At 43.7% G+C, this 461,373-nt stretch carries 377 protein-coding genes, 5 tRNA genes, 14 pseudogenes and 2 riboswitches (2 of these 398 only partly in view); of the genes and pseudogenes, 192 read left to right on the top strand and 204 right to left on the bottom strand.

Annotated features, from left to right (window positions below):
* Nucleotides 1–342 carry the end of a sulfatase gene (locus tag RB604_RS19110; protein WP_005930158.1) on the top strand. Its footprint begins 1,194 nt before the window's first position, so 342 of the gene's 1,536 nt are visible here — the last part of the coding sequence; its start codon lies off the left edge, out of view; the stop codon is at nucleotides 340–342.
* A gap of 134 nt (nucleotides 343–476) precedes the next feature.
* Here RB604_RS19110 and RB604_RS19105 read toward each other — a convergent pair whose 3' ends face one another.
* The 3 genes from RB604_RS19105 to RB604_RS19095 form a co-directional block, all read right to left on the bottom strand.
* A complete protein-coding gene (locus RB604_RS19105; RefSeq protein WP_007481646.1) occupies nucleotides 477–1,523 on the bottom strand; it encodes an endonuclease/exonuclease/phosphatase family protein in 1,047 nt (348 codons plus the stop codon).
* Entirely contained in the window at nucleotides 1,516–2,952 is a 1,437-nt protein-coding gene (locus RB604_RS19100; protein ID WP_007481648.1) for a hypothetical protein, read from the bottom strand. The genes RB604_RS19105 and RB604_RS19100 overlap by 8 nt, the downstream gene beginning before the upstream one ends.
* 73 nt (nucleotides 2,953–3,025) lie before the next feature.
* A complete protein-coding gene (locus RB604_RS19095; protein ID WP_005930164.1) occupies nucleotides 3,026–4,486 on the bottom strand; it encodes an aminoacyl-histidine dipeptidase in 1,461 nt (486 codons plus the stop codon).
* A 162-nt stretch (nucleotides 4,487–4,648) separates the two neighbouring features.
* Between RB604_RS19095 and RB604_RS19090 the strand changes: the two genes are divergently transcribed.
* Together RB604_RS19090 and RB604_RS19085 are read left to right on the top strand one after the other, a co-directional pair.
* Nucleotides 4,649–4,882: a hypothetical protein gene (locus RB604_RS19090; RefSeq protein ID WP_005930166.1), complete on the top strand. Its 234-nt coding sequence runs from the start codon at nucleotides 4,649–4,651 to the stop codon at nucleotides 4,880–4,882.
* 28 nt (nucleotides 4,883–4,910) lie between these two features.
* Nucleotides 4,911–5,522, top strand: a complete 612-nt coding sequence (locus RB604_RS19085; RefSeq protein WP_005930170.1) for an OmpH/Skp family outer membrane protein — start codon at nucleotides 4,911–4,913, stop codon at nucleotides 5,520–5,522.
* An 80-nt stretch (nucleotides 5,523–5,602) separates the two neighbouring features.
* Here RB604_RS19085 and RB604_RS19080 read toward each other — a convergent pair whose 3' ends face one another.
* The 4 genes from RB604_RS19080 to RB604_RS19065 all read right to left on the bottom strand — a co-directional run bounded on the left by RB604_RS19080 (nucleotide 5,603) and on the right by RB604_RS19065 (nucleotide 9,338).
* The gene (locus RB604_RS19080) at nucleotides 5,603–7,741 is read right to left on the bottom strand and encodes a carbohydrate-binding domain-containing protein (protein WP_007481651.1); all 2,139 of its coding nucleotides are present in this window, start codon (nucleotides 7,739–7,741) and stop codon (nucleotides 5,603–5,605) included.
* A complete protein-coding gene (locus RB604_RS19075; protein ID WP_007481654.1) occupies nucleotides 7,738–8,226 on the bottom strand; it encodes a hypothetical protein in 489 nt (162 codons plus the stop codon). The genes RB604_RS19080 and RB604_RS19075 overlap by 4 nt, the downstream gene beginning before the upstream one ends.
* A 472-nt stretch (nucleotides 8,227–8,698) precedes the next feature.
* The gene (locus RB604_RS19070; RefSeq protein WP_005930178.1) at nucleotides 8,699–9,034 is read right to left on the bottom strand and encodes a hypothetical protein; all 336 of its coding nucleotides are present in this window, start codon (nucleotides 9,032–9,034) and stop codon (nucleotides 8,699–8,701) included.
* 4 nt (nucleotides 9,035–9,038) lie between these two features.
* Nucleotides 9,039–9,338 carry an FtsB family cell division protein gene (locus tag RB604_RS19065; RefSeq protein WP_005930181.1) on the bottom strand — a complete coding sequence of 100 codons (300 nt, stop codon included), beginning with the start codon at nucleotides 9,336–9,338 and terminating at the stop codon, nucleotides 9,039–9,041.
* Nucleotides 9,339–9,486: 148 nt separating this feature from the next.
* On the opposite strand from RB604_RS19065, the gene RB604_RS19060 reads away from it, so the two are divergent.
* Nucleotides 9,487–11,343, top strand: coding sequence for a DNA polymerase III subunit gamma/tau (locus tag RB604_RS19060; RefSeq protein ID WP_007481656.1), 1,857 nt, complete (start codon nucleotides 9,487–9,489; stop codon nucleotides 11,341–11,343).
* Here the strand turns inward: RB604_RS19060 and RB604_RS19055 are convergent.
* Entirely contained in the window at nucleotides 11,335–11,745 is a 411-nt protein-coding gene (locus RB604_RS19055) for an A1S_2505 family phage non-structural protein (RefSeq protein ID WP_007481658.1), read from the bottom strand. The genes RB604_RS19060 and RB604_RS19055 overlap by 9 nt on opposite strands.
* A gap of 290 nt (nucleotides 11,746–12,035) precedes the next feature.
* Between RB604_RS19055 and RB604_RS19050 the strand changes: the two genes are divergently transcribed.
* Complete coding sequence (locus tag RB604_RS19050; RefSeq protein WP_007481660.1) at nucleotides 12,036–12,881, top strand: sensor histidine kinase; 846 nt, start codon at nucleotides 12,036–12,038, stop codon at nucleotides 12,879–12,881.
* Between the two features lie 112 nt (nucleotides 12,882–12,993).
* Here RB604_RS19050 and RB604_RS19045 read toward each other — a convergent pair.
* From RB604_RS19045 to RB604_RS19000, 10 genes are all read right to left on the bottom strand, one after another.
* Nucleotides 12,994–13,069: transfer RNA gene (locus RB604_RS19045), tRNA-His, on the bottom strand.
* A 73-nt stretch (nucleotides 13,070–13,142) separates the two neighbouring features.
* A complete protein-coding gene (locus RB604_RS19040; RefSeq protein WP_007481662.1) occupies nucleotides 13,143–14,288 on the bottom strand; it encodes a CapA family protein in 1,146 nt (381 codons plus the stop codon).
* Nucleotides 14,285–15,166 carry a bifunctional methylenetetrahydrofolate dehydrogenase/methenyltetrahydrofolate cyclohydrolase FolD gene (folD, locus tag RB604_RS19035; protein ID WP_007481664.1) on the bottom strand — a complete coding sequence of 294 codons (882 nt, stop codon included), beginning with the start codon at nucleotides 15,164–15,166 and terminating at the stop codon, nucleotides 14,285–14,287. The genes RB604_RS19040 and folD overlap by 4 nt, the downstream gene beginning before the upstream one ends.
* Nucleotides 15,167–15,614: 448 nt before the next feature.
* Nucleotides 15,615–16,937 carry a signal recognition particle protein gene (gene ffh, locus RB604_RS19030; RefSeq protein ID WP_007481666.1) on the bottom strand — a complete coding sequence of 441 codons (1,323 nt, stop codon included), beginning with the start codon at nucleotides 16,935–16,937 and terminating at the stop codon, nucleotides 15,615–15,617.
* 50 nt (nucleotides 16,938–16,987) lie between these two features.
* Entirely contained in the window at nucleotides 16,988–18,310 is a 1,323-nt protein-coding gene (locus RB604_RS19025; RefSeq protein WP_007481667.1) for an MATE family efflux transporter, read from the bottom strand.
* 40 nt (nucleotides 18,311–18,350) lie between these two features.
* On the bottom strand, nucleotides 18,351–20,315 hold the full coding sequence (locus RB604_RS19020; protein ID WP_055294190.1) for a tetratricopeptide repeat-containing sensor histidine kinase: 1,965 nt from the start codon (nucleotides 20,313–20,315) through the stop codon (nucleotides 18,351–18,353).
* On the bottom strand, nucleotides 20,312–22,135 hold the full coding sequence (locus tag RB604_RS19015) for an ATP-binding protein (RefSeq protein ID WP_044094053.1): 1,824 nt from the start codon (nucleotides 22,133–22,135) through the stop codon (nucleotides 20,312–20,314). The genes RB604_RS19020 and RB604_RS19015 overlap by 4 nt, the downstream gene beginning before the upstream one ends.
* Before the next feature lie 231 nt (nucleotides 22,136–22,366).
* Nucleotides 22,367–24,442, bottom strand: coding sequence for a transcription termination factor Rho (gene rho, locus RB604_RS19010; RefSeq protein WP_055294188.1), 2,076 nt, complete (start codon nucleotides 24,440–24,442; stop codon nucleotides 22,367–22,369).
* A 475-nt stretch (nucleotides 24,443–24,917) separates the two neighbouring features.
* Nucleotides 24,918–25,244: a hypothetical protein gene (locus tag RB604_RS19005; RefSeq protein ID WP_225720073.1), complete on the bottom strand. Its 327-nt coding sequence runs from the start codon at nucleotides 25,242–25,244 to the stop codon at nucleotides 24,918–24,920.
* Nucleotides 25,241–25,402, bottom strand: coding sequence for a hypothetical protein (locus RB604_RS19000; protein ID WP_153868481.1), 162 nt, complete (start codon nucleotides 25,400–25,402; stop codon nucleotides 25,241–25,243). Before RB604_RS19000 ends, RB604_RS19005 begins: the two co-directional genes overlap by 4 nt.
* 297 nt (nucleotides 25,403–25,699) lie before the next feature.
* Between RB604_RS19000 and RB604_RS18995 the strand changes: the two genes are divergently transcribed.
* The 10 genes from RB604_RS18995 (at nucleotide 25,700) to RB604_RS18950 (ending at nucleotide 29,959) form a co-directional block, all read left to right on the top strand.
* Nucleotides 25,700–25,915 carry a hypothetical protein gene (locus RB604_RS18995; protein ID WP_008645962.1) on the top strand — a complete coding sequence of 72 codons (216 nt, stop codon included), beginning with the start codon at nucleotides 25,700–25,702 and terminating at the stop codon, nucleotides 25,913–25,915.
* An 11-nt stretch (nucleotides 25,916–25,926) separates the two neighbouring features.
* The gene (locus RB604_RS18990; protein WP_005850431.1) at nucleotides 25,927–26,148 is read left to right on the top strand and encodes a hypothetical protein; all 222 of its coding nucleotides are present in this window, start codon (nucleotides 25,927–25,929) and stop codon (nucleotides 26,146–26,148) included.
* A gap of 12 nt (nucleotides 26,149–26,160) precedes the next feature.
* Nucleotides 26,161–26,757 (top strand): hypothetical protein, encoded by a 597-nt coding sequence (locus RB604_RS18985; protein WP_008645966.1) that lies wholly within the window; start codon nucleotides 26,161–26,163, stop codon nucleotides 26,755–26,757.
* A 16-nt stretch (nucleotides 26,758–26,773) separates the two neighbouring features.
* Nucleotides 26,774–27,196 carry a PcfK-like family protein gene (locus RB604_RS18980; RefSeq protein WP_008645968.1) on the top strand — a complete coding sequence of 141 codons (423 nt, stop codon included), beginning with the start codon at nucleotides 26,774–26,776 and terminating at the stop codon, nucleotides 27,194–27,196.
* A 2-nt stretch (nucleotides 27,197–27,198) separates the two neighbouring features.
* Nucleotides 27,199–28,488 (top strand): PcfJ domain-containing protein, encoded by a 1,290-nt coding sequence (locus RB604_RS18975; RefSeq protein WP_008645969.1) that lies wholly within the window; start codon nucleotides 27,199–27,201, stop codon nucleotides 28,486–28,488.
* 24 nt (nucleotides 28,489–28,512) lie between these two features.
* A complete protein-coding gene (locus tag RB604_RS18970) occupies nucleotides 28,513–28,770 on the top strand; it encodes a DUF8466 domain-containing protein (protein WP_008645971.1) in 258 nt (85 codons plus the stop codon).
* 20 nt (nucleotides 28,771–28,790) lie between these two features.
* Nucleotides 28,791–29,024, top strand: a complete 234-nt coding sequence (locus RB604_RS18965; protein WP_008645973.1) for a DUF3873 domain-containing protein — start codon at nucleotides 28,791–28,793, stop codon at nucleotides 29,022–29,024.
* Nucleotides 29,021–29,266, top strand: a complete 246-nt coding sequence (locus tag RB604_RS18960; protein WP_008645975.1) for a DUF6956 domain-containing protein — start codon at nucleotides 29,021–29,023, stop codon at nucleotides 29,264–29,266. Before RB604_RS18965 ends, RB604_RS18960 begins: the two co-directional genes overlap by 4 nt.
* A 45-nt stretch (nucleotides 29,267–29,311) precedes the next feature.
* Nucleotides 29,312–29,620: a hypothetical protein gene (locus RB604_RS18955; RefSeq protein WP_008151539.1), complete on the top strand. Its 309-nt coding sequence runs from the start codon at nucleotides 29,312–29,314 to the stop codon at nucleotides 29,618–29,620.
* A 117-nt stretch (nucleotides 29,621–29,737) separates the two neighbouring features.
* Nucleotides 29,738–29,959 carry a DUF7688 family protein gene (locus tag RB604_RS18950; protein WP_008645976.1) on the top strand — a complete coding sequence of 74 codons (222 nt, stop codon included), beginning with the start codon at nucleotides 29,738–29,740 and terminating at the stop codon, nucleotides 29,957–29,959.
* A 63-nt stretch (nucleotides 29,960–30,022) separates the two neighbouring features.
* On the opposite strand, the gene RB604_RS18945 is transcribed toward RB604_RS18950, so the two are convergent.
* The 11 genes and pseudogenes from RB604_RS18945 to RB604_RS18895 all read right to left on the bottom strand — a co-directional run bounded on the left by RB604_RS18945 (nucleotide 30,023) and on the right by RB604_RS18895 (nucleotide 39,207).
* Nucleotides 30,023–30,550, bottom strand: coding sequence for a glycoside hydrolase family protein (locus RB604_RS18945; RefSeq protein WP_032536910.1), 528 nt, complete (start codon nucleotides 30,548–30,550; stop codon nucleotides 30,023–30,025).
* Nucleotides 30,547–31,050, bottom strand: coding sequence for a DUF3872 domain-containing protein (locus RB604_RS18940; RefSeq protein WP_008645978.1), 504 nt, complete (start codon nucleotides 31,048–31,050; stop codon nucleotides 30,547–30,549). Before RB604_RS18940 ends, RB604_RS18945 begins: the two co-directional genes overlap by 4 nt.
* Complete coding sequence (locus tag RB604_RS18935; protein WP_008645979.1) at nucleotides 31,047–31,949, bottom strand: toprim domain-containing protein; 903 nt, start codon at nucleotides 31,947–31,949, stop codon at nucleotides 31,047–31,049. The genes RB604_RS18940 and RB604_RS18935 overlap by 4 nt, the downstream gene beginning before the upstream one ends.
* A 10-nt stretch (nucleotides 31,950–31,959) precedes the next feature.
* Nucleotides 31,960–32,535: a conjugal transfer protein TraO gene (locus tag RB604_RS18930; RefSeq protein WP_008645981.1), complete on the bottom strand. Its 576-nt coding sequence runs from the start codon at nucleotides 32,533–32,535 to the stop codon at nucleotides 31,960–31,962.
* A gap of 2 nt (nucleotides 32,536–32,537) precedes the next feature.
* Nucleotides 32,538–33,524, bottom strand: coding sequence for a conjugative transposon protein TraN (gene traN, locus RB604_RS18925; RefSeq protein WP_008645982.1), 987 nt, complete (start codon nucleotides 33,522–33,524; stop codon nucleotides 32,538–32,540).
* A 42-nt stretch (nucleotides 33,525–33,566) separates the two neighbouring features.
* Nucleotides 33,567–34,916 carry a conjugative transposon protein TraM gene (traM, locus tag RB604_RS18920; RefSeq protein WP_008645984.1) on the bottom strand — a complete coding sequence of 450 codons (1,350 nt, stop codon included), beginning with the start codon at nucleotides 34,914–34,916 and terminating at the stop codon, nucleotides 33,567–33,569.
* Entirely contained in the window at nucleotides 34,897–35,205 is a 309-nt protein-coding gene (locus tag RB604_RS18915) for a TraL conjugative transposon family protein (protein WP_008645986.1), read from the bottom strand. Before RB604_RS18915 ends, traM begins: the two co-directional genes overlap by 20 nt.
* A gap of 5 nt (nucleotides 35,206–35,210) precedes the next feature.
* Entirely contained in the window at nucleotides 35,211–35,834 is a 624-nt protein-coding gene (gene traK / locus RB604_RS18910; RefSeq protein ID WP_004308925.1) for a conjugative transposon protein TraK, read from the bottom strand.
* Nucleotides 35,835–35,864: 30 nt separating this feature from the next.
* Complete coding sequence (gene traJ, locus RB604_RS18905; protein ID WP_008645989.1) at nucleotides 35,865–36,869, bottom strand: conjugative transposon protein TraJ; 1,005 nt, start codon at nucleotides 36,867–36,869, stop codon at nucleotides 35,865–35,867.
* Nucleotides 36,870–36,872: 3 nt separating this feature from the next.
* Nucleotides 36,873–37,286, bottom strand: a pseudogene (locus RB604_RS18900) (DUF4141 domain-containing protein); the annotation flags it as partial.
* 115 nt (nucleotides 37,287–37,401) lie between these two features.
* Nucleotides 37,402–39,207: a reverse transcriptase/maturase family protein gene (locus RB604_RS18895; RefSeq protein ID WP_032535361.1), complete on the bottom strand. Its 1,806-nt coding sequence runs from the start codon at nucleotides 39,205–39,207 to the stop codon at nucleotides 37,402–37,404.
* Nucleotides 39,208–39,638: 431 nt separating this feature from the next.
* Here RB604_RS18895 and RB604_RS18890 point away from each other — a divergent pair, with 431 nt between their 5' ends.
* Nucleotides 39,639–39,779, top strand: a complete 141-nt coding sequence (locus RB604_RS18890) for a hypothetical protein (protein ID WP_005944145.1) — start codon at nucleotides 39,639–39,641, stop codon at nucleotides 39,777–39,779.
* Here RB604_RS18890 and RB604_RS18885 read toward each other — a convergent pair.
* The 9 genes and pseudogenes from RB604_RS18885 to RB604_RS18845 all read right to left on the bottom strand — a co-directional run.
* Nucleotides 39,773–39,985 (bottom strand): annotated as a pseudogene (locus RB604_RS18885) (DUF4141 domain-containing protein); the annotation flags it as partial. The gene RB604_RS18890 and the pseudogene RB604_RS18885 overlap by 7 nt on opposite strands.
* Before the next feature lie 23 nt (nucleotides 39,986–40,008).
* The gene (locus tag RB604_RS18880) at nucleotides 40,009–40,389 is read right to left on the bottom strand and encodes a DUF3876 domain-containing protein (protein WP_008645992.1); all 381 of its coding nucleotides are present in this window, start codon (nucleotides 40,387–40,389) and stop codon (nucleotides 40,009–40,011) included.
* Nucleotides 40,390–40,439: 50 nt separating this feature from the next.
* Complete coding sequence (locus RB604_RS18875) at nucleotides 40,440–42,944, bottom strand: TraG family conjugative transposon ATPase (RefSeq protein ID WP_032535928.1); 2,505 nt, start codon at nucleotides 42,942–42,944, stop codon at nucleotides 40,440–40,442.
* Nucleotides 42,941–43,273: a DUF4133 domain-containing protein gene (locus RB604_RS18870; RefSeq protein ID WP_032535929.1), complete on the bottom strand. Its 333-nt coding sequence runs from the start codon at nucleotides 43,271–43,273 to the stop codon at nucleotides 42,941–42,943. The genes RB604_RS18875 and RB604_RS18870 overlap by 4 nt, the downstream gene beginning before the upstream one ends.
* Before the next feature lie 10 nt (nucleotides 43,274–43,283).
* Nucleotides 43,284–43,595: a DUF4134 domain-containing protein gene (locus RB604_RS18865; RefSeq protein WP_008645602.1), complete on the bottom strand. Its 312-nt coding sequence runs from the start codon at nucleotides 43,593–43,595 to the stop codon at nucleotides 43,284–43,286.
* Between the two features lie 198 nt (nucleotides 43,596–43,793).
* Nucleotides 43,794–44,522, bottom strand: coding sequence for a hypothetical protein (locus tag RB604_RS18860; protein ID WP_008645601.1), 729 nt, complete (start codon nucleotides 44,520–44,522; stop codon nucleotides 43,794–43,796).
* Nucleotides 44,523–44,543: 21 nt separating this feature from the next.
* Nucleotides 44,544–44,891, bottom strand: coding sequence for a DUF3408 domain-containing protein (locus tag RB604_RS18855; RefSeq protein ID WP_008645600.1), 348 nt, complete (start codon nucleotides 44,889–44,891; stop codon nucleotides 44,544–44,546).
* Between the two features lie 2 nt (nucleotides 44,892–44,893).
* On the bottom strand, nucleotides 44,894–45,334 hold the full coding sequence (locus RB604_RS18850) for a DUF3408 domain-containing protein (RefSeq protein ID WP_005944168.1): 441 nt from the start codon (nucleotides 45,332–45,334) through the stop codon (nucleotides 44,894–44,896).
* A 2-nt stretch (nucleotides 45,335–45,336) separates the two neighbouring features.
* Nucleotides 45,337–46,386: a ParA family protein gene (locus RB604_RS18845; protein WP_117969097.1), complete on the bottom strand. Its 1,050-nt coding sequence runs from the start codon at nucleotides 46,384–46,386 to the stop codon at nucleotides 45,337–45,339.
* Between the two features lie 422 nt (nucleotides 46,387–46,808).
* On the opposite strand from RB604_RS18845, the gene mobA reads away from it, so the two are divergent.
* Genes mobA through mobC form a run of 3 tightly spaced genes read left to right on the top strand, consistent with a single transcriptional unit; the run spans nucleotide 46,809 to nucleotide 50,505 of the window.
* On the top strand, nucleotides 46,809–47,234 hold the full coding sequence (mobA, locus tag RB604_RS18840; RefSeq protein WP_005944180.1) for a conjugal transfer protein MobA: 426 nt from the start codon (nucleotides 46,809–46,811) through the stop codon (nucleotides 47,232–47,234).
* Nucleotides 47,213–48,463, top strand: a complete 1,251-nt coding sequence (gene mobB / locus RB604_RS18835) for a conjugal transfer protein MobB (RefSeq protein WP_008645598.1) — start codon at nucleotides 47,213–47,215, stop codon at nucleotides 48,461–48,463. Before mobA ends, mobB begins: the two co-directional genes overlap by 22 nt.
* 32 nt (nucleotides 48,464–48,495) lie before the next feature.
* Nucleotides 48,496–50,505, top strand: a complete 2,010-nt coding sequence (gene mobC / locus RB604_RS18830) for a conjugal transfer protein MobC (RefSeq protein WP_008645597.1) — start codon at nucleotides 48,496–48,498, stop codon at nucleotides 50,503–50,505.
* A 113-nt stretch (nucleotides 50,506–50,618) separates the two neighbouring features.
* On the opposite strand, the gene RB604_RS18825 is transcribed toward mobC, so the two are convergent.
* The 8 genes from RB604_RS18825 to erm(F) all read right to left on the bottom strand — a co-directional run bounded on the left by RB604_RS18825 (nucleotide 50,619) and on the right by erm(F) (nucleotide 62,389).
* Nucleotides 50,619–52,613 carry an ATP-binding protein gene (locus RB604_RS18825; RefSeq protein ID WP_008645594.1) on the bottom strand — a complete coding sequence of 665 codons (1,995 nt, stop codon included), beginning with the start codon at nucleotides 52,611–52,613 and terminating at the stop codon, nucleotides 50,619–50,621.
* Nucleotides 52,614–52,615: 2 nt separating this feature from the next.
* The gene (locus tag RB604_RS18820; RefSeq protein ID WP_008645592.1) at nucleotides 52,616–54,073 is read right to left on the bottom strand and encodes an ATP-binding protein; all 1,458 of its coding nucleotides are present in this window, start codon (nucleotides 54,071–54,073) and stop codon (nucleotides 52,616–52,618) included.
* A 149-nt stretch (nucleotides 54,074–54,222) separates the two neighbouring features.
* Nucleotides 54,223–54,840 carry an RteC domain-containing protein gene (locus RB604_RS18815; protein WP_008645591.1) on the bottom strand — a complete coding sequence of 206 codons (618 nt, stop codon included), beginning with the start codon at nucleotides 54,838–54,840 and terminating at the stop codon, nucleotides 54,223–54,225.
* A gap of 210 nt (nucleotides 54,841–55,050) precedes the next feature.
* Complete coding sequence (locus tag RB604_RS18810; RefSeq protein WP_008655868.1) at nucleotides 55,051–55,464, bottom strand: dihydrofolate reductase family protein; 414 nt, start codon at nucleotides 55,462–55,464, stop codon at nucleotides 55,051–55,053.
* 279 nt (nucleotides 55,465–55,743) lie between these two features.
* Nucleotides 55,744–57,066, bottom strand: a complete 1,323-nt coding sequence (locus RB604_RS18805) for a sigma-54-dependent transcriptional regulator (protein WP_008645588.1) — start codon at nucleotides 57,064–57,066, stop codon at nucleotides 55,744–55,746.
* Nucleotides 57,059–59,377 carry a hybrid sensor histidine kinase/response regulator gene (locus tag RB604_RS18800; protein WP_008645587.1) on the bottom strand — a complete coding sequence of 773 codons (2,319 nt, stop codon included), beginning with the start codon at nucleotides 59,375–59,377 and terminating at the stop codon, nucleotides 57,059–57,061. Before RB604_RS18800 ends, RB604_RS18805 begins: the two co-directional genes overlap by 8 nt.
* Nucleotides 59,377–61,302, bottom strand: a complete 1,926-nt coding sequence (tet, locus tag RB604_RS18795) for a tetracycline resistance ribosomal protection protein (RefSeq protein WP_008645586.1) — start codon at nucleotides 61,300–61,302, stop codon at nucleotides 59,377–59,379. Before tet ends, RB604_RS18800 begins: the two co-directional genes overlap by 1 nt.
* Before the next feature lie 286 nt (nucleotides 61,303–61,588).
* Nucleotides 61,589–62,389 carry a 23S rRNA (adenine(2058)-N(6))-methyltransferase Erm(F) gene (gene erm(F) / locus RB604_RS18790; protein WP_004295323.1) on the bottom strand — a complete coding sequence of 267 codons (801 nt, stop codon included), beginning with the start codon at nucleotides 62,387–62,389 and terminating at the stop codon, nucleotides 61,589–61,591.
* Nucleotides 62,390–62,428: 39 nt separating this feature from the next.
* Here erm(F) and RB604_RS18785 point away from each other — a divergent pair, with 39 nt between their 5' ends.
* Nucleotides 62,429–63,409 (top strand): IS982-like element IS1187 family transposase, encoded by a 981-nt coding sequence (locus RB604_RS18785; protein WP_032536584.1) that lies wholly within the window; start codon nucleotides 62,429–62,431, stop codon nucleotides 63,407–63,409.
* 474 nt (nucleotides 63,410–63,883) lie between these two features.
* On the opposite strand, the gene RB604_RS18780 is transcribed toward RB604_RS18785, so the two are convergent.
* Together RB604_RS18780 and RB604_RS18775 are read right to left on the bottom strand one after the other, a co-directional pair.
* Nucleotides 63,884–64,741 (bottom strand): GNAT family N-acetyltransferase, encoded by an 858-nt coding sequence (locus RB604_RS18780; protein WP_007366527.1) that lies wholly within the window; start codon nucleotides 64,739–64,741, stop codon nucleotides 63,884–63,886.
* A gap of 11 nt (nucleotides 64,742–64,752) precedes the next feature.
* The gene (locus RB604_RS18775; RefSeq protein WP_007366528.1) at nucleotides 64,753–65,130 is read right to left on the bottom strand and encodes a nuclear transport factor 2 family protein; all 378 of its coding nucleotides are present in this window, start codon (nucleotides 65,128–65,130) and stop codon (nucleotides 64,753–64,755) included.
* A gap of 118 nt (nucleotides 65,131–65,248) precedes the next feature.
* On the opposite strand from RB604_RS18775, the pseudogene RB604_RS18770 reads away from it, so the two are divergent.
* Nucleotides 65,249–65,527 (top strand): annotated as a pseudogene (locus RB604_RS18770) (DUF418 domain-containing protein); the annotation flags it as partial.
* 186 nt (nucleotides 65,528–65,713) lie between these two features.
* Here RB604_RS18770 and RB604_RS18765 read toward each other — a convergent pair.
* The 6 genes from RB604_RS18765 to RB604_RS18740 all read right to left on the bottom strand — a co-directional run bounded on the left by RB604_RS18765 (nucleotide 65,714) and on the right by RB604_RS18740 (nucleotide 76,617).
* Entirely contained in the window at nucleotides 65,714–71,554 is a 5,841-nt protein-coding gene (locus RB604_RS18765) for a helicase-like domain-containing protein (RefSeq protein WP_008655861.1), read from the bottom strand.
* Entirely contained in the window at nucleotides 71,544–71,996 is a 453-nt protein-coding gene (locus RB604_RS18760) for a DUF1896 domain-containing protein (protein WP_008645575.1), read from the bottom strand. Before RB604_RS18760 ends, RB604_RS18765 begins: the two co-directional genes overlap by 11 nt.
* 163 nt (nucleotides 71,997–72,159) lie before the next feature.
* A complete protein-coding gene (locus RB604_RS18755; protein WP_008645574.1) occupies nucleotides 72,160–74,250 on the bottom strand; it encodes a type IA DNA topoisomerase in 2,091 nt (696 codons plus the stop codon).
* Nucleotides 74,251–74,309: 59 nt separating this feature from the next.
* Entirely contained in the window at nucleotides 74,310–75,887 is a 1,578-nt protein-coding gene (locus RB604_RS18750; RefSeq protein WP_008645573.1) for a DUF3945 domain-containing protein, read from the bottom strand.
* A 19-nt stretch (nucleotides 75,888–75,906) separates the two neighbouring features.
* Nucleotides 75,907–76,257 carry a helix-turn-helix domain-containing protein gene (locus tag RB604_RS18745; protein ID WP_008655857.1) on the bottom strand — a complete coding sequence of 117 codons (351 nt, stop codon included), beginning with the start codon at nucleotides 76,255–76,257 and terminating at the stop codon, nucleotides 75,907–75,909.
* A 3-nt stretch (nucleotides 76,258–76,260) separates the two neighbouring features.
* Nucleotides 76,261–76,617: a helix-turn-helix domain-containing protein gene (locus RB604_RS18740; RefSeq protein ID WP_032535420.1), complete on the bottom strand. Its 357-nt coding sequence runs from the start codon at nucleotides 76,615–76,617 to the stop codon at nucleotides 76,261–76,263.
* A 286-nt stretch (nucleotides 76,618–76,903) separates the two neighbouring features.
* Between RB604_RS18740 and RB604_RS18735 the strand changes: the two genes are divergently transcribed.
* Entirely contained in the window at nucleotides 76,904–77,197 is a 294-nt protein-coding gene (locus RB604_RS18735; RefSeq protein ID WP_032535412.1) for a helix-turn-helix domain-containing protein, read from the top strand.
* 39 nt (nucleotides 77,198–77,236) lie between these two features.
* Nucleotides 77,237–77,542 carry a helix-turn-helix domain-containing protein gene (locus RB604_RS18730; RefSeq protein ID WP_008645571.1) on the top strand — a complete coding sequence of 102 codons (306 nt, stop codon included), beginning with the start codon at nucleotides 77,237–77,239 and terminating at the stop codon, nucleotides 77,540–77,542.
* A 79-nt stretch (nucleotides 77,543–77,621) separates the two neighbouring features.
* On the opposite strand, the gene RB604_RS18725 is transcribed toward RB604_RS18730, so the two are convergent.
* Together RB604_RS18725 and RB604_RS18720 are read right to left on the bottom strand one after the other, a co-directional pair.
* A complete protein-coding gene (locus RB604_RS18725) occupies nucleotides 77,622–77,984 on the bottom strand; it encodes a virulence RhuM family protein (protein ID WP_008645570.1) in 363 nt (120 codons plus the stop codon).
* Nucleotides 77,985–77,995: 11 nt separating this feature from the next.
* The gene (locus tag RB604_RS18720; protein ID WP_008645569.1) at nucleotides 77,996–79,231 is read right to left on the bottom strand and encodes a site-specific integrase; all 1,236 of its coding nucleotides are present in this window, start codon (nucleotides 79,229–79,231) and stop codon (nucleotides 77,996–77,998) included.
* A 347-nt stretch (nucleotides 79,232–79,578) separates the two neighbouring features.
* Here RB604_RS18720 and RB604_RS18715 point away from each other — a divergent pair, with 347 nt between their 5' ends.
* Entirely contained in the window at nucleotides 79,579–80,415 is an 837-nt protein-coding gene (locus tag RB604_RS18715) for a 4Fe-4S binding protein (RefSeq protein WP_055294186.1), read from the top strand.
* Nucleotides 80,416–80,487: 72 nt separating this feature from the next.
* Here the strand turns inward: RB604_RS18715 and tilS are convergent, their stop codons facing one another.
* Nucleotides 80,488–81,771, bottom strand: a complete 1,284-nt coding sequence (gene tilS / locus RB604_RS18710) for a tRNA lysidine(34) synthetase TilS (RefSeq protein WP_055294184.1) — start codon at nucleotides 81,769–81,771, stop codon at nucleotides 80,488–80,490.
* A gap of 187 nt (nucleotides 81,772–81,958) precedes the next feature.
* Between tilS and feoB the strand changes: the two genes are divergently transcribed.
* The 5 genes and pseudogenes from feoB to RB604_RS18685 all read left to right on the top strand — a co-directional run bounded on the left by feoB (nucleotide 81,959) and on the right by RB604_RS18685 (nucleotide 85,986).
* Entirely contained in the window at nucleotides 81,959–84,445 is a 2,487-nt protein-coding gene (gene feoB / locus RB604_RS18705; RefSeq protein ID WP_055294182.1) for a ferrous iron transport protein B, read from the top strand.
* Nucleotides 84,442–84,660 (top strand): hypothetical protein, encoded by a 219-nt coding sequence (locus RB604_RS18700; protein WP_005930226.1) that lies wholly within the window; start codon nucleotides 84,442–84,444, stop codon nucleotides 84,658–84,660. The genes feoB and RB604_RS18700 overlap by 4 nt, the downstream gene beginning before the upstream one ends.
* A gap of 51 nt (nucleotides 84,661–84,711) precedes the next feature.
* A tRNA-Cys gene (locus RB604_RS18695) sits at nucleotides 84,712–84,783 on the top strand.
* A gap of 148 nt (nucleotides 84,784–84,931) precedes the next feature.
* A pseudogene (locus RB604_RS21495) lies at nucleotides 84,932–85,009 on the top strand (ISAon1 family transposase N-terminal region protein); the annotation flags it as partial.
* 506 nt (nucleotides 85,010–85,515) lie between these two features.
* Nucleotides 85,516–85,986: a hypothetical protein gene (locus RB604_RS18685; RefSeq protein ID WP_005930231.1), complete on the top strand. Its 471-nt coding sequence runs from the start codon at nucleotides 85,516–85,518 to the stop codon at nucleotides 85,984–85,986.
* Between the two features lie 97 nt (nucleotides 85,987–86,083).
* Here RB604_RS18685 and RB604_RS18680 read toward each other — a convergent pair whose 3' ends face one another.
* The 3 genes from RB604_RS18680 to RB604_RS18670 are packed head-to-tail and all read right to left on the bottom strand — an operon-like array spanning nucleotide 86,084 to nucleotide 87,812.
* Complete coding sequence (locus RB604_RS18680; protein ID WP_005930237.1) at nucleotides 86,084–86,551, bottom strand: GNAT family N-acetyltransferase; 468 nt, start codon at nucleotides 86,549–86,551, stop codon at nucleotides 86,084–86,086.
* 3 nt (nucleotides 86,552–86,554) lie between these two features.
* Nucleotides 86,555–87,037, bottom strand: coding sequence for a GNAT family N-acetyltransferase (locus RB604_RS18675; RefSeq protein ID WP_005930239.1), 483 nt, complete (start codon nucleotides 87,035–87,037; stop codon nucleotides 86,555–86,557).
* A 13-nt stretch (nucleotides 87,038–87,050) separates the two neighbouring features.
* A complete protein-coding gene (locus RB604_RS18670; protein ID WP_055294179.1) occupies nucleotides 87,051–87,812 on the bottom strand; it encodes a class I SAM-dependent methyltransferase in 762 nt (253 codons plus the stop codon).
* A 509-nt stretch (nucleotides 87,813–88,321) separates the two neighbouring features.
* On the opposite strand from RB604_RS18670, the gene RB604_RS18665 reads away from it, so the two are divergent.
* On the top strand, nucleotides 88,322–91,063 hold the full coding sequence (locus RB604_RS18665; protein WP_224206283.1) for a glycoside hydrolase family 3 C-terminal domain-containing protein: 2,742 nt from the start codon (nucleotides 88,322–88,324) through the stop codon (nucleotides 91,061–91,063).
* Nucleotides 91,064–91,268: 205 nt separating this feature from the next.
* On the opposite strand, the gene RB604_RS18660 is transcribed toward RB604_RS18665, so the two are convergent.
* From RB604_RS18660 to RB604_RS18650, 3 genes are all read right to left on the bottom strand, one after another.
* On the bottom strand, nucleotides 91,269–92,762 hold the full coding sequence (locus RB604_RS18660; RefSeq protein WP_055294345.1) for an IMP dehydrogenase: 1,494 nt from the start codon (nucleotides 92,760–92,762) through the stop codon (nucleotides 91,269–91,271).
* A gap of 531 nt (nucleotides 92,763–93,293) precedes the next feature.
* On the bottom strand, nucleotides 93,294–93,518 hold the full coding sequence (locus RB604_RS18655; RefSeq protein ID WP_005930250.1) for a winged helix-turn-helix domain-containing protein: 225 nt from the start codon (nucleotides 93,516–93,518) through the stop codon (nucleotides 93,294–93,296).
* 201 nt (nucleotides 93,519–93,719) lie between these two features.
* Nucleotides 93,720–93,793: transfer RNA gene (locus RB604_RS18650), tRNA-Thr, on the bottom strand.
* 143 nt (nucleotides 93,794–93,936) lie between these two features.
* Between RB604_RS18650 and RB604_RS18645 the strand changes: the two genes are divergently transcribed.
* Complete coding sequence (locus RB604_RS18645; RefSeq protein WP_055294343.1) at nucleotides 93,937–94,545, top strand: TlpA family protein disulfide reductase; 609 nt, start codon at nucleotides 93,937–93,939, stop codon at nucleotides 94,543–94,545.
* Nucleotides 94,546–94,643: 98 nt separating this feature from the next.
* A complete protein-coding gene (locus RB604_RS18640) occupies nucleotides 94,644–96,503 on the top strand; it encodes an SLC13 family permease (RefSeq protein WP_055294341.1) in 1,860 nt (619 codons plus the stop codon).
* A gap of 111 nt (nucleotides 96,504–96,614) precedes the next feature.
* On the opposite strand, the gene RB604_RS18635 is transcribed toward RB604_RS18640, so the two are convergent.
* Nucleotides 96,615–97,340: a class I SAM-dependent methyltransferase gene (locus tag RB604_RS18635; RefSeq protein ID WP_055294177.1), complete on the bottom strand. Its 726-nt coding sequence runs from the start codon at nucleotides 97,338–97,340 to the stop codon at nucleotides 96,615–96,617.
* A gap of 96 nt (nucleotides 97,341–97,436) precedes the next feature.
* Between RB604_RS18635 and RB604_RS18630 the strand changes: the two genes are divergently transcribed.
* Nucleotides 97,437–97,625, top strand: coding sequence for a hypothetical protein (locus tag RB604_RS18630; protein WP_021936424.1), 189 nt, complete (start codon nucleotides 97,437–97,439; stop codon nucleotides 97,623–97,625).
* 130 nt (nucleotides 97,626–97,755) lie between these two features.
* Here the strand turns inward: RB604_RS18630 and RB604_RS18625 are convergent, their stop codons facing one another.
* The 6 genes from RB604_RS18625 to RB604_RS18600 form a co-directional block, all read right to left on the bottom strand.
* Nucleotides 97,756–98,136 (bottom strand): VOC family protein, encoded by a 381-nt coding sequence (locus RB604_RS18625; RefSeq protein ID WP_005930262.1) that lies wholly within the window; start codon nucleotides 98,134–98,136, stop codon nucleotides 97,756–97,758.
* A gap of 110 nt (nucleotides 98,137–98,246) precedes the next feature.
* Nucleotides 98,247–99,311 (bottom strand): DUF4468 domain-containing protein, encoded by a 1,065-nt coding sequence (locus RB604_RS18620; protein ID WP_007481690.1) that lies wholly within the window; start codon nucleotides 99,309–99,311, stop codon nucleotides 98,247–98,249.
* A gap of 11 nt (nucleotides 99,312–99,322) precedes the next feature.
* Nucleotides 99,323–100,054: an MBL fold metallo-hydrolase gene (locus RB604_RS18615; protein WP_055294175.1), complete on the bottom strand. Its 732-nt coding sequence runs from the start codon at nucleotides 100,052–100,054 to the stop codon at nucleotides 99,323–99,325.
* Between the two features lie 66 nt (nucleotides 100,055–100,120).
* Nucleotides 100,121–100,765: a pyridoxamine 5'-phosphate oxidase gene (pdxH, locus tag RB604_RS18610; RefSeq protein ID WP_005930272.1), complete on the bottom strand. Its 645-nt coding sequence runs from the start codon at nucleotides 100,763–100,765 to the stop codon at nucleotides 100,121–100,123.
* A gap of 21 nt (nucleotides 100,766–100,786) precedes the next feature.
* Complete coding sequence (locus RB604_RS18605; RefSeq protein ID WP_055294173.1) at nucleotides 100,787–101,491, bottom strand: pirin family protein; 705 nt, start codon at nucleotides 101,489–101,491, stop codon at nucleotides 100,787–100,789.
* A 61-nt stretch (nucleotides 101,492–101,552) separates the two neighbouring features.
* Nucleotides 101,553–102,554 carry a 2-hydroxyacid dehydrogenase gene (locus RB604_RS18600; RefSeq protein WP_005930277.1) on the bottom strand — a complete coding sequence of 334 codons (1,002 nt, stop codon included), beginning with the start codon at nucleotides 102,552–102,554 and terminating at the stop codon, nucleotides 101,553–101,555.
* Between the two features lie 218 nt (nucleotides 102,555–102,772).
* On the opposite strand from RB604_RS18600, the gene RB604_RS18595 reads away from it, so the two are divergent.
* Nucleotides 102,773–104,293, top strand: a complete 1,521-nt coding sequence (locus RB604_RS18595; RefSeq protein WP_055294171.1) for an OmpP1/FadL family transporter — start codon at nucleotides 102,773–102,775, stop codon at nucleotides 104,291–104,293.
* Nucleotides 104,294–104,403: 110 nt separating this feature from the next.
* Here RB604_RS18595 and RB604_RS18590 read toward each other — a convergent pair whose 3' ends face one another.
* Nucleotides 104,404–105,690: a DcaP family trimeric outer membrane transporter gene (locus RB604_RS18590; protein ID WP_005930282.1), complete on the bottom strand. Its 1,287-nt coding sequence runs from the start codon at nucleotides 105,688–105,690 to the stop codon at nucleotides 104,404–104,406.
* 163 nt (nucleotides 105,691–105,853) lie between these two features.
* Between RB604_RS18590 and RB604_RS18585 the strand changes: the two genes are divergently transcribed.
* From RB604_RS18585 to queF, 4 genes are all read left to right on the top strand, one after another.
* A complete protein-coding gene (locus RB604_RS18585) occupies nucleotides 105,854–106,354 on the top strand; it encodes an RNA polymerase sigma factor (RefSeq protein ID WP_005930288.1) in 501 nt (166 codons plus the stop codon).
* A 109-nt stretch (nucleotides 106,355–106,463) separates the two neighbouring features.
* Nucleotides 106,464–107,144 carry a queuosine precursor transporter gene (locus RB604_RS18580; protein WP_005930291.1) on the top strand — a complete coding sequence of 227 codons (681 nt, stop codon included), beginning with the start codon at nucleotides 106,464–106,466 and terminating at the stop codon, nucleotides 107,142–107,144.
* A 6-nt stretch (nucleotides 107,145–107,150) separates the two neighbouring features.
* Nucleotides 107,151–107,825 carry a 7-cyano-7-deazaguanine synthase QueC gene (gene queC / locus RB604_RS18575; protein WP_044094076.1) on the top strand — a complete coding sequence of 225 codons (675 nt, stop codon included), beginning with the start codon at nucleotides 107,151–107,153 and terminating at the stop codon, nucleotides 107,823–107,825.
* Complete coding sequence (gene queF / locus RB604_RS18570; protein ID WP_005930298.1) at nucleotides 107,818–108,273, top strand: preQ(1) synthase; 456 nt, start codon at nucleotides 107,818–107,820, stop codon at nucleotides 108,271–108,273. Before queC ends, queF begins: the two co-directional genes overlap by 8 nt.
* 93 nt (nucleotides 108,274–108,366) lie before the next feature.
* Here the strand turns inward: queF and RB604_RS18565 are convergent, their stop codons facing one another.
* The 5 genes from RB604_RS18565 to rlmH all read right to left on the bottom strand — a co-directional run bounded on the left by RB604_RS18565 (nucleotide 108,367) and on the right by rlmH (nucleotide 117,479).
* Nucleotides 108,367–110,748 carry a T9SS-dependent choice-of-anchor J family protein gene (locus tag RB604_RS18565; RefSeq protein WP_021936420.1) on the bottom strand — a complete coding sequence of 794 codons (2,382 nt, stop codon included), beginning with the start codon at nucleotides 110,746–110,748 and terminating at the stop codon, nucleotides 108,367–108,369.
* A 34-nt stretch (nucleotides 110,749–110,782) separates the two neighbouring features.
* Nucleotides 110,783–111,649 (bottom strand): hypothetical protein, encoded by an 867-nt coding sequence (locus RB604_RS18560; protein WP_007481701.1) that lies wholly within the window; start codon nucleotides 111,647–111,649, stop codon nucleotides 110,783–110,785.
* A gap of 26 nt (nucleotides 111,650–111,675) precedes the next feature.
* Entirely contained in the window at nucleotides 111,676–113,172 is a 1,497-nt protein-coding gene (locus RB604_RS18555) for a RagB/SusD family nutrient uptake outer membrane protein (RefSeq protein WP_007481703.1), read from the bottom strand.
* A gap of 20 nt (nucleotides 113,173–113,192) precedes the next feature.
* The gene (locus tag RB604_RS18550) at nucleotides 113,193–116,186 is read right to left on the bottom strand and encodes a SusC/RagA family TonB-linked outer membrane protein (RefSeq protein WP_005930309.1); all 2,994 of its coding nucleotides are present in this window, start codon (nucleotides 116,184–116,186) and stop codon (nucleotides 113,193–113,195) included.
* Nucleotides 116,187–117,005: 819 nt separating this feature from the next.
* Nucleotides 117,006–117,479, bottom strand: coding sequence for a 23S rRNA (pseudouridine(1915)-N(3))-methyltransferase RlmH (gene rlmH, locus RB604_RS18545; RefSeq protein WP_025819947.1), 474 nt, complete (start codon nucleotides 117,477–117,479; stop codon nucleotides 117,006–117,008).
* A 127-nt stretch (nucleotides 117,480–117,606) separates the two neighbouring features.
* Between rlmH and RB604_RS18540 the strand changes: the two genes are divergently transcribed.
* The 7 genes from RB604_RS18540 (at nucleotide 117,607) to RB604_RS18510 (ending at nucleotide 123,019) form a co-directional block, all read left to right on the top strand.
* Nucleotides 117,607–117,999, top strand: a complete 393-nt coding sequence (locus RB604_RS18540) for a DUF4783 domain-containing protein (RefSeq protein WP_005930314.1) — start codon at nucleotides 117,607–117,609, stop codon at nucleotides 117,997–117,999.
* Nucleotides 117,992–118,840: a carboxylating nicotinate-nucleotide diphosphorylase gene (nadC, locus tag RB604_RS18535; protein ID WP_005930317.1), complete on the top strand. Its 849-nt coding sequence runs from the start codon at nucleotides 117,992–117,994 to the stop codon at nucleotides 118,838–118,840. Before RB604_RS18540 ends, nadC begins: the two co-directional genes overlap by 8 nt.
* A 185-nt stretch (nucleotides 118,841–119,025) precedes the next feature.
* On the top strand, nucleotides 119,026–119,571 hold the full coding sequence (locus tag RB604_RS18530; protein ID WP_005930319.1) for an RNA polymerase sigma factor: 546 nt from the start codon (nucleotides 119,026–119,028) through the stop codon (nucleotides 119,569–119,571).
* Nucleotides 119,555–120,607, top strand: a complete 1,053-nt coding sequence (locus RB604_RS18525; protein WP_055294169.1) for a putative outer membrane beta-barrel protein — start codon at nucleotides 119,555–119,557, stop codon at nucleotides 120,605–120,607. Before RB604_RS18530 ends, RB604_RS18525 begins: the two co-directional genes overlap by 17 nt.
* Before the next feature lie 19 nt (nucleotides 120,608–120,626).
* Nucleotides 120,627–121,148, top strand: coding sequence for a DUF4943 family protein (locus RB604_RS18520; RefSeq protein WP_005930323.1), 522 nt, complete (start codon nucleotides 120,627–120,629; stop codon nucleotides 121,146–121,148).
* 145 nt (nucleotides 121,149–121,293) lie between these two features.
* On the top strand, nucleotides 121,294–121,980 hold the full coding sequence (locus RB604_RS18515) for a DUF4858 domain-containing protein (RefSeq protein ID WP_055294168.1): 687 nt from the start codon (nucleotides 121,294–121,296) through the stop codon (nucleotides 121,978–121,980).
* Between the two features lie 94 nt (nucleotides 121,981–122,074).
* A complete protein-coding gene (locus RB604_RS18510; protein ID WP_005930327.1) occupies nucleotides 122,075–123,019 on the top strand; it encodes an NAD(P)H-dependent flavin oxidoreductase in 945 nt (314 codons plus the stop codon).
* 127 nt (nucleotides 123,020–123,146) lie between these two features.
* Here RB604_RS18510 and ald read toward each other — a convergent pair whose 3' ends face one another.
* Nucleotides 123,147–124,241 carry an alanine dehydrogenase gene (gene ald, locus RB604_RS18505; protein WP_055294166.1) on the bottom strand — a complete coding sequence of 365 codons (1,095 nt, stop codon included), beginning with the start codon at nucleotides 124,239–124,241 and terminating at the stop codon, nucleotides 123,147–123,149.
* A gap of 225 nt (nucleotides 124,242–124,466) precedes the next feature.
* On the opposite strand from ald, the gene RB604_RS18500 reads away from it, so the two are divergent.
* The 4 genes from RB604_RS18500 (at nucleotide 124,467) to RB604_RS18485 (ending at nucleotide 130,790) form a co-directional block, all read left to right on the top strand.
* Complete coding sequence (locus tag RB604_RS18500) at nucleotides 124,467–126,122, top strand: M23 family metallopeptidase (RefSeq protein WP_055294339.1); 1,656 nt, start codon at nucleotides 124,467–124,469, stop codon at nucleotides 126,120–126,122.
* 31 nt (nucleotides 126,123–126,153) lie between these two features.
* Nucleotides 126,154–127,791 (top strand): C69 family dipeptidase, encoded by a 1,638-nt coding sequence (locus RB604_RS18495; protein ID WP_005930332.1) that lies wholly within the window; start codon nucleotides 126,154–126,156, stop codon nucleotides 127,789–127,791.
* A gap of 168 nt (nucleotides 127,792–127,959) precedes the next feature.
* Nucleotides 127,960–129,711: a phospho-sugar mutase gene (locus tag RB604_RS18490; protein ID WP_055294164.1), complete on the top strand. Its 1,752-nt coding sequence runs from the start codon at nucleotides 127,960–127,962 to the stop codon at nucleotides 129,709–129,711.
* Between the two features lie 179 nt (nucleotides 129,712–129,890).
* Nucleotides 129,891–130,790, top strand: a complete 900-nt coding sequence (locus tag RB604_RS18485) for a histidine decarboxylase, pyruvoyl type (RefSeq protein WP_005930334.1) — start codon at nucleotides 129,891–129,893, stop codon at nucleotides 130,788–130,790.
* A gap of 136 nt (nucleotides 130,791–130,926) precedes the next feature.
* Here the strand turns inward: RB604_RS18485 and nudC are convergent, their stop codons facing one another.
* The 7 genes from nudC to RB604_RS18450 all read right to left on the bottom strand — a co-directional run bounded on the left by nudC (nucleotide 130,927) and on the right by RB604_RS18450 (nucleotide 138,902).
* Entirely contained in the window at nucleotides 130,927–131,709 is a 783-nt protein-coding gene (gene nudC / locus RB604_RS18480) for an NAD(+) diphosphatase (RefSeq protein WP_005930335.1), read from the bottom strand.
* Complete coding sequence (locus RB604_RS18475) at nucleotides 131,706–132,560, bottom strand: hypothetical protein (protein WP_224206275.1); 855 nt, start codon at nucleotides 132,558–132,560, stop codon at nucleotides 131,706–131,708. The genes nudC and RB604_RS18475 overlap by 4 nt, the downstream gene beginning before the upstream one ends.
* A gap of 55 nt (nucleotides 132,561–132,615) precedes the next feature.
* A complete protein-coding gene (gene abc-f, locus RB604_RS18470; RefSeq protein ID WP_005930338.1) occupies nucleotides 132,616–134,211 on the bottom strand; it encodes a ribosomal protection-like ABC-F family protein in 1,596 nt (531 codons plus the stop codon).
* Between the two features lie 784 nt (nucleotides 134,212–134,995).
* The gene (locus RB604_RS18465; protein WP_005930340.1) at nucleotides 134,996–135,499 is read right to left on the bottom strand and encodes a GNAT family N-acetyltransferase; all 504 of its coding nucleotides are present in this window, start codon (nucleotides 135,497–135,499) and stop codon (nucleotides 134,996–134,998) included.
* A 188-nt stretch (nucleotides 135,500–135,687) separates the two neighbouring features.
* Complete coding sequence (locus tag RB604_RS18460) at nucleotides 135,688–137,064, bottom strand: FAD-dependent oxidoreductase (protein ID WP_055294162.1); 1,377 nt, start codon at nucleotides 137,062–137,064, stop codon at nucleotides 135,688–135,690.
* Nucleotides 137,065–137,577: 513 nt separating this feature from the next.
* Complete coding sequence (locus tag RB604_RS18455; RefSeq protein ID WP_025819079.1) at nucleotides 137,578–138,420, bottom strand: helix-turn-helix domain-containing protein; 843 nt, start codon at nucleotides 138,418–138,420, stop codon at nucleotides 137,578–137,580.
* Entirely contained in the window at nucleotides 138,420–138,902 is a 483-nt protein-coding gene (locus RB604_RS18450; protein ID WP_005930345.1) for a cytidine deaminase, read from the bottom strand. Before RB604_RS18450 ends, RB604_RS18455 begins: the two co-directional genes overlap by 1 nt.
* A 114-nt stretch (nucleotides 138,903–139,016) precedes the next feature.
* Between RB604_RS18450 and RB604_RS18445 the strand changes: the two genes are divergently transcribed.
* The 7 genes and pseudogenes from RB604_RS18445 (at nucleotide 139,017) to RB604_RS18415 (ending at nucleotide 147,127) form a co-directional block, all read left to right on the top strand.
* Nucleotides 139,017–139,922, top strand: coding sequence for a glucosaminidase domain-containing protein (locus RB604_RS18445; RefSeq protein ID WP_005930347.1), 906 nt, complete (start codon nucleotides 139,017–139,019; stop codon nucleotides 139,920–139,922).
* Between the two features lie 191 nt (nucleotides 139,923–140,113).
* The gene (locus tag RB604_RS18440; protein WP_005930349.1) at nucleotides 140,114–141,361 is read left to right on the top strand and encodes an efflux RND transporter periplasmic adaptor subunit; all 1,248 of its coding nucleotides are present in this window, start codon (nucleotides 140,114–140,116) and stop codon (nucleotides 141,359–141,361) included.
* Between the two features lie 276 nt (nucleotides 141,362–141,637).
* Nucleotides 141,638–141,981: pseudogene (locus tag RB604_RS18435) on the top strand (type II toxin-antitoxin system RelE/ParE family toxin).
* A complete protein-coding gene (locus RB604_RS21490) occupies nucleotides 141,953–142,075 on the top strand; it encodes a hypothetical protein (protein ID WP_259327040.1) in 123 nt (40 codons plus the stop codon). Before RB604_RS18435 ends, RB604_RS21490 begins: the two are co-directional and overlap by 29 nt.
* Nucleotides 142,076–142,306: pseudogene (locus RB604_RS18425) on the top strand (helix-turn-helix transcriptional regulator); the annotation flags it as partial. It lies immediately after the preceding gene.
* A gap of 243 nt (nucleotides 142,307–142,549) precedes the next feature.
* The gene (locus RB604_RS18420) at nucleotides 142,550–145,609 is read left to right on the top strand and encodes a SusC/RagA family TonB-linked outer membrane protein (protein ID WP_055294160.1); all 3,060 of its coding nucleotides are present in this window, start codon (nucleotides 142,550–142,552) and stop codon (nucleotides 145,607–145,609) included.
* 30 nt (nucleotides 145,610–145,639) lie between these two features.
* Complete coding sequence (locus RB604_RS18415) at nucleotides 145,640–147,127, top strand: RagB/SusD family nutrient uptake outer membrane protein (RefSeq protein ID WP_005930356.1); 1,488 nt, start codon at nucleotides 145,640–145,642, stop codon at nucleotides 147,125–147,127.
* Between the two features lie 80 nt (nucleotides 147,128–147,207).
* Here the strand turns inward: RB604_RS18415 and RB604_RS18410 are convergent, their stop codons facing one another.
* Entirely contained in the window at nucleotides 147,208–149,916 is a 2,709-nt protein-coding gene (locus tag RB604_RS18410; RefSeq protein ID WP_055294337.1) for a DUF4957 domain-containing protein, read from the bottom strand.
* Nucleotides 149,917–150,084: 168 nt separating this feature from the next.
* Nucleotides 150,085–151,899: a hypothetical protein gene (locus tag RB604_RS18405; protein WP_055294158.1), complete on the bottom strand. Its 1,815-nt coding sequence runs from the start codon at nucleotides 151,897–151,899 to the stop codon at nucleotides 150,085–150,087.
* Between the two features lie 435 nt (nucleotides 151,900–152,334).
* Between RB604_RS18405 and RB604_RS18400 the strand changes: the two genes are divergently transcribed.
* From RB604_RS18400 to RB604_RS18355, 10 genes are all read left to right on the top strand, one after another.
* Nucleotides 152,335–153,000, top strand: a complete 666-nt coding sequence (locus RB604_RS18400) for an ABC transporter ATP-binding protein (protein WP_005930364.1) — start codon at nucleotides 152,335–152,337, stop codon at nucleotides 152,998–153,000.
* Nucleotides 153,001–153,053: 53 nt separating this feature from the next.
* On the top strand, nucleotides 153,054–153,662 hold the full coding sequence (locus tag RB604_RS18395; RefSeq protein ID WP_005930366.1) for a GIN domain-containing protein: 609 nt from the start codon (nucleotides 153,054–153,056) through the stop codon (nucleotides 153,660–153,662).
* 31 nt (nucleotides 153,663–153,693) lie between these two features.
* Complete coding sequence (locus tag RB604_RS18390) at nucleotides 153,694–154,986, top strand: ABC transporter permease (RefSeq protein ID WP_005930368.1); 1,293 nt, start codon at nucleotides 153,694–153,696, stop codon at nucleotides 154,984–154,986.
* A 12-nt stretch (nucleotides 154,987–154,998) separates the two neighbouring features.
* Nucleotides 154,999–156,240 carry an ABC transporter permease gene (locus RB604_RS18385; protein WP_005930370.1) on the top strand — a complete coding sequence of 414 codons (1,242 nt, stop codon included), beginning with the start codon at nucleotides 154,999–155,001 and terminating at the stop codon, nucleotides 156,238–156,240.
* Between the two features lie 48 nt (nucleotides 156,241–156,288).
* The gene (locus RB604_RS18380; RefSeq protein ID WP_005930372.1) at nucleotides 156,289–157,578 is read left to right on the top strand and encodes an ABC transporter permease; all 1,290 of its coding nucleotides are present in this window, start codon (nucleotides 156,289–156,291) and stop codon (nucleotides 157,576–157,578) included.
* A 5-nt stretch (nucleotides 157,579–157,583) separates the two neighbouring features.
* On the top strand, nucleotides 157,584–158,834 hold the full coding sequence (locus tag RB604_RS18375) for an ABC transporter permease (protein WP_005930374.1): 1,251 nt from the start codon (nucleotides 157,584–157,586) through the stop codon (nucleotides 158,832–158,834).
* Nucleotides 158,835–158,924: 90 nt separating this feature from the next.
* Nucleotides 158,925–161,522 (top strand): sensor histidine kinase, encoded by a 2,598-nt coding sequence (locus RB604_RS18370; protein ID WP_182422694.1) that lies wholly within the window; start codon nucleotides 158,925–158,927, stop codon nucleotides 161,520–161,522.
* Between the two features lie 135 nt (nucleotides 161,523–161,657).
* Nucleotides 161,658–163,133, top strand: coding sequence for a TolC family protein (locus RB604_RS18365; RefSeq protein WP_007481737.1), 1,476 nt, complete (start codon nucleotides 161,658–161,660; stop codon nucleotides 163,131–163,133).
* Between the two features lie 143 nt (nucleotides 163,134–163,276).
* Nucleotides 163,277–164,626: a sigma-54-dependent transcriptional regulator gene (locus RB604_RS18360; RefSeq protein ID WP_007481739.1), complete on the top strand. Its 1,350-nt coding sequence runs from the start codon at nucleotides 163,277–163,279 to the stop codon at nucleotides 164,624–164,626.
* A 19-nt stretch (nucleotides 164,627–164,645) separates the two neighbouring features.
* Nucleotides 164,646–165,938, top strand: coding sequence for a sensor histidine kinase (locus RB604_RS18355; protein WP_005930380.1), 1,293 nt, complete (start codon nucleotides 164,646–164,648; stop codon nucleotides 165,936–165,938).
* A gap of 46 nt (nucleotides 165,939–165,984) precedes the next feature.
* Here RB604_RS18355 and aspD read toward each other — a convergent pair whose 3' ends face one another.
* On the bottom strand, nucleotides 165,985–167,622 hold the full coding sequence (aspD, locus tag RB604_RS18350) for an aspartate 4-decarboxylase (protein WP_005930382.1): 1,638 nt from the start codon (nucleotides 167,620–167,622) through the stop codon (nucleotides 165,985–165,987).
* Between the two features lie 206 nt (nucleotides 167,623–167,828).
* The gene (gene aspT, locus RB604_RS18345) at nucleotides 167,829–169,523 is read right to left on the bottom strand and encodes an aspartate-alanine antiporter (RefSeq protein ID WP_005930384.1); all 1,695 of its coding nucleotides are present in this window, start codon (nucleotides 169,521–169,523) and stop codon (nucleotides 167,829–167,831) included.
* 369 nt (nucleotides 169,524–169,892) lie between these two features.
* On the opposite strand from aspT, the gene RB604_RS18340 reads away from it, so the two are divergent.
* The 7 genes from RB604_RS18340 to RB604_RS18310 all read left to right on the top strand — a co-directional run bounded on the left by RB604_RS18340 (nucleotide 169,893) and on the right by RB604_RS18310 (nucleotide 176,700).
* The gene (locus tag RB604_RS18340; RefSeq protein WP_005930386.1) at nucleotides 169,893–171,182 is read left to right on the top strand and encodes an inositol-3-phosphate synthase; all 1,290 of its coding nucleotides are present in this window, start codon (nucleotides 169,893–169,895) and stop codon (nucleotides 171,180–171,182) included.
* 10 nt (nucleotides 171,183–171,192) lie between these two features.
* Nucleotides 171,193–171,909: a nucleotidyltransferase family protein gene (locus RB604_RS18335; RefSeq protein ID WP_005930388.1), complete on the top strand. Its 717-nt coding sequence runs from the start codon at nucleotides 171,193–171,195 to the stop codon at nucleotides 171,907–171,909.
* A complete protein-coding gene (locus RB604_RS18330; protein ID WP_007481748.1) occupies nucleotides 171,906–172,772 on the top strand; it encodes a hypothetical protein in 867 nt (288 codons plus the stop codon). Before RB604_RS18335 ends, RB604_RS18330 begins: the two co-directional genes overlap by 4 nt.
* Nucleotides 172,769–173,683, top strand: a complete 915-nt coding sequence (locus tag RB604_RS18325; RefSeq protein ID WP_005930394.1) for a CDP-alcohol phosphatidyltransferase family protein — start codon at nucleotides 172,769–172,771, stop codon at nucleotides 173,681–173,683. The genes RB604_RS18330 and RB604_RS18325 overlap by 4 nt, the downstream gene beginning before the upstream one ends.
* Nucleotides 173,683–174,672 carry a lysylphosphatidylglycerol synthase transmembrane domain-containing protein gene (locus RB604_RS18320; protein ID WP_005930396.1) on the top strand — a complete coding sequence of 330 codons (990 nt, stop codon included), beginning with the start codon at nucleotides 173,683–173,685 and terminating at the stop codon, nucleotides 174,670–174,672. Before RB604_RS18325 ends, RB604_RS18320 begins: the two co-directional genes overlap by 1 nt.
* A complete protein-coding gene (locus RB604_RS18315) occupies nucleotides 174,669–175,379 on the top strand; it encodes an HAD family hydrolase (RefSeq protein WP_005930399.1) in 711 nt (236 codons plus the stop codon). Before RB604_RS18320 ends, RB604_RS18315 begins: the two co-directional genes overlap by 4 nt.
* 148 nt (nucleotides 175,380–175,527) lie before the next feature.
* Nucleotides 175,528–176,700, top strand: coding sequence for an iron-containing alcohol dehydrogenase (locus RB604_RS18310; protein WP_007481750.1), 1,173 nt, complete (start codon nucleotides 175,528–175,530; stop codon nucleotides 176,698–176,700).
* A 689-nt stretch (nucleotides 176,701–177,389) separates the two neighbouring features.
* Here RB604_RS18310 and RB604_RS18305 read toward each other — a convergent pair.
* Together RB604_RS18305 and RB604_RS18300 are read right to left on the bottom strand one after the other, a co-directional pair.
* Nucleotides 177,390–178,778 (bottom strand): hypothetical protein, encoded by a 1,389-nt coding sequence (locus tag RB604_RS18305; RefSeq protein WP_007481753.1) that lies wholly within the window; start codon nucleotides 178,776–178,778, stop codon nucleotides 177,390–177,392.
* A gap of 76 nt (nucleotides 178,779–178,854) precedes the next feature.
* Nucleotides 178,855–181,509 carry a TonB-dependent receptor gene (locus tag RB604_RS18300; protein WP_055294153.1) on the bottom strand — a complete coding sequence of 885 codons (2,655 nt, stop codon included), beginning with the start codon at nucleotides 181,507–181,509 and terminating at the stop codon, nucleotides 178,855–178,857.
* Between the two features lie 207 nt (nucleotides 181,510–181,716).
* On the opposite strand from RB604_RS18300, the gene RB604_RS18295 reads away from it, so the two are divergent.
* On the top strand, nucleotides 181,717–182,652 hold the full coding sequence (locus RB604_RS18295; RefSeq protein ID WP_005930410.1) for a metallophosphoesterase: 936 nt from the start codon (nucleotides 181,717–181,719) through the stop codon (nucleotides 182,650–182,652).
* A 150-nt stretch (nucleotides 182,653–182,802) separates the two neighbouring features.
* On the opposite strand, the gene RB604_RS18290 is transcribed toward RB604_RS18295, so the two are convergent.
* From RB604_RS18290 to RB604_RS18280, 3 genes are all read right to left on the bottom strand, one after another.
* Nucleotides 182,803–184,443: a rhamnogalacturonan acetylesterase gene (locus RB604_RS18290; RefSeq protein ID WP_007481757.1), complete on the bottom strand. Its 1,641-nt coding sequence runs from the start codon at nucleotides 184,441–184,443 to the stop codon at nucleotides 182,803–182,805.
* A gap of 69 nt (nucleotides 184,444–184,512) precedes the next feature.
* Nucleotides 184,513–186,087: an Rne/Rng family ribonuclease gene (locus RB604_RS18285; protein ID WP_005930416.1), complete on the bottom strand. Its 1,575-nt coding sequence runs from the start codon at nucleotides 186,085–186,087 to the stop codon at nucleotides 184,513–184,515.
* A 274-nt stretch (nucleotides 186,088–186,361) separates the two neighbouring features.
* Complete coding sequence (locus tag RB604_RS18280; RefSeq protein ID WP_002561408.1) at nucleotides 186,362–186,637, bottom strand: HU family DNA-binding protein; 276 nt, start codon at nucleotides 186,635–186,637, stop codon at nucleotides 186,362–186,364.
* Nucleotides 186,638–186,900: 263 nt separating this feature from the next.
* On the opposite strand from RB604_RS18280, the gene mutY reads away from it, so the two are divergent.
* The 5 genes from mutY (at nucleotide 186,901) to RB604_RS18255 (ending at nucleotide 191,009) form a co-directional block, all read left to right on the top strand.
* Nucleotides 186,901–187,941, top strand: a complete 1,041-nt coding sequence (gene mutY, locus RB604_RS18275) for an A/G-specific adenine glycosylase (RefSeq protein WP_007481759.1) — start codon at nucleotides 186,901–186,903, stop codon at nucleotides 187,939–187,941.
* A gap of 63 nt (nucleotides 187,942–188,004) precedes the next feature.
* Entirely contained in the window at nucleotides 188,005–188,469 is a 465-nt protein-coding gene (locus tag RB604_RS18270; protein WP_007481761.1) for a single-stranded DNA-binding protein, read from the top strand.
* A 167-nt stretch (nucleotides 188,470–188,636) separates the two neighbouring features.
* Complete coding sequence (locus RB604_RS18265; protein ID WP_007481763.1) at nucleotides 188,637–189,980, top strand: gliding motility-associated protein GldE; 1,344 nt, start codon at nucleotides 188,637–188,639, stop codon at nucleotides 189,978–189,980.
* Nucleotides 189,981–189,982: 2 nt separating this feature from the next.
* On the top strand, nucleotides 189,983–190,612 hold the full coding sequence (locus RB604_RS18260; protein ID WP_007481765.1) for a 4'-phosphopantetheinyl transferase family protein: 630 nt from the start codon (nucleotides 189,983–189,985) through the stop codon (nucleotides 190,610–190,612).
* Nucleotides 190,613–190,628: 16 nt separating this feature from the next.
* On the top strand, nucleotides 190,629–191,009 hold the full coding sequence (locus RB604_RS18255) for a hypothetical protein (RefSeq protein ID WP_005930431.1): 381 nt from the start codon (nucleotides 190,629–190,631) through the stop codon (nucleotides 191,007–191,009).
* A gap of 72 nt (nucleotides 191,010–191,081) precedes the next feature.
* Here RB604_RS18255 and RB604_RS18250 read toward each other — a convergent pair whose 3' ends face one another.
* Together RB604_RS18250 and RB604_RS18245 are read right to left on the bottom strand one after the other, a co-directional pair.
* The gene (locus RB604_RS18250) at nucleotides 191,082–191,333 is read right to left on the bottom strand and encodes a (4Fe-4S)-binding protein (RefSeq protein WP_005930434.1); all 252 of its coding nucleotides are present in this window, start codon (nucleotides 191,331–191,333) and stop codon (nucleotides 191,082–191,084) included.
* A 13-nt stretch (nucleotides 191,334–191,346) separates the two neighbouring features.
* Nucleotides 191,347–191,649, bottom strand: coding sequence for a GNAT family N-acetyltransferase (locus RB604_RS18245; RefSeq protein WP_025819081.1), 303 nt, complete (start codon nucleotides 191,647–191,649; stop codon nucleotides 191,347–191,349).
* Nucleotides 191,650–191,810: 161 nt separating this feature from the next.
* On the opposite strand from RB604_RS18245, the pseudogene RB604_RS18240 reads away from it, so the two are divergent.
* The 9 genes and pseudogenes from RB604_RS18240 to RB604_RS18200 form a co-directional block, all read left to right on the top strand.
* Nucleotides 191,811–192,104 (top strand): annotated as a pseudogene (locus RB604_RS18240) (hypothetical protein); the annotation flags it as partial.
* Nucleotides 192,067–192,267, top strand: coding sequence for a hypothetical protein (locus tag RB604_RS18235; protein WP_172680666.1), 201 nt, complete (start codon nucleotides 192,067–192,069; stop codon nucleotides 192,265–192,267). The pseudogene RB604_RS18240 and the gene RB604_RS18235, both read left to right, overlap by 38 nt.
* A 356-nt stretch (nucleotides 192,268–192,623) precedes the next feature.
* Nucleotides 192,624–193,984: pseudogene (gene mobV / locus RB604_RS18230) on the top strand (MobV family relaxase).
* 68 nt (nucleotides 193,985–194,052) lie between these two features.
* Nucleotides 194,053–194,238, top strand: coding sequence for a helix-turn-helix domain-containing protein (locus tag RB604_RS18225; RefSeq protein WP_007481771.1), 186 nt, complete (start codon nucleotides 194,053–194,055; stop codon nucleotides 194,236–194,238).
* Between the two features lie 154 nt (nucleotides 194,239–194,392).
* A complete protein-coding gene (locus RB604_RS18220) occupies nucleotides 194,393–195,676 on the top strand; it encodes a DNA methyltransferase (protein WP_005930451.1) in 1,284 nt (427 codons plus the stop codon).
* A gap of 6 nt (nucleotides 195,677–195,682) precedes the next feature.
* A complete protein-coding gene (locus RB604_RS18215; RefSeq protein WP_229103602.1) occupies nucleotides 195,683–196,369 on the top strand; it encodes an MjaI family restriction endonuclease in 687 nt (228 codons plus the stop codon).
* A gap of 162 nt (nucleotides 196,370–196,531) precedes the next feature.
* The gene (locus RB604_RS18210; protein WP_055294151.1) at nucleotides 196,532–197,026 is read left to right on the top strand and encodes a hypothetical protein; all 495 of its coding nucleotides are present in this window, start codon (nucleotides 196,532–196,534) and stop codon (nucleotides 197,024–197,026) included.
* Between the two features lie 53 nt (nucleotides 197,027–197,079).
* On the top strand, nucleotides 197,080–197,361 hold the full coding sequence (locus RB604_RS18205) for a hypothetical protein (protein WP_005930459.1): 282 nt from the start codon (nucleotides 197,080–197,082) through the stop codon (nucleotides 197,359–197,361).
* A gap of 238 nt (nucleotides 197,362–197,599) precedes the next feature.
* Nucleotides 197,600–199,162, top strand: coding sequence for a glycoside hydrolase family 43 protein (locus RB604_RS18200; protein WP_055294148.1), 1,563 nt, complete (start codon nucleotides 197,600–197,602; stop codon nucleotides 199,160–199,162).
* A 19-nt stretch (nucleotides 199,163–199,181) separates the two neighbouring features.
* Here the strand turns inward: RB604_RS18200 and tnaA are convergent, their stop codons facing one another.
* The 9 genes from tnaA to RB604_RS18155 form a co-directional block, all read right to left on the bottom strand.
* Nucleotides 199,182–200,558 (bottom strand): tryptophanase TnaA, encoded by a 1,377-nt coding sequence (gene tnaA, locus RB604_RS18195; RefSeq protein WP_007481774.1) that lies wholly within the window; start codon nucleotides 200,556–200,558, stop codon nucleotides 199,182–199,184.
* A gap of 181 nt (nucleotides 200,559–200,739) precedes the next feature.
* Nucleotides 200,740–202,200 carry an MAC/perforin domain-containing protein gene (locus RB604_RS18190; protein WP_055294146.1) on the bottom strand — a complete coding sequence of 487 codons (1,461 nt, stop codon included), beginning with the start codon at nucleotides 202,198–202,200 and terminating at the stop codon, nucleotides 200,740–200,742.
* A gap of 53 nt (nucleotides 202,201–202,253) precedes the next feature.
* The gene (locus RB604_RS18185) at nucleotides 202,254–203,330 is read right to left on the bottom strand and encodes a DUF5074 domain-containing protein (protein WP_007481777.1); all 1,077 of its coding nucleotides are present in this window, start codon (nucleotides 203,328–203,330) and stop codon (nucleotides 202,254–202,256) included.
* Between the two features lie 38 nt (nucleotides 203,331–203,368).
* The gene (locus tag RB604_RS18180; RefSeq protein ID WP_055294333.1) at nucleotides 203,369–205,348 is read right to left on the bottom strand and encodes a YncE family protein; all 1,980 of its coding nucleotides are present in this window, start codon (nucleotides 205,346–205,348) and stop codon (nucleotides 203,369–203,371) included.
* Nucleotides 205,349–205,365: 17 nt separating this feature from the next.
* Nucleotides 205,366–207,414 (bottom strand): TonB-dependent receptor plug domain-containing protein, encoded by a 2,049-nt coding sequence (locus RB604_RS18175; RefSeq protein ID WP_021936384.1) that lies wholly within the window; start codon nucleotides 207,412–207,414, stop codon nucleotides 205,366–205,368.
* 167 nt (nucleotides 207,415–207,581) lie between these two features.
* A riboswitch (cobalamin riboswitch) is annotated at nucleotides 207,582–207,781 on the bottom strand.
* Nucleotides 207,782–207,899: 118 nt separating this feature from the next.
* Nucleotides 207,900–208,826 carry a DUF5106 domain-containing protein gene (locus RB604_RS18170; RefSeq protein ID WP_055294144.1) on the bottom strand — a complete coding sequence of 309 codons (927 nt, stop codon included), beginning with the start codon at nucleotides 208,824–208,826 and terminating at the stop codon, nucleotides 207,900–207,902.
* Between the two features lie 450 nt (nucleotides 208,827–209,276).
* A complete protein-coding gene (phoR, locus tag RB604_RS18165) occupies nucleotides 209,277–211,055 on the bottom strand; it encodes a two-component system sensor histidine kinase PhoR (RefSeq protein ID WP_005930517.1) in 1,779 nt (592 codons plus the stop codon).
* Nucleotides 211,056–211,192: 137 nt separating this feature from the next.
* Nucleotides 211,193–211,882, bottom strand: a complete 690-nt coding sequence (gene phoB / locus RB604_RS18160) for a two-component system response regulator PhoB (protein WP_005930519.1) — start codon at nucleotides 211,880–211,882, stop codon at nucleotides 211,193–211,195.
* 139 nt (nucleotides 211,883–212,021) lie between these two features.
* On the bottom strand, nucleotides 212,022–213,149 hold the full coding sequence (locus tag RB604_RS18155) for a metallophosphoesterase (protein WP_055294142.1): 1,128 nt from the start codon (nucleotides 213,147–213,149) through the stop codon (nucleotides 212,022–212,024).
* 221 nt (nucleotides 213,150–213,370) lie between these two features.
* Between RB604_RS18155 and RB604_RS18150 the strand changes: the two genes are divergently transcribed.
* The gene (locus tag RB604_RS18150) at nucleotides 213,371–214,564 is read left to right on the top strand and encodes a hypothetical protein (RefSeq protein WP_122282031.1); all 1,194 of its coding nucleotides are present in this window, start codon (nucleotides 213,371–213,373) and stop codon (nucleotides 214,562–214,564) included.
* Nucleotides 214,565–214,586: 22 nt separating this feature from the next.
* Here RB604_RS18150 and RB604_RS18145 read toward each other — a convergent pair whose 3' ends face one another.
* Nucleotides 214,587–215,303, bottom strand: coding sequence for an SIMPL domain-containing protein (locus tag RB604_RS18145; protein ID WP_055294138.1), 717 nt, complete (start codon nucleotides 215,301–215,303; stop codon nucleotides 214,587–214,589).
* Between the two features lie 160 nt (nucleotides 215,304–215,463).
* Between RB604_RS18145 and RB604_RS18140 the strand changes: the two genes are divergently transcribed.
* The 4 genes and pseudogenes from RB604_RS18140 to RB604_RS18125 all read left to right on the top strand — a co-directional run bounded on the left by RB604_RS18140 (nucleotide 215,464) and on the right by RB604_RS18125 (nucleotide 220,424).
* On the top strand, nucleotides 215,464–216,285 hold the full coding sequence (locus RB604_RS18140; RefSeq protein ID WP_055294136.1) for a DUF3805 domain-containing protein: 822 nt from the start codon (nucleotides 215,464–215,466) through the stop codon (nucleotides 216,283–216,285).
* A 252-nt stretch (nucleotides 216,286–216,537) separates the two neighbouring features.
* Nucleotides 216,538–218,403 (top strand): ABC-F family ATP-binding cassette domain-containing protein, encoded by a 1,866-nt coding sequence (locus RB604_RS18135; protein WP_007481786.1) that lies wholly within the window; start codon nucleotides 216,538–216,540, stop codon nucleotides 218,401–218,403.
* Nucleotides 218,400–219,239 (top strand): histidinol-phosphatase, encoded by an 840-nt coding sequence (locus RB604_RS18130; RefSeq protein ID WP_007481789.1) that lies wholly within the window; start codon nucleotides 218,400–218,402, stop codon nucleotides 219,237–219,239. The genes RB604_RS18135 and RB604_RS18130 overlap by 4 nt, the downstream gene beginning before the upstream one ends.
* Nucleotides 219,240–219,319: 80 nt before the next feature.
* Nucleotides 219,320–220,424, top strand: a pseudogene (locus RB604_RS18125) (PD-(D/E)XK nuclease domain-containing protein).
* Between the two features lie 156 nt (nucleotides 220,425–220,580).
* Here RB604_RS18125 and RB604_RS18120 read toward each other — a convergent pair.
* Nucleotides 220,581–221,816 carry a hypothetical protein gene (locus tag RB604_RS18120; RefSeq protein ID WP_007481795.1) on the bottom strand — a complete coding sequence of 412 codons (1,236 nt, stop codon included), beginning with the start codon at nucleotides 221,814–221,816 and terminating at the stop codon, nucleotides 220,581–220,583.
* A gap of 176 nt (nucleotides 221,817–221,992) precedes the next feature.
* On the opposite strand from RB604_RS18120, the gene RB604_RS18115 reads away from it, so the two are divergent.
* Entirely contained in the window at nucleotides 221,993–223,192 is a 1,200-nt protein-coding gene (locus RB604_RS18115) for a pyridoxal phosphate-dependent aminotransferase (protein ID WP_005930543.1), read from the top strand.
* Between the two features lie 79 nt (nucleotides 223,193–223,271).
* Nucleotides 223,272–224,516, top strand: a complete 1,245-nt coding sequence (locus tag RB604_RS18110) for an ABC transporter permease (RefSeq protein ID WP_007481798.1) — start codon at nucleotides 223,272–223,274, stop codon at nucleotides 224,514–224,516.
* A gap of 39 nt (nucleotides 224,517–224,555) precedes the next feature.
* Here RB604_RS18110 and RB604_RS18105 read toward each other — a convergent pair whose 3' ends face one another.
* The 4 genes from RB604_RS18105 to RB604_RS18090 form a co-directional block, all read right to left on the bottom strand.
* Nucleotides 224,556–225,488 carry an endonuclease/exonuclease/phosphatase family protein gene (locus RB604_RS18105; RefSeq protein ID WP_085930820.1) on the bottom strand — a complete coding sequence of 311 codons (933 nt, stop codon included), beginning with the start codon at nucleotides 225,486–225,488 and terminating at the stop codon, nucleotides 224,556–224,558.
* Nucleotides 225,489–225,524: 36 nt separating this feature from the next.
* On the bottom strand, nucleotides 225,525–226,697 hold the full coding sequence (locus tag RB604_RS18100) for a glycosyltransferase (protein WP_007481801.1): 1,173 nt from the start codon (nucleotides 226,695–226,697) through the stop codon (nucleotides 225,525–225,527).
* Nucleotides 226,698–226,766: 69 nt separating this feature from the next.
* Nucleotides 226,767–227,777, bottom strand: a complete 1,011-nt coding sequence (locus tag RB604_RS18095; RefSeq protein ID WP_007481802.1) for an AI-2E family transporter — start codon at nucleotides 227,775–227,777, stop codon at nucleotides 226,767–226,769.
* Between the two features lie 107 nt (nucleotides 227,778–227,884).
* Nucleotides 227,885–228,205, bottom strand: a complete 321-nt coding sequence (locus RB604_RS18090; RefSeq protein ID WP_147398875.1) for a hypothetical protein — start codon at nucleotides 228,203–228,205, stop codon at nucleotides 227,885–227,887.
* 339 nt (nucleotides 228,206–228,544) lie between these two features.
* Between RB604_RS18090 and RB604_RS18085 the strand changes: the two genes are divergently transcribed.
* The 11 genes and pseudogenes from RB604_RS18085 (at nucleotide 228,545) to RB604_RS18035 (ending at nucleotide 250,020) form a co-directional block, all read left to right on the top strand.
* Nucleotides 228,545–230,041 (top strand): PAS domain-containing sensor histidine kinase, encoded by a 1,497-nt coding sequence (locus RB604_RS18085; RefSeq protein ID WP_005930555.1) that lies wholly within the window; start codon nucleotides 228,545–228,547, stop codon nucleotides 230,039–230,041.
* 158 nt (nucleotides 230,042–230,199) lie between these two features.
* Nucleotides 230,200–230,748 (top strand): annotated as a pseudogene (locus tag RB604_RS18080) (hypothetical protein); the annotation flags it as partial.
* A gap of 377 nt (nucleotides 230,749–231,125) precedes the next feature.
* Nucleotides 231,126–233,168 carry a hypothetical protein gene (locus tag RB604_RS18075; protein WP_007481804.1) on the top strand — a complete coding sequence of 681 codons (2,043 nt, stop codon included), beginning with the start codon at nucleotides 231,126–231,128 and terminating at the stop codon, nucleotides 233,166–233,168.
* Between the two features lie 14 nt (nucleotides 233,169–233,182).
* Complete coding sequence (locus RB604_RS18070) at nucleotides 233,183–237,157, top strand: hybrid sensor histidine kinase/response regulator transcription factor (RefSeq protein ID WP_055294134.1); 3,975 nt, start codon at nucleotides 233,183–233,185, stop codon at nucleotides 237,155–237,157.
* 95 nt (nucleotides 237,158–237,252) lie between these two features.
* Nucleotides 237,253–238,341 carry a metallophosphoesterase gene (locus tag RB604_RS18065; RefSeq protein ID WP_005930564.1) on the top strand — a complete coding sequence of 363 codons (1,089 nt, stop codon included), beginning with the start codon at nucleotides 237,253–237,255 and terminating at the stop codon, nucleotides 238,339–238,341.
* 496 nt (nucleotides 238,342–238,837) lie between these two features.
* A complete protein-coding gene (locus RB604_RS18060; RefSeq protein ID WP_005930566.1) occupies nucleotides 238,838–240,721 on the top strand; it encodes an ELWxxDGT repeat protein in 1,884 nt (627 codons plus the stop codon).
* Nucleotides 240,722–240,868: 147 nt separating this feature from the next.
* A complete protein-coding gene (locus RB604_RS18055) occupies nucleotides 240,869–244,039 on the top strand; it encodes a SusC/RagA family TonB-linked outer membrane protein (RefSeq protein WP_224203260.1) in 3,171 nt (1,056 codons plus the stop codon).
* 11 nt (nucleotides 244,040–244,050) lie between these two features.
* On the top strand, nucleotides 244,051–245,730 hold the full coding sequence (locus tag RB604_RS18050; protein WP_005930572.1) for a RagB/SusD family nutrient uptake outer membrane protein: 1,680 nt from the start codon (nucleotides 244,051–244,053) through the stop codon (nucleotides 245,728–245,730).
* 20 nt (nucleotides 245,731–245,750) lie between these two features.
* Nucleotides 245,751–246,731: a DUF5017 domain-containing protein gene (locus RB604_RS18045; protein ID WP_005930575.1), complete on the top strand. Its 981-nt coding sequence runs from the start codon at nucleotides 245,751–245,753 to the stop codon at nucleotides 246,729–246,731.
* Nucleotides 246,732–246,820: 89 nt separating this feature from the next.
* Nucleotides 246,821–247,606: a glycerophosphodiester phosphodiesterase family protein gene (locus RB604_RS18040; RefSeq protein WP_224203258.1), complete on the top strand. Its 786-nt coding sequence runs from the start codon at nucleotides 246,821–246,823 to the stop codon at nucleotides 247,604–247,606.
* Between the two features lie 818 nt (nucleotides 247,607–248,424).
* On the top strand, nucleotides 248,425–250,020 hold the full coding sequence (locus RB604_RS18035; RefSeq protein ID WP_055294133.1) for an arylsulfatase: 1,596 nt from the start codon (nucleotides 248,425–248,427) through the stop codon (nucleotides 250,018–250,020).
* A gap of 255 nt (nucleotides 250,021–250,275) precedes the next feature.
* Here the strand turns inward: RB604_RS18035 and trxA are convergent, their stop codons facing one another.
* Entirely contained in the window at nucleotides 250,276–250,758 is a 483-nt protein-coding gene (gene trxA, locus RB604_RS18030; protein ID WP_055294331.1) for a thioredoxin, read from the bottom strand.
* A 220-nt stretch (nucleotides 250,759–250,978) separates the two neighbouring features.
* On the opposite strand from trxA, the gene RB604_RS18025 reads away from it, so the two are divergent.
* Both RB604_RS18025 and RB604_RS18020 read left to right on the top strand, forming a co-directional pair.
* Nucleotides 250,979–251,551, top strand: coding sequence for a sugar O-acetyltransferase (locus RB604_RS18025; protein ID WP_007481810.1), 573 nt, complete (start codon nucleotides 250,979–250,981; stop codon nucleotides 251,549–251,551).
* A gap of 136 nt (nucleotides 251,552–251,687) precedes the next feature.
* Nucleotides 251,688–251,882, top strand: a riboswitch (cobalamin riboswitch).
* A 168-nt stretch (nucleotides 251,883–252,050) separates the two neighbouring features.
* On the top strand, nucleotides 252,051–259,130 hold the full coding sequence (locus RB604_RS18020) for a DUF4465 domain-containing protein (protein ID WP_055294329.1): 7,080 nt from the start codon (nucleotides 252,051–252,053) through the stop codon (nucleotides 259,128–259,130).
* Between the two features lie 130 nt (nucleotides 259,131–259,260).
* Here the strand turns inward: RB604_RS18020 and RB604_RS18015 are convergent, their stop codons facing one another.
* From RB604_RS18015 to bioA, 6 genes are all read right to left on the bottom strand, one after another.
* The gene (locus RB604_RS18015; protein WP_055294131.1) at nucleotides 259,261–260,352 is read right to left on the bottom strand and encodes a T9SS type A sorting domain-containing protein; all 1,092 of its coding nucleotides are present in this window, start codon (nucleotides 260,350–260,352) and stop codon (nucleotides 259,261–259,263) included.
* 146 nt (nucleotides 260,353–260,498) lie between these two features.
* Nucleotides 260,499–261,140: a dethiobiotin synthase gene (gene bioD, locus RB604_RS18010; RefSeq protein WP_007481815.1), complete on the bottom strand. Its 642-nt coding sequence runs from the start codon at nucleotides 261,138–261,140 to the stop codon at nucleotides 260,499–260,501.
* A gap of 118 nt (nucleotides 261,141–261,258) precedes the next feature.
* On the bottom strand, nucleotides 261,259–262,059 hold the full coding sequence (gene bioC, locus RB604_RS18005) for a malonyl-ACP O-methyltransferase BioC (RefSeq protein WP_007481817.1): 801 nt from the start codon (nucleotides 262,057–262,059) through the stop codon (nucleotides 261,259–261,261).
* Nucleotides 262,056–262,757, bottom strand: a complete 702-nt coding sequence (locus tag RB604_RS18000) for a DUF452 family protein (protein ID WP_007481819.1) — start codon at nucleotides 262,755–262,757, stop codon at nucleotides 262,056–262,058. Before RB604_RS18000 ends, bioC begins: the two co-directional genes overlap by 4 nt.
* 11 nt (nucleotides 262,758–262,768) lie before the next feature.
* Complete coding sequence (locus tag RB604_RS17995; protein ID WP_007481820.1) at nucleotides 262,769–263,914, bottom strand: 8-amino-7-oxononanoate synthase; 1,146 nt, start codon at nucleotides 263,912–263,914, stop codon at nucleotides 262,769–262,771.
* 130 nt (nucleotides 263,915–264,044) lie between these two features.
* Nucleotides 264,045–266,486 carry an adenosylmethionine--8-amino-7-oxononanoate transaminase gene (bioA, locus tag RB604_RS17990; protein WP_007481822.1) on the bottom strand — a complete coding sequence of 814 codons (2,442 nt, stop codon included), beginning with the start codon at nucleotides 266,484–266,486 and terminating at the stop codon, nucleotides 264,045–264,047.
* A gap of 221 nt (nucleotides 266,487–266,707) precedes the next feature.
* On the opposite strand from bioA, the gene RB604_RS17985 reads away from it, so the two are divergent.
* The 3 genes and pseudogenes from RB604_RS17985 to RB604_RS17975 all read left to right on the top strand — a co-directional run bounded on the left by RB604_RS17985 (nucleotide 266,708) and on the right by RB604_RS17975 (nucleotide 269,696).
* Nucleotides 266,708–268,267: a PD-(D/E)XK nuclease domain-containing ATP-binding protein gene (locus RB604_RS17985; RefSeq protein WP_005930618.1), complete on the top strand. Its 1,560-nt coding sequence runs from the start codon at nucleotides 266,708–266,710 to the stop codon at nucleotides 268,265–268,267.
* Nucleotides 268,268–268,585: 318 nt separating this feature from the next.
* Nucleotides 268,586–268,786: pseudogene (locus tag RB604_RS17980) on the top strand (helix-turn-helix domain-containing protein); the annotation flags it as partial.
* 7 nt (nucleotides 268,787–268,793) lie between these two features.
* The gene (locus RB604_RS17975) at nucleotides 268,794–269,696 is read left to right on the top strand and encodes a helix-turn-helix domain-containing protein (protein WP_007481826.1); all 903 of its coding nucleotides are present in this window, start codon (nucleotides 268,794–268,796) and stop codon (nucleotides 269,694–269,696) included.
* Between the two features lie 415 nt (nucleotides 269,697–270,111).
* On the opposite strand, the gene RB604_RS17970 is transcribed toward RB604_RS17975, so the two are convergent.
* The 4 genes from RB604_RS17970 to RB604_RS17955 form a co-directional block, all read right to left on the bottom strand.
* Complete coding sequence (locus RB604_RS17970; RefSeq protein WP_224206243.1) at nucleotides 270,112–270,705, bottom strand: hypothetical protein; 594 nt, start codon at nucleotides 270,703–270,705, stop codon at nucleotides 270,112–270,114.
* A gap of 2 nt (nucleotides 270,706–270,707) precedes the next feature.
* Complete coding sequence (locus RB604_RS17965) at nucleotides 270,708–271,682, bottom strand: RHS repeat-associated core domain-containing protein (protein ID WP_007481859.1); 975 nt, start codon at nucleotides 271,680–271,682, stop codon at nucleotides 270,708–270,710.
* 18 nt (nucleotides 271,683–271,700) lie between these two features.
* The gene (locus RB604_RS17960; RefSeq protein ID WP_055294129.1) at nucleotides 271,701–272,789 is read right to left on the bottom strand and encodes a hypothetical protein; all 1,089 of its coding nucleotides are present in this window, start codon (nucleotides 272,787–272,789) and stop codon (nucleotides 271,701–271,703) included.
* A gap of 373 nt (nucleotides 272,790–273,162) precedes the next feature.
* Complete coding sequence (locus RB604_RS17955; RefSeq protein WP_007481863.1) at nucleotides 273,163–274,377, bottom strand: DUF4421 domain-containing protein; 1,215 nt, start codon at nucleotides 274,375–274,377, stop codon at nucleotides 273,163–273,165.
* A 207-nt stretch (nucleotides 274,378–274,584) separates the two neighbouring features.
* Between RB604_RS17955 and RB604_RS17950 the strand changes: the two genes are divergently transcribed.
* Together RB604_RS17950 and RB604_RS17945 are read left to right on the top strand one after the other, a co-directional pair.
* Nucleotides 274,585–277,713 carry a SusC/RagA family TonB-linked outer membrane protein gene (locus RB604_RS17950; protein WP_055294125.1) on the top strand — a complete coding sequence of 1,043 codons (3,129 nt, stop codon included), beginning with the start codon at nucleotides 274,585–274,587 and terminating at the stop codon, nucleotides 277,711–277,713.
* A 31-nt stretch (nucleotides 277,714–277,744) separates the two neighbouring features.
* Nucleotides 277,745–279,208: a RagB/SusD family nutrient uptake outer membrane protein gene (locus RB604_RS17945; RefSeq protein ID WP_007481865.1), complete on the top strand. Its 1,464-nt coding sequence runs from the start codon at nucleotides 277,745–277,747 to the stop codon at nucleotides 279,206–279,208.
* A gap of 602 nt (nucleotides 279,209–279,810) precedes the next feature.
* Here the strand turns inward: RB604_RS17945 and RB604_RS17940 are convergent.
* Nucleotides 279,811–280,989 (bottom strand): DUF418 domain-containing protein, encoded by a 1,179-nt coding sequence (locus tag RB604_RS17940; RefSeq protein ID WP_007481866.1) that lies wholly within the window; start codon nucleotides 280,987–280,989, stop codon nucleotides 279,811–279,813.
* A gap of 582 nt (nucleotides 280,990–281,571) precedes the next feature.
* Here RB604_RS17940 and RB604_RS17935 point away from each other — a divergent pair.
* From RB604_RS17935 to RB604_RS17925, 3 genes are all read left to right on the top strand, one after another.
* Nucleotides 281,572–281,772 (top strand): DUF6140 family protein, encoded by a 201-nt coding sequence (locus RB604_RS17935; RefSeq protein WP_005930644.1) that lies wholly within the window; start codon nucleotides 281,572–281,574, stop codon nucleotides 281,770–281,772.
* A gap of 8 nt (nucleotides 281,773–281,780) precedes the next feature.
* Nucleotides 281,781–282,482 (top strand): hypothetical protein, encoded by a 702-nt coding sequence (locus RB604_RS17930; RefSeq protein WP_055294124.1) that lies wholly within the window; start codon nucleotides 281,781–281,783, stop codon nucleotides 282,480–282,482.
* Nucleotides 282,483–282,602: 120 nt separating this feature from the next.
* Nucleotides 282,603–282,728, top strand: a complete 126-nt coding sequence (locus tag RB604_RS17925) for a hypothetical protein (protein WP_259327047.1) — start codon at nucleotides 282,603–282,605, stop codon at nucleotides 282,726–282,728.
* Nucleotides 282,729–282,971: 243 nt separating this feature from the next.
* Here RB604_RS17925 and RB604_RS17920 read toward each other — a convergent pair whose 3' ends face one another.
* The 20 genes and pseudogenes from RB604_RS17920 to RB604_RS17825 all read right to left on the bottom strand — a co-directional run bounded on the left by RB604_RS17920 (nucleotide 282,972) and on the right by RB604_RS17825 (nucleotide 301,373).
* On the bottom strand, nucleotides 282,972–283,988 hold the full coding sequence (locus RB604_RS17920) for an aldo/keto reductase (protein WP_007481868.1): 1,017 nt from the start codon (nucleotides 283,986–283,988) through the stop codon (nucleotides 282,972–282,974).
* A 97-nt stretch (nucleotides 283,989–284,085) separates the two neighbouring features.
* Nucleotides 284,086–284,316: pseudogene (locus tag RB604_RS17915) on the bottom strand (alpha/beta hydrolase); the annotation flags it as partial.
* A 27-nt stretch (nucleotides 284,317–284,343) separates the two neighbouring features.
* Nucleotides 284,344–284,592, bottom strand: a pseudogene (locus RB604_RS17910) (5-amino-6-(5-phosphoribosylamino)uracil reductase); the annotation flags it as partial.
* Nucleotides 284,593–284,686: 94 nt separating this feature from the next.
* Complete coding sequence (locus RB604_RS17905; protein ID WP_055294122.1) at nucleotides 284,687–285,850, bottom strand: aldo/keto reductase; 1,164 nt, start codon at nucleotides 285,848–285,850, stop codon at nucleotides 284,687–284,689.
* Nucleotides 285,851–285,875: 25 nt separating this feature from the next.
* Nucleotides 285,876–286,628: an SDR family NAD(P)-dependent oxidoreductase gene (locus RB604_RS17900; protein WP_055294120.1), complete on the bottom strand. Its 753-nt coding sequence runs from the start codon at nucleotides 286,626–286,628 to the stop codon at nucleotides 285,876–285,878.
* Nucleotides 286,629–286,762: 134 nt separating this feature from the next.
* On the bottom strand, nucleotides 286,763–287,827 hold the full coding sequence (locus tag RB604_RS17895; RefSeq protein ID WP_055294119.1) for an MBL fold metallo-hydrolase: 1,065 nt from the start codon (nucleotides 287,825–287,827) through the stop codon (nucleotides 286,763–286,765).
* Between the two features lie 4 nt (nucleotides 287,828–287,831).
* Nucleotides 287,832–288,359 (bottom strand): DapH/DapD/GlmU-related protein, encoded by a 528-nt coding sequence (locus tag RB604_RS17890; protein WP_055294116.1) that lies wholly within the window; start codon nucleotides 288,357–288,359, stop codon nucleotides 287,832–287,834.
* Nucleotides 288,360–288,424: 65 nt separating this feature from the next.
* Nucleotides 288,425–289,597: an iron-containing alcohol dehydrogenase gene (locus tag RB604_RS17885; protein ID WP_055294114.1), complete on the bottom strand. Its 1,173-nt coding sequence runs from the start codon at nucleotides 289,595–289,597 to the stop codon at nucleotides 288,425–288,427.
* An 11-nt stretch (nucleotides 289,598–289,608) separates the two neighbouring features.
* On the bottom strand, nucleotides 289,609–290,181 hold the full coding sequence (locus tag RB604_RS17880) for a flavodoxin (protein WP_005930659.1): 573 nt from the start codon (nucleotides 290,179–290,181) through the stop codon (nucleotides 289,609–289,611).
* A 1-nt stretch (nucleotide 290,182) separates the two neighbouring features.
* Nucleotides 290,183–291,016 carry a carboxymuconolactone decarboxylase family protein gene (locus RB604_RS17875; protein WP_005930661.1) on the bottom strand — a complete coding sequence of 278 codons (834 nt, stop codon included), beginning with the start codon at nucleotides 291,014–291,016 and terminating at the stop codon, nucleotides 290,183–290,185.
* Nucleotides 291,017–291,146: 130 nt separating this feature from the next.
* On the bottom strand, nucleotides 291,147–291,959 hold the full coding sequence (locus RB604_RS17870; protein ID WP_005930662.1) for an AraC family transcriptional regulator: 813 nt from the start codon (nucleotides 291,957–291,959) through the stop codon (nucleotides 291,147–291,149).
* 146 nt (nucleotides 291,960–292,105) lie between these two features.
* On the bottom strand, nucleotides 292,106–292,933 hold the full coding sequence (locus RB604_RS17865; protein ID WP_055294111.1) for an SDR family oxidoreductase: 828 nt from the start codon (nucleotides 292,931–292,933) through the stop codon (nucleotides 292,106–292,108).
* A gap of 11 nt (nucleotides 292,934–292,944) precedes the next feature.
* Nucleotides 292,945–293,952 (bottom strand): amidohydrolase family protein, encoded by a 1,008-nt coding sequence (locus RB604_RS17860; protein WP_055294327.1) that lies wholly within the window; start codon nucleotides 293,950–293,952, stop codon nucleotides 292,945–292,947.
* Between the two features lie 16 nt (nucleotides 293,953–293,968).
* On the bottom strand, nucleotides 293,969–294,913 hold the full coding sequence (locus tag RB604_RS17855; RefSeq protein ID WP_055294325.1) for an aldo/keto reductase: 945 nt from the start codon (nucleotides 294,911–294,913) through the stop codon (nucleotides 293,969–293,971).
* 116 nt (nucleotides 294,914–295,029) lie between these two features.
* Nucleotides 295,030–296,193 (bottom strand): MalY/PatB family protein, encoded by a 1,164-nt coding sequence (locus RB604_RS17850; RefSeq protein ID WP_055294109.1) that lies wholly within the window; start codon nucleotides 296,191–296,193, stop codon nucleotides 295,030–295,032.
* Between the two features lie 3 nt (nucleotides 296,194–296,196).
* Nucleotides 296,197–297,630: an MATE family efflux transporter gene (locus RB604_RS17845; RefSeq protein ID WP_055294107.1), complete on the bottom strand. Its 1,434-nt coding sequence runs from the start codon at nucleotides 297,628–297,630 to the stop codon at nucleotides 296,197–296,199.
* A 19-nt stretch (nucleotides 297,631–297,649) separates the two neighbouring features.
* Nucleotides 297,650–298,516 (bottom strand): DUF3737 family protein, encoded by an 867-nt coding sequence (locus tag RB604_RS17840; RefSeq protein ID WP_021936764.1) that lies wholly within the window; start codon nucleotides 298,514–298,516, stop codon nucleotides 297,650–297,652.
* 355 nt (nucleotides 298,517–298,871) lie between these two features.
* Nucleotides 298,872–299,708 (bottom strand): aldo/keto reductase, encoded by an 837-nt coding sequence (locus RB604_RS17835; protein WP_055294105.1) that lies wholly within the window; start codon nucleotides 299,706–299,708, stop codon nucleotides 298,872–298,874.
* A 1-nt stretch (nucleotide 299,709) separates the two neighbouring features.
* Nucleotides 299,710–300,405, bottom strand: coding sequence for a RibD family protein (locus RB604_RS17830; RefSeq protein WP_021936766.1), 696 nt, complete (start codon nucleotides 300,403–300,405; stop codon nucleotides 299,710–299,712).
* Nucleotides 300,406–300,428: 23 nt separating this feature from the next.
* On the bottom strand, nucleotides 300,429–301,373 hold the full coding sequence (locus tag RB604_RS17825; RefSeq protein WP_229103601.1) for an aldo/keto reductase: 945 nt from the start codon (nucleotides 301,371–301,373) through the stop codon (nucleotides 300,429–300,431).
* Nucleotides 301,374–301,511: 138 nt separating this feature from the next.
* On the opposite strand from RB604_RS17825, the gene RB604_RS17820 reads away from it, so the two are divergent.
* Nucleotides 301,512–302,423: a helix-turn-helix domain-containing protein gene (locus RB604_RS17820; RefSeq protein ID WP_055294103.1), complete on the top strand. Its 912-nt coding sequence runs from the start codon at nucleotides 301,512–301,514 to the stop codon at nucleotides 302,421–302,423.
* Nucleotides 302,424–302,467: 44 nt separating this feature from the next.
* On the opposite strand, the gene RB604_RS17815 is transcribed toward RB604_RS17820, so the two are convergent.
* The 3 genes from RB604_RS17815 to RB604_RS17805 form a co-directional block, all read right to left on the bottom strand.
* Nucleotides 302,468–303,319: an aldo/keto reductase gene (locus RB604_RS17815; RefSeq protein WP_055294102.1), complete on the bottom strand. Its 852-nt coding sequence runs from the start codon at nucleotides 303,317–303,319 to the stop codon at nucleotides 302,468–302,470.
* A gap of 95 nt (nucleotides 303,320–303,414) precedes the next feature.
* On the bottom strand, nucleotides 303,415–304,410 hold the full coding sequence (locus RB604_RS17810; protein WP_055294100.1) for a flavin reductase: 996 nt from the start codon (nucleotides 304,408–304,410) through the stop codon (nucleotides 303,415–303,417).
* Nucleotides 304,411–304,418: 8 nt separating this feature from the next.
* A complete protein-coding gene (locus tag RB604_RS17805) occupies nucleotides 304,419–305,552 on the bottom strand; it encodes an aldo/keto reductase (protein ID WP_007481882.1) in 1,134 nt (377 codons plus the stop codon).
* A 174-nt stretch (nucleotides 305,553–305,726) separates the two neighbouring features.
* On the opposite strand from RB604_RS17805, the gene RB604_RS17800 reads away from it, so the two are divergent.
* The gene (locus RB604_RS17800; RefSeq protein ID WP_007481883.1) at nucleotides 305,727–306,623 is read left to right on the top strand and encodes a helix-turn-helix domain-containing protein; all 897 of its coding nucleotides are present in this window, start codon (nucleotides 305,727–305,729) and stop codon (nucleotides 306,621–306,623) included.
* Between the two features lie 186 nt (nucleotides 306,624–306,809).
* Here RB604_RS17800 and RB604_RS17795 read toward each other — a convergent pair whose 3' ends face one another.
* The 3 genes from RB604_RS17795 to RB604_RS17785 form a co-directional block, all read right to left on the bottom strand.
* A complete protein-coding gene (locus tag RB604_RS17795) occupies nucleotides 306,810–308,027 on the bottom strand; it encodes a PepSY-associated TM helix domain-containing protein (RefSeq protein ID WP_055294098.1) in 1,218 nt (405 codons plus the stop codon).
* A 99-nt stretch (nucleotides 308,028–308,126) separates the two neighbouring features.
* On the bottom strand, nucleotides 308,127–309,521 hold the full coding sequence (locus RB604_RS17790; protein WP_055294096.1) for a DUF4374 domain-containing protein: 1,395 nt from the start codon (nucleotides 309,519–309,521) through the stop codon (nucleotides 308,127–308,129).
* A gap of 47 nt (nucleotides 309,522–309,568) precedes the next feature.
* Nucleotides 309,569–311,869 (bottom strand): TonB-dependent receptor, encoded by a 2,301-nt coding sequence (locus RB604_RS17785; protein ID WP_229103605.1) that lies wholly within the window; start codon nucleotides 311,867–311,869, stop codon nucleotides 309,569–309,571.
* A 428-nt stretch (nucleotides 311,870–312,297) separates the two neighbouring features.
* Here RB604_RS17785 and RB604_RS17780 point away from each other — a divergent pair, with 428 nt between their 5' ends.
* The 15 genes from RB604_RS17780 to RB604_RS17710 all read left to right on the top strand — a co-directional run bounded on the left by RB604_RS17780 (nucleotide 312,298) and on the right by RB604_RS17710 (nucleotide 335,638).
* The gene (locus RB604_RS17780) at nucleotides 312,298–313,371 is read left to right on the top strand and encodes a LacI family DNA-binding transcriptional regulator (protein WP_055294094.1); all 1,074 of its coding nucleotides are present in this window, start codon (nucleotides 312,298–312,300) and stop codon (nucleotides 313,369–313,371) included.
* Nucleotides 313,372–313,390: 19 nt separating this feature from the next.
* Complete coding sequence (locus tag RB604_RS17775) at nucleotides 313,391–314,203, top strand: SDR family oxidoreductase (RefSeq protein ID WP_055294092.1); 813 nt, start codon at nucleotides 313,391–313,393, stop codon at nucleotides 314,201–314,203.
* Nucleotides 314,204–314,299: 96 nt separating this feature from the next.
* On the top strand, nucleotides 314,300–315,478 hold the full coding sequence (gene uxuA / locus RB604_RS17770) for a mannonate dehydratase (protein WP_055294090.1): 1,179 nt from the start codon (nucleotides 314,300–314,302) through the stop codon (nucleotides 315,476–315,478).
* Between the two features lie 438 nt (nucleotides 315,479–315,916).
* Entirely contained in the window at nucleotides 315,917–316,801 is an 885-nt protein-coding gene (locus RB604_RS17765) for an AraC family transcriptional regulator (RefSeq protein ID WP_005930706.1), read from the top strand.
* Nucleotides 316,802–317,102: 301 nt separating this feature from the next.
* Complete coding sequence (locus RB604_RS17760) at nucleotides 317,103–317,660, top strand: glucose-6-phosphate isomerase family protein (protein ID WP_005930707.1); 558 nt, start codon at nucleotides 317,103–317,105, stop codon at nucleotides 317,658–317,660.
* A gap of 6 nt (nucleotides 317,661–317,666) precedes the next feature.
* Entirely contained in the window at nucleotides 317,667–318,629 is a 963-nt protein-coding gene (locus RB604_RS17755) for an ROK family protein (RefSeq protein WP_021935536.1), read from the top strand.
* Nucleotides 318,613–320,388, top strand: a complete 1,776-nt coding sequence (locus RB604_RS17750; RefSeq protein ID WP_055294088.1) for a class I mannose-6-phosphate isomerase — start codon at nucleotides 318,613–318,615, stop codon at nucleotides 320,386–320,388. Before RB604_RS17755 ends, RB604_RS17750 begins: the two co-directional genes overlap by 17 nt.
* A gap of 13 nt (nucleotides 320,389–320,401) precedes the next feature.
* Nucleotides 320,402–321,181, top strand: coding sequence for a glucose-6-phosphate isomerase family protein (locus RB604_RS17745; RefSeq protein ID WP_005930712.1), 780 nt, complete (start codon nucleotides 320,402–320,404; stop codon nucleotides 321,179–321,181).
* A 340-nt stretch (nucleotides 321,182–321,521) separates the two neighbouring features.
* Entirely contained in the window at nucleotides 321,522–322,952 is a 1,431-nt protein-coding gene (locus tag RB604_RS17740) for a sugar porter family MFS transporter (protein ID WP_007481891.1), read from the top strand.
* Nucleotides 322,953–323,159: 207 nt separating this feature from the next.
* Complete coding sequence (locus RB604_RS17735) at nucleotides 323,160–326,279, top strand: SusC/RagA family TonB-linked outer membrane protein (protein ID WP_224203226.1); 3,120 nt, start codon at nucleotides 323,160–323,162, stop codon at nucleotides 326,277–326,279.
* 12 nt (nucleotides 326,280–326,291) lie between these two features.
* Nucleotides 326,292–327,824: a RagB/SusD family nutrient uptake outer membrane protein gene (locus RB604_RS17730; RefSeq protein ID WP_055294086.1), complete on the top strand. Its 1,533-nt coding sequence runs from the start codon at nucleotides 326,292–326,294 to the stop codon at nucleotides 327,822–327,824.
* Nucleotides 327,825–327,866: 42 nt separating this feature from the next.
* Entirely contained in the window at nucleotides 327,867–331,055 is a 3,189-nt protein-coding gene (locus RB604_RS17725) for an FG-GAP-like repeat-containing protein (RefSeq protein ID WP_229103600.1), read from the top strand.
* A gap of 95 nt (nucleotides 331,056–331,150) precedes the next feature.
* Entirely contained in the window at nucleotides 331,151–332,272 is a 1,122-nt protein-coding gene (locus RB604_RS17720) for a T9SS type A sorting domain-containing protein (protein ID WP_055294083.1), read from the top strand.
* 9 nt (nucleotides 332,273–332,281) lie between these two features.
* Complete coding sequence (locus RB604_RS17715) at nucleotides 332,282–334,945, top strand: carbohydrate-binding protein (protein ID WP_055294081.1); 2,664 nt, start codon at nucleotides 332,282–332,284, stop codon at nucleotides 334,943–334,945.
* A gap of 297 nt (nucleotides 334,946–335,242) precedes the next feature.
* The gene (locus tag RB604_RS17710; protein ID WP_224203222.1) at nucleotides 335,243–335,638 is read left to right on the top strand and encodes a DUF4143 domain-containing protein; all 396 of its coding nucleotides are present in this window, start codon (nucleotides 335,243–335,245) and stop codon (nucleotides 335,636–335,638) included.
* 100 nt (nucleotides 335,639–335,738) lie between these two features.
* Here RB604_RS17710 and RB604_RS17705 read toward each other — a convergent pair whose 3' ends face one another.
* The 3 genes from RB604_RS17705 to RB604_RS17695 form a co-directional block, all read right to left on the bottom strand.
* The gene (locus RB604_RS17705) at nucleotides 335,739–337,460 is read right to left on the bottom strand and encodes a PD-(D/E)XK nuclease domain-containing ATP-binding protein (RefSeq protein WP_055294079.1); all 1,722 of its coding nucleotides are present in this window, start codon (nucleotides 337,458–337,460) and stop codon (nucleotides 335,739–335,741) included.
* A gap of 230 nt (nucleotides 337,461–337,690) precedes the next feature.
* A complete protein-coding gene (locus tag RB604_RS17700; RefSeq protein WP_005930760.1) occupies nucleotides 337,691–337,786 on the bottom strand; it encodes a smalltalk protein in 96 nt (31 codons plus the stop codon).
* A gap of 129 nt (nucleotides 337,787–337,915) precedes the next feature.
* Nucleotides 337,916–338,380 carry an HU family DNA-binding protein gene (locus RB604_RS17695; RefSeq protein WP_055294077.1) on the bottom strand — a complete coding sequence of 155 codons (465 nt, stop codon included), beginning with the start codon at nucleotides 338,378–338,380 and terminating at the stop codon, nucleotides 337,916–337,918.
* 235 nt (nucleotides 338,381–338,615) lie between these two features.
* On the opposite strand from RB604_RS17695, the gene RB604_RS17690 reads away from it, so the two are divergent.
* Nucleotides 338,616–338,846 (top strand): DUF4248 domain-containing protein, encoded by a 231-nt coding sequence (locus RB604_RS17690; protein WP_005930767.1) that lies wholly within the window; start codon nucleotides 338,616–338,618, stop codon nucleotides 338,844–338,846.
* Between the two features lie 84 nt (nucleotides 338,847–338,930).
* Here RB604_RS17690 and RB604_RS17685 read toward each other — a convergent pair whose 3' ends face one another.
* Nucleotides 338,931–341,126, bottom strand: coding sequence for a VapE domain-containing protein (locus RB604_RS17685; RefSeq protein WP_055294073.1), 2,196 nt, complete (start codon nucleotides 341,124–341,126; stop codon nucleotides 338,931–338,933).
* A gap of 1,110 nt (nucleotides 341,127–342,236) precedes the next feature.
* Between RB604_RS17685 and RB604_RS17680 the strand changes: the two genes are divergently transcribed.
* The 18 genes from RB604_RS17680 to RB604_RS17595 all read left to right on the top strand — a co-directional run bounded on the left by RB604_RS17680 (nucleotide 342,237) and on the right by RB604_RS17595 (nucleotide 363,510).
* Nucleotides 342,237–342,776 (top strand): UpxY family transcription antiterminator, encoded by a 540-nt coding sequence (locus tag RB604_RS17680; protein ID WP_005930772.1) that lies wholly within the window; start codon nucleotides 342,237–342,239, stop codon nucleotides 342,774–342,776.
* Between the two features lie 109 nt (nucleotides 342,777–342,885).
* On the top strand, nucleotides 342,886–343,365 hold the full coding sequence (locus RB604_RS17675) for a UpxZ family transcription anti-terminator antagonist (RefSeq protein ID WP_025820192.1): 480 nt from the start codon (nucleotides 342,886–342,888) through the stop codon (nucleotides 343,363–343,365).
* Between the two features lie 41 nt (nucleotides 343,366–343,406).
* Entirely contained in the window at nucleotides 343,407–344,198 is a 792-nt protein-coding gene (locus RB604_RS17670) for a polysaccharide biosynthesis/export family protein (RefSeq protein WP_005930777.1), read from the top strand.
* A gap of 23 nt (nucleotides 344,199–344,221) precedes the next feature.
* Nucleotides 344,222–346,678 carry a GumC family protein gene (locus tag RB604_RS17665; protein ID WP_005930779.1) on the top strand — a complete coding sequence of 819 codons (2,457 nt, stop codon included), beginning with the start codon at nucleotides 344,222–344,224 and terminating at the stop codon, nucleotides 346,676–346,678.
* Nucleotides 346,679–346,845: 167 nt separating this feature from the next.
* Nucleotides 346,846–348,372, top strand: a complete 1,527-nt coding sequence (locus RB604_RS17660; RefSeq protein WP_005930782.1) for an MATE family efflux transporter — start codon at nucleotides 346,846–346,848, stop codon at nucleotides 348,370–348,372.
* 19 nt (nucleotides 348,373–348,391) lie between these two features.
* Nucleotides 348,392–349,360, top strand: coding sequence for a nitroreductase family protein (locus RB604_RS17655; protein WP_005930784.1), 969 nt, complete (start codon nucleotides 348,392–348,394; stop codon nucleotides 349,358–349,360).
* Nucleotides 349,357–350,475, top strand: coding sequence for a polysaccharide pyruvyl transferase family protein (locus RB604_RS17650; protein ID WP_055294070.1), 1,119 nt, complete (start codon nucleotides 349,357–349,359; stop codon nucleotides 350,473–350,475). Before RB604_RS17655 ends, RB604_RS17650 begins: the two co-directional genes overlap by 4 nt.
* The gene (locus RB604_RS17645; RefSeq protein ID WP_055294068.1) at nucleotides 350,472–351,713 is read left to right on the top strand and encodes a glycosyltransferase; all 1,242 of its coding nucleotides are present in this window, start codon (nucleotides 350,472–350,474) and stop codon (nucleotides 351,711–351,713) included. Before RB604_RS17650 ends, RB604_RS17645 begins: the two co-directional genes overlap by 4 nt.
* 205 nt (nucleotides 351,714–351,918) lie before the next feature.
* A complete protein-coding gene (locus tag RB604_RS17640; RefSeq protein WP_147398876.1) occupies nucleotides 351,919–352,857 on the top strand; it encodes a hypothetical protein in 939 nt (312 codons plus the stop codon).
* Nucleotides 352,854–354,008, top strand: coding sequence for a glycosyltransferase (locus RB604_RS17635; RefSeq protein WP_005930794.1), 1,155 nt, complete (start codon nucleotides 352,854–352,856; stop codon nucleotides 354,006–354,008). The genes RB604_RS17640 and RB604_RS17635 overlap by 4 nt, the downstream gene beginning before the upstream one ends.
* Before the next feature lie 105 nt (nucleotides 354,009–354,113).
* Complete coding sequence (locus RB604_RS17630; RefSeq protein ID WP_005930798.1) at nucleotides 354,114–355,121, top strand: polysaccharide deacetylase family protein; 1,008 nt, start codon at nucleotides 354,114–354,116, stop codon at nucleotides 355,119–355,121.
* Between the two features lie 76 nt (nucleotides 355,122–355,197).
* Nucleotides 355,198–356,226 (top strand): glycosyltransferase family protein, encoded by a 1,029-nt coding sequence (locus tag RB604_RS17625; protein ID WP_130059926.1) that lies wholly within the window; start codon nucleotides 355,198–355,200, stop codon nucleotides 356,224–356,226.
* A 51-nt stretch (nucleotides 356,227–356,277) separates the two neighbouring features.
* Nucleotides 356,278–357,483 (top strand): UDP-N-acetyl-D-mannosamine dehydrogenase, encoded by a 1,206-nt coding sequence (gene wecC, locus RB604_RS17620; protein ID WP_005930804.1) that lies wholly within the window; start codon nucleotides 356,278–356,280, stop codon nucleotides 357,481–357,483.
* A 12-nt stretch (nucleotides 357,484–357,495) separates the two neighbouring features.
* The gene (gene wecB, locus RB604_RS17615) at nucleotides 357,496–358,647 is read left to right on the top strand and encodes a non-hydrolyzing UDP-N-acetylglucosamine 2-epimerase (RefSeq protein ID WP_005930807.1); all 1,152 of its coding nucleotides are present in this window, start codon (nucleotides 357,496–357,498) and stop codon (nucleotides 358,645–358,647) included.
* Between the two features lie 70 nt (nucleotides 358,648–358,717).
* Complete coding sequence (locus RB604_RS17610; RefSeq protein ID WP_055294066.1) at nucleotides 358,718–360,280, top strand: alginate lyase family protein; 1,563 nt, start codon at nucleotides 358,718–358,720, stop codon at nucleotides 360,278–360,280.
* The gene (locus RB604_RS17605; RefSeq protein WP_005930811.1) at nucleotides 360,277–361,458 is read left to right on the top strand and encodes a glycosyltransferase family 4 protein; all 1,182 of its coding nucleotides are present in this window, start codon (nucleotides 360,277–360,279) and stop codon (nucleotides 361,456–361,458) included. The genes RB604_RS17610 and RB604_RS17605 overlap by 4 nt, the downstream gene beginning before the upstream one ends.
* Nucleotides 361,459–362,463, top strand: coding sequence for an NAD-dependent epimerase/dehydratase family protein (locus tag RB604_RS17600; protein ID WP_055294064.1), 1,005 nt, complete (start codon nucleotides 361,459–361,461; stop codon nucleotides 362,461–362,463).
* Between the two features lie 93 nt (nucleotides 362,464–362,556).
* A complete protein-coding gene (locus RB604_RS17595) occupies nucleotides 362,557–363,510 on the top strand; it encodes an MraY family glycosyltransferase (protein ID WP_055294061.1) in 954 nt (317 codons plus the stop codon).
* Between the two features lie 49 nt (nucleotides 363,511–363,559).
* Here the strand turns inward: RB604_RS17595 and RB604_RS17590 are convergent, their stop codons facing one another.
* A complete protein-coding gene (locus RB604_RS17590; RefSeq protein WP_005930816.1) occupies nucleotides 363,560–363,886 on the bottom strand; it encodes a helix-turn-helix domain-containing protein in 327 nt (108 codons plus the stop codon).
* A gap of 5 nt (nucleotides 363,887–363,891) precedes the next feature.
* A pseudogene (locus RB604_RS17585) lies at nucleotides 363,892–364,239 on the bottom strand (type II toxin-antitoxin system RelE/ParE family toxin).
* 313 nt (nucleotides 364,240–364,552) lie between these two features.
* Here RB604_RS17585 and RB604_RS17580 point away from each other — a divergent pair.
* Together RB604_RS17580 and RB604_RS17575 are read left to right on the top strand one after the other, a co-directional pair.
* Complete coding sequence (locus tag RB604_RS17580) at nucleotides 364,553–364,858, top strand: DUF6922 domain-containing protein (protein ID WP_005930820.1); 306 nt, start codon at nucleotides 364,553–364,555, stop codon at nucleotides 364,856–364,858.
* Nucleotides 364,813–365,415, top strand: a complete 603-nt coding sequence (locus RB604_RS17575) for a nucleotidyl transferase AbiEii/AbiGii toxin family protein (RefSeq protein ID WP_005930823.1) — start codon at nucleotides 364,813–364,815, stop codon at nucleotides 365,413–365,415. The genes RB604_RS17580 and RB604_RS17575 overlap by 46 nt, the downstream gene beginning before the upstream one ends.
* A 99-nt stretch (nucleotides 365,416–365,514) precedes the next feature.
* Here the strand turns inward: RB604_RS17575 and RB604_RS17570 are convergent, their stop codons facing one another.
* The 7 genes from RB604_RS17570 to RB604_RS17540 all read right to left on the bottom strand — a co-directional run bounded on the left by RB604_RS17570 (nucleotide 365,515) and on the right by RB604_RS17540 (nucleotide 373,834).
* A complete protein-coding gene (locus RB604_RS17570) occupies nucleotides 365,515–366,546 on the bottom strand; it encodes a GNAT family N-acetyltransferase (RefSeq protein ID WP_055294059.1) in 1,032 nt (343 codons plus the stop codon).
* A gap of 251 nt (nucleotides 366,547–366,797) precedes the next feature.
* Nucleotides 366,798–368,297, bottom strand: a complete 1,500-nt coding sequence (locus RB604_RS17565) for an L-lactate permease (RefSeq protein ID WP_007481918.1) — start codon at nucleotides 368,295–368,297, stop codon at nucleotides 366,798–366,800.
* A 208-nt stretch (nucleotides 368,298–368,505) separates the two neighbouring features.
* Nucleotides 368,506–369,963: a DUF3868 domain-containing protein gene (locus RB604_RS17560; RefSeq protein ID WP_055294057.1), complete on the bottom strand. Its 1,458-nt coding sequence runs from the start codon at nucleotides 369,961–369,963 to the stop codon at nucleotides 368,506–368,508.
* A gap of 28 nt (nucleotides 369,964–369,991) precedes the next feature.
* Entirely contained in the window at nucleotides 369,992–370,579 is a 588-nt protein-coding gene (locus RB604_RS17555; RefSeq protein ID WP_055294322.1) for a DUF3575 domain-containing protein, read from the bottom strand.
* 293 nt (nucleotides 370,580–370,872) lie between these two features.
* On the bottom strand, nucleotides 370,873–371,745 hold the full coding sequence (locus tag RB604_RS17550; RefSeq protein WP_055294320.1) for a DMT family transporter: 873 nt from the start codon (nucleotides 371,743–371,745) through the stop codon (nucleotides 370,873–370,875).
* A gap of 112 nt (nucleotides 371,746–371,857) precedes the next feature.
* Nucleotides 371,858–373,213, bottom strand: coding sequence for an FAD-dependent oxidoreductase (locus tag RB604_RS17545; RefSeq protein ID WP_055294055.1), 1,356 nt, complete (start codon nucleotides 373,211–373,213; stop codon nucleotides 371,858–371,860).
* A gap of 30 nt (nucleotides 373,214–373,243) precedes the next feature.
* Nucleotides 373,244–373,834: a DUF417 family protein gene (locus RB604_RS17540; protein WP_005930842.1), complete on the bottom strand. Its 591-nt coding sequence runs from the start codon at nucleotides 373,832–373,834 to the stop codon at nucleotides 373,244–373,246.
* A gap of 239 nt (nucleotides 373,835–374,073) precedes the next feature.
* Between RB604_RS17540 and RB604_RS17535 the strand changes: the two genes are divergently transcribed.
* On the top strand, nucleotides 374,074–374,919 hold the full coding sequence (locus RB604_RS17535) for an alpha/beta hydrolase (RefSeq protein ID WP_055294053.1): 846 nt from the start codon (nucleotides 374,074–374,076) through the stop codon (nucleotides 374,917–374,919).
* A gap of 561 nt (nucleotides 374,920–375,480) precedes the next feature.
* Here RB604_RS17535 and RB604_RS17530 read toward each other — a convergent pair.
* Entirely contained in the window at nucleotides 375,481–376,638 is a 1,158-nt protein-coding gene (locus RB604_RS17530; protein WP_055294051.1) for a hypothetical protein, read from the bottom strand.
* A gap of 246 nt (nucleotides 376,639–376,884) precedes the next feature.
* A complete protein-coding gene (locus tag RB604_RS17525) occupies nucleotides 376,885–377,784 on the bottom strand; it encodes a helix-turn-helix domain-containing protein (RefSeq protein ID WP_005930851.1) in 900 nt (299 codons plus the stop codon).
* A gap of 286 nt (nucleotides 377,785–378,070) precedes the next feature.
* On the opposite strand from RB604_RS17525, the gene RB604_RS17520 reads away from it, so the two are divergent.
* From RB604_RS17520 to RB604_RS17495, 6 genes are all read left to right on the top strand, one after another.
* Nucleotides 378,071–378,562 carry a cyclophilin-like fold protein gene (locus RB604_RS17520; protein ID WP_055294318.1) on the top strand — a complete coding sequence of 164 codons (492 nt, stop codon included), beginning with the start codon at nucleotides 378,071–378,073 and terminating at the stop codon, nucleotides 378,560–378,562.
* Between the two features lie 3 nt (nucleotides 378,563–378,565).
* Nucleotides 378,566–379,135, top strand: a complete 570-nt coding sequence (locus RB604_RS17515; protein ID WP_005930857.1) for a sugar O-acetyltransferase — start codon at nucleotides 378,566–378,568, stop codon at nucleotides 379,133–379,135.
* Between the two features lie 308 nt (nucleotides 379,136–379,443).
* Nucleotides 379,444–379,860: a DUF8440 family protein gene (locus tag RB604_RS17510; RefSeq protein ID WP_021935363.1), complete on the top strand. Its 417-nt coding sequence runs from the start codon at nucleotides 379,444–379,446 to the stop codon at nucleotides 379,858–379,860.
* 89 nt (nucleotides 379,861–379,949) lie between these two features.
* Nucleotides 379,950–380,600: a DedA family protein gene (locus RB604_RS17505; RefSeq protein ID WP_055294049.1), complete on the top strand. Its 651-nt coding sequence runs from the start codon at nucleotides 379,950–379,952 to the stop codon at nucleotides 380,598–380,600.
* A gap of 18 nt (nucleotides 380,601–380,618) precedes the next feature.
* Nucleotides 380,619–381,266, top strand: coding sequence for a DUF47 domain-containing protein (locus RB604_RS17500; protein ID WP_055294047.1), 648 nt, complete (start codon nucleotides 380,619–380,621; stop codon nucleotides 381,264–381,266).
* Nucleotides 381,267–381,281: 15 nt separating this feature from the next.
* Nucleotides 381,282–382,301: an inorganic phosphate transporter gene (locus RB604_RS17495; RefSeq protein ID WP_005930870.1), complete on the top strand. Its 1,020-nt coding sequence runs from the start codon at nucleotides 381,282–381,284 to the stop codon at nucleotides 382,299–382,301.
* A gap of 884 nt (nucleotides 382,302–383,185) precedes the next feature.
* Here RB604_RS17495 and RB604_RS17490 read toward each other — a convergent pair.
* Together RB604_RS17490 and RB604_RS17485 are read right to left on the bottom strand one after the other, a co-directional pair.
* A tRNA-Asp gene (locus tag RB604_RS17490) sits at nucleotides 383,186–383,259 on the bottom strand.
* A 55-nt stretch (nucleotides 383,260–383,314) separates the two neighbouring features.
* Nucleotides 383,315–383,388 (bottom strand) — tRNA-Asp (locus RB604_RS17485).
* 440 nt (nucleotides 383,389–383,828) lie between these two features.
* Between RB604_RS17485 and purU the strand changes: the two genes are divergently transcribed.
* The 9 genes from purU to RB604_RS17440 all read left to right on the top strand — a co-directional run bounded on the left by purU (nucleotide 383,829) and on the right by RB604_RS17440 (nucleotide 391,632).
* On the top strand, nucleotides 383,829–384,686 hold the full coding sequence (gene purU / locus RB604_RS17480) for a formyltetrahydrofolate deformylase (RefSeq protein ID WP_005930898.1): 858 nt from the start codon (nucleotides 383,829–383,831) through the stop codon (nucleotides 384,684–384,686).
* A 100-nt stretch (nucleotides 384,687–384,786) separates the two neighbouring features.
* Nucleotides 384,787–385,380 (top strand): imidazole glycerol phosphate synthase subunit HisH, encoded by a 594-nt coding sequence (gene hisH, locus RB604_RS17475; RefSeq protein ID WP_055294043.1) that lies wholly within the window; start codon nucleotides 384,787–384,789, stop codon nucleotides 385,378–385,380.
* Nucleotides 385,381–385,397: 17 nt separating this feature from the next.
* Nucleotides 385,398–386,120, top strand: coding sequence for a 1-(5-phosphoribosyl)-5-[(5-phosphoribosylamino)methylideneamino]imidazole-4-carboxamide isomerase (gene hisA / locus RB604_RS17470; protein WP_005930901.1), 723 nt, complete (start codon nucleotides 385,398–385,400; stop codon nucleotides 386,118–386,120).
* 129 nt (nucleotides 386,121–386,249) lie between these two features.
* Nucleotides 386,250–387,002: an imidazole glycerol phosphate synthase subunit HisF gene (gene hisF / locus RB604_RS17465; RefSeq protein ID WP_005930903.1), complete on the top strand. Its 753-nt coding sequence runs from the start codon at nucleotides 386,250–386,252 to the stop codon at nucleotides 387,000–387,002.
* Nucleotides 387,003–387,131: 129 nt separating this feature from the next.
* Complete coding sequence (gene hisIE / locus RB604_RS17460) at nucleotides 387,132–387,743, top strand: bifunctional phosphoribosyl-AMP cyclohydrolase/phosphoribosyl-ATP diphosphatase HisIE (RefSeq protein ID WP_025820103.1); 612 nt, start codon at nucleotides 387,132–387,134, stop codon at nucleotides 387,741–387,743.
* Entirely contained in the window at nucleotides 387,728–388,423 is a 696-nt protein-coding gene (locus tag RB604_RS17455) for a cell division ATP-binding protein FtsE (protein ID WP_055294041.1), read from the top strand. Before hisIE ends, RB604_RS17455 begins: the two co-directional genes overlap by 16 nt.
* Before the next feature lie 32 nt (nucleotides 388,424–388,455).
* On the top strand, nucleotides 388,456–389,775 hold the full coding sequence (locus RB604_RS17450) for an aspartate kinase (protein WP_005930909.1): 1,320 nt from the start codon (nucleotides 388,456–388,458) through the stop codon (nucleotides 389,773–389,775).
* 124 nt (nucleotides 389,776–389,899) lie between these two features.
* Complete coding sequence (gene lysA / locus RB604_RS17445; protein ID WP_005930911.1) at nucleotides 389,900–391,060, top strand: diaminopimelate decarboxylase; 1,161 nt, start codon at nucleotides 389,900–389,902, stop codon at nucleotides 391,058–391,060.
* Nucleotides 391,061–391,149: 89 nt separating this feature from the next.
* Nucleotides 391,150–391,632: a ferritin gene (locus RB604_RS17440; protein ID WP_005930912.1), complete on the top strand. Its 483-nt coding sequence runs from the start codon at nucleotides 391,150–391,152 to the stop codon at nucleotides 391,630–391,632.
* Nucleotides 391,633–391,693: 61 nt separating this feature from the next.
* Here RB604_RS17440 and RB604_RS17435 read toward each other — a convergent pair whose 3' ends face one another.
* Nucleotides 391,694–392,104, bottom strand: a complete 411-nt coding sequence (locus RB604_RS17435; protein ID WP_007481978.1) for a DUF2721 domain-containing protein — start codon at nucleotides 392,102–392,104, stop codon at nucleotides 391,694–391,696.
* Nucleotides 392,104–393,291: a glycine C-acetyltransferase gene (gene kbl / locus RB604_RS17430; protein WP_005930919.1), complete on the bottom strand. Its 1,188-nt coding sequence runs from the start codon at nucleotides 393,289–393,291 to the stop codon at nucleotides 392,104–392,106. The genes RB604_RS17435 and kbl overlap by 1 nt, the downstream gene beginning before the upstream one ends.
* A gap of 134 nt (nucleotides 393,292–393,425) precedes the next feature.
* On the opposite strand from kbl, the gene RB604_RS17425 reads away from it, so the two are divergent.
* From RB604_RS17425 to RB604_RS17405, 5 genes are all read left to right on the top strand, one after another.
* Nucleotides 393,426–394,379 (top strand): NAD-dependent epimerase/dehydratase family protein, encoded by a 954-nt coding sequence (locus tag RB604_RS17425; RefSeq protein WP_005930922.1) that lies wholly within the window; start codon nucleotides 393,426–393,428, stop codon nucleotides 394,377–394,379.
* A complete protein-coding gene (locus RB604_RS17420; RefSeq protein WP_005930925.1) occupies nucleotides 394,379–395,233 on the top strand; it encodes a DUF4348 domain-containing protein in 855 nt (284 codons plus the stop codon). Before RB604_RS17425 ends, RB604_RS17420 begins: the two co-directional genes overlap by 1 nt.
* Before the next feature lie 593 nt (nucleotides 395,234–395,826).
* Nucleotides 395,827–396,828 (top strand): UDP-N-acetylmuramate dehydrogenase, encoded by a 1,002-nt coding sequence (murB, locus tag RB604_RS17415; protein WP_007481982.1) that lies wholly within the window; start codon nucleotides 395,827–395,829, stop codon nucleotides 396,826–396,828.
* A 144-nt stretch (nucleotides 396,829–396,972) separates the two neighbouring features.
* Complete coding sequence (locus tag RB604_RS17410; RefSeq protein ID WP_005930930.1) at nucleotides 396,973–397,728, top strand: MBL fold metallo-hydrolase; 756 nt, start codon at nucleotides 396,973–396,975, stop codon at nucleotides 397,726–397,728.
* Nucleotides 397,729–397,792: 64 nt separating this feature from the next.
* On the top strand, nucleotides 397,793–399,424 hold the full coding sequence (locus RB604_RS17405) for a DUF3352 domain-containing protein (protein ID WP_055294036.1): 1,632 nt from the start codon (nucleotides 397,793–397,795) through the stop codon (nucleotides 399,422–399,424).
* 305 nt (nucleotides 399,425–399,729) lie between these two features.
* On the opposite strand, the gene RB604_RS17400 is transcribed toward RB604_RS17405, so the two are convergent.
* Entirely contained in the window at nucleotides 399,730–400,101 is a 372-nt protein-coding gene (locus RB604_RS17400; RefSeq protein ID WP_025819990.1) for a DUF3127 domain-containing protein, read from the bottom strand.
* A gap of 153 nt (nucleotides 400,102–400,254) precedes the next feature.
* Here RB604_RS17400 and dnaN point away from each other — a divergent pair, with 153 nt between their 5' ends.
* The 8 genes from dnaN (at nucleotide 400,255) to RB604_RS17360 (ending at nucleotide 409,855) form a co-directional block, all read left to right on the top strand.
* Entirely contained in the window at nucleotides 400,255–401,379 is a 1,125-nt protein-coding gene (gene dnaN / locus RB604_RS17395; RefSeq protein ID WP_055294034.1) for a DNA polymerase III subunit beta, read from the top strand.
* 131 nt (nucleotides 401,380–401,510) lie between these two features.
* Nucleotides 401,511–402,290 carry a 3'-5' exonuclease gene (locus tag RB604_RS17390; RefSeq protein ID WP_005930941.1) on the top strand — a complete coding sequence of 260 codons (780 nt, stop codon included), beginning with the start codon at nucleotides 401,511–401,513 and terminating at the stop codon, nucleotides 402,288–402,290.
* Between the two features lie 89 nt (nucleotides 402,291–402,379).
* Nucleotides 402,380–403,576: a bifunctional phosphopantothenoylcysteine decarboxylase/phosphopantothenate--cysteine ligase CoaBC gene (coaBC, locus tag RB604_RS17385; protein WP_055294032.1), complete on the top strand. Its 1,197-nt coding sequence runs from the start codon at nucleotides 402,380–402,382 to the stop codon at nucleotides 403,574–403,576.
* Entirely contained in the window at nucleotides 403,573–404,523 is a 951-nt protein-coding gene (porD, locus tag RB604_RS17380; RefSeq protein ID WP_005930947.1) for a type IX secretion system protein PorD, read from the top strand. The genes coaBC and porD overlap by 4 nt, the downstream gene beginning before the upstream one ends.
* A 228-nt stretch (nucleotides 404,524–404,751) precedes the next feature.
* Nucleotides 404,752–406,434 (top strand): DNA repair protein RecN, encoded by a 1,683-nt coding sequence (gene recN, locus RB604_RS17375; RefSeq protein ID WP_021937005.1) that lies wholly within the window; start codon nucleotides 404,752–404,754, stop codon nucleotides 406,432–406,434.
* A 4-nt stretch (nucleotides 406,435–406,438) separates the two neighbouring features.
* Nucleotides 406,439–407,182, top strand: coding sequence for a 23S rRNA (guanosine(2251)-2'-O)-methyltransferase RlmB (rlmB, locus tag RB604_RS17370; protein WP_007481993.1), 744 nt, complete (start codon nucleotides 406,439–406,441; stop codon nucleotides 407,180–407,182).
* A gap of 183 nt (nucleotides 407,183–407,365) precedes the next feature.
* Nucleotides 407,366–409,072 carry a S1 family peptidase gene (locus tag RB604_RS17365; protein ID WP_005930954.1) on the top strand — a complete coding sequence of 569 codons (1,707 nt, stop codon included), beginning with the start codon at nucleotides 407,366–407,368 and terminating at the stop codon, nucleotides 409,070–409,072.
* A gap of 408 nt (nucleotides 409,073–409,480) precedes the next feature.
* A complete protein-coding gene (locus tag RB604_RS17360) occupies nucleotides 409,481–409,855 on the top strand; it encodes a RidA family protein (RefSeq protein ID WP_007481998.1) in 375 nt (124 codons plus the stop codon).
* On the opposite strand, the gene RB604_RS17355 is transcribed toward RB604_RS17360, so the two are convergent.
* Complete coding sequence (locus RB604_RS17355) at nucleotides 409,823–411,121, bottom strand: bifunctional folylpolyglutamate synthase/dihydrofolate synthase (RefSeq protein ID WP_005930958.1); 1,299 nt, start codon at nucleotides 411,119–411,121, stop codon at nucleotides 409,823–409,825. The genes RB604_RS17360 and RB604_RS17355 overlap by 33 nt on opposite strands.
* A gap of 134 nt (nucleotides 411,122–411,255) precedes the next feature.
* On the opposite strand from RB604_RS17355, the gene RB604_RS17350 reads away from it, so the two are divergent.
* Together RB604_RS17350 and RB604_RS17345 are read left to right on the top strand one after the other, a co-directional pair.
* Nucleotides 411,256–412,581 carry a PhoH family protein gene (locus RB604_RS17350; RefSeq protein WP_005930960.1) on the top strand — a complete coding sequence of 442 codons (1,326 nt, stop codon included), beginning with the start codon at nucleotides 411,256–411,258 and terminating at the stop codon, nucleotides 412,579–412,581.
* A 205-nt stretch (nucleotides 412,582–412,786) separates the two neighbouring features.
* Nucleotides 412,787–414,691 (top strand): polysaccharide biosynthesis protein, encoded by a 1,905-nt coding sequence (locus RB604_RS17345; RefSeq protein ID WP_005930962.1) that lies wholly within the window; start codon nucleotides 412,787–412,789, stop codon nucleotides 414,689–414,691.
* 165 nt (nucleotides 414,692–414,856) lie between these two features.
* Here the strand turns inward: RB604_RS17345 and RB604_RS17340 are convergent, their stop codons facing one another.
* The 26 genes from RB604_RS17340 to RB604_RS17220 form a co-directional block, all read right to left on the bottom strand.
* Complete coding sequence (locus tag RB604_RS17340) at nucleotides 414,857–415,828, bottom strand: dihydroorotate dehydrogenase-like protein (protein ID WP_055294030.1); 972 nt, start codon at nucleotides 415,826–415,828, stop codon at nucleotides 414,857–414,859.
* A gap of 31 nt (nucleotides 415,829–415,859) precedes the next feature.
* A complete protein-coding gene (locus tag RB604_RS17335) occupies nucleotides 415,860–416,528 on the bottom strand; it encodes a YggS family pyridoxal phosphate-dependent enzyme (protein WP_005930966.1) in 669 nt (222 codons plus the stop codon).
* Nucleotides 416,529–416,676: 148 nt separating this feature from the next.
* Nucleotides 416,677–417,141, bottom strand: a complete 465-nt coding sequence (locus RB604_RS17330) for a DUF4494 domain-containing protein (RefSeq protein ID WP_005930967.1) — start codon at nucleotides 417,139–417,141, stop codon at nucleotides 416,677–416,679.
* Nucleotides 417,142–417,378: 237 nt separating this feature from the next.
* Nucleotides 417,379–419,277, bottom strand: a complete 1,899-nt coding sequence (locus tag RB604_RS17325; RefSeq protein ID WP_005930968.1) for a fimbrillin family protein — start codon at nucleotides 419,275–419,277, stop codon at nucleotides 417,379–417,381.
* 46 nt (nucleotides 419,278–419,323) lie between these two features.
* The gene (locus RB604_RS17320) at nucleotides 419,324–421,228 is read right to left on the bottom strand and encodes a fimbrillin family protein (RefSeq protein WP_007482002.1); all 1,905 of its coding nucleotides are present in this window, start codon (nucleotides 421,226–421,228) and stop codon (nucleotides 419,324–419,326) included.
* Between the two features lie 186 nt (nucleotides 421,229–421,414).
* Nucleotides 421,415–422,962: a PD-(D/E)XK nuclease domain-containing ATP-binding protein gene (locus RB604_RS17315; RefSeq protein WP_005930974.1), complete on the bottom strand. Its 1,548-nt coding sequence runs from the start codon at nucleotides 422,960–422,962 to the stop codon at nucleotides 421,415–421,417.
* A 338-nt stretch (nucleotides 422,963–423,300) separates the two neighbouring features.
* Nucleotides 423,301–423,780: a UpxZ family transcription anti-terminator antagonist gene (locus tag RB604_RS17310; RefSeq protein WP_005930978.1), complete on the bottom strand. Its 480-nt coding sequence runs from the start codon at nucleotides 423,778–423,780 to the stop codon at nucleotides 423,301–423,303.
* Between the two features lie 4 nt (nucleotides 423,781–423,784).
* Complete coding sequence (locus RB604_RS17305) at nucleotides 423,785–424,486, bottom strand: CpsB/CapC family capsule biosynthesis tyrosine phosphatase (RefSeq protein ID WP_007482006.1); 702 nt, start codon at nucleotides 424,484–424,486, stop codon at nucleotides 423,785–423,787.
* Nucleotides 424,487–424,498: 12 nt separating this feature from the next.
* On the bottom strand, nucleotides 424,499–425,113 hold the full coding sequence (locus tag RB604_RS17300; protein ID WP_224203178.1) for a YdcF family protein: 615 nt from the start codon (nucleotides 425,111–425,113) through the stop codon (nucleotides 424,499–424,501).
* 173 nt (nucleotides 425,114–425,286) lie between these two features.
* Nucleotides 425,287–426,042: a YdcF family protein gene (locus tag RB604_RS17295; RefSeq protein WP_005930989.1), complete on the bottom strand. Its 756-nt coding sequence runs from the start codon at nucleotides 426,040–426,042 to the stop codon at nucleotides 425,287–425,289.
* The gene (locus RB604_RS17290; RefSeq protein ID WP_309009517.1) at nucleotides 426,039–427,007 is read right to left on the bottom strand and encodes an acyltransferase; all 969 of its coding nucleotides are present in this window, start codon (nucleotides 427,005–427,007) and stop codon (nucleotides 426,039–426,041) included. The genes RB604_RS17295 and RB604_RS17290 overlap by 4 nt, the downstream gene beginning before the upstream one ends.
* 144 nt (nucleotides 427,008–427,151) lie before the next feature.
* Nucleotides 427,152–428,309: a glycosyltransferase family 4 protein gene (locus RB604_RS17285; protein ID WP_007482011.1), complete on the bottom strand. Its 1,158-nt coding sequence runs from the start codon at nucleotides 428,307–428,309 to the stop codon at nucleotides 427,152–427,154.
* A 1-nt stretch (nucleotide 428,310) separates the two neighbouring features.
* Nucleotides 428,311–429,624, bottom strand: a complete 1,314-nt coding sequence (locus RB604_RS17280; RefSeq protein WP_007482013.1) for a UDP-glucose dehydrogenase family protein — start codon at nucleotides 429,622–429,624, stop codon at nucleotides 428,311–428,313.
* 188 nt (nucleotides 429,625–429,812) lie between these two features.
* Nucleotides 429,813–430,715 carry a glycosyltransferase gene (locus tag RB604_RS17275; RefSeq protein ID WP_007482020.1) on the bottom strand — a complete coding sequence of 301 codons (903 nt, stop codon included), beginning with the start codon at nucleotides 430,713–430,715 and terminating at the stop codon, nucleotides 429,813–429,815.
* 4 nt (nucleotides 430,716–430,719) lie between these two features.
* A complete protein-coding gene (locus tag RB604_RS17270; RefSeq protein ID WP_055294296.1) occupies nucleotides 430,720–431,619 on the bottom strand; it encodes a glycosyltransferase family 2 protein in 900 nt (299 codons plus the stop codon).
* Entirely contained in the window at nucleotides 431,591–432,904 is a 1,314-nt protein-coding gene (locus tag RB604_RS17265; RefSeq protein WP_007482024.1) for an O-antigen ligase family protein, read from the bottom strand. The genes RB604_RS17270 and RB604_RS17265 overlap by 29 nt, the downstream gene beginning before the upstream one ends.
* A gap of 4 nt (nucleotides 432,905–432,908) precedes the next feature.
* Nucleotides 432,909–434,027 (bottom strand): glycosyltransferase family 4 protein, encoded by a 1,119-nt coding sequence (locus RB604_RS17260; protein WP_007482026.1) that lies wholly within the window; start codon nucleotides 434,025–434,027, stop codon nucleotides 432,909–432,911.
* Nucleotides 434,024–435,154, bottom strand: coding sequence for a hypothetical protein (locus RB604_RS17255; protein WP_007482028.1), 1,131 nt, complete (start codon nucleotides 435,152–435,154; stop codon nucleotides 434,024–434,026). The genes RB604_RS17260 and RB604_RS17255 overlap by 4 nt, the downstream gene beginning before the upstream one ends.
* Before the next feature lie 2 nt (nucleotides 435,155–435,156).
* Entirely contained in the window at nucleotides 435,157–435,882 is a 726-nt protein-coding gene (locus tag RB604_RS17250) for a PIG-L deacetylase family protein (protein ID WP_007482030.1), read from the bottom strand.
* Complete coding sequence (locus tag RB604_RS17245) at nucleotides 435,879–437,111, bottom strand: glycosyltransferase (protein WP_007482032.1); 1,233 nt, start codon at nucleotides 437,109–437,111, stop codon at nucleotides 435,879–435,881. Before RB604_RS17245 ends, RB604_RS17250 begins: the two co-directional genes overlap by 4 nt.
* 1 nt (nucleotide 437,112) lies before the next feature.
* Nucleotides 437,113–438,258, bottom strand: coding sequence for a non-hydrolyzing UDP-N-acetylglucosamine 2-epimerase (gene wecB, locus RB604_RS17240; RefSeq protein WP_007482034.1), 1,146 nt, complete (start codon nucleotides 438,256–438,258; stop codon nucleotides 437,113–437,115).
* 41 nt (nucleotides 438,259–438,299) lie between these two features.
* Complete coding sequence (locus tag RB604_RS17235) at nucleotides 438,300–439,478, bottom strand: glycosyltransferase (RefSeq protein ID WP_007482036.1); 1,179 nt, start codon at nucleotides 439,476–439,478, stop codon at nucleotides 438,300–438,302.
* A gap of 3 nt (nucleotides 439,479–439,481) precedes the next feature.
* Nucleotides 439,482–440,534 carry a polysaccharide pyruvyl transferase family protein gene (locus tag RB604_RS17230; protein ID WP_007482037.1) on the bottom strand — a complete coding sequence of 351 codons (1,053 nt, stop codon included), beginning with the start codon at nucleotides 440,532–440,534 and terminating at the stop codon, nucleotides 439,482–439,484.
* Nucleotides 440,522–442,030 carry a lipopolysaccharide biosynthesis protein gene (locus tag RB604_RS17225; protein WP_122282039.1) on the bottom strand — a complete coding sequence of 503 codons (1,509 nt, stop codon included), beginning with the start codon at nucleotides 442,028–442,030 and terminating at the stop codon, nucleotides 440,522–440,524. The genes RB604_RS17230 and RB604_RS17225 overlap by 13 nt, the downstream gene beginning before the upstream one ends.
* Nucleotides 442,020–443,033 (bottom strand): acyltransferase family protein, encoded by a 1,014-nt coding sequence (locus tag RB604_RS21480; RefSeq protein ID WP_157440102.1) that lies wholly within the window; start codon nucleotides 443,031–443,033, stop codon nucleotides 442,020–442,022. Before RB604_RS21480 ends, RB604_RS17225 begins: the two co-directional genes overlap by 11 nt.
* Nucleotides 443,034–443,086: 53 nt before the next feature.
* The gene (locus RB604_RS17220) at nucleotides 443,087–443,590 is read right to left on the bottom strand and encodes a UpxY family transcription antiterminator (RefSeq protein ID WP_007482043.1); all 504 of its coding nucleotides are present in this window, start codon (nucleotides 443,588–443,590) and stop codon (nucleotides 443,087–443,089) included.
* Between the two features lie 437 nt (nucleotides 443,591–444,027).
* Between RB604_RS17220 and RB604_RS17215 the strand changes: the two genes are divergently transcribed.
* Together RB604_RS17215 and RB604_RS17210 are read left to right on the top strand one after the other, a co-directional pair.
* Nucleotides 444,028–444,159, top strand: coding sequence for a hypothetical protein (locus tag RB604_RS17215; protein WP_005931042.1), 132 nt, complete (start codon nucleotides 444,028–444,030; stop codon nucleotides 444,157–444,159).
* Nucleotides 444,160–444,350: 191 nt separating this feature from the next.
* On the top strand, nucleotides 444,351–446,699 hold the full coding sequence (locus tag RB604_RS17210; protein WP_007482046.1) for a DUF3987 domain-containing protein: 2,349 nt from the start codon (nucleotides 444,351–444,353) through the stop codon (nucleotides 446,697–446,699).
* 168 nt (nucleotides 446,700–446,867) lie between these two features.
* Here the strand turns inward: RB604_RS17210 and RB604_RS17205 are convergent, their stop codons facing one another.
* Both RB604_RS17205 and RB604_RS17200 read right to left on the bottom strand, forming a co-directional pair.
* Nucleotides 446,868–447,116, bottom strand: a complete 249-nt coding sequence (locus RB604_RS17205; RefSeq protein ID WP_081504167.1) for a DUF4248 domain-containing protein — start codon at nucleotides 447,114–447,116, stop codon at nucleotides 446,868–446,870.
* A 111-nt stretch (nucleotides 447,117–447,227) separates the two neighbouring features.
* Nucleotides 447,228–448,949 (bottom strand): PD-(D/E)XK nuclease domain-containing ATP-binding protein, encoded by a 1,722-nt coding sequence (locus RB604_RS17200; protein WP_309006436.1) that lies wholly within the window; start codon nucleotides 448,947–448,949, stop codon nucleotides 447,228–447,230.
* A gap of 261 nt (nucleotides 448,950–449,210) precedes the next feature.
* On the opposite strand from RB604_RS17200, the gene RB604_RS17195 reads away from it, so the two are divergent.
* Nucleotides 449,211–449,669, top strand: coding sequence for an HU family DNA-binding protein (locus RB604_RS17195; RefSeq protein WP_021937195.1), 459 nt, complete (start codon nucleotides 449,211–449,213; stop codon nucleotides 449,667–449,669).
* A gap of 222 nt (nucleotides 449,670–449,891) precedes the next feature.
* Nucleotides 449,892–450,356 carry an N-acetylmuramoyl-L-alanine amidase gene (locus tag RB604_RS17190; protein WP_055294300.1) on the top strand — a complete coding sequence of 155 codons (465 nt, stop codon included), beginning with the start codon at nucleotides 449,892–449,894 and terminating at the stop codon, nucleotides 450,354–450,356.
* A 73-nt stretch (nucleotides 450,357–450,429) separates the two neighbouring features.
* Here RB604_RS17190 and RB604_RS17185 read toward each other — a convergent pair whose 3' ends face one another.
* The 4 genes from RB604_RS17185 to RB604_RS17170 all read right to left on the bottom strand — a co-directional run bounded on the left by RB604_RS17185 (nucleotide 450,430) and on the right by RB604_RS17170 (nucleotide 456,859).
* Nucleotides 450,430–452,853, bottom strand: coding sequence for a GumC family protein (locus RB604_RS17185; RefSeq protein WP_055294302.1), 2,424 nt, complete (start codon nucleotides 452,851–452,853; stop codon nucleotides 450,430–450,432).
* A 47-nt stretch (nucleotides 452,854–452,900) separates the two neighbouring features.
* A complete protein-coding gene (locus tag RB604_RS17180; protein ID WP_007482059.1) occupies nucleotides 452,901–453,689 on the bottom strand; it encodes a polysaccharide biosynthesis/export family protein in 789 nt (262 codons plus the stop codon).
* Nucleotides 453,676–455,445, bottom strand: a complete 1,770-nt coding sequence (locus tag RB604_RS17175; RefSeq protein ID WP_055294304.1) for a WecB/TagA/CpsF family glycosyltransferase — start codon at nucleotides 455,443–455,445, stop codon at nucleotides 453,676–453,678. The genes RB604_RS17180 and RB604_RS17175 overlap by 14 nt, the downstream gene beginning before the upstream one ends.
* A 472-nt stretch (nucleotides 455,446–455,917) precedes the next feature.
* Nucleotides 455,918–456,859, bottom strand: a complete 942-nt coding sequence (locus tag RB604_RS17170) for a tyrosine-type recombinase/integrase (RefSeq protein WP_005931069.1) — start codon at nucleotides 456,857–456,859, stop codon at nucleotides 455,918–455,920.
* A 239-nt stretch (nucleotides 456,860–457,098) separates the two neighbouring features.
* On the opposite strand from RB604_RS17170, the gene RB604_RS17165 reads away from it, so the two are divergent.
* Nucleotides 457,099–457,707, top strand: a complete 609-nt coding sequence (locus tag RB604_RS17165; protein WP_005931072.1) for a master DNA invertase Mpi family serine-type recombinase — start codon at nucleotides 457,099–457,101, stop codon at nucleotides 457,705–457,707.
* 164 nt (nucleotides 457,708–457,871) lie between these two features.
* Here the strand turns inward: RB604_RS17165 and RB604_RS17160 are convergent, their stop codons facing one another.
* Nucleotides 457,872–458,438 carry an HdeD family acid-resistance protein gene (locus tag RB604_RS17160; protein WP_005931075.1) on the bottom strand — a complete coding sequence of 189 codons (567 nt, stop codon included), beginning with the start codon at nucleotides 458,436–458,438 and terminating at the stop codon, nucleotides 457,872–457,874.
* A 171-nt stretch (nucleotides 458,439–458,609) separates the two neighbouring features.
* On the opposite strand from RB604_RS17160, the gene tpx reads away from it, so the two are divergent.
* Nucleotides 458,610–459,113, top strand: a complete 504-nt coding sequence (gene tpx, locus RB604_RS17155) for a thiol peroxidase (RefSeq protein WP_005931078.1) — start codon at nucleotides 458,610–458,612, stop codon at nucleotides 459,111–459,113.
* A 171-nt stretch (nucleotides 459,114–459,284) separates the two neighbouring features.
* Complete coding sequence (locus tag RB604_RS17150; RefSeq protein ID WP_025819534.1) at nucleotides 459,285–460,169, top strand: DUF3078 domain-containing protein; 885 nt, start codon at nucleotides 459,285–459,287, stop codon at nucleotides 460,167–460,169.
* A gap of 91 nt (nucleotides 460,170–460,260) precedes the next feature.
* Here the strand turns inward: RB604_RS17150 and RB604_RS17145 are convergent, their stop codons facing one another.
* Together RB604_RS17145 and RB604_RS17140 are read right to left on the bottom strand one after the other, a co-directional pair.
* Entirely contained in the window at nucleotides 460,261–460,902 is a 642-nt protein-coding gene (locus tag RB604_RS17145; protein ID WP_021935446.1) for a DedA family protein, read from the bottom strand.
* Between the two features lie 23 nt (nucleotides 460,903–460,925).
* A protein-coding gene (locus RB604_RS17140) for a tetratricopeptide repeat protein (RefSeq protein ID WP_055294307.1) crosses the window boundary here: on the bottom strand, nucleotides 460,926–461,373 show its final stretch. Its footprint extends 1,046 nt past the window's final position; only the last 448 of its 1,494 coding nucleotides appear in the window; the start codon falls outside the window, past its right edge — the gene reads right to left on this strand; the stop codon is at nucleotides 460,926–460,928.

Here is a 461,373-nt window from a genome sequence, read left to right as displayed (position 1 = left end):
GGAAAACGGGGGGATATGAAACGTCCTTTATATTTTCATTATCCCAATAATTGGGGGGAACGTCATGGTACTACCGGTGCCCCGCAAAGCGCTATTATTGAGGGAGACTGGAAACTGATTTATTATTATGAATCACAGACTTCTGCTTTGTTTAATTTGAAAGATGACCTGTCGGAATTGCACAATCTTATCAATGAGGAGGCATGCGGGAAAATCGCTGCCAAGTTGGCGAAAGATTTGACTCGTCATTTGAAGAAAACAAATGCTATCATACCTGTATTGAAATCAACCGGTAGGCCGGTGAGATATCCGGATGGAACAGAGATAAAAACGGTTTCTTAATTGAATAATTTTATTAGTAGTTAAGTAGTAAGTAGTCAAGTAGTTAAGTAGAAATGATTTGCCTGATGTGTTTTTCTTGACTACTTACTACTTGACTACTTACTACTTAACTACTGATCATGAATTGTTGAGGCCTAATTGTTTCTTATTATTTCAAAGTCGGTATATATAGGTAGATGATCGCTGTACCCTCCCAGATATTTTATGCCGGAATAAGTGCGGAAAGGTTGTTTTCCTCCATATTTTTCATCATTGGATAACAGAAAAGGCAGACGGGCTACGTTTGCCTTTTTTTCGTCGGTATGGAAAGGTGATGAGTTGTCCAATAAGGTACCGGATATAATAAGGTGGTCAAGTAATCCCCATTTTCCCTGATATTTGTAAGAGCCAAAACTGTATTTTTCGGCTTCTGCTCTTGATGCAAGTAGGTGATAGAGCTGTAAGGGGGCGGGATGGGGTGGCGGGGCCAATGCACCCAGTGTTTGGGTTATTGATTTATTGTTTGGGTAATCATTAAAGTCTCCCATAATAATAAGTTGAGGATGTAGGCGGGTAGTCAGCAGACTGTCTGCTATCGAACGGATTTTTCCGGCAACTAACATACGGTAGGGTTCGGATACCTTGGCTCCGCTGGAACGTGAAGGAAGATGAACGACTAATACATCCAGACTGTCTCCTGTGGCGAGTAGTCCGCAAACATGGAGGATGTCTCGTGTTGGGCGGTTCTGCGGTCTAAAAGTACCGGTCGGGATGGAACGGTGGGATAGTAATTTAAAACGGTCACGTTGGTAGAGCAATGCTACATCGATGCCGCGTTCATCCGGAGAGTGAGTGATGACATAGCGGTATCCTTGTTCTTTTAAAGGAGAATAGCGTGTCAGATCGCGCATAACATTGTCATTTTCTACTTCACAAAGCCCCACCAGAACCGGTGGAACCCATTCACCGACAGCAGTAATGACGCGGGCTATATTGACTAATTTCTTTTTGTAACGCTGGTAGTTCCAGTGGCGGAGAGCATCGGGCAGAAACTCATAATCGTTTTTTAGGGAATCATGGTGGGTGTCGAATAGATTTTCTACATTCCAGCACATTACGCGGAAAGGGGGGGAATCGGCTTGAGCGGTGAGTCGGGGCATGTACAAGAAAAGGAATAATAAGACAATTATTCCTCTATTCATTTTCTTCTTCTTCTTTTTCTTGCCATTCATAACATCCGGCATCGGGTGCTTCGTCTATGGTTCGTGGCATTCCTTTCAGATCCAGAGGAAAGTCTTGGGCATCTTCGCTCAGTCCGATATTAATGGCAGCCGATTTTGGAGTTAACTGGAAATCGAACAATTGTTCTCCCCGTTTATCTGTTAGCAAAAAGTTATCGTCCTTTTTCCATGTCACATTGATTATCTTGTCATTTTTTTCTTCTACGGAATTGATGAGACAGTGAGAAAAAAGATAGTCGAAAGCTATGGAAGAGTCATCTGAGCGTGAACCGTTGATTTCGTCATTAGAAGAGCCGGCTATGATACAATTGTGAAAAGCCGCATTGATAATAGGATAGGCTATTTCTCCTGATTCGTTTTTTAAGGCAAGGGCTACTCCTTGTTTTATATCCCAACTATAATAATTGGCCAGCGTACAGTGCACGAATTTATAATTTCCCCCAAGCAGGCTTACACAATTTTTTCCGGCATTACTGATTTCACAGTTACCAATGCTGGCTTGGCAAGAGGTCATTTCCAGTCCGTTTCCCGAGACTTGCCGGATAACGGAATTGGTAAGGGTCAGCTTCTTTTGGTCGATAGCCGATGAGTCGCAACGGATACCATATATTCCTCCGTGTATATCGACAAAGTTCAGAGAATTATCATAGCTTGAAGTATGGAAACGGATACCGTCCCATTGTCCGGGCAAGCGGTCATAGGGGAGGTTGGAGAACATCTTGTCAGTACGGTCGCCTCGGAAAACAACGGGAGCTTCCAGTGTGCCTTCTGCTACGAGTTGTCCATGTACTTGGATGCTCGATTTGCCGTGAAAATAGAACCGGGTTCCGGCGCCAATGGTTAAGCGGGCACCTTCCTTTACACTCAGACTGTCATAGATGACGATAGGACGTGCGGAACTGATAAGGGTATCTTGTGTGATTTCCTTTTGGCGCAAAGAGACAAAATCTTGTCCATATGCCAGCAACTTAACGTTCTGTCGGTTGGTATTGGTGATGAATACGATGGAATCTTTCCGGAAGACAGGTTCGTCACTGTCTTGTGGAGCTAAAGTTGCTTCAATAAAGACATATAAGCTGTCTTTGCTCCGTATCTCCACATCATAAAAGGAATTGCCCTTCATGCCGTCCACATTGATGCGGAATCCGGAATTGGCGGCATCTGCCAATACGATCGATGAAATGATTAATGATTCTTTGTTGCGGTTATATACTTTCAGGATATGGGTGGAAGTGCCGATACCGGCTAATATGGTGTCCATTCTTAGCGTGTCTTGGGAAAAAGAGAGTGCAAGAGAGGGATCGGCGGAGAAGTTCTCGTCATCACAGGCCGGGAACAATATCAAACTTGCCAATAAAAATAAGAGAACGTATACCGGGTTTCTTTTCATATCTTGCTGTTATATAAATCAGGCACGGATTAGAGAATCCGTGCCTAATATAAACGAGGAATGACCTTGTTTATTATTTCTTTTCCGGGATATTTGCCAATACATCCAACAGGTGACGCCAGAATTTGTCTACCGAAGGAATGTGCATACGTTCGTCCGGTGAGTGAACTCCCGTCAGTGTAGGACCGAAAGAAATCATATCTAAGGAAGGATATTTATCGAGGAAAAGTCCGCATTCCAGACCGGCGTGAATTGCTTTTACCTGAGCGTCTACACCGAACAAACGTTTGTAGGAAGCGGCTGCCACTTCCAGAATGGCTGAGTGCGGATTCGGTTTCCAACCTGGATAACCGTCACCGAAAGTTACAGTTGCACCTGCCAACTGGAAAGCCGCACGAACGGTATTCGCCATATCATCGCGGGCGGAGAGGATAGAACTGCGCTGGCTGGTTTCGATACGGATTATATTTTCCGGTTTCATCTTAACGGATGCTAAGTTGGTGGAGGTTTCTACCAGTCCGGGGATATCCTGACTCATGGCATATACTCCGTGGGGTACAGCATAGAGTGCTTTCAACAGACGGGCGGTGGTATCTTGGTCAATAGCTTTGGTACGGGGTGTTTCCGATTCTAATACAAGTTTTAAATCCGGTTCTGTTACTGCGAGCTCATTTTCTATTTCGGCAGTAAAGATGTTCAGGTCGGCACGTACATCATGTTTGGCATCTTCGGGGACGGCACAGACAGCGTATGCTTCACGAGGGATAGCGTTGCGAAGGTTACCGCCATTAATTTCACATAAGTACAGGTCGTATTTGGCTATCATTTTACTGAGAAAACGGTTCAGTATCTTGTTGGCATTACCGCGACCCAGATGGATATCACCACCGGAATGTCCGCCTTTCAGACCTTTTACCTCTACTTTAAAGAAAAAGTAACCGGCTGGAACATCTGCCTCCTTATAAGTAAATTGGGCTACGGAGTCTATTCCTCCTGCGCAACCGATGAAAAGTTCCCCTTCATCTTCCGAATCGAGATTCAACAGGATATCACCGTTCATGAAACCTTCTTTCAAGGCAAATGCACCGGTCAACCCCGTCTCTTCGTCTACTGTGAACAGGCATTCCAACGGACCGTGCTCGATGGTATCATCTGCCAGAATAGCGAGTTCTGTGGCTACTCCGATTCCGTTATCGGCTCCGAGTGTCGTGCCTTTGGCTTTCATCCATTCACCATCAATTTCTGTTTCGATAGGATCGACAAGAAAATCGTGTTCCACGTCATTATTCTTTTCGCAGACCATATCCACGTGTGATTGCAAAATGACAGTTTGCAGATTCTCCTTTCCCGGCGTGGCCGGTTTCTTGATCAAAACGTTTCCGGCTTCATCAACTTTGGTCTCCAGATTATGTTTTTCTCCGAACGCTTTTAAGTATGCGATAATTTTTTCTTCCTTCTTTGAAGGGCGCGGTACTTGGCATATTTCTGCAAAATACTTGAATACACCTGCCGGCTTAAGTTCTTGTTTTTCCATTCTTTTTTCTTTTTATTTGAGTGAATGTTTGAAATATAACCCCTTATTGCTAAAGATGGTTAAAATAAATCTACTTTCTGAACCCGTTTCTCTTTTTTTATAATAAAAAAGGCGGTTGAGTCCATACAAAAGTCTATATTTGCACCCACAAAATTAATAGAAATGCTCAATACAATACTGTTTACTTTGTTAATAGTTACTATTTGTATCTTATTATTAGGTATCAAGGTCTTTTTTGTGAAAGGTGGAAAATTTCCTAACGGACATGTGAGCGGCAATAAAGCTTTAAGAGATAGGGGGATTAGTTGTGCACAGTCTCAGGACCGTGAAGCACAGAAGAAATCCCGCTTTTCTATTGATGCCCTTGAAAAGGCTTTGAATGATAGTATGAACTAATTAATTAAAAACTATATTTTTACAAGTTATGAAGAGAATAAATTGCCTCATTAACGGTTTGGCTGCTCTTGCGCTTATCGTTTTGTTTTCACAATGCGCTGGTAAAGCTGATACAAAAACTACGACATCTGCCGGAGAAGCAACAGCTAATACTGTATCCGGTGATTTAAAGATCGCTTATGTGGAAGTGGATACGCTGCTTTCCAAATACAACTTCTGCATTGATCTGAATGAGGCTATGATGAAGAAAGAAGAGAATATTCGTTTGACACTGAATCAGAAGGCTGCTACTCTTGACAAGGATCAGAAAGAATTCCAGAAGAAATACGAAAACAATGCGTTTATTTCTCCGGAGAGAGCTCAGCAGGAATATAACCGTTTGATGAAGATGCAACAGGATTTGCAGGCATTACAGAATAAATTGACTAATGAGTTGGCTGCCGAAACACAGAAGAACAGTTTGCAGTTGCGTGACTCTATCAATGTTTTTCTGAAAGAGTATAACAAGACGAAAGGTTACAATTTGATTCTTAGTAATACCGGTTTTGATAACTTGCTTTATGCCGATAGTTCATTCAATATCACACAAGAGATTATCGATGGCTTGAATGCAAGATATACTTCTGCTGCTAAGAAATAATTTTAAGATATTTATAGAAAAAGGGGCATAAATGCATCAACTGCATTTATGCCCCTTTTTTTATATTCGCGGATTCGGAATTAATGTCCGAGCCTGCCGCCGCCACTGCTACCAATTGTCGTTACCATTGAGCTGGTGGTGAAAGTGGTTGTTTTCGTTCCGGGAGTGTACACGGCTCCTGTGTAGTAGCCATGGAAATCTTCTCCACCGGAGATGCTGCCTCCTGTATAGATCGTGTAATTGGTATTGGCTTTCAGGTCGGCACTGCTGAATAATAGAGTCATTGTCTGATAAGAACGCGGCAATTTATACGTAAACACATTCGTACCGTTTGCATCTTGTATGTTGATCAGATTGCCGGATGTTGCTGATGATGCACTATATAACACGGAACGTTGACTACAAGCCGATGAAGTAGGAGTGCTACTCGAGCCACCCGTACCTATTAGCACTCCTCCTGTGATAGAGAATGTATTCCTGTCACAATCGAATCCCTCTTCCGGACTGTTTGTGCCGGATGCGATCACAATACCACCGGTTACGGTCAGAGTGCCATTAGAGTCGATACCGTCATTGCCGGATGAATAACAATAGATATATCCGCCGTTTATCACTACTTGATTGGCTGCATTAATAGCGTCGTCATAAGTTTCTATGTCGTAAATTCCACCATTAATGGTTAGGACATCTTTACTTTCCATGCCTTCTCCTCCGTCTTGTGTACAGCGGATTGTAAATGTGCCCGAATGGGATGTAAGGTCTCCGATACATTTTATTGCTTTCGGGTTGGCATAATCTGCGTTTTCTCCATGTCCGGAAACCAGGAATTTAGCTCCGGTTGTAGTGGCGTCAACAACGGGGCCTTCGGCATTTACTGCACCGAAAACAATTTCACCGTCGGCCGAAATTCCCTTACCTGCACTACCTGTACTCTTCATTGTAACTGTGCCGTTTGTGATATGTATGTTACCGTTGCTTTTCATACAAGTGGCCGAATAAGAATCGAGTATACTGTTGGTATTCGTATACGTTCCTCCGTTACCGGAGGTTGTGATTTGGACATCGCCGCCTGAAATAACCAGGTCACCGTCTGTCGATATTCCTTTTCCTGCTGTTCCGGTACTTGTGATAATGATGTTGCCTCCTGCTATATAAACCGTTTGGTCACATTTGATACCTGTGCAATAGGAAGGATCGTTATCAACAACTGCTACCGAACCGGTAGTCTGGATATGTATTGTTCCGTCATTAATCCGGAGATCGTTTTTGGTTTTGATCCCTTTGGATTGGTTACCGGATACCGACATATGAATTTCACCTCCGTTCATGGTGAAAGTGCCGTCGCATTTAATGCCTTTTACATCGTCGGAAGTAGAAGTTATTTGAACTTTTCCTCCGTTGATTTCAATGTATCCTTCGTCTCCGTCGAGTCCGTCACTATCGGAGGTTACTGTTACCGAACCTCCGTCGATACGGATGTAATCGTTGGCATGAATCCCATCGGAAGCGGCTCCGGTAATTGTTATGTTTCCGGAATTTACTAATAAATAATCATCACTGCAAATGCCATGCTTTTTATTACCCTGTACATATAGAGCACCTTCTCCATTGAAAATCAGTTGACCCTCACTGAAGAAGCATCCTTTCATGTCTTCTGAACCGGAGTCGGCATACTTCTTTCCGTCTGTTAATGTGTTTATCGTACCTTCCGTCAAATTGACTGTGACCTTTTTACCCGATTGGATATTGATGGCCGGGCCGTCTGCATTCGTTATATTTACTCCGTTCAGTGTCAATATAAATTTTTTATCGCTATAAATCTTAAACATTCCATTGGAAATAGTTCCGGTAAGTATGTATTCTACTTCCTCGGAGATGGTGGATGTTATGATAACATTTCCGTCATCTACGGAAATTGAAACACCTTCGAAAGCCAATGGATTAACAATCTCTATTCCGGTATCGGAATAGAGGATTTTTATTTGCAGAGAATTGTCTCCGAAACTCAGACTATCTATTTCGGTCATGGAATACGTAGGGGCATCTTGATCGTGCAAGTGTAAAAGTACGGCTTCATTTACAAATGTCATACTGTCGAGAACTGACAGGAGAACTCCTTGGGTTATTTTGTCTGAGCGATGTACAAACATCTTTTCTTGCGCCAGTATACTTTGTATACACAACGCACAAATTCCTGATAATAAAATAATCCGTTTCATGGTCGTCTGAATTTGAATACATGGTGGTCTATTTTCAGCAGATAAATTCCGGGAATCAAACGGTCTGTATCCAAATAGCCGGTTTCGCTGACTTGATCTTGAAAAATTTTCATTCCATCCAGCCCGTAAACAACTGCGGTAGTACCTTTTGCTATGTTTCTGATCTGTACATTTTTTGTGGATGGATCTACAAAGATGTAAACATTCTGTTCTCCGGTAAGAGAATTACTGATGCCTGTGGTTTCGTTACTGAAAGTAATTGTCCGTACTTCTGAATAGTGAAAGGAGCTTTCCTCTCCGCTCAGCCGGTTCAGCCATAGTGAGCCATTCTGAAAAGCCAGTTTCCTGATCTCGGATAGACGGAAAGTCTGTTCCGTGCCATCATTCAGATTGATGATTAAATTCTCTTGTGCTTGTATATGATATACATTTATCATAAATAGCCATCCGAGAATGATTGATGGTAATACTCTGATTCGATTCATATTTTTTAGCGTATTAAGAACTTGTCTAAATTTTCCTCTAAAAGTTTTATCAGTTTTTGAGTTTATTTTCGGCCTGTTTTCTTGTTTTCACTCGTCAGATAGCCCGTTATCCTCCTCTGAAAACAGAAAAATATCCTTAAATAATGATTCTTAAAAGAATGCTGAGCAAAATTTAAACCGGCTCTAAGTTTTAATCGAAATTGAGTATTTTTATATTAAATAACAATTAAAATCAATCAACAGGTCTTTTTTATCTGCCAATACTGAGATTTTGAGGTGTTTACAGAAATACCTGATATTTATGATTAGAGGATTTCCTTGTGGTAGTAATGAGATCTTGGAAAGAGGGGAAACCGGGGTAAATTTTTATATCGAACATAGAAGGGTCTGTTTGAATTTTCCTCTCAAAATAATACTGAGTAAAATTTAAGCAGGCTCCCAGGTAAATAAAAAAATGACGAGAAAACTTTTATTATAGCTTGGCTTCTTCTTGTGGAATGCGAAAAGCCGTGTAAAGTTCCAGAATGGCAGCGATGGTAAGACAGGCGATCCATTCATTTCCCCGGGTAGAGAACATGAAAGCTCCGGTCAGCACTAATGCGACGGCGCCGAATATTTGCTGGATGCGCAAGCGTTTCAATGTTTTGCTTTTCCCCTTTACCGGAGTATTGATTTGGGCAAGAGCTACAAAGCCAGCTCCGATGGTATATATATAAGGTGCATAAATCCATCCGGTGATGAATACTGCTGCTCCTACAAGAGCCATAAGAGCGCCTACGGCAAAAAGTGCGGGTACGAGTTGTTTCATTTATTTATTTATTTTCAAATACGTAAATATCTTCATTGGGTTTCTTCATCAGATACTTTTCACGTGCTATTTGCTCGATGGCGTCAGGATTACTGCTTAGCTCGTTGAGTTTCTTTGTGTTTTCTTCGTAGTCGGCACGGTATTTTTCGATTTCGCTTTGCAACCGACTGATTTCACGTGTATATCCGATACGCCGGATGGCACTGTTTTCGTCCAGAAAACCGATGATGGCTGCAAAAGCCAACACAGTGATGAGGTATTTGTGTTTACCGATAAACTCCCAGATTGTTAGTAAATTGCTCATAATTTCTCCTTTAATTCCGTATGCAAAGATAAAACTTATAACTTAAAACTTGCCACTTCCCGGCTAAAACTTCTCACTCATCACTTATTACTTATTACTTTTTTTGCGTACATTTGCAGAAACTCAAAAAACAGAGAGATCCCGACGTATGGAAAACTATATTGTATCTGCCCGTAAATATCGTCCGTCTACCTTTGAGTCGGTGGTGGGCCAACGGGCATTGACTACGACACTGAAGAATGCCATTGCCACGCAAAAACTGGCGCATGCCTATCTGTTTTGCGGGCCTCGTGGAGTAGGAAAAACCACGTGTGCACGTATCTTTGCCAAGACTATCAACTGTATGACTCCTACTGAGGATGGAGAGGCTTGTAATGCATGTGAGTCTTGTGTGGCTTTCAATGAACAGCGTTCCTATAACATTCATGAATTGGATGCCGCGTCCAATAATTCGGTAGATGATATCCGCCAATTGGTAGAGCAAGTGCGGATTCCGCCACAGATCGGTAAGTATAAGGTATATATTATTGATGAGGTACATATGTTGTCGGCCTCTGCTTTCAATGCTTTTTTGAAAACATTGGAGGAACCTCCCCGTCATGCTATCTTTATTTTGGCGACGACGGAGAAGCATAAGATTCTTCCTACTATTTTGTCGCGTTGCCAGATTTATGATTTTAACCGTATCAGTGTGGAAGACACGGTGCAGCATCTGGCTTATGTGGCTTCTAAAGAGAATATCACAGCAGAACCCGAAGCGCTGAATGTCATTGCGTTGAAGGCGGATGGCGGTATGCGTGATGCACTTTCCATCTTCGATCAAGTGGTAAGCTTTACCGGTGGACACATTACGTATAAGAGTGTGATTGAGAATCTCAATGTGCTGGATTATGAATATTATTTCCGGTTGACGGACTGCTTTCTTGAGAATAAGGTGAGTGACGCCCTGTTGTTGTTCAATGATGTGCTGAACAAAGGTTTTGACGGTAGTCATTTCATTACGGGACTTTCTTCTCATTTCCGTGATTTGCTTGTCAGTAAAGATGCTGCTACTTTGGCATTGCTTGAAGTAGGAGCCAGCATCCGGCAGCGTTATCAGGAACAGGCACAGAAGTGCCCGTTGCCTTTTCTGTATCGGGCTATGAAGCTCTGTAATGATTGTGATATGAATTACCGTGCCAGCAAAAATAAGCGTTTGCTGGTGGAACTGGCCTTGATACAGGTTGCCCAGCTTACCACCGAGGGGGATGACGTGGGTGATGGGCGCCGCCCTAAGCAAGCTATAAAACCCATATTTACGCAATCTGTTGCTGCTCAGCAGTCACAGACTGTTCCTGCTACATCGCAAACTCAACCGGTTTCTGCTGTCGTTACTCCGGTTCAGCAACAACAGCAGCAACTGCAACAACCGGCGTCTGTCCAATCTGTTCCTGTGGCTGGGACTTCTCCGGTTATTCCATCATCAGCAGATATACCTGCTTCCGGATTGAAGGTGCCGGTGAAGGAAGAGAAGAAAATTCCGGTAATGAATAAGGCCGGTTTGGGGGTTTCTATTAAGCATCCTCAGAAAGAAGCTGTTTCGCAGAGGACGACTACGCCTCAAGCATCGTCTCAGGTTCAGTCTCAGCCCGAAGAAGATTATATCTTCAATGAAAAAGATTTGAATTACTATTGGCAGGAGTATGCCGGCCAGCTTCCTATCGAGCATAAAGCGCTTGCGATGCGTATGCAGAATATTCGTCTGACGCTACTTAATGATGATATAACTTTTGAGGTAGTAGTGGATAATGAGATTGTGGCAAAGGACTTTACTTCTATGATTCCTAATGTACAAAACTATCTTCGCAGTCGTTTGAAGAACAGGAAGGTGAAGATGACGGTCCGTGTCAGTGCACCTGCCGAGAACGTACGTGCCTTCAGCAGGGTAGAGAAATTCCAGATGATGGCAAAGAAAAACGAGGCATTGTTACAGTTGAAAGACGAGTTCGGGTTAGAGTTATATTAAATCTTGCACTTCTTCTTTCTGTAATATCTCCCAGAATCTTTGTGGCAACCAGATATTGGGTATGTTTATTGCGTTTTTGAACAATGGTGCAATATCGGCAGGACGGAATCCTGCTATTCCACATCCTATCTCAGTGACGAGGAATGTTCTTTCCGGATCGTTTTGAGCAAATTTTATGAATTGGTCTATGTAGGGGCGAATCGTTCCGATGCCACCTTGCATGGTAGGGATGGCATACGTCTGTCCTTGAAGACCTGTGCCTTGCCCCCAGACGGCTCCCCATTGGTTCATAGCCAGACGGGCGGCACCTCCACCATGATAGCCTTGCAGGTTGCTGCCGAATACGAATATCTCATTAGGCTTTAATTCTGTGATGTGATTGGGGGTGATGCGTGTATTCATGATTCAATAATTCTTAGTTGCCCGTAAAGATAGTGATTCTTTTATTAATTTTGTGAATGCATTCCGGTCGTTCGTTCAATTTATTTCTGTTATAGAGAGAATTGGCGGACTTTTGTGATATGTTTCACTAAAATAAAAGATTTATGGAAAAGCAGAAAATGCAATTTAAAACTCGGAATGTAGGATTTATTGTTCCTATTGGTCTTTATCTTCTTTTTGCCGGAATGCTTTCCTGGAGATCTGTCGTGAGTGCCAGATCTTTTCCTATAGGCGTCATGGCTACTTGAGGGATGGCTATTCCTGTCCTCACTATTCTTTCGTTGTTTTGTTCTTATCTCTTTTCTCATTTGTATACTAAAAATAAGAAATGGGGATGTTGGGGATTCATTCTTTATATTGGAGCCATTATTCTTTATACCTATCTGCTAAGTAAGAATTGGGGATTGGTATTCTGGAGTTCTAATTTGCGTTCGCTTGCTTTAGGGGTTTTATTGTATATGTCTTATGATTGGTTTCGTAAAGTACGGAGACAAAAAGAATTAGAAAAACAGAATCTTCAAAGTGAACTTAAACTTCTAAAGAATCAGTTAAATCCGCACTTTTTATTTAATGCCTTAAATAATATCGATAGCTTGATACGTTCAGATCCTGAGAAAGCTTCCAAATCTTTGGTACAGATGTCTGATATGATGCGTTATATGATTTATGAGACGAATGTTCCCGAAGTATATTTCAGGCAAGAACTGGATTATATTAAAAACTACCTTGCTTTGCAACGATTGCAATATGATAATCCGGAATTAGTATCTTATGTATTGGAGGGTGAAGCCGGTGATATATGTATCGCTCCTATGTTGTTTATTCCTTTTATAGAAAATGCATTCAAGCATTGTACGGACAAGAAGGCAAAAGAGGCTATTTGTTTTCACTTTCAAATTCAAAGTTCGGAGATACTGTTTACGGCATCGAATCTTTATGATCCGTTGAAACGTATGAATAAAGATTCTTCTACCGGCATCGGACTCAGTACAGTAAAACGGCGGTTGGATTTTTTATATGCCGGCAGATATAATTTGAGGATTAATGAAGAAAATGGTTATTTTGGTGTATCATTAATATGCTGTGCAGGGATTTGAATATGATGTGTCCGACTATTTGGGGTCTCCTTGATCCCCAATGTGGCACTTGAAAACGAACCTCTTTAAACGAAGAAATCCTCAATAATCATGATTATCAAGGATTCTCTTTGGGTGGAAGACCGGACTCGAACCGGCGACATTCAGAACCACAATCTGACGCTCTAACCAACTGAACTACATCCACCATGTTTGCGTTTCTCTAACGCGGTGCAAAGATAGATATAATCTTTTAATCTGCAAATATTAGAAGGACTTTTTTTAATAAAAAATGTACTCTTTTATTCCCTTATTATGTTTGTTGAATAGGGAGCGGGTATCCTTAGTAAAGATTTTCAAGTGGTTACGTTCTATAACGGATAGTGAGTCTGTCGGATAATTGATCGGATATAATATGTAATTCTTCTTTCGCGATAATACCGGCCGAGAAGTCCATACTAAACCGTATTCGCAATTGGTGACGCGGGTAATGCTGTCCTTTTCAAGTTCTAATTTAAACAAAATTCCTCCGTCTGTCCGGCGGGCAGACATATTGGAAATGAAATTTCCTAAAGAATAGACTACCGCATGTTGGCTACCTACCGTGCTGTCCGTGCGAAGTTCCATTGGCTGTACTACATGGGGATGAGAACCGATGATATGAGTTACACCTTGCTGCAATAACCAGTCTGCGAGAGAGGTCTGTTCCCGGTTAGGGAGCGATTGGTATTCTTCACCCCAATGTATACAGGCAATGAGAACATCGGGTTGGAGTGCTTTCGCTTTCCGGATGTCCAGTGCCATCGTTTCTTTGTCAATGTAATTCACAATGTTGGGAGAAGTTGCTTTGAGACCGTTTGTACCATACGTATAGTTGAGAAGTACGATGCGGAAACCGTTCTTTTCTATCATGAGCGGATATCGCTGTTCGCGTGTTTCAGCATTGGTGTATGTACCTGCATATGGGATGCGGAGGGAGTCGAGCATGAGAATGGTTCGTTCCAGACCTTTTTTACCCCGATCCAGGCAATGGTTGTTGGCTGTTATCAATACGTTGAAACCCGCTTCACGGATGGCGGAAAGATATTCGTCCGGTGCACTGAAAGCAGGATAGCCACGATATGGTTTTCCGCCGAGGGTTACTTCCAGATTGGCGACGGCAATATCCGCCCGGCTGATTTCTTCTTTGACGAATTTGAAACAATCGGAGTAATCGTATCCGGCAGGAGTACGGGCGGCATTGATTTGTCCTTGGTGTTGCATCAGGTCACCGGCAAAAAGGAGTGTGATGCGGTGGGGAAGAAGGCTGTCATTCGCATTGGATATGATCGTATCTGAAACAACCTTGACTGTATCTCCCTTTTCCTGCGACACAGATGTGCAGGAAAAGGAGAGAAGTAAGAGAATTATGAATGAGAAATATCTCATTTATAAATGGCTTTTTTACCGGCCAACAGCGTGTTCTTCATCAACGAAACAATGGTCATAGGGCCTACACCTCCCGGCACGGGGGTGATGTATGAACACTTGGGAGCAACCTCATCAAACTTTACGTCGCCCGTCAGTTTGAAACCGGATTTTTTGCTGGCATCGGGTACGCGGGTGGTACCTACATCGATAATAACCGCACCTTCTTTCATCATATCGGCTTTCACGAAATTAGGCTGTCCTAAGGCGGCGATAATGATATCGGCTTCCTGACATTCTTTTACCAGGTCACGTGAGCGGCTATGGCAAACGGTGACTGTTGCGTCTCCCGGGTAGGCTTTCTGCATCATGAGGGCAGCCATCGGTTTACCGACAATGTTACTGCGTCCCAATACTACGCACTTTTTACCCGATGTTTCGATTTTATAACGCTTCAGCAGTTCGAGTATGCCGTTCGGAGTGGCAGATACGTAACAGGGCAGTCCGATAGACATGCGTCCTACGTTAATGGGATGGAAACCGTCTACGTCTTTGCGATAGTCGATGGTTTCGATTACTTTCTGTTCGGAGATGTGCTTGGGCAACGGGAGCTGTACGATGAAGCCGTCCACGTCGGTATCTTCGTTAAGTTCGCGTACTTTGGCCAGCAGTTCGTCTTCGGTCACATCGCTTTCATAACGGATAAGGGACGATTTGAAACCGCATACTTCACAGGCTTTTACTTTTGCAGCTACATATGTTTCGCTACCTCCGTCGTGTCCTACAAGGATAGCGGCCAAGTGGGGACGTTTACCTCCATTAGCCACAATTTCTGCCACTTCATCGGCAATTTCTTGCTTTACTTGTTCGGAAATGGCTTTTCCATCTATAAGGGTCATGTTCAATAGTATTTTGGTGATGGGCAAAAGTAGAATAATTTGCCGAACTCTCCAAGTCAAAGGAAAAGAAAGAAAGGAGCTTGTTTTTGTCAAGAGCTGATTTACGTATTCTTAACAAAATAGCCGGCGCTTCGCAAGAAAATGTGTGCCGCATTGTAATCCGGTTACATTTGTATCGCAACTAATAATGAAATGCATCGTGACATTACTTGTTACACATCGTGACATTACTTGTTATGTACCGTGACATGCCTTGTTATTTTGTATAAGTATTGTTCGGAAGTGCCGTAAGCACCCATCCCGGAGTCTTTGGCAAGTGATTTAAAAAAGAAAAGGAGAAAGCCGAAGCTCTCTCCTTTTATAGGTGTTTTAACTGAATATACTTTATGATTACGTCTGTAAAGATACGAAATCAGAATACAATAATCAAGCTTTTAGCCGGAAATTATCAGCGTTTCATTTTAGGCATCATCTTACCCATCTTGCTGCCTGTTACCATCTTCATCATCTTACGGGTCTGGTCGAATTGTTTCAGCAGGCGATTTACTTCCTGAATAGTCGTTCCGCTACCTTTGGCAATACGTGTGCGGCGTGAGCCATTAAGTATTTCGGGGTTGGAACGTTCTTCCGGCGTCATGGAGTAGATGATGGCTTCAATGCTTTTGAATGCGTTATCGTCGATATCGATGTCTTTGATGGCTTTGCCTACACCCGGAATCATGGATGCGAGTTCCTTAAGGTTACCCATCTTCTTGATCTGTGCAATCTGGCTGAGGAAGTCGTTGAAGTCAAACTGATTCTTGGCAATCTTTTTCTGTAAACGTTTGGCTTCTTCTTCATCGTATTGTTCCTGGGCGCGTTCTACCAGCGAAACGATGTCACCCATACCGAGGATACGGTCTGCCATACGTGCCGGATGGAACTGGTCGATAGCATCTAACTTTTCACCTGTTCCTACGAATTTGATAGGTTTATTTACAACCGAACGGATAGAAAGGGCTGCACCGCCACGGGTATCACCGTCGAGTTTAGTCAGCACTACACCGTTGAAGTCGAGACGGTCGTTGAACTCTTTGGCTGTATTTACAGCATCCTGTCCGGTCATGGAGTCGACTACAAAGAGAATTTCATTCGGCTGGATGGCTTCTTTGATCGCTGCAATCTCCTTCATCATTTCTTCGTCTACGGCCAGACGTCCGGCTGTATCGACGATGACAAGATCATAACCTTTGGCCCTGGCCTCTTTGATAGCGTTCTGGGCAATCTCCACAGGATTCTTGCTATCCGGTTCGGAATACATCGGAACATCGATCTGTTCGGCCAGTACGCGGAGCTGTTCGATGGCAGCGGGACGATATACGTCACAGGCTACGAGTAATGGTTTACGGTTTTTCTTTGTTTTAAGCATCCGGGCCAGTTTCCCGGAGAAAGTAGTTTTACCCGAACCCTGCAGACCGGACATCAGGATAATGGCAGGCTGGCCTTTGGTGTCGATTTCAACGGTTTCTCCACCCATCAATTGGGTCAGTTCGTCGTGAACGATTTTCACCATCAACTGACTCGGTTTTACGGCGGTAAGAACGTTCTGTCCTAATGCCTTTTCTTTTACCGTGTCAGTAAAGGTTTTTGCCACTTTATAGTTAACGTCGGCGTCCAACAAGGCTTTGCGTACGTCTTTCAGTGTTTCTGCTACATTGATTTCGGTGATCTTACCTTCACCTTTCAAAATCTTAAACGACCTCTCCAGTCTCTCGCTTAAATTATCGAACATGGTTATATTAATTACGAATTAGGGTGCAAATGTACTAAAATCTCTTGTATTTATATCTTTTTATTCTGCCATTTTGCTTTTTTGAGATAAATATAGCTTGTTATGAACAATAATGTATAATACACTATCTCAATGGTAAAACACCATTCGATAGGCGCTTTCAGCCACATTCCGATAAAGATTATATACGAACCGTAGATGAGGATCGTAATGGTTTCCAGCAGGAGGGCGGCTTGTGTATTGCCTGTTCCCGATATTCCGTTGAATACGACATTGGCAACCGAAGCGATCAGCATGGCACAGCAGATGACGTACACTGAAGGGACAGACTCCGTTATCAGTGCGGCTTCGTTGGTATAGATCGAAAGCATCGCCTGCGGAAATATTGCGGTGACAATGACCAGTGCCAGCATAATGAAGAATGAAAAACGGGCTATCTTATTGATGAGCGGCATGACGTGTTGTATGCCGCCTGCACCGATTGCATTACTTACCAGACTGTTGGTTGTCGTGGCCAGTGCATTGACCGGAATCAGCATCACGATATAGATGCTACGTACGATATTGGCAATGGCAAGTTCGCGTTGTCCTAACCTCTCTACGGCAATGAAGAATACGAACCACGTAGCCATTGACAGGAAGTACTGTAACATGGTGAAGCATGAGATGCTGAGTATGCGCATCAGCAACTGGGGATCGAAGGAACGGAACCGGTTCAAGCCGTATTTTTTCAGATCGACAGTAATGTACGTGTAAATAAGGAAAAACAGGATGGAACTGGCTTCGGCTATCACAGAAGCGATAGCGGCTCCCTTGATGCCCATTTCCGGAAATCCGAAGTGTCCGAATATCATGGCGTAATCCAGGATCACGTTGACAATGGCCATGACAATGGCATTAATCGTTAGCACTTTGGTACGGGTAATGCCGATGTATAATGCGCGGAACATTACATTGACAAATGAGAAGAAGAAACCGTAGGTGCGCCAGTCCAGAAACTCCATCGTGGCATCGAATATCGATTCGGAGGATACCAGCATGCGCATGATGTTGCTTCCGAAAGCTTTGGTGAAGCCAAACAGTAACAGGGCCATGACCAACAGGAACATAACGCCCTGCATCATTACGGGACCCACGTCCGCATAGCGTCCTTCTCCATTGCGGCGGGCAATGACGATTTGTGAACCGGTACTAAATCCGAAAGCGATCGTAAAGACGCATATATAGAAAAGCCCGCCCATTGCAGAGCCTCCGAGGGCTACTTCTCCGACTCTTCCGAGAAAGGCCGTATCAGTGACATTAATGACATTTTGTGCTAATAAACTGAGGAGTATCGGGTAGCTGACACTCCAAATCTGTTTGTTGGTATACATAAATCGGCGTTTAGGTTTGCAATTTGCAAAGATAGCTCTTTTATTCGGATATGATATCGAGAGGATAAGTAAAATTAATGACAGGTCGTTCCTGTTCATCGGCCGTTATGTTGTAGCTGCCTCCGAAATGCTGCAACAAAAGGCGATTGATATCATGACGTATGCTTACTTCCTGGGAATTGAATTCCGGATCGGCCAGTGGGCTGTTGCTGATGCGGAAACATATCTGTTTGCCGGAATCGTCACGAGTCAGAGTGAAAGTGATTTCTCTGTGTGTCGTGTTTTTCTGCGGATAAGTCAGAGTGCTGACCAATGCTTGAATGAGCCTTCCGGTATCGGTTGTGATGGGTTGCGTCTCGATATGGGTATCGAAATATATTTCTATGGTTTCTTCATTGCGCATGCGGGCCATATAGATAGCGTCATTACAGAGTGCCACAGCATCATATTCCTGTATTTGGAACTTCATCATGTTGGCTTCCAGACGCGACAAGTCCAGTACGTCATTAACCAGTTGCATCAATTCTTCGGTATTTTTCTGGATGATGGCAGAGAATTCTTTTCTTGTGTCCTCGTCCATATTCGGTTCTGATGCTATCAGTTGGGAAAATCCTACGACTCCGTTCAGTGGAATGCGAATATTATAGCTCATGTTGGCAAGGAAATGATTCTTAGTCTCATTGGCTTTTTCGGCTATCCGGGTAGCTTTGCGAGTTTCGCTTTCTGCTATTTTCAGGGCTTTACGTACCCGGAAGATGCGTAACATGAAAAATACCAATACGATTAATGTCGTGCCGATAACGATAAGTACAATAAGTTGTATTTTGTTTTTCAATTGTTCCTCTTCGAGGGCTATTTTATTGATGTGATAGTTGCTTTGTATCAGTTTCATTTGTTTGTCGGAAAGCTCGGTGACCAGTGAGTCTTTCATTTGCAGTACCTTTTCATAGATGGGCAGCGCTTCCTGGCTGCGGCCGGCTTCCACGAGTATGTCCGCTTTGGCAGACAATTGGTTGACGTAGTCGGAACTGAACGCTTCCTGTAATAAGACGATTGTGGAATCCAACTGGCTAAGGGCCTTGTCATACTCTTTACAGCGCCGGTAGTACAAAGCGTATGCATCGTAATAGAGCACGCGATACATAAAATAGGTATGTGGTGTGAGATACTTGGCTCCTTTTTGTAAATGTTCAAAAGCAGGGTGAGGCTGATTCATCTCTAAATAATAATAAGCATAATAGAGTTCATTGAAGATCAACGGATCCTGAAAAGCCTCTTCCATGGTGGGATTCTTTCTTATGTAGTCTTCAAGGATACTTTTCTGTTCATCGAGATATTTCTTCAGGTTTTCAAAGTCATCTTTGGCTTTACTGAGTGAAACGAGTTGGCAAAGTACGGAGTTGTGTACAATTACGTTATCCAGTTTGGGGAGTAGCATATGGGCCTCTTCCAATGCTTTTTTCCCTTCTTCCCAACGTCCGGTACCCATGTAAGCATTTGCCAGACATTGTTTGGCACCGATTAATCCGCGCACATTGTTGGCTTCCTGTGCCTTTTGGTACATCTCGAGTGATTTATTGATGGCAAATTCGATCTGCTCTCTATAAGAATAAAGATCTATCTGGCATCTTTGTGCGTCGAAATAATAATCCCACAGATTGCCTTCGCGGACAAAAGGCTCCATCTTTTCGATCTTTTGTATTACGCTGTCCAGTTCGTTCTGGTTGTAGTAATAGATAATCTGGAAATAAAGGGCGGTTCCGGCATATTTGGGATTATTCTGTGCGATAGCTTCTTGCAACAGCATATCCGAGTAGCGGATACAGTTGGGATTGGTTTGCTCCATCCGCGTGATATCCTGTATCATTTGCAGGCGTGCAGAGTCGTGCGGCATGCTTGTCAGCAGTCTTTCCAGACTGTCTCTTTTGGCCGAGGATGGAGTAGCCGTAGGCATACCTGTTAAAAAATGGCAACTCAGAATAAGGGTAAATATCAATTGTTTCATTGGGTATTCTCCTTTCTGTTGACTACCGGGATTATGGGGTGGGTGAACATAAAACGGGCCCCCTCGGTATATTCATGATCTATCCATATCCGGCCACCGACTTGTTCGATGATAAGTTGGCAGATGGAAAGTCCCAATCCTGTGCCCTGTGCACCTTCATTTAATTTTTCAAAGCGGTTGAATATCTGCTTTTGTTTTTCCAACGGGATACCGCAGCCGGTGTCGGTGACGGAAAAGAGCGCGACCGTATCCGATTCTTTCTCGACCTCGAGAGTGATAACACCCTCTGTCGTGAATTTGGTGGCGTTGATAAGTAAATTGATGAGCAGTTGCTGCAAACGGGAGTCGTCTGTTACAAGAGGAAGTGACTCTAATGTGGTAACAAAACGTACTTCGGCTTGTGTCTGTTTCACTTTCTCTACAGTTTCTACCACGTTACGGCAGATGACCACTGCATCGCTTTCTTTCAGATTGAATGTCAGTTTTCCTACATCTACACTTGAAAGGTCGATAACGTCATTGATAAGTTTAAGGAGAAGTTCTGAGTTTTGTTGTATAATCTCGTTGCATTGCTGGCGTGTGTCATTGTCGATGGAGTCATCCGTGAGAATGGCGGAGAAACCCGAAAGAGCGTTCAGGGGAGTGCGTATTTCATGGCTCATGTTCGATAGAAAGAGACTTTTGGTTCTTGTTGAGTTCTCTGCATATTGCTGGGCTTTTTCCAATTTCTCTTTTGACAGGAATAGTCGTTTGTTCCCTTTTTTAATAAGGAAAATGAGGAGGAGGATGAGGCCTAACATGGAGAGTACTGCAAGAATTCCCCATAAGATTGTTCTGTTACGTTCTTGCTGGTTTTTAATTTCCAGTTGGTCTATTTGGTAAATGGTACGTAATTCATTAATTTGGCGGACATAGCTGAGGTTGTCCAATGAGTCTTGTAATGCACTTGTCCTCTGATAGATAAAACAAGCTTTGTCGGTTTGCCCTTGTTTCGCCAGAAGCCGTGCGCATTGGATATTCAGTTGTACGTGTTGATACGGGGCATAAGACGGACGGAGTTCGCTGATGATTTTACCGTATTGCTCCAATGCCCGGTCATATTGTTCTGTCAGTTCGTAATAGCTGGCATGCATGTAATCCAGCATAAAGTTCATATGAAAGAAATTGTTTTCTGCATTTGCACGTGTTGCTTCGGTGAGGTATGCTTGGGCTTTGTCGGGCTGATGGGTCATTATCAGATAATATGCACGGCATATGGAGGTATAAAACAGATTGGATGATGTTGGAAACTTGTCGAACAGGCTTTCGAGTTGCTTTAGATATGCATGGGCTTCGTCGATTTTTTCTATTTTAAGCAGACTTAAGATAAGATTAGGCAGGATATGTATTTTTATCAAATCCTCATCATCTGATTTATCCAATATCCGTATGGCTTCTTCGTATGAGTCGATGGCTTGTTGCTGTATGTTGGATGCCAGGTAAACATCGCCTATGGCGCGGAGTGAAAGAGCTATCCCTTTGTCATATTCCATCTCTTTGGCCTTTTGATACATGATGTGGGCTTTATCTACAGCTACGGTAATATCGCCACGATTCGCATATGCCCTTGCTACCAGTTGCTTCAGATAAAAAAGAAGATCATATCGTTTGTCGGCTTCCAATTTCGGTTCGAGTTCTTTTTCCAATAAAATAATACTGTCGGAAGACATTTCCCTATCATAAGGCAGGTTATGATCGATAAGAATCTGTAACTTTTCCAGGTGTTTGGAAGTGTTATCAACAGGATATGCCGGCAGGGAACATAGAAGTCCGGCCAGCATTCTTAATATATAGTAATAGATATGACTTCTCACTACCTGGTATACTGTTTGTGATGTATTGCTGCAAAAATAAATAAAAAGAGCGAAGATTTTATAAATCTCCGCTCTTTTTATTTATTTATTTTCTATTGACGGTATTCCGTACTCCGGTGTTTTTATGATTGGGATATCCGGGGGTATGTTTTTTCCGGTGTTTATCCGTGTCTGCTCTGAAGTTATGATAATCATCTTTTAGCTATTCATGCTCATCAGGAATTCGTCATTGTCTTTAGTCTTTTCAAGACGGTCTTTTACGAAATCCATCGCTTCTATCGGGTTCATGTCCGCCAGATACTTACGTAATATCCACATACGGTCGAGTGTAGTCTTATCAAGCAGCAAATCATCACGACGTGTACTTGAAGCCACAATATTAACAGCCGGGAAGATACGTTTGTTAGATAAGTTACGGTCGAGTTGAAGTTCCATATTACCGGTACCTTTAAATTCTTCAAAGATAACCTCATCCATTTTCGAACCGGTATCGATCAATGCGGTTGCGATAATGGTCAGCGAACCTCCGTTTTCGATATTACGGGCCGCACCGAAGAAACGTTTGGGTTTATGCAGTGCATTGGCATCCACACCACCCGAAAGTACTTTTCCGGATGCCGGTGAAACAGTATTGTAAGCGCGTGCAAGGCGAGTGATGGAGTCTAAGAAGATGACAACATCGTGTCCGCACTCTACCAGTCTTTTGGCTTTTTCAAGTACGATGCCTGCAATTTTTACGTGGCGCTCTGCAGGTTCGTCGAAAGTCGATGCAATAACTTCTGCGTTTACGCTACGTGCCATGTCCGTTACTTCTTCCGGGCGCTCATCGATAAGCAACATTATCATGTATACTTCCGGATGGTTGGCGGCGATTGCGTTGGCAATATCCTTCATAAGTAATGTCTTACCTGTTTTAGGCTGTGCTACGATCAGTGCACGTTGGCCTTTACCGATCGGAGAAAACAGGTCTACTACACGTGCAGACATAGAATCGGAATATCCCCCTTTGCAAAGTCTGAACTTTTCGTCCGGGAAAAGGGGAGTCAGGTGATCGAAAGGAACGCGGTCGCGTACAAATGCTGCATCACGTCCGTCTATTTTCGATACCTTTACTAATGGAAAATATTTTTCGCCTTCTTTGGGCGGACGAATTACACCTTCTACTACATCTCCTGTTTTCAGACCAAATAGCTTGATTTGTGATTGGGATACATAAATATCATCCGGAGATGAAAGGTAATTATAGTCCGAAGAACGTAGGAATCCATAACCATCCTGCATGATTTCCAATACGCCTGTACCGGTCAGGATGTCATCGAATTCATAAGGCTTTTCACGCTCTATGACTTTACGTTCCGGTGCCGGTACATTTTCACCTGCATTTTGTTGTTGCGCAGGTCTCTGCATAGGCAGACGGGGATTGTTGTTATTTCTTGGAGCGTTATTATTATTGTTAGCGTTATTATTGCTGTTATTATTATTGTCACGTGGACGTATAACACGGGGGCGCGGTTGGTTTTGCGCTTGTTCAGGGGCAGGAAGGGTGATTGTTTCAGCCTTGGTCGATTCGAATTTACCGAATAATTCAGTTGGTAATTCTACTTTTTCAGATGGAAGATCTTCTATAGGAATGAAGTCGTCATCAGAGCTTTCCGACAGGATTTTACTTTCTTCATCAACAACGGCCGGAGCTTTGGGCTTGATAATCGGTTTGGAAATCGGTTTAGAAGCAGGCTTAGAGATTGGTTTGGAAGCCGGTTTCGCTTCCGTTTTCTTTTCTTCTTCCGCTTTCTTGGTTTCCGTTACCACCACTTCTTTTTCTTCTTTAGCGACAGGCTGTTCTTCTACCGGTTTGTTTACTACCGGATTTTTGCGTGGACGTCCTACTTTCTTTTTCGGAGCGGCTGCAGGAGTCTCTGTTGCGGGAGTAGCGGTTTCTTGTTTTACAATAGCGGCTTCTTGTGCTTGTGCTTTAGTTGCCGGAGCCGGTGCAGTTGTTTCTGCCTTGGTTATCTCACCGTTTTTGGTAGCAGAAAATACTTTGTTTTCTTTCTTCACTGCTACGCGTGACCGTTTTTTCTTGTCTTCGTTTCTTTCCTCTTTCAATTTATCTGCCGCAACTTTCTTAGTAGCGCCGGCGATAGCTTGTTCATCAAGGATTTTGTAAACAAGTTCTTCTTTTTTTAGTGAGTCTGTCTTTTTTATACCCAGTTCGTGGGCAATAGTTTGTAGTTCCGACAAATCTTTGTCGTTCAATTGGATAATGTTATACATACAGTATAGTAAGTTATTAATATTTTTCTGTTCAGCTGAAATATGAACAACACAACAGGACTTCACTTGTCACTGGTCATGTGAACATATGCTTTAAATTATGAATCTGGGATATTTCTGTTGAATTGGATATCTGGTTGTTTCCCTCTGGTGAGAAATAGCAGAGTGTTTCAACGGCGCAAAGATAATAAATAATTCTGGTTTCATAAATAAATCATCATTTTTTTCATTTAAAAGTGTATCTTTGTGTGCTGAAGTTACGAAAAGAGTGTAATTTATTGGAGCTGAGCGTAGGTTAATTGCTCATGATAGTAATAGGTTACGATTTAGTTAGTTATCTACTGCATCATCCTTCTGCGCGTTGCGTAACCTTCAAAGAACTCTTCGTATGCAAAAGTAACAATAAAACGGGAGATTTTGAAATGAATCTCCCTAATTTTTTTCTTCTCATACAAGTTTTTCCGTAAAAGCGATTTTATCCGTCGGCACACCATCGTACAAAAGGATTTTGAACGAACGTATGCCGACTGCCGCATAAGCGGAGAAAAGGGCTTTGCATCACGCCTAAACAACAGTTTAGACTGATGATGCAAGGCCCATTTCTTTTGTGCTTATGCCAAAGAGGTGCTTTTACGGGTTTCTGACGATTTTTCTTTTTTGCTGTTCCTTTGAGCCGTAAGCGGAAAGCCGTGTCTGACCGCCCGATCCATGAATGGAACAAGCCGTCACACACGGCAGGCAAACCGGGAAGAATGATTTTATCCGTCAGACCGGACACGCTCGGCCAAACATATAAAATCATACTTCCTTGCCGGTGGTTTGCCCGGTTTCACGCCTCCGGCAGTGTCCCTTTTCCTTTTGGCGTTTTCCCTTTTTCACGGATTTCTCTTTCGAAGTTTTCCTGTCCAATCTGCCTCCACTTCCGTTTACCTCCATTTTCGCATCTTTCAGGGAGCGCATCAGGTTGTCATTTCCGTTCTGGGCGCAAAGGTAATTCCGGGATTGGACGGGAATGCAAGGTCAAGCCTCCTGTTTTCGGAAAAAATCTCCAGCCCTATGGGTAGTATTTTTCCCGAAAAACCTTGCATCCCCTAATCCCTACCTTTTCAAGCACCCGAAACGAAAACGACCGATGCGACAGAAAGACGCATAAAAAAAATGTCGGATAAACGAGAGGCAGATAAGATAGTTTGAAACTCAACTCCCTCAACTCTTGAATCCGCATTAAAAAAACAAAAAATCAAAAACAGCGAAAATATGACGGCAACGGCAAATTTCAGACAAATGGCGCAGTACATAGGGCTTGCGATATGCGGCTTGATTGTGCGCACCGCCTTCGTGGTGTTCGGCATCCTTTGGGGCATCATTAGAGAGATTGTAAACGGAGTGTTCCGAGTGGCGATAGGCGTAATCGTGGCTATCCTTTCCGCAACCGCCTTCTTCGGTTTCATCCTTTGGTTATTCACCCTTTAACCCTTACCGACATGGCAAAGAGAAGCAGCAAAACGGCAGCGCAGCAATGCAGATACTACGAGGTGGACAACATCTTCGTGTACATGGTGGAAACGTACATCAACGGCAACATATCCGTGTTCCGTGAACTCTACCGAGAACTGAACAAGGACGCACGGAGGGACTTTACAGACTTCCTTTTGAGCGAAGTGCAGCCGACCTATTGGAGAGAGATACTGAAACAGACCATCTAAAATGACAGCGATATGAGAACGATAACAAGGACATACGACCTATTCCAATTAGCCGAACTCTCCGCAGCAGCGAGAGATACCGCATACAATGAATGGCTACGCACTTTTGAATACGGTTGGGACAGTGACAACCGCAACACGCTGGAAGCATTTGAAAGTGTGTTCAAAGTCAAAGTGAACGATTGGAGTTACGACACGTGCCGTTATTCCTACCGTTTCACCTCACGTTACAGCGGAAAAGAGGAGGAACTCTGCGGCATACGGCTTCTGAAATACATCGTCAATAACTATTGGCACATCCTATTCAAGCCGAAAACCTATTACCTCAAAGGAAATTTCAATAAGCAACGTAGAAGCCGGATATTCACGGATAACTGTTGCGTACTGACAGGCTATTGCGCAGACGAGGACATCCTGCGACCCATCTACGACTTTCTGAAAGCCCCCGACACCCGAACCACTCTGTACGACCTCATGGACAAGTGCCTTGACAGCTTCTTCAAGTCGTGCCGTGACGATATGGAATACCAGTGCAGCGAAGAGAGTTTTGAGGAGAGTTGCGCAGCCAACGACTACGAGTTTTTGGGAAACGGAAAAATGTATAACTGATAAAAACGACAGCGATATGAAAGGAACAGAACATTTCAAGAGAACGATACAGATGTACTTGGAGCAACGTGCGGCGGAAGATACGCTCTTTGCCAAGAACTACCGCAACCCTGCCAAGAACATAGACGATTGCGTCACCTACATTCTCAACTATGTGCAGCGGAGCGGTTGCAACGGCTTCACGGACGGGGAGATATTCGGGCAAGCAGTCCACTACTATGACGAGAACGAGATAGAGGTGGGCAAGCTAATCCAATGCCAAGTGGCGGTGAACCACGTGGTGGAACTCACGGCAGAGGAAAAGGCGGAAGCACGGCAGAACGCACTCCGCAGATACCAAGAGGAGGAACTCCGCAAGTTGCAGAACCGCAGCAAGCCGAGAACCGCCACCAAAGCGACCGCACAAGAAGTACAACAACCCAACCTATTCAATTTCTGATTATGAAACCGAGAACACCCATACAGCAGGAAGTCGCACGATTGAGCGAGCGACTGCCGAAATTGACCGCCACACAGAGGGCATACGCTTTCCGCCATTGCTTCAAGCATTACGCCATCAAGAGGGCGGACGGCACGAACATCTGCACCGAGTGCGGACATTCGTGGAAAAGTGAACACGACCTTGCGGACACCGTTTGCGGATGCACATGCCCGGATTGCGGCATGGAGTTGGAAGCGTTGCGCACCCGAAAGAGGGTTTTCAACGAGAACGAGTATTTCTGCATCATCACCACCTGCAAGCAGTACCAAGTGATACGCTTCTTCTTCGTCAAATCCCGATACAAGGCAGGGCAGGCAGCCGAGTATTCCATTTATGAAGTGGTGCAAAGGTGGATTTCGCCCAAAGGCACAACCGTCACTGTCGCCCGACTGCGAGGAATGTCCATACTTTACTACGACCTATGGGCGGAATACAGCGACATGGAGGTACGCAAGAACAACAAACTCCGTGCATACGATATAAACCCCGTCTGCACTTATCCCCGACAGCGTTTCATTCCCGAACTGAAACGCAACGGCTTCAATGGCGAATACCACAACATACTGCCTTACGACCTTTTCACGGCTATCCTTTCCGACAGCCGATCCGAAACGCTGTTGAAAGCAGGGCAATATCCCATGTTGCGCCACTATATCCGCAGTTCCTTTGACATAGAGAGGTATTGGGCATCCGTGAAGATATGTATCCGCAACGGCTACACCATTGCTGACGGCTCCATGTGGCGTGACACCATAGACCTCCTGCGGCTTTTCGGCAAGGACACGAACAGCCCGAAGTACGTCTGCCCCTCCGACCTCAAAGCCGAACATGACAGACTTATGCACAAGCGCAACAAGGAGATAGAGCGCAAGAAATTGGAGGAACGCATCCGCCAAGCGAAGAAACACGAGAAGGCATACCGCAAACTCAAAGGCATATTTTTCGGCATAGCCTTCACGGACGGCACTTTGCAGGTGCGTGTGTTGGAGAGCGTTGCGGAGTTTGCAGCGGAAGGGACGGAACTGCACCATTGCGTGTTTTCCAACTCCTATTTCCTTGAAAAGAACTCCCTTATCCTATCCGCAACCATTGACGGCAAGCGCATAGAAACGGTGGAGGTTTCCTTGAAGACATTGGAAGTGGTGCAAAGTCGTGGCTTGCACAATTCCAATACCGAGTACCACGACCGCATTGTAAACCTTGTGAACAGCAACGTGAACCTTATCCGCCAGCGGATGGAAGCGGCATAGTATCAACCTATAATACCCAATAGTATGGAAGTAAGAATTGAAAGCATGGTTTGTCTGTGGGACGATAAAATCCCCACGATGTTCATTGAATTTGTGAACCTCCTCACTCTTGCAACGAGTGAGGGGCAGTTAAGACGGAGTGTAAAGGACTTTGCCGAGAAGCACGAACTTGACAGGTTCTTCCTTTACGGCTTCGGCTCCCACCATTTCTACCTGCACCAACGCTATACAAGCGACCCCGAAATGGTGATGCGCAACAGAGTTTTGTCAGTACATTTTTAACCACTCTAAAATCAACGATTATGGCAACACGAATGACCATCAACGGAATAAGCACCTGCACTGAAGCAGGTACGGAGAAATACGAGCGTTTCCAATTAGGTATCGGCAGACGCAAGCGGACACTTGTGCAGTACGACTACCGCCATCCCACAAACGGAGAGTTGTTCTCTTGTGTCAAACCCACATTGGACGAGTGCCGAGCCGCACGGGACAAGTGGCTCACGGCAAAGGAAGAAAAGGAGGACAGACGATGAACGCAGCCTACCAAACGCTGATAGTGAAGTTCAGCGAGCCTATCAAAGTATTGGACGGTATCTTTGACGATGCCGAAGCGTGGGGAGTTGATACCCTAAAAGGGTGGATAGACGACTACGAGAGCTGCAGGTTTACCGCCATTGACAGCCATACGGCAGTCATCACAAGCGAGTACAATATGGAGTGCCTGATGGAATGGCTGAAACGAAACACACCCATTGCCGAGATAACAGAATGTTAAACAAGTTGGCGGTATCCGCACCGCCAACCTAAAACCAAGAAAAGCATGATAGCAAAGACGATTTTACAGCAAATAGGCGGCAGACGCTTTGCCGCCATGACGGGAAGCAAGGACTTTATAGACATGGGCAACGGCTTACGCATGAGCCTTGCGAGGAACAAGACGAGCGCAAACCGCCTTGACATCATCTACGATGCCGGCTTAGACCTTTACAATATGCGTTTCTACCGCAGGACGTTCAGTAAAAAGACATTCGAGTGCAAGACAAAGGATATAGCAACGCACGAGGGCATATACTGCGATATGCTGGAAGAAATGTTCACGATGGTAACGGGACTCTACACCCGTTTTTGAGTGGCGGCGGCGAAAGCCGCCCTACTTTCTTTCGGTGAGCATGATGGCGGACAAAGAAAGTAGCAAAGAAACCGCTGTCCCAATCTACGATAGTATTCACAAAAACAAGTTTTAATCATGGAAGAAATCAGACAGAACGGAAAAATCATCCTGTACAGTGATGACGGAACAAGCATAAGGATGATTTTCAAAAACCTCACGGGGAGGAATTTTCAAGGTCAGGAATATGCGGAGTATATCCGGCATATCGCAATCGGGGAGATGGGATTTTTGCCCGGCATCATAGAGCATTGCAGGAACGGTGAAGTAATCGGCAAAGGAAAAATCCCGAATGTATGAAAAGCGGAAAATCCGATGAAGTTGCGGCTTCATCGGATTTTCATTTGTCAGGCATTTGCCATGTTACGGAATGTACAGCAGCGCAAACTCCGCCTTTCTCCGTTTGAGCAGCATGGCGTGCCGTTTACCCTTGTAGTTGCAGAAAGCGATATATTCCCGGTAAATGTTCCTGTCGCCAGCCTCCAGCTTTCGGATCAGTTTGCTTTTGGGTATCTTCCCGCTCCCCAAAAGCCGGTATGGACCGACATTGTAGGCGAGCGTGGCAAGGAGCAGACTGTCACGCCCGAACTGGCGGAACATGGCGCAGAACTTCCGCAAGTCTTTCCGCAGAAGCGCGTCCGCCTGTCGCTTCGTCATGGTGCGTGCCGAATACCTTTCCCCCGGCTGCAACCGGTGTCCATACCCCACATACGGGTGATGTTTTTCCGAGTGCCAGCCTTCAAAATACTTCGTACACCGAACTGCCCACTCGAAAGGCGGCAGGCGGTAGATTGCCGCCTGCCCGTCCGTCCCCTTCTGACGGCTGTCCCGTGCGGACACGGAGCAGACCGCCAGCAGCGAACAGAGGATAGCCATGAATACACGCATCATCTTGGCAGAGGTTTGTAATTGCCTATGGGGATGACGGTCTGAATGTCGTCCTTCACGTTCCGGTTGTTGAAGTCAAATTCCAATTCGTAGGAATTTTTGAAATTGTCCTCCACCACCACGATGAAGTTGTGCGCCTCGTCGCCATCTGCCGTGTAGTACAGCCTGAACTTATCGTTTTCAAGCAGGTAGCGGTCGTTGGGCAGGAAGGTAATGCCGCCCGCCATCTTCAGCGTGCCTTCCCCCTCGAACTGGAAATACCGGATGGTGTAGAGCGTGTTGGCAAATTCGCCCGTCCTTTTCAGCTCACAGCGGATTTCCACCGTCTGCCCCTTCGTGACCTTGTTCGGCACGGGCATGGTTTCCACCGTGAAGGGATAGGATTGCTGGATGTCCATGTCGTCATCGCACGATGCGAGCGTGAGCGACACGGCGGCGAACAGGCAGAGTGCCAACGCCTTGAAGATGGATATTCTCTTGTTCTTGTTGTTCAGTATGTTCATTGTCCTTTGATTTTTAAGTTATTGTTCATTTCTTTTTTTGCTGTCAGTTGCAGATACTCGTTCAAGTCCTTGCAACCGTCATAGAGTGCGGAACGGTCACAGACACGTCCGCCGTAGTGTCCTTTGAGGGCTTCCAGCGTCCTCCGCCCGGCTTCGTCACGGTCGAGGAAGCAGTCGATGCGTCCATACCCGTCTAAGTGTTTCACCGCCTTACCCACGTTGGCGACGGAGTTCAGCACAAGGCTGTCGCCATTGCCGCCTATGCCGAGTGTGTCAGCGGACAAAAAGTCCATGAAGCCCTCGAACACGCTGCATACGTCAGAGGCGGTATCTTCCGGTTTTATCAGTGACACATCTTTCGGTGGTATGCAACCTTTGAATAGTTTGCTCCTGATTTCATAGCCGCCCGCCACGTTCGGGAAACCGATTGTGAAATACCGCTTTCCACGCACGCCATAGTTCAGGCGGCAACAGTGGCGGTATGCAACGGCATAAGGGATGCCCCGTTCCGCCAGATACTCTGTTAATGGTGAGCGGAGCAGTGGGACGGCTTCCACCCCCTCAAAGGCAGGTTCGGACGGTTCCGGCAGGTACAACGGCTTTTCCGATGCGACAAACGGCATACGGGCGGTTTCCGCTATGAATCTTGCCTGCGCCATGAAGTCACCGCTTCGGGCAAACTCCCCGGCAAGCGTGAAGATGTCACCGCCCTTGCCCAAACCGAAGTCGTACCAGAGCTGTTTCGCCACGTTCACACGGAAAGAGGGGGTGCGTTCACTGCGGTACGGCGCACGATACCACAGCTCGTTTCCGCTCCTCCGTACAGGCTCATGTCCCAACCGTGCGAGAAAGTCCGCGAGGGATATTTGCCTCATGGCGTCTATATTGGTCCCTTCCATGCGGCGTGTGTCAGTTGATGACGAACTTGATGCCCAGCCCCCATTGGCAGTGGAACTTCTTCGTGTCGCCACCCCACAGGCAACGCTCCCGGAGGTTGGCGAGCAGGGCGATACGGTCAGCCACGTAAAACTCCACATCGAGCGTCAGCGCACCGCCGTAGATGAAGGCGTCCCGGTCATGCAGCGTGGAGCCGTCATACAGCACCTTTTCGCCCCAATTCACCGATTCATACCCGGCGAGAGCCGAAGCCCCCGCATAGACGAACACGATTTTGCGGGCATCGGAAAGTATCTTGAAATAGTAGCCGCCCTCCGCCGTGAACTGCGCCACAGGTATGGAAGTGTCCTTGTAGGGGCTCTTTTTCAGGAGATACTCACCTCCGAATACCCATTTGTTCCCCTTCTTCGTGTAAGTGGAGAGAGCAGCCCCTAAACTGTACCCGCCGTCGTTGCCGCCGGGTTTGAATCCGTCCGCCAGATTCGCCCTTACCTCGATGCCCTGCATCTTCGGCAGGCATCGCTGGGCGTGCGCCTGCCCCGTGAACAGGGCAAGCGACGCGATGATTATTGCGATGTACTTTCTCATGGTCAGCGCACTTGAAGTTCGTTGATGGTATTGGCGCGCACCAAATCCTCGTTCTCGATCACGAAGGACTGGTGACGACCGCCGTTCTTCTCGTTCAGTTCCACAACGAGGCACTTGCCGTCGGGTATGGTGAACTTCGCCATCGTGAAGACCGTGCGTTCGCTTTTTTTGCCCGGCACGAGCGTGGCGTAGTTCTGCGCGCGAAGCGGCAGGATGATACGCTCCTGCACGGCGGTACGCTTCGCCACCTTCTTGTCCACGATTTTCCACGTGATGTAGTCCACATCGAAAGGCACGTTGCTCTGGTTCCTGATTTCCGTGTGGAAATACAGAAGCCCGTTGTGCGTGTAGATGCCTTTCAGAAGGTACTGGATGCCGAAACGCTTGCAGCCGATATGCTTCACCTCACGCTTGTTCTGCTTGTGGATGGACTTCATGATAAGGCGCACCAGCATGGGACTTTCACTGCCCAGCTCTTTCAGGTAGATTTCCTGCGCGTTGTTCGGACGGTTCACCGCCTCGCCGTCATGGATGAAGTCGCACATCTCCACGTTGAGCAGCAGCGGTTCGGCGGCGTACTTCACGTTGAAGGTGTAGAAACTCCCGTCCTCCGTGATTACGGACATGTTGGTTTCGTTCGGGAAGTTCCTCACGGTTGCCTTCACGCGGATGACGTTCTCCGCACCGTCGGCTTTGCCCGCAATCAGATCGGGCGAGCCTAAATCGACATAGCGCACTTCCGCCGGGAAGATGACATGCACGGTCTTGTCGTAGGTCACTTCCAAGCCGTGCGGGGGGACCATGCGGTCAAAGCCCAGCTTTCTCGTCAGACCGTGATACAGGTCTCCGTCCGCTTCTTTCTGCGGATAGACCTCCTTTGTCAAGGTCAGTTGGTCACTTCTGTTGGGCGTTTCAACGGTTACGTTTTCCTGCGCGTTGGCAGTTGCGATGCCCATAGCGAGGGCAAACATCATGATTACTTTTCTCATTACTTTGGATTTTTAGTGGTAAATAAAAATTTGATTGTTTCCTTAATTCACTTCCTGATAGAGCATGACCCTGTACCCGGCTTTCAGATGCACTTTGACGGTACGCATCTTCTTGGCAATGTACTGGCTCGTGCCTTGTATCAGTCCTTTTCCCAAGTCGGAGGCAAGCTGCGCCCCGGCATTGGTGGAGATGTTGATGCTGCTCCCCAGCGAGCCGCCCATGTTGGCGGCAACCTCCCGGACAGCGTTCATCTCCATCGAGTTGGGTATGAATATGCCGGGCTGCCCATCCGTGTCATAGACCTCCAACTCCACCGGGATAACCGTGCCGTCGTGTTCCAGCGAGGTGATTTCGATGGCAAGCCGTTCACCCTGAATCTTGGCTGCGCCGACCACCACCGCATTACGGGGGATGATCCTATCAGCTACCGCCATCGGCTCCAACAGCCGTAACCTGACCGCCTGCCCGTCCGTCACGCTCTGCGCCCCATAGACACATGCCGGTATGGTGTTCCTGTCCGATACGGTCGTGACACCCACCGCCGTGTTGAAACTGCGGTTGCGTTCCTGCGAGAAGGAAGCGACAAACTCGGCATTACTCATGGGCTGTCCGAGCGAGGACACCACCTGATGCGTCACCTGCCTTACGGGTTTTGCCGTGTTCTTTCCGGCTTTCTGCACGGGGGACGGCTCTGCGGTCTGTCCCGCTGCCGCCCGCGTGCCGTTCTGATTTCCCATGTACTTCGCCGCCAGCTCGTAGGATTTTTCCATGAGTGCCACCTGCTCGTCCATCGTGGAGCTTCTCTCTTTTCCGCTTTCCAGTTCGGATTCGAGCGTGGCGATGCGTTCCAGCAGTTCGTCCATCTCCGCATTGTCGTTTTTCGGCTGCTCGTAGAAGTTGCCGAGCGTGGCATTGAGGTCGCGGTAGGCGGCTGCCGAGGACTGGATGGTCTTCGGTGCGGGTTTCTCCGCCTCTTCCGTTCCGCCGGGATTGGCAAGGTCGAAATCGCTGTCCCTATCCGCTGCCGCCGTTTCGCGGTCGAACAGGTCGCCCAACTGCTGCATGGCGCGGCTGCGGTTCTCCTGCCGTTCCTCCATTGCCCCCTGCTCGTAGGCTTTCGCCTTGTCACCGATAATCCGGCGGTTCTCCTTGTCCGCATCGGGCATCTCGATATTGTAGCCGCCTGTTCCCGGCTCCTGCTCCTTGCCGGAGGACGGGGCGAATATCAGCCACATCGCCCCGATGAATACCAGCACCATAGCGGGAAGCACTATCATTTTCTGGCGTTTCAGCCGTTGGGCTTCGGTCAGCGGCTTGCGCTCCTTTTTCGGCTTGCCGTTACCGGGAGCCGCCTTGTTCTCGTTTTTTGGTTCATTCTTCGTCTGTTCCATATAAATAAGGTATTACATTGTGATTGTTATCCGGCTTCACGGACAGTTCCACCTGTCCGGCATGGTCTATCTCCATCCGGCTGCCGTCATTCCTGCCGATGTCATACACGGCTTTGCCGAAGGTGTAGAGGGCAAGTGCGGCGAATGCGGCGAGCATTGCCAGCACGATGCGCCTGCGTATCTTCGGCGGCAAGCCGTCCAGATAGCCCTTGAGCCTTGCTATCAGCATTTTCTTTTTATCGTGGAGTTTCCAATAGGTACTCCATAGTGATTTTCCGATTCCTTTCATGCCTGTTACCTTTTGATGGTTTGTAAATCCTTGTTCTCGATGATGGTGAATCCCTCGATGGTGAAACCGTTGGGGTTGTCGTCCGAACGGGACGAGTTCAAGAGGCGGCAGGTGGTCACGAGGCTGCGCTCGGTGACGTTGCTCTGCCGGATGATCTTCTGCGTGGCGTAGGTCACGGCACGGTAGGGATAGCCGTTGAAGTCGCACACCACGCTGTCCACCTTCAGCACTTGGTTGATGTTACCGGCGATGATGCGGTTGTAGTACCCCTTCTCGGCGAAGTCCGAATAGTAGTTGTACACGCTCTTGTCCGCCAGCAGCAACGCACGCTTCACGTTGTGTTCTATCGCGCTCTTTTCGGGCGAGAGCGTGAAGAACAGCTCGTGGAAGCGGCGCACATGCTCCCTCGCTTCCGCCGGACGGTTCTGCGAGAGGTCCTGCGAGAGTGCCAGCATCAGCGACTTGCCGTTGTCCAGCACATAGATCTTCTCACGCTGCCGCTCCGCGAAGCGGTAGGAACTCCACACGCTCCATACCGTTATCACGGCGCACAGCGAGAGGAAGACGATACCGAACAGGCGTATCTGCCGGAACGATGATTCGATGTTTTTAAGTGATTTGAATTCCATTTTACTTTTCCGTTTATAATTGCACATTGATTATTTCAGCAGTTTCCCGGCACGTCCGACCATGTTGCCTGCGGCTGCACCCGCCACGCTGCCCGCCATGCTTCCGGCGCGTCCCGCCATCTGGTTCACGTTGCGCCCGTAGCCGCCCATGCCCCCGGCTTGGATGATCCAGCCCGCCACCGTCGGAATGGTGAAGTAGCCGATGATGCCGATTATCATGAACACGATATACACCCCGTCGCTGGAATCCAGCGAGAAGTTGGGGTCGGTCTGCATGCGCTCGATGTCGCTCTGGAGCATCAACACCTGAATCTTGGCGAGTATGGTGCTGAATATGTCCGACACGGGCAGCCACAGATAGACCTGTATGTAGCGGCATATCCACTGCGTGAGCGTGCTTTGGAAGCCGTCCCACACCGATATGGCGAAGGCTATCGGACCGAGTATCGCCAGCACCACGAGGAAGAATGTGCGGATGGTGTCTATCACGAGGGCGGCGGCTTGGAACATCAGTTCCAGTATCTCGCGGAAGAAGTCGCGGATGCCCTTCTTCATCTTGTACATCCCCCGGTCGATATACATCCCCGCCATCGTCACCATGTCGGAGGGCGACCAGCCCAATTCCTCCAGTTGCTTGTCAAACTCCTCGTTGGACACGAGGTAGGCGGTTTCGGGATTGCGCACCATCGCCTCGTATTCCAGCCTGTCCTTCTGCTCCCGGTACTTGTTCATGTCCAGCGTCTGCGTTTCGAGCAGTTTCGCCGTGCCCTGCACGACGGGCGAGAGGACGCTGTTTATCGTGCCAAGCACCACCGTAGGGAAGAACATGATGCACAGACCGATGGCAAATGGGCGGAGCATCGGGAAGACGTCTATCGGTTCGGCTCTCGCCAACGACTGCCATACCCGGTAGGCGACATAGAAGAGCGCGCCCAGCCCGGCGATGCCTTTCGCCACGCCCGCCATGTCAGCGCACAGCGGCATCATCTGCTCGTAGAGCGAGCGGAGAATCTGGTGAAGGTTGTCGAACTCCATAGGCTACCAGTATCTTTCGTTCATGCTCCCGTACAGCCCCATGATGCGGTCGAGGTCGTTTTTCTTCTTCGCACGCAGGTAGCTCACGCTGATGTTCTTGTTGGTGTAGTAGCTCACGAGGTTGCGGTAACGCTTCATCTTGGAGTGGCAGCGTTCCACCACGTCCATGCGCTCCTTGTCCGTCATGGAGAGCGTGGTGATGTTCACCACGTTCTTCAGCTCCGTCAGCACGTCGTTGGATTCTTCCAGCAGCTTCGTGTACCCAAAGGCGATGGCTCCGAGTTCCTCCACCGTGAAGTTGTCGTCGCGCAGCATCTTCTGGAAGCTGGTCACGTAGATGTCCGTGATGTCGCCTACCATCAGGATGGTCTGCTGCACCTTGCGGGCGTCCTTGACCAGATTGTTCACCGATTTGAGGGGTAGGCTAAGCATCCAACGCCCTGCCGTATTACTACGGTGGGTTTTCGGAAGCTCGCCCCCAAACCGGACGTACACGTCTCCGCGTATCCGGCTTTCTACTAATAATATCAATCTATTCATTGTTACTGAGTTTTTTGTAACACTTACCACATATGGCAATAGTCTTTCGTTTGCGAGCCATCATTTGTTTTTCGCAGGTAGTTTTCCCTTGAAGATTTTTTAATTTTCTCACATGGTGCATCACTAACTTATCGACTGCTCCACATAATTCACATTTTTCCGCTTTCAGCCTATCTATAAGACTTGTGTTTGTAGGATGATATGTGAATTTGGGCAAGTTGTCTAAATCCTTAATGTTCATTGGATTTTTCTTTTTGAACCCACCATGATAAAAGGTCAAGTCTTTGGCAGTACCGTTCTTTAAATAGTATCTAACTGAAAAAAGTCCATTCTTGGTGTACTTTTTTCGGATTTGCGACATCGTTGTCCGATATTTCTGCGCAAATGTTTTGTACATACTATATTTCATGATATACCCAAGTTTTGACAGACTACTACAATTATTAGCCAAACAATAGTAATTGTAAATGCCCTTTATTTCCTTGTTGTACCTGTCAAGTATCTCAAAGTCATTGTTGTTTGAAAGTTTGGGACGGGATTTTGCTTTCCAATACTCCTTGCCGTTGTGTATCTTTATTTCTAAAACACGATATTCGAGCAACTTTTTCTTAAACGTATCCTTTCCAAGTGCCAATTGTATCCTCTTATTGAAGACACGTCTTAGTACTCCGTATTTGCTTCTTTTGGTGTCATTGGATTTCCTTACAAAAATCTCATATCCGAGAAATTTTGCAGCGTTTTCAGCATGGGTGATAAGTGTTTTCTCATCAGACAGTGTAAGAGCTAACTTTTCATAGAGGAAGTTCTTTATGTCCTCTTTGATGATGATAGCATCTTGTTTACTGCCAATAATTCCAATTAGAAAATCATCCGCATATCTCACATATTTGAGTTTTCTGTAGTTCATATCCATTTCGTCACCATCAGAATACTGCAAACCTTCTTTTTGATAAGCCTTATATTGTCTTATCAATTCTGACCTTTCACTTTTGTCTTTTACCACTTTCAACTTTTTCAGAATACGGTGTCGTTTGCCTTCAAGTGATACTACCTGTTTAGTTCTTTTCCGTTCTTTCCCCTTATCAAATTTTCCAGTGTATTCCTTCATGAATTTATCCAACTTATCAAGGTATATGTTTGCCAAGATAGGGCTGACAATTCCGCCTTGCGGTGTTCCGCTGTAGGAGTTATGAAAGTTCCAGTCTTCGATATATCCTGCATTCAGAAATTTTCTAATCAAGCGAATAAATCTTTCGTCAGCGATACGTTCTTTCAGAATACCTATCAGTATCTCATGATTGATATTGTCGAAAAATCCCTTAATATCACCTTCTACGAACCATTTCACGCCCGAAAATGTCTTCTGAATATCAGACAAGGCAGTGTGGCAGCTTCTTAGAGGTCGGAAGCCATGTGACGTTTTTTCAAACTGTCTTTCATAGATGGCTTCCAATATCATTCTGACCACTTCCTGCAATAATTTATCATTAAAAGCTGGTACACCTAATGGACGCATTTTCCCATTTTTCTTTGGGATATACATCCGTTTTGAGGGTTGGGGCTGATAACTCTCATCTTTCAACGATGTTATCAGTTGTTCAATTCGGTTCAGGCTCATTTGGTCAATGGTTTTCCCATCTGCACCTGCTGTCATATTGCCCGGTTTCGCATATATGCGTTGGTAGGCAACGTAATACATTTCCTCATTGAAAAAGATACGGTACAAGCGTTCAAACTTGTAATTCAAATTTTCACTGTGTTCCGTTAGACTGTTTAATACATACTCTGGACTTCTCATAATGTCTCTCACATTTTCCGTTATTTGCATTAAAATTATTAGCTGCTTCCCTTCGCCATGTACAGGGCTTTCCCCTGCTCAGACTACTACGGAAGCTCCGTTGCCTTGTCGGATTTTCATAGGTCTGTACCTAATAGCCTTGCGGCGTTCCGATTTAGGCAATCCCCGTTTACGATATAATAACATGGCTATGATAGATTGTCGGATATGACTTCCGCCCGTTACCGCTTACTGCGGTTGTGCCGTAATTTGTTCCTGCCTCTACTACACGACGCTCGCAACAGAGGTATTACGGTATAGCGAGTTAAGTTATCTTTCACTATAAAACATACTGGGTTCACTTGGACTATCATTCAATCAGTTTGGATTTTATCCTCGTATCTATCTGTTTCATCTCACCATTCAGTTGCAATTTGATAACTAATTGACTTATGGCTTTCCAGCGTGCTATACTCCCTGCCGTCCTTTCGTGGGCAGATAAGCTGGTGATGATAGGTAAATATTGGAACACTTACCTAATAGCTTGCCAATGCTACATTTATTATATCGCCTATACGGGCGCACCGTCGTAATACTTCTTGCCCTGCTCGTAGATTTTCACCGTTTCCTGAAAGTTGTTCACCATGTTGGCGGCGGTCTTCGAGGTGTGGATGATGTTCTTCGAGGCGTTGATGATGCCCTGCGCCAGATTGCCCGGATCGCTCACGACCCATTGGGCGGAAGCCCTGCCCGCGAAAAGCAGGCACAGGCAGATGGCGAATGTTATTCTTGTTCTCATGTTTCTTTGGATTTTAGCGGTTCTTATTTTTCTGCCGGAGTTTCCGGCTGCTGCTTCACACGCACGTAGTCCCCGTTGGGTGAGAAGGTCAGCACGTCGGAGGCTTCGTTATACGCCACGTCGATGCGGAAGCCGGTGTTCATGAACAGGTTGCCGTTCTCCTCCTGCAAGAGGTAGGTTTCCGGTTTCAGCTTGCGGCGGATGCCGCTCCGTTTGAATACCGTCACCTTGTAGGCTTCGCCCTCCTTGTAGATAAGCACGTCGGGCTTGCCCTCCACGCTTTCCCAGTTCCCGCACAGCAGGTCGCGGCGGTTCTCCGCCACGTCGCAGGATTGCAGCACCATGACCGCCAGTCCGATCAGACACTTGCTGACTTGCAGCATCTTCATTCTTGATATGCTCATACGCTTTTCTTTTTTTCGTTGATAAATCTGTTTTACCGATTATTGATTACTTATTTCTTGTTTCTCCGCCTTTCGGCAAGCTGCCGGATGGCGGCTTCGATGTCTCCGCCCAGCTGCTCCGCCAGACGGTACACCTCCACCTTCTCCGTTTCCTCGGTGGTGTACGCCAGATACTCTTCCGCGCTCACCTCGGTGGCATAGACCGCCGACTGCGTGCCGCCCAAGCCTATCCACACCTCCTTGTAGAGCCGTGAGGGGTTGTTCGCCATGTTGATGGAGAGTATCTGCGACTTCTCCTTCTCCGTCAGTCCGAGCAACGCCTGAATCTGGTCGAACTTGTTCATGTACTTGCGCTGGTCAAGAAGTATCTTGCAGTCGGAGTTGTTGATGATGCTCTCCTTGACGACGGGCGAGGAAATGATGTCGTCCACCTCCTGCGTCACCACGATTGCCTCACCGAAATACTTGCGCACCGTCTTGTACATATAGCGCAGGTAGTCAGCCATATTTGCCGACGAGAGAGCCTTCCAAGCCTCTTCCACGATAAGCTGCTTTCTCACGCCCTTCAACCTGCGCATCTTGTTGATGAAGGCTTCCATGATGATGATGGTCACTACCGGGAACAGTTCGCGGTTGTCCTTGATGGAATCGATCTCGAAGACGATGAACCGCTTGCCCAGCAGGTCGATGTTCTCCGCCGAGTTGAGCAGGAAGTCGTAGCGTCCGCCCCGGTAATACTGCCGCATGGTGGTAAGCATGTTGTCGATGTTGAAGTCCTCCTTCTCCACCTTGATGTCACGCTCCGCCAGTTCCCTGCGGTAGTCGTCGCGCATGTACTCGTAGAAGGTGTTGAACGAGGGGACGATGCTCCTGTCTGCCCTGATGCGCTCGATGTAGGCACTCACGGCACTGCCCAATTCTCCACTTTCGGTTTTCGTCACCTTGTCGTCCTCCGACTTCCAGAGCGTCAGCAGCAGCGTCTTTATGCTGTCCTTCTTTTCCACGTCGAACACGTAGTCGTCGGTATAGAACGGGTTGAAGCTGATGGGCTTCTCCTCCGTGTAGGTAAAATACACGCCGTCCGTGCCGCCCGTCTTGCGCCGTATCATCTCGCATAGCCCCTGATAGGAGTTTCCCGTGTCCACCAATACCACATGCGCGCCCTGCTCGTAGTATTGCCGCACGAGGTGGTTCATGAAGAACGACTTGCCACTGCCCGAAGGACCCAATACGAACTTGTTACGGTTCGTGGTGATGCCCCGCTTCATCGGCAGGTCACTGATGTCGAGGTGCAGCGGCTTTCCCGTGAGCCTGTCCACCATCTTGATGCCGAAGGGCGAGAGCGAGCTGCGATAGTTGGTTTCCTCCGTGAAGAGGCACACAGCCTGTTCGATGAAGGTGTGGAAACTCTCTTCCGCCGGGAAGTCCGCAGCATTGCCGGGCATAGCCGCCCAATAAAGTGTCGGGCAGTCGATGGTGTTGTGGCGCGGCACGCACTCCATGCTTGCCAGCTGGCTGCCCACGTCGTTCTTTATGTGTTTCAGTCCCTCCGCATCGTCGCTCCACGCCATGACGTTGAAGTGCGCCCGCACCGAGGTCAGCCCGTAGGAGTGCGCCTCGTTCAGGTAGCGGTCTATCCACTCGCGGTTGATGCTGTTGCTCCTCGAATAGCGCGAGAGCGACTGCATATTCCTTGCGGACTTCTCGAATTTTTGGAGGTTCTCCTCGCTGTTGTCGATAATCACGTACTGGTTGTAGATGTGGTTGCAGGAGAGCAGCAGCCCCACCGGGGAGGCGAAGGAGAGGCGGCAGTCCGAGCGGTCGGTGGAGAGTTTCTCATACCGGGTGTCGGTAGCCACCGTGCCGGGCAGGTCTTCCGCGTCGGACAGGGTGTGCAGGCACAGGCGGTTGTCACCGATGCGCATCTCCCTTGCCGAGAGGTCGATGTCCTGCAACGTGGCGTCGCCTTCGGGCATGAGTGAGAAGTAACGCTCTATCAGCCCGGCTTTGCCGTCCGTCCCCACGATCTCGTCGGTGGAGAGGCGGCGCAGCCTGACGAAGCCGCTGTCGTTGATGATGCGCTCGAACTGTTCCGCAGCCTCCATGAACTTCGCGGCGGTTTCCTTATTCAGCTCCTTCGGGATAATATGCCCCCGGCACAGCGTGCTGAAATTGCTCTGCATCCGGTTACGCTCCTTTGTCGTCTTGGTCAGGTAGAGGTAGCACGTGTGCTTCAGGTACGGACGCTCGTTGAAGTGACGCTCGAAAGAGCGGCTCAAAAAACTCATGTCGTCCTTGTGAAGTTCCGGCGTGTACTTCTCCTTGATGAACCAGTCCTGCTTGTGGACGACGGAGAAGTCCGGCAGCACCTTGATCGCCTTGCACCAGCAGCCGTGTATCGCCTCGTACTCCGCGCCCGTCACGGTATAAAGCTCCGGCAGCTCCACCTCGAAAGCCACCGTGATGTCGGCGTCTTTGGATATGATGCAGCCTTGCTCCACCGCCATTAGCGGGAATTTGTTTTCCAGTGTTGTCATTTTGGATGTATTCCTCATGTCGTTTCTTCCTTTCGTTTCCGTTTGAATAATCGGGTGATCCGCCGCCGGTTGATAAGGTATCGGGGATGGCTCCTTGTTGCCCCTAATTTCATCAGTCCGTGTTCGCCGTACCGGGCGTTAAGCGCGAAGGTCTGCCATACGAGGACGGAGGACGATGCCACGCCGAAGCCGATACATATCCACTGGTCGATGCCGACCATGTAGAGGATGATGAACAGGACGAAGAGAGCCAGCAGACCTCCGCAGAAGATGAAGAGGTACTGAGCCTTCAAGCCCTTGAACTCTACCGGACGGCCGATACCCTTGTTTATCGGGTATTCAGCCATACATTGTTTATTAAAGGAAGAATGAGCGCAGGATGGTGGCGGCGACAATCAGGAAGATGCACGCCCCGAACCACGAGGCGGCAGTCTTGGAGGTGTCGGGATCGCCGGACGAGAATTTCCCGTACACTTTCACGCCCCCGATAAGCCCGACTACCGCGCCGATGGCGTAGATGAGTTTCGTGCCGGGGTCGAAATACGAACTCACCATAGAGGTGGCTTCGTTGATGCCCGCGATGCCGTTTCCCTGCGCGAAGGCGGAGGCGGTTGCGGCAATAAGAAGTGCCGCAGATAGGATAAGTTTCTGTCTGTTGTTCTTGTTCATAAACTGTTCTTGTTTTGTGCCGTCAAAAGGGTGGATGGTCCTTTATCGGGCGGTTGATACTCGGTTACTTTTCTTTGGTTTAGTGGGCTGCCCGTTTGTTTCTACGGACTTGGGTGTGTCCGTTGCGGACCGGACGTGCCTTGCGCTTCCTCGCCGCATGGGTGTAATTTTACATTTTCATTACCATTTCTTTTTTCGTTATACATAGTCGCGGATGTCGAAGTCCTCAATATTGTCCGGGACGACAAAATCCTTTTTCGGCTTCTTCAGCCGGATTTCGATAAGCCCCTTGATGCGGATGCTCATTTCGGACGAGCCGGTCATCAGCTTCTCGTACAGCTCCGTCCCTTCCATGTCGGTGAAGACCTTTGCCGCCCGCTCCCGTTCCGTCGCTGTCGCTTCCGGTTTTTTGGCGGTTCTGACCGCATCGTCTATCTCGTCGAAACTGCTTCCCGATGCCCTCGGCGCGTCGGGCGTTTCTTCCTCCGGCTCGTCCTCCCCGAACTCCAGTTCCGAAGGCGTGAGGCTCGTGAAGGTTTCGTCGAGTTTATCCTCCGGGACTTGTGCGGGACGGGACACGGTTTCCGTGTTTCCGTCGTCAAAAGTAGCCTCTTCCTCCGTCAGCTCAATGCCTTTTTCCGAAGTGGCGGCTTCTTGCGTCGGTATGGCAGCGGTTGTCCGGGTCGGTGCCATCCTGAAACGGCTCTTGCCGATGATGTCCGGGGTGTCTGCGGGCGGTGTTTCCCTTACTGTTTCGGGCTTTGCCGCAGTGCCGCCCAACGACCGCCACAGTCCGGCTATGCTTCTGAGGAAGCGGACAAGTCTGGTTTCCATGATCCTGTCATAAAGGAGCAGGAACAGAAACCACAGGTTGCAGCCGACCGATACGGTCAGCAGAATATCAGTCATGCTTATTGTTTCACTCATGCACGTTCTCTTTTTTGAGGGTTAAAATACTGCGTCGTAATTCCGGGCGTAAAGGCTCTTTATCGCCTCCTCGCACTGGTTGAAGTGGTGCGTAAGCACATGGTCGATGTAGGCGGACAGCGACAGCCGGTCGTGCCCGATCACACGGGTGATGCGCATGATGCGGTCGTGGTACTCCGGGCGCACATACGCCATCTTTCCCTCGCGTGCCTTCACTTCGGCTTCACGGATGAACAGCCGTTCATAGTCCTTCTCACCGCATTTGCCGCCTAACGGCACGGGGGACAGGATTTCCACACTCGCCTGCACTTGGGCAAGCATACCGCCGCCGTCATGCTGCGGACTTCTGTTTTTCCGGTTCTTTTCCATATTCAAATCAAGTCTTCACGTTGTTTCTTGTACAGTTCGTTTATTTTCTCCTTGTGCTGTTCCAGATGTTGGCGCAGCACGGTGTCCACGTAGCCGCCTACCGAGATTTCACGCCCGGCGATGTCGTTCACGATTTTGAGAATCTTGCTGTGGACGTCACGGCTGATATAGACGCACTGGCGCGTCTTTATCTCGTTGCGGCGGAGGAACAGCCCGGAATAGTCGTCCTCCTGCCGTTTGCGGCGGACGGTGTCCCTCTGCGGTTTTTCCTTTGCCGTGTATTGCACGGGCGGCGGTTCCGTCTCAGGGACGCTTTCTTCTTCGGGAGCAGGCGCGGGCGGCTCCTGCGCGTGGTACAGGGTCCCGTCCTGCCTGCGTCTGCCGATGGAGGCTATCAACAGTTCCTCGTCAATGCCTTCGGTGTTCACTTTCCTGCTGCCCATGATTATTGAGGTCTGATGATACGGCTTATCTCTTCCGAGAACTCACGGATGCCGCTTCCTTTCAGCAGGGACGCATCCATCGGGAAGATAGTCGAGCGGAACACGCTCTTGCGCTCTTCCGAGAGGTCGCGCCGGAACTTCTTGCTGTCGGGCAGGCGGGTGGACAGCACCGGCAGCCCCATCTCGGCGATCACATCCTCATACAGGTCGTAAAGCCCGTTCTTCTCCCTGCCGTCCACCATCGTCCAGAACAGGTACAGCCCTTTTGTTTTCGCCTGTCCCGTCGTCATGAGGTTGTCACGGAACATCACGGCGAATTGCAGGGTGCTTTCCACGACAAAACGGTCGGCACTCATGGGCGCGAAGATGTAGTCCATCTGCGAGAGGGTCTTGACCACGCCGTTGCTTTTCAGGGTTCCCGGCATGTCGAAGAACACGACGTCGGGTTTCACCTCTTCTGCGGCAAGCATCCTTTCGGCGTCATCGAGGGCGTCAAGGGCGTCGCTTGCGATGACCGGATAGGCGTTCTTCCTTATCTTGCGGAAGTGGTCACACGCGAGTGCCTTGAAATAGAGGCTCCCGCCGATAAGTCCCGTTTCACGTTCACGCAACCCGTGTATGCTGTGCTGTGGGGCGTCGCAGTCTATGACGGCGACATTGTGTCCTTTCACGTTGTGGAGGTAGTTGGCGGCAAGTGCCGTGACGGTGGATTTGCCGATACCCCCTTTCTGTGTTGCGAATGCAACGAATGTTTCATTACTCATGGTTCTGTTGGTTTTAATGGTTGATGAATTGTTTTCCTGCTCCGATACGGAATCGGTGACATGTATATCCGCATCCGCGAATCTCCGCCCGTCCGGTTCGTCACGTATCCGCTTCAACGGTGAGGCAGGGATTCGGATAACTGGTGAATGACGACATTGCGTCATGAAGTCATTGAATCCGTGAATCACCGCGTCATTGGAAAGCCGGGTATCCGAAGGTTCGGGTATCCGGTCAGGAAAATAGCCGCCGAAGCGGTTTGCCGGGTATTTGAAAGCCTCATTTTTCATATCTTCAAATTGTTCGTTTCTTGAATCATGCTGCAAATAAACAAGGATATTTTGGAACCTGTACCACTTCCCCGGCAAGTGGCGGCATGTTGCGCCGGTTGGCACTGATTGTCCGGGTCAAGCCTCTGTCCGATACCGCTTTAAGGGCGTAACTTTGCACCCGAACGGCAGGGTTCGCCGCAGGTGGTGCAGCCCGGAGTTTGAAAGGCATTCCCCCAATCCGTCCCCGACGGATTTTTATGTTCGCCTGAACATAGCAAGATGTCTTTTCAGCCGCTCAAAACGTTTTGAGCAGCCACGAAAAGCACTTGCCCTTGCAGGGGGCGGGCTTCCTCTCCGAAGTCGGGAAGCCTTTCAAACCTGCGGTGTCTGTGCCAAGAAGCGGCGGCTTATGCCGTCCATCCGCTAAATCCAAAGTTTATATGAAAGAGAAAAGAAACAAGACCGGGAGAAATCCCAAACTTGACCCGGCGGTGTTCCGTTACACCGTCCGTTTCAACGAGGAGGAACACAACCGTTTCCTCGCCATGTTCGAGAAGTCGGGCGTTTACGCCAAGTCGGTTTTCATCAAGGCGCACTTCTTCGGGCAACCGTTCAGGGTGCTGAAAGTGGACAGGACGCTGGTGGATTACTACACCAGACTGTCCGATTTCCATGCGCAGTTCCGCGCGGTAGGCACGAACTACAACCAAGTCGTGAAGGAACTCAGGCTGCATTTTTCCGAGAAAAAGGCGATGGCGTTGCTCTACAAGCTGGAGCAACAGACCGTCGAACTCGTGAAACTGAGCCGTCAGATTGTGGAACTTTCAAGGGAAATGGAGGCGAAATGGTCGCAAAAATCAGTGTAGGAAAGTCGTTGTACGGCGCGCTTGCCTACAACGGGGAAAAGATCAACGGGGCGAAAGGGCGGCTGCTCACCACCAACCGCATCTACAATGACGGCACGGGGACGGTGGACATACGCAAGGCGATGGAAGGTTTTCTCGCCTGTATGCCGGAGCATACGAGGGTGGAGAAACCGGTACTCCATATCTCGCTCAACCCGCATCCCGACGACGTGCTGACAGATACGGAATTGCAGGACATCGCACGCGAGTATCTGGAGAAACTCGGCTACGGGAACCAGCCGTACCTTGTTGTCAAGCACGAGGACATAGACCGTCACCACCTGCACATCGTGACAATCAATGTGGACGAGAAAGGCAGGCGGCTCAATCAGGATTTCCTCTTCCGCCGCAGCGACCGCATCCGCAGGGAACTGGAACGGAAGTACGGGCTGCACCCGGCGGAGCGTAAGAACCTACGGCTGGAAAATCCGCTGCGCAAGGTGGACGCTTCGGCGGGCGACGTGAAGAGGCAGGTCGGAAATACCGTCAAGGCTCTGAGTGGACAGTACCGTTTCCGGACGATGGGCGAATATCGCGCCCTCCTATCCTTATATAATATGACGGTGGAGGAAGCGCGGGGAAACGTGCGCGGGCGTGAGTATCACGGGCTGGTCTATTCCGTCACCGATGATGCCGGGAACAAGACTGGCAACCCGTTCAAGTCCTCGCTTTTCGGGAAGTCCGCAGGCTATGAAGCCGTGCAGAAGAAGTTTGCCCGTTCCAAACAGGAGATTAAGGACCGGAAACTCGCCGACATGACGAAACGCACCGTGCTTTCCGTGCTTGAAGGCACGTATGACAAGGAGAAGTTCGTTTCGCGGCTCAAGGAAAAGGGCATCGACACCGTACTGCGCTACACGGAGGAAGGGCGCATCTACGGAGCCACGTTCATAGACCACCGAACGGGCTGCGTGCTGAACGGCTCGCGCATGGGCAAGGAACTTTCCGCCAACGCCTTGCAGGAACACTTTACGCTGCCTTATGCCGGACAGCCGCCGATTCCGCTGTCCGTTCCGGTGGAAACAGAAGAGGATATGCGCGGACAGACCGCATCCGACCACGAGAACACGGCGGGCGGTGTCGGTCTGCTCACTCCCGAAGGTCCGGCTGTGGATGCCGAGGAGGAAGCCTTTATCCGGGCGATGCAGCGCAAGAGGAAAAAGAAGAGGCGCAAGGGCTTGGGAATGTAACCGTAAGTATCAACATCAAAATTTTTCAATCTATGTCACAACAAGAAGACGATTTGAGGGCATTGGCGAAAATCATGGATTTTCTGCGTGCCGTGAGTATTATTTTAGTGGTCATGAACGTGTACTGGTTCTGCTATGAAGCCATACGGCTCTGGGGCGTGGACATCGGCGTAGTGGACAGAATCCTGATGAACTTCAACCGCACGGCGGGGCTGTTCCATTCCATCCTCTACACGAAACTGTTCGCCGTCCTCCTGCTTGCCCTGTCCTGTCTGGGGACGAAGGGCGTCAAGGGAGAGAAAATCACTTGGGGAAGGATCTGGACGGCACTTGCCGCAGGGTTCGTGTTGTTCTTCCTCAACTGGTGGATACTGGCATTGCCGCTGCCGGTTGAAGCGGTGACGGGACTTTACGCGCTGACCGTAGGCACGGGCTATGTCTGCCTGCTGATGGGCGGTCTGTGGATGAGCCGCCTGTTGAAACACAACCTTATGGATGACGTGTTCAACAACGAGAACGAGAGCTTCATGCAGGAAACACGGCTCATCGAAAGCGAGTATTCGGTCAATCTGCCCACCCGCTTTTATTATAGGAAACGTTGGAACAACGGCTGGATCAACGTGGTGAACCCATTCCGCGCCTCCATCGTGCTGGGTACGCCGGGCAGCGGAAAGTCATACGCGGTGGTAAACAGTTTCATCAAGCAGCAGATTGAGAAGGGCTTCTCGATGTATGTCTATGATTTCAAATTCAGTGACTTGTCCACGATAGCCTATAATCATCTGCTCAACCACCCGGAGGGATACAAGGTGAAGCCGAAGTTCTACGTGATAAACTTCGACGACCCGCGACGCAGCCACCGTTGCAATCCCATTCACCCAGATTTCATGGAGGACATTACGGACGCTTACGAGAGCGCGTACACCATCATGCTCAATTTAAACAAGAGTTGGGTGCAGAAGCAGGGCGACTTCTTTGTGGAATCGCCCATCATCCTTTTCGCGGCTATCATCTGGTATCTTAAAATTTTTCAGAACGGCAAGTATTGCACGTTCCCCCATGCCATCGAGTTCCTGAACCGCCGTTACGAGGATATTTTCCCGATTCTGACCTCTTATCCCGAACTGGAGAACTATCTCTCGCCATTCATGGACGCGTGGCTCGGAGGGGCTGCGGAGCAGTTAATGGGGCAGATTGCTTCGGCGAAAATTCCGCTGTCACGCATGATTTCCCCGCAGCTCTATTGGGTAATGTCGGACAGCGAGTTCACGCTGGACATCAACAATCCCGAAGAACCGAAAATTCTCTGCGTGGGCAACAATCCCGACCGACAGAACATATACGGGGCGGCTCTCGGTCTGTATAATTCCCGTATCGTTAAACTTATCAACAAGAAAGGGATGCTGAAGTCGTCGGTCATCATAGACGAGCTGCCGACGATATACTTCAAGGGGCTGGACAACCTTATCGCCACCGCGCGAAGCAACAAGGTTGCCGTGTGTCTGGGTTTTCAGGATTTCAGCCAGTTGGTGCGTGACTATGGGGACCGCGAGGCGAAAGTGGTGATGAACACGGTCGGCAATATCTTCTCCGGGCAGGTGGTGGGCGAAACAGCCAAGACGCTCTCGGAGCGGTTCGGAAAGGTGCTTCAAAAGCGGCAGTCCATCTCCATCAACCGGCAGGATGTTTCCACCTCCATCAACACGCAGATGGACGCGCTTATCCCGCCGAGCAAAATTTCCGGCTTGACGCAGGGGATGTTCGTCGGTTCGGTGTCCGACAACTTCAACGAGCGTATCAAGCAGAAGATTTTCCACTGTGAGATTGTCGTGGATGCCGAGAAAATGAAGCGCGAGGAGAAAGCCTACAAGCCGATACCCGTCATTACCGACTTCGCGGACGCGAACGGCAACGACTGCATGAAGGAAATGGTGAAGGCGAATTACAGGCGCATCAAGGAGGAGGTGAAACAGATTGTCGCCGACGAGTTGGAGCGCATCGCTGGTGACGAGAATCTGAAACATCTGTTGCAACAGAAATAATATATAACAACAAGATGTATCAGACTCCCGTTTTGAGAATTACTCCTGCTACAGCTATCTGTGACAGGAGTAATTTGTAATTCTTTATATTGAGCATTATGACTATATTAAGTTCAACTAACCATTGCGGCCGTGTTATTTGAAACTTCATTCATTACCTCATTTAATGATTGGGATTTAGATAAAGTGGCTCTTTCTATTTTGAGCTTATCAAGCAAATATTTCAGCCTACGTTCCACCTCATTTGTTATTTCACTCCATTTTTTTACATAGAGGCTATAATTACTGTCATTTTGGACTAAACCAGTAAGCTTATTTATGACCCTTCGACCTACAATATCATCATAGTCTTGTCCTATCAAAATGAAAGTCCAGAACTCATTAGCATCATTAAAACAATCTTGTTTTAGAATAACATCCATATATTGTTCTAATTGATTTAACTGTTCTGATTTTAATTGTTTTATAGTTGTCGGATTTTTGATTTCCACAACTATATTATGAGGTCTCCCATCCCTAAAATCAGTACCAGTAAGAAATAAATCCATTTCTTTGTATTTATTAGGGTGAGCAATATATTTTTTCTCGCTAACTCCACGCAGAATATAAATGTATTTTCTTAAAGCCTCTTCAAATTTGACCTCTTCCGCACATACCATTCTATATTCTTCGCCAAAAATCCAATAGTGTTTTTCTATGAACGACTGCAAATCACGAACTTCATTGGCTTGTAAAGTATGATTAAAAACAATCTTTTTTAGATTCTCCAGTGTCAGCAATCTGTCTGAAATAAGCTTAATCGTGGAAACGACTTGTTTTAACCTCGTTATTTCTAATATTTTTGCAAATTCTTTCCTATCGTTCGAGTCTAATTCAACAACTGCATCTAAAATCTTAAACAGACTATCGCGCTCACCGCTATCCATCACCAAATTTAGAAGTTCTAAGAAAACTCTTTTTTGTTCTTTGTTCAACTTCATGAAAACAGCAGGTTCTACTTCGTATAGTTCCTTTACGAAGTTTTCCAAACCTTCTCTACGCACTATATCCCAATCTTCAGTACCAAATTTAGGGAAAACATCTTCATTCTTATATTTGGTTACCATAACTTCTGCTTGCTCCTTTAGGAATGGGCGTCTTTTCTTTTTGAGAAACTCATTGAGTTGCGTAATTAGTTCCTTAAATAATTTTCTATCAGCAGAATTATCAAACAATTTAGGTTGAATAGCATTATCGTCTAATTCGTTATCACAATTGATTTCATTGAAGAAATCATCAATCACAATTACAGAATGCCAAAAATTATCTCCTTTTTTATTTAATAATGTCGTTTTGGTAAATTTTAACTCCAAGTCATTATTCAAGAAGTAAAATCGAGAATATTCATCATTCATCTTTACATTCCATCGGATATACTTGCATTGAAAGTTGATGTTATTTTTCTGGTTATGTGATAATATCGGTGATATTGATTCTTGTTCTGCTATTATAGAAGAATAATCTAATTCTTGCCCATTGATGTATATTTGATATTCGGATTTCAATTCTAAAAACCACGCAAATTCAGCCTTTAGATAAGGGATAAGAGTCTTCGTTATAAACAAACTGGAAATATCAGAAGAAATCTCATTAAAAACGACACAAGTACCTGTTGTTGTGTCATCAGATACAAGTGGCTCTGTTGTAGTGTAGTCTTTTAAAGTATCGCTATCAATTCTAATGTCATAAGACATTATTTGTGCATCTTTACTATAGCGTGTTTCCCAATTAGCAAATCTCGCAAATTTATAGAAAGTAAAACGACCATAACCGTTTTTTCCTCTTGTAAATTCAGTATTATTCTCGTTGGCTATTCTCTTTTGAGACTCATAGAATTTTTTGAATTTTATAGGTAATTCTTCATAGCAGATGCCTGTACCATTGTCTGTTATTCTAATATTTTTGATTGTGTCCAATTCTGCATTGTCAATTTCAAAATCAATATTTACAACGGTTGCTTTTGCATCAAATCCATTCCATACATATTCGGCAATAGCTCGCTCTGGAGTATATTTATTCAATATTTTCCTAATGCCAGCAGATGTTATTTCTACAGTTTGCGAGTTCATGACTATTTATTTTTAATTAAATCCAGACCTTTCTCCGTAAGACGGTATTTCTGTCGCGGGTGTTTCGGCTTTTCCGGATAAATCGGTTCTACTAAATCCAACCTTATTGCAGGATACAGATAAAGCTCCAGAAAATTGCTTTTGTCCTTCAATCCTATCATTTCCATAACATCTTTTGTCGATAGTGTCTGATTCCCGATTGCAGACAGAACTTTTCCCACTTGCGGGGTAACTGTCGGGTAACTATCGGGCGACTGTGGGGTGACTGTCGGGTATGACCCGACTGCTTTCCGGGTATAGCGGAAAACGACCCATACGCTGTTTCCGTCCGTGTGAAATTCGGGGTCCGGAATGCCGACACGCCGGCACTCGCTTATCATAAGCCCGATGCCCCGTCCCCAACTTTCCAAGACCTCGCTTTTATACAGCACGTTTGCTATGATTAGATTTTGCGGTTCTGAATTATGCCCGCTTAACAGTTTTTCCATTGTTATATCCGGCGGAAATGTCCCGCTGTTCTCTATTTCCACACGGTCGTCATAGATGGCGATTCCCACCGAACTGCCGGGACGGTGGTACAGGCGGTGGCACAACGCATTTGTGCAGCACTCTCTCAATGCCTTGTACGGGATTTCCAGTTCTTCCTCACGGTACAGCCCTTCTATCTTACCGGAAAGTGACAGATGTTTGAAAAAGAACGCCATTGCAGCATCCAGCAGCGCGTAGATATTCCCAGTGACACGTTGATTGTCTATAAACTCGTCTTTCGTCGTGCCTTTGAAACGCGCCAGACGGAGCAGGCATTGGGGATAATAATAAAAATCATGACCGAACAGCACTGCTGAAGCATTGTTAAGTTTCCCGTCATGCAACAGACTGAATTTTTCGAGAATGGTCGGCAAGTCTTCCCTTATGGTTGCTTCAGGTAAACGACCGCTTCTGATTCCCCCGCGAACAGCACTAATGACGGCATGTTCGTCAAGGTCGGATATTTTAAGGTCAGGATTTGCTATTGCCTCCCAAGCGTATTTCCCGCCCCGCTGTATCAGATATTGGTTATATATCTCCTGCGGCATGATGGATGTCGCGCTTTCCACCCGCAGGTAAGCCCGTCCTTTGTAAGAGAACGGACGCATATATCTTTGTTCTTCCGCAGACAGTGCGATGACACTTTTGCCAGTGTCTGGTATTTCAGTATAAGAAACTTCAACTGTGGCAAACGGCTCGATACGCCGGATCGCGTCCGCTATATCCCGCTTGGTTTTGTCGCTCACGTCTTGTCCGATGATTTTTCCCTTGTCGGTGACACCGAACAATACCGTGCCGCCTTCGCCGTTAAGGAAGGCGCAAAGCGTTTCCATGCCGCGCTCCAACTGTCCGGTGGTTTCCTTGAACTCCACCCGTCCGCATTCTTTTTCGGCTATCAACCGTTTTATTATGTCGAGGTTGTCTATGCTCATATACAATTCTGTAACGTGGGTACAAAGATAGTGCTTTTCGCTGGTTTTCGGGCGAATAGATAACGAAATGTATCTACACAGCAGGACAAAACCTACAAAAAATCAGAGAATGACATAACGTCACCCCCTGATTCATCATTGGTACAGGATTATTTTCTCAAACGTTCCATTTCCTCGTCGCGGAGCATCCTCTCGTTCAGTTTCTCCTGCATCCTGTCAAGGAAGTAAGTGCGGCTTTCGTTTTTCCGGCGTTTGATGTCGATATAGAAACGGTAGCAGTCCTTTGATTCGATACCGAAAATCTTGTAGAGGAGCGGGGCGAGCTGTTTGAGCGGCATGTTGCCGTTGTTGATGCAGCCCATCTCGTTGATGCCGTAGATAAGTTCCACGAGGTCGATGGCGTTGCCCGTCCATTGCAGGGGTGAGGCGGGATTTTCGGTTGTGTTGTCGGAGGATGTACGGATGGGGATTAGTGGTGGCACTTGGGGAGCGGCAAGGAACTTCTGCATCTTCCTCACTAAAGAGAGTGCCTTGCTGATATAGGCTGCAACCTCCCTCTTTTCTTCGGGAAGATTGCGCATGGGATGGTGCTGCAACTCGATTTCGATGTAAGCCAGTGCGATGATGGTGCGGTTGGTGTCCACATTGCCGCTGCATAGCTCGATTACTTGCGTGGCGAAAGCCGTATATGCCGTTTCCATATTGCAGTCCCCGGCTTCGTTTATACGGCGGAAGAACTCGGTTTCCGCCAATAAGAAATAATTCATATCCTGTCAATTTTGAAATTTTACACTCTGTTTTTCGGTATGCGCACATGAATATGATTGGCAAAAAGCGTGTTCATAAAATAAAAAATCCGGCACACTCTCTGCAAGGTGCTGGATTTCAGTGTGATAATTTTGCAATTTATTTGTCTGTCAGGAATTATTTTCGACTTAAAGTGTTCATTTCCTGAACATTCGTCCATTTTCCGGACATCAAACGCACGCTTTATAGATATGGCGGACCACTCCGTTGCGGTACACCTTCTGCGAGGTCAGCGTCCATTGTTCCTGTGGCAAGGCGGACTGGAAGAAACGCTTTCCCGTTCCGGCAATGAAAGGAAGCGTATAAAGTATGATTTCATCCACCACACGCATACGTAACAGCCCATTGATGTAGTCCGCCTTTTCAGGAGTGACTTCCGCCAGATAGCAGATGTCTGTTGCGGATTTCCGCCATTCGTCGAGCATAGAGATGGAATAGTCGGGTGTGATATGATAAAGGGCGTTTTCCCTTATCTCGTTGATACCGCAATCTTCAAGGCGCAGTTCCTTATACGCTTTGCAATATAACTCGGAGCTTTGACAACCGTCCATCGTGAGGACGGCAAGAATCTGTACTTTACCCATTAGCGTTTCCTTTCGTTGGGCAAGGGCAAAAAAGTAGCGTGCAATCCACGCTATCACTAATGGAGGCTCTGGAATGCCCTTAACAGGAATAGGTGAATGCACGCTATGCGTAGGCATAGCATAAGCAATCACGCAATAGTTCCTGTTAATGTTAATTTTCCAGATTCCCATTAGGACGCCTTGCGGTCTTATGTTATATATAGGCGGCAAAAGGCTCTGCCAATCGCCGTTACCTTCTGATATGTCATGCAAAGATAGCCATTTTCAGCGAATTGCGGGCTATGGTTGCTCAAATTTATACTTCAATCCATATTCTTCCAGTTTATTATAGAGTGTTGTCCTGCCTATTCCAAGCAATTCGGCAGCGACCTTCCGGTTCCCGTCAGCCTGCTTCAAAGCACGCAGAATCCGCTCTTTATCTTCCTCGTCGTTGCGTAGGGAGAAGCCGGTAACAGAGGTTGTTTCGGTTATCCCAAGTTCCAGATGCTCTTTTGTGACAAGTCCCGTCTGAGCCTGCAACACCGCACCCATGATTTTCTGTCGAAGTTCGCGCACGTTGCCCGGCCATGAATGGGTCAGCAACGCTTTCCGTGCTTCGGAACTGAAACCGCTAACCTTGCACTCCAATTCCTTATTGGCAATCTCACGGAAGAACTCCGCCAGCGGCATGATGTCCTCCTGACAGTCACGTAAGGGCAGAACGGTTATTTCAAAGTCATGTAGGCGGTATAACAAATCCTGCCGGAAACGCTTTTCATTGACCGCCTTTTCCAGATTCTCGTTGGTGGCGGCGATGATGCGGACGTTGAAACTGCGGTCGGACTTGTCGCCAACGGGACGGAACCGCCGTTCCTGTATGGCACGGAGTAACATCTGTTGAGTTTCTGGTGCGAGATTACCCACTTCGTCTAAAAACAATGTGCCGCCTTCCGCCTCGTGGAAATAGCCTTTCTTTGTGTTTTCAGCACCAGTGAACGCTCCTTTGACGTGTCCGAAGAACGCCGATGGTGCAAGCTCTTTGGTGAGTGAGCCGCAGTCCACCGCCACGAAAGGCTTGCCTGAACGCTTGCTTTTATCGTGCAGTAGATGGGCAATATGCTCTTTGCCAGTACCGTTCTCCCCGAATATCAGTACGCTCATGTCGGTAGGAGCTACCAGCCTTATCCGGTGCATGATTTTCTGAAAGGCTGAACCGTCACGGGCAAATACGGGCATGCGGCTTCGCCCGATATTCCGCTCTTTCAGTATGGTGCGGAGCAAAGGCACGAGTTTGTCCTCCACGAGTTGCTTGGGTATGTAGTCCAGCGAACCGAGTTTCATGCTTTCAACCGCCGTATGTACTTCGGCATAGTCGGTCATGATGATGAACGGCTGCGTCATGCCTTCTTTGCGCATCCAGCGCAATAGGTCGATGCCGTCACCGTCAGGCAAACGCAAATCAGAAACTACTATATCATTGTCAGTGGCTTGTTGCAGAAGTTTCTTCGCTGTCGAGAGGTGGAAAGCCTGCACGGTACGGAATTTCTCCCGTGCCAGCAGGTTGCAGACAAACTCGCAATATACGATGTTGTCCTCCACCACGATGATTTTTGTTTTATCCATTTTCGTATTTTCTCCTTTCTTCTTTTGCCAGCCGGATTATCTCCGAACCCTTATCCAATACGGCAGTCACGGCGTTGTTCAATGCTTCATAATCGGGAACGGCACTCCCATGAAGCTGTTTATAAAGTTCCCTTAATGGTTGGTCGGCACGCAGTATCTCCCACGAACTATGTAGGTGGTGTGTCAGGGCGTCCAGTTCTTGAAAGTCTTTCCGTTGTTCCGCATCCCTGACCGACTGCATTTCCTTTTCGGTTTCCGCTATCAGTTTATCCAACATGACGGATTCATTGCCGTAAGACAGTAGGGAGGAGAAATCAGGCTTTTCATTTTGTTTACCTTTCATGGCGCACTTGTCGGAAACTTCCATCAGCTCCGATATGGAAAACGGCTTGAGAAGGCAATCGGAAAATCCACGTTCTAAAAGTTCCTCTCTGTTGCAACTGCCCGAAGCGGTTGTTACAATAATCGGAATGATCCTTGAATTGCCCACATTGGAGGTGCGTAGCAGTTCCAACAGCTCGAAGCCGTTTATATCCGGCATATTCAAATCGGTCAGAAGCAGACTGTATTCTTTCCGGCGTATCATTTCCATCAGTTCCGCAACATCGGTGCAAGTGTCGCAATGTATCCCTTCTTGTGCATACATTTCTTTCAGCATTAGGAGAAGTACCTTGTCATTGTCGATGGCAACAATATCATGGAGTGTTCGGTTATGATGAATCTGTGTTTTATTTATCCGTTCCGGCAATTCCTCGGCTGACTGCATGGGTATCTCCACCGTGAAACGGCTGCCCTTGCCTTTCTCGCTCTTCAGCTGGATTGTGCCGCCGAGCATTGTCACAATGCGCTGAACAATGGAAAGACCTAATCCGAAGCCGTCCTTTGCGGCAGCGTTTGACAAACGTTCAAACGCACCGAACACACGTTGCTGTTCCTCTTCGGTCATACCCGAACCCGTATCTTTGACGATAAGTTTCAGCATACCGTTATCATACCCCATTGTCAGAGAAACGGCACCGTTCTCAGTGAACTTGATGGCGTTTGACAGCAGGTTATTTCCAATTTGTAGAATGCGTTCCTTATCGGTCAGTACAACAGCATCCGTGTGATTCGTCACAGTAAGAGCAAGTCCCTTGTTTATGGCAATTGGCATAAACTCTGATTCGAGCGTATGCGCTATTGATGAAATCCTACACGTGGAGAAATTAGGCTGTTCCTTGCCGTCGTCCAGCCGGAAGAAACTCAGAAGAGTATTAAGCATTTCACGCATACGGTCGGAGGATTGCTGAATATTTCGGATATACATCCCGGTTTTATCCGCATTGAAGTTTTTTTGTATCAGTCCGGCATAGCCCGTTATTGCAGTCAGCGGTGTGCGTAATTCATGGGTAATGGTATGTACGGCTTTCTTGCGGGAGGTTATCAGTGCCTCGTTTCGCTTTGCCATTTGTTGCAGTCGCTCGATTAAATCTGCGGTTTCCTGTTTATATCGCTTGATGCGGTTGGCATTTCGGTGTATGATGATATATGATATGACCAGTAGCAGTATAACGAACCCTGTCAAGCCCCCAATCTGAATGAACGACCGTTCCCGCATGGCTGTTATCTCGGCTTCCCGCTTTTGTAGGTCAGTTTGTACTTTCCCGTCTATTTGAACAACCAGTCCTTGCAGTTGCCTGTTAAGTTCCGCATTTCGTGCGGCAAGGCTATCGGCATGAACCGATAAGCGGCGGCTTTGTGCCTGTTGTTCGGTTCTCATATTCCGGTTAAAGGAACGGTGCATCGTGGTAGTCACAGTTGGTTTCGCTTCTTCCTTTTTGCCGAAGATGCCCAAGAAACCTTTGCGCTTGGACTTCTTGGGCTGTTCCTGTACACTCTTCTGCACGATTACAGGTACTTGACTGGTTATCTTATCGTTGATGGCTTGTTGTTGTTCAAGTATTTGAACGATTTGGCACATCTGCCGTTCCTTATCTTCGAGAAGATGGCGTACGCTGTCTATACGCTCTGCCGGATAGGTAGCTTTGAAACGGCAGAGCATACTATCCATTGCCATACGCTGTGCATGGTAATGTTCGATATCTTTATCGTTCCATTCCAGTATTGTTTCACCAAATAGAGAAAATTTTATCATTTGAATATTGATATTGTTTATCTCTTTTCGGAACTCGTCTATTTTTTTATTGTCAAGTTCTAATGCTTCTATCTCCTGCCATTCATAGAAGCTATTATATGCTATACATCCGATAAGAACGGAGATAAGTATATACCCCAACCGTATTGTCTTATAGAAATTCCTGGATCGTTCCATTATTTTGATGATACTGATTTTTCAAACATGAATAAAAGTTTATCCTTTTCTTCCATACGGGTATTATCAGAATAACCGCCTTTTGTTATTTGATACCCACACGGCTTAACCATAAAAGTGCCTAAGCCTTTAGTGTATGAACTTACTTCTGAAGCATAGTCTTTACTTGTATTTAATGGAACTTTCCCTTCAATAAGACACCACTCTTTATTACAACTGATACCTTTAATCTCAGACATCATTTTTTGCAGATCTGTAATAGCTTTGGAACTTGCTACTTGTGGTATCTGTAACTCAAAATAGAGCATCGGTTCGAGAATATCCACTCCTGATTGTTGCAAAGCCAACCTGAAGACATAAGGAGACAATTGTCTAAAATCGGCAGGGGTACTTATCGGACTATAATAAAGGGCATAAGTAAAGGTTACTTTCAAATCCGTCACTTCCCATCCATGCAATCCCGATTGGCAAGACATACGGATTCCTTCAAAAACGGCATTTTGAAAAGAATGGTTCAGATAACCAAAGGAGATTTCACTTTCGATTTGCACCCCTGACCCTATCGGTAAAGGTTCCAGAGTCAGTCCTATTGAGGCCCAGTAAGGGTTGGGAGGGACTTCGATATGGATAATCTTATTCACCTTCTTTTTAGGTCGTTCTTTGTAGATAGTCTTGATTTCATCAAAATGGGTCTTTACGGAGAATCGTTCTTCCAGCAATGTTTGTATGATTTCTTTTTGGGTTAAACCATATAACGAGATTTCCAATTCATCACTATATGAATTTATGGAAAAGGACAGAGACGGGTCTTCAATAAACAATACATTTAGAGCGGATATCAACTTGCTTCTCTCTTCGGGCTTGTCTGGTCGGACAGAAGATTTGAGGGCGGGATGCTGATGAGATAATCCTTGAATCAGACAAGGTTTAACACCTAAATAATCTCCGATTCTTAATTCTTCTATATCTTCTATAATTGCGATATCATTAGCAACCACTTCATCAACATTTATCTCTTTGCCCTGATAAATGGTTTTTAGATTTTTAATCTTGATGAATTTTTCCGAATCATTGACTTTTATAACGGTTCGAAGTCTCAGACTTCCGTCAATAATTTTTAGAAAACTTCTTTTATGCCCTTTGGGGGCATGTTCTATTTTATAAAGATAAGCTGAAAGTCTATTTGGGACTGATGCCGGAGGAAATATAAAAGAAATGATGGCGTCTAACAACTCATTGATGCCAATATTGCACATTGCTGATCCATGCAAGACCGGATAGGCTTTGGCTTTTGCCACAAGAGCGATTATCGCATTCCAATAATCTGCCGGTAAGATTTCTTTATCCGCCAAATATAGTTCTAATATATCGTCGTCATGGTTGCATACAAATTCTTTGTGTTCTGCCCTTATATCTGTTGAGGTGCAAATCGGGTAAACTACTCCATCGACAACCGTTTGCATAAACAAGACGTCTTGCGACAGATTTGTTTTTATGTCCAGATATAAACGCTCAAGATTTACGCCGGCACGATCAATCTTATTGATAAATATAATTGTCGGGATTTGCAGTTTTTGCAAAGTCTTGAACAGCAACTTTGTTTGTGCTTGTATGCCTTCCTTTGCCGATAATATGAGGACTGCTCCATCAAGCATTTTGAATGTCCGCTCCACCTCTGCAATAAAATCCATGTGTCCCGGAGTGTCAATGATATTGCATTTCACACCATTCCAAACAATAGATGTCGTAGAAGCCCGAATAGTAATTCCTCTACGTTTTTCTATATCCATAGAGTCTGTTATGGTGTCACCTTTATCAACACTGCCGCGCTTTTCCGTTGCTCCGCAGGCAAATAGCAGATTTTCGGTTACGGAAGTTTTTCCTGCATCAATGTGAGCAAGAATTCCTAAATTTATAATGTTCATTTGATTAAGCAATAATATACTACAATAGATGCATTGCCGAAACGCACCTTTTAATACCTCCTCGTAGCATGTGGAAAACTACAGGATTCTTAACTCGTATTAATATGTATATTATTACTGCCGCATAATTGAACGCAAATTTACGAAAAAAAAGTTCCCTGACAAAAGCACAAAGAACTTTTTTAATCTATACGTATTTTTATTTGGTATTATTAATTTGTTATGCGGCAGCTTAAAAGACGACACCAAACCAGAAAAATCATCTTGACAACCACCCGACTTTGAACTACGAAGGATGAAATTTTTCAGGGACAACTTCCAGCATTTCCAAAAAACAGTTTACCCATTGACTTGGAGACAAACAAACAATTTGAGCATTAAGGTTTAAACCGAATTTTTCCGAAATTGACCTGACCTGACTTTTCCTGAAAATCGACTTTAAAGCTGTTTTTACAGATAAATCAGGTTTCTCTAACAGACAGGAAATAAATGCTAAGTATTTGGCTTTAAACTTAAAATCAAAAAATAACTGTTTTCTTTTAATGTTTAACAGGGCTGATTTGACAGTTGGCGGTGGAAAGAAACTTTCAGGACCTACCTCATAGACAAGTTTCAAATCAAAAAAAGTATGATAGAAAACGGTATATGGATTGTAAAGCTTCCTCGAAAATAACTTTTGTGTAGGTTCTAACTGAAGGACAATGGAACCTCCCAGAAAATTTCCAAGACTCTCAAACATCAGGATTTTGAAAATATCGGAAGTAATGCCATAAGGAATATTTGACACCACTTTGAAAGGAAATTTCGGAACTGCAAAATTCCTAAAATCACAACCGACAACTTGAACATTTCGGGCATCAGAAAATAATTTTCGTAAATGTTCAACCAAAGCTGTGTCGTTTTCAATAGCAACAACATTGTTGGCGATTTTTAATAAATGAACAGTAAGAAACCCCTTGCCTGCCCCAATATCTAAAACCGTATCCTGATTACTTATATTTGCTTGTCTTATTGCATCTTTTATTAGCACTTTATCAATAGTAAAGTGCTGACCCGTAAAACGAACGGGCAATTTCTTTTTTGTCATTAGTAAACCCGTTGGCGGAATTAATTTAAGTTGATAAATATGAGTAAAAAGTTGTACATGTCGCTGATTTTTAGTAACTTAGTGGTGATTAAAACATTAAGTTCAAACCATCGTATGTACAACCTTTATGCAAAATTCGTCAAAATACTTGAGATATGCAAGCAATTCTCTGAAAATCTCGTCAATGATTCGGGTAATGTTCCACGTCGTGGTCCTGTTCCCAAGTTTTCGGATTTGGAAGTGGTGGCGCTATCCCTGACGGCAGAGACCGAGAGCATTGATAGTGAGAAGTGGTTGTTCGACTATAAATTGCAAGAATACAAGGACAGCATTCCCAATCTCATATCAAGGAGACAGTTCAATGACCGCAGGAAGAAAACGTCAGGCCTGTGTGAGGAACTGCGCAAGCGGATTGCCATGGAAATGGATGGCGGAGAGGAACAATTCTTTGTTGACTCCAAGCCGATAGAGGTCTGTAGGGTTGCAAGAGGAAAACGTTGCAAGATGGGGCGTGCCGGCAATTTCTCGCAAGCTCCCGACTTCGGCTTCTGTGCTTCGCAGAACACGTATTATTTTGGTTATAAGTTACACGCTCTCTGTGGGTTAAGTGGAGTTATCCATTCCTATGATCTGTCAAAGGCAAGTGTGGCTGACCTCCATTATATGAAGGATGTAAAACATACTTATCACGACTGTAGCATCTATGGTGACAAAGGGTATATTGGAGCTGACGTACAGCTTGACTTGTTCGAAACCGCACACATAAGACTGGAGTGTCCGTATCGGCTCAACCAAAAGGATTGGAAACCGACATTCATTCCGTTTGCAAAGGCAAGAAAGAGGATTGAGACAATATTCTCACAACTTACAGACCAGTTCTTGGTCATCAGGAACTACGCGAAAATAACGAATGGTTTGTTTGCCAGAATCATTGGCAAAATTAGTGCACTTACCATTCTGCAATACGTAAACTTCATTAACGACAAGCCCATTGGCAGAATTAAGTATGCACTAAATTAATTCCGCCAACAGGTTTAGTAACTTCTTACAGGTGAATACTTGAATTCAAATCGTGGAGAAGTGAATAGACAGTATTACCCGACAGAGCAACTATGACAACGTAACGCCTTTACAAAAAAGTCGGTACACGAAACCCATAGACTAATTGTCTTGACCTAAAAGAGATTGGAATTTTCAGGACTGCCTATCACTTAGATAGAAGTCCAAGGTCTGCTGAAATACATAATTCAAAAATTGAAATTGCTTGACTGCAAATTTAGTAACTTTGCTTGACAAATTAACGAGAAAGAAGAGAAAATGAAAACCGACCGCATAACATCACCTATACGCAAGCAGGGCTTTCGTGCTTCGTAGGACAGTTAAGTGGTAAATTTAAAGTTCAGTTCTTCGTAGGAAGTTCAGTGGTTAAAATCCCTGCCTGCGTATAGCTGAGAACCGTTATTTGATGATGAGGGCTATTCATATAAATGTAGGTTAAATTTTTCTGACCATTTCAAACTGTTGTCCTTTTGGGGTAAGTCCTAATGATGACAAGAAACCAGTGACTGATTCACAATCGCAATCAACATTAGTAAATTTGAGTACATCGCTTTGAAAATGACTGACAGCACTTTTAAGCAAGGACTTACCTATTCCTTTACGCCGGTAATCTTTTGCAACTGCGAGGGATGAAATATCGCCTGATGCCGGTTCAAAGATAACAAATCCGACAAGTTCTTCTCTTTCATAAGCTCCCAATATGTCCAAATTGTCGATTCCGCGTTCCAGTGAAGCCCTGTCATTTTGCCATGAAGGATGAAAATCGAACCAGGCCGTTTGGTTAAGGCAGTTTTTTAAATCCGATGGGAGTATGCGACATGCGGTATGGTTTACTTGCAATACAGGAACAATATCGCTCAGTTTGGCAGAGTAGTAGTTGAAATTTCTCTGTGTTTCAAAGCCTAATTTGCGATATATTTTTATTGCTTTGTGATTGTGTTGCAAAACTTCCAGTACATATTGCCGAACTCCTTGTTGATATATCAATTCGAGGCTGAAAGTGAATATTTTTTGGGTTAGGTGTAATCCCCGGAATGAAGGTACGGTTCCCGTCCCTGTGTCATAGGCCGTCAAGATGTTGTTGTACATGCCTGTTCCGTTAAACACAAAAGAAATCAGCCGTCCTTCGAAAAATGCTCCGAAAGATAGTTGTGGATTGTATCCTCGTCGGTCGAGCATGCGTCGCAATTCATCCGCATTCAAAGAGAAATCATAATCTTTGAATGCGGATGAGAATGCCGCATACAAATCTTTGAAAGAAACGGACTCTAAAGAATGAATGATGATTCCCATATCGGACGGTGTTATGTGTTTGGATTTTTATCACTATTCTCTACGGTTAAACCGTGCTGTTTGAGAAAGCTGAGCTTATCCCAATAACCTCTTTGGAAAACGATTTTATCGTTTTGCACATGGAAGAATCCGCATCCTCGCAACCCGAGCGGATCTTTCCATTCCATGATAGCCCATTCTCCATCCTCGAATATATGCTCAACAATACAAACCATTTTTGAGGTTGCAAATTCATTTACAAACATTTTATGGATAGCTGTTTTTCCTATAACCGGGGTGTTTGCGACTTGATGGTTTATGGCATCCTGAGCGTATAAGTTTGCCAAAGCGACTGCATCGGCGGCGTTGAAGCAGTCAATCCATTCTTGTAGTATCTCTTTTGGCGTCATATTTTTCGTATCTTTTATTCTTTAATATTTAATTGTTGCTTTTTCCTCTATAAGTTAGAATTAGACATTTTTTCTAATTCCTTTTGAAATGATCATCAAAAACAAAATTAGTATTTTTTTCTGTTTTACTGATGATTCTGTAGAAATATTCTCGTTCATATTATTGTGTCATAAGGAACGTGTCAAAAAAGCGGTTTCCACATTACAGCTTTATGGTAAAATGAGTTTAACCAACTACATAACGCAATCTGTTGTCGGTACTGTTATCTATTTCCCATTCGTATTCTATTTAGCCCCTTATTGTGGGTATGCAGCAAGTTATCTTATCGAATTCACTCTCTTTGGGAGTCAAATATGGTTGTGCAAATGGTGGCTGACAAAACATAAACAAGGTTAGTTGGAATGTTTTTGGTATAATGTTTATAAACATAAATCAAGAAAGAATAAATAAATTTAATAGAGGCTGCCCAAAAAGAAAGAAATTCTTGCAATCACTCTTCTACAGATACTTGCAGAGGGGATAAGATTTACTTTTAGACCTTTTGGATAGCCCCTATTAATATTTTATATAAAATTCATAATTTTAAATTTTTATCCCTTTCGATCGGTTTTCATCCTTAAACTGAAAACCCGGACGCCCGATAATGATATGATTGGCAATGAAATTGCCAGACGGACTTCGTTTATCCATCGGGCTGCGAATCTGCGGGACATCATCGGTTTGTTGTGGCGATATGCTCCGTACACCTTCCGCATCTGGCTTGATCTCCTGCCCGTTCTTTTCTTTTTCGGTGACTTCCTGCGCGGGCGGCGCAAGCTCCAACTGTATCTTGCGGTCAAGCGCGGCAAGTTCGGACTTCAACTGTTTCAGTTCGTCCTCTTTCTTCCACACCTTGCCCGCTATCTCCTGCAACTGCGGAACCTCCTTTTCCAGCACCTCGTTCTTCGCCTTATACTGGTCGATGATGGACGGAATCCTCTCCAATGCATTCAGGAAATTACGTGCGGCGGCTACCGGGTCAGCCATCGCCAGATGCCCGTTGTTATAGGTGTATTTGTAATTCCCTTCCACCACGAAGCGATTGTCGGTAAATTCCAGCCCCTCTTTGAGTATCCTCTCGCTGACCACCATTATCGGGAAACCGTAAATCTCCCCGACAGGCTTGTACAAACCGCCCGTCGTGGCGTTCTTGGCTATCTCCTGCAAACGCTTTCCAATAACTTTTTCGTCGGTTGAATCCACGCCGTCCACCTTGACAATATTAAGGCGACTACCTTCCTTATCAGTCTGCACAACGGAAAGAAAACGGTTCCAGTCCTCCGTCATGGCTTCGATGACAGCCGTGTTGTTGCGCAGTTCCCCCGTCTTGGCTTCCAGCTTGAACTCCGAATCGCGCTTGCCCTTGTTGAACGACTTGCGTTCCCCTTCAAGCGATGCGATACGCTTCTCCAGTTTCGCCTTGTCCAAAAGGTCGGTATTGCCGGAGAGCAACGCCATGTACTCCGAGAAGTTCATGCCCGATTTCTCGTCCATAGCCCCCTCATCGATGGTACGTGCGCCCATCGCCCCGCTTTTGAGCTGCGAGATGAACGTCTGCTTGCAGTGCAGCAGGTTGAACTTGTAGCTGTCCAACGACTTTTCCACCGCGTAGATGATGACATCCACATTGTTCCCGGCAAAACGCTTGGCAATCTCGTTGCCCGCCCTAACTCCGCGTCCGTCACGCTGTTGCAGGTCGGATGGACGCCACGGCGTATCCAAATGATGGATTGCGACACACCGTTTCTGCGCGTTCACACCCGTTCCGAGCATGGAAGTGGAACCGAACAGCACGCGCACCGTTCCGGCGTTCATGGCGTCTATCACCCCCTTGCGTGCCTTGTCGGTCTTGCACTCCTGAATGAAGCGCACCTCGCTTGCCGGGATGCCGTAGTCCTCCGTCAGCTTCCGCTTTATCTCGCTGTACACGTTCCATCCGTCGCCCGGCTGGTATGTTCCCAGATCCGAGAACACGAACTGCGTGCCTTTCTGCGCGTCGTATTTGTGGTAATACTCCGCAATCGTCTTGGCGCAGTGGGAAGCCTTGTTGTCGGGGTGGTCCTCATAATGCGGGTCTATCATGCGCATGTCGAGAGCCATCTTCCGCGCGTAATCGGTGGCGATAAGCATCTTCGCCTTCTCCTCCGTTTCCGACAGGGGCGGTCTGCCCAGCAGCGTGGCGTCACCCGTCTTGGCGAACTGCATCAGCTGTTTGATGAAATACTCTTGGTCGGGCGTGGGAGGTATGTGATGCAGTATCTCGTTCTTACGCGGACGATCCACACCCACGTCCTCCGCCGTGCGGTAATCGGTAATCTCGTTGTAGAAGGCGGCAAGCTCCGGCACTTTGATGAAATATCGGAAACGCTCCTTCTGAACCACATTGTTCGTCACGTTGAACTCGAAGTCGGTTGTCTTTTTGGCGAAAATTGCCGCCCATGCGTCGAAGCATCGGATATCCTGCCTTTCCAATTCCTTCGGACGCAGATACTTGAAGAGCAGGTACAATTCCGTCAGACTGTTGGAAATGGTTGTGCCGGACAGGAACGTAGCCCCCAAGTCCTTGTCCGTGCGCTCCTGTATAGTTCGTATGGCAAAAAGCATATTCAGGGCTTTCTGGCTTCCTTCCGAGTTTCCCAACCCCGCCACACGGTCATGCCGGGTGTTGAAAGTCAAGTTCTTGAATTGGTGGCTCTCGTCAATGAAGATGTGGTCGATGCCCATCTGCTTGAAGTCCACTACGTCATCCGTGCGGGATTTGATGGCGTGTTCCACTTTCTCCAACTTCGCCACAAGGTTGTGCTTGCGTTTCTCCAATCCTTTCAGCATCGCCCGCGACACGTTCTTGCCCTGCTGCCGCAGCACTTCAAGGTTTTCCTCCACCGTGTCAAGCTCCGCTTGCAGGATGCGCTGTTGCAACTCCGGCGACTGTGGTATCTTGCCGAACTGGTCGTGCGACATGATGACGCAATCGTAGTCGTTGTTCTTGATGTTGTTGAAAAAACGCACGCGGTTGGCAGTCGAGAAATCCTTTTCCGAAGCGTAGAGAATCCTCGCATTAGGATATGCCGCCTGATAAGTGGCTACTATCTCCGCCACGTTCGCCTTCAAGCCGATAATCATCGGCTTGTGCGCCAAGTTCAGACGCTTCATTTCATGCGCTGCAATACACATTATCAGTGTTTTACCTGTTCCAACTTCGTGGTCACAGATCCCGCCTCCGTTCTGTTTTATCATCCAGACGCAATCCTTCTGCGACGGATAAACGCTTTGAATACCCCGGCTTGCCAATCCTTTCAGATTGAGGTCGGGAAACGTCTGGTGCGAACCGTCATACTTCGGTCGCACGAAACAGTTGAACTTGCGGTTGTACATTGTCGTCAGCCGTTCCTTGAACTGCGGCGACTGCTCTTCCAGCCATTCCGAGAACCCGTTACGGATTTCGTCAATCTTGGCGTTGGCGAGCTGTATGCCCTCGCTGTCGCGCACCTTGATGTCATTGCCATGCTCATCCTTGCCGATGGACTTCATCATGTCGGGGCAGGTGTTGTGCAGGGCGTGTTTCAACAGGTGCATACCGTCATAGTTCCGGTAATAGCCCTTCACTAAAAACTCGTCCGTGATTTTCATGGTGCGGTAGCCGCACGCCACCGAATACTCGTCCATGCTTGCGGAGTAGGCGATTTTCACGTCCGTGTCGAAAAGATGGCTCATGTAGGCGGCGTACACGCCCGTCGGAATCCAGCGTTCCCCGAAATTGAAGTCGAGGTCCTCGAAGGCGATGCGCGGCGGCTCGGCTTCTTTCAGAGCCAACAACGCCTGCTTCACTTCCGGCATACGCCCGTTTTCTGGGTTGTCACCCATCCATGCCTTGATGCGCTCCGCCTTCTCTATCACGTTCCCGGCGATGAACCTGTCCTTTATCTCGTAACCGGTTACGAGCGGGTTGTAGAAGATGCGTCCTTTGAGGGCGTCAAGCAATCCCTCTTCCGTGCTGTCGGTTATCTCCCGCATATAGTCGAGATTGACCGTGCCGAACTTGTTGAGCGATGCGGAGAGTGCCTCTTCGGGAGAGCTTACGTTGGCATGGCTCTCCACCGAGAAGGAAACGGGACGCTCGAAGATGTCCGCCTTGACGAACCTGCCGTCTTCCGCACGTTCCAACGAAAGGATGTCGCGCCCGGCGGCATCCATCATCAACAGTTTCACGTTCTGCTTGGCATTGAGGTTGCCGTAGCGCATGACAAACTCATCGTAGCAGGTGTTCAACGCTATGCGTTGTGCAGACCCTTCATCGTGATACTCCGCCTCGTAGCGGTAAAGCCGCTCGTATGAATCACGGAGTGACACATACAACATCGCTTTCTCCTTCTGGTAGCCAGTCAGGTCAAGCGGTTGGAATGTCGCGCCGTAAGGCGTGAGGTCTTTCAAATAACCGAGATTGCGTGAAGCATCCAGTACCATAGAGCCGTCACGATAGTGCGGCTCCAGCATGCCGTTGAACGGACGGGGAGAAAGGTCGAGAGGTTCCTCCTCCGGTTTTTCCGCTTCCATTTCGGGGAAAAGGGAGGTTGCAGCCGTTTCCGTTGCGTGAGCGGCAGGAGTGGCGGCAACTTCCGGCTGCGTTTCGGGTTGCCGTGTTTCCTGCTCCGGTGCGGCTTTCACGTCCGGGACATGCTGCCGTTTCTCCTGATGCTGTGCCGCCAGCCTGCGAAGCTCCTTGCGTCGCTCCGGCGTGAGGTCCATCATCATTTCATAGAAGCCGTTGATGGGCGGGTTGGTATCCCAATCCAAAGTGGCGTAAATATCATCCGGATCGGCTTTGGCTGCGACACTCACCGGCTTTGTTTCTTGGCTGTCCCTGTTCTCCGTCGGTGGTGCGGCAGACGGCTGTGGCGGTGCGGTCGTAACCTTCGGCGTAACCTGCGCCTGCGGTTTGGGAGGCATACGTCTTGCCGGGCTTTCCTTTTTCGCCGTCTTTTTCTTCTTGGAGGGTGCTTCCTGCTTGCGTACCTCCTCGGTCATGCCCCAGAGGTCGAGCAGGGAGAGCTGCACGCCCTCCGAATAATCGGGACGGTGCGGCTCTATCTCCGGCTTTTCTTCCTCCGGCTGCGGTGTTACCGCTTCGGGCTTGGCTGCCATTTCATTACGTGGCTGTATCTCAGGAGTGACAACTGGTATGGAAATGGTTTCCGTAACCGTGCTTTTCCCCTGTGCCGGATGCAGGCTGTACATTTCATACAGTTCTTTGTCAAACTGATGCAACTCGATTTTCAGATGTTCCCGCAAGTCCTCCGCCATTTGCCCGATGCCGCCCCGGTGCAGGAGTTGATAGGCAGGTTTCCCGTAAGGGTCTGTGCCTCTGATTAAATCCGTATTGGAAAGAGAGCTGATGCTCCATACATACCCGTTCACCGAAGTGCCGATGGGCGTCTGTTCGGTCTGCATGAAAAGTTTCTCGTTGTAGTACAGTTCCCCGTTCTTTCCGCTGTTCTTTTGCAGGATAATCAGGTCGCTGCCCACCTCCGTACCCGCGTTGTCCGTGAAGAGATTGTTCGGCAGGCGTGCGACACCCACCAGATTGGCATTACGCATCATATACTCGCGTATGGGTGCGTTGGACGGTGCGTCCAGCACCCCCTGCGAGGTGATGAACGCCACGATGCCGCCCTCACGCACAGCGTCAAGGCTTTTCAGGAAGAAGTAGTTGTGTATTGCCTTCGGTGCGGAACGCCTTGCCGGGTCTTGGCTTCCTGTAAACTCCGGGTCGAACACAGCCACGTCGCCGAACGGGATGTTCGAGATGGCAAGGTCGAAATAATCCGTGAAGGGCTTCTCTATCTTCTCGAATCCCTGCACCCTTACCTTTTGGTCGGGATGCAGGTGTCCCAATATCTTGCCCGTCATCAGGTCTTTCTCGAAAGCCATGATGTCCGCGTCCGGCTTGTTTTCCAGCACGGCATCCACGAATGCGCCCACGCCCGCCGACGGCTCCAACACACGGTCGGGACGTATGCCGTGTTCATGCAGAGCCTCCGCAATCGTGCCGGTTATCTCCGGCGGTGTGTAGAATGCGGTCAGCACGGACTGCTTCATGGCATCCGCGTACCGCTTGTACTCCGTATCGTCCTTGCTGTTTTCACGCACCAGCCTGTGCAGTTCCACCGTAGGGGCAAACAGTTCGAGGTCCGATTTCGCCCAATGCACGGCATCCGTCAGTTCCTTTGCCGGGTTCAGTATGCACTTCAACCCGCCGAAACCGCAATACTTCCGAAGTATGGCTTGTTCCTCGGCGGTTGCCGTCCTCCGTTCCCTGTCAAGGATGAATGCCGTCCGTATCGCCTCGATGTTGTCCCGCAGCCGTTGTTTGCGGTTAAACGCCATATTCCCCGATATAAAGGACGACGGCTCCCGTCAGCTCCGTGTAGAGCAGGTCGTATTCGGGCGACAGGGCGAAGTTGTCGTCCGAAAGATCATAGGCGGAGAATACGTTGCCGACAGGCGGCAGCAGCTTTCGGATGAAGGCTTCGCGTTTCTTTTCCGGCACTTCGTCGGCAAACTCGTTTTCCACGACTTCGCGGAGGATGGCGTACTTGGAATAGCGAAGACCACGCAGGAGCGTGTCCATCGCCAACTCCTGCGCCCCCTCGGACGGATAGCCTTCGAGCCGCGCACGCTCATACGTTTCGGCGGCACGGTCGGCACGTTCCCGGATGAAGGCATCGTCGGAAGCCTGTTCAAACCTGTTCGTGCGGAGATAGTCCAGCAGGTACAGACCGTAATAGGAAAAGTCGGTCTGACCTTCGTTTTTCTTCTTGTTGTTCATTACTTTGGAATTTAGTGGGTTGATAATGATGGGGATAATCGTCTGAAAAGGAGAATGAAAAGGCACTCGGTATCCCTCCGAGTGCCACCACTAAATCCAAAGTATGAGTGTAATCCGGTATCGAAGAACAATTCATTACTCTGAACAAGTGGCAAAGTTAATACTATTTCTTCCGTCCTGAAAATTTCCTGCTCGTTTTCCTTTCGGGGAACACGAAAGTCGTGTTATAGTCCCCGTCAAAGGCGACTATGGCGTCGAAGCTCTTGCCCTGCTTGCTCTTGAAGCCTTTGAGCGGCTTCGTATGCCCATCGGTGAGCAGCTCTTTGATCTCGTCATCGGAAAGGGTGCGGTTCGCCTTCAGGCGGAACACGGGTAGCCCGCAGTCCGCGTTGTCGCAGCGGACGACCTTGCCGTAGAACTGCATACTGCCCGTTCCGCACTTGGGACACTTGCAGCCGGAATCCCTGCGGGCGAACAGCTTGTCGCACGAGAGCAGTTCGGAGGTAATCTCCTTTGTGTACGCCTCTATCTCCTTGCAGAAGGTGTCGGCGGGCAGCTCCCCGCGCTCGATGCGTGCCAGATTCTTCTCCCATTCGCCCGTCATGGCGACGTCGGCGATGCGCATCGTCTTCACGACAGAGTAAAGGGCAAGCCCTTTTTCTGTCGGCACAAGCGATTTCTTGCAGCGTTCCATGTAGCCGCGCTTGAAGAGCGTTTCGATGATGGCGGCACGGGTGGCGGGCGTGCCGATGCCGCAGTCCTTCAAAGCCTGACGGAGTGCGTCGTCCTCTATGTCCTTGCCCGCCGTTTCCATAGCCGAGAGCAAGGTTGCTTCGGTATGCAACGGCTTGGGTTTGGTCTTTCCCTCCGTGATGGAACAGCCTTTCAACGTCAGCGTGTCGCCTTCCCGCCAGCCGGGGATGGCGGTTTCTTCCTTGTCCTCCTCACCATATACGGCACGCCATCCGGCTTGCCTGATGACGCTGCCTTTCACCGTGAACTCCACTCCGGCACACTCCGCCGTGACGGTAGCGGTGTCCTTGACGCATTTCTCGGAGAACGCCTCGATCATGCGCCCGGCAACCATCTGATAGACGGTGTTGTCTTCTTTGGAGAGGAACAGCGGTTTCTCTCCCGTGACGAGCAGGGCGTGGTGGTCCGTCACCTTGCTACCGTCCACGCTTCTGCGTGTCGGGACGGCTTTCGGCTGCACCTTGCCTTTCCATTCGGGCAAAGCCCCGATGAAGGCGAGCAGCTTGGGGATTTCGGCGAACACGTCTTCGGGGATGTAGCGGCTTCCGGTTCTCGGATAGGTGATGAGCTTCTTCTCGTAGAGCTTCTGCGCGATTTCAAGCGTCTGTTCCGCCGTGAAGCCGTGCTTGGTGTTGGCTTCCTTCTGGAGCGTGGTCAGGTCGTACAGGAGCGGTGTTTCCTCCGTCTTCTCCTTGCGTTCGGCTTTCGTGACGGTGGCTGTGCCTGCCGACTTCACCTTATTATACAGTTCCGTCGCGGGCTCTTTCTCTTTCCATTTTTCGGAAGAGGAAAACTTCACAGTTCCTTCGTCGCAGCCGTCCGTTGCGATATGGAGCTGCCAGAAGGCTTCGGGCGTGAAGCGGCGGTTCTCCCAGTAGCGTGCGCACACCATCGCCAATGTAGGTGTCTGCACCCGCCCGACGGAGTAAGTGCCGTGTCCGGCGGCGATGGAGAGTGCCTGCGTGCCGTTGATGCCCACGAGCCAGTCCGATTCGCTCCGCGCTTTGGCGGCAAGATAGAGGTCGTCGTATTTGCCGCCCGCTTCAAGGTTGCGCAGTCCCTCGCGGATAGCCTTGTCGGTAAGCGAGCTTATCCAGAGGCGGACGAACGGGGTGGCGCATCCGGTGTAATGGTAGAGGTAGCGGAAAATAAGCTCACCCTCGCGTCCGGCATCGGTCGCCACGATGATCTGTTCACTTTCCTTGAATAGCCGGGTGACGGTCTTGATCTGCGTCACCACGCCGCTGTCGGGCTTGTAGCCCTTCTCCGTCTTTACCTGACGGGGGACGAGCGTGAAGGTGTCGGGGATGACGGGCAGGTTGTCACGGACGAAGCCGCGTATGCCGTAGCCGTCGGGCATGGCAAGCTGTACGAGATGTCCGAACGCCCAAGTCACGGCGTAGCCGCCTCCCTCGAAATATCCTTCCTCTCTCTTTGTCGCGCCCACGATACGGGCGATCTCACGTGCCACAGACGGCTTTTCTGCAATGATTGTCTTCATATTCTTCTGTCGTTTTGAATTTTACAAATGTTACTTCGGATTTAGTGGCGGACACCGGATTACATCTTCATGCCCTTATTGTTTCTTTTTTGCGGCTTCTCCTGCTGCTGTTGCTGCGCGGTGTCCTTCGGGGCGGTCTGTCCCTTCCGCAACGGCTCCTTCAGGTTCTTGGTAGCCTCGTTGGTCTTGCCCTCGCTGTTCACCGCCACCTGCGTGCGGCTCTCGTTGGAAGGCGCGACCTTCTGCGCGTTGTCGGGGTTGGTGTCGTAGCGGTACGGGCGTCCCTTCTCCGGGTTGAACTTGATGTACATCGTGGCGTGGAAGCCCTGCTTGTCGGTCACGTTCTCCAGTTTCACGGCTTTGCCCGCCACGTAGTCGGCTTTCTGCTGCTCGGTGAAGTCCACGCCGCTCCATTTGCTGATGGGGCGGATGCTGCCGTCGGCGTTCGTCCACGTGTTGCGGCGTTGCTCCTTGTTCGTGTTGGCTGTGTTTTCCGTACCTTGCGCCTGTTTCTCCTTATTTTCCTGTGTCTGGACGGCACGGGGCGACCTGCCGGTTCCCGGCACGAACTCCACGCCGCGCTGCTCCACGTTCACTTGCAGGGTGGTGACGAACTTCCTGCCGTCCTTGCGTTCGATGAGTTTGTCACGCACGGGCAGACCGGCACGCAGCATGTCCTGCTCCTGCTTGGTGATTTCCGTCTTGCCGATGCGTTCCGGTATGCGCACCTTGCTGGCCGAGACATCCGTGATTTCGTTCGTCTTGCGGTCGATGCTGACGAACGAGGGGATGATCTCGCCCGTTTCCCTGTCCACGAGGTCCACGACCCTGCCGAGGTTGCCCGTTTCGCGCAGGTTCTTCCGGTCATCGTCGGAGAACTTGTGTTCCTTGTAGTCGTCGAGCTTCTGCTCCTTGCGGATGAAGTGCGGCACAAGGCTGACGTTGCCCTCGCCGTCCTTCTTGAAGGAGAGGCGGGCGTCCAGTTCGAAAGCCTCTCCGCCGAAATTGGGCGACACCCTCACCAAGTCGGACTTGCCGTAGTTGAGCATCCTGTTAAGGTCGCCCGACTTTTCAAGGTCGTCGCGCTTCACGCCCCATTTCTCCTCCAACTTCTGCCAGTTGATCTTGCTCTCGTCGATGGGCTGGTAGCCCCGGTTGCCCTGCGTCTGCTGAGGACTTTCCTGATTCTGTTCGTTTTTCTGTTCCATTTCTTCCTGTTTTTTAGGTTCGTCATCTTGTTTCTGTTCCGGTTGTTCCTGTTTTTCGGCGGACTGCTCCTCCTGTACTTTCTTTTCGTAGCCGGAGGTGTCCACCTTGTGGGGCGCAAGCATCTCCTTGTTGCCGTCGGGATCTTTCAGCAAGTCCTTGATAACCTCCAGCAGTTTGTCGGCTTGGTCCGCCGCGACACGGTAGAAACCGAAGCGGCTGGGTTCCCTGCACTGCCGGAAGAAGTTCCTGAAGAAGTTGTCCAGCACGTCGCCGTGCCGGTCGAATTGCAGGAAACTCTGCGCGTTCTCCGCTTTCGCGGGGATACGCTTGGGGGAGCCGTCGGCGTTCAGCCCGGCTACCACGCTGATTTCGCCCGTCTTCTCGTCACGGACAACCAGCACGTCCTTTTCGTCTTTTTTCTTTGCCATCTGAAAAATGTTTTAATGGTTATTTTTGAAAGAAATTATGGATACGAGCCTTGTAGAAGGCTATGTCTTCCTTGCGGAAATCCTTTACATGTTCGGAGAGGAACGTCAGCACGTCCGCCTCGCTGTAATAGGTCTTTTTGCCGAGCGTCTTGTAGGGCAGCGCGCCGATGCTGCGGTAGCGTTGCAGGGTGCGCTTGCTGATCTGGAGCAGTATGCACAGGTCTTGGTTGTCGAAAAGCCTGATCCCGTCCATCGGGTTCGGGGCTTTGCCGGACGGCTGCATGGAGAGCAGCATCTCGTCCTGACGGTCGAGCCGTTCCATCACCTTCTGCATCCAGTTCTCGAAATTGTTGCGGGTAAGCAGTTCCATGTCTTACGTCCTCCTTCCTTTGGGTCTGCCGCCCGTGCGCAGCGTGTGGTTGCGTTTCAACTGTTCCGGTGTCGCGGCTTCGCCCGTAACGGTGCTGTCTTCGAGCAGGCGGTCGATTTCCGACTGCCGGTAGCGGCACTTGCCGCGCAGCACGACATAGGCGATGCGCTGTTCGCTGCGCATGCGCTGGAGGGTGCGGCAACTCACGTTCAGCAGGTGCGCCGCCTCGCGGGTGGTGAGCAACCTGTCGGGAGCTTCTTCCTTCCTACCGCCGGAAACGGCACGCACGTGTGCCGCTATCTCGGCTATCTGTTCCGTCAATGCGGTGAAGGCGGAACTTTCCATCGTTATCACTTTCATATTCAGTTCTTTCTTTTGGTTTATTTGCATGAACATAGGCTGCGCCTCGGCATACCGTTCAAGCGGGCTTGACGTTCTGCGCTCGGCTTGCGCTATGTTTCTGCGACAAAATTCGGCAATAAACCAAATGGGCTTTAACAGCTCACTACGTGGCTCACGTAAGATTTTTACGGATAATGGCTCCGTAACCCGGACAGACGGCGCAACAAGCTGCCTTTTAGCGGGAAACGGTACGTGTTCAAGGCGGCTTCGTTACCTTTGCGGCAAACTCTGAAATGTTTTGCTTATGGAAATAGTATCTATCGAGAAAAAGACCTTCGAGATGATGGTGGCGTCCTTCAACGCCCTCGCGGAGAAGGTAGCCGCCCTGAGGCGCAGGAGCGACGGCGGGCGGATGGAAAGGTGGCTCACGGGCGAGGAGGTCTGCGGGCAGTTGAGGATCAGCCCGCGCACGTTGCAGACTTTGCGTGACAGGCGGCTTATCGGCTACTCGCAGATAAACCGCAGGTTCTATTACAAGCCGGAGGAGGTCAAAAGGCTCATTCCGCTTGTCGGCACGCTCTATCCCGGCGGAAAATGATTTGATTTTTATTATTCACAACCCACTGAATCCGAAGTTATGATGAACGAGAACAATGAAGTGTTTACGATGGAGGACGAGCCGCTTGCCACCGTCGTGCAGAACATGCGCAAAGGCTCGAAATGGCTCTCCGCCTTTCTGGAAAGTTACCGCCCGCCGTTGGACGGGGAGCGTTACCTGACGGACAGGGAGGTGGCGGAACTGCTCCGTGTCAGCCGCCGCACCTTGCAGGAGTACCGCAACAACAGGGTGCTGCCCTTTATACTTTTGGGAGGGAAGGTGCTTTACCCCGAATCGGGGTTGCGTGAACTATTGGAGGCGAACTACCGCAAGCCGATGGAATAAGGCGGCTGCATGAAAAAAGGAAACGGGCAACTCCATACGGGCTGTCCGTTTCCTTTTTCTTTTTTCTTTTTATGCGTGTTTAGCAATACCCGGCTTTTCCGTTCTGTATGAACATCACGTATGCCTGCCGCTTTTCCTTCGAGAGTGCCTTGCCCACCAGCCACGTGCGGAACACGTGTGCATGGTAGGTGTTCAGCCGGAAGGCGATGGGGATGATGATTTCCAGCGAATACACGTCGGCTGAAAGCCCGTTTTCAAGCCGCATGTAGCGACACACCTCGTAGTCGTTCAGCACGTCCGGCTTGCGGACGGCTCTGATGGCGGCGTTCACTGCCGGGACGCCCGTGTGGAACAGTCCGGCGATTTCTGTGGAGGTCATCCATATCTCGTTACCGGTTACGCTGACCGCCTTGTCCTCTATGATGATTATGTCACGTTTCATGGCTTTTCTTTTTAGATGGTGCAACCTGCAAATTCCTCGATGCCGTTCAACCTTGCGGCAAGGTTCTCCATGTCTTGGTTGAGCTTTTCTTTGGTGATTTTCGCGTATATCTGCGTCGTTTTTATGCTCTTGTGTCCCAGCATGGAACTGACCGTTTCGATGGGTACGCCGTTGGAGAGGAACACCGTCGTGGCTGCCGTGTGTCGGCTCTGATGCCACGTGATGTGCTTGGTGATGCCGCAACGCTTGGCGACGGAACGGATTCCGGCAAGGCACGTGTTGTAGTGGGGAACGGGGAAAATCCTGCCGTTCCCGCACAGACCCCGGTATTTGTCGATGATGCGCTTTGCGATGTCGAGCAGGCGGATATTGGACACCACGCCCGTCTTCTGGCGGTTGATGTTTATCCACTCGTGTTCGTCGAAGTAGGTATGGATGTTCTCTTCCGTCAGGTTGCGCATGTCGGCGAACGACAGGCCCGTGAAGGCGCAGAACAGGTAGAGGTCGCGGTAAAGCTCCTGCTTGGCGTTTTTCAGCCTGCCCTCCATCAGCAGCCGGATTTCCTCTTTCGTCAGGAAACTGCGTGTCGTTTCCTCCTTCTTGATTTCATACTCCCGGAATGGGTCGCGTGTGAGCCACTCGTTGTTGATGGCGATGAACACCATCGTCCGCAAGGGGCAGACATACAGCCACACGGTGTTGGTGCAGCAGTGCTTGTCCGTGCGCAGGAACATCTCGAAGTCGGAGATGAAGGCGGGCGTAAGCTCTTTCAGCGCGATGTCCTTCACGCGGTAGCGGATGGTGAGGAACTCTTGCAGGTGCTTGTAAACGGTCCTGTACTTCAGGAGCGTGCCTTTGGCTTTCATGCCAGCATCCACCTGTTTCTCGTAGTCTTCGTTGTGCTGCCGGAACACCTGCATCAGCGTGTGATAGCGATGTTCCAGTCCGAGAAAGGCGTTCTTGACCTTCTCCGCCGTGACGAAGTTGTCACGCTCCATGATTTCCTGATAGTGTTTGTTGATGCGCACACGCATCTTGTCGAGCATGCGGTTCGTTTCGAGTGCCGCCGAGCTTCTGCCCGTGACACGTCCCCCTTTGGTGTCCCACAGCTTGGGATCGACGGTCAGTTTGCAGCTGAACTGCGTTTGGCTGCCGTCCACCGTAATGCGTCCCATGACGGGTACTGTCCCGTCCTTTTTCACTACCTGACGTTTGAGGTAGTAGATTACTGAAAATGTACTCTTCATCGTCCTTATTTTTTTAGGTTCAAAATTAGTTGGTGAAGAGTCCGTCGCCGGTACGCAAAACGGGGAGGAACGGCGCAATCTTTTTCCGTAACCGGATTTGTTGCGTGAGTTGTCAGTAACTCACTAATCCTTAACGCCTTGTTTCGTTATCCGTGTCCGTTTGTCGCCATTCCGTGCATGGTTACGGACAAGTAACGTAGCGGCGTCCTGATTTGGCTTCAGCGGTGATTGCGATGGCTTCACGAATAATCGGAAGCACGACTGAAACCCTTGTAACTCAATTCTATCACTATATCTTTCCGCATTTCTCTTTTTTGTAGTAACTTTGTTACTTAAAATTGAACATTATGATAGTTACTGAAGCTCATCTTATTTATTTTTCGCCTACCCACACATCTAAACAAGTAGGTGAAGCAATTGTTCACGGAATAGGAATAACTAATTTTTCAACGACCGATTTAACCTTAAAACCGGTTGAAGAAATGGAGCTTCCGACTTCTGCATTGGCTGTTGTGGTAGTTCCTGTATATGGCGGACATGTAGCTCCGTTGGCAATGGAGCGTCTGGAAAGTATCCGGGGTAACGATACTCCGATAGCATTGGTAGTGGTTTATGGTAATCGTGCTTATGAGAAAGCTTTGACGGAACTGGATGCCTTTGTTTTACTGAATGGATTTAAGGTAATTGCCGGGGCGACTTTTATAGGTGAACACTCTTATAGCAGTGCGAAATATCCGATTGCGGCAGGGCGTCCTGACTCTAATGATTTGGAATTAGCAGTGGAATTCGGCAAGAAATTGAAAGCCAAAGTAGAAGCAGCTTCCAGCCTGGAAACTCTTTATCCGATTGATGTCCGGGCTATTCCCCGGCCGCGACAACCTTTTTTTCCGTTATTTCGCTTTTTGCGTAAGGTGATAAAACTACGTAAGAGCGGTGTGCCTTTGCCGCGTACACCGTGGTTGGAAGACGAAAGTCTTTGTACGCATTGTGGTGCATGTGTACGTCATTGTCCGACAGGCGCCATATTGAAAGGTAATGAAACACAAACGGATGCAGAAAAGTGTATTAAGTGTTGTGCTTGTGTTAAATCATGTACGCAACAGGCGAGAGTGTATGATACTCCGTTTGCTGTGTTGCTTTCGCAGTGTTTTACCCGGCAGAAAGATCCGAAAACAATCTTATAGTCTATCAATAAAAATCCTCTTTCGCACGCTGAAACCGAATAACGGAAAGCAAGCGGAAGAGGAATTGGCACATTATTCCTCGTTAATCTTTAGGATGATTACTCTTTTTGTGTTCCCGTCTATTCGAAAACGATTGTCGGTCCGTTCTCCTATTACCCAAGCTATTTTGTCCCCGCAGCATAGAATCCATTGTTGTTCTTTCCGGATGACGGAGAATTTTCTGTCTGTCAGGTAGTCGCTTACTTTTTTCTTTCCTTTCATTCCAAAAGGGATAAAGGTATCTCCCGTCTGCCATTTTCTTAAGCTGAGTTTTTCGACTAATTTGTCAGCATCAAAGTAGGCAATGTGTTTGTCGCGGGAAATAATAAAATCCCTTGTGTATTCTCTTTCTTCTCTGATTAGTTTGAAAGGAGGGTATTCTTTTTCTTCCTTTTTGTCTATCAGCAGATATTCTCTGTCTTTCGTTATTCTCCAACCTTCTTTGCTTATAAATTGTTTGCCTGCTTGTTTATTTAATGCAGTCAGGATGTTTTTAGTTTGTGCCGGGTTGAATCCCAACGGATAGAGTATTTCGAATAGCAGTGTTTCCGGGGCGGGTTCGTTTAGCAATGCAGTGATACGGATATTGCCTTTTTCCATTATCCGTTGTTTCCCTTCATCTATACCTTTATTATATATACGCACTACATCGTTCAGATAATTACTGGTATCGATAATATGTTCTTTTGCTGCCGGATTAATTTCCTGCATAAGTGGCAACAGGTTCAGACGTATTTTGTTGCGGGTGTATTCGTCTTGCAGATTTGTACTGTCCGTCACGTATTGCTGACCGGTGCTTTGCAGGTAATCAATAATTTCTTTTCGGTCGATACATAAAAGCGGCCGCGCGATATCTCCGTTTTTAGGCCGTATTCCCAATAATCCGTTTATTCCTGTCCCACGTATAAAATTAAGCAATACCGTCTCTACGCTGTCATCTTGATGGTGAGCCACGGCGATGACATCGGCATTTGTCTGTTTTTTTATCTCTGCAAACCAGCGATAGCGCAATTCACGCGCTGCCATTTCAATCGATATTTTATTCTCGGTTGCATATTGTTCTGTCTCGAAATGCACAATATGCAAGGGTATTTTCATTGTCGCACATAAATCCCGAACGAACCGTTCATCCCTGTCTGATTCTTCCTTCCGTAGATGGAAGTTGCAGTGTGCGGCTTCGCAATTATATCCCAATGTATGAAGAATGTGTAGCAATGCCACCGAATCGGCACCACCGCTCAATGCTACGATAATGTGGGCTTTTGAAGAAAATAAATGCTCGTTATCAATATATTGTGCAACCTTTTTACGTATCATGTTGCAAAGATAAACATATTATAAATAATTTATAAAATGATTCGAATAATAAAATTAAACCGGTCTGATTGTTGTAACATTTGGCGTGTCGTTTCGTGTGAAAAGTATCTCTATTTAAAAACATTCTAAATAATTTGTATCGTAGAAACTTATCCGTTATCTTTGCAGAAAATTAATAGAACAAAGTATGCGTTTGTCCGAATTAAGAACAGGAGAGAAGGGTGTTATTGTTAAGGTACTCGGCCACGGAGGCTTCCGTAAGCGTATTGTCGAGATGGGTTTTATCAAAGGTAAGACCGTAGAAGTATTACTCAACGCCCCCCTTAAAGACCCCATTAAATACAAAGTATTAGGTTATGAGATTTCGCTTCGCCGGCAGGAGGCCGACATGATAGAAATCATCAGTGAACAAGAAGCGGCAGAACAGGTGCATCAGCATCAGGACTATCATCAAGGCATAAGCGAAAATGTTTATCCGGGTGAGGAAGAGTTGAAGCGGTTGGCACTTGGGAAGAGAAGAACTATTAATGTAGCTTTGGTTGGTAATCCGAATTGTGGAAAGACTTCTTTGTTTAATCTCGCATCCGGTGCTCACGAGCATGTGGGTAATTATAGCGGAGTGACTGTCGATGCTAAAGAAGGGTATTTTGACTTTGAAGGTTATCATTTTAAGATAGTCGATCTCCCCGGTACTTACTCTCTTTCGGCCTATACACCCGAAGAAATTTATGTGCGCCGGCATATCATTGATGAAACTCCGGATGTGATCATTAACGTTGTGGATTCTTCCAATCTGGAGCGTAATCTCTATCTTACGACTCAGCTTATCGATATGAACGTCCGCATGGTTATTGCCCTTAATATGTATGACGAACTTGAGTCCAGTGGCAATACTCTCGATTATCGATTGCTGAGCAGACTTTTCGGCGTGCCTATGGTTCCTACTGTTTGTAAAAAGAATTTAGGTATCGATCATCTGTTCCATGTTATCATCAATCTTTATGAAGGGGGTGATTTCTTTGATAAAAATGGAAATATAAATCCGGAAGTTGCAAAAGAACTGCAAGACTGGCATCGTACCCACGTAGACGAAACTCATCACGAAGAACATTTGGAAGATTATGTTCATCCTCATAAATCGGGGGAACGCGTGTTCCGTCATATTCACATCAACCATGGCCCTGATTTGGAGAAAGCCATTGATGCGGTAAAAGAGGAAATCTCGAAAAATGAAGCCATCCGCTCTAAATATTCCACTCGTTTTCTTGCGATAAAACTTTTAGAAAACGATCCTGATGTTGAACGTATTATTCGTACGTTGCCCAATTCGGAAGAAATTATCCGGATACGCGATAAGGCAGCGAAACGTATCATGGTTGCATTGAATGAAGATAGCGAATCTGCTATTACCGATGCAAAATATGGTTTTATTAGTGGTGCATTAAAAGAGACATTTATTGACAATCATCAGGAGAAGGCGCAGATGACGAAGGTCCTTGATGCCATCGTGACACATCGTGTGTGGGGATATCCCATCTTTTTCCTTTTCATGTATATCATGTTTGAAGGTACTTTTGTGCTTGGGGAGTATCCGATGATGGGAATTGAATGGTTGGTAGAGGCGTTAGGGAGTCTGATCAATAATCATATGGGCGAGGGGCCGTTGAAAGATATGTTGATAGATGGCATTATTGGTGGAGTAGGCGGGGTGATCGTCTTTTTGCCTAACATCTTGATCCTTTATTTCTTTATTTCCCTTATGGAAGATTCCGGATATATGGCTCGTGCAGCTTTTATCATGGATAAAATAATGCATAAGATGGGACTTCACGGCAAATCGTTTATTCCTCTTATTATGGGATTCGGATGTAATGTTCCCGCTATCATGGCTTCCCGTACCATAGAAAACAGGAAAAGCCGTCTTGTAACGATGCTTGTCAATCCGTTGATGTCCTGTAGCGCCCGTCTTCCGATTTATTTGTTGTTGGTAGGCGCTTTCTTCCCGAACAATGCAGGATTGGTATTGTTTTCTATTTACTGTATCGGTATTTTGCTGGCAGTGCTGTTGGCTCGTTTGTTCAGCAAGTTTTTGGTTAAGGGTGATGATACTCCGTTTGTGATGGAACTGCCGCCTTATCGTATGCCTACAATGAAAGCTATTTTCCGTCATACGTGGGATAAAGGTGAACAGTATCTTCGTAAGATGGGAGGAATTATAATGATTGCATCTGTCATTATCTGGTTCTTGGGGTATTATCCCAATCATGATGCTTATGAGACGGTTGCCGAACAGCAAGAGAGCTCTTATATAGGGCAGATCGGAAAAGCAATCGAGCCGATAATCGAACCTATGGGATTTGATTGGAAGTTGGGCATTGGTCTGATTTCCGGAGTTGGTGCGAAAGAATTGGTGGTTAGTACGCTCGGTGTGCTTTATACAAATGATGCTAATGTGGATGATACCACTTTAGGAGAGCGGATTCCGATAACTCCGTTTGTCGCTTTCTGTTATATGTTGTTTGTGTTGGTATATTTTCCATGTATTGCTACATTTGCAGCTATAAAACAGGAGTCGGGAAGTTGGAAATGGGCATTTTTCACGGCGGGGTATACCACTGTATTGGCATGGGTATTGACTTTTGCTGTTTATCAGATAGGAGGATTGTTTTTATGACCTGGGATTGGCAGGAATGGGTAGTTGCTTTACTAATAGTGTTATGCGTGGCTCGTATGGTATATGGGATTTATAATTTTTTTCGCAGTACGAAAAATAATGAAAATCCTTGTGCAAGTTGTGCAAGTGGCTGTGAATTAAAGCGTCAGCTTGATAAGAAGCAACAAGAGTGCAAAGTCACTAAAAAACATCCAAAGAAAAATTGCTGTGGATAGTTTGGTAGTTTGAAAATTTATACTACCTTTGCAACCGCAAATGGGAAATAAGGTTCCTTGGATGAGTGGCTTAGTCAGTGGTCTGCAAAACCATGTACGGCGGTTCGAATCCGCCAGGAACCTCAATAGTAAAGCGCTAATTACTGATAAATAAGTAATTAGCGCTTTTTTATTTTAAGTCTTGAAGTGGCACTACAATATTCCGGGGTCAACGTAAAAATCTGAGGGGTAAATTTTAAAATTAGTATTTTTGCCTTCAAATTTATTTAGTATGGATTCCAATGGTTATCGCTTTTTGCTTCCTGAAGGTACTTTAGATTACTTTGATCTTGTAGATGTGCAGGAAACCTGTTACAGATTCTATCAAGAAGGATATTAATGAACTGAAAGGTAGGGTTCAGTATTATGAGGGGAAAAGTATAATAGGGAACAATCAAATCTAACCATAGGTTACAATTGTCTTATGGTTATGGAACAGATATTTAATGAGGAACAGCAGGAAAAAGCGCAATTCATTTCGAATCATCCTTTGGCTAAGTTATCGGACTTGCGCTCAAATGAAATAAAAGATTTGGCGACAGTGTAGTGTTGCTATTCAGGCAAGATTGACGGTAATGGTTGTGCTTTCCGACTGTTGACGAATTTATACTTCTTCTCAATAGCTACGTTGTTATTACCTTGAAGGGTAGTAATGATGCCAAAATTGACTATTGCAAGGCATTGGAAAAGTCACACACGGAACATTTGACGGAAGGCTTTCAGCAGTTGGTTGTTGAAGTGGAGATAGCTGCTTTGCAGAGGTATTTGTCTATCATAGCTTAACAGGTTATTTGAGAAGAAGTAAATTGTAGACATATGGATATTAAGGATAAAATAACTCAAACCCTCATAGGTATAACTGCTCAATTACAGGAAATAAGTTCAGAGTTCTATATTATAGGTGCGTCTGCTATGATTTTGTCGAATATAAAGATAGGAGAAACATCAGATATTGATATTCTGACAACTGAAATGAATGCATCTAAGTTGCAATATTTACTGAAAGCGTATATGGAAGTTTCCCCTGAAACCAAAGAGAATGATTTATTTCACTCTAATTTTGCCAGATTTAATCTTCCTCTAATGGATATAGAGGTCATGGGAAACCTCCAAGTCAAGAAGAATAATATTTGGCAACCTGTTTGTGTACAAGAATATAGAGAAGTTTCAGTTGGAAAAATGATTGTCAGAATACCAACAATTGAAGAGCAAAAAAGAATTTTATCTCTTTTTGGTAGAGAAAAAGATTTAAAAAGACTTCAAATATTGAATCAGTACTCTTTATGATGTGTCATATAGGGAGTATCATTGGATATCAGATTATATTATAATGGAGCAGACTCTCCGGAAAGGAGAGATTCTATATTTATCAGTACCTGTATAATTATTCAAGTACTTGTTTCTCAGCTTTTAAAGATGAAGTACATTTTATCATAGGAGTGTATTTCAGCCCATCGGTTTCTTGCTTTTCATTTATTTTTGAAAAGCCTAAACTTTCGTAGAACCTCACAGCATAGGATGAAGAATTTACAGTTATTTTGTCTGCTATTTGATTTGCATAAGCATAGTCGAACAATTTTCTGCCTATACCTTTGCGATGATGGTCGGGATTTATAAAAAACAGAGAGATATGTGCACCGTTGAGCTTAGTCCCGATAATACCGATAAGCTCATTGTTATCAAAAGCTCCGCAAACAGTGAGTTCATTCATCAGCTTTTTGTTGTGGATGAACTTTTTAAATGTTTCTAATCCGTTGGTGTCAAAGTCGGTTGTTCCGCACTTGGTAAATACATCAAGTGATAGTGCAACCGCTTTGTCATATTCCTCATGATTTAATTGTCGGATATTCATACTTTATTTTGTTAAATTCTTCGCCATCCAGTAATTAGTCAGACAAAGCTGATTAGCCCTGCGCTTTTGTTCTACTTCTACTATGTAACCCTGTTTCTCAAAAAAAGGACGGGCGGTTATGCTTACTTCTGATGTAATGCGCATAATCCCTTCTTTAATAGCATATCGTTCTATTTCTTCCAAAAGCATAGTTGCGATACCTTTACCTTGAAAGTCTTTGTGGACGAACATAGAGTGTAGGTATCCTTGTGGGGTGATGGATGAGAAACCTACGAGTTGAGACTGCTGATTAACGGCAACAATAAAATAGTGAGTTTCTATCATCTTTCCTATTTTGGAAAGATCATCTCCGCACGATGCCCAGTCTTCAACTTCCTCTTGTGAATAATCATGCCTGTTTATTACAAGTACGGTATTTTTATATAAATCCTTTAGCTCAACGATGTCCGATTGTTGTGCTACTCTGATCGTGAAATCTGTTTTCATTTTCTATTTTGAATCAGTGATTGAATGTTAGAACGTATATCTGCTTTTCCGAAATGTCCTTAAATACTTCTTCTTCAAAACTTCCAAACTTGTGGATGATATTAAATCCGGCCCATTTCAGATATGAATCTAATTCCTGAGGGAAAAATAATCTCATATCCATATTTTGAATTGAATGAAACTCACCATTTATAAAATAATGCCATTCTATACGGTTCATTTGAGTTGCATTTTCATAATGCATTATTTGTTTTATCAATACTTCTCTACCATCATTGGTTGTATATTCGGCAATTACTTTTTGTTCTTTTTCGCTTTCGACAATATACTGAATATTGGGATTAAAGCAGTCTAACAGAAATAATCCTCCTTTTTTGAGATGATTTTCAACACTCTTTAGTGCTTTAAATAAATCTTCATTTTTATATAAATGATGGATTGAATTGAAAGGAATAAAGATAAGGTCGAATTTCTCTTGTAAATTTAATGTCCTGATGTCTGCTTCAATAAAATTGATCTCTAATCCTGCTTCGAAAGCTTTTATTTTTGCTTGCTTCAGCATTGATGGAGTGTAATCAACTCCACTGATATGGTATCCGTCTTTTGCGATTGGAATCGTAAGCCTGCCTGTGCCACAGCAGAGTTCAAGTATTTTAGCATTCTTGTTTTGAGGTAACCACTTCTTATAAAATTGCAAGTCAGATAAGAAGATGTTTAATCCATCATACATATTTGCGTCATAAATCAAATCACCAACTCTATAATCTGTATTCATTTTATTTTTAAATTATATTTATTGTACAATCTTATTGAAGTGCATTTTTATTAGTGCTAACTTGTTTATGGGTATAACTCAGATATCTTTATCATGCTATACGTTAGTAATAGTGTGTGCCTTTTCCTGAAATTTATGTATATATGCGCAAAATTAATAATTTCAATCATAATCTTGTGAATCAAATAAATAAAAAAACAACTCTTCTGAGAAATATCTTGTATTCCTAAAAGCATTCAACCGAAAAGACGCACTCTTTTATATGCTAAATAGCATAGCTAATGGGGGCTACGTATGACCTTGCCGTTGGATTTATAAGTAATAGCCTTGTGAAAGTGATTTGTTTATATGGTAAATGCCTTATTATACGAAGCGCTATTATGGTGGAATATCTATGCGAAAAGAGGGATTAATAAATAAGTTCCTCTTTTCGCATTAGATATTCTACCTTTATTTTTCTCATGGATGGTAATTTTGCTGATATAGATTTATTAATGAATATAAATACCATGAAGAAAAAAACAATTACTCTTACAGCAGTGTCACTTGTGGTGGCAAGTTGCGTAATGGCGCAAACTCATCCCTTTCAAGATGAGTCGCTCAGTTTTCACGAACGTGCCAAGAATCTGGTGTCGTTACTTACTTTGGAGGAAAAAATCAATCAGGTAGGACATCAGACATTGGCTATTCCCCGTCTGAATATAAAGGGATATAATTATTGGAATGAGGCCATTCACGGTGTTGCCCGTTCCGGACTGGCTACTTCGTTCCCGGTATCGAAAGCGATGTCGAGTACTTGGGATTTACCGTTGATATTCGATTGTGCTGTGGCTACATCAGATGAGGCACGTGTATATAGTAATACAAAGGATAAAGGTCTTATTTACTGGTGTCCTACTATTAATATGAGCCGTGACCCGCGTTGGGGACGTGATGAAGAGAACTATGGTGAAGATCCGTTCCTGACGGGAAAAATAGCGGTGGAATATATAAAAGGTATGCAGGGAGACGATCCGAAATATTATAAGACAATAGCGACAGCCAAGCATTTTGCTGCAAATAATTATGAGAAAGGACGCCATAGTACATCGTCGGATATGGATGCGCGTAACTTACGTGAATATTATCTGCCTGCTTTTGAGATGGCCGTTAAGGAGGGCAATGTACGCTCTGTCATGAGTGCGTATAATGCACTAAACGGTATTCCTTGTGGTGCTAATCATGAATTGCTTATCGATATTTTACGTACAGAATGGGGATTCAACGGCTTTGTTACTTCGGATTGCGGTGCGGTAGATGATGTTTACCAATCGAACAGGCACCATTTTGTGAATACTGCTGCTGAGGCTTCTGCGGTATCTATTGTGAATGGAGAAGATTTGAATTGCGGAAATACCTTTCAGGACTATTGTAAAGAAGCGATTGAAAAGGGATATATGCAAGAAGCGGATCTTGACACTGCTCTTGTAAGAGTATTTGAGGCGCGTTTCTCTGTCGGTGAATTTGACAATGCTTCCAATGTTCCTTGGAGAAGTATTTCTGACGATGTTCTTGATTGTGAAGAGCACCGTCAATTGGCATATAAGGCAGCACAGGAGGCTATCGTTTTGCTGAAAAATGACAATAATATACTCCCGCTCGATAAAACGAAAAGTGTTGCCGTTATCGGTCCTTTTGGTAATACAATCACTCTTGGAGGGTACTCCGGTTCACCAACGGCGCTAACTACTCCGTTTGGTGGCATTGCTGAAAAGATTGGGTACGTGGTAAATGACGGAACCATACAGTTTGAAGATTGTGAGGAACAAAGTGTACCGTCGGATAGCAAACGATTGACACATGAAGCTAACGGGTCTGCCGGAAATTTGGGATATATTTTCAATGGCGATTGGGTTGCTTTTAATGATATTAATTTGGGAGAAGGAAAATCAAGAGTTGACATTTATTCGGGTGCCAAGAACAACAATGCGACCATTGTAAAGTTCTATCTTGATGAAATAGATGATACACCGGAGGCGACTGTCACATGCCCTGCAACCGGTAACTGGAGTAAGTATGAAATAACGACTGCGGAAGTCGACCCGAATGTATTCAAGGGGGTACACAAGGTGTACGTACAGTTTGAAGGCGGAACAAACGGGGATAAGTATTGTGCGAATATGGACTGGTTTAAATTCTATGATCCGAATGCAAACAATCCGCTTGAAGAGGACGGTCCGCTTTACCTTTATAAGGGATGTGCAGTTACGGGGACGGCTGAAACAAACCTTGAGAGAGCCAAAGAAATAGCTGCCAAGGCGGATGTCGTTATATTTGCTGCCGGGACAGACCTTACCGTTTCCGATGAAAGTCATGACCGCACTAATCTTAATTTGCCGGGTGACCAACAAAAACTTTTGGAAGCTGTTTATTCGGCTAATCCGAACGTCATATTGCTGTTGCAGACTTGTTCGTCCGTGACAATCAATTGGGCTAAGGAGCATGTTCCGGCTATTATCGAAGCCTGGTACGGTGGGCAGGCACAAGGAAAAGCGATTGCTGATGTTTTGTATGGAGATTATAATCCTTCCGGTAAACTGACTTCTACTTGGTATAATGCGCTGAGTGATTTACCTAACGGTATGCTCAATTATGATATTCGCGATGCAAAATATACTTATATGTATCATGACAAGACTCCGCTTTATCCATTTGGATATGGTATGAGTTATACCACATTCGAATATCAAAAATTGAATATTAGCAAGAGCAGGCTCGCGGCAGGAGAGGAGTTGATTGTTAGTGCGGACATTACCAATACGGGCAAGTATGCCGGTGCGGAAATCGTTCAGTTATATGCTCATGTAAATTCAAGTATAGAACGTCCGCTTAAACAGCTTGTCGGATTTGCACGTGTAGAATTGGAGCCCGGTGAAACGAAAACTGTCACAATGCCATTGAAGCACGAACAATTGTCTTATTTTAATGAACAGACGAATACATTTGATGTAGAAGAAGGAAGCGTTGATATTTACGTTGCTGCAAGTTCGGCTGATGTACGGTTGACAGGTAAAATCAATACGGAAGCTGCAACTGTTAAAACCACTTATAAATCGGCTCCTACCGGTATACAGGATGTAATAAATAATCTTAAATTGCAAAACGACCGGATATACAATATTTCCGGTTATTGTGTCGGTACTGTTGAAGACTTTGAAAGATTGCCTAAAGGTTTTTATATTGTCGGTAATAAGAAAGTGATTAAGCAATGACCGTCTGGACATTTTAAGAACTTGTTTCAATTTTCCTCTTAAAATTAACCTCAGTCCGCTATAAGAATCATCTTGTAGCTTTTAGGAAAAACAGTTGCTAATACAAAGCAAGATTTCAGCAAAGTTTTGCATCAAAATATGGAAAGGGTGTCAAAAGTCGAACTTTTGACACCCTTTATGGTTATTTTCGTTGAACGAAAAGCGATTATGCTTTTTCTTTTAAGATCACATCATGGGCGCCACCTTCAACAATACTTGTTGAAGAAACCATTGTGATTTTAGCATTTTTCTGTAATTCAGGGATATTGATGGCGCCGCAGCTACACATCGTTGCTTTTATCTTGCCTAATGTTACGGCAAGGTTGTCCTTCATTTTGCCGGCATAAGGTACGTAGCTGTCTACTCCTTCTTCAAATTTCAATGATTCCGTTCCTCCCATATCATATCGTTGCCAATTTTGTGCGCGATTGGAACCTTCACCCCAATATTCCTTCACATAGTTGTTTTTGATACAAAGTTTTTTAGTAGGTGATTCATCGAAACGGGCAAAATAACGTCCCATCATCAGGAAATCGGCTCCCATTGCCAAAGCAAGTACCATGTGATAGTCCTGAACCAAACCGCCATCGCTGCAAATAGGTACATATATGCCTGTACGGGCTTTGTATTCGTCACGAGCTTTGGCTACGTCTTGCAAGGCGGTAGCCTGTCCGCGACCAATGCCTTTCTGTTCGCGGGTGATGCAGATGGATCCCCCTCCGATACCTACTTTGATAAAATCTGCACCAGCTTCCACTAAATATTGGAATCCTTCTTTGTCGACAACATTTCCGGCACCGACCAGCACTTTATTGCCATACTCTTTTTTAATCCATGTCAATGTTTCGTATTGCCATTCCGAATATCCATCGGAAGAGTCAATACAAAGTACATCTACTCCGGCTTCAATTAATGCGGGTACGCGGTCTTTGTAATCGCGACTGTTGATGCCGGCACCGACTAATAATTTTTTGTCCGGACTGGATACTTCGTTCGGATTTTCTTTATGGCTGTCGTAGTCTTTGCGAAATACGAAATAGGCTAAGTTTTGATCTTTATCGATTATGGGGAGGGTGTTGAGTTTATGATCCCAGATAATCTGATTGGCTTCACTGAGAGTCAGGCCGACTTCACCCACGATCAGCTTTTCAAAAGGAGTCATGAAATCTTTGATCTTTTTGTCGCGGGCATCTCTTGAAATACGGTAATCACGGCTGGTGACGAGTCCGAGCAATTTGCCGTTCGGAGTACCGTCATGGGTGATTCCGATAGTAGAATGGCCGGTCTGTGCGAGTAAACGGAGTACATCGTCCAATGTGTGTTCCGGAGTCAGGTTGGAATCACTGGTTACAAAACCGGCTTTGAACTTTTTGACCTTCCGAACCATCTCAGCCTGGCTGGCGATGGGTTGTGAACCGAAAATGAAAGAGAGACCTCCGTTACGTGCCAGTTCGATGGCCAATTCGGGGCCTGATACTGATTGCATAATTGCCGAAACGAAAGGAATGTTCAATTCAATTGCTGATTGTGTACCGAGATTGTACTTTACCAATGGTGTTCGTAGCGAAACATTAGAAGGTACACACTGTTTGGTAGTAAGACCGGGAATAAGTAAATATTCACCAAAAGTTCTGGAAACTTCTTCTACATAAATAGCCATAATATTTCTTGTTTTATGGCGTGCAAAATTACTCATTTTTTTTATATTTAAAGATAAGCGGAGAGTTTTTTGTGAGATAGCGGCTAATATTAGTCTGGTTACCGGTTGAAACGGTTGTAGCTTCTCTGTTTTAAGACAACTTAGTAAAATCGCAATTATCAGTGATGGCCTTTAGGGTATGCGAATGATAATTATCCGTTTTGATTGCCGGATAGTATTGGTTATGTTGCTTATTTCCAAAGGAATATAGGAATGCAACTTTATTGGCCAAGAGTATGTATTTAATAGAGAGTTAAATATATACTTTTGGATACATAAAGTATATACTTTTACACCTTAATAGTATATACTCTTATTCTATGAGAAATGGATGGCTTATTTTCCTGTTAACATTGTTAATTAGTTTAAAGCCTATCCCCAATCCTCTCCGTGGGAGAGGGAGTACAGATACTCTTGTTTATTAATCAGTTACAAAACTAACTTAGCTTCCTCTTCCACGGGGAGGGTTGGGGAGAGGCTTGCCGCTTCTTCTTATCCGAAACAGAAGTGATACTCCGAACCGTTACTAAGATAAATAGTATTTTCTCTTTTTTCGATGAATATACTATTTTCCCGTGCTAACCATCCGATGGCTAACATGGCATCCTCAATAGCCAGATTGGTTCTTGAACAGAGCTCCTGTATTGAGATTCTTTTCATTTCATTGAGCACATGCCATACTTTTCTTGAGTTTTCTCCAATTTTTACTTTTTCCATAATGTTGGGTTTTAGTGTTGTCTCAGTTAAAACAAAAAACAGACATAAAAAAGCAGGAAATTGTTTTTCTGAATGAACATATCGGGTGGATTTTGTATTTCTTATTCTATAAACGTGGATTTGAAAAGATGCGCAGATAGAAATAATTGCGGGAAATGAAAAAGCATTTCCCGAATTTCGGAAAATGCTTGTAGATTGGTGAGCCTCTTGTCGGATTCGAACCAACGACCCCGAGATTACAAATCACGTGCTCTGGCCAACTGAGCTAAAGAGGCATTTTGGGGTTTTGCGGGTGCAAAGGTAGTAATTCTTTTGATTTTTCCAAAAGTGGAATTTGAAAAAATACTTTGGACAGGCTGTTTTGATAAGTCACATGATTTGTTTACTTTTGCAAATCAATATATTATATAGAAAAGGAATGAAGAAGATTTTTTTTAAAGTTTGCTGTCTGGCATTATTGACGGCGGGCAATATTGCTTGTACCGGACAGGGAAAAATAAATAAGGGAGAATCTGCTGCGGCTGATAGTGTGGCAGTAGTTATGGAAAATGAGACAGCTTTGCAGGCTGACAGTACGGGATATATTGTGAAGGTAGGGAATATGGCGCCCGACTTTACCGTGACATTGACGGATGGAAAATCAGTGAGTCTTTCGGCACTTCGCGGGAAAGTGGTAATGTTGCAGTTTACTGCCAGTTGGTGTGGAGTCTGTCGTAAAGAGATGCCTTTTATTGAAAAGGATATCTGGCTGAAACATAAGAATAATCCTGAGTTTGCACTGATCGGTATCGACCGTGACGAACCTTTGGACAAAGTGCTTGCTTTTGCAAAAACCACCGGGGTCACTTATCCTTTGGGACTGGATCCGGGTGCTGATATTTTTGCAAAATATGCTTTGCGTAATTCCGGAATTACACGTAATGTGTTGATAGACCGTGAAGGAAAGATAGTTAAACTGACCCGTTTGTATAATGAAGAAGAATTTGCTTCATTGGTTCGGCAAATCGACGAAATGTTGAAAAAGTGATATTTATGGTAAGAGGCCGGTAAATGCCGGCTTTTTGCTTTTTATTTTGTGTATGTGAGAATTTCAATATCTGTTATTATCAATTACCCTATTATTTTATGGTTATAACTCTTATTATTTTGGTACTGTCTGCCGTCTTCTTCATGAGTGGCAAGGTACGCTCTGACTTAGTGGCCCTCTGTGCCTTGATTTCTCTTCTTATTTTTCAGATATTAACACCGGAAGAGGCGCTTTCCGGTTTTTCCAATTCGGTAGTGATTATGATGGTCGGTTTGTTTGTGGTTGGTGGAGCCATTTTTCAGACAGGATTGGCAAAGATGATAAGTAGCAAAATATTGAAGCTTGCAGGCAAGAGTGAGTTGCGACTTTTTTTGTTGGTGATGCTCGTGACTTCTGCTATCGGTGCTTTTGTAAGTAATACCGGTACGGTGGCATTGATGCTTCCTATTGTGGTAAGTCTGGCAGTTAGTGCCGGTATGAATCCCAGCCGGTTGCTTATGCCTTTAGCGTTTGCAAGCAGTATGGGAGGTATGATGACTCTGATCGGTACACCACCGAACCTTGTCATTCAGAATGCGTTGACCAGTGCGGGATTTGAACCTTTGTCTTTTTTCTCTTTCTTACCCGTAGGTCTTATTTGTGTGACGATAGGTACACTTGTATTGATGCCCCTCACCAAATGGTTCCTTTCCAAGAAAGGGAAAATACAGGAGGTTAATGCTTCCGGAAAATCTCTGAACCAGTTGGTGAAAGAGTATGGCTTATCCAGTAATCTGTTTCGTTTACGTGCCGATACGTCCTCATTATTGGTCGGTAAAACAATCATCGACCTTGATGTACGGCGCAAATATGGGTTGAACATATTGGAGGTGCGCCGTGGCGATATTTCTCAAAACCGTTTTCTGAAAACGATTACACAAAAACTGGCCGAACCCGATACTGTGATGCAAGAACAGGATGTTCTCTATGTTACCGGAGAAGTGGAGAGTGTAGAGCGTTTTGCAGAAGATTACCTGTTGGAAATGCTGGACGGGCATACTACCGAAGAGGCGGCAAAGGCCAATAATTCATTGGACTTTTATGATATCGGCATAGCGGAAATCGTTTTGATGCCTTCGTCCAATTTAGCCAATCGTACTGTGAAGGATGCGGATTTGCGTGGGAAGTTTAATGTGAATGTATTGGGTATCCGGCGTAAGAAAGAGTATATTTTGCAGGATTTGGGTAATGAGAAAATGCATAGTGGCGATGTGCTGCTGGTACAGGGAACCTGGCAAGATATAGCACGACTTAGTAAAGAGGACGCCGATTGGGTGGTATTGGGACAACCTCTGAATGAGGCTGCCAAAGTGACGTTGGATTACAAAGCACCGGTAGCTGCTGCTATTATGGTGTTGATGGTAGTCATGATGGTATTTGATTTTATTCCGGTTGCTCCCGTTACGGCTGTGATGATAGCCGGTGTATTAATGGTGATTACCGGTTGTTTCCGTAATGTGGAAGCGGCTTATAAAACGATCAACTGGGAAACGATCGTACTGTTTGCCGGTATGCTCCCGATGTCTCTTGCTTTGGAGAAAACAGGTGCTTCGGAATATATATCTAATAGTCTTGTTACCGGATTGGGAAGTTATGGTCCGATTGTATTGATGGCGGGTATTTATTTCACCACTTCATTGATGACTATGTTTATCAGTAATACGGTAACTGCCGTCTTGATGGCGCCTATTGCATTGCAGAGCGCATTGCAGATAGGAGTCAGCCCGGTTCCGTTCTTGTTTGCCGTTACGGTAGCTGCCAGTATGTGTTTTGCTTCTCCTTTTTCGACTCCTCCCAATGCACTGGTAATGCCGGCTGGGCAATATACATTTATGGATTATATAAAAGTAGGATTACCGCTACAGGTGATAATGGGAATCGTGATGGTATTTGCATTGCCGTTGCTGTTTCCTTTTTAAAGCCTCTCCCCAACCCTCTCCGTGGGAGAGGGAGTACAGATACTCCTGTTTATTAATCAGTTACAATACTAACTTAGCTCCCTCTCCCACGGAGAGGGTTGGGGAGAGGCTTTAAAAAAGTTTCGCCAGATAATCATAATGTTTCCCTTTCTTTATGATTTCTGCGTTAAATCCACATTCGGCAGCATAGAGGCTAAGTGTTTGAAAATCTACATACAGCCAATCGAACGGTGTACCTTTGATCGCTTTATATTGCATTTGGAAATCTATTTCTCCATAATAATCTCCGGCAAGATCTATTTCAAAACTACCGTCTTCATCTTCAAATAAATAACGCAGGTCACTCGAATCCATCAAGATACACCCTCCCGGGCGGAGTAACTGTTTCATCTTTTTAAAGAAAGCGGGCATGTTTTCCAGTCTACCAATAATGCCTGAACCATTCATCAACATTAAAATGGTATCAAATTGCCCGGTAAATTGTTCATCAAACAGATTGACTAAGCGGGCGTCATTGACTCCGCGCTGCTTCATGACTTCTACCGACAGCGGAGAAATATCGATGGCACATACTTCTTTATCCATTTCCTGAAGGGCCAGAGCATGACAGCCACTTCCGGCTCCCACATCTAAAATCTTTCCTGTGGCTAATTGCAGAGCTGTACGCTCGAGCATTGGCATCGTTTTTATATTACGGAAGAGTTGCCCGACAGGTATTTCATCTTCATCAAACTGTGAAGAAAAAACACGTAAGCGGTCGGCTTTATGATGATTGAAGTAATCGGCTATGGCGGTACCCATCGGATCCTTATCGGCCGTTAGTATGCTTGTTTCCATCAGGTCATTATTTGTTGTTGAGGGGGCAAAGATAGATAATTCGTAGAAAAGGATTATCTTTGTACACAGAAAATTATGAAATAAAGAAGTTAGATTATGAGCTTAGAAGATGCAATGATGGGTGGAATCGTTTTTAAGGGTAAGAAAGACGGTCCGAAACAGGATGAGAAGAAAGTAAAGACGAAAGCGAAAAAAGCGACTTATATCAAAGGATTGCACGGCTCCGGTGCAGCCAAAATGAAAGCGGAGATAAGGAGAAAGAGGGCGAACAGGCACAAAAAATAGTGATAAAAATGAAGCCTCTCCCCAACCCTCTCCGTGGGAGAGGGAGCTAAGTTAGTATTGTAACTGATTAATAAACAGTAGTATCTGTACTCCCTCTCCCACGGAGAGGGCTGGGGAGAGGCTTTATTTATTACTGTTTTTGCGGTAATATCTCAATCCAGTAATCATCCGGATCGTTAATGAAATATAGGCCCATTGCGGTATTTTCAAAGCATACACAGTTCATTTCTTTGTGGTATTGGCGGACAGCATCATAGTTTCCTGCTACGCGAAAACATAAATGACTTTCATTCTCTCCTAATTCATAGGGTTCTGAATGGTCTTTCAACCAAGTGAGCTCCAATAGAAATCCAGTTTCGTTATCTGTCAGATATACCAGAATGAATGAACCGTCAGAAGCTTCTTTCCGATGGTGTTCTTTTAGTCCGAGCGCTTTTTCGTAAAAGGTAATGCTGCGTTCCAGATTGGTGACGTTGATGTTGAAATGGTCAAATCTACTTTTTATTTCCATGATGTAAAATTTAATAATGAATGAATGTGCCAATATACCAATGTGCCAATTTACCATGCGGCATAATGGCGCAGCCAATTGGCACATTGACATATTGGCACATTGAATAATTATTTAATCCAAGCTTTCACAATTTCCCCTATATAAGTACGTGGCTGTCCCTCCATTGGAGTTTGCGACGGAAGCTTTTTACATTCAAGTATTATAGATGGTTCAGATTGATTCGTAGGATAGAATCTTACGGAATAAGTATCTGCCTTTTCTATTTGTTCATAAGATTGTTCCGGAGAGAATATGGTGAAAACAACAGGTTTACCATTCATTTTTCCTAAAGAACCTCCGGCATTGGCTGTCATCATAGTCATATTGAAAGCATCCTTACCGATAGCGACAACCAAGTTTCCCGCTCCCATTTGGATGGCGTTAGCCGGTATTTGGTCGGGAGTTATTTCTTTGTAGCCGGGTACATTGGCAGCTGATGGATTATTGTTTACGGAAGGATCGGTTGCTATTACAGGATTGGCTGGAGTAATAACTACCGGTCCGGGGGTGATTACCGCTTGTTTGCCCGGTTGTATAACCGGTTCGGTTGCAACTCCTGCGGCTCCTAATGCTTGGGCTGCACCGGTAAACAGATTATCGGCAAAGTCAACGGTTTTTCTACGCCATTTGGCCAGTCCGCGTATTAATTTTGTTTTTGCCTTATTGAGTGCGTATTTATCGGAAATCCAATCCTCTGCTGTATACTTCTCGTTTTCGCCATAAGTGAAACGTATTTTTTCCACCTCCATAAAACACTTTTCCGGTTTGCAGGTGACGGTGATCTGATAGTTTACCCAAGTACGGTCCAGCGACAGGGCACTTGACTTGAATACGATCCATTCTTCGCCTACGCCTGCAATTATTCCTTTCTCTTTGTCCGAATAAGCAACTCGACTTCCTTGGTTTTTGTTCTCTTTGAGCCTTGTTTCCATCCATTTCATCATTCGGTCGAATATCTCATCTTGTGACATTCCGGGAATATTGAACTCTTTGGAGAATACTACTTTGCCATCCACTTCGGGAACTGCACCTGCGAGATATTTGCTGTCATCGTTTTTATCTTTCTGTGCCATTACGCTCACCGGCAGGCATAGAAGGAACAATACAAAAAAAAGTTGTGTCAATCTGTTCATAATTCTATGTTTTATTTAGTAATATCAAATGTTTCGCCCCGGTGAGTGATGCTGATGAAGCGGCATCCATTCGCTTCGGCTACACTCCGGAAGGCGTTGCCGCCTTCATAATCTTCGCTGAAGTGCATGGGTACAAATATAGTAGTTTTTATTTGTTCGATGAATTGTTCGGCACCTTTCATATAATCTTTTCCCATTCGCCGGTCCACCGGAAACATAACGAGATCGATGGCGGAAATTTGTTGTTTAAGGTACTTGACTTCTGCCAAGAAATCTCCGTTGGCTTTACGTATTTCTTGTTCGGTCGATTCTTCACTCCAATGCCAGTTGTTGAGATCGCCGGCATGGAATATGCTCATCCCTTGTAAATGGATAAGAAAAGAAATGCCGACATCTGTAGAGCCGAATGCATCGATACGTAAATTGTCGTCTTCGTAGGATTCTCCTTTATTTATATATATGGCGTCTTCCGGATTGGCGCGACGATGCTTCAGGATATCTTTTGAAAAGAGATATATGATGTCCGGGCGCTGTTCTTTCCACGTCAATATTTCACGGTTGAAGTGATCGGGATGGAAATGAGTGGAAAGTACGTACAGCTTACCGGGTTTTTGTAGCAGGCAGTCGTGTACGATGCCTTGATTTCGTATGGTTTCCGATGAGTCTTTGTAGTAATCGATGATGATAGTTACCCCTTCGGCTTCGATGGCGAATCCGCTATGGTAGATATAATCCAGTTTCATAGGCTAATGGTTTAGAGATGCAATATTACATATTCTTCTTGTGACGGACAAGAAAAAACAGGAAAATCAAGGGGCAAGGCGTTCTACTTTCCAATTTCCGTCTTTTTGCAGACTGTATAAGAAGCGGTCGTGTAAACGGTTGGGCCTGCCTTGCCAGAATTCTATCCGAGTGGGAGTAACCGCATATCCACCCCATTCCTGTGGACGTTCTATCTCTTTCCCGATCCATTGGGTGGCTTCTGTTACGAAACTCCGTATAAGTTGCATCCGGCTGCCGATTGGGCGGCTTTGCGGAGATATGCGTGCTCCGATACGGCTTTTATACGGGCGGGTTTTAAAATATTCGTCCGACTCGTGAGCTGGAACTTTACCGGCAGTTCCTTCTATGTGCACCTGTCTTTCTAATGGATGCCAGACAAAAGAGAGTGATATATGCGGATTTTTTGCGAGTTGCTTTCCCTTGCGACTTTCATAATTAGTGTAGAATATAAACTTGCCATCGTGTATATCTTTCAGTAATACAGTGCGGGTAGACGGCTGGCCTTCGGGTGATACCGTGCCTACGATCATTGCCGTAGGTTCGTTTACTTGGGCATTAATGGCCTCTTGGAGCCATTGACTGAACAATAAAAGCGGATCATCAGGGAGTTCGCTTTCCCCTAATCCGCCTTTTGTATATTCTTGCCGGATACCGGCGAGATTGATTTTCATAATTTCTATTAAATGAATGCTTTACATCGGGACTTCTATCAATAAGATATGGGAATCTTTTAATGTTTCGATTTCAAAGCTGTTTGTTTCGTACACTCCCATGCCATCACGACGTTTCAATACAGTGCCGTCTACAACAATTTCTCCTTCGATCAGGAAAATGTATACGTCGCCGTGAGTCTGATGCATGTGATAACCTAATTTTTTGCCGGCTTCCACTTTTCCGATAGAAAACCAGGTGTCTTGTAGCAATGAGGCAGGCGTACTGCCATCGGGCGAAACAATTGGTACCAGTTCGTTTTTACGTTCCAGTTCACGGATGCTGTAATCATTGTAGGCTGGGTGTGTGTTTCGTTCGCGTGGCATAATCCATATTTGTAAGAATTCTACCGGTTCCGTGGTGCTACCGTTTATTTCACTATGGAAAATTCCTGTTCCGGCACTCATCACCTGAATGTCTCCCACAGTAATGACACGGCTGTTCTTTTTGCTGTCTCCATGTTCCAACTTTCCTCTCAGGGGGATGGAGACAATTTCCATGTTTTTGTGAGGATGCGTCTGGAATCCTTTTCCCGGTGCAACGCGGTCATCATTCAATACGCGAAGCGCACCGAAGTTGATACGTTCCGAATCGAAGTATTCGTCAAAACTGAATGTATGATGACTGTCCAGCCAATCGTAAAGTGAACGTCCGCGAGTATCTGCTTTATGTATTACCTTTTTCATAATTTCTCTTTTGTTTTATGGGTTTATATATGCTGTTAACATTTCGGGAGAGGGAAAGGTTCTATTTCTTCACTTCATTTAGCAAGGGTTTATGATTTATAAAATCGCGGATATTCTGTAAAGTGGTGGTGGCGATATTTCCCAATGCTTCTTTGGTGAAAAAGGCTTGGTGGGAAGTGACGATCACATTGTTGAACGATAACAAACGGGCCAGTACATCGTCATCAATGATCCTGTCTGATTTGTCTTCGTAAAAATATTCACCTTCTTCTTCGTATACATCCAGTCCGGCAGAACCGATCTTTTTATTTTTCAATCCTTCGATAAGGGCATTCGTGTGGATCAGTTGTCCGCGTCCGGTATTGATAATCATCACTCCGTCTTTCATCTTACTGATGGAGTAGTCATTGATGAGATATTTAGTCTGTTCGGTGAGCGGGCAGTGTAGCGAAATGATGTCTGCGCTATGATAGAGTTCGTCCAGCGAAGTGTATACCACTTGATTTTCACGGGCGAAATTATAGTCCGGATATACGTCGTATGCCAGTATGTTCATGCCGAACCCGCGTAGAATGTGGATAAGTATCTTAGCGATTTTTCCCGTACCGATGATTCCTGCTGTTTTTCCATGCATATCGAATCCCATGAGGCCGTGTAGAGAGAAGTTTCCGTCGCGTGTACGCCAGGAAGCGCGTGGGATTTTGCGATTGAGCGATAACATGAGGGCTACGGTGTATTCTGCTACGGCATAGGGAGAATATGCCGGCACACGTACTACGGTTATTCCATTGGCAACGGCTGCATCGATATCCACATTATTATATCCGGCACATCTCAATGCTAAGAGTTTCACACCATTGGCAGCCAGTGTACTGATTACCTCTGCATCGGCCGTATCGTTAACAAAGATACAGACGGCATCGACCCCTTGTGTCAATAACACATTATTTTTATTCAGATGTCCTTTGAAATAACGTATCTCGAATCCGAATTCTTTGTTTTTCTCATTGAATGAAGCTTCATCATAAGGTTTAGTTCCGAAAAATGCAATTGTATATGCCATAATTTTCTGTTTTTAGTTTATATAATAAACACTTATGTAGGGAGGATTGTTTCGATTATCGACACGTCTTTGATGCGTATCTTATGATTTTGTTTCATTAGAAACAGTTTGTACTTTCTACTAATTTGGCTCTTGAAATGAAAATAAATGCACAAATATAATTCTTATGTGCAATATTGTTGTACCTTTGCGGCCGAAATAACTTAAAAAAGATTTAGATGAGAAAATTATCCTTGATTAGCATTGTGTTGCTGATCGTTTCAATTCCAACTTTTGCGGGAGGTCTCCTGACAAATACCAATCAACATGTTTTATTTTTGAGAATGTTGGCTCGTGATGCTTCAACAGATATTGATGCAGTATATTCCAATCCTGCCGGTCTGGCTTTTATGGAAGACGGATTTCATCTCTCTTTTAATGGTCAGAGCGCATTTCAGACGAGAACGATTACCTCCACATTTGCTCCTTTTGCCGGATTCGGCGGGAATGCGACAAAAGTATATAAAGGAGAAGCATCAGCTCCATTTGTTCCCAGTGTGTTTGCTGTTTATAAGAAAGGCGATTGGGCGTTTTCCGGAAGTTTTGCAGTAACAGGCGGTGGCGGAAAGGCTACTTTTAATGAAGGGCTTGGTTCTTTTGAATCACAAGTATCTGTTATTCCAATGGCTATGAAAGCGGCCGGAGCAGGTTTAGTGAACGGAGGGCTGCTTCCTGAAAATCCATTTGCAAATACGGACAGGTATTCTGTAGATAGTTATATGCGTGGAAAGCAAATGATTTTCGGTGTTCAATTGGGTGCCACTTATAAGATAACGGATTATTTATCTGTTTTTGGTGGGCTTCGTATGAATTATGTAAGTAATGGGTATGAAGGACATATTCGTGATATTCAAGCTAATATCGGCGATAAAATGGTAAATCTGAATCAGACGTTTGCTGCTTATGCGGATCAGTTCAATAAATTGGCAGCGGCGGCGGAAGTTGCCGGCCAACCGGAAGCTGCTAAAAAATATGCAGCTGCGGCGGCAATGGCTACCGATTATGCAGGGCAAACTCAAGACAAATATTTGGATTGCGATCAGACCGGTTGGGGAGTAACACCTATCATCGGTGCTGATTTCAAGATGGGTAAATGGAATGTAGGTGTGAAATATGAGTTTAATACCAAATTGAATGTGGAGAATAAGACCCGTGTGGATGATACTAAGCTATTTGCTCCCGGTGTAAATACTCCTCATGATATCCCGAGTCTGTTGACAGTTGGCGTTTCTTATGAGATTCTTCCTGTACTCCGTGCTTCTGTAGGTTATCATCATTTTTTCGATACCCATGCCAAGATGGCTGATGCTACTAATCTTATTACCGGCGAAAGAACCGGAAAACAACATTTTATAGATAAAGGTACTAATGAATATTTGGCCGGTATAGAATGGGATGTATGCAAATGGGCACAGATTAGTGCCGGTATGCAACGTACTAAATATGGTGTGGAAGATAGTTATCAAAGCGACATGAGTTTTGCTGTCAGTTCTTATTCTTTCGGTTTTGGTGCTGGCTTTAATATAGCTAAAAATCTGAAATTGAATATTGCTTATTTTTGGACTGATTATGAGGATTATACGAAAAAGTGGAGTGATTACAACGGAATTTCTGCTTTGGCAGGACAAGTTATCCCGGGTACTGATGTCTTTTCGCGTACCAATAAAGTATTTGGTATCGGTCTTGATTATAAATTCTGATAAGGTGAACTGACTTTCAATAATTATATAAAAGGAGATTTCACTCTTGCTTTTTCAAAAAGCAGTGAAGTCTCCTTTTCCATTTTGATCGAGACGAAAAGTCTTTCTTTTTAGAACGAGTATTGCACTAATAAATTCATTCTATTAGCATGACGGGTAGCATCGTTGAAGTCTGTGCGCCATCCTCTTAAATACTCGGCGCCTACTTGCAGGTTACTGGTTACATTCCAGAACATGTTGGCCACCAGGTATTGTCCTTTACGGTAGGCGTCCGGATTGTCGCTGGGGTAATTGTGTTCCGAATAGAGTCTTGATAAGCTATAAGTGCCCGATACGAATACGTTTTTGCAGATGTTATACTGTAAGCCGGCATACCAACCCAACATAGGAAGGGTTTGCATTCTGCCTTCTTTTTCCGGATTCGGAACAAGATCCACATTCAGATTACTCAAATCATTGAGAAACTGACCGATACCTTTACCATAATTAAGTTGCCCGAACACCTGCCATTTGGGAGTAACAGTGAAAGTGGTCGATGCTTGTAGTCCGAAGCCGGTAGTTGAATAGGCTTTTTGGTAAACATCACTTGAGTAAGTCATACTGCGGATGATAGCTGCCAGACGAATGTGACTGTTTTTATTCCAATTGTATTGAGCGGAAGCGGCAAAATCCGGCATACGTTGGGTGCTGATAGATACTTTATCGGTAGTTGTACCGTCTACAGAAGGCATTTCGGCGGCTATTCCGAATTTCCAGTTTTTTAATCCGCTATACAGATAGCTTAATTGTGTAGTACGGTAAAATGCAGAGCCGTTAGGTCCGGCAAAGTCGATGGTGGCGGGTAGTGCTGCCAAGTCCATGAACGAACCGTAGCTGTATCCCAATGTAAATCCTAAGAATGAAGCATATGCATTTTGAAGTTCGAATGTTTTGCCGTCTCCCCGGAAATTTCCGGCTGTATAAACTACAAAATCTCCTAAATTCTTCGTATGACCTACCAGTTTCAAGAAGAGAGTGGAAGTACTGGCATCCATCTGGAACTGATTTTTCACATAACCGTTTCCTTTATTGGGGATAAGGGCGGGATAGAAGTCCACGTCTTTTACAATACCCCCGAAGTCATATTCTGCAGTAGCACGTACATATCCTCCAATGCCGAGGGCAAATTTTCCTTTTTGGTCCGTCAGTAAAAAGCGTGGAGCTTTCGGTTCATGGAAACGTTTAAGTTGGGTTTCTTCCATTATCCGGATAATTTCATCTCCGGCTTTATCCCTTGAGACAAACATGATGGAGTTTGGTTCTTTATCTTCAATGATTACTTTTTTCTGCGCATTTGCGCAGAGTGGGAGTAGGCTCATCCCAAGTAGCAAGGCTACTGATTTAAATTTTGTTTTCATTATAAGTTAAGTTTTAGGTGAATGTGCAAACAACAACTTAAACGGGAAAAGGTTGAAACCCCTCAGGGAAAAATAGTCAAATATTGCGGAAAAATTGTCATGGTGTATTATGTGAAAATGCTCCATCTTTGTACTCAGTATAAATTATGATAATAGAGGAACGATGGATAAACTAACATGCAAAATAGTAGAGATGGAATCGGAATTGCGTCATTTTGCTTTCAAACTGACTGCAGATCAGGATTCTGCCAATGATTTAGTACAGGAATGTATGTTGAAGGCATTGGATAACAAAGAGAAGTTCGTTCATGCACAGAATTTTAAAGGTTGGATGTATACTATCATGCGCAACCTTTTTATTAATAATTATCGCCGTGCCACCCGTGAGATGTCTATGATTGATGATAATTATACAATCAGCCAACAAAGTATGATTGAAGCGGAAGATGCAGACCGTTTTGAATATGCTTACGATCTGAAGGAACTCCATAAAGTGATCAATGCTGTACCGGAATCAATGCGTAGGCCTTTTCTCATGTATGTTTCCGGCTTTAAATATACTGAAATAGCAGAGAAGATGGGGCTTCCGGTCGGCACGATAAAGAGCCGGCTATTCTTTGTGCGCAAGCGGTTACAGAAAGACTTGAAGGAATTTGGAAATTAGTGATAGTCGATTTCAAAAAAATGTCTTATCTTTGCCGTCCGAATTAATAAACGTATGATGCCGTGAATAGCGGTCGTGTATTCTAGAACACCACGTAAAAAACAGGAGTATGAAAGAAAAAGTATCAGTTCCCTTCATGTTGCTTGGCATATTATTTAATGTATGTCTGATCGCAGCCAATCTTCTTGAAACAAAAGTGATTCAGGTGGGTAGTATTACCGTTACTGCCGGTTTGCTTGTATTTCCTATTTCGTATATTATCAACGACTGCATTGCCGAAGTCTGGGGATTCAAGAAAGCGCGTCTTATTATCTGGAGTGGTTTTGCCATGAACTTTTTTGTGGTAGCATTGGGGTTGATTGCGGTTGCTATTCCGGCAGCACCTTTTTGGGAGGGTGAAGAACATTTTGATTTTGTTTTTGGAATGGCTCCCCGTATTGTGATAGCCAGCCTGACGGCCTTTTTAGTGGGGTCATTCCTCAATGCCTATGTGATGAGTAAAATGAAAGTGGCGAGTGGCGGTAAGAATTTCTCGGTACGTGCCATTTTGTCTACGATAGTGGGAGAGACGGCTGATTCACTCATTTTCTTTCCGGTCGCTTTCGGAGGTGTCATTGCTTGGCCGGAACTTTTGATAATGATGGGTATCCAGATTATACTGAAATCGATGTACGAAGTCATTATCCTGCCGGTTACCATCCGGGTGGTGAATGCTATCAAGAAAATAGACGGCAGCGATGTCTATGATGAGAATATCTCCTATAATATACTAAAAATTAAAGAAATTTGATCAATGATGAATAAAGATACCGCTCTGGTTATTTTCAGTGGAGGACAGGATTCTACGACCTGTCTGTTTTGGGCAAAACGTGAGTTTAAAAAAGTGTGTGCATTGAGTTTTCTTTACGGTCAGAAACATCAGAAGGAAGTGGAACTGGCGCGTGAGATAGCCCGTAATGCCGGTGTGGAGTTTGAAGTGATGGACGTTTCCTTTATCGGAAAGTTAGGGCATAATTCCTTGACGGATACCACCATGGTGATGGATCAGGAGAAGCCGGCCGATAGTTTTCCGAATACATTCGTGCCGGGGCGCAATCTGTTTTTTCTTAGCATTGCTGCCGTATATTCCCGTGAGAGAGGTATTAATCACATTGTGACCGGTGTGTCACAGACTGATTTCAGCGGGTATCCGGATTGTAGGGATGCTTTTATCAAGTCTCTTAACGTGACGCTGAATTTGGCAATGGACGAACAGTTCGTTCTTCACACTCCCCTTATGTGGATCGATAAGGCACAGACTTGGGCGCTTGCCGATGAATTGGGGGTACTGGAGATTATCCGTAATGATACGCTGACTTGCTACAATGGCATACAGGGAGATGGATGCGGGCATTGTCCGGCATGTAAGTTGCGGCGTCAGGGGTTGGATGAGTATTTGTTAAGTAAAAATAAATTTTTGAGATATGGCTAAGTTAGAAGACCAGCTTTCCCTTTTAGGGAGGAAGACCGAATATAAACAAGACTATGCTCCCGAAGTTTTGGAAGCATTTGATAATAAGCATCCTGAAAATGATTATTGGGTACGTTTCAATTGCCCTGAGTTTACCAGCCTTTGTCCGATTACTGGACAGCCTGATTTTGCGGAAATACGTATCAGCTATTTACCGGATGTAAAGATGGTGGAGAGTAAAAGTTTGAAGCTTTATCTTTTCAGTTTTCGAAATCATGGCGCTTTCCATGAGGATTGTGTCAACATTATAATGAAAGATCTCATTCGGTTGATGGATCCTAAGTATATTGAAGTGACGGGAATCTTTACTCCACGTGGCGGTATTTCTATTTATCCGTATGCCAACTATGGCCGTTCCGGAACGAAATATGAAGAGATGGCGATGCATCGGTTGATGAATCATGAGTAAAACTCTTTTGGATGATACAAGATGTGCCGGCAAAGTAGGGTAAACACTACATGCCGGCACATTTTTTATACTTATATACTTATGGACTTATTCTTATTTTACGATAAGCTTAACAGTCTCTTTTCCGTTTTCTGTATTAATAACCACCAGATAAGTACCTGCACTCAAAGTGCTGATATCCAAGTTTTGTTCTGCCGTACCATTGCCGATTGCGGTAAGAACCGTCTGGCCTACTAAGCTGTGGATACTGATTTTTTCAATATTCTTTCCAACAGTTTTAATGGTAATCGCTTCGCTGGCAGGATTGGGGTAAAGTTGCAGGGTTGTTTCTATTGCTGTACCGTTCTGTAATCCTGTAGAAGCATTTTTGCTAAAGTTAGGACGTACATAAGGATAACCATATCCGGGTAACTCGTTGAGGAAACCGTTTTTACCAACTGCAATTAGACCGTTTGCAGTTTGGTCGCATACAAGTCCCATGTTGTTGCTTCCTTCCTGCTTAACTTCGAACATATATTTTCCGGGAACTACATTGAGTTCAGGAAGTTCATATGTGATTTTCTCTCCACCTTCTCCTCTAACTACAGATTTACTAACCAAAGGTTGTCCCATAGAAGAGTCGCTGGTATCTATTTTGTATACGTTCAGTGTCAGCTTATCATTTGCCTGAGCAGGTTTAGGCATGAATCCGAGAGTGATTGAAGTCAATACATCTTCTTTCAGGATAGTGAATGCCGTACCGAATGCCGTACCGGCAGTTTTACCACCTACACCAAATTCAAAGTCTGACGGATTGTCCCATGCATAGGTTGAATCGGATACCATGGTTGCGATACCCAAAGCGTTGTCTTCCGGATAGTCATCTTTGGAGATACTTGCTAAGGCCATGAAGGAGAATGCTTCGTCTTCATTACTTACGGCATTTACCAAGTTTACATCCATTGTCTCTTCTTTCACTTCACCTACGGCCAAAGTTGGGATAGTAGTTGTTGCCAATACCTCGTTGTTACCTTTAATTTCCAGTTTTATGTCGTTTTCAACTTGCTTACCGTTGTTTACAATAGATACTGTAAACTGGTGTGCTGTGTTGATGTGATATTGCGGAACAATTCTCGGAAGTTGTATTTTCGGAGTTATCGACTCTACTTTTACGTCATGGTCGGCAATTTTGCTTACCGCGATATCATGAATTTCGAGATATGCCAATTCGGTAGAAGTGAAGCAGATGACATAGTTACCTTCTTCTGCTACAGTAAATTGCACTTCTTTCTTGGTGACGGTGTTTTGAGTGTTTTCTTTGAATTCTTTGATTTTTGTCCATGTTGCCATGTCGCTACCGCTTTTTCCGAATGCTATGTAGAAGTAATCATATTTGAGCCCGCCGATCAACAACTCGTCTCCGGCATTATAGCTGAAAATGATTCTGTATTCACCCGGTTCCATGTAGATACATCTGGATGACAGGGTAGAGGTCGTATTAGCCTTGTAACAACCGGACTGACTGTTCCATTCCCAACCATTGGCGGTAACAGGATTCCAGTTAAGTACATCGATGGCTTTTTTAAAGCTGGATTCGAAAGGAACTTTTGTTGGTGATAAATTAACAACACGTCCTTTGACGGTATCATTGCTTGTCACTGTCTGGTTGTCACAATTTGCCACTACTTTTACATTATATGCCTGATCTATGCCGGAGAAATCGGCCGGGGTAGTGAAAGTAACGTCCAATGAACCTCCTACGGCAATCTTATCAGTAAAGTCTTGTGTTATTTTATTGGCATCGTCTATTTCGTAGTAGAGACTAAAGCCATTGATAGCACCGGTACCGATGTTTTTTACCGTAACTCCGATGGGAGCAGTTCCTAAATTACAATCCGAAGCCGGAAGTACCAGATTTTCTAATGTAATATCCGGAGTTCCTTGGAATCCTCCTTCGTCTATAGCAATATTGTCAAGCCAAAATCCTGCCCGATTTTTTTCTGAAATAACATGGAATGAGAAATAATAATCTCCGGCTTCTTCAACGTTGAAATCATTAATGCTGACTTCCCATTCATTGATGCTGACATCTGTTAGAGTTGTCAGTACTTTCATGGTAGAGAAATCTTTTGATTTACCATAAAGAACTTCCATACTTTCTTTATTTCTGGTGGTAGACGTGCGGTAATAGAAAGAGAGACAGTGAGTTCCTGTTTTTAGTGTGACGGGTTCACGAGTCGTCAGATAATCATCTGCTGCATTGTTTCTTTCGTATAGATACTTTGCCAAACCTGTACCGCCATCTGCATCCGGAGAAGAGGTCTCATCGATATATTCCCATGTCTTACTGTCATTATTGGCATCTGTAACAGTCCAATTAACTGAGAAATTGTTTTTGGTCGCGAAATCCTCGTAAAAGAGGTGACCATCAGATCTTGTCTGTGCTCCAACCAGAATTGCTGATTGCATAGCTGCTAAAAGTAATAGTCTTTTCATAAATTCACATTTTTTTAGTTCACGATTGCTTTATCTATTGTTTGATAAATTTTAGGGGAATGGAATTTCCGCTGTCATCGGTATAACTTCCTACAAGCCCAAGCCAACCTTCGACGGCAGGAACTTCAAGTCCCAAAGCGTGTCCCATTTCGAATGTTACTACTTTGTTTTTGAAGATTCCCGTTATCGGGTCGGTGGTTTTTACCCATCTGCCGTTGGATACGGCTTTGTGAGTTAATTCGACATTGTCTCCATTGTATGTACCGATTACCTGGCTTGCAGCAATGGTCAGTTTGTATTCTCCCTGGTTTTCGGTTGCTTCTACTTCTACGAGTGCAGCACCTCCTTGTCCGAAGTCAAGGTATAGTTGTTCGAAAGAGTCGTCTACGGAGGTGAGTGTGCAGGCATAGTTAGTTACTCCATTAGGCGTTTGGAGTTGGCTTTTGCCCTCCATCATATATTTACCTTCCAAAGGGCTGTTTTCCAGAATATTTACTTTACATATTGCGTTACTTCCTGCTATCGCTCCTTCTACGTGGGCGATAGCTATCGAGAAGGAACGGTTCTGTTCGATCTCGTCATTGGCTATGGAAAGAAGCGTTTCGACATTTACACTTTCTACTCCGGCAGGGATTACTAAATTGTAATCGGTAATGAGAATGTCTTTGTCATTTTCAAAACCACTGTTGTTGTCCTTCATTTCTATACGGACTTTTATAAGTCCGTTATTTTCTCCTTTTACCACTATGGGGAGATTCAGGGAAGAGGTCAGTTCTTTGATTTCAATTTCTGCAGATTGAAACTCAACGGTGGCCGTTCCGGTATTGAGGTTGTCATCGTCATTGCAAGCTATCATAATAAGTGGCAAAAGCAATATTGCAAATCGTTTCAGATAGTTCATAATCGTATTTCTCTTTTTGAATAAAATTAATAACCCGGGTTTTGTTGATACTTAATCTGCGGATTGGCATCTGTTTCCGCTTTAGGAATAGCCCATAACCAGCGTGTATTATCTGCTTTTATATTCAGGTCCATACCGAGCTCATAAGATAATTGTACTGATTGGGGATTTTGACGTTTGAATCCCTCTCCATAGCGTTTCAGATCGGTTAGGCGGAATCCTTCTCCATACAGTTCGCGTTCACGTTCGGCACGAATCAGATGTCTGAGACTTAAACCGGAAACCGGATTGAATGATATGGAAGCGTCGCGAGCATACATTAATTCATATAAAACATCATATGCAGCCAGTTCGTCTTCTCCTTCACCTCTCATATAGTAAGCTTCGGCGGCGATGAGGTATTGTTCGGCAATGCGGAAAATTTTGGGCTTGTTTACATAATTGTTAACTCCTTCGTACATTTCCGGATTACCCGGATATTTGGTGAATACCGCCAACCTATGCTTCTCGTTGGTTGAAAATGAGATATCTTCCATTTTGAAGTAACAATTGACACGTATGTCGTTTTCCCGGAATGAATTGATAATGTCGCGTGAAGGAAGGAAAACGGGCTTATGGTTTGTTTCGTCTAAGAAATAATTTCCCATGGCAGGTGCTAACTCTTGCTTGGAACTGAATAATTGGCAAATTACTTCTGTACTGACATCATTACGCCACATTTCTTGCATCTGGGCTGCATTGTTGATAAGCGGATACCGGCCGTCTTTTATAAGTCCTTCCGCGCAGTCGATAGCCGTGTCATAATCTTTTGTCAGCAAGGCGATTCTTGCTTCAAATGCGGTAAGCGCATCGGTCGATAGGTACTCGAAAGAATGTTGCCCGGTGGCTGTCATATTCTCTTTGGCCTGTTTGATGTCATCTTTTATGAAACTGTAGGTTGCAGCCAAAGTTGCCCGGGACGGGTATTTTGTATTATCGGCAGAAGGTGAATATTCGTCCACAATGGGCACTCCATAAAAGTTTTCTGCTGTGGCAGGGTCATATGTCGCACAGAATTTATCAACCAGGATAGAGTAAGCTATGGCGCGGATCAGATGAGCTTCTCCCAAGTAGTTTTTGACGGTAGGCAGTTCGCTGTCCGAAAACTTGCCTTCTGTCTGTAGTCTTTTGATGCCTTCGATCAGTAAATTGCATTGGGCTATGGTTACATAGCTATTGCTCCATATGGTGCTGAAAGTACTTTCCGAAGCATTTGCTTCCCAACGATACAGTGCACCGAGTTGATTTCCGAAATAGGAAAGAGGGAGAAATCCGTCGGCTTGTATTTCGGCTGCTAATACATTTGTGGAAACTGCAATAATGCGTAAGTCTCTGTACATTCCCGTCCGTAATTTCTGACAGTCGGCGAATGATTCTATAGCACTCTCTAAAGGTATCTTGTCATATGGATACTTGTCCATATTGCAGGATGCCAGCATAATTGTGAAAAGGAGGGTGAATATGATTGATTTTGATGTTTTCATATAGCTGTCTCTGTTTTTCTTTAGAATTTAACTTCAAGTCCCAATGTATACTGTCTTGAATTAGGATAATCTCCCAATGCAAGGTTTGAGTCTATCTCCGGATCGATTCCTGAGAATTGTGTGAATGTGAGGAGATTACGTCCGGTGGTAAATATTCTGACTCCCTCTACGATTTTTGTTTTCTTCAATATACTTTTGGGGAGTTCATAAGAGATTGTCACATTTTTCAAACGTACAAAGGCGGCATTTTCCAGGAAATAGTTGGTGCGTAGCAGATTCTCACTGGCTACTCCGTAGCGAGGAACATCGGTAATATCACCCGGCTTTTGCCACATGGTCAGCATTCTTTTGTTCATATTGACCATGTTCGAATTGGTGGGATTTTCAGTAAAGAAGCGGTCATTGTTGATCAGGTATCTTTCTCCGATCCATGAGAAGTCAATCATTGCAGACAAGCCTTTCCAACTGACTGAGGTACCGAAACCGCCACTGCAGGGAGCAAACATCTTCTTTCCGGTGAACTGCATGTTGTCCATGGTGAATGTTTTGGTTTTGTTGCCGTTCAAGTCATAATACATCAAAGCGCCGTCACGTGGATCGACTCCGGCACACAGCACGGAAAAGTATTCATTGGGATCGTGTCCTACTTGATATTTCAACCCGTATTGTGGAAATGCCAACTCGTCTAAACCATTGAACAATGATTGGATTTTTGTTTTGTTATAATTGAAATTCGCATATACATTCCATCTGAGGTTGTTAGTGTTCAGAACTTCAAGATTCATATTAAGATCTACACCGGTATTCAGTAGCGTTCCTACATTGCCCATACCTGTGGAATGTCCGGTAGTCATAGAGAAAGGAACGTTCATGAGCATATCTACCGTCTTTTTCTGATAGTACTCGACACTGAAGTCAAGACGATCGAATACCTTTGTCGAAACGCCGGCAGAGAAGTTCTTCAAAGTTTCCCAAGTCAGATCTGAATTGCCTACTGTACCGATTACCCAACCACTCTGATTATTATAGTTGTATGAACCGCCGCCGGCCACCATACCCAAAGAGGCATAATTACCGATTTCAGAATTACCGGTGGTACCGTAGCTGATTTTCAGACGTAAGTCGTTCAGCCATTCTACATCGTTGAGAAATGCTTCATTCTTGATGTTGTACATGGCACCGATAGAATAGAAAGAAGCCCACCGGTGGTCTTCGCTAAAACGTGAAGAACCGTCCCGACGATATGAAGCGTCCAGATAGTATTTCTCGTCATAGTTATATTCTCCTCGGAAGAAGAAAGAATTGAATACATACTCGGAACGTGCTCCGTTCACTTTGGCTGTTGCCGAAGAAACTGCGGATAATTGAGTTAAGCGACTATCCTCGATTCCTTTACCGGATGCTGAAAAACCGTCTGAGTTGTGCATGATGGATTCTTGACCGGCCAGTAACGTCATAAAGTGTTTTCCTTTGAAAGTGTGTTTATATTCGGCCGTATTGGTGAAAGTCCAGTTACTTCCCCTCTGGAATTGTTCGGCCACGTCTCCGTTAAACTCATTATCTTCCCAAGGGTAATTTACACCTCTATATTTATATATATAGCCTTCAAAAGCTTGTGCTCCTTTTAAAGTAAGTCCTTTAAACGGGGTGATTTCAATAAAGGTATTCAAGTTGCCCATGATGCGCTCATTCTTTATGGATGAGTTTTGGAAAATCTTCATCGGGTTGGTGTATCCTGTTCCGGGCAATAGCAGTAAATCCTCACCACGTGACCACGTACCGTCTTCGTTTTCTATAATCTCGTATGGGAAGTCGATAGGTCTGCCTGTACGGGCCAGTATCAACGGAGAGTTTACCCAAGCACCTTCATTATTATCTCTGACTCCCAGAGTCGTGGCATAATCCTGATAAGAGATAGCTGAATTAACTCCGAATTTCAACCAGTTGTTTAGTTTGGTATTTAGATTGACTCTGAAATTTTCGCGGGTTACTCCCGATTGATAAGAGGTTCCTTCCTGGTCGAAATGCCCTGCACTGATGTAATAGTTTGTAGAGCCGGAAGCACCACTGATATTGGCATCTACGGAATAAGTAGGGGTATTGTCTCTCAATACATAATCGGCCCAATCCATACTTAAGCCATATTTCTCTATTCTGGCTTTATCAGCCATGAATTGAGGATTGGTGGCTAATGAAGGATCACACATCAATTTGAATTGAATGAACTCTTGTGCGTTCATCATATCTTTTTTGAAGTCGGGTAATTGTGAAATACCATATTGCCCGCGAATGGTAATGTTGGCTTTTTCACTGGTCTTTCCTTTTTTAGTTGTAATGTAAACAACTCCATTTGCTGCACGTGCACCGTAAATGGAGGTGGAAGATGCATCTTTCAGTACGGTTACATTTTCTATATCATTAGGGTTTAGTGATGTAAATACATCACTCGATACAGGTGCGCCATCTAATATATATAAAGGTGAAGTTCCTGCATTTAAAGAGGTATATCCACGGACACGCATGGAAGAAGATGCCGTAGGCTCACCGGAGGAGGTAAACACTTGCATACCGGCTACTTGTCCTTGAAGTGCATCGGCAAAATTCATTGTCGGCTTGGCTTCTAACGCTTTATTGCTGACCGTAGAAACAGAACCGACTACGGAGCCGAGCTTTTTGCCTGTGCCGTAACCCACAATCACAACTTCATCGACTAATTGTGAGTCCGACTTCATGATAACTTTCATGTTGGGTTTGATTTCTCCTTCATAAGTAGCCATGCCAATAAATGAAATCCGTATTTTTTTTGCGGAAACGGGGATGTCTGATAAGACAAAATTTCCATTGGCATCGGTGATAGTACCGATACTGGTACCCACAAGTAAAACAGAGGCACCAACAACAGGTAAATCGTCCTCTTCTGAAATGACCACACCTGTTACTTTGGATGTCTGTGCCGTTACTACATTTATGCTCGTTAGCAAGCATGCTATTAGCAACATAAATTTTCTAATCATAAGTTTTCTTAAGGTTTAATTTTGTATTGTACACGATTGAATGCATGCAAATATATAAATAAATATGAGATTATCAATTTAAATACGAGACAAATGTGATAATAATATCAAATTGTTACTAATATTGGTTCTCTTTGTGACTTATAATCATTAGATGCTGTCTTTTTTTTATATTAATAGCTGTTTTATGACGATGTAATGAATATTTTATAGCAGTTGATGGGGTATCTTATTTTCTCTTAAATTTCAATTTTAATGAGTGATATAACAGGGTATTTTTCTATTGAATCTACATTCTGTTTTTTATTTATTTATATTTACATGTCACCTTTTCATTGAATTCTCTTGGTTTTATATAGGTGTTGTGTCTTCTGAATTAATGTATCATTTCTCGTAGAGAAACATGTCATTGCTCGTAGAGGAGTGAGGGGTTTCTCTACGAGTTTCGACTTATTTCTCGTAGAGGAAAAATAGTAAATTGTAACTGATTGGTAATTAGTGGTTTATTGGCTTAATTCCCTGTTGTGTATTTTTGATAAGGAAAATGCTTTTTCCCTTTCCGTCTTTTTTTTTTCGTTGCTCTGAAATTGTTACAGATTTGTGTGGACTTCGGAGATGCTTATGGTTGTTTTTAGGAATAGTTAGGTCGGGGGAAGGTGATGAATTAGTTGTACTATGGTATACATGGTAATAATTATCAGTTATTCGTTGAAATTGTATATTTATACATTTTCTCGTAGACTAAGAAAATGAGGCTAAATGTACTGTATTTATTTATTTGTTAAATAACAATGAGTCAGAATGATGGAATATAAAAAGTTATTCATGATGGTAGGGACCGCCATTTAAAATCGTCATTGCTCTATATATTTGTTCTACAAAAATGAGCCGTATCATTTGATGGGAGAAAGTCATCTTCGACATCGAAATTTTTTCGTGTGCTACATCATATACTTTTTGTGAGAACCCATAAGGACCTCCGATGACGAACACCAACCGCTTATTGACCGTGTTCATTTTGCGTTTCATCCACTCCGCAAATTCCAGAGAACGCATTTCCTTTCCATGTTCATCGAGTAATACGATGACATCTCCCGGTTGGAAGGCTTTGCAAATGAGTTCCCCTTCCTTTTCCTTTTGTAGTTCCATCGAAATGTTTTTGGTGTTTTTAAGTTCGGGGATTACTTCCATATCAAAAGTAATGAAGCGTTTCGTGCGCTGAATATAATCGTTGATGGCGGTGATATAATGTTGTTCTACGGTTCGTCCTACGACGAGCAAAGTCGTTTTCATGTTGATACAGTTCTGATTATCGCACAAAAATAGCTGTTTTTTATTGTTTTCTGCAATAAATGCTTACCTTTGCGTATCATTAGGTATCAGATTTTGCTGAAAACTGATGTCTGAAAAGCTTGTGGTTATGAAAAAACGGGTACTTTTATGGATTGCCGGATTGATGTTTTCCGTATCTACGCTTTTGGCACAGGATGTGCCGGTGGGTGTAGTTCTGGCATTTAAGAAAGGAAGCTCTCAAGAGCTGAATAAATTCTTGGGTGATAAGGTTGATCTCATCATTCAGAACCGCTCTACCAACACTGACAAGCAGGCTGCTGAAAGTACAATGAATACTTTTTTTGCCGACAATAAAGTTAGTGGCTTCAATGTAAACCATCAGGGGAAGCGTGACGAATCGAGTTTTGTTATAGGTACCTTGACTACTGCTAATGGAAACTTTCGGGTGAATTGTTTCTTCAAAAGAGTTCAGAACAAATATTTAATTCATCAAATAAGAATTGACAAAACCAATGAATAAAGAAAAAGAATTGATAGACAAGTTGATCGATCTTGCCTTTGCAGAAGATATAGGTGACGGCGATCATACTACTCTCTCATGTATCCCCGCCACTGCAATGGGGAAATCCAAATTGTTGATTAAAGAAGCCGGTGTATTGGCCGGAGTTGAAGTAGCGAAAGAAATTTTCAATCGCTTTGACCCTACAATGAAAGTAGAAGTTTTTATCAATGACGGTACGGAAGTGAAACCGGGTGATATAGTGATGGTGGTAGAAGGCAAAGTGCAATCGTTGTTGCAGACGGAACGTTTGATGCTGAATGTGATGCAACGTATGAGCGGTATCGCTACAATGACCCGTAAGTATGCTCAGAAACTGGTGGGTACTCATACTCATGTGCTCGACACCCGTAAGACTACGCCGGGAATGCGCATTCTGGAAAAGATGGCAGTCAAGATCGGCGGTGGTGTGAATCACCGTATCGGACTTTTTGATATGATCCTTCTGAAAGATAATCATGTGGATTTTGCCGGTGGCATTGATAAGGCCATTACTCGTGCCAAGGAATATTGCAAGGAAAAAGGCAAAGATCTGAAAATAGAAATTGAGGTCCGTAATTTTGATGAATTGCAGCAAGTACTCGATTTGGGCGGGGTAGATCGCATTATGTTCGATAACTTCACACCGGAGATGACAAAGAAGGCGGTTGATATGGTAGCTGGAAAATATGAAACCGAATCTTCCGGTGGTATCACTTTCGACACGCTGCGTGATTATGCAGAATGTGGAGTCGATTTTATTTCCGTAGGAGCTTTGACGCATTCAGTGAAAGGTCTGGATATGAGTTTTAAAGCCTGCTGATAGGGCTTGCTATATTATTAACTGAACTTCCATAGGCTTGCAAACAATCTTGTCTGCCTGATGGAAGTTTTTTTATGGGTAGTCTGTTTTTAACTTCTTTTAGATATTCTTTTTGCAGCATTCTTTCGAATGTTGCGTCTAACTAACAAACGACGCAGAGAGGCGTCTGTAAAAAAGCACTGACATTGGAAAACGAGATAGAACTGATAAAGGGCTGCCGGGCAGGAAAGGATTCCGCCCGAAAGGAACTTTATACCCTCTATTCCAACAAGATGCTGGCGGTTTGTTATCGCTATACAGGCGATGTGGATGCGGCTTATGATGTATTGCATGATGGTTTTATTAAAATTTTTACTCATTTTTCGTTTCGTGGAGAGTCGTCGTTAGGCACATGGATAACAAGGGTGATGGTGACTCAGGCACTTGACTATCTCCGACGGCAAAAGCGTATCACTCAAGTGATAGTGCATGAGGAACAGATTCCGGATATACCGGATATAACAGAAAATGGGAGCGATATATCTGAAGAACAACTGATGGCTTTCGTTGCTGATTTGCCAGATGGTTGTCGAACCGTATTCAACCTTTATGTGTTTGAAGAGAAGTCGCATAAGGAAATAGCCGAAATTCTTCATATCAAAGAACATTCGTCTACTTCACAACTTCACAGAGCCAAATATTTGTTAGCAAAAAGAATTAAAGAATATAGAAACCATGAAGAGAGAAAATGATGAAATAACCGACTTGTTCCGTTCTCGTCTCGGTCATGCTGAAATGACGGTGAGGGAGGGCTTCTGGGAAGAACTGAACGAGGATGTGGCTGCTTGCTGCCAGCAACGGCGCCGGGTATTGTTCTTCCGGGTGGTTGCCGCCGCTTCCGTATTGCTCGTATTGGCAGCATCATCAGCGGCTTTTTGGTTTTTCTCACCCAAAGAGGAGATGGAGGAAGCATTTACACAGCTTGCTGTGTCGGGAGTGGGAACGTTGGATGGCGATAGGGCGAATCAATCATTTTCACCCTCCCGGACCGAACCTGTATTACACAAACCCACACCGGGTAAAATGGCTGTATTGTCCCATGCTGATGAAGAGGATGACGATTCGGTATCTGTGACATTATCCGTGTCATTCAGTTTTTCGGCTACGGCTACCAATAACGGCTATGTAAGAGATAGAAATGCGGGGGATAATATCTGGAAGACAAGTTCGGGAAACGATGATATAGCTCCGGTTGCGGTAGAAAAAGAACCGGATATGGCTTCTGTTGTATCTAAAGTGGAAAAGAAACGTACTTGGGCTGTAAAAACTACTGTCGGTACGGCGCTTCCGGCAGAAAAACGGAAATATAAGATGCCTGTTATGGCAGGAGTAACAATCGAAAAAAGATTGGGTGAATATTTGGGTATAGAGACCGGATTGGCGTATTCAAATCTCCGTGCCAATGGTCAGGGGCTTCACTATCTGGGTATTCCGGTTAAAATGAATGTGTATTTGGCCGATCTGAAGAAATTTGATTTATACGCTTCTATAGGGGCGGTTGCTGATAAGTGTATAGCCGGTGCACCCAGTAATAATTTCAAAAACGAACCGGTACAATTGGCTGTGACGGCCGGAGTGGGAGTAAATTATAAAGTAAATGACCGGATTGCGCTTTTTGCAGAGCCGGGAGTATCACATCATTTTGATACGGATTCGAGAATTGAAACGATACGTACCAAACGCCCCACTAATTTTAACCTTTTATGCGGACTTCGCATGACTTATTAACCATATAATAATGTGTGTTATGAAAAAAACATGGATGATGCTGTTTGCTGTTTTGATGGCGCTTATGCTTACGGGATGCGGTAAAGAGACCTTGGACTATAATAATCCGGATGTCGACCTTTTTGTGAAACAACTGAAATCCGGAACTTACAATACTAAAAATGAAAAAGGAATTGTTGAAGTTCCTCATTTTACGGAAGAGGATATTCCCGAATTACTTGCTTATGCGGAGGATTTGAGTGTGATACCTGCATTTCCTTCCGTGTACAATAGTAACAGTGGCAAGATACGTTTGGGCGAGTGTATTTTGTGGACTGTAGAAAGTATTCGTCTTGGAATTCCGGCTTCTATGGGATGTCATATGGTCGAAGTGAATGCTGAGAACTATGAAGCTATTTACTTCTTGTCCGATGAAGAAATTCTGGATGCGGCTGCCCGTTATCGTCGTTGGTGGGAAACCAGAAAGTATCCCCGGACGGCTTGGACGATTGATCCCTGTTATGATGAACCGCTTTGCGGAAGTGGTTATCGCTGGTGGTAGTCTAAACAACTGAACATGGCTAAACGTTTTATTATATTGCTGCTGATTTTGTCAGTGGCCGGGGAGTTGTATACTTAATGGACAAGGATGACGGAACATACATTAATGATGCTTTGATCCTATAAATGATAAATGAAATTTGAGAATGACGAAGTGCTTTATATTGTTTTTATTGATCTGTTTGTCTGTTCCTGTGGTTTATTCTCAGGAATGGACGAAGAAGGATTCGTTAAATCTCAGTCGTGTATTAAAAGAGGAGGGCGAGATAAAACTAAATCCGGAGGCTGTGAAACAGATTGATTTCGGTTCGGATATAATGGGAACTCCGTTGATGTCGACGGAGAAGAACTGGATGCTGCCGGACGAATCTCTTCCTTCTGCCTTACCCAATACCTTACCGTTGGAAAAAAGACAGATGCTTTCTCTGCATCCCTATAAGGCGAATACTCCTTACGACTGGGATCCGGTTTATCAGAAAAAGATACAAGTAGGTAAGGATACTTGGAGAGGAGACCCTTTTTATCGGATCAAGACATTCAGAGGGTATACCAATACATCGAAGGCGCCGTTGAGGGTTATGGTGATAACGCAGCCTTCCCTGACCGAGATTGAAGCTATTAAGTTGCAGTATAAGCCGTTATTCGGGCAGTCGAATGGCTCGATGGCAGGTGTGGCTATCGGCGGTTTTAATTTCATGTATGTTTTTACAAAGGATTTTTGGGATAAAAAGGGACGTGAACGCCGTGCCCGCACCTTAGAAGTGTTGAAAACCTACGGTGATTCGACTACCGTCCTTGTTCCGAAGCCTATATTACAATTCATTACCCATTGAACTATCTAAAAGGTGAATTTGTTAAATTAGTAAAATGGAAGGCTTCTCCATACAAAGATGGGGAGAGGAAAATAAATTTAAATAGATTCGATTTATGAATAGAATTTCTACTCTTTTGGGTATTCGTTATCCTATTATTCAAGGAGGTATGGTATGGTGTAGTGGTTGGCGTCTGGCGTCGGCAGTAAGTAATTCCGGAGGGTTGGGACTTATTGGTGCCGGGTCTATGCATCCCGAAGTTCTGCGTCAACATATTCGAAAATGTCGGGCTGCTACCGATTTGCCTTTCGGAGTGAATATTCCATTGATGTATCCGCAGATAGAAGAAGTGATGAATATCGTGGTCGAAGAAGGAGTGAAAATCGTCTTTACTTCTGCCGGTAATCCGAAGACATGGACCGGATGGTTGAAAGAACGTGGAATTACGGTGGTGCATGTTGTCTCTTCTTCTAAATTTGCAGTGAAGAGCGAAGAGGCCGGTGTGGATGCGATTGTGGCTGAAGGATTCGAAGCCGGAGGGCACAACGGACGTGAAGAAACCACTACGTTCTGTCTTGTTCCGGCTGTTCGCCGGGCTACTACTCTGCCCTTGATAGCTGCCGGTGGTATTGCAACCGGTGAAGGAATTCTGGCAGCCATGGTATTGGGAGCGGAAGGTGTACAGATCGGGACTCGCTTTGCGCTTACCTATGAGAGTTCAGCCAGTGATGTATTCAAAGAATATTGCTTACGGCTGAATGAAGGTGACACTAAATTATTATTGAAAAAATTGGCTCCTACCCGTTTAGTGACCAATAGTTTTCGGGATGCGGTAGAAGCAGCAGAAGATCGTGGGGCGTCTGCCGAAGAGTTGCGGGAGCTTTTGGGAAGAGGACGAGCCAAAAAAGGAATTTTTGAGGGTGATCTTGAAGAAGGAGAATTGGAAATAGGACAAGTAGCTTCTTTATTTCGGCAGCAGCAGTCTGTGGCGGAGGTCATGAAAGAATTGCTTGAAGAGTATGAGAGGAGAAAACAAACGCTGACTACCAATTTGTTTTAGACAGAAGCCTCTCCCCAGCCCTCTCCGCGGGAGAGGGGGTACAGATACCCTTGTCTATTAATTAGTTGCAAAACTAACTTAGCCCCCTCTCCCACGGAGAGGGCTGGGGAGAGGCTTCATGTCTCTATCATTTTTCACTAATTCCAAATACATCGGCTACAGCTTTGTATACCACTTTTCCTTCTACTATATTCAGCCCTTTTGCAAGTGCCGGATCGTCTTCGCAGGCTTTTTGCCAACCTTTATCGGCAAGAGCTGTCACATAAGGTAAAGTAGCGTTAGTCAGGGCGAGAGTCGATGTGTAAGGTACTGCTCCCGGGATGTTGGCGACAGCATAGTGTACGATTCCGTCTACAATATAAGTAGGATCACTATGGGTAGTCGGGTGCGATGTTTCGAAGCAACCTCCCTGGTCGATGGCTACATCTACCAATACAGTGCCCGGCTGCATCAGTTTCAGCATATCACGGGTGATCAGGTGAGGCGCTTTATCTCCCGGTATAAGGACAGATCCTATCACCAAGTCTACGGTCGGCAATTCCATTTTCAGGCGTAATTCCGAAGCGTAGAGAGTCTTTACATTGGGAGGCAGAGTTTCGCTTAAATAACGCAATCGTGCCAAATTTATGTCGGCGATAGTTACGTCCGCTCCCATGCCGGCAGCCATCTGTGCAGCATTACTTCCCACGATGCCACCGCCCAATATCAGCACTTTTGCCGGTTTTACTCCCGGTACGCCTCCTAATAATATCCCCTTCCCGCCTTGCGGGCGTTCCAAAAAACGAGCCCCTTCTTGGGTAGCCATTCTACCGGCGACTTCACTCATCGGTATTAACAAAGGTAATGAATGGTCGGCTTTTTCTACAGTTTCGTATGCCAGGCAGACCGATCCGTTTTCGATCATTGCCAGTGTCAGTTCTTTATCGGAAGCAAAATGAAAATAGGTGAATAATAATTGTCCTTTTCGGATAAGCTTGTACTCCGGGGCTATCGGCTCTTTCACTTTTACAATCATTTCGGCAATGGCATATACTTCTTCCATGGTAGGTAGAATCTGCGCTCCCACGGCTGTATAGGCTGCATCGGGAAAACCACTGTTGATGCCTGCGGTATGCTGTATGTAAACAGTATGCCCGCGTTTTACAATTTCGGCAACTCCGGATGGAGTCATACCCACACGGTTTTCGTTGTTTTTGATTTCCTTTGGTACTCCGATAATCATAACGTTACTGTATTAAGGGTTAAACATGTACGAATGTACGAAAAATGCTTGTGTACCAATGCATAATAGGAGATGTTTAACAGCATATTGTCAGAAATAGTATCCGCATTAGTTGGATGGAAAGGTAAAATTATCCCTTTCACTGAGGGATGATTTGTTACTCCTTTATTTTAATATTTATCCGGAATGACGTACATTTGTCCTCTTAAAGAAATAATGTACCGCATGAAACTATATATCACAATCTTATTGTTCATTTATTGCATGCCGTCTTTTTCGCAGGAGAAGCAGCGACAGGCATCTTTTGTCCCTCCATTCGATTTTCCTCTGACATTGAGTGGAAATTTTGGAGAGATACGGGCCAATCATTTTCATGGTGGACTTGATTTTAAGACCGGTGGTGTTATCGGAAAGCCGGTTCGCGCATTGGCCGACGGGTATATTTCTCGTATTCGCGTCACACACGGTTCGGGCTATGTACTCGATGTGGTTTACAACAATGGATATTCTACAATCAACCGGCATCTCAGCGGGTTTGTAGGGGCGATTGCAAAGCGGGTGGAAGATCTTCAGTACGAAAAGGAAAATTATGAAGTGGAAATAATTCCCGAACCGGGTGAGTATCCGGTAAAAGCCGGTCAGCAGATTGCCTGGAGTGGGAATACCGGTTATTCTTTTGGTCCGCATTTACATTTGGATGTATTCGAGACCTCTTCTGGTGATTATATTGATCCGATGCCGTTTTTTTTGAAGCATATCAAGGATACTACTGCGCCTAAGGCAGAAGGTATAATGCTGTTTCCTCAACCGGGTAGGGGAGTAGTGGAAGGAATACAGAAGAACCAGACTTTTCCTTTGAATAATAATGGCCGCCCTATCGAAGCATGGGGCGTAATCGGAGCCGGTATCAAAGCGTATGATTATATGGACGGTGTACACAACCGTTATGGTGTGCATACGGTAGTCTTGACCGTAGATGGGCAGGAAGTATTCCGTAGCACGGTAGATCGCTTTTCGCAGGAAGAGAACCGGATGATAAATTCCTGGACTTGCGGGCAATATATGAAGTCTTTTATCGATCCGGGGAATACTCTTCGTATGTTGGAGGCTGCCAATGATAACCGGGGATTGGTTACTATCGATGAGGAAAGAGATTACCGGTTTCTCTACACATTGACAGATGCGTTTGGCAATACCTCCCATACTCGTTTCACTGTACGTGGAAAGAAACAGCCGATTGAACGTTTACAACATCGTGAAAAGTATTTTTTTGCTTGGAATTGTACCAACTTTTTGCAGGAACCGGGTCTGACTCTGATTGTGCCTAAAGGAATGCTTTATGATGATGTGGCCTTGAATTATCAGATGAAAGCGGATAGCGGCGCTGTGGCTTTTACATATCAGTTGAGTGATGAATCTGTTCCGTTGCATGGCAGTTGCGAGTTACGTATCGGGCTGCGTCGTATGCCGTTGGCGGATACAACAAAATATTATGTGGCGCGTGTCACTCCCAAAGGACTTTACGGAGCTGGCGGTACTTACGAAGACGGATTCATGAAAACGACTGTTCGTGAGTTGGCTACTTATACGGTAGCCATTGATACGGTTCCTCCTGTGATCACTCCGGTCAACCCAAAGAATTGGGGGCGTACAGGGAAGATAGTCTATACCATTAAGGATAAAGCAACCGGCATCCATTCTTATCGTGGAACTATTGATGGGAAATATGCGTTATTTGGAAGACCTAATTTAACCCGTTCCCAGTATATATGTGAACTTGATCCGAAACGCGTGGAAAAAGGAGGGAAGCATGTAGTGGAAATGGTTGCAGTAGATGGTTGTGGCAATGAAACCGTAGTACGTGACACCTTCGTGTGGTAAGGAATACAATCATATTTAAGTATATAGAACAATGAACAAGAAACTGATTCTTTGTGCTGCCTTTCTTGTGGCGGCAGTGGCGGATACTTTCGCCTGTACCAATCTCATTGTCGGAAAGAATGCTTCTGCCGACGGTTCGACCATCGTTTCCTATTCTGCCGATTCATATGGGCTGTTTGGAGAGTTATATCATTATCCGGCCGCTACTTATAAGAAAGGAACCATGCTGGATGTATATGAGTGGGATACCGGAAAATATCTTGGAAAAATAGAACAGGCTCGCCAGACTTACAACGTCATAGGTAATATGAACGAGTATCAGGTAACCATTGGGGAAACTACTTTTGGGGGGCGTCCGGAATTAGCAGATTCTACCGGGATTATCGATTATGGCAGCCTTATATATATCGGTTTGCAACGTTCGCGTACAGCTCGTGAGGCCATTCGGATTATGACTGACCTTGTACAGGAATATGGCTATTATAGCGAAGGAGAGTCTTTTACCATTGCCGATCCCAATGAAATATGGATTATGGAGATGATCGGTAAAGGTCCCGGTATACGTGGTGCCGTATGGGTGGCTGTACGCGTGCCCGATGATTGTATCTCTGCTCATGCCAACCAGGCGCGTATCCAGCAGTTTGATATGAACGATAAGGAGAATTGTCTTTATTCTCCGGACGTGATTTCTTTTGCCCGCGAAAAGGGATATTTTAATGGGGTGAATAAGGACTTCAGCTTTGCCCAAGCTTATGCTCCACTTGATTTCGGTGCCCGCCGTTATTGTGAAGCCCGTGTCTGGAGTTATTTCAATATGTTTACCGATCAGGGAGAGGCATACCTTCCTTATATACAGGGAGAAACAGACGAACCGATGCCGTTGTTCGTGAAGCCTAACCGTAAGATTTCCGTACAGGATGTACAGAATGCCATGCGTGACCACTATGAAGGAACTCCCCTCGATATCAGCAATGATTTTGGTGCCGGCCCTTATAAGATCCCATATCGTCTTTCGCCGCTTTCTTTTAAAGTGGGTGATCAGGAATATTTCAATGAGCGCCCTATTTCCACTCAGCAAACCGGTTTTGTTTTTGTTGCGCAAATGCGTGCCAGTATGCCCGATCCGGTGGGTGGTGTACTTTGGTTTGGTACGGACGATGCCAATATGACGGTATTCACCCCGGTATACTGCTGTACGGATAAAGTGCCTGTATGCTATTCCCGTGTAGGTGGAGCCGATTATATCACTTTCTCTTGGGATTCTTCTTTCTGGATTTTCAATTGGGTATCCAATATGGTATATCCGCGTTACGATTTGATGATCGGTGATATCCGTGCTGCACAGCAGGAACTTGAAAGTACTTTCCACGAGGCACAGGCCGGTATTGAAAATATGGCTACGCGCATTTATCAAAAGGATCCGGCCGGAGCCAAGGCTTTTCTCACCAATTATACTAATATGACTGCTCAAAGTACTTTCGATACTTGGAAGCGGTTGGGAGAGTTTATCATAGTGAAATACGCTGACGGTGTGATTCGCAAGATGAAAGATGGTAAGTTCGAACGTAACTCTATCGGTCAGCCTGCCGGTGTGGTTCGTCCGGGTTATCCGAAAGAATTTCTTGAAGAATATGTAAAACAAACAGGCGAACGTTACAAAGTGAAATAATTATTTAATATATGGATATTCTGTGCTGAAAACCGCATGTCGATTGATGTATCGGCCATTATCACATTAACACAATATTCATTTATTTATTAGGAATTCTTATTTAATTCTTTTACATTTGTGACTTATAGAGATTAATGAATCATTAACCAATAAATAACAATCTAAATGGAAAATCAGGAACTCATCAAGCAGGTGACTGAGAAAGCTGAAAAATGGCTTACCCCGGCATATGATGCCGAAACTCAGGCTGAAGTGAAACGTATGTTGGCAAATGAAGATAAAACCGAGTTGATAGAAGCTTTCTATAAAGATTTGGAATTCGGTACAGGCGGTCTGCGCGGTATCATGGGTGTAGGTACCAATCGCATGAATATCTATACGGTAGGGGCTGCCACTCAAGGGCTTTCCAACTATTTGAATGCTAATTTTAAAGATATTCCGCAGATTTCCGTAGTGGTAGGATACGACTGCCGCAACAACAGTGATCTTTTTGCAAAAATTTCCGCAGATATTTTTGCTGCTAACGGTATCAAAGTATATCTGTTCGAAGATATGCGCCCGACTCCTGAAATGTCGTTTGCTATCCGTCACCTCGGTTGTCAAAGCGGTATTATTCTGACAGCTTCTCATAATCCGAAAGAATATAACGGTTACAAGGCTTATTGGGATGATGGTGCACAGGTATTGGCACCGCATGATAAAGGAATTATCGATGAAGTGAATAAGATAACTTCTGCTGCCGACATTAAATTCCGGGGTAATTCTGCTGCCGGTTTGATTCAGATTGTCGGCGAAGACATTGATAAACCTTATCTGGAAAAGGTTAAAACCATTTCTATCGATCCGGAAGCTATCGCTCACCAGAAAGATATGAAGATTGTTTATACTCCGATTCACGGTACGGGTATGATGCTTATTCCGCGTGCATTGAAGATGTGGGGTTTTGAGAATGTCCATACGGTTCTCGAACAGATGATTAAGGATGGTAACTTCCCGACAGTTGTTTCTCCGAATCCCGAAAATGCCGAGGCATTGACTATGGCTGTCAATCTGGCTAAGGAAATCGATGCCGACCTGGTAATGGCGAGTGATCCTGATGCCGACCGTGTGGGTATTGCCTGTAAGGATGATAAGGGCGAATGGGTACTTATCAATGGTAACCAGACTTGCTTGATGTATCTTTATTATATCATTACCCAGTATAAGAAATTGGGCAAGATGACAGGGAAGGAATTTGTAGTGAAAACAATTGTTACTACCGAACTTATCAAGAAAATAGCTGAGAAGAACGGCATTGAAATGCTCGATTGCTATACCGGTTTTAAATGGATTGCACGCGAGATTCGTTTGCGTGAAGGTAAGCAGGTTTACATCGGCGGTGGTGAAGAAAGCTATGGTTTCCTTGCCGAAGATTTTGTACGTGATAAAGATGCCGTATCTGCTTGTTGCTTGATTTCCGAAATTGCTGCATGGGCGAAAGACAATGGCAAAACATTGTATCAATTGCTGCTGGATATCTATGTGGAATATGGTTTCTCTAAAGAAAAAGGTATTAGCGTAGTAAAACCCGGTAAGAGCGGTGCGGAAGAAATCAAGCAGATGATGGTTGATTTCCGTAATAATCCTCCGCGCGAACTGGCAGGTTCTAAAGTAATCCTTTGGAAAGACTTCCAGACTTTGAAACAGATTGACGAAGACGGTCGTGTAACCAAAATCGATATGCCGGATAAGTCGAACGTACTTCAATATTTCACTCAGGATGGCGGCAAGGTTTCTATCCGTCCTTCGGGAACAGAGCCTAAGATTAAGTTCTATATCGAAGTGAAAGGAGAGATGGGCTGTCGTAATTGTTTTGCCGGTGCTGATGCAAGTGCCGATGAAAAGATCAAGGCTGTGATGAAATCACTCGGTATCTGAGTACTTCCCTTGCGGGCAGATACTCCAGATAATGGAAAATGATAGATAAAAAGGGGCTATTACCGGATTATGCGGTGATAGCCTCTCTTTTTTGTATTCTTTTTGTTTCTTTAGTCTATCGGGCTTAATCATTCTGTGTTAAACGTTGTTCTATGTGCAACATCTAAACCAATTAATATATGAAAGATCTGATAGCCGGCATCAAATACGATGCCTCGAAAGTGATTAGTCGGGCCATTGGGCCGAGTAAAGAATTTTGCATGGGATATATGAATCCGGGTATGCCGGATGGCGGAGGGTATATATCGACTATGAAACTTTCCGTTGGAACGGTCGATATCAAAGGACTTGATGTCGTGACCGAAAGTATTCTTGCCTATGACCGTTGCGGAAGGAGCGATGCTTATTTCGGACAGGTTAATATGCTGAATACCTCTTCTGCATTTTGCGGACTGAATGGGGCGATATGGGGATTGGATCTTGCCGTACACGAAGATATTGTTTCTGGAAAGGCAGTTCCTATGTACATGCAACCGCAAGTTTCCGGAAAAGAGATCCCCGTGTATAATGTTCGTCCTCTGCTGGATGCTACCGAACGTCTTTTTGGAAAGGAGAAACAACAGCGTTTTCCACCTATGCCGGGAGCACATATTGTTTGTGCCGGACAGGATGTCAGTGCGCGCGGACCATTGTGGGTGTGGGCCTGTATCGGAGTGGCTGTTCCTAAGAACAGGGATGTGGCTGCCTGCTTGTTTGTAGAAGATGCCGATACTTATGGCAATGATTCTACCACAGAGAGTGAAATGATCGGTTATCTTGAGGGCACGCTCCGTAAAGTGACCAATAGCATTGCGCTTTACGGGAAAGATCAGGAAGTGGAATACGAATGTATTTATGCCGGATATAAATATGTATTTGTTGAGTCCGATCAGGTTGGTTGTGCATTGGTGACTGTTCCTGCCGTTTATTTGGCGCAGAATGTTTTGCCCGAGGGTATGGATGCGTTTTCCTTGCACGGACTGCCGCTTGTTGAATGGGAGAAGAAATTGGATTTGAAAGAACTCACTTTCATGGAATAGCTCACGGGGTTTGTTTAAAAAGCAGGTCACGAAGATACATGGGTTTATTGATACTTTTGGAGGATGAATGCTGTTTTCATTCCATTCATAAGTTGTTCGTTTGTAGTTTATATGTACTTCGTGGCCTGTGTTTTTGTCATTTTCCGTTTTCTATCCACCAGTCTATCATTTTTCTTGCCAGACTTAGTTTTCTTGGCAATTCGGGTAAGTTGTCCCGGGTATAAAAGGCTCCGGAACTCAGTTCCTCATCCTGCAACGTGAGTTCTCCACCTGCATAGTCAGCGATAAATCCTACCATCAGTCCACTGGGATATGGCCAAGGCTGATTGGCAAAATAAGTGATATTCTTTACGTCCAGTCCGGTTTCTTCTTTCACCTCGCGCGCAACGCATTCTTCCAAAGTTTCTCCGGTTTCCAGAAAACCGGCCACAAGGCTGTTGAATGTACCTTTGAAATTGCGTGCATGTACCAGCAATAATTTATCTTCTTTACGGATCAGAACTAATATTGCCGTAGAAATAGAGGGATACATCTCGTTTCCGCATTTGGGGCATTTTTTCATGATAGGTGCTTTTTGCTCCATTGCTGTGCCGCATGCGGGGCAGAAACGACTATTGCGATCCCAGTGTAGTATTTCGGCTGCTTTTCCGGCAGTCTGATATTGCTTCAGTGGAATGAAATCGTAAGATGCACGTAGTCCGGTCATCATATACTTATCCGATTCTTCTACCGGATAATCAATGGCAATCGCTTTACAGGGATGCCCATCCAACATACATATTTCATGTATGTTGGTCTCCGGAGAGATATGGATCGGAGGTTGCCCGGCACAGGGGATTGAAAATCCGTTATCTGTTTTTTTAAGTAATAACTGGTCTTTATAGAAAATGATCCACCAGGTAGTTGTTAGTTTACTCATCTTTTTAATAACTTTTTTAATTCTTCTTCATTGAACCATTGTTGTTGTGACGGACGTCCCGTACCTCGGACGGCAGAAGTCTCTTGTGTTGCAGGGATTCCCACTTGACGGGTATGTACAATTTGGCAGGAGATATCCATCGTGTCCAACGGATCTCTCCTGCGAGGTTTGAAACTTGAATATTCTTTTGGAAATTCAACGCCTAATTCATCCAATAAAACTTTTAGTTGACGGCGCGGTCCTTTCGCTTTCGGGTTATCTTTCATTTGATACATCAGCTTGCGATGTTGGTCAAACGGCTCCTGGTATTCCCGCAGCATTTCCCGGTTGACGAAAGTAATGTAAGTGACCGTACCGTTTCCTGCGTATTCTATGATACTCAGCCCTTGGTTGTGTGCCAGATATTTTGTATGCCTGTGCGTACACATTGCCGTGTCGTGTATCAGTTTGGAATAAAAGAAAAGTATAAAATCGTGTTCGTCCTTGAAAGGAATGCCTTTGGGAGTCATATACCGGCTTTTGATACGTTTCATGTAATGCGGTGTCACCCGGCTGCATCTGAAACGGTCGATGAGATAGATACCTTTTTCACCATATTCGTTGGTATAGAAGGTATAGAAAGCTTCGATAAACATTTTATTGTTTAAAACGACGAGCATAATGTTCCATTCGATTCCGGTATGCGGAGAGGTGACACGTACGTGACTCTCCACCGGAAACGTCAGTGAACATCTCAATCGGGTACCGCTTCTCGCCATTAATTCCCGGTATTCTTCGGACAAGAAAGTCCATTCTTTACTTAGTTCTGCTTCTATCTGTATAGGTAGGAGGTTGTTGCTGTATTCTTTCATGAAAAAATCATTATGTTCGCTTGCGGCGTTATCTCTTAGAAGAGGATGATAAATTTCAGACAAAGGTATGAAAATTTTCAATACCTATTTCATTCACGAAATATTTGTCGTGAGAAACCACAACTACCGTGCCTGTATAATTTTTGATTGTCGCCGTGATGATTTCGATGCTTTGAATATCCAGATTATTCGTAGGCTCATCCAGAATGAACATGTCCGGAGTATTGTCACTGATCATCAGACAGCAAAAAGCAAGTCTCATCTTTTCACCGCCACTTAATTTCCGGCAAGATTTGTCCCATACGGTTGCCGGAAACAGGTAGCGGTTGAGTATGGTTTTTATTTCATGTTCAGGTAGATTACGACTATTAAAGGTTTCCGCCTGTTCGAGGACACTCTTGTCATTTTTAATAATGGAATATTCCTGATTGAGGTAAACGTATTTGAAGTCTATACGGGAAAGGCTCCCTTGTGTGGGGACAATCTCTCCGGTAATGAGTTTCAATAAAGTTGTTTTTCCCGATCCATTTACTCCTTTGATACAGAGACGGTCACCGCTTTTTAGCTGAAAACTCAAGGATTCTTTCCATAATGCGTCATTATTGTTATAACTGAAATTGATATCCTTGGCCGTAATCAATATCTTACCGGTATGTAGCGAAGAAGCATTGAAATCAGTTTTTAGCGCTGCCGTACCGGTAAGGGTATTTCTGAGTCGGTTCATTTCATTTGTCAGTTGCTCTGATTTTTCGGCATGTATGTTATTTAGTTTGGTTGTACTTTTTTCTGCTTTATCTTTTAGGGTATTCATTGCTATGCGAGGAATCCTTTTTTTTATATTCGCTTTTTCTCCACGTACGTTTTGTTTATTTTTTCGTTCTGCCATTTCTCTGGCTGTTTTCTTAGCCAGACGTAATTCTTTCTCTTTTTCTTCGAGTTGCTGCTGTAAAGCATTCATCATGATACCTTTCTGTTCTTTGTAGAATTCATAATTTCCTCCATATACGTTTATGCCGCTCCGGGTAAGTTCGCAGGTAGTATTCAGTAAGTTGAGCAGTGTCCGGTCGTGGCTGACGATAATCAAAGTAGAAGAGGTCCTTTTCACAAATTCATAGAGTTGTTTTCTGCCTTCTGTATCCAGGTGGTTGGTCGGTTCATCCAACAGGATGACAGAAGGGGCATGTATTTCCATACCTGCCAGAAACACCCGTGTTTTTTCTCCGCCGCTCAGTTCGCACATCGATTGTGACGTTGATTTATCATGTATTCCCCAAGAAACTAATGCAGTTTGTACCCGCTCTTCAATATTCCAGTCATCATTCAGAATATGAAAGTTTTCTACGGAAGCATCACCGTTCAGGATAGCATGTAGTGCTCTAATTTTCGTATCTATCTGCAATGCTTCTGCAATAGTCTGATTATCGTACTGTCCGAAGTGTTGAGGGATGTAATATAAATCATCCGGACGAATGATTGTACCCGATGAAGGGGGAAGCCATCCCGCAATAATCTGTAAGAGAGTTGATTTCCCTGATCCGTTATTACCGATTAATGCTACTTTTTGTCCTTTATTTACAGATAGATCGAGGTCTTTGAATAGAATATCTTTATCTGCGTGTATGTATGTGATTTTTTGAATGGATATACTCATGCTGATTATGGTTTTGAAAGTTTAAAGACTGGGATTGGTCATCACGAAAAAGTAGGGAGGAGAGAGATAAACACAATAGTGGCCAAACATACACGTTTGTGATGCTCAGTGTCGATAGAAAAATAGCATGTAAAAAGTGATGTTTACCGAAATGTGTTGTCTTACTTGGATATTCTCATCGGAGTAGTTTAATTAATTCCGGGGGCAAAGGTAAGATAAAAAATGAAACTCCCAACACTATATTAGTATCAATATTTAATTTCCTACTAATTTCACGGACAATTTTAAGGTCGACTCATATTAAATATAGTCGCTAAGGCGTGAAAGACTCATTCTGATTAGTTTGGAAAAAGATTTTTGATTGAAATCCATTTCAAACATGTGGAGCTTAAGAACATCTACCCTTGGAGGATAGGAAAACTTTTAAAACAGATCGATGGTTTATATAGTGAGAAAATCGCACGTCTGATTTTAACATTGTTAATCCTGTTTTCGGCATATGGTTTCTTCCGTTGCAAAACATTAATTTCTTTACCTGTAAAGAAGCGTATTCTTACCAACAAGAATACGTATTTAACACAGTATTAAAAGCGTATTCTTACAGGCTAAGAATATCAGTTTAATTGTTTATTAAATAAGTGATTAATTCTTTGATATACAGTGGTTAACGCCATTTGTATTTGTCTCCCGGTATGGAATATCCCCTATTGGTTCGAAAAATGACTCTTTCCTGTACTTGTCAAATTAGCAACTTCAGTTGTGTCAAATTGCTTTTTATCATTACTTATAAAAGTTTCTCATATGCCATGCGGCTTCCTCTTTGATATAATATTTCACCACAATAACTGAATCCTAACTTTTCTAACATTCTGTGCATATAGAAATTATCAAAATTGGTATCTACTTTGAAACTATGAATGCCTTGACTGCGGCTTAGCTCTTCTACTTTCTGCATAAATAGAGAGGCGATTCCTTTTTGTTTCATTTCATTGGCAACGGCCAGCCGATGAACAACTACATAAGGTTGTTCGCTTAACCAGCTACCGTCAATGGAATTATAGGCAGGTTCCCCGTCAAAGACTACTGCGGCATAAGCTATGATATCGGCTTCACTGCACAATACATAGGCATAACCGTTACGAATGTCATTAGCTATATTTTCCGGTAAAGGATATGTTTCGTCCCATTGCTGTTTGTTTTGCCGAAGCATTTGTGCTTTGGCTTGCAAGATGATTTCCCATATTCTGGCAGCATCTTCGGTGGTTGCTTTTCGAAATGTCAGTTGCATATTGTTTTATAAATAACGTCTTACTGTGATAATTCTTTGAAATGAAAAAGTCTTGTTGCAAAAATAGAAAAAAGAAAGGAATCTTACCCTATAATAGTAAAAATAGCACCTGCACTTGCCGATAATTTAAGCAGGCAGGCACAGGTGTTGTTTGAGGAATTTAAAAAAAAAGTTTTTAAGTTTCCTGTTTAATCGAATGTGAATAATTGATTCAGGACTTCGCTCATACTCGGATGCGTGAAAATAAAATCACGCAGGAAGCTGTAATGTTGTCCGGACTTCATGGCTACATTGACGATATTGATCATTTCCGATGCATCTGCACAGAATAAAGTACATCCCATGATTTTTCCGGTGTGCGCATCGACGATTGCCTTCAGCATGCCATCTACCTTTTGTAATGTGCGGGCACGCGCTACGGCTGTTGCCGGTAAACGGGATACTTTGAATGAATAACCTTTTTTTATGGCTTCCTCTTCCGTGAGACCGACGTGTGCCAAAGGAGGATCTATGAATACAGAGTAAGCAAGCGGGTTGCGATCTTCCGTTGTCCGTTCTTTGTCACCGAATAGCTTGTTACGAATAATCCGGTAATCGTCCAAAGAGACATAAGTAAATTGCGGACCTCCTTTCACATCTCCCATCGCCCATATATGCGGAGTGGTAGTATGCAGATGTACATCTGTGATGATTGCACCTTGTGAATCGACTTGTACGCCTGCTGCTTGAAGATTTAATCCGTCGATCATCGGTTTACGTCCTGTTGCCAATAGGATGGCATCTCCATCTATAAAATAAGGAGTACCGTCCGAAGCGTCCGTATAGGCCAGCGTAACGCCGTCGGCCGTATCATGAATTGATTGTGCGCGGGCATTCAAACGGATTTCGATACCTTTTCTTTCCAGAACCTCCCGTACACTGTTGGCAATATCCCGGTCTTCACGCGGCATGAAGAATCTGCCCCCTTCCAGGATGGTTACTTTACTTCCGAATTCGGCATACATAGATGCGAATTCAAGTCCGATATATCCACCGCCTACAATAATGAGGTGTTGGGGAAGTAGTTCCATATCCAGTAAGGTTGAACTGGTATACACCCGCTTGCTATCACGGATACCGTCGATGGCGGGGATAATACTCGTAGAACCGGTATTGATGAAAATTTCTTTTCCTTGCAATTCTATTTCTTCATCGGGGAGTGTTACTTTTACTGTGTCAGGACATATAAAGGAAGCAGTTCCGGTATAGATCGTTACGTTCGGACGGTTGGCCAGGTCATCGAAATTCTTGTCACGCAGGAATGAGGTTAATTTGTCTTTACGGGCAATGGCTAATTTATAAAAGTTACTTTGCTTTTTGTAATCCCCCTGATACATAATTCCGGATATTTCTGCTTCATGTATCAAAGCCTTGGTTGGTATACAAGCTACATTTATACACGTACCGCCATACATTTTGTCAGAGCGTTCTATCAGGGCTATTTTCCAGCCACGATTGGCCAGTTCGGCAGCTAATGTCTTTCCACCTTTGCCGAAACCTATAATAATTGCATCATATTGTTTCATAATTCTTGTCTTTTTAAGAGGTTATTATTTAGAACATAACATTTGGAAGATGACATTTGTTTCGATTGTTGAATGAGAACGGTGAGTGTGATTGAAGCCAGTTCGATGAATAAAAGGTATTTTTAACCATAATAAATTAAATTCATTAAATAACTGTGTATCAATAAGAATTGTTTGTGTAAGCATTTAAGATGTGAAGTAACGGTGAAACGCAGATGTGAAATGATAATTGTATGGTTAAAATGATATACAACGTTTGTGGATTGTAATATATTGGTTTATAGCACGTTATATAAAGACATTTTTTCTCGTAAAGGAGTTGGTTGAAACTCGTAGAGAAACCACTCGTTCCTCGTAGAGAAACGAAACGTTTCTTTACGAGAAAACGATGGGGATTTTATAAAAAGTTACAATATGTGTGGGTTCGATGTAAAAGAAAAGCCTTTTATTGTATGATTTGTTGAATATCTATAAATTGTTTCCGGCTTCTTTATCTGTGTAATTTCTATTCTACTATTTTTCTTGTTTTTCAGCTTCATTACGGAATTGAACGGTACTTTGTCCGGTCATATTCTTAAAAAAGCGACTGAATGAAGACTGATCTTCAAAACCTAACAGATCGGCTATTTCTTTGGAACTCTTTGTGCTGTACAATAAGAGACGTTTAGCCTCAGCCTCTATCCGTTCATGAATGATACGGAGTGGGGAGGGGAGTTTGCAAGTTGAAAAAATATTCGATAGTGTTTTCGGGGATTTATGTAGCATATCCGCGTAATCCTGCACTTGTTTCTTTTCCCGATAATGGGTATCTACCAAAATAAAGAACTGGCGGATAATTTCGAAACTATACTCTTTTTCCTGAGTAATATTCAATCGATGGCGTGCAATGCGTGTACTTTGAATAATGAAACGCTTCAATTGTATACGAAGCATTTCCTCCTGCAAATTGTCTGTGACGGAAAACTCTTTACAGAGGGTGTCGGCAATGTCATTCAGGGTTTTCTGTTCCGCTTCGTTCAATGTGAAACGTATCACATGCGAAGAACCGTTGAATAAGAATCCACTACAGGATACTTCGTGGTCATTGCCATAAATACAGTAAAAGTTGCTGTTGAACAACAAAGTCAGATAGTCTCCGTCAATAGATTTAAATTCCAGATGCTGCAAGTTGGAAAGGGAGATTATCTCATTTTTTGCAAGCATTATTTCCTGGTGGTCTATTTCCAGCGTTATACTTCCGCTTCTTACCCAGATAAATTTGTAAAGGCTCTTTTCTTTTTGCAGAGTTTTGTCTGCGTGATAAGAATCGGTAAGAACAAGCTTACCTTTTAATTTGGTATTGAATTGTTGAGTCATCATACTTTCATTGCTGAGGCGTCAAATGAAAGAGGCAACAGTACGCCGATACTTTTTACCTCATAAATGGCTTTTTTCCCATAGAGAAGAATGCGAATGGGCCGTTGGTAACGTTTTTCAGTTTCCAGTATCACCTGTCGGCACGCCCCGCATGGTGGGATCGGGAGATCGATAAAATCTTTTTCCGTTCGGGCGGCAATGGCAAGCGTAGTTACCGGCTGATCCGGATATTGTGAGTTGGCATAGAACAAAGTAGTACGTTCGGCGCACAACCCCGATGGATAAGCGGCGTTTTCCTGATTGGTTCCGGTCACTACAGTGCCATTGGCAAGAAGGGCGGCGGCACCTACGGAAAACTTGGAATAAGGAGCATAGCTACGGCCGGTTGCTTCCATGGCAGCCGTCATCAGAGCCTGATCCGTTTTAGTAAGTTCATCAAACTCATATACTTTGATAGTACTGGTAATCGTCAGGTCTTTCATCTTTATCAAGGGTTTTTGTTCTACAATTAATGTTACAAAGTTAGGAAAGAGATTGATAATCCCAATTATTTTTATGATTTTTGTGGCATTTAACTCACATTATCTATTTATAAAATGGACAAAAGACTTCTCAGACTTATTGTAGTGACTATTGTGCTTGTTTGCTCTGTGGGTGCACAGGCTCAACGCCGGAACTCACGTTATGTGACTTATATCGATAAATACAAGGATCTTGCCATAGAGCAGATGAAAGAACACAAAATTCCTGCCAGCATCACGTTGGCACAAGGGTTGCTCGAGAGCGGTGCGGGAATGAGTGAGTTGGCACGTAAGAGTAACAATCATTTTGGTATCAAGTGTGGGGGAAGTTGGAAAGGCCGTACGGTGCGACACGACGATGATGCCCGTCAGGAATGTTTTCGCGCTTACAAAAATCCGAGGGATTCTTATGAAGATCATTCTACGTTTCTTACCCGGGGGGCTCGTTATGCCTTTCTTTTTAAACTCGACATAACCGATTATAAAGGGTGGGCACGCGGATTGAAGAAAGCCGGTTATGCCACAGATCCTTCCTATGCTAATCGTTTGATTACGATTATCGAAGATTATGATTTGTATAAATATGATGCTCAGGGAGTCTACTCAAAACGGAAATTAAGAAAGCACCCGTGGTTGCTGAATCCGCATCCGGTATACATCGCCAATGATATTGCTTATGTGGTTGCCCGTAGCGGCGATACTTTTAAAGAACTGGGTGATGAGTTCGGGATCAGTTGGAAGAAACTGGTAAAATACAATGATCTGCAGCGCGATTATACACTGACACAGGGGGATATTATCTATTTGAAGGCGAAAAAGAAAAAGGCTCCGAAGCAGTATAATGTATATATAGTGAAGGATGGAGACTCGATGCATACCATTTCGCAGAAATACGGTATTCGTTTGAAGAATCTTTATAAAATGAACCGGAAAGACGGTGATTATATTCCGGAAGTTGGTGACCGTTTAAGGTTGAGATAGTCGGTTATTTATGCCTTATGATTCTCTAAATTCGTACAGGGTGTTCGAAAACGAACACCCTGTCTTTTTCTTTTTTATCTTGTTTTCAGATGATTATGAATTTGGCACGGATTTGGTATCCCTGATAGCGAATGATGACTGATGATTTATAAGCCATTATTCATAAATCATAATTCCTAAATAAATATAAGATGGACAGAGAAATTCCCAAAGAGATACGCAAGAAAGAGCGTAATAAAAAGATTATCCGTTTTTCAGCTATTGCTGTCACGATTGTTGTGGTTATCAGTATTCTGATTTCCCTGATGCGTACGGGAGTGAAGAAAAAAGACATTATACTCTCTGCCGTTGATCAAGGAACGATTGAAGTCAGTGTCAGTGCATCGGGGAAGGTGGCACCTGCTTTCGAAGAGATTATCACGTCTCCCATCAATAGCCGTATTGTTGAAGTCTATCGTCGTGGTGGTGACAGTGTGGATGTGGGAACACCGATTTTGAAGCTCGATTTGCAAAGTACGGAAACGGAGTATAAAAAACTGCTCGATGAAGAAGAGATGAGACGTTATAAATTGGAGCAGCTTCGTGTCAATAACCAGACGAAACTTTCTGATATGGCTATGCAGATTAAAGTGTCTGCCATGAAGTTGAACCGGATGAAGGTAGAGCTTCGCAACGAACATTATCTGGATAGCCTGGGTGCCGGTACTACCGATAAAGTACGTCAGGCTGAACTGAGTTATAATGTAGCCCAACTCGAATATGAACAGCTCAAACAACAGTATGATAATGAAAAGGAAGTTGCTGCCGCCGAGCTGAAAGTGCAGGAACTCGATTTCAACATTTTCCGGAAGAATCTTGCCGAGATGAAACGTACATTGGATGATGCGCAGATTCGTTCACCGCGTAAGGCCATTCTCACTTATATTAATAATCAAGTGGGTGCTCAGGTTCCTCAAGGTGGTCAGGTAGCTATTATTTCCGATTTAAGTCATTTCAAGGTAGAGGGTGAAATAGCGGATACTTATGGTGACCGTGTGGCTGCCGGTGGAAAAGCGATCGTGAAAATCGGTACGGAAAAGCTGGAAGGAGTGGTCAGCAGTGTGACTCCCTTGTCTAAAAACGGGGTAATCTCTTTCTCTGTACAATTGATGGATGACAATAACCGCCGTTTGCGTTCGGGACTGAAGACGGATGTATATGTGATGAATGCTGTGAAAGAAGACGTGATGCGTATTGCCAATGCCTCTTACTATGTGGGACGTGGTGAATATGATTTGTTCGTAATGACATCGGATGATGAAATTGTGAAACGTAAAGTGCAGTTGGGTGATTCGAATTTTGAATTTGTAGAGGTGGTGAGCGGATTGCAGCCGGGCGATCGGGTGGTAGTGAGCGATATGAGCCAGTATAAGAATAAAACGAAACTGAAGCTAAAATAGAGGATATTTCTTGACAAAATGAAAGTGCCTTTTATATGGAGTGGGGATAATAAATAAGAGATCAAAAGAATTTGAATAATTATAAAGCTCCCTTCAAATCGGAAATAAAGGACATTAAAACGCTTCTTTATCAAAAAAATATGAGGATATAATTTTGATGTAAAAAAATAGGATATTTGGCGGTAGTTCCAATGGAGTTACCGCTATTTTTGTGTATAGCTCTAAAATATTTATTAAAAAGTTACTCAATTGATAAACTTCTTCTGTCTTTGCTGTATGAACAGAAAGATAATAGCATACAAAAACTACTATAAAGATTTTTTTTTGATATTCTGGATAAAGATATGCAAGAAAAAGTCCTATATGGATTACTCTTATTAAAAACTCAAGATAGACTACCGGCAAAGTACGTGAAGTTTTTCAAAGATGGTTTATATGAGTTAAGAATAGAGTGGTAAGATAATATCCATCGGATTTTTTTCTGTTATGATGAGGAACATATTGTTGTATTGTTCAATGGTTTTCAAAAAGAGGCGCAGAAAACACCAGATAGAGAAATTGATAAAGCATTAAAACTAAAGAAAGAATATAATGAGCGAAAAAGAACTAAAGATGTCTGATATCGATGTACAGTTGGATACTGTGTTTGGCAAAGAAGGGACTCCGGAGCGTAAGGCTGCCGAAGATAGGGCGAATGCTTTCTCTACCGGATAGATAATTGAAGAGGCAAGGAAGAAAGCAAACATGACACAGGCAGAACTTGCCGAAAAGATAGGAACTAATAAATCTTATATTTCTCGTGTGGAAACGGGAAAGACAGAACCTGAGGTTTCTACCTTTTATCGTATTGCTTCCACTTTGGGATTGAATGTTGAGTTGACTCCTGCCATGTGGTTTCTGTTACGTAACAGGTTTGATTTTTTATTTTCTTATAATAACGATTAGAGACATAATATTTTATTAAGGATGTAACAGTTGAACTGTATTTTTTCTAATGGACTGTGGAATTATTCCACAAATATGTGGACTGAATCTACAGCCCTTTTTTCATTTCTTAGTTTTCCTTGAATAATTAATGTTTTTATTTACTGACGTTTAGAATTAATTTGTTTCTTCAACGCCTTTAAGGTACAATTATTGAGGTATACAAGCGCAAATAGGTGTTTGTAGATTTAAAATAATTAACCAATGAGAAACTTTAAAGTAGTATTGTTTGTACTGAGTTGCCTGTGTGGTATACATGTTCAGGCACAACAATTGGAAATAAAAGGTGTGGTGACATCATCAGACGACAAACAGCCACTTATCGGGGCTACCGTTTCTGTAAAAGGAGCACCGAGTCGGGGAGTAGTGACGGATATGGATGGTCGCTATACCTTACATGTGGAGCCATCGGATAAAATTCTGGTTGTATCCTATGTCGGTATGAAAACGATAGAGGTAAGAGTGCCGAAAAGTGGAGTATTGAATGTGGAGTTACGTCCCGAATCACTGAGTTTGGACGAGGTGGTGGTAACAGGATATGGTAATTTCTCAAAGTCGTCTTTTACCGGTTCGGCCAATACTTTACGGGCCGATATGCTGAAAAACGTGCCGGTACTTTCTGTTGAACAGAAATTGCAGGGAATGACAACGGGAGTGAACATCACTTCCAGTTCCGGCCAGCCGGGCGCCAATCAGAGTATTCGTATCCGTGGTATGGGGTCGTTCAATGCATCTAACGAACCTCTGTTCGTCATTGATGGCGTACCGGTCACTTCCGGTAATATGGGTGCCGGTACGGGTGCTGATGCTGCTTATATGAATAATGCCAAAACCAATGTGATGAGCACGCTTAATCCTGCTGATATTGAAAATATCACAGTGATAAAAGATGCCGCCGCCGCTTCTCTTTATGGATCGCGTGCTGCGAATGGAGTGATCCTGATTACTACAAAGAAAGGAGCGGCAGGACGTACTAAAGTTACTTTGAGTGCCAGTGGAGGTTTCTCTAATGCCGCCGTCAACTTCCGTCCTACATTGAATGGGGAACAGCGTCGTGAGATGATTTACGAAGGTTTGTATAATTCTGCTGTAGATCAGGGATTAGAATCTCCCGAAGAGTATGCCAACGCCAACATCGATACGTATGCAGGAATACCGGAATTAGGATATACTGATTGGCGGAAAGAATTGATTCGTACCGCCCATAATCAGAATTACGAAGTTTCTGCTTCGGGAGGAAATGAACGTACTACTTTCTACGCTTCTCTTGGTTTCAACCGACAGGAAGGATTAGTGGAGAATTCCAGCCTGGATCGCTATTCCGCCCGTCTGAACATGACGCAGAAGATAGGTAGCCGGGCCGAAGTAGGAGGGAATATGATGTTCACCCAGATGAATCAGGAGATGAATGAAGAGCGCGGTTCCAACATCAATCCGTTTCTTTGTGTAGCGGTATCTGCCACGCCTTCCATGCCGGTACGCGATGCTTCTGGCAATTATGTAGGCTCTTATGCCGGCACCAATGTGAATCCGCTTCGCGACATCCGTACTGATTATAACCGAAGCCGTATAACACGTATGTTCTCTACCGGATACGCTTCTGTAGATATCATCAAAGGATTGAAGTTGAAAGAGACCCTGAGCTATGATTATGCCGTACAGAAAGATTCCCGTTACCTGAATCCTCTTAGTGGGGCAGGACCGAAGAGCGGAAGTGATGCCCAGACTTCGAAGGGGTTTACCGAATATGGTAAGCTATTGTCGTCTACTTCATTAAACTATACCCGTACATTTGCCGCCAAACATCATCTTGATGTACTGGCTGCTTATGAACTGGAAAGCTATCAGAGCGATAAAGCGATGGGAGAGAAGTCCAAACTACCCTCAGATGTATTGCTCGAACCGGATAATGCTGCCGTATTGAAAAGTTTTGTTTCTTCTACGCAGGCATACAGAATGATTTCTTACCTCTCCCGCTTGAATTATGATTATGATGACCGTTACTACATTGCCGGCAGTTACCGTCGCGATGGTAGTTCACGTCTGGCACCGGAAAGCCGTTGGGGAGATTTCTGGTCTGTCTCCGGTATGTGGCATCTGAGCAATGAGTCTTTTATGAACGCTGTGAAACCGGTATTGAATGATGTGAAAATCCGGGCTTCCTATGGTGTCAATGGTAATCAGCCGGGAGCTTTTTACGGATATATGGGATTGTACAGTTACGGACAGAATTATATGGGAGCCGCAGGCTCGTATGAATCTGCACAAGCCAATCCCGGTTTGAAGTGGGAAAAGAATTACAATCTCAATATCGGTCTTGATCTGGCTTTTATCAATCGTATTTTTGTGAGCCTCGAATACTATAACCGCGATACCAAAGACCTGCTTTACAATCGTCCTATCAGTGCTACCACCGGTTTCCTGAATTATCTGGCAAATATCGGTCAGCTCAACAACAAAGGAGTGGAATTCGAGTTACGTACCATCAACTTTGCCAGTCCGGACTTTAACTGGACATCGGTCTTGAACCTGACGCACAACCGTAATAAGATCGTGACGTTGGATGGAGATATGACACAGTCTATCGAGGGTTCCTGGTTTATCCATAAGATCGGTCTTCCTTATAATAGTTTCTATGTGAAAGAGTTTGCCGGAGTAGATCCGATGACCGGAAAAGCCCTTTATTATCTGAATACGCAAGATGAACAGGGTAATTATAATAAAGAAAAGACCGATGATGCTTCCAAGGCGCAAGCCATCCCGTATAAATCTGCCGATCCGAAGATTTCGGGAGGATTCACCAATATCATCTCTTACAAATGGTTTGATCTGGGACTTACCTTTACCTATTCATTGGGCGGTTATTCTTTCGATAAAACAGGTACACTGATAGAGACTGACGGCAGTCAAGAGAAGTCATACAATTTGCCCGTATATGCTTTAGACCGTTGGCAGAAACCGGGAGATATAACTGATGTGCCCCGTTTCGTGTTGGAGCAAAGCGCCGGTCCGCAAAACTCGTCCCGCTATATTCACAGTACTGACCATATCCGGCTTAAGAATCTGACAATCGGTTTCACGTTGCCGGGACAATGGACGCGGAAAGCTCTGATAGAAAATGCACGTGTCTACTTCTCCGGCAGTAACCTGCTGACGTGGGCCAAGTGGAAGCAGTATGATCCTGAAGTACCGGTTAACGGTGAGGTATTCTGTGAAGCTCCCGCTATGCGTACTTTTAATTTTGGTGTTGAGATAACTTTCTGATTTTTTCAATTCTTATTAATTTTCAGATATATGAAACGTATATTTATATATATATTCGCGGCCACATCCTTTTTTTATTCTTCCTGTTCCGGCGATTGGCTGAATTTGAATCCGTCCACTTCCGTTACCTCCGAACAAGCCATCCGTACGCTTGAAGAGGCACAGATTGCTTTGAACGGCATTTATCGTATTGCAGCTTCGCACAGCTATTATGGCGATAACTATCTCTATTATGCCGATTGCCGGGGCGAAGATGTCCAGGCGCGTATCAGTAAAGGGCCCGGCAAACGTGTGTCGCCTTATTATGAATTTAATGTAACGGCAGATGATGCCTTGAATATTACACGTGTATGGAATCAGCCTTATATCGTGATTCATCAGGCAAACAGTCTTTTGGAGAGAATAGAATCCGGTGCGGTAGCCACGGATAATGTTACTGAACTCAATTGTATCAAAGCCGAGGCGTTGGCTTTGCGCGGATTGGCTCTTTTTGATCTTACCCGTCTGTTTGCTATGCCTTATACATTGAACAACGGTGCGTCTTTAGGAGTGCCTATCGAGACTGAAACTACGCTGCCTACCCATCAGCCTTCCCGTAATACGGTGGCCGAATGTTACCGGCAGGTGATTGACGATATGACCGGTGCTTTGGATCTTTCCGCATTGTCTACCGGCAAAAAAGATGGTTATCTTAATGTGTGGAGTGTCAAGGCATTACTTTCACGTGTTTACCTTTACATGAATAATAATGAAAAGGCGCTCGAACTGGCCAAAGAAGTAATGAATAACGGAGGATTGTACAACCTGTTCACACACGATGAATATCCCACCGTATGGGGAAAAGATTTTAATTCGGAATCTCTCTTTGAGTTTTACTATACTCTTTCGGAACCTGATGGCGGTACCGGAGGTGAAGGGGCTCCGATGGTTTATGCCGATAATGTGAAAGACTGGAATAATCTGGTGCTTACCAAGGCTTTTCTCGATTTGCTGGGAGAAGACCCCGATGATGTGCGGCATGCACTGAACTGCCTGCCGCAAAAGCCGGATGAAGATATATTGCCCGAAGGCTCTACCGGTTATCCTAAGTATCTGAACAAATATCCGGGTAAAACGGGCGATAATCCGCAAGACAACGATATTTGCATTATTCGTCTTTCCGAAGTCTATCTGAATGCTGCTGAAGCAGCGTTTAAGTTAGGGGGAGCAGAAAACCTGAAATTTTCTTTGGATTGCCTCAATGCGATAGTAAGTCGTGCCAATCCCGTGAAGTCGGTAAAAGAATCGGAATTAAGTCTGGAGCGTATTCTGAAAGAGCGCAGAAAAGAACTGGTAGGAGAGGGACACGCTTTTTTTGATGCCATGAGAAACGGATTATCCGTGAATCGTACAGGCGGTTGGCATTTGGCTTCCGTAGCTGATGCGGCGGTTATTACTCCGTCTGATCCGAGGGTAGCATTACCTATTCCGCAGACGGAGATAGATGCGAATCCGAATATGGAGCAGAATCCTCGTTAGTCTGTTCAGCTTATAAAGTAACAAAGGCCTGTACTTTCTATATGGTAAGTACAGGCCTTTGCCGGTTATACTGCTTGGGGTTAAGGTACCAGTATTTTCCGGATACTTATCGTATTTTTGGTAGCTATTCTCACGATGTAGTTTCCCGAGGGTAGATCGAAAGAGGTTTCCGTACCGGATGTTTCATGTTTGCGGATCATTGTTCCGGCATAGGTGTATACTTCAATATAACTGTTCCCGGAGATTCCTTTTACATAGACCGTATGGGCCGATGCATAAGCGGTGATTTCATCTGCCGGTTTATTTCCGATGCCGGTTCCGCTTCCTTTCAGCCAGCGTGGATCACCGATAACGCCTCCGGTGGTGCTTGCACCGGCTAAAGGGGAATTACTGTCGATACTGAAATCTCCGTTGTCCACGTCAGGAAAATCGATTGTAGTCAGTCCGGAGAGGACTCCTTCTCCTAAAGTTAGGTCATTGACGGTTTTACTCCCTATGTTGTCACAAAGATAGCTTTCGAAGCCGGCAATGAGATTTTTCTCGGCGAGCAGGACACCTTTACTTGTAGTGTTGAGTACGGATGGCGTAAAATCAGCTCCCGGATAAGCACCGTTTATCAGATTGTTTCGGAATGTATAAGTACCGTTGAATGCCGTTTCCTCTATCTTGCATAAACTGAATGTGTTGGTGCTGCTTTTACCGCCTTTGGACCATCTGCTTACGGTATTGTTTTCAAAGGTAAAGGTGAAATCGAGCGCTTCGCCGTAGTTACGCGTCCAAAACAGATGTTCTTGCGGATAGTTGTAAAAGGTGGAATGAGTGATCACTACTTTTTGTGTGGCTCCGCCATTGTTGTAGATGTAACTATAACCTGTTGCCTGGTCGGGGTGCACAATGCAGTTGTCTATTATCAATTCTCCGTTTACGCCTTTACCGCTTATCGTCATCAGTCCGCGTTTGGAGGTTTCGATACGGCAGTTTTTGAATTGCAACGACCGGAGGTATGCACCTTCACTCAGACTGATAAAGTAGTTCACGTTGGCCGGCTCGATTGTCAATCCGTCAAAGACCAGACTACCGTCCTTTTCGCTTTTTCCGGAGATCTCATTGTTGAATTTCAATACCGGTGCAGCCCCTTCTGCCGCTTTCAAGGTGATGGCGCGTCCTCCGGGGATACCGATTGCTTCGGTATATTCTCCGTTGGCGAGCAGTAATACGCTTCCGTCAGCTGCTGCATCGAAAACGATTTTTAAGGTAGAGGGAGTTACGTTGATGAGCCCCGGGGTATCGCCACCGTCATCGCTTTCTTGGTTTTGTTTTTCTGTAATGTCTGCAACAAGGCTGTTGAGATATACTTCAAGATTGGTGTAACCTTCTTTGCTAAGCGTGGATGTTTTTCCGTCAGAGGAGTCATTGGGATTCAGCCCATTGGCAGTTTCCCATACATCGGGCATACCGTCTCCGTCCGTATCCTTGAGTTGGTCGGCAGTCACGCCGCCATCACTTAATTCAGGCCAAGGGCTGGAAGCTCCGGCGGGCATTACGTCGGTAGGCCGGTCGATGAGCCCCGGTTTCTTGGAGGCATCCGATGAAACACTTCCCTTGTAAGTGGCCGTACCTGTTTCTGTCTCTTTAACGATACGTTCGTCAATGATGTCTCTCTCTTTCGAACATCCGGCATAAAGCAAGACTTGCTTGAAAGCCTGTTCTGCGGTATGGGTGGTCACAAATTCGGTTTCGAGCGGCGCACTCAGTTTCATCTCTGCCTTTACCTGATCGTTGAATGTATTGTCACACTCTTTGTTGTTGATCTGTTCGTAGATGCCTTTTGTCCAGTTGTCGGCGGTGACATTGGCGTTTCCCTCTATCACATTTCCATCTACATAGAATTGTCCCCATACGTGTTCCATCGGTTTCCATGCGTTGGGAGTACCGTCGGAATTGGTACAATAAGCGGTTGTTCTGACACCGATTTTGGCAATGCGGTAACGTACGGCGCTATTGGGAGTAGCCGGTCCCGGCTTATAGTAATTGTTCACGATATTTACTTTCATGCCTTCGCCGCCATAACATCCGTTGCCGGCCCAGTTATAGAATACATTATTGCGCAGATCCATATATTCACGTTCCTGTGTTCCGGGACGCGGGCCGAGACGGGGGACACGACTTTCATGGTGGGCCATCAGATTATGATGGTAGGAAGCATGGGCGCCTCCCCAGTTACCGCCATAACCATGTACTCCTTTGCTGTGTCCTGAACTGCGTAAACTTTCGGATACGATACACCATTGCACAGTGGTGTTTTCCGAGCCGTATACGGATAAGCATTCGTCCACCGACCAACTGATGGAGCAGTGGTCTACAATGATGTTCTTTCGGTCCATACCACCGAGTCCGTCGGGCTCTCCGCCGTTGGCTATGCTTTCAGTACCTACGCGGAAACGCAGATAGCGGAGGATAACATCGTTGGCTGAGATAATGACGGGATAGTCGGCAATGCAAATACCTTGTCCCGGAGCAGTTTGTCCCGCAATGGTGATGTAGTCATTGGAGATTTTCAAATCGCTTTTCAGATAGATCGTTCCTGCCACATCGAAAACAATGATGCGTGCTCCCTTTTGCTTGACAGCATGGCGGAGGGTTCCTTTGGCCTCACTGTCTTCAAGGGTTGTCACGTGGTAAACGTTGCCGCCCCGGCCACCGGTTGTATAGCGGCCGTGTCCTTCGGCACCCGGGAAAGCCGGAAGCAATTGTGCTGCTACAGATGCCGGCAGGCATAATAGCAACATGAGAAGATAGATGGTTTTACTGGTTTTCATTGAGTATCTATTATAAATTAGAGTTCTGTTTAACCTCCACTCGCTGTAAAAATCATGCTGTATGGCTTCTCTTTCTTCAGGAAAGAGGGGGAAGCCGTGCAGGATAAGTTTTATGTCGAACTCAGGTTATCTGTTTTATTAGGTAATAACGATTTTTTCATTTTGCCGGCTTCCATCGGTCAGGATATAGGTCACGATGTATATGCCCGGTTGCAATGCCGGCAGGCTGATTTCGCTTTTCTTTACCTGCGGATACGAAGAATATACTTGTATACCTGACATGCCGGTGATATTTAGAACGGCTACTTCACGATCCGTAACGAAAGGACGTACGATAGAAGTGCCTGTATCACCGACCAGTCCGTTCAGATAATTCTCCAGATTGGAATATCCGTTAGCCGTGAGGATGCCGCCGTCTGCCGGATCGTTTTTATCCAGTCCGTTGGCTTCTTCCCAACTGTCGGGGATACCGTCACCGTCGGTATCTGTCGGAACTGTTTCACCGGCTTTCGGTGTGAGGTCCGGCCAGGGAGTCCAGTTGTCGCCTGCATCGGCGGGCTTCAAGTCTTCTTGTGAATTGATCATACCCACAAATTTGATGTTGCCGGGATCCGGTTCTGTTTTATTCCATTTTATCGCTCCTCTGTCTACCGGCTTTAATTCTCCGGCAGCTTCGGCGAGAATACGCGTATCCACTTCATCCAGTTTGGGAAGTTGTGCTCCTGCCTGTTTGATAACTTTAAGATAAGCCTCTTCTGCTGTTTCGATGGTCAACTCACTGTTAGCTGATGGGGCCGTGAGTTTTATTTCATTTATTTTATCGATGCCGGCACGCAAGTTTACGGCTTTTTTGGAGTTGTTTTCATCGGCATATATCCAGTTGTTGGCGTTTACCTTCGAATGGTCTCCTTTGTTTTTGTCATTCTTATATTCATTTGTTTCAAACATGTTGCCATCGATATACCATTCTCCCAGGCCGGTAGCGCTGGAAGCATCGTGCGAACAATCGGCGAACCAACGGTCTTGAAAAGTGTTGGTAGCCGGTCCCGGCTTATAGTAGTTGTTGATGAGGTTGGTACGCGAATAAGCTCCCTCTACGATGGAATGTAATTGTCCGCCATATAAGGCACCTTTATTGCCCCAGTTGAAGTGTACGTTATTGATGATTTCCGTATCTACGAAAGCATCGTGCCCACTGGCAGATTTATCACGTGCTCCGTTTACCAATGGAGTACGTCCTACGCAGTGTGCAAACAGATTGTGATGGAATGTAGAGTGTTCACCTCCCCATTGGGCACCGTATCCGCGTGCACCTTTATCATGCTTGGATACATAGAGCGGTTCGCTCAATATACACCATTGCATAGTAGTGTATTTGTTGTCGTACATTGTCACGTTTTCTTCCATCGACCAACTGAAAGAGCAATGATCGATGATTATATTTTCGGTGTTCTCTATACCTAATGCCGAATAATTACTGCCGGACAGGTCTCCTGCACGGAAGCGGATGTAACGTACGATGAAGTTTTTACTGTGGATATAAATATTTGCCCCGGAGATACAGATGCCGCCACCCGGTGCCGATTGTCCGGCAATGGTCACATTCGGTCTCGGACATTTCAATCTTTCTTTAAGATTGATAGTGCCGCCCACTTTGAAGAGGATGGTTCGCGGCGTATCGTCTCCTGTGGTTAATGCCCAACGGAGTGTCCCTTCTATAGGCTCTTCGGACGAAAGATAATCATCGAGACTTGTTACGTAATACACTTTGCTTCCGATAGCGGGATCTGTGGTACGTCCGCCGGTTGCAAACCGTCCCCAGCCTTCGGCACCCGGAAAAGCGATTTGTTGGTTATCGGCCTGTGAATATACAGGCGAAAGTGGGAGTAACGCTATGCAGCCCAGTAGAGCATGTTGACGTAAAACTTGTTTGAGAGTAATGTTTTTCATCATGTTTCTCATGTTTTGTTAATGATTGGAGATTATTTTTTATTTTCTTGCAATATTACCCGATTTATATTAATCGCGTGTGTAATATCTGTTGTAAGTGGATGGCAACCAATTATTGCTCATGGATAATCAATAATTCCACATTCATTTTATTTTCGGAGATAGATACCCGATAGCAGAAAGACAGGATTTTTTCCTTTTTAGCGGACCGTACTTTTTGTATGGGAGACTGTATGCTGGCATTTGTTTATGAAAGTTTGCCGTTGTGTTCATTTTCATATCCGTAAATAGTCCGCCTTTGCGAAAAGTGTTCATTTTCGGACAGCTACGTTTTTAGCTAATATTCAGAATATAAGTAATTTATGTTTTTGGCATATCATTTGAAATCCTTTTAGTGATAAAATACGAAATTGAAAATTCTATTAAATACAAAAAGTTATGATTACATTGACTTCGCTCTCTAAAGTTTACCGTACAAATGAGATTGAAACGGTAGCCCTTGAAAACGTGAACTTGACAGTGGATCGTGGTGAGTTCCTCAGTATTATGGGTCCTTCCGGTTGTGGGAAATCTACATTACTGAATATTATGGGATTGCTCGATACACCGACTACCGGTACGATCGAGATCAACGGTACCCGTACCGAAGGGATGAAAGATAAAGAGTTGGCTGCTTTCCGCAACAAGACTTTGGGATTTGTGTTTCAGTCTTTCCATCTGATAAATTCATTGAATGTATTGGATAATGTGGAGCTTCCGTTGCTTTATCGCCATGTGAACAGTAGTGAGCGTAAACGCCTGGCACAGGAAGTACTTGAAAAGGTAGGGCTGAGTCACCGCATGCGCCATTTCCCTACACAACTTTCCGGCGGTCAATGCCAACGTGTAGCCGTTGCACGTGCCATTATCGGTAATCCGGAAATTATTCTTGCCGATGAACCGACCGGTAACTTGGACTCGAAGATGGGGGCTGAAGTCATGGAACTTCTTCACCGTCTGAATAAGGAAGACGGACGGACCATCGTGATGGTGACCCATAATGAGGAGCAGGCCAGACAAACTTCGCGTACCGTTCGTTTCTTCGACGGACGCCAGATACAGTAATGATCCCGGACTACTCGCAGACCATTTTATAACTTAAAGAAATCATACAGATCATGAAAACAAATATATTCATAACTACTATCGTGCTTGTATTAGGAGCATTTTTCACTTTCTCACAAGCGCAGACCGACAAAACGATCACTCGTAATGAGTCCGTTTCACAATTCTCTTCCATCCGGTTCGAAGCTGTGGGCGATGTGAATTTTGAACAGTCATCCGAATATTCGCTACGCATTGAAGGCCCCCGGAAATTTGTAGAGAAGGTACTTGTAAAGGTAAAGAATGGAGAACTTATCCTTACTTACAAAGAGCAGAACAATAAGTCCAAAAGAGTGAAATTTTATATTACGGCTCCCGACCTCTCCCGTGTGAATATGGAAGGCGTAGGTGCTTTCCGTTGTGAGAAAAAGTTGGAAATGAAGGACCTTGAATTGAATATGAAAGGGGTAGGCTCCATCCGTATTGCCGATCTGGAGTGTAAAACGCTTCGTGCCCGAATGGAAGGGGTAGGGAAGATAAATGTCCATGTTCATTGTGTGAAGCTGGTAGCCAAAGCCGATGGAGTGGGACATATGACGTTGTCCGGATATGCCCGGAGCGCCGATGTCACCAGTGACGGCATAGGAGGTGTGAATACCCGTAATCTGCAAGTCGGAGAATAGAGGGATTTGTCAAATCGTAAATGATCTCAAAATGATTAAACTATATTTCAAACAAGCATTGGCACAATTGCGCCAGCAGCCCATCATCAGTCTCGTCAGCATATTGGGTACGGCACTTGCCATCTTTCTCATAATGCTGGTGGTGATGATTCAACAGGTGAAAGTAGCCCCTTTCTCGCCTGAGAGCAACCGCGACCGTTTTCTGCATGTACGCTTTATGAGTATTACCAATAAAGAATGGGGAGGAGGTTCCAGTAACGGACCGATGAGTGTACAGACAGCCAAGGCATGTTTCAAGTCGCTTACAACTCCCGAAGCAGTAACCATTTATTGTGTTGCTGCCATAACTACTCCGGCTTCCATGCCGGGTACACCTGCCATCAGTATAGATATGCAACAGACGGATGATACTTACTGGCAAGTTTTTGACTTTGCGTTTGTCGATGGGAAACCTTATGATCAGGCTGCCTTTGAATCGGGACGTCCGGTAGCGGTTGTCACTGAAAGTGTAGCCCGCAATTTGTTTGGTACGACAAAGGCTGCCGGGCGCGAATTTTTGTTGAATCATGCGCCTTATACGGTAGCGGGAGTGGTGAAAGATGTTTCAGCTTTGGCGGATGCTGCTTATGCACAGGTATGGATACCTTATACTTCTACCGATCTGGCTCAAGATACGTGGAGCGACAATCACATGGGCATGATGAGTGCCACTATTCTGGCACGTGACCGTGACGATTTCGATGCCATTCGTGAAGAATGCGAGAAAGTCCGCCTGCAATATAATAATCTGTTGGCTGAAAACGGATATGAGTTGATTTATCGTAACCGTCCTTACGATCAGGAAAAGCAGGCGATAGCTTACGCCGCCAATTGGGAACCGGACCTGTCGGCGGCCCGGCGTCAACGGGTAATTATTTTTATCATTCTGTTGCTGGTACCTGCTATTAACTTGAGTAGTATGACACAGAGCCGTTTGCGCCAGCGTGTTTCCGAGATTGGGGTACGCCGCGCTTTTGGCAGTACCCGCACGGAGATGATCGGACAGATTGTGATGGAAAACTTAGTGGTCACTTTGCTGGCCGGTGCTGTGGGATTACTTTTCAGCATATTGTTTGCTTATCTCGGCAATGGATTGCTATTTGCCCAAGCTTATAGCATTACGCTCAATCCGCCGGAAGTAAATGCTTCCATTCTGTTGCAGCCTTCCACTTTTATGTATGCGTTGCTTTTCTGCTTTGTACTCAATCTTTTAAGCAGTGGTTTTCCTGCCTGGAAAGCGTCACGTACCAGTATTGTAAATGCGTTGGGAGGTAGAACCCACTAAATCGAATGAATGATGAACAAGAAACTATTTACACAGATAAAAAATGAATGGCACTCCAATCTTTGGATAGCGACGGAGTTGCTGTTGGTGAGCGTAGTGATGTGGTATGTTGTGGATTATATTTATGTGCAGTACAAGGTTTATACCGAACCGCGCGGATTCGATATTTCAAACTGTTATCTCGTGAGCATGGGGCAGCTTACCGACAAGAGTCCCGACTTCATACCGAATGATACGCTGATTGCCGAAGAAATAGATGAACTGGTCAACCGTATTGCCCGCCGTCCGGAAGTGGAAGCGGTGAGCCTGTCGCAAAATTCATATCCGTATAACGGGAGTAATAGCGGGACGGAAGTGAGATACGATACTTTGCAGTCTTATGGTTATGTGGTCCGCCGGTTTGTGACACCGGATTTCTTGAGAGTGTTTCGTTATCAGGGGACAAGGGGAGAGACTCCGGAACAGTTGGCAGAGATGCTTACGAAAGAGAATTTCCTGGCATCGGATAATTTGTATGAACGGAAATACGGTGTGAAGCTGACTTCATTGGTAGGAAAACAATTTTATCTGTTTGGAGATTCAGCGAAAACGTATAAGTTAGCTGCTTCTTTAAAACCGGTACGTTACTCGGATCATGAACAGGCTTTTTCTTCTTATTGCATGCTTTACAAATTAGGCCGCAGTTGGTATGATACTCATCTTGAACTTTGTGTACGTGTGAAAGAAGGACAGGATGTCGATTTTATGAACCGTCTGAAAGCGGATAGCGAGAAGCAGCTCCGAGTAGGAAATGTTTTTATTGCCGATGTTCGTTCATTTGCCGATATCCGGCGTAATTTCGAACAAGCTTCTATGAATGAGCTTCGTAATTACATTTTCGGTATGGTCTTTTTGCTATTGAATATTTTTTTAGGATTGTTGGGCACTTTCTGGTTTCGTACACAACAGCGCCGTAGCGAGATCGCCCTGCACAAAGCATTGGGAGGAACGAACCATACGATATTCAACCGCCTTCTGTCCGAAGGTCTGTTACTGCTTTTGATAGCTACCGTACCGGCCATTATCATAGACTGGAATCTGGCTCATGCCGAACTGAACTCCTGGATGAACGGAACCACATTGGAGACCGGCCGTTTTATTATCACCGTTGTTCTGACTTTTATTCTCATCGTCCTGATGATTGTGATAGGCATCGGCATCCCGGCGCGTAAAGCTATGAAGATACAACCGGCAGAAGCCCTGCGCGAAGAATAAAGGAATTGTAATCGTAAATTATAAATCGTCAAATCGTAAATCCTCTCCATGTTCAGACAATATTTTAAACAGGCCTTTCATCTTCTGATGGAGAATAAGTTACTTTCTGCCATCAGTATTGCCGGTACGGCACTTGCTATTTCGGTAGTGATGGTGATTATCATTCTGCTGTATGCAAAAACGGCTAATTACGAGCCGGAAATGAATCGTGACCGTACGCTTTATGTGAAGTGGTCGAGTGTTTATGAAAAGGAGGATAAAGATGCACGTAATTACAGCCGCCTGTCTCTTTATGATATACAGCAAATTTTCTATCCTCTCACGACTGCAGAAGCCGTATCTGCCATCTGTGAATATGGGCGTATGCTCGCTGTGGTTCCGGGGGGAGGAGAAGAGATCAACTGTCAATTGCTTTATACCGATGCTGATTTCTGGAAGGTATTTGAGTTTGGATTTCTTGCCGGACAACCCTATGATGAGGTTGCTTTCAAGGCCGGGCTGAAACAGGCTGTGATATGCGAGAGTGTGGCTCGGCGTCTGTTTGGTGGGGTAGAGACGGCAGTAGGGCGTCATCTTGAACTTAACTTTGTAGAGTTTACGGTTTGCGGTGTGGTACGTGATGTCAGTAAGTTTGCCGAACAGAGTTATTCGGAAATATGGTTGCCTTATACCACTAATACGGATATCAGCCGTATTGATCTTTCCGGATGGACCAAAGGGCATACAGGCAGTTTCCAGTGTTTTATCCTGGCCCGTTCTTCGACCGGCTTTCCTGAGATTCTTGCGGAAGTGAATACGAACTTGGCAAAATTGAATGCAAATGATCAGGATATGCAACTGGATTTGCTGGGGCAACCCGATACATTTTTTATTCAGATGCTTCATAAATACGCCCATGGAGGTATTCCGGCAAAAGAGGTAGTCATTCACTATGTGATTATTATTATCGTTATTCTGCTTGTGCCGGCTATCAACCTGTCCGGGTTGACGCAGAGCCGCATGCGGAAACGCCTTTCAGAAATTGGAGTGCGTAAGGCTTTCGGTGCCAACCGTTCGGTCTTGTTGAAACAGGTACTTGCCGAGAATCTGTTGCTTACGCTGATCGGTGGTGTGGCAGGACTTCTGTTCTCTTATTTTGCTCTTTGGCTGTTATCGGATTGGCTGTTGGCATCTGCATTATCGGTTGGAGGTACGGCCGCCATGAACGCGTCCATGATAAGTCCGTGGATATTTTTTGCAGCCTTAGCTTTCTGCTTGGTTCTTAATCTGCTTTCTGCCGGTATTCCAGCGGTTCGTGTGGCTCGTACAACGATTGTCAATGCACTAAATGAAAGGTAATTAATATGTTCAGACACATTCTTACAATTATATGGAATAACCGTCGTCACAATGGATGGCTGATAGCCGGTTTGTTTGTGATGTCTACTTGTATGTGGTATGCGGTAGATTATGTTTACACGGTTACGGTCAATCAGACCCGTCCTTTAGGATTCGACTGGCACAATGTGTATGCCCTCAATATCGGGGTACTGACCCCTGAAAGCCATAAATTTTTATCGGACAAACTTCATACCAAGAATGCTACAGGTGATTTTTACACTTTCATGGATCGCTTGGAACATCATCCGGCTGTGGAGTCTGTTTGTTATACACGCATGCATAAACATTATGTATGGACGAATCAAGGTGCCTCTCTTATTTACGATACAATTACTTGCAACAGTTGGATGCGTACCGTCAGTTCCGGATATTTCCGGGTATTTCGGGTGAAAGGGGCGGATGGAAGTTCTCCGGAACAGTTGGCAGGCAGGGCCAATCTTACCGATATTATCATTACGGATAATTTGGCATGCCAGCTCTTTCCCGGACGTTCTGCTGTGGGTGAATGGGTAAAAAACACCTTGAATGGCGACAGTGTACGTATTGCTGCCGTATGCGAAAATCAAAAGTATAATGAATTTACCTCCCACCAACGGGCTACCTACATACCGTTGCATTTCACACAAAAGCGTCCTTTTTACTATCTGGAGGCTCCCTATTTGGGTGTGTACATTCGTGTGCATCCCGATTCCGACGGTGATGATTTTATTCGTAGATTCCGTAAAGACATGCGTGAACAGTTGATGATCGGCAACTTTTATCTTGAAGATATGCGCCCTATGACCGATTTCCGGAACGAGCAATTGAAAGAACCTCGTAATGATTTGTATACCTATCTATCAGTGGCGGTATTCTTTTTATTGAATGCTTTTCTGGCAGTGTTGGGCACTTTTTGGTTTCGAACGCAGCAACGTCGTTCCGAACTCGGATTACGTGTAGCTTTGGGCGGTTCAAGAGTCAGTCTGTGCAGGCTTCTTTGGGGAGAAGGGGTAGTATTGCTCACATTGGCATTCATTCCGGCAATAGTAGTGGCGGCAAACTTGGGATTGGCAGAAATTGTATCCGATTATCCGGTTGAATTCACCTTGTTCCGTTTTGTTGCCGGTATTTTTATCACTTATCTATTGTTGGTATTTACCGTTTTTCTGGCTGTTTGGATTCCCGCACGTCAGGCTATGAAGATACAACCGGCAGAAGCATTGCGTGAAGAGTAAAAAAATAAAATTATATATCTGCGTTGCTTTCAAGATAATAGCGTATATTTGCGTGCATATTGTGAAACAACGCAGTTATGTAACTTTATGATCCGACAACGTTATTATACTCTTCTGCTTCTTTTATTTACGGCATTTCTGGAGATAGCTGCTGCTGAACAGACCTATAATGTTCTTTTTATACAATCATATACGAATCAGACTCCTTGGCACAATGACCTGACCCGTGGATTGCGTGACGGTTTCAGCAGTGAGAAGGTGAAAGTTAAAATCACGACGGAGTATCTGGATGCCGATTATTGGGCTTATCGATCCGAGCAGGTCATCATGAAGCGTATCTGCGACCGGGCAAGGGAAAGGGGCACCGATCTGATCGTGACATCCAGTGATGAAGCTTTCTATACCTTGTTTAATTGTGGAGATTCGTTACCCCGTCAGATACCGGTTGTCTTTTATGGTATTAAATATCCGGATGATGCGTTGATCTCTACTTTGCCGAATGTTTGCGGTTTTACCTCTAACCCCGACTTTTTTCTTTTATTGGAACAGGCGCATAAGACATTTCCGGAACGGAAGGAAGTAATTTGTGTGAATGATAACAGCTTTCTGAGTCTTGCCGGAAAAGAAGACTTCATGAATGAGTGGCAACGTTTTGTGAAGCGTTATCCCGATTATAAATTGCAGACCTATAATGTGCAGACGGGTAGTACGAGCAGTATAATCTCTTCTGTTTGTTATCCGCGCAATAGTCATGGACGCATTGTAATTGTTCCGAAGTGGTCTCCTTTCATGGCGTTTATCGGTAAAAACTCAAAGGCTCCTTTTTTCTCCTGTCAAAGTATTTCCTTGACCAATGGCGTATTCTGTGCCTATGATGCCGATCCGTATACCTCTTCGCGTATGGCGGGTGTACGGGCTTCCAAAGTGCTACGGGGAGCTTCTCCGGAGGAGGCCGGGATATCTGAGACTCCGGTCGAGTTTTTTTATGATTATAAGCAACTTGAGTTTTTTAAGGTAGACAAAGACCGGGTGAAACCGGGCATTATACTCAACGAACCTTATCTGGAAAAGTATAAGTTCTTTTTTATACTGTTTTATGCTTCTATCTTAGGCCTATTGATTTTGTTGGTTATTTGGCTGTTCCGGGTTAACCGGCGGGAGGCGAGACGCAGGGTGCATGCACAGACTCGACTTTTGGTGCAGAGCCGTCTGGTTGCGCAGCGTGATGAGTTTGACAATATTTTCCATTCCATCCGTGAAGGTGTAATAACGTACGATGCGGACTATCGCATCCATTTTACCAATCTCTCTCTATTAAAGATGTTGCATCTTCCTACCGATGTCTCTGTCCGTCCTTATGAGGGGCTTCCGGCCGGTTCTATTTTTAAGATATATTCAAATGGAAAGGATATTCTGCGGGAGATGTTGAAGGAGGTGATTACGAAAGGGAAGAGTTGCCAGATTCCTCCCGACTCTTTTATGCAGGAAGTGCACAGTGGAATTTATTTTCCGGTTTCGGGAGAGATGGTGCCTTTACATGCGAATGGGGAGGTAACCGGAGTTGCTTTTTCCTGTCACAATGTATCCGATGAAGAGATGAAGAAGCGTTTCTTTGATTTGGCAATAGAAGAGAGTTCCATTTATCCGTGGCAGTTTGATATCCGTACGAATGTCTTTACATTTCCTTTGGGATTTCTTCAGCGTTTTGGCTTTGACGGTTCGGTTGTTACCATTTCGCGTGACGATATGGAAAAGACGGTTCATCCCGAAGAATTGGAACACATACAAAAACAGTTTGATTTAGCGTTGAAAGAGGGACGCAGTATCCGTATGAGTTTCCGCCAGCACAATGAAAACGGTGGATACGAATGGTGGGAATACAGAACTTCCGTGCTTGGAGGGTTGACGGCTGATACTCCATATAGTATTTTGGGAGTTTGCCAGAGTATCCAACGGTATAAAACAACCGAAGAGGAATTGACGATTGCCCGTGATAAGGCATTACAGGCCGATAAGCTGAAGTCGGCATTCTTGGCCAATATGAGCCATGAGATCCGTACTCCGTTGAATGCTATTGTCGGTTTTTCCGACTTGTTGAGCGATACCAGTGCTTTCACGGAAGAAGAGGTGGCACAGTTTATTGCTACCATTAATAAGAATTGCAGCCTGTTGCTGGCATTGATCAATGATATTCTCGATTTGTCGCGTATTGAATCCGGAACGATGGACTTCCAGCTTTCACGGCACAGTCTTCCTTTACTGTTGAAGAATGTACACGACTCCCAACAGTTGAATATGCCTCCCGGTGTGGAGTTGCTGCTGGATATTCCAGAAGGCAGTAAGAAATATATGGTGACGGATAACGTGCGTTTGCAACAGGTGGTAAATAATCTGATAAACAATGCTGCTAAATTTACGACGAGCGGTTCAATTACTTTCGGGTATACGGAGGACGAAGACGGATACACTTCCTTGTTTGTGGAGGACACCGGTAAAGGGATTTCCAAAGAGGGAGTAAGGCATATCTTTGAGCGTTTCTATAAAGTGGATAATTTTACCCAGGGAGCCGGATTGGGACTGAGTATCTGCCAGACGATCGTAGAACGCCTGCACGGAACGATCAGTGTCACGTCTGAAGAAGGGAAAGGTACCCGGTTTACAGTCCGATTGCCTGATATCAGCGAATAAACGGCAAACGACGTTCGCTTGCGCACAAAGTGTTCGTTTTCGAACAGTCGAAGAATGAATTAATGTGCCGAAAATAAGTGATTTATCTTTTTGGCATACCGTTTGGACTCTTTGCTCACAGAAAATAATACTTTTATGAGAAAGAAGAATATACTGCTTGTTTTAGCGGCTTTTGTGTGTCCATTGATTCTTGAAGCACAAGACGAACGGAAAATAACACTCGGTGAAGCGATTGCTTTGGCTCGTACGCAGTCTGTTGATGCAGCTGTGGCTTTGAATGAATTGAAAACATCGTATTGGGAATACCGTACATTTCGTGCTGATCTTTTGCCGGAAGTCAATCTGACGGGGACATTGCCCAATTATAACAAATCATACAACTCCTATCAAAATTCAGACGGGACGTATGGCTTTGTCCGTAATAACTATTTAGGGCTTAGCGGAGATTTGTCTATCGATCAGAATATCTGGTTCACGGGTGGAAAGTTATCCCTTACTACGTCATTAGACTACATTAAGCAGTTCGGCGGGGAGGGGAAAGAAAAGTTTATGTCTGTGCCGGTCAGCTTGGAACTGACGCAACCCATTTTTGGCGTGAATAAATTGAAATGGGATCGTCGTATCGAACCCGTACGTTATGAAGAGGCAAAGGCGGCTTTTATTTCTGCTACGGAAGATGTGACCCGGAAGACCATTACCTATTTTTTTCAGCTGTTACTGGCTAAAGAGGTATTGGCTACTGCCCGGCAGAACCAGTTGAATGCAGAACATCTTTATAAGGTGGCGGGAGCTAAGCGGGAGATGGGACAGATTTCTGAAAATGAGCTATTACAACTGAAACTTTCTGCTTTGAATGCGAAAGCTGCTGTAACGGAGGCTATGAGTGATCTCAATGCCAAGATGTTTCAGCTTCGTGCCTTCCTCGGAATGGGCGAGAATGAGAAATTGGAACCGGTATTGCCCGAATCGGTTCCGGATGTGCAAATAAAATATGATGTAGTACTAAATAAAGCATTGGAACGGAATTCTTTTGCACAGAATATTCGCCGTCGGCAACTGGAAGCAGATTATGCGGTAGCTACCGCACGCGGTAACCTGCGGAGTGTCGATCTTTTTGCAAGCGTCGGTTATACTGGCTTGGATAATGAGTTTGCCGGTGCTTACAATCATTTGCTCGATAATCAGATTGTACAGGTAGGAGTGAAAATCCCTCTTCTTGATTGGGGAAAGCGTCGTGGAAAAGTGCGTGTTGCCAAGAGTAACCGGGAAGTGGTTCTTTCGAAAATCCGTCAGGAACAGATGAATTTCAATCAGGATATTTTTCTGCTCGTGGAACATTTCAATAATCAGGCACAGCAATTGAGCATTGCCAAAGAGGCCGACTTGATAGCCCAGCAACGTTATAAAACGAGTATCGAAACCTTTCTGATCGGCAAAATCAATACGTTGGATCTAAACGATGCGCAAAACTCTAAAGATGAGGCGCGTCAGAAGCATATATCGGAACTTTATAATTATTGGTCTTATTTCTACCAGATTCGGAGCCTCACATTGTGGGATTTTGAAAGGGGGACGAAACTGGAAGTTGATTTTGAAGAAGTGATTAAATAATGTGCCAATATATCAATATGCCAATGTGCCAATTTCCATGCGGGATGCTATTCTTTTGATATAGCGCAGCACATTGGCACATTGGCATATTGGCATATTGAATAATTATTCTTATTTTTGCGCATATAAAACCACATACACATATGATACTAATCATTGATGATGACAGTGCTGTCCGTTCTTCTCTCAGTTTTATGCTGAAACGTGCCGGTTATTCGGCTTTGGCAGTTCCCGGTCCCCGTGAAGCGATGGATGTTGTTCGTTCTGAAACTCCGGATCTCATTCTGATGGACATGAATTTTACCCTTTCCACTACCGGAGAGGAAGGTCTGACGTTGCTTAAGCAAGTGAAAATATTCCGTCCCGATGTGCCTGTTATCTTGATGACGGCATGGGGAAGTATTCAATTGGCTGTGCAGGGTATGCAAGCCGGGGCATTTGATTTTATAACGAAGCCTTGGAATAATGCCGCTCTGCTGCAACGGATAGAGACGGCATTGGAATTGTCTGCTACGCCTGCCGAAATACCGCAGGAACAGAGTGATGCGCTGAATCGCAGTCATATTATAGGAAAGAGTCAGGGACTGACGGACGTTTTGAATACCATTGCCCGGATTGCCCGTACCAATGCTTCCGTGCTTATCACGGGAGAAAGCGGAACGGGTAAAGAACTGATAGCCGAAGCGATTCATATCAACAGTCAGCGTGCGAAGCAGCCATTTATAAAAGTGAACTTAGGCGGTATATCCCAGAGTCTTTTTGAGAGTGAAATGTTCGGTCATAAGAAAGGAGCTTTTACGGATGCGAGTGCCGACCGTATCGGACGTTTTGAAATGGCAAACAAGGGTACTATCTTCTTGGATGAAATTGGAGATCTGGACCCGTCGTGCCAAGTGAAACTGCTTCGTGTCTTGCAAGATCAGACATTTGAGGTGTTGGGAGATAGCCGTCCCCGAAAAACGGATATCCGTGTTGTTTCTGCAACGAATGCCGATCTACGTAAGATGGTAAGCGAACGTACTTTCCGTGAAGATTTGTTCTATCGTATTAATCTGATCACAGTAAAGCTACCGGCTTTGCGTGAGAGACGGGAAGATATTCCTTTATTGGCCCGCCATTTTGCCGATCGTCAGGCCGAAGTAAACGGATTGCCCCGCACAGAATTCTCTGCCGATGCACTTCAGTTTCTTACCCGCTTGCCTTTTCCGGGAAATATCCGTGAACTGAAAAATTTAGTGGAACGTACGATTCTGGTTAGTGGCAAACCGATACTCGATGCCTCGGATTTTGATGCCCAATATCTTCGACAAGATGAACCGAAAGCTGCTGCGGGCAGTGCGTTTGCCGGTATGACGCTGGATGAAATTGAACGTCAGACTATATTGCAGGCGTTGGAACGTTATAAAGGAAATCTCAGTCAGGTAGCTATGGCATTGGGCATCAGCCGTGCGGCGCTCTATCGGAGGTTGGAAAAATATGGAATTAGTTATTAGCCACTAACCCACTAATCACGTGCGTCTTAAAGGATACTTTTTTATACTTACCTTCTTTCTGATCATTCTTGGTGGAGTGATACTCTACTTTGGTGGCTGGATTTATCGGCCTTTATTATATGGATCGGAAATATTGATTGCTTTCCTGCTGATTTATCTTATTCTGTTTTATAGAAAGATAATAAAGCCGTTGGATACCATTGGTAGTGGTATGGAATTGCTGCGCGAACAGGATTTTAGTAGCCGGCTGAGCCTTGTGGGGCAATATGAAGCCGACCGGGTGGTAAATGTCTTCAATCGGATGATGGAACAGTTGAAAAACGAACGTCTCCGTCTGCGTGAACAGAATCATTTTCTGGACCTGTTGATAAACGCTTCTCCGATGGGGGTAATCATTACCAGTCTTGATGATGATGTGTCTCAGTTGAATCCGATGGCTGTAAAAATGCTGGGTGTCCGTTATGAAGAGGCGCAGGGGCAGAAACTTTCTTCCATAGATTCTCCGTTGGCTGCGGAACTGGCTGCTATTGCCCAAGGAGAGACCGTGACCGTTCGATTGAATGACTCGAATATTTATAAATGTACACATTCGTCATTTATAGACCGGGGTTTTCATCATCCGTTCTTTCTTATCGAAAGCCTGACGGATGAAGTGATGAAAGCAGAGAAGAAAGCCTATGAGAAAGTGATTCGTATGATCGCACATGAAGTGAACAATACAACGGCCGGTATCACCTCTACGCTCGATACGGTGGGGCAGGCTCTTTCCGAATCGGAAGGGATGGAAGATATTTGTGAGGTCATGCAGGTGTGTACGGAGCGTTGTTTCTCCATGAGTCGTTTTATTACCCGCTTTGCCGATGTAGTGAAAATCCCGGAACCCAATTTGGCTCCTGTCAATCTTAATGATCTGGTATTTTCTTGTAAACGATTTATGGAAGGAATGTGTACGGATCGGAACATTGCTATTACATTGGATATCGATGAGGAATTGGGAGATGTCAACTTGGATATTGCTTTGTTTGAGCAAGTATTGGTAAATATCATCAAAAATGCAGCCGAGAGCATCGGAAAGGATGGAAAAATACAAATACGTACCTCTTCTCCGGCAAGCATTGAAATAGTGGACAACGGTGAAGGAATAACAAAAGAGACTGAAGCTAAACTCTTCAGTCCCTTCTTTTCAACCAAACCGAACGGGCAGGGAATCGGTCTGGTGTTTATCCGTGAGGTATTGATGCGTCACGGATGTTCGTTTTCGCTTCGCACTTATGCCGATGGGCTGACACGGTTTAGAATAATATTTAATTAGTGATAAGTGAGTAGTATCGTTTATCACTTATCACTACTCACCAACTCTACTTCTCTTTCCATTCTTTTGCATATTCGTCCAATATGCGTTTGATGCCTTGGCCTATTTTTACATAGTCGGCTTCGTTCAAGTTGGCAAGAGAAACGCGGACGCTCCACTTGGGACCGGCAAAGCCACCGCCATTTAACAATACGAGTGATGTTTCGTTGGCGAGACGGAATACTACGTCTAATGGGTTGTAGCTCTTTTCCAAATATGTAACAAATTCATCGCCATAGAATTTTCGGGCCCATACCAGCATATCTATTTCGGAGTAATAACCGGCGCGTAACGGGTCTTCTACCAATGAGAAACCGGTGTTGTCCCACAAAGCATTCAGACGGCGACGGATGATATTCTGCATCTTTGTTTTATAATAATCTCCTTTGTCTAATAGGGAGAAAGAAGCGAACAGGCTCATTTGCATTTGCTGTGGTAGTGATAATCCTGCTGTATGGTTTAGCGCTACCTGACGGCTGTCGGCTACCATACGGTCGATGAATTTCATTTTTTCCGGATGTAAATCGAGGCTGGAATAACGCTTGGATAATATGGCTTTCTGCTCTTCGGGCAGGCGGGCAATCATCTTGTCATAGATATTGTCCTCATGGAGGGCAGTGACGGCAAGTCTCCATCCGGTTGCTCCGAAATATTTGGAGAAAGAATATACGCACAGTGTATTATGCGGTAACTCTGCCATAAGTGAACGGAAGTGTGGTATGAATGTGGCATACACATCATCCGTAATGATCATCAAGTTCGGATTATCATTTTTTACGATATTGACGATACGCGCGGTTGTTTCCGCACTTAATGCATAGCTGGGCGGATTGCTCGGATTGGTGATAAAGAGCGCTTTAATCTCCGGATTTTTTAGCTTATCGATGTCTTCGTCCTGGTATTGCCAGGTATGGAGTCCGTCGGCTGTCATTTTATCGGCAGAAATCTCTGTGACATTAAACTGATAACGGCGGAGCTGCGGTATTTCTATGTAAGGGGTGAATACGGGTACGAGCAAAGCGATGTTGTCTCCTTGGTTCAGCAGGAAATTTTCCTGTAAGGAATCAAAGATATAACACATGGCGGCTGTACCTCCTTCGGTGGCGAAAAGATCGAATGTGCCTTTTGGAGGACGCCGGTCACATAATTCTTGGCCTAAATAATCCTGTATGAGGAGTTCGGTGAAATGCAGGATACGATCCGGCACAGGATATTGGTCACCGATGACGGCTTCCGCCCATTCATGAACGAGCGTATCCGGATCGGCAGCATGTTCCATCAGTAAATAGTTATAACTGTCTTTTAATAATTTTACTCCCGGTTCTTTACTGTTGTCTTTTAAAAATGCTTCGAAACGCGCGGCAATGCCTTCTTTTTGTGGGATTCCGGCAATGCCTTCGGGTAAAGATTGTACACGTGTACATTCGCTAAGTCCGAATTTTCCTAAAAGAAAAAAGGCTTCTCGGGGTTCCGTGGCTATCCAGTTCGGATTACCACGTCCGGCATTGAGCATGGTATGAGCCATTTTTTTTACGCTCTCGTCTGCCATGTCGATAAGGCGGTTCTTTAATTCAAATGGACTGATAGATTCCATCTTTTTGGCAAAACTTTTAGTGATGCCTGTGGTATTTGATTTCTTTTCCATAATTAAGTTTGGTTTATTTAGCCTCTCCCCGGCCCTCTCCGTGGGAGAGGGAGGACAGATACTATGGTTTATAATTTGATTGCACATCTAACTTTACTTTCCAGCCTCTTGGGTGATCGTGTGTGATGTATGGTTTATAATTTGATTTCACATCTAACTTTACTCCCTCTCCCACGGAGAGGGTTGGGGAGAGGCCACCCCCTCCCTTACATCATCAGCACGATAAATACCCCCCAGATAATCAGTAACGTATTACCTACTGCATAGGTCACCGTATACCCCAGAGCAGGGGTTTCACTTTCGACAGCATCCTGTATGGCTCCCAATGCGGCGGTAGTCGTTCTTGCTCCTGCGGTACACCCGAGGGTCAGTGCCGGGTGAAATTTAAATAAGTATCTTCCCATTAACAGGCCACTGATCAATGGGATGGTAGTAGCTGCTGCTCCGACAAGGAAGAGGCTTGCACCTACTTCTTGAAAGCCGGTGACGAAACTTGGACCGGCGGCAATACCCACCACGGCAATGAACATGTTCAATCCGACGTTGTTCAGTACCCATAAGGAAGGTTCGGGGATACCGCCGAAAGTCGGGTGTTTACTGCGTAGCCATCCGAAGAGGAGACCGGCAATCAGTGCGCCGCCACTTGTTGATAAACTTATCGGGATACCACCCAAATGAATAGATAGCGCGCCGACCAATCCACCGACGAGAATACCGAGCCCAACGAATATCATATCCGTTTGATTGGTAGGACGATCGATGTATCCCATTTGTTTGGCAGCAGTTTCCACTTCATGCTTCATGCCGGTCAGCTCGAGCATATCCCCGGAATCTACCACGGTCTGTGCCAGTACAGGAACATGGATACCTGCACGCTTGATGCTGCGGATACTGACACCATGCATGAATTTTTGCGAACGGATGGCTGATACGGTTTCTCCGGCAAAAGTTTTTCGTGTCACCATTACGGGGAGTGTTTCGGCAGGAAAGTCGAGTAGCTGTGCATCTATTACCTCCGGTCCGAGCCAGTCTTCTTCACCAATCACAAATTCACGGCGGCCACTGAGTACCACTTCATCGTTTTCTTTCAGGATAAGATTGGGTGTTACTTCTTTTACGACCCCTCTTTGGCGGATGCGTTCTACGAAAAGGCGTTTCCCTTGTTCATTCAGGTAACTTTCAAGATCGGTAACGCGTTTTCCTTTTCCAAACCATTTATTGGTTATTTTGTAGGCGCGGAATACGACGGGTCGCAAGGCGGGGGCAAATCCCGGTTCATCGGCTTCCGAGCTCCCCATTTGAGCTTCCAGTTCCCGGCAGTCGGCTTTTACTTTTTCCAGCCCACCTAAAAATTTCGGACCGAGTGATGCCAGTATCCAAGCGGAGCCGGCTGTACCGAAAATATAGGTTACGGCATATGCCACGGGAATTGCATTGATGAAAGTGGCTTTTTGCGCATCGCTGATACTGAGTCCGTTGATTGTATCTTCGGCCACTCCGATAACGGCGGAAATCGTTTGTGAACCGGCTAATAGTCCGGCTGCCTCCCCTACGTGGTAACCCATTATTTTTGCCAATGCCCAAGCGGAAACAAGGCTGACGATACACATCAGTACGGCAAACCCCACTTGGGGCAAACCGTCTTTTTTCAGTCCGCGAAAGAACTGCGGTCCTACTTTGTAGCCCACGGCGAAAAGAAAGAGCAGAAAGAATACTGCTTTCATCGGGCCGTCTACTGTAATATCTAATTGTCCTACCAACACGCCTACCAGCAGGACGCTTGTTACGGTACCGAGTGAGAACTTTCCTATTTTCAACCGGCCTATCCAGAATCCTGCAAAAAGTGTTAGAAAAATGGCTAACTCAGGATGTACCCTCAGTTGATTTATAATCCATTCCATAATTAAGTTGTTTTAGGTTTATATATTCGGTTCGTTTAATACTTAGTACAACAGTATTTCGTGAAAAGTGTTTCGTTAAACCTTCATTTCATCATGTTAAACTTTCTGTTTGATAGCGTACCTGTATGTATCGATCTGTTTATGTATTGATGTGTTAATTTATAAAAAAAAGGTAACAGGCAGAGTTTGTTTAATAATTGATATAGAATGATATATCTGAGATTGGTAAATTCGGACTACATAGGTTATAAGTACTCTTTAAGGGGATAATATGTCAAATAGAACAATTAATCCGACTATTAGAACTTCTTTAGGTATGCAGGAGAGCCTAACTTTGTAGGCAATTTTAATTTATCTAAAACAACAGAAATGGAACAAGAAATTAAACCGGCATCAGGACGTCTTGGCGTCTTGGTTGTAGGTGTTGGTGGCGCAGTTGCTACCACTATGATAACAGGAACACTGGCTTCTCGCAAGGGATTGGCAAAACCAATAGGTTCTATTACACAGATGGCCGCAATGCGCATGGAAAATAATGAGGAAAAACTCATTAAAGACATCGTACCTTTAACAGATTTGAACGACATTGTATTCGGTGGATGGGACATTTTCCCTGACAATGCTTACGAAGCTGCTATGTATGCTGAAGTATTGAAAGAAAAAGACCTGAATGGGGTGAAAGAAGAATTGGAGGCTATCAAACCGATGCCCGCCGCTTTCGACCATAATTGGGCCAAACGTCTGAACGGAACTCACATCAAGCAGGCTGCTACCCGTTGGGAAATGGTAGAACAACTTCGTCAAGATATCCGCGATTTTAAAGCTGCTAACAACTGCGAACGTATTTCAGTGTTGTGGGCTGCAAGTACAGAGATCTATATTCCTCTGTCGGAAGAACACCAGTCATTGGCTGCCTTGGAAAAAGCAATGAAAGAAAACAACACGGATGCCATTTCTCCAAGTATGTGTTATGCGTATGCTGCTATTGCAGAAGGTGCTCCGTTCATCATGGGTGCTCCTAACTTGTGTGTAGATACTCCGGCTATGTGGGAATTCTCCAAGAAGATGAATGTGCCTATTTCCGGTAAAGACTTCAAGAGCGGTCAGACATTGATGAAAACGGTGTTGGCACCGATGTTCAAAACTCGTATGTTAGGCGTTAGCGGTTGGTTCTCTACTAATATCTTAGGTAATCGCGACGGTGAAGTTTTGGATGATCCTGCAAACTTTAAAACAAAAGAAGTCAGCAAATTATCTGTGATCGATAACATCTTCGAACCGGAGAAATATCCTGACTTGTATGGTGACGTATACCACAAAGTACGTATCAATTATTACCCTCCTCGCAAAGATAATAAGGAAGCGTGGGATAACATCGACATCTTCGGATGGATGGGCTATCCGATGGAGATAAAAGTAAATTTCCTTTGTCGCGATTCTATCCTTGCTGCTCCTATTGCACTCGACTTGGTTCTGTTCAGTGACCTGGCTCTTCGTGCGGGCATGTGCGGTATACAGACTTGGTTGTCATTCTTCTGCAAGAGCCCGATGCATGATTTTGAACATCAGCCGGTACATGACTTGTTCACACAATGGAGAATGGTAAAAGAAACATTGCGTAATATGATCGGTGAAAAAGCACCGAGTTATCTCGATTGATACTGATAGAATGAAATATGCACTCATTGCAGCCGGACAAGGTTCACGTTTGGTCTCAGACGGAATCCAAGTACCTAAACCTTTGGTGAAGGTAGGAGGTGAACCTTTGTTGGGGCGCTTATTGCACATTTTTCTTAATAATAATGCAGACTCGGTCTGCATTATTATTAATGAAGAAATGACAGAGGTCCGTGATTTCCTGGAACAGCAACATTTGCCGGTGCCGCTTCACGTTGTGGTGAAGTCTACTCCCGATTCATTTCATAGCTTTTATGAACTGATGCCTTATTTGAAGGGAGAAGGTAAATTTTGTCTTACTACGGTAGATCCGATTTTCCGTGAACCGGAGTTTTCGGATTATATCCGTGCTTTTCGGGAGAGTGATAAAGAGGATGCCTTGATGGCAGTAACCGACTTTATTGATGACGAACGCCCGTTATATGTCAAGACCCATCCTGATAATCTGAAAATTGTGGGGTATGCCAGTGAATCGTATCCCGATTGCCGGTACATTTCCGGGGGAATTTATTGTATGAATCAAAAGGCTCTTTCTCTGTTGCCTGCTGCCATGGAGAAAGGAGTATCTCGTATGCGTGGCTTTCAGCAGTATTTAGTGGACGCTGGACTGCAGGTACAGGCCTATCCTTTTTCAAAGGTAATAGACATCGATCATGCAACAGACGTTGAAAAAGCCGAACGCTTTTTAGAAGAACAGACTATTAAATGAAATCATATACTTTTGCGGGAATACAGCGATATTCCCTTTTCTCTCCCAATCATGTCGGGAACGATGCTGCTATCTTTTCTGCTGTGGCCCAGTATCTGGAAGAAAATGGCCATAGGGTCAATCTATATACCGAGCAGGAGTTTCTGACCAATCCTTTAAATGAGAAGTTTGTTTTCACAATGATGCGTAGCAAAGCTGCTGTCCGTAACTTGCAAAAAGTTGAAAGAAAAGGAGTGGTGGCTGTCAATTCTGCTTTCGGCATTGAGAATTGCACGCGTGAGCAGATGACTGCTTTATTATTAAAACATCAGGTTCCTCATCCCGAAAGTCTTATCTGGGATGTTCACGAGGAACTTCCGGTTAGTCTTATCGAATCGGAATTCGAACCCTGCTGGGTGAAGCGTGCCGATTTTCATGCCATCCATAAAGAAGATGTGACGTATATACGGACTTGTAGCGAGTTGCGGGAAGTGATGGCCGAATATGCGTTGCGCGGTATCGAGCGTGTCGTGATAAACAAGCATCTGGCAGGTGATTTGATCAAGTTTTACGGTGTTTCCGGTACCGGATTTTTCTATTGGTTCTATCCGTTGGAAGGACATCATAGCAAATTCGGTTTAGAAGCTATTAATGGTGCTCCGAAAGGTATCTCCTTTTCAGAGGATGCGTTGTGTCATATTTGTGACGAGGCGGCGAAAGTGCTGCAAGTCGATGTATATGGCGGTGATTGCATCGTATCTCCGGACGGTAGTATTCGTATTATCGATTTTAACGATTGGCCGAGTTTTGCCCCTTGTCGTAAAGAAGCGGCCATAGCCATCGGGCAGGCTGTTCTGCAAAAAACTAAAAATGCGGATTTATGAGTAATGAAATAAGTAAAAACGGATTGGAAGCAACTTTAAAATCGGCGGATACCGAAGAGTGGATCGATTTGTTGTTTTACCGTCCTGTCGGTTACCGATGGGCGCTTCTTTTTCATAAAATGGGAGTTACTCCCAATGCGATAACGATTGCTTCCATCTTTTTGGGAGTTGCGGCAGGGATATTGTTTTATTACAACGATCTTTTGCTGAATGTGATAGGCATGTGCCTGTTGGTTTGGGCCAACATGTACGACAGTGCCGACGGACAACTGGCACGTATGACCGGACAGAAGTCCGAGATCGGACGGATATTGGACGGTGTGTCCGGTGATTTTTGGTTTATCTCTATCTATGCAGCCATCTGTTTGCGCTTGACTCCGGAGTGGTCTTATTGGATCTGGATACTGGCAGCCGTGACCGGCTTGTGTCATAGCAAGCAGGCAGCAATGGCCGATTATTACCGGAACATTCATCTTTTCTTTTTGAAAGGGAAATCGGGTAGCGAACTCGATAATTATGTGCAGCAAAAAGCCATTTACAACTCTTTGTCCTGGAAAAAAGATTTCATCCGGAAACTCTTCCTTTGGTTTTATTGCGATTATACCCGTTCTCAGGAGCGTCTTACTCCGGCTTTCCAGCGTTTTTTCGCTTTGTTGCAGCAACGATACGGTGCAGTGGCTCCACAGGAGATCCGTGACGAATTCCGCCGGGAGAGTCTGCCGTTGATGAAATACACCAACATTCTCTCTTTCAATACCCGGGTGACCGTTCTCTTCATCAGTCTGCTCATCAATGAGCCGTGGCTGTATTTTGTTTTTGAACTCACGGTGCTGAACGGACTGTTGATTTATATGATCTGGCAGCACGAGCGGTTGAGTAATAAGTTGTACAAAGAAATACAGATGTCATAATGAATAGCAAATTCCGAAATATCTTTCTGGTCTTTGGAGTGGTGGCTGTGGTTATCATGCTTTTCACGTTCGATGTGTCGTACGATGATTTGCTGAATAATTTAAGGCGTGCCGGTTTTTACCTTCCGTTGGTTTTATTACTTTGGCTGTTTATCTACTTGATAAATACCCTTTCGTGGTATATCATTCTCCGGAGTGGAGGAAAAACCTCTCCGTTGGGTTTTATGCAGTTGTATAAGTTTACGGTTTCGGGATTTGCCCTCAATTATGTCACTCCGGTGGGACTGATGGGAGGAGAGCCTTACCGGATCATGGAGCTGACTCCGTTTGTAGGGATGGAAAGGGCTACTTCGTCGGTCATTCTCTACGTGATGATGCATATCTTTTCGCATTTCCTGCTGTGGCTCAGTTCCGTATTTATTTATGTCTGTGTTTATCCGGTAAGTTGGGAGATGGGGATTGTTTTGGGATTGATAACCGCTCTCTGCCTGTTTCTCGGCACTCTGTTTGTGAAAGGATATCGTCATGGCATGGCGGTGGCATGTGTACGTATGGGAAGCCACATCCCTTTTTTGAAGCACCGTGTCATTCGTTTCTCGGAAACCCATAAGGAGAAACTTGAAAATATAGACAAACAGATTGCTTTGCTTCATCAGCAGAAAAAGAGTACTTTTTACAGTGCTTTGTTTTTGGAATATTCGGCGAGAATCGTCAGTTGTCTGGAAGTATGGCTCATTCTGAATGTGCTGACTACAAATGTCAGTTTTGTAAACTGCATCCTCATCGTGGCTTTTTCTTCCTTGCTGGCCAATTTGCTGTTTTTCCTTCCCATGCAGTTGGGAGGGCGCGAAGGTGGTTTTGCTTTGGCAGTGGGAGGACTTTCCCTATCGGGAGCCTATGGTGTGTATGCGGCACTTATCACACGGGTACGTGAGTTGTTCTGGATCGTTATCGGTCTTGCATTAATGAAAATAGGAAATAAAAAATGATACATACGGAAAAAGTAAAAGCGCTGGCTTTTGATTTTGGCGGTACACTCGATTCGCCGTTTATGCATTGGATGAAGATTTATCTGAAGCTCTATGGCGAGGAGTTGCATTTACCGCTTACGGGAGAGAATTTCAGAGACTCTTATGTGTATGCCGAACAGATGATGGAGCGCTTGCAACTGGTGAAAACCTCACATTCATTGCTTGAAACACAGTCTTTCAAAACCCGTTTGCAATTTGATGATCTGATCAGAAGGGGGATTCTGCCGGATACGCAAGAGAACAGGGAAGAACTGCCGGAGCGTGCGGCACGTCTTGTGACTGATTTTTCTTCCCGTTATGTGATTCTTTCGAAAGAGGTGTTGGAACCGTTGTCAAAACGGTATACATTGTTGTTGGTATCCAATTATTATGGTAATTTGAAGAAGATAGTAACCGATTTGGGTATCGTATCTTATTTCTCTTCAATAACCGATTCTACACTGGAAGGAATCCGCAAACCGGATGCTGCTTTGTGGAAGTTAGCTATCGACCGTGCCGGATTTGCTCCGGACGAGGTAGTCGTGATAGGCGATTCGGTGAAGAACGATATTCTTCCGGCTTTGTCTTTGGGGTGTCAGGTGGTGAAAGGGTGTCCTTCTATGGCTGATGTAACCGAAGATGTGTCCTGCATCACTTCCTTGAAAGAACTGCTGGACATTTTGTAACAGGCTCTCTTTTAATTGGAGAAGTTATTATTGTTTGCCTTACACTTCTTTCTGGCAGGTACTCCTTTTTCCCAAAGGAAGAGAAGCCATGCAGCGTGATTTTTACATTTGATGGAGGTGAAATAGATAATTAAAAAAACAGAAGTCGATGAATAATTTTATCTTTTACAGTCCCACCGAATTTGTATTCGGTAAAGATACGGAAGCGCAAACAGGCGCTTTGACTGTTAAGTATGGTGCTAAGAAAGTGATGATTGTTTATGGAGGCGGTTCGGTGATACGCAGTGGCTTATTGTCACGTGTGGAAAGTTCACTGAAAGGAGCTGGAATCGAATACTGCATGTTGGGTGGCATACAGCCCAATCCGATCGATACCAAAGTGTACGAAGGTATCGATCTCTGTCGGAGTGAAAAAGTCGATTTTTTGTTGGCTGTAGGCGGTGGATCGGTGATAGATACTGCCAAAGCGATAGCTGCCGGCGTTCCTTATCCCGGTGATTTTTGGGATTTCTATATTGGTAAGGCCAAAGTGACGAAAGCTCTGAAAGTAGCGGTAGTGCTTACCATTCCTGCCGCCGGTAGCGAGGGTTCCGGTAATACCGTTATCACTAAAGTTGATGGCTTACAAAAACTTAGTCTCCGTGTGCCCGAACTGTTGCGTCCTGTTTTTGCGGTGATGAACCCCGAACTTACCTATACGCTTCCCCCTTTTCAGACGGCTTGTGGCATTGCCGATATGATGGCGCATATCATGGAACGTTATTTCACCAACACGAAGGAGGTGGAAATCGCTGATCGTCTTTGTGAAGGAACCCTTCTTGCTATTATCAAAGAAGCGTCTACGGTGATGAAAGAACCGGAGAATTACGGTGCCCGCGCCAACTTGATGTGGTGTGGAACTATTGCCCACAATGGTACATGTGGAGTCGGTTGTGAAGAAGATTGGGCTTCTCACTTTCTGGAGCATGAGATCAGTGCCATTTACAATGTGACTCATGGTGCCGGTCTTTCCGTAATTTTCCCTGCCTGGATGACTTGGATGACAGAACACAATATGGATAAGATCGTTCAATATGCTGTTCGTGTATGGGGTGTTCCGGAAGCAGATGATAAAAAAGCGGTTGCTTTGGAAGGGATTGCCCGGTTGAGAGCTTTTTTCAAATTCATTGGTTTGCCTGTTACTTTTAGAGAGTTGGGTATTGAGCATCCGGATATTGACCGTCTGGCCGATAGTCTTCATCGAAATAAAGGCGAGTTGGTAGGCAATTATGTGAAGTTGACAAAAGAAGACAGTAAAGAAATCTACCGATTGGCTTTGTAAGGAAAATACCAATATACGTACTGCCCCGTTACATATATCCTAATTTATCGTTAGGTATATTGTAACCATGTTAATAACGTATTCTTGTATACGGAGAATAGTTGTTATTGATTATGAAAAAAATATTTATTCTATTGATATATAATAATTTAATAGGCGCAATTTCTATTTTAGAAGTTAGAAAGAACTTTTTGAATTGGAGGGATGCTTTATTTATACTTGTCAATTAAGTAACTTCGTTATTGTCTGTATTGGACATTTCATATTGACAGATTTCTGTTGTTTATATGTAATGTGTTGATTCTTAACAAGTAAAAAGTAATTTTTTATATTACATAAGAGTATGTATTTTTGATTGTGTTAACGATATACTTTTACTATGCAAAAGTGTATATTCTTCATATGGAAAAACATATACCTTTATATAATAAAAATCTATTGTTAATTATCTATGTTAATAATGTTAGTGTAAAATGTGAGAGACAGCATCTTTTTATAAAAAATCCGGTTTGGATAAAGAGTGTATAGAGTAGGAAGGCATTCATTTAGAAAGACAGTGTAGCTGGCGAGAGAACGTAATAGATGATATATCGAAAAAACTATACCCTAAAAGTTAGATATAAAACTTTTAGGGTATAGTATTATTATAACCAGAGGTATATCAAGATTATCCGAAGTTATTGGCGTTTTTATTTTGTACCGTACGCACCAAAGTGAGCTTGTACGGCTGGTGAGGTATATGTTTTTCCACCTACGCTTAGTCCGGTCGTACCGAAGTATGGAGCTGCAAAAGTCTCGGAAGCGGAAGCTGCACCCGACAATACGGGAGAACCGGATTGTACATGGAAATCCCAATTGTCATTGTAATCGTACGAAGTAAGTTTTGTGCTATTGATGTCAAAATTCACAAACTTCGGATCTTTGGAATCTGTTTGGGTAGCGATGATGCTGTGGGCATCGACAACGCCTTGATAGTAGCTTTTGTGTGCATAATTGTAGCCTTCCCAAGCATAGGCTACGCCACTCTCTTTTTCGCCGTTGAATACGATATCACTTTTTTGATTGCCTGAAGCATAGTAATTGTAATCGATGACAGAGGCTGAGGCATAACCCTCTTCCGGATCGTTGGGCAGATTGTAAGAAGGAGTTTGAGCACGGAACTTACAGTTTACCATTAGATTGTTGAATACATTGGCCAAAACATTCTTTTCTGCATATACACAACCGCCTTTTTCTCCGTCGCGGCGCCATCCTGCATTTATGATAGTATTGTTGTAAGCTTGTATTTTGGCCTGTTTTCGTGTTTCGCTCTGACCGGAACTCGACAGTTTCAAACCATTGGTGTTAGGACTGAACATTACATTGCCCGCTACATCTGCTACACAACCACATTTTACATTTACAGCTTCAGCACCATCAAAACCGTTGGCAGCAAAGATGTTGTTGGCAATAATGGCGTTACCTCCCATCATGTAGATACCGTCCGACCAGCCGTTGCGCAGGATGGAGTTGGTGATGACATAACGTCCGTTTATATTATTTGTTGTAATTTGCGGATATGCATCGTCACCGGCAGTGTATTCTTCTCTGTTGGCTGCAGGAGAACCTGTTATTACTTGCCCACCGGTATATTCGATGATGGTATGGTCAATCAGCATCTCTGCGCAATTGGCTGTTGCCACGATACCACCCCACATGGCATCTTCGTTGAAAATATTATTGTGTGTACGTAGTTCTTCGGCTATGGAGAAACGTATAGGGTTTGTAATTGTACCTTTACAATAAAGGTTGCCGTCAACGGTAAATTCGATGGGGGCGTGATTGGCTCCTACACCATCCGTGCTGAATATAACCTGTACCCCTTCTTCGATGGTTAGTGATTTGCCGGCAGGTACGGTGAGGTGTCCCGTTACGTTGATGGTTGAATGGGCTTCCCAGATACCTTCCACTTCTCCTGATACGTTTTCGGTTGTTCCCTGTTCCTCATCATTATTGCCTTTGATATCATTGTCGTCGCTACAGGCAGTCCAGGTCATAGCCATCAGGACTGCATAAATAAAATAATGTTTTAGTTTCATAATTGAATGAATATTGGTTAATGAGTAATTTTTTAATAATGGATAATGAGTGTTTAATCTGTTTTGGGGTGAAAGGTCAGAGCCTGAAGCGTGCTCCGATCATCAGTGACTGTCCATGCCATGATTTACGTTCCACCAGATTACTGTTATCACGTTCGCTATCTACATTTGCGGTACGTTCGCTTTGGTGTACATAGCGTAATACCGGTATGTTGAGTAAGTTAGATGCTTTCAGGAAAAGACAGAAACCACGTGGCAGTGTTTTTTCAATTGAAGCATCCAGTTGAGTATATCCTTTTTCCCAGATATCGTTGTCTGCCCAGTTGGAGATATCGCTTAATCGTTTGCCGGTGTATCCCATGGCTAACTGTCCTTCCCATCCGTGTTTGCTGTCTTTCAATAGAAAAGAGATATTGGCTACATGAGCTGCTTGTCCGAATAAAGGGCGTGATTGGGTGGTGGTAGTTACTTCCGACCCCTGCATTACACGTTTTTCTGTTGTTATTTTAGAATAGGTATAGGTGTAGTTGGCTTTGATACCCAGCCAGTTGAAGTATTTTAAAATATCCACTTCCAATCCCCAATTGTTGGCCGTACCAAAATTCATTGGTTTGTAATAGGTATCCTGCCCTTCATTGAGTAGACCATATTCGATCGGGTCTTTGATATTTTTATAGAACAGTCCTACCATGAGTTGTTCGGATGATCGGGGAAAGAATTCATAACGCAGGTCGATATTATCAGCTACGGTATGCTTTAGCTCGGGATTTCCCTTCTCCTTATAGTCTTCATTGATGATGGAGTAGGGTACGATTTCAAAAAAACTGGGACGGTTGATGGCCCGTGCATAGGAGAAACGCAGGTTTCCATTGGAATGTATTGCATATTTGGCATGAAAGCTGGGTAATATGTCGGTATAGCGTTGGTTACCTTCGGGAGCGGCGTTTCCCGTAGGAAACTTTAAAGTATATCCTTGATCGGTATGTTCTATACGTACGCCGGCAATAAGTTCCCATTGACTGATTGTATATTTCACCATACCATATCCGGCCCCGACTTTTTCAGTTGCATCATAGTTTAACGGGTCGCTGATATTTCCGTAAGCACGTGGCGTGAACTGTATTTCATCAAAGTTATGCCAGTCTTTGTCGATATATTGCGGATTACCCGAACCTGTAGCGGAGTTGAATGTATATTCATTAAAAAAACTGTCACGTTTCTTGTCACGATACATACCTCCAGCCAAGAAATCCAATACGCTGTTGCTGCCGGTTTTCCATTTATAAGAGAGGTCGATATATCCTGCGAGGTCTTTGTCTGAGTTGTGCTCCCAACGGCGTGTAGCTGCACCGGAGGATGCTACGTGCGAACCGATGAGGAATATTTCGGCATTGTCCGGGGTTTCACTGTACGCTTTTGAGTAGACAGCCGACCAGTTCAGCTTCAATGTGCCATCATTCAAAAAGAGATGTTCTCCCCTCAACGTAGAGTTGTATATGTATTGATGAACCCATTTCATCCGGATGGCACGGTCTTGATCGTCCGAGCCATCACGTACTTCGGCTTCGTCCATATCCATATAGCCGTTGTACCAGGTCAGTTTATGATTGCGGTTAAAGTCATAGTCGAGATTGGCATGCGCGCCGATACGGGTCTGTTGTGTGGAGTAATTCCTGTATTCGATGCCGTTACGCGTTTTCCCCGGTTGATAATAAAGTTCGCTTTCTTTGCCGCGATAGGTATTTAGGTAGCTTCCAGCCAGCATAATACCTAACCGTTCGTTGAAAAAACGATCTCCGTAGGAGAGGCCGGCAGTAAGGTCGGGTAACGGACGTTTCCATGTCATATGGAGATTGTCGGTAGTGAAATCCTTCATGGTGACTTTATAGTTTTTGGGAAATCCTGCCGCTTCATAAGGAGATTTTGAAGAAATGTCATTATGAGCAAACGATTGGAAGTCTCGCCCGAGGTACATTGCATTGTATCCTGTGGAAAGATTGACCGTGAACTGACGTTCCGACGGAGCGTCTTTCATTACAAGGTTGACAGCTCCGCCGATTCCGTCGCCTTCAAGGTTGGCGGTGAGTGATTTGGTCACTTCCAGACGGTCGAGCATTTCTGAAGGAAAAATATCAAGTGGTACAAAGCGGTTTTTATTATCCGGACTCGGTATTTTTACTCCGTTTACTAACGTATAGTTATATCGTTTGTCCATCCCCCGAAGGATGGCATATTGTCCTTCTCCGCTGCTATTACGTTCAATGGTTACTCCCGACATACGTTGTATGACATTGGCTACCGTAATATCCGGAGAGAGTTCGATGGCTTTTGCGCTCATTACATTCACCACGTTCATTGCCTGTTTTTCAATGGCACGTGCTCCGGCTTCGGTGCGTCCCGGATTACGGGCAGTGATAGTGACACCTTCCAGTAGAATGTCATCGCTATCTAATGGGATCTCTATTTCCGAGTCTTTTTGTTCTATCTGGAGTTCATAACGTTTATAGCCTACATATGTACATATGATTGTAAATTTCTCATGGGGTACTGAAAGGTTGAAACTTCCATCCAGTCCACTGACTACACCTTTTGTAGGGTTTTCTTTTACTATGATGGAGGCTCCGATAATTTCCTCCCCTGTTTTTGAATCTCTGATTTTACCTTTAATTTCTCTGGCATTTGCACCAAACGATAATAGTAGGAGTAAACTGATAGCTGCTTTTAATTTCATAAAGAATGTTTAACCTTTGTTTTTCCGGTGCAAAAGTAGAGGGCATGAATTTCATCACTGTTGCAGGAATATTTCATTTTTATTACCAAACAGGATGCCGGTATGGTGTAATAGAAATGTAATTGTTTTGTCGTTTTTTGGTAAAAGTCATTGCGATGGAAAACCATTACCTTTGCAGCGTTTTCAATAATATATTATATTAAAAGTATGAAAATTAGAAATCTATTTTTTCTTGCCCTGTTGATTATAAGTAATTGGGCTGGTGCTCAGATCACCGATTATTCTGTCTTTGAGGATAAATTGAATTTTTACGTAGCCAATGATTTGGGACGTAACGGATATTACGATCAGAAACCTATTGCTGAATTAATGGGGATAATGGCCGAAGAGGTAGGTCCTGAATTTATTCTTGCTACGGGTGATGTACATCATTTTGAGGGGGTACAAAGTGTGAATGATCCTTTGTGGATGACAAATTATGAACTTATTTACTCGCATCCCGAATTAATGATAGACTGGTTTCCTCTGTTGGGTAATCACGAATATCGTGGTAATACGCAGGCAGTATTGGATTATAGTAAGGTGAGTCGCCGTTGGGAGATGCCTGCCCGTTATTATACTAAGACATTTGAAGAAAAAGGGACTACATTGCGTGTGGTTTGGGTAGATACGGCTCCGATGATCGATAAGTATCGTCAGGACAGTGAGCAATATCCTGATGCTTGTAAGCAGGATTATCAGAAACAACTGGCATGGATAGACTCTGTATTGACTGTTGCCAGTGAGGACTGGGTGATCGTAGCCGGACATCATCCCATTTATGCGGAGACTTCGAAGTCGGATAGCGAACGCATTGATATGCAGGCGCGTCTTGATCCGGTTCTTCAAAAACATAAAGTAGACATGTACATTTGCGGACATATCCACAATTTCCAACATATACGTGTCCCGGGAAGCAATATTGATTATGTCACTAATTCGGCTGGTTCATTGGCGCGTAAAGTGAAGCCGATTGAAGGAACGGTTTTCTGTAGTTCTGATCCGGGCTTTTCTATTGTTACGGTTAGTTCAGAGAAACTGGAATTGCGCATGATTGATAAGAAAGGTAACGTATTGCATACGGTGACCAGGCAAAGAAAATAAATGTTGTCACATCTGTAAATGTTACAGTCTGTACCGGAAAAAGATAACGACGTTTAATGGTTTCCATGGATAATAAAGTTTTGGATATAAACATTATTGTCCGTGGGAATTGTTTGTTTTAATATTTCCGGAAAAAATCGGCCAAATAGATCAATATGTTATAAGCTTGATAGATTTTGCCAATGGACAATTGGCCTCTTTGAGCCCTTTGGCCAGCATCTTGGCGTTTAGTTCCGCACCTTTTTTAGAGGTGTGTGTATGGTCATGATTATAGTAAGCGGCGGCTTTTTCCTGTCCCTCCTTATCCAGATAATCGGCCGTGAGGTTATGCAGATCGATAAACAGGGCGCCGGTTTGTTCGGCCACTTCCCGCATCCATATTCCATATGTATCGTTCCGTCGTTCTATTTTTCCGTTTTTCCATCGGTTGCGTGGAGTTAGACTTACCAGAACAGGGATACCTCCTTTTTCGCGCACATCGCCTACGAATTTGCGAAGGTACCATCCGAAGGAGTAGACGACTTTGTATTTTCGGGTTGCTTCCATCCGGTAAACATGACTGGTGTCTGCTGTTCCACGGATTACTCCCCGCGCTTTTTTTGTGTTTATATCTCCTATGTCGTTATGTCCGAACTGGATAAATACATAATCTCCCGGTTGTATGCTGTTGTATACCCTGTCCCAGTGTCCTTCGTCAAGATAAGTACGGGTACTGCGGCCGGCAACAGCACAATTCATGAGTGTAACTTTTGTAGTGTCGAAAGCACAGCCGGCTACGCTTCCCAATCCCCACATACCATCCTCTTCTTTATCGGCATTCTTTACGGTAGAGTCTCCGGTAAAGAAAATAACAGGTTTGCCTTTCTTACGTTTTAATCCATTTACAACAGGCGTCTGCAATGGCTTGAGGTACTTTTTTAATTCCAGTTTTTTACAGGATGCGATACCTTCGGCAGCCGATCCGGCATTGATTTGTGCACCGAACTCGCTGGTATGTATCTTATCGAGGTAAAACATGTAATTGACTTTCTCCCTACCGAAACGTTCGAACTTATTTGCTGTGATATCTTCAAGATCGATGAACGGTACTTTCTGCTCTTTGCATATTGCTTTTATCCAGGGAGTGAAAGAGTCGTCTTTTCGTACGATGCGTTTTCCATCGGCTGTCCAGGCATTGCGCGGAGTGAGCGATAAGAGTACGGGATTGGCACCGGCAGCTCTGGTGTCGGCTATGAAGCGGCGCATGTATTCACCATAGCTGTATACGGTTTCCCGGATATCGGTTTCTTTGATGGTGACAAGTAGGGAGTCTTTACCTGTTCCCGGTATACTGGCACGTGCTCTTCCTTCGTCAAAAGGGCCATTGTCATTATGTCCAAGCTCAACGATTACCCAGTCTCCGGGCTTTAATCCTTTACGCACATCCGGCCATAAACGGTTATAAAAGGTGCGGCTGCTTGTACCTCCTAATGCATGATTTTCTACGGTTATGCGGTTTTCATCAAAATATTGTCCTATGAAATATCCCCATCCCCATTGTCCGTTGTTGCCGTTGCCAAGTGTGCCGGTACGCATGGTAGAGTTTCCTACCAGAAACAATACAGGGTTGTTTCCTTTGCGTGAAGAACCGGCTTTCGGTCTTACCGTGTTCGCTTTGTTCAGGCTGTCTAATGTAAGGTCGGTGACTTTGTTTACGTCGACCATTCCCCGGGGGATTTGAGTGGATTGGTTCTGTGCGGTTAAAACTCCTGCCCATATGCAGGCAACGACTGTAAATATGTGTTTTCTCATGTGAGTGGTGGTGTTATGTAATTCTTGGTATAACAAAGAAAGGCAACCTGTTCAGCTGCCTTTCTTCTATCACTTAATCTCGATTTCTTCCTTCATGTCGATCTCCTCTCCGTTGGAATCATAGAATACGTATTCCAGGAAAGCGAGCTTCTGACTCGGAATGATCTTAATGCCGAATCCGTACTTCATCTGCCACTTGCGTTTCAGAGAAACGAGTCCCTGATTGACGTACGCAGCGATGTACGGGTGGATGTGTAACGAGAATTTCTTTATCTTCAATTTATTGACCAGGTAATCAATTTTACTCTCTAATGTATCTGTGAACAGGATAGACGACTTGATCGTGCCTTTACCAAAGCAGGTGGGGCAGGTTTCGGTCGTATTTACATCCATAGCCGGACGTACACGCTGCCTTGTAATCTGCATCAGGCCGAATTTGCTGAGCGGCAGAATGTTGTGGCGTGCCCTGTCTTTCTGCATGTTGGTACACATACGTTCGTAAAGCTTTTGGCGATTTTCCGCTTCATTCATGTCAATGAAGTCTACGACTATGATACCCCCCATATCTCTCAATCTTAATTGGCGTGCCAGCTCGTCGGCGGCTCCCAGGTTTACTTCGAGTGCGTTACCTTCCTGCCCGTTGGCATTCTTGGTGCGGTTACCGCTGTTCACGTCTACTACGTGAAGCGCCTCAGTGTGCTCAATAATCAAGTAGGCACCACTCTTGTAGGATACTGTTTTGCCAAAAGATGATTTGATCTGTTTGGTGATACCGAAATTGTCGTAAATGGGAAGTTGCCCTTTGTACAGTTTTACGATGTCTGCCCGGTCGGGGGCGATAAGTGAAACGTAGTCTTTGATCTCATTGTACACCGCCTCGTTATTGACGTAAATATTTTCAAAAGAAGGATTGAAGAGGTCGCGCAATAGTCCTACGGCACGGCTTGTTTCTTCATAAATCAACGTCGGGAATTTGGTGGCTTTTTGTACTTTGGTGATAGCTTCTTCCCAGTGCTTGAGCAATACTTTAAGTTCTCCGTCGAGTTCGGCAACACGTTTTCCTTCGGCTACCGTACGAACAATCACACCGAAGTTTTTCGGTTTGATACTCATTAGTAGTTGCTTAAGGCGGGCGCGTTCTTCGCTCGATTTAATTTTTTGTGAAACAGAAACCTTATCATTGAAAGGGATCAGTACTAAATATCTTCCGGCAAATGAAAGTTCGGAAGTAAGTCTCGGTCCTTTTGTTGAGATCGGTTCCTTTACAATCTGCACCACTACTTCTTGTCCTACCTTTAGCGTATTGGCTACTGTGCCGTCTTTGTCCAGGTCGGGAAGCAGGGTTGCTTTAGAAATTGAATTTAGCTTTTTCTTGTCGCTTAAAGTTTGCTTTACGAACTTTTCGAGTGAATTGAATTGAGGACCCAGGTCTAAATAATGAAGGAAAGCATCTTTCTCGTAACCAACGTCCACGAAGCAGGCATTTAGGCCGGGCATCAATTTCTTGACACGCCCCAAATACATATTACCCACCGAAAAGGAGATATTTCTTCCTTCGCTTTGAAGTTCCACCAGGCTCTTGTCCTCGAGTAGGGCGATGGATACTTCTTTGGGTTGTACGTCTACTACTAATTCGCTTGTCACAATTGTTTCCTAATTATTTGGTTTTAAAAAATGAACAAATGAATTTGAATCTTGTTCATTGGAATCGGGCATTTAAACAAAGAACAAACTCGAAAGACATTCGCTTCACAAGTTTGTTCCTTATTTTTGTCCAGATCAGACTAAAAATTACTTTTTGCTTTTATGTCTGTTCTTTCTTAGTCTTTTTTTACGCTTGTGCGTAGACATTTTATGTCTTTTTTTCTTTTTTCCGCTTGGCATAGCTTGAAATTTTTATGGTTAATACTCTTGTTTATTATTTCTTTACGGCGATTGTAAATGTCTTCGCTGGCTTAAATGCCGGAATATTATGTTCAGGGATGATAATTGTAGTATTCTTGGAAATATTACGAGCTGTTTTCTGAGCTCTTTTTTTCACTACGAAGCTACCAAACCCACGAAGGTAAACATTCTCATCTTTCGCCAAAGAATCTTTCACTGCGTCCATAAACGCTTCAACAGTTGTCAATACTGCCACTTTGTCAATTCCGGTGTTCTTTGCAATTTCGTTTACAATATCTGCTTTAGTCATTTTTCCTTAAAAAAAATATTATTACTATGTTCTTTCTAATTTTTTGGACTGCAAATATATAGCTTTTTAAGCACTCAAAAAAATATATTCTGAACAATTTTAGAAAAAAGTCTCTTCCTTAAGTTTTGTTAGATTAAAAAAGAGCTACTTTTGCATGAAATAAATACTTCAATCTGTCGATATGATAGTGTATTAGCTGTTTGTGAGGTATCTCAGAAAGGGGGAAGGAGGTATTTTAGTGATTATATTGATACATTGTTTGGATGAATAATTTCAGTGAAATATTGATTAATTGGTATCGCGAACATAAGCGTGAATTGCCCTGGCGGGAGTCTTCTGATCCTTATCTGATATGGATTTCAGAAATCATTTTGCAACAGACGAGAGTGGTTCAGGGATATGATTATTTTATACGTTTTATTAAACGTTTTCCGGATGTGACGTCACTTGCCGAAGCCGATGAAGATGAGGTGATGAAATTTTGGCAGGGATTGGGATATTATTCCCGTGCACGCAATCTTCATGCGGCGGCCCGTAGCATGAACGGTGTGTTTCCTAAAACTTATCCCGAAGTATTAGCTTTGAAAGGGGTGGGAGAGTATACGGCTGCCGCTATTTGCTCTTTTGCTTATAATATGCCTTATGCGGTGGTCGACGGAAATGTTTACCGGGTACTTTCCCGCTATTTGGGTATTGAAACACCGATCGATTCCACTGAAGGTAAAAAGCTGTTTGCTTCATTGGCTGGAGAATTTTTGGATAAATCGCGGCCGGCTGTCTATAATCAGGCAATCATGGATTTTGGGGCTATACAGTGTACTCCGCAGAATCCCGCTTGTCTTTTTTGCCCTTTGGCCGGCAGTTGTATGGCTTTGTCAAAAAGTATGGTAGCACAGCTTCCTGTAAAGCAACATAAAACGAAGACGACAGAACGTTTTTTGAACTACATATATGTACGCGCGGGTGCCTGTACTTTTATTAATAAACGGACGGGAAACGATATTTGGAAAAATCTTTTCGAACTGCCTTTGATAGAGACAGCATCATCTGTTACGGAAGAAGAGTTGTTGGCGCTTCCGGAATTTATAAAATTGTTTGATAAGGAGGAAGTGCCGGTGGTTCGTTCCATCTGCCGAAATGTGAAACATGTGTTATCGCACCGGGTTCTTTATGCTAATTTTTATGAAGTTGTTCTGCCGGAAAAAACAAAATCTTTCTCATCGTATTTAAAGATAAAAACGAATGAATTAGAGCAATATGCCGTGCCAAAACTGATACATGCCTTTCTGGAGAAATATGTATAAAAACTTGTTTCGTGTTGTATTTCTATTTAATTTTGGCACAAAATAATATAAATATAGAATAATATGTCAGTTAATAAAGTGATATTGTTAGGAAATGTCGGTCAAGATCCTAAAGTGAAATATTTTGATTCCGGATCGGCTGTTGCTACTTTTTCTCTGGCAACGACAGATCGTGCTTATACCTTAGCTAATGGTACTCAAGTGCCGGAAAGAACGGAATGGCATAATATTGTAGCTTCTAATCGTTGGGCTGAAATTGTGGATAAATATTTGCATAAAGGTGATAAACTGTATGTGGAAGGGAAATTGAGGACACGTACTTATACAGATCAGGCGGGTGCTACTCGTTATGTGACAGAAGTATATGTGGATTATTTTGAGATGCTAACACCCAAAAGTGGATCTTCCGGTGGTATTTTACCAACTTCTTCTGTACAACAACCTGTAAATCAGTCACAAATTCAGCAGACGCAACAATCGCAGACTGCCCCTATACAGAATAATCCGGCAGATGATTTGCCGTTTTAAAAAAGATAATGAATAGTTAAAAACCTCATCTGTTGAAAGTTGAAAATTGCTATACGGCATGATGATATTGATAATTTTCAACTACTTGTTTTAAATCCTCAATTTTCAACTGATAAGGTTTTCAACTTTCATCCATATCAATAATTGTTTAACTAAAAACCAAGATTTTGGACCCAGACGCTTATTTATGCCAGTTGGCAGATATTTTTAATGGTATAACTGTAAACCCACCTTCTTTTTCGGCAATTGTAGCTATCGTTTTAGCCGGTGTGCTTCTGCTCGCCTCCGGTTTCGCTTCCGCATCGGAAATTGCTTTTTTCTCATTATCTCCTTCCGATCTCAATGAAATAGACGAGCGTAATCATCCTTCCGATGAAAAAATCAGTAGTTTGCTTGGAGATTCCGAAAGTTTGCTGGCAACCGTGCTGATCACTAATAATTTTGTGAATGTTACCATCATCATGCTTTGCAATTTCTTCTTTATGAATGTTTTTGTTTTTCATTCAGCGCTTGCGGAGTTCTTGATTTTGACGGTGATTCTTACATTCCTGTTGCTGCTTTTCGGTGAGATCATGCCTAAGATTTATTCAGCACAGAAAACGTTGGTGTTCTGTCGTTTTGCAGCTCCGGGTATCTATGTTTTACGGAAAGTTTTTCGTCCTGTTTCTGCCCTTCTCGTGCGTTCCACAACTTTTCTGAATAAGCGTTTTACGCGTAAGAATCATAATATCTCAGTCGATGAGCTTTCACAGGCATTGGAACTGACGGATAAAGCCGAACTTACTGAAGAGAATAATATACTTGAGGGTATCATTCGTTTTGGTGGAGAAACAGCCAAAGAGGTAATGACTTCACGTCTCGACGTAGTCGATTTGGATATACGTACCTCTTTCAAGGATGTGATGAAGTGTATTGTGGAGAATGCCTATTCACGAATTCCCATCTATTCCGGTTCTCGTGATAATATTAAAGGGGTACTTTATATAAAAGACCTTTTGCCCCATGTGAATAAAGGGGATACTTTTCGCTGGCAATCGCTGATACGTCCGGCCTATTTTGTGCCTGAGACAAAAATGATAGATGATCTTTTACGTGATTTTCAAGCCAATAAAATACACATTGCTATTGTTGTCGATGAATTCGGAGGAACTTCCGGCATTGTGACCATGGAAGATATCATTGAAGAGATTGTAGGTGAGATTCATGACGAATACGATGACGAAGAACGTACTTATGTGGTATTGAATGATCATACTTGGATATTTGAAGCTAAAACCCAATTGACCGATTTTTATAAAATCACGAAGTTGGATGAAGATGATTTCGAAAGGATGGCCGGTGATGCCGATACGTTAGCCGGACTTCTGCTCGAGATAAAAGGGGAGTTTCCCGCACTTCATGAAAAGGTTTCTTATCTGAATTATGATTTTGAAGTACTGGAGATGGATAATCGCCGTATTTTGAAGGTAAAGTTTACTATCAATGAACCTCCGTCGGATGAGGATGCATAATTATGGCATTGTTTCTTTCTCATAAAGAACCTTTGTATCGGTGGGGTGTCTGGAAAATGGATGAATCTGTAGATACTTTGCTTGATCTGCTTCCGGAGCGGGAATATTATGAACGGGAAGTGCAGCGTTTTGTCGCTTCTCATCGCCGGTTGGAGTGGCTTTCCGTCCGTGCGTTGCTGTTTCGCCTATTGGGAGAACATAAGGAAGTCTGTTATCAGCCGAGTGGGAAACCGTATCTGGCGGATTATTCATATTTCATCAGCATTTCCCATACGAAAGGTTATGTGTCGGTTATTCTGAGTGATAAAGTGCCGGTAGGCATCGATATCGAGCAGTACGGACAACGGGTACACAGAGTGGCCCATAAATATATGCGGGAGGATGAATCGGTTCGTCTTTATAAAGAAGATGCTACCTGGAGTCTTTTATTGCATTGGTCTGCTAAGGAGGTGATGTTTAAATGTATGGATACGGACGGGGTCGATTTTCGCCAACATTTACATATAGAACCTTTTTTGCTTCAAGAGCAGGGCGATTTTACCGCTCATGAATATAGAACCGAACAGAAGCGTAGTTTTCGGATACATTATTTGCTTCACCCTGAGTTTGTAATGACTTGGAGTATTGATTGATAAAAAATGAGATAACATGAATTTGAAATATTATTTGGGTCTTCTTTTTTGGATACCGGTGATGGTCCAGTCTCAGAATGCTCCGGTCACTGTCTCTCATGAACGTTCTGCAAAGGGAGAAGTTACTTTTTATGCAGACAATACATCGTATTCTCCGTTTACGGTTGCTCTCACTTTTACCCGCCTAAGCGGAACTTCCTCTTTTCAGGAGGGAGAAACGTATAAGTCGACAGCAAAACATGGTAGAACACGATTGATAGTTTTGAGACCGGTTTCTGAAAATGAAGGGATTGGCTTTGCTTATCGTTTCAACACGGCTAAGGGTGATTTTCGGACGAAGACAGATACGAACTTTGTGTATCCCCAAAAGAACACTCTGAAAAGTTGCAGATTGTAACTGATAAGCATAAAAAAAGTCGTATCATTATTCAAAAGTAGAGTTGATACGACTTTTTTTTATTACCGATATTTATAAAGGTTTGGATCCATCTTCTTGGTTTTCTTTCTCTTTATTCATTTTGTAACTGAGTGCTCCCGAAGGGCATTTTCTGATCTGTGCGATCAGTTCCTCTGTGGTCGCGTTTTCTATCTGTACCCATGGCCTTTCTTTGGGATGGTATACGTTCGGTAGCATTTTTACGCAGATACCTGCATGCTGGCAAAGCTCCGGTTGCCAGATAATGGTCATTTCGCCATTTGTATATTCTATTTTCTTTCCCATGTTTATTATTTTTTTATTGGATATGAAAACCTTTCATCACAATGCGTCTCCATTCCGGATGTTTATGAATGTAGCCGGCAACGAACGGACAAAGTGGCACAAGGCGTAAATCTTTTTGTTCAATGTCCTTCAATGCTTTTTCAACTAATTGAGAACCGACTCCTTTACCTCCCAATGCACGAGGGACTTCTGTGTGAGTCAGGTAGATTTCTCCGTTCGGAGTTTTTATATATTCTATTTTGGCTATATGGCCATCGATACGGAATTCGTATCTACGGCTTTCTTCATTATCAATGAGTTCATATTCCTCTGTCATAATTTTCTTCATTAATTGTTTAATTTATATCTTAATAAACAGTTTATCCGGAGGTTTTGTTTGTTTGTTCTCCGGAAATTTGTAAATCAGGGCACTCTGTTTTGATTTTTAAGGGCATGTTTAAATTTTCTTCTTAAATATTAGAGTACAATCTTTAAAGGGATATGTTCGGGGTTATCGCCCCAACGGTTCGGGCAGGGATAAAGGCACTCTGCAAGAGCGGAGTATTGAAAGAGTACGGTATCGAACGCCTTATCCGCCTATCGGACAGAAGCAGCATAGAGGTTTACGACCTCGAAACGATAGCCGCCCTCGCTTTCCGTATCGAATCGTTCGGGGCGGCGAAAGTCCGTAAAGTGTTGTTGGAGAGAATAACGCATCGGTGAAAAGAGAAAACAACGGTTATCGTGTCTGTCGTTGCCGACACCGAGTCGAGCCGTCGATGGATGGCGTAACGGTCTGTCGGTCGGGGTATCAGTCCGTAATACGGTCATACCGTCGCACGGACGGAAAGGGGCTGTTTCCCGACCGCAGGAAAGCGGAGCAGTCATTCCCGTTTACAAAGGCGAAGTAAACACGGGGCTTTCCGTCGACCGCCCCGTGCAAAGAAGCCTTTGAAAACGGAAACGACCGCCCCGCCGTCCCCCACCGACCGAAAGGGGGAAATAATAAGGTGGGGTTTGGTATAGTCGGTAAAGTCAGTACAACGAGCGCGAACAGCCAAGTACACAAAGCGGATTCAATCGCCGAGCCGATAAGGCACGGGCAGACCGCCGACACGCCGCAGGGGATTTACGAAGAAAATGCCGTAATTTATTAGGGAATTTTCCGAGCCGCAATACCCCGTATCGCTGAAAATTCCCCAATAAGGCAAGGGGCAAGCCCCTCTGTACACCCCGTCGGGGACGGCTCTTTGCCACCCCCGAAGATACAAAGAATCATTGTTTCACAAGCTAAAAAAGAAAGGAATATATATGGGTTTCGTAGTATTGCACATGGAAAAGGCGCACGGTTCCGACAGCGGAACGACCGGCCACATCGAGCGTTTTATCATACCGAAGAACGCAGACCCGACACGGACGCACCTGAACCGAAAACTCGTTACCTACCCCGACGGGATTAAAGGCCGTTCGGCGGCTATGCAGAGAAGATTGGAAGAAGCGGGCTGACACGCAAAATCGGAAACAACCAAGTACGGGTAATCCGCATCACCGTGTCGGGAACGCACGAGGACATGGAACGCATCGAAAGGGAGGGGCGTTTAGACGAGTGGTGCGCTGACAATATGAAATACTTTGCCGACACGTTCGGAAAGGAGAACATCGTGGTGGCGCACCTGCATCGGGACGAGGAAACGCCGCACATACACGTCACGCTCGTTCCCATCGTCAAAGGAGAGCGCAAGCGCAGGAAAAGGGAGGAACAGACGAAGAAGCGATACTGTAAGAAGCCGACCGATACCGTAAGGCTGTGCGCCGACGATATTATGACACGCCTAAGGCTGAAATCCTACCAAGACACCTACGCCGTGGCGATGGCGAAATACGGGCTGCAAAGGGGCATTGATGGCTCGAAGGCACGGCACAAGTCCACGCAGCAGTATTACAATGAAACGAAGAAACTCACCGACAGCCTCAAAACGGAGGTAGTGGATTTGCAGCGTCAGAAAGAAACGGCGCAGGAGGAACTCAAACGGGAGAAAAAAGAGATACAGACCGAGAAGCTGAAAGGGGCGGCGACCACCGCAGCAGCCAACATCGCCGAGAGTGTCGGTTCTCTTTTCGGCAGTAACAAGGTCAGGACGTTGGAGAGGGAGAACACCGCCCTGCATAGGGAGGTCACCACGCACGGGGAAGCCATCGAAGCCCTGCAAACCCGAATACAGACCATGCAGACCGACCACAGCCGACAAATGGCGGAAGTAGAGCGGAAGCATCGCAGGGAGATAGCGGACAAGGAAGCGAAGCACAAGGAGGAAATATCGTTTCTGAAAACGGTAATCGCAAGGGCGGCGGCATGGTTCTCCTATTTCCGTGAAATGCTCCGTATCGAAAACCTCTGCCACTTTGTCGGGTTCAGCGACGGGCAGCCGGCAATGCTCGTCAAGGGAAAGCCGTTGGAGTATGCAGGGGAACTCTACTCGGAGGAACATAAACGGAAATTCAAGACCGAAAAGGCTGGGGTTCAAGTGATGAAAGACCCTACGGACGGGACGAAATTAGTTCTTGCCATCGACCGAAAGCCCATTGCCGAGTGGTTCAAGGAGCAATTCGACAAGCTAAGGCAGAACATACACCGACCCATACAGCCGCAAAGGAAAGGCAGGGGGATTTAGGGGAAATAGAGAAATAATCAGCTGTATCACAATCACTAAATTTAAGTCAATCAAATTATTGGCATTCTATGTGCATAAACGAAATAAAAGTAGTAAATTTGCCAAATAATGACAAATTGAAAAATATTCGAACGTTATTCGCACAAAAGATCAAAGCGGCTAGAGTCCGAAGCGGATTGTTGCAAAAGCAATTGGCTTCGGCTTTGAATATAGATGTCCCTATGTATAGCCGAATAGAACGCGGAGACAGGTAAGCTAAAAAGGAGCAAGTGGTATTGCTTTCGGACATCTTGAATATCGAACGGGAAGAGCTGTTGAGCCTTTGGATTGCGGATAAGATAAATGCAATTATCGGAAACGATAAAAACATTGCGGATAAAGCATTGAAGACTATAATTGACAATAGAAATGGAAATAAAGACTATACACACGCTTATCAACGGAGATAGCAGGAATCTTTCTCTTATGCCGGACAAGTCCGTCCATTTGATCATTACGTCGCCCCCGTATTGGCAATTGAAAGATTATGGGAATGACGGGCAAATAGGATTTCATGATAGTTACGAAAGCTATATCAACAATCTGAATATGGTCTGGGCGGAGTGCAATCGAGTATTGCATGACGGTTGCCGTTTGTGCATAAATATAGGAGACCAATTCGCTCGTTCCGTCTATTACGGACGTTATAAAGTGATTCCCATAAGAACTGAAATCATACGTTTTTGCGAAGCTCTCGGAATGGATTATATGGGAGCCGTAATTTGGCAGAAGCAAACAACGATGAATACGACAGGGGGAGGAGCTGTTATGGGTAGTTTTCCCTATCCTCGAAACGGTATTTTGAAAATAGATTACGAATTTATCCTCATTTTCAAAAAACAAGGTAAGGCTCCCGTTCCTGCTATCGAGCAAAAGCAATGTTCGGAAATGACCAAAGATGAATGGAATACATTTTTTGCTTCCCATTGGAATTTCGGCGGGGCTAAACAAGACGGACACATTGCAGTATTTCCTGAAGAATTACCGCGCCGTTTGATAAAAATGTTCTCTTTTGCCGGAGAAACGGTATTCGATCCGTTCATGGGTAGCGGAACAACGGCTTTAGCTGCACGTAATCTGCAACGCAACTCCATCGGATACGAAATAAATCCCGATTTCAGAAAGTTTTATGAAGAAAAAGTGTCGTCATCCATATCGTTCGGAACGGTAGAATATAAATACCGAACGGACGGGAACGCTTTCGATATAGCAAGCAAGATGGAAACCTTACCGTATCTTTTTCGCGATCCCCATAAAATGGGGAATAAGATAGACATCAAGCGTTTGCAGTTCGGTTCTCGAATAGACAAAGATAAAAAAGAAAGAGAAGAATATTTTTCGGTCAAAACGATTTTATCTCCGAATACAATCGTTTTGAATAACGGACTTACCGTACGATTGCTTGGTATCAAGGAAAAGCCATGCGTCAACGGTAATGCTACGAAATTTCTTTTGGAGAAAACCAAAGGACGCAAAGTATTCTTGCGTTACGATACGATAAAATACGATGATGAGGATATGTTGCTTTGTTATTTATACTTGGACAACAAGACCTTTATCAATGCACATATGTTGAAAAACGGGTTAGTCGATGTAGACTATTCTTTCGATTTCAAATATAAAAGTAAATTCGAAAAACTGATAAACGCATAAAAAGTTATGGATAAATATTCTATGAATTTCGGAAAAAAAGAACGCGTACTGAACTACGCTTGCCAAACATACCAATTATCTCGCCCGAATAAAGTAGGTGCTGTAATGGCTCTTATTCGCGATTGCCAACCTTTTTCGTTCGATGAATGGCAATCATGGTATTTCGAAAATGCTCATACCGCAGGAAAAAATCCGACGAAAATCACAGTCGAAAGTCTCCATGAATTGGGTGAACGGTTGTATGCAAAAATTACGGAAGTCGTGATTCCTGAATGGGAAGCAGCTTTTCGTGAATTGACAGAACAGGACTGTATCGACTATATATACAATCTGACTATAAATCGTACTTATGACGGTTATATACGAGAAAAGTCTGTAATCAATGACGGATTGGCTAAAGTTTTTCCTAATATAGACTTCGAAGAAAGCGATCCCGAATTGGATCATGCAGGAGATATCGATTATATCGCAAAAATCGGAGATAAAGCCATAGGCATACAAATCAAACCGATAACAGCGAGTGCCAATTTCGGTAGTTATTCGCTGACTGAACGAATGAAAGTGAGTTTCGAATCGTTCAAAGAACGATATGGCGGTAATGTGTTTATCGTATTCAGCTTAGATGGAGAAATTGCCAATAAAGAAGTAATAGAGCAAATTAGACATGAAATAAGTCAAATGTTGTACGTGTAGAATAGAAAAGATATACACATATCGATTCTCATGACCGAATGGATTTGAAGACAACTTGAATATATACGGTAACAAGTTATATATTGTTCATTTATGGCAGCTAAGAATATTTGTTTAGATTTCTAATTGCACTATTTCATTGCTGGGAATACCCCACATGCAATGGATGCAAAAATTCATAATGAATCCGAGCGATATTTATTAAAAGCAATTTCTGAGTTACAAAAATATGTAGGGTGTGATATATCCGTTAGGGTTGAAGCTAAAAATGAAGGTGATATAATTGACAATTTATTACTCATTTGTGATAAAATTGATATTTCAGGTATTTTAACTGCTTTGCTGGCTGGATTTGTAGGTTTGTTTTTCCGTCCTGCAATTCACAAAACAGACGAAATTAAGAATCGAATAGAAATAGCAGAAAAAATTAAAAGTGGTGATTTTTCCAAAGAAGAAGCAGAGATACTATTACAAGGTGACAAACAATTAAAGAAATGGATTAGTAAGTACTATGAAGTCCTTTCGAAAGAAGAAACAATAACCAAAATAGAAGCAAATATTCCAACTGGAGATAATCAAAATAATACTGTAACTATTGAAAAAAAGATTTCTACGGTCATGTTATTCAAGAGGGAACAAGTACTACAACAGAGATAATAAATGGAACAACTATTTATATTGTTTCTCCTGTTTTAGTAAAAGGTCGAAAATTGCCTTGGAGAGGAATTTATTCAGGACTTCCAATTGAATTCAAGATAGATGACAAGGATTTCTTGGAGCAAGTTTATGACCAAGAAATTAAATTTGGAAATGGAACTTCAATTACATGCAATTTACAGATAGAAACAAAAACGACAATTAAAGATGATATTGAAGAAGCAAAAACGTATTACATTGTCAAGCTTATAACACAATGGTCTGATGATGAGCATTTTCAATATGACACTAAAAAGTATAAAAAAATAAAGAAAGAACAAAACCAACCTAAGTAAGCTACATTATTTAGCGATGATTTTTTCGAGTGATTTGTTATTTCGTCAAAAATGGCTATCTTCGCATTCAGAAAGAGTTATTTGACAGCATAGCACCGTAAATCACTGAAAATTGCACGGTCGCTAAATCGTTACCTCTATTTCTCAAATAATTCGCTAAAAGTTTATTCTTCAATCGGTTAAGTCAAACCGATAAAAATCTAAAATAAAACATAAAAACTATTTGAACACAAAATTTATGAAAACAATGACACTACTTTTAGGATTGGCTTTGAGCTTATCCTGTTTTTCGCAAAATCAACAAGGGTATCAGAATCCGGTTATTCCCGGTTTTTATCCGGATCCGAGTGTTTGTAGCGTAGGTGATGATTATTATTTGGTCGCCAGCAGTTTCCAGTATTTCCCCGGTGTGCCGTTATTCCACAGTAAAGATTTGATCCATTGGGAACAGATCGGTAATTGTCTGACCCGCCCCTCGCAAGTATCACTTCAAGGGGCCAGCATCTGGGGCGGTATCTATGCACCTACTATTCGTTATAATGACGGTACGTATTACATGATTACGACCAATGTTACCGATAAAGGAAACTTTATCGTACATACCACTGATTTGTATGGGGAATGGTCGGAACCTGTATCAGTTAAGCAAGGTGGCATCGATCCTTCTCTTTATTTCGAAGGAGGGAAATGCTATCTGGTCAGCAATCCGGACAACTGCATTCAATTGTGTGAGATAAATCCGATGACCGGTGAGCAGTTGACCGAATCTAAACGTATATGGAATGGTACCGGTGGACGCTATCCCGAAGCACCGCATATTTATAAAAAGGATAATTGGTATTATTTGCTGATTGCCGAAGGGGGCACGGAATACGGGCATAAAGTTACTATTGCCCGTAGCCGGCATATAGACGGCCCCTACGAGTCTAATCCCGCCAATCCGATTCTTACACATATCAATATGAATGCGCAGGGCAATCTGATACAGGGGGTAGGACATGCAGAGTTCGTACAGGCTTCTGACGGTTCCTGGTGGGTACTTTGCCTTGCGTTTCGTCCGCAGACCGGTTATCATCATCTGTTAGGTCGTGAAACGTTTCTTGCCCCCATGCGTTGGGATAAAAATGCGTGGCCGGTGGTGAATGGAGATGGAACCATTGCACTGCAAATGGATGTTCCGACTCTTCCTCAGCAACCTCTTGCCAAGAAATCGCCCCGTACTGATTTTAAGGGGGAGAAACTTGGCCCGGAGTGGGTGCATATAAGAAACAATCACCCTGAGAATTACACGCTTGTTTCCGGCAAATTACGTCTGAAAGCAGCTCCTGTCAGTTTGAATGATGACAAAGCCAGTCCTACTTTTGTCGGACGCCGGCAGCAACATACCGATTTTACAGCTACCACTTCTATGCAGTTGCAAAAGGCATCTCCTGCCGATGAAGCGGGATTGACAGTATATATGTGCGAGTCGTCTCATTATGATCTTTACGTCAAGCAACTGGCGGATGAAAAGCAGGCAGTCGTACTACGCTATCGTTTAGGTGAATTGACACACACGCAAAAGGAAGTGATTGTGCCGCAAGGAAAAATTCAGCTTCGTGTAAAAGGTAACAATGAGTTTTATTCGTTTGAGTATGCTACGGATGGAAAGAATTTCCGCAAATTGGATAAAATGAACACACGCTATGTAAGTACGGAGACTGCCGGTGGTTTTACAGGAATTATTTTAGGATTATATGCTGTTGCTACTTCTGACAGTTCAAAAGCACATGCCGATTTCGAGTATTTCGAATATGAATAATAATGTGCCAATTGGCACATTATTCAATTCTTTCCAATTGTACTGTGAAGTGCCTCATCAGAGGAGCTTCCCATGCAATGCGTACACCGCGTGTAATTTCTTCTCTGCGGTCGTATACGTTTTTGAGTGCGGCGGCAATTACATCCATGTGGTTATCGGTGTAAACACGACGTGGGATAGCAAGGCGTAGTAGGTCTAATCCGTTGAAACGGTTTTCGTGGGTTATCGGATCACGATCTGCCAATAAATAACCTATTTCACATCCGCGTATGCCGGCTTCAAGATACAGTTCAACAGTCAGTGTTTGTGCCGGGAATTCTTGTTTGGGGACGTGAGTCAATACCTTTGGGGCATCTACGAAGATGGCGTGCCCACCGGCAGGACGTTGATAGGGAATACCGTATTCATCAAGTTTTTTTGCCAGATATTGCACTTGATGAATGCGTGTCTCCAGATTATCGAATTCCGTGTTTTCGTCCAGGCCGATGGCAAGGGCATTCATATCCCGTCCGTTCATTCCACCATAGGTAAGATAGCCTTCGAATTGTACACAGAATCCTTTGGCACCTTCGTACCATTCTTTGTGGCGGGTGGCAATGAAACCTCCCATGTTGACGATACCGTCTTTTTTTGCGCTCATAGTCATACCGTCGGCCAGATCGAACATTTCCCGTGTGATTTCCTTGATTGTTTTCCCGGTATATCCTTCTTCCCGTGTTTTAATAAAATAGGCATTCTCGGCAAAACGTGCCGAATCGAAAAGTACCGGCTTTTTGTATTTATCGGCCAAGGCGCGTACTTCCTTTAGGTTTTGCATGGAAACGGGTTGTCCGCCTGCTGTGTTGTTGGTGATGGTTACTATGATAAAGGGAATTTTGTCGGCATGTTCCTGCAATGCTTTTTCCAGTTTGACAGGGTCTACATTGCCCTTAAAGGGGATTTCCAATTGGGTTTGTTTGGCTTCGTCAATGGTGCAGTCCAATGCTATGGCTTTGCGCCCTTCGATGTGTCCTTTGGTAGTATCAAAATGCGAATTTCCCGGTACGATGTCTCCTTCATGAACTAAATAGGAGAACAATACATTCTCGGCTGCGCGTCCTTGATGGGTTGGTATGATATATTCAAAACCGGTGAGCCGGGTGATCATTTCTTTCAGTTTGAAGAAGGAAGAAGCGCCGGCATAGCTCTCGTCTCCCAACATCATTCCTGCCCATTGACGGTCACTCATGGCACCCGTACCGGAGTCGGTAATAAGGTCGATGTATACTTGTTCGGCTTTCAGTTGAAATACATTGTAGTGCGCCTCTTTTATCCATTGCTCGCGTTCCTGACGGGTACTTTTACGGATAGGCTCTACCATCTTGATTTTCCATGATTCTGCAAAAGGTAATTCCATATTCTTAGATATTTGGTTTTATTCGTCGAATTTAAGGAAAACCTTTGGAATATGCAATAAAGTACTGACATTTTGCTGTTTTAAAATAAGAAAAGCTAATTGGATTTAATATAAGTCCAATTAGCTTTTATGAAAATTGTGAATAAATAATTATGTATATAGCTATCTTTATGATGTTTAATTACATAATTGAAAATTTCAAATAAAAATCCTGTATTTCTTCTTTATTGGGTTTATTATGAAATTCTCCATCTTTGGCAGAAAGGTATAATCCTGTTGCTACATTTTGTAGTAATATTTCGGAGTTATTCTTATCATTTACATATATATTCCATAGTTGAGTGTCACTATTTTGGAAAGGTACCAAATCAAATGAACTGGATAGATATTTATTGATTGGTTGGGGATCGATTATTCCATATGGATATTTAAGACGAAAATGTTTTCCCGCTTTTTCATATTGCATAGCTACTGAAGTTTGAACTGTTGCACCAGATGGGTATTCTTTCGGTACTATTAATCCATATTTTTTATAATCTTGATCCATCCTTTTACATAAATAACATTCTTCTTTATTATTGGGTTTAGACAAAGTAAAACAACCGGATTCTTTAGATAGTAGGGCTTCTTCAATACCCATTCTGATAAATGGATGCTCAATAAAACTGCTTATGAAATATATTTCTGTATCAGGATTACCTATTCCAATTAATGATTCAGAGTTTATATCTACACTATTTATCCAACTATTATAATCGATAGAGAAGTTTCCTAAAGTTCCATCTCCTGTTTGATTTATAATTGTGGAAACTGCATTTCTGCCTCCTTGTGTCTTGATGTATACATTGACATTAGTAAAACTTTTAAATGTTGTTTTATCAAATTTGGTCTCTCCTTTTATAGATGACATTAAGAAACTGGCACTGGTCTTAAATTCTTTTCCACTAGTACTTCCAGAAGATTTGTATTTTCCAGTATATAATGCAGAAAAATTGCCTCCTAATAATATATCTGTCATAACATGAGTTCCATATTTGTTAACAATGTCTTTGCCAGATAAGTTTTTTAAATCAAATAAAAATTCATCAGTTAAAAAATATTTTAATTGCGCGGGATTTGTATATGGCAAGGTTAGTCTTCTTGTTGCTTTTAGTGCATCGACTTTGTAGAATGAGTTTAGCTCCTGATAATTACTACTATTAGTGATGGTGCTTTCTATATCTAAAGAAAAAAGTTTTATTATTTTTTTTTGATCTAATGATGTGTGTATATAGAACCTCATATCTTCTGTTAATTTTTCTATGGATGTTCCATAAGCTGTTCTAGATTCTGTTAATCCATGTAGTTGAGCTTCTATTATTTTGGATGGATTAAATATAAATTTCTTTCCTGTTAGTTGATCCGTACCTATACCTGCTTCTAATTTTTGGAGGTCAATAACTTGAGCTTTTGCATAAAGAGGATTTGAAAAATTAGAATAAAAACAATTATATCCGAAGCCTAGTGCATCATATTTACCATCCCCAACACTTCTGGTTGTTGGGGTAGATTGTTCTGGTATTATAACTTCTGGAATAATCTCATTATCTGAGCATGATAGGAACAAAATAGTTATAACTATTAATATTATATTTTTTTTCATGATTGGAGTAAAATTTTAAACAGTTTCTTTGTTTTGTTTTTGTAATGTAGTTTTTATTTGAATACAATCTGAGACGGGAACCAGAAGCTGCCGGAATAATCGATGGTTTCTACTGTTTCTTTTGTTTCACCATTTACTATTATAATCGTATTGCTTAAAGCGTCTTGCCCATAACCTTTAATTAATGTTGCATATACATATCCATTTTTAGGATTTACGGTTAGTCCTGCACCATAAAACATGTACCCATTTGGATCAGAAACTAATTCTGTAACTAAGTTGTTATCAATATCATATTTATATGCTTTTTTAGGAGTCCATCCATCCTTTTGGACAAAATATAAAGCATTTTCAGAAATTGATGCACACAAGCATGTGGGAGTATATGCAGCACTATTATAGTTTACTGTATAACCTTCCGGTAGATCGATTATCTCAAATGTCAGATCTTTGATGTTAATTTTTACCAGTTGGTTCTCGTTAGCTGCCCAAAGAGAGCCGTCTTTCGCTTTGGCAAAACCAGTGTTGGCGGTTCCTAAATCTTTTATATAGGAGAAGTCATTTGATTTATATGCTTTAACAGTATTGTCTACGATGACAAATAAATAATCTCCGGATACGTATATGTCTCTACAAAAGCCGTCTATTATTTTATCTGCTTTTGTGCCTTCGGCCGGCAACGGATTGATTGCTGTTTTATATGCTCCACGGCCAGTTGCTATAAGACCGGTAGTGTTGTTGATCACTGCAAAGTTGTACGCTTGATTATCATCAATAACAGCTTTGGTTATAGAAGATGTTTTCTTGAAAGTGGCAGCATCGGCTTCTACCAAACACGGGTTATCTTTGGATACGATGTAAACCTTTCCATTATAGAATACAGCAGTTGTCGAGGTTACTCCCAATTTTTCACCGGGATTATTTTCCTGATAGATGTTATTATGCCAGATTCCATCATTATCATAAAAGCAGATAGAACCGTTACCCTGTCCTTCGTTGACTACATAAAAGCTATGGTCTTGAACCATATTTCCACTGTCCTCATCATCTTCACAAGATGCAAATACCATTGGTAATGCCAATAGCATTACCATACATAGTCTGCTGAAAAAAGAATTTAATTTTCTCATGTTGTTTTTTAAATGTAATTATTGATAATAAAATATTTCTATTTATTGTAATGCAGGTCTTCCACTGCCTGTATCTCTGTTGATATTTCTCCTGTCCATCCGCAGTCTTGGTTGACAGCCGTGTATATCTTTACAAAATCAATTCCGTCAAGATGTACCGGATTACCGTTTTTGTCTACTGCCCAATCGATTTTGAATTTAGAATATTCCGTATCATTCGGGTGATTGTCGGCATATCCCCAAGCATAGCAATAGCCTACCCAATGTTCCGGCATGTCAGGACGTGGCTCGTTTACTGCATTGTCGGCTAAGCGGTTTCCGGAGAAGGTGATCCGGTCTTCTTCTATCCATTGCGGATAATAGGAGTCTTGGGTATTAAAGTCATTTCTTTTTATCTCTCCTTGACCACCTTGGTTATCCGTCCATTGTACATTGTCTCCGGGCAGTTCAGGACGGTAATAGGTGATTTCATAATTCCGGATGGTGGAGGGGGAGTTGTATTCGCTTCCTGCCAGTTCATACCACTCGTCATCGGGAAGTCCGTTTCCATTGGTGTCTTTGGAAACCAGTACGATGCCCGGTTCTGCGCTTCCGCCGGGTTTGTCTTCATTGGTGCCATATATGTCATAGGCGGCATTCCCGTATATCTTGAAATCATATTCGCCCGATACATTAGGTACAGTATGGTCGAAACCTACTGTGATGTATCCCCCGAAAGCACCTAATGAAAGTAAGCATACATTCCGGTCTGATAACAGTTCCGTAGCATATTCCAATACTTGCTGATAGGTAAACCCCTCCTTATAAGCGGTGGCGGTGGTATTCATGAACTGTGTCGGGGCAGGGCGATACTCCAATACTTTGTTGGCGAAGGCGGCTGCCTGCGGGGTATCCGGATCGTCGTTGCCACTTTGCGTATCTTTGTCGGAGAAAACCACTGTATTGGGATTTTGTCCGATATTAGTGAGACGGTATATTAATTTTCCTTGTGGATTGAAACAGAGTACATCACCTCTTACCAAATAGTTATAGGCGTCTGTAATGTATATATTTCCACTATACGGATTGACATAGATGCCATAAGGGGTGTTGATCTCGGTCTCGTCTGTAATGAAATCCTCGCGCAGGGTAGTTCCCGTTTGCAGGTTGAATACCTTTATCTGCGAATCCTGTGTGGTGTAGTTGAAATTATATAAGTAAGCAAGTTGGTCGTTGATGGCAAAATTCATTACCTTTTCGTCATAAATCTGTTTCACTTCATCCGTGCGGGTGTCTATCTGAACAAAGTTATAATCGCCCGCACTGATGTCTTTACCGCGTGTTGCCACATAGACGTGGCCGTAATTGTCCGCCCTGATCCGCCCCGGATTGTAACCTACCTGTATTTTCTTTATTTCTTTGAACGGTTCTGTGCTGACTACGGACACGGTGTTGTCCACGCCAATTCCGTCCCAATCCAACCCTCCGGAATTGGATACATAGAGTTTATCTCCCTGCACGCAAATTCCGTCCGGATTCCGTCCTACTGTGGCATACTCTTCGATTTCCAATGAGGTGGTATCTATGCGGGCCACAGTGCCGTCGAACGAGCAGACATATGCTTTGTCTTTATGAAAAGCGATGTAACGCGGTTGACGCGAACTACCGTTCTCATTCAGTACCGGTATCCGTTTCAGAGAGAGTCCTGATGCCCGGTCTATTACCTCGATCTGGCTCGAAACATTCACTACGATATAGAGCTTACTGCCGTAAATAGCCATATCATTGGCGGTATCGCCCAATCCTCGATGGTTTTTACTGCGGAAATAATCAGTGTCCGTCTGTCCGTTTTTGAGTGAATGAAACATGAGCGTACTGTTGTTCAGGTTAAACAGTCCTTCACTCAATACATAAATACCGGCGGTTCCGGTTTCTGTGTTGCTCCCTTCGTTGTCTTCGGGGCTATCTTTATCTGTAATATCATCACAGGCATGAATTAGCAAGCCGAATACGAATAATATGAGATATTTATATTTCATCATAAGATATATGTATTTTAATAAGTAATTTTCAATGTTGCACGTACCGAACGTCCCGGCATAGGGAAGCTCTTTATGATTTCGTAATTCTTGTTCAGCAGGTTGAGTACCTCGATGCTGAGTGATGTATTTATATCGCGTATTTTTAAATTGCGGCTGGCCGAAAGACTGTGGTCACTATAGCCATCCAGACGGTTCTGGCTTATGTTTTCTCCTTGTGTGTAGCGTTTGCCCGAGAAGAGGAAAGCGTAGGACAGGTTGATCCAGGGTGTTTCGATGCCTGCCTGCCCCGAACCGGATACACGCGGAGTATAGGCGATCTGGTGTTTATAAGTCTTTTTATAAGTATTGTCTGTTGCACTGGTGACATCCAGTGCACGTTGGTAAGTATAGTTTCCGGAAAGGTTGATTTGTAATTTCTCCATTGGATGCAAGGATATGCTTCCGGTGACATCCAAACCTTTTATATCTACTTTTCCCAGATTGGTCATGGTCCATACAAAAATGTTCTTGTTGGGAATAGCGACTATTTTATCCGTCACTTTATTGTAATAGGCATCTATCGTGGCCGATACATAGGGCAGAAATGTGCAGACAGATTTACTGTACGTAATGCCTACATTATACTGCCGGGTGCTTTCCGGACGCAAATCTCTCGTTCCTACCCGGCTGTAATACAGATCGTTGAAATTGGGTAACCGGAAAATGTCTTTATAGAAGAAGCGGATACGGAACTCTTCACTCCTGAACGGTTTGAAAGAAGCGCTGACGTAAGGGGTCAGTCTGCGGTGATTATCCGCTTTGGTGCCTTGCTGCACCTTTTCATTGGTGACCGTGGCCAATGCCGAAGCGGAGAGCGTAAGCCATTCGTTCACGTACTTTCCGGCGAGTGCGGTCAGCCATGAATATCGTGTAGGATAAGCAAAATCGGTTAAGTTGGCATTCAGCGTATTGATGCTACCGTCTGTGGAAAGAGAAAAAGACAGATTATCCAATACCCGGTAGAGTGCCGAAGCAGACAGATAGTATTCTTGTTGGTAATAACTGTTATCTTCTTTACCGGCTGAACTGGCATAATCAGGGTTCAGGTAACGCTGATAACTCCAATTCCATTTGGCCGATGCTTGGAATGCCCATTTCCGGTTGAATTCTTTTTTATATTGGCTTTGTACGAACGTGTTTTTATCCCACAAGTGTTGGTTGGCAAAGTCGTAATAGAAGGTAGTGGCATTGGGCAACCCGCGAGACGATTGGTAGTAGTATGCTTTCAGCCTCCATTGTTCGTTGTCGGAGAGGTTACCGAACAGGCCGGCTTCGGCACGCAGGCTTTCCACTTGCGTGTTTTTTCTTTTCTCGCGTGAGGTTAAATCATCCTTATCGCCATAATAGAGGGTATAAGGGTAGTGGCCGTCTGCCGACATCCATTCGGCATTGGCAGATAGTGCCCATTTCCGGGCTAATTTCTGCTCTATCAGTACGGACGGATTCACCAATCCCCAAGAACCGGTTTTGAACGAACCGATGATATGGGTGTTTTTATTATTCTTGAATTGCGGGGTCAGTGTCTGGATATTCAGTAGACCTGCGGAAGCGAAAAAGCGTGCCGGTTGGAATATGTTATCACTCTGCCCGTTGTTGAGCGAAAGGCGGTCTACATTATCCAAGGAGAAGCGTCCGATGTCGATTTGTCCTGTCTGGCAGTCGGTTATGGCAATGCCGTCATATCCTATGGCCGTATGTTGTGCTCCCAAGCTGCGGATGGATACGGTTTTCAATCCGCCAATGCCTCCATAGTCTTTTACAGTTACTCCTGCAAAGTGTTTTACAGCATCGGAAACCTGTAATACATGCAAGTTATTTAATTCTTCTTTGGAAAATATCTGGGTGGGTGCCGTTGCGCGTACTTCCCGTGTCTGATATCGGTCGGAAACCACTACTTCGGGAATAGAATAAACATGTGTCGTATCTACCTTCTGCTGTTGGGCGGAAAGTAATGCAACAGGGCAAAGGCAGTAAACTACTGCACTGAAAAATTTGTATTCAAAGATCCGGTTCAATCTGTTCATCTAATCAGTTTTGATTAAAATGTCCGGGCGAAATCACTTCGACCGGACACATCAATAAACTTGGCAGAGTTTATTTGTAAATTATACTTTCTCTGAATCAGAGTGATGAATGAAATGATGGATAGAATTTATCCGGTTCATTAGACTCAACGCTTTTTCCACGAAAGCAATGAAAAGATTGCATGGCAGGTCTTCTGACTTGTTCCTGTGGCGGACGCCTTCCCGGGATTTCCCAGTGGCTAAAGGTAGTTGTCCGTAACGTTTTTATGGAACTTACAGCAGCGGGACTGTTCAGGATTTGCACCTGATTCCCTTTTTAATCACATCTTCCGAAGGAAGACTATGAACCAATGCGTGGCAAAGATAGAAAGAATATTCAGAATGGCAAAGGAATGGTACGGACTTATTATTGTGCCGATACATCATTTATCTATCCATAATCTATTTAGCTATAATATACTTTGCCGGACTGTATGGAGTATACTTTATTTCATCAGATATTGGGTTATTGCTTGCACGGTGGCATCTTTCAATAGCACTTTCTTATTTGCATCCAGCAGATAAAGGGTGGGTACTGCTTTCAGGTCATATAGATTTTGGGTTTTGATGGTAAGTGATTTGTCATATCCGTTGATCCACTCTTGGGGAAACTCATCACGGTGTCGTCTCCATTCGTCCAGTTCTTCGTCCGGATAGAGGGCAATTACTGCCAGCTGTTTCTTTTGGATCAACTCATTGATAATAGGAGAGTCTTTTAGTGCTTCTATGTTTTCCGTACAGGCATGGCAGCCCGGGTTATTGATAAACAATACGGTGTATTGGGATTTTATTTTATAGAGTGTGCTTTGCGCACCCGATTCTAATGTATAGGTAAAATCGATCGCTTTTGTATCGACCCGGTTTTTGTATGCCATCTCTATGCGTGCTTGAGGACGGATTTTTTCTGTTTCTGTCAGAACAGATGAAGAGATCATTGCTTCCAGCACCGGAATATAAAATTCTTCATTTCTTAAAGGGGAATTCGGGTCATAAAGGTATTTGTCGGCCAGTCCGGTGATATAATCGAAAACTTTTTTCTCGGTTTCTGTTCGGGCGATTGTTTTCTTTATCGCCTCCTGCGCCGTACTCAAAGGAACGTGATTCAGTAAATCGCAGTAATCGGCCCAGGCCTGTTCCGTAATATCAGGATGATGGATATAGTTTGTATCGGCAAAGTTTACATTGTCCCAATAATGCTTCACCAGAAAATCCGCCCGTAGTTCGGGAGTGTTCAGCATGGCCGGTATAGCCGGTAAATAAAAGGCAGTGAGGGTATCTTGTGGTATATAGGATACTTGACTTGAAGATTTTCCGTTTTTACAGGAAAAGAGACAGAATACGAGAGCTATCGGAAGATGTTTTATATAATTCATTTCTCTTGTTTTAATCGTTCTACAAAATTATGCGATTATTCCGTCGAAACAACAAGAATCCGTTTTATTTTTCCTTTTTATTGTGACGATAGCTTAAATCTCTTCTTATTTATATTGCTCCATATAATTGGTGTAAATATTTGTGCTGTAAAGTAAGATTTGAAAATACAGTGATACGATTTGTTTTGAAATGAAAATGTATAACAACTTGTTTTGTTTGTAATGCTTTGTTTATCAGAGTGCTATATAATATTGTTTTTGCCCGTAGAGAAACAAGTCTTTTCTCTACGAGTTTCATCTCGTTTCTCTACGGGAAACGGGTCGTTTTTCGTAGAGAAACGAACAAGATGGTTAGGTAATATGACAAGAGGTGCTTTATTGAATCTTGGCTGTCATTGTTAGGTGTAAATTTAATTCTGGAAGAAGAACTTCCTTGTTGCCGGATGCTTTTTATCTTTCCTTTGCTAACGTGAATACGAATTCCAGTCCTCCGCCTTGATTGTTTTTGGCAGAGATGCTACCGCCATGTATGATTACCGCATTTTTCACAATGGCCAGCCCTAACCCGGTACCGCCCAATTTACGTGAACGGCCTTTATCTACCCGGTAGAATCGTTCGAACAGGCGGTTCAAATGTTCCGGAGATACTCCTATGCCGGTATCGGCAAAACTGAAATAATAGAAATTCTCGTCTTCGCGGAAACAGTTGATATTGATTTGGATATTGGTACCGGCATAGGCAATGGCATTATCCATCAAGTTTCGGAAAATGGAATACAATAGCGAATAGTTACCCCGTATCTGAATATCTTTTTTCAAAGAGTTGACCACTGTGATCTGCTTTTCTTCGAGTTCCAGAGAAACTTCATTGACGATATTGGTGACCAGTACGCTGATATCCACCTTTTCCATATCTATCATGTTGGCTGCTTCGTCCATGCGGGTCAGCACCGAGATGTCGCGTAACAGGCGGCTCAGACGATTGCTTTGTGCATAGCAGCGTTCCAAGAATACGTTTATTTTATCATGTGGGATGTGATCGTTGTTGACGATGGTTTCCAGATATCCCTGAATACTGCTTACGGGAGTTTTCAATTCGTGTGCGATATTTTGGGTTAGCTGGCGTTTCAAGCGTATCTGTTCTTCCTCCATCGTCACGTCATTGATGCTTATTTCGAAGCTCATATCCTGAAAGATGATACATTCTACAATAAATGTTTTCCCGTTTTTATTGATAGTGATAGACATTCGTTTTTCTTCTTTACCGGAAGGCCGTTTAGGGGCTTTGTTGATAAAGTCGGTGATCTCTTTCAATTCATTGATTGTAAACACCTCTTCGGCTGTCTCTAAGTTGGAGTCAGAGATGAGATTGCTATATTGGGTAAAGAGGTTATTGACAAGAATTTCTTTTTTATCTTTGTTGAACACACCAAGTCCTTCGTGAGAAATTTGCAGATGGGTGATCAGTTTTTCCCGTTCGATGTAAAGGGCTTCTTTGGTTTCGTGCAGTCGTTTGTATATCTGGATGATGTGCTGTGATATTTCTCCCAATTCGTTATGGGGAAAAGCGGATTGCATGGCCATTTCGATCGGCTCATTCCGGTCGGCACGCATGGCGAATTCTCTCAACTGACTAATGGAGGTACCTAATTTATTGGTGAATTTGTAGAAGATGACGACCAATAACAGGGTCACAATAGCAGTGAACCAGAGGTAATGCGAATCGGCTTTCAGATTGTTAATCAGGCTGACATTGTAAGGCAATGCCGAGCGTATGATATAATCATTGTAAAGAGTAGCCGAATAAAAATAAGGTACTCCTGTTGTTTCCGAAGTACGGCGAACATCAAATCCGCTACCGGTTGCCAATGCTTTTTCTACCTCCGGGCGAGTGATATGGTTTTCTAAAAGGGAGTTGTTTGTTTTATAGCTGTCATACAATACATTTCCCTGGAGATCGATAACTGTCACGCGTAAATCTTGCAATGCGTGGTTATTGATATACTCATTCATTTCATTCCGGATGCCCGAAAGCGTATCTATCTTTTCATTCAAACGTGCGTTATAGTCTTGCAATTGGGAATGAAGAAGCTCTACTTTGTACTCTTTTTCCCGTTGGTACTGATAAGCAATGAAGCAAGCGGCAAAAACCAGAAACAATGATATGACCGAAAGAAAGAGCTTCCGGCTGAATGAAAGAAAATGCTTTTGATTGACAGGTAGGTTCATGGTGGAATGATGAAAAAATGAAAGAATGAAGGAATGAAAAATAGGAGGGCTATGTGGTGTGTCTCTTTATCACGCATTTATGGCGCAGTCAATTGGCACATTGGCACATTGCCCGATTGGCACATTATTTCATTATTTCATTCTGTTTCAAAGCAATATCCGTATCCCAGGCGGGTGACGATCCGCTTGCCATATATGCCGATCTTTTTACGCAGACGGGTGATGTTGACATCGATCGTACGGTCGAGTACGTATACTTCATCGCTCCATACGCGGGCAAGGATGTCCTCGCGCGAAAATACCCGTCCTTTGTTCTGTAATAGCAGGAATAGGATTTCGAATTCTTTTTTGGTCAGTGCCACTTCTTCTCCGTCTATGCTAACTTTCTTTTTTGTAATGTCGATTACCAACGTCTGGTAAGTGATCTGTTCCGGTGCTTTTTCGGTTTCGGGGGTAACGGTACGCCGCAGAACCGCTTTTACGCGTGCTATCACTTCACGCAGGGAGAAAGGCTTCGAGATATAGTCGTCCGCACCGAGGTTAAAGCCGGTCACCGTATCATTTTCCGTGTCTTTGGCGGTGATGAAGATGATAGGTACATGAGCCGTCTTTTTATCTTTTTTCAGTATATTAGCCATTTTGAATCCGGAGATTTCTCCCATCATCACATCCAGCAATAGCAAATGATAACTGCTGATATCCATTTTCAGAGCTTCTTCGGCGGAATTGGCAGTATCTACTTCATAACCTTCATTTTCAAGATTGAATTTCAGGATTTCACAAAGGTCTTCTTCGTCGTCGACAACTAAAATGCGGTAATCGTTCATTGTATTCTCTGTTTATATGACATTACAAATATAATCTTTTATTTTATTTCGCAGCAAAGGTGGGTGATTTTTGTTACGACGGGGTGAAACACGTGTTACAATTACGTTACAATTTGTGGTTTTTCATAAAAAGGGATTATTAAAGTAATGGCGATGAGGTATTTGAGATGTCGGTACTTCCGGCAGACAGTTCGAACACCACCATTTCGCTCTCTGTTCCTATCCGGAAGGGAGGTCCCCATAGTGATAATCCACTGGATACATATATGTGCGTGTCTCCCCATTGGCGGTAGCCGTGGCTCTGTTCATAGATATAATCCGTAACCAGACTCATAGGCCACACCTGTCCGTGGTGGGTATGCCCGCTGAATTGCAGGTCGATGCCGGCAGCTTCTGCGTCTGTCAGGTTATAGGGTTGGTGATCCAGCAGGATGATGGGACGGCTTTTATCGATATTCTCCATCAATTCCTGTAAGGAACGGCGGGAGGGGTTATGCCGGTCGTCACGTCCTATCAATTGTATGCCATTGGGCAAAGTTACCACCGAATCTATCAGGAGTTGTATCGGAGTACTTTTTATGAACCGGGCACTTTCGTCGATGCCACTGATGTATTCGTGATTACCGGGAACCATGTAGATACCCATCGGTGCTTTTAATTCTGATAATTCTTCGCTCATTTTTTCGGTGTAGAGGGGAACGACACTGTTGTCGATCAGATCGCCGCCGATCAGTATAAGGTCCGGCTTCTGTTCATTAATCATATCGACGTACTTTTTCAAGGCGCTTTTTCCCGTTCCGTATCCTAAATGAATATCGCTTACAGCTACGATTTTTATCGGTTGCGAGTTGTTTTCATACGGTTTGTTGATTGTTATATCGACTGCATTCGTTTTCGGATGGCGGTAATTGTAGTATCCGTATCCCAATAGGATGAATGTTAACAGCAATGACACGGGAAATCCGTATCTGAAAGGCGTATAGAATCGTTTCAGTATGTCGGTCAACAACAGGAATATCACCATGTATAGGGTGAATATCAACCAGCCTGTACCTATTTCGTACATCGTATGCGAAATGAAAGAGGGCATTTCTACATTGCGGCTCAGCAAACTGCCGAATAGTGACAAGGCACCGCACCAGAACAGAATGCCTGCTGCTACTTTTATTCCCGAATGGCAGGTAGGCAGTGCCCGTAATCCTTTGATAAATATGTAAATGTTTCCTGCGAGGTATACGCTGATAAGAATAATGAAGAATGTCGGCATAAGTCAATGTATTTGGAGTCTGTTTTTAGAAATGGACAAAGATAAGCCATATTCATGAATAAAAAGAGCGAATATTACTGATATGAACCTAAAAAAATGAAATAAGGGTAGGGCAGGCATCCGATGAGAAATACAACCTTTTCTTAAATGTTGTATTTCATTCAATCTATCGATTTTATTTTTTTACCTTTGTATGTGCTACAAAAAAAGTAGAGGGAAAAATGATAAAGATAGATTTGAAGCAGCGAAAGCGGGAAGTGCTGGGAGTGATTGCCATATTATTTGTTATTGTGACAGGAATGTCCATCTATAAATATGCCTCTTTCAGTTCCGGTTTTGAAATAACGGATGATTTGGGAGGAAACATCTTTCCTTCTGCTATCCTGTCTGTGGCTACTACCGATGCCCAGGTCATCGAACCGTCCGATTCTTTTTATATCGGTAATCCGAAATCGTGCATCGCCATCAGGGTGAAATCCCGTTCGGCGTATAGCCGGGTACGTATTGAAGTGGCGGAGACTCCTTTCTTTTCACGTTCCGTATCCGAGTTTATCCTTGAGAAACCGCATAGGGAATATACGATTTATCCCGATATTATCTGGAACTACGAAGCGTTGAAGAATAACGTGCAGGCAGAACCGGTCAGTGTAGCGGTAACGGTAGAGATGAATGGGGATGATCTGGGGCAGAGGGTACGTACCTTTTCGGTGCGAAGTATCAATGAATGTCTGTTAGGATACGTCACTAACGGTACGAAATTCCATGATACCGGCATATTCTTTGCCGCCTATGTCAATGAAGAGAATCCGATGATCGATAAATTGCTGCGTGAAGCATTGAATACCCGGATTGTGAATCGTTTCTTAGGATATCAGAATGCAAAGGCGGATGCGGTGGATAAACAGGTGTATGCCCTTTGGAACGTGTTGCAGAAGCGTAAGTTCCGTTACAGTTCGGTGTCTAATACCAGCTTATCCAGTAATGTGGTTTTCTCACAACGGGTACGTACGTTCGATGATGCTTTGGAATCGTCGCAGATAAACTGTGTGGATGGCAGCGTGTTGTTCGCTTCTCTGCTTCGTGCCATCAATATCGATCCGATTCTGGTGCGTACGCCGGGGCATATGTTTGTGGGATATTATACGGACAGTTCCCATCAGGATATGAATTTCCTGGAAACGACGATGATCGGTGATGTCGATCTGGACGACTTTTTTCCGGATGAGCAATTGGACTCTACCATGGTGGGAAAATCTCAGAACCAGATGTCTCTGCTTACTTTTGAGAAGTCGAAACAGTATGCCAACAAGAAATATAAGGAGAATGAAGAAGGTATTCATTCCGGTAGGTTGAACTACATGTTTCTGGAAATATCAAAAGAGGTACGGAGGAAAATCCAGCCGATAGGGAAGTAAGATCTTCCTCCGTGTGGGGTAACTATTCGGCAGGGAGTATTTCAAAACGGGCCGTCATCTGGTATCTGAGCTTGATCGTTCTGAAATTTTCCGGATTACTGTCATAACTTGGTATTGCCACGTTGCTCATAGCCGACTGTGGTTGGAAATAGCTGAAGCTCCGTTCTTCCGGCTCTACGATACGGAGAACGTTCCCGAGTTTCTGTCCCATTGCCGCCACCAGATAATCCGCCTTTTGGCGTGCTGCTTTTAAGGCTTCTATTTTTCCTTGTTTGCGGTATTCCTGCAAATCTTTATTTTTTAGTTCGCCGATGTTCATCGATTGAATCCCTTTGGTATTTACTGTCTGTATGATCCGGTTGATCTGGTCGGGATTTTGTAACTTTATATCAAAGGTTTTGGATATGAGAAAATCTTTTCCACGTTCGCGCCAGTAATCACCTACTTCTTTGGTCTGAATATCCGACGGAGCGATACCCGCTTGCTTTAAGGCGCTCATCAGGTTATGTTCAATCTCATTGACGGGTACTTTGGTCTGGTAATCTTCCGGCTTGCTTTTTTTTTCGAATTCTTCCTGCCAGTATTCCTTTATGGTAATCATAAAATGAATTTCGTCCGGGATGATTTCCGTTTCGGAACTGCCGGTCACTTCGATGTAGCGGGAGTTGTTGTCTTCTTGTGCGGAGATTGCCAGGATGCCACTTAGCCATAGAGTGACAAGTACTGCGAATGTTTTCATATTCTTGCGGTTTTAGTTATTGCATTTGCTCCAAAGATAGAGGTTCTTTGAAGGAAAAACAAATGAGACAACATTTATTGTTTCCTGTTTTTTGCATATCCGCTTCGGGAGTGTTATTTTTGTCGAAATATCTGTTGAGTAGAAGAAAAAACAAAATAAGATGATACAAGGTAAGAAATTTATTTCTCCGGGAGCGTGGTTCACCATGGTTTATCCTTCAGATTGGAATGAGTTTGAAGACGGTGAAGGTTCCTTTCTATTTTACAACCCCGATACCTGGACAGGGAATTTCCGGATTTCGGCTTTCAAGGCGGATGCTGCTACACGCGGCGCCATGGATTATGGCAAAGAAGCTGTGAAGCAGGAGCTAAAAGAGAATCCTTCGGCTTCATTGGTGAAAATCGGAAAATTAGCATGTGCTTACAGTAAAGAAATGTTTCAGGAAGAGGGGGCTTATTATACCACTCACCTTTGGATTACCGGCATTGGGAATGTAGCATTCGAATGTTCGTTTACCGTGCCTAAAGGTGGAAGCGTGAAAGAAGCGGAACAAGTGATCAGTACGTTGGATATACGCAAAGACGGACAGAAGTACCCGGCGGAAGTGATTCCCGTGCGTTTGTCCGAGATCTACGTGATTAATGAGGGGTATGAATGGACAGTGAATACCGTAAAGAAGGAATTGAAAAAAGATTTCCAAGGTTTGGAAGAAGATTTACCGAAACTCCAGCAGGTGATTGATAGCGGCGTGATAGGAAAAAAGAAGAAGGAAGAATGGCTGGCTATCGGCATCACTGTCTGTACCATATTGGTCAATGAAGCGGAGGGATTCGAATGGATGACTTTAATCGATGGTAACCGGGAAGTGCCCGTACTGCAATATAAAGATGGAAAACTCATCGATCCTCTGAAACTGTTTTGGAGTAAAGTGAAAAATGACGAGACGTGTGATGTGGAGGAAGTGTTTAAATCGGCAGTATAGAATTAGTAGTTAAGTAGTCAAGTAGTTAAGTAGTTAAGTAGTTAAGTAGTTAAGTAGCTGTGCAGCGTGTAGGGGGCTATGGATTTTAATGCGATCTTTCACTCCTATATTTTTAATTGCTATTTATTACTTAAACTATCTACTACTTACTACTTATCTACTTGACTACTTAACTACTAAATCACTTACCTGCTAAACCTCTTACCTACCCACCAGCTCCTTTTAACCATTTACTACTAAATTACTGATTTTATGGTTCCTTATTTACAAGTAGATAATCTTACTAAATCCTTTGGAGATTTAGTTTTGTTTGAAAATATATCTTTCGGTATTGCCGAAGGGCAGCGTATCGGACTGATCGCTAAAAACGGGACGGGAAAGACGACCCTTCTGAATATACTTTCCGGGAAGGAGGGATATGATAACGGGAATATTGTTTTCCGTCGGGATCTCCGTGTAGACTATTTGGAGCAAGATCCGAAATATCCCGAAGAACTGACTGTGCTGGAAGCCTGCTTCCATCATGGCAACAGTGTGGTAGAACTGATCAAGGAATACGAGCATTGCATGGAAACGGAGGGACATCCGGGACTGGAAGATTTGCTGGTACGCATGGATCATGAGAAAGCATGGGAATATGAGCAGAAGGCTAAACAGATTCTGTCGCAATTGAAAATCCGTAATTTCGACCAGCAGGTGAAACATCTTTCCGGAGGACAGCTAAAGCGCGTGGCTTTAGCGAATGCCTTGATTACCGAGCCCGATCTGCTGATTCTGGATGAGCCTACCAATCACCTTGATCTGGATATGACGGAGTGGCTGGAAGATTACCTGCGGCGCACAAACCTAAGCTTGTTGATGGTGACGCACGACCGCTATTTCCTGGATCGTGTCTGCTCCGAGATTATAGAGATCGATAACCGGCAGTTGTATCAGTATAAAGGAAATTACAGCTATTATCTGGAAAAACGGCAGGAACGGATCGAAGCAAAAAGTGTGGAGATAGAGCGTGCTAATAACCTTTATCGTACGGAACTCGACTGGATGCGTCGCATGCCACAGGCACGCGCACATAAGGCGAAGTACCGGCAGGATGCTTTTTACGAAATAGAGAAAGTGGCCAAGCAGCGTTTCAATAATGACAATGTAAAACTGGATGTAAAGGCATCCTACATTGGCAGCAAGATATTCGAAGCGGATCATCTTTATAAGAGTTTTGGTGATCTGAAGATATTGGATGATTTCTCTTACATTTTTGCCCGTTATGAAAAGATGGGTATTGTCGGCAATAACGGGACAGGGAAATCTACTTTTATCAAGATACTGATGGGAGAGGTACAGCCCGATAGCGGTACGGTGGATATAGGCGAAACGGTTCGTTTCGGTTATTACTCTCAGGACGGGTTGCAGTTTGACGAACAGATGAAGGTGATCGACGTGGTGCAGGACATCGCGGAGGTTATCGAATTAGGTAACGGTAAGAAATTGACTGCTTCACAATTTTTGCAACATTTCCTGTTTACTCCCGAAACCCAACACAGCTATGTCTATAAACTGAGCGGGGGAGAGCGTCGGCGGTTGTATCTGTGCACCGTACTGATGCGTAACCCGAATTTTCTGGTACTGGATGAACCGACCAACGACCTCGATATCATTACACTGAATGTTCTTGAAGAGTATCTTCAGAACTTTAAAGGATGTGTGATTGTGGTGTCTCACGACCGCTATTTCATGGATAAGGTGGTAGATCACCTGTTAGTATTCAACGGTCAGGGAGATATTCGTGATTTCCCCGGAAATTATAGCGATTATCGTGATTGGAAAGAAGCCAAGTCCCAGAAGGAGAAAGAGACCGAGAAATCCCAGGAAGAGAAGACTGCACGTGTGCGCCTGAATGAAAAACGTAAAATGAGTTTCAAGGAGAAACGTGAATTCGAGCAGTTGGAAAAGGAGATAGCAGAGCTGGAAACAGAGAAAGCGCTTATTGAAGAGCAGCTTTGCAGTGGTACGCTTTCTGTAGACGAGCTTACGGAGAAGTCGAAACGCCTGCCCGAAGTGAATGATCTGATTGATGAGAAAACTATGCGTTGGTTGGAATTAAGCGAAATAGAATCATGAACCTGACGAACTATCATAGCCATTGCCTTTATTGTGACGGACGTGCCGATATGGACTCTTTCATCCGCTTTGCCATAAGTGAAGGATTTACATCGTATGGTGTTTCATCACATGCGCCGTTACCTTTTCCCACTGCATGGACGATGGAATGGGACAGTATGGAGGATTATTTAGAGGAGTTTCGCCGGGTAAGGGAGAAGTATGCCGGCAAGATCGAATTTTATGTCGGCCTGGAAATCGATTATCTGAATGAAGAGAGCAATCCGTCGGTTTCCCGTTTCCGGGAATTGCCGTTGGATTATCGCATCGGTTCCGTGCATCTGTTGTATAATGACAAAGGAGAAGTGGTGGATGTCGATGTGGCTCCCGAAGTATTTCGTAAGATAGTAGACGGGCATTTCGGCGGCGATCTCGATCGGGTGATCCGTCTTTATTACGACCGTCAGCTTCGCATGATCGAGTTGGGTGGTTTTGATATTTTAGGGCATGCGGACAAGATGCATTATAATTCGGCTTGCTATCGTCCCGGCCTGTTGGACGAACCGTGGTATGAGAAACTGATGCAGGATTATTTCGCCCGGATCGCAGAAAAAGGGTATATGGTTGAAATCAATTCCAAGGCTTATCATCTTTACGGCACATTTTTTCCGAACGAACGTTACTTTCCGTTGTTGAAAGAATTGGGTATCCGTGTGATGGTGAATAGTGATGCCCATTATCCCGAAAAAATCAATGCCGGACGTCCGGAAGCGCTGGCGGCTTTGAAACGTGCAGGATTCAGTACGGTGATGGAGATGCATCAGGGAAAGTGGGTGGAATGTGATTTGGCAAAGTGAAAGAGAAAAAGGCCAATCATTTCCGGTGGAAAGATTGAAAGTAAACAGGAAATGCCTATCTTTATAGAGAATAAAAATATATGGAAAAAAGAATTTATCCTATTGGCATACAGAATTTTGAGAAGCTGCGCAAAGACGGTTATGTCTATGTGGACAAGACCGCATGGGTACATCGGCTGGTGACCACCGGCAGTTACTATTTTCTGAGTCGTCCGCGCCGCTTCGGTAAAAGTCTGCTGATTTCCACCCTTGAAGCCTATTTTTTAGGAAAACGTGAACTGTTTAAAGGGTTGGCGATAGAACAAGTATTTTGACAAAGACCTGCATCTTCTTGCCGAAGCGCAGAATATGGATTATGATAGCGTGTGCCTTGAAATGAAGAAACGTTATGACGGCTATCATTTTAATTTCAACACTCCCGGTATCTACAATCCTTTCAGCCTGCTCAATACGTTCGACTCTATGGCATTCGGCAATTACTGGTTTGCTACAGGTACTCCCTCTTACTTGGTTTACCTGCTGAAAAAGCATAATTACCGGTTGGAAGAAATTCAGGGAGTGGAGGTTACGGCAGATGTGCTGGACAGTATCGATTCGGAAGGTACCCATCTCATTCCTGTTATCTATCAGAGCGGATATCTGACTATAAAGGATTACGACAGCCGTTTTAGACTTTATACGTTGGATTATCCTAATCAGGAAGTAGAGGAAGGCTTTTTGAATTATCTGATGCTTTTCTATACAGACAAGAGTGAATCTGAAGCACCGTTTGAAATCCGCAAGTTTGTATCTGAGGTGGAACATGCGAAAGTGGACGGTTTTTTCCGTCGTCTGCAGAGATTCTTTGCGGATGCTCCCTACGAGGTGATTGTCGGTCAGGAGCCGCAGCGTAATGTGGAGTTGTTTTTTCAGAACGTGCTTTTTATCGTGTTCAAGATGATGGGCTTTTATGTTCGGGTGGAATACCATACGAACCGGGGGCGTGTGGACTTGGTGCTGACAACCGATCATTATATCTACCTTATGGAATTCAAACAGGACGCTACGGCTGCAGAGGCTTTGGCGCAAATCAATGAGAAACGTTACGGGCAATCTTTTCAAAATGATCCTCGACGGCTGTTCAAGATAGGTGTGAGTTTTAGTAGTAAGGCCAGAAATATAGAGGAGTGGGTAATGGAAGAATAAATTCAGTTTCTTTCGTCATTTCAAAAAGAGAGATCATCCATGATAAAAGAAGAGACCATTCATAATACTTGTATATTGGCAAGTATATGAACGGTCTCTTTTTTTGAGTCAGTAGGGATGAGAAGATTTTTGGGAAAGCGTCTGATTCTTTCCTCTCTATTCCGTTCTTTTACAGGAGTTAGCTTGCAGGAACTCATTGAGTACCGTCTCATAATTTCCGTGTATCAGAATGTGATGATTTCCTAACGGGTTCTTTAAGAAATAATCGGCAGACGTATCCAGTTTGACGCGTACCTGTGTGCGGCACATATTGATATAGTTTGTATTTTCGGTAAGTGTGCCCGTGGAAAGGTAATATTCGTCCAGGCATTCTCCACCACATTTTAGGATGGTGACGTCTCCTGTAGGCAAAATTCCTTGAATACCGATCCCTGTTTCCGTTTCAAAATGATTACGGATCACATACTTTTCCGTCTGTTTTAATCCAACGGTACAGTGAGCCAGAATAATCTCATTGGTTCGGGCATTGATCATGGAAGGATTAGCCATAAATCCGGCCTTTCCGGTCAATGCTTTGGCTGCTAACAACGTGAATATGGATTGCAGGTCACCCTCACATCCGGCAAGGATACCTTCATCGTTCAGCATAGCCAATGCCAGACAGCCGGTAGTGCCGATCTGCTCTATTATCTTGAAACAACTTAAAGTGACTGCACTCAGCTTTTCTTCTTTGCATATTCTTTTCACAGCCCGGTAGAGACGCATTGCTTTTAGCATGTCTTCCGGAGTTCCCTCCCGGCAAGCCAGTGCCTGCGAAGCGACGGCAGCGCAGGAAGCACCCACCTCATTGTCATTGATGCGTTCGTAAATTTTGTACACCCGTTCGAGGGGGATATTGATGTATTCCACTCCCCAACGGCGTTTGGCCAGCAGATAATCTACGTTGCTGGCTACGAGCCATGAAGAAGGTGTCCCGATAACGCCTATACGCATTCCGTACAAAGAACGTTGTGCCTGGAAGTTATTATATAAAATCTGTATACGTTTTATGATGGATGGGAGTTCTCCGTGGAGAATTTCGCTTTTCATACCCCGGTTACGGAGCCAAGAAGATATTTCAAGCGCTGCTGCGAGTGAGTTTTGCATGCCGTCTGCCAGAAGGATGGCAGGGCGGGGGAGAGATTCAAAATGTTGTATAACCAGTTTTTCTACTCCGCCGGTGGCTATGAAGATGATTTTGAAATCATCACTGCTCAGCTTGTCGATATCCTCATAATTAACAAACCGGACCGTGAAATATTTCTCTAATTCATTCAATATCACTTCGTGCGAATTGAGTGCAGAAGCCTGTTTGTGTAGTAGTGACGCAAACGTAATGAGGTTTATGGTCATTATGGTATTGTTTTGGGTTTTGTATATGACAAATGTATAGCTTTCTTTTCATAATACCATAACGTTTTTACCCTTGATAAGGTTTTTAAAGTTTTTATGTCTCTGTGTCCGATTTATTGTGTACATTTGCCCTCTCTAATTAAAAATAGTAAATCGATAAATAAGTAAATAACATTATGCCAACAATATCCATTCGCGGAAACGAGATGCCTGCATCTCCTATCAGAAAGCTGGCTCCTTTGGCTGATGCAGCAAAGCAAAGAGGGGTACATGTGTTTCACCTGAACATCGGACAGCCGGATCTGCCCACACCTCAGGTCGCGATTGATGCCATACGTAATATTGACCGTAAAGTATTGGAGTATAGCCCGAGTGCGGGATATCGCAGCTACCGGGAGAAATTGGTAGGATATTATGCAAAGTTCAATATCAACCTGACGGCTGATGATATAATTATCACTTCCGGAGGTTCGGAAGCGGTGCTTTTTTCATTCCTTTCCTGTCTGAATCCGGGTGATGAAATTATTGTACCCGAACCGGCATATGCCAATTACATGGCTTTTGCCATCTCTGCCGGAGCAAAAATACGTACCATTGCCACTACCATCGAAGAGGGCTTTTCCTTGCCTAAGGTAGAGAAGTTCGAAGAACTGATCAACGAGCGTACCAAAGCGATCTTGATTTGTAATCCGAACAATCCTACCGGGTATTTGTATACTCGCAGAGAGATGAATCAGATACGTGATCTGGTGAAGAAATACGATCTTTTCCTCTTCTCTGATGAAGTTTACCGTGAATTTATCTATACCGGTTCTCCTTACATTTCTGCCTGTCATCTCGAAGGCATTGAAAACAATGTGGTGCTCATCGACTCGGTATCGAAACGTTACTCTGAATGTGGTATCCGTATCGGTGCCTTGATCACGAAAAATAAGGAGATACGTGATGCTGTGATGAAATTCTGCCAGGCCCGTCTGAGTCCTCCTTTGATCGGTCAGATTGCTGCTGAGGCTTCATTGGATGCCAATGAAGATTATCTGCGTGATACCTATGATGAATATGTGGAACGTCGTAAATGCCTGATTGACGGCCTGAACCGTATTCCGGGTGTATATTCTCCTATTCCGATGGGAGCGTTCTATACCGTAGCCAAGTTGCCGGTAGACGATTCGGATAAATTCTGTGCCTGGTGTCTCTCCGATTTCGAATACGAAGGCCAGACAGTTTTTATGGCCCCTGCTTCCGGTTTTTATACTACTCCCGGAGCCGGACGGAATGAAGTCCGTATCGCCTATGTCTTAAAGAAAGAAGACTTGAACCGCGCGCTCTTTGTGCTTAAAAAGGCGTTGGAGGCGTATCCGGGGAAGACGGAATAAATAGAAGTGAATTGGTGATACCCCGTCAGTCACTCAAATTGCTAATCAATTATCACTAACCCGCTAATCACTATTTTCTATGTCTTTTCCCCTCTTCATAGCTCGTCGCCTTTATCGTGATACCGATGGTGGGAAACAGGTATCGCGGCCGGCTGTTCTCATCGCTATGGTGGGGATTGCTATTGGTTTGGCAGTGATGATCATTACGGTGGCCGTAGTGATTGGATTTAAGAGGGAGGTGCGTAATAAGGTGACCGGTTTCGGGTCTCATATCCAGATTACTAATTTCGATGCTGTCCGGTCATACGAAACTCATCCTGTGGTGGTGGGTGACAGTATGATGGCTGCTTTGGTGGCTAATCCGGGCATAAAGCATGTGCAGCGTTACTCCACAAAGCCGGGGATGATTAAGACGGACGATGCTTTTCAAGGAATGGTTCTGAAAGGAGTAGGGCCGGAGTTTGATGCCACGTTTTTTCGTGACAATCTGTTGGAAGGTGAGATTCCGGCTTTCAGCGATTCGGCTGCCACCGGACAGGTGGTCATATCAAAAGCACTTGTCGATAAGCTGAAGCTAAAATTGGGGGATAAGATATTTACTTATTATATCCAGGACAATGTGCGGGTTCGTCCGTTGACCGTTACCGGGATTTATCAGACTAACTTTTCGGAATATGATAACCTGTTCCTGCTGACGGATTTATATACCGTAAACCGGTTGAATAATTGGAAACCCGATCAAGTGAGCGGTGCGGAGTTGCAAGTGAAGGATTATGACCGTTTGCCAGACATCACCTATGAGGTGGCCGAAAGCACGGATAACCGGGCGGATAAATATGGCGGTGTATATTTTGTGCAGAATATAGAGGAGTCCAATCCTCAGATATTCGAGTGGCTTGGATTGCTCGATCTGAATGTGTGGGTGATTTTGATTCTGATGATCGGGGTAGCAGGCTTTACCATGATTTCCGGTTTGCTGATTATTATTATCGAACGTACCAACATGATCGGTATCCTGAAAGCTTTGGGAGCGAATAACCTTACGATCCGTAAAGTGTTTCTTTGGTTTTCGGTATTCCTGATAGGCAAGGGGATGATTTGGGGAAATGCTATCGGATTGGTATTCTGTCTCATACAGTCACAGTTTCATCTTTTCAAATTGGATCCCGAAAGTTATTATGTCGATTCGGTACCTGTCTCTTTTAATGTTTGGCTTTTTCTGCTCATCAATGCCGGTACCTTGCTTGCTTCTGTACTAATGTTGTTGGGGCCTTCTTATCTGATTACCAAGATAAATCCGGCCAGCTCCATGCGATACGAATAACAGGAGGGCCGGATCTGTTCTGACGGGATATTATGATTGTTAATATTCCAGTTCTACTTTGACCGGGAAATGATCCGACGGTGTACGTGCTTCATAACTTTCAATGGAGATCTCTTCCGGGCAGTCCTTGACATTTGCTTTTTCCGTACCTGTGGCTTTAGTGCTTCTGTAAGTATCTGTCAATACCCCGTATTTCTTTACTTTAAATAACGGCGATACGAATACATGGTCGATGCGGCTTTCTGTAAAGTTGTTCGGATCGAAGCTGTTGAAAGTTCCGTTGGTTGCATAGCGGAAATCTGCGGATTCATAAGAGTCTTTCAACACTCCATTGCTTACTAATGCTTTATAGGAACTGTGTGTCTGGTCTACATTGAAATCTCCTGTGAGGATAGCCGGCAGATTGGCTCCGAGTTCTTTCATCTTCTCCTGTACGAGGAAGGCACTTTCCACCCGCGCTTTTTTTCCGATGTGATCCATATGCAGATTGAAGAAAAGGAACTCGAATCCGGTATCTTTGCATTTGAAGTGTCCCCAGCTACAAATACGGGGCAATACCGCGTCCCATCCGATACTTGCCGTATCGGGTGTTTCCGAAAGCCAGAAATCTCCTTTTTTAATAAGATCGAATTTATCCGTACGATAGAATATAGCCGAATGTTCTCCTGCTTCTTTGCCGTCATTACGCCCTACGCCGATATATTCATATCCCGGTAAAGCGGCTTTCATGTCTTCCAGTTGCCGGATATATCCTTCTTGAGTACCGAAAATGTCGAAACTGTGGTATTGTATCAGTTTGGCCATCACGGGATAACGTTTTCCCCAGCCATTGCCTGCGGCAGAATCTTCTGCATTGGCATAACGAAGATTGTAAGATGCTGTCGTAAACGAACCGTTTTCGGCAGGTTTTTGATTCTGGCAGCTCAATAGTCCTATTAATAGGACAGTCATAATTAAAATTTTGTTTTTCATAAAATATCTGATAAAAGTTTCTTGCATTGAGTACCTCTAACGTCTCATGAAGTCTCCTTTACCGCGATATAGGCGGTAAAGCTTGAATTGGAGGGTTTGTAAAGGCTGCAGCAGGTCGAATAGGAGCAGGGAGAAGTAATAATGGCGGTTTTCTTCCTGATCGGTTGCTGTTTTATTGATGACGATGGCTTGCACGGTATAACGCAACAGCCAGATAAAGAAAGCGATACCGGCTACCAGCCAGTGCGAGTGGATGATTCCGAATACGATACCGGCTATACAAGCCATATAGAACAGCAGGCGGGAACATGTCTCGAAGCCCAGCAGATAGCGTTGGACACCTTTGTAGTAACGTGCCGTAGCCATATAGCTTACTCTTTCTTCTTTCCAGTCCTTGTATCTCTCTATGGGTTGCATTCTCATGATGGCACGGGCATTGGTTTCCACCCGGGTATTTTCTGTATTGGCTATCTGATTGATGAACAGGTCGTCTTCTCCCCGTTGCAGGTTCAAGTGCGTGGAATATCCTTTTTGTTTGAAAAAAAGTTCTTTTCTGTAAGCGAGGTTTCGTCCCAATCCCATGTAAGGCTTTCCGGCAAGGGCAAAGCCTAAATAGCGCAGTGAAGTAAACAAGGTATTGAACGATATTCGTTTGTGCAGCCATCCTTTACCACGTTCATATCCACTGTATCCCAATACAATTTGGGTATGCGGAGTAAAGTTACGGGCCATCAGGCGCAGCCATTGATTGCTTGCGGGCTGGCAGTTGGCTTCGGTGAACACCAGCCAGTCATGTTTGCTTGCCTTGATACCCAATGTCAGTGCCAGTTTTTTGCGGCTGATATACCGGGCGCTGTCCGGAGTGAAACTGTGATACAGGTGTTGGTATTTTTCTTCAAAAGCGGACAGTACGGCTTCGCTTTCATCCGTAGAGCCGTCATTGATGACGATTACTTCAAATTGCGGATAATCCTGTTCCAGGATAGCCGGAAGGAAACGGCGCAGATTTTCTGATTCGTTACGTGCACAGATCACGACCGACAGGGGAGGAAGTTCCTTTGTGAAGTGCAGTTCGTTTTTCCGGTCGGTGATATTCCGCATATGTATCCGGTTGTAAATTCCCAGATAGTAAATGTATTGAATAATCAGAAAAACTCCTGCCGCTGATAATAATATCAGTTCTGCCGTACTGAATGTAAATGCTTCCATTGATGTAATGTCGTTTTTAGGATACAAAAGTACGCAAATTTTCGGTAGGATACATGCTTTGCCAAGCGGTTATTTTCGTGTGTCGAGATATTCTCTTTTGAACATATCGACAAACAGGAAGAACAAGGAAAGCAGTAACGGTCCGAAGATCACTCCCATGAATCCGAACAACGACAGGCCGATGACTACCCCGAAAATAGTAATGAGCGGATGAGTGTCGGCCATCTTCTTTTGTAGGATGAAGCGTATCAGGTTATCGAGTTGCGAGACGATAATACCACCGTAGGCTGCCAGCCCGATGGCATTGGGCCAGTCTCCGGTCAGGGCCATATAGACGGCGACGGGGAACCATATCAAGCCTGTGCCCACCATTGGGATAACCGTGGCGAAACAGGTGAGGAAACCGAGCAATAATGCATTGGGGGCTCCGAATATGAAATAGCCGATCATGGCAACTCCTCCTTGTATGACGGCTAAAAGAGGAATACCTATGGCATTGGAGCGGACAATCATATTGATCTCATGTATCACGTGTTCCGTATTGGTTGCATTAAAAGGCAGGATGGCATTGACATATGCTTCCATCTTTATACCGCCGATCAGCATGAAATACAAAACGAAGACCAGTACGAACAGATTGACGACAAAGCTGCTGATCCCTCCCATTACGGCTTGCCCGATGCGGGGAAGGGCGGATACGATAAACGAGGTCGTATCACTGCCCAATACGTCATAGCCTGTTTTACTTTTGATGATTCCGGCTATTTCTTCGATAGGAGCAATGATGGATTGCGGATCGAGATTGAGGTTTTGCAGTTTGTCGACCAACATCCATACTACCAATGAAATAGGTATCAGGAAGAAGAAGACGGCTTCGGTCGTGATCAGCAGAGCGGCAGTGCTCCGTTTCATTTTTCGTTTTGTGGTAAGGCGTATCATCTGTTTTCTGACAAGGATATAGATGGTCAGTGCTCCCAGCAGTCCGCCTAAGAAAGGGGTGATTTGCTGGAACAGGACAATGCCAAGTACGATAATGATAGCAATAAGTGAATATCTCCAGTATTGTTCTTTTACGCTCATAGTTTTATGTTTTATCATTCATATAAACGCGAAATAAGAGAGAAAAGTTCTGGTTAGGAAAAAGTTCTTCGTACTCTTCTTTTTTTAATTAACGGTCATTGTTTCTATTATGATTTTCTCCGCGTCTTTTCTCTTTTTCTTTTCTGTTTTCTTTGTCTGATTTTGTATAAATCCCAGTATAGTAAAAGTATAAAAACAGTGGTTGAAGCTATATAGAGCGTGAATGCATACAGGTATTGTTCTTTTGCAAATGTGAACATGCAGAGAGCCATTCCTAATGAAGCCAACGGCAGGCCTATGTTGTCATTCCTTTCCGAGTTCCGGTATAATTTGTTGAAATAAGGGCAATAAATCCACAGGAAATAAACAAATGCACTGATTCCGAACAGAATGAGAATGCCGTATTGCTTTGATAAGCAAGTTGTCATTTCCATTTTGCTCATTTTGAATAGAAGAACGATTATTACCCATCCACATATCATTATAGTATTGACCCGTATAAACGGCAATACATATTGTTTTAATGTACTTTGTTTTTCCAATTATATTGATTGCTTTGAGTGTTTTCTGTTTTCCTGCGCCGTAAAGTTATAACTTTTTATTTTATATACAAATCAGAAGACCATTTGTTTTTATGGGTAATGGTTTCTTTTTCAATGGTTATAATAATAAATAATGTATTCTCATGGTATTTTTTCTCTTTTTGATTTGTATGGAATCAATAAAAATATCTTTCTTTGCAAATCGAACAAAATAAAAAAGCAGAGATGAATACTGTAGATAATATCAGTTATGCCGATAGTTTGTTGAATATACTGCCCGATGGCATTGTTATTCTGACATTTGATGAAAGAGTTTTGCAAGTTAACTTGCAGGCAAAAACGGGACTTCACATTAATATTTCCTCGGATTCTTATGAAAAAGATCTATATGCCGGTGAACTGTTTGAACTGATTTATCGGGATAAGAATATCCTTACATCTGCTTTGGATGTGATACGTCAGGGAAAAGAAGAATTAATTTTACCTCCTAATACCAGTATCCGTGAGAAGTCTACCAATACGATATTTCCGGTGAAAGGACGTTTTTGCAGACTTCCTTTTGACGAAGGAGTAGAAGTTATTATCTTTTATTTCCGGAATATAACTAGTGAACTGACGCAGGAATATATTCTGAACACGGCATTGAACCGTACCCGTATTTATCCTTGGTTTTTTGATTTGGATCGCCAAATATTCAGTCTTGATGCGCGTTATTTCGAATATCTGGGTATTGAACCGGAACCGGGTTATACTTTATCTATGGACAGGTATCTGAAATTGATTCATCCGGATGACCAAAAACAGTTGTTCGATGCTTTCAGTGTTCAGTTCAGTGGTGATACCATATACGAAAAGCCTGTCCCGTTCCGTATATTGCGTGGAGACGGAAGATGGGAGTGGTTTGAAGGGCAATCCACTTACATCGGAAAACTGTCCGGCTTGCCTTATCGTTTGGTCGGTATCTGTATGAGTATACAGGAACATAAGGATATTGAGGATACCTTGATCAGCGCCCGGATGAAGGCGGAAGAAAGTGATCGGCTGAAGACTGCTTTTTTAGCCAACATGAGCCATGAGATCCGTACACCTCTGAATGCGATTGTGGGATTCTCTGATGTACTGAGTTCTACTTTCGAGGAATTGTCGCATCAAGAACGTGAAGAATTTGTAAACCTGATCAATACGAACAGTGAACATTTGCTGCGGCTGATTAACGATATTCTTGATTTATCAAGGATTGAGTCGAATACGATGGAGTTTGTATTTGCTCCATGTTCTCTTCGGGCATTGATGAATGAAATTCTTACCGAACAGAATATGAATTTCTATTCTGAAAAGATGCAGATTACTGCTGTGTTTCCGGATGACGATTTATGTATTGTGACAGACGCCTCCCGATTGAAACAGGTTCTCGGCAATTTACTGAACAACTCTCGCAAGTTTACTAAGGAAGGTTACATTAAATTAGGCTATACTCTTCTTGAAAAAGAAGAAAAAGTGGCACTGTTTGTGGAAGATACAGGAGAAGGAATTGCTCGTGAACACTTGGAACATATTTTCGAACGTTTCTACAAGGTGAACAGTTTCAAGCAGGGTACCGGTTTGGGATTGTCTATTTGTCTGACAATTGTGGAACATCTTCGCGGAAAAATTTCGGTAGATTCGGAGATGGGACGCGGTACTCGTTTTATTGTAAGGCTTCCATTGAGTTTGGGCGAATAATAATCTATCGTATTGACTTTCTTTTTTATGCTGTATCCCTTTATGTGGTAGGCATTTCTTCCGGGTATATACATTTTGTCTCAGAAATTCTGCGTTACGTCTCATTTATTACGACAGTCCTTTCGTCTGACGTATCTTTGTCGGAAAATAATGGAAAGGATAAGATGAATAAGATGGTCCTGGCTGGTGCCCGTATGCTGAGTGTGGAAGAGGCGAGTCATTATGCCGGCGGTTTCGATGATCCTGCCCGTCTGGTAGCTTCGTTTGCCGGAGTGGCACCGGGTGTTTCTACCAATGGTATCTCTATTCATGGTAATGCGCCCCATTTGTTGCAGTGGCGGCTTGAAGATGTGGAGATTCCCAACCCTAATTATTTTGCGGACATTACCTCTTTAGGCGGGGGAATACTCTCATCTTTGAGCAGCCAGGTATTGAAGAACTCCGATTTCTTCACCGGTGCTTTCTCTTCCAAATATGGGAATGCCGTATCCGGAGTGTTCGATATGAAGTTGCGCAACGGCAATAATCAGAAAAACGAGAATGTGTTTCAAGTGGGCATTATGGGAATTGATTTTGCTTCCGAAGGGCCTTTGAGCAAGAAACATAAAGCATCTTATCTGTTCAATTACCGTTATTCTACCACCGGATTGCTCAATTTGGAAGGGGGAACGATGGATTATCAGGATTTGAATTTTAAATTGATTTTTTTTCAATTATTAAATAAAGGCGGATTTACACAGCAGCCAGATCGCAAATATACGGTCTGGTCTCTGTGTAAATCCGCCTTTATTTATCGTGTCTCTGAATTGTGAACAAATATCTTGTGTCTGTAATTTGAAGAAAAGGCAAGTTTTGCTGATTTCTCTTATAAAAATACCTATTTGTGGTACTGCAAGATTGTATCATTCCCGTATTTTGCATCTATAATTATGGATGAAGGTTAACCGATTTTCTTTTTTCGTAATGTGTGGTATTAAAGATACCTTGTTAACATTACCTTTTTTATTTTTTGTTTAATATTGCTGGGAAGAAATGCCTTGAAAATAAAAGTTCCGGAAACTTCCCGCTGTTAAAATCATGTTTTATGAATATAAAATCTTTAATTTGTGCTATGATTGTCGGGGTGTTTGTTACTACTGCCGAAGCTGTTGAAAATTTGCCCGGGCAGTTATCTGCGTGTATCTCGTTGAAAACACCGGGAAATAATTCCAGACAATATCCTTTAACTTTTCTGGAGTCTGCTTCCGGGAAAGGATGTTTTTCTTTGGAAGCATCTCAAGAGTTACCATTGGTAATCACGGAGCGTGTCAGAAACCAAAGTGATTGTTGGGAGATGGAGGTGACACTCACTGCTTTGGATGATATTTATTTCAATTTCAGCCAGCAATTTTCCACTTCTTTCCGTCATGGTGACTGTCAGTTCTATATGCCAGGATTTTGGTACAGACAAAACCTCCGATCGCCACAAGGGGCGCCTGCTTTTCATACATCCGATAGCTGGGAAGTTCGTGAAGATCGTCTCAGTACTCCTTTGACGGGAATTTACAATGTAAAAGACGGGCAGTATCTGACGGTGATCCGCAAAGATGAATTCTGTCATGACGCTTTGACTACTCACAGTGAAGGGGAAGTAATTCTCTCGGGTAAGACTTCCATCGGATTTACAGGTTTTGCCAATCATAACGGAAAGGCTACTCTTTCCTTTGGTTTTCCCTATCGTGAAGCCCCTAAAAGTTATGTCCGTAAGTTGACTCTGGCACCAGAGGTCGAAGCGTATCAAAAGTTGGGAAAAGGAGAAACAGTGATGCTTACTTGGGAAATCGCATATGGCAGTTCGGATGATTTTTCCGGTTTTGTGCGTCGTACTTGGGAGTATAGTTACGACATGTACCGACCGCAGCCCGTAAGTACATCCTATTCTTCTGAAAAGATGAAAGAGGTAATGAGCAATTATTTCGTTGAAAGTTTTATCGATGGTCCTGTTCTCTCTTATTATGCAAGTCCCAGAATGCATGTCTTGACGTGTGATAGCCCTCCTGTGGCCGAAGTAGGATTTGTCGGACGTGTTTTGCTTAACGCTTTCAATGCTTGGGAATATGGGTATGGACACGACCGGCAGGAGTTGGTGGAAGATTGTAGAAAAATATTCGGTAGTTATCTGGAAAATGGCTTTACGCCGGGAGGGTTCTTTCGGGAGCGTGTAAGTTTTATCAACGATCCGAAGGGAGAAGACAGACCGGCTAATAGTATCCGCCGTCAGTCGGAAGCGGTGTATGCAATGCTGCATTATTTGGATTACGAGAGGGCGAACGGCAGGAAACATCCCGAGTGGGAGTATAGATTAAGGAATATACTCGATATGTTTTTAAAGATTCAGAATGCTGATGGCAGTTTCCCCCGTAAGTTTAAGGATGATTTTACCATTACCGATAAAAGTGGTGGAAGTACTCCTTCTGCAACACTTCCACTCGTCATGGCTTATAAGTACTTCAGGGATAAACGCTATCTGGAGAGTGCCAAGCATACGGCTGATTATCTGGAGAAAGAGTTGATATCTAAAGCCGATTATTTTTCGTCTACGCTCGATGCGAATTGTGAAGATAAGGAGGCTTCTCTCTATGCAGCTACAGCAACTTATTATCTGGCACTGATTACGAAAGGGGAAGAGAGAAAACATTATGCCGATCTTACGCGTGAAGCTGCTTATTTTGCACTTTCCTGGTATTATGTGTGGGATGTTCCGTTTGCTGATGGTGAGATGCTGGGAGATCTTGGTTTCAAAACGCGCGGTTGGGGAAATGTATCGGTTGAGAATAATCATATAGATGTTTTCGTTTTTGAGTTCGGTTCTGTACTCAATTGGCTTGCAAAAGAGTATGATGAGCCGCGTTTCTCCGCATTTTCTAATGTTATCTCCACTTCCATGCGGCAATTGCTTCCGTACGAAGGACATTTGTGTGGTGTGGCTAAAGTGGGGTATTATCCCGAAGTTGTTCAGCACACAAACTGGGATTATGGTAAAAACGGCAAGGGGTATTATAATAATATTTTTGCTCCCGGCTGGACAGTCGCTTCACTTTGGGAATTGCTTACTCCCGGGCGGGCGGAAAAATTCATGAAAGATTAAAAAAGAAATATAGTATGAAAACACGTCGTGTATTTATCTTTTGCTTTTTTCTGATATTATATTGTTCCTCTATGTTTGCTGGTACGGGTATGGGGCGTTATGCTTTCCGTTCGCTCGACATTAATAACGGATTGTCGCAGAATACTGTCGCCGCTATTATTCAGGACCGTTTCGGGTTCATGTGGTTTGGTACAAAGGATGGACTAAATCGTTATGACGGAGTCTCTTTCCAAACATTTATGAAAGAGTCGGGAACGCTCGGAAATAATTTTATAACATCATTGTACGAAGATTGCCTCGGGCAGATATGGATCGGTACGGATGTCGGAGTCTATATTTACTCTCCTTCTGGAGAGAAAGTGGAACGCTTCGTTATACAGAGCAATTTGAATACTACGATTGAACAGACTGTTCATACTATAAAAGGCGATCGTAAAGGAAGGGTCTGGATTGTTTCGGAAAGGCAAGGGATTTTTTGTTACGATACAAACAGAGGTACATTGGAACATTTACAGACTGATGCATCCGGAAAGAAACGGTTAAGGAATGCTGGTCAGATTGTGTTTGATCAGGATGACGTGTGTTGGTTGGATATACACGATGGTAATCTATACAGTTCCAGAGACGGGCTTCATACGTTGAAACCTGTTTTCTCTCCAGAAATCAAAGCGCCCTTCAAAGGCAAAAGAATCAATAAGTTACTTCCCGGTCCTTATAATTGCCTTTATGTAGGGACAGACGATGGATTAATGGAGGTGAATTTAACCTCCGGGGCATTGTCTTCCCTGCTCCCGGGCACTGCTGCTGCCGGAGAGAGTCTTTTTGTAAGAGAGATGGTTTTCTATTCCGATGATGTCCTGTGGATAGGTACGGAGTCCGGTATCTATGTATATAATTCACGTACAGGTGAAACAACTCATTTGCAAAGTATATACGGTGATTCCTATTCCATATCCGATAATGCGGTCTACGCGGTTTGTAAAGATCGTGAAGGAGGAATGTGGGTGGGAACCTGGTTTGGCGGAGTGAACTATTATCCTCGGCAATATACCTATTTTGAGAAGTTCTATCCTCGCTCGGAAACAGACCGGATGGGGAAACGCGTCAGAGAATTTTGCGCAGACCGAAGCGGGACTTTGTGGATAGGTACGGAAGACAGGGGGTTGTTTCATTTTAATCCGGTAACACGTTCGGTAGAACCTTTTAAAGATCCTTTGATCTATCAGAATATTCACGGGCTCTGTCTTGATGATGATGCTCTTTGGGTAGGTACCTTTTCGCAAGGTTTAAACAAAATTGATCTGAGAACTCGGAAGGTTAAGCATTATGCCCATCTCCCGAAAAACATTTTTTCTGTTTTCCGGACAACTTCCGGACAATTATATCTGGGAACGCCTTCCGGTTTGATAAGTTATGATTCGGAAAAGGATACATTCTCTTCTGTTCCGGAACTGTCGGGAGTGTTTGTTTATTACATTACCGAGGATAAACAGGGAAACCTGTGGCTTGCGACTTATGTTAACGGCGTTTACAGACAGAATATTCGGACGAAGAAATGGGAACATTTTGTGCACGATGAGAATAAGCCGCGCAGTCTTCCTTCAAATAAAGTACTTACTGTCTTTGTAGATAGCGAGAACCGCGTTTGGCTTACTACCCAGGGAGGAGGATTCTGTCGTTTTGATCCGTCCACTACCGATTTTACTTGCTATGATTCTGAAAAAGGACTGCCGAGTAATGTCGTTTACAGGATTGAAGAAGATAATAAAGGCTTGTTCTGGATTTCTACCAATAAAGGGTTGCTTTGTTTTAATCCGAAGAAGGAGACTTTCAAGGTATACACACGGGCCAACGGGTTGCTGGATAACCAGTTCAATTATCAGTCCAGCTATAAGGATGAGAACGGTAACCTGTATTTCGGGAGTATTAACGGGTTTATTTCTTTTGATCCTTCCACTTTTATAAGCAACGACTATGTGCCACCCGTTGTTATAACCGACTTTATGCTTTTCAACAAGAGGGTGACGGTGGGTGATGAGGGGTCTCCTTTAAAGCAGAGCATTACCTTATCCGATGAAATTGTTTTGAAACCGGACCAGAACTCATTCTCTTTTCGTGTGGCTGCGCTTGCATATCATGCACCTGAGATGAATACATTGATGTATAAATTGGAAGGATATGATTCTGAATGGCGTGTCGCCGGTAATGCACCGATTACGTATTCGCATCTGCCTTTTGATACTTACAGACTGATGGTGAAGGGAGCTAATAGTGACGGATTGTGGAATCCGGAAATCCGTTCGCTTGAGATACGGGTTCTCCCTCCTTTTTATTTGTCTACGGCTGCTTATGTTGTCTACATATTACTTCTGTTGGGATTAATTTGCTCTGTGTTTTTCTATTTCCGAAGAAGGGGAGTCGAAAAACACCGGCGTGATATGGAAAAATTCGAGCAGGAGAAAGAAAGGGAACTGTATATTTCGAAAATAGAATTCTTCACCAACGTGGCTCATGAGATACGTACTCCGCTTACTCTTATTAAAAGTCCTCTTGAAAGTGTACTGAAAGAGAAAGCGTTGCCGGAAAGTATAAAAACGGAACTGGAGGTTATGGATGAGAATGCCGAGAGATTATTGGCTTTAACCAATCAATTACTTGATTTTCGGAAAACAGGGAATAAAGGGTTTAAACTTAACCTTGCGGAATGTAATATGGGAGCTGTCATTCATTCGGTGTACAAACGTTTCATTCCGCTTGCCCGTAAAAGGGGGATCGACTTGAAAATCGAGTTGCCTGAAGCGGATATTTATGCGGGCGTCGATAAGGAAGCGATTATTAAAGTATTGAGTAATCTTTTCTCTAATGCGTTGAAGTACGCCGGGACTTATGCACACTTGTACTTGTCTGCCGATGATGAGGAAAGTAGTCTTTTGATTGTAATGGACAATGACGGTGAAGTGATTCCATTGGAAATGAGAGATAATATTTTTCTACCTTTTGTGCGTTATCGGGATGGGAATAAGGTGGAATCGGGAACGGGTATCGGACTGGCACTGGCTCGTTCATTGGCGGAATTGCATGGTGGGAGCTTGGTGATGGATCGTTCGCTGGATTGTAATCGTTTTATTTTTTCTATTCCGATTGTACACTGTTCTCCATGCCTCGTACCGGACAGTAATGAAGAACTTAACGATTTACCGGAGAAACAGCCGGAAATGGGGAGTTCGGAAATGGGAAACGAGGAATTGACGACGATTCTGGTTGTAGAAGACAATAAAGATATGTTGTCGTTTCTCCAACGCCAGTTTGCCGGCTTGTATCATGTACTGGTGGCAGGTAATGGAGTGGAAGCACTTTCGGTTCTTTCCGATGCCCGGGTAAGTCTGGTAATTACGGATATTATGATGCCCGAAATGGATGGACTGGAATTGTGTGAACATCTGAAATCTAATTTGGATTACAGTCATATTCCCGTTGTGTTGCTCACGGCAAAAACTGCTATGGAACAGAAAATAGAAGGATTGGAGCATGGTGCCGATGCTTATATCGAGAAACCTTTTTCAGTAGAATATTTACGTGTTACTGTTGCCAATCTACTGAAAAACAGGGAACAACTGTGCCGGCACTTTATGGAATCTCCCTTTATTAAAGCTGACACCATAGCGCAGTCGAAGGCCGACAAACAGTTTATCAGCAAGTTGGAGGAGTACGTAGCTCGGCATTTGGAGAATCCTGATTTATCTGTCGATGATATGGCGGGAGCGATGAACATGGGGCGGTCCAATTTCTTTAGAAAACTGAAAGGAGTGTTGGGAATAGGGCCTAATGAATATCTACGGCTTACACGGCTAAAGAAAGCGGCTGCTTTATTACAGGAGAAAGAGTACGGAATTGTGGAAATAGCTTATATGGTGGGATTCAGTACCCCTTCTTATTTTTCGAGCTGTTTTAAAAAACAGTTTGGTGTGTTGCCGAAAGACTTTGTTTAGCAGTAGAGACAAAATGTTTGCCGGAAAATCCCGGTAAGGATATATTGAGATGTGTGTATTTAGAATAAAGTATAAAAAAAGGAGAAATGTAAATTATGAGAAAGTTCTTTTTATGTTTAGCTGTTGTCTCAGGAGCTTGGATAGGCTTGGGCGCTCAAAAGAGAGCCGACCAGCAACATCTGATTGATCCGGAATCATTCTCGATGATTCTTTTGGGGGATCCGCAGGGATATGTCAAGTACGATATTAATCAGCCTTTGTTTGAATTGTGTACGGCATGGATTGTAGATCATATTGAAAATTTAAAGATTAAAGCAGTGTTATGTACGGGAGATGTCGTAGAGCAAAATGAGAATATTGTGCGTAACCGGAAGATGCTTAATCAAACCAGTCGCGAAATGTGGGAAGCCAGTTCGAAGGCATTTGCCAGGCTCGATAACAAGGTTCCTTACATCATATCGACAGGTAATCATGAATATGGTTATAAACGCTCTGAAAACGGAATGACGCATTTCCCCGAATATTTTCCTTTTGAAAGGAATACGGCATGGAGAGACCTTTGTGTCAGTGCAATTCCAAACCGTAACGGTGTTGCTTCTTTAGAGAATGCCGCTTTCGAATTCAATGAACCGACATGGGGAAAGATTTTGATTATCACCAGTGAGTTTGCTCCACGGGATGAGGTGCTCGATTGGGCAAAAAAACTCGTAGCAAGCGAAACTTATAAGGATAGTAAAGTCATCTTTATGACCCACGGATATCTTAATCCCGGTACTCCCCCGAAAGGCGGTACTATCCGTGATAAAGAAAAGTATGCGCTTTCTCCTATGAACGTAGGGACTCAAATATGGGAAAAGCTACTTTATCCTTCTTCCAATATCCGCCTTTTGATATGTGGACATACCGGTAATGGAAATAGTAAATACGAAGATAATGTCGGATACAGAATCGACAATAATACATCTGGTAAACCGATTCATCAGATGATGTTCAACGTACAGTTTTTGGGAGGCGGTCCGGAAGGAAATGGTGGTGACGGATGGCTCCGTATACTGGAATTCATGCCTGATGGGAAAACGATTAAGGTCAGGACCTATTCGCCGTTGTTCGGAATATCGGCATTGACTAAGCATTTAGCCCACCGGACAGAGTCTTACGATCAGTTTGATATTGTTCTTGAATAGATGTTGTAATTCGAATGAAAAAAATATTTAAATGATACTACGTGGCTTTGAAGGGCTATTTTCACGAAAATCTTGTAATATTTGGTCAATTTCTAACATTCGTTTAGTTGCCTTGACCGTACATTTGTGATGTTTTAATAACCTATTGTACCTGCTTGATGCATTCTTTCTATTCTTGATGCACCCGGGAAATATGAAAGAAAACAGAGAATTCATATAGCAGGTGTTATAACCAAAATCTGGTATTAATGGAGTCTTTCTTTACTACATTTTTACAAGGTATTTAACCGGTAGTTCTTTTTCTTTTTGTATCATATATGTAATGGTTTTGATCTATTTTTGTCATCGGGGTCGTGTATCTTTGTACTATGAAAGGAAAAGAACACACTTGCTCGAATTAAAAATGTAGAAACACAACGATTACATTAATACAAAGTTTTGGTTATCCCGTAAAATACGAGTTATTCAGTCTTTTTTTAATTTAATTTTATAGAATATGAAAAAGTTGTGCTTTTTATTTGTCTTTTCATTATTTGCTATGGGAAGTGTTTTTGCTCAAGGAGGAAGACAACCTCAGACATCAGGTGATTTTACTCGTGATCCGGGAGGTGAATTACGAAGTCTCTTACCAGAAGGGGTAACTGCATTTGTTAACAATACTCGTAAACTTATCCAACAAAAGAATATAACGGTTGCCGGAAGTAAGGAGAAAGGTTACCTTGCTTTTTTTGCGGCAACGGATGCTGCGCACGGAGAGGAATTATGGGTGACGAATGGAACTCCGGACGGGACGAGGATTGTGAAAGATATCATTCCCGGGCCGACAAGTTCTAATGTCGTTTGGTTGACGCGGTTTAATGATAAAGTCGTTTTTCAGGCAGACGATGGTGTTAACGGAGCGGAACTCTGGATTTCTGACGGAACGGAACAGGGTACTTATATGGTGAAGGATATTCATGAATTAGCTTCTTCCGATCCGAAAGGTTTTACGCAATTGAATGAAACTCAGTTTGTGTTTGCTGCTAAGAATTTTGACAGCGAGGAGTATAATGGTGGTCAACATTGGCTTTGGGTCAGTGACGGAACCGAAGAAGGAACCAAATTGATTTATGAATGTAAGATGGGGTATCCCGGGACAGATAATGGTTCTCCTTACAGTCCGTATTGCCGGGTGGGTCGCAAAGTGTTTTTTAAGGCCGATGATAAAGATGGAAAGTATGGTGAGGAGCTTTGGGTAACTGATGGGACGGAAGCCGGAACACATTTAGTGAAAGATATGAATGTAGAGCCTAATCCGGAAGTTGCAGGCGCTACTATGAGTGCAGCCATAGATGATATGGTTAACTTCTACAATGAAAAGCTTTTTTTTCAGGCTTGGTCTTACGAATACGGCGGTGAACCTTTTGCCAGTGACGGTACGGAAGAGGGAACTTATCTTATTTATGATACCCGGCCGGGGAAGGATGAGAATAACAGTCCTCAGAGTGGTTGGGTGAGCGATGCCAGTCCTATTCCTTATAATGGAAAAATATATTTCCGTGGTTGGCATGAGGAGTATGGTTCCGAGCTTGCATTTACCAATTTGGAACCGGGTAATTATGGTGCATTCGATGTCAATGAAAATGTTCCTGGAACAGATGGAAAACCCAAAAACAGTTCTCCGGATGCGGGAGTGGAATTTGATGGTGTTTATATGTTTTCGGCCAATTCTGGAGGTACCGGTATGCCGTTGGGATTTGGTGGAGAGTTGCATTATACAGATGGGGAGGATGTTTATTTGCACTCTGATTTAGGTACAGGCAAACTTAATGCTTGGGTGAAAGAGCCGATTGTGGCTTCCGGAAGTATGTATTACTGGGATTCGAGTGTGCAGAACAAGGAGTGGCAGGAAAAATTATTCCGGGTAGACAGTAAATCCGATTTTCCTGTTCGTGTAACGAATATCAAGCCGGGCGAAGGCGACAAGGTACATTCTATGAGAAATTTGGGCGGTGATGTTATTTTTGCCATTAATGAGGGTGAAGGTATTTATTGTTATCACTATCGTAAACCGGATTATGATCCTATAAAAGATGCCGATAATTTGGATATCGAATATCGTACACGTGCGGAGATAGGGACTTCCATTGAAAATATTCCTGTGAACGGAGGAAACAAAGCTCAGATCTATCCGAATCCGGCAAGTGATAAATTCTTTGTGAAAACAACAGGAACCGTTAAAAAGGTCGAAATTTATGATTCTGTCGGCAGACTGGTTAAGGTTGTGGATAAACCGTCCGAGAACGCTGTCGATGTGTCTTCACTGGCCGAAGGCATGTATCTGATAAATGTACAAAGCACAAAAGGCGTTTCGTCTTCCAATCTGATTATTAAAAAATGATCTGATGCCAGTATGAAAACACAGATTTTCAGTGTGTTTTCTGTTATTTCATATTTCATCTGCGGGTGAGGTCATCTATTCCGCATAATCCACGGATGAAATATTTTTTATAACCATTATATAACCGCTTCATTTAATTATTAGCAGATGAATAAAGATATATTACCCAGGATGGCAGTGTTTATCATGGCTATCGTCCACATAGTATCCTCTTATGCGCAGTCGGTTCTACCGATTTCGGGGGAGGTGCTGGATGGTAAGAACAGAGAACCGCTCATTGGTGTTACCGTAGTGGAAAAGGGAACCAAAAACGGTGTGATAACAGATATAGATGGAAAGTTCTCTATGCGAGTGCCTGTCGGTACTATCCTTAAAATCACTTATATGGGATATAGGTCCAGTGAGGTTATCATACGTGATAATAAACCATTGACAATATTACTGGATGAAGAGAATATCCAGTTGGACGAACTGGTGGTCATTGGTTATGGTGTTCAGAAAAAGAGTGATATTACGGGTTCCATATCTTCCGTGTCGGGAGAAGAGCTAACCAATATTCCGGTTTCTTCACCTTTGCAGGCATTGCAAGGAAAAGCTGCCGGTGTCAATATTATACAGAATACCGGTGCTCCTGGTAGCAGTTCTACTATTAAGATTCGGGGTACGGGAACCGTTAATGATGCGGACCCTTTGTATGTGGTCGACGGCTTTATAGTCGATGGTATCGATCATCTGAATGCGAATGATATTGCCAATATCGAAATACTGAAAGATGCGGCTTCGAGCGCCGTATATGGTGCGCGTGCGGCCAATGGAGTAGTGGTGATTACAACCAAGGGCGGTGCTTCGGGGAAGACGAAAATTAGTTTCGATATGATTGTGGGCTTTTCGAATCCTTGGAAGAAAATCGATGTTCTTGACGCAGAAGAGTATGCATTGATGAGGGATTACGTTTCGGGAAACAGTATTTATTCGGTAGACGGTAGATTGTATTATTCTAAAGACAAAGACGGAGGTTATTATTATGATAATCTCAAATATACTAAAGTAGATACTATCAGACGAAACTCTCCGGATAATTGGTGGGATGCGATAACACAAACAGGATTGAAACAACAATATAATTTATCTGTATCTGGTGGTACGGATCGGCATAAGTACATGGTCAGTGGAAGTTATTATAATGAAAAAGGTATTGTAAAAACTTCCGGTTACGAACGGTTTAATTTGCGCATGAATCTGGATAACCAGTTGAATAGCTGGCTGAATATGACTACAAACATGTTCTATACAAATGAAAATAGAAATATTGTACCCGAAGGAAGTGAGAGTGTTTTGAAAAAGGCTTTGTATCAGAGCCCTTTGGAATATCTTTACAATTACAGGGGAAATTATAATTCCAATCATCCCATTGCCGTGATAGACCGGAATCACAATAAAAGAGAAAATCATCGTATTGATTTGAATTTGAACCTCACTGCCAAATTAGGAAAGTTGCTGACTTATCAATTTAAATTTTCCGATTACCTTGTTATCGGGAAGCGGTCACGTTTCTATGAGGTTAATAAACTGGATGAAGACTTTGCGATGCCCAACGATCTGACCCGGATTTACAACCGGCGTAACCAAACCAACAAGTGGGAGATCAATAACCTGTTCACTTTTGCCTGGAAGGACAAAAAACACGATATTTCTGTACTATTGGGGCAGACAGCCGAAGGTTATAAAAACAGTTGGATGGAAGGTACCCGTAAAGGGACTGCGAGCAATTCTTCCGATCTTTGGTTTTTGTCGAGCGGATATACCGGTGATGATGCGGCCGGACTGGATAATGAATGGACTGCATTGGGATTTGTAGGTCGTTTAAGTTATAATTTCCTCGACCGTTATCTTTTTCAGGCTAATTTTCGTGCCGATGCCTCTTCTATCTTTTCCAAAAACGAACGTTGGGGATATTTCCCTTCCGTATCCGTGGGATGGAAATTTACTTCCGAACCGTTTATGCAAAATCAAGACTGGCTTTCGCTTGGTAAGTTACGATTTGGATGGGGACAGTTAGGCAACAATCGTATCAACGAACTTTCCCGTTATACTCTTTTGAATACCGAAAAGAATTATTCGTTTGGTATAGGCAATCACCGGGTTTATCCGGGCACCACTTCCATTTTGATAGGCAATCCGGACATTCATTGGGAGAAGACCGAGACATTTAACGTGGGATTGGATCTCGGTTTGTTCAACAACCGTTTGACTTTAGGCTTGGAATGGTTTACCAAGTTGACGACTGATATGCTTTTACGTGTGCCCGTTCCGCTTTCTACCGGATTCGATGACTTCGATAATGTGGATGATGATGCCCCGATGACCAATGCCGGTTCGGTTCGTAACAGTGGTGTGGAGCTGTCTGTCAATTTCCGTAACAAGATTAAAAAGTTTAGATATGAAATTGGTTTCAACGTGTCTTATATCAAGAATAAAGTTGTAAGTTTGGGATTGGGTGACGAACCGGTTTACGGAGGTTATCTTAGCGAATCGAGTATTCTTGATTATGTGACGAAAACTGCGGTAGGTAAGCCTATTGGAAGTTTCTTCGGGTATGTGACAGACGGGATTTTCAACTCTCTGGACGAGGTGAAAGCCAGTGCCCAGTATGATGCCGGTAAAAATGAATTCGATTTATCTACCCGGCAGGGCGATTTCAGATTTAAAGATTTGAATAATGACGGAAAGATCACTGCCGAAGATCGTACCTATTTGGGTTCACCTCTGCCTGATTTTGTCTTTGGTATCCCGATGTCATTCAGTTATGCCAATTTCGACTTGAAGTTATTCTTCCAGGGACAGACTGGTAATAAGATTTTTAATGTGATGGATTACTACCTTAATAATGCGGCTCAGGGAAATGTATATGCCGACATTCGTGATAAGCATTGGTCGGGAGGAGAAGAGTATGCGATCGATAGCCGCCGGTTCTTTACGCAAAATCTGGATGCTTCTGTTCCTGATTTACGAGGCTCGGATAAAGCCCGTAACTTTCGGGCTTCCGATTTCATGGTGAAGGACGGCTCGTATATACGTTTGAAGGAAGTACGGCTTACTTACAATTTCAGCAACAAGCTGACTTCCCGTTGGCATCTGACGAATCTGTCGATGTTTGTCGGAGCGTATAACCTATTGACATTGACGGGCTATAATGGATTTGATCCGGAAGTGGGCAAGGTCTCCGGAACCGAGAGCAATAATCTTAGCATGGGCGTTGATCATGGAAACTATCCACAGGCACGTTCATTTACTTTTGGACTAAATATTACTTTATAAAAGTTGGGAATATGAATAAGACAGTATTTAAAATTACGATATTTAGCCTAGCTGTTTGCTTCTTGACTGGGTGTGAAGACTTCTTGAATAAAGATGTGCTCGGCTATTCAACGGATGAGAATTTTTATGATACTCAATATAAACTGGAATCAGCATTGAATGCCACGTACGATGTATTACAAATGGAGGTTTATAACCAGTGTGACTGGCGTTTTGGTGAGGCATGTGGAGATGATGTGAAAGGAACCGATGAAGATTTGACTACCCAAATGGGGCAATTGGTCAATTTCCGCTTTAATACGTCCAATGAATGGATTCAGAAGAGGTATACCATTAATTATAAAGGTATATATCGTGCCAATCAGGTGATTGCTAATGCCCACAGGGTGAGATTGGCGGATGAAGAATATTCATCTTATCGTGATATCCGTTATATATTGGGACAAGCAAAGTTTTTGCGGGCTTTGTTCTATTTTAATCTGGTGAAAACTTATGGGGGAGTACCTATTCGTCCGGAGATAGAAATGGTTGACAACTTGGTTGTTCCCCGGTCTTCGGCAGAGGAGGTGTACGCTTACATAGAAAAAGATTTGCGTGAAGCGGCTATCATGCTTCCTGCGAAGTTTATTGACGACGATGCGGGCAGGGCCAGTGAGAGTGCGGCAGTGGCATTGCTTATGAAGGTACTCATGTATCAGGCCACTCCCGGCATACCTTCCGGAAAATGGGAAGAAGTCGTTCGGCTGGGTGAGTATTTTGTAGATGGAACTACAATGACCTTTGGTGACATATTGCATTATGATGCTTCCGAAGAAGATTGGGAAGAGCTTCGCGAACGTCTTTGGTTCAAACCTAAAGCGCTGAATCATTCTGCCGATCCCTATGAACTGCCGGAGACTACACTTCCGATGCTGAAAGGAGCATATTCTCTTGAATATAAGGATTTCTATGGAAATGTACTGAGGTATTACGAACAGTTTTTCCAGTCCGGAGAATTTTGCAAAGGTTCTATTTTTGAAATTGTTTTCAAGGAATCGGGAGATGGTTCTACTGGAAATGACAATGAAGGTGATGCTATCTATCAGACGCTTTATTGTAATTCTCCGTTAATGTGGGCTACGGAAGCTATTTTGGAATCCATGTTCGGAACCGATCCGCGTCGCAGGAGTATGGTAGGCCAAAAGGAAAGTGCTCCCGATTTGGAGATGCTCGACTGTGGTCCGCAACAGAAATTGACTTTGAAATGGTATACACCCATTAAGGAAAGACCTTTATATACGGGCGACAATGGTAAAAACAGGCGGATAATCCGTTATCCCGAAGTAGTGTTGATTTATGCCGAGGCTCTTAATGAATGTGGTGAAGGAGCCCGTGCGCTCGAACAGTTAAATACTAATAAACGGCAGGCAAATATCATCGACGGAAACGGAAATCTTTATTTGGCCGGTGGATATGGTTACATGCGCGATCAGATCTGGTCGGAGCGTCGCAAAGAGTTATGTTTCGAATGGGACCGGTTCTTTGATCTTGTCCGCCAAAAACGTGCTGCGGAAGTAATAAAGGCTTTTGGATTGGCGAATACCAACAAGCGGGGAGTTTATTTTCGGAAAGGGGTGAATGAACTGTTCCCGATCCCTCAAGCCGAGATTGACCTTTCTCAAGGAGCGGTTATGCAAAATCCGGGTTATTAATATCATAAAAAGTAATCAAGATGAATATGAAAGTTCTATATAGAATATTGTCGGGGGCATGTATGACTTTGCTGTTTATAGCTTGTGAAGACGAGTCGTCTGCTACTCCTTATGCAAGAATGACGGTAGATAAGACTACGCTTCAACTCAATGAGTCAATGGTGGTTAAGTTCACAGGTATTGCCGATCAGGTAGCTATTTTCACAGGCGATGAGTCGCATAATTATGAATTACGGAGTCAGAACAATACCGGTATGGTAGTCAATAAGGGAGTATTCACTTACTCATATTCCGTACCAGGTACTTACCGGGTGGTGTGTGTGGCATCCACTTATCTGGACTTGGGTAAAGACATGAGGGTAGACACGGCTTCTGTTATAGTCAACGTGGTAGATAATGTGACGGATATCGATAAACTTTCGTCTAAAATTTATTATGACGAGATATATGCCGAAGAGAAGGAGAATGATGAGTGGTTGTTGATGTTGCCCTATAAAATGAGATATAACAATAAGGATTTATCTATCAGCATGTCTCAGAAATTGAATTTCTCAATCGCTTCCGATTCTACCAAGGTATTTATAAACGATCGGTTATATTCCTCAAATACCAAGTACGATTTATCCTCTCCGATGGATATCTTGGTGGAGGCTTATTCAGGGACGGAACGTCATTATAAACTGTATACTTGCTATTATCCCGAATTTAAATCTTTCAGGGTAGCCGGTGTGGCAGGTATATTGGATAGAAGTGCTTTTGATTATACTACGTTCGATTTATATGTGACTCTTCCCGAAGGTACGGATACAGGTGCGTTAGTTCCGGTTTTTGAAACGCTTTCTCCATCAGATAAGGTTTATATAAATGATGTGGAGCAGATTTCGGGTTCTTCTGCTGTCGATTTTGATAAAGCGGTTTCCTACAAGCTTGTTTCATCAGTTGATGGAGCGAATGAGATGGAAGTGGTTTCTACCGTTAATGTGATGGTCACCTTGAAGTAGCGTACTTTCAAAGGTATAAATATAATATTATGTAATTATTATCATTAAAACATATGCGTGTTTTTTCGATTTGTGTATTAGTTTATTTTTTGGCTTGCCCAAGTGTTTCTCTCCGTTCTCAGAACGGAGGAAACCGGGAGCCGGGCATTGTTGCCCATCGGGGGTATTGGAATACGGAAGGAGCGGCACAGAATTCGGTTACCGCTTTGAAGAATGCCCAAAAAATGGGGCTTTATGGCTCGGAGATGGATGTATGGCTCACTAAAGACGGTTATTTGGTGGTAGGGCATGATAAAAAAATGAATGGTCTTTCCTTTCAAGATACCGATTATGATTTATTGAAAGATATGAAACTGTCTAATGGTGAAAAGTTACCTCAATTGAAGGATTTTCTTGTGCAACTTAAGCAGTCGGAATCTCCAACCAAACTTTTTATCGAGATTAAGAAGCATGATAGTTTCGAGAGAAATATGACTGTGGTAAAGGCTGTGCTGGATACGGTGAGGTATTATAAAGTGGAGAATAAGGTGCAGTATATCACGTTTAATTTGGATATATGCAAAGAGCTCGTTCGGATTGATCCGGAGGCGGTAGTGGCCTGTCTCAAAGGGGGAATGGCACCGGCTGAGGTCTATGAAATGGGGATACGGGGAATTCATTATCATCGGAAAGAATATCGTGACCACCCTCAATGGATCAGGGAAGCGCAGGAATTGGGGATGACTGTGAATGTACAGGGCATCAATACACCTGAAGATTTGCGGGAGATGGTAACGTTGGGTGTGAATCTTGTTTCTACGGATAATCCTGTGATGGTTTTGGATAGTTTGCCTGCTATTGTTAAGAGCCTTGTATCCGTACCTTGTATCCCTTAACCTTCTATTTCCGCGAAACAGATAGCTTCTTTTAGAAGTAAATCTATAAGAGGTATTCTGTTCACTTCCCGTGATATGTCTGTTTATCTGAAGATATTACAGGCGTGGATGGAATTTATATTTTACGAAAATTACCAAAATAATATTTTCTCTGCATTCATATAACCGAATCAGCTCTGTGATTGTACATGTATAACGTTTCTGCTTGATAGAAAGTATAACTACATCGATCAGGCACAAGCAACATAACAGTTCATGTTTGGGAAGAGTCTTAAGATATTCGGGAGAATTCATGCAGGAATAGTTTTCTTCAAGAAAGGATAATTTGTCAACCGCGAGTTCAAGATCTGTTTTCATGAAACAGGGACAAGTTAATTCATTCATAATTATTTGTGTGCTTTTAATTTATTTATGCTCCCATGCATGATGAAAAGGCGTGGGAGCTATATACTATATTATCCCATCATGGCTCTGGTAAGCCCGCATATAAATAATAAGTAATAGCCCCACGCCAAGATGGTATATAACAAAGTCATACACTTCTTGGACGTGGAGAGTCTCACTTATTATCTGCATATGCTAAAATTTACCAGATTTTGATGGCAGATAATAATAAGATTTCTCCATCGTTCTACGAAAACGATGTATCCGTTTTTCAGATACGTGGCAAAGTTAAGAATAATTCAGAAGAACTTATTTGGTTTCTTTCTTTTTTGTTGCAGTTTAGATAATATTAGACAATAAATAATCAAAAGTGAACATTGCCATTCACTGATTAGCGGTATATTTGTCCGTGAGTAACTTTTAAATCCAAACGAATGAATAGACTGTTGATAAGTTCCCTAATATTATCTTCCATAGGGAACAGTGCCGTTGCCGGCAATGCTTCTAAAGAGAACCATCCGAACATTATTCTGATATTGTGTGATGACATGGGATTTTCCGATTTGGGATGTTATGGGGGTGAAGTGCGTACTCCGAATATTGATTTTTTGGCAGAAGAAGGGATACGTTTCAGCCAGTTTAAGAATACGGGACGTAGTTGTCCCAGCCGGGCGGCCTTGCTTACCGGCCATTACCAGCACGAAGCCGGTATGGGGTGGATGACGGCTGTCGATGAACATCGTCCCGGGTATCGGGGACAGATAGCGGCCAATATCCCTACTATCGCCGAAGTGCTTCGCGACAATGGTTATGCTACATATATGAGCGGTAAGTGGCATGTGACCGTAGACGGCGCTTTTGATGAACCCAACGGAAGTTATCCCGTGCAACGCGGATTTCAAAAATACTACGGCTGCCTTAGTGGCGGTGGAAGTTATTATGTTCCTAAACCGGTATATTCCGGTCTGACAAGGATTACTGAGTTCCCTGATGATTATTACTATACCACGGCCATATCCGATTCCGCCGTGAGTTTTGTGAGGGAACATCCTGCTGATGTTCCTATGTTTCTGTATGTGGCGCATTATGCACCGCATCTGCCTTTACACGCTCCGAAACAGAGGGTGGATGCTTGCCGTGAACGTTATAAGGCGGGATATGATATACTGCGTCGTCAACGTTTCGAACGCCAGAAAGCCTGTGGGCTGGTAAAAAAATCGATGGAACTGCCGGTTTATCAGCGGGAGTTCAATGATCAACGCCCGTCGTGGACGGATCTTACTCCCCGGCAGCAAGAACAATGGATAAACGACATGGCTACTTATGCCGCCATGATCGAGATCATGGACGATGGTATAGGACGACTTATCGAAGCAGTCAAGGAGAAGGGCATTTATGAGAATACCGTTTTTCTGTTTATGAGCGATAACGGGGCAACCAGCGAAGGGGGATATCTGGGACAGTTGATGGCGGATTTGAGTAATACTCCTTACCGTAGCTATAAGCAGTGGTGTTTTCAGGGTGGGACAAGTTCACCTCTGATCATAAAGTGTGGTGATTCTGTTAAAAGAGGAATTAAAGAGAAAGGCACGATTTGCCGGGAACCCGGTCATATTATCGATCTGTTTCCTACCTGTCTGGATATGGCATCGGTCCGATACCCTTCTTCTTTTCAGGGAGAGAAAGTGAAATTGTCGGGAACCAGTCTTTTACCTGCCATACAGAATAAAAAATTGTGTTCACGTGATTTGTTTTTCGAGCATCAGACGTCTTGTGCCGTTATTTCGGACGGATGGAAGTTGGTACGTGCCAATGGAAAATCCTCTTGGGAGTTGATAAACCTTTCAGAAGACCCTTTTGAGGAGAAAGATCTGTCTGCACAATATCCTGAGAAGGTGAAAAGTCTGGAGAAGAAGTGGAATCGCTGGGCGGAGCAACAGCATGTATTTCCTTTTGAGTTCCGTCCCTGGGGAGAACGTATCAAATATTACAAGGCATTATATCCCGAACAAGATGGGAAGTTATTTTGATATCTATATATGTAATGATGCATTACATATATTGGCATTTATATTACAAAATAAAGATGTATTTTGTATATATAAATAAAAATAGAATATAAATCAGACGCAACTTTCACTGGTTACACCCGGTTTATTATTTCGTGATAAACCAATACATCTGTGTAACAGTGAAAGTTGCGTCTGAAATAACGAGTCAATTTTAACAAATACTTCTATGTCCCGGAAGTATCTATAAAATCTCTTGGATACGTCCTTCTACCTTTATTTCTTTTCTAATAGAAACTCGTTTACTATTTTAGTAAGTTGATCTTTCGGCATGGCTCCCTGTAAAATTTTAGGTTCTCCCTTTGCCGGAATCATCAATAGAGTGGGAATGCTTTGAATGCCAAATGCTCCCGCAAGTTCAGACTCTTTATCCACATCTATTTTGTAGACATCGATTCTCCCGGCATAGTCTTTGCTTATACTGTCCAGTATCGGTGCCATCGCTTTACAGGGACCACACCAAGTGGCGTAAAAATCAATGATTGCAGGACGACTGCCTTCAAACTTCCACTCATTGGGATTAGCTTCGTAGTTATATACTTTTTTTAGAAAATCTGCTTTGGTCAATGCTATTACTTCCATATCATTCTTTTCTTTTTGAGAGTTAATACTTTTGCTATCTTTATTGCCTGCACAGGCTGATGTTATAAAAGTCAACATAAGCGAAAATGTCACAGTTAAGATTTTAATTGATTTCATATAGTTCATTCTTTATTGTTTTTTACTATTGCAAAGATAGAGTTGTTTCTAAGACAGGAGAATAGCAATTTTACCGGAATAGTTGACGATTTTTCCCAAAAGGCTTATTTATAGTAAAAAATCAGGTTTCCTATAAGAAATCTTATCCACTTTTCATTAATTCATCTATATTTGTTGTCCTTATGAGTCGGATTTCCCGTAACTTAGGATATATAAAGATATGAAAACAGACAAAGAGAAGATGTTGGCGGGTGAACCTTACCTGGCTTTTTGTAATGAATTGGTGACGGAACGTGCCCGCGCGAAAGAGATATTGTTTGAATATAACAATCTGCATCCGTCGGAAATGGAAAAGCGTACTGAAATATTGAAACATTTTTTAGGTGCTACCGGCAAGCAGCTACTTATCGAACAGCCGTTCCGTTGCGATTATGGCTATAACATCCGTGTTGGTGAGAATTTTTATGCCAATATGGGATGTACTATATTGGATGAGGCTTTGGTGACATTCGGAGACAATGTATTATTGGCGCCGAATGTGAGTATTTATACGGCCGGGCATGCTGTAAATGTGGCACAGCGTATAGTCGGTTGGGAATACGCTTATCCGGTAACGGTAGGACATAACGTCTGGATTGGAGGGAATGTAGTGATACTGCCGGGAGTTTCAATCGGAGATAATAGCATCATAGGTGGTGGGAGTGTAGTGACAAAGGATATTCCTGCCAATGTGATAGCTGTGGGCAATCCTTGCAAGGTGATTCGGGAACTTACCGAAGACGAACTGAAATAAGAACCGGTTTTAAATGAGAACGAAAAGGGGAGTTTTGACACATCCCCATTTCGTTTTAATTTTGCTCAAGATAAACTGATAAAAACATTTAAAAGGAAAATTTAAACAGGCTCTGAGATTACTTCAAAAATAAAGTTTACCTTTGCAAAAAATTGGTTTGCATCGAGTTGTGATGCATAAAAAGGGAATACCGTGCGAATCGGTAACAGTACCCGCTGCTGTAATTCTCGTAGAACCCGGATAAGAATGTCACTGTAAAGCGCCCTGCTTTATGGGAAGGCATCCGGAGGGAGAGACAAGTCAGAAGACCTGCCAATTTTTATAATATCTGATGCTTTCGGGAGTTAAAGCGGAGAGTAATAGACTAAAAGAGACGTTTTAGGACCTATTTCAATGCCTGCATTTCTTAGGGCAATCTCTGTTTTTTTCGTTTGGCAAAAGTTATTCAAGAGTTTGAATATTTAGTTTTAGTTCAAATAATTGTTTAATTAAAATGCTTATGAAAAGAATTACGCATTTATTTTTGATGACACTCGGATTGGTGCTCAGTGCCATCCCCATGTATTCATGGGGACAAGGTTCTGATAACCCGAATGTTGTGCTTATGCCCCAATTCGGAATGCCCGAAGACGGGGCGGTGATCGTTTCCGATGAGATTACGTTTTATGATCATTGGGGAGAAGATATGATAAAGGGTAGCAGTAGCTACAATTCCTTGTCGGCCGTTGTTTTTAAACCGGCGGAAGAAGGGAAAGTAATTCAAATAACTTTTGAGTCGGTAGAGGTATTAAAGTATGAGACTTCATGGACCACTAATCCGGCTTACTTGAATATTTATAACGGAATTTTGGAACCGGGTGCGGACTATAAATTTCCTACAACGACCTATGGAGTTTCAAATACATCTAAATTGCCGGAAGGTGAACTGTTGGAAACGCTTAGCGGGACTTATACCAATAAAACTTATTTTTCTACCGATCCCAGTGGAGCACTCTCTGTCGGGTTTCATTTCGTGAATGCAACCAATTGCTCCGGTTGGGTAGCTAAAGTGAGTTGTGTAAAGGTGGAAGATATGACGGTTATAGGTTCCGGTTCTTCTTACGAGCAAGTGGAAACCGAGCCTGTAGCTAAAAAAGCGGTAAATTTAGTCAGCTTTTATGTAGATACCGAAGGAATCATGAAACCGGAGAATCTGACGAGTGTTTCGTTTACGCTTCCTATAAATGAAGTTGTAGAACCCGGACAGTTGAAACTGTATGCCGGTGCTGAACTGAATTTTGACGGAGAGACACCTTTGGAAACAACTTTTACCGAGAATGACGGTACTTATACCTTGACATTAGCTAAAGCGCTGTCTTCCGGTCGGAACTGGTTTTCCATTGCAGGTGATGTCAAGGCGGATGCAGTGTTCGGAGCAAAGGTGCAAGCTGTTGTTTCGAAGGTAACAACGACTGCCCATACCACCGGAGTAGAGGGCTTTATAGCGGCTACCCCCGTTACTTTGACTATTCCGCATACGGTTCTGATGTCTGCTACTCCCGCCACTTATCAGGTGGGGAGCGATAATCTCTTTTTTTATGATGATGGTGGAAAAGATGGGAAAATCTCTTCAAAGTTTGAAGGGACAGTAACATTTGTTCCGACTACTCCGGGAAATAAAATTCAGATAGACTTTTCCAAAGTAAGCTTATATGAAAATATATATAGCACTTCTACCAATGATGATGTGATGAAGATTTACGATGGAAAAACTGTCAGTGAAGCTGATTTAAATACAATCATGCGCAATGGAGTACCGGCGGTTGTGAAGTCAATGGCGGAAGACGGGTCACTGACTGTCTATTTAAAAACCATACAGATAACCGATTATAACTTAAAAGATGGTTTTGAAGCCGTTGTGTCCGAGTATACTCCCGTGCAAATGGAGGTGAAAGAAATTGTTCCTGCTCAATATACCGAAGGTACTGTCGTGGCCGGTGATGTTTCGCAACCGATTCTTTCTGTCAATATTAAGACGGAAAATACTATTCCTCTTGTTGCGCAAGCATTTAAGTTTACTGCCGAAGGAACTACGGTTTTATCTCATTTGTCAAAAGCTACGGTTTATTATACCGGAAAAAGCAATGTCTTTGCCAATACAGTGAAAGTGGGTGAGGTTGATTTAACAGGGAATGCGGCTTTCGAATTGAGCAGTTGTTCGCAGAGCTTGGTCGAAGGGGATAATTATTTTTGGTTGGCATACGATTTGAAAGCAGACACACAGAGCGGTGAAGTGATTGATGGCGGCTGTACCGGGATCACTCTTTCCGGACAGTCTCATGCAGTAGCGAACGGTAATCCGGAAGGTTTCCGAACGGTGAAGAATGAATATCTTTCAGTGGTCGGTACATTTGAAAAGACCATTTTCGGAACGTGGGACTTTGCCAGTACCAAGAATCCGTCTTCATACTATGATGGATATAATCCTGTTGAGGGCGATCAGATCGTGACTTTTATTCCCGGGACGAAAGGAATGATTGCAGAGTTGGAATTCAGCGATTTTCATCTGTATTATCATTCTACTGCTTCTTCTTATTATCCAAGAGCTAAATTTGAAGTTTATAGCGGAAAAGGAACCGGAGGTAAGCTGCTTTGGTCATTGACTACGGCAGATGACAAGGATAAAGGTCCCGAACGTATTCTTCGTTCGGAATCGGCAGACGGAGCATTGACCGTTGTATTTGATGCGAAGACCACTTCTGCTTCTTATACGGCAAAAGGCTGGCAAGCCGAGGTGCGTGAATATCTTTCCGTACCGATGGAATTTAGTTCGGTGAATGCTTTTCAGGCAAGCACCCAGGTTATTCCTACCTCTCCGGCAGCGGCCAATCAAGAGGTTATCGGCTTTAAGATACTGACAGCCGGAGATAAGACTCCTCTTTCACTGGAAGAAATCACCTTGAATATGAAAGGCGCCCAAGATAAAGTAAGCAAGGCGTACGTATATACATCGGGCAAGGATAGCGTATTGAACCTTGCTTCACCCATAGCGGAAGCTCTTCCGGATGCTTCATCTGCTGCCTTGAAACTGACATTGACCAATCCGTTGGAACTTCTTGAAGGAGCTTCTTATTATTGGATTGCTTATGATATGAAGGAGAATGTTGCTGCCGAGCAATCCATCGATGCTGCTTTGACATCTGTGAAAGTAAGTGGTGATGTAAAAGAGCCGGTATCCGGTGACCCTGCGGGGGAACGTGTGACAAAGAGTATCTATGTCATGAAATCCGGAGAGAACGGAACAATCAAGGTTGGTTCTCAATCTCTGATGTTCTACGACGAAGGCGGAGTAGAGGGTGGTATCACTCGCGGCTTTAAAGGAACGGTGACTTTTGAACCCGAACATGCCGGAAAAACGCTTAAACTGACATTGAAAAAATGGAATATCGGTGGCAGTGATAAGATGTATGTGTATTACGGAGGAGAAAAAGGGGATAAAGAAGATTTACTGATCGAGTCTACCAAGTATCCTCAGGAGGTCGTTTCATTCTCCGAAGATGGCAAGATAACTCTGTATTTCCAGACAGCCAGTTACGGTTCCAGTACCGGACTCGATGGATTTGAAATAGAGGTAAGCGAATACGAGATACAACCTCTGTCGTTGGGTGGACTGAAAGTTGTTCCGGTAAATGAACGTTCTTTCCTCAGAGGAGCTAATGCAGTGATGCTTCGTGTAGATGTGGAAATCAAAGGCGATAAAGGAGAATTCACGCTCGATGCTTTGAAGTTCAGCAATGAAGGCACTTCATTCTCTACGGATATTGCTTCGGCAAGAGTTTATTGCACGGATACCGTGAGCGTATTTATGAACACGAATCAATATGGTGAAACACTGAAAGAACTGCCTTATCAGTTTGACGGAAACTACACGGCTACTTTACCCGGTATCTATAAATTCTGGTTGGTTTATGATATATCCGGAGATGCCTTGACAGGAAATACGATTAAGGCAACACCTGTGAGTGTAACGGCACAGGGCACCGAAACTCAGATAGAAGAGCCGTTCTCTGCCGAAGGGTATATTGTGGAAGGTTTCAAAGGTACTTATACGGTCGGTGTTTCGGACAAGGCCGATTATGCATCTATCGGGGATGCCGTAAATGCCATGAAAGATGGTATCGACGGTCCTGTGGTATTTGAACTGGAGAACGGAACTTACAATGAAGTGGTAAATATTGCGGAGATAAAGGGAACATCTGCTGTCAACACCATTACCATTAAGTCGAAAAGCGGTAGTTACCGTGATGTGAAGATTGTCGGTGGCAGATACATTGCTCCGGATGTCGATTCGAATGAAAAAGTACATGCCGGCTATGGTGTAGTCACCGTTGCAGGCGCGGATTATTTTACATTGGACGGGGTGACGGTGACTTCTTCGGATGTCTCTTATCCGGCCATCGTTCGTTTGAAAGATGCCAGTTGTTATGTGACGGTCAGGAATTGTTATCTGTATACGGAAATGTCGGCAGACATGTCTTTGATCGAAACGTATAGCCGTAATATAGCTGCCGATACGAACGACTATCTGGTTGTTGAGAATTGTCTTTTGGAAGGAGCTAACAAAGGAATGTCTTTAGGGGCCAGTTGGGTCAATACTCCGTCTTATGAGGCAGGAGCTTGTGTCCGGAACAATACTTTCCGTAATCAAGGTGCTAAAGCGATTTATCTGCAAGGAATGAAAGCTTATTCTGTTACCGGTAATGAATTTTATAACGACCGGGCTACTGCGTCTTACACTGCACTCGATATGAGAAGGGGATTTGAACAGTGTGTCATTGCGGATAATATCATAAATCTTGCTACTTCCAAAGACGCCACCGGTATATATACCGAGTATATAAAAGCTGGTCAGGAAGCTCCGGGAAGCATTCATAATAATGAAATAAATGTCGTTTGCAATGCAAATGCGGGAGCTTACAGTTCTTTCTATGGTATAAAAGTCGGTAGTAAAGAAGTGTCTACTAACTTGAATATCGTTTATAATACAGTAAGACTGACCGGTGTGTACAATTCTTCTGCAGCTCTGTTTATCAATAGCAGCATAAGCAATGGTGCGGTTCGGAATAATATTCTGCAAAACGAAGCGACCGGGCATGTTTACCGGATTTACAGTAAGGATTATTTCACCGGAATCGTTTTCTCCAACAATATGACCTATACTTCCGGTACTGCATTTGCCTATGCCGGTACTGCCGTCAATGATTTTGAGGCCTGGAAAGTACTTTCCGGAGAAAAGGACAGCTACAACGAACAAACGTCTTTCCTTTCGGAAACAGTACTCGAACCTGCACAAACCGGTAATTTGAAGAATGCGAAGCCGTTGGCATTTGTAACGACGGACTTGAACGGTACTGTCCGCGATGAGCAGACTCCTACCATCGGTGCCTATGAATACGGTGATGTTTCCGATAATACTCCGGTTCTGGTAGAGGGCTATCCTTCTTTCAGTAACATTACGCACGAGGAAGCTACTGCCGTATTGAAAGTCGATCTGAGCGGAAAAGCATTCCTGTTAGTGAAGGAAAAAACAGCGGTTGCACCGACGCAGGAAGAAGTTTTGGCTTCCGAACAAGTACTGCAACTGAGAAAGGGAAAAGAGGCTTCTGTTGTTCTGAGCAGTTTGGCGAATCAGACGGAATACATACTTTATGTGGTTCTGCAGAATCTGAAAGAGGTCAGTTCCGAAGTAATTGCCAGTGACGTGTTCACCACTACCTATACACCGACCGCAGTTTCTACTTTCGAGAAGGTTACTGCCGTTGAGGGCGACTTTGAAGACGGAACTGCCAAGTTCTCCGGATTTACGGTAGAAGATGCGGACGATACGGTAGTCGTTGGTAAGAAGGTAGCTAAGATAGGAGCCAAAGGAACCATTACCTTCACCAATTCCGATAAGGGAATTCCTTTGACCGGATTCTTCCTGAAAGCCGGTGAACCGGTGACAATGGATGTTTATGATGAAGCAGATCAGAAACATACCTTCACTTTAGGAGCAACGGATGGTAAATGGGTATTCAGCAATTTGAAGGACAAAGGTCTGATAACGAAGATCGAAATGACTTCTGCGGGAGATGCTTATCTGGATAACTTTAGTGGCGAACCTCTTGACCTGTTGGTTTATATAGCCAACCGGACGGTTCAGGAAAAAGACCGCGTGACGCTGACTGCTACGGTTTCTACCGGTGTGGCACCTTATACCTATGTGTGGAAAAATGCTATGCAGGAAGTGGTTTCTACGGAGGTCTCTTATGCATTCGATGCTAAAAATACAACTGCATGTACGTTGACGGTAACCGATGCATGGGGAGCTACGGATACGGATGAGGTAGTGATTACCGTAGAAGGTAATGCGTATACGGCTACTTTCGAAGATGTTTATCTGAAAGAAGAAAGTTATTGGAACGGTGAAGGGGAAGATGATTTTGCCGGTAACGGAACTTTCTCTACACTTTATAGCGGTTCGTACGCTTTCAGTAACAATAGGCATACATCTACCTATTGGTCGGGTTTTGCATGTTCCAATCAGACATCTGTGGAATATTCCGGTTTGAGCGACCAATATCGTTCGGCGGTAGGAAGTGGACACAATTCTGATAATTACGCGGTTTCTTATGTCTATACAGGTATTCCTCATGCAATCGATGTGACGAATAATAAGGCCGAAGGAGACTCCATTCGTGGATTCTATGTATCCAATACGGCATGGGTGAAAGAGTCTGTTCTGAAGGGGGACGGACAATCGGATGTTGCCGGAGGTTTCGTAACCGGTGATTATCTGAAATTGATCATTACAGGAAAGGCGGTAGATAATACGACTACTTCACTGGATTATTATTTAGCTGATTATACTTCGAAGAAAGAAGCAGATCATTACTGTCTGGATACTTGGCAGTGGGTAGATCTTCGTCCGTTGGGTAAGGTGAAAGCAGTTTCGTTCCGGATGGAGGGTACGAAGCAGAATTCATACGGACTCACTACACCGACCTATTTCTGTATGGACGACTTTAACGGTTATCGCGAAGTGAAGCAAGGAGCTAAACAGGATGTCGATTTTGAGGAGACGGTTATCAATCTGGCTCAGTTCTTTACCTTTGATGATGCCGATGCTTCTATTGACTATCAGATCGAAGAACCGTTTGATGATGAAGTAGCAACCATCACATTGGAAGATGGAAAACTGTTGGTTACCGGTAAGGAAGCCGGTTCATCCCTGTCGTTGCTGGTTAGTGCCGTTCAGAAAGGAAAGATACAGTTTGTACAGATTCCGCTTACTGTCAATAAAGCGATCGGTATGGAAAGTAACCGCGTTCGTGTTTCTACTTCTATCTATCCGGTTCCGGCTATCGACAAGCTGAATATCGTGACTGAGTTGGAAAATTACACCATCGAAGTGATTGCTGTAAGTGGTGCGAAAGTACTGATACAGGAAAACAATTCCGGTGATGCCACCATCGTAGTCGGCGGTCTGGAAAAGGGTATGTATCTCTTGAAGCTGTATAACGCAGAACAGACAGTTGTGAAACGGTTTACAGTGAAATAATTAATTCAAGGGAGAAGGAAAAAAGGGAGATGGGAGGATGGAGAGTGGAGAAGTAGGCTGCGCTATCATGCTGCATAGTACTTCTCCCATCTCAAATCTCCCATCTCCCTTTAATTAATTTTCCTTTGAATTAGTTTATAGTAAGTTTTCTGCTTGTTTCTTCCGTTCTGATCAGATAAATGCCTTTAGGTAACAGAAGAGGTAGGGTGGATTTTCCTTGACCGATTCGTTCTGATTTTAGTAATATTCCTTGCAGGTTATAAATTTCTAAAGTACATTCACGTTTGCTTGTGACTGTCAGATTTCCGTCCCGGTAGTCGATTTTGGAGTTCAGATCGTAAGAATGGATAGAAGTGGCTGTCGGATGCAGGTCGTCTATCGACAGGATTTCAGTAGATAATTCGCCGAGCCATCCGCATTGCTGGTTTACGGCAGTATATATTTTGATAAAGTCTATTTTATCGAGGGAAACAGTTTCTCCTTTTTCGTTCACTGCCCAGTCGATTTTGAATTTGGCACCATCGGTATTATTCGGTTTGTTATCGGCATAGCCGTATGCATAAGCTACTTGTTTCCACTTTTCCGGATTGCTACTGATTTTTACCGCATTATCCGGTAACCGTGTTCCTGTAAAGGTCAGTGTCCGCTCGCTAATCCATAGAGGGTAGTGGGCTTGCTTATGTCCTTGTGAACCCATATATTGAATGACTCCGCTTTTCCCTTTATTATCGACCCATTTTATGTCTTCATCGTTTCGGTCGGGCTTGGTGTAAGTCACCGTGTAATTCTTGATACTTTGCGGGTTATTGTATTCCGAGCCTTTCAATTCGTACCATTCATCGTCCGGAAGTCCGTTACGGTTGGAGTCTACGGATACCAATACAATGCCGGGTTCCGATGAAATGCCGTAGGGGCCGTCCATGGCATTGGCATCTATTTTGAAGTCATACTCACCGGGCACATTGATGATGCTGTGGTCGAATCCCACAACGATGTATCCCCCGAAGCCTCCCAAACTGACCAGTTGGGTTGTTTTGAAAGCCTCCAGACATTTGTTGCAGATCGTTTGTTCATTATCTCCGTTTGCGTAGGCGGGCAAGAGGTTGATGAACTGTCCGGGTGCCGGCCGGTATTCGAAAACTTTGGTGGCAGAGGATTCTTGCGCTTTCAATAAAGAGGTGAAAGAGAGCAGAATGCTTACCGAAAGTATTATTTTTCTCATACTGATATTGCTTTTATGCCGATATTGCTTTTTATAATCCGGCTGTTATCTCTGTCCGGTTATTATTGTAGATCCGGTTATCATTACAGATTCGGCTGTCATTGCAGACAGCCGGGGATACAGGTTGTAAAGATAAGCAATTAATTCTATATTTCCGGTACAAGTATGAATTGTGCATCCGGGAAATATTTTTCCATCTGTTTCCGGATAAATATCAAGGTGTCCTCCTGTATCGTTTTATCTGCTACGGTGGGGTAAAGATTGTACATCACGGTGTCGAGACGGATTCCCCGGTGACGTATGGCTTCGAAGCTGAGCAGTGTATGATTGATGCTTCCTAATTTGCCGGATGTGACGAAGATAAGCGGGTATTTTTTTTGTGCTATATAGTCGATTGTGAGCAGGTCTTCGGTCAACGGTACCATAAGTCCGCCGGCACCTTCCAGCAGAACGGTGTCATATCGGCGACTGAGCTCGGCTGTGGCCTGTTCCATTTTATAGAAGTCGATGGCGCGCCCGTCCAGCCGGGAGGCGAGATGCGGGGAAGCGGGGTAAGAGAAGATTTCGGGCATGGTAAGTCCTGCGCGGTCCTCTTCGGTAGGGGGGATTCCCATGATGCGGCGGTGCAGGTCGATGTCTTCGGAATGGCCGACATTCCCCGTTTGGATAAATTTTTGTGTGATCGTCCGGTTGCCTTTTTGGGTGAGTTCACGAGCCAGGAATCCGGTGGCGTAGCTTTTTCCGGCATCTGTATCGATACCGGAGACAAAAAATACATTCTGTTTCATTGTTTCTGTGGGCCTCTCCCCCGGCCCCTCCCCGAAGGGAGGGGAGAGAGGGAGAGTACTGTTTTATAAATTAATAGTTGTTGTTTTATAAATTGATAGTTGTTATTAGATTAATAGTTTACAATACATTCTCCTCCTCCCCTCCCTTTGGGGAGGGGTCGGGGGAGAGGCTTCTTTTTTTTGCAATGATATAAATCGGGTGATAAGTGAGAGGTACGGATTGGTTGTCGCCAAACAAGCGGATGTACTCTTCACAAAAACGGTTTAGTTCGCGCCGGGTCCAGTGCTGTTTTCCGGTTCCCGTCACTCCTGTCTCTTTCAGATGGTAAAGCACTTGCAGGGGGGAGGGAAAAGAACGATGCAGTCTCTCCTCTTCCGAATGAATGAGGTCGTAGTGAGGGGTGAGTGCTGCTTCGAGTTCCGAAAGCGAGCGGTAAGGAAGTCCTTGTCCGGTCACGCTGCGTATTTCTTTCATGTTTTCCTGCCCGAAAGTGGTGATTGCGAGGTAGCCATTCCTGCTTAGGCGGTGGTGGCAACGGTGGAAGAAATTTTCCGGACTTTCGAACCATTGTAGGGTAGAACAGGAGGTCAGCAGTTCCGTATCTTCGGGGAAGTCGAGTGTTTCGGCATCTCCGGTGAGGAATATGGCACCTTGATCGAGCAGATCGTGGCAGCAGGCCTGCATTCCGTTGCAGAGGTCGTTCAGGAAAAACTGTTTCGGTTGTAAGGTGTGATAAAGCAGGCGGGAATAGTTTCCGGTGCCGCAGCCGAATTCCACTACCTTATTGAAAGGAGTTGCCGGGAGATGTTGCTGTAACAGGCAGGTCATCTTTTCCGCTATTTGTTGTTGTATGTCTGCTTTCTGGGCATAAGTGCCGATGGCTTTTGAGAAGCGTTCGGCTATCAGGGCTTTATTCATATTTCTTTCAGATACTTGATAAAGAGGGATTCGTCATAGTGGGCTTCGTTTCCGTCTATATTAGACATGGAAATTCCTTTCCAGGCTGCGCGCTGGTTAGTGGGAGGAAAAATACGATCACTTTCACCGATAATAGCCTGTTCCCATGCGAATGTCCCGGTAGGGAGTATTCGGTATTGTTCTGCGACGGCAGCAAGTTCTTCTTTCAGTTCTTCTATGCTTCGTTCGGGGGCTGTAAGCTGAAAGCGGGCAAAAACGTTTCCGTCCGCACACATCCTGCGTTGGAATTTTCGGAGGGATGCTTCGTTCAGCCCCTCCAACGTACCCATGAAGATAGCGGGCGGGATGCCCCGCTTCTCGTCAATAGGAAAAGGGGTGCCGTTAATGGCAATGCGTCTGCGAATGGGTAGTGAAACCTTTGACAGAACTTGTGAAGCGGCCCAAACTCCCATCGACCATGCCACTACATCGATGACGGTGTAACCGGTTAAAGGGGAGGTGTCGAAATCAAGTGTCCGATAGTCATAGCAGATCATAAAGTCACTGTCTTGGGGAGCATATTGTAAAAAAGGATGTTCATCCATTCCCCAGCCTGCAAAAAAAAGTAAAAGGCGCGGAGGTTCTTGCGGAGGCGACGTATGGATATGTGACGGTGCTGTGTGGGTATACAGCGATGGCGTATAGATATATTGTTTCATCAATTCTTGTGTTAAGTGGTCAATCTTACTATCTCTTCTTCACTTATTTCTGCTGTTAATGAAAAGCGGATGCGTGATGTTCCTTCCGGTACCGTAGGCGGACGGACGGGCAAGGCATAAAAACCTTTACGCTGTAACTCTTCCGCTTTCCGGACGGCTATGCTGCTTTCTCCTGTGATCATAGGTATGATATGGCTGCTTGAGGGGCAGACGTATCCTTTATGTTCCAATGTTTCTTTGAGCTTACTGCTTACCAATTGCAGCTTTTCACGTCTCTGACGGAAATTGGGCAGACGGGTGAATACGAAAGAGGTCCACTGAATGATTACAGGCGGCAGTGCAGTTGTAAAGATAAAAGTACGCATTTTATTGACGAGATATTCCCGTATCACTTTCCGGCAGACAATGTAAGCGCCTGCCGATGCCAATGCCTTGCCGAATGTACCTACCAGAAAATCGATGTCAGAGATGCATTCCTGTTCTTCCGCACATCCCAGTCCTTTGTCCCCGCGTACTCCGAAAGCGTGTGCTTCGTCTACATACAGCCATACGTTAGCATATTTTTTTTTCAGACGAACCAGTTCGCGGAGATCCGCTTCGTCTCCGTCCATGCTGAAGATGCTTTCCGTGACGATGATGATCCGTTCATATTCCGTGTGGTTTATTTCTATCAACCGTTCCAACTGGTCGTATTGGTTGTGCCGGTACCGGATGCTTTTGGCTGCCGACAAACGTATACCGTCTATTAGGCTGGCATGTACCAGCTTATCTGCCAAAATCAGTGTCCGGGCATTGCTTACAGCCGGAAGGATACCCGTATTGGCATGGTATCCGCTGTTGAATACCAGTGCCGCTTCCGTACCGAAAGCCGTAGCGAGTTGTTGCTCCAACTGTTCGCAGGCTGTGAAGTTTCCCGTCAGCAGACGTGAGGAAGAGGAAGTAGGCAGGAATGTTTCCGGTGTCAGTGTTTCCAAAAAATCCCTACGCAACTCTATATCGTTTGCCAACCCTAAATAATCGTTTGATGAGAGGTTCAGCATCCGTTGTCCGTTTACAATAACGTCCCGTCCTTCGTGCAGGATACCGGGCAATTTTCGCAGGTTACTCTTTGCTTCCAGTTCCTGCAATTCCTGTTGCATTTGTTCGATGAGGATCATATATAATAATTATTTAATGTGCCAATATGCCAATGTGCCAATGGGCTGCGCTATGAAAAAGGATGTGCCATATGGTGGAGATTGGATATTATATTTCTTTTATTCTTTCATTCTTCCATTTTTTATTTCTTCATTCTCTCATTGGCATATTGGCACATTGACACATTGGCAAATTATTCATTATTTTTACAATTCCGTTTGTCAGTCGGGTTAATTGTTCCGGTGTGATGATGAATGGCGGCATCAGGTATACCAGCTTACCGAAAGGCCGAACCCAGATACCTTCTTCTATGAACCGTTGTTGCATATAGGCCATGTCTACCGGTTGTCGGGTTTCGATCACTCCGATGGCTCCCAATATCCGTACATCGGCTACGGAAGAGAGTGCACGTGCCGGGGCCAGTTCCCGTTTCAATTGCTCCTCAATGCATTGTACCTTCTTTTGCCATCCGGATTCTAATAATAGCTTTACCGATGCGCAAGCTACCGCACATGCCAACGGATTTCCCATGAAAGTGGGGCCGTGCATAAAAGCTTCGGGGGCATGATTGGAGATTTTGTCCGCTACTTCGTTGGTGGTCAGCACGGCGGACAGAGTCATATAACCTCCCGTCAATGCTTTACCGATACACATGATATCCGGTTCTACACCTGCGTGTTCCCATGCGAAGAGCTTTCCTGTACGGCCGAATCCGGTGGCTATCTCGTCGAAGATGATTAGTATTCCGTGTTCGCGACACAGCTTTTCGGCTTCCCGGAGATATTGGGGATGGTAAAACCACATACCGCCTGCCCCTTGTACGATGGGTTCGAGGATAAGTGCTGCCAGTTCGCCGGCATGTTCTTCTATCACTTTTTTCAAGGGCAGGATATCTTCGGGGTTCCACTCTCCGTCGAAACGCGATTTCGGTTGTGGCACGAAATAGCGGATAGGCAGGGCAGAGCCGAACAGAGAATGCATACCGGTCACCGGATCGCAGACGGACATGGCATTCCATGTATCTCCATGATATCCGTTGCGGATGGTGACGAAATTGCTTTTTTCCGCTTTCCCGGCAGCATACCAATATTGCACGGCCATTTTCAAGGCCACTTCTACTGCCACCGAGCCGGAGTCTGCATAGAATATCTTCTGCATGGAAGGAGGAACCAGCGGCAACAGCAGCTTGCCCAGTTCGATAGCGGGATCATGGGTGAGCCCGCCAAACATCACATGCGACATCTTCGCCAGCTGTTCCTGTGCCGCGTTGTTCAGCACCGGATGGTTGTATCCGTGCACGGCACACCACCATGAAGACATCCCTTCGACGAGTACGGTTCCGTCGCTCAAGGTAATTGTTGCCCCATCCGCCCGTGCCACTTTGTATACCGGCAGTGGGTGAGTGGTCGAGGTGTATGGATGCCATAGGTGTTCACGGTCGAATGGTGAAGACGGAAGTTCATATCCGGCTTCCCGGATCATTTGTTTGTCTTCCGACACCTTCGAACCGAGGGTAGTCAGCAGATCTCCCACGATCGCCGAATTGATGCCGATGTGCAGCGCGCGTTTCATCGTTTCCGGTGAGAGCTGCGAACGCCCTCCTGCAAAGCGGAGATAGGCTGTCGGATTAATAAAGCGGAAAAGTGCGATAGCGGTTAAGACTTCTTCTTCGCTTAAGGAAGGCGTATGTTCGAGGGGAGTTCCCGGAATGGGGCTGAGCAGATTGATCGGGATGGACTGTACTCCGAGTTCTTTGAGAGTAAAGGCGAATTCGATGCGTTGTTCCATCGTTTCTCCCATGCCGATAATACCTCCGCAACAGATGTCCATGCCTACTTGCCGTGCGGCACGCAGGGTAGTGAGTTTCTGCTCTTGCGTATGGGTAGAGCAAAGCCGGGGAAAATAGGAAGGAGCTGTTTCCAGGTTGCAATGATAGCGGGTGACACCGGCGTCATACAAAGCACGAAGTTCATTTTCTTCCAGCAGGCCTAATGAAGCGCACAACCGGATAGAGGAATGCCGTCGCATGTGGCGGACGGAGTCGCAAAGCAGAGTAAGTTGTTTCGGAGAGGGTTTTCGTCCGCTGGTGACGAGGGAGAATCGGGCTATGCCTTGTGCTTCATTGTATTGTGCTTGTCGGAGGCATTCATCTTTACTGACGAGGTCGTATACCTCCGCTTGGGTTTGGTAGTGGGAAGATTGCGCACACCATTTACAGTTTTCCGGGCAGCGTCCGGACTTGGCATTGATGATGGAACACATGTCGAATTCGTGCTGTGCACGGGCCACGGTAATCTCATGGGCAGCTGCATAGAGCGCCTCTTTATCGGCTGTATTAGCCAGCCAAGCTGCTTGCTCGGGCGTTATATCGATACCGCCCAGCACCTGGTCTTTCATTTCTTCAATAGTCATAAATAAATTGAATGGGATTGTTTGAGCCGCTTTCTGTTTGGAGAGTGAACGTTCCGTCACGTTGAGATGCAGTTGCCCGATAGTGACCTGGCGCCCCAGGCTGGCAAAGGCAGCATACCCTTTCCGGCTCCAACAACGGAAGCGGACAACAGGTTTATGGGTATGGCGGATGGTTTTCATTCTCTTTCTTTATTTTTTCAGAATGCAGCAAATGTTTTTTTTGAACGCGGCAAATGTACAAAGAATCTTTTGAATCTATGTAGAGCCTGCTTAAATAATGCTGAGGAAAATTTGAACAGGCCCTACGCTTTCTTTTTTTCTTTCTTTCATCTGCATCCTGATATTGAACAGAAAAGTGTATCTTTGCGTTTAAGTATTTTCATTATTAAAACAACGGCCTTATGATTGATTTGAATCGTAAACTTCCTATAGGAATACAGACTTTTGAGGATATTCGTAAAGAAGGATATCTTTATGTGGACAAGACTGAATTAGTTTGGAGGATGGCTAATACGGGAAAACCTTATTTTTTAAGCCGTCCCCGCCGTTTTGGTAAAAGTTTGTTGTTGTCTACTTTCGAAGCTTACTTTGAAGGGAGAAAAGAACTTTTTGAGGGTTTGGCCATAGAGAAACTGGAAAAGGAATGGAATACTTATCCGGTGCTGCATCTTGATTTGAATGCCGAAAAGTATGATTCTCCGAAAGGACTACATGCTATTCTTAGCAATCACCTTACTCAGTGGGAGGCTAAATATGGAAAAGGAGACGATGAATTAACTTTGTCCAATCGTTTTATGGGAGTTATTCGTCGTGCTGCAGAATCAACTGGCAAGAATGTTGTTGTCTTGATCGATGAATACGACAAGCCGTTACTTCAAGCTATGCGGAATGAGCCGTTACTTTCTGAATTCCGGGATACTCTAAAAGCCTTTTACGGTGTACTGAAGAGTGCCGACCGTTACTTGCGTTTTGCTTTTCTGACGGGGGTAACAAAGTTTGCACAAGTCAGTGTATTTAGTGACTTGAACCAGTTGCAGGATATAAGTTTATGGTATGACTATGCCACTGTTTGCGGTATAACGAAAGAGGAGCTGACGGCTGTTTTTCGTCCGGAACTGGAGGTTCTCGGTAAGGTCAGCGAGTTGTCTTATGAAGAAACGGTGGATGAGATGACGCGTTTGTATGACGGTTACCTTTTCCATCCGGCCGGTGAGGGAGTCTTCAATCCGTTCAGTGTGCTCAATGCGTTGAAAGCAAAGGAATTCAATGATTATTGGTTTCAGACCGGGACACCTACTTTTCTTGTAGAGTTGCTCAAGCAAAGTGATTACGATCTTCGGGTTCTGATTGACGGCGTGGAAGCTTCTTCTGCTGCTTTTTCCGAATATCGTGCTGATGCGGAAAATCCTATTCCGTTGATTTATCAAAGTGGTTATCTGACGATAAAAGAGTATGATAAACGTTTTAAGGTATATCGTTTGGGATTTCCGAATGATGAGGTGAAGTATGGCTTTATGAACTTTATTCTGCCCTTTTATACTCCTATACCGGATGGGGAGCGTCGTTTCTATATAGGTAAGTTTATTCAAGAATTAGAAAGTGGTGATGTTCCTGCCTTTCTTACCCGTTTAAAGGCTTTTTTTGCTGATTTCTCTTATGAACTGAACGAAGAAAAGGAACGTTATTATCAGGTCATTTTCTATTTGGTATTTAAATTAATGGGGCAGTTTACCGAAGCGGAAGTACGTAGTGCTTGCGGCCGTGCGGATGCTGTCGTAAAAACTCCTAAATATATTTATGTATTCGAGTTCAAGCTGAACGGTACTGCAGAACAGGCTTTGCAGCAGATAGATGATAAGGGATACTTGATTCCTTATCTGTCTGATGGGCGTGAGGTTGTAAAAGTGGGAGTAGAGTTCAGTGCCGCCACCCGGAATATCAGCCGGTGGTTGGTGGAATAAAGTGTTATTTTTCTTCTTGTATTTCTTTTTTAGATAGAAGTTGAATCCGATTATTTAGACCTCAATTACAGATTTTATGATACTGATACAAGGAGATTATATGTAATCTGTAACTGGGGTTATACAATCCGTAATTAAGGTTGTCGGAGTGACAGGATTATCTTGTACTTTTGTAATTGATATGCAACCGAGGTACTTTTGAGGATTAAATAGCAATAATTATGGATAAGATATTCAACTTGGGCAGTGTAGACCAATACCACAAATTGTACGGTTTTGAAACTTTGAATCCGTTGGTCAGTGCAATCGATTTGAATGAAGCCACCCGGCAGGATACCACAGGAACACATTCAGGAGAAAGTGATCGGAATGGCAAAGGAACGTATGGGCGGTACAGAGGATACCGTCAGCCAGATTGCCTATTTGCCGGAATCCCAATACCCGCAGCACTTTTGTCGTCTGTTCAAAAAGCGGGTGAGGTGCACTCCTGACGAATACCGTGTACCGAATAATCAGTGAGAAGAATATGGAGAAGAAAAATACATTGGACTTTAATACCGTGCATGAATGTAACCGTTGTTTGGACTGCAAGACATTGCATCCTCAGGTGAGCCTTATTAATCTGGAGAATCCGTGTCTGGAGCAGAATACTGTTAAGTTCGAGTTCTACGCTATCTTGCTGATAGAAGACTGTCCGGATGAATGTTCATGTTGCGGCCGGAAATATTATGATTATTCCAATGCGACAATGGTATTTCTTAAACCGGGTGAAGTTTTCCGTATGAACGAGGAAAAAACCTTACCCGGTAAAGGCTTTCTGTTGGTATTTCACCCGGACTTGTTGTTTCAGACCACATTGAGGAACCATATTAATAATTACACATTTTTCTACTATCATAAAGAAGAAGCACTGCATCTGTCGCAGCGTGAAACGGAGAAAGTTACTTGTTGTCTTTGGAATATAGAGGAAGAACTGCATCATTCGATTGATACGCATAGCAGGACTATCCTTTCACGGCATATCGAATTATTGCTGGATTACTGCACTCGTTACTATGAACGTCAGTTTATCACCCGTGAAAACAAGAATAAGGCTATTCTGAAAAAAATGGAGCAGTTACTTGAGGATTATATAGGTTCTGGAAAATTGCAAAGCGGGAAACTTCCTGCACCCGATTATTTCGCGGAAAGACTCAACCTCTCTTCTGCTTACTTTACGGACCTGTTAAAATTTGAAACGGGTAAGACTTTGGAACAGTATTTCCAATTCAAACGGTTGGAGGCTGCCAAACGAATGTTGATGGAATCCGGTACAACGTCCACCGTTGTTGCCCGGCAATTAGGTTATCCGAATGTACAATATTTCAGTTTTGTCTTCAAGAAAATAACGGGCGTTTCACCAAGCGATTACCGATATTCACAAAGCTAAAATCAACAATGGAAGAATTTAGGATTGATATGCGCAAGTCTGAAGAGACCAATTCCGGTGAAGGAGTTCGTTGTGTACAACTCTACTTTTAGATTAATCATATTATGATAAGGTATTTTGTTTTTCATAAATGACAATATTGTACTTATGAAGGTGGTCTCTATTTGTTTTGAAATGCCAAAACCTGCATGGTAATTGATTTTAGACGTTATAGTGTACTCTTCTAAGTTTTTAAAAGTAATTGATTAATTTCCAAATAAGTGTTTGCTGTTCTTTTGTAAATGGCAATTTTTAATAGAAAATAGGTGAATATCCTCTAATATGTATTTTTTTGTTATACATTCCTTCTCGGGATATACCTTTGTATACTATAGAAATAAGGGTTGTCTTATTTAAGTTATAAGAAATAATAAATCTAATTATTACATTTCAACTCAGGTTGCTTATAATGGTGGTATATTGTATTGAATCCAGTTTTTTTATAAATAGTAAAATCATTTTTACAAATGTAGTAAACTATACCTTTCTGTGCATCATCAATCACCATCGGAGGTATATAGATTATTCTCGGATCGCCGTCAGGTATATTTAGAGGTATATTATACTCACGATTTCTCCAATCTAAATCTATCGCATCATATCGAGACAAAACATCAATAATTTCTTGGGTAATCTCTTGCTTGGGATCATTCCAATAAAACAGTTTTCCTTCTCGGATTATGTATTTATTGGGGAAAAGATCGTTTTTAGCTCCAATTGTATCTCGAATGTGCGGATAGATTTTATTTACTGCTCCACCAATGCCAATAACATAGATATCTTCGTTTTCAATGATATCTATAGCGAATATACTGTCAGCTTTGAATAAATTAGAAGTATTGATGAAGTCAATAATACAATTATTGATTGCGACATAGATATCTCCATTGGCAGATAACGATTTTTTCCATACAGCACAGCCCGAAACTGCAAGCATAGTGATTAATAAAATATAATATCTTATTTTCATAATCAATAAAGTATTGGAGGATATCCTTTTGTCAGTATTATGAAAGTATGAAAACCTTGCGGAACATGATTTTGTTTATGCTCCATATCTCCGCCCGGAGTAGTTAATCCGGAAGGTCGTAATCTATCTGCAAGAGGTGCTGTGGATGGATGAGTATGCCATGAAGTATGTGGAGCTATATTACCATACAAATCCGGTCTGACACTATATATACTCGGGGTTGAATGAGATTTGTTATATCTATTGTTTTCGTATTTCCCCATATGGATATAGCTTACATCGTTTTGCTCTGGATCTGAAAAATAAAAACCTGCAACTTCTCTTCCAATCATTTCGGAAAAATCGATGGCGAAATTTTGGAATCCTTCAACAGTTGGTTGCTCTTGACCTCCTACTTCCCAAACATTAGCATTAGTCTTAAAATTCATACCATCACTTAAGATGCCTTTTTCTATATTATCAATTCGGGTTCGAGCTTCTCCATTTTTATTTGTTTTAAGCACATAAGTATCTGTCTTTTTATCATATTTAAAACGACCAATCTGGTCAAAGTCGTCATCGGTTTGTAGAAATAAATGCATTTCTCCTGTTTTATCATCAAAACGATACACATCCATACCATTTGGATCAATATATCTTATAGGATTATTCATACAATACGCATAAGGACTGATATGATAATATTTTTCAGTAAGTGGATCTATCGATGTAAACTTCTTATCATTTGGATTAAGAGTAATTGATTTGAGAACACTGTCACTTTCGTTTAATAAATTTAAAGATAAGGTGTTTTTATCAAATTCTATGCTACGTATTTCGCTATTGAGGTTTGTGTTTGCCACTTTAAAATGCATTTTAGGCATTTCAATGATTGGCTTTACACTTTGTTCCGGTGCAAAGTTGTCATAAGGAGTTTGTGCTAAAGCGTTCAACGCAAAAAAGGTTGTCATACTCAAAAATAAGACTTGTCTTTTCATAATGTACATGGATTTATGTTATTTTTTTGTATTCAGTTTTGTTTGCTTTACTTTTATATCATTGACCATTCTCTCATAATCTTCTGATTTTAACGTAGAATAGCCAATTTTTGTAAGATATTTGAATGTGGAATCCATTACTTCAAACTCTTTCATAAGTTCTGGGAACTTGGCGATATCTCTATATCCGTTCAAACCCATATCGATTATTTTACTGTCTAATCGGAATTTTAAATCGTTTCCTTTGCTAATTTGTAATTGGCTATTGGGATAGTACCGTAGACCAATGTCGTAACACCTCTTGATAAAGTCATCTGAATATCTTCCTGTTTTATGCTCATAATAATTTAATAAGTCACATATACAAAATGCAACAGATTCAATTTTTGATAATGGTTTCATAAATAAGCCACTTTCTATAGCAACTTCAGAAACATTGAAGGTTTCCATGATAAAGCTTGATCGGGAAAATGTTCCTGTTGTCATTTCCAGATTCCACCAATTTCCCTTCTCATCTTTGTGTTTTACATAGCAGTGCATGGGGACAACCGCTATAAACGCCTCCACATGAACTTCATTGGCTAAAATCTTATAAAGAAATGGTAATGACCTACAATTACCTCTTTTTCTTTTCAAAAGACGTGAAACCAATGAACTTTCTATATTTGAATTACTCATAAAATTTTCAAAGTCATACTGATACGGTTTGAAATCATTTTCAGGAATACTATCAGACATATATGTAAAGACAGCCCAATTTCCGGCAGTTTTATACTGCCTTAAATTACGATTATCTATCATTTTATCAAGTATAGGTTTTATTCTCAATATTTCATTGTTATAATCCTCCCAACTCATTTGGCCTTCATAATAGGCATTTTCTACAAGAAAAACCGCCTTTTTAAAACTTAGAGGTTTTTCCCCTTTCAACATCTGGCTTATTTCATTTATGGCGATGTCGAAGTTCTTTTGGATATTAGTTGGTACGGGATGGGATAAAGCATTCTTGTTGGTATGAAAATCTGTCCATTTTTGGCCAGAATTGAATGTTTGTGCATTCATTTGTAAAAAGATTGCAAAGGATAATATGTAGATTAATCTTTTCATTTTTACAAAGATTATATGGGTGTAGTCAATATTATCAGTTAATTAACTCTGTAAATTACGTTGTTCAATAGATATTTTACGTTACCAACAAAAATACAAAAATATTTGAGATAAAATTGCTGTTATATAATAAATTTTTAAATGTTTTCCATTTATTTCTTCGTAGGGTTTGATCCCTAATACAGAAATAAATCCTTGCATAAAGAAGATGTTGCGGCATGATACTTTTACTGATACCATTGATAATACATTTTCTTTTTTCTAATACTCTGATTTTTGTTAGATTTATTCTGGTCAGATTGTTCCTAACCTTTGGGGAGTAGAGTTCAGTGCCGCTACCCGGAATATCAGCCGGGGTTGGTGGAATAAGGCATTATTTTTTCTTCTTGTATTGCTTTTTTAGATAGAAGTTGAATCCTGCATATACTTGTAGGGTACCGAAACCATTGTTCATCGAGAAATTATCCCGGTAATAGTCATACGATCTGCCGACGAAAGAAGTGCCGGCAAAGTATTTACTGTTGTTATAAACCACTCCTGCACGCAGGATAAAATCAATGTTGAAGTTTTTGTACCAATCATTGGTTTGTGATTCTATCTTTTCGATGCGTGATGTCTTGTAGGCTACGGCGGGAGTGAGCGAAAGGCAGGCCAGCCAATTACGGGCAAATACCCAGTTGTAGGCATATCCAAACGTGAGGCTGATGTTGGTATATTTGATATGTTCTACTTTCATATCCTCGTTCATACTTCCTTGGATAGCCTGCGGCAATCGGGTATAGTCGAAGTTCAGATCATGCGTGGAGATAGAGAAACCGGCGATCATTGAACCGGCACTTCGTCTTTGGTTGGTACTTTGGCTGAAAGCTGCCGGATAAGAGAAGCGGCGGTAATTGAATACATAGAAGAGATTTAACCCTTTCATGTCTACTTTCAGACCGTCGAAGCTTTCGGAATAGTCACTGGCAATATCATCGAAGCCGGTCACTTTATGTATTTTATAATCGTTACCCGTGCGACGGTAGAAGATATCCACTCCTAACTTGGCGCTGTAAAGGCTCAAATCGAATTCCGTACCTTTTCTTTTTCCTTTTTGCTTGCCGTAAAGTCCGTCCGTGTCGATAGACCATCCTAAGAAGATCCATCGCCAACCGAAGTAAGGGCCGATCTTGTTGCGCGGATTGGGAGAGAACCGTAATCGTTGTGATTCGGGAGTATTACTGCCTATGGCGTAATATTCGTAATTCGTGAAATGATCCAGCATTAAAGCATAGTTATATCGGTTGGGCCCGATATAAGTCGTATCGATATCATTGGGATTAAACAGATAATTGAAAGCCCTTATGAATCCATTGGGACGCTTTTTCGTTTGCAAGCTATCTGCTACTGCAACTGTTTTTTCAATTTCTCCGCTTTGGGCAAACGAAGAAAGCGGAAATGATAAACAAATGAATAATAATAATGTGCCAATTAATAATGTGTCAATGTGCCAATATGCCAATGTGCCAATGGGCTGCGCTGTCCGGTGGGGGAGCACATTGACATCTTTTCTCATTTTCTTATTTTCTATATCGACACTCTTTCCCATTATTCTGATTCTTTACATTCCCCAATTTTTTCATTCTTCCATTGGCACATTGGCATATTGGCACATTGGCAAATTATTAACGCGAATGTAGCGTTTCCTCTCCGTTTATGCTAATATTCCTCTAAAATTTGTTTTCTTTCTAAAACAAACTTCCGTAATTTTCTGTTTAATAACACATACAATTCAATCCTAAACCACAAAAAAATTATGAGAATCAATCTACGTTTAGTATTAACGTTTCTTGCTATTGTTGTGTCTGCTACTTTGTGGGCGGCCGTGCAGCAAGAAATACGAATTTCGGGTACGGTGATATCCGATGGAGAGCCGTTGCCCGGAGTCTCTGTACAAATAAAAGGCGAGACTACCGGAACAATCACCGATATGGATGGAAAATATTCCATTTCCGCCCCTTCGGATGCCATACTCGTTTACCGCTTTGTCGGATTAAAAACGGTGGAACAGCCGGTCAACGGGCGGAACATGATAAATGTCACTTTAGAGTCTGACAGTAAAGAACTGGATGAAGTCATGGTAGTGGCCTATGCCACCGCTAAGAAATATAGTTTTACCGGAGCTGCTTCTACCGTAAAGGGAGACGAGATAGCGAAGTTGCAGGTAGCCAGCGTTTCCCGTGCCCTTGAGGGTACGGTTTCGGGCGTACAGGCCAGCGCAGCCAGTGGCCAGCCCGGTACGGATGCGGAAATCCGTATCCGGGGTATCGGTTCTATCAATGCTTCCAGTGCACCGCTTTATGTGGTGGACGGTGTCCCTTTCGATGGTTCTGTCAACTCCATCAATCCCGATGACATCGCTTCGATGACTGTATTGAAGGATGCCGCTTCGGCCGCCCTTTACGGTTCACGTGGTGCCAACGGCGTGATTATCATCACCACCAAGCAGGGGCAGACGGACTCTAAAACGACCGTCAACGTGAAAGCCTCGTTCGGAGGTTCCAACCGGGCTGTACGCGATTATGACCGTATCGGTACCAATGACTATTTTCAGCTCTATTGGGAAGCGCTACGCAACCAATACGCCAAGGATACGGAAAACTATACGCCTGCCACCGCTGCCGCACAGGCTTCTAAAGATCTGGTGACGAAGCTGATGGGTGACGGCCCTAACCCTTATGGCACTAACTATCCGCAACCGGTGGGTACGGACGGCAAGCTCGTGGACGGTGCCCGGCCCCTTTGGGACTTTGACTGGAGTGATGCCATGGAACAACAGGCTTTGCGTACCGAACTCAATCTGAATGTATCCGGTGGCGGACAGAAGAACCAGTATTTCTTTTCCGCCGGCTATCTGAATGATAAGGGTATTGCCCTCGAATCGGGCTACCAGCGTTTTAATCTCCGTTCCAATATCACCAGTGAGATGACTTCCTGGCTGAAAGGGGGCGTGAATATGAGCTTTGCGCATTCCATGCAGAACTATCCGGTTTCTTCGGATACGAAAACCAGCAATGTGATCAATGCCGGCCGCACCATGCCGGGGTTTTATCCCATTTATGAAGTAAATGCCGACGGCTCTTTAAAGACTGATGCGAACGGGGAACTTATTCCCGATTTCGGGTCGTACCGGCCTTCCGGATCGACGTCGAACTGGAACTTGCCGGCTACGCTTCCTCTCGATAAGTCGGAACGTATGAAGGATGAATTTTCCGGACGTACTTTCCTGGAAGTGACCTTCATTCCCGGATTGAAATTCAAGACGAGTTTCAATTTCGACCTGATCAACTATAACTCACTCGACTTCACTAACTCCCTTATCGGACCTTCCGTGACCACCGGAGGTGGATCGAGCCGTGTGAACACCCGTACTTTTTCGTGGACGTGGAATAATATCGTCACTTACGATAAAACCATCGGCGAGCATCATTTCAATATCCTTGCCGGGCAGGAAGCCTATTCGTACCGTTATGACGAACTCTCTGCATCGCGTACCAAGATGGCTTTGCCCGATATGCCCGAACTGGTGGTAGGCTCGCAGCTTACGGGCGGTTCCGGCTATCGCATCGACTATGCTTTGGCAGGATATTTTACCCAGTTGCTTTATGATTATCAGAGCAAGTATTTCTTTTCCGCTTCTTATCGTCGCGACGGTTCTTCCCGTTTTGCACCAGAGACGCGTTGGGGTAATTTCTGGTCATTGGGTGCTTCCTGGCGCATCGACCGGGAGAATTTTATGATCTCCACGTCCGACTGGCTTTCTGCTTTGACTCTGAAAGCCAGTTACGGCGCACAGGGAAACGATAACTTAGGTACCTATTATGCCAGTAAGGGGCTTTATGCCATTGTCTCCAATTTGGGAGAGAATGCACTGTTTTCCGATCGTATTGCCACTCCGAAATTGAAGTGGGAAACCAATCTGAATTTCAATGTCGGCATCGACTTCTCCTTGTGGAACAACCGTGTATCCGGTTCGTTCGATTTCTTCCAGCGCCGTTCGAAAGATCTGCTCTATTCGCGTCCTGTGGCTCCGTCATTGGGGTATAAGTCGGTGGATGAAAATGTAGGTGCTTTGAAGAATACGGGTATCGAGCTTTCTCTGAACGGGACGCTGATCAATACTCAGGATTTTATCTGGAAATTAGGTCTCAATCTGACACATTATAAGAATGAGGTTACCGAGTTGCCTTTGAAAGACATGCCGCCTTCCGGAGTCAATAAGTTGGCGGTAGGACGCTCCGTTTATGACTTTTACACCAAAGAGTGGGCAGGGGTGGATCCCGAAAACGGAAATCCGTTGTGGTACATGGATATTCTCGACAAGGATGACAACGTCGTAGGGCGCGGGACTACCAGTGTCTACAAGGATGCTACCGATTATTTTGTCAATAAGTCCTCTTTACCCAAAGTTTATGGCGGTTTCAATACCTCCTTCTCTTACAAGGGGGTGGAGCTGTCGGCTATATTTGCTTATAGTGTAGGCGGGTATATCATGAACCGGGACATAACGATGATTCTGCACAACGGCAGTTCTGCCGGCCGCGCATGGTCGAAGGAGATATTGAACCGTTGGACTCCGGAGAACCGTTATACGGATGTGCCGGCATTGGCTACCACTACCAATAACTGGACGTCCTATTCCACCCGTTTTTTGCAGAATAACTCGTATATGCGGCTAAAGAACCTGACTTTGTCTTACACGCTTCCGAAGCAGCTTGTCAGCAAGGCGTCATTGAGTAACGTACAGGTTTTTGTGCAGAGTGATAACTTGTTTACCATTCACCGCAATCAAGGTCTCGACCCTGAACAGGGGATTACCGGATTGACTTATTACAGGTATCCTGCCATGAGATCTTTTACCGGGGGGATTAATGTGACGTTTTGATTTATGATTCACAGTTTAAAAATTCACGATTATGAAATATATATTTTCTTTTATGGCTTCTCTGCTTCTATTGGCGGGATGTAGCGGTGATTTTCTCGATAAAGAGCCGACAGATTCCGTAAGTTCCGATGAAGTCGGTGTGCCCGGCAATGCCGAACGGTTGTTTAACGGCGCCTGGTACAATCTTTTCGAATATGTTTATACGCTTGCCAATAGCGGTTACCGTGGGCTTCAATGCCAGGACGACATGATGGCGGATGATGTTGTTTCCCGTCCGGCTTATGGCTTTAACTCGTCTTATCAGTTCAACGACATCGCCATACCCAACAATACCCGTACCTCTTTTGCCTGGTATCTGATGTATAAGACGATTGATAACTGCAACACCGCCCTTGCCATACAGGGCGATACGGAAGCGCTCCGTCAGGCACAGGGGCAGGCATTGGCGCTTCGGGCTTTCTGCTATCTGCATCTGGCACAGCACTACCAGTTTACCTATTTGAAAGACCCTGCGGCTCCCTGTGTCCCTATCTATACCGAGCCCACTACGGATGATACCGCTCCCAAAGGGAAATCGACCGTGGCACAGGTCTACCGGCGTGTGTTTGATGATCTGGCTCTCGCTAAGGATTACCTGAAGAACTATACACGTAAAGGTGACGGGCAGAAATTCAAGCCGGATGTAAATGTCGTCAATGGGCTTTTGGCCCGTGCCTATCTGCTCACCGGGCAGTGGGAGGAAGCTGCAAAGGCTGCTGCCGCCGCCCGTCAGGGTTATTCGCTGATGACCACTGCCGCCGAGTACGAAGGGTTCAATAACATCTCTAATAAAGAGTGGATCTGGGGGCATCCGCAGACGCTTGCCCAATCCAGCGCTTCTTATAATTTCTATTTTCTGGATGCCACCCATGTGGGGGCTTACAGCAGTTTCATGGCCGATCCCCATTTCCGGGATACATTTTCGGACGGGGATATCCGCCTGGAGCTTTTTCAATGGATGCGTGAGGGATATTTGGGATATAAGAAATTCCACATGCGTGCCGATGATACGGCCGATATTGTATTGATGCGTGCTTCCGAAATGCTATTGGTGGAGGCGGAAGCATTGGCTCGCGACGGTTTCCCGGAAAAGGCGGTAGTGCCTTTGAATGAATTGCGTCATGCCCGTGGCCTGGGTGATTATGATTTAACCGGTAAGTCGCAGCAGGATGTTATCGACGAGATTTTGATGGAACGTCGCCGGGAATTGTGGGGTGAAGGGTTCGGGATCACCGATATCTTGCGTACGCAGCAATCCGTAAAGCGTACCATGCTTTCTGCCGAGGAGCAGAAACAGGAAGTGGATGCCTGGCAGGAAGGCGGAGGGTTCGCTAAAAGGAATCCGTTGGGACATTGGTTTGTTACTTTCTCCGAGGGAGAGGTATTTGTCCCGAACAGTACCAATTATCTGTATGCTATCCCGAAAGAGGAGACGGATGCGAATCCGAATTTATGATAAGAGTTGTTTCGTTGACACATTGTCAACTTTGACTTTTTGCTAAAGCTAACCTTGTAGAATTGCTTTGTTAAGGGATGGATAGGAATGGCTGCCGGAAATCTTCTTTATTGGAAGTGTTATTGGGGTGAATAGTTTGTATTAGAGGCAATTGTGTGATAAATAGGCCGTATATGTTTCTTTTATTGTGCATTTTGTCTTTATAATCTGTATTTGCTGTGATTTTAGATAATTGAGCATGATCGGGATTCGGACATCAACCAGCGTGAAAAAGCGCCTTTTGGAGAGGAAATAATTTATCTCGTAGAGTCTCTTGTCGTTTCTCGTAGAGTTTCGGACTGTTCCTCGTAGAGAAACCGAACTTATCATGCCGGGATAATGGAGTTGACATACCGGGATAAATCACATATTTATCCGGATAAGGTAAGAATATACAGAAAAAGCTGCATGATATTTGTTTTATTATGCAGCTTTTTCTCTGATTGCGACTTTGCTTAGAAAGTGCTTGTTATAAAAATCATCAATAAGAGAACAAAAAGATGTTTATAAGGCTGTTTTGATGATATTTGGCTAATACCGTTCTCCATTCTTGATGGCAAATTTTACTTGTTGGAGAACATCCAAGTCCATTTATGCCAGATGCTTTCCAAAGGTCCTTGCTTGTGTCCGGATAGCCACCATTTACAGAACTGTACTTGCAGGAGGAACAATACAAAACCGATCAATACACTGACTGTATATCCGCAATAAGGGGCTAAGTAAAGTCCGAAGGGGAAATAAATAATAGCTCCTGCTATGGATTGGGTGATATAGTTCGTCAAACTCATCTTGCCATAAAAACGTAGGCTGGCTACTGCATTTTTGAATTTCTCTTTCTGATAGAGAATAACGAAAGAGGCTACCAGTACAATGGTGAATGCAAACTTCTGCCACATGTCGAAAGCAGTGCCTACGGTTTGCTTAACTAAGTCGCTGTCGCTCTGCATAATCAGCTCTTTGAGTGAATAGAGCGGTGCAAAACTGATAGCTGCAAGGATCAACGCCTTTATCCAGAATTTGAGATGCAGTTCCGAAGTGACGAACAGTTCCTTTCTTCCTATATACAGTCCCATGAGGAAAAGCCCGGCTGTTTGCAGGAAACGTCCTGCACCGATTGCCCAAAACAGGCTTGCCTTTTGTCCTAATGTGATATTTCCTATCAGGAAATCCCAAAAGTTTCCGGCTTTTGTATAATCCGCTACTTCCTGATACATGGCTCCTACGCCTAAGTCGGGCAATGCATGCGAAGGATCGAAAAGAGACATGAAGTAATGATACCACTCTATGGGTTGCAGCAGGAGGAAAATAGCTGTGATCAGGATCGCTTTATCACTCCATTTGCGTACTAAAAACAGGATAATTCCCACGATAGAGAAAAGCAACAGAACATCTCCGGCAGGGAAAAAGGCTGCATTCAGCGTGGCAAAGGCCACCAATAAAACTAATCTCCAGAGAAAGCGATAACCAAAATCTTTTCCTTTCTTTTGCTGATTATGACATTGGATATAGAATGTGAATCCGAAGAGCAGAGCAAATATTGCATAAGATTTTCCGGCAAAGAGCGAAAAGATAACGTTGAAGGTTCCGTTATCGAGTATGTTCAGCCATTCGGGCGAATCTGTCGGATAGACAGGAAAGATGAAATGCTCTACGCTGTGTACAAGGAGAATAGCCATTACAGCAAAGCCTCTTAAGGCATCTACCACTTCGATACGTGGTGTTTTGTTTACGGTTGGTTGCATGTGGTTAGTGTTTTATCGTTTTTTTTGTTTAATTTATTTTGCCTGTAAAGATAGAACAAAAAAGGGGAAAAAGTGGGATATATGGATAAAGTAATTGTTTTTTTCTTATGAAATATAACCGGAATTTTAATAAAAAGAGGAGTTGATGAAACCTTTTGGCATACCTTATTCATTTCTTTGCACAAAATAACGGCAGCCTGTGATATGCGGAGATTTTTTGTTTTATAAATCCAACTGTTTTTTGTAGCTTTGTAAGCAGATAAATCTTGTGTAGGAGAAAAACAGAACTGATTTATAAAAGACATATTGCATAACTTGCAGACGATTATTTGATTTGGTTAAATCTGGTAAATTTAAAATGAGATCAAAAATAATTAGTCTAAGCATGTTTGTACCCTTCATAAAGGGCACAGGCTGCTTTTACTTATTTTGATCTCGGGCTTACCAGAGCCTAACCAAAGAAATAAGAAAAGGAGTGTTGTGTCCTTTTCTTATTTGATAACAAGCAGTATTTTGATAAAAAACAATATAATGGGGGAGGCCGAAAAACCGATAGAGTAGGTAACTTAAAAAAATAATAGTATGAGTAGTCATTTATGGAAAGTCACTGCCAAGAAAGCGGTGGGAAAAGTTGCTAAAGGGATGGAAGCGGAAGTAGTGAAAAGCGGAACTACTGCCAAACCGGTTATTAAAGAGATAGAAGAAGCGTTTAAGCGCAAGTATGGAATTTCTTTGATTTCGGGATGTAGCTTGGCAAACTTCGATATGGTGGAAGTAAAATAATAGATATTATGAGTTTATTTACAGAAGAAGATAAGATTTTCGAAGCGTGGAAAAAGGTATTGGAGAACTCGCATTTAGTAACAGACGGCATTGTCGATGAGAAAAAATGGTTAGAGTCTTCACCAAAAATATTGTTTGTATTGAAAGAAGCCAATCATAAAGGTAAACCACATTCTGCTTCTCTTTCAAGAGAATGGTTGTATGATGGAGCCGGAAGCAATACTTGGGGGAACATTGCGCTGTGGACACATGCTATCCGGCATTATAAAGAGAATCTTCAATGGTCGGATGAAATCAATCTACGTTCATTGGAAAAGGCGAGACGCAAGCATCATTTACAAACGGTCGTGGCGATGAATCTGAAGAAGACTCCCGGAGGTGCAAATTCCAATAAAGCCGAACTTCGTGAATTCGTGAAAAAACACAAGGGCTTGTTGCGCAGTCAGGTTGATCTTTATTGGTCTCAAACCGATATTATTGTTTGTTGTGGGGTAGAAGTTGGTAGCTTGTTCCGGAGCCTTGTAAAAGACATTTCGTTGCAAAAGCATGTATTTGAAACTGCTGATAAGGAGATGGCAAAGAAAATTCTTTATTATCAGATCGGTGATGGAAAGCTGATTATTGATTTTTATCATCCGCAGGCTCATATAAGTAAGGGGTTTATGTATAATTCTATTCGCGACATTGTGTCGCTCTTCTACAAATCTTAGTTGAATAGGATTGGATATGAGTGCTGATGAGGTAGTATTAACTAAAATTTTTGAGCCTCTGTATGAAACGCATGCCAAAGACTTCATCGAGCATAGCTATCCGGCAACAATGCCAATACAATGATGTTCTTTACTCAAAAAGGTAAATGTTACTGGCTAAAAGTATATGAAATTCCTGAAGGAACGAAGAACTCAAAAGAATGTGCCATTCAGAATCTGCTGAATATCGATTCTGACGATGCATAAGCCATGTAAAGAGAAATAAGAGTTTCGTTTTCATATCTGTTATTTTTAAGTTATTACTTTGATGCAAAGGTAAAAGCAAGAGGGTGTCGAAACTCTCATAAACTAAAAATCACCCTCGCCACAGGCAGTTGTAGCGAGGGTGATTTTTGTTAAAAGGTGAGTTTTGACACATTCCCCAATTTGTTTTATCAGGAAGTTCACTTCCTTTTTTTGATTATTCAACCGGACTGAATGTGACTTGATTCACTTATCTGTTCCTTCACTCCATTGTTTACCGAAACTCGTCTGTTCTGTTTCCACGCATCCACGATGTCCGTGCACCTTACATTCATCCAACGCTGATTGTAACTGCCGGAATTCATCATCGGAAAGCGTGACGTTCCAAGCCCCCAGATTCTCCAGAATCCTTTCCTGGTTCTTGGAACCGGGAATAGGTACGACATTGGGATATTTATGGAGCATCCACGCGAGCGATATCTGGGCGTTGGTAGCCTTCTTCTCCACGGCGAACCGATGCAGCAAATCAAGTATGGGCTGGTTGGCCTCGATATTCTCTTTCGATAATTGGGGGACGAATTTCCGCACGTCATCGAAGCCGAACTGCTCCTGTGCCGTAACCTTGCCCGACAGGAACCCGCTTGCAATCGGCGAGAACGGTACGACTCCGATTCCTTCCTCAAGACACACCGGGAAAATCTCCGTTTCGCAATCGCGTTCCACCATCGAATAGATGTTCTGGACGGCAGACAAGGGAGTAACCTCATGCGCCGTCCGTATTTGGTCGGCCGATACTTGCGACAATCCCCAACCACGTATCAATCCCTCCTGAATAAGCCGCCCCATGACGGTTGCCACATCCTCAAGCCGGACCATCTCATTGATGCGATGCAGGTAATACAGGTCGATATAATCCGTGCGAAGTCTGCTCATGGAATCTTCAAGATGCCGACGCACTTCCCGGTAGAGATTCGTCCCGTCCGGCTTCGGGAGTTCACCAATATGAAATTTGGTGGCAAGCACCACCTCTTTACGGAACGGCTCGACAGCTTTACCCACCAATTCCTCGTTATGTCCGGCATAGAATTGTTCTTTGCCATAGGCTTCCGCCGTATCAAAATGCGTGCAGCCGTAGTCATATGCCTTGCGGATTGCTTCTATGGCATACGCTTCGGGCGGTACTTGTCCGTAACCGTGGCTGAATCCCATACATCCCATTCCTATCGGAGATACTTCCAATTGTCCTAATTTTCTTTTATCCATATTGTTATTTTTTTTAGAGTAAGATTGTTGTTGAATTATTTTAACTCGGTTCATACCGTACATAGTGGATGTTACCGTCGATTTGATACGTGGATCAACCTCGTTCGGCAAGCGTCTGGGCATAACGGCCTGACACTTGTTCTTTCACCGCACCGTAAGGGCCACTGACGGCAATGGCTGCCAGACGTCCTTGCGTATTTGGGGGCTTGTAAAGGTCTGCGGCAAGCGTAATGCCGTAACGGTTGTGGAACGTGATTCTCGTATGTTCCACCTTATCGCTCTACGGAAAGGTCTTATCTCATTCCTGCGTCAATTCCAATGGTTCCATACCGGTTGAATTTATATATTTTGTTGTTGTCGTTTTTTGTGCCTTACTGGCGACATATACGGATTTATGACCTATCGGAGTTCCCTCCATGGGGGTACTTTCCTCTTTGACGGCGGAACATTCGAGTGCGGTAGTTATCCGTCCTGACAGTTTCGAGCAAGGCTCCAGTTTTTCTTAGGCTATGTAATACTCATCCGTACTCAGTTACCCGACCATCGGGCAGTCGATGCGGCCATCGACCGAAGTCATCATGTGACTGATTATATATGGTCTCATATTCTTGGTTTTTATTTATAATGCAAAAGTAAGGCAGCTTCTCCGCTCTGCCGGTAGACAAATTACGGATTATACTACCTTATTTACTGATTCCTTATCGGCCTACCTGACGTTGCTGTTCGGCATTGTACCGGTCTCCCACAACGGGAATAGCAGCCACGGTATCCTCCAGTTCTTTCCAATCCCCGGAGCTGATGTTAAAGTCGAGTGTGCGCAGGTTTTCCTCCAGATGAGACAGTTTTGTCGTTCCCGGAATCGGTACGATCCACGGTGCTTTCTGAAGCAACCAGCCAAGAGCCACCTGTGCCGAGGTTATCCCCCGTGTGCGCCCGAAAGCTTGCAGCGCATTTACAATGCGGGTATTTGCACGCATTGCTTCCGGCTGGAAACGCGGCAGGGTCTGACGGTTGTCGTTGTTTACATCGAAGACCGTGTATTCGTTGATGCAGCCTCCCAGAAAACCCCGGTTGATCGGGCTGTACGGGACGAAGCCGATACCCAACTCCCGGCATACATCGAGAACTCCGTTCTCTTCTACCAGGCGGTGCATCAGATGGTACTCGCTTTGGATAGCCGTCAGCGGACAAATGGCGTGGGCCTTACGGATTGTTTCGGCACTGACCTCGCACATACCCCAGCGTTGCACTTTACCTTCCTTGATCAAGTCGACAATAGTAGCCGCTACCTCCTCGGCCGGAGTATTCGGGTCGGCACGGTGCTGGTAGAACATCGGCAGTGAATCGAGTCTCAATCGGCGAAGCGACTCCTCGCAATAGCGACGGATGGTTGCCGGACGGCTGTCTTGACGACCGGTTCCTTTGCCGTCGATCACTTCATGTCCGAATTTGGTCGTCACGTTGATCCGCCCTTTGAACTCGGACAGCGCTTCTCCTGCCAGATTCTCATTGGTCAACGGTCCATAAATGATAGCTGTGTCGAAGAGCGTTACACCACGCTCTACCGCCTCATGCAACAATCGGATACACTTTTTCTTATCCGGGTGTTGGCTGCGGTTGTAAGTCATGCCCATCACGCCGAAGCCGAGTGCCGACACCTCGAAGGTAGCCTTACCCGTACCCAATACACGATGTCCCTTGATACGGGCTGCATCGGTATCCACATCGGATGTTTCCGCCTGTTTCGCTTCTGAAGCGAATACCTTGCCCAATCCCGAAGGCATGGCCATTGCGGCTCCTGCCAATGCAGCCGTCTTGAGAAATCCACGACGGCTGATATCCATTTTATTGTTTTCTTTCATGATTTTATGTTTTATGAATTATAACTTAATGAATGGAAAATGCCCCGTCCACTAAAAGGGCGTGCCCGTCTACGAAACTTGCCTGCGGTGAGCAAAGCCACAATACGGCGTTGGCTATTTCTTCCGGCTTACCGAGACGTCCGGCTGGAATATCGCGGACCAGTTCCTTTTCCAGATCGGGGTTACGCCGTATCAGTTCTTCGGCCATAGGTGTTCGGATCACACCCGGACAGACGGCATTGATACGAATCCCTTTTGCCGAGTAGTCGATGGCAGCCGTGCGGGTCAGACCGATCACCGCATGTTTGCAGGCGATATAGGCCGCTTGTCCGGGGAACCCCGTAACGCCGCCTTGCGACGAGGTATTGACAATAGCGCCACCACCTTGTTTCAACATCTGGATAATCTCGTAACGCATACAGTTCCATACACCTTTCAGATCGACAGCCACCGTGCGGTCGAACTCCTCGTCGGTGATCTCGGCCATCGGCCGTTGCGGGGTCTGTATCCCGGCATTGTTCAATGCAGTGTCCAGCCTGCCATAAGTCGCAACGATCCAGTCAATCATCTCCTTTACAGCCCGCGTATCGGACACGTCGCAGCGATATGCCACGGCTTTATACCCTTCTGAAACCAACTTCCCGGCTTGTTCTTTCGGCTCATTGATGTCCACCAATACTACGGTTGCACCCGCTTTTGCAAATGCTTCTGCCGAGGCCAGCCCGATACCTGCCGCTGCACCCGTTACCATCGCTACTTTTTCATTCATTGTTTCCATGATTCTAATTGCTTTAATGTTCTGATGCAAAGTTACGCAAAGAGCCTCGCAACGATTTTGCTGCGAAGCTCAAAAGATTTTGTTATGAAGTTCATTTTGTTAAAAAAGGAACAGGATGTATTTTATGGACTATTTCAATAGATTATAGGGCTGCCGATGATACCATGTATAACATGCAGGCTGCTGTCCTTTGTTGCTGTCTGTTCGATGCGGTGGACCGGCTCGTCCCATGCGTGACGGGAGAGTGAAAATTTGCTGTTGTGTACCGGAAGGACTTTGGTCGCATCCAGCTCGTGAATCTCTGCCGGAAGCTGTTCAGGCATCGTATGGATATACCGCCAGTCTTCGTTGTATTGCCCGTTTTCGAGGATGGCAAGGTCGATATGCGGGAACCGTTTGCCGATTTCCGAGAAATGGGCACCGTAGCCGCTGTCACCGCCGATATAGACCGTAGAGTGCCCTTCGAGCATGAATGAAGCCCACAGCGAGGGATTCTGCCGAAGGAACCGGCCTGAAAAATGGCGGGCAGTCAAACAGGTAATCCGAAAGCCGGGTTCGGAGGTGTATACTTCATTCCAGTCCATTTCGACAATCTTCTCTGCGGAATATCCCCAGTATTCGAGATGTTCCCCCACACCGAGCGGACAGATGACTTTGTCCACTTTGTCGCGTATCGCTTTCACAGTCCCGTAATCGAGGTGGTCGTAATGGTCGTGCGTGATGATAAGGTAATCCACCTCCGGGATGTCTTCCGGTGAGTAAATGTCCGTCCCTTTGAAAGGCTTCATCATAAGAGAGACCGGGAAACCTGTCGTCAGCACCGGATCAACCAATATTTTCTTACCGCCATTAATCAGCAGGTAAGACGAGTGCCCGAACCATACGACGGCATCTTTCGAGAGGTTCAACCGTTTCAGGTCGGTCTTTACTGCATGGATGCTTTCGGACGGAATAAGATTGTCCGGTTTCTTTTCTGTCAGGTTGTCCCACATAATCCGCCACCGGCTTTTATCGGTGGTCATAAACGGAGTCGGTTCCTGATTTACGAATTGCCCCTCTTTGTAGTTCGGAGAACGTTCGATCCGTACCAGTCGTTCTCCACGAGGAGTACGGCTGAAAGCCGGATGGTTCAAAACGATAATAACGGTAAGAACCAATACTATAAGAATGGATATACATATAATCATTTTCTGTTTCATCCAATCATGATTTTATCTTGCGAATAAATTTGGCGGGATTGCCCGCGACAAGGGTATTCGGCTCCACATCGTGCGTGACGACACTGCCTGCTCCGACCACCGCATTCTCGCCGATGGTAACTCCGGGCAGGACGGTGGCCCCGGCTCCAATCCAGACCTTCCGGCAGATATGTACCGGCTTGCAGGTAATCACATGACAGTTCTCCAGATCGTGGTTATCCGAGATAAGCTGGACGTTGGCGGCAAGCATCGCATCATCATCGATGGTAATGCCACCCGCCGACATCATCAGACAGCCCGGCATGACAATCACATTGCGTCCGAACTTCACGTTTGCGGTACGGACACCCGCAAATGGTGTTTCGATACGGCAATTCTCTCCGAGATGTGGAAATACCTTGTGCAATAATTCACGATATTCCTCCGTATCCGGCATCGTATGATTCAGCCGGAAGATATTTTGCCGTAACTCTTTTGCCACGCCCAGTTCTTCTTCTGTCTGGTGCAGGCAGTCTATTCTGAATTCTTCCATATCATTTATAATAAACAGACGGACTCCTTGTCTGGGAATCCGTCCACGATTATTCCTTGCATGTTTTACAAAGATGTTTCAAGTATTTCGTAAATGTCCTTTTCCGTAAGCGGAGCAAAAATGGAAGGATTATCGAGTCCTTCATTCGTCGCGATGTGTGCGGCAATCTCTTTCAGACGGCTTTCGTCGATGCCCACTTCACGCAGAGTCATCGGCATGCGCATCGTGTTCCTGAAGAAATCGTAAGTCTTGTCAATCGCCTGTTCCGCAATCTCGTAAGGCGGCAGTTCGGCAGAAATGCCATAAATGTCCACACCGAACTTCACAAAACGTTCCAGCGTGCGGTCGTTCAGGATGTGTCGCATCCATCTCGGTGTGATGATGGCAAGCCCTTCACCGTGCGTGATGTCGTAGTAGGCCGATAACGCATGCTCGATGCCGTGCATGGGCCATCCCGACATGCCTGCCCCCAGATTGAGCAACCCGTTGCAACCGAAAGTGCAGGCAAGCATGATTTCGGCGCGGGCTTCGTAGTCATCGGGATGATCCAAAGCGACGGGACCGAACTTCATCAGGGTTTTGATCAGCGTTTTGCAGAAACCGTCGGCAACCGAGTTAGACGGATTGACAAAGAACTGTTCCATCGCGTGGTTGATGGCATCGGCCACACCGGCCGCAGTATGTTTGGCATTGACCGTTTCGGTATAGGCAGGGTCAAGCAGAGAGCAGACAGGATAAAGAAGCGGGTCCACATATCCGATCTTGTCGTTGGTCTCTGTCCGGGAAATAACACCGCCGCAATCATATTCACTGCCGGTAGCGGCAAGCGTCATGACATCGACAATGGGAAGAGCATCCTCTGCTTTTACCTTATACGAAATTAAGTCCCAAGGGTCACCATCATATCGGGCGGCTGCGGCAATCGCCTTACAGCAGTCGAGGACTGAACCTCCACCTACGGATAAGATAACATCAATCTGTTTCTCCTTGCATATTCTCTGTCCGTCGAGTACGCTCGGATTGTATTTGGGGTTGGGTTCGATACCACCCAATTCGTGGATTTCAAAATCCTTGAGCAGTTCCTTCACCTTGTCGTAAAGCCCAAGGCGTTTGATGCTTCCCCCGCCGTATGCAAGAAGGACTTTATTTCCGATGGGGCGCATCACTTCGGGCAGTCTGTCGATAATACCTTTCCCGAAAATCAAACGGGTCGGGGTATGATATTCGAAATTTTCCATATCTGTCGTTTTTAGAGTTTTTCAATAATCTGCTTCGACCATCCGGCGACGTTTGCCGTACCGCCGTTGAACAGTCGGCCTTCTTTCCATTCAATTTTGGGATAGAGTTTCTTGAGTTGTTTCACGCTACCCGTGATTGAACTGCCACCCGATGTGGCAAAAGGAATAACGGTTTTACCCGCGAAATCATATTTCTCAAGAAAGGTATTGACCGGACGCGGACACAAGTCCCACCATATCGGATAACCGAGGAACACTACGTCGTAATCTTTCAGGTCAATCGTTTCTCCGCCCAGCGCAGGACGTGATTTTTCGTCTGCCATCTCCACCGAACTGCGGCTCGCCTTGTCGTTCCAGTCGAGGTCTGCCGAAGTGTAGGCCGTAGCCGGAGTAATCCGGTAAAGTTTACCGCCTGTCTCTTTTGCGATAGCGGTTGCCACTTTCTCTGTGGTCCCCGTGCAGGAGAAATAGGCTACAAGGATTCTTTTATCGGATTGCCTGTCGGTATCCGCTGTCTGTTTTTGTGCTTTCGACGAGCAACTGAATGTAAGTAGGCTCATAAGTATCAATACTATCTGTTTCATGTCATTTTAATTTAGAATATACTTCATCACCGACAGGTTCCAGCCACTCGGTACTGTTGTTCTCACCGGGTACTTCGATGGCTAAATGCGAGAACCAGCTGTCGGGAGCCGCCCCGTGCCAATGTTTCACGCCTGCCGGAATATTGATGGCATCCCCGGGACGCAGTTCCACCGGCTCTTTGCCCCATTCCTGATAGTAGCCGCGACCGCCCACGCATACGAGTGTCTGACCGCCGCCTTTTGTTGCCTTGTGCACATGCCAGTTGTTGCGGCAGCCCGGTTCGAAGGTCACATTTACCACGGGGACTCCGTCCGTTACTACGGGAGCCGTGTAACTTTGACCGATGAAATACTTGGCGTAGGCATCGTTGGGGTTCCCCACGGGGAAAATGATGGTTTGCGCGTACGCTTCGAGCGAACCTGCCGCTACGCTGTCGGCATTGCCATCGGTCCAAACTTCTTTTGCCATACGGAAAGCCGCCCACGCTTTCGGCCAGCCCGCGTAGAATGCGGCATGGGTGAGTATTTCGGCTATCTCGGTTCGGGTCACTCCGTTCTTCTTCGCCGATTCGAGATGGTACTTGAACGAGGAATCGGTCAGTCCCTGTGACATCAGGGCCACCACGGTTACTATGGAACGGTCGCGGAGCGAAAGCAGATCGTTCCGGCTCCACACTTCCCCGAAAAGAATATCATCGTTCAAACGTGCAAATTCGGGGGCAAATTCTCCGAGCGCATCGCGTCCGGCAGTTTGTTGGATTTTTACTTGTGATTTTGCCATGATCGGAAAAATTAAAATCAATAATAAAGCTAATGATGCTACTTTTGTTTTCATACGATATGATTTTTAGTTCGACATTTCCAAGACAACCGACAGGTCTTTCCTGTTTCCGATACAAAAGTACGGGCATTATTCCACAACAGCTTTGCTGCAAGGCTCAAACTGTTTTGTTCTGAAGTTCATCTTACCATGAAGGAGCGACACCATAAGCCTCCTTGTATATCTTGGAGAAATGCGACAGGTTCTTGAAACCCACATCGAAACAGGCTTCCGTCACTTTCTTCTTGCCTGATTTTATCAGGCTGTGCGCGGCTTCCAGCCGGCGTTTGATAATCCACTTTTGCGGTGTCAGGTTACTGACTTTGGCAAAGTCCCGCTTGAAGGTAGCCAGGCTGCGTCCCGTGTAACTGGCGATCTCCTCCAGAGAGAGATCACACATGTAGTTCTCGTTCAGATAGTCGAGAATGTCGATTTTCCACGGCTCCACGAAGTCGAACAGCGAGGCATAGAGATTCCGGTCGGTATTAAGCAGTACATATATCCCTTCTACCATTTTCAGCTTCAGTACGTCTTCGGACGGTTTTTCGCCTGCATCGAAATAGGGAATGACGGATTCGAACAGCGAACGGATATCAAGCCTGTTACTGGGCAACACACGCAGGCTTACCTTCTCACGTTCGGAGTCGTTCGGAATCTGTTGCCGGTTAAGCGTCTGGTAAAATTCTCTTAGAAACGGTCTTGAGAACTTCAGTACGACAGAACGGTAAGGCTTTCCGTCTTCTACCTTTTTCTGCAACCACATCCGGTTATCGCGCCGCATGAAAGCACAATCCCCCGGATGCAACACGGTTTTCTTACCACGTTCCTCTATCTCCAGCTCACCGGAGCACAAATAAATAAGCGTATGCTCCCTGTTTTCATGGGCACATCCCCGGTCATCGGTGAAATAACTCGCTATAAGCACGTTCGAGCAATCGAATACATCTAATCGTTCCATATTGTCAGTCTTTAATTTTCGCAAAAATAACGCATTCCAACCATAAAGTATTTGTTGTAAAGCTCAAATTTGCATAACGGATAAAATATTTTTGTACTCTTGACCTCGTATGGCAGCTATTACCTTACAGATTACAGTACAACACATTACGGTTTCAACGGGCCATAAAAGTACGATGCCGTAGCACCGCCATCGATCAGAAAGTCCGCTCCTGTGATAAATGCTCCTCTGTCGCTCATCAACAGTTCGGCAACATTGGCAACCTCGTCCGCGGTTCCGGGACGTCCTGCCGGACATTTGGTGAACATGTTTTTGTAAAAATCACCTCGCGGCCCGTTGAACTCGTCAATAGCCAAAGGAGTTACGATGATACCCGGTGAAATGGAGTTGATTCTTGCCCCGCACCCGCCCCATTTCACAGCTTCGGCCATTACACGTTTCACGTTACAACGCTTGGCCATCTGATAGGCATGTAACGTATCCTTGATGCTATCCGGTTGCAGCATGTCGAGCGAGAGCAATTCTTCGGTAGGAGTCGTGGCCAATAGCATATCCTCCTCGATGGTCAGAGCGGGCATCCGATGCCCCGACTGGCTGGAAATCGTTACCCCGACACCGTTTTCTTTAATAACCTTCCCAACTTCTTCGAGCAGGACAGCCGTTCCGTACAGATCGACTTTCAGAATCGTTTCGATGGAAGCCTGACTCGGTGATACGCCCGCCGCATTGACGAACATTGAAATTTCACCATGTTTCCGTGCAACCGCAATCAAGTTCAAAATGGACTCCCTTGAAGAGAGATTCATTTCGACGGGTACTGTATCAAATCCCGCCTCATTCAATATACGGCAAACAGCCTCGGTACTCTCCGGGTTCAGGTCTCCGACAACGATCTTTTTCCCATATCCCATACGGCGGGCTATCGCCATTCCTATCTGACCGGCATCGGTCAATATCATTACCTCTTTCTTCATATTACTCATTTTTATCTGCCAAACAGTTTAAGGGCGTTGTCATGCAGGATTTTTTCTGCAAAAGGTGCGAGCTCGGCATCATCGGTTATCCACGTTCGCAATTGTTTCAAATTTCCTGTCAGAACTGTTGCCGGCTGGTATGGATAATCCGAGCCGTAAAGCAACCGGTCGGGGGTGGTTATGGTCAGCAGAGCCTTGACAACTTCAGGCGTTGCACCTCCTGCAAGGTCATAATAGAACGCCTTCAGATTGGCATCCCAGTCAATCGGTTCCATAAGCCCTTTCGCCGCCATGGCCGGATATACCGCCTTCATGCGCGGAAGGGCCAGCGGCAGAAATAAACCGCAATGCGGTACGACGAACTTCAAATCCGGATACCGGGCCGGAATATTCCGGGCAATCAGATTGACGACGGTACGGGTCGTCTCGGCCGGATATTCGTAAACGGCCAGCGGTGTTGTTGCAATGATTCCATCGTTTACGGGCGAAGGTTTGTGCGGATGCAGCATCACGATGGCATGGCGCTCGTTCAGAATTTGCATCAGCGTATCGAGTGCCGCATCGCCCACGTACTGTCCCCGGCTGTTGGTAGCCAGCTTGATGCCGTCCGCACCGAGTGTGTCGAGTACATAGACCGCTTCCTTGATAGCCGCGTCCACATCAGGCAGGGGCAATGAAGCACAGAAGAGGAATTTGCCGGGATAATCCGCTTTCAGCCGGGCGCACGTCTCGTTGTATTGCCTGACCGCACGACGGCTCTCTTCCGCATCGCCGAACCACGGTTGGGGAGCAGGCATCGAAAGGACGGATGTTTCGATACCCGCCTCTTCCATGAATTTCAGATGAGAAGCCACATCCCAATCCGGAAGCGGGAAAGTCTCTTCCAAAGCTGCCCCGTGCCTGTCCAACAGTTCCTTGAACGTGGGAAGTATATTATGACAATGCACGTCTATCGCCTGTTGCCCCATAGCGGCATGTACGGACAGCATACTCAATAAACCGATCAGATAACGCTTCATACCCATTCCTCCTTTCTTAAACCATCGGCATTTCCCATGAACCTCTCGTATCGACACCGGTACTTTCGGCAGTTTCTTCCAATGCCTTCATTTCGTCGGCAGTCAAGGTAACTTTTGTCGCTTGCAAGGCATCCTGCACTTGCGAGGGTTTCGTCACGCCGATAATCGGTGTCGTGCCTTTCGCTATCGCCCATGCCAGAGCGACCTGCGCCGGTGTGATATCATATTTATCGCCGACCGTGCGCATCACGGCAACGAGCTTCTCGATTTGTGGCAACAACGGATTATAGGTCTCCCCACGCTGGCTACCGGCGGGCAGCGGGTGCACAGTATCGTATTTTCCGCTCAACGCTCCTTGTTCCAATACCATGTAAGACCAAAAATCGATACCGTTCTCCTTGCAATAATCCAAAATACCAGCTTTTTCCGAAGAACGATACAACAGGCTGTAATGATTCTGCACGGCAGAGATATGTACCCCTTCTTCCGAGAGAATCTCCTCCGCACGCTTGATTTGCGTGAGGTTGTGATTGGAGACACCAATCCGTTTTACCTTGCCGCTTTTTACCAACGGGATAAGATAAGGTGTCCATTTCTCCACGTCGGCAGGGTTGTGTATCCAGTAGATGTCGATGTAATCGGTGGCGAAGCGTTCGAGACTTCCTGCCAGCATATCTGCTACCGGGTTCTCCGTATCGCCTGCAATTTGCGGTGTGAACTTGGTCGAGATAAACACATCCTCCCGTTTGCAGTTCTTTGTAAATGTCGAAAGCACTGTTTCCGAAGCTCCCATGCCATACACCACGGCGGAATCCCAGAGGTTCAGCCCGTTGGCCATCGCCTCGTCGAATACGGGTTTCAGTTCTTCCACTCCGAGATTGTTCCCGAATACCTGGTCGCCTCCGGCGAATCCTGCACCCCACGACCATGTGCCTAATGCTATTGACGGTAATTTTTCCATATCCATTTTTTTTCGTTATTCAATTTCTAATTCATATTGCAAAATTACACGGTTCAAAATATCCCGTTTGTAGACGATTTACGGATATTTATACCCAAATACTCGATTTCAGTCTTTTAACAGCATTCCAATACACGGGCCGTCCGCTCCAATCCGTCGGTAAGCAGTGTTCGGGGGCAGGCGATATTCAGGCGGATGAATCCCTCTCCGCCAGGGCCGTACATCGTACCGGAGTTGACCATCAGCTTCTGTCCCTCTTGCAGGCGCAGGGTCGTGGCATCCGAACCGATACCGAGCGCCCGGCAGTCTATCCAGACCAGGTAAGTCCCTTCGAGCGGCAGCACGGGATATTGCGGCAGTCGTTCCTCGAAAAAGCGGCAGAGATATTCGTAATTTCCCCACAGGTATTTCCGCAAGGCATCGAGCCACTCTCCACCCTCGTTGTAAGCCGCTGTCGTAGCGATCACGCCGAACGGATTGACGTCGCACACTTCGTTGATATTGATGGCACGGTCGATGCGGCGGCGTACCTCCTCATCGGCCGCGACGATATTGGCGATTTGCAGCCCGGCGATGTTGAACGCCTTGCTCGGCGAAACACAGGTCACGGACTTTTGTTGGAAACGCTCGGATAGGGAGGCAAAAGGCGTGTAGTCATGCCCCTCGTAGGTCAGCTCGCCGTGAATTTCATCCGCCACGACAAACACCCCGTTGCGCAGGCAGATGTCGCCGATGCATCGCAGTTCTTCCGGAGTCCAGACTCGCCCGACCGGATTGTGAGGATTGCACAATAACAGCAGTTTCGCCTTCGGGTCGGCCGCTTTCGCTTCAAAGTCGTCGAAGTCGATTGAGTAGCGACCGTTCCGGTAAACGAGGTTATTGGCCGACAGTTCGCACCCGTCATTGCGAATCGATGAATAGAAACAGTTGTATGCCGGAGTCTGGACGATTACTTTGTCGCCCGGTACGGTCAGGGCTTTGATAATGGCCGACAGAGCCGGCACGACACCGCTTGTATAGATAATCCACCGGGGATCTATCCGCCAACGATGGCGGTCTTCAAACCACCGGACGACCGCATCGTAATAGGTTTCGGGCACTTTTGTATAGCCGAAAATGCCGTGCTCCACCCGCTTTTGCAGGGCATCGATAATGGCGGGTGCGGTACGGAAATCCATATCCGCCACCCACATGGGCAGTACATTTTCCTCTTCGGGAGTGTCCCATTTGTAGGAGTTCGTCCCGCGACGCGGGACAATCGTATCAAAATCGTATTTCATAACTTATCTATTTATTCGTAATTTATAAATCCAGTTACTACCCCAAAGTCTCGCGAGGAAGATTGCTCCCCGGAAACAAAGCTCGATGCACATGGCAAGCCACACGCCGGGTAGTCCCATCGTGGGGGCGAGCCATGCCGCCAGTGTCAGCCGTACGCCCCAAATGCTGCCGAAGTTCATCAGACTGGGTACGAATGTATTACCCACACCCACGAATATACCGTAGGCTACGATAGATGCCGCGAACATCGGCTCCGCAAAGGCTTCTATCCGCAGAATCTCGATTCCCAACATGCGGATTTCCTCTACCGGGGTCATCACTCCTATGATTTGCGGAGCTGCCACATACATCAGCGCTCCCATAACACCCATAATCAGCATTCCCGACCAGACGGTAATATTGGCGAAACGACGGAGCAACCGGATACGGTTTGCTCCGAGGCTTTGGCCGACCAACGTCGTGGCAGCTTCCGAAATACCGTAGCCGGGCATATAGCAGAGACTTTCGGCAGTGATGGCGAACGAGTTGGCGGCAATGGCGATGATACCAAGTGGTGCGACGATCACCGTCGTTGCGATCTGCGCCCCACAAATGGCCATGTGCTCGAATCCCATCGGCAGGGAGATGCGGAAAGCCTTACTCAGTGTCTCTTTCCGAGGCAGGAAACTTCCCCGTTCTCCGGACAGTCTCAGCATGGGCGAGCGACGGCAAAGATACCACATCATCCCGCCGGCAGTGATGAGCTCGGCCAGCACCGTTCCCAATATTGCGCCTTCCACGCCCAAGCCTGCGCCGGGAGTGGTAAATGTCACCCCGAACCATTCCACCTGCCGCGAAGGGAAAATAAGGAAGAAGTTGAACACGACATCCAAAAGGCACATCAGCACGTTCAGCATGCTGGGTACACGCATATTTCCACTGCAACGCAACATGCCTCCTGCAAGTAAATTCAACTGCAAGGCAGGAAGGAAAAGTGCGAATATCCCAAAATAGAGGGATGAATCGCTCCGTATTGCTTCATCACCGCCCAACCAGCCGGGAAGCATGCCGCTGATGGAAATGCCGACAGCCGCCAACAATGAGCTGAAAACCAAAGTGGCGGCAATCGACTGGCGAAGTATCTTTCGGGCTCCCGCGAAATCCCCGGCTCCGATCCGGTGTGCTACCTGAACGGAAAATCCTGTTGCAGCAGCTGCGCATAATTCCCAAAACAGCCATGTCGTAGTTGAGACCAATCCGATGGAAGCAGCGGCGTTCGCGCCCAGGCTACCCACCATCGAAGCATCGATGTACTGCATGGCAATTGAGGATACCTGCGCCATAATAGCAGGGACGCTAAGGTATGCAGTCAGGCGTAACTGCTGCCCCAGCGTCATTTGCTTCCCTTCGCGAATCAGCGATAACAGGTAATCGGTCTTTCCTTTTCCTATTCCCATCAAGTTATTTGCAAGGGTGTCAATCGGTAAAACAGGTTTTCTCGTCCCAAAGTCTCAACTTGCAATCGGCGGGAGCCTTGATATTCTCGTCGAGGATAATCTCTCCGTAACTTTCGGCAGTGATACAACCTGTCCGCGGATTCTTCACCCCGCCTATCACACCTTTGATGGTGGCCTGCACCGAGCTGTACTCGAAAGCCCGATCACAGTCGGGGCCGAACGTGCAATTTTCCAATATAAGGTCGTGAGCATAGCAAAGCGGCTGTTCGCCGGTGATGTGGCAGTTTACCAACCGAAGGTTGTGCGAATGCCAGCCCAGGTATTCGCCGTTGAGTTCCGAATCGTAGATTGTCACGTTTTCCACTTCCCAGAAGGCATCCTTTGTCGTAATCTTGGCGTTATGAATCTCCACATTTTTCACGTATTGGAAAACGTATTTGCTGTCGCTCTCCAACCCGTCTATGCGGATATTGCTGCTGAACATGAACGGATAAGTGCCACCATGCAGTTTCAGATTCTTGATGTCCAAATTCTTGCAACGCCAGAACACCTCGTCGGCATCGTTTATCTCCACGTTCTCGATTTCGATATCGTGCATCTCGCGGAACATCTTGGGGGCGTCGATGCGTGTGTTCGTCATTTTCAGATTATCGGAGTACCACAGTGCCGAACGTCCGCCTACATCGAAAAAACAACGGTCAATAACGAAACCGTGCACGTGCCAGAAAGGATAATTTCCCTCGAAACGGCAATCGACGGCTTCGATGTTGCTGCACTCCTTGATGGCTGACTCTCCGGCACGGATGATTACATTCTCCAAACGTAAGTCATGTGATTCGAACAGAGGTCTTTCTCCACCGAATTCTGCATTTGATATTACTTTCATACTTTCCTTATTTTAATTATTATTCATATTCAACTTGTAACAGTGCAAAAGTACGAAGCTCCCTCCATAACAACTTTGCTTCAAGGCTCAAACTGCTTTGTTCTGAAGTTCACCTTGTAATGGAGAGGTAATATTTTATCTCTCTGATGCAAAAATAGATGGTATCTGCCACATACTTTGTAGACAAATTCCCGGTATTCGTACCCAAATTACGGATTATGCTTGTTGCCGATTCTTACACAAATTGCCTAAAGCCTAATATAACTCTGTTTTAACGTGTAGTAGTGGATTATATGGCAAAGAACCGATATCATATTTCAGACACCGGCTCTCTTGTTCAAGTACCTTAATGCAGTTACCAGCCAATGGAAGAAGAAACCAAATCCGGATTCTGGGGATTTCCGATAAGGGGCTGTCCTTGGTCAAGAGCCCGCAGTATCTCTATTTCGTTATCGAGCAGTTCGAAATCGAACACTTCGAGGTTCTCCTTCATGCGTTCGATGTGCGTCGTCTTGGGGATAACGACCACGTCCGACTGAATCTGGAAGCGCAATACCACTTGGCGCACCGTCTTGTGATAGCGGCCGGCGATATACTGCAATGCCTCGTCAGCGTAGATTTCATTGATTTTACCCTGTCCGAACGGGGCATAGCCCATGTGCTGAACACCGAGTTTATCCATCCAAGTCCGAACTTCGGTCTGTTGCGACACGAGGTTGGTCTCGACCTGGTTCACGGCAGGAACCACCTTGTTGTAGTTCACCAAGTCCACCAGACGGTCGGCGGTATAGTTCGATACCCCGATGGCGCGGATTTTACCTTCGGCATAAAGTTCCTCCAGCGCCCGCCATGCGGCGTATGTATCGCCGAACGGCCAGTGCAGCAGTACGAGGTCGAGATAGTCCGTTTGCAACTTCCGCATCGACTCCTCGACCGAGGCGCGGGTGTTCCCGTAATTCCCGAACCACACCTTGGTCGTGATGAAAAGTTCCTCGCGAGGCACGCCGCACCGGGCGATGGCCCGTCCGATATGCTCTTCGTTGCCGTATCCTTGCGCCGTGTCTATCAGCCGATAGCCCAAAGATATGGCGTCCACGACACTCTGCTCGCACACTGCCGGGTCGTTCGACAGAAAAGTTCCCAAGCCCAGCACGGGCATTTCAATTCCATTGTTCAATTTTACCGTTTTCATATTACTTGTTTCGTTTATAAATGATTAAAATTCCATCATGTTCCAATCGCTCGACCCGGTCGAGTGCAAAGGCTTTCGTCAGCCGCGTATTGTCCGGCATTTCGGTAATGGTCAGTTCCTTGCTGCCGTCGATAAACGGTGCGACCACAAGACGTATCTCATCCACCAAATTCTCCTGAATGAACCGGGCATTGATGGTCGCTCCGCCGACAATGGCGAAGCGCCGGATACCGAAAAGCGAATAGAGTTTGTCGAGTGCCGCAGGCAGATCGATGGCCGTATCTCCTGCCAGAATAAAGGGTATCCGCATCTTCCGCAGATAAGCGACATATTCAGGACGGACGCTTCGGGTCGTAACAACGAGCACCTGATTGCGGACACCGTCTGGAAACTCCAAAGAATCTGCGTTCCACAATACTTTCCCTTTCGTGTCGAACGATACGATGTAGGGCGACGGTTTCAGCAGCACATGGTCTTCCGTCGGGGATTCGGCTTCGGCATAAGGCGAAAGGTCTATACTCGCATCGCTGAAATACTTCTCGTGCGTGTTGCTTCCGTTACCCCACGCATCGGTGTCTTCGAGCTTTTGCAGTTCGAACCAGTCACCCAACTCTTCGTTGTGGTCGTGGATGAAATCTCCTTCAATCTTTCCGTCGATGGAGGTCATCATTGTCAATATCACATAAGGTCTGTTCATATATTTATAGCATTATAAGTTGTTTACCACGGGAAATTATCTGGGTCGTTCTTCTCGTAAGTACGCTCGTTGCGGTTCAGCCCGTTGATGACGGACATCTCCACGGGCGAGAGTTCGAAATCGAATATATCCATGTTCTCTGCCGTATAATCGGCATTGTCGCACCGGGGGATGGCAATCAGACCGCGCTGGATGTTCCAGCGCAGGATTACCTGCGCGATGCTTTTGCCGTGTTTTCGGGCAATGGCGCCGATTGTCCCGTCCTGAAGAACCGCACCTCCCTGTCCCAACGGGGCACATCCCTCGACCTGAATACCTTTGGCGAAGGTGTTACCCACGACCTCCTGCTGCGTCATGTAGGGATGAATCTCGATCTGGTTGACGGCAGGCTTGATACGGGCGTATGCCAGCAATTCGTCCACGTGATGCGGGTTGAAGTTACTTACTCCGATGGCGCGGATCTTCCCTGCATCGACATACTCCTCCATGATTTTCCATGTCTCCTCGACCTTTCCGGCTACCGGCCAATGAATCAGCATCAGATCGACATACGTTCCCCCGAATGCTTCGATCGTCCGGTCGAGCGACTCGCGCACCTTGCCGCTACGCATGGCATCGGGAGCGATTTTCGAAGTGATGAACACCTCGCTCCGGTCGATACCGCTCTGCCGGATACCTTTACCCACTTCTGTCTCGTTCGCATAATTTTTGGCGGTATCGATCAGACGCCAGCCTTTCCGTATCGCTTCCGACACGCATTCAGCACAGCGCTCGACCGGAATACGCAATGTGCCGTATCCCAAAATCGGCATCCTTATGCCGTTGTTAAGCGTCGCATAATCCATGATAGGGTCGGTATTCGATATAGAACGCCCGGCTGCCAAAACATTCGTTTCCCCCAATAGTCGGCTTGCTGCGATTCCACCGGCGACCGTTACCGTCTTTTTTAGAAAATCACGTCTATCCATAATTCTTAATTTTTATTCTATTGCAAAATTATCCGGTTCTCCAGCCCCAAACGGGTACGAAATCCGGATTTTCGTACCAAAAATCCGGATTATCCAAGAATTGTCGTAAATTTGTAATCGATTGATAGTATAGGGAATATGGATAATATACTAAAAGTAAAAAACGTCCATGACTACAACACTTTTGTAGGACATGCCGACCAGCACCTTTTGGTCAGCGTGATAGATTACGATACCGTCACGCCCATCCTGCATACACGCAGCCAATTTTCAGTCTATGCACTTTTCTTGCGGGACGACACATTGGAAGACCTGACCTACGGATGCAGCAAATACGACTATAACGCGGGAACGCTCATCTGCGTGTCGCCCGGGCAAATAGGAGGAGTAGAGTATAACGGACAGAAATTCCATATCAAGGGATGGGCCTTGCTTTTCTCTCCTGACTTGTTGCATGGAACCCCGTTGGGTAATCACATCAAAGACTTCTCTTTCTTTTCTTATCAAGCTAACGAGGCCCTCCATATGACAACTGAAGAACGGGAAACCTTCGTTCGGTTTATGAAAATGTTGCAGACCGAATTGACCAAAACACACGACAGACATCAGGAAACAATCATTGTTTCATATATAGAACTGATTCTAAAACACTGCCTTCGTTTTTACGATCGGCAATTCACATCACGCAAAGCGGGTAACAGTGATGTGCTGGCACGTTTCGAGCACATTCTCAAAGAATATTATGAGAAGGAAAAACAATACTCAAACGGAGTGCCCGGCGTACAATATTGTGCTGAGCAGTTATGTATGTCGCGCAATTATTTCAGTGATTTGGTAAAGAAAGAAACCGGAGAAACTGCTGGAGAACATATCCGTCGCCATATCATCGATATGGTCAAAAGTAAACTTATCAACGGCGAACAAATCACGCAGATCGCTTATGACTTGGGATTCGAATACCCGCAACATTTAAGTCGCATGTTCAAAAAACAGACCGGACAGACTCTCTCGGAATACAGCAGAGATATAAGGGAACGAAAGTTCCGATAACCTTATTGATTACCGGAACTTCAGAAAAATCAAGAAAATATCTGTCATGCAGGACACTCGATACCATAGAGCCGTTGCACCTCTTCCGGAGCGTGCAAGTCGAGAATCGTGTTGTGTCCCGTATTCATGGAAGCGATTGCGGCCATATCCTCCGGCGTCAGCATGAAATCCTCGATGTTGAAATTTTCTTCCATCCGCTGCCGATGTACCGATTTGGGAATGGCGACAACTCCGCGCTGTAAATGCCAGCGCAATACGACTTGCGCTGCCGATTTATCGTATTTGCGACCGATACCGGTCAGAATGTCGTCCGTGAACAATCCGTTCCGTCCTTCGGCCAAAGGGCCCCATGCCTCTGCTTGTATGCCGAGTGACTGCATAATTCGTATCGCATCGGTTTGCGGAGTATAAGGATGCACCTCTACCTGATTGACCGCTGGAATAACATTGGCATTATGGCATAAATCCAACAATCTGTCTGATTCGAAATTGCATACTCCGATAGCCCGTACACGTCCTTGAGCATAGAGTTCTTCCATAGCTCGCCATGCGCCGTAACAGTCGCCGAAAGGCATGTGGATGAGATAGAGGTCAAGGTAATCCAGCCCCAAACGGGCGAGCGAAGCATCGAATGCCCGCAATGTCCGTTCGTAACCCATTTCCGAAATCCACGCTTTGGTCGTGATGAACAGCTCCTCACGCGGAATGCCGCTTTCCCTGATAGCCGTACCGACCGCTCGTTCGTTGCCATAGACCGAAGCGGTGTCGATGAGTCGGTAGCCGACAGTCAGCGCATCGGTAACGACCCTTTCGCACTCGGCGGCATCGGGTATCAGAAAGACACCGAAGCCTTGTATCGGCATCTTTACTCCATTGTTCAATTCTTTGAAATCCATGTCATAATATCGTAATAATTAGTTTTTCAAGATATTCAATCATAATTGTAGATACACTCCGAATCCATTCCAATAACCTGAATAAGAAACATTATCTATTCCATGAAGTTATTGAGTTTGTTGGCCGGATTGAGCGGCATCTGATCGGACAATACCAACGACTTGACCATATGCAGTGTCCCCTGCTTATATTTCTGAAAGTGTTCCGAAGCGATATGTTTCTCGTATGCCTCGCGACTCGCATACGTTTCGAGAATAGTTACCTTACAGGGATTCTCTTTTTCGCTGACCGCATACATCGTCAGCACGCCCGGTTCGGTACGTAGAGAGATTTCACCCACCTCGGTAGCGTATCTCATATACTCGTCAAGATATTGCGGATAAACCTCGATTTTCGACAATCGTACGATACCATCGACATTCATCGGTTCTTTAACGCATATTCCCGGCTGTTTATCCAGATTCAGGCATTTACCTATAATCTCTCCCGTAGCGAGATAGGAATAGGTCGGGAACTCGAACAATACAGGTTTCAGTTTCGTATAGTCGAGTTTTCCATCATTGTCGAGCACATCGGAAGCGGCGTATGTATTGACTATTGCGCAAATGAAATTGTCGAAGCCGTCGGTTTCATAAATATCCACCACTTCACATTCCATCGTGAGCGGCGATGCGTCGATGACGGGCGTACCGTATTCGCCAGTATGGTAAGCGAAGACCTTCGATTTATCGACCGCCGCACCGCTGACGCTTCCGACATAGTCGGCTTTCGGCAGCATTTCACGGCTCACAAGATTGACGGAAAGCCGTTTTGATTTCTTGATGCCTTGATTGGTATAATGACTTTTACTCATGCTGACCAGTATCCGGTCATGGCCGATAACACCCGTGTGTCCCACCACGAGCCAGTTTACTTTCCCTTCGACTTCCGCCCCTACAACCGTCATCGGTTTGGGATAGAGTGCTAAGAGATTTCCGAGATTTTTCTTGTTCGTTTCCATAATATCGGGGTGAGCGGTATTCTCCTTCACGGCCGTACTGCACGAGAGCATGACCGACAGCGACAGAATACCCAGTATTGTTTTTATCATCTTTGCTTCTATTTATCTATTTGACTTTCGGTGAACGGGTCGGCACGATGGCCCATGAGGTCGATTCGAGCATATTCCCTGTCGAACTCCTCCATCTCCCAGGCCGAGAGGCGGACGGTTCCCGCTCCGAGCAGCTCGTCCAAGTGTGCCGGATTGGTTGTTCCGGGTATCGGAGCAATCCACGATTTGCGAGATAACATCCATATCAAAGCGAATTGCGCGGGTGTAACTCCCTTGCGCTCGGCCCATTTGCGTACCAAGGCGATGAGCGGCATATTGTGCTTCAAGGCTCTGGGCGTGAACTGCGGCAGGTTCCAACGGCGGTCGCCCTCGTAGAAACGGCTATTTTCATTGATAATTCCGGTAAGAAACGCACGCCCCAACGGACAATAAGGCACGAAGCCGATACCGAACTCTTCCAATGTCGGGAAGATTTTCGTTTCAGGCTCCCGCCACCAGATGGCATACTCGCTCTGTACGGCGGAAAGCGGACAGACGGCGTGCGCCCGACGGATGGAACGGGCACTCGCTTCCGACAGCCCCCAATGCAGCACTTTCCCCTCCTGCATCAAATCCTTTACCGTTCCGGCCACATCCTCCATCGGAACGGCAGGATCGACACGGTGCTGATACAACAGGTCGATATGGTCGGTGCGCAGGCGTTTCAGCGAACCTTCCACAGCCCGGCGGATGTGATCGGGACGGCTGTTGATAGCGGTCGGTTGTTTCTCCTCGACGCCGAAGCCGAATTTCGTCCCGATTTTCACTTTGTCGCGAAACGGTGCGAGTGCCTCACCGACCCACTCTTCGCTGGTGTAAGGGCCATAGACCTCCGCCGTATCGAAGAAAGTGACGCCTTTGTCGTATGCCCGGCGAATCAGAGCGATCATATCCTTTTTGTCGTACTTCCCGCCGTAATAACCCACCATTGGCAGGCATCCAAGACCGATAGCCGATACATCCAATCCTCCGAGCTTACGATACTCCATTGTATCGTCCGTATTCGACGTATTTTCATCAGACTGATTTCCAGTCAAAGAGAACGAAGGTGCTTTGGCTAACACACGGGAAACACCAGTCGTAGCTCCGGTTGCGAGTAGTGCAAAACTCGATGCCGTCCTTAAGAAATTTCTGCGATCCATAATCTTCTATTTTTTCATTGTTCATTTTCTGATTGCAAATTTACCGCGATTGAATAAGCCGGCTTGTATACGATTTACGGATATTCATACCCGAATCCTCGATTCTGCAATAGGACCGTATGTAATTCAAATCAAATGAATTACTTTTGCTCGAAAGAATTTAAATAAACGCTTATGGGAGAAGTTATAAAACTCGATGAAATAGATAAATACAACAAACTGTTCGGACTTGAAACACGACATCCGTTAGTGAGTGTTGTCGATTTATCGAAGGCAACGCAGTGGCCGGAACACTTTAAGATCAACTATGGTGTATATGCCCTTTATCTGAAGGACACCTACTGCGGGAACATCATGTATGGACGTCAAAGTTACGACTACCAGGACGGTACGATTGTCAGTTTCGCCCCCGGTCAGGTTGCAGAGACCGAGATGCTGAAAAATACTCAACCGAATGCCCATGGCATTCTGTTCCATCCCGACCTAATTCGGGGCACCGCACTCGGTCAGGAAATTAAGAACTACTCATTCTTCTCTTATGAGACTCGCGAGGCGTTGCATCTTTCAGAGGAAGAACGTGAAACCGTAATGGACTGCCTGCATAAAATAGAGGCAGAACTGAAGCATAGTATCGACAAGCACAGCCGTCGGTTGATTTGTGCCAATATCGGACTACTGCTCGACTACTGTATGCGCTTCTATGAGAGGCAGTTCACCACACGAGAAGAGGTAAATAAGGACATTGTCGTCCGTTTCGAGCGACTATTAGACGAGTATTTTGACAGCGATACCCCGATACGAGAGGGATTACCGACCGTCAAGTATTTTGCCGACAAGGTATTTCTGTCTGCGAATTATTTCGGAGATATGATCAGTAAACAGACAGGGCAGACCGCTTCGGAATATATTCAGAACAAACTTATCGAGCGGGCTAAAGAAGCCTTACTTGGTACGGATAAGACGACGAGCGAGATTGCTTACGGGCTGGGGTTCCAATACCCGCAGCATCTAAGCCGGATGTTCAAACGGGTGACGGGTTATACGCCCAATGAATTTCGTTCTCAAAATTAGTCTTTATATAGCAAGCTATGAACGAACTGCAATTTCCCGGACTTTATATCGACGACTCTGCCGATCCTCGTGCGATTCTTCCGTACTTGCGACGGAACGCTCATCGGTTATCATCCGGATACCGTCTGCGTGGGAATTCTTGCATTTTGCCTATAGACGGTTGCATTTCATTCTTCGTTGTTTTTTTTATTGTTTCCTTTTTCTTGCCGACCGTCCCATTTCCTTTTTTATCCACAGATAATATCCCGTCAACGGCAATGTACCTCCGACCAATGCCGCGATAAAACTCAGGATACGGGTGAGCATACCGCCCCAACTGCCTACGTGTACAGAGAATATCCATCCGCGTATCTTTCCCGATTTGTCGAGGTCTTTGTAAAGAGTCGTTTCGGTGATTTCGCCGTTTTTCGGATTAAAGTTGTACCGGTCTGCTGCCCGTTGGTTGCCCAAACGATTGAAAGAGACAGTTGCAGTACCGTTTGATACGGTGATTTGTCTGTAGCCGGGATTTTGTGCTTTCAGTTGCTCATACACCCCTTGCCATGAAGTATATGGAGACTGTTCTCCGTTGCTTTTGCGGCGTCCTTCCCGATCATCTTCTTTGCCCTCTTTGCGGTTCGGATTTCCGGCATCACCTCTTTCGTTTTTTTCTCCCCGGTGTCCTTTTTCTTTCTCCGTTGTTTGAGAGAGGGCGCCGTGATGGGAAGTCCCTTGTGTAGTCTCCACACCGAATACTTTGTAGAATCCTGTACGATACCATCCGAAAGACCATGTCAGCCCGGTGAGCGACATAACCAGCAGGAAGAGGAAAGTGTACAGTCCTCCTGCAATGTGCAGGTCGTACCAGAATCTTCTCCACCCTTTATTGACGGATATCTTAAAGCTATTCTTCCATGCTTTGGCAGTACGGGGTATCCAAACGACGATACCGGATATCAGAACAAAGATAAACATCAGCGTGCTGGTGCCTACGATCATTTTTCCCCAGAAAATCCCACCATCCGGTTTCATGCTGTCCAGTAGCCACCGGTGTAGTTTGAACATTGTGGTGAAGAACGGCGTACGTTCGTATTTACCTTTTATTTCGCCTGTATACGGATCGATGTATACAGATGCCCGTCTGGGCTTGGAAAGGTTGACTTGATAGGCCCTTGCCGGATCGGCCGGGATACTGATACCTGTGACCGATACACTGTCGGACAAAGTTGCCGCTACCTTTTTTGCCAGCTCTCCGGCAGGCAAGGGGGTCGATCCTACTTTTTCCACATAATAGAAATCGTGGTTGAGTGCTTCTGTTATTTCGTTTTCAAAGACGAGGGCTGCTCCCGACAGGCAGAGGATGGAGATGATGATGCCGAAAGGAACGGAGAGCCAGAGATGTATTTGGCGAAATTTCTTTTTCATATAAGCTTTTTTCGTGGAGTTATGAGTAGAGTTATAAAAGGAGCCTGCATAAGCGCATACGGCTTGCAGGCTCTTTTATATTATTATCTGTTTGCCTATTTAAGGTTTCAGTCTTCCGACACCGCTGATTTGTGTGGCTTCTACTGTAACACCTCTTGTAGCCGTGGCATTTACCGGATCGATTTTATAGATACCGGGATGGCCGTCGGTAGTGGTTACGGCAATATAAGTAAGGCCGTTTTCCGTATACGGTGTATTGCCGAATCCGGAAATCTGGTCGGTTGAAGGCAGCCCCTCTACATAGGTGAGTTTTCCGGTTTCTCCTTTGTAAATAGCCAGTTGGTTGGCTGTGAAGTCTTCTTCGTCCAAAGGACGGTCATACATTAACAACAGGAAGTAGTCTCCGGTGAGGTGCCAGCAACGAAGGAAAGATTTTCCATTGGTCTGGTCTTCGATGCTATAATAATAACTCGGGTCGAATTCTTCTGTTCCGGCTTTGATACGTACGACACCGGCATCCAAAGTCGTCTGTTGGCGGGCATCGTCCATTGTTTTGGCATAGCTCGGGGAGAATACGTAGATATCGCCGTTGTCTGCTGCCCAGATAGTCTGGTAATATTGCGATTTCATACGTCCGCAGGCATAGCTGATTTTGTCTGTCTTGATGAGTTTCTTGGTAGTAAGCGTCTCATCATCAAAGATAGCCACCCAACATTCATTGGGATATTGCGTCCACTGCAATTCACCTTTCTTGTATTTGCTGCTGTTCGAACCGCCATCTTCTTTTTTCACGAGGTCTTCATTTCCCGGAAGTATCCATTTCCCTCCATCTGCTTTTCCTCCGTACTGGCTTAAACCCATCGGAACTGCGGCGCTATAAATTTTGCTGTTATATTCCAGGATACCGGCCAATGTTACATATTCGCCATTACCCAGGAAGTTTTCCGACATGTAGGCCTTATTCTGGGTGTCATTTGTGGTAAATGTCTCATTCGGTACATCAAGATAAGAGAGCAGGAACATTTTAGGTAAATAGCCGTTCTCATCCGCGTACTGTGTAGGACCGTCACCGGTAGAGGAGGTCATGATATATTTGCCATAGATGCCGTAAGTAGTGAACCGTTTCACTGCATACTCGCCCGAACGGGCCTGCATTTCATAATTGGCATTCATGAAAAAAGAGCGGGTCGTACCGGCATTGCCTTGATTGTAGGTCAATCCATACAGGTATTGGTCTTTATAGAACACCCATTGTGTGGCGCCGTCGTTTACCAGACCATTGTTTATCGTAGAAACCGTCCCTCCGTTCAGAGTTTCGGAAGTCACCAGTACATTGGTTGTATTTCCGGATGCGGTAACAGAAGATGCGATGACATATTCGCCTTTGTCTACAGTACCCGATCCGTTGCCCTTTTCGTCATCAGAACAAGCTGTCAATGTCAATCCGACCATTGCTGTTGCAAGGAGTCCGTTAAAAAAGAAATTTTTCTTCATGTAATTTTTAATTTTAAGCTAATTGTTATTTACTTATTTGTTTATTTTTAATTGCCGAAGTGGATACGTACTTTTCCATAGAACGCGCGTCCGGCTTTTTGGAGACTAAAGTTATCATACAGTTTCTCGTCTGTAAAATTGCGGCATTCGAATGACAGGTTATATCGTCCGTTCTTCAAACTGTAAGAGAGTGCCAGATTGTGTGAGAACTGGTTGGGTACTACATAATCACCCTTATTCGAACCGATATTGGACGAATAATACGTGAAACTGTGCAGATATTGGTTGTCATAAGATACGGTCAGCGTATTGCCCTTTTTCCAGAGGTTATTCCAGAAAAAACTTACATCCGAATCGGCAAACATATACGGGAGGTTGGGCATACGTTCACGATAGGCAAGGTTTACGGCATTGCTGGAAATAGATTTCTCCATATTATCGCGTACATCCATTTTCGTGAAATTTCCTCCTACACTGAGCCATTTGGCGAAGTTATAACGGGCGGAGATATTAAATCCTTTCGTCAGCACTTTGCCATAGTTTATGTAAGTAGCAGCGTATTTACCACCACTCAGGTCGGCAATGTTGCGCTGGATGTAATCTTTGGTGTTCCGGTAGATCAGCCCGCCATCCACATATACCGAATGTTTACCGAAAGTTCTGTTATAACTCAGGCTGAAATTCAGATTATCGCTGTTTTCGGGTTTTATGCCGATATCTCCCATTTCAAGGTCTTCATCACCGAACATCTCTTCGATGGTAGGCAGGCGATAAGCTTTCTCATAAGACAGTTTTGCTTGAAGTCCTGTCAGGATGAAGTAGGTACCTGCCGCGCCATAACCCATGGAACTGATACTGCGGGTCGTTCGTTCATAATTGCTTTGATTGGCTGTGGTAGCCATCGGACCTGCCACGAATTGATCGTAATACTTGCCGAATACGGAGAAATTCCATTTATCGGAAGGCATCAGACGATAGGACAGGCCGGAAATATTCTTGCGGGTCTCTTTGGCAATGGCGTCTTCCTGTTTTTCTTTGGCAAGCAGTGAGGTGTTGGACCGGTGGAACGTATTCAGTACATGGTTGAACGTAAACATATGGGCTTTACCGATACGGTATCTTGCGGTGAACGTACCGTTCCAGTTATTGTTGTCCGCCTCTGAATGTTGGTAGGATTGTTCACCGGGCGAATTTAATAATTTCTTTTCTCCGTACCAGTTGTATTTATAAGAAGCGGTATCCACATTGGTAGTCGTATTCTTGTTATAGTTTACAGTCAGCACTACATCCAGTCCTTTGGTGAACAGATTCTGCTTGCTATATTCCAGTGACGGCATCAGCGAATGGCCTTTGCGGTGTTTCTGTCCATATACTATTTCCTGGCGTACCCCCGTCTGTATCTCTTTGTACATGTGCGAATAGGTAAAACCGAACATCAGACGGTCCGCCCATTTTTTATCCACGATTCCGATTTTACCGATAACGGCCTCATTATGGTAAGTGTCGTTGAAACGCTTTACACGTACCCTCTTATCCTTATCGATTCTGCCGGTTTCAAAATCTTCTACCGGAGCATATACATGATAATCGTTGTCCGAATAGTTCTGGAAAGCATTGATCTCGTAAGTGAGCCCGTTACCGAAAGTCTGTCCGAAATTGACATAAGATTTATGTGTATTGAACGAACCGTAGGAGTAGGAAGCATCCAGAAACCAACGCTGACGTTTCTTGTTGGTGACGATATTGATCACTCCGCCAATGGCATCCGTACCGAAACCTACCGGTACCACCCCTTTGTATACTTCGATGCGGTCGGCAAAGTTTACAGGGATGTTGTTCAAGCCGAAAGAGCTTCCTACACCTTCCTGTGGTACACCGTCAATAAACACCTTGACGTGCTTGCCGCTAAAACCGTCCAGCATGAGCTGCATGTCCGAACCTACGCCGCCCGATTCACGGAGTTTCATTCCCGGTGCTTTGGCCAATGCGTCGCTCAGATTCTTCGTTGTATTCTGAAGTTCTTTTGTATCGACAGCCACTGCGTTGAATGCCGATCTTTTGATTCGGCTGACTCCCGTAGAAGTTATCACCACTTCATCCAGTTCGGTAGTAGACGGTTTTATCACGATGTTTAATTTGTTTCTTTCCCCTTCGGTCAGGTGCACTTTTCTCTCTACCGTTTCGAATCCTACGGCAGATACGATTAATGTATAGTCTCCTGCGGGGGCTTTCAGATGATAGATTCCTTTTTCATTAGTAGTACAGCCGAATTGTGTACCTTTCAGGTAGACAGTGGCAAAATCAATGGTTTCTTTATTCTCGGCAGATATAATTTTGCCGGAGAGCATTGCCCTGTGTTGCGCATATGCAGAAGTCGATAGACAGGCAATTATCAAAAAAGTCAGAGTTAATTTTAGGCTTCTTGTTTTCAAAATATCCTTTGTGTATTAAACGTTTTTAATGCGTTGCAAAGGTCTTTATTTATCGTCATTTGCACAATCGCTACTATTAGGTAATCTGCATAGATCGAATATCGGATATAGTATATGATGCAATCACCATAATAAGGTATATTACCGGAATAACCTGCGTTGGGATGAAATTTCCATTCTTTATATGTTTGAAAACATATTATTACTATTAGATAATTATTAAACTGTTGATATATAGTGTTATATTGTTTTTATTGCAGAATGTGTGTGCGTACACACTATTGCTTATCCGGGTTATTCATTTTACTTTTGCAGAAGAAAAAGAGTTTTAAGGTATTTATCCTATGAACAAAGAATCTCCAAACATTCGCATTATAGACATTGCCGAAATGGCCGGTGTATCCGTTGGCACGGTAGACCGGGTGATACATAACCGTGGCCGTGTGTCGGAGGAAAATGAGAAAAAAGTAAGAGCGATCCTTGAGAAAGCGAATTATCAGCCTAATCTGATGGCCCGTTCCTTAGCTTCTAAAAAGCAGTACCATTTCCTTGCCATTACTCCTTCTTTTAAACCGGGAGAATATTGGGAAGCCATTTCCGAAGGGATAGACAAAGCCGCTTCCGAGACCGAATTTTACAATGTCAATGTTACCAAACTTTTCTTTGACCAGTACGACAACCATACCTTTGATGCAATTGTGCGTACTCTTTTTGATGAAGAAGATATTGACGGCGTGCTGATTGCCACTTTGTTCACCGATTCCGTAGTCCGTCTTTCGCGCGAACTCGATGCCCGGGATATTCCTTACGTTTATGTGGACTCTAATATTGTGGGTGAGCATCAGCTTGCTTATTTCGGTACGGAGTCTTATGATGCCGGATTCATTGCGGCCAAATTGCTGATGAGCCAGCTTGGCAGCCATTCGGATATTCTGATATCCCGGATTGTGCATAGCGGCAAGAACGACTCCAATCAGGGGAAGAACCGGAGGGAAGGCTTTTGCCAATATCTCACCGAACAGGGATTTGAAGGAAATATCCATGAAGTGAAATTAAGGATAGACGATACGGATTATAATTTTGCCAGACTCGATGAGATATTCCGTGCCAATCCCCGGATCGAGGGAGCGGTTATTTTCAATTCAACCTGTTATATTTTGGGAAATTACCTTAAAGAGAGAGGGTTGGAAAATGTCAAATTGGTAGGCTATGACTTGATAGGGAAGAATACTCAATTACTGTCCGAAGGCATTATCACGGCCTTGATAGCCCAACGACCGGAACAGCAGGGATACGATGGCATTAAGTCTTTATGCAATTATCTTGTGTTGAAGCAGCGTCCCGATAAGGTAAATCTGATGCCGATAGATATTCTCATTAAAGAGAATCTGAAATATTATCTGAATAAGAAATTATAACTTTATAAAACAGGAAATCATGAACGAATTATTTAGTGTAAAAGACAAAGTTGTTGTTATCACCGGTGGAGCCGGTATTTTAGGTAAAGGTATTGCTGCCTATCTGGCAAAAGAGGGAGCTAAGATTGTTATTCTCGACCGCAGTGAAGAAGCCGGAAATGCTCTGGTGCAAGGCATCAAAGCGGAGGGGGGAGACGCCATGTTTCTTTATACCGATGTCATGAATAAAGAGGTACTCGAAGGAAATAAAGCGGAAATCATGAAAGCTTACGGCCGCATCGATGTATTGCTGAATGCCGCCGGCGGAAATATGCCGGGAGCCACCATTGCACCGGACAAAACTTTCTTTGATCTTGAGATCGACGCTTTCAAAAAGGTGGTCGATTTAAACCTTTTCGGAACCGTTTTGCCTACAATGGTATTTGCCGGTATCATGGTCGATCAGAAAAAAGGCAGCATCGTCAACTTCTGTTCAGAATCTGCACTCCGTCCGTTGACTCGTGTGGTCGGTTACGGAACAGCCAAAGCTGCAATAGCCAATTTCACCAAATACATGGCCGGTGAACTGGCTCTTAAATTCGGTGACGGCCTTCGTGTCAATGCCATTGCCCCCGGATTCTTCCTCACCGACCAGAACCGTGCTCTATTGACAAACCCTGACGGCTCTTTGACCGATCGTTCCAAAACAATTTTAGCTCATACTCCGTTTGGCCGTTTCGGTGAACCGGAAGACTTGTACGGAACTATCCAATATCTTATCAGCGATGCCTCAAAATTCGTAACCGGTACTGTAGCTGTTATCGACGGTGGCTTCGATGCTTTCTCAATTTGATTGGGAGGTGGGAGTTAGAAGTTAGTAGCTAATAGCTTGAAATAACTGTAATTTCAATCGTAAATCGTAAATCGTCAAATCGTAAATAAAATTATTATGTACCTATGTGAACAAACTTGGCGCTGGTACGGTCCTAATGACCCTGTAAACCTGTGGGATATCAAGCAGGCCGGTGCCACCGGAATAGTAAATGCCCTTCATCACATCCCTAACGGAGAAGTGTGGACAGTGGAGGAGATCATGAAGCGGAAGCAGATGATTGAAGAAGTCGGTCTTACCTGGTCGGTAGTCGAAAGTGTACCCGTACACGAACATATCAAGACTCAGACCGGAGATTTCATGAGATATATCGAGAATTATAAAGAGAGCATCCGTAATCTGGCGAAGTGTGGAGTGATGGTTGTCACTTACAATTTCATGCCGGTGCTCGACTGGACCCGTACGGATCTTGCTTATACTCTGCCCGACGGTTCTAAAGCCCTTCGTTTTGAAAAGGCGGCTTTTGTGGCTTTCGATCTGTTCATCCTCAAACGCCCCAATGCCGAGAAGGATTATACAGCCGAAGAAATTGCCAAGGCGAAAGCCCGTTTCGAACAGATGAGCGAAGACGACAAGAAACTTCTTGTCCGTAATATGATTGCCGGTCTTCCCGGTTCCGAAGAGAGTTTCACCGTTGAGCAATTCCAAGAAGCCCTCGACAGATACAATGATATCGATGCCGAAAAGCTCCGTGCCAATCTTATCTTCTTCTTGAAAGAGATTGCTCCGGTGGCCGATGAGGTGGGGGTGAAGTTGGTGATCCATCCGGATGATCCTCCTTACTCCATTTTGGGTCTGCCCCGTATCATGAGCACGGAGGAGGATTTCATTAAATTGATAGAAGCGGTTCCTAATGAATCGAACGGCCTTTGTCTCTGTACCGGTTCTTTTGGTGTACGTGCCGACAATGATCTTGCCGGAATAATGGAACGTCAGGGAGACCGCGTTAATTTTGTCCATCTGCGTAGTACCCAGCGTGATGCCGAAGGCAATTTCTACGAAGCCAATCATCTGGAAGGAGATGTGGATATGTACAACGTCATGAAAAACTTGTTGAAGTTGCAGCAACGTCGCAAATGTTCCATTGCCATGCGTCCGGATCACGGCCATCAGATGATTGATGATTTGAAGAAAAAGACCAATCCGGGCTATTCATGTCTCGGTCGTCTTCGGGGACTGGCAGAATTGCGCGGGCTCGAAATGGGCATTGCAAAATCTATTTTTGATAAAGAGTAGTTAAGTAATAAGTAGTTAAGTAATAAGTAGTCAAGTAGTTAAGTAGTCAAGTAGTAAGTAGTTGAGTGATTAAGTAGCAAATAGTTAAGGAAAATATATCAGACAAGTCATTTCTACTTGACTACTTACTACTTAACTACTTACTACTTGACTACTTACTACTTGACTACTTACTACTTGACTACTTACTACTTGACTACTTACTACTTGACTACTTACTACTTACTACTTACTACTTGACTACTTACTACTTGACTACTTACTACTTACTACTTGACTACTTACTACTTAACTACTTACTACTTGACTACTTAAGAACTGAAGTGTACATTCTTATAATAAAGAGTGTACACTTTTTATTTGTACTTTTGATATTAATCGTATATATTTGCTCCCGCTACAATCTCAAATTACATAATAGTTCAACTCGATATCACTATGAAACCACTTTATCAGGAACTCCCGTTTTCTGTGGAACACTACATCAACTTTTACAGGGAAGATCTGCCTTATTTCATTGTTCCGTGGCATTATCATCCCGAAATAGAGATCATGTGTATAGAGCAGGGAAGCGGTACCCGCTTTGTAGGTGATCATATCGAAAATTATGAAGTGGGCGATGTCTGTATCATCGGACCTCAGTTGCCCCATGAATGGAGGAATGACAAAGAGTTTTTCGGAGAAGGAACCGGATTGCGTTCCGTATGCCTGTGTGTGTATTTCCGTAAAGAGCTGTTTGAGGGGGTCATGATTAATTTGCCCGAATTCATGAATATCCGTAATTTGATAGAACGTTCCCGGCGGGGGATAAAATTCACCGGAACCGCCCGTGACCGTATTGCGGACTTTATCCGCAGCACTTTCAATTCGAATGGGGCGGTACGGGTTACCAATCTGATCACTTTGCTCGAAATGATGGCTAATACGGAAGAATATGAACTTCTCGCCAGTGTAGGTTTCACCCAGTCCGTCAATTCTTCCGACTTTGAACGTTTCAATAAGATATATCAATATCTGGTGAAGAACTTTAACCAACCGATTAAACTGGAAGAGGTAGCCGGCTTGGTAGGTCTTACCCCTACTGCCTTTTGCCGCTATTTCAAGGAGCGGACCAAGAAGACCTTCGTACAATATCTGAACGATATGCGTATCGGACATGCCAAGCGGCTCTTGATTGAAGGAAAAATGAAGATATCCACCGTAAGCATGGAAGTGGGATTCAATAACCTGTCCAACTTTATCGAGCAATTCAAAAAGAGCGTCCATATGTTGCCTACCGAATACCAAAAACAGTATGGTGTGAAAAATAAAAAAGCGATTTAAAAGCCCTTTATCCTACATTATTCACACTCAGTAGTCAAGTAGTAAGTAGTTAAGTAGTAGGTAGTTAAGTAGAATACATCAGACAAGTCATTTCTACTTAACTACTTGACTACTTACTACTTGACTACTGAGTGTGAATTATTCAGGCTATATTCTGGAATATTATCAATTAAAATCCATATACCTGTATAAATGATAAGATAACATAATTATCGGGGAAGATAGGAGACAGACCGCCTATGGCTATGGCCTACCTTTGTTCCCATCGAATTATATGTGGAATCTTAAAATATAGGTGATTATGGAAAATAACAAAATTGTCTTTCCGGAACTGTTCTTTACCGATAAGAATCTGGTGGGACGCGATGTCCTCAAAATCTCCCGGAATTTATCTGACTTGAAAGGCATCTTTGCCGATGCGGAAGCTTTCGAACGAATGCCCCAGAATCAGCTTGCCTATGAAGTCAGCAGTTTTTTACCCGAAAAAGAAGGAACTCCGGGCGGATTGTACTTCGGCATTACCTATCTGTATCCGGGGAAAGTCGGCAATGAGTACATGATGACGAAAGGACATTATCATGCCAACGTCGACCGTGCGGAATTCTACTGGGGACTGGAGGGCGAAGGTATGCTGATTCTGATGGACGGGCAGCGTAATGTGTGGGCCGAACATGTATTTCCCGGCAGTTTGCATTACATTCCGGGAGGAGTAGCCCATCGGATGGCAAATACGGGAAGCTCCCTTTTCTCATTTGCTGCCTGCTGGCCTTCGGACGCCGGGCATAATTATGCCGAGATTGCAGAAAACGGATTCTCTGCCAGATTGATGGAAGTGAATGGTGTCCCTCATTTAATCTGACCGGCAATGTATTGTATAGCAATAGATTTAGGAGGTACCATTATCAAGATCGGTTTGGTGAAAGGAGCGGAAATCCTTGAATTCAACTCGTTTCCCGCCAAAGCAGGGAGTCTGGCCGACAATCTTCCTGTTATGAAGACGGTAATAGACCGGTTGTTGGGAAAATGGAGGGTATCGAAAGAAGAACTTTCCGGCATAGGGCTGGCCTTTCCCGGTATGGTCAATCCGAAGGAGAAAAGGGTGACTTCCACCAATGATAAATACGATGATGCCTGTGACATAGATCTGGCTTCGTGGGTTTACAGGAATTGGGAAACTCTTTTCATTATCGATAATGACGCCCGCCTGGCACTTGCCGGAGAGTGGTGTTTCGGTGCCGGAAGAAATAGCAGGAACATGGTAATGATGACCATTGGTACGGGAATCGGTACCGGGGTCGTACTGGATGGACGGATTATAAAAGGAACTCATTATCAGGCAGGGTCGTTGGGCGGACACATCGTCGTGGACTATCGTGGACGGCGTTGTACTTGTGGAAACATCGGGTGTGTGGAAGCAATGGCTTCTTCCTTTTTCCTGCCGGAGATTATCCGTACCCATTCCAAGATCAGCAATGAGTATAAGGCGAAAGCTTCTTCTTACGACTTTAAAACCCTGTTCGGTTTAATGAGACAGGGAGAGCCGGAAGCTACTCTTTTATGTCAGGATTGCATGGATGTATGGGCGGCGGCCATTATCAATTACATCCATGCTTATGATCCGGAGATCATCGTGATAGGCGGCGGGATTATGCGTAGTGCGGATATCATATTGCCTTATCTGAAAGAACGGATCGACCGTCTGGTTTGGTCGCCGGAAAATGAAGTAGAGATCAGAGCCTCCTTATTGGGGGATAATGCCGCTCTTTTGGGAATTTCGTGTACGTTGTCAACAATAAAAAAAGAAAAATGCTATGAACAGATATTTTAATGAGAAATCTAATTATGATAAGTATCCGGTGGTGAACGTGCCGGGTATGGAGGAAGAGTGCCGGGTGGGTTGGAGAGCTATTTCCGATCGTCTGGAGAAAGACCTGTCGCAGATCGGAAAGAAAGTAAAGGTCGTGGTGCTGGAATGTTACCAGGGAGTATCGGATGAAGAGGTGGTTACGGCTTTGCAGTCTGCTTTCCCGGCTTCCCGTTGGTTCTTTTCGGCGGATGCCATGAAGTCTCCGGAACAGATAGATGCCATCTTGAAGCAGGACATCACGGAAGACGAGATTTTCGGTTATATGACCCGTCAGAACATGGACTGTTATTTCGACGGAGATAAATTGCCGGGTATCCGTTCGGAGATTGCTGCCGTTACCGAAGGCATTGTTTTTGTTTATGGGGTCGGTGCGGCTTACGTACAGCCTTCGTATGATTTACTGGTGTATGCCGATATGGCCCGTTGGGAGATACAGATGCGTTTCCGTCGCAACGAGGTATCGAATGTCGGCATCAGCAATAGGGAAGAACGTGCTTCATTGCAATACAAGCGTGCCTTTTTTGTAGACTGGCGTATTTGTGACCGCTTCAAGAAGAAACTGATGAAGAAGTGGGATTATGTACTCGATACGAATACCGCCGGCAATCCAAAGATGGCGACTGCAAAGGCAATAGAAGCCGGACTGGAAAAGGCCTCCCGTACCCCCTTCCGGGTCGTTCCTTTTTTCGATCCGGGACCTTGGGGCGGACAATGGATGAAAGAGGTATGTGACCTCGACCGGGAGGTGCCTAATTTTGCCTGGTGTTTCGATTGTGTCCCCGAGGAAAACAGTCTTTATCTCGGTTTTGGAGACGTACGTTTCGAATTACCTTCTATCGATCTTGTTTTTGCTTATCCGGCACGTTTATTAGGCAATCCGGTATATGGCCGTTTCGGTGACGAGTTTCCGATCCGTTTCGACTTTCTCGATACGATGGAGGGAGGAAATCTGAGTCTGCAAGTACATCCTCTGACACAATATATACAGGAAAAGTTCGGTATGCACTACACGCAGGACGAAAGCTATTATATGTTGGATGCGGCAGAAGATGCTACCGTGTATTTGGGGGTGAAAGAGGGGATCGAACCGGAAGAGATGATTGATGCCCTTAATGAAGCACAGGAAAGCGGTTGCTTCGATGCGGAGAAATATGTGGGCCGCTATCCCGTTAAGAAGCACGACCATTTGCTGATACCTGCCGGCACGATACATTGTTCCGGAACAAACGGTATGGTGCTTGAAATCAGTGCGACTCCTTATATCTTCACTTTCAAGCTTTGGGATTGGGGACGTCTCGGGCTGGATGGCCGTCCGCGCCCCATCAATATAAAGCACGGGCAGGAAGTCATTCAATGGAACCGTACGGAGTCTTGGGTCAGAAAAGAGATTTTCAATCGTATAGAGCCGGTGGCCGAGGGCGAAGGCTGGAGGGAAGAACGTACCGGTTTGCACGAAAACGAGTTCATCGAAACCCGCCGTCATTGGTTTACCGCTCCCGTATTGCACCGGACGGACGGCAGTGTGAATGTTCTCAATCTGGTTGAAGGGAGAGAGGCCATTGTGGAAAGTCCGACAGGAGGGTTCGAGCCATTTGTTGTTCATTATGCCGAGACGTTTATCGTGCCGGAATCGGTGAAAGAATATACGATCCGCCCTTGTGGAGAATCCGAAGGTAAGCAGTGCGCTACTATTAAAGCTTTTGTTAAACACAATCCTTAATTCGATTTTGAGTATGAAATTTAATCCAGGTTTTGATATAGAACCCACAACGAATCCCATGGGGTTCGTTTATGGTCCCGATGTTTTTGGCCCTCCGGTAGAGAACCGCTTGCTGAAAGATATCCGCAAGAGTTTATCCGATCCCGATTGTGACGGTCCCGAAGTAGTGTATGCCATTGCCATGGATGTCGGAAAGAAAATCCATGAACCGCTTCTGAAAGAGATGCACCTTCTCTATGGGGTGGTGACTTATGCCGCCGGAAAATTAGGACGGGAACCCATACGTAGCCAGGGACATATTCACTGGGTTTCCAAATTCAGCCAATGGTCTACTCCGGAGGTTTATGAAATCTGGTCGGGCGAAGCGATTATCTATATGCAGGAGTTTGCCGAGGATAACCCCGGGCGTTGTTTTGCCGTTTATGCCCGTCCCGGTGACGTTGTGATTGTCCCCCCATACTGGGCGCATGCCACTATCAGCGCCAATCCGGACGAACCGTTGACATTCGGTGCCTGGTGTGACCGCGACTACGGTTTTGAGTACGAGGGCGTTCGCAGGCATAAAGGCATCGCTTGGTTTCCTGTCTTTAATGATAAGAATAAAATAGAGTGGCAAGCCAATCCGCTTTATGAGAAATCGGAACTGATCTGCAAAACTCCTGCCGATTACTCCGCCCTCGGCATCGTAAAGGGGGAAGCCATCTATACGACTTTTGAAAAAAATCCGGATACTTTCTTATATGTTCCCCGCCCGGAACTGAAAAAGGAGGTATGGGAGAATTATCAACCTTAGCTTGAATAATTTATATGTAGTAGCCAAAATGTTAAGTGGTTGTTTAGTAGTCAAGTGATTTAGTAGTCAAGTAGCTTAGTAGTCAAGTAGTTTAGTAGTCAAGTAGTTAAGTAGTAAGTAGTTAAGTAGAAATGTCGTGTCTGATGTATTTTTTTGACAGTTTATTGCTTGACTGTTGATCCTTAATTATTCAAGTTGGGATACCGGTGACGTGAACTATCCGTCCTTACTACTTTATCTACTCAACTACTTACTACTTAACTACTTAACTACTTACTACTTGACTACTCAACTACTCACTACTTGATCACTTAGCAACTTAAATTTAAAAATAAATACCATGAAAACAGAGTATAATAGCAAGCTTATTTATGTGATTGCAGTCGTTGCCGCTACGGGCGGACTGTTGTTCGGGTTTGATACCGGAGTCATATCGGGGGCTATCCCTTTCTTTCAGAAAGACTTCGGAATCGATAACGGTATGATTGAAATTATTACGGCTTCCGGGTTGTGCGGTGCTATCTTGGGAGCGCTCTTTTGCGGGAAAGTGACGGATACGCTCGGCCGTAGAAAGGTGATTTTGGCATCGGCCGTGGTTTTTGCCATCGGTGCGTTGTGGTCCGGATTTGCGCCCGATGTGTATCACCTCATTGCTTCCCGTTTGTTTTTAGGAGTGGCTATCGGTGTCTCTTCTTTTGCCGTACCGCTTTATATTGCGGAAATCTCTCCGGCAAAAAAACGCGGAGCTTTGGTGTCGATGTTCCAGTTGATGGTTACTATCGGTGTTTTGGTATCTTATCTTTCCGATCTCTTTTTTGCCGATGAAAGCCGGATAGACTGCTGGCGGCCGATGTTTTATGTAGGCGTGATTCCCGCTATCGTATTATTTGTGGGTATGCTGTGTATGCCCGAGACGCCACGTTGGTTAATCGGTCGCGGGAGAGAGCAGGAAGGACTGGCCGTGCTTTCGCGTATAGAGAGTCCGGAATCCAGAAACGATGCTTTTGAAGCGATCCGGAAAGAAGTGGCCAAGAGTCGTGAGGAGAAGTCCGGTTATCGCGAACTGTTCAAGCCCTGGCTGCGCAATGCCGTGATCATCTGCATCGGAATTATGTTTTTCCAACAGTTTGTAGGCATCAATACCGTGATCTATTACAGTCCCAAGATATTCCTTATGGCCGGGTTCGACGGTACGGTTTCCGCTATATGGGCCTCGGTGGGCGTAGGGGCGGTCAACCTGCTGTTCACGATCGTATCGGTGTATTTTGTAGACAGGCTTGGAAGGCGCAAACTCTATTTCACCGGTCTGACCGGGATCACGGTTTCGCTGATTCTGTTGGGCATTTGCTTTGCCTTCTCCGCTTCGTTGGGCGATGCCGGCAAATGGTTGTCCGTCCTGTTGGTCTTTTTCTATGTTGCCTTTTTCGCTATCAGCATCGGCCCGTTGGGGTGGCTTATCATCTCCGAAGTATTTCCCCAGAAACTCAGGGGATTGGGCTCATCCATCGGTTCCTTGTCCGTGTGGTTTTTCAATAGCATCGTTTCGTTTACTTTCTTCAAGATCGTACATGCTTTCACGATAAGCGGTACGGAGATTTATGCAGAAGGTGAGAACTTGGGGAATCCTGCCGGTGCTTTCTGGTTTTATGCCGTGGTAGCTCTGGCAGCCTTGATATGGGGATACTTCTATGTGCCCGAAACCAAAGGAGTCTCTTTGGAAAAGATTGAGGAATATTGGCGCAAGGGGGGCAAACCACGTTTCTTGAAATAGGGAAAAAATGCCCGGAATATTGGAATCATATCAATATTCGGTCAATAATAAGACTATTATGGTAAAATATCATAATTATCAGCTAAAATGGTGGAAAGAAGGTATAACACTTCTCCGTACTTTTACATTCGTCATTTGATGCTGGCCGACCTTCTTTTTTTTACCGGGATATAATTATAGATTATAATAAATGAAAACACAATGAATATGAAAACAGAGTATCAATGTAAGAGTCGCATGAAGCACACTTTGCTTATAGGGACTGCGATGTTTCTTATCTCTCCGATCACCCTTTTCGCCGGTGTTACCGCACATTCCGATGCGGGCAGTGAAACCGGTATTTCGAACGTGACACAGCAGCAACAGACCGTAAAAGGTATTATAAAGGGCCCGGACGGCCTGCCTGTCATTGCTGCCAATATCTCTCAGAAAGGTACCAATAATGCTACCATAACCGATTTGAACGGAAACTTTACACTGAATGTCACCGGAAGGCAGCCTGTTTTAGTTATTTCTTATATAGGCTATGTCACTACGGAAGTAAACGTATCCGGAAGGGCCTTTGTCGAAGTGGTATTGCAGGAAGATGTGGCGGCACTGGATGAAGTGGTGGTAGTGGGTTATGGCACGATGCGTAAGAAAGACGTTACGGGTGCTGTCTCTTCCGTCCGTTCGGGAGAGATCACCAAGAATGCCACTTCCAATGTGATGCAGGCCATTGCCGGAAAGATGTCGGGGGTACAGGTCGTGCAGAATTCCGGTACGCCGGGCGGTGATGTATCCATTCTGATACGTGGTGTGGGTACCATCAACGACGCGTCTCCTTTGTATGTGATCGATGGGGTGCCTGTAAGCGGCGGCATGTGGTACTTGAATCCGAACGATGTAGAATCCATCGATGTCTTGAAAGATGCTTCGGCTACGGCTATTTACGGTTCGCGGGGAGCCAACGGAGTAGTGATGGTCACCACCAAACAGGCACAGGAGGGACATACGGAAATCAATTTTGATTACAGCTACGGCATACAGCATTCGGCCAAAACATACAAGATGCTGGATGCGTCGCAATACGCGGCTTTACACAATGAGATGCGTACCAATGCCGGCCCGGAATACTCTTTGAATCCGGCTTTTGCCGATCCGGAGTCGTTGGGAGCAGGTACCGACTGGATGGATGCCATCTTCCGCACTGCGCCGATGCAGAAAGTCAATCTATCCATGCTGGGTGGCAATCAGAAGATAAGCCATGCCACCTCTTTGGGATATTATACTCAGGACGGCATCATGAAGAATTCGTCTTACAACCGTCTGAGCCTGCAATCGAACATCTCCTCCAAACTGGCATCGAACATCACCGTAAGGGCGAATGTAAACCTGAGTGCGGAGAATCGCCGTACCCAGCCCGTAAGTACGGTTATCCAGAATGCAATGCGCATATTGCCTTCCATTCCTATTTATGATGACAACGGAGAATATGCCGGGCCTACGGGCAATGCGGAGTGGAATGGAAACGCATTGAACCCGGTAGCCATCATCAATGAACAAAACTACCGGATGAAGGGATTCCGTATGCTGTCTAACATCTCTTTAGAGTGGGAAATCATAAAGGGACTGAAATTCAAGACGACAGGGGGAGCCGAGTTGGGATACGATTATAACAATTCGTACATTCCCAAATACAAATGGGGGATGAATGAATCGAAAAATACCATGCAGACGGTCACTTCCGCTTATGAGCAGTTGTATCTGTGGGACAATACATTGAATTATGACAAGGCTTTCGGAAAGCACCGCATCAATGCCATGATAGGTACTTCTTATCAGGAATACAAGAAAGAGTCCGTATCGGCTGCCGGTTCCGGACGTGCCAGCGAACTGACTACCGAACTGGACAATGCGACCAAGGCTACCGATGTAGGAGGCAATTCATACCGTTGGGCATTGATGTCGTACATGGCCCGTCTGCATTATTCATATGATGACCGTTACCTGCTGACAGCTACTTTCCGTGCAGACGGTTCGTCGAAGTTCGGTAAGGATAACCGCTTCGGTTACTTCCCCTCTTTTGCTGCTGCCTGGAATATCGGCAATGAAGCATTTATGCAGTCCGTCAAGCCCGTCTCTTTACTGAAACTCAGAGCCGGTTACGGACAAACGGGTAATCAGAATATCGGTGCATACGCCTTTGCCGATAAACTGAGTGTGAACGGTGTTTATAATTTCGGTTCGCAACGGGGTTTCGAGTCCAATTTAGTGAATCTGATTTATCCTTACCTCTTGTCCAATCCATCAGTGAAGTGGGAATCGGTGGAACAATATAATGTAGGTCTCGACATTGGTTTTCTGCAAAACCGTATTGTCGCCAATCTTGATTTCTATGTGAAGAATACCCGGGACATGCTTACCAAGAAACCGGTTCCGCAGACAAGCGGCACTTCTTTGGAACAGGCGGACTGGCCACCGGTAAACATCGGTAAAGTACTGAACCGTGGTTTCGAATTCACCGTCAACACTAAGAACTTTGTAGGAGAATTTAAGTGGGAAACCAGTCTGAATATGAGTTTCAATCACAATGAAGTGGTTTCGATCGGTGGCCCGGAGATACTGAACGGTGTGAGCCTGATCCGTGAAGGCCAGCCCATCAATTCTTTCTACGGATACGAGTTGGGCGGAATCTATCAGACACTCGATGAAGTGTTCACCGGCCCTGTCATGGAAAACCGTGCTCCGGATAAAGCCTCTCACAATCCTTATAAAAACACCTCTCCCGGTGATATGTGGTTTGTCGATGTAGACGGGAACGGTGAAATAAACGATCTGGACCGTACCGTTATCGGTAATCCTTCTCCCGATTGTATTTTCGGTTTCAACAACACATTCAGCTATAAGAATTTTGATTTAAGCATTTTCTTTCAAGGCGCTTTAGGAAACCAGGTGTGGAATGGCGTGCGGGCCAGTCATGAGAGTATGAACAGTACGTACAACCAGTTGGCAACTACTCTGGAAAGATGGACAGGCGAGGGGAGCAGCTACTCGATGCCCCGTGCCATTTATGCCGATCCGAACAACAATTCGCGTGCCTCTACCCGTTGGCTGGAAGACGGTGCCTATGCGAAGCTCAAGAATCTGACATTCGGATATACACTGCCGGAAAAGTGGATTCGCAAGGCAAAGATGAAAGCGTTGCGCCTTTACGTCAGTTTAGATAATCTCTGTACCATAACCAACTATTCGGGGCTGGATCCCGAAGCCGGATTGAGCGGATTGGATTACGGTGTCTATCCGTCCGCGCGTACCTATATGTTCGGTGTATCCGTTAAATTCTAATAACATAAAGCCATGAAAAAGTATATTTATATATTCGCCTTTTTAGGACTGTCGCTCTGTAACCAGAGTTGTATGAATAAGTTGGAGATATTGCCTAATGACCAGATTATTACCGATAATTTCTTTGAAAAAGGTACGGCCGAAGAGATCGAGAGTGGAGTGAACTCCATGTATCAGCGCTTGCAGAGTTCGTATATGTACAATCTCCGTATGTGGACACTCGATATTGTGGCCGGCGAGGGGAGTGTGGGCAATGAAGCGGGCGGCAACGGGCTGGAAACAACACAGCTTGCCAATTTTATAACTACCAGTGATAATTCCGGTGCAAAGGAATTATGGCGGGGACCCTGGGCCGGAATCAGCCGGACAAACTGGATTTTGAACAACATCGATGATGCGGCCCGGGTAAGTCCGGAAAAGATTGTCCAGTATAAGGGGGAAGCCCATTTCCTGCGTGCCTTGTATTACTTTAATCTGGTACGTTTGTTTGGTGATGTTCCTCTGATCAAGACCCAGCAGACAGCAGGCGACGATCTGCAGGTATCCCGGTCTCCAAAAGAAGAGGTTTACGAACTGATAATACAGGATTTGAAAGATGCTGCTTCCATGTTGCCGGCGCAATACGAACTTTCTTCCGATATAGGCCGTGCCACCAAAGGCGCTTCCTTAGGACTGCTGGCCAAGGTATATCTCACCTTGAAGAAATACGATGATGTCATTTCTACTATTGAGGAACTGGATGCGCTGAATATATATACCTTGAACAGAAAATACGATTGGAATTTCGACTACCTGCGTGAGAATGGCCCCGAGAGCCTGTTCGAAGTACAGTATGAGAAAGATGTGACCACGTATTCCGAGTTTGACATCCTCGGACAGGGCGGGTGGCACAATGACTATATGGCTCCTTTGGCCCCGATAGCGATTGGTGGCAGATGGGGTAACTTCGGCTGGTTTGCCGTATATCCGGAATTTGTGAATTCTTATGAAGCGGGAGATTTGCGGAAATCCGTTTCCGTGTGGTGTCAGGGCGACCAGTACAAAGGCTGGGCTTATGATCCGTCGGTTTCTCAGACCGGACACAACGTAAAGAAATTCCTCTGTGAGGATATAGGACAGGATCGCGCTATGGATAGCCCGTTGAATTTCCCCATATTGCGTTATGCGGATGTATTGCTGATGTATGCCGAGGCTTTGAATGAAAAGGGGCGTACGTCGGAGGCTTGTGCTCCTGCCGCATCCTATGAGGAGGGCGGGCCGTTGAATCGCGTTCGTGTCAGGGCCGGATTGCCTGAGGTAACGACTGAAGACCAGGCGGAATTACGGGAGATTATCCGTCATGAACGCCGTATGGAGTTGGCTTTCGAGGGCGGACACCGTTGGTTCGACTTGATCCGTTACGATGAGAATGGGGAGTACGCCAAGAAATTCTTCCACAGTATAGGTAAAACAAATTTCACAACTCCCAAGCATCTGTTATTGCCTGTTCCTATGGACGATATCGATGCAAACCCAAATTTGAGACCTAATAACCCCAGCTATTAACCCGATATGAAAAAGAAGATGAAAAGGAATATGAAAAAGAATATGAAAAAGAAAATTCTCTTGTCCGTTGTCTCTTTCTCCCTGGCTGTAGGGGCCGGTGCTCACGACGATTTGATTTACAGAACGCAGGCGGGATGGAATTTCGACATCGGTAACCAGTCTGTTATTTCTCAAACGTTGGATGCCGTTTTCACAGGAGGAGCTTGCGTGGGCGATTATGACGGAGACGGACGGGTGGATATCTGCGAGGTGGAGACTACCGGCGAAATGATAAAATGGGTATGGAAAATAAATAATGGTAAAAAGGATTGGATAACAAGCACTCCGGTCGGCTTTGGCATCAGTGCTACGGACAAGTATGTGACGGGCGACTTTAACGGTGACGGAAAGACCGATATCGCCGTGATGCGTTCAGGAGCCGGAGGACTGGCAACCTGGTACATCGATTTTTCCCCTTGTGAGGGGAACATCGATGCCAGAGGTCAGTTCGGACTGCCCGGAGACATCCCTTTGTCCGGTGATTTTAACGGTGACGGAATAGATGACCTTGCCGTTTACCGTCCCTCTACGTCGACTTGGTATGTAGCGTTTTCGTCTCTTACCGGATATCCCGAGTTCGATATGCCCCTTGCCATCAACGGGGTGGTGTTCGGGACGGCGGAAGATGTTCCCTTTACCGGAGATTTCAATGGAGACGGCTATACCGATATGGCACTCTACCGTGCTTCGACCGGACAGATACTCATCAATTATTGGTCGGCAGACAAGCTGCAATACGAACACTATGCTGATTCCAATGGTTACGGGACGGTGGACTGCACCGTGACAGTGCCGTTGACGGGGGTACTTGCCGTTATGTCTGCGGATGCGGATCAGTCCCGCCCTGCCGTCCTGCCTTTGGCTACCCTTGAAGAGACGGGGAAAGAGGTGAATCTCCGGCACGGATGGACTTGTATCTTCGACAATTCGCTGGATGTGGATAAGTGGGCGCGCAATCTGGAAGCCGCAGGAATCAATACGCTGGAATATCATCCCTGGATGAGAGCCCATGAGGAGGTAGCCCCTCAGACGGAAACCTGGAATACATACGTCGGTGACGACCGTCTTTGGACGAGCAAGGCCATGATGAAAAAGAAGATAGAGAAATTCCGCAGCATCGGTGGACGTTCGGTCTGCTATACCGGCATCTATGCCGCAACTCCGGCTTTTGCCCATACCTGTCCCGATTGGGCCATGCGCAATGCGGGCGACCGTAGCTTTATCACTTATGGCGGTTCTTATCTCTACCTCATGTCTACCAACGAATCGGTGGATGCCCCGTATACCATCGGCGGAGAGACGTATAAAAACTTCAACGACTATTTTGTGCATCAGGCGGTGACGGCTCAGAAAGAGTATAATTGGGACGGATACCGTTGGGATTGGTACGGCCTGCCCGATAGCTATGTCTGTGACGGAACGGAGGCTGCCTGTAATTTCTCGTCGGAGATGGCTCCGTTGGTCAAACGCCTGGATCTGGCAGTGAAGGAACAGCGTGCGGACGTCACTACTACGGCATTGCAACTACCGTCTACAAACGGGAATATCCCGCATTACACGACGGGAGCGGTAGCCAACCATCAGTTTATGGAACTCTGGCCTTTTGGCACGGGAACCAAATACACCGATCTTTACCGTGACATTTATGAAGCAAAATCGCGTTACCCCGATAAGCCGGTTTTCGCCAATTTCTATCCGCCTGCAGAGATGAACCTGACGACCGGCTGGCCGAAACAAAATATCGATTATCAATTTGCAACCTGTCTCTCGGCCGGCGGTTATCCTGCTGCGCAAGTGGTGGACGGAGTAGCGAGCTTTACCGATCCGGTTCCTTTCCATGCTGTGAACTATCCGTTGGAAGTGCTCGAACAGATCGCCCGTTGGAATAAGTTTACGGAAGCCTACGGAGCCTATCTGTATTATTCCAACCGCGCTTACGTCATTGCCGATTACAATCAGTCGGATTTGGTTCTGGATAATGCCGACGGCATCTATGCCAAACTGAAAAGACGTTGGGATAAACGGACTGGCCGGGCGGATGCTCTGATTGTCGATCTGGTGAACTACGGCAGCTCGGTAGATTTGCGTTGGGATGTGGTGAATACGGCGCCTGCGGCAAAGGCGACCGGTCTCTCTTTCACCTTACCGGAAGATGCAGTGCCGGCAGATCTTTATTGCGTTACTTTGGAAGGCAGCCGGAAGGTAGATTATACCAGAGAAGGCGATAAGGTAAAAGTGTCGTTGTCTTCACTCGGTACTTTTGCCACCTTGGTGCTGCATCTCAACAGCACGGTCGGAATGCCCGAAGCACCTGCGGAGAAAAGTGTCGCATTCGATCTATTCCCCTTCCGTTACGATGCCGGCGGAGAGACTTTGCGCTCCGAAGAGACTGCTGCGATTACCATTCTCGACGATCAGGAACCGCTTATCGTCTCCAACGACTATAACGGTAACGTGTCTCAGATCCAGACAGTGACAGATGCATTTGCCGGAGAGAAAGCATTGCAGGTTACTCCGGGAATGATCCGGTTTACCACCACTTCGGACGGTGCGATCCGTGTACCGCTCGATCGTTTCAACCGGTTTAAGATAGCTGTCCGTTCCCATAACACCACGGCTTGCTGGTTCGGTTTCCGTCTGATAAAGCCGTCCGACAGTTCTCCCGTATGGGAAACGAAAGACCTGTTCTATCGCGTGGGGTATTCCCAGCCGGGATTGGCTTATCTTACGCTGACTCCCGTGAAGCCCAAGGTAGACGAATGGGTGGAATATGAGCGGGATCTCCGGGAAGATATTACCGGCCTGTGGGGAGAAGATTGGGCGGATGCCATCGTGGTATCGGTCTTTATGGGGCCGGTAGACAGGAACAGTGCCGATTATGACAATCTGATTTTCATGTCGGACAAATATACGGGAATCGAATCTTCAAAAAAAAAAGAGGAGATAAGCGTCTGTTTCGATGACGGAGGTTCCCGGATGATTATATCCGGAGGAACGGGGCAGGAGCGTCTGTGCGAGATCCGGTTGGCGGATATGGGAGGACGTATCTGTTATGAAGACAGGCTCCGTTTTGGCAACGGAGTGCTCTCCTGTAGCATTCCTCCGTTGTCGCAGGGGGCCTATCTGCTGACGATCAGCGATGTGGAACAAGAGGGGTATCACCGGCTATACGCTTCGGTGGTATTCCGGTAAATCAAACAAACATGATTTAGAGCTTTTTAATTTTTGCTCAGCATTATCCAATGCTGAAATTAAACAAATTATTGTATAATTAAAATTTAATAGTTATGAAAAATTTAGTACTTGCAGTTTTAGCCTGTACAATGGCGGTTTTCACTTATGCCCAGAAGTCCGACGGCATTGTATATTGGTCTTACGAGGCCGGTTATCAGTTCGATTTCGATTTGGACGGAAAGATAGACCTTACAGTTCCCACACAGACCAAAGACGTGCCGATAGCCGAAGTGTTTGTGTATGATGCCAATGGTGACGGTTATTTTGACTTGTGCGAAGTAGACCGTTCCTGCGCGGCAGACCAGCTCATCCATTGGAGATTTTACTATAACGACGGGAATAATAATTTTATCGACCCGCAGGATGTGGTTTACGGTATGGCGGTAGGCGATAAGGCGCTCTCGGCAGATTTCAACGGTGACGGTGTAGGAGATGTCGCTATCCGGCGCGATAATGAATACGGGCTTTGGTGGCTGATGCATTTTATGGCGATGGCTCCGGATGTGAACCTTGCTTTCGGCATTTCAGACAATGATTATCTGCTGGCCGGGGATATGAATAACGACGGGCAGGCGGATGTGGTTTTATACGATAGGGGAAATTGGTTATGCTCTTTCACCCCTTCCACTACGGAATATAAGACTCCCGATTTTGCCAATCAGGATATTGCGAATATGCAGTTCGGTACCAAAAACGATATTCCTTTGTTGCTGGATTTTAATGGCGACGGTTACGACGATATGGCCATTTGTTCGGTAAACGATGAAGAAGTGAGTGTCAACCTGCGTGATCCGGCTACCAAACCTGAGAACAACGGATACAGCAAAAGCGGGAGGGGATCTTTCGATAAAACGTTCTATATGCCTTCCGGACTCAAACCGACTTGTGTGCGTGGTGTGAAACTGAGCAAAGGTGGTACGGGATTATCCGGAAACAACCGTCAGGAGACCGTATCCGTATATCCGTCCGTTGTAGGGAAAGATGCTTCGTTTACGGTGGAAACCGGTTCTGCCAATGTCCGTATTATTGTTTACAACATGATGGGGCAGCCGGTTGAGTCGATGGTTGCGGAACGTACTGCCAACATCCGGGTGGCCGGCTGGAATAGCGGGCATTATGTGGTTCGCATCGAATCCGATGATCAGGTCGTTACCAAGAAATTAATTATAAAATAATTCTTCCATATGAAGTTATACCTATATTGTAGCTTGTTTGCACTGTTGTTTCTGGTGTCGTGCCGGAGCGATAAGGTCTATTCCGAGTGGAGTTTGCAGAATCGTGAAAGTGGCGAGTATTTGGGAGAGAAGCAGGGGAGCTTCTGTTTTGCTGCCGAGCCTTCCGGAGATGAATACCTCTGGATCATTGAAAGTACTTCCGGTGAGGAGTTTCTGATCAAGAACAAGAAAAGCGGAAACTATCTGCAACTCGACGGCAAAGGGGCGGTTTGTGCTGCTCCGGGAGGTCAAGAGACAGAGAATATGAAATGGAAGTATGGCGGTTTTGATTTTGTCACCCAGAAGAATTGCGGCTGGTATACGCTCGAAAACGGGGCGGCGGAGACGGAACGCCATTTAGCGCGGCGGGCAGACGGAATAGTCATGGATGATTCCGACCGTGTGAAGGACTATCGTTCGCATTGGAACATCGTGCGGGAAACCGGTACGGAACTCTCTTTCGTGCTGACTCCGGACAAGGTGACCGATGCCTCTTTCCTCGGCACAAGAGAGGCGGTTGCCGTTTCCGATACCGAAATCGAATCGGACTATCACGGCAAGGATCGCTGGAAACTGCAAAAGGATATTTCTGCATTTCCCCGTTTCACGGCCGAAAACAACCGCTTGCTGGCAGCCCTTTACAACATGGCATTGGAAGAGATGCTGCTCGACATCCGTACGGACAGTACCTTCATGGCAGGTGCGTTGTGGCCCGATACATGGACGCGTGACGCGGTGTACAGCATTTATTTCTCTTATGCCTGGATATTGCCGGAGGTTTCGCGCAAGACATTGGAAAAACAAACCTTGCAGAATCCGAAAGAAGCCTTGCAGGATACCGGTAGCGGCGGTTCCTGGCCCATCTCTACCGACCGCGTTGTCTGGGCAATGGCGGCTTGGGAATATTATCTGTACACGGGCGATAAGAGTTGGCTGGAATCGGTGTACGATGGGTTGAAGTATACGGCACAGAAAGATATCCATGTGGCGTTTGATGCGAATGCCGGGTTGTTTAAGGGAGAAACCTGCTCGATGGACTGGCGTACCCATACCTATCCCAATTGGTTTATCAATTCCGTTATTGCCGATTCTTTTTCCAGTGGCACCAATGCACTGCACAAGTTCCTCTATCAGTTTCTCGGGGCTGCCGGACGGATCACCGGAAAGCCGGCGGAAGAGATTGCCGTGTGGGATCAATATGCCGATTTACTGAAAGAGAATATCAATAAGCGTTTTTGGGACGAGAAACAGGGGTGCTATACCTGTTATCTCTATCCGGAGTATTTGGGATACCGGCCTGCTCAAAGAGTGGGGGTGATGTCGAATGGACTGGCAGCCGTGTTGGGTATAGCCACCCCGGAACAGAGTGCGAAGATGGTGGAAAATTTTCCGGTTTATCCTTATGGGGCAGCCGTGCTGTATCCCAGCATCCCGGATGATTTTTCTTATCATAACAAAAGCGTATGGCCGGTTTGGGAAACTCCTTATATGTATGCTGCCCGTGATGCGAAAAACGTGCAAGTGGTGGAACATATGATGAAATCGCTGATGCGTGCCGGAGCACTGTTTCTGACTCACAAAGAAAATATGACTTATGACACGGGCTACGATCGCGGTACGGCGTTGAACTCTTCCCGCCAGTTATGGTCTGTGGCATCTTATATCAGTATGGTATATCGTGTACTGTTCGGGATGACGATGAGCGAGGAGGGGATCACTTTCACTCCTGTGATACCGGATCTGGTAGATGGGAAGATCTCATTGGAGAATTTCCGTTACCGGGATGCCGTGTTGAACTTGAATGTCACCGGAAAGGGAAATACCGTGAAACGTCTTCTCGTGAACGGGGAGGAACAGAGCTTGTCTTATCTGTTTCCTGCAACGGCTCAGGGAGATTACACGATTGACATTGTGATGACAACAGTGCCTGCCGGAGAGAAAATGAATCTTGTTCAGCCGGGACCGCGTAAGGACTGGTCGCCGGTAGAGCCGGTGCTCATTCAGGAGGGACAGGTGATTAATTGTTCCGTAGAGCCGGGGTTGCGCTATTTTCTGTGTAGCCGGGAGAGAGAGGATAAGGAGATTACGTTTCCTTACGATTTGAGCCGGGAGCCTGCCGGGTTCTATTCTGTATATTCGATGGATAGCCGGGGATTCAAGTCCGATTGTTCCAATCCGGTGATAAAGACAGACTGGCGCAAAGTGTTCGAAGCGGAAGATGCCGTGTCGAAAGGGACATTCAGTCAGGCTCATTCCGGATATTCCGGCCGGGGATTTATAGTTGATTTGTATGCAAAACCGGCCGATGTGACCTTTACCGTCGATGTGCCTGTTGATGGTGATTATGCGCTCGTGCTTTCCGGTGCAAACGGTCATGGGCCCGATGGCACCTACTGTACGATTCGTTCGGTATTTATCGACAATGTTGATGCCGGTACATTTATTCTCGAAGCTACGGGAGACTGGAATAAGTGGATGCGTTCCAATTATTTGTGGAAGAATATGAAGGCGGGACGTCACACGGTCAGTTTAAGGCTCAATCCGGAGGGCAAGGGTTTTGACTCTAATATGTCTCATGGTAGGGAAGATGCTAACGATTGTAATCTGGATTATCTGGAAGTGATTCGGATGTAAGTTGCTGATAATACGATACGATCAAGGTATACAATCAATTATGCGGTTAAAGCGGGAGAATACACGGTGGTTCTCCCGCTTTTTTATATCCATTTCTCACATTGTCAAGGATGGCTGTTTCTTTTACGGCTGAATATTTTTTATGGTTGAAAGTAAATTGATGGGTATATTTATGCTATGGGGGTGAAGTGGAGGTACATGGTCGGTAATGATATGTTTTCTGACATTTTTGATTCGATAAAACAATAAAACTGTTTTTATTTTGATTACGGTATTGAAAATTATGGGAATTTACTATTGAAAATCATTGGAGTTTTAGGAGTGATGCCGGAAGATTTGCATCGGGATCTGGAAAGTTTCGGCTTGTTCTTTGAGGATATGGCTGTTCGTGACTTGAAGGTGTATGCGGGCACTCTGGGTGGTGAGGTGCTACATTATAGAGATAATGCCGGACTGGAGTGTGATGCTGTAGTGCATCTGGATGATGGGCGATGGGGGGCTATCGAAATTAAGTTGGGAGGTGATGAACTGGTTGAGGCTGGTGCTAATTCGCTGAAACTACTGAAGGCTAAAATTGAGGAAAAGAGCGATGAGATGGCTCCTTCGTTCCTAATGGTATTGACGGCCGTGGGAGGAGCTTATCAGAGAGAGGATGGAGTGTATGTGGCTCCGATCAATCTGCTGAAACCATAATAATGGGAGTATCAATCTGCTGCAACAGCAATTTATATTTTGTGTGGCGTATGATTTTATAGGGGTACTTTCCGGTTTCGATCATGTGGCAACTTCTTTTTTATACCTCCCAGCATTTCCATCCCCGGTTGGCACAGATGTAAACCACATACGTCCGCACCTTGTAGTTGGGGAAATGCCGCAGTGTGTCTTCGGCATAGCGATGCACCTGTTCCACATGTTCGGGCAGGGGCGCATCCAGTCCTAACATCTTTTCCGCCTCTTTGGCCTTGTAATATTTGAACTCCACCAGACGGTCGTCCGTGTAATAATCCGTACCCGGTATGCCAGTCATTTCGAAGTCGGCGCGTCCTTCCGAATTGTTCTGTTCGATGGCAAAGGTATAGCAACTGCTCAGGTAACGGGATACCAACTCGAAGAAAGAGCAACGGATGAAGTTTTCATTGATCTTGTCGAATACCTGCGCAGGGAACTGGCCGAGGTATTGCTCGAAATAATTCCGGACAAGCGATTCAAAATCACGTTCGTCGACGAAGCGTTCGTAAGTAGGGACATACCGGTTGGCGCCGCCGTCTATACGGTTCAACACGTTGTAGTAGTCCATATAGATGCTGCGCATGGTCAGGTTGGGGAGTGCCATCCGGAAGTTGTTCTGCAGGGTCGTCATGCCTAAATAGAAAAGGCTGACGGGGTAGAAATTCTTGTCGAAGAACTTCTGCTTATTGAATTTGCTGGAAAGATCGGCTACGTTGTAAGCCAGTCCGTTGTCTATCACTAATGCATCCAGCATGGCCTTCGAGTTTTCCAGCGAGAGGGTGAGCCGTCGCAGCCAGCCGATGTCGGTACGCAGGTTCTCGTCTATCATCTCTTCGGGAACTTCACCGTGACGGGTAGCAAAGTTTTTCAGAAAATAGGTCAGTATCGTTGCATTGAACAGTTTTTCCCCCTTGGGGCTGAAACGGTAGCCGTCGTAGTTGTTGACGATGAGCTGCCATATTTCGTCGTAGCGTTCCTGGCTTCCGGTGTACTTGTCGAGCACGTAGCGCAGATAAGTATCCGCTTCGGCATGGGTAAAGCCCAACATATTGATAAAATCAGGATGTAGTGTCAATATCTCGGCAATATTATATCCGCTGGTCAGGTCGTCCATCGTCACGGGCAGCACACCGGTACAGAAGCAGGTGCGGATACTGCCTTCGCCGATACCTTTTTTGATTACCTTGAAGAAGGTGCGCAGGAAGCTGTCGGCAGTGGTTACTTTCTCGTAGAGCGGGTCATTGTAAGAGGTCAGCAACTGGTTGGTGAAGTTGTCGTATTCGTCTATCAGGATGTAAACCGGAGGGAGGTCATGGGCGCGGGCATATGCCAAAGCTTCCTCGAGCATTTTCGAAGCATTGCCGCGGGTTGTGAATTTAAAATCGCCGAAGAGATCCCGGTTGTGTATCACCATAATTTCCACCGGGCTGCAATTCAAGTCGTTAAAGTTCTGTTCCAACCCTTCCATATTATCCGCCATCACCATTGCCGAGAAGTCATAGCGAATGATCATATAACGGTTGTGCTCCGGTGTAGGATGGCTTCCGATGTATGTTCCTCCAAAGAGATCCTCAAACCGGTGGGCCAACGTGCGGTCATAATAATGTGCCAAGGTGGATACCAGCAGACTTTTCCCGAAACGGCGGGGACGCAGGAACACGGGGGCTTTATAGGCCTCGAGACGTGGAATGTAATCCGTCTTATCCACATAATAAAAACCACGGTCACGCATTTCGGCATAATTGGCCACGGCATAGGGAATCGTTATACTTGCTTGAATTTTCATATCCTATCACTCTTTGTTACACTAACAGTTACAAAGTTACAAAAGTTTTTCGTATTGAGAGTGGAAAGCGGACAGAATATGAAATAGGTGGCAAATCCTCATTCAGCATTGTACCCATACTTGTAATTATCATACATTGGAAAATAAAAAGTAATAATAAAAGAATACGAGACCCATTACCGGATCCCGTATTCCACTGATTTCTCACAAAACAGGTATAGTGCCTGCCATTAGATACTCATTGCATTGGCTCCCAATGCTCCTAACACGGCTGATGCCACTGCTATCACGATTTTCAGGATTTTATCCCAAAGAGACTTCTTCATACTTTACACTTCCTTTCCCCAATTTTTAATTCTCAATTTTTACCTCCCAATTTTCACCTAGCATCTCCCATTTCCCATCTCCCAACTTTCAACTTTCACCTTTCACCTTTCACCTTTCAACTAAAACCATCATGCCGCCGGATCTTCCCCTTCTCCTCCTCCTTCCTCTTCTTCTTTCTTTTTCAGCAAAGTTTCCAGATCGTAGAAGTCGATTTTCTCTCCGGCACGTGTGGTAGTGATATCCGGGCGGATATTGGTGGACGGCCGGAAGTTTATTTTTACGGCTTTAATGTTTTTTGCCGTGCAGTCTTCCGCCTTTTCCACGCCCATGGTGCGGGCTGAGAGACTGAATACGCCGAAATTCTTGATATTGACCGATTGCCCGCCGTAGAGCGTGCTTCGCATGGCTTCTACAAAATTCGTCAGTACGCTCTGTATGTCTCCCAAGGTGAGCGAACTCTTCTCTTTCATCATATAAGCAATACTTTCCAAATCTGCATTGGGTCCTAAGGTCACCAACTGTGGATAGAACTTTTCCACTGAATCTGCTTTTCGCGGGTCTTTTCTTGGAATTTTTTTAAATGGTACTCCCATAACAAAATAAATTTAAATGAATAAAAAAACGATCTCTTTTCTTCCGGAAGTAGCGCTTTCCTTCTTTCCGATGTGACAAAGATAGTGGTCGGCTTCCGACTGCTGCAACGTACTTTTATGCAGATTGGTCTCGATGGTAAATACTTTGATTCCCTTTGTATTATGTTGTCCTACAAATTGCCTCTTTCTCCGGTTTTTATTATATTTGAGTAGTGAAACCAATATCGGAAACAGTATGATTGTAGATGAAGAAAAGTTTGTTATCAAGGCCTATCTGAAAGCTGACCTTGCCCGGTTGTATAGCCCTAATCTCCCTGCGGGATATGCCATGTGTAAACTGCGTAGCTGGATACGCCGTAATAAAGAGCTCCATGCCCATATGTACGAAGGGGGAGAGGGGAAGGGAGACCATTCGTACACTCGCCGGCAGGTACGGCTCATTTTTGAATATTTGGGAGAACCTTGAAACCGGCCGGCAGGCCATGAATAAGATTATATGTAATGCCCCGGTACATATATTCTGCCGGGACATTACATATAATCGGAAAGCTTAAAAGGGTAATTCTTCCTGTGTCTCCTTTGGGCCTGTCGATAGGGTCTTTTTGTAGTTCCTGTCCACTTCATCAAAAGAGTACTGCACCACCTCGTATTCGTAAATCTTGTTTTCGCTGATTCTCTTCCGGAAGTTATCCCTTTCCAGTATTTGCACCAAGCTTTTCTGGTTCCGGTCGTTCATCTGTATTTTTCCGTTCATGCTGATAAGTACCAGTATCGCCGATACGGGCATCCATTTCACGTCCAGATCGTCCGCTTTCGGTTTGCGGAAATAGACATAGAGCAATTCCTCCTCTATGCTGGCTAAGCTGTATTCCCGGTTCACTTCATTCAATGTGGCTATCTCTTCGTTTTCATACCAGTAATGAAATCCGTTTTTCCAGAGGTAGAGTGCCTGAGAGTAGATTCCGGCATGGTTCACGGGCGCATGATAGTCGATTTCCTCCACGGTGACGGTGGGGTAACGCCTGAAAGCCCCTGCCGGATCTTTCAGGAAACGCGGTTCGTTGGTGCTGGCAATGAACGAGCAATGGCGTATGTAAGAGTTGGCATCCGTGTCGAAAGGCCGCCGTTCCGTCACTACGTCTTGTACGATAAGCCTTTTCAGTTCCGAAATGCTTCGGCCCGTCATGCCCTCGAACTCTTCCAGATTGATGAGCAGGCATTGGCTGAGAAAAAGCATGTGGTCCTTGTTTTCCGGGTTGATCATCCCGTTGCGGTAATATTTAGACAGTTCCGGAGGGAGAAGATGACGTATCCAGGAACTTTTGCCCTTTCCCTGCTCACCTTTCATGATGATGGCCAACTGGTTCTCTATCTTGTCATCCAGCGCGCAGGCCACCATGCCCACCAGCCACCGTTTCAGGCAGTCCTCCCAGAAAGGTTGGTTGGTCGTCTTTACCGTGGCTGCCAACAGCGCTATGTAATCCGTCTGCCCGTCATAGGGTTTCAGACCGTAAAAGTACGCTTCGAAAGGATTGAAGTTTTGTGCATATCGGGAGTCTATCAGGCTTTTTACGGTACTGGGGTGGCACGGTATTCCCGCCATTTGCAGGTCGTAGAACACGGTGTTGTAATCCTCCTTTTTCATGGAGCAGAATTCGTTTTTGCCGCCTTTATTCTTTTCTCTGAATTCCAGCCGCCCTTGTATCACGTTTCGTCTCACCTCGTATTGCTGCGTCATGAATTCGATGATACGCACCGCGACCGGTTTCTTCTTTTCTTCCTCCTGATGATCGGTGCGGGTGGTATAGTGATAGGCGTTTCTTACGATGCTTGCAGCGTCCAGATCGGGGGCGCCGAACTGCTTTTGCGCGAGGACTGCCGCTACTTCCTCCGGCAGGTTCTTCCGATAACATTTGTTGCCGAGAGTGAATATGAAATTATTCCTGTTGCCGGGTTGGTATTTTTCCTGTCTTTCCACGCTGCGCACGCAACTTTGGAATTCCATTTGTATCCACGGATCGATGTGGGTATGGTCTATGCTTTCATCTCCGGGCATCTCCTCCTTCATGAGCTGGCGTACGGTCTTTTTCTTTCCTTTCGCTGGGGGCGGGAGGATGGTCAGTTGCGGTTGCCGCACTTGCCTGAGCGCCTCTTCGCAGATGTAAATGTCCGGATCGTAGGAGGTGAAAAACAATCTGCCGATGTCGCTGCCACTGGCATCCACCTCTACGCTGCAAAGTGTCTCGTAATACTCCTTGGCATAGGCAAACATCTGTTTGTGGTAAGTTTCCAGTGCTTCGTAACTGATTTCACTGCGGCGCAGCAGTTCCATGCGCAGGCGGCAGGAAAGTTCGTCCTGCATGTATACGCCCACTTTCAAACCGTTTCCCGATGGGCTGGTGAAGCAGAACAGCGTATTCGGACTGCCCGTGATCAGCTTTCTGCAATTTGTCATTTCCTCTTCCGACAACCCGTCCAGATCCATCATTTGCAGGTCGTTGTATGTATCTATCATTTCGGGCACCCTTCGCTCCTTGTAGGTGGCGGAGAGCGTACTGCCTTTCAACTGTTTCTTCACCAGTGCCGCTTCCTCTTTTTTTCCGTCGCGTACCAGCGCCCGTATCTTTTCGATGATTCTGCCGTTGGTATAAGAGCCTATTTCCAGGAGTTTATCAGTGAGTTTACTTTTCCCCGTATGCTTGCTGAAGCCCTTAAAAGATGAGATCAGGATTTGAATTTCTTCCATGTCTTTGCTTTGTTTTTATAGGTTTTAAAATATCCGGCAAAGGTAAGGCGGTTTTTTCGAATGCTAAATCGTGGTTTTTCATCTCCGAAAAACCACGATTCACTTTTTAGGCTATTCCGGCTCATGATAGAAGTAAGTCTCTGATCTGATGCTCTCTAAGCTCATACTCTCTTCCGGATCGTTTTCGTATCTTATATCATAATACCGGAAGATAAAATCGGCCAGATGATTGATGTTGTTTTTCCCCGGAAGGGTGAGTTGACCTTTGTCCCAAAGGGATACCAACAGCTCGATAAGTTCTTTGTGTGAGCCGGTTATGACACATCTTCCGGGTGGTTGTTCGAAGAGGTCGATGTGTTTTTGTAACTTCTGAGAGAACTTGCCGGCAGTGATTTTTATGCCTAAATCTTCACATTCGAATGTGATTGTACAATTAGTACTTTTTTTACTTCATTTTTCATATATGTTTATAATTAAAATTTTGCAAAGATAATATTTTGCGTGAAAAGAATGAAACTCTCGCGCGGGGGCGTACGCGCATATATAGTGATTTTGTTTGTGTGTATAGTAGGTAGGTGGTACCACCACTTGTTAATACACAAACACATACGTTTTATAGAGTTTGATGAGAAAGTTTGAAAGGGATGGAGATAAAAAAGTGTTTCAAAAAACGTTCGTTTAATGGCACATATATTTTTACCTTTCCACAAAGAGCTAAAATCCGGCAAAAAACAAATGGATAAAAGCACTATTGGAAATTTATAAGGACTTAATTATCAGCATGAAAGATATTTGAAAAATAAAATAAATCAATTTATTTATAAAAATATTTTGCCGTTTCATTTATACGTTTTACTTTTGTGCCATTAAACGAACGTTTTTTGAAACACTTTTTACTTATATATCGCTCGTTTATAGCTTGTTAAGTGCTGAACCCCTTGTGCTTTGTACAAAAATGGGATATCACTTATAAGTAAATACTTCAAAACGATCCTACTGCGATAGGGGATATTTTTGAAATAACATGGATGCTCTCATATTTATATTTGCATTACATCATTTGACCGGGAGGTATTTCAGTACTCCGGTGTCCCCAAAGAATATCCTTTTGTGAACGATTCAACAGATAACAACTATTGGTATGCTCTTCGCGTCACCTACAGTCGCGAGCTTGCCTTGAAAAATTTTTTAGACCGTGAAGGCATCGAGAATTTTATCCCGATGCGTTACGAATACATTGTGAAGGATGAGCGTCGTGTCCGCAAGTTGGTTCCTGCCGTCCATAACCTTGTATTTGTCTGTTCTTCACGTGCCCGTATTGATGCCATTAAAGAATCCGTCGGTTTGTCTTCTCCCATCCGTTACATCATGGACCGGGAAACCCGTCAACCGATCATCGTTCCGGATATTCAGATGCGTAGTTTTATGGCTGTTGCCGGCAATTGCGATCAGCAACTGGTTTATCTGGAGCCTTCAACGGTTTCTTTTCGTAAAGGTGAACGTGTCCGCGTCACCGGAGGAATTTTCGAAGGAGTGGAAGGGGAGTTTATCCGTGTGAAGAACGACCGCCGTGTAGTGGTTTCCATTCGTGGTGTAATGGCAGTAGCCACCACCTTTATCCACCCTTCGCTCATCGAACCTATATTGTAGTCTATACACCCTGCTTCCCATCATAATTGTCAATTTGATATTGAACTGTTTTGTAAAGTAATATCAATCGTAAATCATACATTGTAAAATCGTAAATAAAATATATATGTTGAATTCTTTGGAATCTCAAATATCCGCTTTGTATGCTTCGGCGCACGAGCTGCTCTATTTGGGGGTTGACGGCAGTCCCATTTATAGTGATCATTTTAATCGTCTGAATCGTGAGGTTTTCCGTCAAGCCAATTCACTGTTCATCCGTCATGGCGTTACTTCCGAGGAGGAAGCCGCTCTTTGTCTGTCCCTGTTGATGGGGTATACCGCTACGATATATAATAACGGGGATAAGGAAAATCGTATTCAGAGTATCCTGAACCGTTGTTGGGAGGTGTTGGATAAATTGCCACCCTCGCTTTTGAAAGCCCGTTTGCTGACTTATTGTTACGGTGAAGTTTATGATGACAATTTAGCTCAGGACGCCCATACAATTATAAACAGTTGGTCGGGACGGGAACTGACAAAGGATGAATGCGAGGTGATCGATCTTCTGAAAACAATAGAAGATAACCCGTATCCGTGGAGTGAAGTATAATAATTAGTAAAATAAAGGGATAATATTTATTAGTGTTTTCTATGAACATAAAGATTCAGAATTGTGTTTTCTTGTGTCTGATAGCCTTTTTGGCATCCTGCTCAGCTCCGAAAGAGGTGCTTTATCTACAGGATATTGCTTCTATAAAAGAAGAGAATATAGATAAGAATTATGAAGTGATTATCCATAAGGATGATTTGTTGGCCATCCTTGTGAACAGTAAGGATCCGGAATTGGCTTTGCCTTTCAATATGCCGGTAGTAACCTACCAGATTGGCGCCCAGACTACGGCTCAACAACGTTTGTTGGGATATCTTGTTGACCAGAACGGCGATATCGATTTCCCCATTTTAGGTAAAATTCATGTAGAAGGTTTGACCCGTATGCAGGTTACCGAGTTGATAAAACAAAAACTGATGAGTGAAGACTTGATAAAAGATCCGATTGTCACCGTTCAGTTCCTGAACTTTAAAGTCTCCGTGATGGGTGAGGTGACCCGTCCGGGTACGTTCGATATTTCCGGTGACCGCATTACCCTGCTCGAAGCACTGAGTATGGCCGGTGACCTGACGATTTATGGCCGTCGTGACCGGGTCGCCGTGATTCGTGAAAAGGACGGCAAGCGTCGTATCCTCTATCATGATTTGCGCTCTTCGGATATTTTCCAGTCGCCTTGCTATTATTTGCAACAGAACGATATTGTTTACGTAGAGCCTAATAAAGCTAAGACCGGTCAGAGCCGCATCAACTCGAACAACTCGGTAGGAGTGTGGTTGTCCGCCGTTTCAGTGCTGGCCTCTATTACTTCTTTAATGGTAACCATGTTTAAATAATCAATTTTGGAATAAAAACGATAATGAGTATTGAGTCGCAAAATAGTGAACTCCGTGAAAAGGAGTCTGAAATAAGTATTGTTGATATTTTCCATCTTGTCATAGCCAATTGGTATTGGTTCGTTCTGTCAATTTTAATTTGTGCAGGTATTGCTTTCTTTTATCTGAAATCATCCTCAAAGGTATATAGCCGGAAAGCTTCCGTATTGATCCGTGATGATTCAAAGGGAGGCTCCATCAGTGAATCCACCGCCTTTGCCGACATCTCCTTTTTAGGCGGTAAGCGCAATGTGGATAATGAGGTACTTGTTTTTCAATCCCGTCATCTGATGGAGAAAGTGGCCCGTCGTTTACATCTGGATATGAGTTATAAAGTGAAGAACGGCTTGCGCGAAGACGAGCTTTATACTCATTCTCCAATAACTGTTTTGTTTCCCGAATCGGAAGAACGGCAAGTCATAGAAATGACAGTGACTCCTGTGGATTCTGCCACGGTAAGGCTTTCAGATTTTAGTCTGAGTATAGCCGGTGAGGAAATCCGGTCTGCGGAAGTGGTTGATGCCCGTTTGAATGATACGATTTTGACCCCTGTCGGTACGATGGTGGTGACTCCCACTTTATATTACACGGATACTTACTATGGTAAGCCAGTCTATATTACTAAGTCGAATATGGAAAAGGTGGTTGAGGGGTATTTAAGAAGGATTAATATATCTCTTGCCAGTAAAACAGCTACGATTATAAATTTGGTTCTGGATGATGTATCCACTGCCCGTGCGGAGGATATTTTGAATATGCTTATTGCCGTTTATAATGAGGATGTGATCAATGACAAGAATCAGATTGCTGTTAATACCTCCAAATTCATTAATGACCGTTTGATCATTATTGAACGTGAACTGGGAAGTGTGGATGCTAATATTGAAAGCTTCAAACGAGAGAACCAATTGACGGATATTACTTCTGAAACAGGTATGTATCTTCAGAATACGAGCCGTTACAAGCAGGAGGGCCTCAGTTTGGAAAATCAATTGAGCATAGTAAAATATATTAAGGAATATCTGGTTGATCCTCAAAAAGGTTCTGATTTAATCCCTGCCAATACCGGTATTTCAGATAATAGTGTTGAATCTCAGATAAAAGAGTACAATGACATGTTGCTGAAGCGTGATAAACTGGTAGCCGGTAGCAGTAATAAGAATCCTATTGTGATTGATTTAAACAATTCTTTAGGGGCTATGAAACAGACGATCATCCGTTCTGTGGATAACTTAATTGTAGGATTAAATATTCAGTTGAAGAATATTCGTGAACAGGAAGAGCAGACAACTAAACGTATTGAGGCTGTTCCTACACAACAGAAATATGTTCTCACCGTGGAACGTCAACAAAAGATCAAAGAGGAACTTTATCTTTATTTGCTGAATAAACGTGAGGAGAATGCATTAACACAGGCTATTACTGAGAGTAATGCACGTATTATTGATCCGGCTTCGGGTAGTAGTGTTCCTGTTGCTCCCAAATCGATGATGATTCTTTTGGCGGCTATTGTCTTGGGAGGTACTATTCCTATGGGTGTTCTGTGGCTATTGAATGTTACTGATACGAAAGTTCGTACCCGCAAGGAGTTGGATAATGTTTTGACGGTTCCTTTCTTAGGTGATATTCCTCGTCATGGTACCAGGAAGGGAGAAGATACTGATGCTATTGTCGTACATGAGAGTGGACGCGATTCTGTGTCTGAAGCTTTTCGTATTATCCGTACCAATATGGAGTTTATGCGTGTGAAATCAGACAACCTACAAGTAGTTATGTTTACTTCTGCTAATCCGGGCGCTGGTAAAACTTTTGTTTCAAGTAATCTGGCTATGAGTATTGCACAAACGAACAAGAAAGTTGTTTTGGTTGATGTTGATATTCGCAAGGGTACATTGAGCGGTATTTTTTCAAATCCTTCGGGGCGTATGGGATTGACTCATTATTTATCCGGGCATACAGATAATCTGGATGATATTATAGGAGTAAGCGAGGAATATGATAAACTGGATATTGTTTTTTCGGGTCCTGTACCTCCTAATCCTGCTGAACTTTTATTGAGTGAACGTTTTGATTACTTTATATCGGAACTGCGTAAGCGGTATGACTATATTATTGTTGACAATGTTCCTGCGGGTATGGTTGCTGATGCTTCCATTGTGAATCGTGTGGCCGATCTTACCATTTTTGTAGTTCGTTCGGGGGTAATGGATCGTCGTCAGTTGCCGGAACTTGAGAAAATGTATCGTGAAGAACAACTTCGTAATATGTCTGTAATCTTGAATGGTGTTTCTTCAGAACGTAGAGGCTATGGTTATGGCTATGGTTACGGCTATGGTTATGGTTACGGTTATGGCTATGGAAATGAACATCATAATAATAATGAGAAAGGAGTTATTAAACGAATAATAAATAGACTAACTGTTTTTTTTAGTCGAACTTAATGTTATAATTGTTGTTTTCAACGTGTTCTTTGAGTTTATAAATATTTATTAATAGAATGTTATATAGCTTTAAATCAACTGTCTCTTGTGATTTTGATAAGTAATGATATTTGTGAAAAATGATTTTTTAGTGGATAAGGAGATACGTGGAATCAAATTTAGTCTAAATGAGTAGTAGAAATAAGCGTATAGCTCACAACACTTTGATGCTTTATATTCGCATGATACTTGTCATGGGAATAACACTTTATACCTCTCGCATAGTACTAAAAGAACTTGGAGTAGAGAACTATGGTATTTATAATGTAGTGGGAGGAGTTGTTGCTATGTTTAATTTGTTGGTTGGTAGTCTCCGGGCTGCTACTCAGCGATTTATTACATTTGAATTGGGAAAAAGTGAAAACAGACAGCTCAAACGTATTTTTTCTGCCTCAGTAACAATTCATTTTATAATTTCTATAGTAATTTTTATTTTAGCAGAAAGTATAGGGATATGGTTCTTAAATACTCAAATGAATATTCCTGTCGAACGTATGGTTGCAGCTAATTGGGTGTTTCAATGTTCGGTATTTACTTTTATTATAAATCTTATCTCTGTTCCTTATAATGCAGCTATTATAGCTTACGAAAAAATGTCTGTTTTTGCTTATATTAGTGTAGTGGAAGTTATATTATCATTAATAATTGTTTATTTATTAGCTTTGACAAATTATGATAAATTGATAGTCTATGCATTGCTTTTATTGTCTGTTGCTTTTATTATTCGTTTAATTTATGTTAAGTTCTGTGCATCTTGCCTTTCTGAATGTAAATTTAGTTTTTTGTGGGATAAATTATTGTTTCGGGAGATGTTCTCTTTCATCGGATGGAATTTTATTGGTGCCGGGAGTGGTGTTTTAATGACACAAGGAGTAAATATTGTATTGAATATATTTTGTGGAGTTACTATTAATGCTGCCCGTGGAATTGCTACTCAAGTACAAACTGCGGTAATGTCTTTGACATATAATTTTATGACGGCTTTTAATCCGCAAATAACGAAATCATTTGCAGCAGGTGAAAATGAATATCTTCAAAAAATATTGAGACAAGGAGCTAAGTTTTCTTATTTACTTATGTTAATGCTTGCATTACCTATATTAATGGAAACAAAGACAATTCTTTCTATTTGGCTTAATAAAGTACCAGAATATACAGTAGTTTTTGTCAGACTTATTATAGTGTATTCTTTGATTCTTTGTATATCAACTCCTTTAGTAACAGCTATGTTAGCAACGGGGAAAATTAAGCGTTATCAGATTATTGTAGGTGGTTTCCAATTGCTTAATTTCCCTTTTTCATTTGTAGCGTTAATGTTGGGGGCATCTCCAGTAATGACTTATGTATTTCAGATAGTATTTGAGATATGTTGTCTTTCTTCTCGCTTATGGCTTTTGAGGGAGATGATTGGATTTGAAACGAAAAAGTTTATTTTTCAGGTACTTCAAAGAATTTTTTTGATATCTATAATTTCACTTTTTTTTCCTATGATATTTATATATTACTTTGAACCGTCTATAAGCCGATTTGTTTGTGTTACCATATTGTCTATTGCAGCGGTTATTATTTTTACAATATTATTTGGATTATCACATAGCGAAAAGAGTTTTTTGGTCGAACAGACAAAAATGATTGCGAGAAAGATTCAACGATAAAATTTATTTATAACTAAAAATGAAATTATTACTTTTCCCCCTTTATTATTTTTCAGTAATACGTTATTATGTCCTTGATATGATTCGGTATGTGAGGTATTCAGGTATATTTCATAAAAAAAATACTGAGATTAAGTTTATTTCTGATATTATAATGAGCTATCATGTTCTTGAAAAAGGGTTAACTATGCCCGATATGCGATTGGGGTTTGGAGTAGAACGAGTAAATGCTCTTATAAATTTGTGTAACGAATATATGAGTCGAGGATATGAAAAATCAAATTGTCAATTTTTGCATGCTATAGGAGTGATTGACGAATATAGACGAACTCATCAAGCCTCAAAATTTGAAATGAATACTGAATTGTTAGATAATATTGATAAATTGATTCAAAAGGTTGGTTCTGTTCCTTGTCTAAATCAAATTGGGTACACAAAAGAGTCCTATTTCAAAGAGAATGATTCTACTTTTGAATATTTTTCAGCAAGTAGACACAGTCTTCGAAATTTTACTTCTGAAGAGATTGATATTGAAATTCTTAAAAAAGCGATTTTATTGGCACAAAATGCTCCTTCTAGTTGCAATCGGCAACAAGCGAGAGTCTATGTAATCCAAGATAAGGAAAAAATCAAGCAGGTATTGAATTGTCAAAATGGACATCGAGGTTTTGGACATTTATCGAATAAGCTTATTATATTGACTGCGAGTGTTGAAGAATATAGTGGGATTGGTGAACGTAATTCCGCGTATATTGATGGTGGATTGTTCGGTATGAACTTGTTATATTGTTTACATTATTATAAAGTTGGGGTATGTACCCTAAATGCTTACTTCTCATATAAAACAGAGAAAAGAATGCGGCAAATTTGTGATGTGCCGCCAAGTGAAGTTTTTTTAATGGTTTTAGCGTGTGGAAAAGTACCCGAACAATTCAAAGTTACTTTATCGAAACGGAATGATATATCTAAGATTTTGCATATCGTATGAAAATAGGAATACTAACTTTTCATTGCGCACATAATTATGGAGCTGTTTTGCAGGCTTATGCAATTCAAGAGCAATTGAAACTTATGGGATTTGATGTTGAAATTATAAATTATAGACCCATATATTTACTTCGTCCTTATGGATATTTACCTCAATTCCATTTTCGTACGATAAAGGATGGCTATTTGAGGTGTTTAATTCTTAATGTGAAGATATTGTTACGATGGATTGGAACTCTAATTCCTACATATAGGCGCAGGAAAGGATTTAATAAGTTTATTCAATCAAAATTGTCTTTATCGTTTTGTCGGTATAATAGTCCTTTTGTTGAACATAATGAGTATGACTTTTATATAATGGGAAGTGATCAGGTATGGAATCCTAAAATAACAAAAAAGTTTGATGATGTCTATTTTGGAAACTTTAAAGTTAGAGTGGGAGTGAAAAAAATTAGTTATGCTGTATCAATGCCTTTATATACTTTTTCATCTCAACAAAAGGAACAATTAAATGTGAATTTACGTAATTTTTCGGCAATTAGTGTGCGAGAAACTCAATTGGAAGAATTTATATTTGACAATTTCAAAATTAAATCTCAAGTAGTATTAGATCCAACTTTGTTGGTGGATAACTTTGTGTGGAGGAAAATAGCTATTATACCTAATATAAATAAAAAATATGTTTTAGTTTATGCATTAGGATTACGTAATGAAGCTCTGCGAATAGCGAGAAATATAGCCTCAGAAATTGGAGCAGTTGTTGTTGAAGTGAGTGGAAGTGCTAAAGTTTTTGATATTAAAAACTCTTATTCGACAGCTTCACCGGAAAAGTTTGTAGGGTATTTTCAGAATGCCTCATTTATAGTTACTTCATCATTCCATGGAACTGCTTTTGCCATATCTTATCAAAAGCCATTTTATTCTATTATGAAAGGAAATACACTCGATTCTCGTCAACTTTCATTACTTACAGATTTAGATTTGCAAGAACGTTTCATTAATAAAGAAAGTAATCCTAAATATTCTGAAATAGATTATTCAATTGTTACGCAAAAATGGAGAACTATGCAGAATAAATCTCGTGATTTCTTAAAGCAGAGTATTTTAAATATATGAAAAAACGAATTTTACATATTAATACGAAAGAACTTGGAGGTGCAGCTAAGGCTGCATTGAGGTTGCATGAGAAATTTATTGATTTGGGTTATGAATCTAATTTTCTGATGTTGAAATATGTGTTGCCAGATGCAAAAAATGTGACTACGCTTTCTGACTTATTTAGCCGAATAATAAAACCCTTTTATCGTATGTTGGAGGCAATATTACTTTATAAGAGAAAGAGTGGTATGTTTTCTTCATTTATATTTGGAGCAAATGTTCATAAACATCCTTTAGTTTTGAATGCAGATGTGATATATTTACATTGGATAGCAGGAAATATGATTAATTGGTATTCTTTAAAAAAAATACTGGACTCAGGGAAACCCGTATATTGGTTTATGCACGATTATTTGGCTATGACTGGAGGATGCCATAATCCAATTGATTGTGTACAATATACGAAAGAATGTAAAAAATGTCCTAAATGTAATTCGTTGCTTTTTAATGTCCCTATTTTTGAGTTTATGGAAAGGGCGAAAATGTATAATAAATATCCTAACCTTAAATTTATAGTTCCTAGTTTGTTAGTTAAAAATCGGATAATGACTTCTTTTTTGTTGAAAAATGCGGATGTTACATATATCCCCAATTTTGTTGATATAGATATATATAAACCATTAAATAAACAAGATGCAAAGAAAGCCTTTAATTTTAATTTATGTAAGAAACAGATACTGTTTGGTGCCGCTGGAGGGATACATTCTAAATTTAAAGGTTGGGTATATTTGGAAGAAGCACTATTAGCTTACCGTAATTCGGATATAGAAGTAATTATTTTTGGTTGTACAAAACCAAGTAATTATAAGTCTCCTTTCGATAATGTTGATGTGAGATTTTTGGGAAGTTTTTATGATGATATTTCTCTTTCTTTATTATATAATGCTGCGGATGTTTTTGTTGTTTCTTCAGAAGATGAGACGTTTTGTTTGACAGCCTTGGAGGCATTAGCATGTGGTACGCCAGTTGTCGGCTTCCCAGTTGGTGCTATCCCTGAAATGGTTATTCATAAAGATAATGGTTATATCGCGGAATATAAAAATACTAAAGACTTATTGACTGGTTTGGAATTCGTTTTAAATAATCTTTGCTCAAATATATCTCAAGAATATATTTGTTCGAATGTATCTACCACGTTTGATTCAAATACAGTGATTATGTTGCATCAAAATCTGATTGATGATGAGGATAATTAATTATAAGAATAGAAATTGGATAATTGTTTGCTATTATATTTTTGATGCTTTAACTTATTATTTTTTATTTCTTAGACCGTTTCTATATCCGTTAAGATTAATATTAATTATTGATATCATATCAAATATTAAATACTCTACACGTTCTCAGAAAATAAGTGTTACTATTTTCTTTTGCCTTTTTATGTTGGCTTTGATAATAGGTTTGATAAAGGGAAATTATGATGTTTATTTGTTAACGGATATTTTTACATTTTCTCTCTTTTTATTTTTGTCTTTTGATTCTTCCAATTTTAATAGAACATATGAAGATTTAATTGATAAAATTAAAATTATCCAGCCTATATGTATCTTGATAACAATTTATTTTATCTATAAAACAGGCTTTTCAGTTGGCGATCTTGGGCATCGTGTAATTTTTGATAGTGAGGAAGGGAATTTGGGGTTATTGGCTCGGCCGTTGAAGCTGGGATTATTAATATCTCCTTTTGCTTTATCAAATTCAAGAAAAGATTTGTCGGTTTTGGCTTCTGTTGTATTAATGCTGATTATAGGATTGATGACATTGACTAAATCCGTTGTTTTAATTTCTTTATTTGCTTTATGCATAAATTTATTTCTTCGTGAGCTTTCATATAAAAAAATAATTTTTGTAGTGATAATAGGAATTCTATTTTTTTCTATTACAATTTATTATCTGAATATAAATATTGAAAATCAAATAAATTCCCTGCTATTTAGATTAGATGTTGACGATATAACCTCTGGGAGAAGCACCGAACTTGAAAGATATTTTGAATATTCAACACTTGAAGAGTTAATTTTTGGACGTGGTTTAGGTGGAAGTCATAATTATGCAGATTGGTCATGGAATTTTGAACATGGAGTTCCTTTCTGTCATTATGGTTTTCTTAATCTGATAATGAAGGGTGGCTTTATATATCTAATAATTTTGTATATAACTATAGTCAGGTCTATGAGTATAATGTATCGTAGGAAAATGATAGGTGGTATTTTTGTTCTTTTACTCTACTTTATAATGGATTTTGGTCATACAATTTTTTCCACTTATCCACTTGTATTGTTCTTGTTTGCAACTATTTCTTACGGGTTATCTGCTAACTATCGACAAAAAATAAGATGAACTTTAATAATTCGATATTAATTTTTGATTACCAATTGTCTGGCCACCATCTTGAATACATTCATCATTTGTATATGGCGGCTATAAAAAGAAAGAATGTGAATTTTGTTTTTTCTCTTCCAAACAATTTTCAGGAAATTTCGAATGTATTAGATTGGCCGTCATCTCCTAACGTAGCATTTTCATTTTTTAATAATGAAAAACTTTCTAATTCGAAAAGGTTATTGTTGAGATCATGGCATTTTTCAAAGATACTTAGGTGTGAGGTAATAAAACATGATACAAATCAGATTTTTCTTATTACCAGTATTTTGGGAACTTTGCCTTTTCTTCCTTTTTTTTTAAGTAAGGCCAGCGTTTCTGGTATCATATATAAGATTTATTTATATAAATGGAAAAAGTCATCATTATTAAACCGGATACAAGATGTTATAAAATACCAATTATTATCTAAATGTTCTTTGTTCAAATCTATATATATATTGAATGATGAAGTTAGTGCTATATATCTTAATAGAATTTATAAAACAGAACGTTTTCGCCATTTAGTTGATCCTTTTAAACCTCTTTCTGAAAGTTCTTTGAAGAAAATGAAATCTGACTTAGGTATTTCTTGTTCGAAATATTTGTTGCTTCATTTTGGTTCAATGTCAGATGCGAAAGGAACATTAGAAATTCTTCAATCTATTCCGTTCATCGAAAAAGAGAAACAGGAAAAGTATGCTTTTGTATTTGCTGGAGTAATTGCATCAAATATTAAAAGTGAATTTTATCGATTGGTAGAACAATATCGGAAAGATATACAGATTATTGTGATAGAAGGTTTTTTGGAATATGATACAATTGGGTCTTTGTGTATGTCATGTGATGTAATTCTTACGCCCTATAAAAGAATAAATACTAGCAGTGGCGCAATTGGATATGCTGCTCAATTTAAGAAACCTGTAATAGCGACGGGAGGAGGATTATTAGGGAAACTGGTTAATAAATATCATTTAGGGGTATTGATCTCTGATGTGTCAGGAGAGTCTATTGCTGATGGAATTCGAAGGTTTGAATCTTGGCATTATAGAAATAATAGTTATTTAGAAAAGAATAATATAACTAATTTTCAAAATAAAATTATAGAGGATCTGATAGAAAAGTATTAATTAAATACTCTTGGTGAGTACATATTCTGTAAGTTTTTCATTCGGAACGGTTTATAGCTACTACCATATTATAATCAATGTTCTTTATTCTTACATTAGTAACTTATGGATTTGTTTATTACTTTAGATTATGAACTTTTCATGGGGAAAAAGACTGGCAGTGTAGAAAGCTGTTTATTGTCTCCTATGAATAGCTTTATTTCTATGCTTGACCGTTACGGGATTAAAGCAACTATTTTTGTTGATGCAGCTTATTTATTGCGCTTAAGTGAATTAAAAGATAAGCATGATAAATTGAAATCTGATTTTGAATTGATTTCAGATCATTTGAAGTGTTTAGAGCAAGCCGGACATGATATTCAATTGCATTTTCATCCGCAATGGATATATTCAGATTATGATTCGAAACAATGGATAATGGATTTTGAACATTATAAATTGAGTGATTTACCCGAAAATGTTTTAAGAACATCTTTTTATTCAGCTAGATTATTGCTGGAAGAAATTATAGGGAAGAAAATTATTGCTTTTAGAGCAGGAGGATATTCTCTCCCTACTTATTCTGGATATATTGATTTGTTTAAGTTGAATGGAATAAAAATTGATTCTTCTGTTTTACGCGGGGCGTATGTCGATTCCAAATATCAAAAATATGATTACAGGAATATTCCAAAAGCTAGTATATATAATTTTAATAATAGTCTTTTTATAGAAGATAATAAGGGGGAGTTTTGTGAATGCTCAATTTCTACTGTCGCTTATCAAGGATTTGTATATTGGTTACTGAAACGGAGGCTTTCTTCGATTTATCACCCGACGATACAATATGGTGATGGCTACGGCATTGGGATTTCTGGTAGTAGACTGAAACGGTTAGTAAAGCGTATTAAAATATTATTCCAAAACAAAATCGTTTCTGCATCAATAGATGGTTTTATGTCTACAATGTTGTTGGATATTTATTCTATACATAAAAAACAAGTATCGTGTAATGGTTTTGTTATAATTGGCCATCCTAAAAATTTTTCAAATGTTTCTATTCGTAATGTGGAAGAGTTTATTTTAAAAGTACGTGATGAGGATACTTTTCTAACTTTCTCTTCTATGAAATAATTTTCGTACACAGATGACTACTCTAAAAATTAAGTTTATTCTTGGTCAGATATCTCAACCAAGATGTCTAAAACGTTTGGAAGCAATAAAGAATGCCGGTTTCGAAATAGCAGTATATGGCTTTGATAATGGATTGTATAACGAAAATATACGAAATAAAGATTATAAAATACATAGTATTCGAATAGATGGAAAAGGGAATAAGTTTGTTAAGTCAATAAAAAAGATATTGTTTATAAAAAAAGTTTGTTCTATATCGTCTTCACATGATATTTTATACGCCTTTGGTATTGACATTGCATTTTGGGTTTATTTATTTACAGGTGGAAGAAGAAAATATATTTATGAAGAGGCAGATTTAAATTATACGAAATTCTCGAATAAATATATCGTCCGTTTTTTTAAATCTGTTGATAAATATTTAATTCGACACTCGTATTATGCAGTTTTGACTTCTGATGGTTTTGTAGAATATCTATATGCATTTTCTATTCCACCTAAGCAAATTATAGTTTTACCTAATAAATTGAATGTTTATTTTAGAAATGTTTCCCGGAATTTTTACGAATTACAGAATGTTGAAAAAATTCGATTCGGATTTATCGGTGCAGTTCGTTATCCCAATACAATTGTGCGGTTTGCGGAAGTAGTAGGTAAGTATTTTCCTCAATATGAGTTTACTTTTTGGGGCACAGGCATTGGAATAAATGAGGCAATGATCAGATGTGAAACTTATAATAATGTAAAGTTTGAGGGTGCTTTTCGAAATCCGGAAGATTTAGAGACGATTTATTCTAATATTGATATTAATATTGTTTGCTACGATACAACTTATTTCAATGTCACTATAGCTGAACCGAATAAACTTTATGAATCTATCTTTTTTGGAAAACCTATGGTAGTAAGTGCAAATACCTTTCTTGCTACTAAAGTTAAAGAATGGGGAATAGGCTTTGCTGCAAACTGCTCGACTGATATATATATAAAAGAGTTTATTTCATCATTAGGTGTTGAACAAATAAATAGATGTATAAAAAACTGTGCGAAAATACAAAAGGAAGAACTTATTGATTCTACTACTATTTTAATAGAAAAAATCGTATAAAGATACATTGTACTGCATAATAAATTAATCGCATTTTAAATAAAAAAGAAGATGAAAGCATGTTTTATGGGGTTGGGCTATATTGGCCTGCCCACGGCTATTATTGCCGCAAAGCACGGGGTACAAATCACCGGTGTGGATATAAATCCAAGGGTGGTTGAGATGACTAATCAAGGTAAATTGCATATCATAGAACCCGGTATGCAAGAACTGCTTCAGGAAGTGGTGTCCGGTGGTCAGTTGAAAGCTTCCACTACTCCCGAGGAAAGTGACGCTTATTTCATGGTGGTTCCCACTCCCTTCAAAGGAAATCACGAGCCGGATATTTCTTATGTGGAATCTGCCACCCGTGCAGTTATTCCTTTGCTGAAAGAAGGTGATTTGTATGTGATAGAATCTACCTCCCCAGTAGGTACTACGGACAAGATGAAGGATTTGATCTTCTCTCTTCGTCCGGAACTGAAAGACAAGATTTATATCGCCTATTGTCCGGAACGCGTGTTGCCCGGCAATGTAATCTATGAGCTGGTGCATAACGATCGTGTGATTGGCGGTATGAATGAAGCTTCAACAGATAAAGCCGTTGAATTTTATAGCCAATTTGTGAAGGGGACCCTTCATCGTACCAACTGCAAGACAGCTGAAATGTGCAAATTGACCGAGAACTCTTCCCGCGATGTACAAATAGCCTTTGCCAATGAGTTATCGATAATTTGCGATAAGGCGGGTATTAATGTCTGGGAATTGATCAGCCTGGCCAATAAGCACCCCCGCGTTAATATTCTTCAACCCGGTTGTGGTGTCGGCGGACATTGTATTGCAGTGGATCCTTATTTCATAACGGCTGATTTTCCCATTGAATCCCAGATTATAGCCAAGGCCCGTGAAATAAATAATTATAAAGCTTTCTGGTGTGCGGAAAAGGTTGAAAATGCAATGCTTAAATTTGAACTGGAACACCATCACAAACCGGTGATAGCCATGATGGGCCTGGCATTTAAACCGGATATTGACGACCTTCGTGAAGCCCCCGCCAAGTATATAACCACCAAAGTGATGCAGAGCTGTAACAATGCTGACATTCTGGTAGTGGAACCGAATGTAAATGAACATAAGGTATTTAAGCTGACTGACTATAAAGAGGCCTATGCAAAAGCCGATATCGTGGTTTTTTTGGTTGCCCACTCTGTATTTAAGACTTTACCTTACGATACGGATAAGGTAATTCTGGACTTCTGTGGTATTTATAAAAAATAAGATCAGACTTTTATGAAGAAAATATTGTTGGCTTTCGGGACTCGTCCCGAAGCCATAAAAATGGCTCCTTTGGTGAAGGAGTTTCAAAAACATCCGGACAAGTTTCAAACCATCGTTTGTGTGACCGGACAACACCGGGAAATGCTTGACCAGGTTCTTTCTATTTTTTCCATCCGTCCGGATTATGACCTTAATATCATGAAGCAGGGACAAGACCTGTATGACGTGACATCCCGTGTTCTTTTGGGAATGAGGGACGTTTTGAAAGAGGTGCTTCCTGATGTCGTATTGGTTCATGGAGATACGACTACCTCCACAGCCGTTGCATTGGCGGCTTTTTATCAACAGATTCCTGTGGGACATGTGGAAGCCGGTCTACGTACTTATGACATCTATAGTCCTTGGCCTGAGGAGATGAACCGGCAGATGACGGGACGTATAACGACTTATCATTTTTCTCCGACTTCACTGAGCCGGCAGAATTTGGTAAATGAAGGCGTGAAGGAAGATCATATATTGGTTACGGGTAATACGGTGATAGATGCCTTGTATATGGTTGTGGATAAGATCAAAGAGGATAAGGAACTTGATACTGAACTGGAAGGCATCTTAAAGAAATCCGGCTACGACGTAAACCGCCTGAATAATGGCAAGAAACTTGTGTTGATAACCGGTCATCGTCGTGAAAATTTCGGTGAAGGTTTTATCTCGATGTGCCGGGCTATTAAGGCCTTGACAGAAAAATATCCGGCGGTAGACTTTGTATACCCGATGCATCTGAATCCTAATGTAAGAAAAGCCATTCATGAGGTGTTCGGTGAAAACCTCTCCAATTTTGGTAATATATTCTTTATTGAACCTTTGGAATACCTGTCATTCGTGTATTTGATGGAGAAATCGGCTATTGTCCTTACGGATAGCGGCGGCATTCAGGAAGAGGCTCCCGGTCTTGGTAAACCGGTGCTGGTGATGCGCGATACGACCGAACGTCCGGAGGCATTGGAGGCAGGTACTGTCAAACTGGTCGGAACCGATTATGATAAGATTGTCAATGAGGTGTCCGCCTTACTGGATGACGGGGAATACTATAACAGGATGAGCAAGGCTGTTAATCCTTATGGGGACGGTCTGGCTTGCAGTCGGATAGTGAACCGGTTTATATAATTCTGAAATATACCGTCTGATACTTGAAATTTAACTGAACTATTATCTACGTTGAAATCCGAAGGGAAAAATGGGTGTCAGTAAAATAATCACGCTTTATAATACGCTTCGATACTTAAAACCTATTCAGTTGTTATACAGAGGGAAACAACTCGTCGGAAAGTATACTTCTTCTGGCATTGACTTAAATGGTACATTGAAAATTAAATCTTCAGATATGGTCTTTGAAGGTTCGATTCCTTTTGCACCTACTTATGATGTTCAAAGCAAGTGTTTCTCTTTTCTAAACCGGTCGCATTCTTTTTCATCCCGGATTGATTGGAATTGGTTAGGTTATGGACGGCTATGGGTATATAACCTGAACTATTTTGAGTATTTGGACCAAGAAAATCTTCCAAAAGAAGAAGGATTGGTTCTCATTGATGATTTTATCAGTCGGTTGCCCGATTGTGTAGTCGGTCTGGAACCTTATCCTCTTTCTTTGAGATGTACCAATTGGATCCGTTTTTTGGGTAAGCATAAGATTAGAAACGATAAATACGATGTAATCTTGTTTAAGCAATTACAGTTGCTTACCCATAAATTAGAATATCATTTGTTGGGTAATCATCTATTGGAAAATGGTTTCGCTTTATTTTTTGGTGCCTATTATTTTGATGATTATAGATTTTACAAGCTGGCAAGGCGTATTTTACTTTCTGAACTGAATGAACAGACATTACATGACGGTGGTAATTTTGAGTTAAGTCCCATGTACCATTGTATCATATTGCTGCGTGTATTGGACTGTTATAATCTGGTGAAGAGCAATTCTTTGTTTAAAAAAGAACTGTTGTCCTTTTTTGAAGAAAAGAGTCTTAAGATGTTGGGGTGGCTGTCTTCTGTTTGTTTTGAAAATGGTGATATTCCATTATTTAATGATGCCGCTTTCGGGATATCTCCCTCGCCTGTTGCTCTGTTTGCGTATGCAAAACGTTTAGGATTGAATTTTGAGAAATCCGGGCTTTCTGATTCCGGATATAGAAAGCTTGTTACAAACAAGTTTGAGTGTGTGGTGGATGTATCCCGTGTTGGTCCGGATTATCAACCCGGACATGCGCATGCCGATACATTCACTTTTGAATTACATATCAATAATCGTCCGGTTATAATAGATACGGGTACTTCCACCTATGAAGTAAATGAAGCCCGTTTTTATGAACGGTCTACTATGGCCCATAATACGGTGGTGGTGGATAATGTTAATTCCAGTGAAGTTTGGGCAGGCCACCGGGTGGGGAAACGTGCTTATGTGAAGCTTCTGAAAGATAAAGAGAACAAGATACAGGCTGTTCACTCAGGATATAAATCAAAGGGTATGAGACATTTACGTTCTTTTTCCATAAAGGATGAAACCTTGATAATAGAGGATGTCATTGGGGGGCAGGCTATGGCATATTTACATTTTCACCCTTCAGAACAGATAGAGATATTCGATAATGAGATTAAAGGAACGGATTATTCAATTCTGATAAATGGCGCAATTTCCATAGAAATGTTTGATTCTTATTATGCTCCGGAATTTAATAAAAAAATCCCCTCTAAAAGTATTCGTATCAATTTTAAAAATAAACTGGAAACTCTATTTAAATGAAGCTACTTTTTCTATCTTTCTATTTTGAACCGGATCTTTGCGCCGGCTCGTTTAGAAATACCCCTTTATTTCAGGAAATCAGGAATCAATTGGGAAAAGATGATTTTATCCATGTAATAACAACACAGCCGAACCGTTACAAGACGTTTCATGCGTCTGCCGAACAGGAAGAAAGGGGGGATAATTATATAATTAATAGAATAACCATACCTGAGCATAAAAGTGGGATGTTAGATCAGGCAAAGTCTTTTGCCATATTCTACTGGAAGGCGATAAAATTAGTGAAAGGAAGGAAATATGATTTGGTTTATGCCTCTTCTTCCCGTTTGTTCACAGCTTTTTTAGGACGTCGGATAGCTTCCGGTCAACGTGTTCCATTGTATTTGGATATTCGTGATATTTTTGTTGATACGATGAAAGATGTGCTCGGGGATAAAAAAATGATTCAAATTCCTGTGGTCTTGTTTGCCCGGATGATAGAGCGTTATACTTTTTCGAAGGCCAGTCACATAAATCTGGTGTCGGAAGGATTCAAGGACTATTTTAGTAAATATAAACAACCGTCCTATTCTTATTATACAAATGGGATTGATGATGTTTTTTTGTCTGCCGGTGCTGGAAAAGAAGAAAATGAATCCCTGCAAAAGCCAATGATCGTTACTTATGCGGGTAATATTGGAAGTGGGCAGGGCTTGGAAAAGATAGTTCCCCAGGCGGCGAAACGATTAGGGAAAGACTATTTATTTCGCATAATAGGTGATGGCGGTACAAAGCTCCTTTTACAGCAGAAGATGGAAGAGTTGCAAGTTGAAAATGTAGAGTTGATCAATCCTGTTTCCAGAGCTGAATTATTGGAATATTATCATCAATCTACTTTTTTGTTCTTGCATTTGAATGACTTGGAAGCTTTTAAAAAAGTTCTCCCTTCAAAACTGTTCGAATACGGTGTTTTTTGTAAACCCGTAATTGCCGGAGTGGGTGGTTATGCCGCCCGGTTTGTAGAAGAGAATTTACCCAATCATATTTTATTTAGTCCCACTAATGTGGATGAATTTGTAGATAAATTAACGCGATACAAGCTGGTTTTTGAAGAGAGAAAATCTTTTAAAGAAACATTTTCTCGAAAAAAGATAATGGTAAATATGGCTAATGATATATTAAAAACAGTTTCAATATAGATGAATATATTAATAACCGGTATTCACGGTTTTGTAGGTTCCAATCTTGTTTCTTCTTTGAAAGGCAGGCACACCCTTTACGGTTTGGATATTGTTACACCGGTGAAAGACGGTGTGGTGAAAACTTTTTCTTGGAAAGATATTGAACCAACATCTTTCCCATTGCACCACTTGCCTCAGTTTGACGCCGTCATCCATCTTGCCGGTAAAGCTCACGATACCAAGAACGAATCGGTGGCTCAAGCCTATTTTGATATCAATACCGGTCTGACTCGGAAGATATTCGATTTCTTCTTAGAGTCCTCTTCCAAGAAATTTATTTTCTTCAGTTCAGTGAAAGCTGCTGCCGACAGTGTGGTGGGGGATATACTGACGGAGGATGTCGTTCCTGCTCCGGTAGGTCCTTACGGCGAGAGTAAAATTAAGGCGGAGGAATACATATTAAAGGGAGAAGGGAAAATTGAGAAGGGAGCAGGAGAAGTTTGTGGTGCTGTTGGTCAGTCTGGTCGTTTGGGGTTGGATAGGCAAGTGTATATTCTCCGTCCCTGCATGATTCATGGTCCCGGGAATAAGGGAAATCTGAATCTGCTTTATAATGTGGTGAAGAAAGGTATTCCCTGGCCATTGGGCAGTTTTGAGAACCGCCGTTCGTTTACTTCGATCGATAACCTTTGTTATGTGATAGAAGGATTGCTGACGAAAGCTGTTCCGGGCGGTATCTATCACATGGGAGACGATGAAGCGATGTCTACGAATGAATTGATTGCTACCATTTGTGAGGCTATGGGCAAGCAACCGCATATCTGGAAAATAAATAAAAGTTTGATGGAAGGTTTCGCCGGGCTTGGAAGCCTACTGCATCTGCCTTTAAACAAGGAGCGTCTTCGGAAGCTGACGGAGAATTATGTGGTTAGTAATGCCAAAATAAAGAACGCATTGGGCATTGAAAAAATGCCGGTGACTGCCAAAGAGGGCTTGATAAAGACCATACAATCGTTTGAGTGATTTGTGATCGGGTCAAGATTATCCGTTTATAATCAGATGATTGGCTCTTTTATTATTTCCATGATCGAAGATACTTTTTAAATATATAAGACTGTGTATTATCTAATCATCTTAGTTCTGCTCTTCCTTGCAGAACTTTTTTATTTCCGCATCGCTGATAAATGTAATATCATCGACAAGCCGAATGAACGTAGTTCTCACACCCGCATTACTTTGCGTGGTGGAGGGATCATCTTTTATTTTGGTGTATTGGCTTATTTTCTGACGAGTCATTTTGAATACCCCTGGTTTATGCTTGCCTTGACATTGATCACCTTTATCAGCTTTGTAGACGACATCCGTTCCACTTCACAAGTACTCCGACTGGTGTTTCATTTCTCCGCCATGGCTTTGATGTTTTATCAATGGGGGTTGTTTTCACTCCCCTGGTGGACGCTTTTTGTGGCATTGATCGTTTGTACGGGCATCATCAATGCCTACAATTTCATGGATGGCATCAATGGCATCACCGGCGGATATTCATTGGTTGTTCTCGTAGCCCTTGCTTATATCAATGAGGCGGTCGTTTCTTTCGTAGAACAGGATTTTATTCTGACGGTGCTTTGCAGTGTCTTTGTTTTCAACTTCTTCAATTTCCGGAAACGTGCCAAGTGTTTTGCCGGTGATGTCGGTTCTGTCTGCATTGCATTCGTTCTGCTGTTCTTTATCGGCAAGTTAGTTATCCGGACGGAGGATTTCAGTTGGATTATCCTGTTGGCCGTATACGGTGTGGATAGTGTACTGACGATAATCCATCGCCTGATGCTTCATGAGAATATCGGTTTGCCACACCGGAAGCATCTGTATCAGATTATGGCGAATGAACTGAAGATCCCTCATGTGGTGGTTTCATCTGTATACATGCTGGTACAGGCATTGGTGATAGTCGGATACTTCTATTTTTATTCGTATGGTTATTGGTATTTGTTGGCTACCGTACTTATATTGGGTACGCTATACGTGTTGTTTATGAAAAAGTATTTTCGACTACATCTCATGAATAAATAGGCTGAGAAATATATAAACCTTTTATCCGCTTATCTTTTTATATTCTAAGTTACCACAAAGCAACTTTCCCTAAATTCCCAATTTCTAATTTGGCACTTATTCCCATTGCTTTAAAAATTCTTGCTATGGTAGAAAATGTTAGATTCTTTCCACTCTCTATACGAGAAATTTGTGCTCTTTGTACACCGATTAAACTACCAAGTTCTTCTTGTGTCATATTCTTTGATAGCCTGGCCTGTTTGATCGCTTCACCAATGAAGTGAGAATGCACATCAGTTTGCAAATCAACTTCATATTTGTCTCGCTTAGGAGTACCTTTTTTCCCTATATATTTGTCCTCAATTTCTCCGAGGGTATAAAATTTGTTATCTTTCATATTCACTATTTTTTAGAGTTGAAATATTCTTTTCTTATTTCTTGGGCTTTTGTTATTTCTTTTGATGGAGTCTTTTGAGTTTTTTTGATAAATCCGTGTGTTGCAATCACTAAAGTATCTATATTACTCGTCTTATCCCAAAAAGCTAACAAGCGGTATTGAGCATTATTATATCTTGTTCTAAATTCTCATATATCTGTATCATCCAGCTTTTTAAAGAGCTCGGGGTCTATAGTATATGTAGATTTACGGATGTTATAAATGATCTTCTCCCGAATTTTAGAATTTAGTCCCTCAAGGAAATCACTCGCTTCAGATGATAATATCACATTAAATTTAGCCTTGGTTTCCATTACTTTATTTTGATACAAAGATAAAGAAATAGTTCCATATGAAGAAACATTTTGAGGGAAAAAGCATTAGCACTCAAATCTGAAACTGAAACAAGTTTAGTATTATCTCAGTACAGTCGTTTTGTCGTGTTATAAACATCGAGGTAATCATTTCCTCAGTTGTATTACGCAGTTGTTTGCTACGGATTTAAAGCCAAATATTTTTTGATTAATGGTAAATCGCGTATAAGTTGGTTTGTGTTGTAGAAAAGAATCTGGTTTGATTTTGTATATTTGGATAAATGTGTTACTTTTGTTATCAAAGAAGATTTTTATGACAGCAAACGAATGTATAAATACGTTTTCTAATCATCTTTTTTGGGATGTACACAAAGAAGATATTGATATTGACAGGCATTCTAAATATATAATAAAAAGAGTGTTGGAATATGGTGTCTGGAATGATTGGATGGTATTACGTATTTATTATGGTTTACCTCGAATCGTAGAAGAAGTAAAAAAGATGAGAGATTTGGAACCCCGTGCTTTAGCTTATATTGCTTCCATTTCGAATACTCCTAAAGAAGAATTCAGATGTTACACTTATCAACACTCGATACCACAACACTGGAACTTCTAAGGAAGTTACAGAGTATCCCCGCATTATGTAAAACTCGCTTGGTGGGAGGCACTGCTTTAGCTTTGCAAATAGGACATCGGAAATCTATAGATTTAGATTTTTTTGGTAAAATAGAGGTGGAAAAGGATGAACTTGTAATAGCATTGGAACAAATAGGTGCTTTGACAGTATTGAAAGAATCTCCTCGTATTCATATTTATTTGTTGAACAATGTTAAGATTGATATTGTAGATTATCAATATTCATGGGTTGATGATGTAGTAGTAAAACAAGGAATTCGGATGGCGAGTTTAAAAGATATAGCAGCAATGAAAGTTACAGCTATTATTGGGAGGGGGACTAAAAAGGATTTTGTTGATATTGCTTTCTTATTGCGGTATTTCTCTATGAATGATATATTGGATTTTTACTCTCAAAAGTATCCGGATGGGTCTATTTTTATGGCAATGAAAAGTTTAGCATATTTTGATGATGCTGAAGAGGACATAATGCCGTATATGTTAACTGATATAACGTGGGAAAATATTAAGCAACAGATATTGTCTAATATTTTTTGATAATAATTAATAATATACTTTCGATAATAAAAACGTAAAGCGGCATGTCTATTTTCCGAAGACATGCCGCTTTACATTTTATAGCTCTCCTTTGACGAACTATGTCAGTTTTACCACTCCCGTAACTTGATCCAGTGCTCCGGGAACCAATTCGTATCCCATCGCATAAGGTTCCGGAATTTCCGGGTTGGTAAGTCCGAATTCACGGATTGATTTGAATCCGAAGCGGTGATAATACTCAGGATCGCCACAAAGGAACGCTGCTTTGTATCCCAACTCGCGTCCCCGTCTGAGACCTTCTTTCATTAATGCGGAACCCACACCGTGGTCTCTATATTCCAATAACACGGATAGGGGGGCCACTAATAAAGATTCGAATTTGCTCCCGTCTTCCTGTATGACATACATCCGGGTGAGCAGAATATGGCCGATTAATTTTCCATTCAGTTCGGCTACTAATCCTAATTCGGGGATGTAGTTTTCACTGTTCCACAGATTTACGGTGAAGTCCTGTTCATCGCCGTCGGCTACTTTGGCAGTCTGGAAGGCGGTTTGTATTAAGTGGTATAACTCGTGCCGGTCTTGCTTGGTTTCTTGTCTGATAACTATAATTTCTTTCTTTTCCATTGTTTTTTTATTTAATTTCCACCAGATACTGTCTGCTGATTCTTTAAACTGCTTCATCTTGCTTTTCTGCAATACATATTGGGAAGCGATATTGTCTTTTTCGGTTTCTGCTATGACGGATTGTACCCCTGCAATGTCGAAAGCCCATTTACATAAGGCTTTCAGAGCTTCGGTCATATAACCGTGGTTCCGGTAGGAAGCATATATCCCGTAACCGACTTCGACGCTGCCTTCCGCATCGGGGAGGTTTTTGAAACAGGCGGAGCCGATGGCTTTGTTTTCTGATTTCAAGATGATCTGCCAGTTGGTCAGCAGGAGAAAGTTTTCGGGATGCTTGCCGGCAAGCTGATATTGACCGGTCATAGCCTGACGGGTATGCGGATCAAGTGTTTCGTTGGAAGGAGTCAGCCTTAAGGCGTTTTCCATAAAGTGTACTCCATTCAGAAGCAGGGCGAACTGCTCCGAATCGAGTGGTATGATTCTTAAACGTTTTGTTTCTATCATATGATTTCTGTTGATAAAATGTTGAGTAAATAGGAGATGATCTCATGATTTGTCTCCGTTAAAAAAAATAAGAATAGGATTCCTGTCCGGATAGAATATGCCGGATTTTACAAAGGGGGGATAGCCAGATGAGTAGTGAGAACTACAGGCTATTTAGCACACCAATATATTGGAAGATGAAGGATTTGTTTTCAAAAAATGTTTTTTATTTCGTTGCCAAATATAGAACTTTAAATTTAAATATTGCATCTTTAGCTGAAAATAAAGACGATAACTCCTGTTATCACTACATAGGCCAGTGCATAGGGGATGGCTGCTTTTAGGATTTCTCCCTCTTTTCCCTGCTGGTTGCTTGCCGAGGTAGCGATAGCGATGCTTTGGGGAGATATGATTTTACCTCCTGTCGCACCGACCGTATTGGCGGCCGACAACCAGTCCGGACTCACGTTGATGTGTCCGGCGACGCTGGCTTGCAGCTTTCCGAAAAGGATATTCGATGAGGTATCACTGCCGGTGATGAAAGTACCGAGACATCCGATGACGGGGGCAAAAAGCGGATAAAGGCTTCCGGTAGCAGTAGCCAGGGCAGTGGCGATTACGGCAATCATTCCTGCCGTATCCATGATGGTGGAAAGGCCGACAAGGCAGATGACCGTGATGAACGTTTTCTTCAATTGCTTCACCGTATGCCAAAGTACGGTGAACATCTCTTTGACTCCGGCACCTTGTATGAGCCCTCCAATAAACGTGCCTATGAAGAGAAGTACTCCTGCATGGGTGAGCCACGAGATGGTATAGTTTAGGGTCGAGTCCCCGACAGGCAGGCTGATGCGGGTGACCCAGTTATTTTCGAGTGTATGGCGCAGGCCGGGAAACAGAGGACTGGTCAGTATGATCAACAAGAGGATGAGCAGGTAGATGCTCCAGGCGTTGAGAATATCTTTCGTCCGCAGAGGGTTCTTGCGGGCACGTTCTTCTTTCGGGGCGGTGAGCTTTCCGTAGATGACGATCACGATGATCGAAAGAATACTTCCGATAATGGCCGGTGATTCGGCACCCATGTAGCGTGCGGCCATGTACTGGCTGGTCAGGGAGACGCCTCCTACCAATAGTGCTAAGAATAAATTCTTCGGAAGTGATTTCAACTTCGGATCGGTGAGGAACAGCAAAACCAATGGGATGAGGAACATGAGTACGGATAGCTGTAATACGACATTGGTACTCAGGTTCTGCACATCGAGGCTGGTTTCTTTGGCCAATACGAGTACAGGGGTACCGATAGCACCGAATGCCGTAGCAACGCTGTTGGCTATCAGGCTCACTACTGCGGAGAACACGGGCTTGAATCCGAGACTGATCAGGATGGCGGCAGGGATAGCTACGGCTGTCCCGAAACCGGCCATTGCTTCCAGCAATCCACCGAAGCCCCAAGTCAACAGTAACACTTGAATGCTCTTGTCTGTGGAGATGGAGGTGAATTGTTGCTTGATGATTTCCATCTTCCGGGTTTTCAATAATACGTTATAGCTGAAAATAGCCATCACGATGATAATCAGAATAGGAGAAACCGCTTTCAACGCTCCGTACAGGAAGGAGCAGGCGAGATCGTCTATTGCAAAATGAAAGCCGAAAAGGGCGATTAGCATGGTCACGATGAGAGAGATGACACTGCTTCTGTCGCCCGGCATCTTAAAAAAAGCCATCAATACAATAAGAAGCAGAACCGGAACAATAGCAAGAATCAGTGTCATAATCGTCAGTTTAAGTTATGTATGTATAACAAAACTAACAGGTGTTTTGACTGTCCGGCCGGTCGTTTTTTATGATTTTATTTCAAAAAGTACAGAAATATTTATATCAGAGGTATAAAAGGTATGAGAAGAGCCGGACCAGGTTTCATCATGAACCCTGTCCGGCTCTTTGCTGTATATATCTATATGAATAGAAGGGTTCTTCCTGCTATTTACCGGATGGCTTTTTGGAATCCAGTATTTTCTGCAATTGCTTTAAGTTTGCTTTTGCGGCATCATTACCCATATGGGCAGCCTGTGTGAAGGCGGCGATGGATTGGTTGATGTTGCCGTTGAGGAAATCATACACTCCGCTGTTGTTGATGTATTCGGCTGTCTGCTTGTTGGCCTTTTCCATAAATTTCACGGCTGTTTTCAGATCCTTCTTGGTCAGTGCCACGGCGGCGGCATTCAAGTTGGCTACTTCATCGTCGGGGTATATACGTACGGCAACATCGAATACGTTTACAAAATCGTCACTGCCTTTCGGATAGCTGTTGGCTACTTGGTACATTTCGTTCAGGCTCAGATACTTCGGATTGGTTTTGATGACAATACGGCCTTGTTCCACATCGAAGTTGACTACCGTATAATCTATCTTGCAGTTCACTTTGCGCAATCCCGGATAAATCTCTTTCAGCATAGTGCGATAAGGAGTTCCGCCGCCTACGTGCATGATCTCTTTTTTGCGGAGGGCATCATCACCGGTATTTTTGATGATGTGGATGAAGGTCTCTTTATCTTTCATGGAAGAGGTTTCCAAAGCCTTTATCAATCCGTCCCAGTTTTCACCTCCAAAAGATACCTTATAGAGATTGGCCGGTACTTTTTCATTTGCGGTGAGATAGGCTTTCAGCGCTTCGGCACGTTTTTGCGAAAGTTGTTCGTTGAATTTCAACGGGCCTTCGGGCGAAGCAAATCCTTCGATGCTGATGCCGGTGATGGTGAGATTCCGGTCATTCTGAACCTTGCCGAACATAGAACGTATGTTCATCAGTTCTTGGTGATTATTCATAAAGTCGGTCAGTATCACCGATTTGCTTACAGGAAAGTCCAGATGGGCTTCGTACTGTTCGCTACGCTCTTTTACTATTTCTACCGGTGGTTGGATGTAAGCTACGATCGGTGACATGGCTGCCAGTCGTTTGGCTTCGGTAGATACGCTGTTGGTGATCAGTTCCTGGGCAATCATCTCTTCATTATTGCCGCAACCGCAAAGATTCTCGACAAGATTGAGCGAGGCATTCTCCATCCACGACTGGTAGGGGATGACTTGGGTATAGTTCAGTACTTCTCTTTTATCGTAGGGGATGACGATGGCCGTAGGAGCTTCGTGTTCGATGGCTAAACTGCGAACGTAAGCTTTCTGACGGCGGCGGCCGTTAATTATGATGTCTTGCAGAGGGACATTGTGTTGTCCGTCTGTCAATAGCGGTGTAAGAGTCAGTGAGCGTTGGGGGCTGACGGTCAGATTCTTCATGTCGATCGTCATGTCTATGTATAGAGAATTGCCCTGTTGCCATAGCGATACGCCCGACAGGCTGATGGCGTCATTATAAAGTTTTTGGGCACTGGCAGGAAGCGCGATGACAAGGGCCAGCAGAATATAGATAACTTTTCTTTTCATTGTTATAATTGGTTTATGGGTTGGTTGTTTATTTGAAAGTATAAATGAAGCTAAGGCCTATTTTGGTAGGTCCGAAGTAGTCTTTGGTATTATGGTCGATCTTGCGGCCGTCGTCTCCCGGTTCGTATTTGTCATATTTGATGTGGGCATATCCCACTCCGATGGTAGCTTCCATGCTCCAACGTTTTTTCAATATCCACTGATAACCGTAAGAGATGCCGGCACCGTAGATTTTACCGTCATACCGGTCGTGTCCCAAACCGAACATATTTAGGTTGCTGATGTCTGCATCGGCATAGTGTCCGTGCAGGCCGAAGAAGCTGCCATTGAACCGTTCGCAGAGCCAGTAACGCAGTTCGGGCTGTACGAGCCAGTGTTTCAATTGCTTGTTATCCGAAAACTTCCAGGGGTTGTAGTTTCCCGAAATGTCGAGGGTTAATTTTTTAGCCAATCCTATTTCAAGTCCCAGATTCGGAGTACTTGTGGCCCAATAGAGGGCATTGGTTTTGATGGCAATTTTGGGTAGATAGGTCTGGGTTCTTTGCTTTTGGGCATTTACCCCTGTGGCAAAAGCGAGCAGAAACCCTACTGCTAAAATCAATTTCATTGTTCTCATTTCCGTTTTGGTATAGGTTTTATTATTTATTTCGGGTATCAACACTTACCGCTACGGATTTGTTTTCAGGAGGAGGATAATAATTTGTCAATGTGCCAATATGCCAATGTGCCAATTGGCTGCGCTGTAGGGTAAGGAATATATTGCAAAACAATTACCATATTCTCCACTTTTATTGGTATATTACACCTCTTTTAATTACTGCATTCTTCAATTATCACATTAATACATTAATACATTCTTTAATTGGCATATTGGCACATTGTCCAATTGGCACATTATTAATTGGCACATTATTTTTTTTTGCACACAACAATGGTGACTGCCGTAACGATCAGCATGATTCCGATGGCGCTTGCTACGGTGAATGATTCTTTAAAGGCTACTATGCCGATGATGACTGCCGTCAGAGGTTCCATTGCCCCGAATATGGAGGTGAGGGTAGGGCCGATGTGCTTGATTGCCTTGACCAGTGTGATGTTTGAAATGGCTGTAGCCGGTAATGCTAATCCTAAGATGTACAGCCAGGTAACACCTTCTGTTACCAGCCGGATGCCACTGGTGAAACAGCCGCAAATGATGAAGAGAGGCGCTCCTAATCCCATTACATAACAAGTCAGCACAGTCGATTCGATCTGTACTGCACGGCTTTTTCTTACTCCGATAATGTATCCGCCGTAAGAGAATACGGATATACAGGCGGATATGATACCGAGCGTAGTGCTACCGTTGCCATGACCGATGTTTCCCGATGAAAGGAGTATGGCGCCGACGATCGACATCGATATGGCGGTAATGATCCATGCCGATCTCTTTTCATGGAAAAAGAGGATCATGCTCATGGCCACGGCCAATGGGTACATGAAGTGAATGATGGAAGCTACTCCGCTGGCTATGTTTTGATAAGCGATCAAAAGGCTCAGGGAAGTAGCTGCCCGAAACAGACTTAATAGAAAGACGGTTCCGAAATCTTTTTTATTCAATCGGAAGTTACACCCGGACAGCCAGCCGAAAAGTATCAGTGTGAGAGATGCTATTCCCCAACGATAACTCAACACCTCGAAGGAAGAGAAACCGATGTTGAGAAGCATCACGGAAAAGAAAGGCGCCAGTCCGAACGTGGAAGAGGAGACTGCCGCGTACAGGATACCTTTTGTTTTGTTTATTGATTGAAACTGCATGATCTTATATAACTGTAAAAACGTTGCAAAAGTACAAGTTTTGACAGGGATACGGATGATGTTTTCGCTCTTTTTTGCCTTCTCCGGTGAGGTATTCCTATATATTCATTAAATCATTTAAAGATTCGCTCATACTGGGATGTGTGAAGATAAAATCCCGTAAGAACGTATATTCTTGTCCGGTTTTCATAGCGAAAGTTACCAGATTGATTATTTCGCTCGATTCGGGGCCGAACAAGGTACATCCTAAAATCCGGTTGGTATCCGTATCTATGATTACTTTGAACAGGCCATCGGTCTCTCCCAATGTTTTTGCACGGGGGATGGCCGTTACGGGCAGTTTGTTTACTTTAAAATTCCGGCCGGTTTTCCGGGCTTCTTCTTCACTCATGCCGATGCGTGATAGCGGCGGGTCGATAAATACGGAATAGCTCACCGGATCACGATCATTCAGGGTGCGCTGCTGCTTTCCGAACAAATCTTCGCGAATGATACGGTAGTCGTCCAAAGAGATATAGGTGAATTGTAAACCGCCTTTCACGTCACCGATGGCACGGATTTGAGGGTTCGTTGTTTTCAGGAACTCGTCTACTATAATTGCTCCGCGTTCGTTGACCTCTACGCCAGCCGCTTCCAGACGAAGCTCCCGGGTGTTGGGGCGACGTCCGGTTGCCAATAAAATGGCATCTGCGTCCAGTACGTGAGTTTCTCCGTTTTCCGCATTCCGGTAAACGACCGTATTACCTTTTATCTCCTGTACTTTTGCATTCAGGATGAATGATATGCCTTTCTTTTCCAAGGTCTCTTTTACGCTGTCGGCTATATCCCTGTCCTCTCGTGAGATGAACTGCGGATAGCTTTCCAGTACGGTTACTTTGGCGCCGAACGAAGCATACATCGATGCAAATTCCAGGCCGATATAACCGCCGCCCACAATTACCAGTCTTTCGGGAAGCTCTTTCATTTCCATAATAGAAGTACTGGTGTATACCGAGGGATTGTCTTTGATCCCTTCGATTGGCGGAATCACTGTCTCCGATCCGGTGTTGATAAAAATTTGCGGAGCTTTGATCCGGAGAACCTCACTGCCGGTTGTTATTTTTACCACCTCTTTGTCTTCAAAGGAACCGGTTCCCGTATATACCGTGATATAAGGGTTATCAGCCAGATTATGATAGTTTTTCTTCCGTAACATCGAAGTAACTTCCTCCTTCCGGGCAATTGCCTGCCGGTAATATTCTCTTTTTTCTTTGAAAGAACTACCGGCAGGAGTCAGTTTGGACAGATGAACCAGTGTCTTGGTCGGAATGCAGCCGATGTTGATACACGTACCTCCGTACATCTTGTCCGAACGTTCGATTACTGCGACTTTCTGTTCGCGTTTTGCCAACTCTGCTGCTAAGGTTTTCCCCCCTTTGCCAAAACCTATGATAATTGCATCAAACTGTTTCATGACTTTGTTTTTTTTAATTATGCTGAAAAGCTATTTTTTTAATTGTGCCAAGACCTTTTTTGCCGAATCGGACAGTACTACGATGGCTCCTGCCAGTATGGCCGTGTCTTTGATAACCAGTCTTCCCGCTCCGGTCAACAGGGGAAAACCATGTTCTCCGCTACCCAAGTCCGGTACCCAGACTTCCGGTGTGGTGACCAGAAACGAAAGTGTCCCTAATGTCATGATGATAGCCAATCCTGCACCTGCCAGTCCTATTTTGGAAGAGAATATCCCTAAAAATGTCAGTATGCCGATACCCATAATTAAGATTCCCAACCCGCGTGAAAAGCCATACGTGTTGTTTTCCTCGTGCCATTTGTGTTTCGCTTCATTGAATTCCCCCTCTTTCAGTTTGTACTCTTTGTACTCGGGAGCACTCTTTGTATAGAAGAAACTCATGAAAGGGCTGTTCGCAACAAACGGAACAATGCCTTCGGCTTCATAGTTCCAGAATTTCAGACCACCGATCCAAACGAATATCACTAATATAGCTACACGGATCAGGTTGATACCTAATTTTTGTGTAGATGCCGCTACATTCAGAAATGCAATAAACAACGAATTCAATCTTGTCCTCATCTTAATCTTTTTTATGGGTTAAATTTTATGTTGCAAAGATCGGCTGTTTTTCCGTAGCCGGAAATGGCAATTTTGCAGAATAAATTGGCAATTATTCCTTTTCCTGTTTTTTTATCACAAAGACCGGGAACAGTACGGGTGGGCGACAAGGTGAAAAGGCAGAAATAATACCTAAAAATGGGGATGGATAAAACGGATTTTTTATCTGAACTTTGCGGCCTTAAATAAAATAAGGTGAAATGAAGCGATTATTTCTATTGTGTGTCGTTGCGATGTGTGTGGTATTTTCTTTTCGGGCACAAGGGCAGGAGACGATTTCCATAGGAGAACGTCATACTCTGTTTTCCCGGCTATTGAACGAGGAGAGAGCCTACTGGGTTTATCAACCTGAGAAGCGCCCCGGAGAGACGGAACGGAATTACCCGGTTCTTTATCTGTTGGATGGCGATTCTTTCTTTCATACGGTGGTAGGGTTCACCCGTTTCTTTTCTTCTTCCAGAGTCTCTTCGCTGCCTCCTTGCGTCGTAGTGGCTGTTTTGAATACAGACCGTACGAGAGATTTGACACCGACCCCTTCGGCTGCCCGTCGCGACGGAACTGTCCGTTCCGGTGATGAACCGAAAGGAGGGGGTGCAGAACAATTCTATCGTTTTCTGGTAGAAGAGTTACGTCCGGCTATCGAAAAAGAATTTCCGGTCGGTGGGCAGAATATGTTGGTAGGCCACTCGTTTGCAGGATTATTTGCTTTGCATGTTTTGTGGAATCATCCGGAATCGTTCGATACTTATATGGCACTCGATCCCAGCTTGTGGTGGGATCAGGGAGCTTTTCTGAAACAGGCCGGTACACGCGGGGATAAAACGGTTTTTGATGGAAAACAGTTGTATGTTGCTTTTGCCACCCGTCCTCGTACCGAGAGGAATCTGATACATTTTCCGTTGACTGATACCTTTCTGGATACGGTAATTCCGGAGATGGAACGTTGCAACTTGCGTGTTGTTTCAAAGAAATTTCCGGAAGAGACACACGGTACGATTGCTCTTCCGGCAATTTACGACGGTTTGAAATGCTTGTTTGCCCGATGATATTTTTTCTTTTCAATGTGGCAAAATGACAAAGTGATATTCTTGTATCCTCAGAATCCCTTCATTAGGGAGAAGGTTGGGGTAACTGTATAAAATCCCCTTTATTTCCGGTTAGGCTTATTCGGATTGTATTATTTATTGCTGATTGTGTGACAAATGTCTCTTTATTTGAATGTTTAGTGCGTAAATAGTTTCTGAAGAATGTGTTTAGTACGCTTTGGGATATTTGAAGTCAGTGTATCTCTGGTTATCAGTTAGCGCTCTAAAATGTGTTTTAAGGCGGAATTGATTTTTCTCGTAGAGTCTTTCAGTGTTTCCCGTAGAGTTTTACTCCGTTCCTCGTAGAGGAACGGAGTCTATCATGCCGGGATAATGAGCCTGGCATGCCGAGATAAATCACATATTTATCCATATATGACAGAAATATACAGAAAATATCTCATGTAAATTACTTTATTATGCAACCTGTTCTCTATTTTTAATTGTTTTCAGGACTGATGTGTTAGCGAAAGTGATGATATTGTAGCAAATGGATGCAATAAACGGCATTTGGCTAACTTGCTATTTGCTGTTCGCATACTCGTCCCAAGTTCTGTGTGCAATGGCACCACCGTCACCTTCACGTACGGGCTGTCCCTGTGCGTTATATCCAAGAACCGGTTTGCTTGATTTACCGCTGCTGTTGTCCATCGCCTTTACGAAACTGCTGTCTTTGACAAGTGCCATGATAGCAAATGCGACCACTGTCGGCAGTATGAAATAAATCAACCAGCTTGTTGCAAAAATAAGTGCAATGATCAGGAATCCGATCGACCATATCCCGGGAAAATAGATGATGAGCCACCATGTTTTGAATTTCTTTATCATTTCCCACAGCATTCCTATTGTAGAGGCGATCCAGAGGAGTATCATTAATGGCAGAAGTTTTAGCATGAACGGATATTCCGAGAAATGGGCGAAAAAGTCCGGATTGAATTTCAATGAGCTGACAAGATCCTCGTTGTAGTCTACGTAAAAGATGAATAGTCCTACAAGGGCCGAAACAATCAGATAAATAGCCTTGAAGTAGATTTTATCTCTTTGATAGAAACAGACGTTCTTGCGGATTTTGCTTACAACAAGCCAGTATATGAGTTTCCACAACAGAAAAACAAGAAAGAATGCGCCACCGAAAATAAAAAGTAATGCTAAAACATCTTGCGGTTGATAAAAAACGATGGCCCAGTTATGCTGTAAAGGATTAAACATACCGGCATCGCACCAGCCTTCTCCCACCGTTTTACCGTTTTTTATGGCCTTCACTATTACAGCATGCGAATAATCCGTCTTTTGCATAAATTTTTCACGCGAGAGACTTTTGTCATATCCGCCGACAATCTGTAAGGTGTCTCCCCTGAATATCTGGCAAACCTTGTTCGTGACGTTAAGATCCTGGTCTCTTTTCACTTCGGCTGACGTAGTCAGATAAATGGGAATAGCCGAATCATTGATTTCATTAAGTTCGTCCTTTGTAGATTTCTTCACGATAACAAAGTCACCGGGCCTGACTCCTTGATAATAGTACAACATGGCCGAATCTTTGGCAGCCCCCTCGGGCATCGCTTCGATCTTTGTAATGTCAATTCCCCTTTGGCAGGAGCATAAAACAGAAATTCCGAGAAAGAATAGAATGACGGCTTTTGCGGTTTGTTTCCGTCGAGTGCTGGATGGTTGTTTCATGGGCGATTAAGATTAATTTGTTGAACAGATGAATATTATTGTGTATATGTAACATAATCACAGAAAGCATCTTCTGATACTTTCATCTTTGGTTAACTCAAAAGGTTTAATTTAAGTCTCCGGCACAACTATACGTGCATAAAAAGGATCGCATGCCTGTCCTTCATTCAACAAATATATGATTTTTTTAGTAAACCGCCTCAATAACCGTTTAAAAACTTCATTTCCATCCATTCCCGGCTCTCTTTATACCACTTGCAGGCGATACTCATTCGGAGTAATTCCGATAACTTTCTTGAATATCCTGCTCAAATGGTGTGGATATTTAAAGCCTAACTCATAAGCTATTTCGCTGATTGTCTTATTGCTTTCGGCCAACAATTCTTTTACTCTTTCCATGATGGCCAACTGAATATATTCTTGTGCCGATTTTCCGGTTTCCCTTTTCACCAGATCTCCGAAATAGTTCGGAGAAAGATGCATCTGTTCGGCACAATACTGTACGGATGGCAATCCTATGGTAGACGTCTTTTCCGAATCGAAATACTGTTGAAGTATTCGTTCGAAATTGGTAAGCAAGTCGCGATTGACCACTTCGCGGGTCACGAACTGGCGTTCGTAAAAGCGCACGCAATGATTGAGCAAAGTTTCTATGTTGGAAGTGATAATCTGCTTGGTATGCTTGTCGATGGTGTGCTCCAATTCTTCGCGTATCTCGTGAAAACAATTCAGGATGATCCGGCGTTCGCGGTCCGACATGTGGAGGGCTTCGTTAGATTCATAAGAGAAAAAAGTATAGTCTTTCATCCTGCGGGCGAGGGGAGTTCCGTATAGCAAGTCCGCGTGGAACATCAGCACGATGCCTTTGGGATTCACGGTTTCGCCGTCATCATTGATGCCGGCTATTTGCCCCGGAGAGATAAAAACCAGTGTACCGTCTTCATAATCGTATTTATTACGGCCATACTGAAGTGTTCCGCAAGCAAGTTCTTTGTAGAACACACAATAAAAACCGAAGTTCTTCCGGCAATGTCTGATCGATTTTAGGGTAGAAAGATCCGTTACACTGACTAAAGGATGCAGGGTTTTTGTTCCCAATAAATTGTTATAGTCTTGAATGGTTTCCAGTTTTATTATATTCTCCATATCGGTATCTGTTTATTTCATCATTCGGCATCTGTTTACTCCACTGGCATCTGTTTACTCCACTACAAAAATAAGTGTTTTATTTCGGATATTCATATTATGAGCATCATAATCCGTAATTCGTGTTAGCTATTCTGTAATCCATGTTAGGATGTTGATTAGCAGTGATTAATTCGAATGACATATTGTTTTTTGCAGAATCTGTAGTTCGGGTATGAATACCGGGGATTTGTCTACAAAGCATGTGGCAGATACCATCTATATTTGCATCAAAATAAGAAATGAAATGAAAAAGTTATTATTGATTCCCATGATGCTGCTGACCGTCTTGTCGATGGCAGCATGCGAGGGCTCCGATGATGAGCCGTTTACACCCGGACAATCCGAAACTCCCGGTCAATCCGAAACTCCCGATGTATCTTCATTGGCTGTAAACATAACGGTCGGTGACCGCACGGTCACCGCAACGATGGAAGATAATGCTGCTGCACGGGATTTCCTCTCGCGTCTGCCGCTTGAAGTGACATTGAACGATTACAACAATGTAACGGAGAAAATTTTCTATCCCTCTCCGGCTCTGACGACCGGGGGCGTTACACGCGGTTGTACTCCTGTGCCCGGCGATATTACCATCTATGTGCCGTGGGGTAATGTCGCTATTTTTTGCAAAAGCTGGTCGCACAGCAACGATTTGATTAAAATAGGTCGTATCGACGGTAACGGTATCGGGGTTTTGGGTGTGGCCGGAGATATATCCGTAAAATTTGAAAGGAGATAAGAGATGACTACGAACGAATTCAAGGAATATGTAAAGACCCGCAAGGCACTCGATACGGAGGAGATACACCGCTTTATGGACGATATGAGTAACGAATCGAGACGTATCACTTTCCGGCTGAATACGGCCTACCATACACCGGATGAAGTACGCGGATTGCTCTCCGAGTTATTCGGTTATCGAGTGCCGTCATCGCTGCGGGTATTTCCACCGTTCTATGCCGATTTCGGTAAGAATATCACTGTCGGTGAAGGTGTATTCATTAATGCCTGCTGTCATTTTCAAGATCATGGCGGTGTGACGATCGGTGACGGATGCCAGATCGGGCATAATGTAGTATTTGCCACGTTAAATCATGGTTTGGCTCCGGAAGAGCGTCAAACGACCTATCCTGCACCTATCATCCTCGGCAGAAATGTATGGGTAGGCTCTAACGCCACGATTCTTCAGGGGGTAACCATTGGAGATAATGCCGTCATCGGTGCCGGGGCAGTCGTGACAAAAGATGTGGAGGCAAATACGATAGTAGGCGGTGTTCCTGCAAGATTTATCAAGTCTATAATTGTAAAATGAGCATGAGAGTACTATCACATATGGCATTCGGAAGCCTGTCCGGCCGATGCTGATAACATGGCTTGTTTCTGTACGGAGAAACGATTCGCAAAGGCAGGGAGGTTGCTGAAAAACTTAAGGGGGGCAATGATGTCAAGGGAGACTGTTTGTGGTTGGCATGGATGAACGGTGTTCAGAGTATCCCGTTCGATGTTCCATTGGGATAAGACATAAAAAGCAGGTTAATTTGATAGGCCTGATAAGGAAAGTGAAAATAAAAGTTTGAATGGTTTTTACTCTTAAAAATACTTTCTATCTTTGCGGCCGCTATGGTGAAGTATATCTTCTATATGTTGTTGGGGTTATTCCTTATATCAAAAGTGGTATCTGTTTCCGGTGATATAGAGGAATGCGAGACACTGCATGCCATAGTAGACACACAGCATCATCCTGAAAAATGGCATACCTTGTCGGAAAAGTTTCTCAATCACTATGAAGCCGGGATACAATGTGAGTCTTACGATAACCAGACGGATGATGTCAGTATAGGAAATAACTTTTCATTCCGTTGTAATTCTCCCTCCAAGATTTTAAGAAATAATACGGCCTCTATCATTGCCAGAATTGTGAAGTCTCTGAAGATTTTGCTTCCCGAAGAAAAAACAACCTCCTTTTCATTCAGTATCAATCCATTCAATTTCTCTTATAGATATTATATCTATACGCTGAGACGTATTCTTATTTAGTGCTTTCTTATTTAATGCTTTCTTTTTTTTGAAAGTTTCTTCTCTCTTTGTACTTGTTTTTTTATTTAAGTACTGATTAATCATACAAAATGGATTTTTTATTGGATTTTATTCTTCATATCGATCAATATATGATTGATATCGTACAGGAATATCATACCTGGACGTATGTCATTTTATTCCTGATTATTTTTTGTGAAACCGGTCTGGTGGTAATACCTTTTCTGCCGGGTGACTCTCTGCTCTTTGTGGCAGGTGCTATTGCGGCATTGCCCGATACACCCCTTGATGTGAATATGCTGTTCTTGATTTTGTTTGTTGCCGCAGTTCTGGGTGATTCCTGTAATTATATGATAGGACGCTTCTTTGGACGGACACTGTTCAATAATCCCAATTCCAGGATATTCAGGCGAAGCCATCTTGAGAAAACCCATGAGTTTTATAAAAAATATGGCGGAAAGACTATTATTTTTGCACGTTTTGTGCCCATAGTCCGTACGTTTGCTCCGTTTGTGGCAGGAATGGGGAGTATGCATTATTACTATTTCATGCTGTACAATCTGATAGGCGGAGCACTGTGGATTGCCATATTCTGTTACGCAGGATATTTCTTCGGAGATCTTCCTTTCGTACAGGAGAATCTGAAACTGCTGATTGTCGCCATCATAGCGGTATCAGTATTGCCTGCTGCGGTCGAGGTGGTGCGCGCCCGGCTGAAATCCCGTAAACAAACGAAATAATTTAAAATATATACATTTATGAAAAATTCTTTTTTTAGTAGGTTTACACCCAAAGAACCCAAATTTTTTCCTTTGTTGAAACAATTGTCTGAAATCCTGGTCGCTTCATCGGAGCTTTTAGTGGAGAGCCTGAAGCATGATTCGCCTGAAGAAAGAGCCGGTTATTATAAACAGATCAAGGATATGGAACGTGAAGGAGATAAGCTTACCCATCTGATTTTGGATGAACTGGGTACCACTTTTATTACACCGTTTGACCGTGAGGACATTCATGATCTGGCTTCGAGCATTGACGATGTGATTGACGGAATAAATAGTTGTGCAAAACGTATTACCATCTATAATCCTCGCCTCATCTCTGAGAGTGGAAAGGAACTGAGCCGTATGATCCGGCAGGAGGCGGACTATATTGTCAAAGCGATGGATGAGCTTGAGACTTTTCGTAAGAATCCGAATACCTTGCGTGGGTATTGCTCAAAGATGCACGATATCGAGAATCAAGCAGATGATATTTATGAACTCTTTATTACCAAACTTTTTGAGGAAGAGAAAGACTGTATTGAACTCATCAAGGTTAAAGAAATTGTACACGAACTGGAAAAGACCACTGATGCGGCAGAGCATGTGGGCAAGATATTGAGAAGTTTGATTGTGAAATACGCATAAATACAGGTACGGCACATGGAATTATTAGTGATTATCATTGTATTGGCTCTGATATTCGATTACATCAACGGTTTTCACGATGCGGCAAATTCAATTGCCACTATTGTATCTACCAAAGTACTGACCCCTTTCCAGGCAGTGATATGGGCTGCATTCTTTAATTTTGTAGCTTTCTTTATTGCCAAATGTATCATCGGGGGCTTTGGCATAGCCAATACTGTATCGAAAACGGTAGTAGAGTCGTATATTACATTACCCATCATCTTGGCGGGAGTGATAGCTGCCATTGTTTGGAATCTGTTTACTTGGTGGAAGGGCATTCCTTCGTCATCATCGCATACGTTAATCGGCGGTTTTGCGGGAGCGGCCATCATGGCTCACGGCTTTGAGGCCATTCAGATGAATATCATATTGAAAATTGCGGCTTTCATCTTCCTGGCCCCCTTGATAGGCATGGTTATTGCATTCGGATTTACTTTGTTGGTGCTTTATATCTGTAAACGGGCACATCCCCATACTGCTGAAGTCTGGTTTAAGAAGTTGCAGCTTGTCTCTTCGGCTTTGTTCAGTATCGGGCACGGCTTGAACGATTCTCAGAAAGTGATGGGGATTATTGCTGCTGCCATGATAGCAGGACATTCTGAAGGTTTGGGGATGGGGATAAACAGCATTAATGATTTGCCGGATTGGGTAGCATTTTCCTGTTTTACGGCTATTTCATTGGGTACGATGTCCGGTGGATGGAAAATTGTAAAGACTATGGGAACCAAAATAACCAAGGTGACCCCTTTAGAGGGAGTTATCGCGGAGACTGCCGGTGCTTTCACGTTGTATCTGACGGAGTATTTGAAGATTCCGGTTAGTACGACACATACCATTACGGGAGCTATTATCGGAGTGGGGGCTACTAAAAGACTTTCAGCAGTCCGGTGGGGAGTTACTAAAAATCTGATGACTGCTTGGGTGCTGACTATTCCGGTAAGTGGATTGTTGGCGGCGGTATTTTATCTCATTATGTCTTTTTTTCTGGGATGAATGTATTAGCAGGGTTGTTGCCGGACATTTTAGTTTGAAGTATGGTTGCTGATTTTGCAATCAATCAGTCTTATTGGGAGATGAAGCTATGTTGAAACTGGAAATGGATGGACATATGAGGCTACTTGTGTAGAAAGTTACACGGTGTGTCGTCTCGATTGGATTTTTAGTCATTATAGATCGTTTTATCTCGTCTGTATAGGACAAAACTGCTTGGTGTTGCGGTGGTTGGTTGGGCTGATGTTAAAGATGATACTTTTATGATAATAAATGAAATCATAAAAGGTTATTATTCTTTCAATAGTTATATTTTTGTTCTGGAACAGAATATTTCAGCATGGATGAGTTTTTGATATGGATAAGTTTAATGTAGAGAAAGAAATTTTAGACACCTCTGAATTAGAAAGGCTTTTTCTACAAGAGGGTATATTGGCAACAATCAAAAGAAATGGATAGTTGATTCGTCAGAATGAAATGACAAATCAATAGGGTTCGTTGTATCTGGTATTTTCCGTTTATCAAGAATAGACGTTAATGGCAATGAGTGGATAATTGGGTATAGTTTTTTTAATGATTCTGTTTGTGACTACCCCTCTTTTATAAACAGAATGGGAACTACCGTGAATATACAAGCATCAGCCGATTGTGAGGTGTATCTTCTTTCTTTGAACCGGTTAAGTCGATTACAAATGACTGTACTTACCGGTCGTCGGCGTACCGGCAAGACCAGAGTGATCATGCGGTAAGGAAAACCAAAAAGAATGCTGATATGTAGCCTAAATCAGCAGCAGGGAAGAATGAAAAACTAAAAACATCCAGTTTTACATTAGTGGGTGTAAAACTGGATGTCTTCTTTGTAAACGATTGATTTTCAATGTTTATCGCGGTGCGTACGGGACTCGAACCCGTGACCCCATGCGTGACAGGCATGTATTCTAACCAACTGAACTAACGCACCTTATTTAATTTTGATTAATCTGATTTTACTTTTTCTCGCCTCATTTTTAATGAAGCGGTGCGTACGGGACTCGAACCCGTGACCCCATGCGTGACAGGCATGTATTCTAACCAACTGAACTAACGCACCAATATTTCATTTTAATCAGCTATCTCTCTCGATTGCGGGTGCAAAGGTAGCTGTTTTTACGTAATGTGCAATAGTTTTAAAAAGTTTTTTTGTGAATAAATTAGCAGTTTTTTTCTTAGTGCTTCATTATGAGATGTTTCTATATAGGATAAAAAAAGAATTTTTGATCTGTTCCTTTGCCGATTTCTGTCGGATGGTCTTCTTTTTTGTCGTTTTTTTATGTTTGAACAGAAAAGTCTTATTTTGACTGTGCTGGTATTGTTTTTTGTTTATTACATCCGGATTTAAGGCTCTGTTCTTTCTATCTGTTATATTTCTTGCTTTTAAAGTAAACTTTTTGCTCAAATTATTCGGTGTTTTGCAATAATTAGTTATTTTTGCAAGCTAAAATCGTAGACGGTGAAATGATACCGTATGAATGTAGTTAAATAGTAAATACAATGATGACAACTGCGAAACTGTTATTGCACTGTCCTGACAAACCGGGAATCCTGGCGGAAGTGACAGACTTTATCACGGTAAACAAAGGGAATATTATCTATCTGGATCAGTACGTAGACCATGTGGAGAACATCTTTTTTATGCGTATAGAATGGGAATTGAAAGACTTTTTAGTTCCGAAGGAGAAAATAGAAGATTATTTTGAAACGCTTTATGGGCAGAAGTACGATATGATCTTCCGTCTCTATTTTTCAGATGTAAAACCGCGCATGGCCATTTTTGTATCCAAGATGTCACACTGCCTTTTTGATATGCTGGCACGGTATACGGCGGGCGAGTGGAATGTGGAGATTCCTTTGATCATCAGCAATCATCCCGATTTGCAACACGTAGCCGAGCGTTTTGGCATTCCGTTTCACCTCTTTCCCATTACCAAAGAAACAAAGGAAGAACAGGAACGCAAGGAAATGGAGTTGCTGGCGCAGAATAATATCACCTTTATCGTGCTGGCCCGTTATATGCAGGTGATTTCCGAACAGATGATCAGTGCGTACCCTAATAAGATTATTAATATTCATCACTCGTTCCTACCGGCTTTTGTGGGTGCCCGGCCTTATCATGCCGCTTTTGAAAGAGGGGTGAAAATTATCGGCGCTACCAGCCATTATGTGACAACCGAACTGGATGCCGGACCTATTATCGAACAAGATGTGGTTCGCATTACGCATAAAGATTCCATTGAAGACCTTGTGAATAAAGGAAAAGATTTGGAGAAGATCGTCCTTTCGCGTGCCGTACAGAAACATATCGAGCGTAAGGTATTGGCTTATAAGAATAAAACCGTAATATTTAATTAGTTGGCAGTGAATGATTGTCAGTGCCGATTACCGGACCGTTGCCACGGCAAGGTAATTTTCACTTTCAACTTTCAACTTTCAACTTTCAACTAAAATAAGGATGAACGTTGCTGTAATAAAATACAATGCCGGAAATATCCGTTCAGTGGATTATGCCTTGAAACGCCTTGGGGTAGAAGCGGTGATTACTGCTGACAAGGAGGTGTTGCAGGCTGCCGATAAGGTGATTTTTCCCGGAGTGGGAGAAGCGGAGACGACGATGAAACATCTTCGGGCCAGCAGAATGGATGAACTGATAAAAAATCTGCGGCAGCCGGTATTGGGAATTTGTCTGGGGATGCAGTTGATGTGCAGTCGTTCCGAAGAGGGAGAGGTCGATTGTCTGGGCATTTTTGATGTTCCGGTGAAGCGTTTTGTTCCTCAGAAGCATGAAGATAAAGTGCCTCATATGGGATGGAACACGATCGGACATCTGAAAAGTGACTTGTTCGAGGGCTTTACGCAGGATGAGTTTGTGTATTTCGTGCATAGCTTTTATGTGCCCGTTTGCGAATTTACAGCAGCGGAAACGGACTATATACACCCTTTCAGTGCAGCGTTGCATAAAGATAATTATTATGCCACGCAGTTTCATCCTGAAAAGAGCGGTGCGGCAGGAGAGAGGATTTTAAGAAACTTTCTTGATAAGAAATAAATTATAGACAGATACAGATGATTGAAATTATTCCGGCTATTGACATTATCGACGGGAAATGCGTTCGCCTTTCCCAAGGAGATTATGACAGTAAGAAGGTGTACAACGAGAATCCGGTGGAAGTGGCCAAGGAATTCGAGGCTAACGGAATACGCCGCTTGCATGTAGTGGATCTTGACGGAGCGGCTTCCAACCACGTGGTGAACTATCGTACGCTGGAACAGATTGCTACCCGCACGTCGCTGGTTATAGACTTCGGTGGTGGAGTGAAGAGCGATGAGGATCTGATTATAGCTTTTGAGAGCGGTGCGCAGATGGTGACGGGGGGAAGTATTGCAGTGAAGAATCCGGAGTTGTTCAGCCATTGGCTCGACACGTACGGGTGTGAAAAGATTATTCTCGGAGCTGATGTGAAAGATCATAAGATAGCCGTCAACGGTTGGAAAGACGAAAGCGCCTGCGAACTTTTTCCTTTTTTGAAAGAGTATATCCATAAGGGGATAGAAAAGGTGATCTGTACGGATATCAGTTGTGACGGCATGCTTGCAGGGCCTTCCATCGAACTGTACAAGGAGATACTTGCTGAGTATCCTGCTCTTTATCTGATAGCGAGCGGTGGAGTAAGCAATATCGGTGACATAGAAGCGCTTCATGAAGCCGGAGTGCCTGCCGTTATTTTTGGCAAGGCGCTTTATGAGGGTCATATCACGCTGAAAGACCTTCGTCGTTTTATAGATTGATTTGAGTTGTGAAATAGTAATGGGTACCTATGTGTTGGCGATCGGAGGTATTGTGTGGATGCAGATAAATTGTTTGTATGGACGCAGGTAAATGATCATCATCTTAGGGAATAAATTGTAGATAATATTGTGTTAGCAAAAAGAATTATACCTTGTCTGGATATCAAAGACGGACAAACCGTAAAGGGAACTAACTTTGTCAATCTCCGCCAGGCCGGTGATCCGGTCGAGTTGGGGCGTGCTTATAGCGAGCAGGGAGCAGATGAACTGACTTTTCTTGATATTACAGCCAGTCACGAAGGGCGTAAGACTTTTGCTGAACTGGTAAAGCGGATTGCAGCCAATATCAATATTCCTTTTACGGTAGGTGGAGGAATCAACGAATTGGGGGATGTAGACCGTTTGTTGAACGCCGGAGCGGATAAGATATCCATTAATTCGTCTGCTATCCGTAATCCGCAGTTGATTGACGACATTGCGAAGCATTTCGGGTCACAGGTTTGTGTGCTTGCCGTAGATGCAAAGATGACGGAGAATGGCTGGAAATGTTATCTTAATGGCGGGCGTGTCGAAACGGACAGGGAACTGCTGACATGGACGAAGGAAGCTCAGGAACGCGGTGCCGGTGAAATTCTTTTTACCAGCATGAATCATGACGGTGTGAAAACCGGATATGCCAATGAAGCTCTTGCTGCGCTGGCTGATCAACTCTCCATTCCGGTCATCGCTTCGGGTGGAGCGGGAAATATGGAGCATTTTCGGGATGCTTTCACATTAGGGAAAGCAGATGCCGCACTGGCTGCCAGCGTTTTTCATTTCGGAGAAATAAAGATTCCCGATTTAAAATCGTATCTTTGCGGGCAAGGAATATGGGTGAGATGAAGGATTGATTAAAGGGAGAAGGGAGAATTGAGAGGGGAGAAGGAGGAGATTCCTGAAGCCGGGGCGTTGCTGATGATGAGGTGGCGCAGTTGAAATAGTTAATAGTAAAATCGTAAAATAGTAAATATCATTATGTTGGATTTTGATAAGATGAACGGGCTTATTCCCGCTATTATACAAGACAATGACACCCGTAAGGTGTTGATGCTCGGTTTCATGAATAAGGAAGCCTATGAGAAGACAGTGGAAACCGGAAAGGTGACTTTCTTCAGCCGTACTAAGAACCGCCTTTGGACAAAAGGGGAGGAGAGCGGTAACTTCTTGAACGTAGTTTCTATCAAGGCGGATTGTGATAATGATACGCTATTGATTCAGGTGAATCCTGTAGGGCCTGTTTGTCATACGGGTACGGATACTTGTTGGGGTGAAAAAAATGAAGAGCCGGTCATGTTCTTAAAACTGTTGCAGGATTTCATCGACAAGCGTCACGAAGAGATGCCGGAAAAATCATATACTACCAGTCTTTTCGAATCGGGCATCAATAAGATTGCCCAGAAAGTAGGCGAAGAAGCGGTAGAGACAGTGATCGAAGCTACGAATGGAACCAACGAACGGTTGATTTATGAAGGGTCTGATCTGATCTATCACCTCATTGTTCTGTTGACTTCCAAAGGTTATCGCATCGAGGACCTTGCACGCGAATTGCAGGTAAGACATAGCGGCTCATGGACGAAACATTAATTACATATAATAATGTAGAGATACACCAGCAGGAACTCTGTGTGTTGAGTGACGTCACGTTGCAGTTGCACAAAGGGGAGTTTGTCTATCTAGTGGGAAAGGTAGGTTCGGGTAAGACGAGCTTATTGAAAACATTTTATGGTGAACTCGATATTGCCGACGGTGAAGCGGAGGTTTTGGGATATAATATGCGGACTATCAAGCGTAAATATATTCCGCAGTTGAGGCGTAAGCTCGGCATCGTGTTTCAGGATTTCCAGTTGCTGACGGATCGTACCGTCTACAATAATCTTGAATTCGTGCTTAAAGCTACCGGCTGGAAGAACAAGATGGAGATAAAAGAACGCATCGAAGAGGTGTTGCAGCTGGTCGGCATGAGCAACAAAGGGTATAAGTTGCCTAATGAGCTCTCCGGTGGCGAACAGCAGCGTATCGTGATAGCGCGTGCCGTGCTCAACTCGCCGGCTATCATTCTGGCGGACGAGCCTACGGGAAATCTTGATGTGGAAACGGGAAAGGCTATCGTAGAGCTGTTGCATAGTATTTGTGAATCGGGCTCATCGGTGGTGATGACTACCCACAATCTGCAATTGCTGAAAGAATATCCCGGCCGCGTGTACCGGTGTGCGGAGCATTGCATTAAAGATGTGACCGGTGAATTTGCAGGAAATAATAATTAATTATACATACTAATTTTAATACAGTAACGAAAATGAAAGTTTTAAAGTTTGGAGGAACTTCCGTAGGTTCTGCACAGCGGATGAAGGAAGTAGCCAAATTGATTACCGATGGTGAAAAAAAGATTGTTGTTCTCTCGGCTATGTCGGGTACGACAAACACATTGGTGGAGATTTCCGACTATCTGTACAAGAAGAATCCGGAAGGTGCCAACGAGATTATCAATAAGCTGGAAACTAAATATAAACAGCATATTGACGAACTTTTTGCTACGCCGGAATATAAACAGAAAGGATTGGAAATTATCAAATCTCATTTCGACTACATCCGTTCGTATACGAAGGACCTATTCACTTTGTTCGAAGAGAAGGTAGTGCTGGCACAAGGCGAGCTGATTTCTACCGCCATGGTGAACTTCTATTTGCAGGAGTGTGGCGTGAAGTCCGTATTGCTTCCGGCTTTAGAATTCATGCGTACTGATAAAAACGCAGAACCCGACCCTATCTATATAAAAGAGAAATTGTTGGCGCAACTGGAACTTTATCCGGATGCGGATATCTACATTACGCAAGGTTTCATCTGCCGCAATGCTTACGGTGAGATCGACAATCTGCAGCGTGGTGGCAGTGATTACACCGCTTCACTGATCGGTGCCGCCATCAATGCTTCCGAAATTCAGATATGGACGGATATCGACGGTATGCATAACAATGATCCGCGCATCGTAGACAAGACGGCACCGGTGCGTCAGTTGCACTTCGAAGAAGCTGCCGAGTTGGCGTATTTTGGTGCAAAGATCCTTCATCCTACCTGTATTCAGCCTGCCAAGTATGCCAATATACCTGTTCGCCTGCTCAATACGATGGATCCTGAAGCACCGGGTACACTGATTTCCAATGATACGGAGAAAGGGAAGATCAAGGCGGTAGCTGCCAAAGACAATATCACCGCTATCAAGATAAAATCCAGCCGTATGTTGCTCGCTCACGGTTTCTTGCGCAAGGTGTTCGAGATTTTCGAGAGCTATCAGACTTCCATCGATATGATTTGCACATCGGAAGTGGGAGTGTCCGTGACGGTTGATAATACCAAGCATCTGAATGAAATTCTGGATGATTTGAAGAAATACGGTACGGTGACTGTCGATAAAGAAATGTGTATCATCTGTGTGGTAGGTGATCTTGAATGGGAGAATGTCGGTTTTGAAGCGAAAGCGCTCGATGCGATGCGAGACATTCCGGTGCGTATGATCTCGTTCGGTGGCAGCAACTACAACATCTCTTTCCTCATTCGTGAGTGCGATAAGAAGGTAGCGTTGCAGTCGCTGAGTGATATGCTGTTCAACGGAAAATAATATAATCACATTTCACTACGGAAAGTACACAGGGGACACGGAGTTTTAAATTGTTCGGTAATCAAAATAAAAACTCTGTGCCCTCTGTCTTTTCTGTGGACGAAGCTAAACAAAGAGTTTTTTTATGAAAGGAATATTCCCTATTGATAAGTTTCGTGAGTTGCGTACTCCTTTTTATTACTATGATACGAAAGTTTTGCGCGATACGCTGGATGCCGTCAATAAAGAAGTTGCCCGTTACGAACGTTTTGACGTGCATTATGCTGTAAAGGCGAATGCCAATTCGAAGGTACTTACCATAATCCGTGAGAGTGGCATGGGAGCCGATTGTGTGAGTGGCGGTGAAATTCGTGCGGCGGTGAAAGCCGGTTTCCCGGCACAGAAGATTGTTTTTGCCGGTGTAGGCAAAGCGGATTGGGAGATTGAACTCGGTCTGGATTACAACATTTTCTGTTTCAATGTAGAGTCTATCCCCGAACTGGAGGTCATCAACGAACTGGCTGCCGCGAAAGGCAAAGTGGCCAATGTCGCTTTCCGTATCAATCCGAATGTGGGGGCGCATACCCATGCGAATATTACTACCGGACTGGCAGAGAATAAGTTTGGCATCAGCATGGAAGATATGGATAAGGTGATCGACGTGGCGCAGGAGATGAAGAATGTCAATTTCATCGGCCTGCATTTCCATATCGGTTCGCAGATATTGGATATGGGAGACTTCATAGCCCTTTGCAATCGTGTGAACGAGTTGCAGGACAGGCTTGAGGCGCGTCAGATATTTGTGAAACATATCAATGTAGGTGGTGGACTGGGCATTGATTATGATCACCCCAACCGTCAGTCGATTCCGGATTTCAAGAGTTATTTCTCTACGTATGCCGGACAGTTGAAGTTGCGGCCTCACCAGACTTTGCACTTTGAATTGGGACGCGCTGTGGTGGGGCAGTGTGGCACGCTTATCTCTAAAGTGCTGTATGTGAAGCAAGGGGTAAACAAGAAATTTGCCATACTCGATGCCGGGATGACGGATTTGATCCGTCCGGCTCTTTATCAGGCACATCATAAGATGGAGAACCTCACTTCGGACGAGACGATGCAAACGTACGATGTGGTAGGCCCGATCTGTGAATCGTCCGATGTTTTCGGCAAGGCGATAGACTTGAACAAGGTGAAACGCGGGGATTTGATTGCCCTACGTTCCGCCGGTGCTTATGGCGAAATTATGGCGTCCGGTTATAATTGTCGTGAGTTGCCTAAAGGATATCTCTCGGACGAGTTTGTATAATAAATTAAAAAAAAGAGATTCGGTTGAACAAATTAAACAGTATTCTTGTTATTTTTGTAATCATTTCAATCAAATAAATACAAACGATTATGATTTCAGAAAAATTACAAAATGCAATTAATGAGCAGATAACTGCCGAGATGTGGTCTGCTAACCTGTACTTGTCTATGTCTTTCTACTTTGAAAAAGAAGGATTTAGCGGATTTGCCAATTGGATGAAAAAGCAATCTCAGGAAGAGTTGGAACATGCTTATGTCATGGCCGATTATATTATCAAGCGTGGCGGTGTAGCTAAAGTTGATAAAATAGACGTAGTTCCTTCAGGATGGGGTACTCCGTTGGAAGTGTTCGAGCACGTTTACAAGCACGAATGCCATGTTTCTAAAATGATTGACGAACTGGTATCTGTTGCTTCTGCCGAAAGAGACAATGCTACTCAGGATTTCCTTTGGGGATTTGTTCGCGAACAGGTGGAAGAAGAAGCAACTGCACAAGGTATTGTTGATAAGATCAAGAAAGCCGGTGATGCAGGAATCTTCTTTATCGATTCTCAGCTGGGACAGCGCAAATAAGTTTCTGTTGAAGATATACCGATAGATAATACGAAAGGGAGTGTTCACACACTCCCTTTTCTTATTTCTTTTTAGGCGTTCCCCGTTCCATCGTGCTCAGGTAGATTTCCAGTGAGCGGGTCGATATCTGTATCTCTCTTAATGATACTCCCAATGAAGCAATCAGCAGGAGCAATGCCAGTCCGAAGATGTATGCCGAAAGTAGTTGCAGCCCGATATAAATCAGGAACATACTGACTACACAGAAAAATAGGCTGGCAATGCCCAATCCTTGCATCGTACGGGTGAGGTTGAGCCGTTTACGCAGATTCTCTATTTGGGCTACGGTGATATCCGTCGGATTTTCCATATAGCGGTCGCGCAATTGGCGAACCAACTGGGCATACGATAAGAAACGATTCGTGTATGCCAGCAGAATCAGAGAAACTGCTGAAAACAAGAGGGCGGGGGTGGTGAGGGTAAGTTCTTCCATTATTTCAATATGCCAAGTTCTTTGCCCACCTTGATGAACGCATCGATACATTTATCCAAATGAACCTTGTCGTGTCCGGCAGAAATCTGGACGCGGATGCGTGCTTGTTCTTTCGGCACAACCGGATAATAGAATCCCGTTACATAGATACCTTCCTCGAGCATACGGGCTGCATAGTCTTGAGATAATTTGGCATCATACAGCATGACGGCGCAAATGGCACTTTGGGTCGGTTTGATGTCGAATCCGGCAGCCATCATCTTGTCGCGGAAATAGCTGACATTCTCTACTAACTTGTCATGGAGCGCGTTGCTCTCTTTCAACATCTTGAATACTTCGAGACTGGCACCGATAATGCCCGGAGCCAAGGAGTTTGAGAACAGGTAAGGACGGCTGCGCTGGCGCAACAGGTCGATAATCTCTTTACGTCCGGTGGTGAATCCTCCCAATGCACCGCCAAAAGCTTTACCCAATGTGCCGGTATAGATATCTACACGTCCGTAAGTATGATACAGCTCGCTTACGCCGTGTCCCGTAGCACCTACCACTCCGGCAGAGTGAGACTCGTCTACCATAACCAGGGCGTCGTATTTCTCGGCAAGGTCGCAAATTTTATCCATCGGAGCCACGTTGCCGTCCATCGAAAAGACACCGTCCGTAACGATGATACGGAAACGTTGTGCCTGAGCTTCTTGCAGGCATTTTTCCAATTCAGCCATATCGGCATTGGCGTAGCGGTAGCGTTTTGCTTTGCAAAGACGCACACCGTCGATGATGGAAGCATGGTTCAATGAATCGGAGATGATGGCATCTTCCTCGGTAAAGAGCGGTTCGAACACACCACCGTTGGCATCGAAACAGGCTGCATATAAAATGGTGTCTTCTGTCTGAAAATAATCGGAAATAGCTGCTTCCAGTTCTTTGTGGATATCTTGCGTTCCGCAGATGAACCGGACGGAAGACATGCCGTACCCGCGACGGTCCATCATCTTCTTTGCCCCTTCTATCAGGCGGGGGTGATTCGAGAGTCCCAAATAGTTGTTGGCACAGAAGTTCAACACTTCTTTTCCTTTTACAGTGATGGCTGCTTGTTGTGCACTTTCAATCAGTCGTTCTTCTTTATAGAGGCCGGCTTCTTTAATTTCAGCAAGCGTATTGCTGAGGTGTTCTTTCATTTTACCGTACATAGCGTTTGGAATTTTAGTTTCTATGCAAAGGACATTATTTTTCTTCAAATAACAATGACTATTTGCTATAAAAATGGAAAAAAAGTACTTACTTTGCGCACCATTTAGCTTAATATACTCTATAAGTTGGAAGAATGAAAAATATTTTGGTAATTGGAGCTACCGGACAGATCGGTTCGGAACTCACGATGGAATTGCGTAATCGCTATGGAAATGAGAATGTTGTAGCCGGATATATACCGGGCGCGGAGCCTAAAGGAGAATTAAAGGAATCGGGACCTTCGGCTGTGGTTGATGTAACCGATGCCGGGATGATCGAGTCTGTAGTGAAGGAATATAATATTGACACTATCTATAATTTGGCCGCCTTGCTGTCTGTGGTAGCCGAATCAAAACCTAAATTGGCTTGGAAGATCGGTATCGACGGTCTTTGGAATGTGCTCGAAACGGCACGCATCCACGGTTGCGCTGTTTTTACTCCGAGTTCCATCGGCTCGTTCGGGGCGGATACCCCTCATACGAAGACTCCGCAAGATACTATCCAGCGTCCGCGTACCATGTATGGCATTTCCAAAGTGACTACGGAGTTGCTGAGCGACTATTATCATAATAAATACGGTGTCGATACACGTGCCGTCCGTTTTCCCGGAATTATATCCAATGTGACCCCTCCGGGCGGTGGTACGACGGATTATGCTGTCGATATATACTATTCTGCCGTAAAAGGGGAAACTTTTGTATGCCCCATTGCCAAAGGCACGCTGATGGATATGATGTATATGCCGGATGCCTTGAATGCCGCCATTTCGCTGATGGAAGCCGATCCGGAAAAGCTGGTTCACCGGAATGCTTTCAATATCGCTTCCATGAGTTTCGATCCGGAGGCTATTTATGAAGCCATCCGTAAGCATGTGCCCGATTTTAAGATGATTTACCAGGTAGATCCTTTGAAACAGCGCATTGCCGACAGTTGGCCTGATAGCCTGGACGATACTTGCGCTCGTGAAGAGTGGGGCTGGAAGCCGGCTTATGATTTGGAAAGTATGACGGTAGATATGCTTGAGAAATTAAGAGCTAAACTGAAATAATGAAAAAACTTATTGCGGGAGTCATGGCTCTCGCTCTTCTTGCTTCCTGCGGGAATAAGAAGACGGGGATTGACCCTTTTGCATCCCTTACCAATGAGGTGGATTCGGCTCTTCATCGGGCTGATACGCTCCACCGTCCGAAGGCACCGGAAGAACCGAAACCGACAGAGGCGGACGAGTCGTTCGATGACTTCATTTATAACTTTGCTTCTGATGACGAGTTGCAACGGCAACGCGTTAAGTTTCCGTTGTCCTACTACAACGGTGACGAGCCTTCAAAAATAGATAAAAAGTATTGGAAGCACGATGACCTGTTTACGAAACAGAATTATTATACTCTTCTTTTCGATCGTGAGGAAGATATGGATTTAGTAGGAGACACCACGCTGACATCCGTGCAAGTGGAGTGGATTTTTATCCGGACTCATAAGATGAAGAAATATTACTTTGAACGGATAAAGGGAGCGTGGATACTGGAAGCGATCGATCTGCGCCCGCTTGAAAAAGGGGATAATGAAGATTTTGTAGAGTTTTTCGGGCGTTTTGCCACCGATAGCTTGTTTCAGAGCCGCCGTATCAAGCAGCCATTGGCTTTTGTCACGACCGATCCGGATGACGACTTTTCGGTACTGGAAACAACCCTCGACCTGAATCAATGGTTTGCCTTCAAACCGGAACTGCCCACCGACCGTTTGTCGAACATTAATTACGGACAAAAAAGCATTGATGATTCTAATGTCAAAATCGTTGCCTTGAAGGGAATAGGGAACGGGCTATCTAATATTCTCTATTTTAAGAGGAAAGAGAGGAGCGGGGATTGGGAGCTGTATAAGTTTGAGGATGTTAGCATCTGAGTGTACTTTTCTTTCGTCTTGATACGAAAGAAAAGATACCAAAAGAAAGGATCAAGGCTGTATTTTTTCTCCTACTCTCTTCCTTCGTTCCGCTAAAGGGGCTCGAACTCGCTTCGCTCAGACAATCGCCCCTTTTTGACGCTCCACTACGGGCGTTCGCTTGACGGAGAAAAAATAAGGCCGGACGGAAATCTCCCGACACTACGGTAGTGGAGGGAGTTTTTTATGATGGAAGGATTGCTTTCAGTGCTAAAGGGATTGCTTTCGGTGATGGAAAGATTATTTTCGGTACTGAAGAGATTGCTTTCACGCCGCAAGGTTTCCCGGCCTCATTTCCTTCGCGTCAAACGGAACGTAGGTAAAAAGCGTAAGAAGGGGCGATTGTCTGAGCGAAGCGAGTTCGAGCCCCTTTAGCTTTTTACCGTAGTGCAGTAGCGAAGGAAATGCAGCCTTGATTTTTTCTTTGATTCTTTCTTTTGTATCAAGACAAAAGAAAGAATAGAATAATTTCATTAATTTTGTGCGCCTGTCCTCAGAACCCCTGCCGTCGGTCCGGCCTGTTTCTTTGTTACAGGATTAACCCTATAAAAGTTATGAAACAAGAAAATTATTCTCTTTTAGCTCATAATACATTTGGCATTGATGTGAAAGCCGCTTGTTTTTTGGAATATCATTCGGTGGACGAACTTCGCAGGATGGTTGCCGAAGGGCTTATATCCGAGCCTTACCTACATATTGGCGGTGGTAGTAACCTGTTGTTTACAAAAGATTATCCGGGCACGGTGCTCCATTCCTGTATTGGGGGGATAGAAATCATCGGTGAGACGGATGATGAAGTCCGGGTACGTGTAGGTGCTGGTGTGGAGTGGGATGACTTTGTGGCGGAATGTGTACGTCGCAGTTGGTATGGAGCCGAAAACCTCTCGCTTATTCCCGGAGAGGTGGGAGCGAGTGCGGTGCAGAATATCGGTGCTTATGGAGTGGAAGCGAAGGATTTGATAACTTCTGTTATCACGATGAACATCCGGGGAGAAGAGCGCGTTTACTCTGTGGATGAGTGCGGATATGCCTATCGTAAAAGCATTTTCAAATTTGCGGAGATGAAAGATGTTTTTGTGACGTATGTCTGTTTCCGGTTAAGTAAACGGGAACATTATACGTTGGATTACGGCACTATTCGTCAGGAGTTGACAAAGTATGATGAGATAACGTTAGAAACGGTACGCCGCGTGATTATCGATATTCGGAAAAGTAAACTGCCTGATCCGAAAGTGCTGGGAAATGCCGGTAGTTTCTTTATGAATCCCATTGTAGACAGAGAATGTTTTAAAGCTCTGCAGAAGGAATATCCGCGCATGCCTTTCTATGAATTGGCTGACGGTCGGGTGAAAATTCCTGCCGGATGGATGATAGACCAGTGCGGCTGGAAAGGAAAGGCATTGGGGCCTGCTGCTGTACACGACAAGCAGGCGTTGGTGTTGGTGAATTGTGGCGGTGCCACAGGAAAAGATATTATTTCTCTTTCGGATGCCGTACGGGCTTCCGTACATGAAAAGTTCGGGGTGGATATTCATCCGGAAGTAAACTTTGTTTGACGTAAAACTAATAAATTAAAGCCTCTCCCCAATCCTCTCCGCAGGAGAGGTAGCAAGGAGATACTCTTGTCTACTGATTAGTCGCAAAACTAACTTAGTCCCCTCTCCCACGGAGAGGGTTGGGGAGAGGCTGCTTGGTTAAGTATGAAAGTAACGATATTAGGAAGCGGTACTTCTACCGGAGTACCCGAAATTGGATGTACCTGTGAAGTTTGCACCTCTGCCGATCCGCGAGATCACCGGCTGCGTACTTCTGCTTTGGTTGAGACGGATGATGCGCGTATATTGATCGATTGCGGTCCTGACTTTCGTGCGCAGGTTCTCGGACTTCCTTTCAAAAAGATAGATGGGGTACTTATCACCCATGAACATTATGATCATGTGGGAGGATTGGATGATCTCCGTCCTTTCTGTCGTTTTGGTGAAGTGCCCATTTATGCCGAGGCATATACGGCCGAACGTCTGCGAAACCGCATGCCTTATTGTTTTGTAAATCATAACTATCCGGGCGTGCCCAATATTCCGTTGCAGGAGATTGAGCCCGGCCGGACTTTCCGGATAAACCGCACTTCGGTGACTCCCTTGCGGGTGATGCACGGACGGCTCCCCATCTTAGGGTATCGTATTGAAAATATGGGATATATTACGGATATGCTCACGATGCCCGACGAATCTTATGAACAATTATGCAATCTTGATGTTCTCGTGGTAAATGCGCTCCGGATTGCTCCTCATCCTACGCATCAGAGTCTGGCGGAAGCCCTCGAAGTGGCGCGGCGGATTGGGGCCAAAGAAACTTATTTCATCCATATGAGTCATCATATCGGATTACAGGCCGAAGTTGAAAAACAGTTGCCTCCCCATGTGCATTTTGCATTTGACGGATTAGAAATAATTTAGCAGAAGTTTTGGTTTTTTTATGGAAATTATTACTTTTGTCCGTAGCCGGTAAAACAACAATATTATGAAGCTTCGTACTTTGGTAAAAATTTCGATTACTACTTCTGTCGCGCTTTTGTGTACAGGTTTTGCGGTGTTCTCTTTTTTTAAGTTGTCGGCCGCAGAAAATAAAGAAGAATTTGAACTTTATACTTTGGTTCCGCCCAGTGCGGTCGGGGTTCTCGAAACAGATAATATGACTGCCTTGATACAAGATATAGATGAACTGACTTGTAGCAAGGACAACCATTTTCTGTATATTTCTAAAATCTTTTCCTGTCTGAAATCGCATCTTTATACACTTCTTGAAGAAACTCCGCACGGATTGAGCCGGCAGATGAGCAAGGTGTTGCTCAGTTTCCATGAGCCGGACAATGACCGTAATCAAGTGCTTTATTGCGCGCTCGGTTCGGGTGATTACGAGTTGATCGGAAAGTTCATAAAGAAATATTGTTCCAGTACGTTTCCTTCTAAAATGTTCGATTACAAAGGTGAAGAGATACGTATTTATCCATTGCCGGGCGATGACTTCCTTGCCTGTTATCTGACTTCTAATTTTTTAGTGGCGAGTTATCAGAAAAAGCTGGTCGAAGAGGTGATCGACGCACGTCTGTCGGGGCAGTCACTGCTCGGAGATTCGGTGTTTTCTGATATGCGTGCAGCGAAAAAAAACAATGCGGCTGCCACTATTTATACTCGTGTGCATTCACTTGATATGGGAAAAATGAAGGATGATGCACAGGAGCAGACACCTTTTGGGGGCTGGGTAGAATTTGATATGAAGTTGAATGGCGATGCTGTTTATTTTTCGGGTGTCAATCATGACACGGATACCTGCCTGACTTTTATGAATATGCTGCGCCGGCAACAATCTCTTGAGGGATTTCCGGGGGAGATTCTTCCTGTGACGACTTTCTTTTTTAACCAGCGATCGATTAGTGATTTGCAGTCTGCCCTCGATTTTGCTGCCAATGATCGGAATCCTGCGGGTGATATAATGATGCCTGCCGATTCTGTCGGGGTTTATGACGAGGCATTTGCGGCCTATCTGAAAGAACATGCCTTGCACGATATGACAACCTGTCTTTTTGCATACAATGATACCACGAAGTATCCGGCTGCAGTTGCAAGTCTTTCGGTTCGGGATGCAGTGCGAGCCGAGCAGATGCTTAAGATATTGATTGATAATTGTCCGCACGAGCGGAAATTTGTATCCGGTCTGGCTGTAACTTTTTGTTATACTCCGTCCAGAGCTTATCCCGTATATTTATTGCCCCGCAATACATTGTTTGCGCAACTGACAGGTATTGCTTCATCGTCTTTGCATACTTATGCATGCTTGTATGGCGGGCGCTTGTTGCTGGCCCCTGATGCGGAGAGTCTTTCCTGTTATGTCCGGCATTTGGATAAGGGGGAGATACTGGAAGGGATGCCTGGTTACAGGGAAAGCATAGTCGGCCTGTCTGATGTGTATAATTTTATGTTTGTGGCCGATCTGGAACATATGTTTGTGCAGCCCGAGAGCTATGTCCGTTTGCTCCCGAGCTTCTTTTTCCGTAATCCGGATTTCTTCCGTTATTTTGTCCTTTCCGCCCAGTTTTCCTGTACGGATGGGGTGGCTTATCCGAATGTGGTTTTGCAGTACAAAGGTGAGTAAAAGTCACTTCGAAATTCCTCTGGCTTTTGACGAAATTATAGTCCGGTGTTTGTTCCGGAAAATGGAGGATGGTCGAAGGGATACGAACGATTGATGAAATTCTCATAAACTAAAAATCACCCTCGCCACAGGCTGAACTGCACCCCAAAAGTTGGACATAAAACTTTAGGAGTGCAGTTCAGGCAATTGTAGCGAGGGTGATTTCGATAAAAGGGGAGTCTTGATTCATCCCCTTCGGTTTTCTGGTATTCCAAGTAATCCCGTTTTCTTAGGATCGATTTGAAATCTTGCTGGTAATTTCTTTTTTAGAACGGCAGGTCGTCTTTGGCGTCGCCGGCAATAAATTCCGGTGCAGCTGTCGGTGCCGGAGGAGGAACGGGTGCTCCCGGAGTCATCGGTGCTCCTGCTCCTACGCGTTCTACCTTCCAAGCGCGGATACTATTGAACCAACGGTCTTGCCATTGGCGTGCATCGACGTCGAAAGACACGGTAAGTTCTTCGCCCATCTGGATGTTGAATTGTTCTATTTTGTCAGCGCCAAATACGTCGAAACACATTTTGCGCGGATACTGGTCGTGGTTTTCGATAACGTACTCCTGGGATTTCCATTCGTTCCCGGTTTTAGAAACTCCGCCTCTGGGTTGGAGTATAGCGATAATTTTTCCTGTAAATTCCATTGTGATAATTTTTAATTCTGCGGCGAAGTTACGATATTTTAGGAATATTCGAAATACAACCCTGTGTTTTTTCTTTTGTTTTGTTGGTGCACCCCAATCTTTTTTCGTAACTTTGTGCATTAATAAAATTAAAAATTAAACATTCGGAAATATATGAAATTTATCGTTTCAAGTACTGCGCTTTTCAGCCATTTACAGGCCATCAGCCGTGTGATAAACTCAAAAAACGCGTTGCCTATTTTGGATTGTTTCCTCTTCGAACTGGAAGACGGAACGTTGTCTGTGACCGTTTCCGATAGCGAAACGACGATGGTAACTTCTATCGAAGTCAATGAAAGTGACATGAACGGCCGTTTTGCCGTGACTGCCAAAACCCTGCTCGATGCTTTGAAGGAGATTCCCGAACAGCCGTTGACTTTCGATGTGAATACCGGAACATACGAAATAACAGTGCAGTATCAGAACGGAAAATACAACCTTGTGGGGCAGAATGCCGATGAATTTCCTCAATCGGCAGTGTTGGGGGACAATGCCGTACGTGTGGAAATGGACGCACAGATTCTGTTGGGTGGAATCAACCGGAGTGTGTTTGCTACGGCAGATGATGAATTACGTCCGGTGATGAATGGTATTTATTTTGATATTACTACCGAAGACATTACGATGGTGGCTTCGGACGGACATAAGTTAGTACGTTGTAAAACGCTGGCTGCCCGTGGAAATGAGCGTGCCGCCTTTATCCTGCCTAAAAAACCGGCTACGCTGCTCAAGAATCTGTTGCCGAAGGAAAGCGGGATGGTTGTTATCGAATTCGACGAACGCAATGCCGTGTTTACGCTTGAAAACTACCGTATGGTATGCCGTCTTATCGAAGGCCGTTATCCGAACTACAACTCGGTGATACCGCAGAATAATCCGCACAAGGTGACGGTGGACCGTCAGCAACTGATCGGTGCTTTGCGTCGTGTGTCCATTTTCTCGTCACAGGCAAGCAGCTTGATCAAGCTACGTATTCAGGAAAATGAAATTGTAGTTTCCGCCCAAGACATCGACTTTTCCACTTCGGCCGAAGAAACGCAGGTATGCCAGTATGCGGGTGCCCCAATGAGTATCGGCTTCAAATCGACATTCCTGATTGATATTCTGAACAACATTTCGGCAGAAGAGGTGGTGATAGAATTGGCAGATCCTTCACGCGCCGGCGTAGTAGTGCCAGTGGAACAGGAAGAAAACGAAGACCTGCTCATGTTGTTGATGCCGATGATGCTAAACGACTAAATGCAGTTGAAAGTTGAGAGTTGAAAGTTGAAAGTTACTATGCAGCATGATAGTGTGGTTAACTTTTAATTTTCAACTCTCAATTTTCAACTCTCAACTAAATAAGCTTTCAACTTTCAACTAAATTAAGCATGAGATTGAACCTAAAGAACCCTATTGTTTTTTTTGATCTGGAAACAACGGGTACCAATATCAACACAGACCGGATCGTAGAAATTTGTTATCTCAAAGTATATCCTAACGGCAATGAAGAGGCTAAAACCTTGCGTATCAATCCGGAAATGCACATTCCCGAAGCTTCTTCGGCCATTCATGGCATTTATGATGCCGATGTAGCGGATTGTCCCACATTCAAGGAGGTTGCCAAAAACATTGCCTATGACATTGAAGGAGCCGATCTGGCGGGATTTAATTCCAACCGTTTCGATGTGCCGGTATTGGTGGAAGAATTTCTTCGTGCCGGTGTCGATATAGACATTAGCAAGCGTAAGTTTGTGGATGTTCAGGTGATTTTCCACAAGATGGAGCAACGTACCCTTTCGGCTGCTTACAAGTTTTATTGCGAGAAGAATCTGGAAGATGCGCATACGGCCGAAGCTGATACGCGTGCTACCTATGAGGTACTGAAAGCGCAGCTTGACCGTTATCCGGAGTTGCAAAACGACATAGCCTATCTGGCCGATTATTCCAGCTTTAACAAAAATGTGGACTTTGCCGGCCGGATGGTTTATGATGACAACGGAGTGGAAGTTTTCAACTTCGGTAAGTACAAAGGGCAGTCGGTAAGCGAAGTGCTGAAAAAAGATCCGGGGTATTATAGCTGGATTCTGAACAGTGACTTTACACTCAATACCAAAGCCATGCTTACGAAAATCCGGTTGAGGGAGATGAGCAATTTGATCACAAAATGAGATGATTTATGAATTATAATTCATAAAATCACAATTCATAAATCACATTATCCCTCATAAGTCATAATTCATAAATCATAAATCTTTTCATGCTGAAAGGTAAAAAAATAGTTTTAGGAATTACGGGTAGTATCGCTGCATATAAGGCGTGTTACATTATTCGCGGACTGGTAAAACGGGGTGCGGAAGTGCAGGTTGTCATCACGCCGGCGGGGAAAGAGTTTATAACTCCGATCACACTGTCTGCATTGACGAGCAAGCCTGTCATCAGCGAGTTTTTTGCTCAGCGTGATGGTACGTGGAACAGTCATGTGGATTTGGGGCTGTGGGCGGATGCCATGCTGATAGCGCCTGCTACGGCTGCCACCATCGGTAAAATGGCCAATGGAATAGCGGATAACATGTTGATAACTACCTACCTGTCTGCCAAAGCTCCAGTGTTTGTTGCACCGGCGATGGACCTTGATATGTATGCCCATCCTTCTACACAAGCCAATCTGGATACTTTGCGTTCGTATGGAAATCATATCATCGAGCCGGGTACCGGATTCTTAGCCAGTCATTTGGAGGGAAAGGGGCGAATGGAAGAACCGGAAAATATCATTCGTGTCCTTGATGAGTTTTTTCCGTCCTCTTGTGATTTGGCGGGGAAAAAGATATTGATTACGGCCGGTCCTACTTACGAAAAAATTGATCCGGTGCGTTTCATCGGGAATTATTCTTCCGGGAAAATGGGTTTTGCGTTGGCTGAAGAATGTGCCGGACGTGGGGCTGAGGTTGTGTTGGTAACCGGTCCGGTGCAGATGCAAACACGTCATTCGCGTATCCGTCGTATCGATGTGGAAAGTGCTGCCGGAATGGCAGAGGAAGCGCAACGTCATTTCCGGGAGGCCGATGCGGGAATTCTTTGTGCGGCGGTAGCTGATTTTACGCCCGAAACGATGGCGGATCATAAGATAAAACGTGAAAAAGAGGATTTGGTATTGCGTTTAAAACCGACTCAGGACATTGCCGCTACTTTGGGACAGATGAAAAACGGACGGCAGAAGCTTGTCGGTTTTGCTCTTGAAACAAATGATGAGCGGCATAATGCCCAAAGTAAATTAGAACGTAAGAATTTTGATTTTATCGTGCTTAACTCTTTGAATGATTCCGGTGCCGGATTCCGTTGCGATACCAATAAAATCAGTATTATCGATCGTCAGGGGAACACGGATTATCCGTTGAAACCGAAGACAGAGGTAGCACAAGATATTATCGACCGTTTAGTGGAGGAATTGCGATGAAGACGAGTAGGATGCGAGATAAATGGAGTGGCGTGTTGTGGAGAATGCTGGGCGTTTTTGCCACAGTGTCGTTTCCTTTGTGGCTTTCGGCTCAGGAGTTGGACTGCAAAGTGGCTGTCAACCATTCTCAAGTGCAGGGAACCAATGTGCAAGTGTTCAAAACGTTTGAAACGGCACTGACCGAGTTTATCAATGAGCGGCACTGGACGCAGGCGCAGTACGAGGTAAACGAACGTATCCGGTGTTCGATGAATTTCACAGTGAAGAGCTATGACGAAGCGGAGGGGCGTTGGGGCTGTGAACTGATTGTGCAGTCTACCCGTCCGGTCTATCAGTCGGGGTATCAATCTCCGGTATTCATGTTCAAAGACAACAACGTGGAGTTCAATTATCGCGAGTTCGATCCGTTGGAATTACGGGATAATCAGATTGACAACAACCTTACAGCCGTTATCGCCTATTATGTCTATCTGATGATCGGTCTGGACATGGATACGATGGCGCCGGAAGGTGGAACGGAGATACTTCATGCGGCGGAGAGCGTGGTGACAGCTGCGCAGACGCTCAATGAAAAAGGTTGGAAGGCATTTGATGACAGTCGTAACCGTTATGCCGTTATTAACGATTATCTGGACCCCGGTATGAGTCCGCTCCGTCAGATGATGTATGATTATCATCGCAAAGGACTGGATGAAATGGCGACTAACGCTACTCGGGGGCGTGCTGCTATCACTGCCTCGATTGCCGGGCTGAAACAGGCGCGGGATAACAAGCCGATGTCCTCATTGCCTGTCATCTTTACGGAGATAAAGAAAGATGAACTCATCAATATCTATGGTGGAAAGTCGCCTGCTGCCCAGAATGAACGGGAAACGGTTTACCAGATTGTTTCGAATATCAATCCTTCGCAAAATACTTCGTGGGATCAGATAAAATCGAAACAGTGAGGTGCTTGAATACGGGGCATTGAAGTAGTATGATGTTGCTTTTTCCTGTATCCGGGTTGAGATTTTATAAATTGAATAATTAAAATGTAAATAGATCTATGTGTGTACACCGCCAATCGACATATCGGGCAATCGCTACATTGAGCAATTGGCACATTGATTAATCGGTGCATTGACATATTGGTTAATTGGCACATTGGCATATTGATTAATTGGCACATTATTATTATGTTACGTTCACTGTATATTCAGAATTATGCTTTGATAGAGAAGCTGGATATCCGCTTTGAAACGGGATTTTCCGTCATCACGGGCGAAACCGGTGCCGGAAAGTCTATTATACTCGGCGCCATCGGGCTGTTGTTGGGGCAACGTGCCGATGTGAAAGCCATCCGGCAAGGAGCATCAAAATGTATTATAGAGGCTCGTTTTGACATTTCCGCTTATGGAATGCAATCTTTTTTTGACGAGAATGAACTGGAATACGAAGAAGAGTGTATTCTTCGCCGCGAGGTGCAAGCCTCGGGCAAGAGCCGTGCGTTTATCAATGATACGCCTGCTTCACTGGCACAGATGAAAGAACTGGGTGAGCAGTTGGTCGATGTGCATTCACAGCATCAGAATTTGCTGTTGAACAAAGAGGGCTTTCAACTGAACGTGCTTGATATTCTGGCACATAACGAGGACATTTTAGCTGACTATCGTCGGGCCTATACCGACTGGAAACTGTTGGAAAAGGAATTGGATGAGTTGACGGTTCGTGCCGAGCAGAGCAAGGCGGACGAAGACTATATTCGTTTTCAGCTTGAGCAGCTCGAAGAAGCGCATCTCGCCGAAGGTGAGCAGGAAGAGTTGGAACAAGAGTCCGAAACCCTCAGCCATGCCGAAGAAATCAAGGCAGGGTTGTATCGGATCGGACAAGCGTTCTCTGCGGATGAAGGCGGTTTGTTGCCGGTATTGAAAGAGAGTGCCGCTATGCTTTCGTCATTGCAGAAAGTTTATCAGCCGGCTACGGAACTTGCCGGACGCATGCACAGCACTTATATTGAGTTGAAAGACATCATTGATGAAATCAGCACTCAAAGTGAAGATATAGAGTTTAATCCTGTGCGGTTGGATGAAGTGAACGGCCGTCTGAACCTGATTTATTCTTTAGAGCAAAAACATCGTGTACAAACGGTGGAAGAGTTGGTAAGGCTGACGGAAGAGTATCGTGACAGGCTTGCCACTATTACCTCCTTTGACGACCGTATTGCTGCTTTGGCCGCCCGGCGGGATACGCAATATAATAAAGTGAAAAAGCAGGCTGCCTTGCTCACCAAGGCCCGTACTGTTGCCGCCCGTGAGGTGGAAAAACAGATGGCTTCCCGGTTGGTGCCGTTGGGGATGCCCAATGTGCGTTTTCAGGTGGAGATGGGGTTACGCAAGGAACCCGGAATGCAGGGGGAAGATACAGTGAGTTTCCTTTTCTCGGCCAATAAGAACGGTGCGTTGCAGAACATCTCTTCGGTGGCTTCCGGCGGTGAAATAGCCAGAGTCATGTTGTCTGTTAAGGCCATGATAGCCGGTGCGGTAAAACTTCCCACCATTGTGTTCGATGAAATCGATACCGGTGTTTCCGGTGAAATCGCCGATCGGATGGCGGATATCATGCAAGAGATGGGAGAGCAGGAAAGGCAGGTGATCAGTATCACGCATCTGCCGCAAATTGCTGCACGCGGACGTGCGCACTATAAGGTATACAAACGTGATAATGACATGGAAACGAATAGCCATATCCGCCGTCTTACCGATGAAGAAAGGGTAGAGGAAATAGCACATATGCTGAGTGGGGCTACGCTGACGGAGGCTGCATTGGAGAATGCAAAATCCCTGCTGAATAGTAAATTAGAACTATCAAATAGTAAATAAATAGATGATTGATAAAAGTGAAATGATTTTCGGCGTTCGTGCCGTCATAGAGGCTATACAGGCCGGTAAAGAGATTGATAAGATTCTGGTGAAGAAAGATATCCAGAGTGAATTGTCTAAGGAGTTGTTTGCCGCCTTGAAAGGTACGCTCATCCCGGTACAGCGTGTTCCGGTAGAACGTATCAACCGCATTACCCGCAAAAATCATCAGGGAGTGGTAGCGTTTATTTCCTCCGTTACTTACCAGAAGACGGAAGATCTTGTACCTTTTCTCTTTGAGGAAGGTAAGAACCCTATCTTTGTGATGCTCGACGGTATAACCGATGTGCGTAATTTTGGTGCCATTGCCCGTACTTGCGAGTGTGCGGCGGTAGATGCCGTTATCATCCCTGCACGTGGCAGTGTGTCGGTGAATGCCGATGCAATGAAGACCTCTGCCGGAGCTTTGCATACCCTGCCGGTTTGTCGCGAACAGAGCCTGAAAAGTACTTTGCAGTACCTCAAAGACAGTGGCTTCCGCATTGTTGCCGCTACCGAAAAAGGTGATTATGACTATACGAAAGGCGACTATACGGGTCCGATGTGCATAATTATGGGAGCGGAAGATACGGGAGTGTCATACGAGAATCTTGCTCTTTGTGACGAGTGGGTGAAAATACCGATGTTGGGTAGTATCGAGTCACTCAATGTTTCGGTGGCTGCCGGTATTTTGATTTACGAAGCGGTAAAGCAACGTCATTTGGATTAGCAGGAAATCATCTGCCGGTTTTTGTTTTTTAATATTCAACTTAAATAGAAAGTGAAGTCTCTCCCCAACCCTCTCCGTGGGAGAGGGAGATAAGTTAGTTTCATAACTGATTAATAAACAATAGTATCTGTACCCCCTCTCCTGTGGAGAGGGTTGGGGAGAGGCTTTAAAAACAATAAAATTATGAAGAAATTCTTATTATTACCTTTTATATTTGTCTGCCTGTCGGTACAATGGAGTATGGCACAGGCGCCTAAATGGGTAGAGAAAGCCAAACGTGCCGTGTTCTCGGTGGTTATTTATGACAAAAATGATAAGATTCTGAATACCGGAAACGGCTTTTTTGTAACCGAAGACGGGGTGGCGTTGTCTGATTATTCCTTGTTCAAGGGAGCGGAACGCGCCGTTATTATTAATTCGGAAGGAAAGCAAATGCCGGTGGATGCCGTTTTGGGAGCGAATGATATGTACGATGTCATCAAGTTCCGGGTAGCTATCACGGAAAAGAAAGTGCCTGCCCTTACAGTAGCTACTGTGGCACCGGCTGTCGGTGCAGAGGCTTACCTGTTGCCTTATTCCACTCAGAAAGACCGCACATGCACACAAGGAAAGGTAAAGAAGGTGACAAAAATAGAAGATAATTACAGTTATTATACGCTCGACATGCGTCTGAAAGATAAAATGGTGAGTTGCCCGGTGGCTGATGCCAACGGACAAGTATTCGGGCTTGCGCAAAAAGCGTCCGGACAGGATACTGCCAGTATCTGTTATGCAGCCGGTGCCGCTTTCGCTATGTCGCAAGGCATCAGCGCATTGTCGCTCGGCGATATTACACTGCGGAATATTGGTATAAAGAAAGGATTACCCGATACGGAGGAGCAGGCGCTTGTATATTTGTATGTGGCTTCTTCGCAGGTAAGTCAGGAAGAATATGTGTCGTTGCTTGATGATTTTGTGAAACAATTCCCGAATAGCCCGGACGGATACCTTCGTCGTGCTTCGACGTTTGTTTTTGGCGGTAAAGAGGATGCGGATTTCGATAAAGCGGCGGCGGATATGGAACGGGCTCTGAAAGTGGCCAAGAAGAAAGATGATGTGTATTATAACATATCCAAGCAGATTTATAATTATCAGTTGGGTAAACCTGAAAAGACCTATAAAGACTGGACATATGAGAAAGCCTTGGACTATGTGCACAGTGCTTTGGCTATCGATTCATTGCCTGTATATGTGCAGTTGGAAGGCGATATTCTATTTGCAAAACAGGATTATCCTGCCGCACTTGCCTGTTATGGAAAGGTGAACCGCAGTAATCTGGCATCGCCTGCCACTTTCTTTAATGCTGCCAAGACGATGGAAATGATGGATGCTGATCCGAAGGAAATTGTCATAATGATGGACAGTTGCATTGCCCGTTGCCCGCAGCCGGTTGCCGTAGCGGATGCCCCTTACGTGTTGGAGCGTGCACAGATGAACATGAATGCAGAGCAATACCGGGCTGCCATGCTCGATTATGATACTTATTTTAATGCCGTGAGCGGGCAGGTGAACGATGTGTTCTATTATTATCGTGAACAGGCGGCTATTAAAGCGCGCCAATACCAACGTGCCCTTGATGATATAGCCAAAGCCATCGAACTTAACCCGAAAGAGTTGACTTATCGTGCGGAACAAGCGGTGGTAAATCTTCGTGTGGGCCGTTATGAAGAAGCGTTAAAAGCTTTGGATGAGGCTTTGGCAGTCGATCCGAAGTATGCCGAAGCCTATCGCATCATGGGTATTTGCCAGATACAAATGAAAAAGCAGGAAGAGGCATGTGCCAGTTTTGCAAAAGCCAAGGAATTGGGAGATACCAATGTGGATGAGCTGATCAAGAAACATTGCAAATAAAATATCGATAGATCGTAATAAAAAAGGGAAACCCCTGTCCTCGCAGTAGGATAGGGGTTTCTTTTTGGAGATTTTCATAAAAACACTCTCTCTCTCATCTCCTTTTCAGTCAAGTTTAGGTTTCGGTTTTATCAAAGTTAGTTTAGGTAATCTCTTGTATAACTATATAGTAAATGCAGCTTTTCAAAGAATACTGCACGGACATCCACTTTTTTTCTTATAATTTTTATCAAAATCTTTTTTTTCTTACCTTCGGAGCGGAAAATGATAAGAGTACGAGACCTCTCCCTAACCCTCTCCGTGGGAGAGGGGACTAAGTTGGTTTTATAACTGATTGATAATCATGAGTGTCTATTCCCTTCTCCTATGGAGAGGATTGGGGAGAGGCTATAAAAATTAGGAAATACAATGAAAAAGGTAATTTGCAGTGAGAAAGCTCCGGGAGCTATCGGTCCTTACAGCCAGGCTATCGAAGCGAACGGTATGGTATTTGTATCGGGACAGCTCCCCATTGATGCAGCCACAGGAATAATGCCCGAAGGGGTAGAAGCACAGGCCCGTCAGTCTCTGGAAAATATCAGGCATATTCTTGAAGCAGCCGGATTGACAATGGCCGACATCGTCAAAACGACTGTCTTCCTTCAGGATATGTCTTTGTTTGCAGGGATGAACGGCGTATATTCCACTTATTTCGACGGTGCTTTCCCGGCTCGTTCGGCTGTGGCGGTGAAGGCTTTGCCCAAAGATGCTTTAGTCGAGATCGAGTGCATTGCGGTTCGCTAACAGATCGGCTACAATGAAACTACTGCCTCCTACAAAGATAAAATCTTTTGGGAGGCTTTTTTCTTGGGCGGCGCGTACGGCTTCGGTTACTGTGGGATAAGTATTGCCATGTAGTCCGAATTCACGGGCGGTTCTTTTTAACTCCTCTTCCGGCAATGCCCGTTTCACGCTGGCTTTTGTGAAATAGTACGTCGCATCTTGTGGCAGCAGGTTCAGTACGCCACGGATATCTTTATCATTCACCATCCCTATTACAATGTGAAGATGGTCGTATACGATTGATTTTATCTGTTGGGTGATGTAAGTAATTCCACCTGTGTTGTGTCCTGTGTCACAGATAAGCAGTGGGTGGTCACTTAGCTTTTGCCAACGTCCCATAAGTCCGGTCAGTTCGTTGACGCGGGCAAAGCCGTGGCGGATATTTTCTTCTTTGATGGCATACTCCAACGCTATTAGCTGTGACAGGGCATGAAGTATCGTATTGGTGTTTTTTATTTGGTAATACCCTCCCAATTCTCCTTGCAGGCAGCCATATTCACGGGTTTCATATAGTAGTCCGTTATCGCTGTTTTCTGCTTTTAAAATCCGGTTATCGTCTTCTGCAAAAACAATGGGTGCGTGCATTTCTTCTGCTTTTCCTGCAAATACCGGTCGGGTCTCTTCTGTAGCCTCTCCGATGACAACAGGGGTTCCTTTTTTGATGATTCCGGCTTTTTCTCCTGCTATCTCGGCTAATGTGTTTCCTAAAAATTGCGTGTGGTCAAGACTGATGTTGGTTATGACGCATAGATCGGGGGTGATGATGTTGGTACAATCGAGACGTCCCCCCAACCCGACTTCAATGAGTGCTACATCCACTTTTTCATCGGCAAAGTAGCGGAAAGCCATGGCGGTGGTCAGTTCAAAGAAAGAAGGATGTAACGGTTCGAAAAAGCTCCGGTGCTTTTCTACAAAATCTACAACATACGTTTCCGGCATCATTTCTCCGTTGATCCGGATACGTTCGCGGAAATCAACCAGATGCGGAGATGTATAAAGTCCTACCCGGTAACCGGCTTCTTGCAGGATGGCTGCCAAGGTATGCGAACAGGAACCTTTTCCATTGGTGCCTCCCACATGTATCGTACGGTATTTCCGGTGGGGGTGTTCGAAGTATTCATCCAATGCTCTCGTGTTTGCTAATCCTTCTTTATATGCTCCGCTTCCGATTTGCTGGAACATGGGGACACTCTCATATAAGTACTTTAAAGTGTTCTGATAGTCCATCTTTTATAATATTTAACTGGCAAGAAATCTCTTTTGCCCTTTTATTTCTTATCTTAGGTGCGTCAATCTTTCATCGTAGTGACCGATTGCTTTACCGGATTGCAAATATCAACATTTTAAATCTAACGAAGAGTATGGGAACAAAGAAAAATTTTGTGCTTGACACAAATGTTATCCTTCACGACTACAATTGCTTGAAGAATTTCCAAGAGAATGATATTTATCTCCCCATTGTTGTGCTCGAAGAACTGGATAAGTTCAAGAAGGGAAATGAACAGATCAACTACAACGCCCGTGAGTTTGTCAGAGAGCTCGATCTGATCACCGATGACAATCTTTTTACCAGCGGTGCTTCGCTGGGTGAGGGGTTAGGGCGTTTGTTCGTTATAACGGGTGAGGTCGATTCTCCGGTAGTGCGTGATTCGTTTCCTTCGCGCAAGCCAGATCATCAGATTCTTGCCGTTGCCGATTATCTGGCGCGGAAACATGCCGATATGAAGACAATTCTGGTGACCAAAGATGTCAATTTGCGTATGAAGGCCCGCTCTATTGGGGTGGTTTGCGAAGATTATATTACCGATAAGGTAATTAACATCGATATTTTTGAGAAGTCCAACGAAATTTTTGAAGGCATCGATCCGGCACTGATCGACCGGATTTATTCTGCCCGTGAAGGTTTGGATATCAGCGAATTCGATTTTAAGAATGTCATTCATCCTAACGAATGTTTCATTCTGAAGAGTGACCGCAGCAGTGTGCTTGCCCGGTATAATCCTTTTACGCATACGGTTTGCCGGGTGAATAAGACGAAAAACTATGGAATCGAACCCCGTAATGCCGAACAGAGTTTTGCTTTCGAAATTCTGAATGATCCTAATGTGAAATTGGTGGCTTTGACCGGTAAAGCCGGTACGGGTAAAACCTTACTGGCATTGGCGGCTGCTTTGGGCAACTTGACCGATTATAAACAAATTTTGTTGGCACGCCCCATTGTCGCACTTTCAAACAAGGATTTAGGTTTTCTTCCGGGTGATGCCAAGGAGAAGGTGGCACCCTATATGCAACCTTTGTTTGATAACTTAAATGTTATTAAGCGGCAGTTTGCGGCCAATTCCACCGAAGTAAAGCGTCTGGAAGATATGCAAAAAAGTGAACAGTTGGTTATTGAAGCGCTCGCTTTCATACGCGGACGCAGTTTAAGCGAAACTTATTGTATCATCGACGAAGCCCAGAACTTGACTCCTCATGAAATAAAAACCATTATCACACGTGCGGGTGAAGGTACTAAGATGGTATTTACCGGAGATATTCAGCAGATCGACCAGCCCTATCTGGATAGCCAGTCCAATGGATTGGTTTATATGATCGACCGTATGAAAGAACAGAACCTTTTTGCACATGTAAATCTTGTGAAAGGTGAACGCAGTCAGTTAAGTGAATTAGCCAGCAATTTGATGTAATATTTGCTTGATATGCCAATGTTTAGAAAAGACATGGTAAACGTATGGTAATCTGATGGTTTCGATACGTTTATCATGTCTTTTCCTGTTTTACATAATATTCATAAAATCAAAAGTTTTTTTATTATTTTGTTAAATAAAGCGGTGATTACTCAAAAAAATGTATCTTTGCATCGCCTAAAAAAACAAAAAAACTGTAGAACGGATGAAATCGAAATTTTTTCAACGGTATCTTTCTTCGAAGGTACTGCCTATTTGGACTATTTTGTTAATTGATGTTTTTATCATTGTAGTTTCATGTATGTTGTCCTATGCACTTCGTTATGATTTTCGTAGCATTTTTCTGGACTCTTCTACGATTGATAGAACCATTCTTTGGACAGTGATTATTAACTTGGTGTTCTTCCGGGTATTCCGTACGTACTCCAACGTACTCCGCTTCTCTTCCTTTGTGGATATTATGCGGATCTTCGTATCTCTCACAGTGTCATACGGTCTGTTGACACTTGTAAGCGTGATTTTGGAAGCATTCATGGATGTCAGGGTAGCACCGGTGAGTGTGTTGTTTATGGCTTATATCATAAATTTTGCTTTGATGTCTTGTTCACGCATTGTTGTGAAGATGCTTTTCGAAGTTTTAAATTTTGATGGCAGCAAAACTACGAATGTTTTTATTTATGGTGCAAAAGAAGCAGGTGTCAACATTGCAAAATCATTGCGTGTGAATTTGCGTAACCATTATCGTTTGCGTGGTTTTATTGCTGACGAACCCGAATTGATTGACAAAATTATGATGGGGGTAAAGGTGTATCCCAATGATGATACATTAATTGAAAAACTGGATGATCGTGATGTACATACCATTATCATTTCTCCGGTCAAGATGGATCAACTGAAGAAAACGGATATGGCAGATCTCCTGTTGGCCCATAATGTGAAGTTGCTTACCGCCCCTCCCTTGAGTGAATGGGGAGGACAGCCTTTGAACCGTACTCAACTGAAAGAAATTCAGATTGAAGATCTCTTACAGCGTGAGCCGATTGAGGTGGATATTCATAAGATCGCCTCTCATCTGGAAGGAAAAAGGGTGATGATTACCGGCGCTGCCGGCTCTATCGGTAGTGAAATCATGCGTCAGGTTGCTTCATTCAATCCTTATAAGTTGATTTTGGTAGACCAGGCAGAAACACCTCTTCACGACATCCGTTTGGAACTGCAGGATCGCTGGAGAGATATCGATGCGGAAACCATTGTAGCCGATATTTCTAATCAAACCCGTATTGAAGCGATATTCCGTGAATTCAGACCGCAATATATATTCCATGCAGCTGCTTACAAACATGTACCGATGATGGAAGATAACGTATCTGAATCTATACAGGTGAATGTGGCTGGTACGCGTATTTTGGCAGATTTGGCAGTAAAGTATGGTGCTGAGAAGTTTGTGATGATCTCTACAGATAAGGCAGTTAATCCTACGAATGTGATGGGATGTTCTAAGCGCATTTGTGAAATCTATGTACAGTCTTTGGCTAAGAAATTGCAGAAAAAAGGAGAAAGTACGGTGCAGTTCATCACTACCCGTTTTGGAAATGTGTTGGGATCCAATGGTTCTGTCATTCCCCGTTTCCGCGATCAGATTCAGCATGGAGGTCCTGTGACGGTAACTCATCCGGAGATTATCCGTTATTTTATGACTATTCCGGAGGCTTGTCGTCTGGTGCTCGAAGCCGGTAGTATGGGGAATGGCGGTGAAATCTATATCTTTGATATGGGTAAGCCGGTCAAGATTGTCGACCTTGCCAAGCGTATGATCAGCCTTTCCGGACGTACTGATGTGAAGATAGAGTTTACCGGTTTGCGTCATGGAGAGAAATTGTATGAAGAACTGCTGAATGTGAAAGAGCTGACTAAGCCTACTTATCACGAAAAGATTATGATCGCTACCGTTCGTGAATATGATTATGATGAAGTAAAAGAACGTATTGAGAATCTTGTTCAGTTGAGTTATACATACGACCAGATGAAGATTGTAGCAGCGATGAAAGATATCGTTCCGGAATTTGTAAGTAAGAATTCTTGCTTTGAAGCGCTGGATAAGAAGGACTGATTTTAGATAGATTATCGATAATAAAGAAAATCAGGTATCGACCTCCTATGTCATTCGCATAGCGTCGGTACCTGATTTTTATTAGGACTTTAGAATCTGTTTGTTTGGGCTTTTGAGAAATAAAAGAGAAAAGAGTTGACAACCAGAACCGGACCTAAAGTTTTTTTATTTGCTGCTAAAGTATTTCAAGAATTGAGTACGTTCCCACATATTGATACCTTGCACATCTTTTGCATTCAGTTTTCCTTTGAATTGCGCGATGTTTTTAAAGCCTTTACCTTCCATCCATGTTTGGAGGAAACGGGTCATTTCTCCGATATACATATTGGTATTCTGATAGATTGCACTACAAACCTCGACAGCCGATGCTCCTGCCAGAATTGCTTTTACAACAGCTTCCGGTTTGTGTATGCCGCCTGACGCCGCATAATCGATTTTATCTACCATTGCCGAAGCAATGCCGATCCAACGAAGCGTCTTAGACAAGTCAGAAGCATTACTGAATACATTGCCGGAAATATGCTCCATCTTTTCGATATCGATATCCGGTTGGTAGAAACGGTTGAACAATACGACTGCCGCTGCACCGTTGGCGTAAAGTTGATCGATAAGGGTTACCGGATTGGTCAGATTGTCGCCCAACTTCATGATGACAGGAAGCTTTACCACTCGCTTGATGTGGCTTAAAATATCGATATGACGTTGCTCGAACGATCCGTACTTATATTGAACGTCTGACTGGAGTGCCAGTATGTTGATTTCCAATGCATCAGCGCCGGCTTCTTCTATCTGTTTTGCGAAATTTATCCATTCCGAATCCGTATAGCAATTGATGCTTGCGATGATGGGAATATCACAAACCTTTTTACTCTCTTTGATCAGCTCCAGATATTCGGAAAGTTTATGTTCCCGGATATATTCGGCCAGATAATCATTTCCTTCCGAATAGGTAGGATCTTTCAACTGGTCGGCTTCTATGAATATTTGCTCTTCAAAAAGTGATTTCAGTACAATGGCTCCGGCACCGGCTTCGGCCAACTTTTTGTTCTTTCCGGCACTGTTTGTTAGGCCTGAACTGCTAATGATGATGGGATTCTTTAGTTGAAGCCCTGCAAAAGTAGTTTTTAAATCGGTCATGATATATAGTTTTTTTATAATGAATGATATACTAATAATTTCTTTCTCCGAAAATCTTGCTTCCTACCCGTACTAATGTACTCCCTTCGGCAATAGCCTGATGATAGTCGTGCGACATCCCCATAGATAGTTCACAGAAGTTGTCCGATTCCGGAAAATAAGTTTCTTTCAATTCTTTAAATAGCTTATTTAAAGAACAAAATTCCCTGTCTATTTGTTCAGTATCATCGGTGTTGCTGGCCATGCCCATAAGTCCGCATATCTGTACATTGTCCAAGTGTTTCCACTCTCCGGCAGCCAACATTTCTCTACATTCTTCAGCACTGAAGCCGAATTTTGTCTCCTCTTGTGCAATGTGCAACTGTATCAGGCATTTAATGACTCTGTTTACTTTAGCAGCCTGTTTGTTGACTTCTGTAAGTAATTTGTATGAATCGATTCCGTGAATCATAGCTACATAAGGAACCATATACTTTATTTTGTTCGTCTGCAAATGTCCGATGAAATGCCATTCGATGTCTTTAGGAAGACTCTCATATTTGGTTGTCATTTCCTGTACTTTGCTTTCTCCAAAAATACGCTGTCCCGCGCTGTAAGCTTCTTCTATCGCCTCATTGGGATGGAATTTCGAAACAGCAACCAGACGGACTCCCGCAGGCAGTTCGACCAGTACTTGCTTTAAATTCTCCGAAATATTCATGTATTTAGTGATAAGTGATTAATGATAAATGATAAGCTCATTAGCAATAAGAAGCAATCAGTGATCAGTGGATTGGTGACAAGTGATAAACTTTATGCCTATACAGCGTAACTACTAATCACTTGTCGCTAATCCGCTAATCACTAAATCAGACTTCCGGTTTATCATTGGGCCCTGCGCTATATGGATATACATCCATGAGCGGAGTTTCAGACACCATTCCGATTTGATAATCGGCCATTGTACCTTTCATGCCTTCATCCAGTTTTTTTACGGCGTCACGCAGATCGGCGGCTTGCACCAATACTTGTGTGGATGTCTTCTTTTCCGCACCGCTTTTTTCGTCCAGTGTGATAAAGATAAGTTTACATTTAAACCAACGGTCTGCTGATTCCTCTTCACTGGGAAACAGCTCGCTGTAATTGGCACGTTTGATGTCCGAAACGGTGAATTCTCCTGTGATGAATGGAGTCATTTCCTCAATAATACGTGCTTCTGCCTCTGTAAAGCTGAGTGCATCTACCAGATAAGGTTCGGTAACTTTTTTATTCATTCCGTTTTCCATTAGTTTTTCATAACGGATTTTGCACTCAAACCATGTATGCATTGCCATATTCTTCTGCTTTTTATTTAGTTAATTATATTGTTATCTGCCGTTTTGTTCTTTCTACGCAGTAAACGGCCTACAAAGATAATTTAAAAAACATCTTTCTGCATTTAGAGTCTGTTTAAATTTTCCTCAAAAAGTTATTTTCAGTTTGTTTTGAATTTATTTCCGGTCTGTTTCCTTGTTTTCATTGACACTGTGTAGCGTCTCTTTGAATTATTTCATGGAGGTATAGTCGGCAGATTACTCACTGTTTTCCAATACGCATCTCACTGAATAGCCGCAAAAATCAGAATGGTTTGCTTCTGCCGTTTGATCACTGTCATATCTTAATAGGATGCTTTTCTCGGCTAATGTTTTCTGATCATTTCCCATATTCCAATATATTGCATATTCTCCGGCGAATGCGTAGATGCTGGAGTCTGCTCCTTTCTCTTTGGTGAAAATGCCTGTAGGAATAGCGTTGAACTCTGTCAGATCAGATGCCGTATACTCCGATTTCTTCCATAATCTGCTACTTTTTAGAACGCTTCCGTCTTCTTTAATATATGATTTTAGTAATTGCCAGACTTTGTTATCCGCTATCTTCCATCCTTTGGGTGCGAGTTTACCACTGGTGACTGCTGCTTTATTATAGAATAAATAGGTCTTTTCCTTAAAATATCCGGCGGAACTTTTAGAATAATTGGATGTTGTTTTTGCAGTTATCTTTTGGTTATCATTATAGAATACTGTTTTAAGATTTTCTCTCATCCAGTACTGTGTACCGATTTTGACAATAGGATATATGCAGGTTTCATCTTTTCTTATATCGGTTAGTACCTTTTTTCTGATGGATAACAGGAGTGGTTCGGCGGGTTTGGAAAACTCGATCGATAAATCCGATGCAATGTAGAAAGAAAGGATAGGAGCAAGGTTACCGGGTACGTAGTTCAGTGTATTTGTTTTTTTATCCCATATGGCCTTTCCACCATGTATTTTTCTGTCATCGTTTATAATTTGTAGGACAATTCCCTTTAGCCAGTCGTTTACCCCGTCTTTTGCAGGATAGATTACGACTGCTTGCGCCTGTATTTCCGGTGATGACAGATACTCTCTGCATACCTCTGCTACTATCTTTCCCTCAGAAATGATACTGTATACAGAGCTTTGTTCGAAATCGAAATCACTGATGAGAATACCCGTTTTTTCTTCTTTTTCCGTTGGAGTAATTTCGCTCTTGTTTCCTTCCTTCCAGTCGTTAATCTCTGCTGTGATTCCATTGATCCCTAATACCGGATCATATCGTAATGTAAGTTCACAGGCAGTTCCGCTTTCCAGTTCATAGTTTTCCTTGAGTCGGCATTCATATTTTTTAGAATCTATGGATAATGTAAGAATTTCATTTCCGGCCGGTATCGTTTGTGGAATCAATATGCTTTTTTTTCCGGTCAATGTATTATTGTCAATATTCCATTCTCCGTTTGGGATAACATTTTGCAGTTGACCGAGTGAGGAGATTTCGTTTTTGTCAAAGTCGTAAGTCGCTTGTGTGAAAACTTGATTTATACGAATGACAGGATTACTCTTTTTTAGAATATTAATGTCGTATCCATTTGTCGGTTTGATTCTGATTGTAAGTTGGCATAATCGATGTGTATGGTGCAGTTCGATATTTTTCTTAACGGCAGATATGTTATTGGCCTGTGCCGTCATAAAGTCAGAGCGATTATAATTAGTCGCCGAGTTTTGATCTGTTCGGATGGATATATTTATTTTCTGCTCTCCTGCTGTGATACCTGTTTGCTGGTAAGGGTAGTAACTGATAAAATCACATTTGTTCTTTTCTGCCGGATAATAAACTTCTTCCTCCGTAACAAAACCGGAAGCTTTACATTTGAATTGTCTGTTTTCTATATAGCGTTCTTTATCCAAGGTTGTAGGCGATATCAGCACATACAATCCGATGGCATCGTCACAATCCTTTCGGTAGATCTGGCTATGGAGTGTTTTCGCACTGATCTTGATGGGGATATTACCGGGAATAACAGTGTCTGTTTTTTCATCCTCTTCTTCTCCGATACTATTGACACACGACCAGATACAGAAAACGCTCCCTATCAGAATCCATATGCTTACTATTATTGGTAGATGATTTCTCATACAATTATCCAAAAGTGTTTTTTATACAGCTCTTTTTATACTTATGCTACTCTTTTATACAGCGTATAGAGTAAGCGCAGTAATCGGTATTAAAAACTTTTCCGACCTCTTTTAGTTTATTGCTTAGAGCGATACTTGTCTCATACGGTGTTGTTTGATTGTCTTTTATGGTCCAATATGCAGCATATCTTTGAGAGTAACCGTAAATGATTGCTTTTTCTCCATCTTTTGAATAAATTCCTACCGGCTTTCCGTTGAATCCTGTTTTATTATTAGCTTGAGGTGTTCCTTCATTTGAGGTCCATATACCTGTTTTCAAGGTTGCTGCATCGTCTTTCAAATAAGTTTTCAGTATATTCCATTCTGTGATATCCGGTATTTTCCATCCTTGCGGGGCGATTTTCCCAGTGGCGATGACTGCTTGATTATAAAAGCGGTTAGAATTTTGCAAGTAATAGCCGGCTGTTGTCTTATTTAAATAGGTTGTGTTGTTAGTGATGGCAGTTCCATCATTGTATTTAGTTGTATTCAGGTTTTCCTGCATCCAGTATTGTGTTCCTATTTTCACTATGGGACAGGTAATTGTTTCAGAACCTCTGATATCTGTCAATACGTTTTCTGCTGCTAAAACCGGTTGTATGTTTTCACTCTTTTCAAAGATGACATTTCCATCTGTATCCGCATAAATTTCCTCGATTGGTGTTTGATCTCCAGGTATATACACCATTGAATTATTGACTTTATCCCAAGTAACGCTTCCCCCGTGCAGACTTTTGTTTTCACCTACTATCTGCAAAACAGTTCCCCTCTCATCATTATCTGCCGGATATAGAACAATTGCCTGTGCATTGATATCCTCATTTAGCAGATATTCTTTACAAATTTTTCCAATTACGGCGTTTGTAGAAGTTACAAGGTGGTATATCCCTGTTTTTTCAAAATTCAGTCCGGAGATACTTATCGAGTTGTTATTTTCTTTTTCTTCAAGAGTGGCGTTGCTACTGCCTCCTTGTTTCCATTCGCTTATGGATGAGCTGATTTTGCCAATTCCTACTCTTGAGTCATATATTAACAGGAGTTCGCAACTGGTTTCGCTTTCCAATGTTAAATCTTCCGGTAAAATGGCAGAGTAAATTTTGTTTTTGGTACGTAGCGTCAGTTCACATCCGGTAGTAGGTTGCGGAATAAGAATTGCCTTTTTTCCTGTGAGTTGGTGGTTCTCTTCATCTGCTTCCCATTGTCCGTTAGGAATAATGTTTTGAGGATTGTTGAGTGAACTGAATAATTCAGTATCTATATTATAAATAGCTTTTGTGTTAAGATTACTGATGGATATGGTTGCGTTTTCTTGTAAATCTTTTATGTCTTCTTCTTTGTTAAGTTGTAAAATGATGTTTAGTTGGGAAAGTTTATGGTTATGCTTTAAATTTACTGCTTTCATACTCGGAGATATTCCCTGTATTTTAGCTACCATGAAGTCTGAATGGCTATAATCGGTAGCTGTGCTTTGATTTGCATTAACACTGATTTGTATATCGTTACTATGTTGGGAAACCCCTTCTTCTTGGTAAGGATAATAGCTTATGAAATCACATTTACCGTCTCCTTTCGGATAGTATATCTCTTCGTCCGGCATAAATCCTGCCGATGAATAAACAAACCGCATATTATCTATATGTCTTACTCCACCTATCGTTTCCGGTTGTGCCAATACGTAGAGACCGATTGCATCGTTTTCGTCAAATGCGTTGTTAGTGGTACGTGTATGGACCTGAGTCTCAACCTGTAAAATTTGAGCAGATATTGCAATAGGGATATCTTTATAGGTAGGCGAGTGAGGTGTCTCTGAAGATTCTTCTAACGGCTGAATACTGTTGATACAGGAAAAACATAAAAAAGGAATTACTACCGCCAGACTGTGTCTGACAGCGTTTTTGTTTGTGCATTTCATGATATTATTAGTTTTAATTTTTGGTAAAATTAATATAACACATTTGAATGCACAAACTTTTATTTATTTAGTTTTCAAAGTTTTTTATAATGTGCTATCTTGTAGTTGTTTAAAATGAAAAATAATTTTATTTTTTATTTGAGTTTTATTGTGTATGCAAGTTTGATTATTTTCATCTTATTTCTGTTATTTCACTTTCCACTCCTCGATATTTCTTGTTTTCGCGCTGAAATTTACTCCGATTTTGAAGAGTTTCCGTGAATCTTTTATAAATGGCAAGGCATATTGTTTTTCTTCAATCTGCTGTAGTGCTTCATTGGCTGTTCCTTCCAGTTTGAATTCCATGATATAAATGAAGCGATCAGTTTGCAGCATTAGGTCGATACGTCCTTCTGCGGTATGATATTCCGCTTTTACGTAGAAACCTATTAACTTGAATACAATGAAAAGTACATTCTGATAATGTAATTCCAAATCGCGTACGAGTTCGTATGGAGTATCTGCGAAGAAGCTTTGCAAACGGCGGAAAAAAGCATTGTAATCTCCCTGCTCTATTTCGTGTACAAACTTCATGATCTGGAAAGGAGATTCTATCTTATCCACATTGGCATAAAAGGGGAGGAGGTATTCCATAAATCCTTCTTCTACTTCTTTATTCGGGAATCCTAATCGATAAACACGAAAACGTGGATCGTATCCTTTTATCGTCAGATATCCGCTTTGATAAATGACTGGTATCGGATTGGTGGAACTGGAGTCTATACTGTTCAGTACATCGGCACTGGTTTCTTCATGTGCCATCCGGTACAGGTCGTAATGATGGCGTTTCAGCAGCTCCACCAGATAGGAAGGGGTTCCCGTTTCGAACCAGTAACTGCCGAATTTCATTTTGGCAAAAGTATTGAGCAGGCTGAAGGGATTGTATATTCCTATTGTGTTCTCCGAGAAATGATAACCGTCATAGCGTGTTTTCAGTTCCCTGCACACTTCGTCATAGGTCATGTTCTGGCTTCGGCCCAGTTTGTTCAGCTCTTCCTCAAAGCAGGCATGTATTTCCTGTTCTGTTATTCCGCATATCTCGATATATCGGTCATCCATCGAAATATCGTCCAGATTATTCAAATCACTGAATACGCTCACTTTACCAAATTTGGTTACTCCTGTCAGCAAGGCGAAACGGATATACTTATCCATACTTTTCATAACCCCGTAGAATGCTTTCAGCGTTTCCCGATATTCTTTTTGCAAGTCTTCGTTACCTATGGCTTGCAGCATGGGTTTGTCGTATTCATCTATCAGGATCACTACACGCTGTCCTGTCTTTTCGTATGCCAGACGGATGAGGGTGAAGAATCGGTCATCGATGCTGCGGTCGGCATCCGATGAACCATATTCGGCTTCATAAATCAGTAGTTGGCGGTCTATCAGGCGGATCAGATCATCCGTAGTATCAAATTTCTTTGCATTCAGATCCAGATGCAGAACCGGATATTTCGTCCATTTCTCTTCTGATTTTTCTATATCCAATCCTTCGAACAACTCTTTTTTACCTTCGAAGTAGGCTTCAAGAGTAGACAGCAAAAGGCTTTTCCCGAATCGGCGGGGACGACTCAAAAAGTAATATCTTCCAGTTTGGACTAATTGATATATCAATGCTGTTTTATCAATATAAAAATATCCATCTTTACGGAGACTCTCAAAATTCTGTATACCAATCGGATAAAGCTTTCCCATTCTATCTTATCTTTTTATCTATTACAAAGAAACACAATTATTTGTTTATCACCAAGTCTTTATTTGATTTATTGTACGCAAGTACAGATACATATCATCGATCATACATATCACCTATAAATAAAAAAATCCCCTTTCCATTGGTCACGCCAGACCGGAAAGGGGAAACACAAACAAACAATAATATTAGAAAGTTGATATGATTCACATCAGATCAACCTCTGATTTCCCTTTCGGGAAAATATAGCACTTTTTATTGTATCATAATGCTATATGCCTATAAAAAAACTGTTTCGTTATTATTATTGTTGAAGTTTGTTTAGCAACTGCTTTGATTTTTATTCTTTAATTTCACTCCATGGATACGGGTAATTTTCCAGATTCATTAAGGTATCTGCTATTTCCTGTTCTTCATCGCTTAGTCTTCTTTCTCCCCAGCTATCTATGATAGAATGAGCTTCCATGGCCAGTTCCTCATCGTAAACTTCACCATAACAATATGTCAGAAGTTGACATTTCAGTAGAGAGGGGGATATTTTATCCAATATCTTTCCTGCACGGTCCAGAACCGCCTGTTTCCGGTTTTCAATTTCGCTTTGACTGTACATCACGGCATTATATCCCATTAATAAAGCAAGACAGAGTAGCGCTTCCTCTTCATTTGTTGAGGCTTTGGCCGTAAATAAGGCATTCGCTTTTTGTGTTACTTCTTTATTCAGTTTAGCAAGAGAGTCCGCATATATGGGCGTATCATCTGTTCCTAAATATAATAATTGGTGAGCTAAATGTTTCAGCTCTTGGATTTGATCGATTAGCATATGATTATAGAATTAGTGGTTGGTAATAAAAGTGATTTTCGTTTTCTGTTTTTTTGAATAAGTTCTCTATTTCTTCATTGTCATGCAGATTGAAGCATTCGCTGTATCGCATTATCTTTGTATCTTCCATCCCCGAAAAGACATGGGTATATAGATTTCTTCTTATTAACATTCTACTATAATTCAGAGCTTCATCGCCATTATATCCGAAGAAAGAGTACAAATTCATCATCAGCCTGCATCCTTTTTCTTTGAGTTTTACGAACTCCTCTGTTCCCCAGTAAATGGTTCGTTCCGGTTGCATGATTACAGGAGTGTATCCGGCAGCCAAAGCAGTATCCAGCATTTCCCATGTTTTACTGTTGTTTCTCAGTGGGTGAACATCAACGAGCAATTCTTTTTCGTTGCTGATCGTTAATAGCTTCTCATGCGTCAATTTTTCTTCAAAGAGACTATCCAGACGGTATCTGGCAGCAAGTTTCAGTTTGATATTTCCTTTGTATCCGGCTTGAAAGTTTTGGAATATCTTTTTCAGATTTTCTGTAGTATTGTTTGGATTCTCTTGTCTCACAGGTGGGACACATATCACCTGCTTCATTCCTTTATTCTCCAGATATTCCAGTAATTCCATAGCTTTTTGGGTGGGCAACGCCCAGACATCGGTTTCCGGTAATATATAAGGTTGAAAGTCTGTATAGTTCATCATCATATTGTAGAATTAAATATATCCCATTATTTGATAGACCCGGTCACCTATCCATTCATTCATCAGTTCCTGCCATTCGATAGCCGCTTCCCATTGCGGGTAAAATGTTCTGTGATTGATGATTTTAGGAGTATCATACGTATTTACCGGAAAATAATCCGGATGAATACCGGTTTTCTTGAAGCAGGCCAAGCTACGTTTCATATGCGTAGCCGAAGTGATCAGCAAGCATTCCTCGCCTTTAATGTTTTCTTTTTTCAGTATTTCTGCTGTAAAGAGTGCGTTTTGCCGGGTGTTTAGCGCTTGCTTTTCCAGAATGAATACTTTTTGGGGTATTCCCATTTCTTCCATGTATTGCAGGAAGAGCTTTTCCGTCGAAGTTCCGTCCGGTTGTACGATCGATGTCCCGTCACCCGTTATCAAAATCTTCTCTATGGTTCCGTTTCTCCAGAGTCTTACAGCTTCCCAAAGCCTGTCTGCCCGGTCTTGTTCATATCTCATCTGCCCGGTTTCCCTGTTCATAGAGGCAAATCCTCCCATCACGATGGCAAGTTTATATCTCTTTTCCGGTGCGACTGCTATTGCGCTGTATTTTTTTACAGTTAGAAACTTTACATAATCCGCCAATGCCTTGTTGGTGAAAATTATAAATATGGCGATACTGCTGACCAGGAATATCCTTTTCCAATGTTTTTTTTTTGCACAGGCAAAAACTGATCAACAGGAGGAATATCCAACTGATAGGGGAGATGAGAAAAAAGTTTAGGAATTTGGAAAGTTCAAAGAACATAATTTTATTTTTAGATATAACCTTTGGTTTGGTAAACGATGCTACCACCCCATTCGTGTAGTAGCTCTTTCCATTTCGTTAGCACCTTTATATCCGGCTTCCACCAATTATCAGATATCGTAAGAGGACTTCTTGCATCTACGGAAAAATAATCCATGTTGAGCCCTTGTTTGGAGAAACATTTCAGGCTGCGTCTGATGTGTGACGCGGTGGTTATTAAAAGACAATCCTCTCCTGCTATCCCTTTCTGTTTAAGAATTTCTGATGTGAAAAGTACGTTTTCGTATGTATTCTTCGATTGCTGTTCAAATACAAAAACTTCCGGAGGAACTCTGGCATACTTTTTCATATAGTGCAGAAATAGATTCTTTTCTGAGGTTCCGTCTTTATGTATGTTTGCCACCATGTCTCCTGTGATCAGTATCTTTTCCAAATGTCCTTCTTTCCATAAGCTGACGGCTTTCCACAGCCTGTTTCTCATATCCGGCTTGATTCCATTCTGTGTTCTACTTTTGTCGTACATCACATAGCCTATTTTTCCGGTTGATTTATCCATGTATCCGAATCCTCCCATTATGATTCCTGCTTTATATCTTTTGTCCGGATTCCATTGAGGATTAGCATAAAATCTATCATTCCAATAGCAGACATAAGAATAAAACAAATCGTTAGTCAAGAGATAAGCCAATAGAGTACAAATGAATAATGCAGTATAAATAAGTTTGTAGGAATTACGATGTTTCCTTTTAACTTTTGCATTTATCATATATGTAGCTTCAATAGCTTAAAAGTTCTTTCCTTTAACCATGCCACAGCAAATGATGAAATAAACACAAGCGGAACAAGTATAAAGAAATATATTCCAAATTGAGACTGATTAACGAAATAATGTTCTTTAAAATATGGATAATAAATTGCATCGAAAATATAGCAGCACAGATACATATCCAATGATAAGCCGGATATTTTAGCCAGTATTTTTTTATTCATTTTAGAGTGAATATCCAATTGATAAAACAGCAAGAAAAACAATACGGCTATTGGTATTCCGAAAACCCCATTGGAACTTCCACATATTTGTACTAATGTATGATTATGGATAAATATAAGATTAAAAATAGGATTTATCAAACATATACCCAATATGATCATCCATGCCCATCCTTTTCTTATTGTTGGTTTATATTCGTGTATATAGGCTCCTATAAAGTAGAATGTCAACGGAAAACACTGTTGCCAAAAACCGGGAACTAAATGTACTCCATATCTGTTCAGAAGATCGGGTAGTGCAGTCATTATGTATAATGTACCTACAAGTATTAATTTCTGTTTCTGGTCAGGTATCGTTTTATATAATAGATTCAGAAAAGGGGTCAGCAAAAATAGTCCGATCCACATTTCTATATACCAACCGTAGGGGATGGCAGAGAAATCTAATACTTTTAATCCCCATTGTATCCACGACAGGCTTTCATGCAGATAATATTTTCTGAATATAATTGTTATTAATGAAAACAGTAGGTAGGAAATAATGACCCTGACACCTCCTTTATAATATTTCTTGTTGATTGATTTATTGGTATTCAGATAACCGGTTAGAAGTATAAAGAGCGGAACTCCAATTATGAATAGCATTTTTGCTACTGCTTGTATAAATAATGCCCCCCCCTCAAATATACTGCTGTTAAATGATGTATTCATCAGAAAATGTCCGGCTATAACAAATAGTATAGCAAAACTTCTTATAATATCTAATCCTACATTACGAGTTTGGCATAGGTTTTGTCCCCCCCCCCCCTAATAGTGTCGATCTTTTTTGTATCATTGCTTTTGTAGATTGCTATTTTCATTAAAATCTTGGGTTATTTATTAATGTCATGAGTTTTTTAATTTACTGAACAGAGTTTCCCATTGCTTATAGACAACTTCCGAATCATAATGCTTTTTCAATTTTTTGAAAGCCTTTTCTCCCAATTCTTCTGTCAGTGTTTGATTGTTCCACAGTTCTGCTATTTGCTTATCCAGATCATCTGTATTGCTTGGTTCGAATAGTTTTCCTATTGCATTTTCTCCTTGACCGATAATCTCAGTAAATCCTCCATGATTGGGTGCTATTGCCGGTTTTCCATGACAAGCGGCTTCCAATATGGCCATTGGAAATCCTTCATAGCATCTACTGGGTATTACTATGAATCGGGATTCTTGTATGAATTTTGATAATTCTTTTTTTTGAAGATATCCCTTGAATTCTACATTTTTCGGAATTTCAGTATTGTTTTTTTCTCTTTGAGCCCCGGCAAAACAGAATTTTATTTCAGGATGTTTTCGGGCGACTTCTACTAATAAATCATACCCTTTTTCATAGCTTAGCCTTCCAATATAGGCTATATACTCTCCTGAAGTAGGAGTGTAGGAACAAGGAGCGTCAATACTATTGGGAATTACTGTAATCTTATTTTTATCATATCCGGCTTCTATTAATTTCTTTTTCTGAAACTCAGTGATACAAGCAAACATATCTACATTTCTCAGATATGCCTTAGTCCAACGTGCATACACATTTCTTAGCGTATATCCTATAGATTTGAAAATGGAATGTTCACAATTGTATTTGATGCAACTCCATTCATTTTTTCTATCCAGACATTGTTCACAAGGTTTCCCATTACGCATAAATAGTCCGGTAGGGCATATTAGACGAAAGTTATGTACGGTCATTACTACTGGGATACCTGCCTTCTTACATTCGAAAAGAGCAGCCGGACTAATAAACGGATATAGATTATGCACATTTATTATATCCGGTTTTTCTTTACGCAATATTTTTTTTATCCCTTTGACCCCTGTGTGAGAATATATCCCAGCTGTGAATCCCTTTATTTTATCAGATATTTTATCTCTCGCCCCTTCAGTTGTCAAACGGTAAAAACAAACAGTATGTTTGTGGCTTTGAAGCATGGTAGCCATTTTGTCTACAACTGCTTCTTCGCCACTGTATTTTCCGTAATTGTTGTGTACTATAAGGATTTTCATTCTATTTGCCTATACAATAGTATATAAAACCGGCCTCTTCCATTTCTTTGGCGTCATAAATATTTCTGCCATCAATTACTATTGCTTGTTGCATTGTTTTTTTTACTACTCCCCAGCTGGGCATTCTAAACTGTTTCCATTCTGTTAGTAATATTAAAGCATTTGCATCAAGTACCGCATCATACATATCTTGTTTGTATTCTACGCTATTACCGATTCTTCTTTTGCATTCTTCCATCGCTATGGGATCAAACACTTTGACCTTACAACCTGCTTCTAATAACAGATCTATCATGATTAATGATGTTGCTTCCCGCATATCATCTGTTTCAGGTTTGAATGCCAATCCCCAGATAGCAATAGTTTTATTTTTTAGATCATTGTTAAAGTGCTTTTGTAACTTTTTGAATAAAATCGTTTTTTGAATTTCGTTAACTTCTTCTACAGCTTTTAGTACTTTCATCTCATAGCCATTGAGTTCGGCTGTCTTTATCAATGCTTTTACATCTTTAGGGAAACAGCTTCCTCCATATCCGCATCCCGGATATAAGAACTTATTCCCAATACGTGAATCTGCCCCTATTCCCTTACGTACCATGTTAACATCTGCTCCTACCAGTTCGCATAAGTTGGCGATGTCATTCATGAAACTGATTCGGGTTGCCAACATTGAGTTTGCCGCATATTTTATCATTTCAGCGGACGGAATGTCTGTGAATATAACTCTAAAATTATTCAGTAAAAATGGGCGATACAGTTTACTCATTAAATCTTTGGCTTTCTCGGAGTCGATTCCTACTACAACTCTGTCCGGACTCATAAAATCTTTAATGGCTGCTCCTTCCTTTAGAAATTCCGGGTTACTTGCCACATCAAAGTCAATATTGGCTTTTCGTTTGTCCAACTCTTCTTTAATGGCCGCTTTTACTTTTTGGGCAGTCCCTACCGGTACGGTACTTTTAGTCACTACTAAAACGTATTTATTCATATTAATACCGATTGTATGTGCCACTTCTAATACGTATTTCAAATCTGCGCTTCCATTTTCATCCGGAGGAGTTCCTACAGCACAGAATACGATTTCCACATCATTCAAGCAGGAAGCTAAATCAGTGGAAAAGTTCAATCTGCCTTCCCGATGATTCCTGATTACCATTTCATCCAACCCCGGTTCATAAATAGGTATATTCCCTTGTAACAGATTGTTTATCTTTTCTTTATTAACATCAATACAAGTTACGTTGATGCCCATTTCTGCGAAACAAGTACCCGATACTAAACCCACATATCCGGTTCCAACGATTGCTATATTCATAATTTATCTTTTTAAAATGATTAAGAAATGATTTGATTTTATATTTGATTTGTAATTTATAGTGACCACGATTTGTGTATAGTATATTAAAAGTAAGATTGTATATACAACGAAGTTTGGTACATATCATGAAAATTTTGAAAGTGCTGTAATCTACGTTGATAGAATATATGTTGTACGTATTCTTTTTATAGGTGTAAAGTTTCCCTGATTTTACAATATACTCTAATTGGAATTGAGTGGTATTTATAACATTCCCGGTCAATTTGACTGTTTGGCATTATATTTTTATCAAATATAAAAATATTTTGATTAGTCGTGTCTATTTCTGTTTTAAATCTGCAAAAAGTCTGTTTGCAGTTGGTCGCATTTTCTCCAAACCCTTCATTATTGATTTTTGATAGAAAAGGACAAACAGAATATTTACCTAATTTAAACTGGTTATAGCAAAAACGAATGGCCCAAGAATGATTCTTCCCTTCCATATATCCTTTTAGCATGGAATACATGTCACTACCATTTTTATTAAAAGCCTTTTGTTGTTTTTTGTTATTAACTAATTCTTTCCAATCTTGTATTTCCCAGTCGACTTGTTCCCAACGGTCTTTCCAAGTTGCCCATCCCCAAGATGAAGAACGTTTTGAAAGGTACACATCACTTGAATACCCTATTGGTTTTTTTATTTTCAGCCCATATCCGCAAATAGAAAAAATTCGTTTATCATGCTCATAGTAATCAAGTGCTTGGTTGATATACGAGAGGAAATTTGGTGTACAGGTTAAATCATCTTCTAAAACTATTGCTTTTCCATATTTTTCTATAATGGTACTGACCCCTGTAATGATCGAAGTACCAAGGCCCCTGTTTTGTTGCGAAATAATTATGTGTCTGTTCTCCTTGCTTTCATTACAAAATTTTCGTGCTATTGCATAGACTTCATTGACTTGTGGCATATCATTTTTATTTCTACATCCGTCAATAAAAATAAACAACTTTGATTCTTCAAACAGATGATTCCTTTTTAAAGAAGTTAACAAGTTATTTAGTGCATTGGGGCGATTAAAAGCGAAAACTACAATAGGTGCAAGCATTGTTTTAAAAAGGTCTTAATTTAGAGGGAATTAGATTTAATAAAATATAGATGTATAGTTTATAATTTTTCGGATTATATTTTAGTCCGACAATAGCTTCATTGATACTTTCTTTTCTCATACTCAAACGCATATATATGGAGCTACGCATTTTATGCCAATGTGAAAGATATTGTCTTAAATACGGTTTAGGTTGTTGTCTGAGTAAGCGGAGCAGTTCATTTCCAACCACATCAATTGGAGCTGGTATGCGTTTAGGCTTTTCATTCAGTAGATATCCTTCGATATTGAATTGTGCATAAGCTAACTTATTATAAGCTATCTGATAAAAAGTTGCTAACTTAGCCCAAGTAAGTAAATCTTCACCGGATTTAATCCCTAATGGAAAACCTCCGATTGCTTGAATCGCTTTCTTTTTGATAACAATAGCCGAACTACAAAGTGGAGGGTGTGAAACACAGGCCACTTCAAAATAATTATTTAATATTCCATCATTTTCTTTAAATGAAAGTTTTTTGATAATTGTAGGCGATATATCATGTTTTTCATTAACAAATTCGTAATTGCAAGCAAAAATGTCACATTTCGGATATTTTTTGTATAAATCATATTGAACTTCCAGATATTTGTTTTTCCATTCATCATCTGCATCCAAAAGAGCAATCAACTCATACTTCGCTTCTTCTATTCCTTTGTTTCGAGCAGCAGATACTCCTGCATTTTCCTGATGAATTAGTCGTATACGCGAATCTTTTATTTTTTCTACTTCTATTGTACTGTTATCTGTACTTCCATCATTTACAATGACTATTTCGAAGTCTTGAAAAGTCTGCGTAAGGACTGATTGTAGTGTCCTTTTTATTTGTTTTTCTTTATTATACAGTGGTATTACAACTGAAATCATATCTTTTTCCTTTTATAAGTCCTAACATCATTCCATAAAATCCGAATGGATAAGAAAGTGTAGCCATTGAGTAATTTACTACGTTATCTGTATACATAGTCAATGCTACTCCTGCAATACTGCTTCCAGCTACAATTGCACACATTTTTATAGTTGTACTATTCTTTTTATTATATTCTATAAAGCAATGAGTGATAATGCTGACAATGATCAATAGGTATAGTACAATTCCAATCAATCCATTGTCACATGAAATTTGAATATAATCATTGTGTGGTACGTGTAAGCCTCCAAAAACAAAATTTGAGTACATATAATTTTGTACGCTTCCTGTACCAGAACCAATTACCTCTTTCTTATGATAGAAACGTTTTTGTAAATGTTCCCATAAAGCGAACCGAGCATTACTGTTGATATCGTCTTTTGAAATCTTTCCTTGTTGAAGTTGTGCTATATTAATGCTATTTCCGTCTTTAAACATCTTTGCTTTCATGCTGGGAATTGTGAAAATGGCAATGACAATAAGTAAAACAATCCCAAAAATTACTGGTAATGATTTTATTTTATATTTAAAGAAGAAAAAAGTCATTAATGCTAATGCCGTTCCCATGATACTGGTACGGAATACCCATAAAATACAAGGAATCATAAATAGAATACACAATAATAAATCTTTTTTTTCTTTTCCGCCGTGATAGTATAACGCTAACGAAAACATGCATATTGATATGTAATGTATGCTTCGTGCTGTTCTATACCAGAATACTCCTGGAATCAAATACCCGATCAGTGGAATAAATGAAAATACAATAGATACAATAGCGACTATTCTGGCTATCAACCCGGCTTTTAAAAATATCTCTTTATCCCTTACTGCTGCTGAAGCAAAAAGCATAACCAGCAGAGGATAACTGTATTTTAATATGACGCGAAATCCATAGCTTGCAGATAAAGTATAACTCAATCCTATAATTAGCCATATTATATAAATCATATATAGAATTACTGCTATGTTCCATTGTGGTTTTCGTTTTACTATAAACAGTCCAACCAAAAGGAATATTTCCAGTATCATCAATCGGATAGCCATCAAGTCTAACATTCCGGGTGCTGAAAAAGCCAATAAGCCTGTAGAGAAGGTCAGTACCAAAAACAATTCCGGTCCATCCAGTAATATTTTTTTCTTTTTATCGAGAGGATGGGTTAAGATAGCCTGTTTTGTAAACAGGAACTTGACACCTGCAACCGTGATAATTAGAAAATATATATAGTTGAAAAAATACATAATTTCAGCGTTTTATTTTACTATATAAATCATTGAATAACAAAGTATACTGTTCATGTCTAAATTGCCTTGTGTATTTTGTTGCTTTCATGGAGAATCTTTCCATTATTTGAGGATTTTCCAGGAGATGATATATTTTTTTTACCATATCTTCAATACTTTCTTTTTCATGTAGTAGACCAACTTCTTTATCTTTCACTATTTCCGGTAGTCCTCCTGCATTCGACGCTACTACTACGCATCCTCTTGCCATCCCTTCAATGGCTGTCAAGCCGAATCCTTCGCTACGCGATGGTATCAGTAAGATGTCTATCATATCATAATATGTCTGCAGTTGTTCTTGCTCTTGTCTGCCAGCCCATGTGATATCTTTATTTGTAGTTGAATCTTTTGCTTGCTGCTGCATTTGTTCTTTCAGAGAACCGTCTCCAACAATTAAAAGGTGTATTTTCGGATATCCTTTTTTTATTTGTTCAAAAGCTGGAATAATGAGGTCCATTCCCTTTATCTTTTCCAATCGGCTTACTACCCCCAAAGTAACAGATGTGGAAAAGTTGCGTGTATCTTTACGTATCTGTATGTACGGAGGCAATGCATTATAGATCGTAAAGTGGTTTCTCTTTTGTAATTTTGTCTGTTGTGTGTACATACATGAATTGCCGAAAAAAGATTTTTCAGCAGTTAGAGTGATGTTGGTGAATACACGTATACAATGTCTTTGGATGAAATGTACCAACTTTAAGTTCGGATAAATATCGGCCGCAGTGTGTGCTGTGGCGATAACATTTTTTATTCCTATCATGCGTAACAATATGATAGGAATAGCCCCCGGAGCCATATACTGTACATGAGCGACTTCGGGCTTTTCTGCTTGTACTACCTGTTTCAGTCCTTTGTATAAAAAGGCAATTCCTTTCATTCCTCCAATTCGTTTTCCTACGGGGCTCAAGCATGTTACCTTGCTTCCTGCTTCTTGATAACGGGATACCATTTCGGGTAAATATTCAAAATAGCATACGGTACTTACTTGATGTTTACCTTGAATTAGGGATTTTACTAAATTGAGGGTTTGTATTTCAGTACCTCCAGTCAAGAGACAAGGAATGCAAATCAGGACTTTCATTTATTTGTTGTAAATTTAGATGTGATTTTGTTTTTGTAATAATGGATAGTTGGCTGTAAATCTTTGAAGTTGATGTTTATAAAACAACGCGTTCGCAATAAATCACGTATCCAAATCCATAGTGACAAACTCCCGTTCTTTACGTAGAGAAAATCTAAAGAATAGTTCATCATATACACTTTATGAATTTTATTTCTTTTGATTTTCATATTTGGATTTAAGTATAGAGCGTGAAGGTTTGCGCCAGCCGATGTTGCCGCATATGCTAAACCCTCGTTCCGGAAATTTACTTCCATGAAATAATCTTTATCGGCTTTATGAAGGAATTCGATACTGAAAGGGCCGTAATAATTTGCTTGTATTAAAAATTCCTCTATTCCCTGTATATTAATGTTATATTCTCTGATAGGTTTAAATAAGCCGTAAGCTCCTGCACCTATTAGTTGTGGATAATGCCGAATCTTTCTTATTCCTCCTGCCAAGAAGGTTTCTTTTTCAGTTCTAACTCCAATACAGTCTATTTCGTACTCTTTGTCAATAAACTCTTGTAGGATAAAATCAGAACAAGAACTTTCTGCGTTTAAAGCATTTTCTACCTCTTCTTCATTCTGGCAGATATGAATGTCGCTTTTCTCTCCTTTCGTACTGTTAAGCGGTTTTAATAAAATAGGATAATCAAAAATTAAATTATTGATTTTTTCTTCCCGATGAAAAATGATTGATTTCGGTACGGTTAATCCACATTTTTCGGCTAATTTACATTGTTCATCTTTGTTAAATAGCATACCAATTTGCTTTCCTCTCGCCGGAGTACGAAAAAATGGTGCTAATATTGATTCTTTTTTATCAATAAAAACCGCAGCTTCATCAAAACTACAAATTATAGTCTGCTGTTTAGTTGTATTTTCTTTTAATTGCTCCAATATTGGCATGCAATCTTCAATGGTCGATATACGATATACACGACTGTTTTTTAGATATTTACTTTTTGCAACCAAACAGATATCCTCATCGCATTTCAGGATTAGAGTCTGTTCTATTTTTGCTTCACCTAAACTACGGACAATGCTTAATGTGTTATTTGTTGAATCACCGAGAACAATAGCGCTATACAACGGTTGTTTCATATTTATTTCTGTTTGAAATATAGTTCTTTGTTCCAATAGTTGGCTTCAATAAACACGTTGGGTAATCCGCCGGACCACGGTTTCCCGCAGGGAGCCTTAGGATATATATATTTATCGATAGCTTCTTTTTTCCTTAAATGCTCTTCTTTCGTCATGTTAAGCAGTTGTGCGTTTTTCCAATCTATTTTCCAGGTATTATAATACCAGAACCAGACGCAGTATTCATAAAGCCGGATATCTGTCATTTCTTTAGTTATTCTTCTTATGATATTTCCGGCTTGTATATGATCGTTCCACCCTTCTCCTTTGTGTGGAATGAAAATAGCATGGGGGTGGATGTTTTTTATTAATCGGCTTAGCTTGTCCGTTTCTTGATGGTTATAGCTTATTTTGCCATCGGGGTAATCGAGGAAAAATAGATTTTTTGTAGGTATACCCAATTTTCTGTTTATATTTATAGCCAATCCTCTTCTTGCGGTTATCAGTTCTTGGGAAGTAATTCCACAGCATCCGTTATGTGACGCTTCTCCGCCGGTAAGAATGATGACGTATACGTCGTTTCCTTTGTTGAGAGAACGTTGTATCAATCCGGCACAACCTATCACTTCATCGTCCGGATGCGGAGCGATAATTAGTAAAGATTCTTTGGGTTCGATACTGCCGGCTCTGATATTGGCGATACCGTGCAGTGCATTTACTCTGAGTTTCCGTATAATATCCTTTATCATCTGGCATTCAGTAAGTTTTTGTAAATGTTCACTACATATTCAGGTGATAACCGGCTATATAATTGCCGTGTACTGTATTTTTCATTCAGTGTATTCTCTTGCCAGGCTTTATATAAAGTTAAGATACCTTTTTTGATGTCTTTATGATTTTCATTGTTGACGGCTATTCCTCCTCCCTGTAGGGTTAACGTTGAATTTGCAAAACCATTAACCGGTGAAATGGCTAATATCGGTCGGTTGAGCTGGGCATAATCTGTAAATTTACTGGCAAAGAATATTCCTTTTTTAAGAACCGCTTCCAATAACACTAATACATCATATTCCTGCATCTTCTGCATTGCTGTCATATATGGGTAGCTACCTACAAAGCAAACATGATCTTTCAGATCGTATTTTTCGATTAATAGTTTTGTATGTTCATTTATATATCCCATAATGTCCAATTGTATCGACCTATATCCTTCGTCTATGAGTTCTCTTATTGCTTTAAAGGTCAATTCCGGATTCCTTTCGGAAGACAAATTACCGGAATGGCACATATACATTTTATCTCTTTTTTCAGAAGGGCGGACTGATAAAAACGATTCCGGCAGACCGATATGCGGAATGACTGCTGTCTGTTTGTCTTTCAGAAAAGAGAAATTTGCTTCAAAATGCTCTAATAACGTTTGGGATGGAAAGGTATTGACATCTGCTTTTTTTAGGCATGTCACGGTGTATCTATGAGCTATATTATGCTCTCTGGGTGACAGATGGTGCGTGTATGGCTCCGGCCAGATAGTCGTTGCCGGATCGTTCCAGTTAGCTATCCATCGGATACCTGTCTTTTGCTTAATTTTGTATCCGATGATATGGGGAATATCGCTTGGAGAACGTGTTATGATTACATCATAAGGATTTTTTTTGTGCAGTTCCAAGGCTTTCTGGTAGGCTCTGCGGGCCCAACGTATGCCGTTCATTGGAAATCCTCCCATTAATAAACTCGAATAGCATAAATCTGCCATTCTGTTTATCTTATTACCTGCCGGATAGCTGATTTCATACGTATGTTTCTTAAGCGGCAGCCAAGGTTCTTGCCATTCCGAACAATAAGTAGGTCCTTCGTCTATCCGGGATATGACATCCACTTCCCACCCTTTTTCTTGTAATGCATATACAAGTTTGCCATTACATAAATTCTCAGAAAATGTGTATGGCAAATATCCGGGAGCGATAAATAAGATTCTCATTTTATGATAAGTGATTTACAATTCTTTCACAAGCCATTCCGTCTCCGTAAGGATTGGTGGCTTTACTCATTTTTTCATAGTAAGCCTTGTCGTCTAACAAACGGCTCACCTCACTGATGATTTTATTACGGTCGGTACCTACTAACTTTACCGTACCCGCATTCACGGCTTCCGGCCGTTCGGTGGTATCACGCATTACCAACACCGGTTTTCCTAATCCGGGAGCTTCTTCCTGTATCCCGCCGCTATCGGTCAGTACCAATGTACTTTTCTCCATGAGATAGACGAATGGCAGATATTCCAATGGTTCAATGAAAAACATGTTCTTCTGTTGTTTCTCTCCGAATACCTCATGGATTGGTTTTCTTACATTCGGATTTAGATGCATGGGGTATACAAAGTCCACATCCGGATATTTCTCTGTCAGTGTTTTGATTCCGGTACACATATTGATAAATCCTTCTCCGAAGTTTTCCCGGCGATGGCCAGTGATCAGCACCAAACGTCTGGCGTTATTAAGACGGTCAACATCGTACCCGGAGCTTTTTAAAGAATTATTCAAGGTGGTTTCTAATGCTGGGTCATCCTTGATTTTTCTTACCACTGCATAAAGGGCATCGATAACTGTATTACCTGTCACCAAAATTTGTTTTTCCTCGATTCCTTCATTCAGCAGATTCTGTTTGCTTAACGGTGTAGGAGAAAAGTGACAGGTTGCTATTCTTCCGGTTATTTGCCGGTTCATTTCTTCCGGCCATGGGCTGTAAATATTGTGTGTCCGTAATCCTGCTTCCACATGTCCTACCGGTATCTGTTGATAGAATGCTGCCAAGGCTGCTGCCGTGGAGGTCGTGGTATCGCCGTGTACTAATACAATGTCCGGTTGTGTCTTTTTCAATACATCCCGCATGCCTACAAGTACTTTGGCTGTTACGTCATATAGGTCTTGGCCTTGTTTCATAATGTTCAAGTCATGGTCGGGGACGATGTCGAATAGATGTAAGACTTGATCGAGCATCTCTCTGTGCTGGCCGGTTACGCATACAATTGTTTTAAATAAGTCTTTGTGTTTTTGGAACTCTTTTACTAAAGGAGCCATTTTTATAGCTTCCGGGCGAGTGCCGAAAACGAGCATGATCGTTCTCATATTTTATTTTTTTATATAATACTTTGGGAGCATAATAATTCTCAGTATAAATCCTTTCTGACTTTTTGAAATAATTGAATCCACTGCTCTGTGATTATTTCTGAGTCATACTGTTTTACATATTGGAAAGCTGCTTGAGATAGTTTTTCGCGATAGGTGACATTCTCTATGAGTAAAGATAATTTTTCTTTATATTCTTTTATGCTGAAAGGTGTGACTAATTCTCCGGTTTTTTCTGGAATGATTATATCTGCAATAGCTTCAAAGCTGTTAAATGCAACAGGTACACAACCAAATTGCATTGCTTCGGTGAGAACCATAGGAAAACCTTCGAAATTTGAAGTCATACAGATTATTGCTGCTTTTTCGTAAAATGGGCGAGGGGGTTGAAAATTATAGAAATCGATTTGCTTTAATCGTAATTGTTGCGAATACTGTCTCAACATATTACCGTCAATTCCATCTCCGACGATAGATAAGTGCCAGTCCGGATATTTTTTTGAAATGGACTGCCATATTTTTAATAACCTGTCTACTCTTTTGGTTGAGTTGTATAATCTTCCTACGTATATAATTTCTTTTTGTTTTATAGGAATACTTTTTTGTTCTTCATAAGTGTTAGGATTGGGGATAGAATATGTTATATTTAAGAGTTTGGGGTTGATTTTTTTAAGACTTAATTCATATTGAGCGGACAGCAGTGTTATAATGGTAGAATGTTCCAGTATGTATTGATAATGCTGTTGTATAGATTTCCAGACTTCATACTTTAACTTTGGATATAAGAGACAACGGATTATTCTTTTTAGTTTTTCTATGTATGTATTGTTTTTTAATAAATAAAGTTCTTCCCACAAACATGTATAGTTGATGATAGGATTACTGTGTATTACTGAAATTGTTGGAATAGTGAGGTTTCCAACATTTTGAAATAAATATGAACTTTCGTATAATCCATCTTGATTTATGATTATATCAATGTTTTTTTCTTTTAGAAAATTGTGATAGAACTCTACATTTTTACAATCATAGATATCATTTGTTGGTAGTATTGTTACTGAAGCGGGATATGGATAATTATCTTCTGGATACCACTTACGGTGCAGGTAATAAATGGTATATCCACGTTTTTGAAATTCTCTACAAAGAGTGTCTGTAACTCTACCTACTCCTCCTTTTTGAGGATGAAAAGATGTAGGAGATGTAAATAAAATATTCATTTTTTATTCTTTTCCGTTTTTGTTTGCGAATGCTTTACAACGTTCTATCAATTTGTTTGCATAGGATAGATATCTTGTTGTATTATTCATTTTATCAGGGTCAAGCGGTAACTTATATGGCGATTTTATAATTTTATTCTTTCTGAATTCAATGACATTCAATAGTTCCAACAAACCATTAAATCTGCATGTACTTTCTATAGAATCGTCTTTATTCTGTAAAAAAATTACGGGTGTTTTCAGACCTAAACATGGCAATGCACAATGAATTCTTGATGTAATAACTAATTGTGCTTCCGAATAAAGATGTATTAGTTCTTCGGCTCTTTTGAAGCGTGATTCGTTTGTAGGATATTCATAATCATAGTGATATTGCGTCAAAATGATTGCGTCTGATAAATCTTTCGGCGATAAAATTTGTCTAAGAATATTGTATGAACGTATAATTGCTGCATAACGGTTTAAATTCTTGTAGCTGAAAGATAAATCATATATATTTTGTTTCTTTATTTTTCTTATATATCGGTTTATACCTTTAAAATGAGGTATGTATTCAAAAAGTAATCGTAGCTTTCTTAATTTGAAATTCATTTCTGGTACATAATGTACAGGGTCTACAATGTATATGTTTTTTCTTTGTTTTGAGGAAGCATATTTATAGCCTAATGTTGTTGTCAGACAAGACGAAAAGTAAGCATTGACCCCTTTTTTACTTAAAGCGGCAACCGTATTTTCATCGCGGCATCCGATTGGTTCGTGTTTCTTTAAATATTCAATGCTCTTATCGGATAGTAATTTTTCGTATGCGCTTGTATTCAAGTGGAAAGCTACAAATAACGGTGATATATTGGGTGAAGGAGGCCAGTTTTGGGGTTGATGGGTAAACCAACCATTCATGATTACTTTTGCAGAAGCACCTGAATATTGATTTAATTTATCACGATGGTAATATTGTATATTGGTACTGTCCCAAAATTGCTTGGCAGCTAAACTTTGAATATAATCACCGATGTTCGTGTTTTTATATCCTTCGTATGTAAAAATCAGAGATTCCATTTTTTTATTATTTGTAGTATAGTTTGTTTCTCTTGTTTATTGATTCCTATATAGTAGATTGATCCTGCACATAAGATGATGGACAGCGGGGTAGTAATAAGCAGTTTTTCTCCACCGTCCAGATATGTACTTACGATCAATAATATGCAGATTGTAAATAGTGTTATTGCTACGGTCGGGTAAACAACCTTTTTGAAATAATCCATATATGAAAAATTGATTAACGGCAGGATATAGAGTACACGAAAAATATACATAAATAGGCCTATTAATATTTTAGCATAAAAAATAGATTCTACTGCCAATCCTTGATATAAGCAGACAAATGCAATAGGAATATTCAAGGCGTTGATGGAGCTGACAATGATTTGGTATGTCTTTATCTTTCCCGTTGCCTGCATAGACATCCATAGTGGGGCTCCAAGTGCTTCAATCAGAGAAAAGGTGATGATAAGTTGAGTAAATGTCACAGAATGATCCGGTACCTCTTTTAGCCAAAGGTGTAGTATGTAACTTGTATTTATTAATACCGGCAGTGAGATGATATACAATAAATAGTATGAAATTCGGGATGCGCGCGAAAGAAGTACCCGATGCACTTCTAAATTTCCAGAAGAATAAGTCTGTATAAGTTGTGGATTAAAAGCTGTTTGGAAATTTGAAACAAAATTGTATATTGCACTGTTGACTTGTTGGGCAATTCCTGTGGCGGCATTGAGCAGTACTCCGCAGAAAATGTTTATTATCATATTGAGTCCTGAGGTAGATCCTATATAAGCAATCTGCCCAAAAAGGCTCCAACCCGAAAAGGATGCAATCGCTTTTAGCATCGGCTTGTCTACCATGAACTGATACCTGCAAATAGGAAAGTTCCGGCTGCAATATATCCATTTGGCAGAACTGATCAGAATCCCGACAATGAAGATGAGTGCTGAGTAAAAAATCAATTTATCGGTTGTGCAGATTACCAGCATATAAACAATTATCAACTTAAATACTCCTTCAATAATGCTGAGATATGAATAAACAGACATTTTTTCATAAGCAACGATCGTCGATTCGTAAGGTGCTCCGATGATCCCTATACATGCGGACAAAATACTGAATTGGTAAACCCAATTGGCGGCATACATTCGGTTTTCCGGAATATTCAGTTGGGTATTCAAAAACCATAAGCCTATACTTTCGCTTATAATGATGAGTATTATACAGATTATAAAATGTATGGTCAAGCTGGCCGAAAAAGCTTTGGCAGACTCTTGTGGGTTATTCTTTCCTAAGTTGAAATTGATAAAACGCCTTGTAGCAGCAGTAAGAGCATTGTTTATAAAGCTAAAAAGCACTATAATACTGCCGACTATGTTGTACACCCCAAAATCTTCGACACCTAACGTCTCCAATACGATACGTGAAGTATATAGAGAGATGCCCATTAACAGGAACATCCTCAAATATAACAGAAGAGTGTTTTTAGCGATTCGTTTGTTATCTATCATTTTTTTCTCCAATGACAAATGAACATTTTATTGCTCTTAGAAAGTATGTAATGATAAGGCTGCCTCCAATGCCGAATATCAGATTCATTGGTACCAGTATGGCAGGAGGTGCTATTATAGAGAATTTATTCATAATGATGTACATAAGTGGCGAATGGAACAGATATATGCCGAAACTGTTTTTATCAAGCCATAAGATGAAACGGTTCGTTCTGTGTGGCATGAAATAATAAAGGGATGCAATAATCGTGATTGAAGTAAATGTCGTTACTACGCGATTTTCATTATGGAATATGAGTACGTATGCTATTAAAAGGATTCCAAGTGTTGCAAGGCCATGGTAAATAGCTTTTATTGAGAATATTTGTTTGCCATACTGGTTGATAAAATATCCCATGAAGAAAAAGAACAGATATTTAGTGCTTGTTATTAATAGAAATGAAGATAGATAAGGTGACAAAATGTATAACATTAGAACGATACATATTAATGTGCTCTGTTTCGATTTCGTCATACGGATAAGTACGGTGGCTATAATAAATATCCCTAAAAGGGTAGGTAGAAACCATAAATGTCCACAATCATTAACTGTTAGGAATGAATATATGATACGTATTAAAGATGTGCTTTCGTAGGGAGGATAGTTTGCAATGAACCGGATTGGAATAAGGTAAAATAATCCGATGAGAAGAAATGGAATTAGCAAGCGTATTGTTTTCTTTTTCAAAAGGGATTTAATTTTAAATTTCTTTTGTGTTGTATAGAAAAACAGAAATCCTGACAATGAGAAGAATAATTCCATTTGGAATAGATTTATTATTTTTTTCAGTGTCACCAAAAAAACGGAATGAAACGGGGTATTATATGTTGTCCAATTAGGATCATAGATAATGATACTATGCCCCAACACAACTAATAATATTGCTAAAACTCGTAAATTAGAGATTAGATAATTCTTTTGTCGGTTTTGGCGTGGTATTTGCGGTGTATTATGCTTATACATTGGGCATATAATGAAAGTGATTGATTGGGATATTGAGCAATTTGTAGTTGTTTTTATATTTGTATCTTTTCCACAAACCCCGCCGACATATCCACCTGTGCGCATCCCAGCATATCCAGTCTTACGACTACTTTGCTTTTCCCGTCTACCGTCACCAGTTCTCCTTCCAGTCCGGCCAATGGGCCTTTGATTACTCTTACCTGTTCTCCCACAGCCAATGGAGTAGTGCACAATTCCACCGCTTCTTCCGAATAATCCAGCATGAATTTGAATTTTTCCATTTGCCGGTCAGGGATGACGGCCGGAACGGATTCTCCCCGTAACACCATATACCGGCTGATAGCTGATAGCGTGAGCGGTAATCCGCGTTCTTCGTCAGATACGCGGACAAAGATCATCATCGGAATAACTACCCGCTCTACTTTTTTCCGGCGGTCACTCCACTGGTGAATCTCCTCTTGTATGGGGAGGAAACACTCAATACCCATCGCGGTAAGACGATCACGGGTTTTCTTCTCGTGATGAAGACGGACATAGGCGGCAAGCCAGGATTTCATGAAAATTAAAGATTATTTTTCAGACATAAGAACATAAAGAACAGATAAATTGCCCATAAAGGCTATGCAGAAAATAGGTTCTTTTGTTCTTCTGTCTGAAATAGATTCAAAACTGCAAAATAGGGGTAAAATACCGATTTTCGGTTCGCTTGGGTGCGCTACGCTGTTACCTGTCACATACTTGTGTGGGGTAATCTTTTTAGGACGAACCAATTTTGATGCAAAGATAGATATTATTTTACTATAACAAATAATTTGTAGATAAAAATAAAATAATTTTGGAGATTAATTAGTTTTGATATTATTTTTGTAACTTGTTTTATTAACTATTATTAAATGATTTATTATGAATGAAAAAAACTAACAAGAATTGAACTCGCAAACTTTTTGAAAAAAACAGAAGAGAAGTATGGAGAATTTAAAAAGGCAGAGGTGGTATGCTCCGAAGAGTCGCGAAGGCGCCTTGCCCGGATTGGAAAGGCGATGTTACATCATTCGGAGGAAATACAGAGAAGGAGGAAAAAGGGGAGAGGGGAGGGGTGAGATGGGAGAGAGGAGATGGGGGATGAAATATTTTTTTTCTTGATTTATGTAGGGTTTTGTAGAACTAAATCTTTTCTTGTTAATGTGTTATGAGGCGATAAACCTACAGATTTAACGTTTGGATTGTATTTGTTTTTGTTCTCACCTTTGTGTCGTTGGCAGGGCACAAAGCCCTGCCTGTTAATTTTAGAATCAAGATATGATGAGAAAAAGTCCTATGAAAGTTTCTTTTTTTATCCATAGATGGAAGAAGGAGTCGGAAGTGATTTCCCTGGAAGAGTTTGTGAATGATATTCGTGGTCCTCGTTGGAAAGTGGCTACGGAAGCCTATCGAGGTTATCTGCAGCGGGGGATGCAGAAGGAGGCGGCCGATATAAAGGAAAAGATGAACGGTATTGTGGCTGCCGGTACTTGCCGGGGCGGGCATGCGGCGGCGCAGGTGGTGAGCCTGAGTGGTTGGATGATGTTTGATTTTGACCATTCGGGTACGTATACCGGTCGGCTTTTGGAGCTGCTTTGTGCTCTTCCGTATGTGGGGGTGGCGTTTATAAGTATCTCCGGAGAGGGAGTCAAGGCGTTGGTACGTATAGAGGTGGATACGCTTGAAGAGTATAAAACGGCTTATAAGGTAGTGGGTGATGAGCTTTGTCGCCGTGTGGGTTTTACCAACGACGGTGCATGTTCCGATTTGGGGCGCATCTGTTCGGCTGTGTATGATCCGGAGGTGTATTATTGTCCCGATGCCGAACCCTTTGCATGGCGTGATCTGGCTCCGCAGTTTGTTCCGGTATCTGGTCCTGTACCGGTGTTGCCTGCTGTGCAGGCAGATGGGTTTATTCGGACATTTCTCAATGAGTTTGCTGCACGTAATCCGTTTGTGCGGGGCACTCGCCATGACTTTATGCTGAAGTTAGGGAGGGTGGCCCGATATAAAGGATTTTCGCAGAGGGAGCTGGCGGATCTTATCGGGCTGGCCACTTCTGAATTTACCGAATCCGATTATCTTCCAGAAGAATGTCTGAAAGATATTATGGCTGGATATCAGTATGTTAATACCGGATTTCCTCTCGAAAATCCGGTATCGAGGGTTCACAAGGGTCAACGTTCACCTTTGGCCCCTTCCGGGGGTGTTGCGGACGATGGGGATGAGGCGGCGTTGTTTGAAAAAAATAACGAGTTGCGCGACTCCATGCCTGTTTTTCCGGCGGTGGTGTATGCGGCACTGCCCGGTTTGTTGAAACGAGGGGTGGCGGTGGCTCGTGGCGATCGCGAAAAGGATATGCTCTTGATGGGGATGATGGCCAACCTGAGCGTGTGTCTGACGGGGGTACGCTTCCGTTATGCCGGAATGGAATATTCTCCCCATCTTTATTTTGCCGGAGTGGCTCCTGCCGGTACGGGAAAGGGGGTAGTAGCACTTGCCGCTTTGCTTTCACAACCCTTGCACGATCAGTATGCCCGGAAAGCGGCCGATGAACGCAAGGCGTATGATACGAAGAAATTGGCTTGGGAGGAGGAGCTGAAAGAGGCCTTTCGTGCGAAGCGCCCTGCCGACCGGTCGTTGCAGCCCGAAGAACCGCACGGGATTGTGCTGATGTTGCCTGCCAATACTTCGAAGTCACGGACGTATGCCCATCTGAGGGATAACGGGCAGTTGGGGGCTATTATCAACGCCAGTGAGATCAATACAATGGTGTCGGCCTTATCGCAGGACTACGGCCGGCAGGACGATGTGTATTGTGCGGCGGCCCATCACGAGGATATTTCTTCCTCTTTTAAGGTGGACGGGTTGCCCATATTTGTGCGCGAACCTCGGTTAGGAATGTGCCTTACGGGTACGCCCGATCAGTTTGTGGCATTGGTTCGGACACTGGAGAACGGGCTTTACAGCCGTCTCGGCATACTTACCGCTCCGGCGAAGTGGGTGTGGCATTCGGCAGCCCCAAAAGAAGGGCAGATAGAGAACCGGGCTTATTTCCGTGAGTTGGGTGGAGAGGTGCTGGGGATGCACGAGATGTTGTTAGAGTCGCCTACGGAGGTAGTATTTACGGCTGCTCAGTGGGAGGAGCACAGTCGTCGGTTCGAATCCTGTCTTGACGGGGTGGTGATAGAGGGATGTGATTCTCCGGGTGCGATTGTGGTACGTCACGGTTTGTATGCCATGCGTCTGGCGGCGGTGCTTACTGCGCTCCGCAAGGTTGAAAGCCGTTGGTATGTAAAGGAGTATATCTGTGCGGATGAGGATTTTCATACGGCCATGGCTATGACGGAAGTACTGCTCGAACATAGTTTGCTGCTTAGTTCGTCACTGCCGGGACTGGCGTTAAAGGCCCGTCCTTTGCAGCAGTTTCATAGGGCGCTCGCTGTTTTGCGGCGTCTGAAGCACCGTTTTTCTTACACGGACTTTGTCTCGTCGGCTATGGAAGACGGGGCGTCCGAGTCAACGGCAAAAAGACTGTTGAGACGTGTGCTTCAATCGCATTTCGTTGTAAACAAGGAAGATGGCTATGTGAAGAATCGGAAATACTACGACAAGGAGGGGTCAAAGGAGAACCCTGAACCTTAGTGAACCCTATAGGTTGAAGAAAGCTTTACAACTTTGTGGAAAACATGTTACATCTTTTTTCAAGGGATGTAGCATGTTTGTTTTAAAGACGCTACATCTTTTCCGGAAACTCTTCCATCTTTTCGGAAAAGATGTAGCATGAAAAAACGGCCGGTAGCGTGGCGGGAGTTAGGGGTCGCCCAGATGCTTGCGGATGATTTCCACCTCACGTTTCAAGAAGCTGTGCCGGTGCTTGTCGTAGCCGTATTGTTGCAGTTCGGTCCGGAGTGGGGCGCATTTTCGCATCCATCGGTAAAGGCTTTGCAGGGCTGTGGCGGGTTCCCGTCCCGGGCAATAAAGAAGCGCCAGCTCTATCTTGGTATACGAACGGACGACGAACGGTTTTTCTTCGGAATTTTGCTTTTCTTTTTCTGTCATTTGTTTGATTGTCTGTTGGTTGACTACCTGTAAAGGTAGCGAAAAAACAAGAATAAAGCAAGCGGATATTCAAAATATTTTCCTCCTTCCATCTTCCATCTCCCATTCTTTTTATACCTCCCAACATTTCCATCCCCGGTTGGCGCAGATGTAAACCACATAAGCACGCACCTTGTAGTTGGGGAAATGCCGCAGCGTATCCTCGGCATAACGATGCATCTGCTCCACATGTTCAGGCAGGGGCGCATCCGGTCCTAACATTTTCTCCGCCTCTTTTGCCTTGTAATATTTGAACTCCACCAGACGGTCGTCCGTGTAGTAATCCGTGCCCGGTATGCCGGTCATTTCGAAGTCGGCGCGTCCTTCCGAATTGTTCTGTTCGATGGCAAAGGTATAGCAACTGCTCAGATAGCGGGATACCAACTCGAAGAAAGAGCAACGGATGAAATTTTCATTAATCTTGTCGAACACCTGTGCAGGGAACTGGCCGAGGTATTGCTCGAAATAATTCCGGACAAGCGATTCAAAATCACGCTCTTGAGTGAACCTCTCGTAGACGGGGGCATAGCGCATGGCACCACCGTCTATACGGTTCAATACGTTGTAATAGTCCATGTAGATACTGCGCATGGTCAGGTTAGGCAACATCATGCGATAATCATTGAAAAGTGTCGTCATGCCTAAATAGAAAAGGCTGACGGGGTAGAAATTCTTGTCGAAGAACTTCTGCTTGTTGAATTTGCTGGAGAGGTCGGCCACGTTGTAGTATAATCCGTTGTCTATCACTAATGCATCCAGCATGGCCTTCGAGTTTTCCAGCGAGAGGGTGAGCCGTCGCAGCCAGCCGATGTCGGTGCGCAGGTTCTCGTCTATCATCTCTTCGGGAACTTCACCTTTATTGACTGCAAATTTCTTCAGGAAATACGTCAATATCGTTGCATTGAACAGCTTTTCCCCCTTGGGGCTGAAACGGTAACCGTCGTAGTTGTTGACGATGAGCTGCCATATTTCGTCGTAGCGTTCCTGGCTTCCGGTATACTTGTCGAGCACGTAGCGCAGATAAGCATCCGCTTCGGCATGGGTAAAGCCCAACATATTGATAAAATCGGATTCTAAAGTCAATATCTCGGCAATGTTATATCCACTGGTCAGGTCGTCCATCGTCACGGGCAGCACACCGGTGCAGAAACAGGTACGGATACTGCCCTCGCCGATACCTTTTTTGATTACCTTGAAGAAGGTGCGCAGGAAGCTGTCGGCAGTGGTTACTTTCTCGTAGAGCGGATCATTGTAAGAGGTCAGCAACTGGTTGGTGAAGTTGTCGTATTCGTCTATCAGGATGTAAACCGGAGGGAGGTCATGGGCGCGGGCATATGCCAAGACTTCCTCGAGCATCTGTGTGGCATTTTCGCGAGTGGAAAACTGAAAGTCTCCGAAGAGGTCACGGTTGTGTGTCACTATGATTTCCACGGGGCCGCGGTTCAGAATATTAAAATTCTGTTCCAACCCCTCCATATTATCCGCCATCACCATTGCCGAGAAGTCATAGCGAATGATCATATAGCGGTTGTGTTCCGGTGTAGGATGGCTTCCGATGTATGTTCCGCCAAAGAGATCCTCAAACCGGTGGGCCAACGTGCGGTCATAATAATGCGCCAAGGTGGATACCAGCAGGCTCTTCCCGAAACGGCGGGGACGCAGGAACACAGGGGCATTATAGGCCTCGAGACGTGGAATGTAATCCGTCTTATCCACATAATAAAAGCCACGGTCGCGCAAATCGGCATAATTGGCCACGGCATAGGGAATCGTTATACTTGCTTGAATTTTCATATCCTATCACTCTTTGTTATGCTAACAGTTACAAAGTTACAAAAGTTTTTCGTTTCGGAGTTATGAATTTGCAGAATAATACGGGGGCTCTGCACGGGTTTTTCCTGTGGAACGGTTCGGCAAGAAACTTTTAATCGACATTGCTCTACCGGTCTCTACCGATACCGACATTTCCCGACAATGCCGGGTGGCGGGTGTGGTATCTTTGTAGGGTAATCAGATTACAATTAATGTTTAACACTAAAAAAAAGAAAAAGTAGTATGAGTAAAAGTGTGACGTATTCGGTAGTGCCGCGTAAGAACCTTTTGAAGAAGGATGAACCGGCGAAGTATTATGCCCAGGCTCAGGCCAGTGGCGATGTGGAAGTGAAAGAGATGGCAAAGCGCATCGAGAAGGCGTGCACGGTGACGCGTGCCGATGTGATGGCGGTATTGATCGCATTGGAAGATACCATTGTAGAGGGTCTCGAAAGAGGAGAGATCGTTCGTTTGGGAGAGATCGGGTCATTCCAGATCGGACTGCGTGGCAAAGGTGCCGTGTCGGAAGAGGAATATAGTGCATCGCTCATCCGGAAAGCGAAAGTGAATTTTCGTCCCGGAGTGGCTTTGACCGAAGTCTTGTCCGGGCTGAGTTTTGCCAAAGTGGGCAAATTGCCGTTGAAAAAGAAAGAAGAAGGCGGCAGCGGTGGCGATGGGGAAGGAGAGGATCCGGCAGCATAAATAATTATTCAATGTGCCAATATGTCAATGTACCAATAAGGGAATGCGACTGGTGTGCTGATAAGGGGATATTCTGTTGTATGGTGCTATCGGTTGGCATGTCGCTTAATCGGTAAATTATTAAAAATAAAAAGAGTATGAAAAAGTGGAAAAAGATTTTAGAGTGGGTGATTGCGGTGTTGGTGTTTCTGCGGGGCGGAACCGGTGGGAAAGGGGAAAACGATGAGAGAGATTGATCTTATCGTGGTACATTGTTCCGCTACGCGGGAAGACCGGGACTTTACGGAGCATGATCTGGAAGTGTGCCATCGTCGCAGGGGATTCAATGGTGCCGGTTATCATTTCTATATCCGTAAGAATGGGGATATAAAAACTACCCGTTCGCTGGAGAAGATCGGGGCGCATGTAAAGGGATTCAATCAGAAAAGTATCGGCGTCTGTTATGAAGGTGGGCTGGATTGCCGTGGGCGGCCTAAGAATACGATGACGGTATGGCAGAGACATTCTCTGTATGTGCTGATACGGACGTTGCTGAAAGATTATCCCGGAAGCAGGGTGTGCGGACACCGGGACTTGTCTCCCGACTTGAATGGAAACGGTGAAATCGAACCTGAAGAATGGATTAAAGAGTGTCCCTGTTTTGATGTGATTGAATTTATGAATAATTACAAATTTGGCGATATTTAAAAATATGACTCTTTAAAGTGTTAAATATTTAACACTTTAAAGAGTTCTTTATTTATTGTATATATGTAATTATTTATAAATTCTTAATTATTTCCTTTTTTTCTTTCTGTTTTTCTCCATATCCATAACCATATCCATATCCATATCTTTTTCCGTAGCCATATTTATTCCCGTATCCATAATAATAACTGTGCTTTTTCTTTTTCATATCGATTCCGTTGATGACAATGGCCATTTCGGGTAACTTGTTTTCTTTTTTCAATTCATTGATCAATCCGAAATCGCTTTTATAAGAATAGTCGGCACGGCAGACATATACGGTGGCATTAGCAACGCGTGACATAATAAGGGTGTCGGTCACCATACCCACCGGAGCGGTATCCAATATCACATAATCAAATTCTTGAGATAGTTGTGTGATGGCTTTGTCCAGTGATGGGCGAGCCAATAACTCGGCAGGATTCGGAGGAACACTTCCGGAAGGCAGTATCTGCAAATTACTGCTGGCCTGGGTGGGCAAAAGTAAAGAGTGCAGATCGATACTGTCATCGGTCAGGAAAGAGGTGATACCTTTCAGATGTTTCTGTTCGAGACCGAAATACCCGGCCAGTTTCGGCTTGCGGATATCGAGACCCACGATTACCACCCGTTTGCCCAAAAGGGCAAGGCTGACACCGAGATTGCATGAAACGAATGTTTTACCCTCGCCACTGATAGTGGAAGTGATTAAGATGACATTATTCTCTTTTTTTCCTAAGATGAACTGAAGATTGGTGCGCATACTACGGAATACTTCGGACATCATGTTGTTTTCGTTCTCTTTTACGACAATGGTTGAGCCGTTCTTCTCTGATTGGTAATCTGTGGGAACATCACAAAGGATAGGAATACGGGTCAGTTTCTCCACATCGGCATGACCTTCGATACGGAAACGGAAGAAGTTGACTAATGTAATGGCAACTATCGGTATCAACAGCCCGATAACGATGGCAATCATCCGGACCAGAGAGTAATTGGGGGCTATGGGGTGGTCGTTGGCTGTGGCGGCGTCTATGATCTTGGCATTGTCTGCCGTAGCTGCCAGAGCGATGGAGTTTTCTTCACGTTTTTGTAGCAGCATCATGTAGAGTCCTGCCTTGATTTCTTGCTGGCGGGCAATACCGGTGAGCGCACGCTCCTGTGTAGGTGCCTGGTCGATGCGGTTGGAATACTTGCTTGCCTGACGGTCGATATCCTCTTTGGAAATCAGCAAACCTTTATAGACACTGTTGATGGCCGACCTGATGTTGGCACGCATGGCGCTGAGATCGCTGTTTTTGCGGATGATCACCGGATTGCTTTCCGATGAAGTACGGAGCAGGCGGTTGCGTTCCAGTATCATTTCATTATACTTGTTGATGAGGGCAGACAGGCTGACATCGTTTACTCCTACGTTGGAGGGGATTACGGCGTCCTGATTGGCTCGGTTGTCAATATAGTCGCGCAGGTATTCCATCAGGTTGAGTTGGGTTCCGATATCCATGCGTTTTTTCTCGTATTCGGAACTTTCCTGTACGAAAGTGTTGGCATCACTTATGCTGGTCAGCCCGGCGCTACGTTTGAAGTTTTCCAGTTCGGCTTCCGTACTCCCCAGTTCGCGGTTGATGATTACGATGCGCTCGTCGATGAACTCAGCCGTTTTGGTCGCTATCAGTTTCTTGTCATTATTGGCATCGAGGTTGTATACTTCAATGAGTTTGTTGACAAAATCTTCTCCCCGTTGCTTGTTGGTAGTTTGTATATTGATGTTGGCAATGGAAGTCGTGTTAGAAGTGCCGGCAATGCTCAGTGCCGCCAAATAAGCTTTTGCCATTTGAAGCGGAGGGGTGATTGTGATATAGATGGTTTCGTCGAATATCGGTTTGGTATTGGGACGTAACGACAGTGTCAGTCTGCCTGCCGGGGTATCCAGCAGGATCGGTAGTTGTTGGACGTGGGCTGCGATCTCTTCTCCGCCGATGTTCCCACTGATGTCCAGTGTGCTGTCCGGTTGCAGGACGACTTCAAAGTTGAATCCGGTTTTTAGTTTGTTGAGATCGGTAGCGGACATTTCAACGGCTATGGGGCTGTCCGTATAGAGATCCCGTGATCCGATATGTCCTTTGGTGGTATAAGTGGCATATATCTTCAAAGCGGTCACCGCCTGTTTGATGAGAGATTTTGAGCGGAGGATCTCCATCTCGTTTTCAATACTTCCGCTTGAAGAAAGGAAGCCCATGTCCTCAAGGGCGAGCATCTCACTGGCACGACTGCCTTTCTTGTCGTCTTTTATCATGACGGTGGCGCTGACATTGTATACCGGAGTGGCATAACGCAAATAGAACCATGCACCTGCCCAGCAAAGGACGACGGAAAGGATAAACCATTTCCAGTAGATGAAATAATTGAAAAGGAGATTTCTCAGTTCGTTCTTATTATCGGTTTCTTCAAAGGTATCTTCGGGAATAAACTCTTTCATGAATGATGATTTATAATTTATAATTTAGATTTATGAAGGGGGTAGGGTCATTTGAACAGGGCGACTGCCAGTGACGTTAATGATGTCAGCACCGAAAGGATACTTACCCATGGGGTGATGGCACTCATCTCAGAACTTCTTATTTTCGATTTTCTCGGTTCTACATACAGGATGTCGTTCTGTTGCAGATAATAATATGGAGAGGAGACGATACCCGGGTCTTTGAGGTCGAGTAGTACAATTTCTTTTCTGCCTTGCTCGTCTTCACGGAGTAGTTTCACGTTATTGCGTTTACCGTAAATGGTCATGTCGCCTGCCATGGCAAGGGCTTCGAAGACATTTACTTTTTCATTGGCTACGGTGAACGTGTTTGGTTTGCCAACTTCACCCAATACGGAAAATTTATAGTTGACCATGCGTACGTTCACGATGGGTTCTTCTTTCAAAAAGGCTTTCAGACGTTCGCAGATCACTGTTTCGGCTGCTCCTTTGGTGAGTCCTCCGAGGTGGAGTTTGCCTAAAATGGGAAAATCGATATCCCCGTTGTTATCTACCAGATAAGTTTGTTGTGGCGTATTGCCGGTGCTGCCTGTTGTTGCCGGTGATTGCAGACTTCCGTTCAGATTGAACGGGGCGGCCAATTCGGGTTCGGAGCAATGCACGGTAATGGTAAGCAGGTCTTTGGGCAGAATATGGGCATCATACAGGAAAGGTGGTTGTTCTGTGTATTTCAGGTATTCTCCATCCTGCATGTATGCAATATCTTTTTGGCTGCCGCATGAACTGAGCAGTAAAAGAATTAGGGTGGGGAGGAATAGTGATTTAGTTAATTTCATAATCGGGTGTTGTTTTTTTATTGTTTTTCTTTTTGAGTTTCAGTCGCACGATATCCGACAGGTATTTCGGGGTGGAGACAAAGTTACGTTTCCACATTCTGCGGGGTTCTTTGATAAGCCGTCCCAACCATTCCAGTCCCATGGCGATCATCCATTGGGGAGGACGGGGAGTGGTGCCGCCGTAAAAGCCGAACACAGCTCCAATTCCGGAGATGAGACGGGCTTGGAGCAGATGGCGGTTGGCGGCAATCCACTTTTCTTGTTTTGGGGCTGTCATGCCGACAAATAATACATCGGGTTTGAATGCGTTTACGGCCGCTATCATCGCGGCTGTTTCTTCTTCAGAAAAACGGTCGCGGTAAGGAGGGCTATAAGTATTGACCCGGATATGAGGATGCTCTGCATGAATACGTTCGGTAATATGTGTCAGTGTGCGCTGTGAGGCTCCGAGATAAAAGACGGAACCGGCAACCTTATCGAGTTGCTGAAGTACGTGCCGGTGAAGGTCGGCACCGGCCATTTTGCGGATACGTATTCCGAAAAGCCAACGGACGGCGAATACAATGCCTGTACCGTCGGGGATAAGCGCATCACTTTGCAGAAGGGCTTTTTTGAATTCTGTATCCCGGTGGGAAGTTACCCATGAGTGCGGATTGATGGTATTCACCACCACTTGCCGTTTGGGGATGGAATCAAAGCGGTAGTTGGTGGTGACGGAGAAATCTCCCAAAGGGATGGATGGGGATTGCTCCGATATTTTATTAAGCTCAGAATTGCCTGCTATTCTTTTTCTCCGTTGGTTGAGATAGACGTTAAAAAGAACGCCTGTCATGAGGTCAATCGTTAATAGGATATTGATATTGAGCCGTTTGTACAGAGAAATGTTCAGTGCGGTAAGACACAAGGTCGCTACTGTTAAAATCAATGTGATTTTACGGTGACTGTAACCCAAATCAAGAAGTTTGTGATGGATATGGTTGCGGTCGGGGTTGAAAATCGGTTTTCCTTGACTGGCGCGTACACACATCACTCTGGCTGTGTCAAATAGAGGGACAAATAATACGGACCAGGCAATAATGATAGGAGGGATACTTGGTGCAGTATTGTTGGCGGATGTTTGCATGCTATAATATATGGCAAGAAAACTAAGCATATAGCCTAAGGTCAGAGAGCCGGTATCACCCATAAACAGTTTTCTTTTGGCAATGGTGTTGTAATACAGGAAAGGGATGAGGGTACCTGTGATGGCGAAAGCCAGAATAGAAGTAGTCCGGTTTCCTGTAATGAGTAGACTGCTACCCAAAATAACGGATGCTACAATACTGAGTGTTGCTGCCAGACCGTCTACTCCGTCAATGAGATTGAGAGAATTGATGATATAAACAGTTAGCAGTGTTGTAAACGGTATTCCAATATAAGGGGATAATTCATATATGCCCAATAAACCATAGAGGTTGTCAATATAAGTTCCGGAAGATATCAATAGAAGGGCAGATAAAATCTGGATGATGAATTTGTGGGAATATCGGACACCAATCAAATCGTCTTTAATACCTAACAATACTAAAGGAAGTGCTCCACATATCATGAAAGAAAGGCGGATAATGGATTGTGCTGAATAATTGATGAAATATTCAGTGGTATATATGGCTTGTAAACCAGATACCGAAAGGAAGCTGAGCATAATTACGGGAAAAAAAGTAATACCGGCAAGTCGGGGAATCGGGTTTTTATGGGATTTCCGCTTGTCAGGCATATCATATAGACGTTTTCTTCTGGATATTAGAAGAATACGAGGCAGCATAATGCTTTCAATAAAAATGGCAATAAAAAAAGAAGCTGCACAACATGTTATCACACCAAATGTAGAGTTTATTAGGCTATTCATTGTTTGTTTTCATATTGTTCTCTTACTTATTAGGTAAGGGAACGACTAATCCTGAAAGATTGTCGGAAAGTGTTTGTTATGTTAATGTAGCCTAAAGTTTTTGTAGTTTCAGAGGTGAGAGATGTCTGTTTTGTAGAATTCTGTTTGATGTAATATTGTAATTACATCAAACAGAGTATTTGTATCAAATCTTTATTTATTGAACATTGTCTTTTTTAAAATACGTGTATTGGGGATATTAATTTGTGATTTAAGAAAAAAATATCACTCAAAATTGTCTCATATTGAAAATTTATATCTAATTTTGTGGCGATAAATGAATTGTTAGTCGTTCCCTTACCTAATAAGTAAGAGACTTCTTTTTGGTAATATTTTTTCTTTTCGAAGTTACTGCCGAAATAACTTTTTTATTTGCATCGCTCATCGTTTTATTATCCAATGATTCCAGATAGACATAGGTTACTTTTTCCGAGGAATGTCCCATGCCCGTGCTGATGATTGAAACTGGAATGCCATTTTCGCGCGCAGTGCTTGCCCATGTATGGCGGGCTACATATGAAGTCAATTGCGGAGTTATTTTTATTAAGTCTGATATTCGGTGCAAATGTTTGTTGTAGAGCCGCAAGGCGCTTTTATATTGTCTGTATCCTGTTTCTCCTGTTGCTGTGAGTATGGGTAGCAGATAAGCGGAATCTTTGCATCTACATGCGTAGCGTTTTATAATTTTGGCAGCACACTTTTCGATGGTGATATACAGTTGTTGTCCCGTTTTTTGGCGACGATAAATTAATATGTTTCCATTTACGTTGCTTTTGCGTAAATAGGCTAAATCGACAAATGGAATTCCCTGCAAATAGAAACTGAGTAGGAACATGTCACGGCTGAATTCTAATTGCGGACAATGGCTTAAGTCGGTTTCCAAAAGCTGGTTGATAAGGACTGGCTTTATAGCTCGTTTGGCTGTGGCGTCACATCCGACGAAAACATTCTCGAAAATTTCCTTGGTGTTCAGCGTGGCTACTCCGGCAGTGACAGCCTGGTTGAAAATAGATCGTAGCATGCGCATGTAAAGAGAAACTGTGTTGTCGAACAGCCCTTTTTGAAAAAGGTGCTGTTCGAACGCTTTTATGAGCTCTGGAGTGATCTTGTCAAAATGCATGTCGGGAGCATTGGTGAACAATTGCAACCGGTGCAGTGTGCTTAGATAGCTGTCGGCAGTGCTGTATCTGCCGGATAATTTTGCTTTTTTAATCAATGATTCTGTGAAGATTTGTATTTCCATTTTTTGGTTTTCTTTTTTTTATTTGTTCAATAAACAAAGTTTGTGCCTGGAATGATTTTAGTAGTTCAGATAATGGGCAGGTAAAGGTATGGTAAAAAAAAGAGCACTCTGCAATGCTTCTTCTATGATTTTATTTTGAATGACTGAATCGGCATTAACAAAAGAATCTGTAATTAGAGTGATGGATAATAGTATTTGCTGTTTTTTCGCAGGGTATTAATCATTTTAATGGAGAAATTATGGTAATAGCTTATTTAAGAGTAAGTACGGAAAAACAGTTTTTAGCCAACCAGAAGGAGGAGATTTTAAGGTTCGCGGAAAAGAACGGGCTGAGTATTGACAAATGGTACACTGAGACAGTGAGTGGGAGTGTAAGTACAAAAGAACGGAAATTGGCACCGTTGCTGAGACAGATGAAACCCGGAGATACTCTCATCGTGACGGAAATTTCGAGGCTGAGCAGGACGCTACTGGAAATCATGACAATTCTGAATTCGTGCATCAAAAAACAGGTGGTGCTGTATAGCACGAAGGAGGGGTATGTGTTTCAGAATGATATAAATAGTAAAGTACTGGGATTTGCATTTGGGCTGATGGCCGAGATAGAGCGCAACCTTATATCGATGCGTACAAAAGAAGCATTGGCACGACGGAAGCAGGAGGGAATACCTTTGGGGAGGCGGAAAGGGGATAATCCGAAATTGCAGTTGCTGTATGAAAATAAGAGGTATATTCTGAAACAGGCGAGAAGTGGTGCCAAGCACGCGAAGCTGGCACGTGAGTTCGGGGTATCCCGTACTACCATGTTCCGCTTCTTGAAAGCTGAAGGAATGACGGCAACGGCCTGAATAAGTTAATTGATGCCGTTGGGCTGATTTAAAAATTGTGAACTGTGAATTTGTCTGGCTTGACACCGTACGACAATTCCCAGTTCACAATTCTTGATTTAAAAGTTTGTTTCGATTTCCTCCGGTATGATTTATATGATCGGGAGGAAAACAGAAACCGGTGCTTAATTATTGGCTCTTTTATGCAGATTCTTAAGTTCGAATGCGAGCATGAATCTGAAGAAACCGATAATAAGGAAGGTGAATGAAATCATATAGACCGCATACAATGCACCTACTGCCGGTTGCCACAAAATGAGCAGCGAACAGAGAATGGCAAGAATGCCGAAAGCCATGTACCATCCCCAATCGCGGGTGCCATACCGTTTGAGGTCCATCGAATAACCGGTGGCAGAGAAACCACGGAACATAAGCCAAAAGGCAATGAGGAACGGAATGATTTCCATGCTGACCATCGGGTAGGCCACGAGGTAAATGCCGATGATGAGGTCGATGATACCGCCGGCAAGATACCAGCCCCAACTGGATACATGCTTGTTGCTTATTGCAAAAAGGATTTCAAGAATACCACTGATCAGCATGGAAATACTGAAGACAATGCTCAGGGCTACGTAACTGCTTAGCGGAGCAAACATAAGGCATATCGCCACACCGATATACAAAATACCTAAAATAAGGGACATCCACCAGTTCTTGACTGAGTGCTCGATCCCATCGAATACTGTTTTCATACGAATGTTGTTTTATGAATTGATACTATAATTTTGTTAGGAAAGTAACAAATAAAGGTGGAAAAGGTTTTTTTTCTGTGAACCTATTGTGAATTTTAATTGTTGTATATTCAAACGGATGAAAATCCGGATTCTCTAAGAATAATAAATTATTAAATAGTAAATATCTTTATGGCAACAACAAATTTCAAAGGACAACCGGTAAAACTGATCGGTGAATTTATACAAGTAGGTAAAGTAGCTCCGGATTTCGAGCTGGTGAAAACTGATTTGTCTTCTTTCTCTCTGAAAGATCTGAAAGGCAAAAATGTGGTTCTTAATATTTTTCCGAGTCTTGACACAAGTGTATGTGCTACTTCGGTACGTAAGTTCAATAAGATGGCAGCCGGATTGAAAGATACGGTGGTGTTGGCTATCTCTAAAGACCTTCCGTTTGCACATGCTCGGTTCTGTACCACAGAAGGCATCGAAAATGTGGTTCCTCTGTCGGATTTCCGTTATTCGGATTTTGACGAAAGCTATGGTGTACGCATGGCCGATGGTCCGCTTGCAGGTTTGCTGGCGCGTTCGGTAGTGGTGATTGGCAAAGATGGCACGGTAGCTTATACGGAACTCGTGCCGGAGATTACTCAGGAGCCTGATTATGAGAAGGCATTAGCCGCCGTGAAAGAATAGAAAAGGCATTATGAAAAGAGCGTATCCGTGCCCATAGCTTAAGGATGGGCATGGGTTTTGAAAATTTTGACCTAATAGGAGCTGGCCTATGGATTCGGTAATTCGCCGGATCTTCAGTTCTTGTTAGGTTGTGTTTTTTTTAAAAGGTATCAATAACCTAAACCAAGCAACATGAATAAAAAACAAATGTGGTTCATCGCCCTGGCATTTCTGGGTGTAGGGACAGTGTCGGCTCAAACGGAGACGGCAGAAGGTACTTCTCCATGGACGAGAGAAGGAAATTTAGGGTTGAAACTGACCCAAGTAAGTTTGACAAACTGGGCTGCCGGTGGTGATAACTCCGTAGCTTTTGACTTTCAAGGCGCTTATCAGGCCAATTATAAAAAAGGAAAACATCTTTGGAACAACCGGCTTGAACTGGCTTACGGATTGAACAGGACCGGCGAAGACGGGACGAAGAAAGCCAATGATAAAATCTACCTGAACTCTAATTACGGATATTCTATTGCAAAAAGCTGGTATGCCAGTGCATTTGCTACTTTCCAGACGCAATTCTCGCCCGGATATGATTATAGTATAAGCAAGGATATTTCTGTTTCCGAATTTATGTCCCCTGCCTATCTCACCACCGGATTGGGATTTACTTATGAACCGAATAAGATTTTCACCGTGGTGTTGTCACCGGCTTCTTGGCGCGGAACGTTTGTGCTGAACGATCGCCTGTCCGATGAAGGGGCTTATGGGGTAGATCCGGGAAAGCATCTGTTATCCAGTTTCGGAGCTAATCTGAAAGGGGAAGTGCGGTATGAATTCATGAAGAATATGACGGTTTATTCCCGTCTGGATTTATATTCCGATTACCTGCACAAACCGCAGAATATCGACGTGAACTGGGAAGTACAGATCAATATGGCCATCAATAAATGGTTCTCGACTACTCTGACCACTAATCTGGTGTATGATGATGATGTGAAAATTGCACAGAAAGACGGAACGAAAGGACCGAGAGTGCAGTTCAAAGAAATATTAGGAGTGGGGTTACAATTTAATTTCTGACTTATTGAATTATGAATTCTGATTTATGAATTATGCCATGCGGTATGACAACGCAGTTGTAATTCATAAATCAGAATTCATAATTCGGAAATCATTTTCCTTTTTTCATTCCTTTATAAATCAGGAAACCAACGATGAATACGCCGACGGCGATAAAGAAATAGCCTATCTCATGGCTGTATTCAGTTACGCGTGCCAATAGCTGTTCTTCACTTTCGATACCCGGAACGGATGCTAAATTGTATCCGATGGCGGCAAGGATCGCATTCCATAAACCGGCACCAAGAGTGGTGTATAGCAGGAAAGTGCCGAGCTTCATACGTGCCAGTCCTGCAGGAATGGAGATTAACTGACGTACGGCAGGAATGAGACGGCCGATAAAAGTGGAAAGAGCTCCATGCTTGTCGAAGTATTCTTCGGCATGTTGCACTTTAGCTTCATCGATAAGGCACATATGTCCGAGACGGCTGTTGGCAAACTTATAGACGATGGGACGTCCCAGCCAGTAGGCCAGATAGTAGTTGATGATCGCTCCGATATTTGCACCGAGAGTAGCGAACAATACTACGAGATAAACATTCATCTCATCGTTTACTGCTGCTTTGTAGGCGGCAGGAGGCACGACCACTTCGGACGGAAAAGGAATAAAAGAACTCTCGATGGCCATTAACAGAGTAATAGTCCAGTAGTTAAGGTGATCGAGACACCATTGAATAAAGGCTACAGATTCCATTTGCTTTCTATTAATATTGGGTTTTAATCATTTTCTTTTTCATCCGGATATTCATTTTCATCTTCATCTTCATCCTCGTCTTCATCCGAATCCTCATTCTTGAATTCATCGATTTCCTGTATAAATTGATCGATTTTCTTTCGCATGCCCCCATCGACACAATCCAAAGCCATGGCTTCCTGAACATCTCGTAGGTTGAGAGGCGGATCCAGTAGCTGATTGTATTTTTCGAATCCTTTATAATCTTGCTGGATCAGACAGAGAGAAGCCAGGCGGATATCGATACTCGGATGTTCCGGTTCTAATCTTTTGGCTTCTTCGAGACACATGCGTGCATTCTCCAACATATTGCAATTTAGATAGTAATTGCCTATTCGTATCAGTGTTTCCGCTTCGGGGGCACAGCGTATGGCAACTTTCCAAGACTCTTTTGCTTTATCGATTTCTTTTTCTTCCAGATAAATATATCCT

It is taken from the genome of Bacteroides salyersiae (genome assembly GCF_031172035.1).
Classification (GTDB): domain Bacteria; phylum Bacteroidota; class Bacteroidia; order Bacteroidales; family Bacteroidaceae; genus Bacteroides; species Bacteroides salyersiae.
Note: the sequence above shows the minus strand (reverse complement) of the source record. Positions and strands in the feature narration are given on the sequence as shown.

Coding starts and splice junctions, on each gene's coding strand:
- RB604_RS19105 (WP_007481646.1), bottom strand. CDS start 1,523: ATGAATAGAGGAATAATTGTCTTATTATTCCTTTTCTTGTACATGCCC.
- RB604_RS19100 (WP_007481648.1), bottom strand. CDS start 2,952: ATGAAAAGAAACCCGGTATACGTTCTCTTATTTTTATTGGCAAGTTTG.
- RB604_RS19095 (WP_005930164.1), bottom strand. CDS start 4,486: ATGGAAAAACAAGAACTTAAGCCGGCAGGTGTATTCAAGTATTTTGCA.
- RB604_RS19090 (WP_005930166.1), top strand. CDS start 4,649: ATGCTCAATACAATACTGTTTACTTTGTTAATAGTTACTATTTGTATC.
- RB604_RS19085 (WP_005930170.1), top strand. CDS start 4,911: ATGAAGAGAATAAATTGCCTCATTAACGGTTTGGCTGCTCTTGCGCTT.
- RB604_RS19080 (WP_007481651.1), bottom strand. CDS start 7,741: ATGAAACGGATTATTTTATTATCAGGAATTTGTGCGTTGTGTATACAA.
- RB604_RS19075 (WP_007481654.1), bottom strand. CDS start 8,226: ATGAATCGAATCAGAGTATTACCATCAATCATTCTCGGATGGCTATTT.
- RB604_RS19070 (WP_005930178.1), bottom strand. CDS start 9,034: ATGAAACAACTCGTACCCGCACTTTTTGCCGTAGGCGCTCTTATGGCT.
- RB604_RS19065 (WP_005930181.1), bottom strand. CDS start 9,338: ATGAGCAATTTACTAACAATCTGGGAGTTTATCGGTAAACACAAATAC.
- RB604_RS19060 (WP_007481656.1), top strand. CDS start 9,487: ATGGAAAACTATATTGTATCTGCCCGTAAATATCGTCCGTCTACCTTT.
- RB604_RS19055 (WP_007481658.1), bottom strand. CDS start 11,745: ATGAATACACGCATCACCCCCAATCACATCACAGAATTAAAGCCTAAT.
- RB604_RS19050 (WP_007481660.1), top strand. CDS start 12,036: ATGGCTATTCCTGTCCTCACTATTCTTTCGTTGTTTTGTTCTTATCTC.
- RB604_RS19040 (WP_007481662.1), bottom strand. CDS start 14,288: ATGAGATATTTCTCATTCATAATTCTCTTACTTCTCTCCTTTTCCTGC.
- folD (WP_007481664.1), bottom strand. CDS start 15,166: ATGACCCTTATAGATGGAAAAGCCATTTCCGAACAAGTAAAGCAAGAA.
- ffh (WP_007481666.1), bottom strand. CDS start 16,937: ATGTTCGATAATTTAAGCGAGAGACTGGAGAGGTCGTTTAAGATTTTG.
- RB604_RS19025 (WP_007481667.1), bottom strand. CDS start 18,310: ATGTATACCAACAAACAGATTTGGAGTGTCAGCTACCCGATACTCCTC.
- RB604_RS19020 (WP_055294190.1), bottom strand. CDS start 20,315: ATGAAACAATTGATATTTACCCTTATTCTGAGTTGCCATTTTTTAACA.
- RB604_RS19015 (WP_044094053.1), bottom strand. CDS start 22,135: ATGCTGGCCGGACTTCTATGTTCCCTGCCGGCATATCCTGTTGATAAC.
- rho (WP_055294188.1), bottom strand. CDS start 24,442: ATGTATAACATTATCCAATTGAACGACAAAGATTTGTCGGAACTACAA.
- RB604_RS19005 (WP_225720073.1), bottom strand. CDS start 25,244: ATGATTTTATATGTTTGGCCGAGCGTGTCCGGTCTGACGGATAAAATC.
- RB604_RS19000 (WP_153868481.1), bottom strand. CDS start 25,402: ATGCGCTCCCTGAAAGATGCGAAAATGGAGGTAAACGGAAGTGGAGGC.
- RB604_RS18995 (WP_008645962.1), top strand. CDS start 25,700: ATGACGGCAACGGCAAATTTCAGACAAATGGCGCAGTACATAGGGCTT.
- RB604_RS18990 (WP_005850431.1), top strand. CDS start 25,927: ATGGCAAAGAGAAGCAGCAAAACGGCAGCGCAGCAATGCAGATACTAC.
- RB604_RS18985 (WP_008645966.1), top strand. CDS start 26,161: ATGAGAACGATAACAAGGACATACGACCTATTCCAATTAGCCGAACTC.
- RB604_RS18980 (WP_008645968.1), top strand. CDS start 26,774: ATGAAAGGAACAGAACATTTCAAGAGAACGATACAGATGTACTTGGAG.
- RB604_RS18975 (WP_008645969.1), top strand. CDS start 27,199: ATGAAACCGAGAACACCCATACAGCAGGAAGTCGCACGATTGAGCGAG.
- RB604_RS18970 (WP_008645971.1), top strand. CDS start 28,513: ATGGAAGTAAGAATTGAAAGCATGGTTTGTCTGTGGGACGATAAAATC.
- RB604_RS18965 (WP_008645973.1), top strand. CDS start 28,791: ATGGCAACACGAATGACCATCAACGGAATAAGCACCTGCACTGAAGCA.
- RB604_RS18960 (WP_008645975.1), top strand. CDS start 29,021: ATGAACGCAGCCTACCAAACGCTGATAGTGAAGTTCAGCGAGCCTATC.
- RB604_RS18955 (WP_008151539.1), top strand. CDS start 29,312: ATGATAGCAAAGACGATTTTACAGCAAATAGGCGGCAGACGCTTTGCC.
- RB604_RS18950 (WP_008645976.1), top strand. CDS start 29,738: ATGGAAGAAATCAGACAGAACGGAAAAATCATCCTGTACAGTGATGAC.
- RB604_RS18945 (WP_032536910.1), bottom strand. CDS start 30,550: ATGATGCGTGTATTCATGGCTATCCTCTGTTCGCTGCTGGCGGTCTGC.
- RB604_RS18940 (WP_008645978.1), bottom strand. CDS start 31,050: ATGAACATACTGAACAACAAGAACAAGAGAATATCCATCTTCAAGGCG.
- RB604_RS18935 (WP_008645979.1), bottom strand. CDS start 31,949: ATGGAAGGGACCAATATAGACGCCATGAGGCAAATATCCCTCGCGGAC.
- RB604_RS18930 (WP_008645981.1), bottom strand. CDS start 32,535: ATGAGAAAGTACATCGCAATAATCATCGCGTCGCTTGCCCTGTTCACG.
- traN (WP_008645982.1), bottom strand. CDS start 33,524: ATGAGAAAAGTAATCATGATGTTTGCCCTCGCTATGGGCATCGCAACT.
- traM (WP_008645984.1), bottom strand. CDS start 34,916: ATGGAACAGACGAAGAATGAACCAAAAAACGAGAACAAGGCGGCTCCC.
- RB604_RS18915 (WP_008645986.1), bottom strand. CDS start 35,205: ATGAAAGGAATCGGAAAATCACTATGGAGTACCTATTGGAAACTCCAC.
- traK (WP_004308925.1), bottom strand. CDS start 35,834: ATGGAATTCAAATCACTTAAAAACATCGAATCATCGTTCCGGCAGATA.
- traJ (WP_008645989.1), bottom strand. CDS start 36,869: ATGGAGTTCGACAACCTTCACCAGATTCTCCGCTCGCTCTACGAGCAG.
- RB604_RS18895 (WP_032535361.1), bottom strand. CDS start 39,207: ATGAGAAGTCCAGAGTATGTATTAAACAGTCTAACGGAACACAGTGAA.
- RB604_RS18890 (WP_005944145.1), top strand. CDS start 39,639: ATGGCTTTCCAGCGTGCTATACTCCCTGCCGTCCTTTCGTGGGCAGAT.
- RB604_RS18880 (WP_008645992.1), bottom strand. CDS start 40,389: ATGAGCATATCAAGAATGAAGATGCTGCAAGTCAGCAAGTGTCTGATC.
- RB604_RS18875 (WP_032535928.1), bottom strand. CDS start 42,944: ATGAGGAATACATCCAAAATGACAACACTGGAAAACAAATTCCCGCTA.
- RB604_RS18870 (WP_032535929.1), bottom strand. CDS start 43,273: ATGGCTGAATACCCGATAAACAAGGGTATCGGCCGTCCGGTAGAGTTC.
- RB604_RS18865 (WP_008645602.1), bottom strand. CDS start 43,595: ATGAACAAGAACAACAGACAGAAACTTATCCTATCTGCGGCACTTCTT.
- RB604_RS18860 (WP_008645601.1), bottom strand. CDS start 44,522: ATGAGTGAAACAATAAGCATGACTGATATTCTGCTGACCGTATCGGTC.
- RB604_RS18855 (WP_008645600.1), bottom strand. CDS start 44,891: ATGGAAAAGAACCGGAAAAACAGAAGTCCGCAGCATGACGGCGGCGGT.
- RB604_RS18850 (WP_005944168.1), bottom strand. CDS start 45,334: ATGGGCAGCAGGAAAGTGAACACCGAAGGCATTGACGAGGAACTGTTG.
- RB604_RS18845 (WP_117969097.1), bottom strand. CDS start 46,386: ATGAAAAATGAGGCTTTCAAATACCCGGCAAACCGCTTCGGCGGCTAT.
- mobA (WP_005944180.1), top strand. CDS start 46,809: ATGAAAGAGAAAAGAAACAAGACCGGGAGAAATCCCAAACTTGACCCG.
- mobB (WP_008645598.1), top strand. CDS start 47,213: ATGGTCGCAAAAATCAGTGTAGGAAAGTCGTTGTACGGCGCGCTTGCC.
- mobC (WP_008645597.1), top strand. CDS start 48,496: ATGTCACAACAAGAAGACGATTTGAGGGCATTGGCGAAAATCATGGAT.
- RB604_RS18825 (WP_008645594.1), bottom strand. CDS start 52,613: ATGAACTCGCAAACTGTAGAAATAACATCTGCTGGCATTAGGAAAATA.
- RB604_RS18820 (WP_008645592.1), bottom strand. CDS start 54,073: ATGAGCATAGACAACCTCGACATAATAAAACGGTTGATAGCCGAAAAA.
- RB604_RS18815 (WP_008645591.1), bottom strand. CDS start 54,840: ATGAATTATTTCTTATTGGCGGAAACCGAGTTCTTCCGCCGTATAAAC.
- RB604_RS18810 (WP_008655868.1), bottom strand. CDS start 55,464: ATGGGTAAAGTACAGATTCTTGCCGTCCTCACGATGGACGGTTGTCAA.
- RB604_RS18805 (WP_008645588.1), bottom strand. CDS start 57,066: ATGGATAAAACAAAAATCATCGTGGTGGAGGACAACATCGTATATTGC.
- RB604_RS18800 (WP_008645587.1), bottom strand. CDS start 59,377: ATGGAACGATCCAGGAATTTCTATAAGACAATACGGTTGGGGTATATA.
- tet (WP_008645586.1), bottom strand. CDS start 61,302: ATGAACATTATAAATTTAGGAATTCTTGCTCACATTGATGCAGGAAAA.
- RB604_RS18785 (WP_032536584.1), top strand. CDS start 62,429: ATGAGTAAAAAGTTGTACATGTCGCTGATTTTTAGTAACTTAGTGGTG.
- RB604_RS18780 (WP_007366527.1), bottom strand. CDS start 64,741: ATGGGAATCATCATTCATTCTTTAGAGTCCGTTTCTTTCAAAGATTTG.
- RB604_RS18775 (WP_007366528.1), bottom strand. CDS start 65,130: ATGACGCCAAAAGAGATACTACAAGAATGGATTGACTGCTTCAACGCC.
- RB604_RS18765 (WP_008655861.1), bottom strand. CDS start 71,554: ATGGCGTTTAACCGCAAACAACGGCTGCGGGACAACATCGAGGCGATA.
- RB604_RS18760 (WP_008645575.1), bottom strand. CDS start 71,996: ATGAACAACAAGAAGAAAAACGAAGGTCAGACCGACTTTTCCTATTAC.
- RB604_RS18755 (WP_008645574.1), bottom strand. CDS start 74,250: ATGAAGACAATCATTGCAGAAAAGCCGTCTGTGGCACGTGAGATCGCC.
- RB604_RS18750 (WP_008645573.1), bottom strand. CDS start 75,887: ATGGCAAAGAAAAAAGACGAAAAGGACGTGCTGGTTGTCCGTGACGAG.
- RB604_RS18745 (WP_008655857.1), bottom strand. CDS start 76,257: ATGGAACTGCTTACCCGCAACAATTTCGAGAACTGGATGCAGAAGGTG.
- RB604_RS18740 (WP_032535420.1), bottom strand. CDS start 76,617: ATGAAAGTGATAACGATGGAAAGTTCCGCCTTCACCGCATTGACGGAA.
- RB604_RS18735 (WP_032535412.1), top strand. CDS start 76,904: ATGGAAATAGTATCTATCGAGAAAAAGACCTTCGAGATGATGGTGGCG.
- RB604_RS18730 (WP_008645571.1), top strand. CDS start 77,237: ATGATGAACGAGAACAATGAAGTGTTTACGATGGAGGACGAGCCGCTT.
- RB604_RS18725 (WP_008645570.1), bottom strand. CDS start 77,984: ATGAAACGTGACATAATCATCATAGAGGACAAGGCGGTCAGCGTAACC.
- RB604_RS18720 (WP_008645569.1), bottom strand. CDS start 79,231: ATGAAGAGTACATTTTCAGTAATCTACTACCTCAAACGTCAGGTAGTG.
- RB604_RS18715 (WP_055294186.1), top strand. CDS start 79,579: ATGATAGTTACTGAAGCTCATCTTATTTATTTTTCGCCTACCCACACA.
- tilS (WP_055294184.1), bottom strand. CDS start 81,771: ATGATACGTAAAAAGGTTGCACAATATATTGATAACGAGCATTTATTT.
- feoB (WP_055294182.1), top strand. CDS start 81,959: ATGCGTTTGTCCGAATTAAGAACAGGAGAGAAGGGTGTTATTGTTAAG.
- RB604_RS18700 (WP_005930226.1), top strand. CDS start 84,442: ATGACCTGGGATTGGCAGGAATGGGTAGTTGCTTTACTAATAGTGTTA.
- RB604_RS18685 (WP_005930231.1), top strand. CDS start 85,516: ATGGATATTAAGGATAAAATAACTCAAACCCTCATAGGTATAACTGCT.
- RB604_RS18680 (WP_005930237.1), bottom strand. CDS start 86,551: ATGAATATCCGACAATTAAATCATGAGGAATATGACAAAGCGGTTGCA.
- RB604_RS18675 (WP_005930239.1), bottom strand. CDS start 87,037: ATGAAAACAGATTTCACGATCAGAGTAGCACAACAATCGGACATCGTT.
- RB604_RS18670 (WP_055294179.1), bottom strand. CDS start 87,812: ATGAATACAGATTATAGAGTTGGTGATTTGATTTATGACGCAAATATG.
- RB604_RS18665 (WP_224206283.1), top strand. CDS start 88,322: ATGAAGAAAAAAACAATTACTCTTACAGCAGTGTCACTTGTGGTGGCA.
- RB604_RS18660 (WP_055294345.1), bottom strand. CDS start 92,762: ATGGCTATTTATGTAGAAGAAGTTTCCAGAACTTTTGGTGAATATTTA.
- RB604_RS18655 (WP_005930250.1), bottom strand. CDS start 93,518: ATGGAAAAAGTAAAAATTGGAGAAAACTCAAGAAAAGTATGGCATGTG.
- RB604_RS18645 (WP_055294343.1), top strand. CDS start 93,937: ATGAAGAAGATTTTTTTTAAAGTTTGCTGTCTGGCATTATTGACGGCG.
- RB604_RS18640 (WP_055294341.1), top strand. CDS start 94,644: ATGGTTATAACTCTTATTATTTTGGTACTGTCTGCCGTCTTCTTCATG.
- RB604_RS18635 (WP_055294177.1), bottom strand. CDS start 97,340: ATGGAAACAAGCATACTAACGGCCGATAAGGATCCGATGGGTACCGCC.
- RB604_RS18630 (WP_021936424.1), top strand. CDS start 97,437: ATGAGCTTAGAAGATGCAATGATGGGTGGAATCGTTTTTAAGGGTAAG.
- RB604_RS18625 (WP_005930262.1), bottom strand. CDS start 98,136: ATGGAAATAAAAAGTAGATTTGACCATTTCAACATCAACGTCACCAAT.
- RB604_RS18620 (WP_007481690.1), bottom strand. CDS start 99,311: ATGAACAGATTGACACAACTTTTTTTTGTATTGTTCCTTCTATGCCTG.
- RB604_RS18615 (WP_055294175.1), bottom strand. CDS start 100,054: ATGAAACTGGATTATATCTACCATAGCGGATTCGCCATCGAAGCCGAA.
- pdxH (WP_005930272.1), bottom strand. CDS start 100,765: ATGAAAATCAATCTCGCCGGTATCCGGCAAGAATATACAAAAGGCGGA.
- RB604_RS18605 (WP_055294173.1), bottom strand. CDS start 101,491: ATGAAAAAGGTAATACATAAAGCAGATACTCGCGGACGTTCACTTTAC.
- RB604_RS18600 (WP_005930277.1), bottom strand. CDS start 102,554: ATGGCATATACAATTGCATTTTTCGGAACTAAACCTTATGATGAAGCT.
- RB604_RS18595 (WP_055294171.1), top strand. CDS start 102,773: ATGAGAAAATTATCCTTGATTAGCATTGTGTTGCTGATCGTTTCAATT.
- RB604_RS18590 (WP_005930282.1), bottom strand. CDS start 105,690: ATGAAAACAAAATTTAAATCAGTAGCCTTGCTACTTGGGATGAGCCTA.
- RB604_RS18585 (WP_005930288.1), top strand. CDS start 105,854: ATGGATAAACTAACATGCAAAATAGTAGAGATGGAATCGGAATTGCGT.
- RB604_RS18580 (WP_005930291.1), top strand. CDS start 106,464: ATGAAAGAAAAAGTATCAGTTCCCTTCATGTTGCTTGGCATATTATTT.
- queC (WP_044094076.1), top strand. CDS start 107,151: ATGAATAAAGATACCGCTCTGGTTATTTTCAGTGGAGGACAGGATTCT.
- queF (WP_005930298.1), top strand. CDS start 107,818: ATGGCTAAGTTAGAAGACCAGCTTTCCCTTTTAGGGAGGAAGACCGAA.
- RB604_RS18565 (WP_021936420.1), bottom strand. CDS start 110,748: ATGAAAAGACTATTACTTTTAGCAGCTATGCAATCAGCAATTCTGGTT.
- RB604_RS18560 (WP_007481701.1), bottom strand. CDS start 111,649: ATGAACTATCTGAAACGATTTGCAATATTGCTTTTGCCACTTATTATG.
- RB604_RS18555 (WP_007481703.1), bottom strand. CDS start 113,172: ATGAAAACATCAAAATCAATCATATTCACCCTCCTTTTCACAATTATG.
- RB604_RS18550 (WP_005930309.1), bottom strand. CDS start 116,186: ATGATTAGAAAATTTATGTTGCTAATAGCATGCTTGCTAACGAGCATA.
- rlmH (WP_025819947.1), bottom strand. CDS start 117,479: ATGAAAACGACTTTGCTCGTCGTAGGACGAACCGTAGAACAACATTAT.
- RB604_RS18540 (WP_005930314.1), top strand. CDS start 117,607: ATGAAAAAACGGGTACTTTTATGGATTGCCGGATTGATGTTTTCCGTA.
- nadC (WP_005930317.1), top strand. CDS start 117,992: ATGAATAAAGAAAAAGAATTGATAGACAAGTTGATCGATCTTGCCTTT.
- RB604_RS18525 (WP_055294169.1), top strand. CDS start 119,555: ATGAAGAGAGAAAATGATGAAATAACCGACTTGTTCCGTTCTCGTCTC.
- RB604_RS18520 (WP_005930323.1), top strand. CDS start 120,627: ATGAAAAAAACATGGATGATGCTGTTTGCTGTTTTGATGGCGCTTATG.
- RB604_RS18515 (WP_055294168.1), top strand. CDS start 121,294: ATGACGAAGTGCTTTATATTGTTTTTATTGATCTGTTTGTCTGTTCCT.
- RB604_RS18510 (WP_005930327.1), top strand. CDS start 122,075: ATGAATAGAATTTCTACTCTTTTGGGTATTCGTTATCCTATTATTCAA.
- ald (WP_055294166.1), bottom strand. CDS start 124,241: ATGATTATCGGAGTACCAAAGGAAATCAAAAACAACGAAAACCGTGTG.
- RB604_RS18500 (WP_055294339.1), top strand. CDS start 124,467: ATGAAACTATATATCACAATCTTATTGTTCATTTATTGCATGCCGTCT.
- RB604_RS18495 (WP_005930332.1), top strand. CDS start 126,154: ATGAACAAGAAACTGATTCTTTGTGCTGCCTTTCTTGTGGCGGCAGTG.
- RB604_RS18490 (WP_055294164.1), top strand. CDS start 127,960: ATGGAAAATCAGGAACTCATCAAGCAGGTGACTGAGAAAGCTGAAAAA.
- RB604_RS18485 (WP_005930334.1), top strand. CDS start 129,891: ATGAAAGATCTGATAGCCGGCATCAAATACGATGCCTCGAAAGTGATT.
- nudC (WP_005930335.1), bottom strand. CDS start 131,709: ATGAGTAAACTAACAACTACCTGGTGGATCATTTTCTATAAAGACCAG.
- RB604_RS18475 (WP_224206275.1), bottom strand. CDS start 132,560: ATGAAAGAATACAGCAACAACCTCCTACCTATACAGATAGAAGCAGAA.
- abc-f (WP_005930338.1), bottom strand. CDS start 134,211: ATGAGTATATCCATTCAAAAAATCACATACATACACGCAGATAAAGAT.
- RB604_RS18465 (WP_005930340.1), bottom strand. CDS start 135,499: ATGCAACTGACATTTCGAAAAGCAACCACCGAAGATGCTGCCAGAATA.
- RB604_RS18460 (WP_055294162.1), bottom strand. CDS start 137,064: ATGAAACAATATGATGCAATTATTATAGGTTTCGGCAAAGGTGGAAAG.
- RB604_RS18455 (WP_025819079.1), bottom strand. CDS start 138,420: ATGACTCAACAATTCAATACCAAATTAAAAGGTAAGCTTGTTCTTACC.
- RB604_RS18450 (WP_005930345.1), bottom strand. CDS start 138,902: ATGAAAGACCTGACGATTACCAGTACTATCAAAGTATATGAGTTTGAT.
- RB604_RS18445 (WP_005930347.1), top strand. CDS start 139,017: ATGGACAAAAGACTTCTCAGACTTATTGTAGTGACTATTGTGCTTGTT.
- RB604_RS18440 (WP_005930349.1), top strand. CDS start 140,114: ATGGACAGAGAAATTCCCAAAGAGATACGCAAGAAAGAGCGTAATAAA.
- RB604_RS21490 (WP_259327040.1), top strand. CDS start 141,953: ATGAGCGAAAAAGAACTAAAGATGTCTGATATCGATGTACAGTTGGAT.
- RB604_RS18420 (WP_055294160.1), top strand. CDS start 142,550: ATGAGAAACTTTAAAGTAGTATTGTTTGTACTGAGTTGCCTGTGTGGT.
- RB604_RS18415 (WP_005930356.1), top strand. CDS start 145,640: ATGAAACGTATATTTATATATATATTCGCGGCCACATCCTTTTTTTAT.
- RB604_RS18410 (WP_055294337.1), bottom strand. CDS start 149,916: ATGTTGCTATTATGCCTGCCGGCATCTGTAGCAGCACAATTGCTTCCG.
- RB604_RS18405 (WP_055294158.1), bottom strand. CDS start 151,899: ATGATGAAAAACATTACTCTCAAACAAGTTTTACGTCAACATGCTCTA.
- RB604_RS18400 (WP_005930364.1), top strand. CDS start 152,335: ATGATTACATTGACTTCGCTCTCTAAAGTTTACCGTACAAATGAGATT.
- RB604_RS18395 (WP_005930366.1), top strand. CDS start 153,054: ATGAAAACAAATATATTCATAACTACTATCGTGCTTGTATTAGGAGCA.
- RB604_RS18390 (WP_005930368.1), top strand. CDS start 153,694: ATGATTAAACTATATTTCAAACAAGCATTGGCACAATTGCGCCAGCAG.
- RB604_RS18385 (WP_005930370.1), top strand. CDS start 154,999: ATGAACAAGAAACTATTTACACAGATAAAAAATGAATGGCACTCCAAT.
- RB604_RS18380 (WP_005930372.1), top strand. CDS start 156,289: ATGTTCAGACAATATTTTAAACAGGCCTTTCATCTTCTGATGGAGAAT.
- RB604_RS18375 (WP_005930374.1), top strand. CDS start 157,584: ATGTTCAGACACATTCTTACAATTATATGGAATAACCGTCGTCACAAT.
- RB604_RS18365 (WP_007481737.1), top strand. CDS start 161,658: ATGAGAAAGAAGAATATACTGCTTGTTTTAGCGGCTTTTGTGTGTCCA.
- RB604_RS18360 (WP_007481739.1), top strand. CDS start 163,277: ATGATACTAATCATTGATGATGACAGTGCTGTCCGTTCTTCTCTCAGT.
- aspD (WP_005930382.1), bottom strand. CDS start 167,622: ATGGAAAAGAAATCAAATACCACAGGCATCACTAAAAGTTTTGCCAAA.
- aspT (WP_005930384.1), bottom strand. CDS start 169,523: ATGGAATGGATTATAAATCAACTGAGGGTACATCCTGAGTTAGCCATT.
- RB604_RS18340 (WP_005930386.1), top strand. CDS start 169,893: ATGGAACAAGAAATTAAACCGGCATCAGGACGTCTTGGCGTCTTGGTT.
- RB604_RS18335 (WP_005930388.1), top strand. CDS start 171,193: ATGAAATATGCACTCATTGCAGCCGGACAAGGTTCACGTTTGGTCTCA.
- RB604_RS18330 (WP_007481748.1), top strand. CDS start 171,906: ATGAAATCATATACTTTTGCGGGAATACAGCGATATTCCCTTTTCTCT.
- RB604_RS18325 (WP_005930394.1), top strand. CDS start 172,769: ATGAGTAATGAAATAAGTAAAAACGGATTGGAAGCAACTTTAAAATCG.
- RB604_RS18320 (WP_005930396.1), top strand. CDS start 173,683: ATGAATAGCAAATTCCGAAATATCTTTCTGGTCTTTGGAGTGGTGGCT.
- RB604_RS18315 (WP_005930399.1), top strand. CDS start 174,669: ATGATACATACGGAAAAAGTAAAAGCGCTGGCTTTTGATTTTGGCGGT.
- RB604_RS18310 (WP_007481750.1), top strand. CDS start 175,528: ATGAATAATTTTATCTTTTACAGTCCCACCGAATTTGTATTCGGTAAA.
- RB604_RS18305 (WP_007481753.1), bottom strand. CDS start 178,778: ATGAAACTAAAACATTATTTTATTTATGCAGTCCTGATGGCTATGACC.
- RB604_RS18300 (WP_055294153.1), bottom strand. CDS start 181,509: ATGAAATTAAAAGCAGCTATCAGTTTACTCCTACTATTATCGTTTGGT.
- RB604_RS18295 (WP_005930410.1), top strand. CDS start 181,717: ATGAAAATTAGAAATCTATTTTTTCTTGCCCTGTTGATTATAAGTAAT.
- RB604_RS18290 (WP_007481757.1), bottom strand. CDS start 184,443: ATGAGAAAACACATATTTACAGTCGTTGCCTGCATATGGGCAGGAGTT.
- RB604_RS18280 (WP_002561408.1), bottom strand. CDS start 186,637: ATGACTAAAGCAGATATTGTAAACGAAATTGCAAAGAACACCGGAATT.
- mutY (WP_007481759.1), top strand. CDS start 186,901: ATGAATAATTTCAGTGAAATATTGATTAATTGGTATCGCGAACATAAG.
- RB604_RS18270 (WP_007481761.1), top strand. CDS start 188,005: ATGTCAGTTAATAAAGTGATATTGTTAGGAAATGTCGGTCAAGATCCT.
- RB604_RS18260 (WP_007481765.1), top strand. CDS start 189,983: ATGGCATTGTTTCTTTCTCATAAAGAACCTTTGTATCGGTGGGGTGTC.
- RB604_RS18255 (WP_005930431.1), top strand. CDS start 190,629: ATGAATTTGAAATATTATTTGGGTCTTCTTTTTTGGATACCGGTGATG.
- RB604_RS18250 (WP_005930434.1), bottom strand. CDS start 191,333: ATGGGAAAGAAAATAGAATATACAAATGGCGAAATGACCATTATCTGG.
- RB604_RS18245 (WP_025819081.1), bottom strand. CDS start 191,649: ATGACAGAGGAATATGAACTCATTGATAATGAAGAAAGCCGTAGATAC.
- RB604_RS18225 (WP_007481771.1), top strand. CDS start 194,053: ATGTGCATAAACGAAATAAAAGTAGTAAATTTGCCAAATAATGACAAA.
- RB604_RS18220 (WP_005930451.1), top strand. CDS start 194,393: ATGGAAATAAAGACTATACACACGCTTATCAACGGAGATAGCAGGAAT.
- RB604_RS18215 (WP_229103602.1), top strand. CDS start 195,683: ATGGATAAATATTCTATGAATTTCGGAAAAAAAGAACGCGTACTGAAC.
- RB604_RS18210 (WP_055294151.1), top strand. CDS start 196,532: ATGGATGCAAAAATTCATAATGAATCCGAGCGATATTTATTAAAAGCA.
- RB604_RS18200 (WP_055294148.1), top strand. CDS start 197,600: ATGAAAACAATGACACTACTTTTAGGATTGGCTTTGAGCTTATCCTGT.
- tnaA (WP_007481774.1), bottom strand. CDS start 200,558: ATGGAATTACCTTTTGCAGAATCATGGAAAATCAAGATGGTAGAGCCT.
- RB604_RS18190 (WP_055294146.1), bottom strand. CDS start 202,200: ATGAAAAAAAATATAATATTAATAGTTATAACTATTTTGTTCCTATCA.
- RB604_RS18185 (WP_007481777.1), bottom strand. CDS start 203,330: ATGAGAAAATTAAATTCTTTTTTCAGCAGACTATGTATGGTAATGCTA.
- RB604_RS18180 (WP_055294333.1), bottom strand. CDS start 205,348: ATGAAATATAAATATCTCATATTATTCGTATTCGGCTTGCTAATTCAT.
- RB604_RS18175 (WP_021936384.1), bottom strand. CDS start 207,414: ATGAACAGATTGAACCGGATCTTTGAATACAAATTTTTCAGTGCAGTA.
- RB604_RS18170 (WP_055294144.1), bottom strand. CDS start 208,826: ATGAATTATATAAAACATCTTCCGATAGCTCTCGTATTCTGTCTCTTT.
- phoR (WP_005930517.1), bottom strand. CDS start 211,055: ATGAACCTACCTGTCAATCAAAAGCATTTTCTTTCATTCAGCCGGAAG.
- phoB (WP_005930519.1), bottom strand. CDS start 211,882: ATGAACGATTACCGCATTTTAGTTGTCGACGACGAAGAAGACCTTTGT.
- RB604_RS18155 (WP_055294142.1), bottom strand. CDS start 213,149: ATGCCGACATTCTTCATTATTCTTATCAGCGTATACCTCGCAGGAAAC.
- RB604_RS18150 (WP_122282031.1), top strand. CDS start 213,371: ATGATAAAGATAGATTTGAAGCAGCGAAAGCGGGAAGTGCTGGGAGTG.
- RB604_RS18145 (WP_055294138.1), bottom strand. CDS start 215,303: ATGAAAACATTCGCAGTACTTGTCACTCTATGGCTAAGTGGCATCCTG.
- RB604_RS18140 (WP_055294136.1), top strand. CDS start 215,464: ATGATACAAGGTAAGAAATTTATTTCTCCGGGAGCGTGGTTCACCATG.
- RB604_RS18135 (WP_007481786.1), top strand. CDS start 216,538: ATGGTTCCTTATTTACAAGTAGATAATCTTACTAAATCCTTTGGAGAT.
- RB604_RS18130 (WP_007481789.1), top strand. CDS start 218,400: ATGAACCTGACGAACTATCATAGCCATTGCCTTTATTGTGACGGACGT.
- RB604_RS18120 (WP_007481795.1), bottom strand. CDS start 221,816: ATGACCATAAACCTCATTACGTTTGCGTCACTACTACACAAACAGGCT.
- RB604_RS18115 (WP_005930543.1), top strand. CDS start 221,993: ATGCCAACAATATCCATTCGCGGAAACGAGATGCCTGCATCTCCTATC.
- RB604_RS18110 (WP_007481798.1), top strand. CDS start 223,272: ATGTCTTTTCCCCTCTTCATAGCTCGTCGCCTTTATCGTGATACCGAT.
- RB604_RS18105 (WP_085930820.1), bottom strand. CDS start 225,488: ATGAAAAACAAAATTTTAATTATGACTGTCCTATTAATAGGACTATTG.
- RB604_RS18100 (WP_007481801.1), bottom strand. CDS start 226,697: ATGGAAGCATTTACATTCAGTACGGCAGAACTGATATTATTATCAGCG.
- RB604_RS18095 (WP_007481802.1), bottom strand. CDS start 227,777: ATGAGCGTAAAAGAACAATACTGGAGATATTCACTTATTGCTATCATT.
- RB604_RS18090 (WP_147398875.1), bottom strand. CDS start 228,205: ATGACAACTTGCTTATCAAAGCAATACGGCATTCTCATTCTGTTCGGA.
- RB604_RS18085 (WP_005930555.1), top strand. CDS start 228,545: ATGAATACTGTAGATAATATCAGTTATGCCGATAGTTTGTTGAATATA.
- RB604_RS18075 (WP_007481804.1), top strand. CDS start 231,126: ATGAATATAAAATCTTTAATTTGTGCTATGATTGTCGGGGTGTTTGTT.
- RB604_RS18070 (WP_055294134.1), top strand. CDS start 233,183: ATGAAAACACGTCGTGTATTTATCTTTTGCTTTTTTCTGATATTATAT.
- RB604_RS18065 (WP_005930564.1), top strand. CDS start 237,253: ATGAGAAAGTTCTTTTTATGTTTAGCTGTTGTCTCAGGAGCTTGGATA.
- RB604_RS18060 (WP_005930566.1), top strand. CDS start 238,838: ATGAAAAAGTTGTGCTTTTTATTTGTCTTTTCATTATTTGCTATGGGA.
- RB604_RS18055 (WP_224203260.1), top strand. CDS start 240,869: ATGAATAAAGATATATTACCCAGGATGGCAGTGTTTATCATGGCTATC.
- RB604_RS18050 (WP_005930572.1), top strand. CDS start 244,051: ATGAATAAGACAGTATTTAAAATTACGATATTTAGCCTAGCTGTTTGC.
- RB604_RS18045 (WP_005930575.1), top strand. CDS start 245,751: ATGAATATGAAAGTTCTATATAGAATATTGTCGGGGGCATGTATGACT.
- RB604_RS18035 (WP_055294133.1), top strand. CDS start 248,425: ATGAATAGACTGTTGATAAGTTCCCTAATATTATCTTCCATAGGGAAC.
- trxA (WP_055294331.1), bottom strand. CDS start 250,758: ATGAAATCAATTAAAATCTTAACTGTGACATTTTCGCTTATGTTGACT.
- RB604_RS18025 (WP_007481810.1), top strand. CDS start 250,979: ATGAAAACAGACAAAGAGAAGATGTTGGCGGGTGAACCTTACCTGGCT.
- RB604_RS18020 (WP_055294329.1), top strand. CDS start 252,051: ATGAAAAGAATTACGCATTTATTTTTGATGACACTCGGATTGGTGCTC.
- RB604_RS18015 (WP_055294131.1), bottom strand. CDS start 260,352: ATGAGAAAAATAATACTTTCGGTAAGCATTCTGCTCTCTTTCACCTCT.
- bioD (WP_007481815.1), bottom strand. CDS start 261,140: ATGAAACAGAATGTATTTTTTGTCTCCGGTATCGATACAGATGCCGGA.
- bioC (WP_007481817.1), bottom strand. CDS start 262,059: ATGAATAAAGCCCTGATAGCCGAACGCTTCTCAAAAGCCATCGGCACT.
- RB604_RS18000 (WP_007481819.1), bottom strand. CDS start 262,757: ATGAAACAATATATCTATACGCCATCGCTGTATACCCACACAGCACCG.
- RB604_RS17995 (WP_007481820.1), bottom strand. CDS start 263,914: ATGATCCTCATCGAACAAATGCAACAGGAATTGCAGGAACTGGAAGCA.
- bioA (WP_007481822.1), bottom strand. CDS start 266,486: ATGAAAACCATCCGCCATACCCATAAACCTGTTGTCCGCTTCCGTTGT.
- RB604_RS17985 (WP_005930618.1), top strand. CDS start 266,708: ATGATTGATTTGAATCGTAAACTTCCTATAGGAATACAGACTTTTGAG.
- RB604_RS17975 (WP_007481826.1), top strand. CDS start 268,794: ATGGAGAAGAAAAATACATTGGACTTTAATACCGTGCATGAATGTAAC.
- RB604_RS17970 (WP_224206243.1), bottom strand. CDS start 270,705: ATGAAAATAAGATATTATATTTTATTAATCACTATGCTTGCAGTTTCG.
- RB604_RS17965 (WP_007481859.1), bottom strand. CDS start 271,682: ATGAAAAGACAAGTCTTATTTTTGAGTATGACAACCTTTTTTGCGTTG.
- RB604_RS17960 (WP_055294129.1), bottom strand. CDS start 272,789: ATGAAAAGATTAATCTACATATTATCCTTTGCAATCTTTTTACAAATG.
- RB604_RS17955 (WP_007481863.1), bottom strand. CDS start 274,377: ATGGGAAAGAGTGTCGATATAGAAAATAAGAAAATGAGAAAAGATGTC.
- RB604_RS17950 (WP_055294125.1), top strand. CDS start 274,585: ATGAGAATCAATCTACGTTTAGTATTAACGTTTCTTGCTATTGTTGTG.
- RB604_RS17945 (WP_007481865.1), top strand. CDS start 277,745: ATGAAATATATATTTTCTTTTATGGCTTCTCTGCTTCTATTGGCGGGA.
- RB604_RS17940 (WP_007481866.1), bottom strand. CDS start 280,989: ATGCAACCAACCGTAAACAAAACACCACGTATCGAAGTGGTAGATGCC.
- RB604_RS17935 (WP_005930644.1), top strand. CDS start 281,572: ATGAGTAGTCATTTATGGAAAGTCACTGCCAAGAAAGCGGTGGGAAAA.
- RB604_RS17930 (WP_055294124.1), top strand. CDS start 281,781: ATGAGTTTATTTACAGAAGAAGATAAGATTTTCGAAGCGTGGAAAAAG.
- RB604_RS17925 (WP_259327047.1), top strand. CDS start 282,603: ATGATGTTCTTTACTCAAAAAGGTAAATGTTACTGGCTAAAAGTATAT.
- RB604_RS17920 (WP_007481868.1), bottom strand. CDS start 283,988: ATGGATAAAAGAAAATTAGGACAATTGGAAGTATCTCCGATAGGAATG.
- RB604_RS17905 (WP_055294122.1), bottom strand. CDS start 285,850: ATGAAAGAAAACAATAAAATGGATATCAGCCGTCGTGGATTTCTCAAG.
- RB604_RS17900 (WP_055294120.1), bottom strand. CDS start 286,628: ATGGAAACAATGAATGAAAAAGTAGCGATGGTAACGGGTGCAGCGGCA.
- RB604_RS17895 (WP_055294119.1), bottom strand. CDS start 287,827: ATGAAACAGAAAATGATTATATGTATATCCATTCTTATAGTATTGGTT.
- RB604_RS17890 (WP_055294116.1), bottom strand. CDS start 288,359: ATGGAAGAATTCAGAATAGACTGCCTGCACCAGACAGAAGAAGAACTG.
- RB604_RS17885 (WP_055294114.1), bottom strand. CDS start 289,597: ATGGAAAATTTCGAATATCATACCCCGACCCGTTTGATTTTCGGGAAA.
- RB604_RS17880 (WP_005930659.1), bottom strand. CDS start 290,181: ATGAAACAGATAGTATTGATACTTATGAGCCTACTTACATTCAGTTGC.
- RB604_RS17875 (WP_005930661.1), bottom strand. CDS start 291,016: ATGAAAACAAAAGTAGCATCATTAGCTTTATTATTGATTTTAATTTTT.
- RB604_RS17870 (WP_005930662.1), bottom strand. CDS start 291,959: ATGGAACGATTAGATGTATTCGATTGCTCGAACGTGCTTATAGCGAGT.
- RB604_RS17865 (WP_055294111.1), bottom strand. CDS start 292,933: ATGAAGAAAGAGGTAATGATATTGACCGATGCCGGTCAGATAGGAATG.
- RB604_RS17860 (WP_055294327.1), bottom strand. CDS start 293,952: ATGAAGCGTTATCTGATCGGTTTATTGAGTATGCTGTCCGTACATGCC.
- RB604_RS17855 (WP_055294325.1), bottom strand. CDS start 294,913: ATGGAAAAATTACCGTCAATAGCATTAGGCACATGGTCGTGGGGTGCA.
- RB604_RS17850 (WP_055294109.1), bottom strand. CDS start 296,193: ATGAAATACGATTTTGATACGATTGTCCCGCGTCGCGGGACGAACTCC.
- RB604_RS17845 (WP_055294107.1), bottom strand. CDS start 297,630: ATGGGAATAGGAAAAGGAAAGACCGATTACCTGTTATCGCTGATTCGC.
- RB604_RS17840 (WP_021936764.1), bottom strand. CDS start 298,516: ATGAAAGTAATATCAAATGCAGAATTCGGTGGAGAAAGACCTCTGTTC.
- RB604_RS17835 (WP_055294105.1), bottom strand. CDS start 299,708: ATGAAAACGGTAAAATTGAACAATGGAATTGAAATGCCCGTGCTGGGC.
- RB604_RS17830 (WP_021936766.1), bottom strand. CDS start 300,405: ATGAACAGACCTTATGTGATATTGACAATGATGACCTCCATCGACGGA.
- RB604_RS17825 (WP_229103601.1), bottom strand. CDS start 301,373: ATGGATAGACGTGATTTTCTAAAAAAGACGGTAACGGTCGCCGGTGGA.
- RB604_RS17820 (WP_055294103.1), top strand. CDS start 301,512: ATGGATAATATACTAAAAGTAAAAAACGTCCATGACTACAACACTTTT.
- RB604_RS17815 (WP_055294102.1), bottom strand. CDS start 303,319: ATGGATTTCAAAGAATTGAACAATGGAGTAAAGATGCCGATACAAGGC.
- RB604_RS17810 (WP_055294100.1), bottom strand. CDS start 304,410: ATGATAAAAACAATACTGGGTATTCTGTCGCTGTCGGTCATGCTCTCG.
- RB604_RS17805 (WP_007481882.1), bottom strand. CDS start 305,552: ATGGATCGCAGAAATTTCTTAAGGACGGCATCGAGTTTTGCACTACTC.
- RB604_RS17800 (WP_007481883.1), top strand. CDS start 305,727: ATGGGAGAAGTTATAAAACTCGATGAAATAGATAAATACAACAAACTG.
- RB604_RS17795 (WP_055294098.1), bottom strand. CDS start 308,027: ATGAAAAAGAAATTTCGCCAAATACATCTCTGGCTCTCCGTTCCTTTC.
- RB604_RS17790 (WP_055294096.1), bottom strand. CDS start 309,521: ATGAAGAAAAATTTCTTTTTTAACGGACTCCTTGCAACAGCAATGGTC.
- RB604_RS17785 (WP_229103605.1), bottom strand. CDS start 311,869: ATGCTCTCCGGCAAAATTATATCTGCCGAGAATAAAGAAACCATTGAT.
- RB604_RS17780 (WP_055294094.1), top strand. CDS start 312,298: ATGAACAAAGAATCTCCAAACATTCGCATTATAGACATTGCCGAAATG.
- RB604_RS17775 (WP_055294092.1), top strand. CDS start 313,391: ATGAACGAATTATTTAGTGTAAAAGACAAAGTTGTTGTTATCACCGGT.
- uxuA (WP_055294090.1), top strand. CDS start 314,300: ATGTACCTATGTGAACAAACTTGGCGCTGGTACGGTCCTAATGACCCT.
- RB604_RS17765 (WP_005930706.1), top strand. CDS start 315,917: ATGAAACCACTTTATCAGGAACTCCCGTTTTCTGTGGAACACTACATC.
- RB604_RS17760 (WP_005930707.1), top strand. CDS start 317,103: ATGGAAAATAACAAAATTGTCTTTCCGGAACTGTTCTTTACCGATAAG.
- RB604_RS17755 (WP_021935536.1), top strand. CDS start 317,667: ATGTATTGTATAGCAATAGATTTAGGAGGTACCATTATCAAGATCGGT.
- RB604_RS17750 (WP_055294088.1), top strand. CDS start 318,613: ATGAACAGATATTTTAATGAGAAATCTAATTATGATAAGTATCCGGTG.
- RB604_RS17745 (WP_005930712.1), top strand. CDS start 320,402: ATGAAATTTAATCCAGGTTTTGATATAGAACCCACAACGAATCCCATG.
- RB604_RS17740 (WP_007481891.1), top strand. CDS start 321,522: ATGAAAACAGAGTATAATAGCAAGCTTATTTATGTGATTGCAGTCGTT.
- RB604_RS17735 (WP_224203226.1), top strand. CDS start 323,160: ATGAAAACAGAGTATCAATGTAAGAGTCGCATGAAGCACACTTTGCTT.
- RB604_RS17730 (WP_055294086.1), top strand. CDS start 326,292: ATGAAAAAGTATATTTATATATTCGCCTTTTTAGGACTGTCGCTCTGT.
- RB604_RS17725 (WP_229103600.1), top strand. CDS start 327,867: ATGAAAAAGAAAATTCTCTTGTCCGTTGTCTCTTTCTCCCTGGCTGTA.
- RB604_RS17720 (WP_055294083.1), top strand. CDS start 331,151: ATGAAAAATTTAGTACTTGCAGTTTTAGCCTGTACAATGGCGGTTTTC.
- RB604_RS17715 (WP_055294081.1), top strand. CDS start 332,282: ATGAAGTTATACCTATATTGTAGCTTGTTTGCACTGTTGTTTCTGGTG.
- RB604_RS17705 (WP_055294079.1), bottom strand. CDS start 337,460: ATGAAAATTCAAGCAAGTATAACGATTCCCTATGCCGTGGCCAATTAT.
- RB604_RS17700 (WP_005930760.1), bottom strand. CDS start 337,786: ATGAAGAAGTCTCTTTGGGATAAAATCCTGAAAATCGTGATAGCAGTG.
- RB604_RS17695 (WP_055294077.1), bottom strand. CDS start 338,380: ATGGGAGTACCATTTAAAAAAATTCCAAGAAAAGACCCGCGAAAAGCA.
- RB604_RS17690 (WP_005930767.1), top strand. CDS start 338,616: ATGATTGTAGATGAAGAAAAGTTTGTTATCAAGGCCTATCTGAAAGCT.
- RB604_RS17685 (WP_055294073.1), bottom strand. CDS start 341,126: ATGGAAGAAATTCAAATCCTGATCTCATCTTTTAAGGGCTTCAGCAAG.
- RB604_RS17670 (WP_005930777.1), top strand. CDS start 343,407: ATGAACATAAAGATTCAGAATTGTGTTTTCTTGTGTCTGATAGCCTTT.
- RB604_RS17665 (WP_005930779.1), top strand. CDS start 344,222: ATGAGTATTGAGTCGCAAAATAGTGAACTCCGTGAAAAGGAGTCTGAA.
- RB604_RS17660 (WP_005930782.1), top strand. CDS start 346,846: ATGAGTAGTAGAAATAAGCGTATAGCTCACAACACTTTGATGCTTTAT.
- RB604_RS17655 (WP_005930784.1), top strand. CDS start 348,392: ATGAAATTATTACTTTTCCCCCTTTATTATTTTTCAGTAATACGTTAT.
- RB604_RS17650 (WP_055294070.1), top strand. CDS start 349,357: ATGAAAATAGGAATACTAACTTTTCATTGCGCACATAATTATGGAGCT.
- RB604_RS17645 (WP_055294068.1), top strand. CDS start 350,472: ATGAAAAAACGAATTTTACATATTAATACGAAAGAACTTGGAGGTGCA.
- RB604_RS17635 (WP_005930794.1), top strand. CDS start 352,854: ATGAACTTTAATAATTCGATATTAATTTTTGATTACCAATTGTCTGGC.
- RB604_RS17630 (WP_005930798.1), top strand. CDS start 354,114: ATGGATTTGTTTATTACTTTAGATTATGAACTTTTCATGGGGAAAAAG.
- wecC (WP_005930804.1), top strand. CDS start 356,278: ATGAAAGCATGTTTTATGGGGTTGGGCTATATTGGCCTGCCCACGGCT.
- wecB (WP_005930807.1), top strand. CDS start 357,496: ATGAAGAAAATATTGTTGGCTTTCGGGACTCGTCCCGAAGCCATAAAA.
- RB604_RS17610 (WP_055294066.1), top strand. CDS start 358,718: ATGGGTGTCAGTAAAATAATCACGCTTTATAATACGCTTCGATACTTA.
- RB604_RS17605 (WP_005930811.1), top strand. CDS start 360,277: ATGAAGCTACTTTTTCTATCTTTCTATTTTGAACCGGATCTTTGCGCC.
- RB604_RS17600 (WP_055294064.1), top strand. CDS start 361,459: ATGAATATATTAATAACCGGTATTCACGGTTTTGTAGGTTCCAATCTT.
- RB604_RS17590 (WP_005930816.1), bottom strand. CDS start 363,886: ATGAAAGATAACAAATTTTATACCCTCGGAGAAATTGAGGACAAATAT.
- RB604_RS17580 (WP_005930820.1), top strand. CDS start 364,553: ATGACAGCAAACGAATGTATAAATACGTTTTCTAATCATCTTTTTTGG.
- RB604_RS17575 (WP_005930823.1), top strand. CDS start 364,813: ATGTTACACTTATCAACACTCGATACCACAACACTGGAACTTCTAAGG.
- RB604_RS17570 (WP_055294059.1), bottom strand. CDS start 366,546: ATGATAGAAACAAAACGTTTAAGAATCATACCACTCGATTCGGAGCAG.
- RB604_RS17565 (WP_007481918.1), bottom strand. CDS start 368,297: ATGACACTGATTCTTGCTATTGTTCCGGTTCTGCTTCTTATTGTATTG.
- RB604_RS17560 (WP_055294057.1), bottom strand. CDS start 369,963: ATGAAAAGAAAAGTTATCTATATTCTGCTGGCCCTTGTCATCGCGCTT.
- RB604_RS17555 (WP_055294322.1), bottom strand. CDS start 370,579: ATGAGAACAATGAAATTGATTTTAGCAGTAGGGTTTCTGCTCGCTTTT.
- RB604_RS17545 (WP_055294055.1), bottom strand. CDS start 373,213: ATGAAACAGTTTGATGCAATTATCATAGGTTTTGGCAAAGGGGGGAAA.
- RB604_RS17540 (WP_005930842.1), bottom strand. CDS start 373,834: ATGAGGACAAGATTGAATTCGTTGTTTATTGCATTTCTGAATGTAGCG.
- RB604_RS17535 (WP_055294053.1), top strand. CDS start 374,074: ATGAAGCGATTATTTCTATTGTGTGTCGTTGCGATGTGTGTGGTATTT.
- RB604_RS17530 (WP_055294051.1), bottom strand. CDS start 376,638: ATGAAACAACCATCCAGCACTCGACGGAAACAAACCGCAAAAGCCGTC.
- RB604_RS17525 (WP_005930851.1), bottom strand. CDS start 377,784: ATGGAGAATATAATAAAACTGGAAACCATTCAAGACTATAACAATTTA.
- RB604_RS17520 (WP_055294318.1), top strand. CDS start 378,071: ATGAAAAAGTTATTATTGATTCCCATGATGCTGCTGACCGTCTTGTCG.
- RB604_RS17515 (WP_005930857.1), top strand. CDS start 378,566: ATGACTACGAACGAATTCAAGGAATATGTAAAGACCCGCAAGGCACTC.
- RB604_RS17510 (WP_021935363.1), top strand. CDS start 379,444: ATGGTGAAGTATATCTTCTATATGTTGTTGGGGTTATTCCTTATATCA.
- RB604_RS17505 (WP_055294049.1), top strand. CDS start 379,950: ATGGATTTTTTATTGGATTTTATTCTTCATATCGATCAATATATGATT.
- RB604_RS17500 (WP_055294047.1), top strand. CDS start 380,619: ATGAAAAATTCTTTTTTTAGTAGGTTTACACCCAAAGAACCCAAATTT.
- RB604_RS17495 (WP_005930870.1), top strand. CDS start 381,282: ATGGAATTATTAGTGATTATCATTGTATTGGCTCTGATATTCGATTAC.
- purU (WP_005930898.1), top strand. CDS start 383,829: ATGATGACAACTGCGAAACTGTTATTGCACTGTCCTGACAAACCGGGA.
- hisH (WP_055294043.1), top strand. CDS start 384,787: ATGAACGTTGCTGTAATAAAATACAATGCCGGAAATATCCGTTCAGTG.
- hisA (WP_005930901.1), top strand. CDS start 385,398: ATGATTGAAATTATTCCGGCTATTGACATTATCGACGGGAAATGCGTT.
- RB604_RS17455 (WP_055294041.1), top strand. CDS start 387,728: ATGGACGAAACATTAATTACATATAATAATGTAGAGATACACCAGCAG.
- RB604_RS17450 (WP_005930909.1), top strand. CDS start 388,456: ATGAAAGTTTTAAAGTTTGGAGGAACTTCCGTAGGTTCTGCACAGCGG.
- lysA (WP_005930911.1), top strand. CDS start 389,900: ATGAAAGGAATATTCCCTATTGATAAGTTTCGTGAGTTGCGTACTCCT.
- RB604_RS17440 (WP_005930912.1), top strand. CDS start 391,150: ATGATTTCAGAAAAATTACAAAATGCAATTAATGAGCAGATAACTGCC.
- RB604_RS17435 (WP_007481978.1), bottom strand. CDS start 392,104: ATGGAAGAACTTACCCTCACCACCCCCGCCCTCTTGTTTTCAGCAGTT.
- kbl (WP_005930919.1), bottom strand. CDS start 393,291: ATGTACGGTAAAATGAAAGAACACCTCAGCAATACGCTTGCTGAAATT.
- RB604_RS17425 (WP_005930922.1), top strand. CDS start 393,426: ATGAAAAATATTTTGGTAATTGGAGCTACCGGACAGATCGGTTCGGAA.
- RB604_RS17420 (WP_005930925.1), top strand. CDS start 394,379: ATGAAAAAACTTATTGCGGGAGTCATGGCTCTCGCTCTTCTTGCTTCC.
- murB (WP_007481982.1), top strand. CDS start 395,827: ATGAAACAAGAAAATTATTCTCTTTTAGCTCATAATACATTTGGCATT.
- RB604_RS17410 (WP_005930930.1), top strand. CDS start 396,973: ATGAAAGTAACGATATTAGGAAGCGGTACTTCTACCGGAGTACCCGAA.
- RB604_RS17405 (WP_055294036.1), top strand. CDS start 397,793: ATGAAGCTTCGTACTTTGGTAAAAATTTCGATTACTACTTCTGTCGCG.
- RB604_RS17400 (WP_025819990.1), bottom strand. CDS start 400,101: ATGGAATTTACAGGAAAAATTATCGCTATACTCCAACCCAGAGGCGGA.
- dnaN (WP_055294034.1), top strand. CDS start 400,255: ATGAAATTTATCGTTTCAAGTACTGCGCTTTTCAGCCATTTACAGGCC.
- RB604_RS17390 (WP_005930941.1), top strand. CDS start 401,511: ATGAGATTGAACCTAAAGAACCCTATTGTTTTTTTTGATCTGGAAACA.
- coaBC (WP_055294032.1), top strand. CDS start 402,380: ATGCTGAAAGGTAAAAAAATAGTTTTAGGAATTACGGGTAGTATCGCT.
- porD (WP_005930947.1), top strand. CDS start 403,573: ATGAAGACGAGTAGGATGCGAGATAAATGGAGTGGCGTGTTGTGGAGA.
- recN (WP_021937005.1), top strand. CDS start 404,752: ATGTTACGTTCACTGTATATTCAGAATTATGCTTTGATAGAGAAGCTG.
- rlmB (WP_007481993.1), top strand. CDS start 406,439: ATGATTGATAAAAGTGAAATGATTTTCGGCGTTCGTGCCGTCATAGAG.
- RB604_RS17365 (WP_005930954.1), top strand. CDS start 407,366: ATGAAGAAATTCTTATTATTACCTTTTATATTTGTCTGCCTGTCGGTA.
- RB604_RS17360 (WP_007481998.1), top strand. CDS start 409,481: ATGAAAAAGGTAATTTGCAGTGAGAAAGCTCCGGGAGCTATCGGTCCT.
- RB604_RS17355 (WP_005930958.1), bottom strand. CDS start 411,121: ATGGACTATCAGAACACTTTAAAGTACTTATATGAGAGTGTCCCCATG.
- RB604_RS17350 (WP_005930960.1), top strand. CDS start 411,256: ATGGGAACAAAGAAAAATTTTGTGCTTGACACAAATGTTATCCTTCAC.
- RB604_RS17345 (WP_005930962.1), top strand. CDS start 412,787: ATGAAATCGAAATTTTTTCAACGGTATCTTTCTTCGAAGGTACTGCCT.
- RB604_RS17340 (WP_055294030.1), bottom strand. CDS start 415,828: ATGACCGATTTAAAAACTACTTTTGCAGGGCTTCAACTAAAGAATCCC.
- RB604_RS17335 (WP_005930966.1), bottom strand. CDS start 416,528: ATGAATATTTCGGAGAATTTAAAGCAAGTACTGGTCGAACTGCCTGCG.
- RB604_RS17330 (WP_005930967.1), bottom strand. CDS start 417,141: ATGGCAATGCATACATGGTTTGAGTGCAAAATCCGTTATGAAAAACTA.
- RB604_RS17325 (WP_005930968.1), bottom strand. CDS start 419,277: ATGAGAAATCATCTACCAATAATAGTAAGCATATGGATTCTGATAGGG.
- RB604_RS17320 (WP_007482002.1), bottom strand. CDS start 421,228: ATGAAATGCACAAACAAAAACGCTGTCAGACACAGTCTGGCGGTAGTA.
- RB604_RS17315 (WP_005930974.1), bottom strand. CDS start 422,962: ATGGGAAAGCTTTATCCGATTGGTATACAGAATTTTGAGAGTCTCCGT.
- RB604_RS17310 (WP_005930978.1), bottom strand. CDS start 423,780: ATGCTAATCGATCAAATCCAAGAGCTGAAACATTTAGCTCACCAATTA.
- RB604_RS17305 (WP_007482006.1), bottom strand. CDS start 424,486: ATGATGAACTATACAGACTTTCAACCTTATATATTACCGGAAACCGAT.
- RB604_RS17295 (WP_005930989.1), bottom strand. CDS start 426,042: ATGATAAATGCAAAAGTTAAAAGGAAACATCGTAATTCCTACAAACTT.
- RB604_RS17285 (WP_007482011.1), bottom strand. CDS start 428,309: ATGAAAATCCTTATAGTACACAACAATTACGGAAAATACAGTGGCGAA.
- RB604_RS17280 (WP_007482013.1), bottom strand. CDS start 429,624: ATGAATATAGCAATCGTTGGAACCGGATATGTGGGTTTAGTATCGGGT.
- RB604_RS17275 (WP_007482020.1), bottom strand. CDS start 430,715: ATGCTTGCACCTATTGTAGTTTTCGCTTTTAATCGCCCCAATGCACTA.
- RB604_RS17270 (WP_055294296.1), bottom strand. CDS start 431,619: ATGATTTCAGTTGTAATACCACTGTATAATAAAGAAAAACAAATAAAA.
- RB604_RS17265 (WP_007482024.1), bottom strand. CDS start 432,904: ATGTATTTTTTCAACTATATATATTTTCTAATTATCACGGTTGCAGGT.
- RB604_RS17260 (WP_007482026.1), bottom strand. CDS start 434,027: ATGAAAGTCCTGATTTGCATTCCTTGTCTCTTGACTGGAGGTACTGAA.
- RB604_RS17255 (WP_007482028.1), bottom strand. CDS start 435,154: ATGAAACAACCGTTGTATAGCGCTATTGTTCTCGGTGATTCAACAAAT.
- RB604_RS17250 (WP_007482030.1), bottom strand. CDS start 435,882: ATGATAAAGGATATTATACGGAAACTCAGAGTAAATGCACTGCACGGT.
- RB604_RS17245 (WP_007482032.1), bottom strand. CDS start 437,111: ATGAGAATCTTATTTATCGCTCCCGGATATTTGCCATACACATTTTCT.
- wecB (WP_007482034.1), bottom strand. CDS start 438,258: ATGAGAACGATCATGCTCGTTTTCGGCACTCGCCCGGAAGCTATAAAA.
- RB604_RS17235 (WP_007482036.1), bottom strand. CDS start 439,478: ATGAATATTTTATTTACATCTCCTACATCTTTTCATCCTCAAAAAGGA.
- RB604_RS17230 (WP_007482037.1), bottom strand. CDS start 440,534: ATGGAATCTCTGATTTTTACATACGAAGGATATAAAAACACGAACATC.
- RB604_RS17225 (WP_122282039.1), bottom strand. CDS start 442,030: ATGATAGATAACAAACGAATCGCTAAAAACACTCTTCTGTTATATTTG.
- RB604_RS21480 (WP_157440102.1), bottom strand. CDS start 443,033: ATGTATAAGCATAATACACCGCAAATACCACGCCAAAACCGACAAAAG.
- RB604_RS17220 (WP_007482043.1), bottom strand. CDS start 443,590: ATGAAATCCTGGCTTGCCGCCTATGTCCGTCTTCATCACGAGAAGAAA.
- RB604_RS17215 (WP_005931042.1), top strand. CDS start 444,028: ATGCTCCGAAGAGTCGCGAAGGCGCCTTGCCCGGATTGGAAAGGCGAT.
- RB604_RS17210 (WP_007482046.1), top strand. CDS start 444,351: ATGAAAGTTTCTTTTTTTATCCATAGATGGAAGAAGGAGTCGGAAGTG.
- RB604_RS17205 (WP_081504167.1), bottom strand. CDS start 447,116: ATGACAGAAAAAGAAAAGCAAAATTCCGAAGAAAAACCGTTCGTCGTC.
- RB604_RS17200 (WP_309006436.1), bottom strand. CDS start 448,949: ATGAAAATTCAAGCAAGTATAACGATTCCCTATGCCGTGGCCAATTAT.
- RB604_RS17195 (WP_021937195.1), top strand. CDS start 449,211: ATGAGTAAAAGTGTGACGTATTCGGTAGTGCCGCGTAAGAACCTTTTG.
- RB604_RS17190 (WP_055294300.1), top strand. CDS start 449,892: ATGAGAGAGATTGATCTTATCGTGGTACATTGTTCCGCTACGCGGGAA.
- RB604_RS17185 (WP_055294302.1), bottom strand. CDS start 452,853: ATGAAAGAGTTTATTCCCGAAGATACCTTTGAAGAAACCGATAATAAG.
- RB604_RS17180 (WP_007482059.1), bottom strand. CDS start 453,689: ATGAAATTAACTAAATCACTATTCCTCCCCACCCTAATTCTTTTACTG.
- RB604_RS17175 (WP_055294304.1), bottom strand. CDS start 455,445: ATGCCTGACAAGCGGAAATCCCATAAAAACCCGATTCCCCGACTTGCC.
- RB604_RS17170 (WP_005931069.1), bottom strand. CDS start 456,859: ATGGAAATACAAATCTTCACAGAATCATTGATTAAAAAAGCAAAATTA.
- RB604_RS17165 (WP_005931072.1), top strand. CDS start 457,099: ATGGTAATAGCTTATTTAAGAGTAAGTACGGAAAAACAGTTTTTAGCC.
- RB604_RS17160 (WP_005931075.1), bottom strand. CDS start 458,438: ATGAAAACAGTATTCGATGGGATCGAGCACTCAGTCAAGAACTGGTGG.
- tpx (WP_005931078.1), top strand. CDS start 458,610: ATGGCAACAACAAATTTCAAAGGACAACCGGTAAAACTGATCGGTGAA.
- RB604_RS17150 (WP_025819534.1), top strand. CDS start 459,285: ATGAATAAAAAACAAATGTGGTTCATCGCCCTGGCATTTCTGGGTGTA.
- RB604_RS17145 (WP_021935446.1), bottom strand. CDS start 460,902: ATGGAATCTGTAGCCTTTATTCAATGGTGTCTCGATCACCTTAACTAC.